This window comes from Pyxidicoccus xibeiensis, from assembly GCF_024198175.1.
GTDB lineage: Bacteria > Myxococcota > Myxococcia > Myxococcales > Myxococcaceae > Myxococcus > Myxococcus xibeiensis.
Genome location: NZ_JAJVKV010000012.1, coordinates 1 through 327,062 on the forward strand (window position 1 = coordinate 1; position 327,062 = coordinate 327,062).

Genomic DNA, 327,062 nt, shown 5'->3' on the forward strand with positions numbered 1-327,062 from the left:
TGTGTAAGCGTGGTAACACGTTGAGCTAACCGGTACTAATTGGTCGAGCGGCTTACTTTCCCCGTTCTCTTTGCTGCCCCCTCAAGGGGAGTAAGGGACTCGGGGCCAAGGCCGAGGCTCGAGTGCGCGAAGGCGCACTCGCCCGGAAGCGGCACCAACGCTATTGCGAGGCTTCACTCGCAGGAATTGAAACTTACCCTTTGTATGCACTTCAGCTTTTCCGGTGGCAATGTCGGAGGGGTCACACCCGTTCCCATCCCGAACACGGAAGTTAAGCCCTCCAGAGCCGATGGTACTCCGCGGGAAACCGCGTGGGAGAGTAGGTCGCTGCCGGATTCTTTTTGAAGACCCCCGTTACCCTTCTGGGTACCGGGGGTTTTCTTTTTTTTCGCGTGCCTGCCGTAGCGCTACGGGACGCGCAGGACGACCTTTCCGACGGTGCCCCGGCCTTCCAGCTGGCGGTGGGCCTCGGCGGCCTGGGCGAGCTCCAGCACCAGGCCCAGCCGTACCTGCAGCCGGCCCTCGGCGACCTCGGTGCGCAGCGCCTCGCGGGCCCGGCGGTTGAGCTCTGGTGGATGTGGCGTACGCAGCCAGTACGCGCTCACCTTCACGGACTTCGCATAGAGCGCCTCCACCTCCAGGGGCGGCGGGGCGCCGCTCGCGTTGCCATAGGCCACCAGGTGCCCGAAGGGTGCGAGGGATTCCAGGCTCGACTTCCAGGTGCTCGCGCCCACCGAGTCCAATACGAGGTCCACGCCCCGGCCCCCGGTCCGCGCCAGGACTCGCTCCGTGAGGTCTCCGTCTCCGTAGAGGAGCACCTCATCGGCACCGAGTTCTCGAGCGAGCCGACCCTTCGCTTCACTCGACACGGTTCCGAGTACGCGGGCTCCCACCGACTTCGCCAGCTGTATCGCCAACAGGCCGACTCCACCCGCGGCGGCGTGGATGAGCACGGATTGGCCCGCGGACAGCTGCCCCATCGTGTGGACGATGTGCCAGGCCGTCAGCCCCTGGACGAGGAGTCCGGCGCCCTCCTCGAAGGAAACACGCTCAGGCAGCTCGAGCAGCTCGTGCTCCGGCGCAATCACCTGTTCCGCGTAGCTGGCTGACGCAAGGGCCACCACCCGGCGGCCCACCCAGGCCGTGCTCACTCCGGGCCCCACGGCGTCCACCACACCTGCGGCTTCGCTTCCGAGGATTCGGGGGAGGGGGACTCTGGCGTCGTAGAGTCCTCGACGTCGCTCCGTGTCCGCGAAGTTCACTCCGGCCGCGCGGACCCGGATGCGCACCTCTCCAGGCGCCGGTATCGGCTCGGGGACTTCCTCGAGCCGCAATACCTCGGGCGCTCCCACCTCGTGATAGCGAATCGCTTTCATGGAGCGTCTGTAACGTCCGGTTTCGCGCTCCGCCCGGCGCGGACACTCCAGCCGTGCTCGCACAGGAGTTCCACGCGCGCGGCTCGGAGACTCACGGCCCTGCTCGAACGTCCGCTGTGAGTGTCTGCCTTCCGTTGGGGCTGGCTCACAGCGTGGAAAATCCGTGTTTCAGTGTGTGGGAGGTGCGGTGTGGCTGGCCTCGCCCCTTGCGGCTTGATTGAGTGGAACTCCCCCGCAACTGAGAGGAGCCTCTCGCATGAAGCTGCTTCGTCCCTTTCTCGGCGGTCTGTTCGCGGTCGGCCTCTTCGTCGCCCCTACGACCTCCGAAGCCGCCGCCATCCGCGCCGGGCTTGGAGCCGACTACTGGGTCGATGAGAGCGCCGCCTTCAACTTCACGCTCGGCGTCGAGGGGCGCATTGCCGGTCCCCTGTCGGTCGGTGCTCGCTTCGGCGCGACTCTCATCACCGACGGCAACGACATCGGCATCCCGCTGGATGTCTACCTGCGCGCCAACATCGCCAACAACCGCGTCTACATCGAGGGCATGGCCGGGCCCTGGATTGTCTTCGGCCGCGGCGACGAGTTCCGCGCCCACGCCGCCTTCGGGTTCGGGCTCCAGGGCAAGGCCGCCAGCATTGGCATCGAGGTGGGCTACCTGGAGCCCAACCCCATCATCGGCCTGAAGGTGGGCTACCGGTTCTGAGCCTCAGTAGTGAGGTGGACGCTCCTGCTGCCGGGCGTCCACCAGGCCGGGGTCTCCCTCCAGCTTCTGCTTGAGCACCTCCACCTCGGCCCGGAGGGTGGCGATGAGCTTCTCCTGCTCGTACAGCACGGTGCTCAGCTCCTGCAGCATGTCCTGCTGCTGCATGTAGCGGAGCTCCAGCTCGGCGATGCGCTTCTCGTCCATGAGAAGCGGCTACCCTTAACCCGGAGCAGCCCCCGGCGTCCTCCTGCCACCGCCCTTTTGTCCTTCCCATGAACGTCCAGGAACACCTCCAGCGCGCTCGCGACCTGCTCGCCAGGGGACAGCCCGAGCTGGCCGAGTCGGCCCTCAGCGACTCCATCGACGCCGCCGTGGCGGCCGAGGACATCGTCCTCCTCACGCGCGCCCGGTTCGCCCTGGGCGAGCTGCTCTTCCAGCAGGAGCGCGACGCCGAGGCCATGCCCTACCTCCTGGCCGTCGTCCGGACCGAGCGCGCGGATGGCTCCGTCGACGTGGAGGTGAAGGCGTCCGCGCGCATGCTGCGTCAGATTCGCGGCATCGAACCGCGCTGAGCCAGACTGGGCACCCCTCCGCGGCTCCTTCGCCCTGCTTCCTGTACGCGCACCGGGGCCACTCACCGCCGGCGCACCAGCTCACGGCATGCTGCACGACTGACGGATCAGCTCCTGCTTGCCGGAGAAGCGGCGCTCCAGGTCCATCCGCGTCAGGCGCGCGCCGTCGATGTTCCCCGCCTTGAGCTGCATCGCGCACAGGGCCGCCAGCCCCTTGGGATTCGACGGCTCCAGCCGGTCCGACTCGCGCAGCGCTTCTTCCGCCGCCTCCAGGTTCCCGAGCCGGTACCACGCCAGCCCCAGCTCGAAGAAGCCGACGCCCAGCCTCGGGTCGTCTTCCACCGCCTTCCGGAAGAGCCTGATCGCCTCGGCGTCCCGTCCGTCCTGCGCGTGCACCCGGCCCTGCTCCACCAGCAGCCTGGAGCGCGGCATGCTGCCCTCCAGCCTTCCCAACACCTTCAGCGCTTCGCCTCCCTGCCTGGAGGCGCTCAGCAGCCGCACATAGCGCAGGCCAATCAGCGGGTCCGCCGGTGCCTTTCCATAGGCCCTTCCGGCGGACTCGGCCGCTCCGGAGACATCTCCGTCCTTCTCCCTCAGCTCCGCACGCAGCAGGTCGGGCCGGGCGTCGTTCGGGGCCACCTGGGCCGCCCGCTCCAGCGAGGCATTCACGCAGCGGTCCATGCGCTCCACGTCACAGATGCGCGCCATCAACAGCTGCGTCTCCACCGCGTTCGGGTCCCTGCGCTCGGCTTCTTGCGCCAGCTCGCGCGCCTGCCCGGGAGCTCCTTCCAGCAGCAGCTCCGCGGCCTCGCGCAGCTCCGCGGGCGTTGCCTTGGGATGCTCCCTCAGCGGCATCAGGAACTGGACCCGCTGCTCCGCCGTTGGAAGCGCGCGGGCAATGGCCAGCTCCTGCTCCGGCATGTTCCTGGGCAGGAAGAGCGGGATGAGGTGGATGAGGAAGGCGCCAGCGCATACCCACAGGACGCCGCGCAGGCTGCGGTCCAGGTGCGGCCGGTGACGCCTGCCGGCAGCGTTCGGTGGCACTCCTGCCGACATCGACGGATGGTCCACGGACCCCTCTTGCTCCCGCTCTGCCCGCCGCACTTCCATGCCTCCCTGGAGCCCGCGCCGCAACCGCTTCGGCGGCGACCTAGACGGCCCGGAGCCGTGGCCGCAGCCCCGAGGGAAGCTCCAGACCACAGCTCCAGCACAACTCGAAGTTGCCCGGGTTCTCCTCGTGGCATCGCGGACACTCCACCGAGCGCTCCGCCGCCTCCTGGTTCTCCCGCAGCTCCGCCACCAGCCCGCGCGCGTGCTCCAGGTCCTGGGGGAAGAGCCACAGCTCCACCCAGGTCTCCCCGCTCGGAATCTCTCCACTCAGCGGGACGAGCGACTCGCCACGCACGTCGACCGACACGCCCGCGCATTCCAGCGCACCCGCCAGCAACCGCGCCTCTCCCACCGTGCGATGCACGGAGAACTGCACCCGCTTCATCCTTCTCTCTTCACAGAACACCGGCGCCCCGGCAAGCCTACTTCGCCCTACCTCGGGCCGGAGGTGCCCGGATGCCCGGTCACCGTGAAGCAGGACCTTCACTCCGCGTCTGCCGGTGCTACTCCTCTTCGCGAAGCTGATGGGGCAGCACCGCATGGGCATGGCGCGGGGTTCGCGCGTGCAGCTCGGCTGTCAGCAGGGTGTCCAGCTCCGCGAGCAGCGTGTCGTAGGCCGCACCTGCTCCGCGCGCCGGCAGTCGCTCCGCGGCCAGGCGCACCCGGGGGGACTCCTCGTCCTCGAAGGCCAGTGTCACCGCCAGTGAGTCCGGGCCGCCCGCCTGCGGCACCATGACGGCGGGCACGGGACCCTTTCCGGCCTCCTCGAGCAGCGGGGCCAGCCGCCGCACCTCGTCCGCCGTGAGGGCGCGCTCGACCACCACCTCGCCCTGCTCCAGCACCCGCAGGTGCTTCACGTCTTCCAGCCGCAGCGCCTGCGCACCCGTGTTCGTCCGCCCGCTGCGTTCATAGGTCACCATCCTCACGCGTCCATCACCTCCTCGGGCAAGGAGGTAGGCACGCTCGCTCCCGGTGGCATCCACCCGGGGGGCACCAGGCGCAGCCCCGTTGCGCGAGCCCCGGACGGCCGTGCGCTTCACGACACCCCGCGGGCCCGCCGGTCGAGTGTCCCCCCGCGGCATCCTCCCTAGTTTGCGCACCTCCCAGGCATTCTCGCCCGGGCACTCCGAGGTGGCTCCATGAGCAAGGACAGTGGCAAGACCCCCAGCCCCAATGACCAGCGCTCCAACACCAAGAATCCCAACAACCCCGCGCAGAAGTCCGCGCAGGAGAACCGCTCCAACCAGATGAACCCGAACAACCCCCGCCACTCCACCAACACCCCCGGTGGCGGCTCCTCGGGTGGCACCAGTGGCGGCGGCTTCACCCCGGGCTCGGGCTCCACGAACAAGAGCTGAGCCGGCGGGACTGCTTCACGCAACCTCTCCAGGGCCGGGAAGGGTCGGTCCCGGCTCCTGGACGATGGCGCGGTGAGCACTCGCGGCGCTCCACTCCGCGCTCACCGCGCCATCGCGCTTTACTCCCGGCTCCCGGCTCCGCGCCGCTCGACGGTCAGCGGGACCTCGGCGAGCACTCTCCCTCGCCCCGGAAGTGGCCCACCGTCCGCACCAGCGCGGTGACGAAGTCGCGCAGGTTGCGCACGCCGCCCACGCCGCCCGTGCCGTACTGGCCCTGCGGCAGCTCCGTCAGGTCCACCGCCGCGAGCTCCTCCAGCGTCACGAGGTCGTCCGCGCCGGCGATGCCCAGCTTGTCCGCGGCGGCCAGTGCGTCGAAGCGCATCTTCGCGTCCGGCGACTGCAGGTCGTCGAAGAAGAGGTGGTCGCCGTGAATGGTGAGCTCCACCGAGGCCTCGCCGTCCTTCGGAATCGTCACGCCCGCGCCCTGGGCCTCGCTCTCGCAGTCCTCGTAGAGGGTGTTCGTGGTGAAGCCCCACTCGAAGCGCTTGGTCACCGTGCCCTTCGTCGCCGAACCCTCCAGGTAGACCGAGTACCCCGCGGACCTCATCCGCTCCAGGTCCTGCGCGTCCGGATTGCCTGCCTCCGCGTCCTGCGCGGGCACAATCGCGTAGCTGACGCGGTCCCAGTCCTGCGCGGGCAGGTTCTGGAAGGAGGTCACCACCACGGGGCCGGGCTTGTGCACGTCGAACACGCGCGATGTGTCCTGCTGGGCGGCCGTCTCGTCCTCCGTGGCCACCTTCACCTCGCCCAGCGTCACCAGGAACCTGCTGAAGCGCACGCTCCAGCCATCCGCGAAGGCGGACGCGGGGATTTCCTTCTCGATGTAGTCCTCCCCGTACGTGGTGAACGTCACGTTGCCCGTGCCATCGCTGCACGCCACCAGCCCGAGGCACGACAGTCCCAGCAGCCACTTCTTCATTGCGCAGCTCCTTCTTCCCACGTCACGACGTAGGTGGTGGTGTCCTCCATGCCGCGCACCAGCGCGTTCCGCGCCTGGCTGCCGACAGGGAAGGTGAAGATGCCATCCGCGTCCAGGTCGGTCGCGGTGGCGAAGTCGATGCGGCCCAGCCACTTGCCCAGGTCCACGGCGATGCGCACGCGCCCGGCCTCCATCCCCATCGACTTCTCGAAGCGCACGCCGGCCACCGGTGCCGGCAGGTCCGCCACCGCCTCGAAGCGCACCGAGCCCCCGTCCCCGTTGCGCGCCGTGCCCGTCACCCGCACCGCATGACCGCTCAGCAGGCCCCGCTCATCCGTCGTCGCCGTGGGCGTGGCCAGCGTCAGCTCCAGTGAGCCGTACTCACCCGTCACCGCGCTCGCGTCTCCCAGCGGTGCCCCCGCCAGCAGGTCCACCGTGGTGGTGGTCAGCACCTCGCCCATCGCGTCTCCCGGCAGGTAGTGTCCCGGGTGCGCGTGCGCCGTGCCTCCGATGAGCGAGTACCAGTCGAAGCGTGGCGCGCGCCGGGTCAGCAGCACGCGGCCCTCGAAGAAGCGCACCGGGCCCACGGAGACGTGCGCGGAGTCCAGCGTCACCGTCCAGCCCTTCTCGTTGGCGCCCGTGGGAAGCGTGGCCGCGACCTCCACGGGGAAGGTGCGCCGCTCCGCCTCGCTGCCACAGCCGCTCAGGGCCGTGGACGCGGCGGCCAGGGCCAGCGCTCCCGTCAGTACGTGTCCGCGAATCACAGGTGGACCTCCAGGGTGAGCGAGGCCATCCGTGGCGACCCCGCGGTGAAGTGTCTTGCCGGGACGAGGCTCGCGGCGGAGTCGGGGTCGAAGCGCGAGCTGTAGACGAACTCGCCGTCACGCCAGCGCGCGTCGAGTGCGTTCTTCAGCTCCAGCTTCAGTCCCACCTCGCCCCGCCTCAGCTCCAGGTGAGCGTCCGCCAGGAACACGCTGTTGCTCCGCTCGTCGAAGGGCAGCGGCCTCGGGCCGAGCAGCGTCAGGCCCGTGCCCACGGCGAAGGTGGCGGAGGCCCACGGCAGCGGGCGCTCCCACCCCACGTCCGCGCGCGCGACCAATGGCGCGAAGTAGGGCAGCAGCGTGTCCGTGTCCGTCACGTACGCGTGCGCCACGGTGGCGCTCAGCGAGGCGACGACGCCGGGCACGGGGCGGGCCTGGAGCGCCGCGGAGACTCCCGAGCGCAGCGTCTCGCCCGTATACACGGTGGTGCCCACCGCGTGGTCGAAGAAGAAGTCGTTGTCCACCTGAGAGCCGAAGAGGCTGAGCTGCACCGCCCAGCGCTCACCGTCGCGCCGGGCACCGAGCTCCGCGCCTCGCACGGAGACGAAGGGCGCGCGCTCTCCCTCCGCCAGGCTGCGCGCCTGGGGCGAGCGGAAGCCGTCTCCATAGCTGGCGAACAGGCGCCAGGCGTCCGCGCTGTCTCCGAGCGCGTACTCCGCTCCCGCCTTCGCTCCCAGGTGCATGCCGAAGGCGCTGCGCGAGTAGCCCTGCCCGTCGTAGAAGCGCGGGTCCCGGAAGGCGAGCGCGTCGAAGACCTCCACGCCCAGCGCGTCCGCCCGGCCTCCCAGGCGCAGGGCCCAGCGGCCCAGGGACAGCTTCGCCTCGGCCCAGCCCCAGACGTCCGTCTGCGTGAAGCTCGCGTCGATTTCCTCCGCGAAGAAGGTGCCGTCCGACTCGCGGTAGCGGCGCTGCGTCTGCTCCACGCCGTCGCGCCTGGCGCCCAGGCCCAGCTCCACCGCCACGGGGCGACCGAAGGCCGTCACGGTGCGGCGGTGCTCCGCGCGCGCTCCGAGCGTGGTGCCGTCGTTCGTCTGCTCCAGGCCGTCACCGCGCGCGTCCACCCGGAAGCCGGTGAAGTTGTTGCGCAGCCGCAGGTCCGAGAGGATGCCGAAGACCTCCAGCTTCGTGCGCCCCTTGCCGGTGCGCGGTAGCTCCACGCCGAGCAGGAGCTGGTGCCTCGATGCCGTGCCGCCCTGCCGCCCCGTGGACGGGGAGAAGAACGTGGCGCGGCCCGCGAGCAGGTCGTCCTCGCGCACCACTCCGGGCGAGTCGAAGCGCGTCACGTAGCTGCCGCCGAGCGCACGCACCGAGAGCCCCTCGCCCAGCTTCGCGGTGGCCTGGGCGAGGAGGGAGGCCCGGCCGTAGCCGCGCTGCGCGCCGAAGCCCTTGCCCTCGCCCAGCTCCACCGCGGCGAAGGTGCCCTCGTCTTCTCCCGGGCGCACCGAGACGACGAGCCTCCGCTGCCCGTACTGGCCCAGCGTTCCCGCCAGGTGGATGCCGGGCTCCGCCACGCCCAGGTTCATGCGCACCGTGCCGGCGACGGCGAAGTCTCCCTGTGACGCGCGGTAGGAGCCCTCCGTCACTTCGAGCGACTGAACGACTTCGGGGATGACGAAGTTCGTGTCCGCGTAGCCGAGCGCGTGGATGTGGCTGACCTCGTTCACCGGCAGGCCGCCCACGTCCAGCTCCACGTCCTGGCCGTGCAGGGCGTCGAAGCCACGCAGGAAGAGCTGGTGCGCCTTGCCCTCGCCGCTGTGCTGCGAGGCCACGAGCCCTGGCACCGCGCGCAGCAGGTCCACCGCGCTCGTTCGCGGCGCCGCGTCCAGGATGTCCCGGCCGAGCGTCACTTCCGCCGCGCTCTGCGTGGGCCTCGTGCCCCGGACCACCGTGGAGGGGGACTCCGCGGGCGCGTCGGTGGGCGCGTCCGTGGGCTGGAGCGAGGTGTCCTGCGCCTGGGGAGCGCGCTGCGCTTCCGTGGATGGGACGGCGGCGTCTTCGGCGTCAGGGGGCGCTTGCGTTAGCGCCGGGGTGGGAGCCTCGGCGTCGGTTGGAGTTTGCGTGCGCTGGAGGGCGCCGTCTCGCGGCTGGGCGATGGGTGGCGTTGGCCTGAGCGGTGCGGCTGCGTCCCGGGTCCGGACTTCACGCGGCGCATCCGTGACGGGGGCGGTGTCCTGGGCTCGAGCTTCCGCCGGCGCTGCCGAGTTGGCCCTGTCCCCGGGCATGGCGTCGCCAGCCGCCGCCTCCTGGGGAAGGGCAGGGGACACGGCGAGCACACACGTCGAGAGCGCGGACAGAAGGAACAAGGACATGGAATGACAGACAGCGGTGCGGGACACGCCCCGGGGGACTCATGCGCTCGCGCAGGACACGCGGCTCATGCGCCCCAAGGTACGGCTCCACCGGCAGGACGGTTTCAAGGCAACGACACGGAGGCGTCTCACGGCGGCACCGTGCTCGGCGCACGACACCCGTGGACCCACTTCCAGCGCGTGCCGCCTAGGGGCCCTGCGGCATCGCCGTCGGACGGGGCGCGGCCCCCGTCACGAAGGACACGGGACGCGGGACCTCCGCCCACCACGTCACTCCACGGACCCGCGGCAGCTTCGTCACCACCCACGACGCCGCCATCGCGTGCAGGTGCTCCACCGAGCCCGTCAGGTGCTGGTGCCCGTCAGGCCCATGCCCGTTCGCGGGCCCACCCTCGTCCGGAGTCCCAGGCGTGTGGACAGGGCGCTCGGGCTCACCGTGCGTGTGGCCCTCCCCGTCATGCACATGGGCGTACCTTGCCCTCGTGCCTCCCAGCCCGCCTCCGTGCCCCACCACCGCGTGCAGCACCGGCGACACGGCGAGCCCGTACACCAGGACCATCAGTCCCAGGCACGCCAGGTCTCGTCGGTCATGGGGGTTCAGCACGCAGGCTCGGAACAGGGGAGGGGTGGGGTCGAGCGCCTCCTATCCGTCTTGCCCTGCACACGCAAGGCGCCCTTCCCCGGTCGCTGCACCCTTCCGCACACTCACCCAACCCCCTGGAACACCTCCGCATGTAGTGCGCTTGACGCGGCGCGGTGAATTCGGATTCCGTGGCGGGGGCGTCGTCATTAAACTCTTCCCGTGCGTTCCGAATCCGCAGCGCTGCTTCCGCCGTCCACCGACGAGGGCGACATTCCCGCCCCTCCGCCTCGCGCGGAGCGCCTGCGGGCCCTGGCCGCCCAGCAGTTCGATGTCCTCATCATCGGCGGAGGGGTCACCGGCTCGGGCTCGGCTCGTGACGCCGCGCTGCGCGGCCTCAAGGTGGCCCTGGTGGAGCGCGAGGACTTCGCCAGCGGTACCTCCAGCCGCTCGTCGCGCCTCATCCACGGCGGCCTGCGCTACCTGGAGCATGGCCACCTGGGCCTCGTCTTCGAGTCCAGCATCGAGCGCCGACGGCTGCTCCAACTCGCGCCGCACCTGGTGCGGCCGCTCGCCTTCATCTGGCCCGTCTACGCAGGCGCGCGCGTCCCGCGCTGGAAGCTCAACGCGGGCCTCATGCTCTACGACGCCCTCTCCCTCTTCCGGAACGTGAAGGGCTACCAGCGCCTCAACGCGCGCCAGGTCCACCAGATGGAGCCCGGCCTGCGCATGGAGAACCTCAAGGGCGGCGCCCGCTACTACGACGCCGCCACCGATGACGCGCGCCTCACGCTCGCCAACGCCGTGGGCGCCTCCGAGGCCGGTGCCACCGTCCTCAACCATGCCTCCGTGCGGCGGCTCGTCCTCCAGGACGGCAAGGCCCAGGGCGCCATCGTCGTGGACCACCTCACCGGCGAGGAAGTCACGGTGCGCGCTCGCGCCATCGTCAACGCCACCGGCCCGTGGAGCGACGAGATTCGCAAGCTGGATGCGCCCGACGGCACCAGCCCCGCGGTGCGCGGCAGCAAAGGCGTCCACCTCGCCGTGCCGCGCGAGCGCCTGCGCCACAACGACGCCTTCACGCTGCTGTCCCCCAAGGACGGCCGCGTCATGTTCGTGCTGCCCGCCGAGGGCTTCACCATCATCGGCACCACCGAGACGTCCACCCGCGCCCACCCGGCCGAGGTGCGCGCCAGCGAGGCCGACGTCGCGTACCTCCTCGAGTCCGCCAACGCCTTCTTCCCCGAGGCCCACCTCACCCGCGAGGACGTGGTGAGCGCGTGGGCCGGCATCCGCCCGCTCGTGGCCGCCGGCTACCAGGGCAACGCGGCCGACGCGGGCAGCGCCAGCCGCGAGCACGCCATCGACGTGAGCCCCTCCGGCGTGCTCGCCATCAGCGGCGGCAAGCTCACCACCTACCGCGTCATGGCCCGCGACGTGGTGGACTCGGTGGAGCGCCACCTGAGCCTGCCCCACCGGAAGTCACCCACGGAGATGCTGCCCCTGCCCGGCGGCGACATCCCCAGCATGGACGCCGAGTTCGCCGCCGCCACCGCCGAGGTGGGCGACGCCGCCACCGCCGTCCACCTGGTCCGCGCCTACGGCAGCCGCTGGCGCCGCGTGTGGGCCCTCACCCGTCAGGAGCCCGCGCTGGCCCGCCCGCTCGCGCCAGGACTGCCCTACCGCGCCGCCGAGGCCGCGTGGGGCGTCTCCCACGAGCTGGCGCACACCTTGTCCGACCTGCTCATCCGCCGCCTCAAGGTGGCCTTCGAGACACGAGACCAGGGCCGCGCCGCCGCCCGCGTGGCCGCCGAGGTCATGGCCCCCCGCCTGGGGTGGGATGCGGCCGAGACGCAGCGGCAGTTGGACACCTACGCGGCTGACGCGCTGCGCATCTTCGGCGTGGACAGCGCGGATGCCTGAGGCCTGACGCTCGGGCCCCTGGAACGTCGCCTCCTGTGTCAACGACGGACGCTACCCGTCGTGCGCCTGACAGGCTCGCGAGCGGCCGGCTGGCGGTCGTGCTTAACTTGCGCGCCGGGAACGGGACACGCTGTCCTCTCGTTCACATCGGCCTCCAGCGGGGGCCGGAAGGACCGTCGCAACCACCTGCTGGCCGGGGCGCGTTAAGGGAGAACGACAATGAAGCGTTGGGTCTTGCTCGGGCTGGTCGGCGGCCTCGTGGCCTGCAACAAGGACTCCGTGGAGGCCCAGGCCTGCCCCGGCACCGCGGAGGGCTGGCTGCAGCAGGGCGCCGGCCTCAGCGGTGAGACGGCGGGCGACGGCCTGGAGGAGGTGCTCATCACCTACAAGCCCCGCGTGTCCGCCAGCGCCATGAACGAGAAGGCGCGCGAGGACGTGCTCGCCTCCGCGGCGACGCGCGCCGGCGCCCAGGTGAAGCACCGCTTCCCCCGGCTGAACATGGTGTCCGCGCGCGTGACGGCCGCGGCCCGCGAGGCGCTCGCCCGGGACCCGGACGTGGCGTTCGTGGAGGAGAACCGCGTGGTGCGCGCCATGGGCATGCCGCGGCTGCCCGCGAGTGTCTGGCTGGGCGGCGCGCCCAACTCCTCCGGCTCCGTGGGCGAGTACACCCCCGGCCTCCAGATGGTGCAGGCCCCCTCCGTCTGGGACGCGAACAGCGACGGCGTGCTGGATACCGGCGCGGGCTCCGGCACCGGCATCAAGGTGTGCGTCATCGACAGCGGCCTGGACTACACGCACCCGGAGCTGAAGGATGCGTACATCGGCGGCAAGGACTTCATCGACAACGATGACGACCCGAAGGACGAGTCGCTGGACGTCGACCTCAATCCCATCCGCGGCGGCGGCCACGGCACCCACACCGCGGGGACCATCGCGGCGCAGCTCGGCGGCGGCGGTACGGTCCGCCAGGGCACGGACCCCAACGGCGTGGCGGGCGTGGCGCCCACCGCGTCGCTGCTGATTGCGCGCGTGCTGGACGTGCGCGGCAATGGCCGCACGGACGACGTCATCCGCGCCATCGAGTGGTGCACGGCGCAGGGGGCCAACATCGCCTCGCTGTCGCTGGGCGCGGAGCGTGAGTCCGCCAACGAGCGGCTGGCCTTCCAGCAGGCCGCGCAGGCGGGCGTGCTGTCCTTCGCGGCGACGGGCAACTCGGGCGCGGACAAGGTGTCCTACCCCGCGGCCTACCCCACGGTGATTGCGGTGGGCGCGGTGGACTTCGCCGGTGAGTGGGCCAGCTTCTCGCAGTTCGGGGACCAGGTGTCGTTGGTGGCGCCGGGCGTGAGCGTGCTGAGCGCCACCCTCCGGGGCGCCGCGCCGTTCGCCGGCGTCAGCGCGCAGGGCACGGAAATCATCGCCTCGCCGCTGGAGTACTCGGGCATCGGCAAGTACACCGGCCGCTTGGTCAACTGCGGCCTGGGAGACAGCATCGAGGCCTGCGGCGGGGATGCCACCTGCTCGGGGTTCGTGGCGGTCGTCGAGCGCGGCGGCGGCATCTTCTTCGAGGAGAAGGCGCGCAACTCCATCCGCGCGGGCGCCCGGGCGGTCATCGTCGTCAACAACGATGCCGAGGACGGGGCGGGCAACTTCACGCTCACCTCGCCGTCCGCCAACTGGGTGCCCACCGCGTCCGTGGCCCTGGACAGCGGCGGCGCCCTGCGGTCGCTCATCGGCCGGGAAGTCACGGTGGACGTCAGCGGCTCGGACTACCTCATCCAGTCGGGCACCTCCATGGCCACGCCGCACGCGGCCGGCGTGGCCGCGCTCGTGTGGAGCGCGCGGCGGGACCTCACCGCCGCGCAGGTGCGCCAGGCGCTGGAGAAGAGCGCCAAGGACCTGGGGCCCGCGCTCAAGGACGCGAAGTATGGCCATGGCCTGGTGCAGGCCGCCGATGCCATCAAGTACGCCAACGACACCTGGCCGCGGCCGCCCGCGCCGCTGCCGTGAGGCTTCGGTGCCCCGCCTGAGCGAGGCGGGGCACCCGGGCGCATGAAGGAAGCAAGGCCCCCGGCGCCGCCCTGGCTCCGGGGGCTTTCGCGTTCAAGGGGCCCGGCTTCAGCGGCATCAGCGCAGGGTGAACAGCCGGGGCGAGGCCACGAGGCAGGCGCCCACGGAGGCCTCCAGCGCTGCCACCGCCTCACGGGAGGGGTCCTCGCACGCCTCACCACCCAGGGCGGCGGCGAAGACCTCGCGGCTCCAGGGCTCGTCTCCGCCCGACACGGGGCCCCCGCGCACGAGGCTGAGGCCGACGAAGGCCACCGCGGCGGCGGCGCCCATCATCATCTTCCCCCAGTTCGTCCAGGTGCCCGGGTGGGGCACCCAGCGCGCCACGGCGGGACGGCGCGCGAGCCGGGCCTCCAGCGCGGAGAAGCTCAGCGCGGGGCGCGCCGGCGTCCGGCGCGCGCGCTGGGCCATCCACCCCCGCTCCGTCCGGAGCCACGTCAGCGCGTGCCTGCACGCGGGGCATGTCTCCGCATGGGCGCCGACACGGGCCGCGTCCTCGGGGGACAGCTCTCCGGCCAGCAGCGCGTCCAGCTCGTGTTCACGGCAGGCGCTCATGGGCGACCTCCCACATGGGCCGCCAGCTGCTCGCGCAGCTGCAGCCGTGCGCGGTGGATTTCATTCTTCACCTTCTGCAGGGACCAGCCCATGACCGAGGCAATCTCCTCATAGGGAAGGCCGTGGTCGATGCGCAGCAGCAGCGCCGCGCGCCGCTCCTCGCGCAGCAGGCCCAGCGCATTGGCCAGCAGCCCTTCCAGCTCCCGGTCCAGCAGCAAGTCCTCGGGGGTGGGCGTGGGCAGCACCGCCTCCACCCGGCTCGCGTGCTCCTCGTCGTCCACGTCCACGTGGATGCCCCGGCCGCGCCGGGACTCCAGGTACACGTGGCGGGCGATGCCCAGGAGCCACGCGCCGAGCCGGTCCTCGTCGCGCAGCGCCCCGAGCCGCCCGTGCGCGCGCACGAAGGTCTCCTGCGTGGCCTCGTCCGCCGCGGGCTCGTCGCGCAGCAGGTCCCTGAGGAAGCGCCACACGGCGGGGGCATGGCGCTCGAAGAGCGTCCGGAACGCCGCCGGGTCTCCAGCGCGCGCCCGGCGCAGCAGGGCCCGCTCCCGGTCCATGTCGGACGGGGGCGCACCTGCCAGCACCATCTTCACCGCGGAAAGAAGAGCCACGGCCTCACCGTGTCACGAGCCCGTCCGGAGTTTCACCCGCCCGTGCTTTTTCCCCATCCGCCCGTGAGGGCAGGGGCCGGCGAAGGCGGGTTGAGCCAGCAAACACGCCTGGTTGCCTGCCCTGCCGCAAAGGGAGGCGGTCTTGTTGGGGTGCAACCGTTGTTGGTAAATGTCTTCCATGCATCCCAATTCCGCGCGCCCGGACTCCGCGGCGGCGCACGGCCCGCGCCTGGGGGGCCACCTGCCCGTGCTGGATGGCGTGCGAGGCCTCGCCGTGCTCCTGGTGGTCTTCTTCCACACCACGCACCTGAGCGCCGGCAGTGCCGTGGGCAAGGCGACGTGGTGGCTGGCGGGCGCGGGATGGACGGGCGTGGACCTGTTCTTCGTCCTGTCCGGCTTCCTCATCACCGGCATCCTGTGGGAGGCGAAGGGGCAGCCGTACTTCTTCCGCAACTTCTACATGCGCCGCTTCCTGCGCATCTTCCCGCTGTACTACCTGACGCTGGCCATCTCGTTCCTGGTGCTGCCGGCGCTCGCGGGCCGCTTCAACCTGGACGAGCGCATCACCACCGAGGGCGCCGTCTGGTACCTGCTGTACCTCTCCAACTTCTACCAGCTGTGGGTGGACACCACGCACCCCATCCTCGGCGTGGTGTGGTCGCTGGCGATTGAAGAGCAGTTCTACATCGTCTGGCCGTTCCTCATCGCCGCGGTGTCGTACCGGGGCGCCATCCGGCTGTGCCTGGGCACCATCGCCCTGGCCCTCGCCGTGCGCGTGGGGCTCGCCCTGGCCGGGGCCAGCATCGAGAGCACCTACGTGACGACGTTCAGCCGCGTGGACTCGCTGGCCCTGGGCGGGCTGCTCGCCCTGGCGCTGCGCCACCCGGAGGGACTGGGGCTCAAGGCCTTCCCGTGGATGCGCTGGGGCGTGTACGCCGCGGTGCCGCTGGTGCTCGTCATGGTGGTGATGCCCGTGGGGCCGCTCTACGAGCTGGTGAAGCGCACGGGCGGCTACACCGCCATCGCCATCGTCTATGCGGCGGGGGTGTACAAGGCCGTGGCCGTCGCGCCGGGCCACCCCCTGCACCGCTTCCTCTCGTCGAAGCTGCTGCGGACGTATGGCAAGTACAGCTACGCCATCTACCTCATCCACTCGCCGCTGGACGCCATCCTGCGCAGGACGGTGCTGAAGCTGCCGCTGCAGACGGTGGGGGGGACGGACATCCCCATGCAGCTGCTCTTCTATGTCGTCGCCGCGGGCCTCTCGCTGGGGCTGGCGCTGGTGAGCTGGAACCTCTTCGAGAAGCACCTGCTCAAGCTCAAGGACTACTTCCCCTATGGGGAGCAGCGTCCGCCCGTGCCCGCCCCCGCGCCGCTCGCGGGGGGCTCACCGGGCGCCGCGAGCTGAAGCGCGCGGACGGTAGGCCCGCGCGCTCCGTCCACGGCGAGCGCGCTGGAGGGCCGCACCGGACCGGTGCGGTGCCGGGGCTCAGTCCCGCTGGCGGCTGAGGGCCTTGGCGACGCGCAGGGCCCAGGCCTCGGCCGAGTCGAGCTCCGCGCGAGCGCTCGCGTAGAGGTCCAGGCTCTCATCCGAGCCATCGCGCGCGAAGATGGCATCATGCAAGTCTTTCTGCGCGCGCGTGAGCCAATGGCTGGCTTTGGCTCGCAACTGATTCGCCGTTTGAGGCGTCAGCTCGAGCGCATCCGGAGCCATCAGCTCCTGCTCTTCGGGGTACAGCGACGTCACCTTGTTGAACCCGGCATGTTCAATCGTCGTAGTCATGCGGTGAGAATTTGCACCGCTGGGTAGGCAGGCACCTGACCGCTGGGGCAAGGCTCCGTGTGGTTCCGAGCACTCGACCTGCCCTCGGGGGTGATACAGACGGGGGGAAGCGGATGACGCGCAATGCCATCTGAAATAAGTGCTTGCCCTTGGGCCGAAACAAGTGTGGGGCCCTGTCTCCACCTCCAATACAGACAGGTTTCCGCCCTTCATCTCCTTATAAGGGAGACCCCGTAGACATCCCGCGGGGGCTCACCGTGACGCGCCGCCGGGCTCCGATACAACGTGAAACAGCCGGCGGGGTCCGACGCGGTGTCTGCCTTTTCGGCGGGGGCCCGCTATGCGCTGGGAATGCCCCGGACCCGCGACCTGATGCGGGCGGCCTCGTCGGCATTCCCTGTCTCATCCAGCAGCGCGGCGGCGCGGTGGTAGAGCAGGGCGGCCTCCAGGTGCCGCAGCGCCCCCGCCTCGGCATGTGCCGCCGCCAGCAGGAAGGGCACGGCGCGCCGGGGCTCGCCGCCGTCCAGCCAGTGCTGCGCCACCACCGCCGGTGCCGCCTTGCGCAGCTCCAGCGCCGCCGCCAGCCGCCGGTGGAACAGCGCCTCCAGCGAGCGCGGGACACCCTGGCGCACCACCTCGAAGAGCAGGTCGTGCGTGAAGCGCTCCCCGCGGAAGATCTGCGCCGCCTCCAGCTCCGCCAGGTGCGTGGCCAGCGAGAGGGTGTTCATCTCCAGCACCTCGCCGGCCAGCTCCAGGCCGAAGGACGTCCTCGCCAGCGACGCCAGCCGCGCCACCTGCAGGGCGGAGGGAGACAGCCGCTCCAGGCGCTGCTGGATGAGCTGCTGGCCCCGGCCGGACGGCGGCACGTGCTCGGGCCAGCCGCGCTCCAGCCCGCCCGTCTCCAGCAGGTGCTTGAGCGTCTCGGTGATGAAGAGCGGGTTGCCGCCCGTGTGCCGCGACACGTCGCCCACCAGCCGGTCCACCCCGGGCAGGTCCAGGCTGTTGAGCAGCGCGCCCACCGCGTCCAGGCCCAGCGGCGCCAGCTCGATGACGACGGCCAGCCCCGCCACCACCAGCTGCTGGATGCAGGCGGCCGCCTGGGGCGACAGCTCGTCCTTCCGGAACGTGTCGATGAAGCGCGGGAAGCGCCCCCCTGGCCCGGGGGCGTGACGGCGCGACAGCATCAGCACCGCGAACTCGGCCGTGGCGGAGTCCATGTACTGCAGGTCATCCGCGACGAGCGCGTCCACCCCCGCGCACAGCTGGTAGATGAGCTCGCAGTGCGCCTCGAGGAAGCGGCTGCGGTCCGCCTCGTCCGCCATGGGCGGGGGCACCCCTTCCGGCCCGGCCTGGTCCGGCAGCAGCCGCGCCAGCTCGCGCCGCACCCACGGCTCCAGCTTCGTGTCCGGCCGCTTCGCCAAGAGCTGCCGCACCAGCCGCACGTGCGAGGAGTACGGCACGTTCGACTCTCCCGGCCGCGCCTCCAGGGAGATGTGCGCGCCGCGCGACGCGGCGAAGTCGTGCGCCAGCCGCGTCTTCCCCACGCCGGGCTCGCCGAAGAGGAAGATGGTCTGCCCCGCCTCCCACGCCGCCTCCATCCGCGCCCACTCGCGCTCGCGGCCCACCAGCACCGGCGGGCGCAGCACCGACAGCGGCAGCTTCGCCTTCACCACGGTGGCGGGCTTGCCCGCCGCCGGGCCCCGCTCGATTTCCCGCGCGAGCGCCACCGTCTCCGGCAGCGGCGTGGTGGCCAGCTCCTCGCGCAGCAGGCGCCGGCACCGCTCGAAGGCGTTGAGCGCCGCCATCCGGTCCCCGGACACGTAGTGCAGCCGCATCAGCCGCCGCCACGCCTCCTCCGAGTACGGGTCCATCCCCAACAGCCGCTCCGCCAGTGTCAGCGCCCCGGACAAATCGCCCCGCCGCTCACATGCCTCGGACTCCGAGTGCACGGCGCGCCGGCGCAGCTTGTCCACCCGCTCGCGCGCACCCTCCAGCCACGACTGGAACTCGGCGCAGTCGTCGTACTCCAGCGCACCCAGCAGCACGCCGTCCAGCGCCAGGGCCTGCGCGTACCGCCCCGACAGCACGTGCGCCTGCAGCTCCGCGGCGTCCGTGACCACCCGCTCACACAGTGAGAGCACGTCCGTGCCCTGCACCAGCTCCGCGGCGCACGCCAGCCGCAGCCGCCGCAGCAGCTGGCGCATGTTGTTGCGCGCCGTCGTCTCGCTGGAGTCCGCCCACAGCAGGCCCGCGAGCCGGTACTTGGGGTGCGGCCCTTCCAGCGCGAGCCATGCCAGCACGCCGGCCGTGCGACGCTCCAATGGGATGAGCGCCTCGCCGCACCGGAGCCGGGCCTCGCCCAGGAGCTCCAGGCGGACGCCTGCCGTACCTGACACGTCGTCTCCTGCCATGTCCTCCCCGGGCCCCCCTCGGATGGGAGAGCCCGGAACGTAACACGCCATACCCGGTCATCCGTCACGGGTAGGGATTGCCCCAGGGGTGACAAATTTTGCGTGTGGGTTTTCCGCCATACGGCAGCTCGCCGCTCTGGGTGGATGGCCTGTCAAAGGCGTTCCGAAAACTTTCGCCCGTCACAGCGTGGTCACACCCTTGGGTTAATCAATATGCGAGAGATTGCCCAAGGAGGCACCATGGGTTGCGACAGCCAACAGTCCGACATGCAGGTAGATGTCATCATCAGCGGCTGCGGTCCGGTGGGTGCGCTGACAGGCAACCTGCTCGGGCTGATGGGGGTGCGGACGCTGCTGCTGGAGCGGGACACGGCGCCCCACGGCGAGCCCCGCGCCTTCTCGTGCGACGACGAGGGGCTGCGCATCTACCAGGCCACGGGGCTGCTGGACCTGCTGCGCAAGGACATGCGTGAGACGCGCTTCGCGGAGTACGTGGGCGGCACCGGCCAGCGCTTCGCGGAGGTGCACACCGGCGACACCGACTTCGGCTTCGGGCACACGCCGCTGTGGTTCTTCCACCAGCCGCTGCTGGAGCGCGAGCTGCGCGAGGGGCTCAAGCGCTTCGAGCACGTGGAGCTGCGCCAGGGGATGGCGGTGGAGCGGGTGGAGCAGGACGCGTCCGGGGTGACGGTGCGCTACCGGGACGCCGTCACGGGCGCGGAGCACTCGGTGCGCGGCCGGTACCTGCTGGCCTGTGACGGCGCGCGCAGCGGCGTGCGCAAGACGATGGGCATCCAGATGTCGGGCAAGGCGTACGGCGAGCCCTGGCTGGCGGTGTCCGGCACCATCGAGGGCCCGGCCCCTGAAATCTGCCGCTTCGTGTGCGACCCGAAGCGCCCGGCCTTCGTCGCCACGGGCGCGGTGAACCAGCTCCGCTGGGAGTTCATGATGCTCCCCGGCGAGACGCGCGAGGAGCTGGAGCGGCCGGAGACGATTGCGAAGCTGATTGCCCCCTACATCGACCCGTCGCGGGTCCGAATCGAGCGGGCGCAGGTGTACACGTTCCACTGCCTCAACGCGGCGCGCTGGCGCGACGGCAACGTCTTCCTGCTGGGCGACGCGGCGCACACCATGCCGCCCTTCATGGGCCAGGGGCTGGTGTCCGGCCTGCGTGACGCGTCCAACCTGGCGTGGAAGCTCAAGCGCGTGCTGCACGGGCAGGCGCCGGACGCGCTGCTGGACACCTACGAGCAGGAGCGCCGGCCGCACGTGGAGGCGGTGCAGAAGCTCTGCGTGCAGGTGGGCCACCTCTTCCTGGCGCGCAACCCCTGGGTGGCCGCCGCGCGCGACGCGGTGATGCGCACCATGCAGCGCATCCCCCGCGTGCGCCGCTTCATCCAGGGCTTCGAGTTCAAGCAGCCGCCGCTGCATGACCGGGGCTACTACTTCGGCGGCAAGCCCGCGGCCGGCAAGGCGGCGGAGGGGACGTACTTCCCGCAGCCCCGCGTGCGGCTGGAGTCCGGCGAGGAGGTGCTCCTCGACGACACCCTGGGCAACGACTTCACCGTGCTGTGCCGGCATGACGCTCCGGCGGCCGAGCTGGCCGCGGCGCGCGGGCTGGCGGAGTCGCTGGGCGGCCGGCTCTTGACGTTCCGCCCCTCGGCGCAGGGCCCGGCGAAGGCGGACGCCCCGGCCGTCGAGGACGTCACCGGGAAGCTCACCGAGTGGTTCTCCCGCTACACCGCCGACGTGGTGGTGCTGCGGCCGGACCGCTTCGTCTTCGGCGCCGTGAAGTCCCAGCGCCTCCCGGAGCTGCGCCAGGCGCTGGGGGTGTGAGCCACGCCGACACCCCGGCGCCATGAATCAACTAAGGCCTTAGTTGACGAACAACTAAGGTCTTAGTAGTTTGCTGCTCACGGAGGTTCCGCGTGACTGGCAAACCCGAGCCCGAAGCGCCCCGGCCGTTGACGCCGGTGGAGCTCGAGCTGATGCAGATTGTCTGGAGACTCGGCGAGGTGAGCGTGGCGGACGTGCTCGCCGCGCTGCCGGCGGAGCGCGCGCTCGCGTACACCTCGGTCTCCACCGTGCTGCGCATCCTGGAGCAGAAGGGCGTGGTGAAGAGCCGCAAGCAGGGGCGTGGCCACCTGTACTCGGCGGTGCTGCCGCGGGACACCTACGAGGCGCAGAGCCTGCGCCACCTGGTGGACACCGTCTTCGCCGGCACACCGTCCGCGCTGGTGGCGCGGCTGGTGGAAGCGGTGCCGCTGCCTCCCGAGGAGGTGGAGCGCATCCGCAAGCTACTCCAGTCCAAGGGGGGCAAGCCGTGAGTGCCGCCCTCCGGGAGCTCGCATCATTATATGTCGCGGTGGCGCTGCTCCTCCCGGTGGCGCTGCTGCTGGCGCGAGGCGCGCTGGCGCTGCTCGCGAAGGTGGGCGCGCCGCTGTCCGCCCGCCAGTCACTGAGCGTGGGGCGGGGCGCGCTGCTGCTCGCGCTCGTCCTGCCGCTGCTGGCCACGGCCGCGCACGCGCTGGCTCCAGCCGGGCCGCTCTTCACCTTCGAGCGCTCGGTGGCGCGCCATGCTGGAAGGCTCCCCGCGCCTGCGTGGGACGCACCCGCCGCCAGGGCTTCGCCCACACCGCGCGCCGCCGCGCCGTCGCTGCCGCCCGTGGTGCCGCTCGTCGCGCTCGCGCTGGTGGTGGGCGCGGCGCTCTTCACCGCGCGGGCGCTGGTGCGCCACCAGCGGCTGCTGCGCCGGCTGGAGTCCCTGCCCCGCGTGCGGAGCGTGGGCCGCGTCCGGGTGGTGCTGGGCGAAGAGGGCATGCCCGCCTTCTCCGCGTGGTTCCCGCGCCTCCGGGGCCTGCCTTCCGCGTATGTGGTGGTGCCGCCCGTCCTCCTCGGCGACGCGGAGGTCTTCCGGCTCACGGTGCTGCACGAGCTGCAGCACCACCGCCAGCGCGACACGCACCTGGCCTTCGCGCGCCTCGTCCTCACCGGCGCCTTCTTCTGGCACCCGGCCGCGCATCTCTTGTCGCGCTGGCTCGTCGCGCTGCAGGAGCTGGCGTGTGACGAGGCGCTGGTGGCCAGCGGCCGTGCCCAGGTGCACGCCTACGCCCGCTGCCTGCTGCAGGCGGCGCTCTCCCTCCCGGGCGCACCGCCCCTTCCCGCCGGAGCCACCGGCATGTCCCACCCGACCACCCGGAGAATCCAGATGCTGTTCCAACCCCGTCCCCTCCGCTCCCACGGCGCCCCGGCGCTCCTGGCCGCGCTGTGCTTCATCCTCCTTCCCCTGGCCACGCTGGCGCAGGGCGCGGCGCGTGGCCGCACGGTGACGCTGGCGGAGGCGCAGGCGCTCGTGAAGTCCAGCCAGCCGGAGGGAGACCTGCCGGTGGTGGTGGACGCGCGGGTGGTGGAGCAGCTCAACAAGCTCCTCTCCACGGAGAAGGGCCGCGCCTTCATGAAGCGCGGGCTGGCCAACCTGGCGCCGCAGCGTGAGGCGCTGGCCGGGCCGCTGCGCGCCAAGGGGCTTCCCGAGGGCCTGCTCGCGGTGGCCCTCATCGAGTCCGCCGCGACGAACATGCCGGAGACGGACGGGCGTCCGTCGCTGGCCCCGGGCCTGCGTGGCGCGGGCGTGTGGATGTTCATCCCCGACACGGCGCGGCGCTACGGCCTGGAGGTGAGCGCCACGCGTGACGAGCGGCTGGACGTGACGCGTGAGACGCAGGCCGCCGCGGCGCTGCTGTCAGACCTGCATGCGCGCTACAGCGACTGGCGGCTGGCGCTCGCCGCGTACAACCAGGGCGAGAAGAAGGTGGACCAGGCGCTCGCCGCGGGCGGCAGCCGCGACGTGTCGGCGCTCATGGCCGGCGGCCACCTCAACGAGTACACCGCCATGGTGCAGGCGGGGCTGCTCATCCTCCGCAACCCGCACCTGCTGGACTGACGCGCTACTTGATGCTCAGCGACACCTCTTCACCGGCGCGCACGGGGAGCTCCTCCTCGCTGGTGTAGCTCCGCCGGGTGCCGATGCGCTCGTCATCCCCGAAGGTGCCAATCTGCTCCAGGCCGAAGCGGACCCGGTCCGCGGTGCCAATCATGTGGTGGGGAAGGGTGAAGGTGCGCCTCGTCATCCCCGGGACGGTGCCCAGCCGGACGCGGCCCGCTCCGTTCAGCACGTAGAGGTTGAAGTCGACGGTCTTCTGGTTCTCCACCACCACCGTCGTCTTCGGCGGAGGCGGCTTGTCGGGGTCCTCCACCGTCTGCGCGCTGCTGCAGGAGACGGTGGAGGCCAGGAGCAGCAGGAGCGGGACGACCTGGACGGCGCGCATGGGAGCCCTCGTTTCGGTGAAGGGGGCTGGATTGTGGACCAGGAGTGAACCGCGCCGCGCCACCCGGTCCTTCCCTTTGTCACCTACAGCGCGGCCCAGAGATAGACGGCCGAGTAGGTCTGCGCTGGGTCGTAGTAGGTCTTCCCCACCGCCGTATCGATGTAGATGTTCGTCAGCCACCGGGTGGAGTCGAACTCGAAGACGCCATTCTCCGCCGACAGCACCGGCACGCCCGCGCCCATGCTGACGCTGTACACGGGGACCGGCTCGGACGCCGTCGCCTTGAACCGCCCGAAGAAGGACTGCAGCAGCACCACCGCGCCCTTCAGCGGCACGGGCGCACCCGTCTCCACGCGAAGCCGCCGCGTCCCCCAGTTGGTGTCATCGACCTCGTACTGTGCTTCGTCCGAGACGAGCCCGAACCACGCCCCCTCCTCCGCGTCCGCCAGCACCAGTCCTGACGGGTCCACCGTGCAGCCGGAGGCGCCGTCGCCCGTCAGCGTCGCCGCGCCCGTGACGTAGGCGGCGCCCGGAGTGGTGATGGACGCCGCGACTCCCGCCGAGGCGCCGACCCCGCTCACGTCGTGGCTGCCAGAGGTGTAGGCGAGCTTGAAGCCCGTCAGGACGGCGGAGGCGAACGCCGGCCAGGCCACCACGCTCTGCGGCTGCGACATCTCCCCCGTCGCCAGGCCCGAGCTGCTCACGATGAACCGCGTGCTCGAAGCACCCCCCACCCACGCGAGCACAGTGACCCCCACCCGGGAGGCGGTGATGGGCGTGCCCGTCACGGTGGCCTTCACCTTGACCTGCCGCCGGCTGTCCTCCCCCGCGTTCTCCCGCGTCAGCTGCACCCCGAACCCGGAGATGCTGGAGCCCACCAGGCCGATGACCGTCGCATCGATGTCGAAGGTGATGTCGAAGCGCGAGATGCCGTACAGCGCCAGCGCCACGTCCCCCGAGAAGTCGAACGTCGCCGTGTCGCCAGAGGCGACTTCCTGGTAGCCGAATTCCCAGCTCATCGTGCACCTCCGGCCGGCCGCCGTGAGATTTCGGCGACCACGAACGCAGTCAGGTTGCTCGTCGGAGGTGGCTCGATGCCGTAGTCGTCCCCCGAGCGTGAGTTGAAGATGTTCATGATGAGTGTCCCGGAGATGCTGCCATCCGCGGAGATGCTCAGCGTGTCGGAGGTGACGCCCGCCTCGAAGAGCTCCAGGTCGCTCTTCTCGTCGTCCTCGAGGTCGAGCGTCACGTTCTGCAGGAGCACCCCGGCCCGGCGCACCGTCTCACCCTCCGCGAGGGAGGGCTTCACGCTGAAGTCGCACTTCACGCCCAGGCTCTCGCTGATTTCGTCCCACTGGTCGGAGTTCGTGTCGATGGACAGCACCCGGTACGACGTCACCCCGTCCGTCGACAGGAAGGCCACGTCCGCCTTGCCGGTCAGCTCCTCGTCTCCGCTGAGCGACGCCGTCCCCGACACGGTCGCCAGGGCTCCGCCGGGCTTCGCCATGGACGTGGTGAGCGACAGGCTGCTCACCTCCATGGCGCTGGTGCCCGCGATGAAGAAGCCGGAGAGGAACGCGCGCGTGTCCGCCGTCGAGGAGGCAATGGGAATGGACTCGCCCCACGTCCCATTGAGGCCGTAGAGGTTGCCCGCCACCACCTGGTTGTTGGAGATGGTGCGGCCGAGCGCGGCGACGACGGTGATGCGCACGAAGCTGTCGTGCCCGCTGCCATCCGTGGAGCTCGCCGCCTCGCCACCCGTGTAGTTGGTCATCACCAGGTTCGCGGTGACGAGGACGGCGTCCTCGGCGAGGTTGGTCACCAGCGTCACGCTGAGCTGGCCCACCGGCTCGGAGGTGGCGCCGTTGTCGGCGTAGTACGTCCGGAAGTAGCTGAGCCCCGCCATCGCCGCGAGCACGCGCTCACCCGGCAGCAGGTCCTCGCTGAAGTCGACCCGCATCGGCGAGGCCCACGTCTTGTCCTTCGGCATCACCGCCGTCTTCACGCAGATTCTCATCGGCCTTCCTTGTCGCCGCGCCCGAGAGGGGCCCGGGCTTCACGACTCTTCATTCGTTCCCGCCACGTCGATGATGAGGTTGGCCGGGACGAGGGCGACCGCGCTGGCGCCCAGGACGCCTACCGCGGCGACTCCGCCCAGTGCCACCTTGCCGGCGGTGCTCATGGCGCCGAGCTTGCCCATGGCCCGGTCCTTCACGGCGTAGCGGTTGCTGGCGTAGCCGAAGGCCGAGCCCGCGATGCCCACCGTGGCCCCCCAGAGCAGGTCTCCGACGACGTCCCACCTGTCCTGCTTGTCCGTCTCGAACAGGTCCCGCTCGTACACGAGGTTCGTCAGCGGTATCGACACCAGCCCCGCCACCGTGTAGCCGACCGTGTTGCCCACCAGGCTGAGCGGGAAGGCCACCATGAACTGCTCCCACGCGTCCTGGGCGGGGTTGAGCCTCTTCTCGAGCTTGTCCCAGTAGGTGGCCTCGGACAGCCACGTCTTGACGCGTGTCCAGCGGGAGGGCTCCAGCTGCTCCTCGGCGGACAGCAAGGCGAGCTGATTGGGGAACCCCTTCACACGCTGCTCGCGGCGCTTCTTGCCGCCGCCCCGGATTCCGCCCGCCATGCCACCCCGGATGAAGCCAGTCACCCCTCCCACGGCCATCTCTCCGAGGAACTCCTTCGTGCTCCAGTCGTCGGTGGTCAGCGCGTACATCATGCCGTTCCACGCGCCCGCGGAGAAGGTGCTGGAGAGCGCCATGAGTCCGGCCGTCGCGAGGCCCGTCGTCACGGGGATGAACAGCCCGGCCACGGTGACGCCCACGGAGACGACGCCGAGGAACACGGCGAGGGTCGTCCGGCCAGCGTCGGAGATGCACCCCGTCGGGTCCACCAGCGCGGTGGGGTGGTTGCCCACGTAGCTGTAGGGACTGGCGAACTCGTTGGCCGGGTCCGTGGAGTAGAAGCGGCCCACCGCCGGGTCGTACAGGCGGGCGTTGAAGTCGTAGAGGCCCGTCTCCGCGTCGTACCCGGCGCCGGTGTAGCGCTGGCTCATCCACGGCGCGGCGTCCGCGGTGTCGCGCGGCGAGCCGAAGGCCGTGTAGCCGAAGCCCGCCACCAGCGCGCCCTCCGCGTCGAACAGCGCCCGCGTCGACTGGAGCCTGTCGCTCGCGGCGTGGTAGCGGGCGCCGTTGCGGTACACCACGGGCAGGCCCGTGGGCCCCGGCACGAAGAGCACCGTGTCCCCGCCGCCGGTGCGGAACAGCGGCCGGTCCTGGCCGGGGAACTGGAAGCGGCGCTCCTCGCCGCCCGAGCCGCGCACCCGAGTGGCCACGCGCAGGCCGTCCGAGTCGTACGCGTACTCGACGGTGCGCTCGTCGCTGGCGCCGGGGCGCACGGTGATGCGGCAGGGCAGCACCGTGCCGGGCGCGTAGGTGAAGTCGAGGTCCGCCGGGCCGGCGCCCAGCGTGCGGCGGGACGCCACCGTGCCGTCGGCGCGGTAGGTGTACGCGGTCTGCGCGCCGTCGGGCCAGGCCACCGCGTCCAGCCGGTTGGTGCCCGCCACGTAGGTCATCCGGGCGCCGGAGAACTGGCGGATGTTGCCGTTGAGGTCGCCGTCGTACTGGAACTGCTCCGGAGTGCCGACGCCCTCCACCGTGTCCGCGGCGGTGATGCGGCCCAGCCCGTCATAGCCGTACGCGAGCTGCTCGCGCTGCGCGCCGAGCGACGCGCTCGCGCCGCGCACGTTGTTGTCGGGAGAGAAGGTATAGCCCTGCGCGGCGCGCGTCTGCCCGGTGGCGGAGGTCTCCAGCAGGTGGCCCGGCGAGTCGTAGTCCAACGCCCAGGACACGGGGCCCGCCTGGCTCACCCGCACCCGCGCCATCGCATCCAGCTCGAACGAGGCCAGCCTCGCGCCCGTCGCGTCCTGGATGGAGGTGACGTTGCCCAGGGCGTCACGGCCGTAGCGCAGCAGGCCGGGCTCGGGGAAGAGCGAGCGGGGCAGGCCGATGCGCACGGTGGCCTCCGTGTTGTCGTAGCCGAAGTCCACCTCGTAGGGCCCCGTCACCTCGCCGTCGTCCCACGTCACGCTCAGCGCGCGCGCGGCGAGCAGCCCCAGGGGCGTCCAGCGGTACGTGGACTCCACCGCCGCGGGCGCGCCCGTGTCCTGGGAGCGGGTGCGCATCAGCTGGCCGAGCGCCAGCGGGTCGCTGCCGTCGCCGTCGTAGTGCCAGAGCCCGGTGGTTACCGCGCCGCTGGCCGGGTCCGTCAGCGGCCAGCCGGGCGTGTTCGCGCGGGTGCTCAGCAGCGGCTCGTCCCAGGCGCCCGCCACGTGGCCCCGCGCCGTCATGCGGCCCATCACGTCGTACGTCATCCAGGTGATGCGGCCGTCCGCCGCGTCCACGGACGATTGGACGAAGCGCGCCAGGCCGCCACGGTCATGGAGGTAGCGGGACTCGCCCGAGTCGGGGGTGGACTCGGAGCGCAGCCGCCCGAGGCAGTCGTAGTCGCGGACGATGGCCGTGCCCGTGCCGTCCCTCCAGCCGTCGGGGAGGATGCTGCGGGTGCGCGTGCCGCCCGGCTCGAGGGAGACGGCCGCGGCGGAGACGAACGTGGCGCCGTCCGCCAGCGGCACGAGCCGCGCGAGCGGCGTGTCCTTCGCGTCCGTCACATGCAGGCGCTGCTCCCGCGTGGGAGACACGTACGTCGTGACGCGGAAGTCGGTGGCCGGCAGGCCCAGTCCGGGCAGCACCGGTGTGCTCGCCGCGTAGTGGATTTTCGTCGTGGGCCGCGAGGCCTCCGGAGTGGTGTACGGGTCGACGATGGCCCACGCCGCGCCCGGCAGGCCCACCTCCACCGGGCGCCCCAGGGGGGACGCCTCCAGCCGCTGCCGCGTGTACGGGTAGCCGCCATCCGCCGAGCGGTCTGCCTCGCCGTTCCAGTAGTCCGCGGCGTCGCCGGTCATCACCCCGCTGCCCGCGAGCGACGCCTCGAAGGCCTCCACGTCCACCAGCCCGGGGCGGTAGAGCAGCGGGGCCAGCGAGGCGTCCGAGCCGAAGTGTCCGGGCACGGGCTTCGTCTTGACGACGTCGCGTCCCAGCGTGTCCTGGATGCGCTGGGTGACGAGGTAGGTGGCGCCGCCGAGCGCGTGGAACTGGCGGTCCGTGCCGGTGGCGTCCTGCAGGCGCGCCTCCAGCGAGGGGCCCTCCACCCACGCCAGGTTGCGCAGGCCCAGCGTCCCCGTGCCCGACGTGAGCACCGGCGCGCCGCGCACCTGGGCGGCCACCGAGAACACCAGCCCCGCGTCCGTCCAGAAGAGGAGCCGGCCTCCCGTCACCACGAGCAGGAGCGAGGCCGGGCTGGACGCGCCCTCGCCCACCGGGGCCACCTCCACGCCGCCCACCTCCAGGCGCCACGCGCCGTCCCAGGACAGCCGCGCGGCTTCGCCCACGGTGAAGCCGAAGCCCGGCGCCAGCCGCGCCGGCCCGCCGTCCAGCGCCACCGGCTCGACGTAGAGGGCCCAGTCGTCAGTCTCCGTCGCCGTGGCGGTGAGCGACGCGTCCGCGGAGTCCTCATGCCTCAGCACGCCTCCGTCCGCGCGCCACGCGCCATCCGGAGAGGGTGCCCACGCGTCCCGCCACGCCTCACCGTCGCGGAACGTCTGCAGCGAGCCGCCTCGGGTGGCCTTGATGGAGACCTGCGTGTTGGGGTCCTCCGGCGAGAAGGTGGCGTGCCGCTGCCGGGAGCTGAACTCGAGCTGCAGGCTCCGGAGCTGGCCGTTGGCGCGCACCATGCCGAGCATGCGCCGCGCCGGCCCGTAGGCCACGCGCGACGTCAGCCCTCCGAGGCCCACGTGAGCGGTGAGCTTGTGGGTGCTCGGCTCGAAGGACTGCGCGAGGACGTGCGACTCGCGCGGGTAGAAGCCCACGTCGTCCACCCACACCTCGCCGCCGCCGGCCTCCACGCGCAGCTCGACGGACAGCGGCGCACCGGACGCCAGCCGCGCGGCGTGCTCCGCCAGCGGAATGGCGGTCTGCACCCAGGCCCACCGCCCGGAGGTGTCCTCCAGCGGGAGGCGCAGGGGCTCACCCGCCGCACCTCCGCCGGACGTCACGGTGATGACCAGCGCGGGCGCACCCCCGGCGGGCGCGCCCCTGGGCCGCGTGTACCAGCAGCCGGCGACGTAGGTGCGCGCGTTGGCGGCGGGCGTCAGCGGGGCGCGCGTCAGCGTCGCCGTGCCGCCCGGCAGCCAGGCGGACCGGACGCCCGTGTGGGCGCGGGTCTCGACGACAGCGGCGCCCCCGGCGAACGTCCATGCGGACAGCGACTCCTGGGGCTCGAAGCCGCACGCGTCGGCCTCCTGGGCGGCGAGGTCCGCGTTGGTCACCATCAGCAGTGGCAGCTGCCCGGAGTCATTCACGCGCGTGCTGTGTGCCACCCCCAACTCATCCAGCGACAGCGTCGCGAGCCCGCCGCTGTCGCGCGTCTGGATGCGCGTGCGCGCGTACCACTCGGGAGGCGGGGTGCCCGCACTGGAGAAGGGGAACCACGCGGCATCCGGCGCCGTGGAGCCGCCCCAGTCATACCGGGCGGCCACGTCCAGCACCGTCCAGCCGCCACCGGCCTGGAAGGCGCCGAACGTCGTCGCCGCGCACGCGGACGTGGAGACCGCTCCTCCCGTGGGCTGCACCTGGGTGCGAAGCTGCGCGACGAGCGTCAGCACGTTCTCCCACGCGAGCGCCCGGTACGCGGGCACTGCGGCGGCGAAGGTGGTGGACATCGTCGTCGTCCACGTCTTCCCGTAGACGTCCCGCGTGTCGAAGGACTCGGACGTGGTGCCGCCCGTCAGCGGCGCGGGGAAGCCGCCGAGGTAGCCATAGCGCGTCACCAGCGGCAGGCCGTCCTTCATGGAGCTGATAGTCGCGGGCCGCACGTACGCGCCATGCAGCGCCACCTCGCTCCACGCGCCCGCGACGGCGTCCGCCAGGGACGTGAAGCCGGCGCGCGTGGTGAAGACGTCCCAGGTGTTCGTCTCGCTGGCGACCAGCCGGCCCGTGTAGCCGCGCACCGCGGTGGGCGACTTCGCGTCCTCGTCGCTGTCCACGTTGTACAGCCGCCCGGTGGCGGGGTCCTCCACGGACCAGTACAGGTAGCGCCCCTCGACGCTGCGGGCCTCGTACACGGCCTGGGAGGACAGGGCCACGCTGGCGGGGAACAGCGCGCGCAGGGCGTCGGGCACGGGGGTGCCGGGCGGCACGTCGGGCGTGAGGCCCAGCGCGGGAGAGGTGGGCGCGGCGAACAGCGCGGCGCCCTCGAAGGTGAGCGTCTGCAGGGGCTGGCCGTCCAGCATGCTCAGCCCGCCCGGCGTCGCCCCGTTGTCGTAGGTCGTCACGGTGCGGCCGCCGTGTGACGCGGACGCGTCGTCACAGCCTTCCCACGCCGTCGAGCGGTAGTACTTGATGACGTCGCCGGAGGCGTCGCAGGCCGCGCTCACGCGGTCGAAGCTCCACGTGGAGCGCAGCGGCGCGCCGAAGCCGGTGTCGATGTTCAGCGAGCGCACCGGCCAGTCCACCAGCGGGCCCTGGATGTCATTGCCCACGAAGCGGTGCAGGGCGAGCCACGGCGCGCGGTCGAAGTCGGGCGCCGTCTGCGGATAGGTGACGAAGGTGCTCGGGCCCGCGGGGCTCTTGCCGGCGCGGGGCGGCGACAGCATGCCGTCGCGAGACAGCGCGCTGTGGTACGTCTGCCCGACGATGGTGGACGTGGACTTCGCGCGCCCGTTCTCCAGCACCGCGAGCGCGAGCTGCGCGGCGCCCTTGCCCGGCGGAAGCCGCCACGCGACGAACTCGGGGGCGCCGTCCACGACGCTGAAGGAGTCCACGCCGGACGGAGCGCCCGCGTAGACGGGCTGCTGGCTCTCCGGCCCCGACCACGACGCAGAGGTGCCCCGGTACCAGACGGTGTCGGAGGCGACGATGAAGTCTCCGCCCGTGGCCGCGGGGTAGCCGGAGTCCTCGCCGGGCGGCAGCGCCGGCAGCGTCCTGGGCACGCGGGCGAAGCTCCCCGTGTCCGCGTCGTACGCGAGCAGCCGCGTGGTGATGGCGTCCGCCACGTTGAGCACCTGCACCACCACGTCCCGCCCGTACGCGTACGCGAGCCAGCCCGGCCGGCCACGGCCCTGGTCGGAGAGCGCCTCGGAGAAGCTCCAGCCCACGCCGTCGAAGCGCCACAGGTACCGGTCGGTGCCCACCAGCTCGTTGCCCGCCACCGTGGGCGTGGGCGGCCACGAGGGCGCGGGCACCTGCGCGACGGAGGACAGGCGCAGGTCCTCGCCGTCCGCGCCCTGGGCCTCCTGGAACCTGTAGTCGGTGTCCCACCGGCGCACGCGCAGCGCGTAGCGGCCGGTGGGGCTGGAGTCGATGGCCTCGCACCAGGCGACCATGGAGGGACCGTCCGCCCAGGCCATGGCCGTCTGCGAGGGGCCCAGGTCCACGTCGAGGGAGCCACCGTCGTTCCACCGGTGGTCACCGTCGAGCCACGTGAGTGACACCGTGCCCTCGCCGTTGAGGTGGTGCCACAGGAGGTAGCGCTCACCCTGGGCGAGGACCTGCATCGTCCGTCCGCGCACGGCGGGCGCGTCGCCGCCGGTCCAGGTGCGCCGCTGCCAGTTCCACGTCAGCCGGTAGAGGCTGTCACCCGCGCCGTCGAAGCCGGAGATGACCGCCAGCAGGAAGCGCTCTCCGGCGGCGAGCCGGGCGGTCGTCGCCTTCGCGTAGGTGAGCCAGGAGGTGCCGCCCTCGCCCGCGTAGGGCTCCCACTCCCAGGCGCGCAGCGTGCTGCGCCGGAAGGGGTGGACGCGCAGCTCGTCACCGACGCGGTAGGCCAGTCCGAAGAAGTCCCCGGACGTGACACCCGAGAGGGAGTCCGGGTCCAGGGCCTGCGCTCCGTCGAACACGAGGTCGCCGCTGACGGTGCTGGCCTGCCAGCGTCCCGTCCAGGTGTGGACCTGGAGGCTCAGCTTCTTGCGCTCGCCGTCCAGCCAGCAGGTGACGGCGTAGTCCGGCCCCAGCCAGACGAAGGGCGTGTGGCCCGTGCCGAAGCTGGGAGGGGGCGCGACGACCTGGTCCCGCTCGCAGATGTCCAGCGGGACGGGGCCGTCGTACGCGAAGGTGCCCGTCGCACCCTCGGGGTAGGTGATTCGGGTGAGCGCGCCCGGGTTGGGCTCGTCTTCGCCCAGGGCGTACTCGAACACGTAGCCAGGCAGGGAGCGCCCGGACGTGTCCCGCTCGAGGATGCCCGTCAGGTAGCGCTTGCAGAGGTCGGCCGACGCCTCGGCGGAAGCGCCGGGCAGGGCACGCGGCGGGGCGTACTCCAGCTCCACGCGGTACAGCTCCCGGGACTCCGCGTCGAGCACGCGCAGCCGCGTGAGGTAGTGCGTCTCGTAGCAGTCCTGGAAGGCGTTGGGGGTGTCGAGGTTCTCCGGCTCCGCGCCCTCCGCGGCGGGCACGAGCGCCTTGTGCGGGTCCTGGTACTCGTGGACGCTGGGCGTGTACCACTTGGGTGCGTAGTCCAGCTCCACGGCGCGGCCGCCCACGCCGGTGATGCGGGAGAGGTAGCAGGCCTTGGTGTAGGGCAGGCCCTCCGCGCCCACGCGCTGCTCGACCGGCTTGTAGGCGTAGGTGACGCGGTCGCCGTAGCGGTCCACGCGCGCGACGACATTCCACGCGCGCGCATACTGTGCCTGTCCTTCCGCGCGGAGGGAGCTGCCCGTCCAGCCTCCCCGCGCTCCGCCGAAGCGCACGCCCCACTCGATGCCCTGGCCCGCGCTGGTCGCGAAGCCTTCCGGTGTCCGCGAGACGCCGCCGCCGAAGACGCGCTGCGTGCCCGAGTCGTCGACGAGCACCCAGCGCTCGTAGGCCGGGTAGTACCGCACGCGCCAGAAGCTGAAGTCCTGCGGCTCGAAGCCGAGGCCGCCCGCCGCCACGGCGAGCACCGGGGTGCCGCCAGGGCCGGCCTGCTCGGAGAGCACGAAGGACTGCTCGTGTACGGGGTCATCCACCTCCCACGGCCCCTGGCCGCTGACGGTGGCCTGCGCGGAGAGCGGCAGCCCGGCGCTGGCGAACGCGGCGATGAGCCCGGAGGTGACGCCAGGCCCGCCGAGCTGCGCGCAGAGCGACGCCTCCAGCAGGGCACGGACCCAGGGGCGGGTGGTGGCCACGAGCCGGTTGCGGGTGCCTCCCGACTCGATGCTGAAGCGGCGCGCGGCGAGCGACAGGGCACCGTCGGACTCCGCGACGATGCGCTCACCGGGCAGCATCCAGCCGAGGCCGGCCACGCCCGTGGGCGCCTCCAGGTTCCAGCGGGTCGCCGCCTGGTGGATGGAGCTGTCGTAGGAGAGCGTCAGCTCCACGGCGAGCGTGTCGTCCGCGAGCTTCCCCGGGAGCTTGACGAGGGGCCGCTGGTAGCTGACCGAGCCGCGGAAGAGGTTGACGCTCTGCTTCAGCGAGCCGACGTCGGACGACGCGTACTGCGCCGGCCGCTGCGCCGGAACCTGGTTGGGGGCGCTCCGCTGTGCCATGTGTCACCGGTGCCGTCTCGGGGGAGACCGAAACCCTGACACAGACGCAACTGGGATGAAGCCGCGAAGTTCGAAATTCGCCCCAGCCGGGCGTGAGGTTGGTGCCGGTCGTCGAAGTTGCAGGTGAAGTCGCGGCATCTGGCCGGGGCCCTGGTTGATGGCGGCGATGTTCAGCGCATCGCGGGACACCGTCTGGCTGTTGTCGATGACGGGTCATCCCGGACCTCGCGGAGTGTCCCTGAGTGAGCGAAGCAGTCCCTGAGGCGCGCCGTGGGTCGCCCATGCGCGCATCCTGGCGGTGCTGGCACCGTGTGTCGGGGGGCTGCCATGGGAACGAGTCGAGCAGAGGCAAGGGATGCCGCGCGCCGCGCGCCGCGCTTCCGTGGGCTCGTCGTGCTCGCGGTGCTGCTGGCGCAGCGGGCGGCCGCGGACGAGCCCGACCTCCAGTGGGGCCAGTTCCAGTTGCGATTGGATGGCTACCTCCGCGCCGGGATTGGCACCAGCCGGGACGGCACGACACAGGCCGCGTTCATCGCGCCCGGTGCCCGTGCGAAGTACCGGCTCGGCAACGAGCCGGAGACCTACTTCGAGCTGGGCGCGGACGGGCGCTACCGGCTCGGTGACGTGCAGCGGCCGGATGCGCCCACGATTCAGGGCTACTTCCTGACCGCGGGCTACGCGCCCATGGGCCGCAGCTTCGAGCTGGGCGTGAATGACATCGCCCAGGCCTTCTTCGCGTTCGAGAACTTCCTGCCGGGGTTCGGGGTGTGGCTCGGGCGGCGCTACTACGACCGCAAGGACATCCACCTGAATGACTACTTCTGGCTCAACCCCGGCCAGGGCGCGCACGCCGGCCTGGGCCTGGAGTGGCGCATGTCGGAAGGGCGCCAGCTGAGGGCCGCCCTGTTCCGGCTGGAGGACCCGGACGCTCCGGAGGGCGGCGTGCTCAACGGCACCACGCTGGACGTGCGGTTCTCGGGACTGCGGACCAACCCGGGCGGTGTCCTCACGCTCTGGGGGCAGTACGCGCTCCGGCATGCGAATGCCTCGCCGGCATATCTCGAGCGCAATGGCTTTGGCCTCGGGTTCTGGCACGACCAGGAGGGCGTGCTGGGGTTCGACACGGTGAAGAACACGGTGGCCGTGCTGTACCGGAAGGGCGCCGCGCTGACGCAGGGGGCGACGAACGCGCGGCTCGTGCGTGAGGACCAGGACTACGACCTGGTGCGGGCCCGGGCCTGGGAGGTCAACAACAGCCTCGTGCTGGAGCCGAAGGCGCCGTGGTCCCTGCAGTGGGGGCTGGTGCTGCGCTGGGAGGACCGGGGGTTTGGCGAGGACGACACGGTGCGGTGGTTCAGCACCGGTGTGCGGCCCCTGTACTACGTGACGGACCACGTGCACGTAGGGTTCGAGCTGGGCCATGACTTCGTGGACAACGCGCTGCTGGACCGGCGCGGGGGGCTCACCAAGGTGACGGCGCTGCTGCAGCTCGCTCGGGGCCGGGGGTACTTCACCCGTCCCGTGCTCCGGCTGTTCGGGACGGGGGCCTGGTGGAGCCGTGCGTTCCGGGGCGTCGTGGGCACCACGCCGGACGGTGCGCCCTACGGCAGCGGCACCTGGGGCTGGACGGTGGGCAGCCAGGTGGAGGCCTGGTGGTAGGCGTCAGGTGGACGGCGCGCGAGGCGTCTGCCTTGGAGCCGGTCCATGTTCCAGGAGGGTGCTTGAAGCCTGTGATTCGCCACGTCTACTGCGGGGAGGTCGAGAACCTCAGGGCGTGGCTGCCGGACGACCCGCATGAGGTCGCCCTCTGGGTGTGCGTGGAGATAGGGCCCAAGCACGGCGCCGCGAAGAAGACGGACACCTTCGTGCTCCTGGTGGCGACTCCGGCCGGCCTGGAAACCCTCGAGGGCAGGGACAACATCCTGGCGGACCGGGCGCTGCTGGTGATGCGTCGGTTCGACTATGACGACCTGTGGACGTGGCTCGAGCGGACCGTTGCGGCCTGCGAGGCGGAGAGCTGGCACCACGTCGTCGAGAAGCTCCGGCTTCATTTCAAGTGGGAGTTCGAGAACTTCCGGACGCACCGGATGACGTGAAGTGCTGGAGGCCTCAGCTCCACGCGCTGCGAGGCCAGATGAGCGCGGTGGTGTCCGCGCCGCTCGAGGCCAGCAGCGTCCCGTCCGGAGAGAAGGCCAGCGTGTCCACGAGCGCCCGGTGTCCCTCGAAGGCCCCGAGCAGGGCGCCGTCCGTGCTCCACACCCGCACCTCGCCCAGCGCGTCTCCCGTGGCCAGGAGCCGCCCATCCCTGGACACCGTGACGGCCGTCAGCCGCGCGCGCGTCTCCACGCGGATGCGGCGCTCCGGACAAGCGAGGTCGACGAGGATGACTGCCTGGGTGACGGCCTGGGAGCCCTCCTCGAAGAGGAACCACGCTCCGTCGGGAGAGAACCCGCGTGAGCGAACCCCCTTGGGCCTGGGCAGTTCGAGGCTCAGCGTGCCCCGCTCCACGTCCCAGAAATGCAGGGCGGTGCTGCCGGACTCCGTCGCTCCGGGCCGCTGGCGGGTGACGATGAAGCGGCGGGACACCGCGAGCAGCTCGGGCCAGTCGGCGGAGATGACCAGGGTCCACAGGCGCCTGCCCGTGCGCGTGTCATTCACCAGGACCTCCGACTCGCCGTCGAAGAGCATCGTCCCCACCAGCGCGCGGTCCTCGGACCAGATGGCCGAGTAGGGTGAGAAGGCGTCCTCAAGGTCCACCTTGCTGTCGGCGAGGACGTCGTGGATGAACATGGTTCCGCGCTTGCTGTCCCCCACGAGCACGCGTCCGTCCCGCAGGTGGATGAAGCGTCCATCGTTCTCCTCCAGCCGCCGGCGTTCCACCTGCCGGCCCGAGCCGCAGTCCCAGCGCCGCACCGTCCCGTCCTGGGAGTACGTCAGCAGGTGCGTGCCATCCTCGGAGAAGGTGGCTTGCCGCACCCAGTCGCGGTGGGCGTGCTCGGGCCGCGTCGCCCCGGTGTGCAAATCGACGAGGAGGACCGTCGCGGGCCCGTGCGCGAAGGTCACCCACCTGCCGTCGGGAGACACGGCGGGCTCCCAGCTCCCGGAGTACGTGGCGGAATGAAGCTCCAGCGTCCGCTCCTGTACGCCCCCACGGGAGAGCACCAGCCGGCCGTGAGCAATCCGCAGGAGCCCTCCATCGGGCAGGGACACGGGATGGCCGCCCTGGTCATGGGCCTCCTCCAGCAGCGTGCCCGTGCGCGCGTCGTAGGTGCGCACGGCGCTCCGGAACCCGGGCCCGGTATGGGCGCAGCTCACCGTCAGCCCATCCGCGGAGAACACCGCCCAGGCGAAGCGCTCATACAGCTCGCCGGTGGCGGACCACTGCATCGTCCAGGTGGTCGTGTCGTAGACACACACGCGCCAGGGCTCGAAGGTTCGCTCCAGCAGGACGACCCGTGCGCCGTCGGGAGAGAATGAGAGCGCGCTCGTGTTTCCGGCACTGCCTTCGGGTTGCACGCACCGGACGAGCGCGCCGGCCTCCAGGTCGAGCACGGCGAAGCCCCGGCTTCCGGCCAGGAGCGTGCGTCCGTCGGGAGAGAGCGCGAGGCGGCTGATGCCGTTGCCAGGCACCGTCCACCGCCGGAGCTCTGCGCCGCTCGCCGCATCCCACAGCCGCACCGTTTGGTCCGAGCCCGCCGTGGCGATGCACGTGCCGGACACGTAGAGCACGGCGTGCACGTAGCCCACATGGCCGGAGAGCACGGCGACCTCACGGCCGTCCTCCACGTCCCAGATGCGGGCCGTCGGCCCGGTGGCCGAGACCACCCGACGTGAGTCGGGCGAGAAGGCCACCGCGTGCAGCTCGTAGGGGAGGCCGTCTTCCTGGGGAGGGTGCCAGAGGCGGTGTGTGCCGCAGCGGCTCAGCGCCCCTGTAGGCAGCGCGTCTCCAAAGACATCCAGTCGGGGTGAGGAAGCGGCGTGTTGGCTCATGACGGGCTCTGCAGCGACGTCGACTGTAGCCCTCCCTGACGCGGAGCCGCCGAGGCGGACGCCCCGTGTCGCCGCGTGTCACGGCGGGTGGGAGGGCGGCCCTGGGACGCCCACGCGACTACAAGGCGTTGAAGATGAGCAACCCGCGTGACGTGTCCACGACGTACACGTACCCATCTCCGGGCACGCGGATGCCGACGGCGCCCTCGTACATGTCATCGCTGCGCTCCGGGTCCGTCTCGCGGAAGGTGTTGTAGTGCGCCACCTGTCGCGGCTGCGTGGGGTTGGACACGTCCAGCACGCGCACGCCCTCCTGGTACCAGGCCACGTACAGGCGCTGTCCCACGAGCAGCATGTTGTGGATGGACAGGGCGGGGGCGGACCTGAGCTGGAACTCGCCAATCTTCACGATGTGGGCCGGGTCCGTGACGTCCAGGATGCGCAGGTGGGAGCCGGGGCCCTCGGAGCCCTCGAAGGCGATGGTGCGGCCGGCGAACGTCCCCACCGCGCTGTGGTGGCTGTAGCCGTTCGCATACGGGTACGTGCCCAGCAGCTTCACGTCCTCGAGGTTGGCGACGTCGAGGACGAAGTAACCGCCGGTGGTGTGATTCAGGTAGAGGCGGTCTCCGTGGGCGAAGGCATCGTGCGGCACGTCGCCGAGCATGCCGGCCGGGAAGTGGATGCGCTGGCGCAGGACGGGCTCCAGCGGGTTGGAGACGTCGAAGACGAGCGTCTCGCCGGTGGGCGCGAAGGACATGCCGTAGAGCCGGTCACCCTCCACCAGCACGGTGTGGACATCGAGCGGCGCCCCGCCAGGCAGGCTGCGCAGGAGGACCGGGTCGGCGGGGTTGGAGATGTCGAAGACGACGACGCCCGAGTCCGCGCTGGCGACGTACAGGGCATTCCCCTTGGCCCAGACGCCATTCCAGTAGTTGTCGCCGGGAAGGCTGATGACCTTCTTGAGGACGGGCTTGCTCCGGTCCTTCACGTCGAAGACGGACAGGCCTCCGTCCTTGCCGGGGCGGTTGTAGAAGTTGATGGAGACGACATAGGCATGCTCCCTGGCGACGTAGACGTCCACGGGCAGGCCCTGCGCCACGTAGGACTCGGAGACGCGCTGGAGTCCACCGGAGGACTCGGGCTCACGGCCTTCCCACGTCAGGCGGAGCGCCTCGAAGGTGGCGCTCGTGCGGACCCGCCCGTTGGCGCAGATGGCGAGGCAGCCGGTGAAGCGGCCCGGCTCGGGTGACTCGCAGCCGGCGAGGGCGTAGCGGTTGACCGAGCCGTTCGGCCGCTGGAGCGTCATCCCGAGGAACAGGCTCTGCGCGTCCTGCTGCTTCGAGCCGACGGGCATGCCGTTGAGGGTGGTGGTGCCGCCGTCGGAGCGGAGCTGGGTGTACATGTGCGACGTGACGCCCCCGGTGCCGCCGTCCTCCAGGGGCACCTCCTGGCGCAGCCGGACCTGGTAGATGCCGTCGCCCGGCACGGAGCCCAGCGAGGCGAGGTTGCACGCGGACAGGTCGAACTGGGAGGGCTCGGCGCAGGTGGCGGGCGTCGTTCCCACCGGGGGCAGGAAGGCGCACGGCGCCAGCACGCCAGGGTCCTCCGCGTTGTCCCCGCGCTCCTCGAGCACGGTGTAGCCGCCGTCCCAGGGAAGTGTCCCTGCGTCCTCGGGAGGCGGCGTCCCGGCGTCTGGAGTGGGGCGGGGGGGGGCATCACAGCCGGAGAGGGTGGCCAGCAGCAGGACACACGGCAGCAGCACCCGGGCGGAGCGGCGGAGGGACGTCATCGAGGGCCTCACGAGCGAGTCCGCCGCCCGTGCCAGCACGGGCGGCTTGATGCTTCAACGTCACGAGACTCCGAAATCCCTCACCACCCCCCGAAGAAACTCCGACCTCAGTGCTGATGCCCGACGCGCACGTCGACGTTGGGGTGCGCCGCGGCGAAGGCCCGGAGCTTCTTGAAGCTCTCCACGCTGCGCGGCCCGTCGGCCGTGAAGGTGCCGGGCTCCACGTCATGCTCCCAGCCCCAGCGCGTGTGGCTCGCGTCGCCCAGCAGCAGCACGGGCCCCTTCGTCGAGCGCACCAGGTACGCCGTGCTCCCAGGCGTGTGCCCCGGCACCCAGAGCGCCCACACCGAGCCGTCGCCGAAGATGTCCACCGCGCCCTCGAAGAGGCCGGCCGCCTCGTGTGAGTACGTCCACTCGGACAGGGCCGGCTTGCCCTTCAGCGCGCGGTCGGCGCTGCCCTGCCCGGCGGCGTTCAGGAGCATGCGCGCCGAGGCCTCCCCGGGGCCGGTGTACACGGGCGTGCCCCCGGGCACGTCGGCCATGCCGGTGATGTGGTCCAGGTGCAGGTGCGTGAGGAACACGCCCGCCAGGGGCCGAGGCTGCTTCGCCAGCCACTCGCCGAGCGGTGCCAGCACCTTCAGCTTCTCCATCTGCATGGCGCTCCGGACCAGCCCGCTCATCGCCGACTGCTCGGGCGCGTCTCGCAGGGCCTTCTCCACGCCCGTGTCGACGATGAAGAGCCCCTTCTCCGGATGGCGGATGGCGTGGAAGAAGACCTGGATGGGCTCGTCCTCGTTCTTCAGGCCCGCGGCCTTCGCGGTGGGGTGGTCCAGGTTGATGAGGCCGCCGCGCTCCACCGCCCAGTCCGCCGAGACGACGGTCTCCAGCTCCACCGGGCCCGGCTGGTCCAGCACCGCCAGCAGGTCCGCCGCCGGGCGGGCCACACCGAGCGAGGACTTCCGGGCCTCGTGGGAGGTGGTGGCAAAGCCGACGACACCGGCGACCGCGAGGGTGCCGCCGAGGGCGGCGACGATGGAGAGGGCAATCAGCCTGGCGCGCATGGAGGACTCCGTGACTTCGAGACAGGCGAAAGGTACCGATGTCAGAATGGATGGGAAACGGCGAATCCGTCATGGGGTCATGCATTCATGGATATCTCCTGGGATGACGCGCGGCTGTTCCTGGCCATCGCGGAGACGGGCAGCATCAGCGGGGCGGCGCGGGCGCTGCGCATCGGCCAGCCCACGGTGAGCCGCAGGCTGGCGGCGCTGGAGTACGCGGTGGGCGCCGCCCTGTTCCGCCGGAGTGTCGACGGCGCGGCGCTGACGGCGGCCGGCGAGCGGCTGGTGCTCCCGGCAAAGAAGATGGCCGAGTGGGCGGGCGAGCTGCATCGCGCGGCGGAGAAGACGGACAACTCGCCCCGGGGCCTGGTGCGCGTGACGGGCAGCCCCTTCGCGAGCTTCGACTTCCTGGCGCCCTTCGCGGGCCATGTCTCCCAGAAGCACCCGGGCCTGCGCCTGGAGGTCCTGTCGGCCATCCAGTACCTCGACCTGGCGCGCGGTGAGGCGGACCTCGCGCTGCGCTTCAAGCCCCCGACGAACGCGGACCTGAAGCTCGTCTACACGCTGGAGGTGCAGAACGCCGTCTTCGTGTCGAAGTCCCTCAAGGCGAAGCTGCCGCGAAAGCCGACGCTCCAGCAGATACCGTGGGTGGCCTGGGCGCCGCCCTTCGAGTCGGTGCCGCCCAATCCCCAGCTGGAGTCGATGATTCCCGGCTTCGCCCCCGTCTTCACCGCGGACAACTACCTCGTCATGGTGGCCGCGGTGGAGGCGGGCGTGGGCGCGCTGGTGCAGGGGGACATCCCGCACCGCTTCCGCCGGGAGCGGGGGCTGGTGCGGCTGGACCTCGACCTGGGGCCGTTCGCGACGGGGAAGGTGCACCTGGTGTGCGCGAAGTCGGCGCTCGACATCCCCCGGGTGCGGAAGGTGTCGGAGCTGCTGGTGGACGAGCTGGAGCGGTCGAAGCGGTGAGGGCGGGGCTGGACCGGATGCCGCCACGGCGATAGGACAGCCACCATGTCCACGCTCAAGGGAAAGACGCTCTTCATCACCGGCGCGAGCCGGGGTATCGGCAAGGCCATCGCGCTGCGTGCGGCGCGGGACGGCGCGAACATCATCATCGCCGCCAAGACGACCGAGCCCCACCCGAAGCTGCCCGGCACCATCTACACGGCCGCGGAGGAAATCGAGAAGGCGGGAGGCAAGGCGCTGCCCTGCGTCGTCGACATCCGCGACGAGAACCAGATTGCCGCCGCGGTGGCGAAGGCGGTGGAGACGTTCGGCGGCATCGACATCCTGGTGAACAACGCGAGCGCCATCAGCCTGACGGGCACGCTCGAGACGCCGATGAAGCGCTATGACCTGATGCACGGCATCAACACGCGCGGCACGTTCGCCTGCTCGCAGGCGTGCATCCCGTACCTCAAGAAGGCCAGCAACCCACACATCCTCAACAACTCGCCGCCGCTCAACATGGAGGCCCGCTGGTTCGCGCCCCACGTGGCGTACACCATGGCCAAGTTCGGCATGAGCATGTGCGTGCTCGGCATGGCGGAGGAGCTGAAGGACGACGGCATCGCCGTCAACGCCATCTGGCCGCGCACCGTCATCGCCACGGCGGCCGTGCAGAACCTGCTGGGCGGCGACGAGACGATTCGCGGCTGCCGCACGCCGGAAATCATGGCCGACGCGGCCTACGCCATCCTCACCAAGCCGAGCCGCGAGTTCACCGGCAACTTCTGCATCGACGAGGACGTCCTCCGCTCCGTGGGCGTGAAGGACTTCGACAAGTACCAGATGGTCCCCGGGGCGGACCTGCTCCCCGACTACTTCATCTGAGCGCCGTCCCTCGCGGGCGTCCCGCCTGTCCCGGGCGCCCGCACAAAGCCAGGGCGGTGGGGCCGTTGACGTGCGTGCAGTTGAAGAGCTGGCCCTACCTGGCAGGGGCGATTCCGCCCCCGCCCCCGCGGCCCGGCAAGCAGCCGGGATTCAATGCCAGAATCAGCGCACAAATCCCCAGCGCATTGGCGATTTCACTCATTTCCCATTCCCTTCCACAAACCACGGACATCCCACCCGTCCATCCAGTCGGTGCGGCGGGTGGGTGAGGCGCTCCAGCAAGAGCGCCCTCACCTCCTCAACGTGGCCGGCCCGGAATCTTCCTCATGGGGGCCGACCGCGAGGAGGCATTGCCTCAGGGCGCGGCGAAGACAGACACCTCGCGCAGCGTGGCGAAGTAGCCAGGGCCGGAAGGCGGCTGGCCTTCTCCGGTGGATGCGTATGACAGCCTCAGACGCACCCGGGTCACCATGGGCGCCCCCGGTGGCATCCGCACGTCCACGAAGTGCTGCGCGTTGCCGAGGGTGCTGAAGTCGTTCGTCGCCGGAATCTCGTCACCCCGGGACAGGGGCGCGCTCTGGCCCAGGGGCTGCCACGTGGCGTCGTCCGCGGAGCCCTCTACATGGAGCACCATCTCGGGCGCCGGGTTGTACAGCCCCCGGACGATGACGCGCGCGGGCCGCAGGGGCTGGCGCAGCCGCACGACGAGCTCCTTCGCCAGCGAGTTGCCCGGGCGCGGCAGCACGACGGCGCCCAGCTTGCCGTCGGTGAAGGGGCAGGGCGAGACGACGAGCTTCTCCACCTGGCAATCCGCACCCCGGCTGGCGGGCACCCGGCCCGTGAAGGGCAGCGGCACGGGCGGCGCCTCGTGCATGACGGAGTACCCCGTGTCGATGTCGGGGCCGGGCACCCAGGGACGGAGCCCCTGGGAGCGCGCCTGCACCCGGGCCTGCCCGTCGGTGAAGTCCTCCAGCAGCTCCGGGTAGAGCCAGGGCTCGCCCTCACCCTCGCGGATGAGCCATGCGAGTCCCGTGGCGCCGTGCACCCGCACGAAGACGCGCGGCTCCGGGATGTCGCCAGCAGGCGGCACGGCCTCCCAGGCCAGACGCAGCCCCGCCGCCACTTCCACCAGGCGCACGCGGCTGTCCCAGCGCCGCAGCGGCGGCAGGTGGACGTCCCGCTTGAAGTGGAACTCCATGTAGTCGCCCGCCCCATCCACGCCCGTGGGCAGGTGGAGCTGGAAGGCGGTGACGTCGGACCATGGGGACGAGCGCGGCAGCTCGTCCGCGCCCGTGTCCCGAGCCGCGAGCCGGTGGACGTACCCACCGTCCGCAGCCACCGGCACCTCGCCCCAGGGCTCGTACTCCGAATAGGCGGTGGCGCCCTCTCCGACGGTGCGCGGGCGCATCAGCGTGAGCGGTCCGCCCTGCCAGGGCGAGCCGTCCGCCTCCAGCACGGTGCCCGAGAGGAAGACGGGCTCATCCGGGTCCATCACACAGCCCGTCATGGCCAGGCAGAGGGGTAGCAGTCGTGAGAGTCGCATGGTCAGAAGGTCCCCTTGGCCCCGAGGGTGGGCAGCACCACGGGCAGGCCGAAGCCCGTCTTCTTCAGCCCCTTGGGGAGGCCGGACGACGTTCCATATTCGTAGTCCTGGTAGAGGACCTCGCGGCGCGCGGTGACGTTGAAGACATCCAGGTAGACGTCGAGCAGGAAGTTCTCGAAGACCAGGCTCCTCGACGCGCGCAGGTCGAGCCGGAAGAAGGAGGGCAGCCGGTCCACCGCGTCGCGGCTCACGGGCACCCAGTCCGTCTGGCCCTCGGCGTTGGTACCGGGGCGCATGGTGCGGTAGCCGAACTGGCCGCTCTCCGGGCGCCCGGTGTTGAAGTGCGCCACCGCGCCCACCGTCACGAACTCGAAGCGGTAGCTGAGCGCGGCGTTGGCGGAGTGGGCCTGCTCGAACGTATAGGGTAGGAGGCCCTCCGCGGGCCCGAGCTCCTCGCCATTCGCTCCCAGCCGCGTGTAGCGCTCGAAGCGGCGGCTCTGGTTGTAGCCGTAGGTGACCCAGCCGAACCAGCGCCGCCCGAGCGGCCGGCGCACCATGAGCTCCACGCCGTAGCTGTGGCCATGGCTCTGGATGTCCTCGGCCGCCAGCCCACGCCGGCGCACGTTGCTGATGACGTCCTCGAAGTTGAACTCCAGCGTGCGCGGCAGGGCGTTGTAGTAGCCCTCGGCGGAGACCTCGAGCTCCGGGTGGGGCCGCCACTCCGCGCCCGCCGACACCTGCACGGCGCGCTGCAGGCCGCGCTCCAGCGCGAGCATCTCTCCCGCCGGCACCGGCAGCAGCACGGTGGCGGGTTGGTGGTAGAGGCCCGCGCCCGTCTTGAGCGTGAGCGTGTCGGTGAGTGCGTGGCGCACGGCGAGCCGCGGCTCCAGCGCGACGGAGGTGTCCAGGCCGAAGCCGTGGTAGCTGTCCAGGCGCAGGCCCGGCACCAGCGTCCATCGCGCGGTGGGCTTGAAGGTGAGCTGCGCGCCCACGCCCGCGAAGGTGGCCAGGATGTCCGGCCGGTCGTAGACATTCCTGCCGTCGCCAGGCCCCTGGGGACGGAACGTTCCCGAGGCCTCCAGGCTCGCGCTCCGGCGCTCGACCTGTCCGAAGAGCTCCACGGTCAGCGCGTTGGACAGCTCACGTGTGTAGCCGGTGCGCAGCGTCACGGCACCTTGAGTCAGCTCATAGCTGCCCGGGTCCCGGCCGCTCTTGTTGAAGTTGAGGCCCAGCCGGTCGTAGCCGAGCGTGAGCCCCACCTCGGCCTCGCCGCCCGCGAAGGGATGGCGGCCCCGCAGGTCCACGCGGTGGAAGAGCAGCCCGATGCCACCATCGTCCTGGACCTTCGGGTCTCGGGCGCTGAGGCCCACCGCGTCCGACGAGCCCAGCACCAGCAGCCGGAGCCCTCCCTCGCCCACGCGCTGCTCCACCCGGGCCTGGTAGTCCCAGTAGTCCGCGTAGATTTTCGGCTCGCCCAGGTCGGTGTACAGCACGGTGCCGTCGGGATTCTTGTAGGTCTCCGGACCGTGGATGGCATTCACCACGCGGGTGACGATGAGCCCGGTGTAGCTGACGCGCGCGGCGGCGGTGACGGTGGTGCCCGTCTCGGGGAAGGGGGCTTCGATGAAGGCGCCGCTGTGGATGAGGTCCACATAGGCGGTGCCGTGCAGCCCCTGCTCACGCGGCCGGCTGATGTGCGCATCCACCGCGCCACCGAGCAGGCTGCCATAACGCGCGGAAGGGACGCCGACCTGGAAGTCCAGCGTGTCGATGAGGTCCGGGTGGACGACCGCGCTTCCCACCAGCAGGTGGTAGAGGAAGGGCACGCGCACGCCGTCCACGTAGAAGGCACTGGCCGCGGGTTGCACGCCGCGCACCACGGGGTAGGAGAGCCCCGAGGCCAGCGCCGTCACACCCGGCATCAGCATGACGACGCGGAAGGGGTCGCCCATGGTGCCGGGGACTTCGCGAAGCTCCTGGTCATGCAGGGTGACGCGAGAGACCTCGGTGCGAGGCCTGTCCGCGCGCACCACCGTCTCGTACGGGTTCACCGAGAGCGGCTCCAGCGCATAGAGCACTTCCAGCCGCTGATGCTCGGCGAGTGTCTCGGTGAGCATCAGCAGCCGGTGGCCGGGCGCGGAGATTTTCAGGGCGGTGCTGCCGGGCGGAAGCTCGAGCTGGAAGAGGCCCTGGGCGTCCGTCTCGGCGGTGGCGTCACCGGCCTGCACGGTGGCGCCGGCAATGGGCTTGCGGGTGCCCTTCTGGCGTACGCGGCCGGTGAGCAGGGCACGCGGCGCCTGGGCGACGGGAGGCTCGAAGCGGTAGGTGAAGGGCAGGCGCACGGCGACGGGGACACCGTCGGAGGTGGCGGGGTGGAAGCGCAGGCGGGTGGCGGCGTGCAGCGCGGCGGCGGCGAGGGCGGCAGGCGCGTCACCGACTAGGCGGGCCTCGGTGACGTCACCGGCCTCGTCCACGGTGAGCTCCAGCTCCACCACCACGGGCTCGGTGAGCTGCAGCCCCTCGGGCAGCCGCGCGAGTGAGTCCTCACGCGGAGTGGGAGGCACCAGCGATGCGGAGTGCGAGGGGGCCGCCTGCGCTCCAGCAGCCGGCGGTTCCTCCTGCTCCGTGGCGAGCGCAAAGGTGGGGACGCCGCCAAGCACGAGCGCGAGGAGGACCGCGCAAGGGCCCCTCAGCGGCGGACAGCCCCGGCGACCCATGGTGACACCCTGCATCTCGGGGGGACGAGACCCGTGCATGTCGCTGCTCCCATGAAACGTTCGGGCAAGCGAGTCCCGCCCCCGGTGCAAGGACCTCGAGGTGGACCCGAATGCCATACGGCATGAACGCTGTTTTCAGGCTGCCTGCTACCGTGGGATGGCGACGGAGTCCAGCGACGACAGGCCTGTCGCTCTCATCCAGCAACTACTTCAGGGGGAGGTGAAAAAGAATGATCAAGAAATCACGCGCTGGCGTCCAACGCGTGTTGCGGTGTGGTGACGCCAATCCCTGGCAGGGTGCGGCACTGAATTCCGTCTGGCTGCGTTCCCGGGAGCCCGGGGCCGTCCCGCCTGGTGGGAGGATTTGGGTGGGCGCGGCACGTGAGGTAGGTACCAGGGCCCATGGACACGTCGCGCCCCCGATTCCTCCTCCTGGCCGCCTGCGCCCTCTTCCTCTCCGCCTGCCCGCGTCCCACCCGCGCTCCGATTACCAAGCCCGAGGACGCGCTGGTCGAGACCTCCGGCACGCCGAAGCTGCGCGACGACGGCGAGCCCGCGGCGCTGCGGGCCGCCATCGCGCAGAGCCTGGTGTGGCTGGGCACGCGGCCTCCGGACCTGCGGTTCGTGTACGGCAAGCGCCAGGTCACCGCCCATGAGCTGCGCACCGCGCTGGAGCGCCTGCACGGGCGCCTGCGTGACGACATGTCCTCCGAGGAGCTGGCGGCGCGGGTGCTCGAGGACTTCGAGCCGATGGAGTCCGCGGGCGGCGAGGACGGCCAGGTGCTCTTCACGGGCTACTACGAGCCCACGCTCGAGGCGAGCCTCACGCGGACGGACGAGTACTCCGTGCCCATCCTCGCGCGGCCGGATGACCTGCTCGAGGTTCCGCTGGAGCAGTTCGCGGAGCGCTTCGCGGCGGAGCGCGTCTTCGGGCGGCTCGACGGGCGGAAGGTGGTGCCGTACTGGACGCGCAGCCAGATTCGCGGCGGAAGGCTGGCGGACCGGGGGCTGGAGCTGGCGTGGGCGAAGGACCCGGTGGCGCTGTTCTTCACGGAGGTGCAGGGCAGCGGCACGCTGCTGCTGCCGGATGGGAGCCGGCGCCGCATCGGCTACGCGGCGTCGAACGGGCGGCCCTACCGGAGCATCGGGACGCTGCTCATCCAGGAGGGCGCCATCCCCAAGGAGCAGATGTCCATGCAGGCCCTGCGCGCGTGGCTGGCGGCCAATCCCTCGCAGCGTGAGCGGGTGTTCGACTTCAACGAGTCCTATGTGTTCTTCCGCTTCCTGGAGGGCGCCTCGGAGGGCTCGCTGGGACGGCCGGTGACACCGGGCCGCTCCATCGCCACGGACGCGCGGCTGTTCCCGAAGGGGGGACTGGCCTTCATCCACACCGAACGTCCCGTGAAGCTGGCGGACGGCACGGTGCAGTGGCAGCCGCTGTCGCGCTTCATGCTCAACCAGGACACGGGCGGCGCCATCCGGGGCGCGGGGCGCGTGGACGTGTACTGGGGTCCGGGGCCCGACGCGGAGCTGGCCGCCGGGATGATGAAGCAGAAGGGCCGGCTCTTCTTCCTCGTGCCCCGGACGCGGCCCCGTTGAGTCGCCGGACCCCGCCTCAGCGCTACGGACGATAGGGGTACCGCGCCAGCACCTTCCCGTCTGGAGAGACGGCATACAGCTCGTACCAGTGGGGGGAAGGCTGGAAGCCGGGAGTCGCCCAGCCGCACCTGTCCACACGTCGCTGGATTTCAACGAAGTACAGGCCCCGTTCCAGCCCGACGGAGACCTCCATGGCCTTGGCGGAGTAGGAGCAGTCGCCCGCGTATTCCTTGGGAAGGCTTGCCAGCAATCGTTGCAGCGCAGCGTGCGCGGCGATGACTGCGGGACCATCCAGGGTTGCCAGCGGGCGAAACTCGGCGGGCCACTCGATGCCCTCGGCAAGAATGGTGGCACTCCGGGGCGTGCCGCCATCCGGCACCGGGGCGCTGGGCCGGGACGGCACCGTGCCTCCATCCGCACCTGCGCGGGCAGGCTGGGAGGGAGCCACGCCACCATCCAGCAGGAGCGTCATGAACAGAAGCAAGTGCGGAAGTCTCATCATGGCCCCAGGCTCCACGGTTCGCCTACCAGCTCAGCTCGGGTGAGCAGCTGGGCAGTTGGGTTCTGGGACCGCGCGTGCCGGACGATTCTCGTGGCTGACAAGTCGCTTGGAAGTCCCATCGTTTGGTGCCCTCGTTCCATTGGAAGACCTCGCCCGCCGGATTCCACTTGTAGAAGCGGGGCTCGCTCCTGTGGCCGGTGGCGAGCCATGCCCACGCGGGAATCAACCGGTTCTGGGCGTCACGCGCCAGTCCACCCTTCGGACTTGCCGCATAGGAGACCATCGTCCACAGCCCTTCTTCCGTCTTTATCGCCGGGAACTGTCCCAGGTCCGGGCTGCTCATGCGGGTTCCGCAGGGATGGTTGTGGGCAAAGCCAATGACAGGCAGGTCCCGGCCGAAGTCCTCATCCTCCACGCCGCCGAAGGGAGGCTGACATGAGGCCTGTTCCTGCAGCAGGTTCCGGAGGGGCCACGACACGCGCCAGTCCTGCGGCGTTCGGTAGAGGGCGACGCAGTATTCCGCGGCGTCCGGGCGGGGAAGCCCCGTGTTCGGGTCGCAGGCATCCGCGGCTCCCGGCAGCGCCATGAGGGCCCTGAGCGTTGGCAGCACCAGGTCGTCCGGGACACTCGCTGTGTCCGCCACCACGGTGGGGATGTCCTCATGCGTCCAGGGACCGGGAGCCACCGCGAGGTCGAATCTCCCCTCCAGGATGGCCACCTCGGTCCGCAGGTAGTAGCGCCGAGGGCCCCCACATCCACGGCCAGCAGGAGCCCTGAGAGGAGCAACGGTCGCGAGGAGGACCTCATCCTTCGCGACTCTAGAAATTCATGTTCCGGAGCACCAGTCCACGGAGGCCTACTCGCTGACCTTCATGGTGATGTTCACCGGGGTGGCGTTGGCGAGGTTGTCGCTGACGGGGCAGCGCGCCTCCACCTCGCTCTTGAGCTTCGCAATCAGGTCGGCGTTGGCGGTGCTCTTGATGACGATGTGGGCCTCCAGCGACTGGTAGCCGGCGCGGACGCTCCGGTCGGTGCCGGCGAACTTCGCCGGGTCCAGCGAGCCGCGCACGGTGATTTCGGTGCCGGAGACGGGGATGCCCAGCTCCTTCGCGATGTAGAACGTCATGTAGTTCAGGCAGCCCGCGTGCGCCGCGAGGATGAAGTCGAGCGGGCTGGGGGCGCCGTTCTGTCCGCCGAGCTCCACGGGCTCGTCCATGAAGATCTTGAAGACATTCGCCTCGGTGGTGCTGCGGGCCATGCTCTCGCCCAGCGTGCGGACCTGCCCCGTGTAGAGCTGCTTCGTCATCGTCGTTGCTCTCCTTGTGACAGGCATACGCGGACGGCGGAGATTCCTGGCTGTGCCACGACGGCGGGTCCGGGCGGACCGGGACGCAGAGCAGGAGAGGGGGCGGGGGCCCGCCCGCTGGATGGAGGAAGAGGTGGGTAGCGGGCTCACTCGGAAACCGGGCAATATCAGGGCCGTCTCCAGGGGACGGAGGGCCTGGGCCCGCCCCGTCCGCGCGCACGTCGGTGCGGCACCGTGAGGAGACCGAGGCATCCGGGATGAGCAGCAGCGACGCGGTGGAGACGAAGGACGGAGTGGTGTTCCTGGACTACGCGAAGCTCGCGGCGGGCGCGGACCTGACTGCCGCCATCGAGCGCGCGTACGGGCACGACGGCATCGGCCTGCTGGTCGTCCGGGGGATTCCGGGACTGGTGGAGCTGCGCAACGGCCTGCTGCCGCTGGGGTTCCGCTTCGCGGCGCTGCCCAACGAGGTGAAGGACCGCTACGTCCACAAGCGGAGCAGCTACTCGTTCGGCTGGAGCCACGGGAAGGAGCTGCTGAAGCCGGGCCAGTTCGATGAGTTCAAGGGCTCGTACTACAACAACCCCCAGTACGACGTGCCGCAGGCGGACGCGGCGCTGGTGGAGAAGTACCCGGAGAACTACCACCCGAACGTGTGGCCGGACGCGGACTTCCCGGAGCTGCGCCCCGCCTTCATGACGCTGGGGCAGCGGATGGTGGACGTGGGCGTGCTGGTCGCCGAGCAGTGTGACAGGTACGTGCGCTCGAAGCTGGGAGACCGGCTGTCTCCGGACGCGGTGCTGGCGAAGACGATTCGCGAGTCGCGCGCGTGCAAGGCGCGGCTCTTGTACTACTTCGCCATCAACGAGGACGCGACGCCGCGCACGCGAGACTCGTGGTGTGGCTGGCACAGCGACCACGGCTCGCTGACGGCGCTCTGCCCGGCGATGTACTTCGAGGCGGAGCCTGGCGCGCCGGAGCCCGCGAGGGCGGACATCCCGCTGCCGGACCCGGAGGCGGGGCTGTACGTGCGCACGCGGGGTGGGGCGGAGAAGAAGGTCCTCATCCCGAAGGACTGCCTGGCGTTCCAGATTGGCGAGAGCTCGCAGATTGTGACGGGCGGGCTGCTGCGGGCGACGCCGCACGCGGTGCAGGCGCTGGCGTACCCGGCGAGCCGGAACATCTCGCGCTCCACCTTCGCGGTGTTCATGCAGCCGGACAACGACGCGCACCTGCGGGCGCCGGAGGGGACGGACGCGAAGGAGCAGCGCGTGGGGGCGTTCCAGCCGGGGATGACCTTCGGCGACTTCGCCCGCGCGACGTTCGCGAAGTTCTACAACCCGTACGCGTGAATATCATCCGGGCGCTTGCGTCGAGGCCCGGACCGAGGAGGTTTCATGCGCGCACTGTGGCTGGCCGTGGCGATGTCGTTGGTGTGGGTTCCCGTGACGGCGCAGGCGGCGTCGCTGCGCTGTGGCACGGCGCTGGTGTCGGACGGGGCGTCGAAGTCGGACGTCCTCGCGAAGTGCGGTGAGCCGCTGGCGAAGGAGACCCGCCGCGAGTCCGAAGAGGTGAAGACGCGGGACGGGGATACCTCCACGAAGCACGTGGTGGAGAAGACCATCGACGAGTGGACGTACAACTTCGGGCCCAACCGCCTGGTGCAGGTGGTGGTGTTCGAGAACGGCAAGCTCGTCGACGTGAAGAGCGCGGGGTACGGGCGGTAGCGGGCGCTGCTGCCCGACGCGACTCTTCCAGCCTCATGCAACAGGGTGGCACTCGTGCCCGAGGCCGCGCTCCGGGTCCTTTCCAATCGTGCGGCATTCGCACCCGGAAACAGGGACAGCTCCTAGGATGCGGGCATGCCTTCCCCCCGCCTCAGAGGAGTCCCCGGGCTGCTGCTCGTGGCTGTGCTGGTGGTGAACGTGCCTGGCAGGGCACTCGCCGCCGATGACTTCGACCGCTACTTCTCCTCCGCTGTGAGCCTCTACGAGAACCTCTCGTACGAGCGGGCCCTGGAGCAGCTCAGCCGCGCGAAGCGGTTCGTCACCACCGTGCAGCAGGACGTCTCGGTGGCCATCTACGAAGGGCTCGTCTTCGCGGACCTCCTCAAGCGTGACGAGGCCCTCGCGGCCTTCCACACCGCCCTCTCCCTGGACCCGGAGGCGAAGCTGCCCGCGCACTCCGCTCCCAAGGTGAAGCGCGACTTCGAGACGGTGCGAGCGCGCGTCCACAAGGAGCTGGCGAAGCGAGGGAAGTCGGCTCCCAAAGGCACCGAGACGGCGGAGCGCGGGACGGTCACCCCCACGGACCGGCCCGAGCGCTCACCCCCGCCCCCCAGCGTCACCGAAGTGACTCCCAGGCAGGTCGAGCCCTTCGTGCCCACGCCGGAGACGCGGTCCCGCTCGCGGGTACCGGTGGTGCCGGCGGCCCTGCTGGGCGCGGGCGTGGTGGCCGCGGGCGTGGGGACCGTGTTCGGCCTGTCCTCGCGCAGTGACGCGCGCTCGGCGGAGAAGGAGAAGGTGCAGCTCACGGCGTCGAAGCAGCTGGAGGAGGCGCGAGGCAGCGCCCGCACGGCGAACATCCTGTTCCTCACCGCGGGTGCTGCCGCGACGGGCGCACTGGTGACGTGGTTGCTGTCCTCGCGCGGCGAAGCGCCGGTAACCACGGCGGAGGTGGCACCATGAAGAGCCTGGTGAAGTGGAGCGCCCTGGCTGTGGCAGTGGTGGTGGCATGCACGGTGCCGGAGCTGGGCGACGAGCCCCGTGAGTGTGCCGACGGGGTGGAGCCTCCGTGTCTGGACGGCTACGTCTGCGTCAATGATTACTGCGTGAAGGCCGATGCGGGGACGTCCGATGCCGGTACGCCCCCGCTGTGGCTGGAGTTGCTGCCCGCCCCCGCGTCTCCGAAAGGCGGAGCCGAATTCCGCTACACGGACCCGGTGGAGCCAGAGGCCCGCCATCTGGACAGGCCCGCGACGGTGCGGATCCGCTCGGACCTGGAGGGCCTGGACGCCGGCACGTTGACCGTCCGGGTGCGTGGGACGGATGGGAGGGACGAGCCCTATGCCCAGTTCCATCCCTGCGACGCGGGGCTCTTCTGTCGGGAAGTGGAGGTCCCACTGTGGAGCCGGCCGCTCGCCGCCTTCCGTGGGACGTTCGTCGTCACCGCGTCCATCCTCGACGCCACGGGCGATGCGGGCACGGCGAGCCTCGACATCCCCGTGACGCGCTGGAAATGGTCCTTCGATGGGGATGCGGGCGTGATTCAGACCAGCCCGGCGATTGGCGCCGGAGGCACCGTCTACTTCGGCACGTCCGGCACGGCCAACAACATCGGCAAGGTGTTCTCGCTCTCTCCGGAGGGCACGGTGCGCTGGTCGCGGGCGGTGGGGCAGGTGACGACCGGTCCGGCCGTGGGCGCCTTCGCCAATGGAGGCGAGCGCGTCTACGTGGGCGTGGACGCCATAAGGGTTCATGGCGCGTACACGAAGGTCCTGATGGCCCTGCCTGGCGACGGAGGAACGCCCAGCTATGGCTGTCCTCGCGATGTGGGTGATTCCTATGCCACGCCCCTGGCCCTCACCACCACCCAGATGTCCACCGACACGACGGCCCTGGAGACGGTGGTCACCCAGGTGGAGTTGCCCAACGCCAGCGGCAAGAACGCGGCCTCGCTGGTGTCCTTCCGACCCGATGACCCGGGGGCGAACCGGTGCCTCTCGCTTCCGTCGACTGCGGACAGCCCTCCGGTATTCGGAGGCATGGTGGTCCATGGAACCAACGTCTACGCCACCGGAGAGCCTGGCATCCTCGGGTTCCGCTTCGCATCCAATGCGTGGCAGTCGATATCGGCCACCCGCTCCAGCAGGGACTGGGAGATGTCGGGTCTTGCGCTGTCCGGGAATGGGGCCCAGGTGGTCAGTGTGGGCGCCAGCTTCGACGCGGGCCAGAGCGCCCTGGTCAGCTCTCTGGCCACCGATGGAGCTACCAGCACGGAGTTCCTGCCGGCCCGGAGCGGGCCTCCCATTCGTGACCTCGTGCTGGGAGGCACCGCGGGAAGCGAAATCGTCTACTTCGGCCATGACGTGGCGGGGGGCGCGCTGACAGCGGTGCGGCTGGCGGACATGACGAAGCTCACGGACGCGCCGGATGCGAGCGTCATCCCGAATGCCCCGGTGCTGGGTGCCTCCGGAATGCTCTACACCGCCAGCGGGCCGCAGGCGCGCGGCGCGGAGGTGGTTGCGTGGAAGGCCTCTTCGCTGGAGCGCCTGTGGAAGAGCGATTCGGTGGCACCGGTCGCCGGCTGGCAGTCCTCCAGAGAGGTCTACTCCTCGCCCTCTCCCGCGCTCGACTGTGCGCGGACGGATGGCGGCGTCGCTCGAGCCGAGCAGCTCGGCACGCTGTACGTCCCGGGGAACAATGGCGTCCTGTATGCCGTCATCGTGGACTCCCGAGGACTGGACACGGACGCCCCCTGGCCCCGGTTCCAGCATGACGCGCGCAACACCGGCAACACGGCCACTCCGCTGACGTGCCCCTGAGCCGCGGCGCGTGACTCACGGAAGTGGCTCAGGCCCGGGGCTCGCCGTAGCGCCCCGGGCCTGTCACGTCAGGCTTTGCGCATCGTGGCGGAGCGCAGGAGTCTGAGCACCAGCAGCAACACCACCGCGCCAATGAAGGCCACGAAGATGGTGCCGGGCAGCCCTCCGAAGGGCGTCCCCGTGCCGAGCGCCCGGAGGATGAAGCCTCCGATGAACGCGCCCACCACGCCCACCACGATGTCGCCGATGACGCCGTAGCCGCCGCCCACCACGGCCGAGGCGAGCCAGCCCGCGATGAGGCCGATGACCGCCCACAACAGAATCGTCTCCAGACCCATGTCATCCCTCCAGCAGGTTCGTTGGAGGGAACATGGGCATGGTGCCCCGCCTGCGCACGCCCTCCTTGCTGCTGGGCATGCGAGCAGGCTCGGGGAACGGTGTCCTACCTCGATGCCGCTGGGCCGGCGCCGTGCGCTCAGGGGCGCGCGCCGAGCTTCTCCAGCATCCGCACTGCGTTGGTGTTCTTCGGGTCCAGCTCGAGCGACTTCTTGTAGTTGAGGATGGCCTCCGGGTTCTTGCCGGCCTTGAGGTACGCCTCGCCCAGGCTGTCATACGCGTTCGCGTCCGCCGGGTAGTGCTTGACGTTCGCCTCGAACACCTTCAACGCATCGGGGACCTTGCCCGCCCAGAGCAGGCTGTAGCCGACCTGGTTGAGGATGCCAGGCGACAGTCCCTCGGCGGGGCCGGCCTTGTGCCGCGCCTCGTACCAGGTGAGGACGGCATCCGCGCCCTTGAGCCGCGCGAGCAGGTCCGCCGTCATCACCAGCGGCTCCTGGAGCTGCTCCTTGAAGGGCTTCCAGCCGTACTCCGCCGTGATGCTGGCGCCCACACGCTCGATGAGCAGGTCCCCGTTTTCGGAGTTGGCCATCAGCGCCATGCCGCTGCCCGAGTCGGCGAACGCCACCAGCAGGGCCCGGAAGCCCTCGTTCGAGCCGCCATGGCCGAACCGGTCCGTGCCGTCCCACACCTGGAAGCCGATGCCGAAGGTCTCGGACTGCTTCGTGAGCATCTGCTTCGCCATGGCCTGGGACACCACGCGCTTCGACGTCCCCGCCTTCGCCTTGGACACCTCGATGGCGATGCGCGCCAGGTCGGAAGGCGTCGTCCACAGGCCGGCGGCCGCCATCTCCGGGTAGACGTGCCAGCGGCCCCCGACGCTCGTCCTGTCGCCGCGCGTGGCCGTGGCCGTCATCGCCGCGAGCGCCGGAGGCAGCGGCTGCTCGTACGAGCTGTGCTTCAGCCCGAGCGGCGCCAGCACCGTCTCCTTCATGATTTGCGGAAACGGCTTCTTCAGCTGGTCCATCATCATCAGCTGGACCACCGTGGTGCCGCCGCCGCTGTAGCGCGTCTTCGTCCCGGGCACGAGGTCCACGCGCACCGGCCCGGTGTTCGCGGGCTTCGCGCCGTCGAGAATCTGCTGCACGGTGGGCCGCGGCGCGTCGACGGGGTAGCCCGGGAAGCCAGACACCGTCAGGCCCGCGCTGTGGCTGAGCAGCCGGCGCAGCGTCACCTTCTGCTCCTTCGTGAAGTCGTTCTCGGGGACCTTCCACGACACCAGCTTGTCGTTGATGTCCGCGTCGAGCGACCACTTCCCCTGCTCCGCGTAGCGCATCGCCGCCAGGGCCGTCACCGGCTTGCTGATGGAGGCGGACTGGAACAGCGTGTCGATGGTGACGGGCTCGGTGCCTCCGGCCTGCTTCACGCCGTACGTCTTGGCCCAGACGAGGGCGTGCTTCTCGAACACGGCCACGCTCAGTCCTGGGACGCCGTACAGCTCCATCCATTGCTGGACGGACAGGTGCCGGGGCTCCTCACCCGGGAGGGTGGCGGGCGCGAGGCCCGCTTCCACGCGGGCCACGCGCGCCGCTTCGGACGGACGGACCAGCCACTCGGTGGTGGGCTTGCGCGTGTCGGCGGCGGTGAGGAAGGCGACGGCCGCGCAGCTCGCGACGGCAACGCCTGCGAGGCGGGGAAGGGTTCGACGCATTTCGGGCTCCAGGGAAAGAGGGCATTACGGCTCATGGACGGCGTGATTGCCAACACCAGGAAAGCGGCTTTCGCTGACTTGTCTGAAAGGTCGTGCTAGTTCGCGCCTCCACCGCATTGCTCGGAGGTCACCTCATGAAGCAGCACTCCCGAAGCCTGGCCCTGGCCGTCGTGAGCGCCGTCTCGGCGTTTGCGTCCGGCTGTGGCCCCGACACCGCGCCCGTGGACGAGGCCGGGTCCCCCGCCGGCTCCGTCAGCGGCGCGCTCGCGTGCAGCACGCGCATCACCTACGGCGACCGGTGGATTCGCCCCTCGGGGCACCCGACGCAGTACGACGTCGCGGCGGACCTGGTGACGTGGGACGGCACCTGCATCAACGAGGGCACCAACTCCTACGCGGTGCTCTCCAACGGCTGGCGGCCGTACTTCACCGGAAACAACGCGTGTGTCATCGCGCTCGACACGGACTGCCCCGGGGCCACCGCGTGCGCGACGCGCATCACCTACGGCGCGGCGTGGCTGCACCCGGCGAGCCACCCGGCGCAGTACGACGATGCCGGCGGGGGCGTGTACTGGGACAGGGCGTGCACGAATGCGTCCCCCAACTCGTACACGGTGCTGTCGAACGGGTGGGCGCCGTACTTCAGCGGCTCGAATGCGTGTGCCATGTCGTTCCGGTACACGGGCTGCGGCGGGCTGTACATCAACCCGGTGGTCCCCGTGGACTGCGCGGACCCGGGCGTCATCCATGACGGGACGCGGTACGTCGCCGCCTGCACGTCCGGTGGCGCGGCCAGCGCGTTCCCGCTGCGCACGTCGACGGACCTGGTGAACTGGACGGGCGCGGGCTTCATCTTCCCGTCCGGGACGCGGCCCGGGTGGGCGACGGGCGACTTCTGGGCGCCGGAAATCCACAAGGTGGGCACGCGCTTCATCGCGTACTACACCGCGCGCCACTCGAGCGGGCGGCTGGCCATTGGCGCGGCCACGTCGGCCAGCGCGCTCGGGCCCTTCACGGACCTGGGCCGGCCGCTCGTGCTCGATGCGGGCATGGGGATGATTGACGCGACGTTCTTCCGGGACACCGCCGGCACGCCGTTCCTCGTGTGGAAGGCGGACGGCAACGCGGTAGGCCAGCCCACGCCCATCTACGGCCAGCAACTGTCGGCGGACGGACTGGCGCTGGTGGGCACGCGCCGCACGCTCATCACCAACAACCTGGGCTGGGAGGGCGGCGTCGTGGAGGCGCCGTGGGTCGTCGCGCGCGGCGGCTACTACTACCTCTTCTATAGCGGCAACGCGTACTACAACAGCACGTACGCGGTGGGCGTGGCCCGCGCCACCAGCCCGCTGGGCCCGTACACGAAGCTCGGCGCGCCCATCCTCACGACGGGTGGCGGCTGGGTGGGGCCGGGGCACAACTCCGTCGTCACCGGGCCTCGTGGCGAGACGTTCATGGTCTACCACGCGTGGAACAGCGCCCACACGGCGCGGGTGATGCTCGTGGACGCCATCACCTGGCCCAACGGCTGGCCCGCGGTGCCCGAGGGCCCGTCGGCGGGCTCTCGGCCCCTGCCGTAGCGGGGCAGGCAGGCGAGGCTCCTCCAGGAGCGCGGGTGGGACGGGGCGCACTTCGCGCCCGTCCCCTCGCCGTGGAGCCGTACTGGAGGCCCTGTCGCCTGGCGGAGCCGGGCATGGCAGAATCGCGTGCGTCTGAGGGCCGGCAGGTCTGTATTCGATTGGGGTGACCCATGGCCATGTCCCGCCGCAAGCTGCGCCGTACCCTGTCCCGTCTGCTGCTCCTTGCTCCTGTCGCCGCTGCGGGGCCCGGCTGCGGCTGGTCCTCGACTTCGGGCTGTGAGGAGAAAGGGGGCATCTCGCATTCGAACATCCCCATCTCCGTCCTGCGACTGAGCGATGGCGGCACGCCCCCAGAGGGCGCCTCTTGCGAGGAGCTGTGCGCGCTGGCGGGTGGGCTCCCCGGTCCGTGTGAGCTCAAGCCCGAGGTCGGCTGGGTGATGTGCCCGGTCCCGAACCTCTGCGAGGGCCGGCGGCCGGAAGGGCTGTGCACGGACGGGGCGGTGGCGGGGCGGGTGCCGCCGCTCGGCGTCCTCTTCGCGAAGATGGCGCACCTGGAGGCCGCGTCGGTGCCCGCCTTCGAGCGACTGGCGGACGAGCTGGCCGCGCACGGTGCGCCCGAGCGGCTGGTGCGGGCGGCGCGGCGCTCAGCGGCGGAGGAGGTGCGCCACGCGCGGGCCATGGAGTCGCTGGCGGTGCGCCACGGCGCGGCGATGCCGGAGATGACGGTGGCGCCGTTCCGCGACCGGTCGCTGGAGGCGCTCGCGCTGGAGAACGCGGTGGAGGGCTGCGTGCGCGAGACGTTCGGCGCACTACTGGCCGCGTGGCAGGCGCGGTGCGCGGAGGATGCGGGGGTGCGCGAGTCCCTGGCGACCATCGCGCCGGACGAGCTGCGCCACGCGGAGCTGTCGTACGCCATCGACGCGTGGGCGATGAGCCGGCTGTCGCCCGAGGCGCGGGCTCGCGTGGAGGCGGCGCGGCGGGAGGCGTGGCTCGCGCTGGAGCGTGACTCCGCGGCGAGCACGCTGCCGGAGGAGGTGGCGCGTCAGGCAGGGCTGCCCTCGTCCGAGGTGGCGCAGCGGCTCGTGCGCGAGCTGGCGCGCTCCATGGCGGCCCGTACGCCCGCGCTGGCGTGAGCGCCGGCCCGCTCCGGAATGAACGCTCCTTCCAGGCGTGAGCGCCGGCCCGCTTCGGAATGAACGCTCCTTCCAGGCGTGAGCGCCGGCCCGCTCCGGAATGAACGCTCCTTCCAGGCGTGAGCGCCGGCCCGCTCCGGAATGAACGCTCCTTCCAGGCGTGAGCGCCCGGTCCGCGCTGGAATGAACGTTCCTTCCGGGCCTGAGCGCCGGCCCGCTCCGGAATGAACGCTCCTTCCAGGCGTGAGCGCCCGGTCCGCGCTGGAATGAACGTTCCTTCCGGGCCTGAGCGCCGGCCCGCTCCGGAATGAACGCTCCTTTCAGGCGTGAGCGCCCGGTCCACGCTGGAATGAACGTTCCTTCCGGGCCTGAGCGCCCGGTCCACGCTGGAGTGGACGTTCCTTCCGGGCGTGGCGCGGCCCGGTCCGGGGGAGCTCGTGCACGGGCCGCGCGCCGCTCGTGCTTGAGGATGGAACGCACCGCGTTCCGGGCGGACGCAGGGGAAGCGGCCTCCGGCGGCTGCGCGCGTCACGCCCCGAGTGACGCGCGGCACCCGCGCTCGCGGCATATGCGTTGCACACCGGGATGGAAGCGCCTTTCCCCCGGAGGTCTCACTTGCTTCGTCGCGCCCTCGTTCCCGGTGGTCTTCTCGTCGCCCTGACGCTGTCCACCTCGGGGGCAGCGCAGTCCGCCACGCCGCCGAGCGGGCGTCAGTTCACGCCGCCCTGGTACAACGTCAGCCCCGAGCCCCAGCCCGACTTCGTGTACCAGCAGTCCGGAGCCATCGGCTTCGACCCGTTCGTCAACGACTTCGCGTGGAACACCTTCATCGCGCTGAACTGGCCGGCGAGTGGCCGCTTCCGCGGTGTGCCGGACCGCTCGAACATCATCGGCGGTGTTGCCGGCAGGGGAGGCGAGGGTGGCGGAGCGGGCATGCCCAACGGCCCCACCGTCTGGGAGACGTACAAGGACACCGACGACATCTACCTCAACCCGCCCACGCGGCCGGCGCCGTTCAACGCCCCGGAGACCATTCCTCCAGCCTGCCAGAACGTGGCGAAGGCGGACCCGCAGGCGGCGAAGCGCACGCTGGTGATGGTGTCGAAGACGTCGGATGTGCTGAGTGATGTCCGCCAGGCCTTCACGCACGCGCCGCTCATCGACCTGAACGGCGAGCTGGTCTGGTACGAGGTGAAGGTCAACGAGACGTACTTCGACTTCGTGGTGGGCAACGGCTACTACGACAGCCGCAAGCAGCCGAAGACGGGCATCAACTTCCCGGCGGGCGCCAACGACGCGAGGGGCCTGGGCGCCATCCGGGTGAAGGCGGCGTGGAAGGTGCTGGGCGACGCGAAGAGCAAGTTCCCGGATGACCCGAAGCGCTTCTACGCGGTGGATGCGCTGGTCTTCGACAAGACCACCGGCAAGTGCACGAAGCGGCAGATGGGGCTGGTGGGGCTGCACATCGTGCAGAAGACGCAGACCTTCCCGCGCTACGTCTGGGCCACGTTCGAGCACGTGGACAACGCGCCCACGCAGGACGAGGTGAGCAACGGGAGCGCGGCGAAGAAGAAGTGGAATTTCTACAACCCGGCCAGCAACGCGGTGCCCAACCAGCCGCCGAAGGAGGGCCAGTGGACGACGCCGGTGCAGGTGGTGCGAGAGGTCCCCATCACCGGCAACCCCGCCAGCGCGAACACCCTGTTCCGGCCGGTGCTGGCGGCGCTGCGCGCGGACAACGTGTGGCAGAACTACCAGCTGGTGGCGGCGCAGTGGGGCGGGCCGAACATGAGTGACGCGCCGACGCAGCCGAAGTTCCTCGCGAACACGACGATGGAGACCTATCTCCAGCCGCCCGTGGAGGACCCTGGCAGCCCGCACGGCTGCATCAACTGCCACAACACGTACGCGACGAGCACGGACGGAGACTTCCAGCTCACCAAGGCCGCGCCGCAGGCAAAGCAGCGCGCGAAGGCCATCGTGCAGCAGTCGATGCGGCTGGAGGCGGCGAAGAAGTAGCGACGCCTCCCGAGCGAAGCCCTGGCCCCGCTCGGCCAGGGCCTGCTCCAGTATGCGCAGCGCCTTGGGCCCCACGCCCGGCGCCCAGGCAATCCCTGAAATCCAAACATAGAAGGACTCGCGTCGAGCCGGGTCTTGGTTTCTTGGATGTCGACAAGATGATTCGCTGAGACATCCGAGTGTCCTCGGGGCGAGGAGGCGCGAATCCGGTCGCATAAACAGATGCGATTGTTAATACGCGCGCTGACTTTCCGCTGAGGCTCCCGCGCCCCGGCTCCGGCCGCAAGCCGCCCTGCCTCGAGGCTCCGCTGAAGCGCTCGTACTCCCTGGTCTTCCCCACGTCCGCCCTGTATTGGTTCTTCGCGGGGCTCGTCCTCATCTACGTGGTGGTGGCAACACTCCTCGCCCCCACCTCGGTGCACCTGCTGCCGCGGGGTATCATCGAGAGCCTGCTCCGGAGCAACCTGGGCTTCTTCATCCTCCTGTTCGGGATTCCCTGCGGCATCTACATCATCGGCTGGTGGGCCGGCGACCTCTTCGCCTGGATGCGCGCTCCGGGTCTGCTGGAGCTGAGCGACGAAGGACTGCGCGTCGGCACCACCCGGCTCGCATGGCGGAACGTGAAGTCCATCGTCGAGAATCACCACTACGACCGGCTCATCCTGCGTCACCGAGGCGGGACGTATTGGCTGCGGCTGGCCCTGTGGAGCGACGCGGAGCACCTGCGCCACGAAGTGATTGGCCACGTCGTCGCGGAGCTGCTGGAGGGCGTGAGCCGTCAGGTCGCCGCGGGCGAGTCGGTGCACTTCGGGCCGTTGATCCTCAGCGACGCGGGGCTGACCCACAAGGGGCGGCTGATGCGCTGGGAAGACATCGAGAGCATCCGCCTCCAGGACGAGGTGGACCAGGCCGTGGCGACGCGCGAGCTGATCATCGTCGCCGAGGGCAAGCCTCGAAAGATTGACGAAGCGAAGGTCGTCAACGCGCCAGTCCTGCTGGCCTATCTGTCAGACCGCCTGGCCGGCTGACCCCCCCTCTCCAAGGCGCCACATCATGGAAATCTACAGCTCTGAGCAGGCGAAGAAGAAGACCCAGCAGCCGAAAGCCATCTACTACTCCCGTGCCCGGCTCATTGCTGGCGCCGTCATCTGGGCGGTGTCCATCGCCGGCTTTGGCGCGCTGACCTATCGGGCGGGCTCCGCGCAGGGAGCGATGGCGGTCTTCGCGGTGATAACCCTGCTCGCGGCCTGGATGTTCTTCAACTGCGTCAAGCCGCTGGGCCGCCTGGACACGCCGGCGCTGCTCATCGGCAAGGATGGCATCCGCTTCGATGACGGCATGCTGATTGGCTGGGACGACATGCAGGAGAATACCTATATCAGCCAGTCCTACATGGGCATTCCCATCCTCAAGCTGATTCAAATCAAGACGACCCTGGACAAGCCCAAGGTCAAGAAGCTGCGCGTCGCCGCGCTCGACCTCGACAGCGACCAGTACCTGGCGCTCTGCGACAGCTACAGCCAGGGCGCGGTGCTGCCGGCCACGCGCTGAAACACGCCAGAGCGCCTCCACATCACGAAGTCCGCGGCTCCTGCTGCCGCGAGTGCCAGGCGTTCCGCCTCGCCCGGCGTCAAGCCACGGGTGCGTGCGCGCGCCCGTGCACCTTCGCCACGCGCTCGGCCAGGGCCCGGTTCAGGCCCTCGTACGCGGGGCGCAGGCCCGGCAGTCGCTTGCGTCCCGCAATGAGCGTGTACAGGCCGAAGAAGTCCTCGCCGTGCACCAGTCGCGTGCCCCCGCTGGAGGCGGACAGGTGGAAGTAGTGCCGCCCCTTCAAGATGAGCGGCACGCCGCCCGTCCATTCGAGCGCCGTGCCGGGCTCGCAGCGCACGAGCGTGCCCGTGAAGGCGAACAGCTTCCCCGAGCCGTCCGGCGCGAAGGCCTCGGTTTCAAGTCGGACCATGGGGGCTTCCTATTTCACTGCAGGAGCATTCGCCAGAAGCCGCGGTGACCGAAGACTTTGCGCGAGGCCCGTTCCCTGGAGGCCGAACAACACCTCAAGGGAGTGTTTCACATGCAGCAGTCTCGAAGCGGCGTGCGCACCGGGCTCCGAACGAAGATTCCATCCGCTTGCGTCGTGGTCTCCTTGTCCTTGTCGCTCGCCGCCTGTGCCGGGCCGGAGGGACTCGAAGACTCCGGCGAAGTCCTCACTGGCGAGGTGAGCCAGGGCGTCCAGGTCGGCAGCTCCATGGACTGTCCCACCGGGACGGGCGGTACGTGCACCGTCCTCAACATGCCGCTCCTGCATCAGTCGAGCAGCCTGATTGACGTCGACGTGCAGTGGATGAGCCCCTGGGGATGTTACGACACGTCCATCGCCACGGTGCTGAACACGGCGCTCGCCAACCGCACCAGCACGCGCCCGCTGGTGGACCGCACGCTGGCCTGGGACAGCATCGTGGCGGGCAACAACGGTGGCACGCCTCCGCTGACGACCACCAAGGTCTACGAGCAGGTGACGCAGCAGTACCGGTGGGCCAACGCCACGGTGCCGATGTACTTCCACGAGATGCTCAAGGACTTCGACACCGCGTTCACGACGGTCCGCAAGTTCCCCGCCGGCTGCAACCCGGACGTCTACGGCTCCTGCGCCTGGAGCACCAGCGTCCTCGTCAACGACACCGTCGGCGCCGCCTACCGCGACTTCAGCGAGGGGACGCTGCACGTCACGAATGACTACATCAAGGGGCAGATGAACGCCGGCTTCGCGATGATGATTGCGTACGGCCGCTACACCCCGAAGAAGGTGTGGGACTCGAGGCTCGGCGGCTATCGGATGACGTTCATGCGGGACAGCCAGCACAAGGTTGCGTTCAGCGGCTACCAGCCCGGGACGTACCCGCTGCGCATCAACGACGTGGGCGATGGGCAGCGCTACAACGTCTCGGTGACGTCCGATGTCGCGCTCATCGGCACGTTCGATGGCATCGCCGCGAGCAGCGTCGTGGCGTGGGACTTCCCCAATGGGAAGAAGGCGCAGACCTTCGTTCGCTATGACCCGGCGGTGTCGCCCACCACGCAGGTGTTCTTCGTGGACCACGTCGATGGCCTGTCGCTCAGCCTGCCGAAGGCCGGCCCCGTGCGTCAGGTGTTCAGCGGGACGTGGAGCGCTGGCTGGACGTCGCTCATGCCCTTCACCCTGAATGGCGAGCCCCACCAGCTGGCCTACAACCGCAACACCGGCGCGGTGCACTTCGACACGTTCTACGCGAACGCGAATGGCACGAACACCGTGTGGAGCTACACGTGGGGCAGCGGCTTCACCCACTTCGCGCCGTACTACATCAACAAGCACCCGTACTTCATCGCCTACAACAGCACGACGGGCGACGCGCACTACGACACGTTCCCCAGCAACCTGCAGGGCCCCATCATCAAGGCCATCAAGACCTGGCCCGCCGGGCTCACCACCATCGAGCCGTTCGTCATGAATGGTGAGAACTACCTGCTGCTGTACAACAAGAACACGGGGGCCGTGCGCTACGAGAAGCTGAACGCGACGGGGAGCGACTCGACCACCACGTGGACGGGCACGTGGGGCACGGGCTTCACGCACTTCGCCAGCCATGACATCGGCGGGACGCCGCACCTGGTGGTGTACAACGCCTCCACGGGCGCCATCCATTACGACCGGATTCTGGCCAATGGGGTGAGCGTGCTCGCCATCGAGACGCTGGCCACGGGGCTGAACCTGGAGGCGCTGGACTTCAACGGGCCGGGCCACGTCCTCGCGTATCAGCCTGGAACCGGCAGCGCCGCGACGAAGCGCCTCGGGCTCGACGGCACGACCTCCGCGGACGCCTTCGCCGGCACGACGTTCGCGAGCGCCACCGCCGTGGTGCCGTTCATGCAGGGCGGCAAGCCGTACGTGCTGCTCTACAACGAGAACACAGGCACCGTGCGCTCGTACGAGCTGTCGATGTTCTGAGCCGCCTTCTGTCAGTCCGGGGAGCAGGCCCATGGCGCCTGCTCCCGGCCCCCTACGCCTTCTTCGCCACGCGCTTCGCCTTGGCCTGCTCGAGTTCCTCCAGCGTCATCCGCCGGTTCTGCTCGGGGCGCTTGAAGGCGTAGAACTTGAAGTCGTGCTTCACGTCGCCGAGGACCTTGGAGGTGATTTCGACCAGCTCCTTCCTGCCTCCCGGGTCCTGCTCGACGAAGGCGGGAATCTCGCTGGTGTACTTCTTGGAGTCCTTCTTGTGCAGCGCCTTCTGCGCCTCCGGGCTGTAGAAGAAGACCACGTCCCCGCAGTTGTTGCCAGCCATGCGCATGTAGATGGGGGTCACGGCGTTGATGAGCCGTGCGACCTTGTCCCGGTACAGGAGCGACGCGGTCGCGGGCGACTTCAGGTACGCACGGGCATGGTCGGCATTCGGGTGGCTGTGGCCGTCGAAGCCCGTCCGCTTGATGATTTCCGTCGGCGTGAGGCACTCCGCCCAGATTTCGTACTTGCGCGCCACGCGGTTCATGATGGTGTGCGCCACGCCCTTCCACGCGGGCTCGCTCTGGCCGATGGCCTCGCCGCAGATGGTGCTGACGAAGAGCGTGAACTCCTCCTGCAGCTCGGGCGGGACGACGGGCATGGGCGAGATGAGCCGGGCCACCGTGCCCGACAGGTCCACCGTGTTCGCCGTGCACACGCCCGTGGCGAGCACCCGCGAGACGAACATGCCCCCCTCGAAGGCCGCGAAGCCGCTGGAGCCGCCGGGCTCGCTCGCCTCGTAGTCCGCGAGCGCCCAGAAGGGCACCTCCCGCGGACCCGCCACCGGCGTGGGCCGCATCGCCGCGAAGACCTGCAGCCCCCTGGCCTGCTCGAGCACCTCCACGTAGTGCCGCGGCAGCCGCTTCAGGTCCAACAGCTCGCGCTCGAAGGCGCCCTTCTCCAGCGACACCGACACCGTCTCGAGTTCCGAAAGCAGCGTCGAGACATCGTCCGGCAGGCAGACGTTGACGGCCGCGAACTGCTTCTCCGTGTGCCGGAGGGGGAAGCTCGCTTGCTTGCGATTGCTCTCGAGGAGGTTGCGGAAGTGGTCATCCAGCTCCTCCACCCGCCAGCCGTCGCCCTGGGGCACGCGGACGTAGGGCTTCACCGTCAGGTCCAGCATGACGGAGTCGCTGAAGTTCTCGAACTCGCCGCGGACGGCCAGCTTGCCGCCGTCCAGCGACACCGCGAACGTCTTCAAGCGCGGCCGGGGCACGACGAGCGCCAGCCGCGGGTCCGCCTTCATCTGCTCCACGGGAGGCGGTGGTGGCGGCGGCGGTGGCTTCTTGCCGGCCTTCTTGCCCTTCGGCGGCTCGGGAGGCGGGGGCGGCGGGGCCGGGGGCTTCTTGGAGACGCTCAGCTGGTACTGGAACGACAGCGTCTCGGAGGACTCCATGTTCCCGAGCGCCGCGAGCCGGTTGTCGAGCACCTCGCCCTTCTCGTCGCGGACTGCCAGGTAGCCGATGCGCCACAGCTGCTCCTGGGTCGCCTCGGGACTCCCAATCTCCCACTCGACGTGGACCGTCGCGCTCTTGTCGGGCGGCACGCCTTCGACGGGCGTGGGGTAGATGTCCACCGTGGCCACGAGCCCGTTGAAGAGGGGGCTGAAGTCCGGCTTGAGCTGCATGACCGAGCCCACCCGATGGTTCCGGACGTTGCGCTCGATGAAGTCGGGCAGCCAGCCGAACGACAGCTCCTCGAGCGCGAGCCCGAAGTCGATGCGCGCCGCCAGGTCGAAGGGAATGGACGCCGGGGCCCCGGGCTTCACCTCGAAGCCCTGGTTGCCGAACAGCAGCGGCTCCACCCGGAAGCCCAGGCTCCCCGTGCCGAGCAGCCCGAGCTCGAAGACGGCCACCTTCAGCGGCTGGGTGCCTTCTCCGTTCTTCTCCCGCACCAGGAAGCTGTCGCCGTTCGGCACCAGGCACGTCTCGCGCCGGTGCATCAGCCGCTTCTCGGCGAAGCTGTCACCGCGGACAATCCACTCGAGCCGGCAGGGCACGTTGCCCGCCAGGTTCTCGCAACCGCCGCCCACCATCACCTGCCAGTCCTCCAGGCCCAGCAGGGTGGGCTGGCTCTGCGGCCTGGGCGTGAGCACCAGGTGCGGCGCCGCGCGAATGCGCAGTACGCCGTCATAGCCGAGCGGGAACTGGCAGTCGCCGTCTGACTCCGGCGCCGGAGTGGCTTGGGTCTGTGACATGGCTGTCTATTCCTCGGGCGGCGAGTCGAGCGTCGTCAGGGGGAGCCGCGAGTCGGGCACCGGGGCGGTCTCCGTGTCGGGCGTCGGGGCAACCTCCGTATCGGGCGGAGGGGGCTCCGGCGGGCGCGTGAAGGTCGCGCTCTTGTCGGGCATCACGGTCTGCCGCACGGGCAGCTTGTCCACGCGCCGGAGGGTGAAGGTGTAGGCCACCTCCGGCTTGAGCGCCTTGAGGTCCACCCGGGCGACGAAGTCTCCCTGGAGGTCGCAGCCGCCGCGCTTCGCCCGGTAGGACGGGGTGGCGTACTCGAGGTGGTCCGACAGCTTCGGCTCGAGGCTCGCCACGTGCGGGTCCACCTCCTCCGGAGAGACGGCCAGCTCGAACTCGCGGGCGACGTTCCATGCGGCCTTGGTCGTCAGGCCCGGCACGGGCACCTCGAGCCCCTCGCCGTGGCAGCGCAGCTCCAGCGTGTCGCCCACCTGCTCCACCTTCAGGTCACCCACCCACCGCGGCGTGAAGTCATGGGCGCCCGCCGCCTCCAGTTGCCGGGGCTCGCAGTCCGAGCCCTCGGCCGCGGCCAGCTCCCACTTGTACTCCGTCGCGCCGGTGACGGGTCCCTGCGGATAGGGGACGCGCGCCGCGAGCAGCCAGTCCGCCGCGGTGTTCTCCCCGTGGATTTCGAGCTTCTCCGGCCGCAGCTTCGCGAAGCCCTTGAGGGGCTCCCACTTCCCCTTGGCCGTCTTGCGCGAGAAGGTGGCCGTGTAGCGGGCCAGGTCCTCGGGCGCGCCGCGGGCGATGGCGGAGATTTCCAGCTCGCAGCTCCCCGTCTTCGGCGCGGGCTTGAAGGAGAGGGGGCCCTGGAAGGCCACCTTCCGGTACCGGCCGGGCTCCGCGTGGGTGGCGCGAATGGGCTCGGTCGTCTTCGCCTTCAGCGCCTCGAGCTCCGCCAGGGTGAGCGAGCCATCCCCCTCGCCGGTGTTCTCTCCGGGGTGCCGGTACAGGAGGGGCTGGCCGTTGAGGGCCACGAACTCGAACCAGTAGAAGAGCTCGACACCGGGGGCCAGCTCGCTCTGGTTGAGGCTGTTGAAGATGGGGCCCGGGTGGAAGGTGGCCACCATCCAGTTGGCCGACGCGGGGTTGACGGTGAGGCGCAGGCGGGACTTGCGCGTCGGGTCCGCCTCCGTCACCTCGAAGCCGCCCGCCGCCGCCGCCGCGTGCACCCGGTCCACCGCACCCTTCCCGGAGGCGTCGATGATGCAGCTCATGCCCGAGCCATCGATTCGCTCGATGACGAGGGCGAGCTTCGGCCCGAGCGCCTTCTCGGCGTGCCACAGCGCCGCGGCGAGCCCCTTGTGCAGGTTCACCTTGTACAGCTTGCGGTACAGGTCCTGGAAGGCCTTGTACTTCACCGGGCCGAGCTCGACGTCTCTCGCCGTGAGGGGGGTGTTGAGGAGGGTCTGGTGCTGCTCGTCGAAGACGCATGAGGCGGCGAGCTTCGGGTCGTCGCACACGGCGGGCTCGAACTGCAGCTCCACGCCATCGTCACCCGACGGTGCCACCTTCTTCGCTCCCGTGACTTCGAAGAGCTGGAGGTCCTCGCTGCTCTTGAAGCGGCACGTATGACCGTCCTTGCTCAGATACGTCAGCTGGAGCTTGCGCTTCAGCTTCTTCGCGAGCAGGCGAAGCCCCTTCACGAGTGCCCAGCCCACGCGGATGTCCATGGCCCTGTAGCAGTCCAGGTACCGGACGTGGCCATCGAAGACGTACAGCCTCGTCGCGCCGTCGAAGATCTCCTTCCCTTCCTCCGTCAGGTCGACGATGAAGTCCTTCCGGTCATCCTCGCCGAACACGAACCGTTTCGGGTCGATGGCGGGGACCTCCCCGTTCGTGAGCGCGCGCGCCGTGATGGGCAGCACCCGCTCCGGGTAGGGGCTGCCGGGGCCCGTGTTGCTCGTGTCGGTCCGCAACAGGAGGAAGCCGGAGAGTTCCCTGGGCGCCGGCCCCTCGAACGAGAGCCGCCAGCGCCAGCTCCCGTCGGCCTGCCGCAGGGGGCGCTCGGTGACCACGGCCTCGCCCACGGCCTGCTCCCCCTGGAGCCTGGGCCGGGGCACGGACACCGTCCGCGCCAGGAAGGGCGGCTGGGACTTGGGCTCCAGGTCCTTCGGGGGGCTGGCCGTGTCGGCGACCACCAGGTTCCACTCGCCCCAGAAGGAGGCCTGGACCTCCTGGACGATGTTGCCACCCGGGCCGAACTCGCGGCCCGTGGCCAGCACGAGCTCATGCGGTTCCTGCCGGGCGAGCAGCGTGACGCGGTTCTGTGGGTCGTAGCCGAAGTCCTCGTCGATGACGACCGCGGCGACCATGTCGCCCACGGTCAGCTCGTTCTTCTTCGCCACCCACCCGGCGCACAGCGGGCTCGGGTCTTCCTGCCGGAACAGGGGCACGGACCACTCGTCCCGGACGCAGGCCTTCTTCTGCTTGTCCAGCACGTTGAGCAGCCACACCCCCGACACGGGGTGCAGGTTCTCCAGCTTGCCCGCGGGAGCGAGCCATCCGTCGGCCGCGAAGAGCTTCGCACGCGCCGGCTCGGGCGGCTGCTTGGTGCCCAGGGGCGGGATGCGCGCGATGTGCACCTCCTTCGCCGGGTCGCACCAGGCAATCTCGGCCACGTTCTTCTTCGCCGCCTCCTCGGTGTCGATGCCGAGCGCGTCGTTCACCTTCTTCAGCACGGTCTGCACGTTGTCGGAGGTCCACTCGTTCTTCTGGACGAGCCGCACGTTGCGCCAGCGCCGGGTGATGCCCTGCGCGAGCAGGCGGCCATCCGCGCCCTGCAGCGAGACGGACTGCTCGATGAAGAAGCCCTCCTTCGCCTTCAGCGTCATCCGCTCCGCCATGGCGGGCACCCTCAGCGAGAGCGGGACGACGCCGTCCTTCACGGAGGCGAGCTTGTTCGCGTCCAGCTCGAGGACCCCGGGCTTGCAGACCTTCCGGCCCAGCTCATCGCTGCCGCCGCAGCCGCCCCGGGGGCATTCCAGGCGCCGCCACGCGCCGTGGACCTCCTGCTCGAAGCACACCTCCAGCTTGTAGCTTCCCCCGGTGACCTGGGTGTTCTGCTCGGGCTTCGGCAGGAACAGGGGCTCCACCTCCAGCTTCAGCGGGTAGGCGAAGCGGCAGCACGGGGAGCTCCAGTCGGGCTTGTCGCCCTCGGGCGCGAACGAGGTGTTCTTGTCGAGAATCGACGCGACCACCGACCCGTAGTTCAGGCTGCTGCGCTGGATGGTGCTGGCCGCCTTGAAGACCGCCGCGGTGGCCTCGGAGAAGGGGCCCTGGTCCTCCTGGGGGAGGGCCGTCTTGAGGTGCTCCTCGATTTCGGTCACCTCCAGGAAGTTGTCCTCCCCGTCCTCCTTCACCTCGACGAGCCCGGTGGACTTCTCGCCGCCGAGCTCGAGCCGCTCCATCAGCTTCTCGAGCAGCCGGATGCCGCTCTTCTTCTCCTCCTGGGGGCAGAAGAGCTGGAAGTGGAGGAAGCCCGAGCGGAGGGTGAACTGCTTGCGCCGGCCCGGCACGTCCGGGTCGGCGGGCACCTGGAAGCTCGGCGCGGGGGTGGCCCGCTCGCCGGGGAGCGGGCCCGCGAAGCCGAGCACCTCTCCGGTCCTCACCGGGAAGAAGGGCTCGTCGAAGGTGACCACCTTGCCGCCGGTCAGCGCGTCGAGCGCCGCCTGGAGGTTCCCGGTGGGCGGCTTGTAGAGCCACAGCACCCGGCCTTCCGCGGTGCGGATGGTGATGGGTTCGGTGGAGCCATCCTCCGCGAGCACTTCATACGCCTTGGCCTCCTTGGTGGTGCCCGCCTCCGCGAGCTTCCGGTCCTCCTCGTCGACGGGCACCGCGGACCAGCGCAGCGTGCCGGGCGGGGCACCCGCGTCCTCCGCGATGGCGACCCAGGCGCCGAAGCGCTGCTGGTACAGCTTCTTGAACCAGGGCACGTCCTTGAAGTAGCCCCTGAGCTCCGCGCTCCGGACCTGCTTCGGGTCGTTGGAGGCCGGGTACGCCGGCGAGCGCAGGTGCATGTAGAGCGTGTAGAACGCGCCCTTGCCGTCCTGGGTCTCTGGCGTGTCGGGCAGCTCTTGCAGCTCGTGACGGAGGAGCACGAAGCCCGGCCAGTTGCCGAGCGCCTCGGCGACGCTTGGCTGGAGGCTCGCGGAGTGCTGGCCGGGAAGCCGGGCCGCGACGACATAGCCCGGGGCCACGGCGCTGACCGGGGCGAGCTCCAGGTGAGGCGGCGGGAAGAGGTGGACGCCGCCATGCAGGTTCCGCTGGAGGCCGAGCACGTAGTAGCCGCCAATGCCCGTGTCGAGTGACTCGTTGTTGTAATAGTTCTGCCAGGGGTGGCTGGAGCCGGTGCTGCCGCGCAGCGGGAAGCTGTACTTCGGCCGGCTGAAGCTGCTGTCGACCACCTCGGGGGGGACCTCGGTCCGCTTTGCGCGAAAGGCATAGCGCCCGCAGTGCGTGTCCGAGTGGTCCAGGATGCGGTCGTACGGCGTCTTGCGTACCTCCGGGTTCTTCTCGAAGAAGGCCGTGGCGCGCACGAGGTTGAAGGAGGCGAAGCCCTTCATCCCGTACTTCTTGTCCAGGACGCCGGAGCGCATCCGGAAGAGCGCATGGTGGGGCTCGAGCTTGTGGCCCAGGTCCACCCTCTTGTCGGGCGCGGGCGCGGGGAGAAACGCCTTCGCGAGCCCGGACTTGGTGGAGGGGTCCGCGGTCACCAGCCAGAGCTGCCGCGTGCCCCCCAGCTCCAGGATGCAGTAGCCACAGATGACGATGATGTGGCGGGGGTCGGCATCATCTTGCTGGTTCCTGAACCCGATGCCCGTGTAGATGAGCACCGGGTTGTTGGCGCGCAGGCTGTCGATGAGGTGGGCGAAGCGCTCCCGCGCGCGCTCCTCGCTGGTGCGGATGGCGTCGACCTCGTGCCGCATTCCCTCCGGAAGCAGGTTGCCGACCTCGTCCGTGAGCTTGGTGGCGGTTCGATAGCGCAGGATGCCGCCCACCCCCGCGGGACGCGGCTCCTGGGCGGGGAAGATTTCGCTGACGGGGCGCGGAATCTCGCCGTTCTCCTGGTACCCGGTGCTGGACTGGATTTCGTAGCTGCCCTTGGGCGCAATGGTCCAGCCCCGCTTCGGCAGGGAGTCGTCGTAGGGAGGACTGAAGAAGGCGCGCTCTCCTCCGGGATACCGGAGGTCGAGCCGGCACTCCGGGTCTCCCGCGCGCGAGTGCGTGATGTAGTGCGCGCGTGGGTCCCCTCCCTTGATGAGCTGGAAGTAGTTGTAGAGCATCGAGGCGGAGGTCCGCCCGCACCAGTCCGGTGCCTGCTCCGGCTTGTCCAGCACCTGCTGCCCCAGGAGCGGGACCTTGAGGACATGCCACTCCCGGGCCTTGCTCTTGACCTCCTCCGGGAACTCGTAGTTGTCGACGGGGAAGACGCGCAGGAGGGTATTGCCCTGCTTCTCCACGATGTTCTCGTCGACACCGAGACCCTCGCTGTCTTCCTTCAGATAGAACTGACGCTTGAGCCCCATGAAACGATACTCCCCCTCTGATGCACGGCCCCCGTGGCGCTACGGGCCTTCACTGCACGAGGTGTCGTCGACCTCGAATCGGTGCTTCCTGTTCGCGGCGAGGTAGCTCGCGGGTGTGCCGTGGGGATTCAGTTCCCAGACAGCCACGTTGGCCTCGGCCGTGGGCCACGTGAGCGTCAGCGTCTTCTGGAATCCCCCCAGGACTCGCAGCTGGAATTGGAAGCCGGTGGCGGTCTTCGAGATATCGACGACCCGCCACACCTCGTCGTTGGACTCCCCCGGCCCCATGACCTTGTGCCACCAGATGCTCGCCCGGCGGTACAGGTCCACGCGGAGCTCGGCGCCCTTGAGTCCGCAGCCGACATTGAGGAAGCGCTTGCCCGAGGGCCGCTGCGACAGCTGGTACCAGCGGTCGGGCAGCGACTGATAGAGCTGGAGGGCTTCCAGGCTCAGCGCCGGCATGTCGGGGGACTCCTGATGCACCTCGGAATACTTGCCAGCATCCGGTGTGGCCTCGCGCGCGCCCTGCCGCAGCGCGCGCTTCAGCACCTCGGAGACCTGGGAGCTGCCGCGCGACACGATGCTGACGAGGAAATCCTCGTCAGCATCGTCAATCTCCGTCCAGTGCAGGGAGCCGAAGTAGCCGGCATGGACGACGAGCGCCTCGCCCCGGTACATGGCGCTGACGAAGGCACCGTCGCGAAACTCGATGCGGTGCCAGTCGAACTCAATCTTCTCCAGCTCTCGGACGATGCCTGCCTGGCCCGTCTCGCGTTTCACGACGGGGAGGTCGAAGAGGACCTTGCGCAGCACCTTGATGGTCTCGCGGTAGCCGCCCTTCCTCCGGCGCGTCTCCCGGTCCTTGGCGAGCTGGTCGAAGCTGACGTCGAAGAAGCGCTCCGAGAGCAGCTTCAGCGCCTGCTCGTTGTCCGGAGCGAGCGTCGCCGCGCGCGTGGCGGCGTCCAGGCGCACCCGGAGGTCCAGGGTGGTGTCCTGCGCCTGGGCCAGGAGCGCCTCGGCCGTGGGCTGCTGTGCGCCGACGAGCGACTTGAGCGTGAAGCCCTCCACGTCACCGCACTTGATGCGCACCCACTGCCTGGGTGCGTCCTTCACGTGCTGGCACGCGGTGGCGATGGCGACCTTGCCCACCACCTTCGCGGTGGTGGCGGGCTTGTCGCGCAGGTTCACCTCGGAGCCCTGGATGAACAGGGGGCCGGTGGATGGGGGCTGCTGGGCCCACGCCGGCGTGGAGCCCAGGGCCAGCAGGCAGGCAGACCAGAGGGAGAGCCGGCGGGTCATCTGCTTCATCGTCCGTTCCTTCGCCGCGCGTGGGTGGGCGAGCCGGAGCCTGAAGGAGGCTCTGTTCTTGCGTCAAGGACGGCTCCGCCTGCCTGGCTATTCATGCCCATGAAGGCCCGGACAGCCCCGTATCCCGGGTGCCAGGGTTTCGCTCGAGGTGTGGGTTGGCGACCTTGCTCTGCATATTCGTAGCGAGGTGATTTTTCGGGTCACCGCGGGCTCGGACTTCCATCGCGAGACGTTGACCGCGGCAGCTCCACGTCCTCCTCGACCTCCTGCCAGCGGCGGTCGCTGTACTTCAGGCGCAGCCGGTCTCCGGCGAAGGTGACCTCCGCGATGTGGGAGAGCTCCAGCGCATCGCCCGCGGGCCTGCGGATGACCTTCCATTCGCGCCCGTCGAACATGCCGACGATGCGGATGGGCATGGAGGCTTCGGTGGAGACCGCGACGCGCTCGCGCTCGGCATCCACGCCCAGGGGGAGCCAGAAGGTGTCGGACGTGCGCCCGCCCTTCACGTCCACGAAGGTGGAGTATCCGCAGGGGTTGCCGCAGCCGCACCGCGCCTCGTACAGGCCGGGCTTCAGCTCGCGCGCCGAGCGCGACGTGCAGCTCACCAGGTGGCGGCGCACCGCCTGCGGCCAGGACAGCTCCTCGTCCGTCCACGGCTCCTCCGGAGCCTCCTCCGGCGAGGGGAGCCGCGAGCGGGTGGACATGAGCCCGATTTCCTCCCGTGCCGGGAGGTACGCCTCGCCCTTGTCCTTCGTGTTGCCGCGAGCCAGGTAGCCCACGGATGAGGTCTCCGCGTCCCAGCGGAGCCGGGAGTCTCCCAGCTGGTAGGTGCTTCCCTTCTTCGTGACGTCGGGGAGCGGCACGAGGCGGCCGTCCCGCTCCGAGCGTGAGAGCCAGGCCATCCGGAGCCGCGGCTCCTTGTGGATGAACCAGCGCCCCCGGTTGCCGGGAGTCCCCACGAAGACCTCTTCCATGTTGGGGCCCTCGACCCGCATCACCCACTCGTCCGGCAGCGAGGCGGCGATGGAGAAGGCCTTGGGGCTCAGGGGCGCGAAGCGGATGCCCCAGAGGATGTTCTCGTCCTTCACGTCCGGTGTGACGGCCCGCCGCCCGAGTGCGACGCCCAGGGCATCCGAGACCTTGGCGGTCTTCCGGGACACCACGTCGAGCTTCAGCGGCGCCCCCGGCTTCGACACCTGCCTGCCGTGGAACACGACCAGCTCGTTGCCTGACTCCGTATCCTCATCATGGTCGGAGCGGCCGTGGAAGACGAGCAGGAGGACCGCCGTGTCGCGCACCTCGGCGCGGGTCCACGTGCTGTCGTAGCGCCCGCCGATGCGCGAGGCGATGCAGTCCTTCGCGGGCGCTCCCGCGCAGTCACCGAAGTCCAGCGGTGCCGCCTTGCCCTGGTGGCCCTTCAGCGTCTCGTCGAGGGCGAGGAACTCCACGTCGAGCCAGGCGCGCTCGAAGGCGTCCTGGACGGCCGCATCCCCGGGCTGCTTCGCCAGTGCCTGCCGGGTGGCCTCCAGCCGCGCCGCCGGGTCCTTGGGTTCGGGAGCCGCCGCGGTGACCGCGGCCGTGCTTCCACCATCCTGAAGGGCGGAGGTCTGCCTCGCCCCACCGCAGCCCATGCCTTCGCCGCGAGAGCAAGCAGCAATCAAAAACAAAACCGACAGACCGGCGAGGCTTCCTCGTTTTGCAATCACCTGCGCGCACCCTCTGGCGCAGTCCTACCGGAAATCCTGTCGCGTTGGCAGGGGTGCGGCGTGACTCCCGGATGAATCATTTCATGCGACATCGACATTTGTCAGACGGGCATGTCAGGGTCTGTCTCGAGCCTCTCTCACCATGAATCTTCGTCATCGTTTGCGAGATGGCCTGCGCGAGTACGTGATTCTCGAAATGCAGGACCCGGTTCCCGAGGCCCATGAGCTCATGAATGTGGGGCGGGGGTGGTCGCTCGAGAGCCGCCTGCTCCAGTGGGCCCGGGAGGACCGGAACCTGCGCGTGTTGCGGGACCTGGTCTACTCGCATGGTCATCTCACCGCGCGGCCCTTCACGTCGCTGAGCGCGGAGGAGGTCGCCAGGCAGGCGGGCGCGCTGTTCTCGTTCGGCCTCCTCCGGCTGGCCCGCGTGCCGCTGCCGGAGCGGACCGTTGCGCCGCACTTCGGGGAGGTGCCCGAGGTGGCGCCGCCCGTCGTGGACACGGAGCCGCTGTGGCTGCGGCTGCAGGTGGTGGACGACGTCACGGACGTGCCCATCTCCGGCATCCAGCTGCGCATCCAGCTCGGGGACGAGTCCGAGCAGCAGGCCACCACGGACTCGGAGGGCCGCATCGACCTGAAGGACGTGCCCCAGGGCGCGGCCAACGTGCTGTCCGTGCTGGACGGCGCCACGCTGGACAACACGCTGGCGCTGGTGCGGACGGGGGGCCCCTGGTCGCAGCAGAAGCCCTCGAAGGCGGGCAGCAAGGGCAAGCAGTCCTCGTCCACGCGCGTGCTGGCACGCATCGCCGAGCACCAGGTCTCCGATGGCGAGACGCTGGAGAGCGTCGCGCAGATGTATGGCCTCACCGCGGACGCGCTCGCGAAGTTCAACTGGGGGACCCCGGACCCCGAGCAAATCCAGCACTACCTCCTCCTGGAGGTGGGCTGTACGCGCAAGGACAAGCAGGGCCGGTATGTCTTCTCCAGCGAGGACGTGCCCGGCATCCTCCGCATTCCCCGGCCCGTGGCGGTGCCCCGGATGGCCGTGGAGCAGAGCCACATCCTTCGCGTGAAGCGGGTCCCCGAGCAGCGCCCCTACTTGTTCTCGCTCTAAGGGGCGTGGACAGCGGCTCACCGTAGGAGCAGCGTGCGGATTCGCTGGGCGACGCGCCCGGCGGACGGCGGGTCGTAGTTCGACATCACCGCGACGGTGTAGCCCTTGCCCAGGTAGATATCGAGCTTGCTGTTGATGCCCGGGAAGCCACCGCCATGGCCAATGATGCGGGTCCCCTGGACCTGCGCATCCTCGAAGCCATAGGCATACTTGTCGTCCTTGTGCTCGGGACGGGGCTGCACCTTGCCCGTGGTCAGCAGTTGCGTCGTCTTGGCGCCGAGCAGCTTGTTTGCCTGGAGCGCCTGGGAGAAGCGCCACAGGTCCCCGACGGTCGAGTACCCGCCTCCGGGCGGGCCGCCCCTGACCACGTGGAGGAAGAGGTTGTTCCACTCCCGCTTGTCGCTCTGCTGCCCACCCGGGCCCTGGCTCGTGTAGCCGACGGCGAGGTTCGGCGGGTCGCGGTCAATCTCATAGCAGTCCGAGTGGGTCATTCCGGCGGGCTTGTAGATGTGCTCGCGCACATAGTCGAAGTAGCTCTGCCCGGAGACCTTCTCGATGATGGCTCCCAGCACGACGAACCCGGAGTTGCTGTAGCTCCAGCGCGCTCCCGGTTCGAATGCGAGCGGCTCATCCACGAACAGCGGGAGGAAGTCCTGGGTCTCCCGCAGGCGGCTCTTGTCCGCCGCGTCGTATCTGGCGTTGAAGAAGTTGCCGAGCCCCGAGGTGTGGGTGAGGAGCTGATGGACGGTCACCTTCCCGGCGACCGCCTTGTTCGGGTAGTCCGGCAGCACCTTCCCCACCTTGTCCTGGAATGACAGCTTCCCGGCCTCGACCAGCTGCGCGATGGCCACCGCGGTGAACATCTTGTTCATCGAGCCGAGGTTGAACTTCGTGTCCAGCCGGTTGGGCACCTGGAAGCCCCGGCTCGCCAGGCCAAAGGCCCCCTGGTAGACGAGCTTGTCCCCGCGAGCAATCAGCACCGTCCCCGAGAAGGCCTCCGCCGCGACCAGCTTCTCGACGTAGGCCTGCGTGGCCTTGGCCACCTCCTCATCGGTCAGCGGGCGGCCGCTGTCACTCGCGACGGGCTGGACCTTCACACCGGTGATGCCGTGCGGCGCCTTCGCCTCGACGTCCACCTGCAGCCGGACCTCGTCACCGGCCAGCTTGTCCCGCGCCACCAGGATGACCGTGCGCTCGCTCGACGACTCCACCTTCCGGAGGGTGAGCCCCTCCGTGTTCATCCACAGTCCCCCGTACGTCCCCAGGTGCTGCTCGACGGGGCGCTGGGCCAGGGTGGTCTTCGCGTAGTGCTCCTGGATGAAGGCGCGCATCTTGGGCCCGTCTCCCTCGTTGAACACCTGGAGCAGCGCCGCGGCCTGCCGTCCTGCTGGGGTGGCTGGGAGCGTGGCGGGGGCGTCCGCTGCCAGCGCTGGGGCTGTCACGAGCACGGCAAGGGCGGCGAGGACTGCTACGGGACGCAGCAAGGGTCGCGTCGGAGTTCGCATCGGTCGGTCCTGTGGAAGACGGGTCCAGCCAGGGAGAGCCAGTCCGCGCGGAGATGATGCACGAGGCGCGGCCCTTCGCGGGCATCATGACAGGACCATGACGAACGCGGGTGCCCAGCCTGAAGTCAAGCTTCTGCGCCAGCTTCACGTAGATGCCACCGGAGTTGTCCTGGATGGCGAAGGCTCCTGGCTGCACCGTCAGCGGCACTTTGCGTCCACAAATAACTCCACTCTCCAGCAATGATTTACACCCTCTTAGGCTTCGTTAAATGCATGCCGAGAGCTGCTTATGTTTGACTCCTCAACAATGCTTTGAAAGAACCAGATTGAATTGCCGCGTCACCGGCCGATGGCGCGCCACTGAGGGGGATATGAATCGAATTTGTCTACTGGCGCTGTACGCGGTGCTCTGGGCTGGATGTGGCTCTTCGAATGAGGAAGCACCACGGCTCTCGCAGAATTTCACGCGACTCACGGACGAGACCTGGTACGGGGCGTACACCATGCTCCGTGAGGAGTGGGAGGACTCGTTCTGGTCAGAAACATCCCCGGGATGTGTCTCGTTCTCATCGTCGGAGACGAGCTACCGCGACATGCTTCTGCATGACATCGTCTCGGACGACACAGGCGCCCGCTTCGCGGCGTCGCGAAAGAGGACCTCCAGGTCGGTCTACAAACGCACCAGCTTGTGCGACGGCTGCACTGACACGACAACCGATATCGGATTGGCCTCCGGCTCCGGGGTCGTCGAGGCGGATATCGACGTTGGGATTGATTTCGACGAGGGTGTCTCCGTCCTCATGGTCACCCCATGGGATACCATCCTGGAGCAGTCGTCCCACACCACCACCTACGAGAGTACTTGTTCGGGGCCTGAGGAGCAGGGCATGTCGGGGGAGGCGGACATCGTCGCCGCAATCGATGAGATAGGTTACTGGCTGCCCGGAGCGACCCCTGGGAGCTACATCATCTATGGCTCACGGGTCGAGACCAGCTCCAGTGGCGATCATCATTGGCGGGACACCTATACCTGGCGCTTCAGCAACAAGCAGGAGGTCCGGCTGGTCATCGATGCCGTCAACCTCGAGAACTGGAGGCCCCTGGCGACCTACTGGGATGGCTCGGGTGCTCCGCCCACCACCGGGGGAGCCCACCTGAAGCTTGAGGCAATCCTGGTTCCCCTGCCGAGCTCCACTTCTGCGCCCCTGCCCAAGGCGAGGAAGATTACCTTCAAGCTCCTGAAATCCTCTTCCGTGCCCGGCATCGCCATGAATGCCCCGCTGTACAACGCCGAGAACAGCCCGCAAGACCTGCAGTTCGAGCAGGCACGGAACCAGGCGCTGGGCATGGTGTTCGTCAACAAGGACCGGGTGGAGACCGCTCCGGGAAGCCTGTACGAGTTCGCGAGCGCGGAGCTCTCTTCCTTCGACTCCGGTGCGTATGGAGAAGTCACCGCCGAGGCGGAGCTTGAGGATGGCACCATCATCACCGCACGCTTCCGCGACACGGGCGACAACCCCATGCGCATTCCCAAGCGCGCTCCTGACTCCTACGTGGCGGAGAAGTGGATGCAGGACCACGGCGCGGGCGCGGCGGGAGACTTCGTCGACGAGGAAAAGCTCGCGGGAGGTGCGGGGGACGGGCACTTCGGAGACGGGCTGACGATGTACGAGGAGTACAGGGGCTTCTTCGCCAACAATATCTGGTTCGATACGCGCCCCGCCGAAGTGGACCTCATGGTGCTCAACGACACGAGTGAGAGCCTGAAGGCGGACATCGACAGCGGCATCCAGCGCTTCGCGACCGCCTCCGGACTCAAGGTGCACTCCGCGTTCACGCGGCAGGACCTCGAGACCCCCATGGACCACACGGACTACGACGCAACCAAGCGGGTCATCAACCTCAACACGCTTGAGGAAGGTGGCCGTCACAAGGTGGACCAGCACGCCGTCGTGCTGCGGCTCTCCAGCAACGCACTGAGTCCCATATCGCAGACATATGGCGGCCCCAGCAGCCCGAAGAATATCTCTCAGATCGAGCTCTCCCGCAGGGCGACGGGGGACAAGCTGGTGTGGACGGTCGCGCACGAACTGGGGCACGCCGTGAACATCCCGCACCATGGAGAAGGCGGCATCCGGGACGCCTACTGGGCGCTTCGCCCCGATGGCTCCTTCCACGAGACCGCAGACTCGACGACGACGACGGGGGTGCCAGTCATCTTGAAGCTGGAGGCAACAGGGCAGGTCTTCTCCTCCTCCGTGTCCACCGAAGTCACGCTCTCCACGAAGCTGCAGGGCCTCGCCAGTGGCGACGAGACGTGCTTCATGCGCTACCCGATCGCGACTGGCATCGAGCGCGCGTCCGAGCCGGGCGTGCGGTACTACATCTTGTCCCCAGAGCCCTACGGCGTGACCCTGTGCCTGGATGGGATGGGGAAGGACTTCAATTCGAACCGAACCTACCCCGACGGCAGTCCTCGCCCTTCCCGGCATGGGAACGCCGCGGCGGGCCGTGGCAACTGTATGCATCGCACCTGTATCAACGACTTCCACGCACATCCTTCGGGAGGGACGCCATGATGAGGCGATTGGCAGGCATCTGGATTTTTCTGCTGTGCCTCGGGGGGACTCTGGCTGCCGCTCAATCCCCAGCGCAGGCTCCGCCCGAGTACCCTCGGCTCTACGTCACGCCCAAACCGGAGACGCTGGTCCCCGGGTGGCCGCTCGTCGTGGACGTGGAGATCGTCCATGCGGAGCGTGGCGACGCTGACGGCGCGCGAGACACCGTGCTCGCACCGGACTGGCACCGTCATCTTCGCCTGGATGCGTGGCAGCGCCCGAGGGAGTCACTCCGAGGCAAGCCCCGCCCGCCCTTCCTTGGCTGGCCGTTCAAGCTCACGGCGAACACCTCCGGGAGACTGGTGGTGAGCCGTCGAGGAACTCCGGCCGACAAGCGGGTCGTTCACTTCGTGCTGTCCCCAGCCGAGACGGCCAAGATCCTGCCTGGTGTTTATGAGATCGAGGCGGAGTTGGCTCCGCGCAGCGTGGAGGGAGGCGGAGGAAGCTGGCGGGTCAAGGGGCCCTACAGTGCCCAGCTCACGGTGCGCGAGGCGCCTGCGGAGCTGACGGGCTCCGTGGCCTGTGATGCGGTGCGGGCCCAGGCGGACTACCACGCGGCGCTTGGCGAGCCGCGGCGGGCGGTTGCCGTCCTGGATGAATTCCTGGTCAGGAATGCCGCGACGGCGGACACACTGTGCTGGGGCGCGCGCGGCCAGCTTGCCGAGCGGCATGGGCAGCTCCGGGAGGCGGTGGAGTATTATCGGAAGGCCAACCGCGCCTATCGGCGGGACTACAAGCCCACCGACAATCCCGACGCCATTCGGGAGCCGCCCTACCAGCTTCATTGCATGTCGCTGCTGGACACGCTGGCGGGGAGGAAGACCGGGAGGAACGAGGCCATCAATCCAACCGCCGAGAAAATGCTCCCCGAGAAGATGCTCGGCCGGCCACGGCGGGATACGTGCGATTGACCTCGAGGCTCGGATACCAGGGCGCCTCGCGGTAACAGAACAGCGGTCGCCGCCTCGAAGGCAGGCTACGAGGCGGCGGCCCCGCTCGCGGACGTACTCGCGCAGGCAGGCCCATGATGCGACATCCGCGACCGAGGCCGTGAGCAACTCCTGGCTCGGCTGCTCACCTTGCAAGGGCTGGCTTCTAGCAATTCCTTCCGCGTCTTCGAGCTGTTGATGGCCAGCGACACGCCTCTTCAGGAAGTGGAAGCCGTTCAAAGGTCCGTACGAGCCATGACGACCCGGCGCCCGGGTCAGCAGAAGACCTGGCTTCCCCCTCCACCAGGCGTCTCATTCGCCCTGGAGCGGGTTCACGGATGGCGACGTCCACAATTGGGAGCTCCGCTTCGTGGGGGTCGCAGAAGTAGACTTGGACGTTGGTGTCGAGGGTGAAGCGCACGTGCTCGGCCATTTCCTTGCCCTGGTCCCAGGTGAGGGTGCGGCGCAAGGCGTCGGGCAGCTGGCGAATCTGGTGAGTGAGGGCCTCACGCACGTGGGGGGGCGGTGCGCCCCTCGGGCAGGTGCAGCAGCAGGACGTAGCGGCTGCGGCGCTCCACCGGGCACCTTCCGGATGCACGCCGCCCTGCCGTGCATCCCGACTGGTGCGTTCACCGATTGAGACCGCCAAAAAGAAAAGCCCAGCAACCCCGGAGGATTGCTGGGCTCTCAATGGCGAGGAGTACGGGATTTGAACCCGTACTCCCGAGCACCCCAGTGGTGGCCTACCGCGCCGCCACGCCTGACTTCTTCAGCTCGTCGTCGATGATGCGGCGGAAGTGGTCGATGGGCAGCGCGCCCACCACGGGCCGGCCGTTGATGAAGAACGTCGGCGTCGCGGACGCGCCCACGCGCGCACCCTCGCTCGCATCCGCCGTCACCTGCGCGTCGTGCTTGCCCGAGTCCAGCGCCGCCTTGAAGCGCGCCTCGTTCAGGCCCAGCTGCTTCGCGTAGCCCTCCAGCGACGCCCTATCCAGCTGCCGCTGGTTGGCGAAGAGCAGGTCATGGAACTCCCAGAACTTGCCCTGCTCGTGCGCGGCCAGGGACGCGGCGGCGGCGAGCTTCGCGTTGGGGTGGTTGGGCAGTGGCTGGTGCTTGAAGGCCACGCGCAGCTTGCCGGCGTACTCCTCCTCCAGCGTCTTCAGCGTCGGCACCGCGCGCGAGCAGAACGGGCACTCGAAGTCGGAGAAGGCCACCACCGTCACCGGCGCATTCGCCGGGCCGCGCGCCGGCGCGTTGCCCACGTCCACCTTCTGCGGCGGCAGCTCCTGCTGCGCGGCGGGCGCCGCCGGCGCGGGCGGCCGCTCCACGCCCTTCTCCATGACGCGCGCATACACCTCCGTCGGCCGCACGCCGCCCTTCACCAGCGCCTCCGCCTTGCCCAGCTCCTCGTCCACCACGCCCGTGAAGACCTCCAGCGGCACCGCGCCGTTGATGAAGCGGCCGTTGACGTAGAAGGCCGGAGTCCCGGTGGCGCCCACCTTCATCGCCAGCGCCTCGTCCTGGCGGATGCGCTCCGCCAGCCGCGGGTCCGCCAGGTCCTTCTTCCACCGCTCCACGTCCAGCCCCAGCTCGCGCGCGTAGCGCTCCAGGTCGCTGTCCTTCAGCGCGCGGGCATTGGAGAAGAGCGTGTCATGGAACTCCCAGAACTTGCCCTGCTCCCCCGCGGCCAGCGCCGCCAGCGCGGCGGGCCGGGCGCGCGAGTGGTTGCCCAGCGGGTGGTGCTTCATCACCACGCGCAGCTTCTTGCCGTACTTCTGCTGGAGCTGCTTCACCGTGACGTGCCCGCGCGAGCAGAAGGGGCACTCGTAGTCGGAGAACTCCACCAGCGTGACGAGCGCGTCCTCCGCGCCGGCCGCCAGCGAGCCGTCCACCGGCACCTTGTAGACGGTGGGAGAAACCGGCGGACGCTGCCGCGCCCCGGGCGCCTTCGCCGCTGACGGCGCACCGCGAACCTCGGCGCCTCCACCGGCTGCATCTGCGGGACGGCTCACCCGTCCCCCCACGAACCCCAGCACGAGCCCCACGGCGAGGCTCACCCACACGGACGGTTTGGACACGGCGCGACTCCTCGGGAAGAGACACCGGTGGCGTGCGATGTGCCGCACCGCCACCCGCTCGGGCCTTCACGGCCCGGTGTCCGCGTAGTGACGCGAGCCCGTCCGGAGTTTCAGCGCCTTTTTCCGCCAGCCTTTGTCAGCGGGGCGTGAGCGTCACCCGGCTCTCCTCGAGCACCCGGCCCTGCGCATCGGTGAAGCGCGCCCGCACATCCAGCGCGCCCGAGAGCCAACCCCCCTGCACCGGCGTGCTGAACGGCAGGGTGACGTCGACCCCGGGGGAGACCTCCGTCGCCGGGCCCTCGCTGGGGAAGAACCGCAGTGGCTCACCCGAAGGCGCCGCCGCTTCGATGGTCAGCCGCGCCGCAGCCGGCGCCGTGTAGCTGAACTGCACCGAGCCGCCCTCCGCGCACGCCAGCGTCCCGCCCGGCCGCGCCTCGGCCAGTGCCTTTCCGTCCGCACCGATGCAGAAGGCCCGCACGCCAAAAGCCGAGCCCGAAGCCGATGAGCGCGCCTGCCACTCGGAACCCGGCGCCTGCTCCACCTGTCGTGGAAGCACCACCAGCATGGCGACGCCCGCCGCCACCGCGAGCCCCAGGCCCGCGCCCATCCACGGCTGGAAGAAGGAGCGCCGCTCGGACTCTAACGCCCGGGCCGGAGCCCTCGCTGGAGCCACGCTCGCGCCAAGCCGGGCGAACAGTGCCCCCTCCAGCAGTGCCTGACGGCTGTCGGGCAGCGCGCGCTTCTCCAGCGAGGACTCCACCCGGGACAGCTTGTCGTACGTGCCACGGCAGCTCGCGCAGGTGGCTGCGTGCGAGCGCAGCTGCGTGAAGCCTTCCGCGTTCAGCGTTCCGAGGAAGAGTGCCTCCAGGGCCCGCTTCGCCTTCCTGTCCGCGCACTCGCTCATGAATCACCTCGCCGTCTGAAGAAGCTCCAGCCCCGCGCCTCCAGCCCTTCCAGGTAGCCGCGGGCCTGGAGGAACCCGAGCAGCCGCGTCTTGATGCCGTGCTCCCGCCGCCGCACCTGGATGCGGGTGAGTCCCAGCTGGCTCGCCGCCGTCTCCTGCGCCAGCCCTTCACCGAAGCGCAGCTCGAACAGCCGCCGCTCCTCCGTGGTCAGCCCTTCCTTGAAGCCCGCCACCAACGCCTCCACCTCCCGGTCCTCCAGCGTCTGCGCCAGCCCGCCGCCGTCCTCCGTCACCTCGGCCGGGTCCCCGAAGGGCTCCAGCCCCACCGACACCTCCCGGTTGCGCGTCTGCTCCAGCAGCACGTTGCGGGCGATTCCCATCAGGAAGTGCCCGTACGGCCGCGTCCCGTCGTACGCCGCCCGCGCCCGCGGCTCGAAGGCCCGGGCGAACGTCTCCAGGAGCAGGTTCTCCAACTCCATCGTGCTTCGCAGGTGGGAGAACACGCCTCCCCTCCAGGCAGCCGCCCTCAGCATGCGAGCGAGCCCCTCCGCGTTCGCGCGGTACACCGCCGCCAGTGCCTCCGGTATTCCTTCCCGGAAGCGCCGCAATGTCTGGTCATCCCACTCCATCCCTCACCGGCTTACCGCGCTGTGCGGTCCCCGTCATCTCATGTTGTCAGAAAGGGGTCCGGGTGGATTGCGCGACTGAACTCATGGCAGTGTCCCAGGCCGCGCCCCGGTATCCATGCGAATGAGATTGCTCCTCCGCGCACCCCACAAGGCCCTGTGGGCCCTGCTCCTCGTCTCGGCCACGGCGAGCGCCGCGACGCCTGAAGGTGGCGCGGCCTACGCGCTCATCGTCGCGCACAACGGCGGCCTGGACCGGACCCAGGCCCCGCTGCGCTACGCGGACGATGACGGCGCGCGTTACCACGAGCTGCTGGCCCCCCGCGTGCGCGAGGCGGTGCTGCTGAGCGTGCTGGACGCGGAGACGCAGGTGCTCCACCCGGGGCTGGCCGCGAAGACGCGTCCGCCCACCCGCGCCGCGCTGAAGGAGACCCTCACGCGGCTGAACGCGCGCATGGCGGAGGACCGGGCCCGGGGTGAGCGGCCGGTGCTGTACTTCGTCTTCACCGGCCACGGGAAGCGCGGCGCCGCGGGGGAGGGGACGGTGAGCCTGCTGGACGGGCCCTTCACCCGCACGGACCTCTTCGAGGGCGTGCTCGCGCCCAGCCAGGCCTCGTTCGTCCACCTCATCGTGGACGCGTGTGATTCGTACTACTTCGTGCACTCGCGCGGCGCGCTGCCGGTGGGCCCCGCGCACACGGAGGCCGTGAAGGGCCTGCTGGCCACGCGCGAGCTGGAGCGCTACCCGCAGGTGGGCGTGGTGCTGTCCACCTCCACCGAGCAGGAGAGCCACGAGTGGAGCGCCATCCGCTCGGGTGTCTTCAGCCACCTGGTGCGCTCGGCGCTCACGGGCGCGGCGGACGTCAACGCGGACGGGCGGGTGGAGTACTCGGAGCTGCACGCCTTCGTCGCCGCGGCCAGCCAGGGCGCGGAGGACGTGCGCGGGCGGCTCGCGGCCTTCGTCCGGCCTCCCTCGCTGGACCGCACGGCGTCGCTGGCGGACCTGGGCTCGCGCGCGGCGGTGGGGTACCTGATGGTGCCCACCGGCACGGAAGGCCGGCTGTGGGTGGAGGACTCGCGGGGCCTGCGCGTGGCGGAGTTCCACAAGGAGCGGGAGCGCTCGCTGGTGCTGGCGCTGCCCACGGGCCGGGCCTACTTCCTGCGCAGGAGCGGGCGCGAGGCGGCCTTCACCTTCGCCCGGGCGGGCGCGGTGGTGGACGGCGGCGGGCTCGCGTGGCGTGAAACGGCGCTCGCCTCGCGCGGGGCGGTGCAGGATGCGCTTCGCGACAGGCTGTTCTCGGTGCCCTTCGGCTCGCGCTTCTATCGGGGCTACGTGGCCAGTCTCGAATTGCCTCCGGTGACGCCAGAGGAAGGACCGGACCTGTCGCCATGAGTGTCGTGGCCCTCGCGCTGTCGCTGGCGCTCTCGCAGGCGGCGGCTCCCTGTCAGGGGGAGCGGCTGGTGCTGGCCCCCTTCGACACGGTGGCGCTGCCGCGCGCGGAGGCTCGCGGGCTGGAGGACGCGGTGCGCAAGGCCGTGGCCGCCACGCCCGGCGTGTGCCTGGAGTCTCGCGCGGACACGGTGGCGCGGGTGCGCACGCTGGGCCCGAGCGCCCTGGCGTGTGACGGCGCGACGTGCCTGGGCGCGCGCGGGGTGGCGTCCGGCGCGGCGTGGCTGGTGCGCGGCGTGGCGCTGGGCGTGGGCGGCGCGCGCAGCGTGGTGCTGTCGCTGGAGGATGCGCGAGGCTTCGAGGCGCGTGAGACGTTCCAGCTCCCCGGTGTGAACGCGGAGCCCGGCGAGGCCGAGGCGCGGGCCCGCCAGACCTTCAAGACGCTGTGGACGGGGCGGCCGCTGGAAGGCGGTGCGGCGCGCACGGCGGCGGTGGAGCGTCCGAAGCGGCTGTGGCCGAAGGTGCTGCTGGCGGCGGGCGGTGCGGCGCTGGCGGCGGGGGTGGGCTTCGGCGTGGCGTCGCGTCGCGCGGAGTCGCGCCTGTCCGCCGGAAACTCGGGCTGCACGGGCGAGGGCGAGGCCTTCCGTTCCTGCCTCGACGGGCGGGTGCGAGACGGCCGGCGGCAGGCCACCACCGCCAACGTGTTGATGGGTACGGGCGCGGTGCTGGGCGCGGGCGGGGCCTTCTTCCTGGTGTGGGAGCTGCCATGAGGCGTGCGCTGCCGGGCATGTTGGGCCTGCTGCTCGTGGCGGCGTGCACCTTCGCGCCGGACCTGTCGCGCTACCCCCGGTGTGATGCGCAGGGGGCGTGCGAAGCGGGCTGGACGTGTCTGACTTTGGAGTCGCGCTGCGTGCCGGACTGCGGGGAGCACGGCGTGTGCCCGGCGCCGGAGCCGGACTCCGGTGAGGACAGCGGCCTGCCTGGAGCGGACGCGGGTGATGCGGGCGACGTGCCGGATGGCGGCTCGGGCGAGGACGGGGGCGTGGATGCGGGCACCGACGCGGGCTCGGACGGCGGTGCCGACGCGGGGCCGGTGTCGCTCGGGCTCGAGCTGGACGGCTTGGCCCAGGGCATCGAGGGCAAGGCGTACGGCGACCGTCTGCGCGCGAGGGGAGGAACGCCGCCGTACATCTTCACGGCCACCGCGCCGCTGCCCGCGGGGCTCTCGCTCGAAGAGGATGGCTGGCTGTCCGGCACTCCTGCCGTGGCGGGAGACTTCTTCCTCGCCATCGACGTGACGGACCAGGGCGACCCCATGAAGCGGGCCAGCGGCAGCATTCCCCTGCGCATCCGCCCCGTGCTGCACTTCGCCGGGCCGGGCACGCTCGCGGACGCGCCGCTCAACTATGCCTACTCGGAGCGCCTGTCCGCCACGGGAGGCAAGCCGCCCTACCGGTTCACGGTGGCCGAGGGCAGCACGCTGCCGTCAGGGCTCCAGCTGAACGAGGAGACGGGCGTCCTGACGGGGACGTCCGGGCGGACGGGAGTGGTGAGGTTCCACATGACGGTGAAGGACGACGACTCGCCGCCCCAGGAGGTCACGCGCGAGCTGACGCTGACGACGGTGGACCTGGGCCTGCTGCCGTTGGGGGTGAGGCTGATGACGCGGTCCCTGCCGGACGCGCGCAAGGGGACGCCGTACAGCTACACCCTGCGCTCTGCGGGAGGGACGGGGGCCAACTGGACGGTGCAGGGCGTCCTGCCCCCCGGCATCGAGTTCAATGCCTCGCAGGCGCTGCTCTCGGGGACGCCCACGCAGGCCAGCACCACCTATCCCCTGAGAATCACCGTGTCGGACCTGACGACTGCGTCCCCGGGTGACGTGACGCTCGAGGTGAAGTGAGGCTCAGGCCAGGGTGAGCAGCGGGCTGCCCTCGGGGACCAGCGGCGGCGGCAGCGCCCACAGCGCGGTGGGGTTGCGGTAGCCCAGCTCGAAGGCGGTGAGGATGGCGGGCCACCGGTCCGCGAAGCCCGCCCAGTTGTACTCGGTGGGCTTGGACGTGAGCGGGTTGAGGTCGCGGTCCTTCTGGCTGGCCGCGTAGTCGGAGAAGTTCCACGTCACCGGGCCCAGCTCCAGGCGCAGCAGCGGCGTCAGCGCCTGCATCAGGTCCGGGCGCGAGACTTCCTTCGGCAGCCGCGCGGGCGGGGTGAAGGCGGGCTGCACCGCGTCGTGCTGCTCGCGCCAGGCGAAGCAGTTGTTGGCGATGGTGACGAGGGCCTCGCGCGCGGCGCCACCGGGCGCCTGGCGAGCAGTCTCGGTGAGCGCGAAGGCGGCCACCACCAGGCTGTTGCCGGACACGTCTGGCAGCAGGCGCGCGAAGTCGGACGGGGCCGGCTGCTCGCGCGTGCGGGTGACGAGGACGTCGTACGCGCGGCGGGCCTGTGCGGGCGTGGCGCCGGGGAGCGTGAAGTCTCGCAGCACGCGGTCCGGCGTGAGCGAGCCCGCGCCCTGGCGCCAGGCGAGGTACGCCTGCGCCGAGCCGCCGATGTCGGTGAAGATGGCGACGTTGCCCTCGTTGAGCATGCGCTCCAGGGTGAGCGTCAGCGCCTCGGCCTTGTCGAGCGGCAGCACACCGGGGGCCTGGAAGAACAGGCGCGCGATGCGGTGCGCGGTGGACCAGAGCGTGCGCGCGTCGGCCAGCGGCTCCAGGTTCATGGCGCCCGCGAGCGCGCCAATCACGGCGGCGGCGTCTCGCGGCAGCCCGTGCCAGCCGAGCGCGGTGGACAGCTTCTCCGCGCCCTGGCGCATGGGGCCGGTGAGGCCCACGCGGTCATACGCGTTCGAGGCGCTGGAGAGCGTCTCTCCCTGCGCGAGGTCGATGATGCGCCGGGCGATGGCGGCGCCGAGCATTCCCTTGCCGGCCTCCTGCGACGCATGCGGCGCGAAGGCGAACCAGCACGGGCGCACGCGGCTGGTGCCGCCCGGGCGGAAGTCCGGGTCCAGCAGCGCCTGCAGCGTCTGGGCGATGTGGATGTAGCCCTGGGTGATGAAGCGGTTCTGCTGCAGCGGGGTGCCGGGCGGCACGGTCGTGGGCGCGAGCAGGTCCGGCGCGGGGGCGCGCAGCACGTTCAGCTCGCGCACCACGTTGTGGAGCTCGGCGGTGGGAAGCGCCTGGGGCGAGTGGAGGCGCATGGCGGTGCGCGGGGGCTCCATGGCGGCGGAGTCGAGCTGGGGCGGGTGGACGCGCATGGCGTTGCGCGGGGGCTCCACGGCGGAGGAGTCGAGCTGGGGCGGGTGGAGGCGCGTGGCGTTGAGCGGGGGCTCCACGGCGGTGGTGGCCAGGTCCGTCCGGGGCGGGTGGACACGCATGGCGGTGCGAGGAGGCTCCGCCGGAGCGGGGCTCGGCTTCGCCGCGGGCGGGGAGAGGGGACGCTTCTTCGCCATGAGGTCGCTCCGGGACAGGGAGGGGACGCGCACTATCGCCGGAATGCCCTGGGGAATGCTCGTGGGGCGGGCGTCCTCGCGAGGTGGCAGGGGCCTGTCAGGTGCCTTGCCCTCCGAGCACCTCCCGCTCTGGCGGGTGGTTGTCCGTGACCCGGCAGTCCCCAACTTTGAACCAGAAGGGAGGCCAGGGCACATGCCGCGCAAGGCCAGGTGGACGGTGTTGGGAATCGCGGGGCTGTCGCTGCTGATGTGCGGCGGGTGCTCGGCCGAGGCGCAGTCCGGAGCGGCGAGTCCCCAGGGGACGACGTCGCAGGTGGCAGCCGGGTCCGAAGCAGGCGCGGCGCAGGGCCCACGGGCGAGCGGGCAGGCACGGCCCCGGGATGAGGTCGCGGACCTCCAGGCCAGCGTGGCCGAGCTCCGCGTGCAGGTCGCCGAGCTCCGCCAGGAAGTGACGCGCCTGCGTGCGCAGGTGGCGGAGACGGGCGTGGGTGGCTCGGGCGACGTGGGCACGGCGGCGGGCAGCGGCACCGGAGGCTCGGGGACCGCGGGCACGGGCACAGCGCAAGGAACAGGCACGGCTCAGGGCACGGCCCAAGGAACAGGCGGTGCGGGCGGCGTGGGCACTGCGCAAGGAACCGCCGGCGCGGGCACGGCTCAGGGCACGGCCCAAGGAACAGGCACGGCTCAGGGCACGGCGCAAGGAACAGGCAACGCGGGCACGGCGCAAGGCACGGGCGGCGCGGGCACGGGTGCGCAGGGCACGGGAGCAGGGGCCGCGGGCACCCTGCGTGACGTCCCTCCGGCGGGCACGGGCCTGCCGGGCCCTCAAGGCACGGCGGTGGTGAACGCCGTCTACACGGGCGTGGTGCGCTCGGTGTCGGAGAAGCAGGTGGTCATCGACGTCGGCGGCGGTTCGCCGGTGACGCTGGGGGTGGAGGCGGAGACGAAGGTGCTCCGCGACGGGAAGAACCTCGATGTGCGCCAGCTCAAGCCGGGCGAGCAGGTGCGAGCGGTGGTGGACCTGGTGGGCCCGGAGAAGACGCTGGAGATCGCCGTGCAGCCAGCGGCGGCTCCGAAGCGGTGAGCCAGGGAGCCGGCCCACGCTCCGTCAGTCGCACGCCTCATGCGCGTCCCTGTGAGGGAGGTTTCCATCATGACGGCCTATGACCGATATCGCGCGCTCCTGCGCAAGCTGGTGCTCGTACGTGCGCGGCATCCGGACGGCGACTCCCCCGAGGAGGATGCCCTGCTGGACGTCCTGGACGAGGTGTGGACGGAGATGACCGAGGGCGAGCGCTCCGCCATCTCCTCCGAGCGGGCCCGTGCGCTGGGCCTGCCAGACACCGAGTCCCATGGCACCGACTCCGCGCCGCCGCCCCAGGGCTGACGCCCGTCCTACTTGCGCGCCGTGGGAAGGGGCGCGTGCGGGCCTTGCGCTTCGTGGGAGTCCGGGCGTGCGCGCCGGGCGTCGGGGGCACGCGGCCGGGCGCGCAGCACCGCGCGTGAGTAGTCCACCACCGAGGCGAGCGACAGCACGCCGATGAGCGCCACGAGCGGCGCCACCGCGGGCTGGAAGAGCAGCACACACAGCAACGCCAGCAGTTGCAGCGAGGTGACGACCTTGCCGAGCAGCCGTGCCTTGAGCTCCACCGGCCGCAGGCCCGGCACCACGCGCGCGACGATGAAGCCGATGGCGGTGCCGATGTCACGCACCACCAGCAGCAGCACCTCCGGCAGGGCGATGAGCCCGTCGAAGTAGCAGACGACGATGGCCGTCACCATGAAGCCCCGGTCGGCCACCGGGTCGATGAGCGCGCCGATGCGCGTGGCGAGTCCCTTGTGGCGGGCAATCCACCCGTCCAGGAAGTCCGTGAACGCCGCCAGCATGATGAGCGCCGCGCGCACCACGGCGTCAGGGATGACGATGAACGCCACCGCCAGCGGCAGGCGGGAGAGCGACAGGGTGTTGAGCAGCGCGAGACTCGCCTGGCGGCGCATATGCATCCAAGGTGCTTCCTCAACCCCCGCCGTGCATCTGCTTGGAAGAACGACCGTTCAGCGCTGGACCGGGCCCCAGCGAGCAGGGAGGCGGCGCCCACCTCCCGGAGTCGCCGAACCCTCCAGAAAAGCCTGGAAGCCCGGTCCCCGTGGGCCGTGCGACATCTGCGAGAATCTTCCAACCCCTGGGTCTGTCACCTCCCGTGCCGACCCTCCTGTCCCCGGAGCCGCCGCGCCGTGCTTGCGCCCCACCGTGTCCCGTCCCGCGCTTCCACCCCGTCCTCCAGCAGCGGTCCACGCCAGGAGCCCGGCCGGCACGCCCCCCGCCCCCGTCCATCCGCGCTCACCGCGCCGGGGCTCCTGCTGCTCGCGGCGCTGCTGCCAGGCGTGGCGAAGGCCTCCGGAACCCCACCCGCCAGCACCCCGGAGGGGAGGATCAACTCCGAGGTGAGCCAGCCGGCCCGCGACACCGTCCTCGGCCCGAGGCGCCAGGTGCTCTCGCTCCTCGGCCAGGAAGCCGCCACTCCCAGCCCCGACACCGGCCCCCGCGCCCCCACCCGCGAGGAGCTGGCGCGCTACGCCTGGCTGTCCCCGGAGGCGAAGGTGCGTCCACTGGAGTCCGCCATCGCCCCACCGGAGGGCTACACGCGCATTCCCGTGGATCAGGGCTCGTTCGGCGCGTGGCTGCGGGGCCTGCCCCTGCGTCCCGAGGGCACGCCGGTGCTCCACTTCCGGGGCGGCGAAATCCTGGCCGCCGACGACGCGAGGCTGGCGGCGGTGGCGGAGCTGGACGTGGGCACGGCCAACCTGCAGCAGTGCGCCGACTCCGTCATCCGCCTCCACGCGGAGTGGCTCTGGTCCAGCAAGCAGCACGAGCGCATCGCCTACCGCTTCACCAGCGGGCACCTCGCCTCGTGGCCGAAGTACGCGGCGGGAGACCGGGCACGCGTCGCCGGCTCCAAGGTGACGTGGGTGCGCAGCGCCGGTGCGGACTCCTCGCGCGCCGCGTTCCGCGCCTACCTGGACCTGGTCTTCAACTACGCGGGCACGCTGTCCCTGGAGCCCCTCAAGGGCCGGCCCTCGCGAGACGAGGCGCGGCCCGGGGACTTCTTCGTGCTGGGCGGCAGCCCGGGGCACGCGGTGCTGGTGCTGGACGTGGCGACGAACGCGCAGGGGAAGCGGGTGGCGCTCTTGGGCCAGGGCTTCATGCCGGCGCAGGACTTCCACGTGCTCTCCCCGGGCCCGGGAGCGGACGGCGCGCCGTGGTTCGCGCTGGAGGGCGACGCGGTGGCCACGCCCTTCTGGAAGCCCTTCCCGTGGTCCTCGCTGCGGCGCTTTCCGTGAAGCCCCCCGGCCTCATCGGTGACGTTTCCGTCGGACGCCTGCTCACGAGGCCCGTAGGGAAGGGCCCACGTCGTACTGACTGCGGAGCCTACGAGTGCAGCGGCTGGCTCATGCTCTCGGGCTGCGGCGCCGCGACGGGCACCGCGGCGGCCTTTGGCGCGCGGGTGATGTACTCGCGGATGCTGTTCTCGCGGCCCAGGTACGAGTCGAACATGTTCACCCCGTCCTCCAGCAGCCCGGCCTTCTCCAGCTCCTTGTGCATCACGGGCAGGTTGTAGAAGGGCACGGACGGGAAGGCGTGGTGGGTGAGGTGGTAGTGCACGTTGAGGGGGGCCACGAAGAAGTTCTCCAGCGCGGTGCCCGTCACGTCGCGCGTCTCGCGCGTCTCGTCGCCCTTGGGCGTCTCGCCCACCGGGTGCTCGCCCAGCGCGCGCATCCGGAAGAAGGCCATCATCACCGTCGTCGTCGGCAGCACCCACAGGACCAGCCAGTGCAGCCACGCGCCCGTCGTCACCAGCACCGTGACGAGCGCGGCCACGTACAGCCAGTAGCGCACGTGCTCGGCGGCGGAAATCTTCGGCTGGCCCTTGCGCGCCAGGCGGCCCCAGTACGTCCAGGGCAGCACCACCTTCAGGTGGTTGGGCGCGTACAGCCCCAGCGCGTCCATCATGAACACCGCGGTCGCCCGCAGCGGCGTGCGCGGGAAGTGCCACGACCTGTCCGTCTGCTGGCCCGCCCAGTACGGGTCCTGCGGCGTATTCACGTAGCGGTGGTGCAGCATGTGCTCGTGCCGGTAGCCCACCGTCGTCATGTTCAGCGGGAAGGCGCAGAGCAGGTCGCTGACCACGTCGCCCACCTTGCGGTTGGACAGGAAGTGGTAGTGCGCCGCCTCGTGCATCAGCGCCAGCATCGCGTGCTGCCGCGAGGCGATGAGGAGCGCTGCAATCGGCCACGCCCACCAGCGGTCCACCACCGCCACGAACGTGAAGCTGGCCGCGATTCCCAGCCACTGGCACGCCAGCGCCCATAGGGCCCGGCCGTTCTTCACTTCGGACATCTCGCGGGTGATGGCCGCCAGCGCCTGACGGTCAACGCGGCGCGCGAACTGGGTATCCGCCTCGTCCACTACTTCGGCGTACATAGTCGGGGGGCTCCTTCTGCTTTACTCAGAAGCAGGGTGGGTACCGACTCTTTCTCCCGAAACGGGGTGGTCTGGCAAGAATATTCTTTCAGCACCGGAAGCGTTTCAGAGTGAAACCATGCTTTCGGGTCTGCTGTTACCCAGTGGGAGTTTTTTCTGACTCTCCTATTCACCCCGAGTGAGGTGCGCATCGACCGCAGGTCGTATGTCTTCACCTCCCCGGACGCCAGAATCCAGACATGTGAAGGGCCTGGAGACCGATGTGGTCGCCAGGCCCTTGGGACTGTGTCGGAGGTATGAGGAAAGGGTTACTTCCTGGGCGTCCACTCCACCTTCAGGTGCTTCATCTGGCGAAGGACGATGCTCTGCCAGGTGCCGTAGTCCTGCTTCGGGACGAGCCGCAGGTCCGGCAGCCGGTCCAGCAGGACGTTGGTGGTGATTTGATACTGGAGGCGGGCCAGGGGCGCGCCCAGGCAGAAGTGGGTGCCGCGGCCGAAGGTGAGGTGCTGGGGGACCTTCTCACGCGTCATGTCCAGCTTGCCCGCGTGGGGGCAGAGCGACTCGTCCCGGCTGCCGGCCGCGTACAGCAGGAGCAGGCGCGAGCCCTCCGGAATCTTCACGCCGCCAATCTCCACGTCCTCGCGCGCGGTGCGAATCATGGCGTGGGACACGGAGTCGAAGCGGCTGGACTCCTCGAGGAACTTCATCACCCAGTCCCGGTTGTCCCGCAGCTGCCCCCACATGCCGTGCTCCAGGGCCAGCTTCCACGTGTTGGCCAGCAGCGCCGTGGTGGACTCGTGGCCGGCGGACAGCATGGACGCGCCAATGGCCATCACCAGCTCGTGCAGCGACAGCGCCTCGCCGTTGTCCTCCACCTCCACCAGGTAGCTCGTCAAATCCTCGCGCGGATTCTTGCGGCGGTCCTCGATGAGGCGGATGCAGTAGTGCTGGAACTCGATGACGCCCTTCGCCATCTCCACCTGCTTCTCGGCGGGGATGTGCTCGAAGGTGAGCTGCTGCCAGTCCGCGCTCCACTTCTTTATCTTCCAGACGTCCTCGTGCGGCACGCCCATGATGCCGAGGATGACGTGCACCGGCAGCGGATAGGCCAGCTGCTCCACCAGGTCCGCGCGCCCGTCGTTGGCGAACTTGTCGACCAGGTTGTGGGTCATCTCCCGGATGAAGGGCTCCATGGCGGCGATGCGCTGCGCGGTGAAGCCGCGGTTCGTCAGGCGGCGCAGCCGGGTGTGCTCCGGCGGGTCCATGCCCAGGAGCACGTGCTTGGTGTCGAACCCCTGGGCGAGGACGCGCTTCGCCTCCTCCGTCAGGTGCGTGCCGCTGCCCAGCATGTCCCGGTTGGAGAAGCGCGCCGGGTCCTTCAGCACCGACGAGATGTCGTCATAGCGGCTGATGAGCCACATGTTCAGCATGGGGCTGAAGGTGACGGGCTCCTCCTTGCGCAGCCGCTCGAAGAAGGCGTGCGGGTTGTCCACGTGGGGGCCCACGAACGGGTTGTACTGCGCGCCCAGATGGGGGCTCACGGGCGTCGCTGACGCGTGGGCGGGAACACCGGTCTCTTCCTGCTTCTGGACTGTCACGGGCATGGCATGACTCGTCAGGTCGAGCGAGCCCCCCCGGGTCGCTCCCTGGAAACGGGTGGTTGGGTGAAGGGGGAGGTGCCCCTTCACGGGGTACGGCAGGGTGTCGGGGGAGCTGGCGAGGACTAACGGGCGAGGTGGAGCTCCCTCGGATGCCAGCCTATACAACATATTCGAGGCTCATTGCCAGTGTGAGCGCATTTTTTCACAATTACGGGCTTTTGATGACGCCGTTACATTCCGCCGCGAGGGTATAAGTCCCCGTCCCAGCGCGGTTTTTCACCGCACGTGGTGTGTCTCATGACTCTGGGTGGAGCGGAACTGGTGACTTCCCGACAGCTTGCGTCAGGGGCGGAAGTGGAGCGCCACGCTGTCCGCGCAAGGGGAGCGGCCCGGGGTGGGGCAGACCCGGCCAGGGCCCCAGGATGGGCCCGGCGGGTGGGTGGGCCGCCGCGGGACGGACGGCGGGCCCTGGGCGTCAGGTGGGGGTCAGCCGCTCTTGCGCTGCAACTGCTTGAGGCGGTGCTGCTGCACCCAGGCGCGCGCCTCGGGGAGCGTCTTCACGAAGGTGGTCTCGAAGCGCGTCTTGCCGGTGAAGAGCATGCCCAGGGCTATCACCTTGCCGAAGGTCTGCTGGACGACGTCCGCTCCCACGTAGATGGCGCCCTTGAACCAGTCGGCGCGGCCATTCTCCGACAGGTACCGCCGAGGCTCCGCCCCGAGCTGGGACTGACCGATTTCGGCGATCATGTAGTAGGGCCCGTGCTTCGCAACCTCGCCGTACACCTCCACGGCGCGCTTGATTTCGTCCAGGCTGATGGGCCCGGAGAAGGTGGCCACCACGATGTCTGGCGGCTCGTAGCGCACCATGTGGGCGCCGAACTTCCACTCCTGTTGCTGCATGTCACTCCCTTCGGAATCCTCCGGGAACATACCCCTCGCGGCTGACGGGCGCGAGCTTCACGAGTTTCACGGGGAGTTCTTGGAATGGGCCCCGGCAGGGAGGCTCAGCCCGTCTTCCGCTTCCGCTGGACGCGGTGCTGGGCAATCCAGGCGTGGGCTTCCTCGACGGTGGGCATGAAGACGGTCTCGAAGCTCGTCTTGCCGGTGAAGAGCATGGCCAGGGCAATGGCCTTGCCGAAGGTGCGCTGGACGACGTCGGCGCCGACGTAGATGACGGCGTGGAACCACTCCGAGCGGCCATTGTCGGAGAGGTACCTGCGGCCGGCCGTGTCAATCTGGGAGCGGCCGATGTCGGCGACGCAGTAGTACTGGCCATGGCGCTCGAAGGTCTCCCGGTAGAGCTGGGAGGTGCGCTTCACCTCATCCATGTTGATGAGGCCATTGAAGCTGGCCACCAGGGTGTCTGGCGGCTCGAAATGGGCGCTGTGCGCGCCGAACTTCACTTCTTCCTGCTGCTGCATCGAGTCCCCCTCGCGGTTGGCATGTGAGGATAGCGCCCGCTGCCCCTGGGAGCGAAATCCCTACCCCCGGTGTGAGGACATATTCCATGCCCGGAAGGGCAGGAATTGAGGCTGCCTGCTCGCAGGTGTTGGCATGCGGACCGTGGGCCTCGGGAAACCTTGACCCGCCACGGGGTGGCTGGAGTCATGCCGGGCCCATGGGCCGCCGCTTCGACACGTTGCTCGCGCTGGGCCTCACCGTGCTGGCCTTGGCCATGGGCCTGGCTGGCTGCAAGCGCTCCGAAGAGTCCCGCGAGGCGGCGGGGCGCACGCGGCTCGTCTTCAAGTACCAGCCGCTGTGGGGGCCGCCGGGGCCGTTCAGGGAGCTGCTGGCGCGCTTCGAGCGGGAGAACCCGGGCGTGGAGCTGGTGACGGAGGCGCTGCCGAACGCGTCGGACCTGGCGCACCAGTTCTTCCTCACGTCGCTGGAGGGCGGGGCGGACGACTTCGACGTGCTGGTGGCGGACGTCGTCTGGGTGCCGGAGTTCGCGCGGGCGGGCTGGATTGCGGACCTGTCGGAGCACTTCCCGCCGGAGCAGCTGCGCGCGGACTTCTTCCCGGGGCCGGTGGATGCGGTGCTGGTGGATGGGAAGACGTACGCGGTGCCGTGGTACCTGGACGTGGGCGTCCTCTATTACCGCAAGGACCTGGTGCCGCGGGCGCCGCGCACGTACGAGGAGCTGCAACGCTTCGCACGGGAGGCGATGGCGAAGGCGCCCGGCCTGCAGGGCTATGTCTGGCAGGGGCGGCAGTACGAGGGGCTGAGCTGCAACGTGTACGAGGCGCTCTGGGGGCACGGGGGCGAGGCGCTGGGGGCGGGCGGGAAGGTGCTGCTGGACGCGGAGCCGGCGCGCGAGGCGCTCGGGTACCTGCGCGGGCTGGTGCGGAGCGGGGTGTCGCCCGAGACAGTCACGGGCTTCTCGGAGGAGGAGTCCCGGCGCGTCTTCCAGGAGGGGCGCGCGGTGTTCATGCGCAACTGGCCGTATGCGTGGGGCGAGGCGCAGAAGCCGGACTCGCCCATCCGGGGCAAGGTGGGCATTGCCCCGCTGCCGACGAAGGGGGGCGAGCCGGGGTGGGGGACGCTGGGCGGGTGGCAGCTCGCGGTGAATGCGCATGTCTCACCGGAGCGGAGGAAGCTGGCGGCGCGGCTGATTGCGCACCTGACGTCGCCGGATGCGAACCTGGTGCTGGCATTGAACTACGCGCGCAACCCGCCGAGGCCGGCGGTGTATGACAATCCGAAGCTGCGCGAGGCGGAGCCCTTCATCGCGAGCCTGCGGCAGATGGTGGAGCGGGCGAGGCCGCGGCCGGTGACGCCGTACTACAACCTCATCGCGGACGTGCTGCAGAGCGAGTTCTCCGCGGCGGTGGCGGGCATCCGCACGCCCGAGGACGCGCTGAAGCGGGCCCAGGAGCAGGTGGACCACCTGACGGGGGTGGACGAGTGAGCGGGACGGGAGCGGCGCGGAGGCGTGGAAGGAACGTTCATTCCGGCCAGCGCCCGATGGCCAGCGGCTCGGGGCCGGGCGGTGGAAGGAACGTTCCTTCCAGCCGGCACGTGAGCCCTCGGGGCGCGGAGGTGAGGCGTGGAATGAACGTTCCTTCCAGCCAGCGCATGAGCCCCCGGGGCGCGGAGGCAGGGAGTGGAATGAACGTTCCTTCCAGCGGGGGACTGCGTGCCGGGGTGCACCGCGCAAGGAGTCATTCGACGGGAGGGGACGCGTGAGCACCGGCGGCTCATTGGAGCGGGAGCGCCGGCAGGCGTACCTGCTGGTGGCGCCGGCCGTGTTGGTGCTGGCGGGCGTGGCGCTGTACCCCATCCTGGCGGCGATATGGCTGAGCCTGCACCGCTTCATCCTCGTCTTCGGCGAGCGGCGCTTCACGGGGCTGGACAACTACGCCTTCCTCCTGAGCGACGCGCGCTTCTGGGCAGCGCTGGGCAACACGGCGTACTTCACGGCGGTGGCGGTGACGGTGGAGTTGCTGCTGGCCGTGCCCCTGGCGCTGCTGCTCAACCGCGCCTTTCCGGGGCGGGGACTGCTGCGCGCTTCCGTGCTGGTGCCCTGGGCGATTCCCACGGTGGTGAGCGCGAGGCTGTGGGCGTGGATGTTCAATCCCGAGTATGGGCTCATCAACCGGCTGCTGCCCGGCAATGACATCAACTGGCTGGGGGCCCCGGGGTACGCGCTGCACGCGGCCATCCTGGTGGACGTGTGGAAGACGACGCCCTTCGTGGCGCTGCTGGTGCTGGCGGGGCTGCAAGGCATTTCCGAGGACCTCTACAAGGCGGCCCGCGTGGATGGCGCGTCGGCGTGGCGAGCGTTCCGGTCGATTACGCTGCCCTTGCTGAAGCCGGCGTTGCTCCTGGCGGTGTTGTTCCGCTCGCTGGATGCGTTCCGGGTGTTCGACGCCATCTACGTGCTGACGGAGGGCGGGCCCGCGAACACGACGGAGACGCTGAGCATCTACGCGTACAAGACGCTGATGCGCTCGGGAGACTTCGGGTACGGGAGCGCGCTGTCGGTGGCGACCTTCCTGTGCGTGGTGGTGCTGGCGGCGGTGTGGCTCAAGCTGCTGGGGCGAGAGGAGGGCGCGCGATGAAGCGGCCGGGGCTGGGCACGGCGCTGGCGGTGGTGGCGTTCCTCACGTTCTTCCTGGGGCCCTTCGGCTGGCAGGTGCTGACGAGCCTGTGGCCGGACGGCGAGCTGACGCGGCCGTGGCCCTCTCATCTGACGCTGGAGAACTACGCGAGCGTGCTGTGGGGGCGGCCGTTCCTGCGCGTGGTGCTGAACTCGCTGCTGGTGGCGGCGCTGACGACAGTGTTCTGTCTGTCCATGGGCGCGGCAGCGGCCTTCGCGCTGGCGAAGCTCGAGTTCCGGGGGAGGGGCCTGCTGCTGAGCGCGGCGCTGGCGGTGAGCATGTTCCCGCCGATTGCGACAGTGAGCCCGCTGTACCTCATCCTGCGAGCGGTGGGGCTGCGCGACAGCCTGGTGGGGCTGGCATTGCCATACGCGACGTTCGCCCTGCCGTTGACGCTGTGGGTGCTGACGTCGTTCTTCCGGCAGCTCCCGGACGAGCTGTACCGGGCGGCGAGGGTGGATGGGTGCACGCCGTTCCAGGCGTTCCGGAGGGTGCTGCTGCCATTGGCGGCGCCGGGGCTGGCGACGACGGCGATTCTGGTCTTCATCTTCGCGTGGAACGAGTTCCTCTACGCGCTGACCTTCCTGTCCACGCCGGAGAAGCGCACGGTGCCGGTGGCCATCAGCCTCTTCGCCAGCGAATACCGCGAGCCCTGGGGAGAGATTGCCGCGGCCTCCGTGGTGGCCACGCTGCCCCTGGTAGTGCTCACCGTGCTGTTCCAGCGGAGGATTGTCTCGGGCCTCACGGCGGGGGCGGTGAAGGAGTAGCGAGCCGCCGCGAGTGACGACGTACTACGCGCGGATGGCCGCGAGCAGCGCGGTGACGGCGGCGTCTGGGGAGGTAAGGGCCTGCTTGACGAGCTCCTCGAGAGCCGCGTCGTTCATCTGCGCGAGGCGCTGTTCGGCATCGGCAGGGAGTGCCAGGCCCCGTGCGTTGGCAAAGGTCACCAGCATCCTGGCATGTACGAGCACGCGCTCCCGAGCTCGCTCCAGTGCTCGCTGCTCTTCCCAGAAAGGTGAGTCCAGCATGATGCTCCTCAACGAGTGGCTGAGCCGCTGAGTACCGAAGCGGCGGGAGGCCAGGGTGCCAAGTACCACGAGCAAGTCTATCCGCTCCTCTGACGAAAGGCTCGGCTCCTGCCGGATGCGGGCCTCGGCCCAGGCCACCCGCTCGGGCTCGGCACCGGCTTCGATGACTGAAAGAGGGGCAGGAGGGCCGTGGCAGCCTGGAGGGCGGGCTGCCGGAAGTCCACCTCCCAGAGTCGGAACACCTGGAAATCAAAGGACAGCACGCGCCTGCCGGCACAGCCGAACGTGTATGGCGCGCGGGCGCTCTCGGCCTCGGGGAAGAGGAAGAGTGCCACGGGCAACACCGGCAGGCGCTCCCGCAGATGGACGCGTACCGCTTAGTCCAGCAGCCGCCGCGCGAAGTCCGGGTCGGGCTGGGCCTGGAGCTCCACCTCCACGACGAAGCGCTCGCCCTGGTGTTCCACCACGAGGACGGTGTCGGCGCGGCGCTCGGTCTGCGGGAGGCTGGAGTCCGCGGTCCTCAACAGCGTGGGGCCGCCGGGTCCGAAGAGCAGGAGCAGCAGTTGTTCGGGATGTGCCTGCACCAGCCGGCGGAGGATGAGGTCGAAGACGGGGCCCATGGAGGGCCACTACGATAACGATGGGTATGACATGCCCATCGGAACGCCCTACGTAGGGTGGGCGTTCCGGTCCATGAAGCCAGATGGAGCCGGAATTCCTGGCGAGGTGTTCCCTGGCACTCCGCGCTCCGTTGCCGCTCGTGCGCCCTCATGAACGGAGTTGAACTCGCGGGCAACACTCCAGGGCTGCGAGGCATCCATACCCACGTTTTCGGAAATGCCCTCGGGCGGGGCGGACACGGCAATCCCTCACGACGGGAACCGGAGCCTGAGCTCGGAGCACCCTCAGCTGGAATGAACGTTCCTTCCACGGAGGCGCGCCCCGGCCCGCGAGGGTATTTGCCTGTGTTTCAGGGAAACCGGTCCACCACCATGACGTGTGAGCGCGGACGCACCAGCGCGCGTCCAGGTGTCGAGCTCTCGTCCTTGGGCAGGCCGTCCGCGTCGGAGAGCACGAAGCAGACCGGATACTCGCTCCCGTCGGGAGTCTTCACGCGCGTGTAGCGGCCCAGCACCTGCTCACCGCCTGTCCACACCCGTCCGTAGATGAGCGTCCCCGCCGGCAGCCGGCCGAAGGGGTGCTCCAGGCGGCTGGTGATGGGGCCGTCGCTCAAGACGATGTCGTAGTTCAACTTGTCGTGGTCATCGGGCTGGAGGATGTCGAGCTCGGTGTGGCTGCCATCACCCACCTGCAGGCGGAGCTGGCGCATGGCCTCCAGGGCCTCGGACGGACAGCGGGCTGGGTCGGGACGCACTTGCGCACCAGTGCAGGCGTTGAGGCTGGCCACGGCGCTGGCGGCCAGCAGATAGCGGTAGAGGCGGGCAGGGCACCGCGAAGGGGCCTCGGTCATGGACATGGCGTCTTCTCCCGGCCACGACGGCACAGCGGAGAGCGCGGCGAGGGCCACCGTGGACGCGGCAGTGTCGGCCGACCCATCCAGCCGCGCCAGTTGCTGACCTTCCTCCGCTGCTTCCATGGCGCGCGCTCGATGCGCTACCGCCCAGGCCAGCCCCGCCACCGACAGCAGTGCGCCAACGACCCATGCCAGCCGAAGCGCTCTCGACCTGGGTCTGCCCACGCTGCGTGCGGAGGCACCAGGCTCCGGAGTGGTGACGACACGGTCCACCATCCTCCGGCGCAGCAGCCGGCGGGCGCGATGGTCCAGGACGCGCTCGTGCCGGCTCATCCTCGCATGCAGCAACGCCAGCTCCTGCCCCGGTGCCACGGGCCCTGGCGCCGCACCCTCGCTCGTCGTGCGCGAGTCCCGGGCCGGCCCGCTGTACCACTCGAAGAGCGGCACGTCCCACTCAGGACCTGCCTCGGCCAGCGCCCGGAGTACTTCCAGCGCCAGCGTGTGGGCGGTCTCCGGTCGCGCCTCGGGAGTGAAGTCCAGGAGCCCGTGCACCCAGCGAGCGAGAGCCTCCGGCACCCGGGGGCTGAGCACGCGCACCGCGGTCGGACTCTCCGCCTCCGCCTTGTCCTCGGGGAGCAGGTTCAGCCGCAGGGGCGGGTACTGCTCCACCAGCAGCCGGTAGAAGGTGACGCCCACCGCGTATAGCTCGTCAGCCACCGTGTACGGGTAGGGTCCGACCTGGGGCTCACGCTGGGCCCGGAGGCTCCAGAGGATGGCCTGCGGGCTGCGGTAGAGACGGACGATGCCCGGATGCCGCAGCAGGCTCAGCGTCTCCGCCTCGCGCAAGAAGCGGCGGTCACCTGGGACATGGGCCAGCTTCAGGGCGTAGCTGCGACCTCCAGGCCGCGAGCGAACCTCGTACACCGTGCCATTGCCGCCGCTGCCCAACCGTCGCTCCACCTGCCAGCGACCGATGCGGGTGCCGGGCGGCAGGGCCTTGGGCGACAGCGCGTCGGCATGCCCCGGAAACTCGTCCGCTTCAACCTGCATCACCTGCTCCTGGCCCGTGTTTCGCTCACAGCTCCACTCGCGACCAGCGCAGGCTCAGGCGCCCGCCCGCGTCCAACACCTCCAGCGCCCATGGAGCAGAGGACTCGTCCACCCGAGTGCGCCACTCCACTACCGCCCGAGTGCTCTGCCCGGGCTTCAGCCGCGCCTCTGCCATCAGCACCGGCGCTTCGTGCACCTCGCCGGTGTGGCGCCCGTTCGCATCCAGCCGCGTCAGCCGAGCCAGGCCAGGCACCCAGACCTCTTCACCCCGAGGATTTTCCAGCTCCAGGGCGACGGCCATCCATTCGCCGGAGCGGTACGCGTCGAGCTTGAGGGCCCTCAGCCGCTGATCGGCGGCACGTATATCCACCCACTTCCAGACTACGTTCCGGTGCTTGATAGCCCCGGACAGGATGGCCGCCGCGAGCCCCTCCTGAGGCACCGTCCTGCGCGCTGCGGCCAGCCGCGCCTCCAGCGCTGCGCACTGTCCCCGCAGCGCCACCAGCTCCGCCTCCAGTTGCTCCACCGACGCCGGCTGCCTCCGCACCTCCACCACCGCATCCACCTCATCGGCCTCCGTCGTGAGCTCCAGCACCAGCCGCACGGGAGCCGCACCGTCCGCGAACCGCTCCACCAGCGGAGGCACGCCCTTCTCCGGAATCGCCACTGCCGGCTTGAGCACCAGGTGGTCCGTCTCCAATTCCAGCCGGGTGAACAGCCCCCGTACGGCCTCCGGAGCCGCCGCCTCCAGCACGACATCCGAGTCGAACAGCACCGTCGTCACCACATGAGGCGCCAGCCGGAGCCGCTGCACGGACTCCGAGGTGCCCGCGCTCACGGACACGCTCCGCTCGACACGCCTCCACCGCTTCGCGCCCTGTGGCTGCGCCAGGGCCGCCGTGCCCACCAGGAGCACCATCGCCAACACACCCCAGGGAAGACGCAGGAGTCACCTCCGAGGGGCTCGGTCCGTCCGCGCCACCCGCCCGCTGTGGAGCCGGAGGAGGGTGACCCGCGAGCGATTCACCCTATCACCCCGGCCATCAGGGGTCTACCCAGCAGGTCATTTGGAACTCGGGCAACCTGCTACCACTGTTTTTGGCTTGCACGCAGACCTGGGCGGCGTATGAGTCCACGCCCATGCACGACGAGGAGCGGCTGAAGGAGAAGCTGCGCGCCATCGAGGCGCTGTTCGCGGGGGCCACGACGGAAGGGGAGCGGGAGGCCGCGGACCGGGCCCGCCAGCGCATCTCCGCCCGGCTGGTGGAGATGCAGGGCGAAGCGCAGGTGGAGTGGCAGTTCTCGCTGAACCCGTGGACCTACCAGCTGTTCGTCGCGCTCGCGCGGAGGTACGGGCTCCAGCCGTACCGCTACCGGCGCCAGCGCCACACCACGCTCGTCGTCAGGGCGTCGGAGCGCTTCATGAAGGGGACGTTCTTCCCGGAGTACGACGCCATGTCGAAGACGCTCCACGAGCACCTCACCGAGGTGACGAAGCGGGTGGTGTCGGAGGTCCTCAACTCGGACACGAGCGAGCCGGCGGTGGTGGACGCCGAGCCGCGCCAGCTCCAGGCCTTCAAGGACGCGCCCGAGCGCAAGTAGCGAAGGGCCCGGATTTCGCCGCCCGCTTTCCGTGGGCCTACTTCGCCTTCGCCACCGTCCGCTTCGCCCGGGCCGCATCCATCTGCTGCGACGTCAGTCGGGGGAACTTCTCAGGGTGCTTGAAGGCGAAGAACCGGAAGTCATCCTTCGAGTTACCCAGTACCGTAGCGGTGATGTCGACCAGTTCCTTGTCTCCCTTCTGGCCGACGAAGCCGGGGACCAGCGGATACTCCGAGGGTTTCTGCTCATGCAACTGCCGCTGGGCTTTCGGGCTGTAGAAGAAGACGACGTCCCCGCAGTCACCGGCCTGCCGCATGAAGATGGCCGTTACTGCGGAGATGAGCTGCTCAATCTTGTCGCGGTACAGGTACGACGAAGCCGCAGGAGACTTCATGTACTCGAGGGCCGCCTTGGAGTTGTCGTGCTTGCGGCCGTCGAACCCCGTCTTCACGATGACCTCCGACGGAGTGAGGCAGTCCTCCCACTTCTCATACGTGCGAGCCACCCGGTTCATGATGGTGTGGGCAACACCCTTCCACGCGGCCTCGCACTGGCCAATCGCCTCGCCGACGATGGTGCCGACGAAGAGCGCGAACTCCTCCTGCCGCTCGGGCGGAACGACAGGCATGGGGGAGTAGAGCCGGGCGGCGTGTCCCGCGAGGTCCACCGTGTTCGAGCTGCACACTCCCGAGGAGAACACCCGGGAGACGAAGGCACCGGCCTCGAAGGGGGCGAAGCCACTGAAGACTCCGGGCTCGCTCGCCTCGTAGTCCGCGATGGCCCAAAAGGGCACCTCCCGGGCCCCGGTACCCAGCGCGGGTGATATCGCTGCAAACACCTGCAGCCCCTGGATTGCGCTCAGGGCCTCCACGTACCTGTGCGGGAGCTTCTTCAGGTCGAGCAGCTCGCGCGAGAACGTGTTCTCCTGGCTGGTGACCGTCACGGTGTCGAGCTCCGACAGTTTCGTGGCGACGTCATCCGGCAGGCACAGCTGGGTGTACATGTCGACCGACTGGCCCATGCGAAAGCTCGCGTTGTGACGGAAGTTGAGGAGGACGTTCCGGAAGTAGTCGTCCAGTTGCTCCACCCGCGAGCCCTTGCCGTCCGGCAACAAGACGTAGGGCTTCACCACCAGGTCCAGCGCGACGGAGTCGCTGAAGTTCTCGAAGGCTCCCCGGAGGCCCAGCTTGCCCTTCTCGAGGAAGACCTGGAACTGCTTCAGGCGGGGTCTCGGGACCTCGCGCGCGAGCCGTGGGTCCACCTGGAGACGCTCCACGGGCTGCGCAGCCGCCTTCTTCTTCGCGCCCTTGTCGCCCGCGGCCGGCTCGGGGTCCGGCTTCGGTGAGACGGTGAGCCGGTACTGGAACGTCAGCGTCTCCGACGACTCGATGCCTCCAATCGCCGCGAGGCGGTTTTCGAGCACCTCCGTGTCTTCCCCGCGGACCGACAGGAAGCCCATCCTCCACATCTGGACCCTGGCCGCGTCGGAGGCGCCAATCTCCCACTGGATGCGGACCGTCGCGTTCGCGTCGGGCTTCAGCCCCTCGGGGGGCCGGGGGTAGAGCTCCACCGTGGCGAGCTGCCCCTTGAAGATGCTCGGCAGGTCCGGCATCAGCTGTAGGAGGGTGCCAACCCGCTCCCTGCGGACCTTCCGCTCGATGAAGTCAGGCACCCAGTCGTACGTCAGCTCGTCCGGCGCGATGCGGAAGTCGATGCGCGCTCCCAGCTCGAAGGGAATGGCCTGCGGGGCACCGGGCTTCACCTCGATGGCGTCGTTGCCGAACAGCAGGGGCTCCAGCCGGTAGCCCAGGCTTCCATTGCCGATGAGCCCGAGCTCGTAGATGGAGATTTGCAGCGGCCGCGTGCCCTCCCCGGCCTTCTCGCGCACCAGGAAGCTCCGACCGTTCGGGACGAGGCAGGTCTCGCGCCGGTGCGGCATCCGCCGCTCGTCGAAGCTGTCGCTGTGGACAATCCACTCGAGCCGGCAGGGCACGTACCCCGCCACGTTCTCGCAGCTACCGCCCACCTGCACCTGCCACTCCGTCATGCCCAGCAGGGTCGGCTGGTGCTGTGACTCCGGCCGGAGCACCAGGTGTGGCGCCGCCCGGATGCGCACGACGCCGTCGTAGCCCAGCGGGAGCTGGCAGTCGCCGTGCTGCTCGTCGGCCGGAAGGGTTTGCAGCTGTGCCATGCGGGGTTCCTCGTTACTCTGTACGCGTGAACGTCTTGCTCTCGGGCGGCTTCAGGTCGGTCAGCCGCACGGGGCGGCGCTTCCCCTTGCCATCGAGCGGACGATCGAGGGTGAACGTGTAGGTCACGCCGGGGGCGAGCGCCTTCAGTTCCACGGTGGCGACGAAGTCACCCTCGAGGTTGCAGCCGCCGTGCTTCCCATCCACTGTCGGGGTGGCGTACTCGAGGTTCTCCGACAGCTTCGGCTTCACACCGTCGAGGTGCGCATCCGCCTTGTCGGGCTTGACGACCAGCACGAACTCGCGGGCGACATTCCAGGCGCGCTTGTCCTTCGCACCCGCCACGGGCACCTCCATGCCCTCGCCGTGGCAGCGCAGCACCAGCCGCCCGTCTTTCTGCTCCACCGTCAGCTCGCCTTCCCACCGGGGCGTGAAGTCGTACGTGCCCGTCACCTCCAGGCGCTGGGGCTCGCAGTCCGCGCGGAGCGTGGTCAGCTCCAGCTTGAACTCCGTCTTTCCATCGCGGGGACTCTTCTTCTGGCCGTCCGGCTGCGGAAACGGGACGCGTGCCGAGATGAGCCAGTCCGCGACTGCGTTCTCGCCTCGGATTTCGAGCTTGTCCGGCCGCAGCTTCGTGAAGCCCTGGAGGGGCTCGAACTTGTCCTTGCCAGGAAGCTTGCGGGAGAAGGCGGCGGAGTACTTGTTCAGGTCCTCCGGCGTCCCGGTTAGGCAGGCGGTCAGCTCCACCTCGCACTGCCCCATCGTGGGAGAGAGCTTGAAGGCCAGCTGCTTCGCGGGCTCCTTCCCGGTGGCCGGCAGCACGTCGCGCACGGCCACCTTCCGGTAGCTGCCCGGTTCCGCGTGGGTGGCCCGGATGTGCTGGGACGTCCGCGCCGCCAGCGCCTCGAACTCCGCCAGGGTGATGGAGCCGTCTCCCTCGCCGGTGGTCTCCCCACCGAAGAAGTGCAGCTGCGACTGGCCGTTCAGGGCGGCGAGCTCGAACCAGTAGGAGAGCTCGACGCCAGGCGCCAGGTCGCCCTTCATGAGGCTGTTGAAGATGGGCCCTGGGTGGAACGAGACGGCCAGCCAGTTCTTGCTGGCCGGGTTCGCGGTGAGCCTCAGGCGGGTCTTCTGGGCCGGGTCCGCCAGCTCCACCGTGAAGCCGCCCGACGCGGCGGCCGCGCGCACCCGGTCCGCCTCGCCCTTCTTCGGGGCGTTGATGATGCAGCTGAGGCCCGAGGCTTCGATGCGCTCGATGACGGGATGGCCCTTGAGCGCGGTCGCGACCTCTGCCAGCACCGCCGCGAGCGAGAGGTGCAGGTGCAGCGGGCGCTTCTGCCGGTACAGCTGCTGGTACGCCAGGAAACTGAACGGACCGAGGCTGGCTTTGGCCGCCGCGCGCCGGGGCGCGAGGATGCGCTCGCGTGGCTCGTCGAAGACCCACAGGGCCTGGAGCTTCGGGTCGTCACAGGGGGTGGGGGTGAAGGTCAGCTCCAAGGTCTCCGGACCGAGCGGCTTCACCGTGGCGCCCGGGACCTGGTAGAGCGAAGGGTCATCCGTGTTCCCGAGGACGCACTTCATGCCATCCGGGAACAGCTCCGTCAGGTTGACCTTGAGCCGCTTCGCCTTGAGCGCGGAAAGCCCCTTCACGAGCGCCCAGCCCACCTGGATGTCCATCACCTCGAAGCACGGCTTGAAGCGGATGAGGTCCTTGACGACGTAGAGCGTCTTGTCCTTCTCCTCCCAGAGTTTCTTGCCGTCCTCCTTCAAGCCGATGATGAAGTCCTCGCCCTCATCCAGCTTGAAGTGACTCTTGTCGACCGGAGGCACCGTCGCGCCCGTGAGCGGGCGCGCCGTGACGGGGATCACCCGCTCGGAGTAGGGCTGGGTGGGGCCTTCCTGGCCCAGGCGGGTCCGCAGGAGGACGAATGCAGGGAGCGCCAGCGGCGCGGGCTCCTCGAACTGGAGCAGCCAGCGCCAGCTTCCGTCGGACTGGCGCTGGGGCTGCTCGATGACGACAGGCTCTCCGGCCGCCTGCTCCCCCAGGAGCTTCGGGCGGGGGATGGTGATGACGGAGTCGAGGAACGGGAGCTTCGACTTGGGCTCCAGGGTCTGCGGGGGCTCGGACGTGTCGGCGACCTCCAGCGTCCAATCCCCCCAGAAGGCGGCGGGAACTTCCTGCACGATGTTGCCACCGGGGGAGAACTCACGGCCCCGGGCCAGCGCCAGCACGTGTTTTTCCTGCCTGGCGAGCAGTGTGACACGGTTCTGCTTGTCGTAGCCGAAGTCCTCGTCGATGACGATGGCGACGGCCGTCTCGCCCACGAGGCGCGCGCCAGCCTTCTTCATCCATCCGGAGCCCAGAGGGCGCGGGTCTTCGTGGCGGAACGGAGGCGCGGCCCACTCGTCCCGGACGCGGCCCTTGTTCTGCTTTTCGAGCACGTTGAGCAGCCAGACGGCCGTCACCGGATGCAGGTTCTCCAGCCTGCTGCCAGGAGGGAGCAGCCCTTCCGCGGTGAAGAGCTTCGCGTCAGGCGGAGCTGGCTCGTCGCTCTCCGCGTCCTGTCCGGTGCGCAGGGATGGGATGCGCCCGATGTGCGTCTCCTTCTTCGGGTCGCACCAGGCAATCTCCGCCACCGTGTCCTCGGCCGGCTTCGGGTGGTCGGGGCCGAACGCCTCGCTCACCTTGCGCAGCACCGCCTTCACGCTGTTGGGGGTCCACTCGTTCTTCTGGATGAGGCGGACATTGCGCCAGCGCCGGGTGATTCCCTGCGCGAGCAGCCGGCCGTCGGCGCCCGGAAGGGAGACGGACTGCTCGATGAAGAAGCCCTGCTTCGCCTTGAGCGTCATCCGGTCCGCGAGGGCGGGCACCCTCAGTGAGAGCGGAACGATGCCCTTCTGGGCGGCCTGGAGCTTGTTCGCGTCAATCTTGACGACCGCGGGCTTGCAGACCTTCCGGCCGTTCTGCTCCCCGCCGCAGCCTCCCTGGGGGCACGCCATGCGATGCCAGCCACCGCCGGGCAGCTCCTGCTCGAAGCACAGCTCCAGCTCGTAGCTCCCCCCGGTCACCATACTGTTCTGGTCGGGCGAAGGCAGGTAGAGCGTCTCCACCTCGAGCTTCAGCGGATACGCGAAGCGGCAGCACGGAGAGATCCAGTCCGGTTTCTCTGCCTCCGGAGCGAACGACGTCTTCGAGTCGAGGAGTGCCGCGACCCCTGGTCCGTAGCCCATGCTGCTGCGCGGGATTTCGCTGGCCGCGGCGAACAGTGCCGACGTCGCCTGGACGAAGGGCTCCTGGTCCTCCCGGGGGAGCGCGCCCTTGAGGTGCTTCTCGATTTCCTTCACGTCCAGGAAGTTGTCCTCCTGGTCTTCCTTGACGTCGAAGAACGCGGGCGCCTTGTCGCCGGCCGTGTCGAGCCGTGCCGCCAGCTCGGTGAGGAGCTTGATGCCATTCTCCTTGTCGTCCTCCGGGCAGAACACCTGGAAGTGCAGGAACCCCGAGCGCAGGGTGAACTGCTTGCGCCGGGTGGGGACGTCCTCGGTGGGGCGGACCGGAAACGTTACCGAAGGGAGGGCGTCCTTGGGCAGGTGGCCAACGAAGCCGAGCACCTCTCCGGCGCTCACGGGGAAGAAGGGCTCCTCGAAGGTGACCACCTCCCCCCTGGCGAGCGCCTTCAGTGCCTCCACCATGTTCCCGGGAGGTCCCTTGTAGAGCCACTGCACCGTGTCCTTCTCGCCGGGCACAGTGATGGGTTTCGTGGAGCCGTCTTCTGCGAGCGCTCGGTAGGTCTTGACGCTCTGGGCCCCTCCGGCGGGCGGCTTCTGGTCGGCGTCGGTGACCTGCTCCAGGGACCAGAGGAGCGAGCCCAGCCGGATGTCCTTGACCTCCGAGACGTTGACCCAGGCTCCGAAGCGCCGCTTGTACAGCTCCCGGAACCAGGGGACGTGCTGGAGGTACCTGTCGAGCGCGCCGGTATCCGGGGGCTTCTGGGAGGAAGTGTCCCCGGACTGCGTGTCGAGGAGCTCGGGCGGGAACGCCGGCGAGCGCAGGTGCATGTAGAGCGTGTAGAACGCGCCCCTGCGGCCCTGGGCTTGCGCCTCGTCTTCCCGAGGGCGTTCCTCGAGCTCGTGGCGGACGAGGACGAAGCCCGGCCAGTTGCCGAGGGCCTCGGCGACGCCAGGCGCGAGGCACGAGGCCTGCTCACCGGGAAGCCGGGCCGCCACGACATAGCCCGGGGCGATGGCGCTGACGGGTGTGGAGTCCTGGCCGGCGGGCGGGAACAGGTGCACGCCTCCGTGCAGGTTCCGCTGGAGGCCGAGTACGTAGTAGCCGCCAATGCCGGTGTCGAGCGACTCGTTGTTGTAATAACACTGCCAGGGATGGCTGGAGGCGTTGTTTCCCCGCAGCGGGAAGCTGTACTTCGGCCGGTTGAAGCTGCTGTCAATCAGCTCGGCGGGAGCCTGGGTCTGTCTTTCGCGGTAGACGTAGTACCCGCCCGGCCGGTCCTTGTGGTCCAGGAAGCGGTTGTTGTTCGTGCCCTGCGTCGTTGGATTGACCTTGAAGAAGGCTCCGCCGCGCACCAGGTTGAACGAGGCAAATCCCTCGAGCTGCTTGTCGCCCTTCGGAAAGGCTCCGGACTGAATCCTGAACAGGTCGTGCACGGAGGACAGCGCGTGCCCCAGGTCGCAGTTACCCTCGGGGTTCGGAGCCGATAGGAGTCGTTGATTGACCAGCTTCCACTTGGAAGAAGGGTCCGCCGTGACGAGCCAGAGCTGTGACTTCCCTCCGGTCTTGAGGATGCAGTAGCCACAGATGACGATGATGTGGAGGGGGCGCTCGAATCGGGGCGAGGGCGTTCCGAGGCCCGTGTAGATGACGACCGGGTTGTTGGCCCGCAGGCACTTGAGGATGTGCGCGAATCGCGCCCTGATGGCGTCCTCGTCCCCTGCGATCTCGTCCGCAGCATCCCGCAGCCCCGAGGGCAACAGCCGGCCTTCGACTGCCGCATCGTCCGGAGTGGACCGATAGCGCAGGACACCGCCCAGACCCTTGGGCCGTTTATCGTGGTCCTTGATGAGCAACTCACCGAGCGGGACGGGAAGCTCCCCATCCAGCTTGTCTCCGGCGTCCGAGGTGACCTCGTAGTTCCCCTTGGGAAAGGTATTCCAGCCCCGACCCTGCTGGGGGGCATCGGCGAAGTGCTCGAAGAAGGCGCGGTCCCCTGTCGGGTACCTCAGGTCGAGCATGTTGCTGGGAATGCCCGCTCGCGAGTGGGTGATGTACCTCTCGCGGGGATCGCCGCCCTTGATGAGCTGGAAATAGTTGTACACCATCGATGCCGAGGTACGACCGCACCAGTCCGCGGGCTGGTCCGAATCGATTTTCTGACCGAGCAGCGGCACCTTGATGACATGCCACTCCTGGGCCTTCTTCTTGATTTCATCCGGGAACTCGTAGGAGTCCACGGGAAATACACGCGACTTCAGGCCGTCGCGCCGTTCGAGGATGCGGCTGACGTCAACTGCCTGTCCGGCGGCATCATAGCCCAGTGTGAATTGCCGTTTGAGCGACATCGAATTCCGCTGGTGAAACTATTGTGAGATTGAGTTGCACAGTTCCCTGACTTCGATTCCACGGCTCTGGGCTGCGGCGTAGGCTCTGGCCGAGGACTTCTCTGCTCCGGATTGCCAGACACCTACGCCCGGTTCTCCGGTAGGCCACAAGAGGGTCTGCGTGTATTCCTTGCCCTCATCGGTACGGAATCGGAAGGTGTGTGTAGCGCCATTCCGGATGACATCTGAGATTCGAACGACCTGCTCGTTTTCGCCGAAGGAGCCGTCAGGCCCCATGCCGGCATCTCCCGACGCCAGGGTGGCCCTTCGGTGAAGGTCGAACCGGAGCTCCCTCGTGTACACCCAGCCGCAAGAGGACCGGATGAATCGCTCTCCCGCTTCCTCGGCAATGAGGTGCCACCGGGAATGCAGCGAGCGGAGCAGCCGAAACGTCTCCGGGCTGAGGATGGGCATGCCCGGGTACTCGTCGTCGAACGAGGAATACTTCTGCTTGCGCGCTTCCGGAGTGCGTGCGCCCTGCTGCAATGCGGCCTTCAGCGCGTCCGACACCGCGGAGTTGCTTCGCGACTCGATGATGACCTGGAATTTCTCCTGGTCCTCCTCGAGCGCGTATCTCCTGTTCATCGACAGGTAGGAGCCGGTGTACACGACGAGGGCTCCGTCGCGGTACACGGCGCTGACGAAGTCATTGCCTCGAAGCTGGAACCGGTGCCAGTCGTACTCGATCTTCTCCAACTCCCGGAGGAGGCCTTCCTCCCCCGTCTCCTTCCTCTGCTCGGCGGAGAGTCCCTCCCGGTTCTCCACTATCTCCCGCTTCACCACGAAGGCCTCGTGGAGGCCCCCCTGCTTCCGGTCCTTCACGAGCTGCTCGAAGTGGACGTCGAAGAAGCGCTCGGCAAGCAGCGTCAGCGCCTGCTCGTTCTCCAGGTCGAGCGTCGCCGCGCGCATGGCGGCGTCCAGCCGCACCTTGGCGCTCAGGGTGGTGTCCTGGGCCTGCGCCAGGAGCGCGTCCAGGCTGGGCTTTTCCGCGCCGACCAGGGACTTCAGCGTGAAGCCCTCCGCTTCACCGCACTTGATGCGCACCCACTGCTTCGGCGCAGCCTTCACGTGCAGGCACTCGGCGCCAATGGCGACCTTCGCCACCACCTGGGCGGTGGTCGCGGGCTTGTCGCGCAGGTTCACCTCGGAGCCCTGGATGAAGACCTGCCCGCCGGCCTGCACCTGGGCCTGGGCCCACGTCGGCGTGGAGCCCAGCACCGCCAGGCAGGCGACCCATGTGGAAAGGTGGCGTCGGTGAGCTGTCGTCTTCATCGTCCGTTCCTTGCGGCGTGGGCAGGCGGGCGAGCGCCGGAGAGGCCCGGAGAGTATGGGCGTCCTTCCTGACACGGAGGGGCGTGTCGCCATCGCTGCGACGGAGGGAGATTGATGGAGGCCCCGTCCTGGGGTCAAGGACGGCACCTTCGCCCCGCTATTCATGGGCCAGGCCGCTCGGCGACGCCCGGTCCGATGGCGGCGGTTCGCCGGGTACGGGCAGGTACTCCTTCGGGATTCGAAGTCGCCTGCCGTGAGCAAACCGCAAAGAGCAGCATCACCGGCAATGCTGCTCGAAATCCTGGTTTTGAAATCACCAGCGTCCACCTTCCAGCCCCATCCCTACCGGAAATCCTGTCATCACGTCATGGGTGCGAACTGACCGCGTCAAGAAATGGCTCGCTCGGCGTAGATACCTGTCAGACACGCATGCGAGTGTCCTTCTCGAGAGTCACCAGCCACCATGCTCCTCCGTCATGCCCTGCGCGATGGCCATCGCGAGTATGTCATTCTGGAGTTGCAGGAATTGCTTCCGGAAGGCTACGAGCCCGTGGACCTGGGGCGGGGCTGGACGCTCGAGCACCGGCTGCTGCGGCTCATGCGGGAGGACGCCAACCTGCGGGCCTTGCGCGACGCGGTGTATGCGCATGGCCATGGCACCGCGCGGTTCTCCGCCTCGCTGACACCGGAGGAGGTGGCGCGCCAGGCCGCTGCGCTCTTCTCCTTCGGCGTCCTCCGGCTGGCGCGCGTCCCGCTGTCCTCGCGGACGGTGGCACCCCACTTCGCCGAGACGCCCGTGGTGGCCCCACCCGTCGAGGACCTGGCACCGCTGTGGCTCCGGCTGCAGGTCGTGGACGACGTCACGGACGTGCCCATCTCCGGTATCAAGCTGCGCATCCAGTTCGCTGACGAGTCCGAGCAGCAGACCACCACGGACTCGGAAGGTCGCATCGACCTGAAGGACGTCCCCGCGGGCAGTGCCAACGTGCTCTCGGTGCTGGACGGGGCCACGCTGGACAACACCCTGGCGCTCGTGAGGACGGGCGGCCCCTGGTCCCAGCAGAAGCCGGCGAAGGCGGGCACGAAGGGACGTACGGCCTCATCCACGCGGGTGCTGGCGCGCATCGCCGAGCACCGGGTTACCGACGGTGAGACGCTGGAGAGCGTGGCGGAGATGTATGGCCTCACGGTAGACGCGCTCGCGAAGTTCAACTGGGGGACGAGCGACGCGGACGTGATTCAGCACTACCTCCTGCTGGAGGTGGGCTGCACGCACACGGATGTGGGTGGCCGGTACGTGTTCTCCAGCGAGGACGTGCCGGGCCTCCTCCACATCCCCCGCCCCGTGGCGGTGCCCCGGGTGGCCGTGGAGCAGAGCCACATCCTCCGGGTGAAGAAGGTCCCCGAGCAGCAGCCCTATCTGTTCTCGCTGTGAGTCCTCCACGCATGTAGCCTTCTGTGAAGAATGCGGCCCCCTTGCCCTCACGCAGGAGCCGCACTCGCGGCCACTCGCATGTCTGGGAAAAGGCCCGCTACGGTGTCCAAGCTCCAACACACCGCAAGGAACCCGGGTCCATGGACATGCCCTCTCTCGAGCTGCAGATGTCGCCCGAGGTACACGCGGGCCAGGCGGTCTACACGCGGTGGACGCTGCGCCTGCTCTACGACGTGGGCGTGCTGGGCTACTCCAATCGCTTCGTCTGGAAGTGCCCCACGCGCAAGCAATTGGCCTGGTACGACGAACACGTCACGTCCAACCATCTCGACGTGGGCGTGGGCACCGGCTACTACGTGGACCGCTGCGCGTATCCGTCACCCGCGCCACGGCTGGCGTTGATGGACCTCAACGCCAACAGCCTGGAGCACGCCGCCGGCCGCACCGCGCGCTACGCGCCGGAGACCTACCGGCGCAACGTGCTGGCCCCCATCGACTTCGACGCGCCACGCTTCGACTCCATCGGGGTGAACTGCCTGCTGCACTGCCTGCCCGGCACCATGGACGAGAAGGCTGTCGTCTTCGACCACCTCGCCCGGCTGCTCAACCCGGGCGGCTGCATCTTCGGCTCCACGCTCCTCCAGGGAGACGTCCCCCGCAGCTGGCAGGCGCGCATGTTGATGAGCCTCTACAACCGCAAGGGCGTCTTCTCGAACCGCCACGACACGCGCGAGTCGCTGGAGCGCGCCCTCCGCACCCGCTTCAAAGACGCCCGCGTCACCGTGCACGGCTGCGTCGCCCTCTTCCGCGCCCGGACCTGAGCCACACGCTCACGGTTGATTTCCCACCACCCGCCGGCGGAGACTGCCGGCATGCATGACGAACTCCTGAGTCAGGTCTGCGACGCGCGCGAGAAGGTGTACCGGACCCTCGGTGAGCTGGATGGCGACGTGATGACGCCCCTCATCAACCCCGCCTTCATGGGCGGCCCCCGCTGGCCGAGCCTCCGCCAGGGCTGGCGCATCATCCGGCGTGGCGGCACCACGCTGATGGTGAGCGATGGTCTGTCGGACCCGTTCGACGACGAGGAGGCGCCCTCGGTGGGCTTCGGCCTGGAGCTCATCATCGAGACGGACGAGCCCCTCGACGGCAACGTCGCCGCGAGCTGGCCCTTCCAGCTGGTGACGGGCATGTCCCAGTACGCCGCGAGCACGGGCCGCATGCTCGAGCTCCTCGAGCGGTACGGCGCCATCTCCTCGGAGCTCCCCATGAGCGGGCTGTCCGAGGAGCAGGAAGCGCGGTGGCTGAACGACGCGCAGCGCGTGGGCATCATCATCGGCGTGCCGGCGAAGACGCTGCCCTCCATCATTCCCACGCCCGCAGGTGACGTGCGGCTGGCGACGGTGAAGCCGCTGCTCCGGGAGGAGCTGGAATACCTCATCAAGAACGGCGGCGCGGGCCGCACGGAGCTGGCGAACCGCTTCGCCGCGCTCCCCGACGGCCACGTGGCCCGGCTCAACCGCTCGTCGGGGCTCTGAGCCCGCCCGCATGTCACGTCGCAAGTGGTGGGGCTGGGGCGCGGTGCTCGCGGTGCTGACGTGTCTGGGCTGCTCCGGCCTGCTGTGGAGCATGGCCTCCACGGGCTTCCTGGGCACGGACAAGGCCGAGAGCGACTTCTCACCCGAAGCCCAGCGGAGGCTGCTCGACACCTTCTCCCCGGTGCCCGTGCCCGCGAGCGCCACGGACGTGCGCATCCGCTACCAGGGCTTCCAGGACTGGCACCTGGACCTGTCCTTCACGCTGCCACCCGAGGACTTCGACGCCTACGTGGCGCAGCTCACCCCGAGCCAGGGCCCGCCCGACACGTACGAGGGCCGCACCCGGCTCGCGGACGGAGGCTTCGCCGCGGACGCCAGCTCCATCACCGTGGACCGGGCGAGCCGGCGCGTGACGCTCACTGCGTCGACCCGGTGACCGGGCTCACGCCCCCGAGGGCGGCTGGACGCCCGTCGCCGCCACCTCCGCCCAGAGGCTGTCTCCCTCCAGCACCGCATTGAGCGGCGCGCGCTGCTCGGCCACGCGCAGCAGCACGGCGGCCAGCTGCTCCAGGTGGATGGGCCGCAGGTTCCGCAGCGGCTTCAGGCGGGACAGGGTGTGAAGCAGCCCGGGCGGCCGGTGGTACTCGCCCTCGAAGGCGGGCGGGCGCACCACCGTCCAGGCCAGGCCGCTCTCGCGCACCAGCCGCTCCGCCTCCGCCTTGGCCTTCAGGTACGCGCCCATCGGCCGGCCCGCACCCACGGAGCTGAGCAGCACCACGTGGTCCACGCCGGCCCGCTTCGCTGCCTCCACCAGCTGCCGCGTGGTGCCGATGTCACTCGTCTCGTACGTGTCGCCCGAGGCGAAGCGCTTGCGCATGGTGCCGATGAGCTGCAGCACCGTGGTGCTCCCGCGCATCGCCTCCACCAGCGCCTCGCTGTCCCCCAGCTCCAGCACCGCCTTGCGAGGCCAGCTCCGGGCCGGCTCCTCTTGCGCGCTCTTCGGGCGCACGTGCGCAATCACAGACACCCCGCGCGCCAGCCCCTGACGCATCAGCGTGCGCCCGGTGGCGCCCGTGGCTCCTGCAACGAACAGCTGACGCGGCGGCGTGCTCATGGTCGGACTCCGGAGAGAGAAGAGGCGCGGCCTTTCGAAGCAAGCACACCCGCGCCCCGGGGAACAGGCCGTTCAGCGCACGGCCTGTTCGGCACGCACTTCCTTCGCGTGCTTCAGGTCCTCCAGGAAGAACGCCTCCATGCTCTTCGCGGCCTCGTCGTCCTCCAGCACCAGCGAGCCCTCCTCCAGCAGGTTGAAGGACAGCGGGTCGTAGTTGATGGAGCCCACCAGGACGAGCCGGTCATCCACGAGCATCGTCTTGGCGTGCATCATCGCCGGCTGGTACTCCCAGATGCGCACGCCCGCCGCCAGCAGCTCGTCGTACTCCGCGCGCTGGGCCACGGTGATGAACTTCTGGTCGTTCAAGTCCCCCGGCGCCAGCACGCGCACGTCCACCCCGGCGCGGGCCCGCTCCGCGAGCTGCTTCGCCAGCGCGTCATTGGGCGTGAAGTACGACTGGGCAATCCACAGCCGCTTCTGCGCCGCGCGCACCATGAGCTGCGTGAGCCGCTCGGCTCGAGTCACCTCCGGGTTGGCGGTGCTGCCCACGAAGGCCGCCCAGCCCTCGCCCGCGCCGTCCAGGCCGGGGATGGGCGCCGTCAGCGTGGGGAAGTCGCTCGCGGGCAGCATCTCCCCGCTGGCCTCCTGCCAGTTCTCCGCGAAGGCCTGCTGCATCTGCTCCACCACCGGGCCCTCCACCCGCGCGTTGGTGTCGCGGTACTCCTTCTCCGCCAGGCCGTTGCCCAGCCACTCGTCCTGGATGGCCAGGCCGCCCGTGACGGCGAAGCGCCCGTCCACGATGAGCAGCTTGCGGTGGTTGCGCGCCAGGTTCTCGTCGGCGGGCAGCGGGCGGAACAGGTGCGCGCGGCAGCCGGCCGCCTCCAGCTTCGGCTTCACCGTCTCCTCGAAGTTGGGGCTGCCCAGCGGGTCCACCAGCACGCGGCACGCCACGCCAGCCCGGGCACGCTCGGACAGCACCGCGAGCAGCTTGTCCGACGCGCGCCCCGGCCTCCAGATGAACATCACGACGTGGATGGAGGAGCGCGCCCGCTTCATCTCCGCGGCCATGACATCGAAGACGGCGCCGTTGTTGGCCCAGCGGATGCGGTTGCCCGGCACCATCCGCACGCCCACCGTCTGGTAGAGCGCCACCGCCAGCCCCGGGCCGTGCGAGCGCACCTCACCCTTGAGCTGGAACGGCTTCGGCCGCTCCTTCGTGCATCCAGCGGCACACCCCGCCGTCACCACCGCCGCCACCGCCAGTGCCAGCCATCGACGCATGCGCCCCCCTCAGGCTTCGGAACTAGGTACCCGGGCGCGGCGCGTCACCCTGTAGTACAGGGCCTCTGTCGCCTGACGGAGGCCCGGATGTGTCCTGGTGGACGTTCCGCGGCGGCACGGACGGCTACCTGTCCGATTGAGGGACTGCCCGCCGCCCGCTACCATGCGCCGGCTTGGAAAATCCAGAACCCCTCGTATTCCAGCAAAGCTTTGAAGGTCTCATCCGCGCGCTGGGCGACCAGCTCGACGACCGCTGCGCGGGACGCCTGCGGCAGGTGGGGGTCAACGCGAAGGGCTCGCTCGCGCCGGCCTACCCGCTGGACGTGTGGGTGGGCGCGCTGCGGGTGGCCGCGGACACGCTCGCGCCCCAGGCACCGCTGGACGAGGGCGCCGCCGTGGTGGGGCGCCGCTTCGTGCAGGGCTTCAGCTCCACGCTCATCGGCAACGCGCTGCTGGCCACCGTCCGCCTGCTGGGGCCGGAGCGCATGCTGGCGCGGATGACGCGCAACCTGCGCACGGGCACCAACTACCTGGAAGCGAGCATGGCCCAGGTGGGCCCCACGCGGTACGAGCTGACGTGCCGGCCGGTGGTGGTGGCGGGCTTCTACGTGGGCGTCTTCATGGCGGGCCTGGAGGCGAGCGGCGCCCGGCAGCCTTCTGTACAGATTGTCCGGCGGGAGGGCGAGGAAGCGGTGTACGACATCGCCTGGAGCTGAGCATGTGACGACGGGCCGTGGTAGTCACTGGCGCCGCATGTCCATGTCCTCTCCCTCGTCCTCCTCGTCCACTGGCTTCTCGGACACCCGCGTCCAGCTCTCCGGCACGCTGCGCGCCCTGGCCGCCCAGCTGCCCGAGTCGCTCACCGTGCGTGAGCTGATGCAGGCCTGTGGCGAGCAGGGGCTGCTGCTCTTCTGCTGCATCCTCACGTTCCCCTTCCTGCTGCCGGTGTCGATTCCGGGCGTGTCCACGGTGTTCGGCGCGCTCATCGTCCTCATCGGCGTGGGCGTGACGTTCAACCGCATGCCCTGGCTGCCGCGGAAGCTGCTGGACAAGCCCCTCACGCGCGCCAGCCTCGCCCCCGCGCTGGACAAGGGCGCCGACGTCTTCTCCAAGTACGTGGACCGGCTGAGCAAGCCGCGCCTGCTGGCGCTCACCCACGGCTCCAGCACCAACCGCTTCAACGGCTTCATGCTCTTCGCGGCCGGCATCCTGCTCATGGCCCCGTTCGGCTTCGTGCCCTTCAGCAACACGCTGCCCGCGCTCGCGGCCCTGTTCTTCGCCATCGGCATCCTGCAGCGCGACGGCTACTTCATCCTCATGGGCCACGGGATGACGCTGGGCACGCTGGTCTACTTCAGCGCCCTCATCTACGGCGCCATCCAGGGCGGTCGCGGCCTGGCCAGCCTCATCGGCGGCTGAGCCTCCGCCCGGTGGCCGAGGGGGTCGTAGCTACCCACCCACGCCGGGCGCGCCGGTCTGTTGCATCCCTGTTTCCTGGCAGCAGACCGGGCAGGGAGCCGGGTTTCCTTCGGACGTGTCGCGATTGGGTCTGTATCATGTGGGGCGGGCGGCCCCCCATGCGACAACTCTCTCTCGACAGCCAGCTCCGGCCGGAGGACTCGGCGCGTCGTCCCATGGAGGGCGAGGTGATTGGCGGGCGCTACCGCATCATCGACTTCCTGGGCCGCGGCGGCGCGGGCACCGTGTGGCGGGCGCAGGACCTGCTCTCCGGCCCTGTCGCGCTGAAGGTGCTGCACCGCACGCTGGAGGACCTGGCGCGGCTGCCGCCGAGCGCGGGCACCCCGTCCTCCGCCGCGCGCCATGAGCTGGCGCTGTCGCTGGCCCACGAGTTCCAGACGCTCGCGTCGGTGCGCCACCCGCATGTCATCAGCGTGCTCGACTACGGCTTCGACGCCGAGCGCCGGCCGTACCTGGCCATGGACCTGCTCGAGGACGCCGAGCACCTGGTGCAGGCCGGCGCCGGGCAGCCGCTGCCCGTGCAGGTGGACCTGCTCATCCAGACACTGACGGCGCTCGCGTACCTGCACCGGCGCGGCATCATCCACAGGGACTTGAAGCCGGCCAACGTGCTCGTCGCGCACGGGCAGGTGAAGGTGCTGGACTTCGGCCTGGCCGTCGGGCGCGACCACGTGCACCGCGCGCAGCCCGCGGGCACGCCGGGCTACCTGGCGCCGGAGCTCTTCGAGGACCAGCCGCCCTCGGAGGTGACGGACCTCTTCAGCGTGGGCGCCATGGCGTGCCAGATGATGTTCAACCGGCTGCCCCATGCGGGATACGTGGACGCGCCGCCCGGCTTCCCGCCCGCGCTCAAGGCGGTGCTGGAGCGGCTGGTGTCGCCGGACGCGCGCAAGCGGCCGCGCGGTGCGGACGAGGTGATTGCCGCGCTCTGTGCCGCCACCGGCCAGCCCGTGCCGCAGGAGTCTCCCGCCGCGCGCGAGAGCTTCCTGCAGGCCGCGCGCTACGTGGGCCGCGCCCGGGAGCAGGCCCGGCTGGCCGGCGTGCTGGAGGCGACGCGGCGGGGCCACGGTGGCGCGTGGCTGGTGGGCGGCGAGAGCGGCGTGGGCAAGTCGCGGCTCCTCGAGGAGCTGCGCGCGCTGGCGCTGGTGCGGGGCGCGGCGGTGCTGCGGGGCCAGTCGGTGCCCGCCGGCGGCAGCCCGTACCAGGAGTGGCGCCCGGTGCTGCGCTGGCTGTCCATCCTCACGCCGCTGGAGGAGCGCGAGGCCAGCGTCCTCAAGCCGCTGGTGCCGGACATCGAGGCGCTGCTGGGCCGGCCCGTGCCGGACCCCGCCGAGCTGGGCGCGGAGATGGCCCAGGCCCGGCTGCTGCAGGTGGTGGAGGACGTCTTCTCCCGGCTGGCGCAGCCCACCGTGGTCATCCTGGAGGACCTGCACTGGGCACGCGGCGAGTCGCTGCACCTGCTCTCCCGCCTCGCCGCGCACGCGTCCGGCCTGAAGCTGCTGCTGCTGGGCAGCTTCCGCGACGACGAGGCCCCCGCGCTCCCGTCCGAGCTGCCCGGCATGGAGCTGCTGCGGCTGCCCCGGCTGGACGCGGCCGAAATCTCCGTCCTCAGCCAGTCGATGATTGGCGCGCCCGGGGCCCGGCCGCACCTGGTGGAGCTGCTGCGCCGCGAGACGGAGGGCAACCCCTTCTTCCTCGTGGAGGTGGTGCGTGCGCTCGCGGAGGAGGCGGGCGGGTTGGACCGGCTGGGGGACATGGCGCTGCCGGAGCGCGTCTTCGCGGGCGGCGTGCGCAGGCTGGTGAACCGGCGGCTGGAGAAGGTGCCCGCGTCGTCCCGGGATTTGCTCCGGGTGGCCGCCATCTACGGCCGGCACATCGACGCGGCGTTGTTGCGGCAGGCGGCGCCCGGGGTGGACGTGGAGCGCTGGCTGACGGACTGCGCGGCGGCGGCGGTGCTGGACGTGGCGGACGGGCGCTGGCGCTTCGCGCACGACAAGCTGCGCGAGGGCGTACTGGAGGAGCTGAGCGAGGCCGAGCGGCCCGGCCTGCACCGCCGCGTGGCGGAGGCGATGGAGGCGGCGCACGCGGCGGGCTCGGAGTGGACGGCGGCGCTCTGCTACCACTGGGGCGCGGCGGGAGACGAGGTGCGCGAGGCGGAGTACGCGCGCCGTGCCGGCGAGGAGGCGCTGCGGGTGGGCGCGTGCCGCGAGGCGGTGCCGTTCCTGGCTCGCGCGCTGGAGCGGGTGTCCGCGCGCGGGGGGGACGCGCTGGCGCTGGGCCACCTGGAGTCGCTGCTGGCGGAGGCGCGCTTCCAGCTGGGGGAGCTGCAGTCCTTCCGCACGCACGCCGAGCGCGCGCTGAGGCACTTCGGCTGGCCGGTGCCTTCCAGCCGCGTGGGCTGGGCGCTGGGCACGCTGGGGCAGATGGTGCTGCGGCTGGCGCAGAGCGCGCGGCCGGATGCGTACGACGAGGAGACGGAGGAGCGGCGGCGGGTGCGGCGGGTGGCGGGGCGGCTCTTGATGCGGCTCACCGACGCGTTCATCTACTCGCAGGAGGCGCTGCCGGTGCTCTGGTCGGGCCTGCGCACGCTGAACCTGTGCGAGCCCGCGGGCGCGTCTCCGGAGCTGGCGCGGGGCTACACCAACATGGCGGTGGTGGCGGGCACGGTGCCGGTGCGTCCGGTGGCGGAGGCATGGGTGGGCCGCGCGCGCGACGTGGCCGAGCGGGTGGGCAACCCCGCGGACCTGGCCTACGTGCTGAACCGCAACGCCGTGTACGCCGCGTACGTGGCGCGGTGGGCGGACGCGGAGGCGTGGCTGGCCCAGGCCACGAGCATCGTCGACTCGGTGGGAGACCTGCGCCTGGCGGAGGAGTGCCGCGCGCTGCTGACGGTGGTGCAGTGCTACCAGGGGCGGTTCTCCGGGGGCCTGCCGCTGATGGCGTGGCTGGAGGGCTCGGCGCGGCGGCGTGGGGCGCTGCAGACGCAGCACTGGGCACTGCACTACCAGGCGCACATCCACCTGCGGCTGGGCGACCACGTGAAGGCGCGCGCCGCGCTGGAGCAGACGCTGGTGTGGACGGAGTCCCAGGGCGGCCTCACGGACCGCATCATCGTGGAGGGCACGCTGGCGCTCCTGCGGCTGCGCGAGGGTGACACCGGTGGAGCGCGGGTGGCGGCGGAGAAGGCGCTGGTGAAGCTGGCGGCGGGCAAGCCGGTGGCGCACTTCGTCTACTTCGGCGTCATGGCGGTGGCGGAGGTGCTGCTCACGCTGTGGGAGCGCGACGGCGGAGTGGACGCGTCGCTGACGGCCAGCGCGAGGGAGGCCCGCCGGCAGGTGGCCACGTTCGCGAAGGTGTTCCCATTCGGCCAGGCGGCCGCGCTGCTGTGGCGCGGGTGCGAGGCGTGGCTGTCGGGAGACGCGCCGGACGCGTACGAGGCGTGGCGGCGGTGCGTCACCGTGGCGGCGAAGAAGGGCACGGCCTACGAGGAGGGCCGGGCGCGGCTGGAGCTGGCGCGGCACCTGCCTCCGGACGACCCGGCGCGGCGGACGCATGCGCTGCGCGCGGTGGAGGTGTTCACGGAGCTCGGCACCCGGGACGAGCTGGCCTGGGCGCGGGCGGAGGCGGACCTGGGTACATGAGTGGAGTGGCGGCGGGTGATGTGGCGCGGCTGGCCTGTCTGGCCTGTGGCGAGACGCTGGTGTTTCACGGGCAGGAGGAGCGTGGGCACATCGCCCACGGCTGGCTTCGCTGTGTCGGCTGTGGCGAGTCCTGGCGGGTGCGGCGGGGGCTGGCGCGGCTGTACCGCGAGGACGCGGTGCGCGGCACGGACCGGCTGATGCGCGTCATCTACGACGGGCTGCCGGCGCTGCATGACCCGCTGACGGCGGTGTTGACGCCGGTGCTCCAGTCCGTCACCGAGACTCGGATGCGCGAGCGGTACCTTCGCCGGCTGGAGCTGGACGCGCTGCGGCCGCGCGAGGACGGGCAGCCGGTGCGGGTGCTGGAGGTGGGAGTGGGCTCGGGGGCGAACCTGCCGCTCCTGCGCCGGGCGCTGCCGGGCGGGCTGGATGTCGAGGTGTGGGGCGTGGACCTGAGCGAGGGCATGCTGAAGCACTGCCGGCGGCGGGTGCGGCGCGGGGCGTATTCCAACGTGCGGCTGATGATGGCGGACGCGCACGCGCTGCCGTTTCCGGACGGGACGTTCGACCGGGTGCTGCACGTGGGAGGGATTGGCGGGTACCGCGAGCCGGCGAAGGCGCTGGCGGAGATGGCGCGAGTGGCCCGGCGCGGGACGCCGCTGGTGGTGGTGGACGAGCAGCTGGACCCGTCCGTCCGTCCCTCGCTGCTCCAGCGTGCGGCGTTCCGGGCGCTGACCTTCTACTCGAAGGACCCGCACTGTCCCCGGGAGCTGCTGCCCCTGGGGGCCACGGGCGTCACCGAGGAGCAGGTGGCGCCGTTCTACTACTGCCTCTCGTTCCGCATGCCGGCGTCGCGCGAGGCGTGAGGTCGTCGCAACTTCCGGGTCGCCCCCGTGGGACGGATGCGGCATCTCCCACGGTAGGAACTCGAAAGGGAGCGCCTCATGGTTTCCGGAGCAGGCACCGCCGCTGTTCGCCGTCGCAAGGCTCCTGGCCTTCTGGAGCGGGTGGCGTCGCTCGACTGGGAGCGCATCGCGGCGGACCTGGACACGCACGGCTGTGCGACCGTGGGCGGGCTGCTCTCGCCAGCGGAGTGTCTGGGATTGGCGGAAGGCTATCCAACGGACGCGCTGTTCCGCAGCCGGGTGGTCATGGCGCGGCACGGCTTCGGGCGTGGGGAGTACAAGTACTTCGCCTACCCGCTGCCCGAGGTCGTCTCGCAGCTCCGCACGGCGCTGTACGCGCCGCTGGTGGGCATCGCGAACCGCTGGAACGAGGCGATGGGCCTCGAGGTGCGCTACCCGGAAGAGCACGCGACGTTCCTCGAGCGCTGCCACGAGGCCGGGCAGACGCGGCCGACGCCGCTGCTCCTGCGCTACGGCGAGGGCGACTACAACTGCCTGCACCAGGACCTGTACGGGGAGCACGTGTTCCCGCTGCAGGTCGCCTTCCTGCTGTCAGCGCCAGGGCAGGACTTCACGGGTGGCGAGTTCGTGCTCACGGAGCAGCGGCCCCGCATGCAGTCCCGCGCGGAGGTGGTGCCGCTGGGGCAGGGTGACGGCGTCATCTTCCCGGTGCACCACCGGCCGGTGAAGGGAACGCGTGGGTACTACCGCGTCAACATGCGACACGGGGTGAGTCGGTTGCGCTCCGGCCAGCGCCACACGGTGGGCATCATCTTCCACGACGCGCGATGACGCGGTCGCGAAGGAATTCCGACACGCCCGTTTTCCTCCGCGACCGCCTCCGATTTCCGGGCGCGGCTCGGGGAGGTTGCGCACATGAAGCTCGCGAAGCTGGCGATGGTTCTCCCGCTGTTGGCACTCGCGCCCGCGGTGGCGCAGGCGGGAGGGAAGTGCACGTCCCCGGTGACGGTGGATGCGACGAACCGGTGGGCGCGTGGCGCGCTGGGCTCGGCGCGCAACAGCACCGATGCCATCCAGAACATCTATTGCACTGTCTATTCCTGGGGCTACGCCTTCTGTAGCGCGAGGGACAGCGCGTCCGTCACTGGGAGCTGCGGCACGAGCGACCCGGTCTACGTCAACATGCTCCAGGCCATGACGTCGGACTCGTACGTGTACTTCGGCTGGGATGCAGCGGGTACCTGCACCAACCTCATCGTCCAGAACTCCTCTTGCCTGGACCCCAAGGGCCCCTGAGTCCTTCCGCCCATGCGCCCGTCATTGGTCGGAGGATGGCTGCTCAGCCTCGCCGTGGCGGGCGTGGGCGGGTATGGCCTGGCCCGGAGCGCTGACGCCGAGCCAGCTCCAGCCGGTCCTACCGTCCAGGAGCAGCTGGAGCTGCAGCATGCCCTGCTCGTGTCGCTGCGCGCCCAGGTGAGCGCGCTGGACCTGAAGCTGGCGGACCTGTCCCGCTCGCGAGCTCCCGTGGTCGTCGCGGCACCCTCGGCCCTCGCCGCCACGGCCCTGGCGAGCGGGGCACCGGCGGCCCCCGATGCGCCGCGAGAGGTTGCTCGGGAGGACGCAGAGGAGCTCCTCGCGAGGGGTGAGGAGGTGGTGGTCTCCGCCCTCGGCACAGGACGCTGGCGTACGGAGGACGTTCTGGCATTGCGAGCCGTGTTGCCCGGAATGCCGAAGGCCCAGCGCGAGGCACTGCTGCGCCGGCTCATCACCGCCCGCAATGAGGGCCGGCTCACGCCTGACGAGGGAGGCCCGCTGTTCTGACTCGAAGTCAGGGCGCGAGGGTGTCCAGGGGAAGACGTCACCGGGGCGGAACCGCCCATCCGCGCAGCGCTGCTTGTACTCCGTGTACATGCGGGGGAAGCGGTCACGGAACTCCGTGGCAATGCCCTTGCCCATGGCGCCCGCGCAGTTGCAGCCATGCGCCAGTCCGTCCAGGCCCGGGTGGTGGAAGAGGTCTCCCTTCAAGAATGAGCTGGGCATCGTCTCGGGCATCTTCCAGCGCTGCATCCATGGATGCAATGGAGCCGTCCTGACTTCAGTCAGCGGGCCGCTTCGTGAGAGGCTGGCGTCCAACATGTAGGTTCGAGGACCAGTACGACCTGGTCATTTCGACACTCAGTCCCGAGCGGGTCTGGGTACCGCCTTCGAGGGATTGATGGACCCCGTTTCAGTGCTGCGCAGCAGGTTGCTTCCGGTCCTCGAGAGGTGGGCAGAAGAGCTGGCGCTCGCCCATCCTGAGATGCAGGTGAAGACCTGGGACTGGACAGTAGGGACGCTGACGGACTGGCAGGGGCACGATTTCGGCATCGATTGCCTCTTGCCAGGCCGGCCCCCCGACGAGTCCGACAGCGTCGCCCTGTCCGTGGCTTTCAAGCACCTGGACCGGGCGCCGCTCATTCATTCGGCAGACGTCGTCTGGGGGCATCCCAGTGGGCAATGTGAAGCGGAGCTGTATGCGGAGCCGGTCGAGTTCTCTGACGCGCAAGTCGAGAGGTTGATGGCGCGACTGCCCGGGTTGTTGACGGCTCTGAAGGTGGCGCTAGACCGAGGACATCCTCCACCTCATCTTCCCTGAGAGTAGGGACATGAGGAGGGACAAGTGGCCAAGTTGTACCAGGGGTCACACCTCCTGGTTCCTGTTCTGGGCCGCGAACCTCGTGCGGATGTAGTCCACTGCGTGTGCAACGAGCGAGCGCACGTCATCGGCCGAGGCCGCAGCAGCAAGTGCATGTGCAGCTTCGAGGCACGCGGAGCCCAGTTCCTCGTCAGGCGGGACTTTCTCGGCAACGGCCGTTGCCTTCACCAGGCTGCGAATCTGCTCGCTGGCAACCCCCTCAAAGCGTTGGGGCCGGACTCGAATCCCGCAACCTCTCCCGAGTCCGTAGATGAGGTGCCGGGCAAAGGCGTAGAGCTCCGGCTCAGACAGCGTCGAAAGGTTGGGTATCTCCATTTTTCAGGTTCGAGCTTTCTGGGACAGCGTCTAGGGGTTGAGCACCAGGTCGATCAGCCTCAGCGTCATCCCGCCGGAGAAGTCAATCGTGGCGCCGTTGAACCAGGCCGCGTCGTCGCCCGCGAGCACGGTGACGAAGCGCGCCACCTCCTCCACGGTGCACATGCGCCCGGCCGGGTTCATCCGCGAGTGCGCCGCCTCCAGCCGTGCCAGCGCCTCCGGCGAGTACACGTGCTTCAGCGCGGGCGTCATCACCGTGCCGAACTTGAGCAGGTTGACCCGGTGCCCCTTCGGCCCCAGCTCCACGGCCAGGTGCCGCACGTACATCTCCAGCGCGGCCTTCGACGCGCTGATGAGCCCCGTGTTGGACAGGTGCGTCACGTCCAGCGGGTTCTGCAACCCCAGCAGCCGGGCCTCCGGCGCCAGCATGTCCCCGTCCACCAGCGCCTGCGCCCAGTACACGAACGAGTGCGCCATGGTGTCGAACGTGCGGCGGATGCGGCGCGCGTGCAGCCGGTCCTCTCCCTCCGTCAGGAACTGCCCCACCGACGCCCCGGCAATGGAGTGGACGAACAGCTTCACGCTGCGAGGCCCGGCCACCTGCCGCAGTGCCTCCACGCCCGCCTCCGCCGCCTCCGGCGTGGACGCGTCCGCCTGCCATGGCACCCAGCGGCGCCCTGTCTGCCGCACGTCGCGCTCTACCTGCACGGCGCTGTCCACATACCGTCCGCGGTGCACTCCAAACACGTCCAGCCCGGGCGTCCGCGCCACCGCTTCTGCAATGGCCGCGCCCGTCCCCGACGACGCCCCGAGGACGAGCGCCCACCGCGCGCCGTCCCCTTCACCCTGCATGCTGCTCATGCCGCGTGTACCTCTTCCCTGTCGCCGCCGTACGTCAGCTCTGAGTTGTTCGTGCTCTGTCGAGTAGCGACTGCACCGCGCCTGCCACTTCCTGATGGACGGCCAGCAGCGCACCCCGGTCGCCCGCGTCGAAGCCGGGAGCCAGGTGGCGCGTCAGGGGCTCGCCCACCCACTGCGTCATCTTCACTGGAAAGGGCAGGGAGAACGGCCATACACCCGTGGCCCCCACGCCCAGCCATAATGGCAGCCTCGCTGGCATTCCCAGACGCCGTCCCAGCGCATAGCCATCATTGAGTCCCAGATAAGCATCATCCATGCCGCTGCCACCCACCGGAACGATGGGCAATCGGTAGCGCACGGCCAATCGCAGATAACCAAGCCGCTCACCCCAGTCCACCCGATAGCGATGGCGGAAGCTCCGGCACCCTTCACGGGTGCCACCTGGCTGCAGCAGCACATGCTCACCGCGCGCCACCGCCTCGGCCAGCCGCGGGTCGTCTCCGGTGACGAAGCCCAGCCCGTCCGCCACCGCGCGCAGGCCCGGAATCCGGTCGAACGCCCCATGTGCCACGCCATGCGGCAGGTAGCCCAGGTGCTCGTGGAGCGTCACCGTCAGCATGCACAGGTCATAGGCCAGCGGCCGCCCGTGGTACCCGACGATGAGCTTCGCCCCTGGACGCAAGAGTGGCTCCAGGTTCACCACCTCGTAGCGGTGGTAGCGGCGCAGCAACCGGAAGGTGGCCAGCCATGCGGCCAGGGGCAACCCGCCCGCCTGGCTCATCCTCCCACCCGGTACAGCACCGCGCCGTGGGCCACGCCCGCGCCCACGCCCACCATGAGAATCCTGTCACCCGGCTTCACCGGCCGCGTGCGCCAGAGCCGGTCCAGGCTGGTGCCCAGCGACGCCGAGCCCACGCTGCCCACCGTGTCCACCACGCGCACGCTGCGCTCGGGTGACACATCCATGGCCTGGAGGATGGCCTCCAGCATGCTGCCGTTCGGCTGGTGCGTCAGCACCCACTCCACCTCGCCGAGCGCCACGCCCGCCTCGTCCAGCGCCGAGCGCGCCGCCCGCAGCAGCGCGTCCAGCGCCACCCGCGTCATCTCCTTGCTGGGAGTGAGGAAGCGCATCCGCTCCAGCGCTCCCGTGGCGTGCGGGTTCTCCAGCACCACGTCCGTGGGCAGCGTGCCGTCGTTGCCGAGGGCCACGCCCAGCACGCCCTCTCCGGGGCGGCCCGTCCCCAGCACCGCCGCCGCCGCCGCGTCGCCCAGCACCAGGTAGGGCCGCGGGTCCTCCGGCGTGGTGGTGCGCGACAGCAGCTCCACCGAGACGATGCCCACCGGCCCCAGCCCCGTCGCCACCGAGCGCGCCGCCAGGTCGAACGCGCTCAGGAAGCCCATGCAGGCGTTGCTCAGGTCCATGGCGTCACAGCTGCCCGAAAGGCCCAGCGCCGCCGCCACGCGGTTGGCGGTGGCCGGCGTGGTGACGTCCCCGCCCATGGACGTCACCAGGAGGATGCGGCGCAGCGCCTTCGCCTCCAGCCCCGCCGCCTCCAGCGCGCCGCGCAGCGCCCCGGCCGCGACGTCCGACGCCTTCGTGCCGGGCGGCGCGAAGTGGCGGGTGCGGATGCCCGTCTTGCGCGCCACCTCCGCGGCATCGCGCCCCACGCGCATGCACAGCTCGGCCGTCGTCACGGCGGGGCCGGGCAGGACGCTCGCGGTGCCGAGGATGCGGACGGGAATCATGCCGCCTGCCTTCCAGCCCGGGCGGCGCCCGCCGTGGCGCGCGTCTTCACCTGCTGCCAGTGGGCCTTCAGCTCCTCCAGCTTCGCCGCCAGCGCCTCGTCCGATGCCGCCCGCTCCAGGATGTCCCGGGCGCGGGTGAAGTCCATGGCCGTCAGCAGCGGCAGCTCCGCGGATTGGATGTCGTAGCTGACGTCCGCCAGCAGCGCCTCCGAGTCCCCGCTGCGGTGCAGCAGCAGCACCCCGCTTGCGACCAGGTCCAGCGCGCGCGTCACCGGGTTGAGGCCGGCGAGGAAGCGGCCCAGCCGCGTCTTCGACATGCGCGGCGTGTCTCGGACGCCGAAGGGGAAGATGTTGCTGGAGAAGATGATGTCGGCGCCGGCGTTCAGCAACACATTGGCGGGGACCATGCTGGTGAAGGCCCCGTCCACGTACCTCGCGGGAGGCAGCACCGTGGGCGCGAAGAGGCCGGGCGCGGAGCCGCTGGCCCGCACGCCCAGTGCCAACGGCCCCTGCTCCAGCGCCACGCAGTCCCCGCTCGTCAGGTCCGTCGTCACCGGCAGGAAGCGGATGGGCAGCTCCTCCAGCGAGGTGTGCCCCAGGTCCTGCGCCACGAAGCGCTCCAGCGAGTACGTCGTGAAGATGGCCCCCGTGGTGGCCAGCGAGAGCTGGCGGTTCACCGCGCGCTCCTCCAGCCTCAGCAGGCCCTCCAGGCCGCTCTTCCCATCCAGCGCGGTGCCGCAGAAGTACGCGCCCACCAGCGAGCCCATGCTGGCGCCGCTGATGAGGTCGATGGGGATGCCCTGGCCCACCAGCCAGCGCAGGATGTGCACGTGGTAGAAGCCCCACACCCCGCCGCCGCCGAGCGCCAGCCCCACGCGCCGCTGGGTGATGGCCCGCGCCCAGCGTGACAGCGCATCCAGCTCCGCGTCGGACAGCTCCAGTGCGTCCAGTGGCCGCGCGTCCACGGGCCGCCCCACCAGCCGCTCCAGGCCCAGCCGCAGCCAGCAGGCCGGCAGCACCCGCGTGTCCGCGGCGGTGCCATCCTGCTGGGGCTGGCCGCCCAGCGGTGCGCCGCGAGATGGGCGCTCGGGGTCGATGACCACCGTGGGCAGCAGCCGGCCCCCGGAGCCGAGCGGAGGCCGCGCGTGCGCCGGGCTCGCCACCAGCCGCACCGTCTTGCCCGGCGTCACCGCCCCGGAGATGGAGCAGCCATCCAGGAAGACGTAGTCCACGTGGTGCTCGAGCGTCAGTCGGTGGAGCACCTCCACGTCCACCCGGCAGGGTGTGCCCGGCGCGGGCTCGGAGAAGGTGGCACGCAGGACGCCGTCCAGGCCCTCCGTCACGAGCGCGTCCGGCCCCGCGCGCAGCAGCAGCACCCGGTCTCCGAAGTCATGGGCGATGACCTTCGCCACCAGCTCGATGAGGGCGGACAGCGGCGCGTCCCGCAGGTCGCTCTCGAACGTGATGACCTCCGCCTGGGCATGCAGCGCCTCGCGGGCGGGGGCTCCCTGCTTCAGCTGCCCCAGGTCCTGCCGCAGCCCCGCGCGCGCGTGCACCACGTCCCACACCCGCTCGCGGGGGAAGAAGAGGCCCCGCGACGGCACCACCGCCCGCGCGGTGACAGCGCTCCGGCCGCCCACCAGCGCCTCCACACCCAGCGGCGTACACGGCCGCAGCGTCAGCAGCAGCTCCTCGCCGCGGCGCACCTCCAGCTCGCCGTCCAGCAGCAGGAAGAAGCCCTCCGACTCCTGGTCCTCCCGGCACAGCACCGCGTCCTGGGCCCAGCGGACCTCCTCGGCCTCGTCCAGCAGTTGCAACAGCACGGTGTTGCTGGTGTGGCGCAGCGCGGGCGCGCGCTTGAGGGCATACAGCCTGCGGCGCTGGTCATCGAGGCGCGAAGAGTTTGGCATTGAGACTTCGAAGGATAACGAAGACTCTCAGCCTCGCGACATTGGGTCGTTCGAGCCCCGGTGTCTGTTTGTGGCAGTCTTTGCAAGGTATCCGTGTTTCACCCGGACTCGGTGGCGTGCGGGCCGCCCGTGGGAGGCGTCGGGTCACCGGGGGGCGTGTGCGCGGGGCGGCCGCGCAGGCGCAGGCGCGTGGCCTCGACGACGACATACAGGACGGGGATGAAGATGAGATTGACGAAGGTGGACAGCAGCATGCCGCCGAAGACGGTGGTGCCCAATGACTTGCGCGCGGAGGCGCCCGCGCCGGAGGCGAGCATCAGCGGCACCACGCCCATGAGGAAGGCGAAGGACGTCATGAGGATGGGGCGCAGGCGCGTCTGGGCGGAGTGGATGGCGGCGTCCACCACGCTGCGCCCCTCGCCGCGGAGCTGCTCGGCGAACTCGACGATGAGGATGGCGTTCTTGCTCGACAGGCCCACCAGCATGACGAGCCCCACCTGGCAGAACACGTCGTTCTGCAGCCCGCGCAGGTTCTGCAGGGCGAGCGCGCCCAGCATGGCCACCGGCACGCCCAGGAGGATGACGGTGGGCAGGGCGAAGCTCTCGTACTGCGCGGCCAGCACCAGGAAGACGAAGACGACGCCCAGGCCGAAGATGAGCATGACGCTGCCACCCGCCTGCTTCTGCTCCTGGGACAGGCCCGTCCACTCGAAGGTGTAGCCCGCGGGCAGGGATTGCCGGGCCACCCGCTCCATTGCCTCCAGCGCCTGTCCGGTGCTGGAGCCCGGCGCCGCCTGTCCATTCAGCCCGGCGGAGCGATAGAGGTTGTAGTGCTGGATGTTCTGCGCGCTGGTGATGGGTCTGACGCGCACCAGGGACTCCAGGGGCACCATCTGCCCCGTCGCCGACTTCACATAGAGGGCATTGATGTCCTGGGGCTCGTTGCGGAAGGGGACGGCGGCCTGCACGTACACGCGGTACACGCGGCTGGCGAAGGTGAAGTCATTGACGTACTGGCTGCCCAGGTACACCTGGAGCGTGGAGAACACCGCGTCCAGCGGTACGCCCAATGCCAGCGCCTTCTCGCGGTCCACCTCCACGTCCAGCAGCGGCGTGTTGGCGGTGTAGGAGGAGAACACGCCGCGCAGCCCCGGGTCCTGGCTGGCCCGCGCCACCAGGGCCTCCGTCGTCTGGGCCAGCTCGGCCAGGGTGCGGTTGCCCTGCTGGTCCTCCAGGACGAACTCGAAGCCGCCCACGCTGCCCACGCCGCGGATGGCGGGAGGCTCGAAGGGCAGCACCCGCGCGCCGCCAATGCCCAGCAGCGGGCCGCGCAGCCGCTCCACGAGTCCCGCCACGCTCTGCTCGCGCTCCTCGCGCTCCTCCCAGGGGCGCAGGTTGACGAAGAGGGTGCCGTAGTTGGCGCCGGTGCCCAGCAGCGAGAAGCCGCCCACGGTGAAGATGTCCTCCACCTCCGGCTGCTTGCGCAGCACGTCCTCCGCCTGGATGAGCACCTGGCGCGTGTAGTCCAGGGACGTGCCCTCCGGGCCCTGCACCGCGACGATGAGGTAGCCCTGGTCCTCGCCCGGGATGAAGCCGGCGGGCGTGGTGCGGTACACCAGCCACGTGGCTCCGAGACACACGACGAAGGCGGCCACCACCGGCCACTTCAGCGGCCCGGTGAGCCGGACGAGCAGCCGTCCGTACGCGTCCCGGAACCTGTCCAGGCCCCTATCGAACAGGCGGAAGACCTTCCACTTCTGGCCCTCGTGGGGGCGCAGCAGGAGGGCGCACAGGGCGGGGGACAGCGTGAGGGCCACCAGCGCGGAGAGGCTGATGGAGAAGGCGAGGGTGAGCGCGAACTGCCGGTAGATGATGCCCGTGGTGCCTGGGAAGAAGGACACGGGGACGAAGACGGCGGACAGCACCAGGGCAATGGCCACCAGCGCGCCGGCCACCTGCTTCATGCCCCGGTGCGTGGCCTCGCGAGCGTCCACGCCGTCCTGCTCCATGGTGCGCTCGACGTTCTCGATGACGATGATGGCGTCGTCCACCACCAGGCCGGTGGCCAGGGTGAGGCCGAACAGCGTCAGCGTGTTGATGGAGAAGCCGAACGCGCTGATGAAGAGGAAGGTGCCCACCAGCGACACAGGCAGCGTCGTGGCCACCACCAGCACGCTGCGCCAGCCGTGGAGGAAGACGAACACCACGAGCACCACCAGGAGGATGGCCTCGCCCAGCGTGACGAGCACCTCTTCAATCGACGCCTGCACCGCCGCCGTGGTGTCGAAGGCGCGCTCGTACGTCATGCCCGGGGGGAAGGTGGCCCGGAGCCGCTCCAGCTCGGCGACGACGCCGTCGCGCACCTCCAGGGCGTTGGAGCCGGGGAGCTGGAAGATGCCCAGGCCCACGGCCTCGCGGCCGTTGAAGCGCAGGAGTTGGCCGTAGTTCTCCGCCCCCAGCTCCGCGCGGCCCACGTCCTTCAGTCGCACCAAGGAGCCGTCCTGCCCGCGCTGCACGACGATGTCACCGAACTGCTCCGCGGTGGTGAGCTGTCCCAGCACACGCACGGTGAACTGGTATGTCTGGCCTGCGGGCGCGGGCTGCTGGCCCACCTGGCCCGCGCCCACCTGGACGTTCTGCGCGCGCAGCGCGTTCACCACGTCCGTCGCGGCCAGGCCCCGGCGTGCCAGCTCGGTGGGGTCCAGCCACAGGCGCATGGCGAAGCGGCGCTCGCCGAAGATGCGCACGTCCCCCACGCCCCTCACGCGCAGCAGCGCGTCGCGGATGTAGACGTCCGCGTAGTTGCTGAGGAAGCCGCGGTCATAGCGGTTCGCCTCGTCATACAGGCCGAAGGCCATCAGCAGCTGCGTCTGGGACTTGTTGACGGTGATGCCCAGTGCGTTGACCTCGGCCGGCAGCTGCGCGGACGCGGTGGAGACGCGGTTCTGCACGTCCACCGCGGCGAGGTCCAAATCCCGCCCCGGCTCGAAGGTGACGGTGATGCTGCTCTGCCCGGTGTTGCTGCTGGTGGAGGAGATGTAGCGCATCCCCTGCACGCCGTTGAGCTGCCGCTCCAGCACGGTGGTGACGGCGCTCTCCACCGTCTCCGCGGACGCGCCGATGTACGTGGCTGACACCTGCACCACCGGCAGCGACAGGTCCGGGTACTGCTCGACGGGCAGCGAGGGGATGGAGATGGCCCCCACCAGCGTGATGATGATGGAGAGGACGCTGGCGAAGACGGGGCGGCGGATGAAGAAGTCCGTGAACATGCGGCTCCCTCACTGTTCCGGCGTCGAGCCGCCACCCGGCGTGCCCTGGGGCCCGCTGCCGCCCACGCCCTGGGTGCCCTGTGCGTCGGCCTTCGCGGCAGTAGGCTGGATGGGCTGTCCGTCGCGCAGGAGCTGGATGCCGCTGACCACCACCCGCGTGCCCGCGTCCAGCCCCCCGGTGACTTCATAGGCATTGCCGGAGACCTGGCCCAGGTTGACGGGAGCGCGCTGTGCCACCGTGCCGCCGTCGGCCTGGCCCACGACGTAGACGAAGGACTGGCTGCTGATGCGCGTCACCGCGAAGGTGGGCACCCGGAGGGCGTCCCGCGTGTCGTACACCACGCGCGAGCGCACGAGCTGCCCTGCCCTCAGGCCCATCGTGTTCTCGAAGGCGGCCTTCACCTCGACGAGCTGGGTGGCGGCGGTAGGCGTCGGCGCGACGAAGAAGACGGGGGCCGTCACCACCACCTTGCCGTCGGCGTCCAGCACCTCCACCGGCGTGGTGCCGGTCTGGATGTCCCGGGCACGCTCCACCGGCACCTCCACGGACACCTCCAGTGCGCGGCTCTGGTCCAGCTGGGTGAGCGGCGTCTGCGGCGTGACGTAGTCGCCGACCTTCACGGGGTAGTTGCCCACCACGCCGGCGAAGGGCGCGCTCACCCGGTAGAAGCCGAGCTGGACCTCCTGTGACTGGAGTTGCGCCTCCACGGCGCGGGCGCTGGCCTCGGCCTGCTCGGCCTGGGCCACGGCCTGGTCATAGTCCTGGCGGCTGAGCAGTCCCTCCTTGAGGAGCTGCTCGCTGCGCTTGCGCGTGCTCTGCGCGAACTCGCGCTGCGCCACCGCGGAGGACTGCTGGGCCTGGGTGGCGCGCAGCCCGGCGCGCTCGCGCCGCGGGTCGACCACCAGCAGCACGTCGCCCTGCTTCACCTGCGCGCCGGGCCGGACGGGAATCTCCTGCACGTAGCCGGCGACCTGGGGGTACACGGTGATGCTGCGGCGGGAGATGAGCGTGGCCAGGTACTCGCTGGTGTCGCGCACCGGCCCGGGCTCCAGCGCCTGCACCTCGACGGACATGGGCCGGTTGGCTCCCGCCTGGCCGCCCTGGGGACCGTCCTCCTGGGAGCCTTTGCACCCCGCCAGCGCCAGGGCCACGAGCCCCGCGCCCCAAGTCCTCACCACTCGCATGATGCCTCCGCAAGGAATGCCCCGACCCGCGCCTGCTCCAGCTCGAACTCACGCACCACCAGCTGCAGCTCCGCCTGCCGCAGCGCCGCCGCCGTCTGGATGAGCTCCAGGCTGGTGCCGGTGCCCACCTCGAAGCTGCGCCGGGTGAGCCTGTCGTTCTCCTCGGCCAGCTCGCGCTCGCGCGAGGCGATGTCGCGGGCCGCCGAGGCCACCTCCACTCCGCGCCGTGCCTGGGCCACCTCCACCGTGGCGCTGCGCTGGAGCTCCACCACGTCCTGCCGCGCCACCTCCGCCTCGGCGCGTGTCTGCCGCAGCCGGCCCTCGCGCGCGCCGCCCTCCCAGAAGGGCAGCACCAGGCTGGCGCCCACGTTCCACGCCGGCACCTCCGCGAAGCCGTCCTCCACTGTGAGCGCCAGCGCCGTGCTGTCCAGCGTCAGCGTGGGTGCGTACTGCGTCTTCACCTCCGTCACCTGCCGCTCGGCCACGGTGAGCCGCGAGCGCGCCGCCGCGAGGTCCGCCCGGCTGTCCAGGTCCGTCAGTTGCTGGCATTCGCGCCGCGCGCTCTCCAGCAGTGCGTCCAGCTGGACGCCGCGCGCCAGCCCCACCGGGCCCGGAGTGCCCAGCACCAGGCCCAGGGACTCGCGGGCCTGCCGCAGCCGCTCGTCCCCCGTCACCACCTGGGTGCGGGCGCTCTCCGCGTCCTGCTGCACGCGGACCACGTCCAGCCGGGTGCCCGCGCCCAGCTCCAGGCGGCGCCGGGCCAGGGCGAGGCGTTCGAGCGCGGTGCGCAGGTTGACGCGGTTGACCTCGGCCAGCCGCTCCTGGGCGGAGACCCGCACCAGCGCCTGCGCGAGCAGCCCGGTGAGCTGGCGCCGCGTCTCCGCCAGGGACAGCGCGGCGGTGCGCTGGGACTCACGCGCGGTGCCCAGCGCGGTGAGGGCCTGGAGGTTGAGCACCGGCACGGACGCGCTCAGGGTGCCGACGAAGGGAGGCGAGGTGGGGCGCAGGCCTTCGCCCCCACTCACTCCGCCTCCCACGCCTCCGCCGCCTCCGCCGAGGAACGTCGTCGCGTCGGGGTCGAGCACGTTGTACTGGGTGGACACCACGCCGGTGAGGCTCGGCAGCAGGCCCGCCAGGGCGATGCGCCGCAGCCCCGCGGCGGACTCCACGCGGGCCAGCGCGGTGCGCAGGTCCGTGGAGCGCTGGCGCAGCAGGCCGAGCGCCTCCTCCCATGACGACACCTGCACGGGCGCGGGAGGAACGGGCTCCAGCAGCGGGTCCGACACCTGGAGCCGTGCGGGGGCGGGCGCCTCGCTGGAGTCGGGCGCGAGCGTCGGCCGCGGCACGGTGACCGCGTCCCCCTGGGCAGGCAGGAGGCCGGACTGCGACAGGACGGCTGCGAGCAGCAGGGCATTCATGGGGGCGCGCCCAGAGGTACGAGGCACGACTGCCCGGGACCACGTTCCAGAGGGCAGCCCCACGTCTGGTGGACAAATGAAGCGCGCTGGCTGCTCAGCAGTGGATGAAGCGGCGCGCCGCGTGAGCGCGGGCACATGCCGTGCCAGTGGCCTCGTGCGTGCCCGAAGGTCCGCTCAGGGAAATGCTGTTACGGATGCAACGAAGGTGATGGACCTTGGGCCAGGAGCGGCGCCTCACTGCCCCTGGCGGAGCATGTTCAGTCGCTGCTTCGCGGCGCGGCTCTGCGGGTCGAAGCGCAGCGCTTCCTCCAGGCGCTCCCTGCCACGCGGGGCCTGTCCCTGGACGATGTACAGGTCAGCGAGCCGCACGAGGGCATCGGGGTTGTAGGGCTGGAGGTCCAGCGCGCGCTCGAGCTCGCGAGTCGCGGTGGCCAGGTCCTTCCGGCGGATGGCGAGCTGGCCGAGCATGAGGTGCGGCTGCACGAGCCCGGAGGTCTCGGGCCCGGAGGCCAGGGCCTCCAGCGTGGAGGTGCCACGCGCGTCGCCCAGGCCCGCGAGCGTCAGGGCAGCGGCCTGCCGCACCCACATCGAGCCGTCCGAGAGCAGCGGCACCAGGTCCTCCACGGCTTCGCGGGCGCCCGCGACGTCCAGGCCCTCGACGAGGTTCGTGCGCAGCGTGCTGTCCTTGGCGGACTTCAGTGCCGCGCGCAGGGCGGGCACGGCCTCGCGCTTGAAGCGGCGGGCGAGCAGCTTCGCGGCGGCGCCGCGCAGGGACGGCGCCTCGGTGGTGTCCGCGAGCACGGCCTCCAGCGCGGGGCGGCTGGTGGTGGCCGTCTTGTCATCGAAGGCATCGGCGAGGCGCAGGCGGCGCTGCTGGCGCACGGCGGCCTGGGGCCACCACTTCGTCAGGGCCTGGGCCATGGACTCGGGGGTGGCCTTGGCGTGACAGGTGTTGCAGGCATTGGGGATGCCGTGGCGCGAGGTGTTCTCCGGCGCGGGGACGTCGAGTGCATGGTCCGCGAACGTGTCGAGGACGCCGGTGACGACGGGCGGCATGTGGCAGGCGAGGCAGTCCTGGGCCTTGGTCGCGGTGTGGTGGGTGTGACGCTGGCCCTGGGCGAAGACGTCCTCGTGGCACTGCTGGCAGGTGGCGGAGTTGGCGGTGACGTGCTGCGTGGGCTTCTCCGGCTTCTGGACTTCGTTGGGCGCGTGCGGGGCGTGGGGCGCGGTGTGGCAGGTGAGGCAGGTGGCGCCGCCCTGGGTGTGGCAGCGGGACTGGAGGAGGGCCTGGTACTCGAAGCTGGAGGTGCTGGGGCGGCCGTCGGTGAAGTAGTCGCCGGAGCGCTCGTTGCCGACGAAGAGGACGACGGGCTGGTAGTGGTCGTCGTAGCGCTGGCCGGGCTGGAAGTGGTGGGCGGCGTCGAGGATGGGGAACAGGGGGCGGCGAGGACCGTGGCACTGCGCGCACACGGCGAGGCCGAGCTCCGGAGACAGCTCCGCGGGCTGGACGATGTCCTTCGGGTCCTGCGTGTCGGCGTGGCGGGCGCCCGGGCCGTGGCAGCTCTCGCAGGCGACGCCGGCGTCGGCGAACTTCGTGGTCCAGGTGTGATCGGCGCGGTCATAGCGCGCGTCGAGCCCGGTGACGTGGCAGTCCAGGCACGCGTGCTGGGCGCTGCGGCGGAAGTTGGTCCAGAAGAAGGGGTGCTCCGGGGTGAGGGCGCCCTGCTTGGCCTCGGAGTAGTCCACCCACTCGCCCTTGCCGGTGACGTGGAAGTAGACGGGCAGGACCTGCCAGCGGCCGTCGGGGAGGATGGTGACGGGGTCCTGCATGCGCTTGCCGCCGACGACCCACTGGACGGGGAACTCGGCGAGCTGGCCGTCCGCGCCCTTGGTGCGCATGTGGTGGTGCTCACCGTCGCGGCGCATCCATGCCTCGCTGGAGTCGCCCTTGAAGTGCGTCTTGCGGAAGTCGCCGACGACGAACTTCGGCGTGGCGGGGGACAGCGCGCGGGAGTGCCAGTCCTTCCCCCACGCGGTGTGCTCGTCCTCGTGGCACTCCCCGCAGACGGCGGAGCCGGCGTAGGCGCCCGCGGTGGGGTGGGCGGCGGCCTTCACGGGAGGAGGGCTCGTGGTGGCGACCACGGTGGGGACGCTGGGAGTGGGCGTGGGCGGCACGGGCGCCGGAGAACGGCGCAGGGCGAGGGTGGTTCCCGCAACCGCGCCAACGACGGCAAGGGCGGCGAGGACGAGCAGGGCGGAGCGGGGCGAGCGCATGTAGTTGTAACTTGGATACTGCCCTGGGGCTTCATGGGAGACAAGCGAAGGGCCCGGAGACTCACGGGGAGCGTGGCTCCATCGTTGGTTCAACCGCGTCCACGTTCGAGAACGGTGAGGTCTCCCAAGCCGGATGGTGTCTCCAGGCATCGAGGCATCCCGGGCGCCTGGCTCAGGCACGTTTCACGCGTGGTCGGCCCCTTGCACTGGAACACCTCTGTTCTCCCAGGACTTCCGTGTGGGGCCTCCTCGGACTGCTGGAGTCGTCGCTCGACGAGGTGCTCATTCATGGATCGACTGCTTGCCGTAACGCTCTGCCTCGCGATGCTTTCCGCCGGACTCCTGCCCCGAACGGCGGATGCCAGGTGTACCGACGGAACCATTCATAAAGTCACGATGCCCAATGGCTGTGTGAGCAAGACAATCTGCAATGGCGGTGAGTGGGAGGACCTCGGCTGTAGCGGCACCGTGAGCTGCACCGGCTGCGGTGGTCGCACGGGAACCCGGGTCTGCTCGGATTCATGCGGGGTAGCTGCCTGCAATGTCGGCCCCGAGGTGTGCAACAACTGCGACGACAACGGCGACGGTGCCATCGACAATGCCGTGAACACCTCGAACAACTACTCGTTGGCCGAGCTGTGCAACCCCAACAGTTGCAGTCAGGGGGGCAGCAGGACCTGTACGGCTTCTGGGTGAAGCGCGTGTTCGGGATGTGGTGGCGTGGCTTCATGTTCGGGCTGTGAGGGCCGGAAGGGGACCCGGACGTGCTCCGCGACCTGCGCCGTGAGTGCCTGCGCCGTTGGGGCCGAGAAGTGCAACAACTGCGACGACAACGGAGACGGCTGGGTCGACAACGCGATGGGCAGCACCCAGAACTTCTCCTATACCGAGGCCTGTAATCCCAACGCCTGCAGCCAGGGCGGCCGGATCTGCATCAACGGGACGCCCTCCGCGTGCACGGGATGTGGAGGGACGGCCTCCTGCACCACGGCCTGCGGCGTCTCGGCGAGTCGAGCCTGCGATGCCGCGTGTGGCGTAGCGAGTTCCTGCACCACGGCTGAGTCCTGCAACAACTGTGATGACGACACGGATGGCACCGTGGACGAGGGCCTCTCCTGTCAGCCGTGCAGCCTGTAGCTGCGTTCTGTCACTCACCTCCGAACTTCTGAGCCTTCCTCCATGAAGACCTTCCTCCCATGGGGCCGCGAGTCGCGGCGCCCGCGAGCGTGGCTGCATGTGCCATGCGCCATTTCTTTCCTCCTGCTGAATGCCTGCGAAGTTCCTCCGGAACAGGAACCTGGGGACGCACCCGCACCGGTACGGGTCCTGACCGAGCATCGGCCTGTCGCCTCGCCTGCCGCGCCAGACAAGCAGGTGGGAGAGGACTGCACGGTGCACGGCCATACCGAGTGCGTGTCGGGGCTGTGTCTGCACGCCGTGCCCGCGCGGGGTCGGGGCTACTTCTGCAGCCAGTCCTGCCACGACTCCTCGAACTGTCCCCGAGACTGGCGCTGCACGCGCATCCTGGCGGGGGGCTCCGGCCCGGGCGTGTGCCAGCCGCCCACCGGCTGGGCGTCGGCACCAGCTGGGCCCGAGGCAGGTGTGGGCCCCCGACGACCCGCCTCCCACTGAACTTCCATTCCTCGTCGTCCCAAGCCTTCAGGAACTCATATGCGTCGCTGGAACCTCATGCTCATGCGGAAGAAGTCGTCGAGACGAATGGCGGTCGCAGCGGGTGTCGTCGTGGTCTGTGCCGGGCTGGCCGTGGCCTGGGCCGAGGAAACGTCCTCGCCTTCGACGGATACTGCGGCCCTGGTGGCCCAGTCCGCCTTGACGCCCCATCCGCCGCTCGGCGGCCCCAAGGACTTCGGAGCCTCGGGGGAGCCAGCGCCTCTGGGCAGCCTCAAGCCGATGCACTCGGCCGTGGACGTCACGCTCCGGGACAGCCTGGGAGGGTTCTCCCTGGTGCGCTACTACTCGGCCACCTCGAGCACGTGGCGGCCGAAGACGGCTGCTCCGGGAGCGTCGTGGGTGCAGTGGATGGACGCGGAGCCCTTCGGGCAGAGCCGGGGCAGCCTTCCCGACCAGCCCAAGGACCGCGCCCTCAACTGGTGGCACAACCTCCACAGCTTCGTGCACCTGCGCCTGCCCGAGTGCGACCCCAACGACACGGAGTGCAACGACGAGCTCACGGACTACGTCGTGAGGGACACCTCGGGCGTGGTCAAGCGCTTCAAGCACTGCGTGCTCAGCCTGCCGGACCGACCCACGTGCTTCTCCTACAAGTCGGATGAGGAGCAGGTCCGGCTGGAGCGCGACTTCACCGGCTTCACGCTGCACACGCCGGAGGGGCGCTATCACTACCGAGACGCCCGGGGCACGGACGCGTGGTTCCTCAGCTCCATCGAGGACGTTCAACAGCCGGGCACTTGCAACGAGCCATATGTGGAGTGGTGTCGGCGCACGCGGCTCACCGTGTCCTATGGCCATCCGGAGGCCTGTCAGGGCGGCAACCTGGATGCGGGGCTGCCATTCGTGACCGAGGCCACGACGGCCAATGGCACGAAGCTGCGGTTCCAGTACGTGGCGCTGCTCTCGCGCTCCGCGAGTCCATCCGGGATGGAGTGCGTCCTCGACTCCGTGAAGGTCCGGAGCCCGACGGGCCAGGAATCCACCGCGGTGCAGTACACGTACGCGGAACATGCGGGGACCCAGGTGGCGGGGCTGCTGGCCTCGGCCTGGTGGCCGGAAAGCGGAGAGCGGGCCACGTATGCGTATAGCCACGAGGGGCAGCCTGCCTGGGTGGTGCACAAGAACGGCAGGCTGGTGAGCCGGAAGCTCCTGGGGCTGGATGACAGGCAGGAAGTCTATCTGACCCGGGATGAGGGCCCTGACCGGACCTATGTCGTCACCGCCGAGAACAACACCCGCAATCCCGAACTGCAGCCCATCTGCTACCCCGGCAGGTTCGGGGCTCCAGGGCTGTCCAACGACAACTGCAAGCCCACGCAGTCGCAGTATTTCGATGACTGGAATGCCGGGAGTGGAGGGGCCGTCGGTGGCTCCACCCACCTGAAGCGGGAGTTCGTGCTGAGGAACGTGCGGGAGCACGGCCCGATGCTGATGACGTCGAAGGAGACGTGCGACCCGACCCAGGGAAGCTGCCTGGGCATGCCCGCCGTGGTGGAACGCCAGTGGACCATTGGTACGAAGGCCGCGGGCACCTACGGCACGGCCTACGTCCCCAAGGGGGCGCAGGATGCCAATGGAAACTGGACGGCCTATGTGCACGAGCTGTCCAACGACGTGCCGTACTCGCTGGGCCTCCCCCCGCCGGAATTGACCGCGGTGCATGGGGGCGCCACCGACGAGGTGGGAAGCAATGCCCTGCGCAGCCAGTACTACAGCTACGAGTACGGTCCCGCGTACACACAGCAGGTCAAGAGTACCCGTGAGAAGTCCCTGCTGGCCTCCGGCTCGGAAACTCCCAACGAACGCACGACCACGTACCACTACGAACCGTCAACGAACCGCCTCAGGGCCACCATCAACAGCGGATACACCCATGAGTTCGTGGCCGGGAAGTGGGAACAGTCCTGGCAGTGGGCCTTCCGGTCCGTGGGCACCTTCTATCTGACGCACCGTACCTGTGGGCCGGGGGCAGGAGTGCCGGACACGCTCGGACGCACACTCGAAGTTCATGGGCCGTGTCTGGTCACCAACGAGAATGCGAGTGACTGCAGCGGCCAGGGCAGCCTCCCCATCACCCAGTACGAGTACTACCCACTGGAGGCTCCGGGCAACAACGCCAATCGGCTCAAGCGGAAGACTGTCTTCACGGGTGGCAAGTCGCTCAGTTGCGAGGGCACGCCAGGCCTGACGACGGAATATCTCGAGTACGACGCTCGCGGTCACGTGACGCGCAGCAGGGACGCCAATGGGGTGGAGACCACCTTCGCGTACGCCGGAGACCGACTGGTTTCCCGGACGACGGGAGATGCGACGCACTCGCAGACGACCGTGTATGGGTACGACACGGGGGAGGCGGGGGCTCAGCACAGCGACTACATCCGGCATCCAGACGGCCATTACGAGGTGCTGTGCTACCGGACCGGAACTCCCGGGCTCGCATGTGCGGGTGGCACCGTCACGGACAAGCTGCAGTGGAAGGCCCACTCCGCCTACCCCGACGGGCGCACGTGGACGGAGAAGGTGGTCTACGCCTACAGCCACGGTGCGCTCGCGAGCGAGAGCATTCTAGATGCGGCAGGCCAGGTCCGTCGCAAGCGTCGTTATGAGGTGGACCCCCTGGGCCGCACCACGTTCGAGGCCTGGGGACATGGGACGGGCAGCTTCGCCGCCACGGCGCGTTTCGACGCCGAAGGAAATCGGAAGGGGCAGGGACTGCCCTACAACACCGCTCCCGGTGCGAGCCTGCCTCCGGACTTCTGTGGTGGACCCGGGCCCTACAACCGGTCGCAGTCGCTGCTGTGCAACGAGTTCGTGTACGACCGACTCAACCGGCTGCTGGGCATGGTGGAGTTTCCGGCGGGTGGGGATGACGCTGCACGCATGTGCGTGGCCTACGACGCGCATGGAAATGTAGCGAACGTGAAGACGGGCTGCCCCGACAGTCCCCTCATCGGAGATTGCAGCGCCTGCACCCAGCCCGCGGTGAGCTTCCAGCACGACGACTTCGGCAACCTCATCTGGGTGACAGCCCCGTGGATGGACGATGGCGTGGGCGGCCCTGGCACGTCTCGCTACGAGTACGACGCGCAGGGCAACCTCACGCGCAAGCAGACGCCCGGCATGGGAGCGCAGCACGTGGAGTACACGTACGACAGCCTGGGCCGGATGCGCCGGGCCCTGTCGCGGCCAGCCGATGGGGGCAGCGAGCTTCTCTATTCGTTCGAGTATGACGGCACCTACCCGCAGCCCCCGACGGGCTGTCCGACGCCGCAGCAGGCTCGGACGCTGGGCCGGGTGCGACTGCGGAGCGACTCGTTCGGCGATACGTGGTTCACCTATGACGCGCTGGGGAACGTGACAGCTGCCTGGCGGAGCCGCGCGCAGAGCGGTGCCGCTGCCGGCAGCACCCCGTGCAGCGAGTCCTCCACGAACGACACACCCAACAGCCGGTACTCGTACTCTCGGGATGGGAGGCTGCTGAGTGAGACGTACCCGCATGGCCGCACCGTGCGGTACACGTACTACCCGGAAGGGAGTGGCCAGCCCTACCGGGTGCAGGCCGTCTCCGTGGATACGTGGGAGGGCTCGTCTGTCACGCCCACCACGCGCACGCTCATCCGCAACGTGCGCTGGGAGCCGTTTGGCGGGATGCGTGATTACGAGCTGGTGGCGCCGCTCGCGGCGGCTGGCAGCCAGCTCGCGAGCGTTGAGTACCTGCCGGGTGCGGCGGACACGTCCTCCGTCGTCCACTGTGGTGCGGCCGCGAGGCCGTCGGGCGACGACGGGACGGGGCGGTTGAGGGGACTGTGGGTGTCCGGCGTGGGCATGGGTACGGCGGAGGGCGGCCGCACGGGCGACCTCTTCCGGCGCCTGTACCGGTGGAAGGCAGACCAGCTCGTGGAGGAGAGCACCTGCCTGCTGCAGAACCGCGAGTTCGGCGGAGCCGCGGGGCCTGGAGCGCCGAGTACCGCGCGGTACCAGGCGCCAGATGGGAGCAACGGGTACGACGGGCGACTGCAGCTCCGGCATGCGACGCGGCCTGCAGGCCAGGCTGCTGCGAAGGGAGGAAGCTGGGGCCAGCGGCAGTACACCTATGACAGGCGTGGCAACCGTCTGACAGACCTGCAGGACTGCTGGAACTTCAAGAGCACCTACGGGACAGGGAGCGCGGTGGACAGGCTCCACCATCGGGGGTGGTCCTCCACGGCTTGCTCCAGCCCGGGGCAGCTGTCCTGCCCTGCGCAAGGCCCACGCTTCGGCTACAGCTACACGTACGACAGGGATGGGCGCATCACCGGAAAGTCCTGGCACTGGAGTGCCACCGACACGAGCCAGGTCGCCCATCGCCTGACGTTCGATGCGAGTGTCGATGGGGAGCATGCGGCGGTGGGCGCTGTGTATCGCGCGGTCTCGGCGCAGGGGAGCCTGCCGTACGAGTACTTCTATGACGCCAACGGGCGGCGTCGTCTCAAGCGCTACCCCACGGGGGCGGAGGACGAGTTCTTCTACGACGGGGACAAGTTGCTCGAGGACCGTGGAGTCTCAACGGTGGAGACCGGCACGCCCGACAGCCATCCCATCGATGAGTACGTGTGGCTGGATGGAAGGCCCGTGGCCTTCATCAAGTCCCGGTTCGATGCGAACTGGCAGCGCCAGCCGGACCTGCAGGGCGACTGCACGCGCAATGGCGAGGCGGCGCCCTGTGGCGTGTACTTCGTGGTGACGGACTATTTGAAGAAGCCCGTGCTGGTGCTGGACAGCTACCGGAGGGTGGCGGGCACTGCGGACTATGAGCCGTTCGGCCACGTCAACCGGGTGACGTACCTGGGCGATACGGGGGCGAGCTACGGGCCGAACAGCAACAAGGTCCTGGGCTACTTCAATCAGCCTCCGACCAACGGTACGACGGTGCGCCTGCGCGCCCAGTTCCACCTGGTGGATACCGAGAGCACCGCCTTCGACTACGCCTACCTGTCCACGGATGCAGACGCTCGCCTGGGCGAGCTGATTGGAGGCGAGGACCTGGGCCCGACGTGGAGTGGCTGGGTGCAGGTTCCGCAGAACGGGCGCGTCCACGCGCGCTTCCGTTCGGATGGGATCAACTGTAGTCCGAGTGGCCCTGCGGGCTGCAGCGCCAGTGGCTTCTATGACGGAGCGGTGCTTCAGGGCTACGAGTACCAGCGCTTCCAGTCCGGTGCTTCACCTGTGTGGACTCCGCTGCGCTTCCCGGGGCAGTACCACGATGTCGAGACGGACCTCTTTGAGAACTGGAATAGGTTCTATGATCCGAGCCTTGGGCGGTACTTAGGACCAGAACCAATGTACTCTACGGCGAGTTGGGTTGTGTCGCATATGGCTGCCGGGAACGCGCAACCAACTTACGCGTACGCTCTGAATGGTCCTGTTGCACGTGTTGATCCGGATGGCAATGAGGCGCTGGCTGCTCATGGGCTTGGTGCTTGCCTCGTCACGGCTCCATGCGCTGGTGCACTTGCGCTGTATAGTCCTTTCGTATTCGTGGCTGCTGCTGCCGGATTGGTGATGAATACAAATGCACCAGGCTATGCAGACGACGGCCCAGGGTGGGCGCGACGCTATAACCCCCATGCGCATTTGAACGAAAAGAAGGACGATGAGCCAGCGAAGCCCAAAGTCGAGCCTGGCGAAACAACTCCCGTTGCTGGAGGTGGAGCCAATGTCGACAGTGTTCCTGAGGGGGCCAGGGATTCGATACAGAGCTTCTCTGATCGGAGGGGGGTGCGAGTGACTCTGGTTGGATCCCGAGCCAAAGGAACTGCTGGTCCAGATTCAGACTGGGACTATGTGGTTGAGGGAAACAGCCGAGATCGTCAAAAGGCACGAAGCGAGTTGCCAAGGGGGCGTGCGGGTGGTGAAATTGGGCCCCGTGGCGAAACTGGAATAGACGTGTTCAACGGCAACAAGGAAGCAGTTGATACTAGCCGCCCATATATTCAGTTCAGGCCGAAGAACCCAAAGAACAGGTAGGCAAAATGAGTGGCGAGCAGGCCGAGCTTCTTGCGAAGGATGTAAATGCGGCGGTGGTTCGGGTGCCGGGCCGTCGATACCCAGGTGTTGTTGTGCAGGCAGATTCGCTCAAAATCATCATCGATGCTGCGGAGAGCGTGCTCGACTGCCTTCAGCACTCATCAGAATCTGAACGTCTTGACGAAGCTCGAGAAGAATTGAACTCCATGCTTTCCACGCTCCGTGGATATCGGGCCGTATTCGAACGAGTCATGAAGGAGCGTGGAGAGTCACTTCCTTATTGAAGTGGCGATTACTTCGAGGAAGAGATTGGAGTGGGTATGCGAGTTGCTGCGGGCGGTTCTGGTTCGGAGGTCGTTTTTGTTGGTTGAGGAAGTTGCCCGCTTCTGGCTGCGGATATGGGGGCTGTGGACGTGTTTGAGCCGGTTTTGCTGGTGAGTGGGTATCATGATGGTCCCGTGGCAGGGGTGGCGAGATATGCGGGACGGGCAGTCGTTTTTGATTTTTTGTTCGATGATGAGGGGGATCGTTATTCGGATCGTTGTGTTTTGAGGTTTGTGTCCGATGGGTATGTGCGTCTGGGTTTGGAGCGCCGTGAGCAATTCAAGCAGTGGTGGGCGGTGCATGGCCGGAAGTGGCCTGCGGCTGCGGCCATGTCCCGCTGGGAGGCAGAGCCTGATACGCAAAGACTCAATGCCGCGATGAAGGCCTGTTTGGATGAAGCGCCGGCCGAAGAGGTTCGTGTGAGGGCCGTTGTTCGTCGAAGGCCAGGTCAGTCTGCGCAGCAAGGCGGCATCAATGGGGAGTACGAGATATCCTGGGGCGAGGCCTGGTGATGCTGCCTCCGAGTGTCGTTGTGAAATCAGGGCCCTGCCAATGATGGGCCTCCCCATTCAGTCACTGGCGAAACATTGAAGACGGCCAGGAACGCCGTGGAGCCCCCAGGTGGACCCCCTGGGTTGACGCTGGTGCACCCCGGGCGCCAGTCTCACGGTCGATGCTCAAGCTCCAGTGGCTCCAGGTCCACCAGTTCCGCTCCGTGAGACCCGGGACGCGGCTGACGTTCAGTCCGTCGTTCAACGTGCTGCTCGGCCAGAACGGCACCGGCAAGACGACGCTGCTGGACCTCGTCGCCGCCGTCGCCAGCTCCGACTTCACGCCCCTCCAGCGGGAGCCGTTCGACCTCGAGTACGACCTGGCCGCGGACACCGGCCGCATCACCGTGCGCGTGCGCAACCCCCCCGAGGCCCCCGACGGCTCCGGCCTGTCCATGGACATCGTCGTCGCCCCGCGAGACATGGCCTGGCCGCTCGTCATCCGCCGCGAGGGCCAGCAGGTGACGGTCTCCCGCCAGGACGACACCTCCGACGTCGTCCACGAGCGCATCGCCCCGGAGGTCGGCGGCCGGCTCTGGCTCGTCCTCATGTCCGGCGGCATCGCCTGGGTGGAGAAGACCGGCGAGGGCACCGCCGCCGTCGAGCCCCTGCTCGCCATGGCCCGCGAGGTCTCCGCCCAGGCCGGCCTCGGCCGCTTCGACGAGGGGCTCGCCCACTTCGAGCGGCTCTACCAGGTGGACCTGCGGCTCTCCCGCCGCGCCGAGGGCGTCCTCGCAACCGGCACCGGCCTCGCCTCGGAGGACCTGCTCGACGGGCTGCGCAAGGTCGCCGCCGCGCAGTGGGGCTCTCCCCACTTCGTGCTCCCCTCGGAGTGCGTCCCCTTCCTCCACGACGCCACCCGCCTCCTGGGCTTCGCCTCCGCCGAGGCGCTCCTGTTCCCCCTGGAGACGCAGCCCCAGGGCCGGTACGAGACGCTGGCGCTCGGCAACCTGGAGCTGAGCTTCCTCGGCGCGGGCGGGCAGCGCGTCTCCGCGTGGCACCTGGGCTACGGCCAGAAGCGCCTCGTCGCCTTCCTGCACTACCTCGCCCATGCCCGCGCGGTGGTCATCGCCGACGAGCTGGCCCACGCCCTCCACCCCCGCCAGCTCCGCGCCTGCCTCGAGCAGCTCGGCCCCCGGCAGTCCTTCCTCACCAGCCAGAGCCCCCTGCTCGTCGACGGCCTCACCTTCGAGTCGGCCGAGCACGTGCGCTCCACCTTCGTCCTCTGCCGCCGCGAGGACGACACCGGCCTGCTCGTCTGGGAGGACCTCACCCCGGAGGCCGCCGAGGACTTCTTCACCGCGTACCGCGCCGCCCCCCAGCGCGTGGGAGAGCTGCTCCAGGCCCGCGGCCTCTGGTAGCCCGCGACGCGTCCTTGGGGCCCGGGGTAGGCCTGCCTTCCAGCCGCCAGCGCCCCGGACCGGGCTCCCGAGGGCGCACGCCCCATCCGTCCTCGCGCCCGCTCCGTCGCCCGGCTGACGGAGGGCACCACCCTGGATGCCACGCCGCGTCACGGGCTCGGCTAGACTGCGGCCCTGGGGAGGGAACCGCCGATGCCGATGCTGTCCGTGAATGGAACGGAGCTGTACTACGAGGACACGGGAGGCTCCGGGCAGCCTGTCGTCTTCAGCCATGGCCTGCTGTGGAGCACCCGGCTGTATGACCCGCAGGTGGAGGCGCTGCGGGGCCGCTACCGCTGCATCGCCTATGACCACCGGGGCCAGGGCCGCAGCGCGGTGCCGCCGGTGAAGTCCATCGACATGGAGACGCTGTACCTGGACGCGGTGGCGCTGATTGAGAAGCTCGGCGTGGGGCCGTGCCACTTCGTGGGCCTGTCCATGGGAGGCTTCATCGGCATGCGCCTGGCCGCGCGCCGGCCGGACCTGCTGCGCTCGCTGGTGCTGCTGGAGACGTCCTCGGGCCCCGAGCCGCTGGCCAACGTGCCGCGCTACACGCTGCTCAACCTCATTGCCCGGATGGCTGGCATGCGCCCGGTGGCGGACCCGGTGATGCGCATCATGTTCGGCAAGAGCTTCCTCACCGACCCGAACCGCGCCGAGGAGCGCTCGCTCTGGAAGGCCCGCCTGATGGAGAACCGCCGCGACATCTGGCGCGCCGTCAACGGCGTCATCCAGCGCCAGGCCATCGCGCACGAGCTGCCCAGCATCCGCGTGCCCACGCTCGTCGTGGTGAGCGAGGAGGACGTGGCCACTGTCCCCGCCAAGGCCGAGCGCATCCAGCAGCTCATCCCCGGCTCGCGCCTGGTGCGGCTGCCGCGCGGAGGCCACTCCGTCACCGTCGAGGAGCCCGCCCTCGTCAACGCCACCCTGGGCACCTTCCTCGACGCGCAGGCCAGCCGGCCGACATCTCAGGCCGTGTAGGCCGCGAGCCCGCCGCCCGCAGGAATTCTGCAGGCGGGACGGTGTGTGTTGATGGGCCTGCACGGGCGGCTCTAGCCTCCCGTGGATGACCCTTCCCATCAGCAACCCGTGGCGTGGTGCAGTGGCGGCAATCCTCCTGGGGCTGTCCGCGTGTGGTGGAGCCGACGAGGCCTCCACGGACGAGACGAGGGTGGACGCGCTGGTGTCCTCCGAGTCCCGGCTGACGTGCACCACCTGCGGCACCACGAGCTACAGCACGACCCAGGGCGCCCAGGGATACACGTGCTCCGTGGCCCGCGGCGCCGCCAACGGCTATGTCGACGAGGCCATCCTCTGGGACTGTCCGGCCGGCGCCTGCAACGTGAAGCGCACCTTCGGAACCTGCACGCCGATAGGCCCCAGCCGGACGGACGGCTTCGAGAGCTACGTCAGCGCGACGTACTCCTGCTGCCAGTAGGTGGGCGCGGCGCCTTGCGACCGTGAGGCCACGGGCTGTGAGGCACCTGACGGACGGCGGCGGGGCGTGCTTCCGTGAGTGCACCCCCGCGCCCCCTTCGTTATGCACTCGCGCAGCCGGGAGGAGGAACGAGATGCCTGTGGCGAAGTGGAACGGTGTCGTCATCGCGGAGAGCCCGCGCTGTGAGAAGGTGGAGGGCAACTGGTACTTTCCCGCGGACTCGATTCGCCGCGAGTACTTCCGCCCGAGCGACACCCACTCACTCTGCGTGTGGAAGGGCACGGCGAGCTACTACGACGTCGTCGTCGACGGGCAGGTGAACAAGGACGCGGCCTGGTACTACCCGGAGCCGAAGCCCGCCGCCTCCAACATCGCCGGCCATGTCGCCTTCTGGCGCGGGGTGACGGTGGAGGGCTGAGCCCGCGGGTGCCTCGGTGCCTGCACCTCCGGGACGTCCGGCGCGGAAGACCTGGCTTGCTGAATCCGAGCAATGCTCCAGAGGTGACGCCGAGCCGAAGACAGACGGGAAGGACTGGCCGAAGATGCAGCTTCGCCGGCCCTCGTCGAGCGCTCCGCTCGCACGGCCGCCATACGGAGCGAAGGCCCGTGGTTGGCAATTGCGCTGACGATTTTCTGCCGGTGACGCCTGGGCAGAAGCAGATGGCGCCTGATTGGCAGGCGCCGGGGTGCTACGGCTATTCCCTGGCGTCGTCCATTCATGGTACACGCCCGGCACGGGGCCGAGGCCTGGGGCCGCCTCGGCCCTGAACGGACTCAACCGAACGAAGCAGCCGCAGTCCCACGCATGGTGAAGCCTTCAGTGGAAGGGGCGGGTTCCTACGCCTTTCTCGCTGGCCACCCTTGCGTCCAGTGCACCTCTCGAAGTTTTCGTCCCTGCATGGTGCGGGCCGCCCATGCGCATCTCAGTCCCAATTCCTGTCATCGCGGATTGACCGAGTGCGCCCGGGGTGTGCCCTGCGCCCGGTCCCTTCCGAGTTGGTGATGTCCTGCCGGGTGCTGGCGCGCGAGGCGCTGGACCTGGACGCTCGAGGTATGGATGTTTGCACGTAGCAGACGTTTGTTTTTGGCTGTGGGTCTGGCCTTGTGGGCCACGGCCTGTGGAACTGAATCTGAGAACACCCTGGAGCCCGAGCTTGCGCAGGCGGACGGCGAGCTCAACACGGGCAGCTCGTGCGGGCCTCCGCAGGTCGCGGCGGTGCTCGAGAATGGCACGATGCCCGCGCGCGAGGACCGCAAGTGCGAGGGGCCCTGGGAGTACAGCAAATACGCGTCCTGCTACGTCAAGAAGGGCAGCCTGGCCTGCGGAATCGAGAGGTACGAGCAGACGAAGTGCTCGGTGGACAAGACCTGCCGCCACCCCGACTTCGGCGTCGAGTCCCGCGCGACGCTGACGAGGACCGTCCAGGTGATGGGCGAGCGCAAGAATGGCAGGCGCTGCGTCATCATCGATGACCGGGGTACGCAGCAGTGCGAGACCTACGTCTACTATGACTTCAGGGATACCTGCCGCTTTGCCGCCACCTCCGCGAAGGCCGCGGTGGATGACAGGCATGAGACCGGTGTCACCATCCAGAGCCACACCCCCACGCCGGCCACGGCGGAGGGGGAGGACACCGAGACCGCTTCGTGCAGGTACGTCCTCGGGGGCTACCCCACCTACTACCAGCAGCAGGGCAGTGTGTGCGGCAGTGACCTGGTCGACTGTGATGACACGACCAAGCCCATCTACAAGGTGTGCCGTGATTCCAGCCACGGACAGGCGGGCAACCCGGAGGAGTGCCATGACGAGGGGCTCCCGGGGACGCTCGCGCCGGGCCGCTTCTTCTCCGGGCCGGGCCTGACGCTCAACCAGCTGCGTGCGAGCGCCTCCGCGCTCGCGGTGACGAAGGAAGTCAGCGGCTCCGCCCCCCGCTGCACCACGGACGACGACAAGCCCATCACCACGCCGCTGGAGGTCGAGCAGAAGTTCGACAGGCTCCAGGACCAGCTCCAGACGCTCAATGGCTGGGAGAGCACCCCGAGCACGGCGCCCACGGGGGTGGACCGGGCCCTGCTGCGGCAGCTGCTGGTGCGCAAGTCCAAGGTCCTGTTCGAGCTGAAGGGGAAGCACCTCACGAGCGCCCAGGTCACGAAGGTGGTGGGGCTCTACCGCGCCTACCCCGAAGGCGGCACCCGCCTGCTGTCGCGGGTCGACCCGACGGTGAACTTCGACTGGGGCATGGGTGCACCTGCCCCGGGCGTGCCCGCGGACAACTTCACGGTGCGCTGGACGGGGAAGGTCATCCCCCGCTACTCCCAGACGTACACCTTCTACACCGCCAGCGACGCCGGCGTGCGGCTCTGGGTGGATGGCAAGCTGCTCATCGACAACTGGTCGCCCCATGGCCTCACGGAGAACCTGGGGGCCATGACGGCGGCGCTCGTCGCGGGCCAGGAATATGACATCCGTCTCGAGTTCTTCGAGGGCACCGACTCCGCCGTGGCGCGGCTGCTCTGGTCCAGCACGAGCCAGACCAAGGAGGCCATCCCCTCCACGCAGCTGAGGACGCCTGGTGGCGTCCCGGGGTTGCTGGGCGAGTACTTCGACGCCCAGCGCGCGGACTGCCGCAACCCGTGGGTGGCCCCGGTGGAGGACTCCGCCTGCGCGGGGGCCAGCAGTGTCAACGGCCTCTTCGCCATGTGCCGCCGGCTGACGCTGGACCACGTGCCCGCGTCGTCGGTGGAGCGGGTGATGGACACCTGCATCAACGCCATCGCGGAGGCCGAGGCCCTCGCCTGCATGCAGGGGAAGTACGGGGAGACCTATGAGGAGCTCCTTCCCTCGCTCATCAAGGAGCAGCTCGCCACGCCCCATGCGGTGACGGCCGCCGCACGGACCGAGGCGCTGCGCCGCAAGCTGGGCTATGTGGACAGCTGGTACCGCAAGGTCCGCGGCCCCATCTATGGTGGGGACCGACTGTCGCGGCCGCTCAACCAGCGTGTCAGTGAGCTGCTGGGTGAGTTCTGGCGCGGGACGTACATCTCCGAGCGGGCACTGAACATCAAGCCCGGCTCCGGCGAGCCGGAGGCGCCGCCTCTGTCGGTGGGTGACATCCCGGGCCTGTCGGACACCTACCTCCTGGCGGACCGCGAGGTGCTCAAGGCGGCCTTCCCGGAGTCCACGGAGCTGACGGCGCCGCTGACCTCCGCGCCGCTGGTGCTGGTGGTGAGCGACGCCCTCCAGGGCCTGGTGGAGCGGCTGGGGAACACGTCGGACGCGCACGACCTGGGCTGCCGCTTCCGGCAGTGCGCCTCCGGCAAGCTCACCACGGAGGTGAGCCACCAGTGGAAGTACCTGGGCATCCTGTATGACGCGGCGGCGCTGAACACGACCGCCACGGCGCCCATCCAGAAGGTGGATGCGGACTGGCTGGCGGTCTACCAGCAACTGAACCTGCGGCACGACGTGCTGGCCAGCGCGCTGAAGGACGCGGCGGGGCTGGACATCTACTCGGTCCTGAACCTGGAGCGCACACCCCAGGAGCAGATTGCCCCGGTGGCCTACAGCCTGCTGGAGACGATGAAGGGGGCCCGAGCCCGCACGAGCAGCTACGAGCAGTTCGGCACCTTCGACGCGACCCTGCGCAACACGCTTCACGCGGGCATGAACATCCAGGAGAAGGACGAAATCGTCAATGACGTGAACATCGCCCTGAACAACCTCCAGGTCGTCATTGACGCGTACAACCGGGACCTGCCCACCTACCTCCAGACGTACCTGGAGGAGATGCGGGGACAGCGCCAGGCGGCGCGGACCGCCTCCGAAATCCAGCTGATGATGAAGCGGGTTGCGCAGCTGGACACGGATCTGCAGGGCATGCGGCACAACGCGCGCATCGCCGAGGCGAGGCACGCCGACCACTTCGTCCGCACGTTCCGGGAGCTGCTCGGCAAGCCCCAGGTGGCGGACTTCCTCGTGGCTCAGGGGCCGGAGAGGACCATCCCCGTCTCCGCGGAGCACGCGAACTACTCGGGCTCGCAGCCCACGCACAACGACAACATCGTGGTGATGTCCGCCACGGGCCTGGTCAACACTGCGAGCGCGGGTGACATCCTCCACATCAACGTCACGGGTCAGTGGGCTCCCGTCTGCGCGCTCAGCGCGCCCGCGGCGGCCATGAAGATTCCAGGCAGCCCGGATGTGTCGACCATCAGCACCGCGGGTGTCACCACGGGGCCGGAGGGCTTCACGGTGACGTTCACCGGGACGGGCTACACCGCCCAGTCCCTCACCCACGTGAATCAGGATGGCACCTACGACTCGGACTCGATTACCGGCGACGCCTGCATCGGCGTGCGCTCGGAGGCGGGAACGCCCTTCGCCGACCTGATTGGCACCGACGTGGAGGTCTTCGCGGAGGCCAAGGCCTGTATCGGCTACTCGCACTCGAACCAGCGCGCCGACATCGACACCACCACCACCGCGAACGGCTCCGAGTCGCGCAGCAGCGCGTCCTTCACGGCCGGCCTGCGGGTGCCCGGCACGCCCTTCCCCCACCTGCCCGTGGGCAGCCTCCTGCTGGTGGAGATGACGAAGGGCCGCACCGAGCGCAAGGACATCCAGCAGGTCTACGTGCTCCACCGCCCGGCGACCACCGTCCTCATCCCGAGCCGCGCGGCGGCGCCCGCGGGCGTGGACCTCTACCTCGTCGTCAACGACCGGGACGGCTGCGACGTGAGCAGCGATGCCCTGACGCTCAAGGTGAACCGCGCCACCCCGGTGGGCTCGGGGCCCATGGCCATCCGGCTCCTGAATGCCCTGGCGAGCGCCAAGGCCGCGGTGGATGAGGCAGGGCGCAATGCCCTGACCGAGGGGCGCGTCAGCGCGTCGGCCCTCGCCACCATCCGCTCCAACGCGTACGTGGCACTGGAGCACGGCTGCGACACGTGTGGCTTCAACCAGTTCCCGAGCCAGCTCCAGGGCCTGTTCAACGCCTGGATTGACCACGAGCTCGCGGCGCTGTCCCGGCGGGCGGAGATGATTGCCACGGAGCGGGAGATGCAGCTGCTGGCGATGGAGCTGGAGGCGCTCGGGGCGGACCTGGCCCGGCAGGAGGGTGAGTCTCGCCTGGCGCGTCAGCTTCCGCTGCTGGCGCTGCGAGACCTGGAGGGTACGGAGCTGGCGGATGCCACGCGCCAGCTGACGAAGGTCGTCAACCGGGACCTGATGCCCATCATCGAGCTGCGCTATCCCGAGATGCTCACCACCCTGGCGGCGGACACGACGGCTCGGAACGAGCTGCTCGCGCTCACCGACGGCGTGGTGCCAAACGCCCCTGTGTCCCAGCAGCGCGCGACCCACTGGACCCGCTCGCGGGTGGAGACGGCCAAGGTGCTCAGGAGCTTCATCAACCGGGTGATGCTGGACCTGTCGACCCGGCGGAGCCCCGGCAACGACGCCACCGCGTATCCCTACATCGCCGTCAGCTTCCCCCGGCCGGGACGCCCCGCGGGGTGGCAGTCCGCCTACAAGACGGTGGACGCCGTTCGTGCCGAGCAGGTCTGGAAGCAGATTCTGCGCAGGGAGTGGTCGTCCTTCACGGTGCTGCCCGAGGACCTGTACGCCCGTGACGGCTACCAGGGGCGAGGGTGCAGCCAGGGCCTCATGGTCATCCGCGCCATGGGAATCCATTTCGGCATCCCGGGCTCGGACGAGGCCGCGCTGGCCCTGAACGACACGGTCTACTACCCCTCTTTGCGAGTGGCCCGGTGGCTGACCTTCGCGACGAAGACCGGCCCCCTGGTCTACGAGCAGCTCAACGACGAGTACCTGGGGACGGACATGCGGGTCACCTTCGGTCCCGCTCCCAAGGCGGAGCACTGGTTCGGTGAGAAGGGCGTGCGGGCGCTGCGCTACGGCAACGGGCTCTCCCCGTTCACGACCTTCGACTTCAACCTCTCGGCGCTGAACGACATGGTCCTCCAGGGCCTCGTGCTGCGCGACGATGTGGAGGAAATCGTCCTCAGCTTCGAGGTGGAGACGAAGCCGCTGTCGAGCGACATGACGTGGATCAAGTCGTGCGTGCCCCCGCCGACGCCGACGCCGACGCCGACGCCCGGCCCGGACGTGCTGCCGCCGCACGGTGGAGGCACCACCCCGGACGCGTAGTCCCCCTCGTAGCACCCGGCCCCTGGCCACCCCGCGAGGTGGCCGGGGCCGGCCTGTCGTCTTCTGTCATCAATCCTCAACTGCCGTGACGTCCGGGGTGCCGGGTGGCGTGTCCACCTGTCTCGCGCCATGGGCCGTCACGCCTGGAGCTGGTCTTGTCTCGAATGAATGAATGGCTGTGGAGGACCGCGACCTGCGCGGTGTTGCTGGGAGGTGTGCCAGCGCTGGGACAGTCCGGCACGTCGCTGGATGCCCGGGTGCAGGCGCCGGTGCTGGGCGCGCCCGAGCGGGGCTCGCTGGCGGGACAATTCGCGGCGACGAGCTTCGGCGTGGGAGACGTCAGCCGAGGCGTGTTCCGGCTGCCCTGGGCGGACGCGCTGCCCTCGGAGCGGGGCGCGCCCGGGGTGAGCGTGCTGCCCGCGTACTCGCCGGAGAGCGGCCTGAGCGAGTGGGGCCTGGGGTGGAACGTGGGCCTGTCGCTGACCCGGTGGCGGGAGACCGGGGACCTGGACTACGCCACCGACGAGCTGACGGGGCCCTTCGGCCGGTTGGTGGCGGGCACGGATGGCGCCTGGTACCCGGTGGGGCTGGCGCAGAAGGTGCGCGTGACGGCGGTGACGGATGGCTGGGTGGCGCACCTGCCGGACGGCAGCCGCTGGACGTTCGGCGGGGTGAGCCGGGTGGTGACGTCCCGGGGCACGTACGCGTGGTACCTCACGGAGGTCACCACGCCGACGGGGCGGAAGACGCGGCTGGAGTACGAGGCGAACGCGTCCGGGCGCCTGTTCGTGAAGGCGCTGCACCACGGCGGCGTGGGGAACGCGTTCCAGCACCGCGTGGACTTCGAGTACGAGGCGGTGCCCCGGCCGACGACGGACCTGCGCTCGGGCCAGGCGCTGGTGCTCGACAAGCGGGTGAAGGCGGTGGTGGCGCTGTCCCGGGACACCGGCACCAGCCTCTTCGTGGAGCGGTGGCGGGAGAACCTGGCCTACGAGGAGGAGGCGCAGGGGCCGGCGTACTACCTGACGCAGGCGCAGCGCGTGTACGCCTCCGGCGAGAGCGCGCCCATGGTCCGCTATGGCTATGAGCCACTGGGGACGCACCTGGCGCAGCTGCAGGCCGTGAGCGCGCCCAAGCTGGACGCGGTGGTGGCGGAGCGCGGCGTGGACGCCATGCGGGCCACCCGCTCGGCCCTGCTGGACGTGAACCACGACGGGCGGATGGACTTCGAGTCCGCGAGCGACAACACGCTGTTCGTGCAGGAGGACGGCGGCTTCCGCGCGGAGCCCCTGCCGGCGGCCCCGCCGGGCGTGTCTTCGCTGTGCCGGCGCAGCGCCACCGGGTCGACCGTGCCACGGATGCTCGTCCAGATGCGGGCGACGGACCTGGAGTACCAGGTGGTGGGCGTGCAGGCGGACAACCTGGGCAACCAGACGACGGTGGCGGTGTGCAACCGCGAGGGCGTGCCGTACACCACCCTGACGCTGGCCGCGAACTGGACGCTGGGCGGCAACGTGCGCCTGGCGGACGTCAACCGGGACCGGCAGCCGGACCTGGTGAAGGTCTCCGCCGGCCGCTACACCATCCACCCCAACACCAGCACGGCCCAGGGCTTCAGCTTCGGCGCGGCGGTGACGGGGACGCTGTCGCCCAGCGTCGCTCCCAACACCACCTGGCTGCAGGACGTGAACGGAGACGGGCTGGCGGACATCGTCGTCCGGGGCAGCGCCTCGCTGCTGGTGTGGCTGGGCAAGGGCAGCTACGGCTTCGAGCAGACGGCCCGGACCTTCACCTTCCGCACCCCCCAGGGCGCGGCCTACTCCAGCCTCACCAACTACCAGCTCCACTTCGCGGATGCGAACAAGGACGGGCTGGTGGATGCCCTGTTGACGCGCATCAGCTCCCCTGGGACCCTGCTGCTCATCAACACCGGCAGCGCCTTCCAGGAGGTGGCGGTGCCCACCCTGAACGCCATGGTGGGCACCCCGGTGGTGGCGGACTTCGCGGGCACGGGCGAGGTGGAGGTGCTCTTCACCGACGCGGGCCCGCCGCGCAGCGTGGGCATGACGGCGCCGCGCGTGGCGCTGCTGCGCAGCGCGGATGACGGCCGTGGCAACCTGCTGCGCTTCGAGTACGAGCGCAGCGCGGCGGTTCAGGGCGGGCATGCCCGGCAGGTGGTGCTGGGGGCCCTGGAGGTGCGCTCCTCCGGCCTCGAGACGGTCCGCTACACCTACGGCTACTCCGAGCCGAAGGTGCACTCCGTGGGCCGGTACCTGGTGGGCTTCGGCGGCGTGACGCGCACCGGCCCGGGGCTGGTGGAGGACGCGCGGTTCCTCAACGGGGACTACTACTCGGGGCTGCCCGCGTCCTCGACGCAGCACGACACGCAGAGCCCGGGCGTGCATGGCTACACGTACCAGACCTACGAGGACGCGGTGTTCCAGGGCCTCCCCTGGAAGCGCTTGGAGGAGACGGGCAACGGTTGGGCCCAGGCGGACGGGCTGGCCGTGGGCGAGTGGACAAAGTACGTGCGGTACGAGGCGGAGGTGTGCCCCGCGGAGGTGACGCAGCACACCGCCCACGGCACGCTCAAGACGGAGACGTGGCGTGCGTCGCCGAGCGGCCTTGGCGTCAGCCTGCACTGCCTGCAGGCCCGGACGCTGCTGACGGGCATGCGCCCGGACTCCACGGTGGACTTCAAGTACGAGGCGCGGCTGACGCGCAACTCCGCGGGTCAGGTGGAGAAGGTGGAGGACGTCTCGGCGGACGGTGACGTGCTCACCGTGCAGCAGGCCGTCTACGGGGCCAATGCCCTCATCCAGAGCGTCACGGAGCCGGGGCGGGGAACCACCACCTTCGAGTGGGAGCCCGGCACGCTGCAGCTGTCCCGGGTGGTGTCTCCGGACGGCGTGGTGATGGAGGCTGGCGACGTGCACCCGACGACGGGCGCCATCCAGCAGCTGTCCACCCTGCGCGGCAGCCGGAGCTACAGCCAGTACTTCCGCTACGACGGCCAGGAGCGGCTGGCGAAGCGCTGGGACGACCTGGGCGGCGCCAGCGAGGTGAACCCTCAGCTGCTGCTGGCCTACCGCTACGCCACCGACACGCGGCCGGGCAGCTTCTCCACCTCCGCGCTGGTGGACTCCCTGACGGGCTCCACGCGTGCCGCGGTGGAGTGGCAGACGGCCACGGGCGAGAGCCTGGGTATTGCCTCCCGCATTCCCCAGGGCTGGGCGGTGAAGAGCCTGTCCACGCGCAACCCCCTGCTGCTGGAGAAGAAGACGCACGTGCGCCCCGCGCTCGGCGCGTCGGTGGACCCGCAGGGCCTGGACTACGCCACCCTGCTGGCGGGGACGGACGTGGTGAGCACCCTGCGGTCCTCCGGCCTGGGCTTCGACTCCAGCGCCATCTCGCGGCTGCATGCCGACGTGCAGCGCCAGGTGGCCTCGCAGGTCCAGCTGGTGGACGGGCTGCTGATGCAGGAGGCCGTGGAGAACGGCGCGGACGCCATCCACCTCTTCATGGACACCCAGAAGCGCACGGTGGCCTACGAGGACGAGGCGGGGACTCGCTACACCTACCGCTATGACTCCCTGGGCCGGCTGCGGGGGGTGGGCCTGCAGGACGGCAAGAACCACGGCGTCCACTTCGATGGGCACGGCCGCGTGTCGCGGGTGGACGTGGACGGCACCGCCTCCGTGGCCTACGCCTACCAGCCCGGCACGAGCCTGCTGGCGCGGAAGACCTTCCTCTCCACCGCGGGGATTCCCCTGCGCACGGAGGACTACGGGTACGACGCCATCGGCCGCAAGGTGCTGGACGTCCACACGGACCTGAGCAGCGAGGAGTCCCTGTCCTACCAGTACTTCCACGACGGGGCGACGCCGACGTCGCCCGCGGACGCGGACTCGGTGGGCCTGCTGACGGCGGTGCGGGGCCCCGGGTACCTCAAGCAGTTCGAGTACCGGGTCGACGGCAAGCCCACGCGGAGCACCCTGCGGTTCGACGGGTGGCGCACCGTGGAGACGCTGCTGGACTACCGCGAGGACGGCAGCGTCCGCTCGGAGTCCGCGTGCGTGCGCCTGTCGGACGGCACCTCGCAGGGGTGCACCGTGCTGGCCAACACCCTGGACGTTCATGGCCGCACGGCCTCGCTCTCCCTCAACGCCGCCCCGCTGGCGGCGCTGGCGTACGACGCAGAGGGGCTGCTTGCCGGGGCCTCCCTCACCGGGGGGCGCTGGGCCAGCTTCACCCATGACTCGCTGACGCGGGCCGTGGTGGGCTTCAGCCAGGGCGGGCCGGGCCTCCAGTCCTCCACCTCGTGGCGGTATGGCCCGCGCGGGCTCGTCACCTCGGAGACGTTCCAGGTGGGCAGCCAGAGCCTGACGCGCGTGCACGACTACTCGCCGCAGCGCTTCCTCACGAGCTCCACGGATGCCCAGTCTTCCTACGCGTACGCGTACGACGCCATGGGCCTGCCGTCGCGCATCGAGGAGAACGGCGTGGCCCGCACGTTCAAGGGGAGGTCCGGTGCGCTGGATGCCGGCGACGACGTCTACACCTTCGACGCGCTGGGCCGCGCCCTCACCCGGGGGGACCTGAGCTTCAACTATGGGCCCCATGGCCAGCTCGCCCTCGCCACGCGGGGGACGGAGGCGTGGCAGTACCTCTACGACGAGGCGGGCCTGCGCCTGGCGAAGCTGCACAACGGCGTGTTCCAGGCTGGCTACCTGGGCGAGGGCGCCTACCTGGACGGCACCGGGCTGACGCGGCCCTTCAAGGTGGGCGACCGCCTGCTGGGCGTCATCCAGGGCGGCGTCCTGTACCCGCTGGCCGCCGACCGGCGCGGCACCGTGCTGTCGGACAAGGACGGCACGCCCCGGTTCGCCTCGCCCTACGGCGTCCGGACCACGCCTACCGACACCGCCGCCGCGCTGGACTTCGTCGAGCGGAGCTACGACGCGGACCTGGGGCTCGTCCGCATGGGCGTCCGGGACTACGACCCCGCGCTCAACCGCTTCCTGTCACCGGACCCGCTCTACCTGGAGAGCATGGAGAAGTGCGCGGAGAAGCCCGTGGAGTGCAACCTGTATGGGTATGCGCGCAACGCGCCGCTGGACTTCATCGACCCGTCGGGCCTGGATACGCTCCTGCTGCACGGTGGCGGTGTCCTGGGGATGGCCTCCGGGGTGGACGAGCTGAAGGCGACGGCGGAGGGGCTCTTCCCGTCCGTGCACGCCGTGGCTCCCGACGGCATCCACGACAAGGCGGGGGTGCCCCTCAAGGACGACCCGGGTCCCGCGACACAGCTCGCCGCAACGTACTTCCACGTCAACCCGTCCGAGATGAACCTCATCGGTTACAGCCAGGGTGGGGACGCCGCCATCATGGCCGTGGCCTCGGGAGGCCCCTTGAATGGCGGCAAGTGGGACAACGTCATCATCCTGGGGGCGCGAGTGGATCGCCTCATTGCCAACATCGAGGCCGCATCGGCCAACACCGAGCATCTCGTCATCATCAGTCTCTGGGACGACAAGTACTTCTGGGAAGACACTGTCGAGCTGTTCGGAGACCGGAGGATGGAGACGCTCGAGACGGGAATCATCGCGAAGTACGGCTCGATGGAGGCCTTCTCCGCGAAGTTCCCGAACGTGACCATCGGCAGTGCGGAGGGAGGGCACATGGGCGCGGGAAACCGTGACAAGAGCCAGACGGCGGTCACCAAGGGGGTCGAGGCCTCTCGAAGCAAGACGGGCCAGCACACCATCGAGAAGCCCAAGCCCGAGGAAGAGAAGGAATGAGCGAACCTGGCAGCCCGACCGCTCGGAAGGTGGTCATGCTCGCGGTGGGCATGAACATCCTCGTGCACCTGGGATTGGTGACGGCCGGGCTGCTGGAGGAGAACGGGAGCCTCATGCAGCGGGCAGGCATCTACACGGACATGTTTCCCGTACCCGTGAATGCCTGGTCCGTCCTGTTCCATTTCCCCGCCATGCTCGCGGCCGGGTTCACGCTCGCGGCCATCCAGGACCGGATGTCACCCCTGGCCCTGGTCCTGCCGCAGCTGGCCTTCCTGGTCGTGTCGTCCGTCCAGACGGCCCTGGTGGCCCGGGGCCTCTACTGGCTTTGGGGTAGGGTGCGCGGCGCGCTTCGCGGGCGCCGCGCGTAGTCCGGTGTGAGCGCCATTCCTCCGGGGGTGGCGCTCACGCCTTCTCCTTCACCCCCAGCGCCTTCTTCACCGCGCGCAGCAGCGTCTTGTCCGCTGTCACCGCCGGGAGGTCCATCAGCGCCGCGGCCACCGTCTTCCCGGCGCCGTGGGCATTCTGCCCCGCGAGCTTCAGGTACACCGCGCAGCGGGCGGCGAGCTCCGGGTGCTCGCGGGATGCCTCCACCCGCGCCAGCAGCTCCGCCGCCAGCGCGTCCGCGGGGAACTTCTCGAACAGGTTGCGCAGCGCCTGGCGCTCCACCGCCTCGGGACGGACCTCCGCCAGCCGCACCGCCGGGCCCAGCATGGCCAGGCCGAACGCGCTCAGCGACTCGGACACCACGCCCGGCTTCCACCCGTCGGCGAAGGCCGCCAGCAGCGTCTCCGCGCCGCGCACGTCGCCCAGCACCCCCAGCGCGTACACCGCCGTCTTCGCCTCCTCGTCGTCCGTGCCGCGCGCCTCCACAAGCGCCACGAAGCGGTCCAGCACCTCCGAGTCCCCCAGCCACGCCAGCGCCATGGCCGCGCGCCGCCGCACCTCTCGTGACGGGTCCCCGTAGAACACCTGCCGCAGCACCGGCCACGCCACCGTCAGCCCCTGGGACTCCAGCTGGTCCACCGCCCGCGAGCGCCCCTCCTTCGTCGGCTCCGTCAGCGCCCGCTGCGCATGCGCGTGGAGGCGCTCCCGGCGGACCTTCAGCAGCGTCGCCACCGCGTCCGGGCCGGATTCCCGAGCCCGCACGTCCTCCAGCACCTCGCGCGCGTACAGCCGCAGGCCCGCGTCGTGGCCCTTGCGCGTCAGCGCATCCAGCGTCTGCCGCGCCTCCTGCCCGCCCAGCAGGCCCAGCACCCGCATCGCCGTGCGGCGCACCATGCGGCTGTGGTGCTCGGCCAGCGCCGCCTTCGCCGCGGCCAGCGCCCTGTCTCGCGAGCCCACCGACACCGCCCGCGCCACGAAGGTGCTCGCCGCGCCGTCGCTCCAGGCCGGGTACAGCTCGCCCAACAGTGCGTCCGGGCTGAGCGCCGCGTAGTAGTGCGCCGCGTGCGCCGCCGCCTCGTACCGCGTCAGCTCGCCGCGCGCCCGCTTCAGCAGCGCCTCGCCCGGAGGCAGCGCAACCTCCGGCTTGCGCACGTGGATGCTCGGGTGCGTGGGCACCGGCTCCAGCGCGCCGCCGTCCACCTGCACCGCGCCCGCCAGTCGCACCAGGGCGATGCCCAGCACCTGGTACACCTTGATGAAGTCGTCCAGCCGCTCCGCCGCGTCCGGCCGCTGCGCCAGCGCCTCCAGCAGCGCGCCCGGCTTCTCCAGCCCCAGCTCCCTCAGCCGCGCCACCAGCGGCTCCACCGCCCGCGAGGACACCGCCGGCAGCCCGTTGGCGAACTTCTCCGCCAGCTCGTCCCGCACCTCCGCCAGGGCAATGGCCGCGCGCGACGCTCCCGCCGCCCGCGCCGTGTCCGCCCACCCGCCGCGCGGCACCGCCACCGGCGCCGCCGGCTTCGGGCCTCCCCGCCGACGCGAGGCGAAGACTTCGCCCTCCAGCTTGCCCAGGCCCCGCAGCTCCAGCCCCTCCGGCGTCTCCACCACCACCGCCAGGGGGAACAGCGTGGGCAGCGCCGCCTCCAGCCCCACGTCGCCCAGCACCACCTTCAGCTTCGCGCCCTCCAGCGCCGCCGCCAGCGGCTCCTCCAGGCCCGCGTCCGCCGGGAGGAACAGCCCCCGGTCTCCCGAGTCCACCAGCTGCGAGCGCTGGCCACTGGCCAGCAGCGTCTCCACCCGCAGCGTCACCGGCAGCAGGTCCGGCGCGAAGACGTCCTTGCGGTGCTCCTGGAAGGCCGTAAGCGCCGCGCCCACGTCCGGCAGAGCCCTCTCCACCAGCAACCGCAGCGCAGACTCCTCCAGTGGAAGCCGGTGCGCCTCCGCGTCCAAGTCCAGCCGGTGCGGCGCGAAGCCGGGGTACTGGCCACCCTTCGCGCCCTCCAGCACCAGCCCCGCGTGGCTCTTCTTCGGCTCCACACTCTTGAGGAAGGCGGGGAGGATCTGCTTCTCCGCGTAGTGCTTCCCGGACACGAGGTCCACGAAGCGGCTCTCCCGGACGAGGAAGTTGTCCGGCGTGGTGCGCGTGGTGAAGGCGTACTCCACCAGCGTCAGCCCCTCCACCGGCGCCCGGTCCTTCTTCGTCCACGTCCTGCCAATCAGCTCCTCGACGTAGCGGTCCTCCAGCGCCTCGCCGCCCAGGTGCTTGTCCACCTTGCGCACGGTGAGCAGCATGTCCGCCACCAGGTCCGTGTACACCGGCGCCTCGAAGGTGCCCGTGCGCGCCACGGCCAGGTCCAGCAGCCCCGCCACCTCCACCGTGCGCGCCGCCAGCCGGCGCAGGCCGTTGGCCCGGAGCGCCTCGCCCAGCGCGCGCACCTGCTCGGGCCGGTCCTCGCCCAGCGACACCACGCCCGACAGGCCCAGCTCCCGCACCAGCGTGGACACCTGCGCCACGCCCGCCTTCATCAGGTCGGAGGTCTCCGCCTTGCCCTTCTTCACGCTCTTCTTCTTCGCCCCGTCCGGCGCCCCCGCGGGCGCCTTGTCCGAGGTGACGAAGGCCTCCGGCGCCTTGGACCAGGCCACCAGCAGCGCCGCCGCGTGCTTGCAGAAGGGCCGCGAGCGCGCCGCCATGCACGAGCAGCGCCCCTTCACCTCGCGCCCCTCGCCAAACACCAGGGAGACCTTGTACGGCGACGCCCCCGAGCCCGCCGCGTCCGCGAACAGCTTGTTCTCGTAGCGCGACAGGTTGGTGAGCTGCTTCGCGTCGAAGAGGGCCGCGCCCTTGGACAGCTCCGCCCGGTCGCTGATGATTTCCGTCAGCTCGCCGAGCCCGCCCTTCAGCTTCCGCACCTCAGCCATGGCGCGACTCCTTGTCGGCCGACACCAGCGGCCCCAGGTCCTGGTTGCGCATCACCCGCTCCACCACGTCCACCAGCTTGCGCGGCGTACAGCCGAAGCACGGAATCCCCAGCGCGGTGAGTTGCTCCGCCATGGCGTGGTCGTACGAGGGCTTGCCTCCGTCCGACAGCGCCAAGAGGCACAGCACCTTCGCCCGCGAGTCCACGAGCTGCCGCAGCCGCGCCACCAGCTCCTCCGCGTTGCCGCCCTCGTACAAATCCGTAATCAGGATGAAGAGCGTCTTCTCCGGCCGGCGCACGTGGTTCGCCTGCGCATACGCCACCGCGCGGTTGATGTCCGTGCCGCCGCCGAGCTGCGCGGTGAAGAGCACCTCCACCGGGTCCGCCAGCAGCGGCGTCATGTCCACCACCTCGGTGTCGAACAGGACGAGGCTGGTGCGCAGCACATCCAGCGACGCGAAGATGGCCGCCATCACCGAGCTGTACACCACGCTCTCCGCCATGGAGCCGGACTGGTCCACCACCAGCGTCACGTCCCACTCGTGCTGCCGCCGCTGGTTGGGCCAGAAGTAGAAGCGCTCCGGAATCAGCCGCTTGCGCTCCGCGTCCCAGCCCTTCAGGTTCTGGCGAATCGTGCGCTTCCAGTCCAGGTTGCGCGCAATGGGCAGCGGGCTCGAGCTGTTGCGCTTCAGCGCGCCGAACACCGCCGTGCGGACGGAGGACTCCAGCTTCTTGCGGAGGTCGTCGACGACTTCGCGGACAATCTGCCGGGCGATGTCCTTCGCCTGGTCCGGAATCAGCCCGCGCGCGCTCACCAGCGTGGTGACCAGCTCCACGTTCTTGTCGAGGAAGGGCAGCGTCTCCGGCTCGAAGAGCAGCTGCGTCAGCCCCTTCTTCTCAATCGCATCCTTCTGGACGAGCGCAATCACATCGTCGCGGAAGAAGCCGCGCAGCGCGCCCAGCCACTTCGGGATGTAGGGCTTCGAGCCCGACGAGCCGGCGCTCTTGTCGCCGTAGACGAAGGAGAGCGCGTCATCCAGCTCCTCCAGGTCGCCCTCACCCACGCCCGCCGCGCCCATGCCACCGCCCGCCAGCGAGCCCAGCGAGGGACACGCGCCCGTCTTCTCCGCCCCGGGGCCCAGCGCCAGCCGCCAGCGCAGGAGCGCCTCCCGGTCCTTCTCCGACAGCGTCTTGGGGTCCACGCTCATAGCAGGTCGTCCAGGTCATCGAGCGCCTTGCCCAGCTCCGCGCTCATGTCCTTGAGCTTCTCCTTGTCCTTCTCCTCGAGCACGCCCTTCACCGCCTGCCCCTTCGCCCCGAGCTGCCGCACCGCCACCACGTTCTCCATCAGGTAGCGGCGCTCCGTGGGACCCAGCGCGCCCAGTGCCCTTCTCAATACCGGCAGGGTCTGACGGAAGCGCTCGGCGTCCACACCCGCCAGGAAGTCGTCCAGCGCGCGCACCACCTCGCGGCTCTTCACCAGCACCAGCGCGTTCACCTGGAGGAAGCCCTCCAGGTACGCCGCGCCCGCCTCCGGGTCCACCGCCAGCGACAGCCGCCGCCCCACTTCCAGCGCCACGTCCGACTCGGACAGCTCCTGCGCCAGGTACAGCAGGCCCGTGGCCAGTCCGGACGTCGCCGGGTTCACCGCGTGGCTCTCCATCAGCCCGCGCGCCTCCGCCAGCCACCCGGCCTTGTCCGCCTTCGGCTGCGCCAGCGCCACCTCGTGCAGCGTGCGCAGCGCCTCCAGCACCGGGCCCACCGCGTCCGGGCCACACGTGCTCGCGTCGCGCACCCGCAGCAGCGCGCGACCGAAGGTCCTCTCACACAGCACGGCCACCGCTTCGTCGCCCAGGTCCGCGTGCGCCCGGGACGTGCCATACGCCACCAGCCCGGACAGCGAGCGCGCCGCCGACGCCAGCGAGGGCAGGTCCGAGTCCGTCGCCGCATGTGCGTCACACGCCCGCAGCGCCGCCGCCACCGTCTGGGGGCAGCTGGTAATCACCGACTCCAGCAGCACGTCCGCCGCCTCGGCCGTGGCCTTCGCCGCGCCCAGCCGCTCCTGGAGGACGCGCGTCGTCACCGCCTCCAGCGTGTCGCCGAGGACAATCTTCTCCACCAGCGCCACGTCCGTGGACGGCGTCCACTGCGCCTGCCAGGACTCGCGCACCCGGGTGAGCGCGGCGTAGCCCCCGGCCTCTTGAGGCGGCGCTCCGCGCTGCTGCCCCGCGCCCGAGAGCGCCGCGTACGGAATGTCCGCCACGCGCAGCCGGTGCAGGAAGACGGAGGAGCCCACCTCCACGTCGTTGTTCAGCCGTAGGGAGAAGGTCTCCGGGCTGTCACTGCGCGGCAGCCGGCGCGCGTCCACCTCGCGCCAGAACTCGGCCTGCAGCGAGTTCTGTCCAATCCGGCTGGCCACCCGGCCCACCTGGTGGCCGATGACGCTCTTCCACAGGAAGCCGTCCACGTGCGTGGCATCGCCCCGGCACAGCGTGGCCACCGTGGCCTCGCGCAGCTCGTCCAGGCCCGGTGCGCTCTTCTCGCGCAGCTCCGCCAGCGTCAGCGCCAGCCGGTACGCCTCCAGCACGTCCGACAGCGACGCGGTGAAGCCGCGCATGCGCAGGTGCGCCGCGAAGTCGATGAGGACCTCCAGCGTCGCCCGCTTGAAGTCGCACTTCGCCTCGTGCGCCTTCTGGTAGAAGTGCGGCGCCCGGTTGCCCGCGCCATACCCGAGCTGCTCCGCGAGCCGGGGGAAGCTGTACGGAATCACCGTCACCGCGCAGGGCACGCCCCTGGGCAGCTTCGCCTCCAGCGCGAAGTCCACGTCGCCGGACACGAAGGCCGTCACGTGCGCCGCGCCCGCCACCACGGCCACCTTCTCCGGCGCCACTCCGCTCGCCACCACCTCCAGCACCTTGCGCGCCATGAAGGCGTCGCGCCAGCGGTGGTACTCCTGGCGGGGGCCCGCGTTCAGCACGTCCGCCCAGGCCAGCAGCACCGGGCGGAAGCCCTCGGGCGTCCAGTCCGGCGCCTCGAAGAGCGCCTCCCACAGCTCCTCGAAGGAGCGGTAGCCCCGCTCACGGGCGAAGCGCTCGGAGATGGGCTCCTCCCAGCCTCCGGGCGCGGCACCCGGCTCGCCGGGGAGGGCGGCGGACTCCGTCTCCGTCTCGACGCCGGGCTCGGCCGCGTCGTCCTCGCGGTCCACCTCCAGGCTGACGCCGACGGGGATGTCGATGAACTCCGCGCGGGCGCCGTGTGCCTTCGCCCAGCGCAGCGCCGCGTACTCTGGCGAGTAGGCCGCGAAGGGCCACAGCGCCGAGCGCGGCGTGCCGTCCGTGCGGTAGCCCAGAATCGCCACCGGCGGCTGCGTCGCCTCGTCGCACAGCACGTCCACCAGGCCCGACGCGTCACATGGGCCTTCCACCAGGATGACTTCCGGCCGGACGCGGTCCAGCCACCGGCCCAGCACCGCCGTGGTGCGCGGCGAGTGGTGGCGCACCGGGAACAGGTGCACCCGGGAGAGCAGGGCGAGGTCCATCAGCCCCTCAAGAGCTTCTTGCTGGCGGTGTACAGCTCCTTCCACGCGCCCGTGCGGCTCTTGGCCACCGTCTCCATGTACTCGCGCAGGGCCTTCACGTCGTCCTCCTGCTCCTTCACCACCGCGCCCATCAGCGACGCGGCCAGCTCCGTGGGCGTCACCTTCCCGCCGCCGAACTGCTCCGCGAGGATGGAGCTGTTGAACAGCACGCTGATGGCCTCCGCCGTGGACAGCACCGCTCCCGGCGTGCGCACCTTCGTCTTGCCGTCCTTCGTCACGCCCTTGCGCAGCTCCTGGAAGAGCGTCAGCAGCAGGCGAGACAGCTCCTCCGGCGGCGGCACACCGACCTGGTAGTCATTGCGCAGCTCGGCCTCGCGCTTGGTGACGATTTGAATCTCCTGCTCCAGGTCCTCCACCACCGGCACGGTGACGAAGTTGAAGCGGCGCTTGAGCGCGGCGCTCATCTCGTTGACGCCGCGGTCCCGCGTGTTCGCGGTGGCGATGAGGTTGAAGCCCCGCTGCGCGCTCACCACCTCGTTCAGCTCAGGAATGGAGACCTGCTTCTCAGACAGGATGGAGATGAGCGCGTCCTGGATTTCAGGCGAGGTGCGCGTCACCTCCTCGAAGCGGGCGAACTTGCCGGTGCGCATGGCGCGCAGCACGGGGGAAGGGACCAGCGCCTCCGGTGACGGGCCCTGCGCCAGCAGCAGCGCGTAGTTCCACGAGTACTTGAGGTGGTCCTCGCTGGTGCCCGCCGTGCCCTGGACGATGAGGGCGGAGGTGCCGCTGACGGCGGCGGACAGGTGCTCGGACAGCCAGCTCTTCGCGGTGCCGGGCTCGCCCACCAGCATCAGCGCGCGGTCCGAGGCCAGCGTGGCGATGCACACCTGGATGAGGCTCTTGTCGCCGATGTACTTGGGCGTAATCGGCACGCCGCCCACGGGCTTGGGGCTCCCGAGGATGTACGTCTCCACCGCGCGTGGCGAGAGCGCCCAACCCGGTGGGCGGGGCTTGTCGTCACTGGCGGCGAGGGCTGCGAGCTCTGTCTTGTACTTCGCTTCGGCGGGCAGGCGGATGTCCGGCATGCAGAGGAAGGTAGCCGCTCGGTCTGACACCAGGCAAACGTCGCGGAGGCGTTACGGGTCGCTCCGGAAGAGACCCTCTGGGTGACCTCCGGGGTGACACACGGTCGGTGCTAGGCTTTGGCGCATGGCTGCCAGCAGGACCTTCGACTTCTTCGAACTCGACCGGCGGCTGCTGCGTCTCGAGTCACCGCGCTTCCGCGAGGCGCTCCTCGAGGTGCGGGGCCTCGAAGACGCTGGCGCGGCATGGGGTCGGCTCCTCGGGCGGGGGCTGCTCCCGGCGTCCTGGGCGGAGCCGGGACGGCGCATGTTCCGCGTTCCGCGCATTCCCACGCGAGGCCGCAACACCGGGTTTCACGAGCAGCCCCATCCCCGCTCCACACAGGCCGTGGCGTGGGTGGCGGCCAATGCGGAGGTGATGCTCGCGGTGGAGGCGCTCGCGTGGGAGGTGGCCGAGGCCCTGGTGCCCTGGGGCCAGTCCCTGCCGCGCAGGGTCGTGTGGCACGTGCTGCCGCGCCGGAAGCTCAAGCAGGCCGAGCTCCGCAAGCAGGTCGAGGTCCGCACGGAGGGCAAGCTCTGCCACGCGATGGCCATGCTGGAGGCCCACACCCGCAAGGCCGTCCCGTATACGCCCGGTGCCCCGCCGAGCACCTTCGCCAGTCTGGCCAGGCTGGCCTGGGGCGCCGCGCGGCACGTGTTCAGCCGCGACGTCTCGATATACGACCACTGGGCACGGGCCGTCGCCGCGGGGGCGCTCGTCCCTCGTGGCCCCTACCACGCCCAGTACCGGCGCGTGGGGGAGGAGTACATCCGCCTTCCCTTCCTTCTTCTCGAGGCCCTCGTCGGCAGGCCCTACGCGGAGCTGCCGGACCCCTGCTCGCCGCTGATGGCCATCTGGGACGCGGGATGCATGCTCGGCTGGATGAGCGATGACGCGCTGGTGCTCCATCTTCCGCCTCCGCCCCTCGACGCCAGCGAGGCCCAGGTGGCCCGGATTCCGAAGTACCGCGTGGAGACAGCGCGGGCCGTGCCAAGGGACGCGGCGCTGGAGTTCTTCCGGCCGTTCCTCGCGGGCCCCGTGGACCCGGGCGCGTCGGTGTTCCACTGCGACGATGGCTCGGTCGTGCACTTCCATGCGTCGGAGACGGAGGGGCTCGTGTTCGTGGAGCTCCAGTGCCAGTTCAGCGTGCAGTGGCGTGACGTCAGCACCGGGCACCTGCTGGACTTCGTGCGGTTCTGCGAGCGGAGCGGGAGCCAGCTGAAGCGCCGTCGCAACGGGCACCTCATCCCCGCGTCCGGGGCGGCGCTCTTCTCCGACTTCAAGAGCTCGCCCGCGTTCAGGATGGCGATGCACCAGGCCCAGCACCCCCGGGACCTCCCGCTCCCGGAGTGAGCGCAGGCCGGTGCTGAGAGGGGCCGCGCACCTCACCCTCGAGAAGGGCGCGCAGGGGTGGACGGTCAAATGGGGGCGCGTGGAGCCCTGATGAAGCCGTGGCGTGGCTGGCGGTTCCGGCGCAAGCTGCCCGGCATGATTGAGGCCTTTGAGCGGGTGACGACCGAGCGGCTGTTGCTCCGTCGCATCGACGAGGGTGACCTGGATGCGGTGTTCACGCTCCATGGGGACCCGGAGACGAATCGGTTCACTCCTTCCGGGACCTTGGGCTCCCGGGACGCCGCTCGCGAGCGGCTGGCGCTGTGGGTGGGCGACTGGACACACCACGGCGTGGGCTACTGGACCGTGGAGCGGCAGGACGCACCCGGCGCCGTCGTGGGCTTCGGCGGCGTGCGCCACAGGGAACTCGAAGGACAGCAGGTGCTGAACCTCTACTACCGGTTCATGCCCCATGCGTGGGGCTCGGGGTACGCGACGGAGGTCTCCCGCGTGGCCCTGGCGCTGGCCCGGGAGCACCTTCCGGATGTCCCGGTGGTGGCGCTCATCAACCTGGAGAACGAGCCCTCCCGCCGGGTGGCGGAGCGGCTCGGGATGAAGCTGGACCGGGTCATCGACTACGAAGGCGTCCCGAGCGGTATCTACGTGGTCGGGTGAGTCCTCAGTGGACGGTGGGCAGCGCGAGCAGCCGCCGCACCGTCTCGGCGATGGCATCCGGGCGGTCCCTGGGGATGTGGTGGCCGGTCCGCTCGACGACCACGACCTCGCCTGGGTTTCCTGCGGCGACGAGCTTGCGCTGTGACGCCAGGTCCCGCTCCCAGCCCTCGGTGCCCCGATGGTCCGCGACGAGCGCCAGCACCGGCACGCCGCGCGGGTAGCTCACGCGTGTGGCCTCGCGGAAGCTCGGTATCCAGTCGATGGGCTGCTGCTTCGTCACCGGGACGGCCTGCGCCGGGTCGAACAGGTCTTCATGGACGGAGTCGACGAAGAGAGCTCCGGCCAGCCGGTCGGGGGCGGACGCCGCCGCCATGCGCACCACGAGCCCGCCGTAGGAGTGGCCCACGAGCACCCAGCGTTGCGCCTGTCCTTCCAGCGCATCGAGCAGGCGCCGCGCGTCGCTGCCGGCGCTGCGAGGCCCCGTGTGCGGCGGGTCCCATGCACAGGTCTTCACGGGGGCCTGCACGGCCCGTCGCACCTCGTCCCAGTCCGAGGCTCCCCGGGAAGCCCCCGGGATGAAGACCACCGCCGGCTCGCCCGTGCCCTGGCAGTCGAGTCGCCCCGCGTCGGCGTTGGGCGCCGGACGGACACCGGAGCAGGCGAGGGACAATGCAACCAGGAGGAGCCAGCGCATCCCGCGAGTCTACCCGTGGCGCGCGGGGCGCATCGGGCGCAAGCTGCGGGGCCATGAGTGACGCCTTCGAGCGGGTGACGACCGAGCGGTTGCTGCTCCGCCGTGTCCAGGAGCGCGACCTGGACGCGATATTCGAGCTCCATGCCACCCCGGAGTTGAGCCGGTTCACTCCCTCGGGGCCTCTGCGCTCCGTGGACGCCGCGCGCGAGCGGCTGACGCTGTGGCAGGCGGACTGGGCGCAGAAGGGGGTGGGGTACTGGGTGGTGGAGCAGCTCGACGCGCCGGGAACGGTGGTGGGCTTCGGTGGCTTGCGCCACAAGGAGCTGGAGGGGCAGCAGGTGCTCAACCTGGCCTACCGGTTCCTGACCCGGACATGGGGTTCGGGCTATGCGACGGAGATGGCTCGCATGGCGCTGGCGCTGGGGCGGAAGCACATTCCGGAGGTCCCGGTGGTGGCCATCATCTTCCTGGAGAACGTGCCCTCCCTCCGCGTGGCGGAGCGCATCGGGATGCGGCGTGACCGCGTCATCGAATACTTCGGCGTCCCGAGCGCCGTGTACCTGTAGCGGTAGACACCGGGCTGACGAAGCGGTTGGCCCTCCCCGCTGTTTCAGGCGTGCTGTCGGCCATGTACTTGAAGAAGGCCGTCCTCACGAACATCCGTTCGATTGATGCGCTCGAGTGGGAGCTGCCGTCCTCTGCGGCCACACTGGCGGGCTGGCACGTCATCATCGGAGACAACGGCGCTGGCAAGAGCTCGGTTCTTCGGGCAATCGCCCTTGCCTTGGTAGGGCCGCAAGAGGCGATTGCCCTCCGCCAAGATTGGAACGAGTGGCTGCGCTGGAAAGCGCAGTTCGGTTCGATCCAACTCACCATGGATTGGGATAAGAGTTGGGATTTCTTCGCTGGGGAAGGATTGAGTCCCATGGCGGGCCATCTACTGGCCGAGCTGACCTTGGCGCGTGTCAGCAGCAATCCTGAGCAGGCAGAGCTCTGGCGGGCAATTCAGCTCCCTGCACCTGATAACAATGTCTGGGGAGATGGTTACGGATGGTTCTGTGCCTCCTACGGCCCCTTTCGACGATTCACTGGAGGTAACAAGGATCAGGAGAAGCTTTTCATTTCCAATCCGAGGCTTGCGCGGCACTTGTCCGTCTTCGGAGAGTCCGTCGCGCTGACGGAATCCCTTGAGTGGCTCAGGCTGCTCCAGTTCAAAAGGCTGGAAGGTGGCGGTGACGAAGGAGTCCTGCTCGATTTGCTCAAGCAGTTCATCAACCAGCCGGACTTCCTTCCTCATGACGCCCGGCTGGAGTCCATCTCGTCGAACGGGGTGCGCTTTGTTGACGGCAACGGCTGCGACGTACCCGTCGAGAACCTGAGTGACGGCTATCGCTCCATCCTGAGCATGACCTTCGAGCTAATCCGTCAGCTCGTGAAAACGTACGGAGTGGCGAAGGTCTTTTCCCCTGGGGCGCCGACAACGGTGCGGGTCCCAGGCGTCGTACTCATCGATGAGATCGACGTCCACCTGCACCCCACCTGGCAGCGGCGTGTCGGCCACTGGTTCCGCAAGCACTTCCCGAACATCCAGTTCATCGTGACTACTCACAGCCCGCTCATCTGTCAGGCCGCGACGGTGGGGAGCATCTTCCGGCTTCCTCGCCCTGGGAGTCAGGAGCGCGGCGGCATGGTCACCGGCGTCGCTCGTGACCGCCTGCTGTACGGCAATGTCCTGGATGCCTACGGCACGGGGGCCTTTGGAGACGTGCCCACGCGCTCTCCCGAGGCACTGGTGCAGCTCGAACGGCTCGCCATCCTCAACCAGAAGGAACTCGCGGAGGGGCTGACCGAAGGAGAGCGCTCGGAGCAGCAAGGGCTGCGTGCGCGGCTCCCGACCGCGGCCAGTGCGCTTCCGTCCCCCAGCGCGGAGGTTCCGCGGAAGTGATTCGTCTCCCCAATATCCCTTTGCCCGGCGGCGCCCTCGCCAGCCTCTCGGAGTACCAGCAGGAGGTGGACTCGTTGCCGGACTACGCAACACGCGTGGCTCACGCGAAGGAGCGGTTCGCGGCGGTGAACAGGAAGGGCAACAGGACCTTCGACAGCGTCAAGGAGACATTGTCGAAGATGAACTCCGGCGCGCGCCGCTGCGCCTACTGCGAAGACTCCCTCGCCGACGAGGTCGAGCACATCCGCCCCAAGACACTCTATCCCGAGCTCGTCTTCGCCTGGATGAACTACCTCTACGCGTGCGGCTCCTGTAACGGGCACAAGAATGACCGCTTCGCCGTCTTCGCGGCCGGCACGGGAGTCCTGACGAGCGTGGCTCGGGCGCGAAAGGCTCCGGTCGTCCCTCCCATTGTCGGCGGGGACGTCTTCATCGACCCTCGCATCGAAGACCCGGCCGAATATCTGTCGCTGGATCTGCTGGATACCTTCTGGTTCATCCCACGACCGAAGCTGGGAAGCGTGGAGCAGGCTCGTGCCGAATACACGATTCGCGAGCTCCACCTGAACAGCCGGGACATGCTGCCCCTGGCACGGCGCTCGGCCTATCGGGACTACCTTGCCCACCTGAAGAGCTACATCCACGACAAGGGGCGAGGAATGCCCCAAGCGCACCTCAACCGGCTGGCGGATGATGTGCGGGGGCGGCAGCACCCGTTTGTCTGGATCGAGATGAAGCGCCAGCATGCTGCCCTGCCGGAGCTGACGCTGGCCTTCGCAGCCGCGCCCGAGGCGCTCGACTGGTGAGTTCCCCTGGTGCGAGGGGGCCGGAGCCCCGGCGCAGTGGAATGAACGTTCCTTCCAGATGCCGGCGACCGGAGGGGCGTGCCGCCGCGCGTCGAGGCGGTGCGCGGCCCTCCCAACTCTGGAGTCAGCACGCGCGCGGCGCCTTCTTCGCCCACTGCGTCTTGCCGTAGTGCTTGTGCAGGTAGCGGAAGGACTCCTTTGCTTCCGGCGTGTCCTGCTCGCAGCCGCGCCTGCTGGCGCGCACCGCGCGGAACAGCGCTACCGGAGCGCGCGGGTCCTCGGGGTGCGCCTTCGCCCAGGTGAGCGCCACCCTCGCGAAGTACGGCACCGAGTCCCCTGCCTCGAGGACCGCCTGCCACCCGGTGGCCGCGGCCCGCTGCTCCTCCTCGCTCACGAGGGGGACGGTGTCACGCACCAGTCCTGCGGCGGCGCGCACCACCAGCTCCGCTTCCCTTGAGGACTCTGCGTCAGGTCGAGCTTCGGGTCGGTCGAAGCCAGCGCGTCCGCGCCGGGCTCGAGGCCGTGTCGTCGCGCCTGGGGCTGCTCGCGTGGGAAGTCAGGTGCCAGAGCACGGGACAGGGCCGGACGCGAGGCGTGTCCGCCGGAACCGCCGGTTGTAGACTGCCCACGCATGAGCGAGAGGGACGAGGACCGCGAGCACCTGTTCACCCAGGTGAGGGAGGCGGTGCGGGGAGGCTGCGAGGACGAGGACTCCATCCTGGAGGGCCTGGAGGCGCGCGTCGAGATGATGCTCGAGGACTCCGACGAGGCGCTGGTGGAGGAGCTGGCGGAATACGCCCGACGGCTGTTCCGCGAGCAGCGCGAGCGCGAGGCAGCCTGGAGCGAGCCGAGCCTGAATGACGCCATCGACAGCGCCTTCGCGGAGCTGGATGCGAAGGGCATCGTCACGCTGCAGGGGGCGGGCTACACGATGTCCGATGGCTGGTACGACGTGAACGAGCTCGCCTCGCGCCGGAGCCCCCAGCCGCGCGGCGCGGTCTTCTACCATGGCCAGGACCTGGAGCGCGGTGTCCGGGGCGAGGGGCTGATGCTGGCCTTTGGTGCCTACGAGGACGACGACGCGAAGCATGTGGCCGCCAGCCTCGCCATCGCCCGCGAGGTCTGCGAGACGCTCGCGCGGCATGGCGTGCGCACCGAGTGGAATGGCGACGTCGACCAGCGCATCCAGATTCCCCCCTTCGTGTGGCGCAAGCGCCGCTACACCCGGCTCGCCCGCGCGTAGGGCGGAGCGCCGGGTTCTCCACCTCCGCGAGGCGCCGGACCCCCGCCTCGCGCTGGAATGAAGTCTCCGAGCGCATCGCGGCTGCCGGACCTCGTCCCGGCGCCGGGCCGCATTGTCCAACGCTCATGCAAGAGACATCCCGGAGCCCCCGGTGTGCCTTCCGACCTGTTTGGTATACGGTGTATATTAAACAGGCATGACAGGAGGAACACCGGATGGGCGACCGATGGCTGCTTCGTGGAGCGGAGGTCATCACCTGTGACCCGGAGCAGGAGGACCTGCCGCGCGGTGACGTGCTGGTGGAGGACGGGCGCATCGTCGCGCTCGGGCCGGAGCTGCGCGTCGAGGACTGCCGGGTGCTGGACCTGCGCGGGAAGCTGGTCATGCCGGGCCTCATCGACACGCACCGGCACACGTGGCAGACGCCGCTGCGCGCGCTGGGCGCGGACTGGACGGTGATGGACTACCTGGCCGCGGTGCGCGTGAAGCTCGCCCCCGCCTTCCAGCCCGAGGACGTCCATGCCGCCAACCTGGCCGGAGCGCTGGAGGCCCTGGACGCGGGCATCACCACGCTCGTCGACTACTCCCACTGCATGCAGTCTCCCGAGCACGCCGATGCCGCGCTCTCCGCGCTGGAGGCCGCCCGCATCCGCGCGCTCTTCGCCTACGGCTATGCGGCGGGCGCCCAGGAGAGCCCCGCGCTGCCGACGCCTTCGAGCCGGCTCGAGGAGGCCCGCCGCCTCAGGCGGACGCGCCTGGCCTCGGACGACGGCCTGGTGCGGCTGGGCGTCGCCCTGACGGAGATGCAGGTCCCCTGGGAGCAGAGCCGGGAGGAGCTCCGCTCGGCGCGCGAGCTCGGCGTCCCCATCACCGCCCACTGCTCCGCGTGGCCGGTGTCGGGGCCCAGCGAGGTCCAGCGACTGGCGGACGAGGGGCTGCTCGGCCCGGACCTGCTCTTCGTCCACTGCACGTGGAGCTCCGACGAGGACCTGGCGCGCATCGCCGGGAGTGGCGGCTCCCTCTCCGTGACGCCGGAGACCGAGCTGCAGATGGGCATGGGCTTCCCCATCACCGGGCGGGCGCTGCGCCACGGCGTCCGGACGACGCTCGGCTGCGACGTCGTCTCCAGCAACGGAGGCGAGCTGTTCACCGCGATGCGGCTGGCCCTCCAGGTGGAGCGCGGGAGGACGAACGAGCGGGTGGGCCTGCCCCGGGCCCTGGAGCTCAAGGCCGCGCGCGTCCTCCAGATGGTGACGCTCGACGCGGCGGAGGCGCTGGGGCTGGGGCGCGTCACCGGCTCGCTGCGTCCCGGCAAGGACGCGGACCTCATCGTCCTCTCCGCCGACGCGCTGAACCTGACGCCGCTCAACCGCGCCCGGGATGCGGTGGTGCTCCAGGCCCATGCGGGCAACGTCGAGTCGGTGATGGTCCGTGGCAGGTGGGTGAAGCTCGGGGGTGCCCTGGTCGACGTCGACGTGGCGTCCGTCCGCCGCCGGGTCCTCCGAGCACGCGACGCGGTGCTCGCCCGCGTCGGAGGCGCGGCCGCGCTCCTCGCCGAGCGAGGGGAGCTCGACAGGCACTGGGACACCGGAAGCGGTGTCGGCGCGAAGGAGGCGTGAGCGCGCTGGCGCTCAGCCCTGGCGGGAGCGTGGGCGCTTCCGGGCCGGGCCGCGCCGCGCGTCGATGCGCCGCTGGATTCCCTCGAGCATGAAGTCGAGGCTGGCCTCGAACTCGCGTTCGACCTCCGTGGCCCGCATGTGCGGCAGGCTGTGGGCGATGCCCGGGTAGTCCGAGGCGGGCAGCGCCGCCGCCGCGTCGAAGAACCGCTGGAACGGAGGGGGCGTCCCCGAGGCGCTCAGCTCCCAGGGCTCCTGCCGGCGGACCGCTCCGGCCAGCCAGGAGAAGAAGGTGTTGTGCAGCGCTCCCGCCTCCTTCCAGGGGAGGCCCGCGTCGTGCAGCTTGCGCACCGTCCTGTCGAGGATGACGAGTGAGGTGTGGGCGACGGGGCCCTCGTCCAGCAGGAACTCCATGACGCCCCGGTGCGCCAGGCCGAGGGCGCGCAGGCGCCCCGCGAGCTGCCGGAGCCAGGCCACCGGCTCCAGGCGCTCCTCGGGCAGCGTGAGGGTTTGCAGAATCGCCTCGACGGCCAGGAGCGCGAGCGTGTCCCGGTTGTCGACATGCTTGTACACGGCCATGGGCGTGGCCCCGAGCCGCTCGGCCAGCGGCCGCATGGAGAGCTGCCGCAGCCCCTGCTCGCGGATGAGGTCGACGGCGGTCGCCACCACGAGCTCGCGTGAGAGGCGGGGAGGACGCCCACGCCGTCCGCGTGGGGGGCTCTCGTCGGAGGTCATACCTCCGAGCATAGGGCACACCGCCCCAGGTTCCACCCGCACGCCATCATTCCTGCGACCAGATGAAACGCAGTTGCATGTCGGTAATATCCAGACTGTCACGATAATATGTATTTGCCGGGTAGTGTTTACTATTGGCTGCAATCCGTTGCATGGTTGCGGGAAGGCAGGGGGACACTGCTCCGTTGATTCACATGTGCGCCCTCGTGCCCCAGTCACTGGGGGGAGCGCGCGGCATGGGATGGACCTGGAGCGCCCGCCTCTCAGCTCATCAGCGGAAGGCGGAACCCGTGAGACCCAGCAAGACACGCGTGATGGGAGCAGCCCTGCTGCTCACCATGTGGCTCGGCGGCTGTAGCGGCGAGCAGCACGCTGACCCGAGTCAGAGGTCCGAGGCGCCGGCACAGCAGTCCCAGGCGGCCACACCGCCGCCCCCGTTGGTCCGCGGCTACATCGCGGCCCGTGTCGGCGACGGTGACCGCGTGCCCCGCCACGACGTGTTCCTTCCAGGCGTGAAGGTCTACCTCCGCAACCTCTCCACCGGCGCCGTCAGCCATCCCCGGGAGACGGACCTGAGCGGCCGCTTCACCGTGGCCACGCCCGGAGACGGCCGCTACGTGGTGTGCTGGGACGCCGCGGGCTTCGTCTCCGGCTGTGACACGCAGAACGCCTTCTCCGTGCTCTCCCGGCTGAAGAACGTGGGCACGGTGCTCATCCCCGTCGCCGCCACCACCCCCACCGCCGTCGTCTGGGGCAAGGTGTCGCTGGCGGACGGCTCCAAGCCTCGCAAGCTGTCACCCCTCGACAGCGTCAACGCCTTCGCTCGCGTGGAGCTGCAGAACAGCGCGGGCAGCATCCTGGCCCAGGCCCTGGTCAACAACTTCGGCGAGTACCTGCTGCCGCAGGTGCCGGAGCAGGCGTCCGTCACGCTGCGGGCCCGGTTCGAGGCGGCCACCGTCGCCCAGCCCATCCGCCCCGAGGCCAACCTGGCCGGCCTGCCCTGGCACCAGGTGGACCTGCGCTTCGGCAACACCCCGCCGCAGGTGAAGCCCCTGGTCGTCACCGACGCGACGGGCCGCTGGACGAAGTCCGTGGCGCCCGGCGCCGTGGTGACGCTCACGGCGAGCGCGCGGGACAGGGACAGCCATGCCCTCCAGTACCTGTGGAGCCTGGACGCGGGCGCCGGCACGCTCAGCGCCACGTCGGGCGCGCAGGTGCAGTGGACGCTGCCCGCCACGCGCGGCCTCTTCACCGCGCGCGTGCTCGTGTACGACACGCATGGCGGCTACGCCGAGCAGTCGGTGTCACAGCGCACCGACGGCGCCTTCGTGCCCTTCTCCGGCTTCGTCACGGACCTGACGGGCGTCGCGCTGTCCGCCGTGAAGGTGGAAATCATCACCAGCGCCGGCACCACCACCACCACCACGAACGCCTCGGGCTTCTTCCGGGTCTTCGCGCGCGACGCGGACCGCTACGTCTTCAACCTGCGCAAGACGGGCTACGGTTCGGTGTTCCAGAACTACGACCGCGGCATCACCGGCGGCACGTGGAAGATGCAGCGCGCCACCGTGGCGGTGGTGAACCCCACCCTGGCCATCGACCTCACCAACCAGCGCAGCACCCTGGAGTGTCCGGGCCGGCTGAGCGAGCAGCTCGACTGGAGGGGCAAGTACGCCTCCGCGCATACCCCGCAGTGGCAGGACGGCAAGGGCAACGTCATCCCCGCGCCCCGCGAGCAGGTGTCCCTGCCGTTGCCCAACCGGGACTCCCCCCGGCCCTCTTGTGGCCCGGGCATCCGCGTGCAGATTCCCGCCAACGGCCTGGTGGACTCGCTGGGCCGCGCGCCCACCGGCAACGTGGAGATTGCGCTCACCACCATCGACCTGAAGTCCGGGCAGATGCCGGGTGACTTCACCACCCGAGCGCTCAACGGGCAGACGCTGGTGGCGCAGAGCTACGGCGCCGGCTCGGTGGAAATCTATAGCGGCAACACGAAGTACAACCTCAAGCCCGGGGTCACCGCCACGGTGACGGTGCCGGTGGATGCCACGCAGCTGGCCACCGGCGCGGCGCTGCCGCCCACGATTCCGTTCCTCTACTACGACGAGACGGCGGGCATCTGGAGGGAGGAGCTGACCGGCACGCTCAACGCCGCGCGCACCGCGTACGTGGCGCAGGCGCCGCACTTCTCCACCTTCAACATGGACCTGCTGAAGACCAACCAGGCGTGCGTGCGCATCGACAGCAGCGGCCTGGCGGACGCGCAGTACAACCTGGAAATCGCCATCCCCATGCCGGCTGGCGCGGCGCCCGTCTATCGCAACGTCATCATCGACAACGCGGCGGCGCAGCTGCACTCCCTCTACAACCTGCCCACCAACACCAACATCGTCCTGGTGCCCATCCGCCAGACGGGCAACGTCCCCATCGGCACGTTCGTGGTCAACACCGGCGGGGCGCAGAACCCCACCACCCCCAATGCGCCCGTCTTTCCCTACGCGGCGTGCTCCACGGAGGTGGTGTTCGAGGACCGCGTGATTCCTCCGCCCACCATCGACTTCCTGCACGGCCTGGACTCGTTCGCGGCCATCGACCTGGACGAGCTGGACGTGTCGGACCCGTCGCAGCTGGCGCTCAAGAACAGCCTGGAGCAGGCGTCCGCGGACTACTACACGCAGGCGGACCCGCGCTCGAAGCGGCTCACCTTCGCCGACTTCAAGACCTACAACGGCTTCCCCACCGGCGAGGTCCGCGCCGTGTACGCCAACCACGTGGACCTGGGCTTCGGGCGTGACATGCACTGCAAGAAGCGGCTGGACGCCTTCGGCCAGGACGAGGTGGCCTGCTACGTCTCCAACTACGGCACCATCGACACGGCCGACTCGTCGGACGTGGAGGAGGCGCGCCTGGCCGGCCCGCCGGTGGCCACGGTGGCCATGGAGTTCTCGCCCGTCGAGTCGGAGGTCGGCAACCCCACCGAGTTCGACGACTCGCAGCGGGTGGTGAAGTTCTTCGTGTACGACGGGGCGGGCAACCGCGTGGGCAAGGCCAACCTGGACAACCTGGGCACGCGGCCCATCCCCCAGCTGTGCATGGTGTGTCACAACGGCGCGTACCCCGACGGGGACGTCCCCGCGCCCGGCTTCCCGTCCTTCCCGAGCCGGGAGTCGGTGAAGCTCGGCTCGAGGTTCCTCCCGTTCGACCTGCAGGCGTACGAGTTCTCCACGGTGGCGGGCTTCACCAAGGCGGACATGCAGGACGAGATGAAGACGCTGAACCTCGACTACGTGGTGCCCACCGACCCGGGCCCGGCCGCCGTGGAGCTCATCAACGGCTGGTACGCGGGCGGCGCGCTGGTGCAGAACGAGGCCTACGTGGTGCCCAACTGGGCCAACGTGCCCGCCGAGCCCCTGCGGGCGCAGGCGTACCGGGACCTGGTGGGGCCCAGCTGCCGCACCTGCCATATCTCCCAGTTGGATCCGCTGCTGGCGTTCAACGCGTCCACCCAGTTCATCAACCGGCTGGGCAGCATCGAGTCCCGCGTGTGCGTGCAGCACGTCATGCCGCACGCGAAGAAGACGCATGACCTGTTCTGGGACAGCGTGGGGCCGCACCAGCCAGGGCTGCTCCAGCTGTTCGGCGACACCTATGGCACCGCCCTCAATGGGTGGAACGGTCAGCTGTGTGGGACGTACGTGAGCGGTGGCACCACGCCCCCGACGGACTACACGACGGTCGTCCAGCCCATCTGGAACACCCACTGCACCGCCTGCCACGTGGGCGGTGGCGCCCCGCTGGGGCTCAACCTGTCGGGCGCCGGCTCGTATGCGCTGCTGGTGAACGCCGATGCCCTGCAGAGCACGCTGGACCGCATCGAGCCGTTCAGCGCGAACAACAGCTACGTGTGGCACAAGCTGAACAACACGCACCTGGTGGCGCCGGCGAATGGCTCCGGCACCCAGATGCCGCAATTCGCCCCGCCGCTGTCGGGGGCGAACCTGAGCAGCATCTCGACGTGGATTGGCGGCGGCGCGCTGCCGTGACGCCGTGAGGTGAAGCGCTGGAGGCGGGCCCTGGAGTGCAGGGGCCCGCCGCTTCAGGCGCGCTTCTCCGAGCGCCGCCGCAGCCAGTTGCGCAGGAAGGCCTTCACCTCCGGGTGCTGGGACTCGCGGAACTTCTCCGGCGGGCCGTACTCGACGACGCGGCCCTCGAACATGAGGGCGAGGTGGTCGGCCATGCCGAAGGCGGAGGCCACGTCCGGCGTAATCACCAGCGACGTGGCGCCGAGCTGCTGCTTGCCGGTGGCGATGATTTCGTTGACGGCGGCGGTGGTGAGCGGGTCCAGGCCGGCCGTGGGGTCGTCGTAGAGGAGGATTTTCGGCTGGAGGATGGTGGCGCGCGCGAAGCCCACGCGCTTCTGCATGCCTCCGGACAGCTCGCCCGGGAAGCGCGTGGCGGCGTGCGACAGGCCCACCTTGGCCAGCGTCTGGTTCACCGTCTCGGTGACTTCCTTCTCGGACATCTTCGTGCGCTCGCGCAGCGGGAAGGCCACGTTGTCGAAGACGTTGAGCGAGTCGAAGAGGGCGTTGGCCTGGAAGAGGATGCCCTGCTTGCGGCGCATCTGGTCCAGCTCGGCCTCGTTCATCTTCGCGACTTCCTGGCCCTCCACGAGCACCACGCCGCGGTCCGGCTTCATCAGGCCCATGATGTGCTTCATCAGCACCGACTTGCCCGAGCCGGACACCCCCATCAGGACGCAGGTGGTGCCCTCGGGCACCACGAGGTCCACGCCCCGCAGGGCCTCCTGCCCGCCGAAGGACTTGTGGAGGTCCTTCACCTCGATGGCCAGCTTGCGCGCCGTCCCGCTGCTCGTGTCGCTCATCGCCCCGGCACCATAGTGCGCGAGGGCTCCCTCCGCGCGCCCGAAGACGTGCCCCGGGCTCCATGGGGCAGGTCGGCTGCCTGCCCGGGGCGTGTGGCCGTCAGTGGCGGGCCTCGGGGGCGGGGGCCTCGGACTGGCCGGGCCGGGCGCCGATGCCCAGCTGGGTCATGAGGCTCAGCGCGTCGTAGTACTGGCGCACCTCGGCAATCTTCCCGTCGCGCAGCTCGAAGACCTCGATGAAGCGCAGCTCGATGGGGCGGTGGGAGGCGGGAATCGTCACGCCCCCCGGGCCCGTGAAGGGGCCCGTGTGCGTGCCCCGCCCCGTGAACTCGGCGATGACGAAGTCGCCCTGGCCGAGCAGGTGGGTGACGTCCACCTGGCCATCGGGGAGGGCGGCGGCCCAGCTCTCGCAGTGGTCGATGAGCTTCTCCGTCTCGTCGAACGGGATGCTCTGCACGATGGCGTCCGGGTGCATCGTCGAGCGCAGCAGCTCGAGGTCCTTGGCGTTGAAGGCCCGGTAGAACTCCCTGACGACGGCCGTGTTGTCGAGGGTTGCCATGGTCGTCCTCCTCCTGCGAAGAGCGGTGTGCGGCGGGGAGGGTGTGGCGTCGGGAGGCCGGACACACTGCCCCGCGTTCCGGCGTCGGCCTCCCTGACTGAGGTCGGGACGATGCCCCCGGGACGCAAGGCCTCGCGGTCGCCCCCGGGCGGGCAAGCCCCCTCCCGGGTGCTCGAGGCTGGCTGGCTGCCCCGCGGAGGACCGGGCTCGCGGGGGATGGCGCGGCGCGGCGTGGCGCCTGGGCGGCTCCGAGAGCCGTGGCCGGGGGCTCGCTGGTGTAAGACGGCAGGGACAGCCAGCGAGAGGAGTCCCCGTGAGCGGCGGCGCTGACACGCAGGAAGGCACAGGGCCGGAGTCCGTGGGCACGGTGCGCAGGGAGCGCCCCCGGCCGGGGCTGGTCGTCATCTTCTCCGGCGGGACTCCGCTGCTGCGGCCGGTGGCGCTGGACGGCGGGCGGGTGATGCTGGGGCGCGAGGACGTGGGCGGGCAGCCGTTGCCGGACGAGCGCGTCTCCCGGCTGCATGCCGAGGTCGGCCACGACGCGGGCGGCTGGAGCGTGGCGGACCAGGGCAGCCGCAATGGCACTTGGGTGGATGGCGTCCCGGTGACGGGGCGGCGCACGTTCTCCGCGGCGCGGACGCTGCGGCTGGGCAACACGGTGGCCCTGTTCACCGACGACGTGCGCCGCTTCGAGCGGGCGGGCGTGACGGTGGGCTTCGAGGACGAAGCGGGGCGGCCTCCCCTGCGCGAGCGGCCGGAGGCCGTGCCCTGGCTGCTGGCGCGGGCGCTGGAGGAGGCCGGGGAGGGCGCTCCGGAGGTGCATGCCAGCTTCGTGGAGGCCTGTCTGGCCCGGCCCTGGCCTGGCAATTCCCAAGAGCTGCTGGGTGAGGCCCGGCGCGCCGTCCGCGAGGCCCGGGCTTCTGGCGTCCGCACGCTGCGGGCCGAGCACCTGGCTCCCGGGGCGGGCCTGCCGGTGTTCTCTTCGGACGTGACGCCGTTTCTCGGCAAGGTGCCGATGCCGGCGCTCGCGGGTGCAGTGCCGGCGGACGTGGCGCCGTTGCCCGGCAAGGTGCCGATGCCGGCGCTCGCGGGTGCAGTGCCGGCGGACGTGACGCCGTTGCCCGGCCAGGTGCCGATGCCGGCGCTCGCGGGTGCAGTGCCGGCGGACGTGACGCCGTTGCCTGGCAAGGTGCCGATGCCGGCGCTTGCGGTGCCGGAGGACGCGGAGGTGGGCGCCGCATCCACGCTGGACCGCGCGGCGGTGGAGGCCGCGCTGGCGTCGCAGGGCGGCAATGTCAGCGCCGCGGCCCGGGTGCTCGGGCTCCACCGGACGCAGATGTACCGACTGATGCGGCACTGGGGGCTGGGGCCCGCATCCGAGGAGTGAGGGGCCCTGTCGAGCCGGCCCTCGGCGCGCAAGGCCATGGGCCCGGTGAAAGGCCCCCCGGGCATGGCATGGCATGGCGGACACCCGCACTCTCGACGAGAAGCACCGCGGTGAAGTCCCCTGTCGTCTTGCGCTTCCACGGCGATGGGGCTGTGGGGCGGTCCATGGAAGCGGCCAGCAACTCCGGACCGTGGAGCCCCGGGTGTCGGGCCCCCGGTGGGCCATCCGGAGGTCACTGTTCGGAAATGTCGGGACTTTTGCGGCCACAAAACCCCCGACATTTCCGAACAGTGCGCTGGTGAAGCCGCCCCGGCCCAGGCCGTAGCAGGCACGGAGTGGATGACAGCAGCGAGGTGCCTCGGGAGGGGCCTTGGAGCTTCTGGCGACCTGCTTCGGTGAGCCCCCGCCCTCGGGGGGTGTCGGGGCTCAGCCGCGCCGCGCCCAGCGCTCTGCCCAGTCGAAGAGCGGGAGGACGTGCTCCATCAGCTCCCTTCCGAGTGGCGTCAGCGCGTAGCCTTCCTCCGCGTCGAGCGTCACGAGGTCGCTGTCGCGCAGCTCCTTGAGCCGCGTGTTGAGGACGGTGGGGCTCATGTCCCCACACGCCTCCCGCAGGGCGCGGAAGGTGAGGGGGCCACTCCGCAGCTCCCAGATGACGCGCAGCAGCCAGCGCCGGCCGAGCAGGTCCAGCAGCGCCATGATGGGCCGGCCCGTGCGGGAGCCTCGGACGGAAGAGCCTGCCTTCGGAGTGCGTGCCACAATCTCTCCCTTGCGCTACGGAAAGCGTAGCGTTAAAGCCGGGGTGCTACGAATAGCGTAGCGCCCTGGAGAAGGAGAGGCGAGACATGACCGAGGCGCGCATTCCTCCCGCCGAGCCCCCGTATTCCGAAGCCGTCGCAACCGCGCTGGCCCGCCTCATGCCGGAGGGTGTTCCGCCGCTGGTGCTCTTCCGGACGCTGGCGGTGAACGAGCGCGTCTTCAGCCGGCTGATGGCGGGCGGGTTGCTGGACAAGGGCAGCGTGAGCCTGCGGGAGCGGGAGCTGGTCATCGACCGGACGTGCTGGCGGTGCGGCTCCGAGTACGAGTGGGGCGTCCACGTGGCCTTCTTCGGCGAGCGGGTGCGGCTGACGGCCGAGGAGGTTCGCGGGCTGTGCACGGACGACCCGGAGGCCACGCCCTTCAGCCCGCGCGAGCGGCTGCTGCTGCGGCTGTGTGACGAGCTGCACACGAGCGCCACCGTGTCGGAAGCGCTCTGGGCGGAGCTGGCGAAGGAGTGGACCGCGGCCCAGCTCCTGGAGTTGCTGGTGCTGGCGGGCTACTACCACGCCATCTCGTACGTCACGAACGCGCTGAAGCTGCCGCTGGAGTCCTTCGCGGCGCGCTTCCCCACGCCCTGAGGGCAGCTGTCCGCGGGTGTACGGCTGCGTGACAGAGTGCTTGCCGGGAGTGCGGGGGTGGGCGCGATGCTCCGGGGATATGCGGGAAGCGGATTCATGGGAGCGGTGTGACACGTGGCGGGCAGGGTGTGCCTGGGAGGCCGGGTAGCGTGGCGACCGTGTCATTGGAGGACGTGCGCAAGGTGTACCGGGGCGGCGTGGCCGCGGTGAAGGGCGTGACGCTGGACATCGCGGACGGCGAGTTCGTGTCCCTGGTGGGCCCGTCCGGCTGCGGCAAGTCCACGACGCTCAACCTCATCGCCGGGCTGGAGGAGCTGTCCGGCGGCACGCTGCGCATCGACGGCGCGGTGGTGAACGGGATGTCTCCGCGCGAGCGCGACATCGCCATGGTGTTCCAGAGCTACGCGCTCTATCCGCACATGGACGTGGCGAAGAACCTGGCCTTCCCGCTGGAGGTGGCGGGCCTGGGCCGGGCGGACATCGACGCGCGCGTGCGCGAGGTGGCCTCGGTGCTGGGCCTGGAGGCGCTGCTGGCGCGGCGGCCGAAGGAGCTGTCGGGTGGGCAGCGGCAGCGGGTGGCGCTCGGGCGGGCGCTGGTGCGGCGGCCGAAGGTGTTCCTCTTCGACGAGCCGCTGTCGAACCTGGACGCGGCGCTGCGCACGCAGATGCGCGGGGAAATCAAGAAGCTGCACGAGCGGCTGAAGGCCACCTTCATCTACGTCACGCACGACCAGGCCGAGGCGATGACGCTGTCGGACCGGGTGGTGGTGATGAGCCAGGGCGAGGTGCAGCAGGTGGCTCCGCCGAGGGAGCTGTACGACGCGCCAGCGAACCTGTTCGTGGCGGGCTTCTTCGGCTCGCCGCGCATCAACCTGGTGAAGCCGGGGACGCTGGGGTTGCCGGACGAAGCCGTGGTGCTGGGGCTGCGGCCCGAGCACCTGGAGGTGGGGCAGGGCGCGGCGCCCGCCGGAGCACTGGAGGGCCGCGTGTACTTGGTGGAGTTGATGGGCGCGGAGAGCTGGGTGACGGTGGAGGTGGCTGGCGAGCGCATGGTGGCGCGCGCGGCCGGAGACTTCCGCGCGCCCACCGGCTCACCCGTGTGGCTGCGCTACGACGCGGCCCGGCTCAGGCGGTTCGACGCGAAGACGACGCGGGCGGTGTGAGCGAGGGCTGGCTTCCTGGGAGCGGGCTCAGGCGTAGACCTGGCTGCCCTCGAGCGTCATCTCCAGCCGCCGGTTGAGTGCCTCCATGCGGTCGTACCGCTCGCGCAGCATGTCGCGATAGGCCCGCTGGTCGGCGTGGGCAATCTCATCCAGGAGCACGCGCAGCGCCGAATCCAGTGCCTCCTTCAGCTCACGCGCCTCCACCGTGGACAGTTCCAGCATCATGGAGCACCTCCCCTGTGCGGAACGTTAGGCACCCTGGAAGCCACGGGCCCTCCACGCCCGCCGGGTTGTGTGGCACGCCGGGCCACCCTTCGCAGCGCTCCTCTCCGGCACAGCCACGGGGCGGTGGTGGGCTCCTTCTCCCGGGCCCGCGCCCGGGGATGATTTCGGGAGCGGGGCTCGGTGACGAGCGCTCCTCCGGCCGACTCCTCGCGTGCTGCCGTCCTCACCCAGAGCCCGCACTGTTGATTCAGAGCGGGCCCGGATGGTCCGGGCGCCACCAGCACGAGGAGGCCCAGATGGTTCAGACAGGGGAGGTGCGCGAGGGGATGACGGTGCGGACCGCGGACGGGCGCGTGGTGGGACGCGTGGCCGCCGTGGGCGACATCCACTTCGAGCTGGAGCAGGGCCTCGTGCCCATTCCGCGCCGCGACTACCTGGTCGAATTCAGCGACGTGGACTTCATCCGCGACCAGGACGTCTACCTGGCCAACGCGGACCACCCGCTGCTCACCCTCGAGGAGGACGACGATGGCAGCGCCCTGCCGCCGCGCCACCACTGGGGCATGGACTCCGAGCCCGTGAATGCCGGCGTCGACCTGGAGCGCGAGCCCGCCCGCCACTGACTGACGCGGGGCGGCAAGCAGCCCTGCCGCCCCGCTGCCGCCACGACCCGGGTTTGCGGGAATTCTGACCCGTAGGGCGGGGTAAGCGTCGGATATCACTCAGGTGGGATAACCCCGGAATGTCAGACCGTCAGGCTACACGAGCCTTCTTCGACCAGCCATCCAGGTGGGCTCATGCGACGGTTCTCGACATCCTGCGTCACGGTAGCGCTCTTCGTGCTGGTGTTCTCGTGCAGCTCCGGTCCCCGTGCGGAAGAGGGCGGAGCGGACACGGTGGGACAGCCGCTGGCGCTGTCGACGCCGCGCAAGCTGCTGCCCTTCGTCGCGCTGGCGGACGGGCGCGTGCTGGCCGTGGGCGGCCATGACGGCCACCGCACGCTCGCGAGCTGCGAGGTGTTCGAGCCGGCGACGGGCGCCTGGCACGCGGCGGGCTCGCTGCACACGCCCCGGCGCAACCACGCGGCGGTGACGCTGGCGGATGGGCGCGTGCTGGCCGTGGGTGGCACGCATGGCGTGGCCATGGGCGCGCTCGCGAGCGCGGAGGTCTACGACCCGGCCCGGGGCGTGTGGACGGTGGTCGCGGGCATGGCCGAGGCGCGCAATGACCCGGCGGCGGTGCTGCTGCCGGACGGGCGCGTGCTGGTGGCGGGTGGCACGGACGTGGACCGGCGGCCGCTGCGGTCCGCGGAGCTGTTCGACCCGGCGACGGGCACGTGGAGCGCGGCGCAGGCACCGGGCTTCGCTCGCGGGGGGGCTCGCACGGCGGTGGTGCTGGCCAACGGGAAGGCGCTCTTCGTGAGCGGCCTGCAGGCGGAGCTGTATGACTCCGCGACGGGCGGCTGGGAGAAGGCGGGCCTGCCGGGCGGCGCGGCGGGAACGCACCGGCTGGCGCACACGGTGACGCTGCTGCCGGACGGGCGGGTGCTGGTGGTGGGCGGCACGACGGCGCGCGCGGCGGCTACGGCGGAGGTGTACTCGCCGGGGACGGGTGAGTGGACGCTGGTGGCGGCGCCCGCGGTGGCTCGCGAGCACCACGCGGCGGTGGTGACGCCGGAGGGCACGGTGCTGGTGATGGGCGGCGAGCACTACACGACAGGGGCGCTCGCGTCGGTGGAGCGCTTCGACCCCGCGACGGGGACGTGGGCTTCCGCGCCCGCGCTGGGCGAGCCGCGCGGGAAGCTGGGCGCGGTGGTGCTGCCGGAGGGCACGGTGCTGGTGATGGGCGGCGGAAACGAGGCGGCGGGGATGCTGCCCCTCGGCGAGCGGTATGTGCCGGGCGGCTGTGTACCGGCGGTGTGCGCGGCGCGAGACGGCCTGTGCGGCGCGGTGCCGGATGGCTGTGGTGGGACGCTCGACTGCGGGCCGTGCGGTGACGACGTCTGCGGGGCGGGCGAGTGCCGCGCGGAAGGTGCGCGGTGAGCAGGCGGGCGCGGCGGCGTGGATGACTGCGCCGCCGCGCCCGGGTGAGATGCGGGCATGGGACAGTGGAAGGGAATGCTGGTGGCAGTGGGGCTGCTCGCGGGCTGTGGAGGCGCGGAGGAGCCACAGCTCAGCTATGCCGAGTGGTCGGAGCGGACGGCCGCGGTGATGTGCACCCATGCGGAGCGGTGCGAGGGGCGCACGGTGGCGTACGAGCTGTGCGTGGCGGAGCTCGTCGCCGCGTGGGCGGCGGTGGAGCCGGAGCTGGACCGGGGTATCGCGGGCGCGAAGTCGGGGTGTGTGCAGTGCATGCGCATCCGCATGGAGGAGCTGGAGGTGTCGCTCGCCAGCGAGTGCTCCCGGCCTCCGGATGAGGCCCGGGTGCGCTCCGTGTGCGGCGCAGGGAACGAGGCGTGCGCGGGGGCACCGTGAGCGGCTGGTAGGAGCGCTGTCCGTTGTCGGACGCCCTGGCGTAGAGCGCGTTTGAGGGCGCCACGAAGAGGGGCCTACCCTGGGTTGGAGCACCCAGGTTTGGAGGCGCGATGCGCACGAGCCCACGGCTTCGACGAGCGGGGTTGCTCGTCGCACTCAGCAGTGCTGGGGTCTGCCTGCTCTCCTGCGGAACGCCGCGTGCGGACTCACGCTCCGTGCTGAGGGCAGATCATCCCCGTGGGCCTGGAAGCTTCTGCGCACTGAATCCGGAGGGATGTCCGCCTCCTCCCACCACTCCAGCGGAAGCCGGCCCCTTCGACCTGGATACCTGCCTCAAAGCCTGCGACTCCGGAGGCGCGGTGCTCGAGAGCTTCTGCCGGGGGCTCGCTGAAAAGTGGCAGCGACAGCTGTGCTGGGGAGCGGTCGAGGGCACGAAGGTCATGTGCAAGAACATGTGCTACCGCATCAGCTTCTGTATGGACGCGTCGAACGCGTGTCCCGAGCGAGAGGGCTGAGAGGAACGTCATGTCCGACTGGCTGCCGCAGCTCACCTCCATCGATGACCCCATTGCCGACGATTACTGGTCCTACGAAACGGATGAGGGGGGCCAGCGCCTCGTCCGCATCACCGTCGGTCGTCCCATCCCCATTCCGGGAGACCCGAATGAGGACTGGTACTGCCCGCTGCGAATCGAGCACCCCCAGCGGCCCGACTTCTACTCCGTGGTCGGAGTGGGCCCCGTTGATGCGTTGAGGAACGCGATGCGCATCGTGGGGGACGGGTTCCGGGACATGCGCAAGGTCAGCCCAAGAGCCAAGCCTCCTTCGATTCCCTGAAATCTGCCTTTCAACGTCGCAGCGGCGCACCGGCCCCGTGCGTGACAGACTGCGCGTCCATGCGTACCCGCACCCTCCTGCTCGCACCGCTGCTCCTCTCCACTGCCTGTGCCACCACGCCCGCCGCGCCTTCCTCCAGCGCGACGGCGGCAACGCCCGCCTCCACGGCCCCCGCGCCGGAGCGCCCCTTCGGCACCCTGCGAGAGCAGGCCGAGCGGCAGCAGGCGTGGCTGCGCGAGCGTATGGACAAGGCCCTGCCCCAGCTGATGCGCCAGTACGGCATCGAGATGTGGGTGGTGCCCATGCGCGAGTACAACGAGGACCCCGTCTTCAAGGCGTTCGTCGCGCCCACCACCTTCGCCGCCCGCCGCCGCACCATCTACGTCCTTCATGACCGGGGCCCGGAGAAGGGCGTGGAGCGGCTGGCCCTGGGCGGCGGCCCGCAGGGTGGAATCTTCGTTCCGCGCCGTGCCCAGCGTCAGGTGGACGGCGGCGGCGTCAGCCGCGAGGCCGAGCTGTGGGGGCCCGACCAGTGGCTCGTGCTCAAGCAGGTGCTGGAGGAGCGACAGCCCAAGGTCATCGGCATCAACGTGTCGCGCACCTTCGCCTTCGCGGACGGCCTCACCCACGGCGAGTACCTGGGCATGACCGAGGCCCTGGGGCCCGAGTGGGTCAAGCGCTTCAAGCCCGCCGAGGGCCTGCCCGTGGACTTCATCGCCTGGCGCTCCGCCGACGAGGTCCGCTTCTTCGAGGACCTGACGAAGCTCGCGTGGAACATCATCGAGACGGCCTTCTCCAACCAGGTCATCACCCCCGGCGTGACGCGCACCCGCGACGTGCAGTGGTGGATGCGCCAGCGCCTGGCCGACCTGGGCCTGGACACCTGGTTCCAGCCCTCCGTCAGCGTGCAGCGCCAGGGCGCCACCGAGGAGCAGCTCGGCGAGGACCCCATCATCCAGCGCGGGGACGTGCTGCACTGCGACTATGGCATCACCGCGCTCCGGCTGAACACCGACACCCAGCACATGGGCTACGTGCTGCGCGAGGGCGAGCAGGACGTGCCCGAGGGCCTCAAGGCCGCGCTCAAGACGTCCAACCGCCTGCAGGACATCGTCTTCGAGGAGCTGCGCCCCGGCCGCACGGGCAACGACATCCTCCGCAAGTCTCTCGAGCGGATGCGCGCCGAGGGCATCGACGGCACCATCTACTCGCACCCCGTCGGCCTGCACGGCCACGGCGCGGGGCCCTTCGTGGGCCTGTGGGACCGGCAGGAGGGCGTGCCCGGCAACGGCGACCACAAGGTCATCGCGAACCAGTGGTACTCCATCGAGCTCCAGGCCACGAGCCCCGTGCCCGAGTGGAACGGGCAGCGGGTCCGCTCGGCGCAGGAGGAGGACGTCACCATCGACGCCCAGGGCAAGGTGCACTGGGCCTGGAAGCGCCAGACGGCCTTCCACCTGGTGCGCTGAAGCGTGTGCCGCGACGGGGATGCGCGCTCGTCAGCGCGGCGTCCCCGTCATGGACTTCAGCAGGTCCACCAGCGCCCGCTTCTCCGCGTCCGACAAGTCGAGCGCGACGATGGTGTCCGTCTTGCGGCCCACGAAGGTGCCCGCCGTGCCGCCCCCGTCGTTGTAGAAGTCCACGACTTCCTCCAGCGTGGCCTGCCCCCCGGTGTGCATGTACGGCGCCGTCAGTGCCACGTTGCGCAGCGACGGCGTGCGGAACGCGCCCTCCAGCTCCGCCTGCTTCGCCTGCGTCCGGAGCGTCTGCAGCCGGATGGCCTCCGTGCCCGCTGGCGCGTCGCTCAGGGGGCTCGCGGCGTTGAACTCCCACGACAGCAGCGAGTCCAGAATCGCCCACTGCCCGCCCGAGCCGTCCCCGGTGTCCTCCACGCCGATGTTGTGGAACAGGTCGTCGCTCAGCGTCGGGCTCTTGTGGCAGACGATGCACTGGCCCTTGCGCACGAAGGTCTTCAGCCCCAGGTACGCCGGGTCCTTCTCCGCCGTGCCCGCCTCCGCCGCAGCGATGAAGCGCTTCACGTCCGCGTCGAAGGGCGCATCCACCCGCACCAGCGTCCGCTGGTGCGCCGCCAGCGCCTTGCCCACGTTGGCCAGCAGCGCCGGGCCCGCCTCCTCCTCCGGCCACTTCCCGAAGAGCGCGTGGTACTCGTTCCGGTACCGCGCCGACGCCAGCTGCGCGCCGACGAGCTGGGCGTCCGAGTCCATCTCATCCGGGTGCGTCAGCGGCAGCACCGCCTGGGACCAGAGCCGGTCCGCCCGCCCATCCCACATGAACCAGCGGCTGTGCGCCACGTTCAGCAGCGTGGGCGGGTTGCGGGCCGTCTGCCTCCCGCCACAGCCCTCCGCCTTCGCCGTGTCCACGGTGAGCCCCTCGCCGCCGTGGCAGCTCGCGCAGGACACCGTCCCGCAGCGCGACAGCGTCCCGTCGTTGAAGAGCCTCGCCCCCAGCGCCTCCGCCGCGGCGAGCCCGTCCACCCGGTTGGTGCCGTCCTTCGACGGCTGCCGGGACAGGGTGTGCAGGCTGCGGAGCTCGTCCAGCTCGTCGATGTTGGGGAACGCCTCCTCGGATTCACACGCCAGCCCCAGCCCGCCCAGGGCCAGGACGAGCGCGGCGGCGCGCAAGCGATACGGGGTCATCACCGGGTCTTCTTCCTTCTTCACGTCCCCGGGCGGCGCCTCCGGCCGATACCTCGCGCGCCGCCCCGGGACTGGAGCCGGGAGCTTCGCGTCCCCACCCTCGCGAAGCAATCCCCACGTCCCGGGACCCGCCCCGGGACGCACTCCGGGCCCGACTCAGGCCCCGCAGCTCAGCGTGAAGTCGTGGTTGACGGTGGCATAGTCACCCAGCTTCACCGTCTTCGGCTCCGGGGTGATGGTGGGCGCCGCGCCGTTGTCGCACTTCAGGCCCGCGCCCGCCGTCAGGCCGACCTGCAGCTCCGTGTTGCTGGGCAGCCCCGACACGTTGAACGAGCAGCGGCCGCCACGGCTGGCCTTCAGCATCCCCCGGCCCAGCGCGTCCGAGGGCGCGCTCGCCGGCGACACCGTCACCTGGAGCTGGTCGCAGGCGTCACTGGCCTGCTGCAGGCCGCTCTGCGGCAGCCGGATGATGCCGGCGACGGTGGCGTTGCCCTCGCGGCTTCCACCCCCGCCCGTGGTGGCGCAACCAGTGGCGGCAACGACGAGGGCGGCAACGGCAATGCGATACATGAAATCCTCACTTCTTGAGTGATGGGAAGGCGGCTCGGCCGCCGTGCAGGCGACCTACGGCGCGCGCCTCATACAATTGCGTCGGGAATTCATTCCACCCATTTCACATGCGCCTTCCGCACCGGGGTTTCGGGAATTCTCCTGGAAAACCCGGCGGTTCCGGACGCCTTGTCCACCCTCGCAGAGACGCGGTGTGTAGCGGGATGAGCCTGTGTCATCGGCTCAATCAAAGACAGACATGCCGCGCTGCGCAGGGTCCTCCGCTCGTCCCACGAGCGGACGCGTGCATCCCATTTCCGGGAGGCGCGCAGCCGGGACGCGGCGCGCGCCACGAGGCATGCGTCCGGGACGCTGCTCCTCCGCCTGCTGCGAGCCGCCGGGCGCGCCCCCACGGTGCACGGAGAGGGTGCGAGACGAGGAGGTCGGCATGTCGATGCAGAAGCAGGATGAGACGCAGTCGTGGTCGGGGCTCGGAGTCGGGACGGACAAGAAGTCCTTCCTGGACAAAGTGTCGGCCCAGATTCCGGACTACGAGGCGGAGCGGGCCGCGGAGGCGGTGTTCTGCGCACTGTCGGAGGTGCTGCCGGGCGGCCTGGTGCGCCAGGTCAGCGAGCAGCTCCCGGTGGACTTGCGCGAGCTGATGAGCACCTGTCCCCGCCACCGCAGCGAGGAGGCGGCGAAGATGGACCGCGACGACTTCTACCTCCGGGTGGCCAACCACCTGAACGCCGAACCGGAGAACGTGCGCCTGGTCCTCCATGGCGTGTTCGCCGCGCTGCACACGCAGATTGTGGAGGCCGAGGCCCGGAAGATTGAAGGCCAGCTGCCCAGGTGGCTCCAGGGCACGTGGGCCGCCGCCCGCCTGCAGATAGACCGCCCCGCTTGAGCCCGAACGGGCGCGGGCGCCCGGAGCATGCGCCTTCCGGACGCCCGCGGTGGGCGCGAGTCGTCAGTATGTCCCGCCCAGCGACAGCGTCGCCTGGTACCGGCCGTCTCCGCCGCCCGGGTCCAGGGTGGTGGGCGCGAAGTCCTGGCCGAGCAGGAAGTCGTAGTTCACCCGCGCATCGGCGGTGATGAGGTTGCCCAGCTGGTAGCGCAGGCCGATGCCGGCCGGCACGAAGCTGCTGGTGTCGTCCTCGAAGCCGAGCAGCCGGCCCCGTGTGTCGTCGCGCACGTTGAAGGTGTCGATGCCGACGCCCGTCAGCACATAGGGCTGCAGCTTCGTGTCCGTCAGGTTGCCCACGATGAGCGCCTTGCCGCCGTTGCGGACGATGTCCGGCCCGTCGGAGATGCCGCCGTCGCCCGCGTCCACGTCCGTCAGGCCCCCGCTGTAGCCCACCTCGAAGCCCAGGAAGGGCATGGGCCGGTAGCCCAGCGTCGCCCCGTAGGACAGGCCCGGGTTGACGGCCGGGGCGAGCTGGCCCACGTAGCCCTCCGCGCCGCCGCCCACCAGGGCGTAGATGCCGGTGTCGGCCCGGTCCTCGCGGGTGTCGAACCGCACCGTCTCCGTGGTGTCCGACTCCCGTGCGCCGGGCCATGCTTCTTCAGTCTGCTGGGCCTGCGCCGCGGTGCCCCCGAGCACCGCCACGCACAGCCCCCTGAGTAGGAATGCCTTCATCTCTCGGACTCCTTTGCTCGCGTCCGAAAGGCAACGTGGCCCGCGTGGAAGGGGGGCGCAATGTCCCGGGGGAGGGCCCTTCGGGCACTCCAGGCCCGCCCTCCCCACCTCGCGGGGTGGGGCGGCGGGCGGGGCGCGCCCTTCGACGGCCGCGCCCTCACGGCAGGTGTTCGAGCGCCTCCATCGCCTCGTGGGCCTGCACCAGCCCGTGGCCATACTCCTCGTCGTAGCCCCCGGAGCCCAGGTCCCTCGCGGTGGACAGCATCGCCGTGCGCACCTGCTCCGCCGTGGCGGACGGGTGGGCGCTGAACAGCAGCGCGGCCACGCCGCTCACGTACGGCGCCGCCATGGAGGTGCCGGACATGTACGCGTAGTCGGCCTTCTTCACCTCGACGCGCACGCTGTAGCTCATCAGCCGGTGCAGCACGCTGCTGCCCGCCTGGTTGACGGTGATGGCGGGCACCCACCGGCCCTTGCGCGGCAGGGAGAGGATGTCCACGGCCCCCTCCATCGCCTCGTTGCCGAAGATGACGGCCTTCGCGCCCTGCATCATCACGTTGATCATCACCAGGTCCACGGGGAGGTAGCTGGGGCGCACGTAGGCGATGAAGCCGCTGCACGAGCTCTTCTTGCACGAGTCCAGCGTCTCGCCCTCGCCGCAGTCCACCAGCCCGAGCGTGCGGGTGCCCTCGGGCGCGTTGAGCAGCGGGCGCGACAGCAGCTTCAAGTCCCTCGCCTCCAGCGTGGAGAAGGCGCCATGGCCCTGGGGGAAGGTGGACAGCACGTCCACGCCCGGCGCCACCAGCCCCATGCCGTCCCCCCCGGAGGAGAAGACCGCCCGCCGGTTCTGCGCGTCCACCGCGCCCACCGCCAGCACGGACGGGTCCGACGCCGGATAGGACACCACCCGCCCGCCGTCGTTGCCCGACGCGGCCACCACCAGCATCCCGCTGTCGGCCGCCGCCTGGAAGGCCTGCAGCGTGGTGCGCGTGGCGAAGCCGCCGCCCAGCGACAGCGACGCCACCCTCGCGCCCTCGGCCGCGCAGAACTCCAGGGCCTGCAGCACCAGGCTCATCTCCGTGCGGCCGTTGACGTCCAGCACCCGGGCGATGACCAGCTCCGCCTCGGGCGCCACGCCGACCAGGCCTCCCTTCTCCAGGAAGGAGCTGCTCGCGGCGCCCCGCCCCGGCCGCGCCGCCACGATGCCCGCCACGTGCGTGCCATGGCCCGAGCCCCACGCCCCGAAGACGCCGTCGCTCGGCACGTCGTCGCCGTCCAGGAAGTCCCGGCGCGCCACCACCGCGCCCTCCAGCTCCGGGTGCTCCAAATCCAACCCGCTGTCGATGATGCACACCCGCACGCCTCGGCCCGTGGGCCGCGCCGTGTCCGGCACGCCAGCCCCCGCCGGGTCCCAGACGGTGTTGGCCTGCACCTGCAGCAGGCTGTCGGTGTACTCGCCGGTGACGCTGCCCTCCACCGCCGCGGCCGCGAAGGCCCGGGCCGGCAGGGTGGCCATGCCCAGCGCATGCCACACCTGGTCCGGCTCGATGCTCTCCACCCGCGGGTCCTGCGCCAGCTTCCGGTGCTCGTCGGCCGTCAGGCGCGCGGCCACCGCGGGCACGGTGCGGTAGCGGGCCGTCACCTGGCCGCCGAGCTGGCCCACCTGGGACGCGGCCGACACGCCGTCCTTGCGGAAGCGGACGATGAAGGACTGCCGGCCATCCTCGCGGGGGCCGCCCCGGACGTCCTGCTCCTGGGGCTCGTCCATCAGCGCGCCCGCCGTGACGCCGGGACATGCGCCGCCCTGGGCTCCCGTATACGCGGTGTCCTCCGGCGCGCAGGCCGCCAACGCCATGAGTCCCACGAGTCCCCAGCGCTTCATGAGTCGCTCCTTCCGTCACCGCCACCCGGCGACACCCTCGCGTCCGGCGCTGGAACCCTCCAGCCAGCCAGGCGCGCATGCCTCCAGGGAGTGCATCCCTCCGCGTGGCCGCAACGGCTGCGGGGAGGCTCCATGGCGGGAGGTACGCGGGTTCACATCGCGTGTGTTGGGGCCATGAAGCGTGGCCCCAGGCCCTGGCCGCCTCCAGGACCCACCCGCCGTCACTCCGCCCCCCAGCGCCCACCCTGTCCGACGGGTGGGCCCGCGACTCACTCGAAACAGCTCTCAACGACGCGGGGACGAAATCGTATTGCCTGCTTTCACGGACAGTTGTGCCGGACCGGTCTGACACCTCCCCGCGGGCGGAGCTTTCCGTTCAGGGCGTGAGAGGTGTCCATGTAGTAGTGGAAGTCCCTCGGCTGCTTGATTCGGTACCGGGCCGGGTGCTTCGCTGCCGGGAGACGCCATGAGCCACACACCCACAGAGTCCCCCCGCTTCCTCGGGCGATACGAGCTCGTCCATCCCCTCGGACAGGGGGGAATGGGGGAGGTCTTCCTGGCGAAGATCAGCGGCGCGGCCGGCTTCGAGAAGCCGTGCATCGTCAAGACGATTCTTCCAACCCTGCTGAAGGACCGGCAGTTCCTGGACCGGTTCCACCACGAAGCCAAGGTGCTGGTGCACCTCGTCCACTCGTCGATTGCCCAGGTGTACGACATGGGCGAGATGGACGGCACCTACTACATGGCGCTGGAGTACGTGGCGGGGGTGGACCTGGCGTACCTGCTCGAGCAGGCGCGGGCGCAAGGGGTGGCGGTGCCGGCGCCGGTGGCGCTGTTCATCGGACAGCGCATGGCGGAGGGGCTGGGGTACGCGCACCGCAAGGCGGGGCCGGACGGCACGCCGCTGGGCATCGTCCACCGCGACGTGTCCCCGCACAACGTCATGGTGTCGTACGAGGGCGAGGTGAAGGTCATCGACTTCGGCCTCGCCAAGTCCGCGGCGCGCAGCAAGTACACGCTGCCGGCCACGGTGATGGGGAAGCTGGGGTACATGTCCCCGGAGCAGGTGCGCGCCGAGGCCCTGGACCACCGCAGCGACATCTACTCGTGCGGCGTGGTGGTGTGGGAGATGCTGGCGGGCCGCTCGCTCATCCCCCATGGGACGGTGGGGGAGATGATGGCGGCCATGTCGCAGCCGGTGGTGCCGCCGCTGCATGAGCTGCGCAAGGACGTGGACGCCACGCTGGACGCGGTGGTGCGGCGCGCGCTGGAGGCTAAGCCGGACGCGCGCTACGGGCGCTCGGACGAGTTCGCCCGCGCGCTCAACGGGGAGCTGGTGCGCTCGGGCGCGGAGGTGGGCGCCGAGGAGGTGGGCCACTTCGTCCGCGGGCTGTGCCCGGAGGCGTTCGCCGCGCAGCGCAAGCTCATCTCCAAGGTGTCCTCCTCCTCCAGCCACCGCCGCACCCCCGCGCCCGTGTCGGGCACCGGTACGGGCACGTATGGCACCGGCCCCCAGCCGGCTCCGGAGGACGACGCCGACATGACGGGCCACGAGCCCACGGTGATGCGCAACGTGAACGACCTCCAGCCGTCCAAGCGCCGCAGCGGCGGCGTGGCCCGGCCGGACGCCGTCTATGCGGAGGGCGACGAGGAGGCGGACACGGGCTCCACCACGCTGCGCCAGGCCCCCCGCCCCGCGCGGGAAGGCGACGAGGTCGCGGACGTGGGGCCCACGTCGGTGCGTCAGCCCTCCGGCTCCACGCCCGCCGCGCGTGCGGGCAGCGGAGGCCACGGGTCACGCAGGGCGTCGCGACCGGTGCCGGCGGTGGAGTCGGAGGAAGGCACCGTGGAGGCGCCGCCGCGCGCCTCCTCGCGGCCGCTGCCCGCCGTGGACGACGAGGACCGCCACCCGGCCCGTCGACGTCCGATGGGGCTCTATGCCGCCATCGCCGTGCTGCTGGTGATTGCCACCGCCGCCACCACCGCGCTGTTCGTCGGCCGGTCCACGGCGGGGGCTGGAGGGCAGGCGACGGTGGCGCCGGCCACGGGGACCGCGGTGAAGGACCCCGCGGCCGCGGCGGCGGGAACGCCCGCGCCGGGCACGGCGCCCGCGGGTGCGGTGGCGGGGAGCGCGAACCCGGGCTCCCCCGGTACTCCGCCGGCTCCAGGGACGGCGCCCGTGGTGGCCGCCGTCGGGCAGGGCGCACCGGGGGCGCAGGCCGTGCCGTCATCGGCGGCCGTGGGGACTGGCGCGTCCGGGACGCCGGGCACGGAGGGCGTCGCAGCCCAGGACCCGGCGGGCGGCAAGCGTCCGGTGGCCACGGCGAAGCTGCCCGGAAGGAAGAAGCCCGTCACCGCTCCGGAGCCCGAGCCCACGTCGACGGTCAAGTACGTCTCTCCCGCGTCGGTGCACAAGGTGTTGGAGGACGGGGGCAGGTACTACATCGAGCGAGGGCTGTCCGCGGGGCTCATCCAGGGCGCGGAGGTGCAGGTCGTGGGCCCGGCGGCGAAGAATGGCCAGCGGCCGGTGCTGGGGCTCGCCCGGGTGGTGAAGCCGCCCCGCGCGGCGAAGCTCACGCATGCCACGCGCATCTACCTCGAGCTGGATGAGGACGCGCTCGAGGCCGGCGGGGTGCGGTTCATCCCGGTGGCCGCCGCCGGAAAGGCCGCTCCAGCTCCAGCTCCAGCTCCAGAGGAGGAGACCGCCGAGGCCGCGCCCGCGGAGGAGCCGGTGAAGCCCGCCGAGACGGGCAAGCTGAATGCCGGGGTGCGCAAGCGCAGGAGCGTCTCGGGCCTCTTCGCGAGCACGAAGGGAGTGCCCGTCACCATCACCAACAAGGACTCCACTGCCTGGACCAACTGCGACGTGGTCACGAGCCGCCGGATGGTGGGGCGGCTGGGCCACCTCGCGCCCGGCGCGTCCCGGACCATCGAGGACTACAAGCCCGGCGCCAGGTACTCGGTGGGCAGCGACATGATGGGCATCTACTGCGACCAGGGAAAGCACGAGCAACCGCTGCGCTGAGTTCCCTCACGCTGGGGCCCGTCCGTTGACGCGGGACGGGCGCCTCACTTCCCCACGCGCTGCGCGGCCACCGGACACTCGGGCATCAGCGCCTGCAGGGCCGCGTCTCCGCCGCGAGCGCCGCGCACCGCCCGGTCCAGCGAGCTGCTGCACTCCCACGTCATGTCGCGCGAGCCGTGGCAGCAGTGCCAGCCCGTCAGCGTGCGCCCCAGATACTTGAGTGCCTCCGCGCGGGTGGGCGTGACGAGCAGCCACACCGCCCCGGCCAGCACCGCCAGCCAGGGCAGCTGCGGGGCCAGGCCCTTCAGCCACGCGCCCACGCCCCGGGGCACCCGCTCGGCGTACAGGCCCAGCTTCGTGTCCAGCGAGCGGTGCTGCACCACCACCGTCAGCAGCATGTCCACGGGCACCGTGAAGGCGCGTGCCAGCCCGCGCACCAGCCCCGGCGCGTGCTCGCCGCGCACCAGCCGCACCGCCGCCACCTGACGCCAGAAGGTGCGGCCCGTGAGCCCCCCCACCGCGCACGTGACGAGCCACGCCAGCACCATGGCCAGCACCATGCGGCCCGGGGTGCGCTCCTGCTCCAGCGCCCGCAGCGCCGCCCAGCCCACCAGGGCCGCCGTCACCAGGTCCAGCAGGTCCGCCACCCACAGGCGCCACTGGTACCGGGCCTCGTGCGCCACCGTGTCCGTCGAGAACAACGAGCCTTCGCTCATCCAGCCTCTTTTCGGGGCGCGGAGCATAGACCGGCGCCTCCGCCCGCTGTCGGAAATGACATCCACGCAAAGGCCTCGCGCGCTGCCGCTCACGCGCATGGGACGCGAGGGCCGGACACCGTGGCCCGGGCCGCGGCGACCCCGGACTCCAGGCCGATGACAGCCACGGGCCCCGGTGCCCACCGTCACGGCCTTGCTCCGAGGGGAAACCATGGGCCTGGCGCGCAGTCGTCGCAGACTCACGCTGGGAGTCGGTGCTGGCGGGAGGCCAGGCGTTTCGAGGCTCGCCTGGGTCGACCTCGGGACATGGCTGCTGTCGCCTTCCCGCAGTGGCGTGGGGCGGGATGGGCTCGCATCTTCAACCCAGCGCGAAGCGGCGCGGCTCCCTCCACCATCGGAGCCTCGCATCGGCCCGCGTGGGGGTGGTGGCTGGAAGGCGTCAGGCGCGGGTGGCCCGGCGTCGGGGGTGGTGGCGGAAGAGGCGGCAGCGACGGGGGAAGGGGGAAGGCCGTACCGGGCGTGGAGGTCGTGCTCCCGTCGCTGCCGCCAAGGCTGTGCCACTCAACGTTCCATCCAGGGTGGAATTCGTCGCGTTTGGCCTCCCGGGCGGTTCTGCCGGACACTGGGGGGCGACATGTGCATTCCGGGGTATCGCTACCGCGCTTCGTTGCGTGGACTCATCGGGCTTTTCTTCCTCGCGGGACTGCTCCTGGCGAGGCCGGGCATGGCCCTGGACCCCGAGCGTCGGGTCTCGCAGTACAGCCAGGACTCCTGGCGCGCCAACGACGGCCTGCCGCAGAACAGCCTGCTGTCGCTGGCGCAGACGCGCGACGGCTACGTGTGGCTGGGGACGTGGGAGGGCCTCGTGCGCTTCGACGGAGACCGCTTCCAGGTCTTCGACAAGAAGACCACGCCGGAACTGCGCAACCACATCATCAAGGCGCTCGCGGAGGACGCGTCCGGCACGCTGTGGGTGGGCACGGAGCAGGGGCTGGTGGCGTACCGCGACGGCCGCTTCGAGCGCGCCCCGGGCGCGGCGGCGCCGCTGGACGGCGTGAAGGTGCTGGGGCTCGTGGCGGGCGAGGGCGTGCTGTGGGTGGGCACCTCCGGCGGGCTGTGGCAGGTGCCGCTGGGCACCGGGACGGCGCGTCACTACACCGACGCGGACGGCCTGCCGGACGTGCACGTCCTCTCGCTGGCGCAGGGGGAGGGCGGCTCGCTGTGGGTGGGCACCAAGCAGGGCCTGGTGCGGGTGGTGGGCGGGAAGCTGGAGGCGGCACCCTTCCCCATGCCGGGCCCGGAGCCCCGGCCGTACGTGCAGGGGCTGAGCCGCGACTCGGCGGGCGTGCTGTGGATGGCGACGGCCACCGGGCTGCTGTCATGGAATGGGACGCTCGTGCGGCGCTTCACCGTCGAGGACGGCCTGCCGACGACGTCCGTCACCGCGGTGTACACGGACAGCCACGGCAACCTCTGGGTGGGCACGCGGCGCGGCGGCCTGGTGCGGCGCACCGCGGAGGGCTTCAGCGCGCCCGTGCCCGGCACGGGCCTGGTGGACGCGGAGGTGCTGTCCCTGCTGGAGGACCGGGACGGCCACCTCTGGGTGGGGACGTACTCGGGCCTGTACCGCCTGCGCGACGGCCCCTTCACCACCTATGGCATCCCCGAGGGGCTGGCCAGCAACGCGGCGGTCAGCGCCGTGCTGGAGGACAGGCGCGGGACGATGTGGGTGGGCACGGTGGGCGGCGGGCTGTACCGCCTGGAGGGCGGGCAGTTCGTCCACGTGGGCGCGGAGCAGGGGCTGCCGGAGAAGGTGATTCCCGCGCTGCACGAGACGTCCGACGGCACGCTGTGGATTGGCACCACCGGGGGCGCGTACCGGTACGACGGCGCGCGCTTCACGCGGATGACGCGCGCGCAGGGGCTGCCCCATGACGTGGTGACGGCCGTCCTGGAGGACTCGCGCGGCGACACGTGGCTGGGCACCCAGCGCGGGCTGGCGCGGCTGCATGGGGGCGAGGTCACCGTCTACGGGCCGAAGCAGGGCATCAACCACCCCATCATCGTCATGGCGGAGGACGCGAAGGGCCGGATGTGGTTCGGCACGGAGATGGGGCTGCTGCGCTGGGAGGAGGAGAAGAAGGGCTTCCAGCGCTTCCTGCAGAAGGACGGGCTGCCGGGCGACGTGGTGCTGGCGCTGCTGGCGGACCCGGACGGCACGCTGTGGGTGGGCACGGAGACGGGCGGGCTGGGGCGCCTGCGCGACGACACCTGGGCGCGCTTCACCGGCGCGCAGGGGCTGTACGACGACGCGGTGTTCAGCCTGGTGCCCGACGCCGACGGCTACCTGTGGATGAGCAGCAACAAGGGCGTGTCGCGCGTGTCCCGCGACGAGCTGGAGGCCGTGGCCTCGGGGAAGCTGCCTCGGCTGAGCTCGCTGAACTTCGACGAGCGTGACGGCATGCGCAGCTCGGAGTGCAACGGCAACACGCAGCCGTCCGGCTGGCGGGGGAAGGACGGGCGGCTGTGGTTCACCAACTTCGCCGGCGCCATCGTCGTGGACCCGGTGCGGGTGCACGCGAGCCGGCAGCCGCCCGAGGTGCGGATTGAAGAGGTGCGGGTGCAGAACAAGCCGGTGCCGGTGGAGGGCCCGGTGGAGCTGCCGCCGGGGCGCTCGCGGCTGGACATCCGCTTCACGGCCTTCACGCCCGGGGCCGCGAAGAAGCTGCCCTTCCGCTACCGGCTGGTGGGGCATGACGACGGCTGGGTGAGCTCGGAGGTGCGGACGGCCACGTACACGGGGCTTCGCCCGGGCAGCTACACCTTCGAGGTGCAGGCGGAGGGCCGCGACGGCGCGTGGTCGCAGCCCGTGACGCTGGCGGTGACGCTGGAGCCGAAGCTGTGGCAGCGCACGGGCTTCTGGCTGCTGTGCGTGCTGGGGATGTGCGTGCTGGGCGTCACCGTGTACCTGCTGCGCGTGGGGCAGCTGAAGGCGCGCGAGCGGTGGCTGGCGGAGCGCGTGCAGGACCGCACGCAGGCGCTGGCGCGGGCCAACGAGGAGCTGGAGGCGAACATGCGCACGCTGCGGCAGACGCAGGCGCAGCTCGTCCAAGCGGGGAGGATGGCGGCGGTGGGGCAGCTCGCGGCCGGCGTGGGCCATGAAATCAACAACCCGCTGGCCTACATCGTGTCGAACCTGGAGCACGCCAGCGAGGAAGCGGACGTGCTGGCGCGGGAGCTGGGCGAGCTGCGCGGGGCGGGGCCTCGCCTCAAGGACGTGAGCCAGGCGCTGCGCGAGGCGCTGCACGGCGCGGACCGGGTGCGGCGCATCGTCCGCGACCTGAAGACGTTCTCCCGCCCGGACGAGGAGCAGCAGGGGCCGGTGGACCTGCACGCGGTGCTGGACTCGGCGGCGAAGATTGCGATGGCCGAGCTGCGCCCGCGCGCGAAGCTGGTGCGCGACTACGGCGAGGTGCCGAGGGTGGAGGGCAGCGAGGCGCGCCTGGCGCAGGTGTTCCTCAACCTGCTCATCAACTCGGCGCACGCGCTGCCGGAGGGGCGGGCGGAGTCGAACGAGGTGCGGCTCGTCACCCGCGTGGCGCCCGACGGCATGGTGGTGGCCGAGGTTCGCGACACGGGCATCGGGATTGCCCCGGAGTCGCTCGGCCGCATCTTCGACCCGTTCTACACGACGAAGCCGGGCGTGGGCACGGGGCTGGGGCTGTCGCTGTGCCATGCGTACGTGACGGCCATGGGCGGCAGCATCTCCGTGGAGAGCGAGCCGGGCCGGGGCGCCGTGTTCCGCGTGACGCTGAAGCGCGCCGCGCGCGACTCGGGGGCGATGCCCGCCGTGGCCGTCCAGGCCGTGGTGGACGCGGCGTGGGAGGCGACGCAGGCCGCGCAGGTGCGTCCACCGGTGGAGCCGAGAGCGGACGCGGCGCAGGCCCGTGGCACGGTGGAGCCGAGGGCGGACGCGGCGCCAGCGCGCGGGGCCGTGGAAGCCCCCCCGGGCTCGCAGCGGTGGTCCTCGGTCGCGGACCCGTTCATGCCCGGCACCGGCACGACGCCGGAGACCCCGGCGCGCTCCTCGGAGGCCGTGCTCCGTGAGCGCACCGTGGGCTTCGTTCCTCCAGCAGGTGCCGAGGTCGTGAAGGCGGGCCCCACGGGGCCGATGGCCTGGGCCGTGAGCACGGTGTCGCGCACGGCGGCGCCGGAGGGCACTCCTTCAGGCGCCGCGGCCTCCACGAGCGGCACGGCGTCGGAGGCCGTACCGTCCAGGCAGGCCGCGCACGGACTGGCGCCGCATGCCCGGCCCGACGCGGCTCCACCGGCGCATGAGCCCCGCACGGATGCGCCGCTGGACACGGGCCCGGTGCAGGCGCGCGGCCGGGTGCTGGTGGTGGACGACGACGCGCTGGTGAGCGGGGCCATCCGCCGCACGCTGGCGCGGGAGAACGACGTCGACGTGCTGGTGAGTGCCCGGCAGGCGCTGGAGTACCTGCGTGGGCCGGAGCTGCGCTACGACGTGGTGCTCTGCGACCTGATGATGCCGGAGATGACGGGCATGGACCTGTACGACGCGCTGGTGCGGGAAGCGCCGCGCGTCGTGGAGCGGGTGGTCTTCATCACCGGCGGCGCCTTCACGCCAGCGGCGCGCCAGTTCCTGGAGCGGGTGGAGAACCCCCGGGTGGAGAAGCCCTTCGACCCGGAGGCGCTGCGCAAGCTCATCCGCACCGAGGTCGCCCGCGTCCGCCGCGATGCCGAGGGTCGCGCCGCGTAGCCCGGGCCCGGCCGGCCCTGTGCCAAGCGTGTCACGACGGCAGGGGAGTAACAGAATCTCCCGCTCCCGGTGTTCAGGCAGGTTCCATATGCCTGACGAGAAACGGATGACCCGCTGGTTCCGGCTGTTTTCCCTGGCGCTGCTCGTGACGCTGCCCGCGTGCGGGGAGGATGACGGAGAAGACCCGCTTCCCCTCGACGGAGCGCTGGAGGGCAGCTGGACCACCGAGGGCTATGGCTTCGTCGTCCGCTTCCAGGGCGACAGGGTGGCGCTGCATGAGCTCACCACGGTGAGCTGCCTGCGCTACGCCAGGGAGGGCGTGGAGGCGGATGGAACCGCTCCCGGGCTCGGGCTGCGCTTCCGGCTCGACGGCGAGCAACTCGTCATCGAGAACGCGACGACGCTCCACATCACCGCGCGGCGTGCGGCCTTCCCGGAGGTCTGCACCCGGCCGGAGCCTCGAGCGGATGACCCCGTGTCCAACTTCGAGGTGTTCTGGAGCACCTTCGCCGAGCAGTACGCCCTCTTCGACCTCTACGGGGTCGACTGGCGGGCCCGCTACGAGACGTTCCGGCCGCGTGTCACGTCCGGGACGAGCGAGGCCGAGCTGTTCTCCGTGCTGTCCGAGCTGCTCGCGCCCCTGACGGACGGACACATCTCACTCGAAGCGGACGACCAGGAGTTCCGTCCCAAGCCGCCGCCCGAATGGTTGGAGACGCACCTCGAGGGCGTGAAGCAGTACGTGCGCGGGCACTACCTCGGCGGGCCGGGCGTCACGCTGACGGCGCATGAACGGTTGGCGTACCAGTCACTCGACGCGCGGGTGGGGTACATCTTCCTCGCCGGCATGGTGGGCTTCAGCGGGCCCGCGGGCGACGAAGCGGACGACGTGGCAGCGGCGGCCCGCGCCATCGACGAGGCGCTGGCGGCGCTGGGCGACAAGCAGGCCCTCATCCTCGACGTGCGGTTCAATGCAGGCGGCTACGACGCCGTCTCGCTGGCCATCGCGAGCCGCTTCACGGACGTGGAGCGCCTGGCCTTCACCAAGAAGGCCCGTGTGGGGCAGGGCTTCACCCCTCCGCGGGAGTACCGCTTCGCCCCGGCGGGCCCGCGGCGCTTCACCGGCCGGGTCTACATCCTCACGAGCAGCCTGTCCGCGAGCGCGGCGGAGATCTTCACCATGGCCATGGGGGCACTCCCGAACGTCACCGTCGTGGGTGAGCGCACGGATGGCGCGCACTCGGACGTGCTGACCCGGCAGCTTCCGAACGGCTGGTCCTTCGGTCTGTCGAACGAGCTGTATGCCGCTCCCGACGGCCAGGTGTACGAGCGGGTCGGGCTCCCGCCGGACGTGGAGCTCGCCCTCGATGCGCCGAGCCTCGCCGGGGGAACGGACCGCATCTTCCAGGAGGCGCTCCGGCTCGCGGCGGACGGAGGCTGACGTTTCCCGAGGTGAAGCGCCTCCGGGCACCCGGGGCGCCTCGCATCCGGGGCGCCTCGCATCCGGGGCGCCTCGTGCCCGGAGTGTCCACGGGCCTGGAAGGGCGCGGGAGCGGCCCGCGCTTCCGGGCGCCGGGGCGCTACAAGTCGAGCACCAGCCGCCGCGTGCGGGCGCGGGAGACGCAGACGAGCATGCGCTTGTCGCCCGCGGGCTCCTGCTGGAAGAACGTGTCGCGGTGCTCGGGCTGGCCCTCGCAGACGCGGGTGACGCAGGTGCCGCACGAGCCGGCCTCGCAGTCGCTCTGCACGGGCACGCCGTTGAGGCGCAGCACGTTGAGCACGGACTGACCGGCGGGCACGCGCAGCACCTGGCCCGTGCTGCGGATGGTGACCTCGAAGTCGGTGTCCACCTGGCCGGAGGCCGCGCCGGTGCCCTCGGCGGTGAAGGACTCGAAGTGCACCTTCTCCCAGGGCCACCGGTGCTGGGTGGCGGCGGCGCGCACCGCCTTCATCAGCCCCGCGGGGCCGCAGCAGTAGAGCCGTGCGCCCGGCGTGCGGCTGGCCAGCAGCCCCTGCACGTCCAGCCCTTTCGTCGGGTCGCCTCCATCGAAGTAGAAGCGCACGCGGCCCGCGAAGGGCCCCGAAGACAGCAGCTCGCGGAAGGCGGTGCGCTCGGGTGAGCGCGCGCAGTAGTGCAGCGTGTAGGAGGCGCCGGTGCGCTCGAGCAGGCGCACCATGGCCAGCATGGGGGTGATGCCGATGCCGCCCGCCACCAGCACGTAGCTGCGCGCGAACAGCAGCGGGAAGTTGTTGGTGGGCGCCCCCACCTCCAGCACGTCTCCCACGCGCACCCGCTCGTGCATGGCGCGCGAGCCGCCGCGTCCCTTGCCATCCCGGTGCACGGCGATGACGTAGCGGTGCGTCTCGTCCGGGTCGTTGCAGAGCGAGTACGCGCGCACGTAGTCGCCCGGGCCCGGCACCCGCACCTCCAGATGGGCACCCGCCTCGAACGGAGGCAGTGCGCCTCCATCCTCCGAGACCAGCTCGTACGAAAGGATGTCCTCGGCCTCGCGAGCAATGCCCGCGACCCGGACGCGCAAGGTCTCATTCACCACCGTGTTCCCCCTTCCCCAATCCCACCGCGGGTATCCGTGGGCTCCCGGTCACCGCGGTCCGGACATTGGCCAGCAGCCCTGCAGCCGGTGATTGCTCCGGCATCCCGGGTGTTCGTTCGCTGGCTGCCATCCAAGAGCCTTGAGTCCTCGTGAGACGACGTGGAAACCCCGCATCGCTTGCAACTCCGGGCTGACTTCGTCCCAAGGCGATGACACAGGGCGGCACTCCAGGGTCAAAGGCTGGCACTCCAGGGCAGCCCTGGCGAAGTACCCAAGGCCCGGGTGGAGCCTGCCTGCCTGCCGGACATCCCGGCGGGCGAGCCATCCCCGTGCCGCCACGGCATCCGTGCCGGGCCATCCCCACCATCCAGGACGTGCCGCGCTGCGCCAGGAGCCGGGGGGGCCTCGGGCCCGGAGCCGCGCGGCTTCAAGACCTCGGGGGAGGAGGACCCATGGATGCCATTGCATTGCTGAAGGCCGACCACAAGACGGTGGAGCAGTTGTTCCGCAAGTACGAGAAGGCGGGACCCAATGCCCACAAGCTGAAGCGCAAGCTGGTGGACCAGATGGTGCGCGAGCTGTCGATGCACGCGTCCATCGAGGAGCAGGTCTTCTACCCGGCGGTGCGTGCGCGCGCGGAGGAGCTGGGGGACGACGTGCTCAACGCGCTGGAAGAGCACCACGTGGTGAAGCTGACGCTGGCGGAGCTGGACGCGCTGCCGCCGGAGGCGGAGCGCTTCGACGCCAAGGTGCACGTGCTGATGGAGAACGTGCGCTCGCACGTGCTGGACGAGGAGAGCGAGCTGTTCCCCGCCGTGAAGAAGGCCTTCCGTCCCCAGGAGCTGCGGACGATGGCGGACGTGCTGGAGATGGCGAAGAAGGCGGCGCCCACCCGGCCGCACCCGCTGGCGCCGGACACGCCGCCGGGCAACATCGTCGCGGGCGCGATGTCGGCGGTGATGGACATCGGCCGGGACGCGCTGCGCTCCGCGCGCCGCAAGGCGGCCACCAAGGTGCGCTCCGTCGCCGGGCTGCGGCCGGGCGCCCAGGAGCCGGGCGCGGACGCCACGACGCACTAGCCGGGCGCGGACGGACGGTGCTCTCACTTCCTGAGGGAAGGAGGGAGCACCTTCCGGGAGTGGGAAGTGAGTGGGCCCCGAGACGGAGTGAATGCCGTCCGGGGCCCTGCCGTCCCAGGGGGTGAGGACGTCGTCAGCCGACGCCGCACCGCACCCGCCCGAGGAGGCGCCATGCTCCACACCTTTCGTCCCTGATTGCTCACCGCTGTCCTGCTCACCGGCCTGGTGGCCACCGCGCAGTCTCCGTCCGTGCCCGTGCCGCGTCCCCCGGTGGACCCGCTGGTGCGGACGATTCGCGTGGAGGGCACGGGCGAGGTGAAGGCCCAGCCCGACGAGGCCTTCATCGACTTGGCGGTGGAGACGCTGGCGCCGACGGCGAAGGCGGCGGGAGAGCAGAACGCGAAGCGAATGGAGAAGGTGATTGCGGCGCTGACGTCCGCGGGCATCGCCCGGCGGGACATCCAGACGCGCAACTACTCGGTGTATCCGGACTACGCGCCGCAGGGCCCGAACGAGCAGGAGCCGAAGCTGCGGGGCTACCGCGTGAGCAACCTGGTGAGCGCCCATGTGACGGAGCTGTCCCGCGTGGGGAGCCTGCTGGACCAGGCGCTGGCTGCGGGCGCGAACCGGGTGGACCAGGTGCGCTTCGGGCTGAGCCGTGAGGACGCGGTGCAGGGCGAGGCGCTGCGGCAGGCGGTGGCGCGGGCGCGCAAGTCGGCGGAGGTGCTGGCGGCATCGCTGAACGTGAAGCTGGGCGCGGTGCTGGACGTGAGCACGGTGACGGAGCCCCCGCGGCTGTACGCGGCGCGCTTCGCCATGGCGGAGGTGGCGGATGCCCGCGCCTCGACGACGCCCATCCAGCCGGAGGAGCAGACGGTGCAGGCGAAGGTGACGCTCATCTTCGCCATCGAGGCCGCGCGGTAGCCGTTCCGCTGGACGAGGCGACGGGGTGGCCCTCCGTCGTCCGCCCGCTGGCCTTCGAGGCACGAGGCGCCCGGGCCCGTGGGTTCTCGGCCGCCCCCGCCGTCCTCATGTTGAGGAGGAGACGGAGGGAGGCCGGGGCCGAGCCTGGGCCCTGGGGGCTCCTTCCCGGGCGGGAGGGCACGAGACGATGAGCGGCGCACGTGGCTGGACGTGGCTGGCGCTCCTGGTGGGCGCCCTGGGGCTCGGGTGCGAGCGGGGCGAGGGGCTGCAGGGGCCTTCGGCGGGCGAGCGTGAGGGGCGCTCCGAGGTGCTGCGAGAGCTGATGGCCTCGCGCGAGCCGGCACCGGACCCCGAGTCCCTGAAGGGGCCCGACGCGATGGTGCAGGAGCCTACGGGACAGGGCGGCTCGGGACGTCCCGAGCCCACCGGGAGCGTGCAGGGGCACGTGACGTGGGTGGGCGACAACGAGCTGCTCATCCGGGACCTGGCCGGCGTGGAGCGGGACCTCGAGGTGAACCCGGGCACGCGCATCCTGCTGAAGGGCAAGTCCCTGGGGCTGGGCGGGATGTGGACGGGCGATGAGGTCCGCGTGAGCTACGACGAGGGCCCCGGAGGCTGGGTGGCGCGCGAGGTGGAGGTGCTGCCCCGGCCGGAGCCGGAGGTCCTGCCCAACCTGCGCGAGACTCCCCAGGGCCGCGCGCGGCCGGGCGCCGAGCCCACGCCCCCGCGCTGAACCTCAGAACGCGCCGCCATCCGCGCGCCGTCCCGGAGAGGCATTGAGGCCCGGGTTGAGCGTGGTGTGGGGGACGAAGCCCGCGTCCGGCACGGCATCGGGTCTCCGGTTGATGGAGCGGTTGTCCTCGGTGGTGGTGTAGGGCACCAGGTCCGCGATGCCGCCGTCGGAGATGTGGAGGTACGCGGTGTCCCCGTCGTTGTTGAGCCCGAGGAATCCGGTGGAGGCGGCCACGGTGTTGGGCGTGCCGGCCGGAAAGCCGCGGGGGCCGCCGAAGACGACGAAGGCGCGGCCCGGGGCGAGCGTCGTCCCGGAGGCGAAGACGTGACGCTCGGCCGTGGAGTCGCGCAGGCTCCAGCCGGACAGGTCGGCGCTGGTGGAGCCGGCGTTGACCACCTCGATGAACTCGTAGTGGGAGTCTCCCACGCCGCCGTCGAGGGAGGGCTCGTTGGCGAGCACCTCGTTGATGAACAGGTGCGGCGCGGGCGAGGGCCCTGGGAGGTGGCCCTCCAGTACATAGCGGCTGATGACGGGGTAGTGGTCGCTGACGGTGTTCCCGTAGTTGTGAGGGGACGTGTTGGGGCGCAGCACGCGGACCGAGCCGGGCAGGTAGTCGGCGGCCATCTCGTTGGTGGCGAGCGTGTGGTCGATGGCGTCGGGGTAGTTGACGGTGGTGCGCTCACCGGCGAGCGACAACGGCCGGGTGATGAAGGTGTAGTCGGAGGCGTCGAGCAGGAAGGACTCGAAGGGGGTGACGAGCGGCACGCCACCACTCTCCGTAATCGAGTGGTCGACGTCGTCATTCCAGTCGCCGATGACGAGCACGCGCTCGAAGGGCAGCTGCGAGTCGAGGTAGCTCTTGAGCGCGGCGCTGGCGCGCTGTCGCTGCCCATAGGCGTCCAGGTCTTCGAACGCCTTCATGTGGACGACGATGACGGTGAGGTTTTCATCGGCACCGTGGGCGCGGACGGTGAAGTCCACGCGCAGGGGCGGACGGCCAGCGAAGTCGAAGGCGGCCTCGGTGAGGATGAGGTAGGCACCGAGGAAGGTGAGGGTGCTGTCGTAGAGGATGCCGGGCTTCTGCTCTCCGTTGCCGTACCAGAAGTCGCCATCGGGAACGTAGGCGACGTCATTGGCGAGGAAGCCGCTGTAGCCGGGCAGCTGGGCCTTGAGGGTGTCGAAGTCGTTGGAGTCCACCATCTCCACGAGTCCCCACACGTTGACGCCCGCGTCACTGCTCAGGATGTCGCGCGCGTAGGCAATCTGCAGGTCGTCGGGAGTGCCGCCATCGGAGGTCGAGCTCGGAGGTCCCTGGTTGGGCGCGCCGAACCACTCGATGTTCCAGTGGCCCACGGTGAACAGGGCGCCCGCGCCGCTCACGAAGAGGGACAGCGTGCGCGGGGGCGACTGGCTCTCGGAGTCGCTCACGGTGACGGTGAAGCTGGAGGTGCCGGTGGCCGTGGGCGTGCCGGAGAGGACGCCCGTGGAGGACAGGGACAGCCCGGAGGGCAGCGCGCCGGTGTGGCTCCAGGACAGGGGCGCCCGCCCGTTGGAGGCGGTGAGCGTGGCGCTGTAGGGCTGGCCCACGGTGGCCTGCGGGAGCGAGGTCGTCGTCACGACGGGCGGCGCGTAGATGGGGAGGGTGATGGCGCGCACGGAGGCGCGGTTGTTGGCGTCGGAGACGCGCACCTCGAAGGATGTGGAGCCGCTGGTGGGCGTGCCGCTGATGCGCCCCGTGTAGGCGTTGAGCGACAGCCCCGTGGGGAGCGCTCCCGAGGCAATGCTCCAGGTGAAAAGCGCCTTGCCCCCCGCTGCGGACAGCTGGGTGGAGTAGGCCTCGCCGACGCGACCCTCGGGATGCGAGGTGTTGACGACGGTGGGGAGCAGGTACGTGGTGAGGACGAAGGGCTGCGTCGCGGTGCGCCCGTTCGCGTCGGAGACGCTGACCTGGCCGGAGGTGGTGCCCACGGAGTGGGGCGTGCCGAAGAGCTCGCCGCTGCTGGTGAGGACGAGCCACGCGGGGCGGGTGCCGGGCGTGAAGAAGACGTAGGGTGGCTTGCCGCCGGTGAGGAAGTACCTGGCGCTGAACTCCTCCGAGACATAGCCGTCGAGCTCGAGGCCGGGTCCCGAGAGGGACAGCGGCACGTACACGGCGAGGGTGAGCGACCGGGTGGCGCCGCGGCCCGCGCTGTCGGTGACGCGGAGGGTGACGGAGAAGGTGCTGGCATTGTCACCGGGGGTGCCGGAGAGGGCGCCGGTGCTCGGCGTGAGGGTGACTCCCGTGGGCAGCGAGCCGGAGGCGATGGACCAGGTATGCGGCGCGCGTCCGCCCGTGGCGGTGAGGCTGGCGGAATACGTGCTGCCCGAGTAGCCGTCAGGGAGCGCGCTGGTGGTGATGGTGGGCGGACCGTAGACGGCGAGCACCCACGTGCGGCTGTCGGTGCGTCCGCCCTCGTCGGCGACGCGGACGGTGAAGGAGGACGTGCCGGCGGCCGACGGTGTGCCGCTGAGCGTGCCGTTCGGTGAGAGGCCCATTCCCGCGGGCAGGGAGCCGGAGGCGAGTGACCAGGTCAGCGTGCCCCGGCCGCCCGTCGAGGAGAGGCGCTGGCTGTAGGGCTGTCCCAGGTCACCGTCCGGCAGCGTGGTGGAGGTGATGGCGGGAGGTGCGTGGACGGTGATGGAGACGGAGCGCGTGGCGGTGCGGCCATTGGCGTCGCGAGCGATGACGTCGAAGGCGAAGCCGCCCGCCAGGGAGGGCCGGCCGTGGAGGAGCCCCTCGGGTGCGAGCGTCAGCGAGGGAGGCAGCTCGCCGGAGGCGGTGAAGACATACGGCGCCCTGCCACTGGAGGCCGTGAAGGGGAGCGCGACGCTGTCATTGACGTAGACGCTCTGGGCAGGCACCGCGGCGACGGAGGGAGGCGCATACGTGGCGAGCGTCACTTCACGGGTATCGCTGGCACCATCGGCATCGGTGACGCGGACGGTGAACGAGGACGTGCCCGCGGTGGTCGACGTGCCCTCGAGGACACCTGACGCGAGGAGGCTCAGTCCCGTGGGCAGGGGGCCCTGCGTGAGGGCCCAGGTGTACGGAGGCTGGCCGCCCGCGGCGGAGAGGGCATGGCCATAAGCGGCGTCGGTATACGCGTCCGGCAGGGTGGTGGGCGTGACAGTGAGGCCGCCGCGAACGGAGAGCTGGAAGGAGGCGGAGGCGGCGCGGTCATTGCGGTCCTGCACCTCGACGGTGAAGGACGCGGCGCCCGCGGTGGTGGGCGTGCCGAGGATGGCGCCCTCCTCCAGCCGGAGTCCCGCGGGCAGCGAGCCCGAGTTGATGCGGAAGGTGAGCGGCCCCCGGCCGCCCGTGGCCTGCAGCGCGGCGGAGTAGGGCACGCCGACGACGGCGAGGGCGAGCGGGGTGCTTGAGAGGGAAGGCGGCGCGAAGACGGAGAGGGGAAGGTCGCGCTGGGCGGAGAGGCCGGCGGCGTCCTGGACGCTGACGGTGACGGCGAAGGTGCCCGAGGCCACGGGGGGACCGGTGAAGCGGCCATTCGCTCCGAGCCGAAGGCCCGACGGCAGGGCGCCGCCCGCGAGGGTCCAGGTGTAGGGCGCGGTGCCGCCCGAGGCCTCCAGTGAGACGGAGTACTCGGTGCCGAGATACGCATCCGGGAGGGCCGAGGTGGTGACCTGGAATCCCGAGCCACGGACTTCAATGACAAACGTCCCGCGAGCGGAGCGGGCACGCGAGTCACGGACCTCGAGGGTGAAGGAGGCGGAGCCCGAGGTGGAAGGAGTGCCGGTGATTTCGCCCGAGCTGGAGAGCGTCAGGCCCGCAGGCAGGGAGCCTTCGACGAGGTGCCAGGAGTACGGAAGGGAGCCACCGGAAGCGGAGAGGCTCGCGCGGTAGGGCGAGGCGACGGTGGCGGCCGGGAGGGCGTCGGTGGAGAGGGTGAGCGCGGAGTCCCCGCCGTCCTCGGGGTTTGAGCCAGCATCCGTGCCGGGAGTGGGGTTCGAGCCGGGACACGCCGTCAGGAGGAGGGCGAGCAGCAGCGACAGGACGCGTGGGAACCGCATGGAGACTCCGGCCCCCGAACCCGGGCCCACTGAAGATGAGCGCGTCACTGTAGTGCCACACGGTGACAGTGACGTACGGGTCTTCATCCACCCATCCGGGGAAACAAAAGGGCCGCGGCTCCCTGGGGAACCGCGGCCCGGATGATTCAACCGTGAGCCGTGAGGCTACGGATTGGCGACACCGAAGGACGATGCGCCCACTGCCCAATCAGCCGCCAGGTTCGTATCGGTGGCGTTGATCCGGCGGACCGTGGTGGCCGTGGTCGTCAGGATTCCCGTCCAGTTGACAGACACGTCATTGGAAGTGGGCGTCGACGTGGGCGTGCACGCCTGGCCCGTGCAATCAGCGGGCAACCACTGTCCCGCCGCCTGGATGGCCTGCAGGTTGCTCGGGAACGCGCCTGGCGGAGTCACACCGGTCCTGTAGAAGGGCACGGCATCCTGAATCGTGCCGGCCCCATCTCTCACCATGATGACGCGGCTGGAGTACTGGATGTCGCCATTGCCTGCACCGCCGGCGCCCCGGAAGTCCCATGCAGTGTCGTAGTTGCCAGGCGTCGCGCTGGACGGGAACTGGTCCTTGGCGGTGCGCTCATCGTTCTGGGCCGTGCCATTGATGTGCACCACGATGATGTCACCCTCGGCAACACCCACGTCCGGCAGGGTCGCCAGCACCCGGATGGGCGCGATTGCGTCCTGGTGGATGACAAGCCCGGCGGTCGTACCCGCGCTGACGACCTGCAGCTCGATCAGGTCCGCATTGCCAGCGAAGTTTGGCTGCACCTCGGTGAGCCGCAGAACGGCAGCCGTGCGGTAGCCCGTGAAGGTTCCAGTGTTCGCCGTGCCCGAGACAGGGGTTCCGGCCCTATCCGTGACACTCGTGGCAACGGTGGCGGTGTAGCTGGTTCCGGGCGTCTGGGCGCTCGTCGTCACGATGACTTGCTTGCCACTGACCTGTGCGGCCGAGGCCGTCAGCCCTTCCGTGAAGGTGAACTGTGCGGCGGCGTCGGTGATGCTTGCCGCGGAGATGAATCGGTCGAACGTCAGCACGACTTCCGTCAGGGAGCGCGCAGCCGCGGACACGAGCTTGGGCGCCGGGCAGGTCGAAACCGTGAGGTCAGAGGAGGAGAATGCCGACGGCTGTGCGCTGGCGGTGAAGCGCCACATGGCGCCATTGTTCAGCGTGAACGCGCAGCCCGGAGTGATGTCGAGCTCGGTGACCAGGGCATCGGGCACGCGGAGCCGGAAGGTGGCGGCAGGGGCCGTGATTCCATCGGTGGTGATCTGGAAGCCTGCGAATCCGGTTCCCTGTGCTCCATCCGCGGTTTCGATATCGCCGGTCAGGTAGATGAGCTCGGACTCCACGTCATTCAGGGCGGACACCAGGGTGCCCGTATCCGTGTGATCGACCTTCAGGCCAGCGGGGGTGGCCGTATTGAGGTTCTGCACCGGGAGACCGCGGGTCACCACGGAGAAGTCCGTCACCGTCGAGGCGATATCCACCCCGCTGGTGACCGTCTTGACGGTCACGTTGAAGCTGACCCGGTCACCGACGGCCACCTGGCCAGCCGCCGTGGCATCGGACACGAACATCGCGGGGCCGGCGGCCTCTGCCTGGAGGAAGAAGCCCGACGGCTCGGTGGCCGCCTGCCCGGGCACCGCGGGCTTGAGGAAGGTGACGAAACCACCGGTGATGGGCAACGGACTCGCCAGGTTGCCAGCGGCAGCGGCGATGAATGCCTGAATCTGCGCGCTGGTCTGCGCCGGAGTCGTGGGGACGCTCGAGTTCTCGCAGGTGTTGTTCGTGGTGTTGCACGTCTGGGTCAGTGAGCAGTGCGCGTTGGTGACGCACTGGACGCAGGCCGTCTTGCCGTTGCAGACAGGCCGGTTCGGGTCGATGCCCGCGCAGTTGGCGTCCGTCACGCACACCTCGCACAGGCCGCGGCCGTTGGCGGCGGCGGTGTCGCAGAAGTCACGGGTGCCCGGCTCGTCCGCGCACTGCGTGTTCGTCGTGCAGCCGCAGAGGTTGTTGGCGTTGCACACCGGCTTGCTCTCGTCACAGCGGGCATCGCTGGTGCTGGTGCACTCGACGCAGGCCGTCGGCTGCGTGTCCGTGCGGCACACCGGGGTCTCCGGGGCGCATGAGGTGTCGTCCGCGCAGCCCTCGCAGGCCGTGCCGGCCGCGTTGCAGGTCTGGCTGCCCTGGCAACCGACGGCGGTACCACCGGTCGTCACACACACCTTGCACTGACCGACGCCGTTGGCGGCGGTGATGTCACAGATGTTGGTCGGCGTGCTGCAGCCCTGGTCCAGCTCTGCGGCCTGCGCCGTGTCGAGGCACGCCTTGCACGCGCCCGCGCCACCGGCCTCATCGGTCTTGCAGAAGGGCGCCGCGGCCGCGCAGCCCGTGTCCTGGCCACCGGCCTGGTCCGAGTCGAGGCACGCCTTGCACACACCCGCGCCGCCCGCCTCATCGGTCTTGCAGAAGGGCGTCGCAGCCGAGCAGCCCGTGTCTTCGCCACCGGCCTGGTCCGAGTCGAGGCACGCCTTGCACGTGTTGGTCGTGGTGTCGCAGACGGGGTTCGCAGCGGTGCAGCCCTGGTCCTGGGCGCCGCCCGTGGCGGTATCCGTGCACGTCACGCCCGCGTCCGTACCGGCATCCGTGCCCGCGTCCGTACCGGCATCGGTGCCAGCGTCCGTACCCGCGTCCGTCCCGGCATCCGTGCCCGCATCTTCCGGAGGAGGAGGCGGCGGCGTGGTGAGGTCGCGCTGCTCGCACGTACCGTCGTTGCAGGTCCACTCCTTGCCCTCTGCGGGCTGACCATTGTCATTGCGACAGTCGAACGAATCGACGCACTCGTCTCCACAGCCCGAGCCCATCGTGACCAGCACGGCGGTCAAGAGAGCCGGAAGCCAATTCCGTCTGAGCATGCAGTCCCCTCCAAGGGATTCAGCAGGTAGTGGCCTCCCTTACACCTGAACTTGGAGAGGGTCCATTGGGCTGCCCCGGGGATACGGGCATTTGACACGGGGCTGGCTTGAAATGTCAGGTGTTCAAGGAGTCGCGCGCGGAGCCCGCTTCGGCGGGCCCGCGTACAGGTCGATGACCTCCGAGATGGCGCCCTGACACACCGCGCAGAACGGCACGCGGTCCCGGGTGAACATCACGCAGTCGAGCTGGGGCCGGTAGTACCCCCGGGGCTCGTACATGGCCCCCTCGAAGGCGCCCACCCGACCCGAGTACTTCTGCGTGGATAGGAACTTCTCCTCCCAGTCCCGCTGGGACAGGAAGAGGGCATCCATGTCCGACTCCGGCTTGCGCTGGGCGCGGACCTGCCGGCGGCGATGCTGCACGTCCGTGGCGTGTTTCTCGTACCCGGCCTTGTCCCAGGGCGTGGGAAGCGGAGTCGCCTGTGACACCAGGTGCTTCCACTTGAGCTGCTCGGGAGCGTGGAGCGCGGTGACGTTCTTCTCCCACGGCTCGAGCCGGTCCGCGGCGGGGACGTAGACGGACTCGGAGGTGTAGTACTCGTCGGCGAGGCCCGCGAAGTGGTGGCCGAACTCGTGGACGAAGACATACGGCGCCCACAGGCTGTCGGCGGCCACGGTGCCGTAGAGGCCGAAGATGCCCCCGCCGCCGTACGTGTTGCCATTGGCCAGGATTTCCACGAACTCGTAGGGCGCGAAGGCGGCCGTCTCGCGGAAGGCCTTGTTGTCGAAGGTGAGGACATAGCGCTCGCTGCCGAAGGCGTCATAGGTGGTGCCCACGGGCGAGCGCCGGTGGACGCCCGTGGAGGGGCGGGAGATGCCGGACTGCGCGGCGGCGGGCACCAGGCCCCACACGTTGAAGTCCGCCTTGCGCTCCTTGAAGGGCGAGAAGGTGAAGAGGATGTCCACCATGCGGCGGGCGTCCTTCTCGAACTTGGGGCGCTCGGCCTCGGTGTAACCGTCGCCGAGGATGAGCAGGTCCACCTTCTGCTCCGGCGGTCCGCTCTCCAGCAGCTTCAGCAGCGGGCCGGGTGAAGGGGGCGAGGACGGGTCCACGAACATCCCCTTCGGGTCCACCACCAGCGACCAGACCTCGCGGAAGGCGTTCTGCGCATCCCGCTTCTTGAGGAGCACCTGGACGGGGCGCTCCGGGGCGGGGAAGCGCAGCGACTCGTGGAAGGTGCGGTGCATGCTCCGCGCCTCGGTGGTGATTTCCCACTCGCCGTAGATGGAGGCGAAGCCGCGCGAGAACAGGAGCCGGTTCGACGTCCTGTCCCGCACCTCGAAGAGGTACTTGCCGAGGTTCGTCTCGTCGATGGCTCGCTCGGGATGGCCGGGCCAGGGCAGCGGCTCGAGGACCACCTTGTCGATGCTGAAGCGCTCCTCGGTGGCATTGCCGGTGTGAAAGTAGTCGACCCGGAAGGTGCGGGGAGCCGCGGCGGAGGCGCTCGTGGCCAGCAACAGGACGAGGAGGGCACGCATCATGGGCGCACTCTACGCGCCCTTCCGGGGATGCGGTGCCCTTCGAATGCGGCCGTCAGAAGGAGCCGGACAGCGTGGCCGAGGCGCCCTCACCATCGGTGGAGAGCCCCACCGAGACAGGAGGCGGAGCGGACGGGGACAGCAGGAAGAGCACCGCGCCCGTGGCCACCGCGGCGCCGCCACCGACGAGCAGCCCGTTGAGGACGTTGCTCTTCTTCGCCAGGGAGTCGCGCAGCACCAGGGCCTCCCTGTCGGTGGACAGGATGCGGCCATTGTCGAGCCGCTTCTCCAGCGCATTCACGTCCTTCTGGGCCATGAGCCGCACCACGCCCGCGCCGCCGAGCGCCGCCACGCCCGCGCCGAGCGCCACATAGGACGCTACCCGCAGCCCTGAGGCCGAACGGGACGACGAGAGCTGATTGCTCGCGTTGACGTCTGTTCCACCCCGCTGCGCACTGCCCGGCTGCTCCCAGGGGGCCTTGCCATTGGCATTCATCACGACGAGGTTGGAGGGGGAGCGGCCCGTGGTCACGAAGTCCACGAGGGCGGGGAGGGCTTCCGACGGAGCATCCATTCCCTGCGTCTTGAAGCCTCCCTCGCGCAGCTTCTGGCCCCCCTCGACGTTGAGCACGGTGGCGGCGAACCACTTCGGGCCGCTGCTCGTGCGCTCCAGCCGGACGACGATGACCTCCTCCACGCCGAGCGTGCCACCCAGCCGGACGGCATGACTGAGGGTCCGCTCGTCATTTCCATCCGTGGAGGTGATGCAGGGGAAGGGATTGGCGGACACGGAGCTCTCATAAGCCACGTCGATGAGCAGGGGCGTGTCGGCGCCCTGCACCTGGACCTGACGGGGGAAGCTGGTGGCGGTGCCCTTCACCAGGGTGAGGTCGTAGGTGCCTGCAATCACGTCGAGCGTCAGCGGCGTCTGTCCAACCTTGAGCCCGTCGAGGTACACGTCCGCCGCGGGCAGCGTGGACTTCACGGACAGCTTCACCCTGGGCGTCCGGGCCAGGTCTCGCTTCAGCTTGTCGAAGGACTGCCGCAGGGACGGGGCGAACTGGTCCGGGTCGAGCGTGTACTCCGGCTGGAGCCGCAACACGCTGCGGAACGCGGCGTCGCTCTCCTTCACCTTGCCCAGGGTGCGGTAGTTCAGGCCGTGGAGGAGCTGGGCGTCCACGAAGAGCTTCCAGCGCATGTCTCCCACGGGCAGGCGGGTGATCTGCTGGAGCGCTTCGTCGACGGCCTGGGCCGCCCTGGCGTTGCGGCCTTCGTAGAACTGGTCCTGGGCGGCCTCGAGCTGGCGCTGGAGGTCCTCGTAGCTCTTGTTGGCCTGGGGGAAGAGCCGCTCACCGAACTCGGCGGCGCTCAGCGTCTCCTGCTCGGGGCGCGACGCGAGCGCATCCAGGAACGCCTTGGCCTGACTGCCCAGCTCCGCGTCCTTGCAGTCGCCGTCGGCTATCACCATGCGGCGAGGTGCCGCATACGTCGTCGCCGAAATCAGACACGCTAGAATGGCAAATGTGATTCTCATCTCTGCGAGTCCTTGAGCAGGGATTGGCGAGCGCCCGATGCAGGTGGCCGCGAGAGGGGTCTTGGGGGAGTTCATGATGCGGACCGGGTGCAGGCCGTGTTCCGTCAGCCATCCGACAGCCGAGCGCACATACCAAGTCCACCCACCTTCCTCCAGACCCGCCGCCCCAATCCAGAACCCCAGTTCTTTCAGCCCCTTGGCACATCCCACCTGGCGTCGGCCCCGGCTGGAACCCATCCCCACCGCCTCCCGCGGCAGGCCCCACCCGTCCACGGCCTGGACGCACCGTCCCGCTGGAGGACCCGAGCCCCACCTTTATATGTCCGCCCGGCTGCCTGCCCCTCAGGGGGCCTTGCGATGGCCGGGTGCGTCGCAGCGTGCCATCCCCATCTTCGCGAGGGGGTAGGGGGCCACGGGGTTGCCCCGGCAAGGAGACAGCGGAATGAAGCGGGGATGGAAGGACCGGATCATCGTCATCACCGGAGCGTCGAGCGGCATCGGCCGGGCCACCGCGCTCGCGCTGGCGAAGAAGGGCGCCCATGTGGTGCTCGCCGCCCGCCGTGAGGACCCTCTCGATGACCTGGCTCGCGAGTGCGAGGCCCGGGGCGTGCGCGCCCTCGTCGTCCCCACCGACGTCTCGGACTCCAAGGCCGTGCACCACCTCGCCGACGAGGCCCTCGCCGCGTTCGGCCACTTCGACGCGTGGATCAACAACGCCGGCGTCTACCTCATGGGCAGCCTCGAGCAGACCCCCGACGATGCCTTTCGCCACCTCATGGAGACCAACTTCTTCGGCACCGTCACTGGCACCCGCGTCGCCGTGACGCAGTTCCGCCACCAGGGCTACGGCACCCTCGTCAACGTCTCCTCCACCTTCGGCGCCGTCGCCGCGCCGTACGTCAGCGCCTACGTCGCCTCCAAGCACGCCGTGCGCGGCTTCTCCGCCTCCGTCCGCCAGGAGATGCTCAACACCGGCATCGACGTGTGCACCGTGCTGCCCGCCGCCATCGACACGCCGCTGTGGCAGCACACCGCCAACTACACCGGCTGGCGCATCCGCCCCGTGGAGCCCGTCTACACCCCGGAGCGCGTGGCCCGGGCCATCCTCCGCGTCCTGCGCAAGCCCAGGCACGAGGTGCTCGTCGGCCCCGCCGCCCGGGGCTTCGCCGCCATGCACGGCCTCATGCCCGCCACCTTCGAGCGGACCATGCGCGGCGTCACCAGCTCCCAGCACTTCGAGAAGGTGCGCCAGGGCCATACCTCCGGTAGCCTCTTCCGCCCCATGGCCGAGGGCACCGGCACCTCCGGTGGCTACCACTCGGCCGGCAAGCAGTGGCTCCGCCGGCTGCTGTTCGCTGGGGGACTCGTCGCGGCGGCCTCATCCTTCCGCAAGGGAGGGGCCGGACGAAGACTCGGAGTGCGCGTCGCCCACGCGCTCGCGAGCTGAAAAAGGGTCATCTTTGCGTCACGACGCGCTCCGGGTTGCGGCGCCGTGACCGGGCCATGACACAGCCTGGGGAAAGTCCACCCGCCATGACCAACATCGCCGTCCTCGTCAACCTGCGCGCCCGCCGAGGCTCTGAAGGAGTGGGAGGCCTCGTGGAGCGCTTCCTGCCTCGCGCCCGTGTGGCCCTCACCCGCTCGCTCGAGGAGGCCCGTGCCTGGATTTCCGACACGCTCCGGCCCAACCCGCCCTCCCTGCTGCTCGCCGGAGGAGGGGACGGAACGATTACCGGGCTCCTCAACGAGCTGCGCACGGCCGGAGTCGCGCTGCCCGCCATCGGCGTGCTGCCGCTGGGGACCGGCAATGCCTGGGCCCGCGTCACGGGGGCACCCCGGCCCGCGCTCGCGCTGAAGCAGATCTCCGCCATGGGCGAGCGCCTGCCGCCCCTGCGGCCCTTCTCCCTGGTGCGCGTGGAGGGAAAGGTGGCGCCCTTCGCCGGCACGGGCTGGGACGCGGAGATGATTCAGGACTTCAAGAACCAGCTCGCCAGCGCCGGTCCACTGGCCGGCACCCAGGCCGGCCTGCGCGGCTACCTCGGGGCCATGTTCACCCGGACGGTGCCCCGCCACGTGTTCGGCGAGGGCAATCCCAACGTGTCCGTCTACAACCTGGGTGACACCGCGCTCACCGTGGACTCGCGGGGCGCGGTGCAGCCGGTGACTCACGGGGACAAGGGCGCGCTGCTGTATCAGGGGCCCGCGGGCGTGGCCGGCGCGGCCACCACGCCCGAGTGGGGCTTCGGCTTCAAGGCCTTCCCCTTCGCCCAGGCGGTGCCGCACCGGCTGTCCGTGCGCGTGTATGGCGCCACGGTGCTGGAGGCCACGCGCAACATGTTCAAGCTGTGGCGCGGAGAGCACCCGATGCCGCGCATGCACGACTGGTTCGTCCAGCGCCTGCGCATGGACTTCGACCGCGAGGTGCCGTTCCAGATGGGCGGGGACGTCATCGGCATGCGCCGCTCGCTGGAGTTCGACCTGGCCGAGGAGAGCGTCCAGCTCGTCGACTGGCGCCAGCTCTCGCGCATGGTTCGCGTGTAGCGGCGGGCGCGGGGCGGTAGGCTCTGAGCGCATGGGCTCCGAGCCGGACACGCTCCCCGTCATCGAAATCCTCCCGCGGGGGCAGGCCGTGAAGCGGCTGATGTCCCGCACCCCGGGCAAGGAAGTGGGGTGCCTCGTGTCCATCGGCGACCCGGGCCAGCGTCACCCCGTGGGCTTCCTGCGCGCGGAGCACCGCCTGCGGCTGCTGTTCCATGACGTGACGGAGGACTCGGAGTCGTACTCCGCGCCCACGGCCGAGGACGTCGCGAGAATCATCCAGTTCGCCCGGGGGCACCTGGGCACCACGCGCAAGGTGCTCGTGCACTGTGAGGCGGGCATCAGCCGCTCCACCGCGTCCGCCACCATCCTCTACGCGGTGTGGCTGGGCCCGGGCCGCGAGGCGGAGGCCGTGGAGCGGGTGTTCCAGGCCGTGCCCGAGGCCCGGCCGAATGCCACCCTCATCCGACTGGCGGACGCGCAACTGGAGCGGGGTGGGGCGCTCATCGACGCGGTGGCGCGGCGGCTCGCGGCGGCGGAGTCGCTGCGTCCCTGAGCCTTCACGGGCCGGTGGCCCCGGCTTGACCCGGGTGTGCGACGGACACTATGCCGGGTGTCCACCGCAGCGCGAAGCGAACGGATGGAGCCGTGAGCCACACCTACGAGTACCCGAGACCGGCACTGACGGTGGACTGCGTCGTCTTCGGCCTGGATGACGAGGACCTGAAGGTGCTGCTCATCCGCCGGGGCGTGGAGCCCTTCGCGGGGCGGTGGGCGCTGCCGGGCGGCTTCGTGCGGATGGACGAGGCCCTGGACACCGCCGCGCGCCGGGAGCTGGAGGAAGAGGCCGGCATCCGCCCCGGGCACATGGAGCAGCTCTACACCTTCGGCGCTCCGGAGCGGGACCCCCGGGGACGCGTCGTCACCGTGGCCTACTTCGCGCTGGTGAAGCTCAGCGACCACACGCTGCACGCGGCCACGGACGCGCGCGAGGCGGCGTGGTTCTCCGTCTGGGACACGCCGAAGCTGGCGTTCGACCACGCGGACATCCTCTCCACCGCGCTGCAGCGGCTCAAGGGCAAGGTCCGCTACCAGCCCATCGGCTTCGAGCTGCTGCCTCCCAAGTTCACCCTTACCCAGCTCCAGCGCCTGTACGAAATCGTCCTGGAGCGGCAGCTCGACAAGCGGAACTTCCGGAAGAAGATTCTCGCCATGGACCTGCTGGAGGAGCTGGACGAGGTGGAGCAGGACGTCTCCCACCGCGCCGCGCGCCTCTACCGGTTCGACCACAAGAAATACAAACAGCTGGAGAAGGCGGGCTTCAACTTCGAGCTCTGAAGCCGCCCTGACCCCGGGTGTGCGCCCGCCAACGCGGGCCCTGCCCTCCAGTGCGAACGCCCCCGATTGATTTGACATGGTGTCGCTTGGACACTATGTTGGTGTCGTAGAAACACGAACCTGGGGCAAGGCGCAGCGGGCTGGCGCCGCCAACGGAGAGGCGCGCTCGTGGCGCCTTGCTCCGGGGACGTGAGGAGGCCGCCACCCGTGGGGAGGCCACGGGCGGGGTGTGCCGCCAGCGTGTCTCGGTTTCGCCGTCCGTGCCCTCAGCGGGCCACGGGAGAGTCATGTCCGCGCTGCCCTTCGACATCGCCGCCGCCTCGGTGCAGGGACGTGAGCACGCTCGGGCGGGGCGCAACAACCAGGATGCGCTGTGCGTCCGTGCCAGCGAGCACGGCCTGGTGGCGGTGGTGGCGGACGGGTGCGGCAGCCAGCCGTGCAGTGAGCTGGGCGCGCAGCTCGGCGTGAGGCGGCTGGCACAGGCGGCGCTGGTACGGCTGGCGGAAGGGGAGCACGTGGACGAGGCGACGTTCCTGCCCGGCCTGCGCGAGGACGTGCTGTGCCTGCTGGGAGAGCTCCGGGGGGAGCTGGGCAGGGACGCACTGGGGGACTTCCTCTTCACGCTGGTGGGCGCGGTGGTGACGCCCTCGAAGACGCTCGTCTTCTCGGCGGGGGACGGGGTGTGGGCGCTCAACGGCGAGGTGCACCCGCTCGGGCCGTTTCCGGGCAACGCGCCGCCGTACCTCGCCTATGCGCTGCTGCGCGGGGACGACACGACGCTGTCCACCCAGGCGCTGGTGCCGACGGAGGACGTGCACGCGCTGCTGCTCGGGACGGATGGCGTGGCGGACCTGGCGCGGCTCGCCTCGGCGCGCCTCCCCGACAAGGAGGAGACGGTGGGGCCGCTGTCGCGGCTCTGGACGGACGACCGGTACTTCGCCAACCCGGACGCACTGCGCCGCCGTCTGTCATTGCTCAACCGCGAGGCCGTGCGTGCCGACTTCGGGGAGCGGCGCCTGGTGCGCACGCCGGGGCTCCTGCCCGACGACACCACGCTGGTGGTGCTGCGCCGCCGCATGGGGAGGGCATGACGCCATGGACGTCTGGCTCGAGGGGAAGAAGGTCAAGGTCAACCCGGCGAACGCGCTGGGCAAGGGCGGCGAGGCGGACGTCTTCGACCTGGGCGACGGCCGCGCCCTCAAGCTGTTCAAGCCGCCCGAGCACCCGGACTACACGGGCCTGCCCGCGGAGCAGGCCGCGGCGCGCGTCCGCCTGGACGAGCACCAGCGCAAGCTGCGCGCCTTCCCCACCGGACTGCCCGGGCGCGTGGTGGTGCCGCAGGCGCTCGCCACGGACCGCAAGGGCGCCACGGTGCTCGGCTACGCCATGCGCAAGCTGGACGCGGTGGAGCCGTTGCGTCGCTTCGGTGAGCCGTCGTTCCGCCGCGCCGGCGCCACCTCCTCGCGTGTGGTGGAGGTGCTGCGTGGGCTGCACCGGACGCTCGCCGCCGTGCATGCGTCGGGCGTGGTGGTGGGGGACTTCAACGACCTCAACGTGCTGGTGGCGGGCGCGGCGGACGCGTACTTCATCGACGCGGACAGCTTCCAGTTCGGCACGTACCTGTGTCCGGTGTTCACCGAGCGCTTCCTCGACCCGCTGCGGCTCGGGAGCGGCGGGGGCCTGGTGCCCGTGGTGCCCGCGTCCTTGGAGAGCGACTGGTATGCCTTTGCGGTGACGGCGATGCAGGGCCTGTTGTGCGTGGGGCCTCACGGTGGTGTGCATCGGCCGAAGACTCCCGGTGCGCGGATGACGCCCGCGAGCCGCGTGCTCCAGCGCGTCACCGTCTTCCACCCCGAGGTGCAGTACCCCAAGCCGGCGCTGCCGCTGCACACGCTGCCGGACGACGTGCTGCACCACCTGCACCGCGTCTTCGTGGAGGACCTGCGCGGAGCCTTCCCGCTGCCGCTGCTGGACGGCCTGCACTTCACCGCGTGCGCGTCGTGCGGCGTGGAGCATGCGCGCGGCGCGTGCCCCACGTGCCAGCCGAACGCGACGGCCACCGTCACGCCCGTCACCTCGGCGCGCGGGCAGGTGACTTCGACGCGCCTGTTCTCCACGCGCGGTGTGCTGGTGCACGCGAGCGCCGAGGACGGGGTGCTGCGCTGGCTGTACCACGCGGAAGGGGCCTACCGGCGCGAGGATGGGCGCGTGGTGATGCGCGGGGGGCTGGACCCGACGCTGCGCTGGGCGCTCCAGGGGGACGTGACGCTGGTGGGGCAGGGCGGGGAGGTGGCGGTGCTGGCACCGGGCCGGCCCGCGGAGCGCCTGGGGGTGGACGCTCCGGAGGGCCGGCCCGCCTTCGCCGCCAACGCGCGGCACCGCTACTGGGCCGTGGGGGGCGGCCTGTGGCGGGACGGGACGTACGGGCCGGAGCGAATCGGCGACGTGCTGCAGGGGCAGACGCGGCTCTTCGTGGGGCCACGCTTCGGGCTGGGCTTCCACCGGGCGGGAGGGCTGCGCGGGGCTTTCGTCTTCGACGCGGGGCGCTTGGGATTGAAGGACGGACTGACGCTGCCGTGGCCCACGGGGCAGCTCGTGGAGGCCGAGTGTGTCTTCGACGGGCCGAATGCGTGGCTCTTCCTCACCGAGGAGACGGGGGGACGCACGGTGCACCACTGCCTGGTGGTGGGCTCGGACGGGGCGCTGCGAGCGAGCGCGGTGGCGGAGGCGGGGGACGGAACGTGGCTGGGCGGCGGGGCGCGCGGCCGGTGTGCGGTGGGGGACGCGCTCTTCTGCGCCACCGACGGGGGGCTGACGCGGGTGGAGCTGCGACAGGGGCGGCTGGAGGCCGTGCGCGAGTTCCCGGACACCGAGCCCTTCGTGGACTCGGGCAGCCAGCTCCACATGGTGAAGCAGGGGCTGGCGGTGGTGGGCCGGCGGGACATCTCCGCGCTGCGGATGGCGTGAGAGGACTTCTTTCATGCGCGGAGCTGGGGCTTCCGCGCCACACAGGGGGCAGGACGATGAAGACGCAAGTGAAGGAGCTGCCGCTTCCGGGGTTCTACCGGGCCGCCAATGCAGGGGAGTACGGCTACGGTGCGAATGCGGGGAAGCTGCAGGACGCGGCGGTGTCCTGGCGGGCGGCCAATGACATCTCCGTGGCGGCCACGGACAAGTTCAACCTGCACCTGCTGCTCATCGACGTGCAGAAGGACTTCTGCTTCCCCGAGGGCTCGCTCTACGTGGCGGGCCGCAGCGGGCGCGGGGCCGTGGACGACAGCCGCCGCATCGCCGAGTTCATCTACCGCAACCTCGGCGCGCTGACGAACGTCACCGCGACGCTCGACACGCACTTCTCGCATCAGATCTTCTTCCCGTCCTTCTGGGTGGACCAGGACGACAAGCCGCTGACGCCGTACCGCGAGGTGACGCGCGAGCAGATTGAGCGCGGGCAGGCGCGGCCGAACCCCGCGATGGCGAAGTGGCTGTGCGGGGGCAACTACCCGTGGCTCCTGAAGCAGGTGAAGTATTACTGCGAGGAGCTGGAGCGGGCGGGGAAGTACACGCTGTACCTGTGGCCGCCGCACTGCCTGCTCGGCAGCGACGGGCACGCGCTGGCGGGCGTGGTGCAGGAGGCGCGGCTGTTCCACTCGTTCACCCGCGGCATGCAGTCGTGGGCGGAGGTGAAGGGCGGCAACCCGCTGACGGAGAACTACTCGGTGATGCGGCCGGAGGTGCTGTCGCGGCATGACGGGCAGCCGCTGGCGCAGCGGAACACGCAGTTCCTGAAGACGCTGCTGACGGCGGACGCGGTGGTGATTGCCGGCCAGGCGGCGAGCCACTGCGTGAAGAGCTCCATCGACGACCTGCTGGGAGAGATTGTCGCGCAGGACGCGGCGCTGGCTCGCAAGGTGTACCTGCTCACGGACTGCATGTCCGCGGTGACGGTGCCGGACGGGAAGGGCGGCTTCGCGGCGGACTTCACCCCGCAGGCGGATGCGGCGCTGAAGCGCTTCGCGGACGCGGGCATGCACCTGGTGCGGTCCACGGACCCGCTGGCGAGCTGGCCGGACCTGCGCATCGCGTGAGGTGACTGCGGGCAATCGGAGTCAGGACCTGCTCCCTCGCGGGGGCGGGAACGGCGGAGCCATGCCCTCGGGACGAGGGAAGGAGCAAGGGACATGAGCAGCAAGGCGAATGGTGGGAACGGTGGTGGCATCCAGAAGCTCTTCGAGGATGCACATGCGGAGGGCACGCTGAGCCCGGCGGGGTTGCAGGCGCTGACGGTGGTGGACCTGGGGGCGCAGATCCAGGCAGGGCTCGGCGTGCGAGTGGAGGACGTGCAGGCCAGCGAGGTGGTGCTGGTGACGGTGATGCCGGATGACTCGGGGAGCATCTCCAGCGCTGGGCACGAAAAGACGGTGTGCGAGGGGCACAACCTGGTGCTCGACGCGCTGATGGCGAGCAAGCAGCAGGACGGGGTGCTGTTCCACACGCGTTACCTGAACGGGAATGTGCTCAACCCGTTCCGGCCGCTGGAGGACGTGGTGCGGATGCACTCGGGGAACTACCGGGCGGACCAGGGCACGCCGCTGTATGACCAGACGGTGGTGCTGCTGGGCACGGTGCTGGCGAAGGCGCAGGAGTTCAGCAGCAACGGCGTGCCGGTGCGCACGGTGACGCTGCTGATTACGGATGGCGCGGACATGCACTCGCAGAAGGCGAGGGCGAGGGACGTGGCGGCGCTGGTGAAGGACCTGCAACGGGCGGAGAACCACATCGTCGCGGCGATGGGGATTGATGACGGGAGCACCGACTTCCGCCGCGTGTTCCGGGAGATGGGCATCGAGGACAAGTGGATTCTCACGCCGGGGCAGAGCGCGCAGGAGATTCGCGCTGCGTTCCAGGTGTTCAGCCAGAGCGCGGTGCGGGTGAGTCAGGGCGCCGCGAGCTTCAGCCGCACGGCGCTGGGTGGATTCGGGCGGTGAGGGGCGGGTGAACGGGTTACCCTGGGGGCGTGGACGACTACCTCGTGCGCAACATCCTGGATGCAGTGACCGTCCTGGACAGGGCCTACATGGAGCACTGGGCTCGGGAACTCGGAGTGGAGTCCCTGCTGGGGAAGGTGAAGCGATGAATGACACCCTCCCGCGTGCCGAAGCGCTCGTCCGGACGCTGCTGCTCCGGCGCTCCGGGGAAGAGCGCCTCAAGATGGGGGCGGACATGTTTTCCGCCTCTCGCGCTCTCATCGCCGCATCAATGCGGGAGGAAGGGCTGGTGCCGGGCTCGGTCGAATGGAAGCTTCGGTTGCTCGACAGGACCTACGGTCCGGAGGTCTCGCCTGCTCAGCGCCAGCGCCTGCTCGACCGTTGGCGCACGGAATCCAGGGGAACGGACTCCTCCCGCTAGCTCGCGAACGGAGCGGTGCGGATGCTTGGCCAGCTTGCGGCCCGGGCGCGCTGCTGACGCGGGGAAACGACGAAGCCCGGAGCGCCATCCTCGGCACTCCGGGCTCCGGTCCTGCTCGGTTCCGCTTCGCTCAGTGCACGCGGGCGGGCGGCAGGTTGGACGGGGCCAGCTGTCCCGACTTGAGCTGCGCGGTGGAGGGGCAGACCAGCGCCTTCATGTCCTCAGCCCGGCGGCCCAGGTCGTCGAGCACCCGCGTCGACCGCGTCACCGGGTCCGTCACCGTGGTGCCCTTGAGGTACGGCGACAGCGCCGCCACCCGGCCCGCCGCGCGCGGCGCGACGTGGACGAACTCCGTCTGCGTCTCACCGGCATGGCACCCGCTGCACGTGTTGATGGAGAACTTGTGCCGCGCCTGCGTCGACACGCCCGGCGCCCGCCAGAAGAAGTCCAGCGGCGTGCGCGCCATGGCCCCCAGGAACGGCGTCCCGCCCATGCTGTCCGGCACCGTGTGCCGCTCCTCGACGATGGCCGCAGAGTTCTGCTGGATGTAGCTGGCCAGCGCCGCCGTGTTCTCGTGGTGCATCGCCGGCGTCAGCTTCACCGTGGCCGGCACCAGCCCCTGCGCCGTGAGGTTGAACTCACGCATCTCCCACGGCTCGGCCAGCGCGATTTCGTTGGTGCGAATCTGGTTCAGCGCGCTGCCCTGGTGGCGGCCCGTCATCACTCCCGCCTTCGCGAACCGGTCCGTCAGCGCCTGCAGCTTCGCGTTGTAGTCCCGGTGCCCCACCTTCAGCCTGCCCAGCTCGTGCCAGTCGTCCGCCCAGCGCTGGATGTCCGCCGCCGTGCCGCCGGGCAGCGCGTACTCCAGGATGAGGGTGAACTCGAGCGGCGCCCCGCTCGCATCCAGCACGCCGAAGACGAAGCGGCCCTCTCCGGCGTGGGCGCCCGGCTGACGCAGGTCGATGCGGTTGACGATGGCCAGCAGCCGGAACGGCGCCTTGCTGAAGTCCAGCGGCCTGGACGCTCCACCACTGCGCGTCTCCCAGGGCCCCAGCACCTGCGTCTGCATCTCCTGCCGCGCCGGCAGCTGCAGCCCGTTCACCACCTGCTTCGCCGTCCACGTCTTCAGCCACGCACGCACCATCGGCGACGGGTCCTGGCCGCCGGCCATCGCCTTCATCAGCGTGCCGAAGTGCCACGCACCGCCGGGCGCCGTGCGCACCGGGTCCTCCACCACCGACAGCGCCGTCACCATCAGCTCGCTCGGCCGGTCGATGGTGCACGTGGTGGACGAGCACGCATAGTTGGACTCGCAGCCGTTGGCCTGGTTCCCATCGCAGTCGTACCAGCCCGGCTCGCAGCTGTTGCCGCACGTCGCCGCCGTGCACACGCCCTGGGCGTACGGGCCGCTTTGGCAGGTGTTGCCGCAGGCGCCGCAGTTCTCCTCGTCGTTGGTCAGGTTCACCTCGCAGCCGTTGCTGGAGTTGCCGTCACAGTCCGCCGTGCCCGCCGGGCAGCGAATCTCGTACGCGGGGCCCTCGGTGCAGGTGGACTCGTTGCCCAGCACGTCGCGCACCGCCACGAAGATGCGGTGGCTGTCACCCGCGCTGAACGGCATGGTCGCGCTGAAGCGGCCCTCCGCGTCCGCGAACACCGTCTTCGCCGGGAAGCCCGTGCAGGCGACGTCGATGAAGATGCCCACCTCGACGCCCGGCTCCGCGGTGCCCGTCACCGTCACCAGGCGGCCGGTGCTGGTGTACTGCCACTTCACGTCGGTGATGACTGGCGCGGGCGGCGGGGTGCTGTCGTTCTGGTAGTCCAGCGGGTTGGAGCAGTCGGACGTCGTCTCGCCGTAGTAGCCGCTCGTGTCCGTCGTCTTCGCCCACGCGGACACCGTCTTCTTCGCGTCCTTCGCCACGCTCGCCTGATACGAGAAGGTGCCCGTGCTGTCGGTGGTGAGCACCTTGACGGGCTCGCCCTGGCACGTCGCGTTCTCGAAGATTTCCACGGTGACGCGCGGGTCGGCGCGGCCGTCGAAGATGGGCGTCAGGCTCTTGCCCGGCGAGCCGGGCCGGGTGGCCAGCAGCACGGGCGTCATCAGCTCGCCGCCGCCCGAGCCGCCGCCATACGGGTAGTCCATCGTCGGGCTGCAGCTGGAGCCGTTGCCCGCGGTGTCATAGACGCGGACGGAGTATGTGTCGCTCGAGGTGCTCGTGGGCACGCTGATGGGGACCTCGCAGTACGCGCCATGGTCCACCTGCTGCTGCGCCACCTCGCGGCCGGTACAGCCCGGGCCGCTGTAGACGCGCACCGTGGCGCCGGCTTCCGTCTCCAGGGAGAGGTTCCGGCTCGTCCCTTGCGTGGTCCACGAGGGCGCCGGCGTCTGGGGCGCGGTCCGGTCCACGCGGAGGAAGGCACCCGCGTTGACGTTGTTGTTCTCGTTGCCCTCCCGCACCCGGTTGCTCGGGTCCACCTCTGCGGCCAGCGCGTAGCTGCCCTCGGGCATGGCCGGCGCGGAGACCGTGGCGCTCACGTCGGCGCAGTCGCCCGCCTCCAGCGTGGTCCGCGTGCTCGTCGTCAGCAGCCGGTCCGTTCCATCGAGGACGCGGTCGGTGGACAGGTAGAAGGAGACGTCCGCCAGGCCGTCGCCGGTGCCCGTGTTGCAGACGCGGGCCTGCACCTTCCGCGAGCCCGAGCCCAGCTCCGAGGGTCCCGTCACGGACTCCAGCCGGAAGTCCGGGGTGCCGGAGCCCGGCCCGGGCTCATCGGGATAGGAGGGAGGCTCGTTGTCCCAGTCCGGCTCGCCGTCGGGGTGAGGCTCGATCACACAGCCTACGAGGGTTCCCGCGAGCGTGAGTGCCCACCAGCGCCTTGCGTGCATGAGAGTTGCCTTGGGGAGCCAGGGGAGATCCGGCCTTGGGGGTGCTGCGGTGGCTCCGCCGTCTGCCTGGACGAAGGCGCGCGCCGCTTATTCACGACATTCCACGGATGCAACCCCACCCGGTGTAGGTTTCCGGCGCCCATGGCCACCCACCCGCGTGTCCTCCTCCTCGCCGAGCGCTTCCCTCCGGACATAGGAGGGCTCGCGCGCAGCGGTGCGAGGACGGCGGGTTCGCTGGTGAAGCTGGGGGCCCAGGTGGACGTGGTCGCGTGGACCCGGAGGTCGGCCCCGGGGGCCCTGCAGACGGTGTCGGACGCGGGCGAGGTGACGCCCTTCGCCCGGGGCGTCAAGCTGCACCGCCTGGGCCTGTTCGGCAGCACGGACCTGTCCATGCAGCACACTCTGGACGTGCTCGGGTACCTGCATGCGAAGCGGAAGTACGACCTGGTGTGGGGTCACTACCTGTCCCCGCCCGGATTCCTCGCCGTGGTGTTCGCCGAGTCCGCCGGCATCGCCTCCACCGTCAGTGCTCGCGGCAATGACGTGGATCAGCTCATGTTCCCTCCCGGCGACTTCGCCCGGCTGCTGTGGACGCTCCAGCGCGCGGACGTGCTCACCGCCGCGTCGGCGGACCTGGGTCGGAAGATGGCGGTGCTGCTCGGGATGGACCCGGGCGTGGAGGTCATCCCCAACGCGGTGGACACCGGCGTCTTCTCTCCCGGCCCCGCGGACCCGGCGCTGCGTGCGCGGCTGGGCATCGCGGACGGGGAGGTGGTGCTCGGCTTCTCCGGCGAGCTGCGCCACAAGAAGGGGCTGCCGTTCCTGCTCTCCGCGCTCACGGAAGTACGGCAGTCACGTCCCGCGTGCCTGCTCGTCATCGGAGAGGTGAGGCCGCGCGACGCCGAGCACCTCGTCGCCTTCCGCGCGGAGCACCCGGAGGACGCCGCGCGCATCCTCATCTCCGGGCCGCTCGACACGCCCGAGGCCATCGCCGCGCACCTGCGTGTCTGTGATGTCTATCTCCAGCCGTCGCTGTGGGAGGGCATGCCCAATGCCTTGCTGGAGGCCATGGCGTGCGCCCGTCCTGTCGTCGCCAGTGATGCGGGAGGGATTCCCGAGGCCGTCGACCACGGGCGCAATGGCTTCATCGTGCCCAAGGCCCTGCTGAATCATCTGGGGCAGGCGTGTCTGGATGTGCTGTCGCTTCCTCCCGAGCACCGCGCCGCGCTCGGCACCGCCGCGCGCCAGCGCATCGAGGAGCGGTTTCAGGGCGAGGCGGAGGCCGAGGTGCTCCGACGGGTGCTGGCTCGCGCCATCCCGAAGCTCTCCTCGTAGGCGCCCACCAGGGACGCCTGCGCACGGCCCCACGGAAAGTCCCGCTCCACCCGGGCCCGGGCCCGGGCACTCAGCGCGGGGCCCAGCGTCGCGTCGGCTCGCAGGGCCTTCACCGCCTCGACAATCGCCTTCGCCGAGCCCGGCCGTATCAGCATCACCTCGTCCGGCCCCGCGAGGGTGCGCACCACGGGGAGGTTGCTCGCCACCACCGGAGTGCCAGTCGCCATCGCCTCCAGCAGCTTCAGCGGGCAGCAGCCCTGCACGCAGTTGCGGTCGTTCACCGGCAGCGGCACCAGCACCACGTCACAGTCATGGTGCAGCTTCGCCAGCTCCGCTTGCGGCAGGGGCTCGCGCAGCTCCACCGCGCCCTCCAGCAGCAGGTCTCCGCAGCGGTCCAGCAGGGCCCTCCGGCCATTCCTGCGCAGCGGTCCCACCAGCGTCAGCACCGTGGGCAGCTCACGCCGCAGCAGCCGGCACGCCTCGATGGCGTGGTGCACACCCTGCCAGGACGTCATCGTCCCGCTGTACAGCAGCCGTACCGGCCGCCCTGGCTCAGGGGCTCGCGGCGGCGCGTAGCGGAACACCTCCAGGTCCACGCCGTTCGGAATCACCCGCACGCGCCCCGCGTCCGCTCCTCGCTTCACGAGGTACTCCGCCGTCACCTCGCTCGGCGTCACCAGCAGGTCCGCGCGCGCAATGCACAGGTCCTCCTGGGCTACCAGCTTGCGCAGCAGCTCCGCGTCGTCCGCCACGTCCGGGTGGTGGTACTTCAGCTCGATGGACGGCAGCCCGTTCACCTCGAACACCAGCGCGTCCGTCAGCGCCTCCTTCCTCCGGGCCATCGGGTAGCCCTCGAAGATGGAGCGCACGTGCACCACCGCCGCCCTCGGCCTTCCCCGCCACCACGCTGCCAGGTGCGAGCGGAAGGACAGCGCCTGTTCCACCAGGTCCCGTCCCCGCGCCTCCATCGGGTGGTACGTCACCCCTTCCGCGAGTCCGTGGGGGCCGGTGCTCGCGGTGCTGCCGTCGCGCAGGGCGAGCAGGTCCACTCCGCCGAACGCCGTGCCCAGCGCCTCCACGAAGGCCCGGATGTGTACCGCCGCCCCCTTGGGCGCGGGGAAGCGGTCGAACGATGCGTAGACGATGCCGGTGCCGGACGGGGTGGGGGAGGACACGTCTGTCTTGCTACCGCGCCTCGGTCGGAGCCTGCAAACGCAGGGGTTTGACCCCCATGGCGCGCGGCCCTTACGCTCGCCCTCGTTCTGTCGCTCCGAGGGGGAGCTTCCCGCCGTGGCTTTCGACTTCGACCGCGTCCGCTCCGAGCGCTTCTACCGCAGCACTGCGCCCGTGGCCGAGGTGATGGCCGACCTCGACAGGCTTCGTCACCTCGACACGGAGGCGAAGAAGGCACGGGCGGCGTGGAAGGACCGTTCCTTCACTCTTGCGTTCGCCGGCCCCGGTCTCCTGGTCGTCTCGCTCGTGCTCTACGTGTCGAAGCCCGGCATCGTGGCTGGGACGGGGCTGACCCTGGGTGGGGTGCTCATCTTCGGCCTGTTCCTCAGCCTCTTCCGGGTGCTGCGGCTCAAGATGGTGGACCTGGAGGAGCGGCGCTACGCGCTGGCCCTGCGCGTGCTCCAGCGGCTGAGCGAGGACATCGGCCCGGACGAGCCCGTGACGCTGGAGCTGGACCTCCATCTCACGATGGACGCCCGGAACCGGACGGCCCGGGGCACGTCAGGCGCTTGGAAGACAGAGCACTTCGTCAACCGATGGCTGTCCTTCCAGGCCCGGCTGCGCGATGGCACGCACCTGCGGCTGGGCATGGAGCAGCGGGCGCAGCACCGGGTCCGTGAGCGGCGCAACCCGCGGGGCCGGCTCAAGATAAAGCGCAAGAACAAGGGCACGGCGCTCATCGACGTGCAGCTGCGGGTGAAGCCGGAGCGCCACCCGGGGCTCGCCCGGCTCGGTCAGGACGCGCGGAAGGTGGTGAAGCTGCCTCCGGGCGTGGCGCTCGCGCGGCTGGAGGTGACGGACGACCGCCTGTCCCTGCGCAGCCGTATGGAGGACGGCTGGGAGGCGAAGCCGCGCATGCGGAACGCGTCGCTGGACGCACCGCGCACCGTCGTGATGATGCTGCTCAGTCTCTACCAGGTGCTCAACTACTCTACCGCCCTGCGCAAGCGGGAAGCGGCGAGGGCGACTTCATGATGGCCCGTCTGCTCCTCCTCTCCCTCGTGGTGCTCACGGGCGCCGCCGGGTGCTCGCGCCAGGAAGGCTCCGAGGCCTCCCGCGCGAAGCCGGCCACCGCCACCGCGAGCGCCGAGGTCGAAGTCCCCGGCAAGCTGAAGTTCAAGGACGCGGACGACCGCGTGCGCTTCTCCCTCGAGCCGAAGGACGACGGCGCAAAGCTGGTGGACGGCGAGGACCGCGAGCTGGCGCGCTACAAGTGGAAGGGGTCATCGCTCAAGGTCTCCGGCCCGGACGATGCCGTGCTCGGCTACGTCGTCCTCTCCGCGGGCGGGGCGCTCACCGTGCGGGACGCCGAGCAGCGCCAGATTCTCTTCACCTTCGCGCGCCAGGGCCCGGGCTGGCGCCTCAATGACGCGAAGGGCGCGCTCCTCTACACGGTGTCGCCGGACGACGAGGGCGCCACCATCCAGGATGCCTCCGGCGCCGAGGTGGCCCGCGTGAAGGTGCGCGAGGGCAAGGTGTCCCTGCGCGACGCGGGAGGCCGCACGCTGCTCGCCACGAAGTCGCTGGTGCGCGCCGATGCCGCCGCCACCCTCGCCTTCGAGAAGCTGGCCCTGCCGCTGCGCGTGGCGCTGCTCTTCCAGCTCCAGTCCCCTCCCAGCCCGCCTACGCCATGAGACCCGAACGGACTCCCACCGGCTTCTGCCAGGACGAGGGCGGCTTCCTCTTCCCGCACCCGTGCGGCCGGCCCGCCTCCGCGAGCTGCATGCGCTGCGGGAAGCTCGTCTGTGGCAGGCACCTCAGCACCGTGGACGCGGAGCTCGTCTGCTCCACGTGCGCCCGCGAGGACTCGGACGACGACTCCGAGGACGAGACGCAGACGTCGGCCCGGGAGGACGAGGACGACCCGAGCTACTACTACGAGGACTACGGCTACTACGGCCCCGGCTCCTCGCTGGGTGGGGACAAGGGCCACGACCCGAACGACTTCACCGAGGCAGACGGCGAGAGCCTCCGCCACGAGGATGACGCCTCCTTCGAGGAGGACCTGGGCGGGAGCTGATGACCGGGCTTCGCTGGCTCGTCTACGCGCTCGGCGGTGGGATGGGGCACCTCACCCGTGCCGGTGCGCTCGCCCGCATGGCCGCGCGCCAGGGCCATGCCGTCACGGTGCTCACCAACAGCCCGTTCGCCCCGGGCCTCCCGCTGGAGGACGTGCTGGGACCCGGCGTCTGGGTGGAGCGGCTGGGCGCGGCGCTGGACAAGCGCGCTGTGAGTGCGGCCGTGGCGCGGTGGCTCCAGGATGCGCGCCCGGACGTGCTCGTCGTGGACACGTTCCCGCGAGGGCTGGGCGGAGAGCTGGCGCCGCTGCTGCCCGGGCTTCGCGCGCGGAAGGTGCTCGTCCACCGGGACCTGAATCCCACGTACGTGGAGCGGTTCGGCCTCGCTCACGCGGTGGAGGCCTTCGACCTGCTGCTGGTGCCGGGGGAGGACGCGCCCTTCGCGAGCCATCCGCGCGCGGTGCGGACCGCGCCCTGGCTGCTGTTGGAGGCCGGGGAGTTGCTGCCTCGTGAGGAGGCCCGCATGCGGCTGGGCGTCGCGGAGGCGGACGCGCGGCCGGTGGTGGCGGTGATGGGGTGTGGCACGCCCGCGGAGGTGGACGAGGCGGGGGCCATTGCTTCACGCCTCCAGGCGAGGCTGGGAGACGCGGCCCGCGTGCGGTGGCTGGTGCCTCCAGGGGGCTCGGGTTCGCTGGGGGCGCTCGGCGTGAGGGTGTGGCCCGCGCTGGCCGTGCTCCCGGGGGTGGACGTGCTGGTGGGCGCGGGCGGGTACAACACCGTCCAGGAGGCGCGTGCGACGGGGACACCCTTCGTCGCCCTGGCGCGCTCGCGGCTCTACGACCGGCAGGCCCTGCGGCTTCGGCCGGACGAGCTCGCCGGCAGTGTGGAGGCGCTGGAGGCGCGGGCCGAGGTGCTCGCGCGCTCCCGTCCTGCGCGTGGGGCCGGGCCCTCCGGCTCCTCCGGCACCCGGGACGCGGTGGCGCTCATCGAGCGCCTCCCGCTCAGTGCTTGAGGTCCTTGTGTCCCGGCGCCGGGTCGATGCCGTGCGCCATGACGAAGTGGTAGAGCACCTGCGGGTCTTCCTTCGGCCCGCCCATCAGCTCCACCAGGTAGTGCCCCTGGGCAGCGGTGTCCGGGTCGGGGACGACGTTGACCTCCGTCACCTCGCGGCCGGCCATCACCAGCTCGCCCACCAGCATCTTGCCCTTGAGCACCTGGACGATGTGCTGGCGCTCCTCTTCCAGCAGCGCCCAGTGGAAGTCGTCGTGGTCGTAGAGCATCGCGTCGACAGAGCCACACCGCAGGACGCAGTGGGTGTGTTCCTGGAGCCAGCGCCAGAAGCCATCGAATTTGAGGGTGCGTTGTTGCTGGGGGAGCATGTCCATGGAGACCTCGCACGTGGCCCAGGGCGCTTGCCTGCCACGTCTGCCCTCCCTAGCACGGTCGGACGCGGGAGGGGCTGGCGGCGTGCGCAGAACCTCACGTCGGGCCTGCTCGCTGTCCAGTCCGCGAATCCCCCGCGTGGCGGGCTTGTTCCTCCAGTCAGGAAGGGGGCGCAGTCCCGTATCGCCCCGGGTTCCGGGAGGACCGCGCGTGAGAGTTCCGTTCAGTGGCGACACCTGTCGGATGCCTCATGGGGAGGCCGCATGAGCCTGCGCTCCTGGCTCGCGGCCACCATGGGTGTGCTGGCGTTCCTCACGCTGGCGGCCGCCACCTCGCTCGTCGCGCTGACGAGCGTGATGAAGCGCTCGGCCGACACGCTGGCCAGCTCCGTGGAAGGCGTCCGGCTCGCCGAGGAGGTCGAGGTCGGCCTGCTCGCCCATGCCCGGCTGGTCAGGGAAGGGCTGACCTCGGTGCCCATGGGCACGGGCCGTGCCACGCGTGGGGAGCTCGAAGCCTCCGTGGGGCCCCAGCTCGAGGAGCTGCGGCGCATCGCCGCGACGGAGCACGAGCGGGTCCTGCTGGGCGAGGTGATGGAGCACGTCTCGGACTACTTCGCCGTGCAGCAGGGCCCGTCGCGGGGCCGGGCGGCCAACGTCGGGCCTCCGCTCGAGGCCGCGCTGAACGGGCTGGAGCAGGTCATCGAAATCAACGTGAGCGAGGCCCGCGTCGCGCGGGAGGCGGCCGAGCGGTGGAACGGCGTGGCCGACACCGTGGGCCTGGTGCTGGGCGCGCTGGTGCTGCTGGGCGTGGTGGCCGTCACCCTGCTGCTGCGGCGCATCGCGCTCCAGCCGCTGCGGGACATCAGCCAGGCGATGCGCCGGTTCGGCTCCGGGCGCAAGCGCACCCGCGCGCCCGAGGCCGGGCCCGCGGAGCTGCGCGACATGGCGCGCACCTTCAACGAGATGGCCAACAGCCTGGCGCACCAGCAGGAGCAACAGCTCTCCTTCCTGGCCGGTGTGGCGCACGAGCTGCGCAACCCGCTGTCCGCGCTGAAGCTGTCCACCGCGCTGTCGGACCGGAGCCGTGCGTCGCTCACGCCGGAACGCATGGAGCGGACGCTGGCGCTGGTGGGGCGGCAGGTGGAGCGGCTGGACCGGATGGTGGGGGACCTGCTGGATTCCACACGCATCGAGGCGGGCAAGCTGGAGCTCCAGCTGGAGGTGCGCGATGCGTGCGACCTGGCCCGCGAGGTGGTGGAACTGTACCGCTCTGGCGACAGCGGGCATGTGCTGCAGCTGTCCCTGCCGGAGACGCCCGTGCTGGTGCGCGCGGACCCGGCGCGGCTGGAGCAGGTGCTGCACAACCTGGTCAGCAACGCGCTGAAGTACTCACCGGCGGGCAGCCGTGTGGATGTGGCCGTGCGCCGTGAGAAGGGGGAGGCGTTCCTGTCGGTGACGGACCAGGGCATCGGCATCTCCGAGGAGGAGCTGCACCTGCTCTTCGTGCCGTTCCGGCGCACCGGCAATGCGCGCCAGCGGGCTCCGGGCGTGGGGCTGGGGTTGTCGGTGGCCCGCCGCATCGTCGAGGCGCATGGGGGCCGCATCGAGGTGGCCAGCAAGCCCGGCGCGGGCTCGGTGTTCAACGTGGTGCTCGCGCTGGCCGCCGTGGAGGCGCGGCGCCCCGAGGAGGCGGAGCCGTCCAGCCCGATGCCTCCGGCGGGCACGCTGCACTGAGGGTTGCCCGTGATGGGCTCCCCCGCCTCCCGGCGCCCAAGCGTTGCCTGCCGCGCGTCGGCCCGGAGAGGCAGGATGCGTCCAGGCGGGCCCGGAAGTACCTTCCGGGCCACACCATGGGAGTTCGCCGGAACATGAAGACCCTGCGCCGAGTCGCGCCGCTCGCAGCCCTCCTGTCCCTGGGGGCGTGTGCCTCCCGCCAGCAGGTGCCGCCCACCACCCCCGCTCCCGCGCCCTCCCAGGCCGCGGCCTCTGTCGTCCAGTCCACGGAAGGCGGCTTCTCCGTCGCCATCCCCGGTCCTGTCAGCGAGGAGCGCCGCTCCCAGGCCACCGAGGTCGGCGAGGTGACACTCCACACCTTCATCGCCGTCCGTCCCGAGGCCGACACCGCCTACTACGTCTCCTACACGGACTTCCCCGCCGCCGCGGTGTCCCAGGCCGACCCGCGCGATGTCGTCGCCCGCGCCAGCCACGGCGCCCTGGAGGCACTGGGCGCCACCGGCCTCTCCTCGCGCCCCCTCATGCTCGAGGGCTTCCCCGGCTGGGAGGTCGAGGGCGTCTCCGGCCCCCGCCACCTGCGCGGCCGCTTCTTCCTCGTGGGCCCGCGCCTCTACCAGCAGCTGCTCCTCCACCCCGAGGGCAAGCCGCCCCAGGACGCCGAGCGCTTCTTCGAGTCCTTCCGCCTGGACCCGCGGGTCACCGCCATGCTCACCGGCGCGCGCCGCTCCTGAGGCGCCGCTCCGTCAGGGCGGGTGCGGCGGCAGGCGCACCGTGAAGGTCGTCCCCGTCTCCTCCGAGGAGCTCACCGCGAGCCCTCCGCCATGTGCCCGCACGATTTCGTGCGCGATGTAGAGCCCCAGCCCCAGCCCGCGCCGCCCCGACCGCTGCGTGCCCTGGCGGAAGGGCTCGAAGAGGTGCGCGCGCAGCTCCGGCGGAATCGCCGTGCCCTCGTTGTGGACCTCCAGCACGGCGGTGGTGCCCTCCGCGCGCAGCGTCACCGTCACCGGCGTGCCCTCGGGGCTGTGCTGGAGCGCGTTGCCCACCAGGTTGGACACCACCTGCGTCAGCCGATGCCGGTCCCACCGCCCCGGAGGCAGCGGCGCCAGCTGGCTGCGCAGCTCGCGTGCGGGCCAGGCCACCTCCAGCTCCTCCACCACCTCCTGGCAGAGCGCCTCCAGCCGTGTGGGCACCGGCTCCAGCAGGAAGCCGTCTCCCAGCCGCACCCGCGTGAAGTCCAGCAGGTCCCCAATCATCCGCTCCATGCCCGCCGCACTCCGGGCGATGCGCGCCACCATGCGGCCCTGGCGCTCGTCCAGCGTGCCCGCGTGCAGCAGCGCGTTGGCCCCCGCGAGGATGGCGCTCAGCGGGTTGCGCAGGTCATGGCTCACCACCCCGAGAAAGTGCTCCCGGAAGCGGGAGGTCCGCTCGCGTGCCTCCTCCGCCTGGTAGCGCTCGGTGACGTCCAGCACCGTGCTGACGTAGCCGGCCACGCCGCCGTCCGGGCGCAGGTGCGGCACATACGTGGCGTTGATGCAGCGGGTGCCGCCGCTGTAGGGCACCGGCCGCTCGAAGTGGACGCGCTGGCCGGCCAGCGCCACGTGCACCGCGGGCCGCAGCAGCTCGTAGGCCGCGTCTCCGACGACTTCGCGGACGGAGCGGCCGAGCAGCGCGTCGCGCGGGTGGCTGAACCACGCCGCGTAGGCCGTGTTGGCGTAGAGGTAGCGCTCCCCCGAGTCCACGTACGCCAGCATCACCGGCGCCGCGTCCGCCACCACGCGCAGCCGCTGCGCGAAGGTGTGAAGGTCCTCTTCGGGCAGCGGAGGGAAGGGAGGCCGCAACACATACCGGTCGTAGTACGCCCACCCACGCGCCGCTCACGGCCGGGCCCGTGCGTCTGAATCCCGACGCTCCGGACGTCCGCCACGCGTCAGTTCCACCCGCCTTCCAGGCGATGGACCGGGACGAGGGGTGGGCGGCTCACGCCGCGCGCAACAGCGGCAGGCCCGCGCGAAGGCGCGCGACGATGCGCGGCTCCGAGAGGCTTCCGGCGTCGTCGAACAGGGAGGCGTCGAAGACCCGGCGGCGCTCCTCGTCATTCATGCCGCCCAGCGCGGCCAGCCGTGCCGTCAGCGGCCCCTGCGCGGAGATGACGTTGCTCAGCGAGACAGCCGCCTCTGCCGTCAGGCCCCCCAGCACCTGGAAGGAGTGTCCCTTCTCCAGCACGCACCGCGCGGTGAGGCTCCCCCTCACACCACACACCTGGTTGTTGAAGGAATTGCCATACACATCACCCGCCACCACCGCGTCCCCGAGCACGAGGACCTTCCCCAGCGTGAGCAGCGTGCCCGCGCGCAGGGAGCCGGTGACGACGAGGCTCGTGTGCTCCGGGTTGACGAGGAGGCCGTCGACATGGAGGTCGCCGAGGATGATGCACGAGTCGTCCTGCTCGAAGGCGGGCAGGTGGAGGGGGCCCGGGACGACGGAGTCACCGGCGGAACGCGGCCCGAGGTAGTCCTCGAACTCGGCCGGGATGCGGGCATTGAGGGCGGCGGCTTCGTCGGCGGACAACGGGCGCGGGGAGGGCAGGCTCATGGCTCGCATGATGGCTCCTGAGCTATGGAATCACCTCCATGAATCTTTCCGCCGTGGACCTCAACCTCTTCCTCGTCCTCCACGCGGTGCTGGAGACGGGCAGCGCCACGGGGGCGGCCCGGCAGCTCCATGTCACCCAGTCCGCCGTGAGCAACGCGCTGGCGCGGCTGCGGGACGTGCTGGGAGACCCGCTCCTGGTGCGCAGCGGACGGGGCCTGGTGCCCACGCCCCGGTGCGAGGCGCTGCGCCCGCTCATCACCTCCGCGGTGATGCAGCTCCAGGCCGCGGTGGAGGGCCAGCGCTTCGACCCCGAGGAGAGCACCCGGCAGTTCACGCTGTCGTGCGGCGACAACCAGGACATCTGCGACCTGCCGCTCATCGTCGAGGCCTTCTCCCGGCGCATGCCCCGGGCCCGGCTGCGCGTGGTGAGCATCGACTATGTCGTCGCCAACGATGGGCTCGTGACGGGCGACGTGGACGTGGCGCTGGCGCCCCAGCAGGTGGCCGCGCGCGAGGGCTTCCACTTCGAGCCGCTCTACCTGGACGCGCTGGCCTTCGTCGTCCGGAAGGACCACCCCCGCATCCGCGGGACGACGCTGACAAAGGAGTCCTTCGCCGCCGCCCAGCACGTGGACATGAACGTCGCGCAGGGACGCCCGGGCGTGGGGCATCGCATCTTCGAGCAGTTCATGAAGGAGCACGGGCTCGAGCGGCACGTCGCGCTCGTCGTCTCGCACTTCGTCGCCGCTGGCACCGCCGCCAGCCGGACGGACTATGTGGCCGGGATGCCCGGACGGACGGCGGACGCCCTGTGCGCCATGCTGCCGCTGAAGCGGCTGGAGCTGACTCCCAATCCGGGCCCCATGGTCATGGCGCTCATCTGGCACGAGCGCACCCACGCCGACCCCGGCTCCCGCTGCTTCCGCGAGCTGGTCATCGACACGCTCAGGGACGGCAGTGTGCCGCGACGGCCGCCAGCAGCTCGTCCATCTCGAAGGGCTTCTTGATGATGGTCCGCACGCCCTCGAAGAGGGCGCGCCCGCTGGCGGTGACGAGGATGACCGGCAGCGCCGCCAGCTCGGGCTGCTTGCGCAGGTGCCCCACCAGCTCCTCGCCGTCCATGACGGGCATCATCAAATCCAGAAGGATGATGCACGGCCGCAGCGGAGGCTGCTGGCTCAGCAGCTCCAGCGCCTCCCGGCCGTTGTCGGCCTGCACCACCGTGTAGCCCTCGAAGGACAGGATGTCCTGGACGGCCTCCCGGATGTCCGGGTCGTCGTCCACCACGAGGACGGGATGCGAAGCGGGGCTCACGCCGCCATTCTCGTGGGAATGACGGGAATGGGAAGCGGAATCCCGGAGAGTGTCTCAGGGCACCCGATGCTCACGGAACGTGACTCGCAGGGTGTAGCCACCCGAGGCCGCCTCCACCCGGACGAAGTCACGGGCATGCGGAGTGTCCAGCCGCAGGGTGGCGCCCTGGCCGTCGCGCTCCCAGGCCACCACCGCGAAGTCGTCCAGTGCGGACAGGCCGTCCCCCCTGGCGGGTGGGGCGCTGCGCAGCGACAGCTGGAGTGCCCACGGCGCGTTGTAGAGGTCCGGCCGTGCCGGCTCCTGGGGGAAGCGCAGGTCCGTGGACACCTGCGTCCAGTCGAACGTGCCGCCGGGATGACGCAGGGCCTCCTGCTCGCCGAAGCTGTGGGAGTACTGGATGGGTTGGTACTGGACGACCACGCGGAAGGCGCCGGCGCCCTTGCCCTTCAGCCAGCCCACCAGTGTCAGCTCCTTGCGGGGCCTGCCCTCGGCGAAGCCGGGCAGGCGGAGCCGGTTGTGCAGGTCCACCACCGCCTCCCCGCGGTCCCCCGCGCCTCGCGACTGGCAGAGCGCCGCGGCGCCCCGGTGCGGCGTGTCCTGGCACACGAAGCCGGCGCCGCCCTCCAGCTCCCAGCGCACGGCCTCGTTGGCGTCGGGGTCCACGTCGTGGTCCTCGAAGTCGCCGTGCAGCAGCACGTCCCTTCCGGCGCGCAGCCGCTTTGCCGTGGCGCGCTGGCCGCCCGCGCCCAGCAGCTCCGCCGCCGCCAGGGACTCGCCCTCGCGGCGCAAGGCGCGCAGGTCCACCGTCGCCGCGCCGCTCGCGTCCACCGTCACGGGGACCTCCACCGTGCGCTCGGACACGGCCGCCTCGTCGCCCTCCGACAGCAGCTCCCCGGACGCGAGGTGCGGGACGAGCGTCACGCCGCCCTCGCGGGACAGCTCGGAGAGGTTGCGCAGCGTGCCTTCCGCCAGCTCGCCGGTGACGGGGCGGGGGCGGTAGTCCTCGAGGTAGACGGGCAGGGCCCTGGCGCGCGACACGGTGGCGCCGTTCATCTCGACTTCGGCGAGCAGGCCCACCATGGTCTCCAGCCGGTCCTGGTCGAACGCGAAGTTGCCCAGGGACTGCGCCACCAGCACGCCCTTGTAGCGGAGGAAGCCCTGGGGCGTGTGCGGGTGGTGGGCGATGACGAGCTTCGCGCCCTGGTCCACGACGTTGCGCAGCTGCCAGGCCGTGAAGCTCGCGGGCCGCTCGCTGTACTCGACGCCCGTGTGCAGCAGGGCAATGGGGACGCGCCCCGCGTCGCGCTCCCCGTTGAGCGCCGAGGCCACACGGCCGGTGTCCCGCAGGTCCGCGGCGCCGCCCTGGGTGGGGCCGGCCACGTAGTCGTGCTCGTGCTCACTGCCGGCGATGGAGCACATGGACACGAAGCTGTAGTCCGCTCCGGCCAGGCTCGTTCGCCACGGGCGGAAGGCCTCTTCCGGCGTGCGCCCCGCGCCGCTGTACGACAGCCCCGCCGCGGTGACGTGGCGGAGCGTGTCCTCCAGCCCCGAGGCCAGGTAGTCGTAGACGTGGTTGTTGCCCATGCTGACGTAGTCGGCGCCCAGCCAGCGCAGCGCCGGCAGTGAGCCGGGGAGGGTGAAGAAGGCGAAGTCCTTCGAGCCGTGCGGCGTGCCCGGCCTGTCCGTGACAGGTGTCTCCAGGTTCAGGGCGCGGAACTCCGCCGCCTGGAAGAAAGGCCGCACGTGGGTGAAGACCTCCTTCGTGCCGGGCAGCGGGTCGGACGCTTGGATGAGGGCGTCCGGGTGGTCCTTCGGCAGCTGGTTGCGGGGCGTCTGCTCCGACGGGTCCAGGAAGCGGCGGCCCAGGGACACGTCTCCGCTGAAGAGCATCCGCACGCCGCCGTCCTTCGGTGTCAGCCGCAGCGAGGGCAGCGTCACGTGTGTCTCGGACAGCCCGCGGCGCAGCTCCACGGCGACCACGGACGGACGGAAGCCCTCCGCCTCCACCTGGAGGAGTGCGTTGTGCCGCGCGAGCACGGGGAAGCGGAAGCGTCCGTTCGCGCCGGTGCGCACGGTGGTGTCTCCCAGCTTCACGGTGGCGCTGGAGACGGGGGCGCCCGAGGTGGAGAGGACCGTGCCCTCCAGCGCAATGCCGGTACAGGCATAGGCGCGGCGGGCCTGGCGCTCGGCGTCCGGCAGCGGAGCGGAGTCACCCGCGGGCTCGGGCGCGCAGGTGGTGAGGACGGGGGGCGGCTCGGGCTGCGGTTGGGGCCCTGGGCCCGGATGGGGTGGCGGGCCTGGATTGGGAGTCGGAGTCGGGCCCGGGTCGGGCGTGGGCCCGGGGCCCTCGTCGGGCACCCCCACGGGTGGGCCCCGCGGGTCGGGCTCCTGCCCCGCTGGCGGCTCGCTCGTGCAGGAAACCAGACACAGCGCCACAGCTCCGGCGGGCAGCCACCGATGCCACATCCCGTCCCCCTCCCTCGCACGCCTGACTCGTACCCAGGTTGGGGGCGCAGCCGGGCGGGTGCCAGGGAGGAGGTGTCACGTCGGGCTGGTCGCCTGCTCTCCGGTCAACCTGCGGAGAAGCCTGGACATGGCCTGCTACGGCGAGGTGCCCGCGTAGGAAGCCCGTAGGGTGGCCATCGTCACGTAGAAGCGTTGGGGCCACTTGTTGGCGTTCGTCTCTGACCGGATGAGTGGCGCGTAGCCCTTGTCTTCATAGAAGGCAGCGGCGTGCTCGTTCTTGGCATCGACAATGACCAGGAGTCCGCCAATGTCCGCGTTGATGCGCAGGGCCCTGCGGTGGGCATCGTCAAGGAGGTGCTCGCCGATGCCCATGCCCTTGCAGCGCTCGTCACGTGCAAGGCGTCCGATGAGGATTGCGCGGATGGGATAGTCTGGCAGCCGCTTCGTGACGGGCGAGGGCAGGGTGCTGCGCTCCACCTGGGTAGTGGCGAGTGTGTAGAAGCCGAGCACGGACGGCAGGTCCGGCCTGTCGACAGGGCGGCGGAGCACCCAGGTGCGGCTCTCCTCGCGGCGTGCCTGCTGGGTGGCGTACTTCTGGAAGTATTGGTTGAGGGCTTCCTGCTCGCACCGGAAGCCGCTGGCGGCGTCCTCGCTCGTGATGGCGGTCAGGGCGGGAAAGACGATGGTGGCAGTGGCGGGAGTCTTCATGACAACGACTCCTTGTTTTCTGCGTGCCCCCGGAAGACGTCAGCGAGACTTGCGCTTCGCCAGGGCGCGCAGGCGGGGCGAGGGCGTGGCCGGCTTCTCGAGCTCGCCCACGACCCGGTCGAAGTCGCTATCGGGGAGCACGATGCGGCCCTCATCCCGTGCGTTCCATTCCAGGCGTGTGAGAGAGGGCGAGCTGTACTCGGAGAAGACGTGGTGCTTCTCGTCGACAAAGGCGATGCGTCGCCCCTGGCGGGCTTCGAGCACGGCCTTGGCGAAGATGCCCAGGGCTTCCTTGATGACTTCAGTGTTGTCGATCTGGAGCACGGCTCGGAGTTGCTCAAGCTGGGTCTCATAGGGCGCTGGGAGCATCGCCTGGAGGCGGTATGAGGTGGTCATCTGGGGCAACTCCCTGGGTGGAGTTCGAACTCTGGTCGCACTGAATTACTGCTCCATATGGAGCCTATGCTTACTGAGAATCTACTTACTATCTACTAATGGCGCAGTGATTTGCAACTCAGCGGACGCTGGCTGCGGCCGGGAAAACGCTCCCAGGCAACAAGGGCATGGCTGCCTGCTCGTGGCTCAGGTGACCTTCAGCGCGTCGCAGACCCGGTCACCCAGCGTCGAGGCCGACACCGCGCCGGGAGTCGCCTGCACCAGCCCGAAGCCGTACTCGCCGATGAAGCCGGGGTCCGCCCAGGGGCGAACCTCCTCCAGCACACTGGGAACCACCATGAGGGCGGAGCCGCACCGTCCCCCGAACTCCGGCCAGAGGAGTGAGTCCCGGTAGAGATGCGCGCTGGTCAGCGCCTGTGAGAGCGCGGTCCGTGAGACGCGATACTTCGCGTCGAGCACCATCCACCGAGCATCCCCTTCGCGGGGCGCCCAGGTCACCACCAGGTCGGGCCGGCGCTCCATGCTGAGGCTCCAGCGCGTAGCCGAGCCTCGTGCGAAGTAGCTCCTGAACGTGGCATTGAAGTACAGCCCGAGCGTTCCCTCCGGCAGGTCCATCCAGGCCGACACGCCATCGGTGCCCAACGCGGCACCACTCTCCAGCGCGTGAAGTCCCCGCCACTTCATCGGTGCCTGGGGAAAGCGTGCCTGGAGGCCGCGGGCCAGCGTCAGCAGCGTCCACAGTTCATAAAGCTCGTAGCTCGGGCGGACCGGGGCACCTTGCGGCCCCTGGGCCAGTTGGAAGCGGGGCGAGAGCATCAGGCGTCCGAGGCGGTGGACGCGCGCGTACGCGGGGTCGTCCTGCACGGCCAGGACCGCGGCCTCTCCCGGAGGCTCCGCGACGAGCTTCCCAAAGGCGCCCTGGCTCACGACGGCGCGGAGGGAGCGCGCGGCATTCCGGCAGCGCTCCGCGCGGCGCTGGCACCAGACCGGCGCGTCTGTCACCACCTCCTGGGCCCGGGCATGCGTGTCGAGCCGCTCGGCGAGGAGGTCGAAGCGCCGCGTCACCTCCCGGACGAGGTAGCGCACATACCGGTTCACCGGATGGTCGATGGAGACCTCGCCGCGGGTTCGTGGGACGAACGGCTCCCGCATTCCCGGGCGGGAGTCGAGGACGGCGCTGGCCGCAAGCGGGTGGGAGGCGAGCCAGCGCACCGTGTCCCGCTGGGCCCGGCGGACGGCGCGGGGCCTGACTTCCTCATGCTGCTCCGTCAGGGTCTCCCGTGGAGCTGAAACGACCTGCCTGACGGCCGCCTGCAGGTGACTCACGAGCGGCAGCAGGGCCAGTGCCAGGAAGGGGGCGCTCGCGCCCTGAGCGCCCACCGCGCCTCCCAGGCCTCCCTCGAGGCCCGTCGTGAGGGCCGGGAGCCACTGCTCCAGGTCGCTCAGGAGCCGCAGCCACTGCTCCTCACCCAGCTTGTCGCGCCGGGGGATGACCTCGACCTGGAGCTCCACCACCTGCGAGGCGATGCGCTTGAGCTCCAGCGTCTGTTTCGCCAGGCCCCAGTGGCGGACGTCGAGCAGGAAGGTGTTGGCGGCCACCGCGCGGGGAAGCTCATGTCCTCCGAAGCGCACCCATTCCACCTGCTCGGTGGCTGCCAGGACGAGCTCGTACCGGCGCGCCTCCTCCAGCCGGAAGGCGCCACCCACCTGCTCCACGACGATGTCCGAGCCCTCGAGTCGCAGCTGCATCGGCTCAGGCCCAGAACTTCACGATGCCCAGCTCTTCCAGCATCGTCTTCATCCCCAGGAGCTTGGCCGAACACCGTGTCAGGCCCCGCTCCTGACACAGCTGCAGGGCCTTGCCGAGCGCTGTCTCCAGCGCGGCGCTCCGCTCTCCGCGCAGGCGTGGGAGGACCTTGGAGAAGAGGGCCTGGTCCAGGAGCGCACTCGGGCTCACCCCCGAAACGGAGGTGCCCACGAACGCGAGCACCTCGCCTGCCGTGCGGTAGCCGAAGTGTCGCCGGATGGGTCGAAGCAGCTCGTTCAAGGTCAGGAGGACCTGCTCGGCCTCCTCGTTCCGTTTCGTCTGTCGCTTGAAGAAGTCCGGCAGGTTCACCTCCCAGAACTCGAGCGTGAAGGCGCGGTCGAGCACCTTGTCCGAGAACGGGTAGGTCGTCTCGTCCATGTTCACCGTGCCGGCGATGAACAGGTTCCTCGGCCAGCGGAGGCGGGGCGGCACGCCGTTGACGTCCTCGTCGTTGGCGTGGAGCACCAGGTCCTCGCCGCTCTCCATCGCGGACAGCAGCGGCGCGAAGTAGCGCTCGACGCGCGCCAGGTTCATCTCGTCCAGCAGGAGGAAGTACGGGCGCGACGGGTCGCGGGACGCGGCGATGAGCAGCCGCGTCGCCGCCTCGGACTGGTAGGTGGGGTCCTCGTGCAGCGGATTGTAGTAACCGAGCAGGCCCGCCGGGTCGCTCCAGTCCGGAGACACGGGCACGAGCGCCATGTGGTCGCGCGGGTCCAGCTTCAGGTGCTTGCAGTAGAGCTCCGCGTAGCTCTTCACCACCTTCGTCTTTCCCGTCCCCGAGAGGCCGGAGAGGAGGACGAAGCGCTTCTGCTCATTGCAGTGCCACGCCAGGTGCAACGCGGCGAGCTGCGGGCGGTCCACGACGAGGGCCGCAGTGCTGGCGTCAGACTCGAACGCGGTGAGCAACTGCTCGAGGTCCGGCCACTGCGGCGCATTGGCGGCGACAGGTGCGGGCGTCGTGACGGGTGACTCCAGCTCTTCTTCCTGTGCTGGCACCGAGGGAATGGGGAGCGGAAGCTCGTCGGGGAGTCGCTTGTGCCACAGCTCGCCGGATGCGGTGAGGTAGAGCAGGCCGTTGAGGTCGCGGTCGACCAGTCGCAGGTCTCGCAGCCACGCCACCGCGAAGGAGGCCGCCTGGTCCGCCGTCCATCCCGAGTAGAGCTTCCGGACCCGGGAGATGACCTCCGCAGAGGGCAGGGGACTGGCGGAGAGGATTCGGAGCAGGTGTGCCATCGGAAAGACACGCACGAGCAGCAGCTCGCTGAGGGCATCGGGCTCAGCGCTCTCGAGGAGCTCGGTGCCCTTCTCCGTGGGGACGAGCACCCCGTCCTTCAGCTCGATGAGCCCGCAGGACTTGGCGTTGCTGACGATGCCTCGCAGCGTCTTCTCCGCGAGCGCGGAGTAGGTGGGGTCGGCCCGGAGCATCTGCACGAGCTCCTTCGGTTCCGCTCCCGCGAGCGAGTTCTTGACGATGTCGCGGAAGAACGCAGACAGGCCCTTGATGGCGGCGAGGCCCCTGAACTGCTTGGGGCCGGGCCACAGGACCAGCGGCGCTGTCTCGAAGGCTTCGGGCAGGCGCACGTTCGTGTTCGTGACGCCTCCGCCGGCCGCCAGGGTGGCGTACTGCTCGTGGAGCCACCAGCAGAAGGTGGAGCGCTGGACGTGGTCGGCGAGGCTCCTCTCCGGGCCGAGCGCGTCCCTCAACCTCGCCCGGGCGAGCACATGCCGGCCCATGCGGCCCGCGTCCGGGTTCAGGTCCAGCAGGGTGGCGACGTTCTTCTCCGCCGTGAAGTTGAAGACGCAATGCAGCTCGCCCGGAAGCAGCGCGGCGAAGGCGCGCCCCAGCCGGGCCTGGGGACGGCTCTTGGAAAGGCGAGGATGGACCAGCTCGAGGATGCGGTCGAACTCGGCCTGGACCTGGTTGGCCCGCTCCCTGGGGTCCGTGGACCAGGTTCGCGTCTTGAGCGACACCAGGGCATGGACGACCTGCCTGTCGGCGTAGGCCCCGTCCACGTTCACGGCCTCTCCGGGGCCGACGGGCGTGATGTCCCGGGCGCGCCACAGCTCCTCCTGCCGTGCGGGGGCTGCCAGCTCGGACGTGCTGAGGTTGGCGATTCGCTGGAGGAAGGCGCCGTACTTCTTGCGCCACTCTTCCCATTCCGGGACTCGAGAGGCCTTGAGGAAGAGCTCTCGAAGTTGGTCATCGGTCAGCTTCGGGGAGGGCATGAAGCAGGCTCCAGGAACCGTCGCATCCGACAGACTCAGGAGCGATGCCGGGAGCATAATGCAAAGCCGTCTGTCTATCGGCCTGGGAGGATGATGACCCAGCCCCTGAGTGCATGGCTTCGAGGCCTTCCTGCCGAATCCGCGACGACGAAAGCGCCACCCTGTTGCCGAAGTAGCGTTCGCATGACGGGCCTCAGGGAGTGAAGCCTGACTGGACCTCACCTCACGGAGCAGCGGCCCACCGCGCATCGTCGAACGATCACCCCTGGCTTTGGTACCCGCCAGGATGACAGTCGAGCCGGAGGAGGCAGGCTTTGCCCGTGTCCAGCCCGGTGGGCTCGCTGCTACGGGTGGGCGGACGCGCACGCGGATAGAATCGTGGGATGACTGCTCGCTCCCTGCTGCTCCTCGTCGCACTCGTCCCCTTCGTTGCCTCGGCCCAGGCGCCGAAGCCGCGCACCTACGACATCATCATCGTCGGTGGCGGGAAGACGGAGGCGGAAGCCCAGGCCACGTTGGACGCGCTCAAGTCGAAGGTGCTCTGGGTGCGGCTGACGGCGGGAAGCTGGAACTACCCCGGGGTGAAGAAGTCGGACGACTACCCCGGCCTCAACAAGGGGCTGTACGTCGCCGTGCTCGGACTGTGTGCCCGTGGCGGTGACACGAACGGCAAGGCGCTGGTGAAGGCGGTGAAGGCGCACGCGCCCGGCACGTACTCCAAGAGCGTGAAGGGCCAGTACGGAGACCCGTGCCCGCCCATCGGCGCGTTCAACCCGCCGGACGCCGAGGAGAAGGCGCTCCTGGAGCGCATCGCGAAGGAGTCGAAGTCAGCAGCGGCGCATGTCGCGTACGGCCAGGCCCTCAAGGAGCAGGGACGCCTGGAGGAGGCCCGCATCGTCGTCGACGAGGCGGTGGAGCTGGACCCGAATCACCAGGAGGCGAAGGACCTGGCCCAGCTGCTGATGGTGCTGCTGACGGACTGAGGGCCCGGGTGTATTGAGACTCGCCTTTGCGACGCCGGTGGCGGAAGCTGGCACGCATGGCGAAATACGCGGTCAAGCTCTCGAAGGCTCCAAAAGGTCATGAAGTTCCGCCGCTGCTCACGGAGGTCGGCGCGTGGGTCGGCAAGCAGAACCACGGAACGCTGGGCTGGTTCGATGCGCTGTCGCTCGAGGCCATCCCGAAGGAGTGGAACCCCGAGAAGGCGGACCAGCTTCGCCGCGACGCCTTCGCCTTCCTGCACCTCCCTGACGGCTCGCTGCTCGTGCTCGTGAGCCCCGGAGCCAAGGCGCCGCCCGCGGTGGCGCTGCTCGGCTCCGAAGGCGAGGCGCGGACGGTCGCGAACAGCCTCGAGGAGTTCCTGCTGCTGTGGTCCCGGGGCGAGACGGACATCGATGACCTCGACGATGAGGAGGGTGGCTCCGGGCGGGAGGCGCTGGCCACGTGGCTGAAGGAGAAGAAGGTCAAGGCACCGAAGGCGAAGGACTTCGACTTCGCGGCCTGGCTCGACGGTGACACCACGGCTCCGCCGGCAGCGCAGGCGGTGGCCGTACCCACGTTCGTGCCAACGCCGGTGATGAAGAAGCTGAGCCCGAAGGTGCAGCGGCTGGCGTCAGTCCTGGGGCGGCGGGCGGACGCTCCCGAGGTCAGCGACTATGTGACGGGGGTGCTCGGCAAGAAGGTGCCGCTGTCGACCAGCGAGAACAACGACGCGGTGAATGTCGAGGCGGCGAAGCACGGCGTCGAGCTCGTCTTCTCGCACGACATCCTGAACGATGACTTTCCGCCCATCCCGAAGACCTCCAAGACGTTCATCCCCTACGTCTCGTTCGCGTGGGTGAGGTCGAAGATTGGAGAGGACGTCCTGGGCGTTCCGTGGAAGCCGGCCTCGGAGGCGGAGGTCACGAAGCTGCTCGGGCCGCCCACCGGCCGCCGGGCCGGCTTCGGGGACGGGGATGAGCTCACCGTCGCGTATTGGGAGTACGCACTCGACACCGCGGGGCACGTGTGGCTCGAGCTCTCGTTCGAGAAGTTCCTCTCCGTCACCCTCAGCGTGAAGAGCGCGAGGGAGCTCATGCGGCATCCCGACGTCACCACCGGGCTCTTTGTCGGCTATGCGGCGACGCGCGGCCTGCTGGACGCCTCCCGGTTCCAGGCACACCGCGAGCTGTTGGAGGCCATCGCGAAGCGCAAGGCCCAGGGGTCGGCGCTGGTGAAGCAGGCGCTGCCGCGCGGCCTCTGGGACGACCACCTCCGCAACGCGCCGGGGCTCTCGGACCTGGCCTACTGCTGGTTCCACAACATGGACGACCTCTGGATTACGGCGGACCTCATCAAGACCTTCGGCAAGCGCAAGGGCCCGTTCGGTCATGACGCGCCGAAGCTGGATGACGACACCTGGGACGCCGTCGACAAGGCGGCGCCGCTGCTCGACAAGCGCTTCGCGAAGTGGATTGCGAAGTGAGGAAGGACTCCGCTCCGCGCGGGTGCGCGGAGCGGTAGCCATCGCATGCTCCCGGTACCTGCCACGCCCCGTGAGCGCCTGGCGCTCTCCCTGCTCGGCCTGTCCGTGGGCGACGCCTTTGGCGAGCAGTTCTTCCTCCCGGCTCCGGAAGAGGAGCAGCTGCTCGCCACCCGCGCGCCGCCACCCGGGCCCTGGCCCTACACGGATGACACGCAGATGGCCCTCTCCGTCGTCGCGGAGCTCTGGCGGCACGGCTCCATCGACCGGGACCGGCTCGCGCGGAGCTTCGCCGAGCACTACGACAGCTCCCGGGGCTACGGCCCCGCGATGCACCGCGTGCTGCGCGCCGTACACGAGGGTGAGCCCTGGGCGGACGTCACGGGACGGGAGTTCTCGGGGCAGGGCTCCTGGGGCAACGGCGCGGCGATGCGCGTGGGCCCGCTGGGCGCGTACTTCGCGGACGACCTGCATGCCGTCGTAGAGCAGGCACACCGGTCCGCCGAGGTGACCCACGCGCACCCCGAGGCCGTCGGGGGTGCCATCGCCGTGGCCGTGGCGGCGGCAACGGCCTGGCGCGAGCGTGCCCGGCCGTCACAACTCGGCCGCGCGGAGTTCCTGGACCGGCTGCTGCCGTTCGTCCCGGAGACGGACGTGCGCAGCCGCATCCGGAAGGCCCGCGCGCTGCCCGCGACGGCCTCCGTCCCCTTCGCGGTGAGCGTGCTCGGCAATGGGACGGGGCTGACGGCGCAGGACACGGTGCCGTTCGCGCTGTGGTGCGCGGGCTCGCACCTGGACGACTTCGAGCAGGCGCTGTGGCTGGCGGTCAGCGGGGGTGGGGACCGGGACACCATCTGCGCCATGGTGGGCAGTATCGTGGTGCTGTCCGCGGGAGGTGAGCGAGTCCCCGCCACGTGGCTGGCGGCTCGCGAGCCGCTGCCGTCCTGGCCCTTCGATGGGCCATAGCGACTCCCTGAAACGACAACGCCCCCGGTCGACAGACCCGGGGGCGACGGTGCTCCGCTTCGCGGCGGAAGCTAGATGATGGGCATGAAGACCTTGAACCCGCTGCGGCCACCAGCGCCCAGCGTGTTGCGCTCGATGAAGTCGCTCACGGACGAGCGGCCGTCACCGGTGGTGATGGCGGTGTGGCCGTACTTCTGGCCCGCGGCCGACGACGTCTTCTCCCAGGTGAGGACGAGGCCCGGAATCTTCAGCGCCTCCTCGAGGGACATGTTGACCTGCTTGAACTTGTCGCGCGGCAGGTTGTTGTCAATCTGGTTGCCGTTGCCCCAGACCTTGAAGCCGAAGGCATTCTGGATGGCCCGGCTCACGCCCGTGGCGCACAGGCCCTGGCTGTTGTAGCCGCCCATGCCCAGCGCCGCCTTGCGGCCCGCCTCCGCCAGCTTGCGCATCGCGGGCGTCGCCTGGCCCGGCTTCGCGCCGCTGCTGCCCTCGACCTTCCCGCCGGTCTTGGTGCCACCGGTCTTGGTGCCGCCCGTCTTCGTGCCGCCCGTCTTCGTGCCGCTCTTGGCGGGCTCGAAGGTGTCGCCCTTGCCCGGGACGCGCAGGGAGTTGCCTGCGTAGATGAGGTCCGGGTTCTTGATGTTGTTGGCCTTCGCCAGGTCCTTGACGGTGGTCTTGAACCGAGCGGCCAGGGCCGAGAGGGTGTCGCCCCGCTTGATCTTGTAGTTAGCCATGCGGTGATTGTCGTGACGGCTTTTCCGGAGTTTCGTCCGAATTTCCCAGGCTCTTGGAATTCATCCAGACCCAGGGAGTTCCGTCCGGTAAATCCCAAGGAAAACCAGATAGATGGGCGAGCCATCGCCCCGGGCCAGGCCGCTTACGGAAAGACCCTGCCTGCCGGAAGGGTGTCAGTCCCGACCGGGATAATCCTTCTTTGTCCCGAGGAGGCAGAGCCCATGTCCAGCCCGATGTCCGGTGTCCACGCCGCCCAGGTCCTCCCACCCCCGCGCGAGCCACTCGCGGCCCCGGTGGAGAAGCAGGCCGAGTCGCGCTTCGACGGCGTGCTCGCGGACAAGGCGCGCTCCGCACAGGAGGTCCAGGCCCCGCGCGCCGTGGAGCCGACGCTGGCCGCGGAGAAGACGTCGCTGCATCCCGTGTCCCAGCTGGTGCACTCGCTGGAGCAGGGGCAGAAGGACCTGGACGGCATCATCCAGGCCGCCCGCTCCGGCAAGGCGTTCTCCAACGCGGAGCTGCTGTCGCTCCAGGCGTCCATGTATCGCTACACGCAGGAGCTGGACCTGGTGAGCCGCGTCGTCGAGAAGGCCACCAGCGGCCTGAAGGACGTCGTCAAGACGCAGGTGTAAGGGGGGCTCTCAGGAAAAGCACAGTGATTCCGAAGGCTTGGAGCTTCTTCGGTGCCGTGGGCCGCGCTGATCGACAAAGTGGGCGGAGCCGACGCAACTCGCGCCCTTGGGCTCCGATAATCCCGGCAGGTTCCATCCCATATTTATTTCGCGAGGCCCCCCATGGGTTTCCCCGACATCCGCAAGACCTTCAACAACGTCCGCACCAACGTCGAGAAGGCCTACACCAACGTCAAGAAGACCTACGAGGACAACAAGGGGCTCATCAACGGTGGGGTCGCGGTCGCCACCAAGACCTCGAAGGCCATCGGCTTCGGCAAGGACGCCTTCCAGCAGATCAAGAACCTCGGCAAGGGCGCCGAGGGTCTGCTCGGGCAGGCGAACCGGGCCTTCGTGAGCAACCCCACCTTCAAGCCGGGCGAGTTCAAGGGCCTCACCAAGTTCGGCGCGACCATGAACGCCGCCGCGCGCTACATGGGCATCCCCGCCGCGGTGGCGTCGGGCGCCACGGCCGTCAAGAACATCCGCCAGGCCATCAGCACGGGCAGCAAGGAAGACATCATCACGGCCACGCGGTCGACCCTGGACGCGACCAAGGCCAGCATCACCGCCGCGACGGGCGGCATCGTCGGCGGCAAGGTGATGGGCGGCGTGCTCGGCGGCACCATCATGAAGGACAAGCTGGACGCCGGGAAGAAGGCCGTGGACGCCTTCAAGAAGTCGCTCCCCAACGCCAGCGACGACGTGCTCAAGGCCGTCAAGAACGCCGCCACCAAGGGTGTCTTCGAGGGCGGCACGGTGAAGAACGTGGGCCGGGCCATCAGCTCCGCCGCGGGCGACGCCGCGAAGGCGGGCAGCACCCTGGCCAATGGCATCCTGGGCAGCGGCACGCGCTCGGCCGCCAAGGCCGCGCTGGGCACGGTGAGCCGCGAGGCCGGTGAGGCCGCCCTCAAGCAGGGCGCGAAGGCCGCCGCGAGCACCGCCGCCAAGTCGCTGGGCCGGTTCGCTCCGGGCGTCAACGTGGCCATCGCCGCGGTCGACGTGGCCAACGCGGGCGCGACGCTGATGGACGACAAGGCCAGCACGGGCAAGAAGGTGACGTCGGTCATCACCGCGGCGGGCTCCGTCCTCGCGGCCACCAACGTCCCCGTCCTCAGCCAGGTGGGCGCCGCGGTCTCCACGGTGTCCAGCATCGTGGGCGCGTTCTTCTAGTCGGCGGACATCCTCCAAGCGGTTTGTCAGAGCGGCTCGGCTGGACTATGCCTAGGTCCATGCCGAGCCGTCGCTTTTCCCCCCATTGGCGCGGGCGCTGGCACACCTATCTCCCGGGAGCATTCGTGAGCAGCAAGCAAGGGACTGAAGGACCAGGCCGGGGGGTCGAGCGCCTCCTGAAGATGAGCCCGGTGGTGAGCACCGCCTCCGCCGAGGCTCTCAAGCTTCCCAGCGTGCAGGCGCCCTCCCTGGATGGGATTGCCGTGCGAGTCCCCACCCCGGACGACCTGACGGAGGAGGACCTGCTGCGCGCCTTCCACGAGAAGCGCCGGGAGCTGGCCACCACGCGCGAGCGCGAGCGGGGTGAGACGCTGGAGCTGGGCGACGACGTCCAGCTCAACATCGTGGGCTACTGCGATGGGAAGCTCATCCCCTTCTCCGCGCGCTTCGGCATGAGGACGGAGCTGGCGCCCATCGAGGCGCTGCCCGGGTTCTGCGAGGCCGTGGCGGAGGGGGGCAAGGTGGGCGAGTCCATGCAGATTGCCCTCGTGCTGCCGGAGACCTACCCGGTGGAGGGCCTCCAGGGGAAGCCGGCGCGCTTCCTGGTGGACGTCGTGGCCGCGAGCCAGGTGACGCTGCTGCCGGAGAGCTCGCCCGAGTTCCTGGAGCAGCTCGGGATGGGCAGCACCCTGGAAGAGGTGATGGACAACCTCCGCGAGGAGCTGGAGGACGAGCTCGCGGGGCAGCTGTGGGTGCAGGCCCAGAACATGGTGTTGGACGAGGTGGCCCGGCGCGCGCCGGTGGAGGTGCCGCGGGCGCTGGTGGATGAGGAGCTGCGCCGCCGCTGGGTCCAGGCCGAGGGCAAGGCCATGGTGGAGTACCAGTTCGACGTCGAGGAGCAGCAGGAGGCGCTCCAGGGCTGGCTCACGGACCCCACCACGCGCGCGGAAGCCGAGCGCCGGCTGCACATCGGCATCGCGCTGAAGGCCGTCACCGAGGCCGAGAAGCTGCAGCTCACCCCGGAGAAGCTCGAGGAGCTCATCCGCGAGCACATGGAGCCCTTCGGGTTCAGCGCGGAGGACGTCCACGCCGCCCTGCGCGAGACACCGGAGACGACGAAGCAGCTGGCCGAGCTGGGCTGGTACCTGCTCGCCGTGGAGCACGTCATGGGCAAGGCGAAGGTCACCTTCGAGGGGGCCGAGCAGGGCTGAAGGCGCCGCTTCGCCGTCAGCCCTCGCTGAACCACAGCCCCAGGCCGCCCAGCAGGCCCATGCCCAGGCACAGCGCGGCCAGCCCCCACGTCTGGCGGCGCGACCACTTGAGCTGCTCGCCGTACCGGTAGCCGCACACCAGCACGAGGGCGGCGAACCCCAGACAGATGGACACCGGCCCCAGGGCGACCAGCGCCCTGCGGGCCGTCCCGCTCACGTCGAGGACGGCCAGCAGCAGCAGCGGCCCGAAGCCCACGACGAGCACGCCGAGCACGAGCGCGAGGCCCTTCTGTGACTCGGGGCTGGCCAGGTCCATGAAGTCCAGCAGCCGCCACCACCAGGTGCGGGGCGGCTCTTGCGGCTCACGACGACGTCGGGGGGCGGTGGGTGGCACGCTCGGGACTCCTGGATGGGACGTCTGTCTTCTAGTGCAGCCCGGTGCCTCCGGGAAGCAGGGAGAGGCGAAGACTGCCGGCTGTTCTTGGTTTTCAGGATGAATACAAGGTTTGCCCCCTCGTCTGGAGCGCGTCTCAGACAAGGGGTTCTCGTGACACAGACATCGTTTTCGCGGTTGAGAAGTGTATTGGGTCTCACGCTGGGGCTGCTGCTGGCGGTGGGCTGCGGGCAGCAGGCACCGGCGCCGGAGACCGGAGTCGAAGGGCAGCAGGACGCAGCGCTCTCGCGCCTCCGCCCGAGAGTGCGGGTCGCGACGGGCTACTACCACTCCCTGTTCATCCGTGCGAATGGCACGGTGTGGGCGGCGGGCTCCAACGAATACGGCCAGCTCGGTACGGCGGGAATCTCCAGCACGTCGACTCCGGTGCAGGTGCCGGTGTTGCTCGGGGCGACCTCGGTGGCCGTGGGAGACCGCCACTCCGTGGCGCTGCGCTCCGGAGGCACCGTCTGGACCTGGGGCGACTCCCTGTCCGGCGCGCTTGGTGACGGCAGTACGACCGCGCGCACCACGCCCGCCCAGGTTCCCGGACTCACGGGCGTGGTCTCCATCGCCGCGGGCAAATACCACAACCTCGTGGTGAAGCCCGACGGCACGGTCTGGGGCTGGGGCAGCAACACGTCAAGCCAGCTCGGCAGCACCGTCTACGGCAACTTCCCCACGCCCGTGCAGGTCCCGGGCCTGGCGGGCGTCGTGGCCGTGCTCGCCAGCGGCAACAGCTCGTTCGCCATCCGCTCGGATGGAGGCCTCTGGGCCTGGGGCAACAACGAGAACAAGCAGCTGGGCACTGGCACCTTCCAGAGCACCGTCGCCGTCCCCGTGCAGGTGCTGACAGGGGTCATGGCGGTGGCCTCGGCCGAGACGCACACCGTGGCCGTCAAGGCGGATGGCACGGTGTGGGCCTGGGGCGACAACGGGTATGAACAGCTTGGCGACCCCTACGTGTCTTCCCGCAACGCGCCCGCCCAGGTGCAGGGGTTGACCGGCTTCGTTGATGTCTCCGCCGGCTACGGTTTCACGCTGGCCGTCAAGTCCAACGGCGAGCTGTGGAGCTGGGGTCACAATGCCGAGGGGCAGCTGGGGAACGGCACCCGGAACCTCCAGGCGACGCCCGCCCAGGTGCCGGGGTTCACGGGCGCCTCGTTCGTCGTCGCGGGCCGCCGCCATGTGCTGGCGCTGCGCACGGATGGAACCCTCTGGACCTGGGGTCACGGCCGCTACGGCGAGCGCGGGGACGGAGCCGTCACCCTGTACGCCACGCCCGGCCTCGTGCAGGAAGGCCTGACGGGCGCGATGGCCGTCGCGGCCGGATACGCGCACTCCCTTGCGCTCCAGTACGACGGCACGGTCCGGGCCTGGGGACAGAACACGACTGGACAGCTCGGAGATGGAACCACGGTGTTCCGCCTCGCGCCGGTCGAGGTCCAGGGCCTCAGCGGCATCACCGCCATTTCCGCGAGCGGAGCGAGGTCGCTCGCCCTTCGCTACGACGGCACGGTCTGGCGCTGGGGCGACGGCATCCTGCTTCCCACCCAGGTTCCCGGGCTTGCCGACATCATTTCCATCGCCACGAGCTACAAGCATGCCCTGGCGCTGCGTGCTGACGGGACGGTCTGGGCGTGGGGCAACAACACCTACGGCAAGCTGGGTGACGGCACGGAGATTGGCCGCCCCACTCCGGTCCAGGTCTCCAATCTGGACGGGGTGATGAAGATTGCCACGGGGGCCGACACGTCCTACGCCATCCGCTATGACGGGACGGCCTGGGCGTGGGGCAGGAACACCGAGTCCCAGCTGGGCGATGGCTTCACCGTGAATCGTGACGCGCCGGTCCAGGTCTCGGGGCTGACCGACGTTGTCTCCATCGCGGGAGGCCAGAACTACGGCATGGCCGTGCGCTCCGATGGAAGTGGTTGGAACTGGGGCAGTGACATCAACCCGGGCATGGGCACCTGGCAGTACAACCGCCGCGTACCGACCTCCATGCAGGTCCAGGGGCTCATCGAGGTCGTGGCCGGCTACCGCACGGGCATGGCCCTGACCGCCGACGGTCACCTCTGGGCGGGGGGCGACAACTTCTGGGGACAGGCAGGCGACGGTTCCAGCACTCCAGCCTCTTCGCCCGTCCAGGTGGTGGGCATCGACAGTGGCGTGACGTCCCTCGCCATTGGCTCGGAGCACACGGTGGCCGCCCTTCCGGATGGAACCGTGTGGTCGTGGGGGAACAACTCCGACGGCCGGCTCGGCCGCGGCCAGCCCCTCGACGTGCTCGCGCCCGTCCCGTCCCTCCTGGACTGAGACGCGGGCAGCTCGGATGAAGCAGGGCCCCGGGACTTGCGTATCCCGGGGCCCTGTCGTTTCCGCGGACCCGCCTGGGGTAGAAGGAAGACATGGGTCATCCGGCGCTCGTGAACCGCACCCCCTTCTTCGTCGAGCCGCTCTTCCTCGCGGATGAAGAAGCCCGGCCGCTGCTCGTCCCGGTGGTGAAGGCCACCTTCGACATCGCCCCGGATGGCACGCTGTCCCTGTCCCCCGAGCAGCTCCCGCTGAACCTCGCTGGCGAGCGCTGGGAAGACGCCGACACGTCGAGCTACCGCTTCGAGCCCGAAGGCGCCTTCTTCAAGCCCGCGACGGACGTGGTGCTGCTGGGCCATGCCCATGCCCCCGCGCCCGGCACGCGGGAGCTACTCGTCTCCCTGCGCGTGGGGCCCCTGCGCAAGGACGTGAAGGTGACGGGCGACCGCGCATGGTTCAAGAGCCTGGGCTCCGCTGGAATCACCCGGCCGCTGCCCTTCGAGCGCATGCCGCTGCGGTACGAGCGCGCCTTCGGCGGGTGGGACCGGAGCGAGGCGGACCCGAAGCGCCACACGTTCGAGCCACGCAACCCCGTGGGCGTGGGCTTCCATGCGCGAGGCAGCCGTGTCGTGGAAGGCGCGCCCCTGCCCAACCTGGAAGCACCGGACCAGCTCCTCCGTGCGTGGGATCAGCACGTCGCGCCCGCGGGCTTCGGCTTCATCAGCCCGGAGTGGCAGCCGCGCGCGTCCTTCGCGGGAACGTACGGCCCGGAGTGGGAGAAGGGCCGCAAGCCGCTGCTCCCGCGCGACTTCGACCGGCGCTTCCTCAACGCCGCCTCGCCGGGCCTCATCGCGGCCGGCTACCTGCGGGGGGACGAGCCGGTGCTCGTCCAGGGGGCCACGCCGCGCGGCGCGCTGTCCTTCCGGCTTCCCGCCGTCGAGCCGCCCCTCGTCAGCGTCCGGCGGACCGGCAACCTGGACGATGGCGAGGTGGCGACCCGGCTGGACACCGTCATCCTCGACCTGGACGCATCGCGGCTGGTGCTCCTGTGGCGCGGCACGCTTCCCCTCCGCCGCGAGCCCACGGAGCTGAGGGAGGTCCGGGTGGAGTGCGACAGCGCGCTGCGGTGGGGCTCGCCCCCACCGGACCCGGAGGACGAAATCGCCGCACAGGAAGCGGAGGAGTGATTCGGCGGCTTTCGCTCAGGCGGAGTCCAGGTCCGCTCCAGGAATGGTCCAGTCGCCCCGGTACACGGCGGTCATCGGGAGCCGGGCCAGCGGCGGGCAGTAGCGGTACTCCGTCGTCTCGGGGGCCACGCCCGCGCGGGCGGCCAGGCGCAGCAGCGCGAGCCCTTCCAGCCAGATGAACCGGTGCGGGGCGAAGGCCGTCACGGGTGTGTCGAACGCCTTGGCGCGCGCCTCGATGTCGCTCCCGTGCGCATGGTGCAGGGTCTCGAACGCCTTCGCGAAGCCCTCGGCGTCGCGGGCGAGCAGCGCCCGGGTCAGCGCGACGTGGGGGCCATGGGTGTTCTCGGCCACGACCTCCAGGCGGTTGAGCAGCGGCGCCAGCGTGGTGGGCGATTCCTGCCGTGCCAGCCCCTGGAGGATGCAGCCCCAGAGGTACTCGTCCTCGTAGTCGTCTGACTGGCGCTGCGTGGCGGAGACGGCGGCGAGCGCCTCCGCCAGCCGGAAGTGGCCCGCCGCGAGCGCGGCGTGCAGGGGCGTCAGCCGCCGGACGGAAGGGGGCGGCAGGTTGCGCGAGCGAAGCAGCACGATGAGCCGCCGCCAGTTCTCCGCCATCCGGCAGAGTCCGAGGAAGAAGCCCTGCGCGTTGCCATCCACCAGCAGCGTCGCCGTGGCGACCAGGTGCAGGTCCAGGACGATGGCCTCTCCGTCCGAGAGGAGGACGTCCCGGTCCGCGTCGGGCTGGAAGGAGCGCAGCAGGGCCCCCAGCTCCGCCGCGGCGTCGCTGCGCAGGGACATCAGGTTGGGCATGGTGACCCTGGAGTGTAGAGCAGGACGCCGTCCGCACGGAGCGCGGGGGGGACGGCGGAGGGCCTGGCCTATAGTGCCCGCTCGCTCGCGGACCTTGCGTCCGCGACGCCCGAGGAGGCCCGCCATTTTCGAAGCCAACTGCCTGAAGGAAGCACCCGCCCGCATCGCCGACCGCGTCCTGAAGGAGCGCGAGCCCTGCCATGTCTCCGCCCGCGTGGGGCACCAGGGGGTGCTGGTCCCCTTCGAGGAGCGCTACCTGCCGGTGCTGGAGTCCCACCCGCGCGTCATGGACGCCCTGCTCAAGGACCTCAAGAAGCCCGGCACGGACATGGCGATGTACTGCATGCAGGTGGGCCTCACGAACGAGCAGGACGCCTTCCGCTTCCTGGATGCGCGGGAGCGACCGGTGCTGGCCCTGGTGGGGCTGAAGCGCTTCCAGCGCTGGGAGAAGGCGCACGCCACCGCGAAGCCCGCAGGCAAGAAGGCCGCGAGCAAGAAGTCGGCGAGCAAGAAGGCCGCGAGCAAGAAGTCGGCGAGCAAAAAGCCCGCGAGCAAGAAGCCCGCGAGCAGGTCCGCCACGAAGACCGCTCGTGCCTCTGCCCCGAAGCGGAAGACCGGGGCCCCCGCGGCGCGCCGACGTACCCCCCGTTCGCGCTGAGCTTCCACGCAGAGCGCGCAGTGGCTGGCGCGTGGCGAGATGGATGGCCGCCCGCGCTGAGTTCCCACGACTGGCGCAGCGGCTAGCGCGTGGAGAGATGGATGGCCGCCCGCGCCCCCATGTCCGCGGAGGAGAGCACGAGGATGGAGGTGGATGGCACATAGCCGCGCTGCAGGGCCCGCAGCGCGGTGGCCACCGCCACACCCGCCGAGGCCGCGCCGGTCGAGCCAAAGCTCAGCGCGGGCAGCCACGCGGGACACCGCGCCAGCCGTTGATTCGAGGCGGCCAAATGGAGCTGGAGCATGCCCCACTCGTGGGCGCGGTGGCTCTGTCCATCATGGTCCGACACGAGCGCGGGCACAGGCGCGTCGGGCCCCAGCGGGCCCAGCGCGGAGAGAGCGCATTCGGCGAGCACCCGTCCCTGTGAGGGCACCGCGTCTGTTTCCTCCGTCGAAGCGGGGTCTTCACCCAGGGACACACCGTGCAGGAAGACAGGCGGCTCCCGGCTTGGGGGCATGCCCGGGGAGCTGGGCGCGAGCAGCAGCGCCACGCCTGCCTCGCCGGGGATGAGGCCGGAGGGCCGTTCCTGCGTCTTGAGGCGCCCCTCGCGCAGGAGCAGCTCCAGGGTGGAGGGGGAGCAGAAGCTGTCCACGGCCAGGACGAGCGCGGCGCGAATCTTCCCGGAGCGCAGGTCCTCATCCGCCGCGGCGAGCGCCTGCGCGAAGGCCGTATTGTCTCCCGGGTGGAACCACAGCGGCCCTCCCCACCAGCGCAGGCCCGCTGCCGCCAGCGCGGGCGGCACCACGCGGTCCGCGAGCAGCGAGAGTCGCTCGGTCGGCTCGTCCGGGTCCTCGTCTGAGCGGTCCTTGCCGGTGGTGAAGCCGCGCGCCTCCGGGTCCGGCAGCGCCACATACAGGCCGGTCTCCCGCCCGAGGGCGGTCAGGTCCTCCCGCCAGGCCAGGTCCTGCAGAGCCTGCGCCAGGATGGCCACCAGCCGGCCCACGCCGGAGAAGCCGAACGTGGCCGCGCCCAGGGGGCGCAGGGACACCGTCCCAGGCGTCTCGTCACCGGGGAAGAAGGTCTCGAAGTCCGGCGCGGGTGACGGGCGGAGCAGGCCCGCGCGGAACGCGGCACACGCAGGCACCAGGGAACCCAGAGACGACGCCAGCCCCATCGCTTTCAGCCAGACTTTCATGGGCCCCCGGACTCAGTCCTCGTTTTGCGCCTTGGGAAACCCGTTCCAGCCTTCGGCCTTGTAGAGCCAGAAGCCGGTGATTCCCTCCTTGCGCAAGGCCTTGCGCACCGCATCGTCCACGAAGATGACGTGCCTGGCGCGGCTTGCCCGGAAGAGCTTCGCGTCCTTGTCGATTTTCTTGGGCTGGAGGACGAGCTTCTTGATGCGCCCGATCTGCTCTTTTTCCAGCGCGTTCATGACGAGCTGCGACTTCTCCATGTCGATGGCGTCCTGGCCGCCCAGGGGATTGAGGATGAAGTACCTCTCCGCCACGGGAGCTTTCTTGTGGTCCTTGACCGTCACCGGCAGGAACTCCAGGTCCTTCGCCTTGAGCTCCTCCAGGATGCGCCGCACCCGCTCCGAGACGATGAGGGCAGTGACTGCGTTGTCCAGGAAGTCGTAGAGCTTGCGGCGCTCCGGCCACTTGCTCGAGAAGACGACGGCCGCGTCCTTGGGGAACTCCTTCGCCAGGCTCTCCCCTTCGTCGTAGCGCCAGTCCTTGATCTTGCTCTTCGGATAGCCGCTGATGAAGGCCCCGTCATTGTTGCCACCATCCAGGATCCAGTAACGCATCATGAGCCCCCGGACTCAGTCCTCGTCTTCCGCCATGGAAAGCCCGTCCCAGCCTTCGGCCTTGTAGAGCCAGAAGCCGGTGATTCCCTCCTTGCGGAAGGCCTTGCGCACCGCATCGTCCACGAAGATGACGGTCCTGGCACGGCTTGCCCGGAAGAGCTTCGCGTCCTTGTCGATCTTCTTGGGCTGGAGGACGAGCTTATTGATGTGCGCGATCTGCTCCTTATCTAGCGCGCTCATGACGAGCTGCGACTTCTCCATGTCGATGGCGTCCTGGCCGCCCAGGGGATTGAGGATGAAGTACCTCGCCTCGACGGGAGCTCCCTTGTGGTCTTTGACCGTCACCGGCAGGAACTCCAGGTCCTTCGCCTTCAGGTCCTCCAGGATGCGCCGCACCCGCTCTGAGACGATGAGGGCGGTGACTGCGTTATCCAGGAAGTCGTAGAGCTTGCGGCGCTCCGGCCACTTGCTCGAGAAGACGACGGCCGCGTCCTTGGGGAACTCCTTCGCCAGGCTCTCCCCTTCGTGGTAGCGCCAGTTCTTGATGGTGCTCTTCGGATAGCCGCTGATGTACGCGCCGCCGTTGTGGCCACCATCCAGAATCCAGTAACGCATCATGGGCCCCGGACTCAGTCCTCGTTTTGCGCCTTGGGAAACCCGTTCCAGCCTTCGGCCTTGTAGAGCCAGAAGCCGGTGATTCCCTCCTTGCGGAAGGCCTTGCGCACCGCATCGTCCACGAAGATGACGTGCCTGGCACGGCTTGCCCGGAAGAGCTTTGCGTCCTTGTCGATCTTCTTGGGCTGGAGGACGAGCTTCTTGATGCGCCCGATCTGCTCTTTTTCCAGCGGGTCCATGACGAGCTGCGACTTCTCCATGTCGATGGCGTCCTGGCCGCCCAGGGCGTTGAGGATGAAGTACCTCTCCGCCATGGGAGCTTTCTTGTGGTCCTTGACCGTCACCGGCAGGAACTCCAGGTCCTTGGCCTTCAGCTCCTCCAGGATGCGCCGCACCCGCTCCGAGACGATGAGGGCAGTGACTGCGTTGTCCAGGAAGTCGTAGAGCTTGCGGCGCTCCGGCCAATTGCTCGAGAAAACGACGGCTGCGTCCTTGGGGAACTCCTTCGCCAGGCTCTCCCCTTCGTCGTAGCGCCAGTCCTTGATCTTGCTCTTCGGATAGCCGCTGATGAAGGCCCCGTCGTTGTTGCCACCATCCAGGATCCAGTAACTCATCATGTTCCTCGTACGCCCTAGTACAGGGCGCCCCACTCATACTTCAAAGGGTCTTTCGCCGTCCCATAGGTGACCCAGGGAGCAGTGTGGCGACGGGAGGCCACCAGGGCCTTGGTGAGAGTCTTCCCCAGATCCACGAGGAAGTCCCAGGACTCGTCCTCCAGTTCCCGAAGCTTCTGGAAGACCTCTGCCTTGAGGTCGGGATGCTTTGCCCCCTTGTCCCGGGCCCTCTCAAGTCTTTTGGCCACCTGCCTCAGCTTCCTCATCACCAACTGCGTGTAGATGGGGTGGTCGCCCGGATGCTGTGGCAGCTTGTGGATGGGAACGGCCCACGTCTCATCCGCCAGCGGAATCATGTTGTGGCCGTGGTTGAGGTTGTAGTCGCTCTGCAGGATGAGCGTGAGCTGCCAGTTCTCGAAGCAGAGGCCTTCGTCGTCCTCGTAGTAGAAGGCACTGCCGGGAAGCATGTGGTGGGCCTCCCAGACGTACGGGTACTTCTGGCCCGCCTTCTTCTTCGGGTTCCCGACGTCCTTGGCCCCCGGGTTGAAGTTCTCCACGTGGTCGGGGTTGGGGAAGCGGAACGCCTCCAGGACCTTCTTCGGCACGCCCGTGTGCTTGTGGGCGAAGTCCACGTCGAAGTTCTTGAAGAGGGCGTTCCGCCCGCCGTCCGTCTCCAGGTAGTCGTGGCAGTTCTGCCCGTAGTAGGCGTCCTTCGCGAGCACGCCCTTCAGGTCCGCCAGGGTGCTCGCATGGGCGGGCTTCTTCGCCGCCCCCTTCTTCTTCTTCTTTGCCTTTGCCCGCTTCTGCGACGCGGTGAACTTCGCCTTCTTCCTCGCGTAGTCCTTCTCGATGCGCTCGCTGCGCCGCATGGCGGCAGCGGTCTGCATGTCCGACGCGGACAGGAAGCCTGGAACACGGACAGCTGCTGCTTTTCCCACGACAACCTCCGCGCGCAGCATACCCCGCCGCCCCTTCCCCACCCAGGCCGGGGCCTTGCCGCCTCCATGAGCCCGGCGCTACCCTGCCCTGGGCGTCGAACAGGGCGAGGAGGACGCGGCGATGAGCACGAGTGTCGGGGTAAACAAGCTCTCCGTGGTGCACGAGCAGACCAACGGCGTCACCATCGCCTTCCCAGATGTGTGCAAGACGCCCAGCCCCGCCGGACCGGTCCCCATTCCCTATCCGAATATCGCGAAGTCATCGGATACCGCGAAGGGTACGAAGAAGGTCTCGGTGGATGGCAAGCCCGTCTGCATCGCGGACTCGAACTTCAGCACCAGCACCGGTGACGAGGCAGGCACCGCCGGTGGCGGCGTGGCCTCCAGCAAGACGAAGGGCAAGGCCGAGTTCGTCAACTACTCCTTCGACGTGAAGTTCGAGGGCAAGGGTGTGGCGCGCACCTTCGACCCCATGCTCCACAACGACAAGAACACGCCGCCGGCCCCGTTGCTCCAGGGCCCCGTCGTCGGCCTCGGCAAGTCCGCCGAACCGCCGAAGTGCGGCCTCTGCGAGAAGCACCTGTAACGCGGCCCTGCCGTCAGACTGGCGGCGACTCGACCTGACGCCTGGCCCCTCCTGACAAGCCATTGGGGCGAGCGAAGGCCGTTGCGTGTGCATTCCCTCCCTGCGGCCAGCCGGCACCGGGTGGTGAGCGCCCGGCGCGTCGTCACGTTTGGAGTCTCGGGCCTCAGTACGGTTGCGGACGCGGGATGCGCCCGAGGCGCCGCGCTTCGCACGTCGTGGGGCGATGGCCGTGGGAGGAGTCACATGGAGACACGGCAAGACCTCAACTCCCAGCCCGAGGCGGTGAAGTTCGTCGCCGGGCAGGTGGCGGAGAATACGAAGGAAAGCTGCATGGCCTGGGTGGCCGGTGGAGAGCGGGCCGCGGGCAAGGACCGTGCGGCACTGGTGAAGTCCTTGCGGTGGCGGCCGGGCGACAAGCTCACCATCGCGTTCCTCGACGGGGACCCGGGCGTGCAGGAGCGCGTCCGGCAGATGGCGCTGCGGTGGACCCGGCCGGGGCTCGCCCGGTTGACGTTCAGCTTCCTCAAGGACCCGGCGAAAGCGCTGATTCGCATCTCGTTCAAGTACGTCGGCTCCTGGTCCAACCTCGGCACCAGCTGCAAGGGGGTCTCCCGGAACGCGCCGACGATGAACTTCGGCTGGCTCACGCCCGAGTCGACTGACGAGGAGCTGCGGAGCGTGGTGCTCCACGAGTTCGGCCACGCGCTGGGCCTCATCCACGAGCACCAGAACCCCACCGGGGGGATTCCCTGGGACAAGGAGGCCGTCTATCGCGACCTGTCCGGGCCTCCGAACAACTGGCGCCGCGAGGACATCGACAGCAACCTCTTCGAGCCGTACTCGCGCCGGGAGACCAACTACACGAAGACGGACATGGCGAGCATCATGATGTACCCCGTCAAGAAGTCGTGGACGCTCAACGGCTTCTCCGTGGGCCTCAACAGGGACCTGTCGCCCACCGACGAGAAGTTCATCCATCAGCAGTACCCGTGAAGCCCCCGGGGCTCCAGGGCGGCGCGTGTCACGGGCCAGCGCTCGTGGCGCGAGGGGAGGGTGGTGAGATGGCAACGAATGAAGAGCTGGCCGCCACCGACTGGGCCGTGGTGGTGGGGCTGAGTCGCTACCCGGGGCTGGGGAACCTGGACGGGCCGGAGAACGACGCGAAGGCCTTCCACGCGTGGCTCACACAGCGCGCGGGAGTGCCCGCGGAGCGCGTGCGCTGCGTCCTGTCCTCGGACCTGGAGTTCATGGCCGCCCCTCCGGGCGCCGATGCCAGGCCCGCTTCATTGATTCTCAGCGCCAGGCCGACCTCCGAGCGCATCGAGCAGGCCTTCGACGAGCTCTGCGAGCTGGCGAAGAGCAACGACGAGCGCGGGGAGGGGCTGCGCGTCGGCCGGCGGCTCTACATCTTCCTCGCCGGGCATGGCTTCACGCCCACGGGCGAGGAAGTCGCCCTGCTGATGGCCAACGCCACGCCCAATCGCACGTACCACGTGGCGGGCCGGCCCTACGCCAACTACTTCGTCAAGGCGGGCATCTTCGACGAGGTCGTCCTCTTCATGGACTGCTGCCGGGAGCGCTACCTCGTCCAGGTGCCCCTGCGGGTGCCGCCGTACGTGGACCTGACGGACCCCACGTCGGTGGAGCGCTCGAAGATTCTCTTCGGCTTCGCCACCCGGTGGTCCCGCCTGTCGCGCGAGAAGCCCATGCCGGACGGCAAGGTGCGCGGCGTCTTCAGCACCGCGCTGGTGGCGGGGCTCAACGGCGCGGCGGTGGACGCGCAGGGGGACATCACCGCCCGCTCCCTGGCGGACTACCTCTACAACCACATGAAGAGCCTGCTGTCGCCCGAGGAGCTCAAGGACGACGACATCCCCAAGGAGCCCGAGCTCGTCTACGACACCAACCCGAACGCGCGCTTCCTCCTCCTCCAGGGGCACCCGGAGGCGTCCGCGCCGCGCTTCCCCGTCACCGTCCACCTGCGCCCGGAGGACGCGGAGCGGGACGTGGAGATTCTCGACAGCCGCCTCCACGTGGCGGCGCGGGCCCACGCCCCGGGCCCGGCGTGGTCGGTGACGCTGGAGCCCGGGCTGTACCTCGGCCAGGTGCGCGAGGGAGGACGGCAGCAGCCCTTCGAGGTCAGCGGCCTGCGAGGGCTCGAGGTCCGGATGCCTGACGCCGAAGCGCCACGCGAGGTGCCGCTGCGGGTGCGCACGGAGGACCCGGAGTCGGAGGTCTTCCTCATCGATGGCGGCTTCCGGCTCATGGACCGGAGCCTCGGAGCGCTGGAGGGCCGCTACCCGCCGGGCCTCTACAAGGTAAAGGTGCAGACGGGCGCTCGCATCCGTGAGCGCTTCGTGCGGCTGGAGCCCGGCGGCGAGCAGCTCGTGGGCAAGCAGGAGGGCGCCACGCTGCTTCGCGGGGTGGACGGCGCGGAGCTGCGCTTTCCACGCCTGGCCTTCGCCACCGCCGTCCCCCTCACCGAGACGAGCTGGTCGCGCGACGAGCACACCGAGGCGGCCGTCACGCACAGCCGCCAGGTGCATGCGCGCCTGGGGCGGGGGAGCTGGCTCTTCGTGCTCATGCGCACCTGGACCACGGAGGAGGCACGCGCCGCGCGGCAGGGGCCTCCCGCGCCCTTCGAGCTGTCGCTGCGCTCGCTGGACGGACGGGAGCTGGTGGACCTCGTCGCGGGGGGCGCCGTGGATGACGACCTGGAGGACCCCTGGGTGGCCTGCAACGTGGAGCTGGACCCGGGGACGTACCTGCTGCGCGTGGGCACCGAGACGGGCCTGAAGCTGGACTACGTGGTCGTGGCCTCGTCGGACTGGCAGACGCAGGTGTTCCTCTGCCGGCGTCAGGCGCGCGGGGGGAAGGAGGGCGCGTGGGCTGGCACCATGCACACGTCCGTGCACATGCGGCGCCCCGCGCAGGGCTTCGACCCGGAGAGCCCGGGCCTGCGCCTCACCGAGCTGACGCGCATCGGGCTGCGCAACCGCCGCGCCATCGTCACCCCGGAGCTGCTCAAGGAACTCAAGGGCACCGAGCAGCGCAACCCCATGCTGGGCCTCTACGGGGCCCATCTCCTGATGATGGCGGACGCGCCGGACCTGGAGCTGGTGCGCAAGATGGTGGGCCACCTGGGCCGGCTGTTGGGGATGCACCCGGACGTCGAGGCCCTGGCGATGGCCCTGGGCGACACGCCCCTCAGGCCGGGCTTCTTCAGTGTCCCGCCGATGCTGCTGAAGAGCTGGGCGCTGGTGGTGCGCGAGACGGTGGCGCGCCCGGAGCTGGTGCCCCGGGACTCGCTGGCCTCGGCCGTCGCGGAGCGGCTGTGGGGCGAGGGGCCGTGGGTGGTCTGGAAGGCGCTCCCCCCGGGTGAGGCCCTCTCCGTGACGCGCCCCAAGGAGACGCGGCGCGCGCTGGACATCGAGCTGCTCGCCAACAGGCTCCAGGCCGTCCCCTCCCAGCGAATCACGGCGCTGCGGGACGCGAGCGCGCTGGAGCGGGCCCTCCTCGCGCACCTGTACGGGGTGCCGCCCACGTCGGAGGCGGTGCCCGGCGCCCAGCGCCAGGCCCGGCGCGCCCCGCGAGAGGAGCTGCCTCGCCCCACCGTGGAGAAGATGGTGCGGGTGCTCGGCGTGCCCGCGGCCTCGCTGGAGGTGGCGATGCTCCGCCTGCTGGCGAAGCTCGAAGGCGCCGGGCGCGCCACCGGGGCCGAGGCCGTTGCTGCGCCTCCAGCCTGAGAAGCCCAGTCACGCTCATCCGCATGGGTGATTCCATACCCATACAGGCAATAGCACGTCATCCCTGTGTGGGATTGGGCAGACACGGCGTGATGAGCTATGAAGGCGGCATGCCCAGGACCTCTGCTCTCTGCTTGTTTGCGCTGCTCACGTTGGCCGGCTGTACCCACCAGGTGCGGCCGAATCCCGCGCCCATGTCTTCCCAGGGGACGCCGCTGGCGCTGCGCGCGCGCTACTACATCTCACCCGAGCAGAAGGCACGCATCGACTCGGACAACTACTTCGCCCTGGGCGCCGCGCACACCTGGAACATCCACATCGGCGAGGGGCTCGCGCGCAGCTTCCCGCAGATGCTGGGCACCGTCTTCCAGTCCGTCCAGGAGGCCTCGGGCCCCGAGGACCTGGGCGACGCGGACGCGCTCATCGTCCCGGAGATCCAATTCTTCGACGTCACCGGCGGCGGCTTCGTGTCACGGCTGACGCTGAAGGTGCGCGCCCGGGGGACTGACGGCGCCATCCAGGTGACGGACCTGTTCGAGGGCACTCCCCGCCAGGGCAAGGGTGGCACCGCGTGGCTCGGCGGGGCGATGGCGGGTGAGACGGCCCTGCGCCAGTCCGCGGAGTTCGCCTTCGAGGATATCCTGCCGAAGATTGCCACCCGTTTGCGGGAGGCCTTCGTCGCGCCTCCTCCGAAGCCGAGCGCGAACGTCCTCTGATGTTCGCCCGTGCCTGCTGGCGTGCAGGCATTCTTGACGGTTTTCGGAGCATGACGTTACTCCTGGTGAACCTTGTCACCAGGAGCAACAGTCCATGCGCAACGCTCGACGTTCCCTGATGCTGCTACCGTGGTTGGCGCTGTCCGCCTGTCATCCCGAGTCTGAGCAGCCCTCCACGGGAGAGGCGCCCGCCGAGGCAACAGGCCAGACGTCCCGGCTGTTGCGAGCGGAGCTTCCCGTCCCTGGCCAGTACGTGGTGGTGCTCACGCCCCCGGCCGAGGGCGCGCCAGATGACGTGCCCGCGCTGGCGGAGGCGCTGGCGTCGAAGCACGGTGGGCAGGTGCTCCACGTGTACCAGAAGGCCCTGCGGGGCTTCTCGGTGCGCACGACGGAGGCCCAGGCGCTCGAGCTGGCCCGGCATCCGGCGGTGGCCTCCATCGAGGAGGATGCGGTGGTGCGCGACTCCCTCGTGCAGTCCTCGCCGAGCAACTGGGGGCTGGACCGCATCGACCAGCGCACGCTGCCGCTCGACAGCCAGTACATGTACTTCGGTACAGGGGCGGGCGTTCACACCTACCTCATCAGCACTGGCATCCGCACCACCCACACCGACCTGGGCGGCCGGGCCACGGCGGACTTCAACAACGTCCCGGACGGCATGGGCCACACCGACTGCAACGGCGTGGGCACCCACTGGGCCACCGTCATCGGAGGCAACACCCACGGCGTCGCCAAGGGCACGCGGCTGCACTCGGTGCGCGTGCTGGACTGCGGTGGCGGCGGCACCCTCTCCAACATCCTCGCTGGCGTGGACTGGGTCACCCTCCAGCACATCAAGCCGGCGGTGGCCCTGCTCAACCTCAACATGACGACGGTCAACACCACGCTGGAGGCGGGGGTCCGCAACTCCATCGCCCAGGGCGTCACCTACGTGGGCACCGCCGGCATCCGGTCCGTGGACGCGTGCACCTCGTCGCCCGCGCGCATGCCCGAGCTCATCACCGTGGGGTTCTCCAGGAACACCGACGCGGTGGCGCCCTTCTCCAACTTCGGCGGCTGCCTGGACCTCTTCTCACCGGGAGACGGCATCACGGGGGGCTGGCACACCAGCGACACCGCCACCAACACCATCGGCGGCGGAGTGGGCGCGGCGGTCGCCGCCGGAGCCGCGGCGCTCTGGCTGGAGGTGTTCCCCACGGCCACGCCCGCCTCGGTGGCGTCGATGCTCACGAGTCAGGCCACCACCGGCGCGCTCACCCCCACGCCCACGGCGCCGACGCCGGACCGCCTGCTGTACACGGGCTTCATCGGCTCGCGGCTGAGGGGCGGCACCACCGTCAGCGGCATCGCCAACCGGCCAGGCGACGTGCGCTTCTTCCGGCTCGAGGTGCCGGCGGGCACCACGCGGGTCACCTTCACCACCAGTGGGGGCACCGGCGACGTGGACCTCTACGTCCGGGCCGGCGCGCTGCCCACGCTCAGCGTGTATGACTGCGCGCCCTACCTGACCGGCAACGCGGAGACCTGCACCCTCAACTCGCCTGCCGCGGGCCCCCTGTACGTCATGCTGCACGGCTACGCGAGCTTCTCGGGCGTGTCGCTGTCGACGACGGTCACGCCGTAGCGCGAAGCCGCCACGGCCCCCGAAGCTCCCGTGCCGGGGGGCGGAGGGGCCGTGCAGCGCCAGGCGGGCGGCCTGGGCCGGCGGGTGCTACATGCCACGGCACGGCCCTGCAGCGGATGCAGGCGAGCACTGCGGCGGCCTCGACATCGAGTGCCTCCGCGTCCAGGACGGCAACGCCGCCTCCGAGCGGCTGGCAGGCCGCGCTGTTACCTGCCAACGCCCGGCCTTCACGCCGGAGCGTTCTCGCTCCGTCCCATCTGCCTCGCTGTAGTAGGTTGGCCTGAATGGTACGTACCTCAGTCCTGGTGTTGGTCGGGTTCTTCCTCTTCGCCTCCGCCGAGGCCTCTGCCGCGTCGCCGGATGCTGGCACCGCGAGGTCCGTCTCGGAGGCCTCGAAGCGAGTCGAGAGTGCTCGCGCTGCCCTCGCGACGGCCGTCAAGCGCATCGAGAAGGAGCCGCCGGCCAACGCCGACCTCGACGCCGCCGTCGCGGCGGTGGAAGCGCTGAAGGATGCGCTCACTGCGGGCGCGGGCTTCGAGACGGAGGACCTCGAGTACGCCAAGACGGTCCTCGCTGCCCGGAGGGAGCTCCGGACGCACCGCGAGTACGTCGACGAGCGCCGGGCCAAGGTCCACATCCACGAGTTCCGCCGCCGCATCGACGGCGCGCTCACGCCCCTGAACGAGCGCATGGCGAAGCTGACGGAGAAGGACCCCGCCCCCAAGGCCATGGACGAGGCCCGGGCCTCGGTGGAGGCGGTCAAGAAGCTGGCGGAGGAGGGCCGGCCCCTGACGAAGCAGGACCCGAAGTTCGCCGCGTACCTCACCGAGGTCGACGCGACCCTCGCCCGTCACGCGAAGACCCTCGACGAGCGGTGGCTGCAGCAGTCGGCCCAGAAGCAGCGCGGGCTCCTGGACGAGAGCCGCAAGGCGCTGTCCACCAACCTCACCGAGCTGGGCAAGGCCTGGTCGGACGAGAAGTTCGCGGCCGTCGACAAGGCGGTGGTGGCGCTGCAGAAGCAGCTCGACGAGGGCAAGCCGCTCGAGGAGCGCGACAGGGCGTATCGCGCGGAGGCGGACAAGGCTCGCGCTGAAATCACCCAGGCCCGGCGCCGGATGGACGAGCTGGTGGTGCAGGCGGGCGTCTCGCGGGTCAAGGCGGAGCTGGGGCCTCCCCATGAGGAGCTCGTCGCCGCTGCCAAGGCGCTGCGCGCGAGGAGGCCCACGCCCGAGCAGCTCGGCGAGGCCAAGACGGCGGCGTTCGTCGTCCGGAAGCTGGTGGAGAAGTACGAGCCGCAGGCCGCGCGGAGCCAGGCCATTGGCCAGTACCTCACCGAGGTGAAGAACACGCTCGTCGAGGTGGAGGTGGCCCTCCAGGTGCGCAGCCTCGACGCGGCTCGCGCCGACGTCATGCAGGCCCTGCGCAACCTCGAGAAGCGGGCCGTGACGGCCGAGCAGTTCGAGGAGGCGAAGACGGCGCTGGTCGTCCTGGAGAAGACGCTCGAGACGGTGCACGCGAAGAACCCCGCCATCAGCCCCGCCGCCGCCGAGGCGCGGCAGTTGCTCAAGGACGGGCGGGTGACGATGGAGCGGCGCCGGTACGAGGTCGACCTGCAGCAGCAGCGCGTGAAGGTCGACGAGGCGCGGAAGAACGCCGCGGCCCTGGTCACCCAGGTCCAGAAGGAGGCGCCCACGGAGGCGCAGCTCCAGGAGGCGGAGAACGCCGTCAAGCAGATTGGCACGGTGCTGGAGGCTGGCGCCCACTTCACCAAGAAGGACCGCGACTACGCCATCTACGCCAAGGAGACGAAGGAGCGCATGGCGGAGCTGAGCGAGCGCATCAACCGGCGGAAGACCGTGCTGGCCGCGGCGGACGCCCGCGCCCGCCTCACCGAGCGGCTGGCCGCGACGAAGGAGAAGCTGGAGACCGCGAAGCGCGTCTCGGCGACCGACGCCGACGTGGAGACGGCCTCGAAGAGCGTGGACGAAATCATGCAGCTGTTCGAGGCGCGCGCGGAGCTGGAGCGGCAGGACGCGGGCTACGCGGCGTACGCGGAGCGGGCGCGCGCCGAGTGGCTGAAGCTGGTGGAGGCGCTCGAGTTCGCGCGGCAGGCGCGGGCGTTGCGCCGCATCACCGGTGAGGCCCTGGCTGCCGCCAGCACGGAGTCGGAGTCGGCCGCGGCCTCGGCGGACCTGCGCAAGCGGAAGGCGCTGTACGCGAGCGCGCTGGAGAAGCTCAAGGCCTGCCAGGACGACGGTGCCAGGATGGTGAAGGAGAACGCCAGCCTCGCGACGGTCGACGTGCTCGTGGGCGGGAGCCCCACCCGGCCCCAGGACGTGATGGCCCAGTGCGCGCAGAAGGCAGAGGCGCTGCAGGCGCCACAGAAGAAGGCCGACGCGCAGCTCCGCTTCCAGGATGGCCCGAAGCGGGCCTACGACTCGGCGAAGGCGCTGCTCTCCAAGGGGCGCAAGAGCGAGGCGCTCGCGCAGTTCAACGAGTGCATCGCGGAGGGGCGCATCCTCGAGAACCGGTATCCCGACGTCAAGGAGCAGAGGTTCGACGTCGGCGGCAGCAGCATGAATGTGCTCGAGCTCATCCAGGCCTGCGTGAAGGAGCGCAAGCCGCTGCAGTCGGCTCCCTGACCTGGCGGGTGCCTGACATCGGGACAGGCGCGCCACGAGGGTGGCGCGCCCATCCTTCCTGAAGCGTGCGGGTCAAGGGTTGGACATCCTTGGCCCGCGGTCGTTAGAAGAGGACGCCCTGCTTGCGCAGGTAGGCTTCGGCGTCCGCGAGGCTCTCCAGGTAGTGTTCCGCCACGGTGTACGCCTGCGAGGCACCATGCCCACCCGCGGCAAACCCCTGGCTGTCGTACTTGCCGGGCGTCTCATCCGTGGCGACGTACCGTCCGTCCTCGCCGCGCGGGGTCTTCTCCACCGCGTAGAAGAAGCTGTCGAGCTGCTTCCGGTCGGTGACGCGCTCCAGCCGCTGGCGCAGCTCCTGCGGCGTGGTCTTGAGCCGCTCGGCCAACTGCGTGAGGAAGCGCCCGGTGCTCACCGCGGTGTCGGGGTCCTTGAGCTGCTCGGCCAGCCGGGGTGAGAAGCCCGCTCCCTGGAGGAAGGCCTGGGTGTCCTGCTGCGACTCCTGGCGCTTCTGGCTCTCGTTCCAGAGAGAGACTCCCGTGCCCGCCGCGAACAGCAGGCCGCCCACCACCTGGCCCGCCACGGGCACGGACTGCGACAGCGCCGCGGCGGCCAGGAGGGCGCCGCCCGTCGCGGAGGCCGTCTTCGCGAGCCCCTCGACAGGGTCTCCCTTCCTGAAGGCATTGAAGGAGGCGAGCCCATCACCGACCGCGCCCAGCACGCCGCCCGCGGGGCCGAGCTTGCCCAGCACCTTGGTTGCCGCCTGGGTGTTCTTCCCGAGGACGTCCAGCACGAAGAGGCTGGTGTCCGCCGAGGCCGAGAGCGTGTCCCCCAGCGCCTTGGCCGTGCTCCCGAGGTCCAGGCCCTTGCCGTCCTGGAGCCCCTTCGCGACGTCCGTCACGCTGTTGGCGGCTCCGAAGAGGCCGGCCACCACGCCGAGCCCCCGCAGTGCGCTGCTCGCCCCGGAGGCCCCCGTCGTGCCGGACGGCTCGACGGAGAGCTTGCGGAGCGCCCCGTCCAGCGCCTCTGCGGCCCCCTTCTTGTTGTCCAGCAGGTCGTTGAAGTGCCCCTTCAGCGTGTCCATGTCCTCGGCTGTGACGCCGAAGAGGGCGGGGTTCTTTCCGAGCACGTTCTCGAAGACGCGCTTGGCGCCCGCGATGTCCTCCCCGCTGGCCGCGGCCTTGATGGCGGCGCTCGCCAGCCCCTTGGTGACGGACGTGGTCAGCCCCTTGGCGATGTCCTGGGCGTCCTTGCCCAGCTTGGGGCTCTTGAGCCAGTGGGAGACGCCGTCCAGGAAGGACGGCTCCTTGTTGGCCTGCTTCGCCACCTCCGCGTCGATGAACTTCTGGCCGACGTCCGTCCCGACGAAGCCCTTGAGCTGCTTCTGCGTCTCCAGGGCCTCGTCCGCGAAGCCGGGCAGCCCGCCATCCTTGCCCTTGAAGAGGGGGGAGTCCGGCTGCTTGAGGACTTCGTTGGAGGCCTCGAGCGCGCCCTCCAGCTTCTTCGCCGCGTCCTCGAGCGCGCCGTACTCGGCCTTGTGGCGCGCCTTGAAGGCGTTGAGGGCGTTCTGCTGCTCCTGCTGCGTCATCGCCGGGCCGAAGCTGGCGGCGAGCCGGGCGACCTGGGCGTTCAGCTCCTCGACCTTCTTCGACTTCTCCGCGAAGTCCTCGCGAATCTCCTTCACCTCGGCCTGGGTGGTCCGGGTGAGCTGCTCGGCCTGCCTGGACTTGCCACCACGCTCGAGGGCCGTCGCGAGGTGGACGGAGAAGGCCCCGCCCTCGCCCCGCCGGAGGCTCTCGCGCAGGCCTTCGCTCGTGCCCCGCCTGAGCTTCTCGTCGGCGCCAATCCCCGAGGCCAGGCCCTCGGCGAGCGCGCGTTGCTCCTCGGGCCGCAGGGTGCTGGACGCCTTGCCCAGGGCCTCCGCCGTCTCCTTGCCGGAGGCCGAGTCCTCGCTGGCGTCGGCGGGTTGCGACAGCGTGCCGCCAATGGTCTCGAGCTGCGGCTTGACGGCCTCGAGCAGTGCCTTGCGGTACTCGGGGCTCGTGCCCTTCTCGAGCAGGGCGGCCAGCTCCTTGCTGGCGGCCTCGGCTCGGGGGGCGAATTTGCCGGGCTTGAGCGAGTTCCCGAGGTCGTTGGGGTCCGACTTCGGGGGGGCCAGCGCCCGCGCCACGCGCTTCGCGTCCTCCTGGGCGGCCTCCCGCGGCGAGGCGGCCTGGGGGGCGCCGAAGAGCTTGCGCTGGTCTGCCGCGGACAGCTTCCGGGTGGCGTCGAACCCGTCCGTCACCTTGTCGGCGAGGGGGTAGGGTGGAGCCACGTTCTCCCGGGCGGCCTGGGCGTTGGCGGCCTTCTGGGCCGCCAGGGCTTCATTGGCCGAGGTGACGGCCGCCTGGCGCGCGGCCTCCGCGTCCTGCTGCGCCTTGGTGGCGGTCCGGGTGGCCGCGTCCAGGTCCTTCTGGCTCTTCTTCAGGGCCTCCGTCTTCTGTCGCTCCACCGAGGGGGCCCACTTGCCGCCGTGCGCGTCCAGCTCCCGGTGCAGCGCATCCTGCTTCCCCTGCAGCGTCTTCTGCCGCTCCTGGGCGCTCGTCGCCTTCCGGCTCGCGGCCTGCGACTCCTGCTGCTTCTTCGCCGCGGTCGTCCGGGCCTTTTCCGCCTTGGTCGTGGCCTCCCGGAGGGCCGGGCTGCCCCCCTGCTTCTTCGGCGTGTCCGAGGTCGTCGTGCCGGTCCCGGACGCCGGAGTCGAGGCGGGAGGAGGAACGTACTTCTTCGTCTTGATGTTCGCGTCCAGCATGACGGGCTCCCATGCCATCTCAGGCGTAAGTCGGCCCGGGTCAGCCCCGGGCTCCTGGACGGAAAAGAAGGAGTGGCCCGGTCCGCATCCCAAAAAAGTCAGTCGAAGCCCGGAGGTGCGCGCCCGTTACAATGGACCGCGCCCAGGCACTGGGCCACCACGTAGCCGAGCGCATACCGGGACTCCATCCTCCCGATGAGCACCAACCCGAGCGTCACCGCCGGATTCACATGGCAGCCGGAGATGGGCCCTACCGTCCTACTTTCCCTTCATCACCCGATGAACGGCAGGTTCCGGTACACCTCGGAGTAGTCCAGCCCGTAGCCCACGACGAAGTGGTCGTCGATCTCAGCGTCGGAGGACCACGAGGGCGAGCAGCGCGGGGCGGGCGGGGCGCATCGGAATTGTAACTGGGATGCTGCACAGGGGAGGGCGCGACACAAGCCAGCCCCCGTCCACGTTTCAGGACGGGAGGCTCGAAATCCGGACGGGTGTCTTGGTACTGCATAGGCGCCACGAAGGCTTGTCGGAAGCATGGGGCGATGGTGCGTCTCTTGCACCGGGTCTGTTGTCGGTCCCACCCATCCATCCCCGCCATCCCTACCATGCTCCTGCTTCGCTCATTCGCGCGGTGTGCGCTCATTCTCATATTTTGTCTAGGTCTCCCGACAATCCAAGACGCCCATGCCGCATGCATCGACGGGGAGAGCACCTCGTGCTTGTCCAACGGGTGCCGGGGAACGAAGATTTGTGAAGGAACGGCCTGGGGGCCCTGTTCGTTCTCGGGGGTATCCACCGTCTCGTGCTCGGTCTGCGGGCGCAGCGGCACTCTTCAGTGCAATGCCTCTGGAAGCACCATCCCTGGCTCCTGCTCCGCGAAGCGGTCGGAACTGTGTAATAACTGTGACGACGATGGCGACGGGGCCGTGGACGAGGGCCTGTCCGGCCTGTCGTGCACCATGGCCAGTGGCTGTGGCGGCGTGAGCCAGTGCGCGGCGGGGGGGGCTTCATGCAACTGGATCGCGGGCAGCACCAAGGCCTGTGACCCGTGCGGGTCGGGTGGTCGCTCCGTCTGCCAGCAGGACGGCTCCATTGGGCCCTGTCAGCCTGCGACTGCCTCGCGAGAGATCGAGTGCAACGGATGCGACGACAACCGGGATGGTATCCCTGACGGAGCTTCGGGCAGAGCGGAGGCCTGCAACGGGCGGGACGACGACTGTGACGGCGCCATCGATGAAGGAAGCAGCGGGCTAGAGGGCGACGTGTGCCAAGTGGACGTGGTGCAGGCGTGCTGCCAGCCCACCACGTGCCAGGCTCAGGGCAAGAACTGCGGCGCCCTTTCGGATGGCTGTGGCAAGACGCTGAACTGCGGCACCTGCCCGAGTGGCCAGGCCTGTGGCGGCGGAGGGGTTGCCAACGTCTGTGCATGTGACCCCATCCCCCAGGCCACCGCGTGCAGCGGCAAGTGCGGCCAGGTGCCCGACGGGTGCGGCGGCTTCTGGCCCTGCGGGGGTTGCACCAGCCCGCAGACCTGCGGGGGCGGCGGCACGCCGAACGTCTGCGGTTGCACGCCAATCCCGCAGTCCACCGCCTGCTATGGGAGGAACTGCGGCTCGGTGTCCAACGGCTGCGGTGGTACCCACACCTGCGGTGGCACCTGCCCTGGCAGTACCTACTGTGGCGGCGGCGGTATCCCCAACGTCTGCGGCTGCACGCCGAACCCGGATGCCTGTGAAGGCATGGAGTGTGGCACTGCCAGCAACGAATGTGGCGGGACCGTGAGCTGCGGCGGCTGCCCCGGGGGCGGCAGATGCCGCTCCGGCGTCTGTCAAGGCGGCACCACCAGTTCCCCGCAAGAAGAGCAGCAGCGATGAGGCGCACGACGGACGTCGTCTCTCGAGACACCCAGGACATTCACATGACATCAGAGTTTCCTCGAAAGAAGGACGGCAGGAAGAAGCGAGTCCTCTCGCTGTGCATGCTCGGCCTGTATGGCGCCAGCCTCCTCGGCTCCTGCGGCCCCGCTTCGGACGGCGGCGACGGCGTGGCCCGGGTGGAGGTCTCGGCGAACCGGCTGAGCGATGATGAGCGACTGCTGGCTCCGCCCGGAACGGTGTTGGACACGAACGCCATTGGTGGGCTCGCGGCGGGTGCCACCGAGGGTACGTACTCGGTCACCGCGGACGGTGCGGCGACCTACCGGCTGCCCTTGTGGGTGCCTCCGGGACGTGCCGGGATGGAACCGGAGCTCGCGCTCAGCTACCACAGCCGTTCCGGCATGGGGCTGGCCGGGATGGGCTTCACGCTGAGCGGGACGCTCTCCCGCATCACCCGCTGCCGCAAGACGCTGGCGCAGGACGGCGTGGTGGCGCAAGTGCGCTTCGACAGGACGGATGCCCTGTGTCTGGACGGCGCCCGGCTCATCCACCTCAACCCCGAGACGACGCAGTACGGCGCCCACGGGAGCGTGTACCGCACCGAGGTCGACAACTTCGCCCGAGTGACGCTCTCCGCCAGCACCACGACGAATGGTCCGGACTACTTCGAGGTGCGTCAGAAGGACGGGCGCATCTTCACGTACGGCGCCTTTCTGGAGGGGATACGGGTCCTCCCCACGCGGGCGCTGCCCACGGGCGTGAACACGGACACCCTCCAGCGAGTGCGCTACGCCTGGGCCCTGTCCGAGGTGAAGGACCGGCAGGGCAACTACATGCGGCTCAACTACGACCTGCTGGGTGACCAGACCGCGGGCTACGAGCACCAGCTGAAGAGCATCGATTACACGGGCTCCTATACGGACGCGTCCGTGGCCACGCCCCGTCGTCGCGTGGAGTTCCTCTACGAGCCCGGAGATGTGGACGAGTCCTACGTGGCGGGCTTGAAGCTGCGCTCGGCCTCGCGTCTGGTCCAGATCGACATGTACGCGCCGGACGTGCCGGTCTCCGAATGGGAGCTGGGCCCGAGTACTCGCTGGCGCACGTACGCGCTCGTGTACCGGAACGACAGCATCTCCGGTCGGAGCCTGCTCAAGTACGTCCTGGAGTGCGACAACGGCAACGTGTGCAAGGTGGGCACCACGCTCGATTGGGAGCTGGGCTCCGAGCAGTTCTTCACCCTCAACACGGGCATCACGGACGTCGCTGCCAACGGCTACGTCACCGACACGTCGGGCGCCCTCCAGTACAAGGCCCGCGACTTCTGGAACCTGCACGTCGCGGACGTCAATGGAGACGGCAGGGACGACCTGCTCTACCGCTTCATGCGCTTCTCCTCCACCGCCGGCTACTCCCCGGCGGAGTGGCGCCTGCGGTTGAGCAATGGCTCGGGATTCGGTGACTACACCACGGTCAACCTGCCCAGCTCGCAGGTCGGTGATTCGCAGGATGACCTGTCGACCGTCGACATGGACATGGACGGCAAGACGGACGTCGTCGCCCTCAACCGGACCGACTGCAACCGTGGCATCAACGGCCATTTCCAGATCTACCGCTACAACGGCTCCAACTTCACGTCCGTCCTCACGGATGGCAACGAGACGTATTCCGTGTGCGGCACGACGACGGCGAGCGTGAAGCCCCCGGGTGTGCAGGTAGCCGACCTCAGCGGCGACGGCCTGCCGGACCTGCTTCGCTCCTGGCGGCCCAGCAACGCGAGCACGAGCGTGGCCACGGAGTGGGCCTGGCGGCTCAACCAGCTGGGCACCACCGGCAGCCTGGGCTTCCCAGGCTACACCGCCCTCGGCTTCCGCTCCGGCGTGGACCATTCCGGCTTCGTGGCCGACGTGGACGGCGACGGCGCCGCCGAGGTGCTGCTGCGCAAGCCGGACATGCTGCCCAACACCCAGTCCCGCAGCCCAGACGGGTTCGCCGGGTACTACACCGCGGTGGGCATCAACCCGGATGGCAGCCGGCGCGAGACGGAGACGACACTGTCGGCGCTGCCGTGGGACTACGAGTTCGGCGGGCCCTACCACTACCGGAACATGTGGCTGGTGGACGTGACGGGGGACGGGCTGCCGGATGCGCTCACCCTGCACAAGGAGCGGCAGCCGCATGATGGCGTTCCCCGCCAGCTCCGGCTGGCCATCAACACCGGCAGCGGCTTCCTGGCCCCGCAGACGCTCTCCATCCCCGAGGGGTCCATGCCCGGCCCCTCGCAGTGGCGCGAGACGGGCCGCTTCGTCGACAACGGCATGCGCATCCTCGACTACAACATGGATGGCCGGCAGGACCTGCTGCTGACGGACGCCTACAACGACCGAGGCACCCACCGGACGAAGCTCACCGTGCTGCTGTCGACCGGCGCTGGCTTCACCGCGAAGGAGCTCACCAGCCTGCCCGTGGGGATGAGCACGGGGGATGGCTCCGTCTCACCGCAGGGCTCGTATACGCAGCTGGAGGGGGCCGGCTGGGGTCAGAAGCTCACGCGGCTGGGCGACGTCAACGGTGACGGCCTGCAGGACATCATCCAGGTCGCCGGGACCACGTCGGGCAGTCAGCTCGTGGTGCACCTGCGCCAGGGGCTCAAGCCGGACCTGCTCCGCCGCGCCTCGGATGGCCATGGCAAGTGGGTCTCCTTCGAGCACCGCGCGCTGGGGGTGCTGGAGGGCAACTACACGCCTGGCACATGCACCTATCCCCAGTACTGCGGGGGACGGAGCATGTGGGCCGTCAGCGCGTACATGGCGGACAACGGGCTTGAGGGCCCGGATGCCTTTTTCCACTGGTACGTGCTCAGCTACCAGGGCGCGCGGACGGACCTCCGGGGCCGCGGGTGGCTCGGCTTCTCCCTCCGCACCGTCACCGACAAGGCGACGAACGCGGTGACGACGACCGTCTACGACAACACCACGCGGACCGGCACGCTGTACCTGCACGCGTTCCTTCCCAAGCAGGAAGAGGTCGCCACGCCCCTGACGGGACGCACCCATACCGTCACCACCACATTCACCCGCGAGCCACGCACCGCTCCGGAGGGCCGCACCCGGTTCCTCTGTCCTACGGCGACGACCGTCTCGGAGAAGGATGGGACCTTGGGGACCATCTCGTGGAAGCGCCAGTCCCAGCAGTGCGACGGCTACGGCAACCCCACGACGTTCTTCACCGACGTGCGCACGGAGGAGAATGCTTTCGAAGCCACACAGATGGAACGTTGGCTCGAGGTGGAGAACCATCCATCCAGCTGGGTGCTGGGCCGCGTCCGGCGGGAGACGGTCACCTCCTACACTCCTCCCTCGGAGCCCGTTCCAGACGGACGGCACACGTCCCGCACCACCACCTATCAGTACTGTCCCGAAGCCTCCTGCCCGGAGTCCAACCTCCTCTGGCGGGTCACCACGGAGCCGGAGGGTGACGTGGACACGAAGCTCGTCACGACCTACGGGCGGGATGCCACCGGACAGGTGACCTCGGTTGAGGCCAAGGACTCCGGAGAGGCACCTCCGCGTGTGGAGCAGGTCTACTACGACGTCTTCGAGAAGCTCTTCCCCTCCGTCATCTTCAACGCCGCCGGCCACCGTACCGACGTTGCATACCACCCGGGACTTGGGGTGATGGCGCTCACCGAGGACCCCAACGGCGTGCGCATACGGAACGCCTATGACGGCTTCGGGCGCCTGCGGATGGAGACGGCTCCATACCGGGAGGGAGGCGCTTCCGCGGGTGCCACGCTCTGGGTGGAGTACCAGCGTGAGGCCCCGGGAACCCGCATCACTGTCAGGAGGGACGGCAGCCCCACGCTGGTTCAGAAGCTGGACCATTGGGACCGGGAAGTCTCCCGCAGCGTCCAGGCCGCCGACGGCTCTTGGAGCCGCGCCTCCACGGCCTATGACTTCTTCGGGCGTACCTGGCGCACCACGCAGCCCCGGTACGATGGTGAACCCGAGAAGGTCACGACCTATACCTACGACAACCTGGGGCGGATGCTGAAGCAGACGAACCCGGATGGCACCTTCCAGGAGTGGATCCACGAGTGGCGCACCACCACTGCCTATGACGAGAAGCGAGCCAAGACGTCCATCTATCGCAACCCGTTGGGGCAGGTGGAGCGGGTGGATGAGCAGCGGGATCCGTCCTCCTCGAATCTCATCACCGCGTATTACTACGGGCCATTCGGCGTGCTGGACCTGACGGAAAGCACGAGCAATGCACCCACCTTCATGCAGTACGACGTGCTCGGCCGCCGCACGAAGCTCTGGGAACCCAGGCTGGCAGCGCTCGTCACTGCCTACAATGCCTTCGGCGAGATCCGGGAGGAGACGGACGCAGCCGGTGTCCGGACGTCCTACGCCTATGACAGTCTGGGCCGCGAGGTGCTCATCAACAACAAGGATAGGCAGACGCGGCTCGTCTGGGACACCGCTCCCAATGGCACTGGCGCGCTGACGAGGGCGGTGAACGAGCACACCACGCCTACGACCACGGATGATGTGGTCACGGCCTACTCCTATGACACGCTGGGGCGCCTCTCGCAGGAGGCGCTGATGGTCAACGGCGCCACCCATCCCGTAGACCAGAGCTACGACGGGTTTGGACGTCCGGACGTCACCTGGTATCCGGCAGGTCCCAGCGGCTCCCGGCTGGCCGTGCGGCAGACCTATACAGCCACAGGCTATCCCGAGGCCGTGCGAGACGCTTCCAATGGCGCCGAGTTCTGGCGCGCCAAGGACCGGGATGCCGCCGGCCGTCTGCTTGTCGAGACGCGGGGGAGCAACGCCATCACCACGTGGAACCGCTATGACGGCCGCGGACGCCTGCGCTTCATCGAGTCCCGCAGGGCGGCCGGGTCGCTCGTCCAGTCGCTGGCGTACAGCTACAACGCGGATGACAGCCTGCGCAGCCGTCATGACAACCTGAAGCAGGTGACGGAGTCCTTCCAGTATGACGGCGTGGACCGCCTGACGCGCTGGACGGTGCAGGCGGGCTGCAACAACACCGTCACCGACTACGGCTACGACAGCCCGGGCAATCTCACCTCCAGGCGGGTCGTCCGGAATGGCACCCAGACGGAGCAGCTCTACTTCCAGTACGGAGCCCTGACTGCGCCGGAGCACGCCATCACCGGCGTGAGCACGGACCCGGCCTTCCGCACGCTGAAGGAGACGTTCACCTATGACAAGGGAGGGAACCAGACGCAGGCCAGCGAGGCCGCGACGGGACGCTTCCGCCGCATCACCTATACCGCCTTCAACCTGCCCTCGACGCTGGAGACGCAGCAGGGCACGCTGACGTTCACCTACGACGCGCTCCAGCGCCGCACGTTCAAGCAGCACAGCAATGGGGATTCCACCCTGTACGTGGCGGGGGGCCTCTATGAGAAGCGCAGGAAGGCGGGAGTCGAGTCGCACGTCTTCCAGGTGATGGCGGAGGGCCGGGCGGTCGCCCAGGTGACGCTGGCCGCGAGCAGCGGCGCCACGCCTGTCACCTCGTACCTGCTGCACGACCACCTGGGCTCGGTGGAGACGGTGACGGACGAGGCTGGGAGCGTGCTGGAGCAGCGCAAGTACCAGCCCTTCGGTGCGCAGGGCCGGGTGGATGACCCGACGCTGGCGCCGGCCTCCACGGCCAGCGACGTGCGTCGGGGCTTCACCAGCCACGAGTGGGACGACGAGGCGGGGCTGGTCAACATGAAGGGGCGGCTCTACGACCCGACGGTGGGGCGCTTCCTGACTCGCGACCCGGTGGTCCAGGCGCCCTTCTCCAGCCAGGGGTTCAACCGCTACAGCTACGTCCTCAACAACCCCCTGCGCTACGTCGACCCCAGCGGGTTCACGGCCACGGAGTCCACGAGCGTCATGGGCACCTGGCTGACGCAGGAGGGCGAAGGGATGCAGATCTGCGGTTCGGCGAACCCCGGTGACTGCGGCGCTCTTGGCTCGGGAACGGGGATCGGCAGCGGGGCCGGGCAGGGGAACAACGGCCCGGCAGCCATCGCGGGTGGCGCGGACCAGAACGGCAGCATCGAACCGGGGTACGTCGAGTCCTCATGCAAGTTCTGCGTGGGAGATGGGCGCGGCCTGTTCGCGATGAGCGACCAGCAGCTGGGGGACCTCCAGCACTGGCTGCGTGAGACCAGGTGGTCCTATGTCCCTTACGTGGGCCTCGGCACCACGTCGCTCAACCTGATGCTGTCGGTGATGCGGGGCAATACCGATGACCTAGTCAGCGACGTGGCGAAGGTGGGGCTCTCCCTCGCCTACGTGAAGGTGGTGGGGCTCGCGTTCAAGGCTGTGACGCCCATGGTGACTTCAGCGGGTAGAGTCGCCGGAAGGCTATGGGGGAGCATCGAAGGCTCGGGGGGACGTGGGCTGCCCAAGTTTGCTGAATACGTCAAAGATTTGAGCCAATTCACGGGACGGACAGGAGTCGTTCGCAACGCAATGATTCGGGAGACAATTGGTCGATACCTCCCAAACCTCCGCTTGACGTTCTACCCCCGGTTCAATCCTTTATTGAGCAGGTTCGGGATCTCGCTGAAGGATACGGGCACCCAGATTGGTCCCCATGCATTCAAGTCACGGCGCGAGTTGATTGATACAATTGTCCATGAGGAGCTACACCATCGGTGGTGGAGTCGTGGTATATTTGGCCACCATGCGAACAAAGCCCTTGAGGCTAAGTTCGAGGAAACCGTGCGGCGGTACATGCAGATGCGGGGATTCTGAGGAGCTTCCTGTGAAATACGAGTCGGTGAGTGCGCCATATACGTGTCCCCAGTGCAACGCATCCCAGAAAATCGTGCATGCGCTCTCATTCGACTCCACCGGCGTTCGCTCTGCTTCCTCCTTCACGTGCCTGAACTGCGGCTCGAGCTTCGAAGCAGATGACAGGGGCGTACCACCAGAGTGGAAGCCCCTGTTCTATGCGGCGAATGGCCACTGGGAACTCATCGTTGTAAACGCAGGCTTGCGGAAGGTGGATTTGCTCCGCAAGCTTCGCGAGGTGCTGGGATTGGAGCTCGCGGCCACAAGTGCACTGTCCCGGCGGATTCCTGGGCGAATTGCGGACGGAACCAGAGTTGAAATGGAGTTCCTCAAGTGTGAACTTCAGTCGTTAGGAGCCGTGATGGAGGTGGTCTCAATAAAGTCTGGGGGAGATTGAAGGTCTCACTCCCTCAAGAGCCCAACCTGTAGCATGACGAATTGTTGAGACACCTCTCAGGGAGATGACCTCTCCCTGAGAGGTGGATGTGAAAAGGGTCCCGCTCGTCAGACGAAAAGAGCGCGCCCGTTACATTCGTTTACACGCGGCACATACGCCCGAGACATGCGGAGCGTGGAGTGCGAACCGTCCAACCGGCCTTCGGGCCCAGGGAGGTTCCATGTCCCGTCATCCGCATTCACTCCGCTTCGTGCCCTTGCTGCTCCTCGCCACCGCGCTCCTGCTGCGGGCCCCCGCGGCCTTTGCGGCGCCACCGGACCTTCCGCGCGCCGGCTCGGCCGAGGCGGAGGGCATCGACCCCGAGGCCCTGCGGCAGTTCCTCCAGCGCGCCGAGGAATCGAAGTCGAGCGCCGTGGTCATCGTGAAGAACGGGAAGCTCGTGGGCGAGTGGTCCTTCGGCCACGCCCCCGCGCGCATCGAGGCGATGTCCGTCACCAAGTCCGTCGCGGGGCTCGCGGTGCTGAAGCTGCTGGCGGATGGGAAGATTGCGTCCCTGGACGTGCACCTGCACACGTACTTCCCGGAGTGGAACCAGGGCCGCAAGAAGGACATCACCCTGCGCCACCTGCTCACCCATACGTCGGGGCTCCAGTCGGACCCGACGACGGAGGAAATCTACCGGAGCCCGGACTTCGTGAAGCTCGCCCTGGCGGCGGAGCTGACCGAGCCGCCGGGCACCTCCTTCCGCTACAACAACAAGGCCGTCAACCTGCTGGCCGCCGTCGTCCAGAAGGTGTCGGGCAAGCGGCTGGACCGCTACCTCTCGGACGCCCTCTTCCGGCTCATGGGCATCACCGACTTCAGCTGGAGCCTGGACGATGCGGGCAACCCGCAGGTCATGGCGGGCGTGCAGCTCCGGCCGCGAGATTTGGCGAAGCTCGGGCAGCTGATGCTCGACGGTGGCCTGTGGCTGGGGCGCCGCCTCCTGCCGGCCGAGTGGGTGAAGCAGGCCACGACGCCGGGAGAAGGCGTGTTCTCCCCCGGAGGACTGTTGTGGTGGCCCCAGTACGCCTGGGTGCGGCTCTCGGTGGACGACGCGCTCCTCGACGCGTGGAAGAAGGCGGGTGTGCCCGACGCGCTCATCCAGGACATGACCCCGCTGAAGGGCCGGACCTTCACGGACTCGCAGGCCTACTTCGAGGCGCTGGGCTCGCGGCTGCCGGCCCTCAAGAAGGAGGTGCGCGGGCGCAACCTGAGGCACGCCACCGTGGAGAAGGGCCCCCTCGTGGGCTTCAACTCCAATGGAGACCTCGGGCAGTACGTGCTCGTCGTCCCCGAGCACCGGCTGGTCGTGGTGCGGATGTTCACCCCGCCGAATGAGTCCGGGCCGAGGCCCGACGAGTCCGTCTTCTTCATGGACTTCAGCCCCCGCGCGCTCGCCCTGGTGGGCGTTGGCCCTCCGCCTGTCGCGGCAGAGGCGCCCAAGGCGCAAGGGGCGGCCACGGCGCGCTAGGTTATGGCCATGACAGGCTCCACGGCGCCGCAGGCCCCCATCGAGGTCCTGCTCATCGAGGACGACACACACCTGGCCCGGCTCACGGCCGAGTACCTGGAGCGCCACGGCGTGCGGACCTGCTGTGCGCACGACGGAGAGCGCGGGCTGGCCGAGGCGGCGCGGCGCACCTTCGATGCCATCCTCATTGATGTCATGCTGCCCCGGAAGGACGGGCTCACCGTGTGTCGCGAGCTGCGGGCGCGCTCGGCGGTGCCCATCCTCATGCTCACCGCGCGCGGCGAAGAGGCGGACCGGGTGATGGGGTTGGAGCTGGGCGCGGACGACTACGTGTCCAAGCCCTTCTCCTCGCGCGAGCTGCTGGCGCGCATCACCGCGCAGGTGCGCCGCAGCCGAGGCTTGCTGGGCCCGGCGCGCGACGTGCTGCGCGTGGGGCCGCTCACGCTGGACCGGGCGGGCCGGCGGGCCGCGCTGAACGGGCAGGAGCTGGCGCTCACGCAGCACGAGTTCTCCTTGCTCTGCGCGCTCGCGGAGCGGGCCGGGCGGGTGCTGTCTCGCGAGCAGCTCCTGGAGCTGGCGAGCGGCGGCCTGGAGGGGCCGGTGGACCGTGCCATCGACGTGCACGTGTCCCGGCTGCGCCAGAAGCTGGGAGACGATGCGCGCAATCCCCGGCTGCTCAAGACGGTGCGCGGCGTGGGCTACGTGTTGGAGCAGGGAGACGGCCCGTGAGCGGGAAGGTGCCCCGGCCGCGCCGGATGTTCTGGCGCATCTACGCGTATGGCCTGCTGATGCTGGTGGGCTCATCCGTGGCGCTCCCGGGGGCCCTCAGGGCGACGTCTTCCCTCACCATGGATGTCACGGAGTTCCGGATGGAGGCCCTGCGCCTGGCCGAGCTGGCCAGCGCGAAGTCTCCATCGCTGGCCCGGGAGCTGGGGCCGCCCGCCGCCGCGAAGGGCACGCGGGCCACCCTGTACGGACCCGGTGGAGCGTTGCTGGCCTCGTCGGTCCAGCCTCCCTTGCAGCCACTCACGGCCAAGGAGCTGCGCTATCTGAGGGACGAGAAGCTGTGGGGCCAACCTCCCGTGAAGCCCCTCACGGCCGAGGCGCTGCGCGACCTGATGGACCGGCAGCTGTGGTTCTTCCAGGATGAGACCTTCGTGTACTACGTCACCCCCGTGTGGCATGGCGACACGCTCGCTGGCTACGTGGTGACGCAGAACCCGCGTCGCTTCACGACGAGAGAGTTCATGGCCGGCATGCTGGTCTTCGAGCTGCTCGTGCTGGCGGGCCTGGCCTTCCCGATGGCGCGGGCGCTCACCGCGCCGCTGGAGCGGCTGACGGCGGTGGTCCGGGAGTTCGGCCAGGGCCGCCTGGCCGCCCGCGCGCGACTGAAGGGCCGTCACGAGGTGGCGGAGCTGGGGCGCACGTTCGACGAGATGGCCGGGCGGATGGAGGCCCTCATCCGGGGCCAGAAGGAACTGCTGGCCAACGTGTCCCATGAGCTGCGCACGCCCCTGGCCCGGCTGGGCGTCACGCTGGACCTCGTCGAGGAGGGCCAGCCGGACGAGCTGGCCAGGCGCCTGCCGGAGCTGCGCCGCGACCTCGGCGAGCTGCAACAGCTGGTGGACGGCGTGCTGCAGATGGCGAGGCTCGACCTCGCCGCCAACCAGGCCGGGCAGCCCGGCCTCGGCGTCCAGCGCAGCGCCCTGAATCCCGCCGACTTCCTGCGCGACACCGCCGAGCGCTTCCAGCAGGGCCACCGCGAGTGCCCGCTCCACCTGGAGCTGGCCCCCGGGCTGCCGGCGCTGGAGGGGGACGCGGTGCTCCTGCGGCGCGCGGTGCACAACCTGCTCGACAACGCGCGCAAGTACTCGGAGCCCGGCAGCCCGGTGACGCTGCGGGCCCGTGCGGACGCGGGCGCCGTCCACGTGGAGGTGGAGGACCGGGGCATCGGCATCAGCGCCGCCGACCTGCCGAGCCTCTCCGCCCCCTTCTTCCGCACGGACCGTAGCCGCACGAGGGACACCGGCGGCGTGGGGCTGGGGCTCACTCTGGTGCGCCGCATCGTGGAGGCCCATGGCGGCACGCTCGGCTTCCACAGCGGGCCCGAAGGAGGCACGCGCGTGACGCTCACGCTGCCGAGAGCACCGCAGTCCCCGGCAGAGTCATCCGCCCCTGCGTGAGCACGTCGTGGGCGTCAGACCTGGAGCTCGCCTTTGACGAAGGCGAGGTCCGGGCTCCGGAACCCCATGGCAATCCACGCGCCCAAGAGCCTGGCGAAGAAGGAGACCGACTGCCACGTCCCTGCCGGGACATCATCGGGAAGCACCGAGCCGGCCGGAAGGTCGCTCGTCATCGTCCGCAGCTCGACTGGGGGCCGCGTTCCCGCGGGCCAGAGGCTGGCATAGAGACTGAGCCAGTGGCCGCCCTTGAACTCGAGGAAGACGGGCGTGTTGCAGCAGATGGCGACGACCCGGCGGGTCGTCGACTTGGGCGTGAGGCGGAACGCCTTGAGGACGTCAGTGCCCTCGAGGAAGCGGGCGCGGTCCTTGCGGTAGAGAACGAAGCGCGTCGCGCCGTTGGCTTCCAGAAACGGCGGCGCCCCGGGAAGGGTCTTCAGCCTGGCACCGGCCTCACGGCAGCTGTTGCAATGGCATTCGGCGGTGACGATGGGCGCTCGCTCCACCTCGAGGCGGACCCGCCCGCAGGCGCAGCCGAGTTGCGTGGTCTGGGTCATGACAGCGCTTTCTCCTTGTGGGGGCGGCCGAAGAGCAGGCGGATGTAGCGGTCGAGGTGGTCGAGGCTTTCGCGCGCGAGCGCGGCACTGTTTCCGGCCTTGGCGAGCACGAAGGCGCCCTGGATGACCGTCTGGGTGTGACGCGCCAGGCTCTCGGCCGTCCAGTCGCCCGAGACGCGCCGGGCCTTCATGGCGGCGCCGATGTCCGCCTCGAGCGTGGCGGCATGGCCGAAGATGCTCTCGCCGCAGGCGTCGCGAATGGCTGGCGAGCTGGCGTAGACCTCCTGCACCATCGTGCCCACCAGGCAGGTGAACTCCGCCAGCTCCCCTTGGATGATGGACTTGCGGAAGGCCACGTAGGCCAGGACGCGCTCGAGCGGGTCGTCCGGCGCGTGGTAGGGGGCGCTCGCGAAGAAGGCCGTCGTCGTCTCTGCCCAGTGCCGGGCGGCCGCGACGCCAAGGTCTTCCTTGCTCTTGAAGTGATGGAAGAACGAGCCCTTCGTCACCGCGGCGGCCTGACAGAGCTCGTCGACCGAGGTCGCGGTGAAGCCCTTCGTGCGAATCGTCTCGACGGCCGCCTCGAGAAGGCGCGTCCTGGCATCGCCGCGTTCAGGAAATTGTCTCGTCGGCCGTGGCATGAAGACCTTCATACCGTTCGGTCGGTATGTATGCAAGTCGCACGAAGCTGGCCCTGTCTGGCTTGGAAGATTCTTACCCTGCTCAAATCGCGACAGACGTTGACACTCGGATTTAACCGCGCATCGATGCCCTTGTGTCCAAGACACTCATTGCAGGAGAGCGCACCATGTCGAAGTCGAAGCCACTCTCGTCCCGCCTCCGTCCCGCCCGCCGCGCCTGGTCGGCGCTCACCGCCCTCGCCCTGGCCGCATTCACCCCGGTGGCCCAGGCGGATTCGGCCATCTACGGCGGCGGCCCGTTCTATTCCGGCGGCACCGCGGTGATGGACGACCTGCGCGGCTCGGGCTTCACCACCGTCATCCTGTGGAGCTTCCACATCGAGGACAACGGCGACCTCGTCTACAACGACATCCCGGTGGTCCGGAACGGCGCCTATATCGGTGACCCGGCCTGGCCGACGCGGCTGGCCACGCTCAAGACAGCGCCGACCTCGGTCAACCGCATCGAGGTGTCGATTGGCGCCTGGAGCGTCCCCGACTTCGAGCGCATGGCCAGGCTGGTCAACGGCACCGCCGCCGGCTGCGGCAGCACCCTCGTCTGCGGCACCGGCAGCAACAGCATCCTGTACCGCAACTTCCAGGCGCTGAAGGCCGCCACCGGCGCCGACGCGGTCAACTTCGACGACGAGAGCGCCTACGACCTCGCGCCGACCACCCAGTTCGGGCAGATGCTCATCGGCCAGGGCTACAAAATCACCTTCGCGCCCTACACCCAGCAGAGCTTCTGGCGGAGCCTCAAGGACAACCTCGGCAGCGCGGTCGATGCCATCTACCTCCAGGTGTACGACGGCGGCGCCGGCAACAATCCGGCGAGCTGGAACACCGCCATGGGCATGACCGTCGACCCGGGGCTCTGGTCGCGCCACGGCACCGGCTGCGGCAGCGGCGACAGCCCGGCCACGGTGCAGAGCCGGATGAGCGGCTGGAAGAGCACCGCTGGCATCAGCGGCGGCTTCATGTGGCTGTACGACGACATCCAGAAGTGCTGGTCGCAGGGGACGACGGCGCAGTACGCGGCGGCCATCAACACCGCGGTCAGCGGCAACACCCCGCCGGTGGCCAACTTCGGCGTCAGCGTGAGCGGACTGGTCGCGACCTTCACCGACGCCTCCAGCGACAGCGATGGCACCATCGCCTCGCGCAGCTGGAACTTCGGCGACGGCAGCAGCTCAACGGCGACGAACCCCAGCCGTGTCTATGCCAGCGCCGGCAACTACAACGTCAGCCTGACGGTGACCGACAACGGCGGCGCCAGCCACACCCGGACGCAGACCGTCTCCGTCGGTGCAGGCAACGTCAACCTGGCGCTCAACAAGCCGGCGACCGGCTCCAGCGCCTGCAACAGCAGCGAGACGCCGGCCAAGGCGGTCAACGGCAGCGTCTCTGGCGGCACCACCGACAAGTTCTGCTCGTTGACCGCTGCGTCCTGGCTGCAGGTCGACCTGGGCTCTGCACAGACGGTCCGCAGCTTCGTCGTCAAGCATGCCGGCGCGGGCGGCGAGGCGAGCACCTGGAACACCCGGGCCTTCACCATCCAGACCTCCACCAACGGCACCAGCTGGAGCACCCCGGTGACGGTGACCAACAACACCGCCAGCACCTCGACGCACTCCATCAGCGCGACCTCGGCGCGCTACATCCGGCTCAACGTCACCACTCCGACCCAGAACGGTGACCCGGCGACGCGCATCTACGAGTTCGAGGTGCGCTGACGGAGGCGGCCCGGTTCCGAGGCCCCGGCTCTTTTCTGCCTGGCGCTGGGACACCGTCTCCACGGGGGGGGAGGCGGTGTCCCGTGTCCTTCAAGGACTACCGCCGGAAGCGCGGCGGCCTCGAGGCCTCTGCCTCGGCCGCATGCTCGAGCGCCAGCGTGCGGCCCTCCGCGGACGGAGCGCTCCCTCCAGTCCAGATGAAGAGACGCCGGGAAGCGGCCGCGCGCTACTGCGCCAGGTCCGGGCGGTAGGTGGCCAGGGTGCAGCGCATGCGCTGCACCTGCTCCGCGGTGAAGCCCGTCATGCAGGAGTCGTCCGTCAGCTCCATGTAGTTCTGGATGGGGACCGGCACGCCGCTGCAGCTGGTGATGCCCGCCGTGCAGCCCTTGTGGGAGGTGGCGTTGGGCGGGGTGTCGCAGATGCGGTCACCCGTGGTGTAGCAGGCCGGCGCGGTGGCCGTGCCGCACCCGGTGTAATACGTGTGGAACAGGCCCAGGTAGTGCCCCACCTCGTGCGTGACGGTCCGCCCGTGGTGGTACGGGGAGACCGGACCGGGGCGTCCGAAGGCCAGCCAGTTGATGACCACCCGGTCCTGCGGCTGTCCCACGGCGCCCGCCGGGTCCGCGGGGAGGAAGGGCACGTACCCGCGCGAGCCGGCGGCGCTGTTCGTATAGAGGTTCAGGTAGCGCGTCGTGTCCCACGCAATGCTGAGCCAGTAGCTGCCCTTGTCCTGGTACCACGTCGTGTTGCAGTAGCGCTTGATGCCCGTGGTCGGGTTGCCCGCGGGGTCCACGGTGGCGAGGAAGAACTCAATCTGGCTGTCCGCCCCGCCTGCCCCCGGACTGCCGGCCAGCGCGCGGAAGTCCTCGTTGAGGACCGCGAGCTGGCTGTGGACCAGGGCATCCGAGACGTTGCCGTTCGTGCACGGCCCATCCGCGATGACGTGAACCACCACCGGGATGCGCCGCAGCGTCGTGGGCTGCCACTGCGGGCCAGGGACGGTCGATTCCAGGGAGCAGTCGGAGGCGACGGACTTCGTCACCGCCCAGGAGGGAAGGGGCTCCTGGACGACACACTGGCTGGAGTGGAGCGGCAGGACATCCCCAGGCAGGAGGGCCAGGGCGTAGGCGATGAGGGCGTGGGCTGGGAGCATGGGACGTCCACGCTACCGGCCCTTGCCCTTTGCTTTCAAAGGCAGACCACCCAGGTGAAGAGCTCCAGCTCGGGCGGAACATCCTGCGCGCTCAGGAGAGGTTGCGCTTCAGGAAGCCGAGCGCCCGGCCCCAGGCGTCGTTCCAGTCCTCGCCCCGCATGTAGTGGTCCGACTCCGGGTACTCGTAGTGCTCGACGTGCGTGCCCAGCCAGGGGAACTCCCTCCAGAGCCGGTGCGCGAAGTCCCGGGCCTGGTGCGCGGGGACGAGGGCGTCCTGCCCCGCGTTCAGCAGGAGCAGCGGGTGGCGCGCGCAGTCCCAGGGACGGTGCACGGGGGCGTCCTGCATCAGCCAGCGCAGCTCCTCCGTGACGTGGCCATCCCGGGGCGTCCAGTCCGGCGAGCCGAGAATGGACACCGTTGCCCGGACGCGGGAGTCCTGGGCCGCCACCGCCAGCGCCGTGTACGCGCCGAACGACACGCCCGCCAGCCCGATGGGCCCGTGGCCCTCTGCCACCACATGGTCGATGACCCGTGACACCTCGGGGACGGCCTCACGGATGAAGTAGAGCAGGCGCGCGTGATAGTCGCTCGGGCCGAGCGAGGGCATCCCGTCGAGCCAGCCGTCGCGCCGGGCGCCATGGTGCGGGGCGTCCATGCCGACGGCGGTCAGGCCCCACTTCGCGAGCGCCTCCAGCTCCCAGCGCTGCGCGTCGGCATTCGAGAACAGCCCGTGCAGCACGATGACGGCGGGGCCGGGCCGGGGCTCGTAGTGCACCTTGAGGACAGGGATGTGATTGTCCACGCGGAAGCGGTACTCGTCGGGCATGGGAGGAGCATGCCCGGCTGCTGGCTCCAACGTTCAGGACCGCGCGGCCATGTGCTTGCCGGTCAACGAGCCTTTGTGTGAGGCGAGCTTCCCGGGGAGCCCCTCGAAGACCACGCGGCCACCCTCATGCCCGGCGCCGGGGCCCAGGTCGATGACCCAGTCCGCGCGGGAGACGACGTCGAGGTTGTGCTCGATGACGATGACCGTCGAGCCGGCGTCGACCAGCCGGTCGAACAGCCCGATGAGCGTGTCCACGTCGTTCATGTGCAGGCCCGTGGTGGGCTCGTCGAGCACGTAGATGTTGCCCGAGCGGCCCAGCTCCGCGGCGAGCTTCAGGCGCTGGCGCTCGCCGCCCGAGAGCGTCGACAGCGGCTGCCCCAGCGTGAGGTAGCCGAGCCCGACGTCCTCCAGCCCCTGGAGAATCCTGGCGATGGCCGGCTCGGTGAAGAAGGCCACGGCGTCGGAGATGGACATCTCGTAGACGTCGCTGATGGATTTACCGCGCAGCGCGTGGGCCAGCACCTCCTCGGTGAACCGCTTGCCCTCGCACGTCTCGCAGACGGTCACCATCGGGTCCAGGTGCGCCAGGTCCGTGTAGATGACGCCGAGCCCGTTGCAGTCCGGGCACGCGCCCTTCGAGTTGGCGGAGAACAGCGCGGCGTCCACCTTGTTCGCCTTGGCGAAGGCCTTGCGCACGTTGTCGAGGATGCCGGTGTACGTGGCGGTGTTGGAGCGGCGCGAGCCGCGCGCCAGGTTCTGGTCGATGATGATGGTCTCCGGGTACGCCTTGGGCAGGCAGCCCTGAATCAGCGACGACTTGCCCGAGCCCGCGACGCCCGTCACCACCGTCAGCACCCCCTGGGGAATCGAGACGGAGAGGTCCTGGAGGTTGTTGAGGCGGGCCCCCTTGATTTGAAGCTGTCCCGTGGGCTTGCGCGGCGCCGTCTTGATGGGCTGGTACTTCTTCATGTGGTTGCCCGTGAGCGTGCCCGAGGTCAGCAGGCCCTCGTAGGTGCCCTCGTAGACGACCTGTCCGCCCTTGCTGCCGGCCTTCGGCCCCATGTCGACCACGTGGTCGGCGATGGCAATCATGTCCGGCTTGTGCTCGACGATGAGCACGGTGTTGCCCTTGTCTCGCAGCTGCTGCATCAGGCCCGCGAGCCTGCCCACGTCGTGCGGGTGGAGCCCCACACTGGGCTCGTCGAAGATGTACGTCACGTCGGTGAGGCTGGAGCCCAGGTGCCGCACCATCTTCACGCGCTGGCTCTCTCCGCCCGACAGCGTCGAGCTCTCGCGGTCCAGGCTGAGGTAGCCCAGCCCAATCGTCACCAGGTTGTCGAGCCGGTGGGCCAGCGCCTCCAGCATGGGCCCCACCGACGGCGCGGCAAGCTTCCGGACGAACGCGGCGAGGTCCGAGACCTGCATCGCGGAGCACTCGGCGATGTTCCTGCCCTGGATGCGGCTGCCGAGCGCGGCCGGGTTGAGCCGGGCGCCCTTGCAGGCAGGACAGGTGGCGCGGGTGAAGATGCGCTCGTACTCGGCGCGGACATGCGGCTGGACGGTCTCCGGGTCCTTGGCGCCCAGCGTCCTGCGCAGCTTGGGGACGAGGCCTTCGTAGGTGAGGTTCAGCTTGTCGAGCTTTATCTTCCGGCCGTCGTCCAGGTGGAGGAGCTTGTCCAGCTCGTCCTTCGTGTACCTGGACAGCTTCTTGTCGAGGTCGAAGTAGCCGGACTTCGCGTAGACGGCCCAGTTCCAGCTGTCGACCGCGTAGTCCTTGGGGAGGATGGCGCCCTCGTTGAGGGATTTGGACTTGTCGATGACGGCGTCCAGGTCCATGGACGCGACCTGGCCAATGCCTTCGCACTCCGCGCAGAGGCCGCGCGGGTCGTTGTAGGAGTAGAACCCGGGGCTGCCCAGGCGAGGCTCGGCCAGCCGCGAGAACACCACGCGGAGCATCTGCGCCGCATCCGTGACGGTGGCGACCGTCGAGCGCGAGTTCCCGCCCAGCCGCTGCTGGTCGACGATGATGGCCGCGGAGATGTTCTCCAGGCTCTCCGCATCCGGCTGGCCGTAGTGCGGCATGAACTGCTGCACGAAGGCCGGATAGGTCTCGTTGATGAGCCGCTGGCTCTCCGCCGCGATGGTGCCGAAGACCAGGGACGACTTGCCCGAGCCCGACACCCCGGTGAAGACCGTTATCTTCCGCTTGGGGATGTCGAGCGAGACGTTCTTCAGGTTGTTCTCGCGCGCCCCACGAATCTTGATGGAACCGTACATTGTCCCTCCAGTAGCGCCGTAACCTCGTGCGGTGTACGATGTTCCTAACACGATAACCTCGTGCGCTGTAAATAGTTATTGTGGGGTACGGATGAGCGACGAGATTTCCGGACGGGGCGACCCGTTGAAATCACTGCAGCTGCTGTGGGGAAGGGCCGAGGCGCCGCGGCGAGGGCCGAAGGCGAAGGCGAGTGTCGCGGAGCTGGTGTCCGCGGCTGTCGCCATCGCGGATGCCGAAGGGCTCGAGGCCGTCAGCACGCGCCGGGTCGCGGACGCGGTCGGCATCTCCCCCATGTCGTTCTACACGCACATCCCCGGCAAGGCGGAGCTGTTGGACCTGATGATGGATGCGGTGGCGGGAGAGGTCCTGAAGGACAGGCCCGTCTTCAAGCCCGCGCAGTGGCGAGCCAACCTGACGCGGGTGGCGACCGAGCATCGCAACGTCTATCTGGCCCACCCGTGGGTGATTCAGCTCGGGACGCACCGGACGGTGCTTGGCCCCAACACCTTCCAGTCGGCCGATATCGCGCTGAGCGCTGTCGAAGGCCTGGGGCTGACGGATATCGAGATGGACCGGGTCATCACGCTGGTCCTCGACTACGTCCACGGCGCGGTCCGCAACGCGGCGCGAGAGAAGCGGGTCAAGGAGCTGACCGGAATGACCGACGAGCAGTGGTGGTACCGCGTCGCGCCGTTCCTCGAGACGGTCGACTTCACGCCGTACCCCGTGCTCGCGCGCGTCGGGAAGACCACGGGAGAGACCTACGGCGCGCATGACCCCGAAGGGGCCTTCGCCTTCGGCCTGGCCCGGCTGCTCGATGGCCTGACGGTGTTCATCGAGGCGAAGGCCGTGAAGCGGAAGCGCTAGCCAGGCCCGTCTGCCGCACGGGACGTTGCAGGCAGTGGGCCTGCATTCAGCTCCCGACCTCGCACATCCAGTCCACGTAGAACGGGAACAGGTAGGCATCTGCTGGGGTCGCGGGCTCGTTCCCGAGCGCGTCGGGCATGCAGCCATCGTAGGCCATCGAGCCGTGCGCGGTGCAGCCTGGCCGTGCAGCCTTGCTGGTCGTCGCCACCTCGAACGAGGTGGGCCAGGTGGTGTCGAGACTCACGAAGTCGGAGGACGTCACGCCAAACTCCATGGCGATGAATGCGGCCGGGACAGAGAAGCCGGGGCGATCGTGAATGAAGGCGCGCCGGGGCGATGGGATGTCGGGCCAGTCGTGCCACTGCGCGTACGTCCGAACGCCGCTCATGCAGTCGTCGTCGCCGCCGTCAAACAGCAGGATGCCATCGACCGCCTCCGTCTTGGAGATGACCATGGCGTGACCCGCGCCCTGCGAGTGGCCGGAGACGACGATGGCGTCCCAGTCGATGTCCGTGAACTCGATCTGCTGGTTATGGTTGTCGCGGCTGAGGAAGTCGTCCCACCCCGCAAGTGGGTCCCGGGCATGGAGTTCCTTGAGCAGAAGGTAGAGGCGATATGTAATTGAGTCCCCCGCCTGCACCGACACGGCTGACGACAAGTTCGTGCCAGAGACGACATCGCGCCGTGCCGGCCCGTAGCAGCCGCAGCTGTTCGCGCATGTTTTTTCAAGGTTCGCCGTGTTGTCATACGACAGCCCAATGGTCTTGTAGCCAGCGTAGGCCGCCATCGAAAGGAGGTCGTCGTACTTGTTCGGCTCCGACTTCGTGCCGGGTAGGAACAGGTAGAGCTGGTTCGGGCGAGGCATCGGGTGATTCGATGCCGGCGTGTACACGTGGTGAGCGCCGCAGGGAGACGCGTTGGTGCCGCCTGGGCACGCAGTCGAGGCCCCTACGACATTGAGAGGCTCCGGCTCGATGACCTGCCTGCTCGACGGGAACGCGGCGAAGTCCGCTGGAGTCGCCGGTGGACACGCTCCGGCCAGGCTCGGCACGAGGAGCAGAGACACCGCGCAGGCAGCAACAGCACAGACGGCAGCTCGGTGCTCGGGGGGATGGGGGGCATGGGGACGCATCGACTTCTTCCTCAAGGAGGTATGGGCATGCGGGACCTTCCCGGCTGCATCCTCCAGAAGGAGAGGGCACCCAGCTGGAAGCTTGTGACAAAGCCCCGCTAGCGCCCCCTCCCCGAGCTCGCGGGCCAGGGCGTGACGCAGGTGGACTCTCAATCCCCGAGAAACAGTATCAGTAGTACAGGTGTGAACTGGTAAACTTTTGCAGTCCTGTCATGTTACTCTGAGTGTTTCTGTCTTCGCTCATGGTGAGCGGCGGCATCGAGGTGCCGCGGGTTGCAGAAGGGGCAGGTATGAACAGGCTGTTTGTGATTGCTGTCACGCTGGGTGGAGCGCTGGTGACAGGGTGCAGTGGCCTGACGGAGGAGCCACCTGCTTCCGAGGCCGCGGCGCCCGTTGCCTCCGTCCGCCAGAAGGTCCTCTCCCCGGGGCTCGTGGATGCGCTCGAGTGCTTGCAGGGGTACGTCGAGGCAGGGACGTGCGACTGGGAGCACTGGAGCGAGATGCATGAGCTGTGCGCGACCTATGACCACCCGGAGCTCGAGGACGGGTTCTTCCTCGAAGAGGTGCAGGCAGGACGCTGCACGGCCACCCACTGGCCCACGCTGCGTGCGCAGGTCGTTGCCGCAGCCGCCCCTGTCCTCGTGCGGACCCACTGCGACTCCTCCTCCCAGGTGATGCAGGGGACGGAGCTCGACGGCTGCTTCACCCTGCAGGGGACGGGCGCCTCCTACGTCAGCGTGACGTACGACACGGCCGCGACGCTCTATTCCGGCGCGGGCTGCACCGGCGAGGCGCTCGCCGTCCAGGCCGACACCAGCCTGTGCGGGACCTCGTACCCCAGCGGCGCGGGGGCGAACGACAACGTGAGGTCCTACCGGCTCCACCCGGCCCAGGAGAGACCGTCATCGGCGCGCTACACCTGCGCTCCCGACGAGCCGACGTGCGTCACGAACTTCAACAGCAAGGTGGACAGGGTCAACTCGACGCACACCGTCAAGATTGTCCGCGTCGCCCAGGCGGGACGCACCACCGCCTCGATTGCCGATATCAGGAACGACATCTACAAGCTGTATGACTTCTTCGGCACGGCGTCGCGCGGCCAGGTGAGCCTGAATCTCCTCGAGGGGAGTCACCGGACGGTGACTGTGCCGAGCACCGCCAACTGCGGGCAGGCGGAGGCCCAGGCCACGAGGGTCAGCAGCAACTCGGACGCGTTCCTGACCGTCATCAGGCTGCCGGCCGGGTTGTGCAAGCCCAGTTCACCGGCGCACGCAGGCTCGCACCGCATCTACATGAGGAACGGCCTGCAGAACATCTACGCCCACGAGGTGGGACACGTCCTCGGCCTCAACCACGGCGAACGGATCCTCGAGGATGGCAGCACCCTGGGTAACAGCGACACGACCACGCTCATGGCCAGGATGCCGGCGACCAACTACAACCTGCCGCAGCTCCACTGGCTGGGTTGGACGAAGAAGGAGGACCTCGTCCAGGTCAACTCGGCCATCGAAGACGGGAGCGCGTTCGACATCACCCTGCGGCCGGTGGACCTGAATGTCGACGACGGCAGCGGCCTTCCGCTGGGCGCCGTCTACGAAATCCCCGGCAAGGCCTTGCGGCTGTTCATCTCCATGCCGAGGTCACGCACCACCGACATCAACCCGGTGGAAGGCGGCTCGGTGTTCGTCCATCGTGCGCGCATCTGCGAGGGCTGCACGGGCATGGTTATGGGCACGATGCGAATCGAGCAGTTCAGCGCCACGTCCACCGCGGCTCGCACCGTCAGGGACCTCGTCATCACGCCGCTGGGCTTCACGAGCCACCTCATCCGGGAGGACGGGAAGAACGTCGAGGTGTTCGACACCGTCACGCTGCGCATCCAGCGGGCGGCTCCGGTGTTGCGCGCTCCATAGGCCGCTCGGGGAGGGAAGCCCCGCATCACGCCAGGCTCGTCCGAGCTGGCGAGGACCTGTCCTCTCTTGTGAACAGGTCCTGTCCTCGGCAGCAGTCAGGTGGGGCCCGGGCGCAGGGGCTCCCACTGCACTGCGCGCCGCAAGTGCTCGCAACTCCAGGAGGCAGTGAATTGGCCCCGCGCTTGCTCAAGGACGTCCCGGGACGGACCTCCCCCGGAGACGACCATGGCTATCGGACGCGCAGGCGGTGCAGGCAACAGCGGTTCGGCTGAAGCGGCGCGGCGCGCGGCGGCAGAGGCGGCACGGCGCGCGGCAGAAGAGGCGGCGCGGCGCGCGGCGGCAGAGTCGGCACGGCGCGCGGCGGAAGCGGCGGCGCGGCAGGCCTCGGAGGCGGCGGCGCGACAGCCGGCCGAGCTTGCCCCGCGGCAGCCGGTGGAGCTGGCGAAGCGGCAGCAGCAGTCGAGCTTCGAGCCGGCGGGCGCGAAGAACCGGCTGAACCTGGACGGCGCGGCTGCTCCGGCGACGTCGCTGCTCAACGAGAACACGAACGACACGGCGGTCAACTGCCTGGACCAGGCGGCGGACTGGGTGAACCGGAGCTCTCCGGAGCTGCAGGCGCGCTCGGAGCTGGTGTTCCTGGAGGACCAGCGTGCCGGCGCCGAGGCCCAGTCGGGCCACGTGGTGGTGCGCCAGGGTGAGCGCGTGCTCGACCCGAGCACCGGCACGAGCTACGAGGACATGCAGGCGTACTCGCGGGAGAACCCCGAGTACCGCGAGGTCGGCACGCTGCCGGGCACCACGGCCGCGAGGGTGTTCGCCACCGAGCCGGGCTCGCCCGAGCGCGCCCAGGCCCTGGCCGACGCGAACGTCTCCCCCGAACTGCAGCGGATGATGGTGGCCGACCCGCCGGTGGAGGGGGACGTCCCCAACCCGGCCACCGCCGAGCCGAGGGACATCAGCATCCCCGGGCAGGCGGGGCCCGTGTCGGTGGAGTTCAGCGACACGCTGGAGCGGGACCTCCAGCGGGAGGACGGGAATGTCACCGTCAACATCGAAGCGGAGACGTCCGTGTCCGCGACGGGCACGGTGGAGATTGGCACGGCGAGGGTGGGGGCCTCCGTGTCGGCCGGCGCCTCCTCGGGCGAGCGCCTGTCCTACGAGGTGACGATGTCCGAGGCGGACTTCGCGCGGCTCCAGCGCGGCGAGATTCCGCCTCCGCACCCGCTCAACCCCGAGTCGCTGCCCGACGGCGCCTCCATCACGATGGAGCAGTCGCAGTTCACCGGCACCTCGCTCGAGGCGGGACTCTCCAGCCTGGCGGGGGAGCTGGGCCTGTCCAGCGACGTCACACAGGGCGAGGGGATGTCCCTCGAGGTGAGCCGCACCGGTGACTCCGTGCAGGTGACGGCGGGCCCCACCCGGTTCATCGAGAGCGGCGGCGGGGTGAGCGTCGGCCGGGGCCCGGTGTCGGTGGACGTGGGTCGCACGAACAGTCTCACGGAGTACCAGCTGCGCACGGCCCGGTTCGACCTGGCCCACCCGCAGGGACAGGCGGCCTTCAACGCCTTCGCCACCAGCGGAGAGCTGCCCACGCAGGAGGGCCCGGGCGTGTCCAACACGCTGCGCCTCGAGAGGCTGACCTCCGAGTCGGTGGGCTCCCGGTACGGAATCAACGTCGAGGATGTCACCTTCGGCACGGAGGGCGTGACGAACACGGGTGAGTACCTCATCACCCACAACGCGGATGGGACGCGGACGCTGAGCGCGGAGGCCTCGTACGGCGGAGACCACCCAGACTTGACGTTCGAGGAGCGCTACGACGCGCAGGGGCAGCCCATTCCGGGGACCGCGCAGTACACCCTGGAGTTCGACACCGAGGACGCCCTCCGGCGCGAGGCGCTCGTGCGCTCCTTCGGTGGGGATGCGGCCGAGGTGCAGGCCGCGCGCGACGGCGACGCGCCCATCTCGGTCAGCCTCACCCCGGACGAGGTGCGGGAGCTGCAGCGGCGCAGCTCGGAGCAGCCCCAGTCCCACCTGGGTCTGGGCGGCGTGCTCACCGACCTCGACGGCGAGCCGGCGGCCCCGTTCGTGGCGGTGCGCAACATGGCCGCCTCGCCGGTCTACGGTGAGAACGTCCTGGCCGATTCCTACTGGAACCTGTACCTCGACTCGGGCAACACGACGCTGCCCGGCTCGGTGAGCGTCGGCTGAGCGCGGCCACCGGGCCCTTCCTGGAGAAGCGATGTTGCTAGACTGCGTCGGGATGCGCTCGGGATGGGTTGGACTGAAGAGCTGGGCCAGGGTGCTGGGGAGCCTCGTGCTCCTCCAGCCCCTGTCCGGACTCGCGGCTCCGGGAGACTGGCTCGCGGATGACTTCGAGACGGGAACGCTGTGGCCGAGCGACACGCCTCCGGGCCAGTGGGACCAGGGCGCCTCCGTCAGCCCCAGCACGCTCGCCGTCGGGGCCGTGGGCGCCCACCGGGGACGCTACGGCTTCACGGTGACCGACAGGACGGGCGAGCGGGGCCCCGTGGTCAGTGTGGTCCAGGACCAGGACCCCCTCACCTCGGAGCTCCACGCCCGGACCTGGCTGCGCCTGCGGTCCGTCAGCGCCTTCGGCGGCATCGTCCTCATGCAGGCCCTGCCGGCGGTGGTGGAGCTGCGACTGGTGGAGCAGGACGATGGTGTCGTCTGGGAGCTGGCCACGCATCATGGCGCTCAGTCGACGTACGTCAGCCGCCGGGGCTCGCGGGTGGAGGCGGAGCGGTGGTACCTGGTCGAGTTCAGCGCGCAAGGCCTGGGCACGCCCTCCGGAGAGGCCCGGCTGTGGGTGGATGGAGTCCCGCAGGGTGCACCGCTGTCCGGGCGCGACTGGAACCATCCACAGTACGAAGTCGACGTGTTCATCATCGGCGAGCCATGGACGGACACCGGGACCTTCCAGGGCTCCATCGACTTCGACGACGTGCGCGTGAGCGCCACGCCCCAGGCGAGCCGGCTGGAGCTCCATCAGCCGGTGGCGGCGTCGGCGAGCTGCATCGCCGTGGACGTGTCGCTGCGCAGCTCCGCCTCCACCGGCCCCGTGCCCGCGCCCTACGCGACGCAGGTGGCGCTGCAGGTGTTGGAGGGCGAGGGCGGCTTCCACTCGGAGGGCAACTGCCAGGCTCCGGTGACGGGTGCGCTCCTTGCCGCGGGCGCCTCCGAGCGGCGGGTGTACTTCCTCTCCGAGGGCCTCAGCGGCAGGGCGACGCTCGAGGCGTCACATCCCGACTTCCTCCCCGCGAGGCTCGACGTGACAGCGGGCATGGGACCGGAGGACGTGGGCGGGGAGGAGCCGGGAGGGCCCTGGACGACGGACCTGGGCTGCGCTGCCGCTCCGGGCGCGCTCGTGGCGCTGCCGTTGCTCCTGGTGCCCTGGCTGCGCCGCAGGCGTGGGCGGCGCTGAGCAGGGGCATCACCCCTCCCGTCAGCGCCAGGAGGGGTAGGACACCATGGGGTGTCTTCGCATCACCCGGAACTGCTCCGGGCTGAATCCCCGCGCGGTGGCTGAGAGTGGCCCGAAGTACATCGCGTTGGCCTCCGTCGTATCCGCCAGCGGGTCCGGCGTGCCGTCCTCTTCGACCGAATGGTAGAGGCCCAGGAAGTGCCCCAGCTCATGCGCGAGCAGCCGGGCCACCGTCGTCGCCGGCCAGGAGAGAAGTGCCCCCTCGGGGTCGCAATGTCTGCCGGCCAGGAAGATGCCGTCGGATTCCTCTCCCGTCGCGAAGCCTCCTGGGATGTGCGTCACTCGTCCCAGGGGCCGCCGTTCCAGGCGGGTCGCTGAAGCCGCCTCACGCAAGCAGCCGGTGAAGACGACAGGTACCTCGCGGACGGGAGCGGAAGTCCTTTCTCCGGAGCAGGAATGGAGCGGCGCGAGAACCCGCTGGGGCGCGCTCGGGTCTCCAGGGGAGAAGGTCAATGACTCGCTTCCCTCGAAGTCCAGGAGGACGGTGCGTGCCACCTCGACGCGAAGCCGCCCCGGACGCAGCGCCTCGTTCACGGACCGCACGGCCTCCTCCAGCGTCTCCCGGGTCCTCGCGCTGTCCTCGAAGAAGGGGGAGCCGGGAGTCAGGGCAAGCACCAGGCGGATGCGCCCCTCCTGCTCCTCGGGCGGCTCGGCGAGAGGCATGACCTGGAGCCGGAGGGTGCTCGGCAGGTCCGGCGTTCCCGGGAGGATGGGAAGCAAGGTCTCACAGTCCCGCAGGGCCGCCCGGATGCGCAACCGCTCCGCCGCGCGTGAAGGCCCCGCGCCGCTGGGCAGCACGTAGAAGCCTCCTCCCTCGCCCACCGAAACGCGCTGCGGGCAGCTCACGCAGTAGGCGGCGAAGTCCGCTGCCGAGGCTGGCGGGGTGACCCACGCTCCTTCCACCGGGTCCTCCAGGGTGTCGAGCTGCACGCAGGCCCGGTGCCCCCGGGGCACCGACACGCGCAACGCCACTGCCGCCCGCGCCAGGGGAACCTCGGCCCAGTCCGTGAGTCCGTCCTCCCGCACCCGCAGCTCCCGCTCGTGGGCGAAAGCGGGTGGCGCGGAGCGCTCGCTGTCGCCCTGCCCGCACGCCATGGGCGGTGGAGGCGTCCCGCCGCCACAGGCCAGCCAGAGGAAGGCCAGCGACGCGAGCGAGGCGCGGAGCACCGGAGCGGTCATGGCGGAGGTCCTCGCGATGCGCCCCATGTCAGTCGAGGTCCTCGGGGCCGATGTAGCGCCCGAGCAGGGCCAGCAGCTGCGGCGAGCCCTCCCGGTGGTAGTGCGCGGCGAGCGCGGCACGTGCCAGCGGCGAGCCCTGGACCGCGGTGCCGAGCACCTGGATGAGCAGCTCGCGCATTCGCGGGTCCGGTTCTGCCGGGAGCTGCCTCGCCGCCAGGGCCACGACGTCCTCGGAGACAGGCGCGCCCCGGGCCGCCTGGGAGACCTGGAGCAGGGCGTCGGCGATGGAGCGCCGCACCGTTACATCCGGCTCGCGCCCCAGCCACTCCGCGAGAGCGGGCGTCGCAACCGTCATCTCCATGCGTCGGTACGCCTGGGCCGCGCGAGCTCGCACCAGGGGCATGTCGCTCCGCTGGAAGCGCTCCAGCTCCCCGGCCATCGTTTCGTCACCGCTGTTGCCAACGGCATCCAAGGCCGAGGTCAGCGCGTTGCCGTCCCGGGCCGACGCCAGCCCGGCGCGAATCTCTGCGCGGGCCAGCCGTGCCAGCTCGGGCTGCGAGGCCTCCACCTTCGCGCTCACGGAGCCCAGTGCGCGCAGCGCGGTGCCAGCCACCTTCACGTCCGCGTCGCCGCGGGCATCGGGCAGGCTCCGCGCCACTTCGATGAGCCCCTCCACCGAGTCGCGCGTCGGCGTGGGCACGTCTGGCAGTGCCACGGCGGCACGCATCCGGTCCATGGTGCCCAGGCCGCCCTCCTTCAGCGCCTCCAGGAGCACGCGCTGGGACTCGGGCGTTCCGGCCACCTCCAGGGCGAGGAAGGCCAGGGCATGGAGCTCGTCGGCGTACCGGCCTGTTCGCAGCGCGGTCAGCAGCTCGGACGCCTTCTCCGGATGGAGTCGCAGGTACTGGGCGAGCACCTCGGCCACGTCATGCGCCGGGCGGTCGGCCCCGGCCAGCATGGCCGCCACCTCGTCGAGGACTCCCTCCAGTGGCATGCCCTTCATGCGCGGGTCCGGGGGCGGTGGCTCGCTCTTCAGCGCCGCCATGGGATTGCCCACCACGAAGGTCGCCGGGTCGAGGTCCTCGGGGAACGTTCCCGTTTCCTCCACCTGCTGGAGCCGTAGCTGTTGCCGCAGGTCCGCGAGCCGGCTGCCTCCCGCGGCAAGGACGAGGTGCTCGGTTGCCTCCAGCTCCTGGAGCCACCGACCTCCAGCCGCCAGGACGAGCGTGGCCTCGGCCTCCCGCACTTCCGCGCTGAAGGCCCCGGCGCCCGGGCCGGAAGCGGAGAGATAGGGCCCGCGCGTCCTGTGGAGCACCGCCTCCCCGGCCGCCGTGCTGCGGAGATGCCGATACAGCGCGGTGTACCGGCCCACGCCGTCCTCGTGCACCGCCGTCCAGAAGGAGGTCGCGGGCTGCGCGGGCAGTCGCACCTCCAGGCCGCGCAGCAGCGCGAGCAGCCGCGCCGAGGCACGGGGCTCCGACGAGGGGCGGAAGGCAAAATCGTGGAGATGGCAGTTGCGCGCGATGTGGAAGAGGAAGGGCTCCCGCATCGCGGCGAGGGTGGCCGGGGGCGTGGGGCTGGAGGACTCCAGCTCCACGTCTTCCAGCACCGCGGCCACCTGCCACCCTCGCGTGTCATCCGCCTGGAGCACGCGCCACTTCATCCGCGCGCCGAGGACCTCGAGGGTGTGGTCCGCCGCCCCGCCTTCCGTCCGCGTATCCGCCACGGCGCGGATCGTGAAGTCCAATCGCTCCCCGGTCCGGAACTGGCAGCCCGAGGGAAGTGGCCTCACCGCCGCTCCGGAGGCGCGCTGTGACGACGGGACAGCCAGGAGCCCGAGGCCCGCCAGCATGGCGAGACCACCGAATACCCACATCCAAGAGGTTCTCGTGCGCATGGGTCGTTCCTCCTAGAGGCTCAGGGACTGGCTCTGGTCGATGGCCAGCAGGGAGTAATTCCAGCTCAGGCCCTGGAACGAGTAGAGCGGGTCCGTGTACGTGCCGGACCACGGGCCGCACGGGTAGGGGATGTGCCACTTGGAGCACCAGTTCACCGTGGGATACGTGGCGACGAGCGAGATGTCCCCGCTGAGCGTGTCGAGGTCGAGCTCCCAGGTGGCTTTGCCCGTGAGGTCCATTGCCAGGGGGGAGAGGTTGGTCAATCCCCAGTCCAGGGTGGTGTTCAGCGGCGCCTTCGCATCGAGCAGGGTGAGGTTGCCCTGGACCCCCACGGACGCACCGGGCAGCCCCACCGAGGCACTGGCCGAGGCGCTGAGATTGGCATACGGCTTCGCGATGCCCTGCACCTGGCCGCCCTGTCCGGTCTGGCCCGCGACGCCCCCGTTGCCAATGTTGAGCTGGGCCTGCAGGCCGATGGTGCCACTGCCGCAGAACTGGAGCGTCACCGGGATGGCGACCACGACCAGGGTGTCGCTCTCACAGGCCTGCTTCATCACGTTCCAGTCCTGGTCGTAGATGGGATTGGGGATGTTGGCCGTCCGGTTGAAGCCGTAGAGGTTCACCCCGAACGCGTTGACGCTCACGTCGACGAAGCTGTTGTTCACCGCCACGTAGGCCACCGCCTGGGCGGAGCCCTGGAAGAGCGGCGTGCTCCCGAGCGAGCCGACGTAGCTGCCGCCCAGGTTGGCCTGACCATTCACGGAGGCCATGGCGCCCTGCTGGGGCTGGCCACCGGCCTGCGGAAGCTGGGTCCCCGTGAGGTCGACGACGTTGATGGTGTTGAAGGACGGGGTGATGGACAGGTTGCTCCCGCCGTAGGTCTGGCTCCAGCTGTAGTTCCACGCCTGGGTGCTCGCTTCCCGCGTGGCCCCCGAGGACGCCCGCACGAGCTGGATGGCGATGGTGCGACAGTCGTTCGCGGTGCCATCCGAGCCGGCGAGGTGCGGGTTTCCCGACTGGGTGAAGGAGCCTTCGGCGCAGACCCGGAGGTTGAAGACGTGCTCACGGGCCCAGGCGCCCTGGAGCCTCTCCAGCACGGCCTGGGTGGCATACAGGTGATGCGAGGCGTGCAGCGGCTCGTGCGGCAGGAGGCGGGTGATGGCGTGGCGGGGGGTTCGCTGCTCGTCGAAGGCAAGCGGCTGCCAGTCGTTGGCATCACCCCCATGTGGCGCGAGGCTGTACGTCAGGTGGACCACCTCGCCCGGAATCGCGGCCGAGGCGTCACGCTCGCGGCCGTGCAGCGCGACCTCGGTTCCCACCGCGAGCAGTGGGTGGGCACGTCCGCTGCCGGCCGCCGGGTAGAGCACGGCCACGCGAGTCGACGGGACGACCTGGACCACCTCCAGGTCGAGTCCCGGGCTCTCCCGCAGGTCGAGTTCGTAGACGCACCCCACCGAGCCATCGGCCTTGCGGCACTGCTGGTTCTCCGCGCCCTGGATGTCCCGGGCGCTGAACACCACCATCTGACTGGCCGTGGAGGCGGTGTCGGCGGAGTACGCGACGAAGAAGTTGTGGTGGCTGCCCGGCTTGCAGTCGGCCCCGACGGTGAAGTCCAGGTCGATGAGCCGCTCCTTCTCGTCACCCGGGACGTAGACGTGCTCGCCCTTCAGCAGGCAGTTGGAGAGGGCGGAGGGAATGTCCCCGGTCGCCGGCGGCGCCTCCATCAATCCCAGGCTCACGGTGAAGTGCCCCCCGGAGCCCTTGCCTTTGATGCCCAGACGGGCCTTCAGCTTGTGATTCACATACACCGGGCCCTGCGCCGGAACGCTGAGCGAGGTGATGGTGAGGGCGGACTCCGCGTCCGGGTCGGGAGGCGGTTCGACGGTGGTGACGACGCAGGCATCGTCCTGTCGCGTCGTCCCTTCGCCGCAGCGAAGGTCCTCTCCGCCACAGCCTGTGAACAGCAACAGGGCGCTGGCTCCGAGGGCGCCAAAGTGAGACATCACGGGGTTGAGGCTCTTCCGGGTCATTGCTTCTCCAAGGATGGGGCGAGTGCGGCCGGACCCGGCTGGGTGGGTTTTCATGTGAGGAATTGAGTCCGGCTCGCTGCCATGGGAAGAGCAAGACATGTGCCGGGAATGCCTGTTGATTGACATTCCAGGGGGAGGCGCACGGATGGGCCAGAGTGGCAAAGACTCACTGTGAAGCCCATTCCGCGTCTCGCGTCTTCAGGACACGCACCTGCGTTCCCTGAAGACGCTCACTCCATTCCAGGTCCATCTGACCCCACGAGAATTCCCTCACAGGCGCGCACATGGATGTCATTGCGTCAGGGACGCCGGTTCCCGACGCCTGCCTGCACTGCGGGCGTAGGCGAAGACGTCCGTTCGAGTGGCGAGTTGCTGCCCGAGCGGGCTCCGCTACCGAGACTTGCGGCGCCTTGGCCAGGGGGGGCTCCAGCGCTTCATCAAGCAGCGTCGAGCAGCACCCCCGGAGCGCCGCATCGAGCAACGCGGCTGGCCTCCGCGTCCACCTGGCCCAGCCAGCGCGTCGCCTCCGCGCTGGCCCGCCGAACATCCCGAAGCAACCCGCGCAGGCCGCGGCCCTTGTGATGCTGGCATGCTTGATGCTGGCATGCCGGCGCGATGAGCACTCCTCCCTCCGATGAAGACCTCGCCCCCCATGGCGAGGAAGGCGTGACGGAGCCCCTCAGTCCCCCCGTCCAGCGGAGGCCCCCGGAGCGAACGCCCAGCACCCCTGGCACCCCGGTCTCGTTCCCTCCCATGGACGCCGGGCTCACGCTGGAGCGAGGCACCCGCCTCGAGCGCTACGTCATCCTCAAGCCCGTGGGGCAGGGCGGCATTGGCGTGGTCTACGCCGCCTATGACCCGGAGCTGGACCGCAAGGTGGCCCTCAAGCTGTTGCGCCCGGACAAGGTCCACCCCGGCGCAACGGATGAGGCGGCCGGGTTGCTGCGGGAGGCCCAGGCCATGGCCCGCGTCTCCCACCCCAACGTCATCACCGTGCATGACGTGGGGACGCTGGGCGAGCGGGTCTTCATCGCCATGGAGTTCATCCAGGGACAGAACCTCCACGAGTGGGGCCGCCAGAAGCCGCCCCCCACGCCGCGGGAGGTGCTGCGCGTGTTCCTCCAGGCCGGACAGGGCCTGCTCGCGGCGCACCGGGTGGGGCTGGTGCACCGGGACTTCAAGCCCGCCAACGTCCTGCTGGGCCGCAACGGCCGCGTCTGCGTGACGGACTTCGGACTGGCACGGCTCACACCCCTGACCCGCGAGGATGAGGAGACCCCGCTCCACGAGGCCGGGGCCTGGGTCCATGGCCTGCCGTCCTCCGCGCCGGTGACGCAGGCGGGGCTGGTGAAGGGCACGCCCCACTTCATGCCGCCCGAGCAGTACCTGGGCAGCGGCGTGGACGCCCGCACGGACCAGTTCAGCTTCTGCGCCTCGCTGTACCGGACGCTGTACCGCAAGCACGCCGTGACGCCCCGGCTCATGGTCGAGGCGGCCACCCAGGCGGTCCGGCGCCAGGGCGAGGCGCCCCCGGGCACGGAGTCCTGGCGGCTGCTGCCCCGTGGCGTGGCGAAGGTGCCTCCCGCGGAGGCCCGCGTCCCCGCGAGGGTCCGGCAGGCCATCATGCGAGGCCTGTCCCTGCACCCGGAGGACCGCTTCCCGTCCATGGAGGCGCTGCTCGAGGAGCTCGCCTGGGAGCAGCGGCGGAGCCACCGCCGTGGAGCCCTGGCGGCCGCGGGCCTCCTGGCGGCGGCCACGGCGGGCACCGGCCTGTACTTCCACCGCCAGAGCCAGGTGTGCGCGGGGGCGGACTCCCTCGTGGCCTCCGCCTGGGGGCCCACGGAGCGACAGCAGCTGGAGGCCGCCTTCGGTGCCACGGGCAGGCCCTTCGCCTCGGAGAGCGCCCACGGGGTGACGCGGCTGCTGGATGCCTACGCCAGCCAGTGGGCCCGCTCGCACACCGAGGCCTGCGAGGCCACCCGCGTGCGCGGAGCGCAGACGGAGGAGTTGCTGTCGTTGCGCATGGTGTGCCTGGAGCGCCGCCGCAAGAGCCTGGGCGCGCTGGTGGGCCTGCTCACCGGAGCGGATGGCAAGGTGGTGGAGCGCGCCGTGGATGCCGCCTCCGCGCTCCCGGGGCTCGAGGCGTGCCGCGACATCGAGTCCCTGGCCGAGCAGCCCGCGCTGCCCGCCGACCCCGCGCGCCGCGCGGCCCTGGAAGAACTCGGCGGGCAGCTCGCCCAGGTCCGCGCGCTGCTCGACGCGGGCCGCTACGCCCAGGGACTGGAGCTGGCCGAGAAGCTGGAGCCCCAGGCGGCCCTCGCCGCCTACCGCCCGCTCCAGGCCGAGCTGAGCTACCTGCGGGCGTGGCTGCTTCATCAGCAGGGCAAGCCGGAGGAGAGCCTGCGCCAGTTCGAGCGGGCCCTCCAGGAGGCCGAGGCGAGCCGTGCGGACCGGCAGCGCCTGGAGGTGCTCACCCGCTTCACCTATGCGCTGGCCAACAACGGCCACCCGGAGGAGGCGCGCCGGTGGGGCGACCTGGCGCGAGGCGTGCTCGAGCGGATGGGCAGCGAGCCGCTCGCGGCCTTCGACCTGAGCGTCAACCTGGGCTACGCCGCCCTCTTCGGCGGGCGCTACCAGGAGGCGTGGGACTCCTTCTCGAAGGCCCGCGCGCTGGAGGGAGCGCTCGCGCCGGAGGACCCGCGACGGGCCAAGGTGAGCCACGCCCTGGGCCTGGCGGCGCTGCGCCTGGGAGACGTTCCCAAGGCCATCGGCCTGCTCGACGAGTCGCTGCGGCGCACGGAGGCGCTCAAGGGGCCAGGGCACCCCGAGGCCGCCATCCGCCGGAGCATGCTGGCCACGGCGTACCGCGAGAGCGGCGAGCCCGCGAAGGCGCTGGAGCATGTCCGGGCGTCGCTCGCGATACGCCAGGCCACGCTGGGGCCCGAGCACCCCTTGGTCGCCGGCGATCTGGACGAGCTGGGCGAGTGCTTCCTTCTGCTGAAGCGCCATGACGAGGCCCTGAAGTCCTTCCGCGAGGCCGAGGCGCTCAAGCGGAAGGCGCTCGGCGCGGAGCACCCCGACCTCTCGTATTCGCTGGATGGAGTGGGCAAGACGCTGCTGGCCCAGGGTCGCCCCGCCGAGGCCATTGCGCCCCTGCGGCAGGCGCTCTCCTACGAGAACACGGACCCGGAGGCCCTCGCGCAGACGGGCTTCACCCTGGCCCAGGCGCTGTGGGCCGTGGGCCAGGCGCCGGAGCAGGCTCGCGAGGAGGCGCGGCGGGCCCGGGAGCGCTACACGGCGCTGGGCCAGCAGAAGCAGGCGGAGGAGGTCGGCGCCTGGCTCGAGGCTCGGAAGGAGCGCCCCGGTGCCCAGGAGCGCTCCCGTCCGCGCTGACAGCAGGCGGAGGAGATACGCGCCTGGTTCAAGGCACCGGAAGGAGCGGCCCGGTGCCCAGAAGCGCTCCAGGCCGGGCTGACAGCAGATAGAGGAGATACGCGCCTGGCTCGAGGCATCGGAAGGAGCGGCCGGGTGCCCAGGCGCGCTCCCGTCCGCGCTGACCGATGCGCGGCGGCTACGCCCGGATGCCTTCGTTGTGGCGCGCGTTGAAGATGGCGACGCTGGCCTCCCGCTGGAGCTCCCGGAGCTGGTTGTACTCCGCCTCGTCCATCGTCCCGTCGGCCATCGCGCGGCCCTCGGCCTCCGCGATGCGGGTCTGCATGTCCATCAGCTTGCTGGCCTCGCCAGCGCCGAGGGAGCCGTCACCGAGGCCCTTCTTGATACGGTCGCTCTGGGTGCCCTGGTGGCCGTCGATGCGGGGAGCACGCTGGTCGGGCGCCGCGGGGGTCTCCGTCGCGTTGTGCCGCTGCTCGAAGATGTCGCGGCTGGCCTCGCGCTGCATCTTCCGCAGCTCCTTGCGCTCCTTCTTGTCGACCTTGCCGTCGGCCAGCGCCTCCTTCTTCGCCTCCGCGATGCGCGCCTGCGTCTCCTTCAGGCCCTTGGCCTCCTCGGCGGTCAGGGTGCCGTCAGCGAGGCCCTTCTCGATGCGCTTGTCCTGGTTTTCCTGGCGGCGGGTGACGCCGGAGAGCTGGGGGCGGGAGGCAGAAGCAGAGGAGCCGATGGGGCGCATGGGTGTCTTCCTTTGCGAGCAGGTGCAGCGCCCGGAGGAGCGCTGCTGTGTGCCCATGCCTACTGCGAGGGACGTGCCACACATTCGAAGGACACACGGCACAAGGTGCGCTCGACGCTTCAAGGGTTTGGCGCGGACGACAGGCCCATGGCGGGAGCCGTCCCTGGCAAGTCGCGTCGCCACCTGGCGACAACAGTTGCCACCCCCCAGCTCAGTGTCCGTCCAGCCCGTGCTTCTTCAGCAGCTTGCGCAGGTAGAACCGGTCGATGCCGGCCTCGCGCGAGGCGCGAGAGACGTTGCTCTCGCACCGCTCCATCAGGCTCCGGAGGTAGTCGCGCTCGAAGCCCTCGAGGAGCCGCTCCTTGGCTTCCTTGAAGGGCAGCTCCAGGTCGGCCGCGCCGACGGTGGGCGCGAGCGGGTCCGGAGTCATCTCGGGCAGGGCCTCCTCGCCCAGGTTCACCACCTGCTCCACCACGTTGCGCAGCTCCCGCACGTTGCCCGGCCACGGGTACTGCGCCAGCAGCGCGCGCGTCTGCTCCGACAGCGCGCCCGGGGGCCTGCCCATCCGCCGCAGCACCGTGTCCACCAGGAGGGGGAGGTCCTCGGGCCGCTCGCGCAGAGGGGGCAGGGTGACGCGCAGCACGGCCAGCCGGTGGAACAAATCCCTGCGGAACCTGCCGGCCTTCACCGCGGCTTCCAGGTCCACATGCGTGGCCGCGACCACCCGCATGTCCACGGTGCGGTAGTCATTGGCGCCCACCCGCTTGAGCTGGCGCCGCTCCAGCACCCGCAGCAGCCGGGGCTGGAGCTCCAGTGGCAGCTCCCCCACCTCGTCCAGGAAGACGGTGCCCCCGTTGGCCCGCTCGAAGGCTCCGGCCCTGTCCCCATGGGCGCCGGTGAAGGCTCCCTTCACATGGCCGAACAGCTCGGACTCGATGAGCGAGGGCGCCACGCCGGCGAGGTCGACGATGATGAACGGGCCCTGGGCGCGCCGGCTCTGCTGATGGATGGCCTCGGCGCACAGCTCCTTGCCCGTGCCCGTCTCGCCTTGCACGAGCACATCCGCGTCCCCGGCCGCCAGCCGCTCCAGCAGGGTGAACAGCTCGCGCATGGGACGGCTGTCGCCCACCAGCGCGCCAAAGGACTCCCGTGAGGAAGGCGGGATGACGCGCTCGCGGGACTCCTCCGGCACCAGCTTGAACTCGGTCGTGCCCACCTGGAGGACCGCCCCGACGCGGACCTCGAGCTCGGAGAAGCGCATCTGCTCGCAGAACGAGCCATTGCGCGAGCCCTCGTCCACGGCCCGCACGCCATTCTCACGCACCTCGAGCCGCAGGTGCTGGCGGGAGACGGTCTTGTCGCTCAGGGCAATCTCGCACGAGGGGGACGAGCCAATCCGGTACTGGCCGACCCCGAGCGGCACGCTGCGGCCCACGTCCGGCCCGGAGAGCACCAGGAGCTTCAGCCGGAGCCGCGCGTGGCCGCGCACCTGCTCGAGGGGAGTGGTCTCCAGCCCCTCTGGCTCCTCGGCTTCGACTTCTTCCTCTGGAGGAACGGGTGCCAAAGCAACCGGGAGGCTAACACACGCGGTGCGCCCGGCACCCGCGGCGGCTCAGCAGGGGTCGCCCTGTATCTTCTTTCCGATGCCGGGCTGGCGCAGCTCGGCCCGGATGACGCGCTCGAAGACCCGCTGGTCCTTGGGGAAGGGGCTGGCCTGGAGGTGCTCCAGGAGGGCGAGGGCCTTGGGCTCTCCCTTCCGCTTGAGCCACAGCAGCCGGTTGGCGAACTCGTCCGCGGAAAGCCGGTCCGGAATCACCGGCTTGTTGAAGCCGTACCGTGCCGCCTGGCGGCCGAGGTAGTCGACCTCGAGCTCGAGGTCGCGGCGCGCCTCGCGTCGGGCCATGACTCCCATGGGGGCGTCCCTTCGCCCCGGAGCGTCCAGCCAGGCGGCCTTGGGCGTGCCGGCTCCGGAGGACTGGGAGATGTGGCGAGGCTGGGCCACGGGGATGAGCAGCCCTCCATCCGGCGGCGCCCGGCCCACGAGCCCCCGAAGCTTCTGGGGCGACACCACCTGCTGTCCCCCGGCCAGCGGATCCGAGATGCGGTAGTTGCCGTCGGGCGTCATGCCTCGCACGAGGATGTAGTGCGCGCTGCGCTTCCCCGTCTGCGCGTCGACCGACTCCACCTGGGCGATGAGCTTGTGGCCCTGTCGCAGGTGCTGCTGCAGCGCGGCGTCCGAGTAGGAGCTGCCGAGCGCCGGGCCGCCCAGGGGGAGGCTGGCGCGCTCGAGCATCTTCCCCAGGTCCTGGGGCGATGCCCCGCTCTTCGACACGAGGCCGTGGGCGAGCTCCTGGATGAGGCGGGCATCCGTCAGGCCGCTGAACCGGTTCGCTCCACGGGCCAGCATCGCCACCACGGCGGGGCCACAGAAGGAGGCCCCGTTGACGTAGCCCTCGTTGGCTCCATCCGGTTGGAGTTGCTGGATGTGGGGGAGGTTCAGCCAGTCGCGGTCCTTCGCGCCTGTCTTGCTCGCGGCCGTGGCCTGGGTCGCGGAAACGCTGACACGCGAAAGGTGAAGGCCCACGGGTCTGCTCCTCTCGAATCACTCCACCTGGGGATTCTCTCAAAAGACGCGCAAAAGGTTTCCTGCGGTGCGTGAATGTGTCTGGCGGCCATGGGGTTCCGCAGCCCGAAGCTGTCCTTCGTCAACGGACAGCTCCAGGTCTGAGACTGGCAGCAAGAGACAACCCCTCCAGGCCTGTCCTATCACCCGCATTGGCGCCATCCCTGGTGCGCGCGGTATACACCGCGAGTCCACAACGGGGGGACCATGGAAGCCAGGAAGCACTTCGCGTTTGCTGTATCGAGGGCAGTACGGCTGGTGTGCATGGTCCTGGCGGCCTCGAGCTGCCAGGGAGAGCGGCTGCCACCTGGCCCGGAGGAGCCCGGCCCCAGGGCCGCGCCGACGAGGGCGTCGGGACTGGTGGAGAGGAAAGCGGTGGCTCTGGCGGCAGGCACTTCCCACTCCCTGGCGCTGAAGGCGGACGGCACCACCTGGGCCTGGGGCTCCAACTTCTCCGGACAGCTCGGTGATGGGACGACCACCCAACGACTGACGCCCACGCAGGTGCCCGGTCTCACCGACGTGGTGGCCGTGGCAACCTGCACCGAGCATTCGCTGGCGCTGAAGGTGGACGGCACCGCCTGGGCCTGGGGCCGCAACTCCAATGGCCAGCTGGGCGATGGAACGACCACCCAGCGACTGGCGCCCACGCAGGTCTCCGGCCTCACCAACGTCGTGGCCCTGGCGGCGGGCTATTTCTTCTCCCTGGCGCTGAAGGCGGATGGCACCGTCTGGGCCTGGGGCTCCAATGGCTACGGTCAGCTCGGTGATGGGACGACCACCCAACGACTGACGCCCACGCAGGTGACCGGCTTCACCGACGTGGTGGCCCTGGCGGCGGGCCAGTCCCACGCGCTGGCGCTGAAGGCGGATGGCACCGTCTGGGCCTGGGGCAGCAACGCCAGCGGCCAGTTCGGCGATGGGACGACCACCCAACGACTGACGCCCACGCAGGTGCCCGGCTTCACCGACGTGGTGGCCCTGGCGGCGGGCTTCTACCATTCCCTTGCGCTGAAGGCAGACGGCACCGTCTGGGCCTGGGGCTCCAACATCTCGGGGCAGCTCGGCGATGGGACGACCACCCAACGACTGACGCCCACGCAGGTGACCGGCTTCACCGACGTGGTGGCCCTGGCGGCGGGCCAGTCCCACGCGCTGGCGCTGAAGGCGGATGGCACCGTCTGGGCCTGGGGCA

241 protein-coding genes and 1 rRNA gene are annotated in these 327,062 nt (G+C 70.1%); 128 read left to right on the top strand and 114 right to left on the bottom strand.

Annotation, left to right across the window (positions count from 1 at the left end; genetic code table 11):
* The first annotated feature begins 219 nt into the window (after nt 1–219).
* Nucleotides 220–336: ribosomal RNA gene (gene rrf / locus LXT23_RS36900) — 5S ribosomal RNA — on the top strand.
* 71 nt (nt 337–407) lie between these two features.
* Here the strand turns inward: rrf and LXT23_RS36905 are convergent.
* On the bottom strand, nt 408–1,376 hold the full coding sequence (locus LXT23_RS36905; RefSeq protein WP_253985122.1) for a quinone oxidoreductase family protein: 969 nt from the start codon (nt 1,374–1,376) through the stop codon (nt 408–410).
* 256 nt (nt 1,377–1,632) lie between these two features.
* Here LXT23_RS36905 and LXT23_RS36910 point away from each other — a divergent pair, with 256 nt between their 5' ends.
* On the top strand, nt 1,633–2,079 hold the full coding sequence (locus LXT23_RS36910; RefSeq protein WP_253985123.1) for a hypothetical protein: 447 nt from the start codon (nt 1,633–1,635) through the stop codon (nt 2,077–2,079).
* Nucleotides 2,080–2,082: 3 nt separating this feature from the next.
* On the opposite strand, the gene LXT23_RS36915 is transcribed toward LXT23_RS36910, so the two are convergent.
* Nucleotides 2,083–2,283 carry a SlyX family protein gene (locus LXT23_RS36915; protein ID WP_253985124.1) on the bottom strand — a complete coding sequence of 67 codons (201 nt, stop codon included), beginning with the start codon at nt 2,281–2,283 and terminating at the stop codon, nt 2,083–2,085.
* Nucleotides 2,284–2,351: 68 nt separating this feature from the next.
* Here LXT23_RS36915 and LXT23_RS36920 point away from each other — a divergent pair, with 68 nt between their 5' ends.
* A complete protein-coding gene (locus tag LXT23_RS36920) occupies nt 2,352–2,651 on the top strand; it encodes a hypothetical protein (RefSeq protein WP_253985125.1) in 300 nt (99 codons plus the stop codon).
* 81 nt (nt 2,652–2,732) lie between these two features.
* Here the strand turns inward: LXT23_RS36920 and LXT23_RS36925 are convergent, their stop codons facing one another.
* The 3 genes from LXT23_RS36925 to LXT23_RS36935 form a co-directional block, all read right to left on the bottom strand.
* The gene (locus LXT23_RS36925) at nt 2,733–3,695 is read right to left on the bottom strand and encodes a tetratricopeptide repeat protein (RefSeq protein WP_253985126.1); all 963 of its coding nucleotides are present in this window, start codon (nt 3,693–3,695) and stop codon (nt 2,733–2,735) included.
* A gap of 106 nt (nt 3,696–3,801) precedes the next feature.
* Nucleotides 3,802–4,146, bottom strand: coding sequence for a DUF2007 domain-containing protein (locus tag LXT23_RS36930; protein WP_253985127.1), 345 nt, complete (start codon nt 4,144–4,146; stop codon nt 3,802–3,804).
* 118 nt (nt 4,147–4,264) lie between these two features.
* Nucleotides 4,265–4,687 carry a hypothetical protein gene (locus LXT23_RS36935; RefSeq protein WP_323379123.1) on the bottom strand — a complete coding sequence of 141 codons (423 nt, stop codon included), beginning with the start codon at nt 4,685–4,687 and terminating at the stop codon, nt 4,265–4,267.
* A gap of 213 nt (nt 4,688–4,900) precedes the next feature.
* Between LXT23_RS36935 and LXT23_RS36940 the strand changes: the two genes are divergently transcribed.
* Complete coding sequence (locus LXT23_RS36940; protein WP_253985129.1) at nt 4,901–5,119, top strand: hypothetical protein; 219 nt, start codon at nt 4,901–4,903, stop codon at nt 5,117–5,119.
* Between the two features lie 154 nt (nt 5,120–5,273).
* Here the strand turns inward: LXT23_RS36940 and LXT23_RS36945 are convergent, their stop codons facing one another.
* The 4 genes from LXT23_RS36945 to LXT23_RS36960 all read right to left on the bottom strand — a co-directional run bounded on the left by LXT23_RS36945 (nt 5,274) and on the right by LXT23_RS36960 (nt 9,832).
* Entirely contained in the window at nt 5,274–6,098 is an 825-nt protein-coding gene (locus tag LXT23_RS36945; RefSeq protein WP_253985130.1) for a hypothetical protein, read from the bottom strand.
* Nucleotides 6,095–6,862 carry a hypothetical protein gene (locus LXT23_RS36950; protein ID WP_253985131.1) on the bottom strand — a complete coding sequence of 256 codons (768 nt, stop codon included), beginning with the start codon at nt 6,860–6,862 and terminating at the stop codon, nt 6,095–6,097. Before LXT23_RS36950 ends, LXT23_RS36945 begins: the two co-directional genes overlap by 4 nt.
* Nucleotides 6,859–9,228 (bottom strand): TonB-dependent receptor domain-containing protein, encoded by a 2,370-nt coding sequence (locus tag LXT23_RS36955; RefSeq protein WP_253985132.1) that lies wholly within the window; start codon nt 9,226–9,228, stop codon nt 6,859–6,861. Before LXT23_RS36955 ends, LXT23_RS36950 begins: the two co-directional genes overlap by 4 nt.
* Before the next feature lie 187 nt (nt 9,229–9,415).
* Nucleotides 9,416–9,832, bottom strand: coding sequence for a hypothetical protein (locus LXT23_RS36960; RefSeq protein ID WP_253985133.1), 417 nt, complete (start codon nt 9,830–9,832; stop codon nt 9,416–9,418).
* A gap of 198 nt (nt 9,833–10,030) precedes the next feature.
* Between LXT23_RS36960 and glpD the strand changes: the two genes are divergently transcribed.
* Entirely contained in the window at nt 10,031–11,731 is a 1,701-nt protein-coding gene (glpD, locus tag LXT23_RS36965; protein WP_253985134.1) for a glycerol-3-phosphate dehydrogenase, read from the top strand.
* 219 nt (nt 11,732–11,950) lie between these two features.
* Nucleotides 11,951–13,738 (top strand): S8 family serine peptidase, encoded by a 1,788-nt coding sequence (locus LXT23_RS36970; protein ID WP_253985135.1) that lies wholly within the window; start codon nt 11,951–11,953, stop codon nt 13,736–13,738.
* A gap of 117 nt (nt 13,739–13,855) precedes the next feature.
* Here LXT23_RS36970 and LXT23_RS36975 read toward each other — a convergent pair whose 3' ends face one another.
* Both LXT23_RS36975 and LXT23_RS36980 read right to left on the bottom strand, forming a co-directional pair.
* A complete protein-coding gene (locus tag LXT23_RS36975) occupies nt 13,856–14,350 on the bottom strand; it encodes an anti-sigma factor family protein (RefSeq protein ID WP_253985136.1) in 495 nt (164 codons plus the stop codon).
* On the bottom strand, nt 14,347–14,961 hold the full coding sequence (locus LXT23_RS36980; RefSeq protein WP_253985137.1) for an RNA polymerase sigma factor: 615 nt from the start codon (nt 14,959–14,961) through the stop codon (nt 14,347–14,349). Before LXT23_RS36980 ends, LXT23_RS36975 begins: the two co-directional genes overlap by 4 nt.
* A 178-nt stretch (nt 14,962–15,139) precedes the next feature.
* Between LXT23_RS36980 and LXT23_RS36985 the strand changes: the two genes are divergently transcribed.
* Nucleotides 15,140–16,369, top strand: coding sequence for an acyltransferase family protein (locus tag LXT23_RS36985; RefSeq protein ID WP_253985138.1), 1,230 nt, complete (start codon nt 15,140–15,142; stop codon nt 16,367–16,369).
* Between the two features lie 81 nt (nt 16,370–16,450).
* Here the strand turns inward: LXT23_RS36985 and LXT23_RS36990 are convergent, their stop codons facing one another.
* Both LXT23_RS36990 and LXT23_RS50225 read right to left on the bottom strand, forming a co-directional pair.
* Nucleotides 16,451–16,744: a FruA-associating protein, FapA gene (locus LXT23_RS36990; protein WP_253985139.1), complete on the bottom strand. Its 294-nt coding sequence runs from the start codon at nt 16,742–16,744 to the stop codon at nt 16,451–16,453.
* 338 nt (nt 16,745–17,082) lie between these two features.
* Entirely contained in the window at nt 17,083–19,140 is a 2,058-nt protein-coding gene (locus LXT23_RS50225) for a BTAD domain-containing putative transcriptional regulator (RefSeq protein WP_323379124.1), read from the bottom strand.
* A gap of 255 nt (nt 19,141–19,395) precedes the next feature.
* Here LXT23_RS50225 and mhpA point away from each other — a divergent pair, with 255 nt between their 5' ends.
* From mhpA to LXT23_RS37015, 3 genes are all read left to right on the top strand, one after another.
* Nucleotides 19,396–20,991 carry a bifunctional 3-(3-hydroxy-phenyl)propionate/3-hydroxycinnamic acid hydroxylase MhpA gene (mhpA, locus tag LXT23_RS37005; protein ID WP_253985140.1) on the top strand — a complete coding sequence of 532 codons (1,596 nt, stop codon included), beginning with the start codon at nt 19,396–19,398 and terminating at the stop codon, nt 20,989–20,991.
* A 92-nt stretch (nt 20,992–21,083) separates the two neighbouring features.
* Entirely contained in the window at nt 21,084–21,482 is a 399-nt protein-coding gene (locus tag LXT23_RS37010; protein WP_253985141.1) for a BlaI/MecI/CopY family transcriptional regulator, read from the top strand.
* Complete coding sequence (locus LXT23_RS37015) at nt 21,479–23,095, top strand: M56 family metallopeptidase (RefSeq protein WP_253985142.1); 1,617 nt, start codon at nt 21,479–21,481, stop codon at nt 23,093–23,095. Before LXT23_RS37010 ends, LXT23_RS37015 begins: the two co-directional genes overlap by 4 nt.
* Nucleotides 23,096–23,099: 4 nt before the next feature.
* Here LXT23_RS37015 and LXT23_RS37020 read toward each other — a convergent pair whose 3' ends face one another.
* The 4 genes from LXT23_RS37020 to LXT23_RS37035 form a co-directional block, all read right to left on the bottom strand.
* A complete protein-coding gene (locus LXT23_RS37020; RefSeq protein ID WP_253985143.1) occupies nt 23,100–23,480 on the bottom strand; it encodes a hypothetical protein in 381 nt (126 codons plus the stop codon).
* 83 nt (nt 23,481–23,563) lie between these two features.
* Entirely contained in the window at nt 23,564–24,499 is a 936-nt protein-coding gene (locus LXT23_RS37025) for a hypothetical protein (protein WP_253985144.1), read from the bottom strand.
* The gene (locus LXT23_RS37030; protein ID WP_253985145.1) at nt 24,496–25,497 is read right to left on the bottom strand and encodes a hypothetical protein; all 1,002 of its coding nucleotides are present in this window, start codon (nt 25,495–25,497) and stop codon (nt 24,496–24,498) included. Before LXT23_RS37030 ends, LXT23_RS37025 begins: the two co-directional genes overlap by 4 nt.
* 39 nt (nt 25,498–25,536) lie before the next feature.
* On the bottom strand, nt 25,537–34,059 hold the full coding sequence (locus tag LXT23_RS37035; protein WP_253985146.1) for an RHS repeat domain-containing protein: 8,523 nt from the start codon (nt 34,057–34,059) through the stop codon (nt 25,537–25,539).
* A 327-nt stretch (nt 34,060–34,386) separates the two neighbouring features.
* Here LXT23_RS37035 and LXT23_RS37040 point away from each other — a divergent pair, with 327 nt between their 5' ends.
* Together LXT23_RS37040 and LXT23_RS37045 are read left to right on the top strand one after the other, a co-directional pair.
* Nucleotides 34,387–35,718 carry a carbohydrate porin gene (locus tag LXT23_RS37040; RefSeq protein WP_253985147.1) on the top strand — a complete coding sequence of 444 codons (1,332 nt, stop codon included), beginning with the start codon at nt 34,387–34,389 and terminating at the stop codon, nt 35,716–35,718.
* Nucleotides 35,719–35,789: 71 nt separating this feature from the next.
* Nucleotides 35,790–36,155, top strand: a complete 366-nt coding sequence (locus LXT23_RS37045; protein WP_253985350.1) for an Imm8 family immunity protein — start codon at nt 35,790–35,792, stop codon at nt 36,153–36,155.
* 13 nt (nt 36,156–36,168) lie between these two features.
* Here the strand turns inward: LXT23_RS37045 and LXT23_RS37050 are convergent, their stop codons facing one another.
* From LXT23_RS37050 to LXT23_RS37060, 3 genes are all read right to left on the bottom strand, one after another.
* The gene (locus LXT23_RS37050) at nt 36,169–38,049 is read right to left on the bottom strand and encodes a WD40 repeat domain-containing protein (RefSeq protein ID WP_253985148.1); all 1,881 of its coding nucleotides are present in this window, start codon (nt 38,047–38,049) and stop codon (nt 36,169–36,171) included.
* 118 nt (nt 38,050–38,167) lie between these two features.
* A complete protein-coding gene (locus tag LXT23_RS37055) occupies nt 38,168–39,838 on the bottom strand; it encodes an LVIVD repeat-containing protein (protein WP_253985149.1) in 1,671 nt (556 codons plus the stop codon).
* A 107-nt stretch (nt 39,839–39,945) separates the two neighbouring features.
* Complete coding sequence (locus tag LXT23_RS37060; protein ID WP_253985150.1) at nt 39,946–40,899, bottom strand: MBL fold metallo-hydrolase; 954 nt, start codon at nt 40,897–40,899, stop codon at nt 39,946–39,948.
* An 87-nt stretch (nt 40,900–40,986) separates the two neighbouring features.
* On the opposite strand from LXT23_RS37060, the gene LXT23_RS37065 reads away from it, so the two are divergent.
* Both LXT23_RS37065 and LXT23_RS37070 read left to right on the top strand, forming a co-directional pair.
* Nucleotides 40,987–41,868, top strand: a complete 882-nt coding sequence (locus tag LXT23_RS37065) for a LysR family transcriptional regulator (protein ID WP_253985151.1) — start codon at nt 40,987–40,989, stop codon at nt 41,866–41,868.
* A 45-nt stretch (nt 41,869–41,913) separates the two neighbouring features.
* Complete coding sequence (locus tag LXT23_RS37070) at nt 41,914–42,735, top strand: SDR family oxidoreductase (RefSeq protein ID WP_253985152.1); 822 nt, start codon at nt 41,914–41,916, stop codon at nt 42,733–42,735.
* A 355-nt stretch (nt 42,736–43,090) separates the two neighbouring features.
* On the opposite strand, the gene LXT23_RS37075 is transcribed toward LXT23_RS37070, so the two are convergent.
* Both LXT23_RS37075 and LXT23_RS37080 read right to left on the bottom strand, forming a co-directional pair.
* The gene (locus LXT23_RS37075; RefSeq protein WP_253985153.1) at nt 43,091–44,278 is read right to left on the bottom strand and encodes a hypothetical protein; all 1,188 of its coding nucleotides are present in this window, start codon (nt 44,276–44,278) and stop codon (nt 43,091–43,093) included.
* A 2-nt stretch (nt 44,279–44,280) separates the two neighbouring features.
* On the bottom strand, nt 44,281–47,034 hold the full coding sequence (locus tag LXT23_RS37080) for a TonB-dependent receptor domain-containing protein (protein WP_253985154.1): 2,754 nt from the start codon (nt 47,032–47,034) through the stop codon (nt 44,281–44,283).
* A gap of 363 nt (nt 47,035–47,397) precedes the next feature.
* Between LXT23_RS37080 and mltA the strand changes: the two genes are divergently transcribed.
* Complete coding sequence (mltA, locus tag LXT23_RS37085) at nt 47,398–48,594, top strand: murein transglycosylase A (protein ID WP_253985155.1); 1,197 nt, start codon at nt 47,398–47,400, stop codon at nt 48,592–48,594.
* Nucleotides 48,595–48,616: 22 nt separating this feature from the next.
* On the opposite strand, the gene LXT23_RS37090 is transcribed toward mltA, so the two are convergent.
* The 3 genes from LXT23_RS37090 to LXT23_RS37100 all read right to left on the bottom strand — a co-directional run bounded on the left by LXT23_RS37090 (nt 48,617) and on the right by LXT23_RS37100 (nt 50,402).
* Nucleotides 48,617–49,096 (bottom strand): HAD family hydrolase, encoded by a 480-nt coding sequence (locus LXT23_RS37090; RefSeq protein WP_253985156.1) that lies wholly within the window; start codon nt 49,094–49,096, stop codon nt 48,617–48,619.
* 22 nt (nt 49,097–49,118) lie between these two features.
* A complete protein-coding gene (locus LXT23_RS37095) occupies nt 49,119–49,682 on the bottom strand; it encodes a hypothetical protein (RefSeq protein ID WP_253985157.1) in 564 nt (187 codons plus the stop codon).
* 270 nt (nt 49,683–49,952) lie between these two features.
* A complete protein-coding gene (locus LXT23_RS37100) occupies nt 49,953–50,402 on the bottom strand; it encodes an OsmC family protein (RefSeq protein WP_253985158.1) in 450 nt (149 codons plus the stop codon).
* Between the two features lie 257 nt (nt 50,403–50,659).
* Between LXT23_RS37100 and LXT23_RS37105 the strand changes: the two genes are divergently transcribed.
* The 4 genes from LXT23_RS37105 (at nt 50,660) to LXT23_RS37120 (ending at nt 54,945) form a co-directional block, all read left to right on the top strand.
* Complete coding sequence (locus LXT23_RS37105) at nt 50,660–51,754, top strand: 2-oxoglutarate and iron-dependent oxygenase domain-containing protein (protein WP_253985159.1); 1,095 nt, start codon at nt 50,660–50,662, stop codon at nt 51,752–51,754.
* A 45-nt stretch (nt 51,755–51,799) separates the two neighbouring features.
* Nucleotides 51,800–52,129, top strand: coding sequence for a DUF2845 domain-containing protein (locus tag LXT23_RS37110; protein ID WP_253985160.1), 330 nt, complete (start codon nt 51,800–51,802; stop codon nt 52,127–52,129).
* Between the two features lie 135 nt (nt 52,130–52,264).
* Nucleotides 52,265–53,089, top strand: coding sequence for a hypothetical protein (locus LXT23_RS37115; protein ID WP_253985161.1), 825 nt, complete (start codon nt 52,265–52,267; stop codon nt 53,087–53,089).
* Nucleotides 53,086–54,945 carry a PQQ-binding-like beta-propeller repeat protein gene (locus LXT23_RS37120; RefSeq protein WP_253985162.1) on the top strand — a complete coding sequence of 620 codons (1,860 nt, stop codon included), beginning with the start codon at nt 53,086–53,088 and terminating at the stop codon, nt 54,943–54,945. The genes LXT23_RS37115 and LXT23_RS37120 overlap by 4 nt, the downstream gene beginning before the upstream one ends.
* 68 nt (nt 54,946–55,013) lie before the next feature.
* On the opposite strand, the gene LXT23_RS37125 is transcribed toward LXT23_RS37120, so the two are convergent.
* Nucleotides 55,014–55,283, bottom strand: coding sequence for a GlsB/YeaQ/YmgE family stress response membrane protein (locus tag LXT23_RS37125; protein ID WP_253985163.1), 270 nt, complete (start codon nt 55,281–55,283; stop codon nt 55,014–55,016).
* Between the two features lie 137 nt (nt 55,284–55,420).
* Nucleotides 55,421–56,992: a beta-lactamase family protein gene (locus LXT23_RS37130; RefSeq protein ID WP_253985164.1), complete on the bottom strand. Its 1,572-nt coding sequence runs from the start codon at nt 56,990–56,992 to the stop codon at nt 55,421–55,423.
* Between the two features lie 134 nt (nt 56,993–57,126).
* Here LXT23_RS37130 and LXT23_RS37135 point away from each other — a divergent pair, with 134 nt between their 5' ends.
* The 5 genes from LXT23_RS37135 to LXT23_RS37155 all read left to right on the top strand — a co-directional run bounded on the left by LXT23_RS37135 (nt 57,127) and on the right by LXT23_RS37155 (nt 63,275).
* Nucleotides 57,127–58,572: a glycoside hydrolase family 43 protein gene (locus LXT23_RS37135; protein ID WP_253985165.1), complete on the top strand. Its 1,446-nt coding sequence runs from the start codon at nt 57,127–57,129 to the stop codon at nt 58,570–58,572.
* Nucleotides 58,573–58,742: 170 nt separating this feature from the next.
* On the top strand, nt 58,743–59,705 hold the full coding sequence (locus LXT23_RS37140) for a ferritin-like domain-containing protein (protein WP_253985166.1): 963 nt from the start codon (nt 58,743–58,745) through the stop codon (nt 59,703–59,705).
* A gap of 615 nt (nt 59,706–60,320) precedes the next feature.
* Nucleotides 60,321–61,724, top strand: coding sequence for a hypothetical protein (locus tag LXT23_RS37145; protein WP_253985167.1), 1,404 nt, complete (start codon nt 60,321–60,323; stop codon nt 61,722–61,724).
* A gap of 389 nt (nt 61,725–62,113) precedes the next feature.
* Nucleotides 62,114–62,752: a hypothetical protein gene (locus tag LXT23_RS37150; protein WP_253985168.1), complete on the top strand. Its 639-nt coding sequence runs from the start codon at nt 62,114–62,116 to the stop codon at nt 62,750–62,752.
* A gap of 25 nt (nt 62,753–62,777) precedes the next feature.
* The gene (locus LXT23_RS37155; protein ID WP_253985169.1) at nt 62,778–63,275 is read left to right on the top strand and encodes a hypothetical protein; all 498 of its coding nucleotides are present in this window, start codon (nt 62,778–62,780) and stop codon (nt 63,273–63,275) included.
* Between the two features lie 79 nt (nt 63,276–63,354).
* Here LXT23_RS37155 and LXT23_RS37160 read toward each other — a convergent pair whose 3' ends face one another.
* Complete coding sequence (locus LXT23_RS37160; RefSeq protein ID WP_253985170.1) at nt 63,355–63,684, bottom strand: SRPBCC family protein; 330 nt, start codon at nt 63,682–63,684, stop codon at nt 63,355–63,357.
* 111 nt (nt 63,685–63,795) lie between these two features.
* Between LXT23_RS37160 and LXT23_RS37165 the strand changes: the two genes are divergently transcribed.
* Nucleotides 63,796–65,709 carry a hypothetical protein gene (locus LXT23_RS37165; protein ID WP_253985171.1) on the top strand — a complete coding sequence of 638 codons (1,914 nt, stop codon included), beginning with the start codon at nt 63,796–63,798 and terminating at the stop codon, nt 65,707–65,709.
* A gap of 52 nt (nt 65,710–65,761) precedes the next feature.
* Here the strand turns inward: LXT23_RS37165 and LXT23_RS37170 are convergent, their stop codons facing one another.
* The 4 genes from LXT23_RS37170 to LXT23_RS37185 all read right to left on the bottom strand — a co-directional run bounded on the left by LXT23_RS37170 (nt 65,762) and on the right by LXT23_RS37185 (nt 76,470).
* On the bottom strand, nt 65,762–67,957 hold the full coding sequence (locus LXT23_RS37170; RefSeq protein ID WP_253985172.1) for a hypothetical protein: 2,196 nt from the start codon (nt 67,955–67,957) through the stop codon (nt 65,762–65,764).
* A 6-nt stretch (nt 67,958–67,963) separates the two neighbouring features.
* Nucleotides 67,964–73,531, bottom strand: coding sequence for a hypothetical protein (locus LXT23_RS37175; RefSeq protein ID WP_253985173.1), 5,568 nt, complete (start codon nt 73,529–73,531; stop codon nt 67,964–67,966).
* Nucleotides 73,532–73,570: 39 nt separating this feature from the next.
* Nucleotides 73,571–74,839: an SH3 domain-containing protein gene (locus LXT23_RS37180; RefSeq protein WP_253985174.1), complete on the bottom strand. Its 1,269-nt coding sequence runs from the start codon at nt 74,837–74,839 to the stop codon at nt 73,571–73,573.
* A 200-nt stretch (nt 74,840–75,039) separates the two neighbouring features.
* Nucleotides 75,040–76,470 carry a hypothetical protein gene (locus tag LXT23_RS37185; RefSeq protein WP_253985175.1) on the bottom strand — a complete coding sequence of 477 codons (1,431 nt, stop codon included), beginning with the start codon at nt 76,468–76,470 and terminating at the stop codon, nt 75,040–75,042.
* A gap of 217 nt (nt 76,471–76,687) precedes the next feature.
* Here LXT23_RS37185 and LXT23_RS37190 point away from each other — a divergent pair, with 217 nt between their 5' ends.
* On the top strand, nt 76,688–77,659 hold the full coding sequence (locus tag LXT23_RS37190; RefSeq protein WP_253985176.1) for a LysM peptidoglycan-binding domain-containing protein: 972 nt from the start codon (nt 76,688–76,690) through the stop codon (nt 77,657–77,659).
* Between the two features lie 17 nt (nt 77,660–77,676).
* Here the strand turns inward: LXT23_RS37190 and LXT23_RS37195 are convergent, their stop codons facing one another.
* Nucleotides 77,677–78,990 carry a serine hydrolase domain-containing protein gene (locus LXT23_RS37195; protein WP_253985177.1) on the bottom strand — a complete coding sequence of 438 codons (1,314 nt, stop codon included), beginning with the start codon at nt 78,988–78,990 and terminating at the stop codon, nt 77,677–77,679.
* Between the two features lie 545 nt (nt 78,991–79,535).
* Between LXT23_RS37195 and LXT23_RS37200 the strand changes: the two genes are divergently transcribed.
* Together LXT23_RS37200 and LXT23_RS37205 are read left to right on the top strand one after the other, a co-directional pair.
* Nucleotides 79,536–81,743 (top strand): zinc metalloprotease, encoded by a 2,208-nt coding sequence (locus tag LXT23_RS37200; protein WP_253985178.1) that lies wholly within the window; start codon nt 79,536–79,538, stop codon nt 81,741–81,743.
* The gene (locus LXT23_RS37205) at nt 81,740–82,693 is read left to right on the top strand and encodes a tetratricopeptide repeat protein (RefSeq protein WP_253985179.1); all 954 of its coding nucleotides are present in this window, start codon (nt 81,740–81,742) and stop codon (nt 82,691–82,693) included. The genes LXT23_RS37200 and LXT23_RS37205 overlap by 4 nt, the downstream gene beginning before the upstream one ends.
* 761 nt (nt 82,694–83,454) lie before the next feature.
* Here the strand turns inward: LXT23_RS37205 and LXT23_RS37215 are convergent.
* The 3 genes from LXT23_RS37215 to LXT23_RS37225 form a co-directional block, all read right to left on the bottom strand.
* Complete coding sequence (locus LXT23_RS37215) at nt 83,455–84,789, bottom strand: DsbA family protein (RefSeq protein WP_253985180.1); 1,335 nt, start codon at nt 84,787–84,789, stop codon at nt 83,455–83,457.
* Nucleotides 84,790–84,925: 136 nt separating this feature from the next.
* Nucleotides 84,926–85,693 carry a hypothetical protein gene (locus tag LXT23_RS37220; protein WP_253985181.1) on the bottom strand — a complete coding sequence of 256 codons (768 nt, stop codon included), beginning with the start codon at nt 85,691–85,693 and terminating at the stop codon, nt 84,926–84,928.
* Complete coding sequence (locus tag LXT23_RS37225; RefSeq protein WP_253985182.1) at nt 85,690–86,196, bottom strand: RNA polymerase sigma factor; 507 nt, start codon at nt 86,194–86,196, stop codon at nt 85,690–85,692. Before LXT23_RS37225 ends, LXT23_RS37220 begins: the two co-directional genes overlap by 4 nt.
* A 247-nt stretch (nt 86,197–86,443) precedes the next feature.
* Between LXT23_RS37225 and LXT23_RS37230 the strand changes: the two genes are divergently transcribed.
* The 3 genes from LXT23_RS37230 to LXT23_RS37240 are packed head-to-tail and all read left to right on the top strand — an operon-like array spanning nt 86,444 to nt 89,612.
* Complete coding sequence (locus LXT23_RS37230; RefSeq protein ID WP_253985183.1) at nt 86,444–87,712, top strand: caspase family protein; 1,269 nt, start codon at nt 86,444–86,446, stop codon at nt 87,710–87,712.
* Nucleotides 87,709–88,479, top strand: a complete 771-nt coding sequence (locus LXT23_RS37235; RefSeq protein WP_253985184.1) for a hypothetical protein — start codon at nt 87,709–87,711, stop codon at nt 88,477–88,479. The genes LXT23_RS37230 and LXT23_RS37235 overlap by 4 nt, the downstream gene beginning before the upstream one ends.
* Entirely contained in the window at nt 88,476–89,612 is a 1,137-nt protein-coding gene (locus LXT23_RS37240; protein WP_253985185.1) for an Ig domain-containing protein, read from the top strand. The genes LXT23_RS37235 and LXT23_RS37240 overlap by 4 nt, the downstream gene beginning before the upstream one ends.
* Before the next feature lie 3 nt (nt 89,613–89,615).
* On the opposite strand, the gene LXT23_RS37245 is transcribed toward LXT23_RS37240, so the two are convergent.
* Nucleotides 89,616–91,154, bottom strand: coding sequence for a hypothetical protein (locus LXT23_RS37245; RefSeq protein ID WP_253985186.1), 1,539 nt, complete (start codon nt 91,152–91,154; stop codon nt 89,616–89,618).
* 193 nt (nt 91,155–91,347) lie between these two features.
* Between LXT23_RS37245 and LXT23_RS37250 the strand changes: the two genes are divergently transcribed.
* Nucleotides 91,348–92,238: a bZIP transcription factor gene (locus LXT23_RS37250; RefSeq protein WP_253985187.1), complete on the top strand. Its 891-nt coding sequence runs from the start codon at nt 91,348–91,350 to the stop codon at nt 92,236–92,238.
* Nucleotides 92,239–92,307: 69 nt separating this feature from the next.
* Nucleotides 92,308–92,541: a hypothetical protein gene (locus LXT23_RS37255; RefSeq protein ID WP_253985188.1), complete on the top strand. Its 234-nt coding sequence runs from the start codon at nt 92,308–92,310 to the stop codon at nt 92,539–92,541.
* Nucleotides 92,542–92,549: 8 nt separating this feature from the next.
* On the opposite strand, the gene LXT23_RS37260 is transcribed toward LXT23_RS37255, so the two are convergent.
* Nucleotides 92,550–93,152 carry a CDP-alcohol phosphatidyltransferase family protein gene (locus tag LXT23_RS37260; RefSeq protein ID WP_253985351.1) on the bottom strand — a complete coding sequence of 201 codons (603 nt, stop codon included), beginning with the start codon at nt 93,150–93,152 and terminating at the stop codon, nt 92,550–92,552.
* Nucleotides 93,153–93,644: 492 nt separating this feature from the next.
* Here LXT23_RS37260 and LXT23_RS37265 point away from each other — a divergent pair, with 492 nt between their 5' ends.
* A complete protein-coding gene (locus LXT23_RS37265) occupies nt 93,645–94,496 on the top strand; it encodes a DUF4846 domain-containing protein (protein ID WP_253985352.1) in 852 nt (283 codons plus the stop codon).
* Between the two features lie 88 nt (nt 94,497–94,584).
* On the opposite strand, the gene LXT23_RS37270 is transcribed toward LXT23_RS37265, so the two are convergent.
* The 4 genes from LXT23_RS37270 to LXT23_RS37285 all read right to left on the bottom strand — a co-directional run bounded on the left by LXT23_RS37270 (nt 94,585) and on the right by LXT23_RS37285 (nt 98,659).
* Nucleotides 94,585–95,637, bottom strand: a complete 1,053-nt coding sequence (locus LXT23_RS37270; RefSeq protein ID WP_253985189.1) for a fatty acid desaturase family protein — start codon at nt 95,635–95,637, stop codon at nt 94,585–94,587.
* Nucleotides 95,638–95,945: 308 nt separating this feature from the next.
* Nucleotides 95,946–97,241: a cytochrome P450 gene (locus LXT23_RS37275; protein WP_253985190.1), complete on the bottom strand. Its 1,296-nt coding sequence runs from the start codon at nt 97,239–97,241 to the stop codon at nt 95,946–95,948.
* Between the two features lie 483 nt (nt 97,242–97,724).
* Nucleotides 97,725–98,138, bottom strand: a complete 414-nt coding sequence (locus LXT23_RS37280) for an STAS/SEC14 domain-containing protein (protein WP_253985191.1) — start codon at nt 98,136–98,138, stop codon at nt 97,725–97,727.
* Nucleotides 98,139–98,242: 104 nt separating this feature from the next.
* Nucleotides 98,243–98,659 (bottom strand): STAS/SEC14 domain-containing protein, encoded by a 417-nt coding sequence (locus tag LXT23_RS37285; protein WP_253985192.1) that lies wholly within the window; start codon nt 98,657–98,659, stop codon nt 98,243–98,245.
* Nucleotides 98,660–98,856: 197 nt separating this feature from the next.
* Between LXT23_RS37285 and LXT23_RS37290 the strand changes: the two genes are divergently transcribed.
* The 3 genes from LXT23_RS37290 (at nt 98,857) to LXT23_RS37300 (ending at nt 102,105) form a co-directional block, all read left to right on the top strand.
* Entirely contained in the window at nt 98,857–100,146 is a 1,290-nt protein-coding gene (locus tag LXT23_RS37290; protein ID WP_253985193.1) for an ABC transporter substrate-binding protein, read from the top strand.
* Nucleotides 100,147–100,420: 274 nt separating this feature from the next.
* Nucleotides 100,421–101,299: a carbohydrate ABC transporter permease gene (locus LXT23_RS37295; protein WP_253985194.1), complete on the top strand. Its 879-nt coding sequence runs from the start codon at nt 100,421–100,423 to the stop codon at nt 101,297–101,299.
* The gene (locus LXT23_RS37300) at nt 101,296–102,105 is read left to right on the top strand and encodes a carbohydrate ABC transporter permease (RefSeq protein ID WP_253985195.1); all 810 of its coding nucleotides are present in this window, start codon (nt 101,296–101,298) and stop codon (nt 102,103–102,105) included. Before LXT23_RS37295 ends, LXT23_RS37300 begins: the two co-directional genes overlap by 4 nt.
* Nucleotides 102,106–102,129: 24 nt before the next feature.
* On the opposite strand, the gene LXT23_RS37305 is transcribed toward LXT23_RS37300, so the two are convergent.
* The 4 genes from LXT23_RS37305 to LXT23_RS37320 all read right to left on the bottom strand — a co-directional run bounded on the left by LXT23_RS37305 (nt 102,130) and on the right by LXT23_RS37320 (nt 105,809).
* The gene (locus LXT23_RS37305) at nt 102,130–102,441 is read right to left on the bottom strand and encodes a hypothetical protein (protein WP_253985196.1); all 312 of its coding nucleotides are present in this window, start codon (nt 102,439–102,441) and stop codon (nt 102,130–102,132) included.
* A 302-nt stretch (nt 102,442–102,743) separates the two neighbouring features.
* Entirely contained in the window at nt 102,744–102,986 is a 243-nt protein-coding gene (locus LXT23_RS37310; protein WP_253985197.1) for a hypothetical protein, read from the bottom strand.
* A gap of 350 nt (nt 102,987–103,336) precedes the next feature.
* Nucleotides 103,337–104,890, bottom strand: a complete 1,554-nt coding sequence (locus LXT23_RS37315) for a serine/threonine-protein kinase (RefSeq protein WP_253985198.1) — start codon at nt 104,888–104,890, stop codon at nt 103,337–103,339.
* A 25-nt stretch (nt 104,891–104,915) separates the two neighbouring features.
* On the bottom strand, nt 104,916–105,809 hold the full coding sequence (locus LXT23_RS37320; RefSeq protein WP_253985199.1) for a DUF2381 family protein: 894 nt from the start codon (nt 105,807–105,809) through the stop codon (nt 104,916–104,918).
* Nucleotides 105,810–106,030: 221 nt separating this feature from the next.
* Between LXT23_RS37320 and LXT23_RS37325 the strand changes: the two genes are divergently transcribed.
* On the top strand, nt 106,031–106,492 hold the full coding sequence (locus LXT23_RS37325; RefSeq protein WP_253985200.1) for a hypothetical protein: 462 nt from the start codon (nt 106,031–106,033) through the stop codon (nt 106,490–106,492).
* A 37-nt stretch (nt 106,493–106,529) separates the two neighbouring features.
* Here LXT23_RS37325 and LXT23_RS37330 read toward each other — a convergent pair whose 3' ends face one another.
* The 3 genes from LXT23_RS37330 to LXT23_RS37340 all read right to left on the bottom strand — a co-directional run bounded on the left by LXT23_RS37330 (nt 106,530) and on the right by LXT23_RS37340 (nt 115,566).
* Nucleotides 106,530–108,683, bottom strand: a complete 2,154-nt coding sequence (locus LXT23_RS37330; RefSeq protein WP_253985201.1) for a hypothetical protein — start codon at nt 108,681–108,683, stop codon at nt 106,530–106,532.
* Nucleotides 108,684–108,696: 13 nt separating this feature from the next.
* The gene (locus LXT23_RS37335; RefSeq protein ID WP_253985202.1) at nt 108,697–114,147 is read right to left on the bottom strand and encodes a M23 family metallopeptidase; all 5,451 of its coding nucleotides are present in this window, start codon (nt 114,145–114,147) and stop codon (nt 108,697–108,699) included.
* A gap of 126 nt (nt 114,148–114,273) precedes the next feature.
* Complete coding sequence (locus LXT23_RS37340) at nt 114,274–115,566, bottom strand: SH3 domain-containing protein (protein ID WP_253985203.1); 1,293 nt, start codon at nt 115,564–115,566, stop codon at nt 114,274–114,276.
* 463 nt (nt 115,567–116,029) lie between these two features.
* On the opposite strand from LXT23_RS37340, the gene LXT23_RS37345 reads away from it, so the two are divergent.
* From LXT23_RS37345 to LXT23_RS37360, 4 genes are all read left to right on the top strand, one after another.
* On the top strand, nt 116,030–117,001 hold the full coding sequence (locus LXT23_RS37345) for a LysM peptidoglycan-binding domain-containing protein (RefSeq protein ID WP_253985204.1): 972 nt from the start codon (nt 116,030–116,032) through the stop codon (nt 116,999–117,001).
* A 140-nt stretch (nt 117,002–117,141) separates the two neighbouring features.
* Entirely contained in the window at nt 117,142–117,822 is a 681-nt protein-coding gene (locus LXT23_RS37350) for a class I SAM-dependent methyltransferase (RefSeq protein WP_253985205.1), read from the top strand.
* A 51-nt stretch (nt 117,823–117,873) separates the two neighbouring features.
* Nucleotides 117,874–118,539: a suppressor of fused domain protein gene (locus tag LXT23_RS37355; RefSeq protein WP_253985206.1), complete on the top strand. Its 666-nt coding sequence runs from the start codon at nt 117,874–117,876 to the stop codon at nt 118,537–118,539.
* Nucleotides 118,540–118,549: 10 nt separating this feature from the next.
* Nucleotides 118,550–118,975 carry a hypothetical protein gene (locus LXT23_RS37360; protein ID WP_253985207.1) on the top strand — a complete coding sequence of 142 codons (426 nt, stop codon included), beginning with the start codon at nt 118,550–118,552 and terminating at the stop codon, nt 118,973–118,975.
* A gap of 6 nt (nt 118,976–118,981) precedes the next feature.
* On the opposite strand, the gene LXT23_RS37365 is transcribed toward LXT23_RS37360, so the two are convergent.
* Both LXT23_RS37365 and LXT23_RS37370 read right to left on the bottom strand, forming a co-directional pair.
* On the bottom strand, nt 118,982–119,653 hold the full coding sequence (locus tag LXT23_RS37365; protein ID WP_253985208.1) for an NAD(P)-binding oxidoreductase: 672 nt from the start codon (nt 119,651–119,653) through the stop codon (nt 118,982–118,984).
* 72 nt (nt 119,654–119,725) lie between these two features.
* Nucleotides 119,726–120,934 (bottom strand): phospholipase D-like domain-containing protein, encoded by a 1,209-nt coding sequence (locus LXT23_RS37370; RefSeq protein WP_253985209.1) that lies wholly within the window; start codon nt 120,932–120,934, stop codon nt 119,726–119,728.
* A 173-nt stretch (nt 120,935–121,107) separates the two neighbouring features.
* Between LXT23_RS37370 and LXT23_RS37375 the strand changes: the two genes are divergently transcribed.
* From LXT23_RS37375 to LXT23_RS37415, 8 genes are all read left to right on the top strand, one after another.
* Entirely contained in the window at nt 121,108–121,650 is a 543-nt protein-coding gene (locus LXT23_RS37375; protein WP_253985210.1) for a TIGR02265 family protein, read from the top strand.
* Between the two features lie 43 nt (nt 121,651–121,693).
* Nucleotides 121,694–122,353, top strand: coding sequence for an exopolysaccharide biosynthesis protein (locus tag LXT23_RS37380; protein WP_253985211.1), 660 nt, complete (start codon nt 121,694–121,696; stop codon nt 122,351–122,353).
* A 158-nt stretch (nt 122,354–122,511) separates the two neighbouring features.
* The gene (locus LXT23_RS37385; protein WP_253985212.1) at nt 122,512–126,054 is read left to right on the top strand and encodes a serine/threonine-protein kinase; all 3,543 of its coding nucleotides are present in this window, start codon (nt 122,512–122,514) and stop codon (nt 126,052–126,054) included.
* On the top strand, nt 126,051–126,920 hold the full coding sequence (locus LXT23_RS37390; RefSeq protein ID WP_253985213.1) for a class I SAM-dependent methyltransferase: 870 nt from the start codon (nt 126,051–126,053) through the stop codon (nt 126,918–126,920). The genes LXT23_RS37385 and LXT23_RS37390 overlap by 4 nt, the downstream gene beginning before the upstream one ends.
* 141 nt (nt 126,921–127,061) lie before the next feature.
* Nucleotides 127,062–127,751, top strand: coding sequence for a 2OG-Fe(II) oxygenase (locus tag LXT23_RS37395; RefSeq protein ID WP_253985214.1), 690 nt, complete (start codon nt 127,062–127,064; stop codon nt 127,749–127,751).
* 84 nt (nt 127,752–127,835) lie between these two features.
* On the top strand, nt 127,836–128,216 hold the full coding sequence (locus tag LXT23_RS37400) for a hypothetical protein (protein WP_253985215.1): 381 nt from the start codon (nt 127,836–127,838) through the stop codon (nt 128,214–128,216).
* A 12-nt stretch (nt 128,217–128,228) separates the two neighbouring features.
* Entirely contained in the window at nt 128,229–128,741 is a 513-nt protein-coding gene (locus tag LXT23_RS37405; protein WP_253985360.1) for a hypothetical protein, read from the top strand.
* 394 nt (nt 128,742–129,135) lie between these two features.
* Nucleotides 129,136–129,555, top strand: a complete 420-nt coding sequence (locus LXT23_RS37415; RefSeq protein ID WP_253985216.1) for a hypothetical protein — start codon at nt 129,136–129,138, stop codon at nt 129,553–129,555.
* Nucleotides 129,556–129,600: 45 nt separating this feature from the next.
* Here the strand turns inward: LXT23_RS37415 and LXT23_RS37420 are convergent, their stop codons facing one another.
* The 9 genes from LXT23_RS37420 to LXT23_RS37460 form a co-directional block, all read right to left on the bottom strand.
* The gene (locus LXT23_RS37420; protein WP_253985217.1) at nt 129,601–129,930 is read right to left on the bottom strand and encodes a hypothetical protein; all 330 of its coding nucleotides are present in this window, start codon (nt 129,928–129,930) and stop codon (nt 129,601–129,603) included.
* 30 nt (nt 129,931–129,960) lie between these two features.
* Nucleotides 129,961–130,791: an SDR family NAD(P)-dependent oxidoreductase gene (locus tag LXT23_RS37425; protein ID WP_253985218.1), complete on the bottom strand. Its 831-nt coding sequence runs from the start codon at nt 130,789–130,791 to the stop codon at nt 129,961–129,963.
* A gap of 34 nt (nt 130,792–130,825) precedes the next feature.
* Nucleotides 130,826–131,572, bottom strand: a complete 747-nt coding sequence (locus LXT23_RS37430; protein WP_253985219.1) for a lysophospholipid acyltransferase family protein — start codon at nt 131,570–131,572, stop codon at nt 130,826–130,828.
* Entirely contained in the window at nt 131,569–132,537 is a 969-nt protein-coding gene (locus LXT23_RS37435; RefSeq protein ID WP_253985220.1) for a 3-oxoacyl-ACP synthase III family protein, read from the bottom strand. The genes LXT23_RS37430 and LXT23_RS37435 overlap by 4 nt, the downstream gene beginning before the upstream one ends.
* Nucleotides 132,534–134,447, bottom strand: a complete 1,914-nt coding sequence (locus LXT23_RS37440) for a cyclic nucleotide-binding and patatin-like phospholipase domain-containing protein (protein WP_253985221.1) — start codon at nt 134,445–134,447, stop codon at nt 132,534–132,536. Before LXT23_RS37440 ends, LXT23_RS37435 begins: the two co-directional genes overlap by 4 nt.
* 98 nt (nt 134,448–134,545) lie before the next feature.
* On the bottom strand, nt 134,546–137,719 hold the full coding sequence (locus LXT23_RS37445) for an efflux RND transporter permease subunit (protein ID WP_253985222.1): 3,174 nt from the start codon (nt 137,717–137,719) through the stop codon (nt 134,546–134,548).
* 9 nt (nt 137,720–137,728) lie between these two features.
* On the bottom strand, nt 137,729–138,904 hold the full coding sequence (locus LXT23_RS37450) for an efflux RND transporter periplasmic adaptor subunit (RefSeq protein WP_253985223.1): 1,176 nt from the start codon (nt 138,902–138,904) through the stop codon (nt 137,729–137,731).
* Nucleotides 138,892–140,322, bottom strand: coding sequence for a TolC family protein (locus LXT23_RS37455; protein WP_253985224.1), 1,431 nt, complete (start codon nt 140,320–140,322; stop codon nt 138,892–138,894). The genes LXT23_RS37450 and LXT23_RS37455 overlap by 13 nt, the downstream gene beginning before the upstream one ends.
* Nucleotides 140,323–140,556: 234 nt before the next feature.
* Entirely contained in the window at nt 140,557–142,596 is a 2,040-nt protein-coding gene (locus LXT23_RS37460; RefSeq protein WP_267146735.1) for a HEAT repeat domain-containing protein, read from the bottom strand.
* A 783-nt stretch (nt 142,597–143,379) separates the two neighbouring features.
* On the opposite strand from LXT23_RS37460, the gene LXT23_RS37470 reads away from it, so the two are divergent.
* The 11 genes from LXT23_RS37470 (at nt 143,380) to LXT23_RS37520 (ending at nt 166,345) form a co-directional block, all read left to right on the top strand.
* On the top strand, nt 143,380–143,733 hold the full coding sequence (locus tag LXT23_RS37470; protein ID WP_253985225.1) for a hypothetical protein: 354 nt from the start codon (nt 143,380–143,382) through the stop codon (nt 143,731–143,733).
* 582 nt (nt 143,734–144,315) lie between these two features.
* Nucleotides 144,316–150,294, top strand: a complete 5,979-nt coding sequence (locus LXT23_RS37475; protein ID WP_253985226.1) for an RHS repeat-associated core domain-containing protein — start codon at nt 144,316–144,318, stop codon at nt 150,292–150,294.
* A gap of 5 nt (nt 150,295–150,299) precedes the next feature.
* Nucleotides 150,300–150,578: a DUF6959 family protein gene (locus tag LXT23_RS37480; RefSeq protein ID WP_253985227.1), complete on the top strand. Its 279-nt coding sequence runs from the start codon at nt 150,300–150,302 to the stop codon at nt 150,576–150,578.
* Nucleotides 150,579–150,707: 129 nt separating this feature from the next.
* Complete coding sequence (locus tag LXT23_RS37485) at nt 150,708–151,130, top strand: hypothetical protein (RefSeq protein ID WP_253985228.1); 423 nt, start codon at nt 150,708–150,710, stop codon at nt 151,128–151,130.
* 161 nt (nt 151,131–151,291) lie between these two features.
* On the top strand, nt 151,292–152,530 hold the full coding sequence (locus LXT23_RS37490) for an AAA family ATPase (protein WP_253985229.1): 1,239 nt from the start codon (nt 151,292–151,294) through the stop codon (nt 152,528–152,530).
* A 192-nt stretch (nt 152,531–152,722) separates the two neighbouring features.
* Nucleotides 152,723–153,550: an alpha/beta fold hydrolase gene (locus LXT23_RS37495; protein ID WP_253985230.1), complete on the top strand. Its 828-nt coding sequence runs from the start codon at nt 152,723–152,725 to the stop codon at nt 153,548–153,550.
* Between the two features lie 121 nt (nt 153,551–153,671).
* Nucleotides 153,672–154,007, top strand: a complete 336-nt coding sequence (locus LXT23_RS37500) for a hypothetical protein (RefSeq protein WP_253985231.1) — start codon at nt 153,672–153,674, stop codon at nt 154,005–154,007.
* A gap of 133 nt (nt 154,008–154,140) precedes the next feature.
* Nucleotides 154,141–154,425 carry a DUF427 domain-containing protein gene (locus LXT23_RS37505; protein ID WP_253985232.1) on the top strand — a complete coding sequence of 95 codons (285 nt, stop codon included), beginning with the start codon at nt 154,141–154,143 and terminating at the stop codon, nt 154,423–154,425.
* Nucleotides 154,426–155,097: 672 nt separating this feature from the next.
* A complete protein-coding gene (locus tag LXT23_RS37510; RefSeq protein ID WP_253985354.1) occupies nt 155,098–160,176 on the top strand; it encodes a PA14 domain-containing protein in 5,079 nt (1,692 codons plus the stop codon).
* A 164-nt stretch (nt 160,177–160,340) separates the two neighbouring features.
* Entirely contained in the window at nt 160,341–165,977 is a 5,637-nt protein-coding gene (locus LXT23_RS37515; RefSeq protein ID WP_253985233.1) for an RHS repeat-associated core domain-containing protein, read from the top strand.
* The gene (locus LXT23_RS37520; protein WP_253985234.1) at nt 165,974–166,345 is read left to right on the top strand and encodes a hypothetical protein; all 372 of its coding nucleotides are present in this window, start codon (nt 165,974–165,976) and stop codon (nt 166,343–166,345) included. The genes LXT23_RS37515 and LXT23_RS37520 overlap by 4 nt, the downstream gene beginning before the upstream one ends.
* A gap of 34 nt (nt 166,346–166,379) precedes the next feature.
* On the opposite strand, the gene LXT23_RS37525 is transcribed toward LXT23_RS37520, so the two are convergent.
* The 4 genes from LXT23_RS37525 to LXT23_RS37540 are packed head-to-tail and all read right to left on the bottom strand — an operon-like array spanning nt 166,380 to nt 173,899.
* Entirely contained in the window at nt 166,380–169,277 is a 2,898-nt protein-coding gene (locus LXT23_RS37525; RefSeq protein WP_253985235.1) for a HEAT repeat domain-containing protein, read from the bottom strand.
* Nucleotides 169,270–170,484, bottom strand: a complete 1,215-nt coding sequence (locus tag LXT23_RS37530; protein WP_253985236.1) for a VWA domain-containing protein — start codon at nt 170,482–170,484, stop codon at nt 169,270–169,272. Before LXT23_RS37530 ends, LXT23_RS37525 begins: the two co-directional genes overlap by 8 nt.
* Nucleotides 170,481–172,814 (bottom strand): DUF5682 family protein, encoded by a 2,334-nt coding sequence (locus LXT23_RS37535; RefSeq protein ID WP_253985237.1) that lies wholly within the window; start codon nt 172,812–172,814, stop codon nt 170,481–170,483. Before LXT23_RS37535 ends, LXT23_RS37530 begins: the two co-directional genes overlap by 4 nt.
* Nucleotides 172,814–173,899: an ATP-binding protein gene (locus LXT23_RS37540; protein ID WP_253985238.1), complete on the bottom strand. Its 1,086-nt coding sequence runs from the start codon at nt 173,897–173,899 to the stop codon at nt 172,814–172,816. Before LXT23_RS37540 ends, LXT23_RS37535 begins: the two co-directional genes overlap by 1 nt.
* Before the next feature lie 124 nt (nt 173,900–174,023).
* On the opposite strand from LXT23_RS37540, the gene LXT23_RS37545 reads away from it, so the two are divergent.
* On the top strand, nt 174,024–175,289 hold the full coding sequence (locus tag LXT23_RS37545; RefSeq protein ID WP_253985239.1) for a hypothetical protein: 1,266 nt from the start codon (nt 174,024–174,026) through the stop codon (nt 175,287–175,289).
* Nucleotides 175,290–175,379: 90 nt separating this feature from the next.
* Nucleotides 175,380–175,943 (top strand): GNAT family N-acetyltransferase, encoded by a 564-nt coding sequence (locus LXT23_RS37550; protein WP_253985240.1) that lies wholly within the window; start codon nt 175,380–175,382, stop codon nt 175,941–175,943.
* Between the two features lie 4 nt (nt 175,944–175,947).
* Here the strand turns inward: LXT23_RS37550 and LXT23_RS37555 are convergent, their stop codons facing one another.
* Nucleotides 175,948–176,637 (bottom strand): alpha/beta fold hydrolase, encoded by a 690-nt coding sequence (locus tag LXT23_RS37555; RefSeq protein ID WP_253985241.1) that lies wholly within the window; start codon nt 176,635–176,637, stop codon nt 175,948–175,950.
* Between the two features lie 53 nt (nt 176,638–176,690).
* Here LXT23_RS37555 and LXT23_RS37560 point away from each other — a divergent pair, with 53 nt between their 5' ends.
* The 3 genes from LXT23_RS37560 (at nt 176,691) to LXT23_RS37570 (ending at nt 179,388) form a co-directional block, all read left to right on the top strand.
* The gene (locus LXT23_RS37560) at nt 176,691–177,203 is read left to right on the top strand and encodes a GNAT family N-acetyltransferase (protein WP_253985242.1); all 513 of its coding nucleotides are present in this window, start codon (nt 176,691–176,693) and stop codon (nt 177,201–177,203) included.
* Nucleotides 177,204–177,265: 62 nt separating this feature from the next.
* A complete protein-coding gene (locus tag LXT23_RS37565) occupies nt 177,266–178,582 on the top strand; it encodes an AAA family ATPase (protein ID WP_253985243.1) in 1,317 nt (438 codons plus the stop codon).
* Nucleotides 178,579–179,388, top strand: a complete 810-nt coding sequence (locus tag LXT23_RS37570; protein WP_253985244.1) for an HNH endonuclease family protein — start codon at nt 178,579–178,581, stop codon at nt 179,386–179,388. Before LXT23_RS37565 ends, LXT23_RS37570 begins: the two co-directional genes overlap by 4 nt.
* Before the next feature lie 124 nt (nt 179,389–179,512).
* Here the strand turns inward: LXT23_RS37570 and LXT23_RS37575 are convergent, their stop codons facing one another.
* Nucleotides 179,513–179,824, bottom strand: a complete 312-nt coding sequence (locus LXT23_RS37575; RefSeq protein WP_253985245.1) for a tetratricopeptide repeat protein — start codon at nt 179,822–179,824, stop codon at nt 179,513–179,515.
* A gap of 195 nt (nt 179,825–180,019) precedes the next feature.
* Between LXT23_RS37575 and LXT23_RS37580 the strand changes: the two genes are divergently transcribed.
* Nucleotides 180,020–180,631, top strand: a complete 612-nt coding sequence (locus LXT23_RS37580; RefSeq protein ID WP_253985246.1) for a DUF6891 domain-containing protein — start codon at nt 180,020–180,022, stop codon at nt 180,629–180,631.
* A gap of 215 nt (nt 180,632–180,846) precedes the next feature.
* Entirely contained in the window at nt 180,847–182,250 is a 1,404-nt protein-coding gene (locus LXT23_RS37585; protein ID WP_253985247.1) for an amidohydrolase family protein, read from the top strand.
* A 12-nt stretch (nt 182,251–182,262) separates the two neighbouring features.
* Here LXT23_RS37585 and LXT23_RS37590 read toward each other — a convergent pair whose 3' ends face one another.
* A complete protein-coding gene (locus LXT23_RS37590) occupies nt 182,263–182,913 on the bottom strand; it encodes a TetR/AcrR family transcriptional regulator (RefSeq protein WP_253985248.1) in 651 nt (216 codons plus the stop codon).
* Between the two features lie 383 nt (nt 182,914–183,296).
* On the opposite strand from LXT23_RS37590, the gene LXT23_RS37595 reads away from it, so the two are divergent.
* Nucleotides 183,297–187,025 (top strand): hypothetical protein, encoded by a 3,729-nt coding sequence (locus tag LXT23_RS37595; protein WP_253985249.1) that lies wholly within the window; start codon nt 183,297–183,299, stop codon nt 187,023–187,025.
* Between the two features lie 53 nt (nt 187,026–187,078).
* Here the strand turns inward: LXT23_RS37595 and LXT23_RS37600 are convergent, their stop codons facing one another.
* On the bottom strand, nt 187,079–187,864 hold the full coding sequence (locus LXT23_RS37600) for an ABC transporter ATP-binding protein (RefSeq protein ID WP_253985250.1): 786 nt from the start codon (nt 187,862–187,864) through the stop codon (nt 187,079–187,081).
* 100 nt (nt 187,865–187,964) lie between these two features.
* Nucleotides 187,965–188,423 (bottom strand): ester cyclase, encoded by a 459-nt coding sequence (locus tag LXT23_RS37605; RefSeq protein WP_253985251.1) that lies wholly within the window; start codon nt 188,421–188,423, stop codon nt 187,965–187,967.
* Between the two features lie 313 nt (nt 188,424–188,736).
* On the opposite strand from LXT23_RS37605, the gene LXT23_RS50230 reads away from it, so the two are divergent.
* Nucleotides 188,737–189,810: a helix-turn-helix domain-containing protein gene (locus LXT23_RS50230; protein ID WP_323379125.1), complete on the top strand. Its 1,074-nt coding sequence runs from the start codon at nt 188,737–188,739 to the stop codon at nt 189,808–189,810.
* 426 nt (nt 189,811–190,236) lie between these two features.
* On the opposite strand, the gene LXT23_RS37620 is transcribed toward LXT23_RS50230, so the two are convergent.
* Complete coding sequence (locus LXT23_RS37620; protein ID WP_253985252.1) at nt 190,237–190,566, bottom strand: winged helix-turn-helix transcriptional regulator; 330 nt, start codon at nt 190,564–190,566, stop codon at nt 190,237–190,239.
* Nucleotides 190,567–190,652: 86 nt separating this feature from the next.
* Here LXT23_RS37620 and LXT23_RS37625 point away from each other — a divergent pair, with 86 nt between their 5' ends.
* Together LXT23_RS37625 and LXT23_RS37630 are read left to right on the top strand one after the other, a co-directional pair.
* On the top strand, nt 190,653–191,204 hold the full coding sequence (locus tag LXT23_RS37625; RefSeq protein WP_253985253.1) for a carboxymuconolactone decarboxylase family protein: 552 nt from the start codon (nt 190,653–190,655) through the stop codon (nt 191,202–191,204).
* A 149-nt stretch (nt 191,205–191,353) separates the two neighbouring features.
* On the top strand, nt 191,354–192,367 hold the full coding sequence (locus LXT23_RS37630; protein WP_253985254.1) for an ABC transporter ATP-binding protein: 1,014 nt from the start codon (nt 191,354–191,356) through the stop codon (nt 192,365–192,367).
* Between the two features lie 27 nt (nt 192,368–192,394).
* Here LXT23_RS37630 and LXT23_RS37635 read toward each other — a convergent pair whose 3' ends face one another.
* Nucleotides 192,395–192,592, bottom strand: a complete 198-nt coding sequence (locus tag LXT23_RS37635; RefSeq protein ID WP_253985255.1) for a hypothetical protein — start codon at nt 192,590–192,592, stop codon at nt 192,395–192,397.
* 296 nt (nt 192,593–192,888) lie between these two features.
* Between LXT23_RS37635 and LXT23_RS37640 the strand changes: the two genes are divergently transcribed.
* The 5 genes from LXT23_RS37640 to LXT23_RS37665 all read left to right on the top strand — a co-directional run bounded on the left by LXT23_RS37640 (nt 192,889) and on the right by LXT23_RS37665 (nt 197,372).
* Nucleotides 192,889–193,215: a DUF2171 domain-containing protein gene (locus LXT23_RS37640; protein WP_253985256.1), complete on the top strand. Its 327-nt coding sequence runs from the start codon at nt 192,889–192,891 to the stop codon at nt 193,213–193,215.
* Between the two features lie 174 nt (nt 193,216–193,389).
* Nucleotides 193,390–194,634, top strand: coding sequence for a Kelch repeat-containing protein (locus tag LXT23_RS49865; protein WP_256561546.1), 1,245 nt, complete (start codon nt 193,390–193,392; stop codon nt 194,632–194,634).
* A gap of 57 nt (nt 194,635–194,691) precedes the next feature.
* On the top strand, nt 194,692–195,066 hold the full coding sequence (locus LXT23_RS37655; protein WP_253985257.1) for a hypothetical protein: 375 nt from the start codon (nt 194,692–194,694) through the stop codon (nt 195,064–195,066).
* 525 nt (nt 195,067–195,591) lie between these two features.
* Nucleotides 195,592–195,903 (top strand): DUF6968 family protein, encoded by a 312-nt coding sequence (locus tag LXT23_RS37660; RefSeq protein WP_253985258.1) that lies wholly within the window; start codon nt 195,592–195,594, stop codon nt 195,901–195,903.
* A 59-nt stretch (nt 195,904–195,962) separates the two neighbouring features.
* Nucleotides 195,963–197,372 carry a M24 family metallopeptidase gene (locus LXT23_RS37665; protein ID WP_253985259.1) on the top strand — a complete coding sequence of 470 codons (1,410 nt, stop codon included), beginning with the start codon at nt 195,963–195,965 and terminating at the stop codon, nt 197,370–197,372.
* A gap of 30 nt (nt 197,373–197,402) precedes the next feature.
* Here LXT23_RS37665 and LXT23_RS37670 read toward each other — a convergent pair whose 3' ends face one another.
* Complete coding sequence (locus tag LXT23_RS37670; RefSeq protein ID WP_253985357.1) at nt 197,403–198,560, bottom strand: cytochrome-c peroxidase; 1,158 nt, start codon at nt 198,558–198,560, stop codon at nt 197,403–197,405.
* Nucleotides 198,561–198,716: 156 nt separating this feature from the next.
* Nucleotides 198,717–199,130, bottom strand: a complete 414-nt coding sequence (locus LXT23_RS37675; RefSeq protein ID WP_253985260.1) for a hypothetical protein — start codon at nt 199,128–199,130, stop codon at nt 198,717–198,719.
* 427 nt (nt 199,131–199,557) lie between these two features.
* Here LXT23_RS37675 and LXT23_RS37680 point away from each other — a divergent pair, with 427 nt between their 5' ends.
* On the top strand, nt 199,558–200,016 hold the full coding sequence (locus LXT23_RS37680) for a DUF2267 domain-containing protein (protein WP_253985261.1): 459 nt from the start codon (nt 199,558–199,560) through the stop codon (nt 200,014–200,016).
* 63 nt (nt 200,017–200,079) lie between these two features.
* Here the strand turns inward: LXT23_RS37680 and LXT23_RS37685 are convergent, their stop codons facing one another.
* On the bottom strand, nt 200,080–200,748 hold the full coding sequence (locus tag LXT23_RS37685) for a hypothetical protein (protein ID WP_253985262.1): 669 nt from the start codon (nt 200,746–200,748) through the stop codon (nt 200,080–200,082).
* Between the two features lie 157 nt (nt 200,749–200,905).
* Nucleotides 200,906–202,630 carry a S8 family serine peptidase gene (locus LXT23_RS37690; RefSeq protein ID WP_253985263.1) on the bottom strand — a complete coding sequence of 575 codons (1,725 nt, stop codon included), beginning with the start codon at nt 202,628–202,630 and terminating at the stop codon, nt 200,906–200,908.
* Nucleotides 202,631–203,096: 466 nt separating this feature from the next.
* On the opposite strand from LXT23_RS37690, the gene LXT23_RS37695 reads away from it, so the two are divergent.
* Nucleotides 203,097–205,655, top strand: a complete 2,559-nt coding sequence (locus LXT23_RS37695) for a serine/threonine protein kinase (protein ID WP_256561547.1) — start codon at nt 203,097–203,099, stop codon at nt 205,653–205,655.
* Nucleotides 205,656–205,699: 44 nt separating this feature from the next.
* On the opposite strand, the gene LXT23_RS37700 is transcribed toward LXT23_RS37695, so the two are convergent.
* Nucleotides 205,700–206,371, bottom strand: coding sequence for a hypothetical protein (locus LXT23_RS37700; RefSeq protein WP_253985265.1), 672 nt, complete (start codon nt 206,369–206,371; stop codon nt 205,700–205,702).
* A 634-nt stretch (nt 206,372–207,005) separates the two neighbouring features.
* Between LXT23_RS37700 and LXT23_RS50235 the strand changes: the two genes are divergently transcribed.
* Nucleotides 207,006–211,151: a two-component regulator propeller domain-containing protein gene (locus LXT23_RS50235; protein ID WP_407692938.1), complete on the top strand. Its 4,146-nt coding sequence runs from the start codon at nt 207,006–207,008 to the stop codon at nt 211,149–211,151.
* A gap of 106 nt (nt 211,152–211,257) precedes the next feature.
* A complete protein-coding gene (locus LXT23_RS37715) occupies nt 211,258–212,592 on the top strand; it encodes a S41 family peptidase (RefSeq protein ID WP_253985266.1) in 1,335 nt (444 codons plus the stop codon).
* 139 nt (nt 212,593–212,731) lie between these two features.
* Here LXT23_RS37715 and LXT23_RS37720 read toward each other — a convergent pair whose 3' ends face one another.
* Nucleotides 212,732–213,703, bottom strand: a complete 972-nt coding sequence (locus LXT23_RS37720) for a PDR/VanB family oxidoreductase (RefSeq protein WP_253985267.1) — start codon at nt 213,701–213,703, stop codon at nt 212,732–212,734.
* A 455-nt stretch (nt 213,704–214,158) separates the two neighbouring features.
* Here LXT23_RS37720 and LXT23_RS37725 point away from each other — a divergent pair, with 455 nt between their 5' ends.
* From LXT23_RS37725 to LXT23_RS37735, 3 genes are all read left to right on the top strand, one after another.
* The gene (locus tag LXT23_RS37725) at nt 214,159–214,785 is read left to right on the top strand and encodes a hemerythrin domain-containing protein (protein ID WP_253985268.1); all 627 of its coding nucleotides are present in this window, start codon (nt 214,159–214,161) and stop codon (nt 214,783–214,785) included.
* A 195-nt stretch (nt 214,786–214,980) separates the two neighbouring features.
* A complete protein-coding gene (locus LXT23_RS37730) occupies nt 214,981–215,709 on the top strand; it encodes an SIMPL domain-containing protein (RefSeq protein ID WP_253985269.1) in 729 nt (242 codons plus the stop codon).
* Nucleotides 215,710–215,896: 187 nt separating this feature from the next.
* A complete protein-coding gene (locus LXT23_RS37735; protein WP_253985270.1) occupies nt 215,897–216,442 on the top strand; it encodes a hypothetical protein in 546 nt (181 codons plus the stop codon).
* Between the two features lie 3 nt (nt 216,443–216,445).
* Here the strand turns inward: LXT23_RS37735 and LXT23_RS37740 are convergent, their stop codons facing one another.
* The 4 genes from LXT23_RS37740 to LXT23_RS37755 all read right to left on the bottom strand — a co-directional run bounded on the left by LXT23_RS37740 (nt 216,446) and on the right by LXT23_RS37755 (nt 226,448).
* A complete protein-coding gene (locus LXT23_RS37740; protein ID WP_253985271.1) occupies nt 216,446–220,510 on the bottom strand; it encodes a putative Ig domain-containing protein in 4,065 nt (1,354 codons plus the stop codon).
* Between the two features lie 165 nt (nt 220,511–220,675).
* Nucleotides 220,676–223,441, bottom strand: coding sequence for an Ig-like domain-containing protein (locus LXT23_RS37745; protein WP_253985272.1), 2,766 nt, complete (start codon nt 223,439–223,441; stop codon nt 220,676–220,678).
* A 123-nt stretch (nt 223,442–223,564) separates the two neighbouring features.
* The gene (locus LXT23_RS37750) at nt 223,565–224,983 is read right to left on the bottom strand and encodes an IgA Peptidase M64 (RefSeq protein ID WP_253985273.1); all 1,419 of its coding nucleotides are present in this window, start codon (nt 224,981–224,983) and stop codon (nt 223,565–223,567) included.
* Nucleotides 224,984–225,035: 52 nt separating this feature from the next.
* Complete coding sequence (locus LXT23_RS37755) at nt 225,036–226,448, bottom strand: PEGA domain-containing protein (protein WP_253985274.1); 1,413 nt, start codon at nt 226,446–226,448, stop codon at nt 225,036–225,038.
* A gap of 508 nt (nt 226,449–226,956) precedes the next feature.
* Here LXT23_RS37755 and LXT23_RS37760 point away from each other — a divergent pair.
* The 9 genes from LXT23_RS37760 to LXT23_RS37800 all read left to right on the top strand — a co-directional run bounded on the left by LXT23_RS37760 (nt 226,957) and on the right by LXT23_RS37800 (nt 235,799).
* Nucleotides 226,957–227,961, top strand: coding sequence for an SDR family oxidoreductase (locus LXT23_RS37760; protein ID WP_253985275.1), 1,005 nt, complete (start codon nt 226,957–226,959; stop codon nt 227,959–227,961).
* Nucleotides 227,962–228,047: 86 nt separating this feature from the next.
* Nucleotides 228,048–229,055, top strand: coding sequence for a diacylglycerol/lipid kinase family protein (locus tag LXT23_RS37765; protein WP_253985276.1), 1,008 nt, complete (start codon nt 228,048–228,050; stop codon nt 229,053–229,055).
* 31 nt (nt 229,056–229,086) lie between these two features.
* Nucleotides 229,087–229,608 carry a tyrosine phosphatase family protein gene (locus LXT23_RS37770; RefSeq protein ID WP_253985277.1) on the top strand — a complete coding sequence of 174 codons (522 nt, stop codon included), beginning with the start codon at nt 229,087–229,089 and terminating at the stop codon, nt 229,606–229,608.
* Nucleotides 229,609–229,700: 92 nt separating this feature from the next.
* On the top strand, nt 229,701–230,390 hold the full coding sequence (locus tag LXT23_RS37775) for an NUDIX hydrolase (RefSeq protein ID WP_253985278.1): 690 nt from the start codon (nt 229,701–229,703) through the stop codon (nt 230,388–230,390).
* Nucleotides 230,391–230,677: 287 nt separating this feature from the next.
* The gene (locus tag LXT23_RS37780; protein ID WP_253985279.1) at nt 230,678–231,481 is read left to right on the top strand and encodes a protein phosphatase 2C domain-containing protein; all 804 of its coding nucleotides are present in this window, start codon (nt 230,678–230,680) and stop codon (nt 231,479–231,481) included.
* A gap of 4 nt (nt 231,482–231,485) precedes the next feature.
* Nucleotides 231,486–233,357 (top strand): hypothetical protein, encoded by a 1,872-nt coding sequence (locus LXT23_RS37785; RefSeq protein WP_253985280.1) that lies wholly within the window; start codon nt 231,486–231,488, stop codon nt 233,355–233,357.
* A gap of 56 nt (nt 233,358–233,413) precedes the next feature.
* Nucleotides 233,414–234,478, top strand: coding sequence for a cysteine hydrolase family protein (locus LXT23_RS37790; RefSeq protein ID WP_253985281.1), 1,065 nt, complete (start codon nt 233,414–233,416; stop codon nt 234,476–234,478).
* Nucleotides 234,479–234,571: 93 nt separating this feature from the next.
* Nucleotides 234,572–235,378 carry a hypothetical protein gene (locus tag LXT23_RS37795; RefSeq protein ID WP_253985282.1) on the top strand — a complete coding sequence of 269 codons (807 nt, stop codon included), beginning with the start codon at nt 234,572–234,574 and terminating at the stop codon, nt 235,376–235,378.
* 145 nt (nt 235,379–235,523) lie between these two features.
* Nucleotides 235,524–235,799: a hypothetical protein gene (locus LXT23_RS37800; RefSeq protein ID WP_253985283.1), complete on the top strand. Its 276-nt coding sequence runs from the start codon at nt 235,524–235,526 to the stop codon at nt 235,797–235,799.
* Between the two features lie 130 nt (nt 235,800–235,929).
* On the opposite strand, the gene LXT23_RS37805 is transcribed toward LXT23_RS37800, so the two are convergent.
* Entirely contained in the window at nt 235,930–238,626 is a 2,697-nt protein-coding gene (locus tag LXT23_RS37805; RefSeq protein WP_253985284.1) for a CARDB domain-containing protein, read from the bottom strand.
* A 195-nt stretch (nt 238,627–238,821) separates the two neighbouring features.
* Between LXT23_RS37805 and LXT23_RS37810 the strand changes: the two genes are divergently transcribed.
* Nucleotides 238,822–240,015, top strand: coding sequence for a glycosyltransferase (locus LXT23_RS37810; protein WP_253985285.1), 1,194 nt, complete (start codon nt 238,822–238,824; stop codon nt 240,013–240,015).
* On the opposite strand, the gene LXT23_RS50480 is transcribed toward LXT23_RS37810, so the two are convergent.
* Complete coding sequence (locus LXT23_RS50480) at nt 239,946–241,190, bottom strand: glycosyltransferase family 4 protein (protein WP_253985286.1); 1,245 nt, start codon at nt 241,188–241,190, stop codon at nt 239,946–239,948. The two genes, LXT23_RS37810 and LXT23_RS50480, sit on opposite strands and share 70 nt — an antisense overlap.
* Before the next feature lie 115 nt (nt 241,191–241,305).
* Between LXT23_RS50480 and LXT23_RS37820 the strand changes: the two genes are divergently transcribed.
* The 4 genes from LXT23_RS37820 to LXT23_RS37835 are packed head-to-tail and all read left to right on the top strand — an operon-like array spanning nt 241,306 to nt 244,278.
* On the top strand, nt 241,306–242,223 hold the full coding sequence (locus LXT23_RS37820; protein WP_253985287.1) for a hypothetical protein: 918 nt from the start codon (nt 241,306–241,308) through the stop codon (nt 242,221–242,223).
* On the top strand, nt 242,220–242,882 hold the full coding sequence (locus tag LXT23_RS37825) for a hypothetical protein (RefSeq protein ID WP_253985288.1): 663 nt from the start codon (nt 242,220–242,222) through the stop codon (nt 242,880–242,882). The genes LXT23_RS37820 and LXT23_RS37825 overlap by 4 nt, the downstream gene beginning before the upstream one ends.
* Nucleotides 242,879–243,268 carry a hypothetical protein gene (locus tag LXT23_RS37830; protein ID WP_253985289.1) on the top strand — a complete coding sequence of 130 codons (390 nt, stop codon included), beginning with the start codon at nt 242,879–242,881 and terminating at the stop codon, nt 243,266–243,268. The genes LXT23_RS37825 and LXT23_RS37830 overlap by 4 nt, the downstream gene beginning before the upstream one ends.
* Complete coding sequence (locus tag LXT23_RS37835; protein ID WP_253985290.1) at nt 243,268–244,278, top strand: hypothetical protein; 1,011 nt, start codon at nt 243,268–243,270, stop codon at nt 244,276–244,278. Before LXT23_RS37830 ends, LXT23_RS37835 begins: the two co-directional genes overlap by 1 nt.
* On the opposite strand, the gene LXT23_RS37840 is transcribed toward LXT23_RS37835, so the two are convergent.
* Nucleotides 244,268–244,651 carry a serine/threonine protein kinase gene (locus LXT23_RS37840; protein WP_253985291.1) on the bottom strand — a complete coding sequence of 128 codons (384 nt, stop codon included), beginning with the start codon at nt 244,649–244,651 and terminating at the stop codon, nt 244,268–244,270. The two genes, LXT23_RS37835 and LXT23_RS37840, sit on opposite strands and share 11 nt — an antisense overlap.
* Before the next feature lie 261 nt (nt 244,652–244,912).
* On the opposite strand from LXT23_RS37840, the gene LXT23_RS37845 reads away from it, so the two are divergent.
* The gene (locus LXT23_RS37845; protein WP_253985292.1) at nt 244,913–246,382 is read left to right on the top strand and encodes a sensor histidine kinase; all 1,470 of its coding nucleotides are present in this window, start codon (nt 244,913–244,915) and stop codon (nt 246,380–246,382) included.
* Nucleotides 246,383–246,516: 134 nt separating this feature from the next.
* Nucleotides 246,517–247,113, top strand: a complete 597-nt coding sequence (locus LXT23_RS37850; protein WP_253985293.1) for a hypothetical protein — start codon at nt 246,517–246,519, stop codon at nt 247,111–247,113.
* Nucleotides 247,114–247,125: 12 nt separating this feature from the next.
* On the opposite strand, the gene LXT23_RS37855 is transcribed toward LXT23_RS37850, so the two are convergent.
* Together LXT23_RS37855 and LXT23_RS37860 are read right to left on the bottom strand one after the other, a co-directional pair.
* Entirely contained in the window at nt 247,126–248,220 is a 1,095-nt protein-coding gene (locus tag LXT23_RS37855; RefSeq protein WP_253985294.1) for a sensor histidine kinase, read from the bottom strand.
* Between the two features lie 139 nt (nt 248,221–248,359).
* Nucleotides 248,360–248,983, bottom strand: a complete 624-nt coding sequence (locus LXT23_RS37860) for a hypothetical protein (protein ID WP_253985295.1) — start codon at nt 248,981–248,983, stop codon at nt 248,360–248,362.
* Nucleotides 248,984–249,012: 29 nt separating this feature from the next.
* Here LXT23_RS37860 and LXT23_RS37865 point away from each other — a divergent pair, with 29 nt between their 5' ends.
* On the top strand, nt 249,013–249,981 hold the full coding sequence (locus LXT23_RS37865) for a LysR family transcriptional regulator (protein WP_253985296.1): 969 nt from the start codon (nt 249,013–249,015) through the stop codon (nt 249,979–249,981).
* Here LXT23_RS37865 and LXT23_RS37870 read toward each other — a convergent pair.
* The 6 genes from LXT23_RS37870 to LXT23_RS37895 form a co-directional block, all read right to left on the bottom strand.
* Nucleotides 249,920–250,288 (bottom strand): response regulator, encoded by a 369-nt coding sequence (locus LXT23_RS37870; protein WP_253985297.1) that lies wholly within the window; start codon nt 250,286–250,288, stop codon nt 249,920–249,922. The two genes, LXT23_RS37865 and LXT23_RS37870, sit on opposite strands and share 62 nt — an antisense overlap.
* A 54-nt stretch (nt 250,289–250,342) precedes the next feature.
* Nucleotides 250,343–252,652 carry a CapA family protein gene (locus LXT23_RS37875; RefSeq protein ID WP_253985298.1) on the bottom strand — a complete coding sequence of 770 codons (2,310 nt, stop codon included), beginning with the start codon at nt 252,650–252,652 and terminating at the stop codon, nt 250,343–250,345.
* A gap of 237 nt (nt 252,653–252,889) precedes the next feature.
* A complete protein-coding gene (locus LXT23_RS37880; RefSeq protein WP_253985299.1) occupies nt 252,890–253,462 on the bottom strand; it encodes a GNAT family N-acetyltransferase in 573 nt (190 codons plus the stop codon).
* Nucleotides 253,463–253,501: 39 nt separating this feature from the next.
* Nucleotides 253,502–253,858 (bottom strand): DUF1778 domain-containing protein, encoded by a 357-nt coding sequence (locus LXT23_RS37885; protein WP_253985300.1) that lies wholly within the window; start codon nt 253,856–253,858, stop codon nt 253,502–253,504.
* 186 nt (nt 253,859–254,044) lie between these two features.
* Nucleotides 254,045–255,607 (bottom strand): DUF2357 domain-containing protein, encoded by a 1,563-nt coding sequence (locus LXT23_RS37890; protein WP_253985301.1) that lies wholly within the window; start codon nt 255,605–255,607, stop codon nt 254,045–254,047.
* Between the two features lie 4 nt (nt 255,608–255,611).
* A complete protein-coding gene (locus tag LXT23_RS37895) occupies nt 255,612–257,891 on the bottom strand; it encodes an McrB family protein (RefSeq protein ID WP_253985302.1) in 2,280 nt (759 codons plus the stop codon).
* Between the two features lie 383 nt (nt 257,892–258,274).
* Between LXT23_RS37895 and LXT23_RS37900 the strand changes: the two genes are divergently transcribed.
* Genes LXT23_RS37900 through LXT23_RS37910 form a run of 3 tightly spaced genes read left to right on the top strand, consistent with a single transcriptional unit; the run spans nt 258,275 to nt 261,318 of the window.
* Complete coding sequence (locus tag LXT23_RS37900; RefSeq protein WP_253985303.1) at nt 258,275–258,874, top strand: tetratricopeptide repeat protein; 600 nt, start codon at nt 258,275–258,277, stop codon at nt 258,872–258,874.
* A gap of 56 nt (nt 258,875–258,930) precedes the next feature.
* Complete coding sequence (locus tag LXT23_RS37905; protein ID WP_253985304.1) at nt 258,931–260,355, top strand: hypothetical protein; 1,425 nt, start codon at nt 258,931–258,933, stop codon at nt 260,353–260,355.
* 45 nt (nt 260,356–260,400) lie between these two features.
* Complete coding sequence (locus tag LXT23_RS37910; protein WP_253985305.1) at nt 260,401–261,318, top strand: ADP-ribosylglycohydrolase family protein; 918 nt, start codon at nt 260,401–260,403, stop codon at nt 261,316–261,318.
* Between the two features lie 71 nt (nt 261,319–261,389).
* Here the strand turns inward: LXT23_RS37910 and LXT23_RS37915 are convergent, their stop codons facing one another.
* Nucleotides 261,390–262,052 carry a LysM peptidoglycan-binding domain-containing protein gene (locus LXT23_RS37915; RefSeq protein ID WP_253985306.1) on the bottom strand — a complete coding sequence of 221 codons (663 nt, stop codon included), beginning with the start codon at nt 262,050–262,052 and terminating at the stop codon, nt 261,390–261,392.
* Between the two features lie 222 nt (nt 262,053–262,274).
* On the opposite strand from LXT23_RS37915, the gene LXT23_RS37920 reads away from it, so the two are divergent.
* The 3 genes from LXT23_RS37920 to LXT23_RS37930 all read left to right on the top strand — a co-directional run bounded on the left by LXT23_RS37920 (nt 262,275) and on the right by LXT23_RS37930 (nt 265,105).
* A complete protein-coding gene (locus LXT23_RS37920; RefSeq protein ID WP_253985307.1) occupies nt 262,275–262,682 on the top strand; it encodes an ATP-dependent helicase HrpB in 408 nt (135 codons plus the stop codon).
* Between the two features lie 162 nt (nt 262,683–262,844).
* The gene (locus LXT23_RS37925) at nt 262,845–263,894 is read left to right on the top strand and encodes a hypothetical protein (protein ID WP_253985308.1); all 1,050 of its coding nucleotides are present in this window, start codon (nt 262,845–262,847) and stop codon (nt 263,892–263,894) included.
* A 194-nt stretch (nt 263,895–264,088) separates the two neighbouring features.
* Nucleotides 264,089–265,105, top strand: coding sequence for a trigger factor (locus tag LXT23_RS37930; protein WP_253985309.1), 1,017 nt, complete (start codon nt 264,089–264,091; stop codon nt 265,103–265,105).
* A 16-nt stretch (nt 265,106–265,121) separates the two neighbouring features.
* On the opposite strand, the gene LXT23_RS37935 is transcribed toward LXT23_RS37930, so the two are convergent.
* Complete coding sequence (locus LXT23_RS37935; RefSeq protein WP_253985310.1) at nt 265,122–265,499, bottom strand: hypothetical protein; 378 nt, start codon at nt 265,497–265,499, stop codon at nt 265,122–265,124.
* A 189-nt stretch (nt 265,500–265,688) separates the two neighbouring features.
* On the opposite strand from LXT23_RS37935, the gene LXT23_RS37940 reads away from it, so the two are divergent.
* Both LXT23_RS37940 and LXT23_RS37945 read left to right on the top strand, forming a co-directional pair.
* The gene (locus tag LXT23_RS37940) at nt 265,689–267,857 is read left to right on the top strand and encodes an RCC1 domain-containing protein (RefSeq protein ID WP_253985311.1); all 2,169 of its coding nucleotides are present in this window, start codon (nt 265,689–265,691) and stop codon (nt 267,855–267,857) included.
* 92 nt (nt 267,858–267,949) lie between these two features.
* The gene (locus LXT23_RS37945) at nt 267,950–269,041 is read left to right on the top strand and encodes a DUF2169 family type VI secretion system accessory protein (protein ID WP_253985312.1); all 1,092 of its coding nucleotides are present in this window, start codon (nt 267,950–267,952) and stop codon (nt 269,039–269,041) included.
* Nucleotides 269,042–269,056: 15 nt separating this feature from the next.
* On the opposite strand, the gene LXT23_RS37950 is transcribed toward LXT23_RS37945, so the two are convergent.
* Nucleotides 269,057–269,848: an Imm49 family immunity protein gene (locus LXT23_RS37950; RefSeq protein WP_253985313.1), complete on the bottom strand. Its 792-nt coding sequence runs from the start codon at nt 269,846–269,848 to the stop codon at nt 269,057–269,059.
* Between the two features lie 94 nt (nt 269,849–269,942).
* Here LXT23_RS37950 and LXT23_RS37955 point away from each other — a divergent pair, with 94 nt between their 5' ends.
* On the top strand, nt 269,943–270,506 hold the full coding sequence (locus LXT23_RS37955) for a hypothetical protein (RefSeq protein ID WP_253985314.1): 564 nt from the start codon (nt 269,943–269,945) through the stop codon (nt 270,504–270,506).
* Nucleotides 270,507–270,588: 82 nt separating this feature from the next.
* Here LXT23_RS37955 and LXT23_RS37960 read toward each other — a convergent pair whose 3' ends face one another.
* Genes LXT23_RS37960 through LXT23_RS37980 form a run of 5 tightly spaced genes read right to left on the bottom strand, consistent with a single transcriptional unit; the run spans nt 270,589 to nt 274,429 of the window.
* Nucleotides 270,589–271,701, bottom strand: coding sequence for a hypothetical protein (locus LXT23_RS37960; protein WP_253985315.1), 1,113 nt, complete (start codon nt 271,699–271,701; stop codon nt 270,589–270,591).
* A 12-nt stretch (nt 271,702–271,713) separates the two neighbouring features.
* The gene (locus LXT23_RS37965) at nt 271,714–272,316 is read right to left on the bottom strand and encodes an imm11 family protein (protein WP_253985316.1); all 603 of its coding nucleotides are present in this window, start codon (nt 272,314–272,316) and stop codon (nt 271,714–271,716) included.
* Nucleotides 272,317–272,328: 12 nt separating this feature from the next.
* Nucleotides 272,329–272,931, bottom strand: coding sequence for an Imm43 family immunity protein (locus LXT23_RS37970; protein WP_253985317.1), 603 nt, complete (start codon nt 272,929–272,931; stop codon nt 272,329–272,331).
* 11 nt (nt 272,932–272,942) lie between these two features.
* Nucleotides 272,943–273,545 (bottom strand): imm11 family protein, encoded by a 603-nt coding sequence (locus tag LXT23_RS37975; protein ID WP_253985318.1) that lies wholly within the window; start codon nt 273,543–273,545, stop codon nt 272,943–272,945.
* A gap of 14 nt (nt 273,546–273,559) precedes the next feature.
* The gene (locus LXT23_RS37980) at nt 273,560–274,429 is read right to left on the bottom strand and encodes an AHH domain-containing protein (RefSeq protein ID WP_253985319.1); all 870 of its coding nucleotides are present in this window, start codon (nt 274,427–274,429) and stop codon (nt 273,560–273,562) included.
* A gap of 172 nt (nt 274,430–274,601) precedes the next feature.
* Here LXT23_RS37980 and LXT23_RS37985 point away from each other — a divergent pair, with 172 nt between their 5' ends.
* From LXT23_RS37985 to LXT23_RS38010, 6 genes are all read left to right on the top strand, one after another.
* Nucleotides 274,602–275,066 carry a DUF4150 domain-containing protein gene (locus LXT23_RS37985; protein ID WP_253985320.1) on the top strand — a complete coding sequence of 155 codons (465 nt, stop codon included), beginning with the start codon at nt 274,602–274,604 and terminating at the stop codon, nt 275,064–275,066.
* A 243-nt stretch (nt 275,067–275,309) separates the two neighbouring features.
* Complete coding sequence (locus tag LXT23_RS37990) at nt 275,310–276,059, top strand: zinc metalloprotease (protein WP_253985321.1); 750 nt, start codon at nt 275,310–275,312, stop codon at nt 276,057–276,059.
* A gap of 68 nt (nt 276,060–276,127) precedes the next feature.
* On the top strand, nt 276,128–278,812 hold the full coding sequence (locus tag LXT23_RS50240) for a caspase family protein (protein WP_267146737.1): 2,685 nt from the start codon (nt 276,128–276,130) through the stop codon (nt 278,810–278,812).
* Nucleotides 278,813–279,006: 194 nt separating this feature from the next.
* A complete protein-coding gene (locus LXT23_RS38000) occupies nt 279,007–279,528 on the top strand; it encodes a hypothetical protein (protein WP_253985322.1) in 522 nt (173 codons plus the stop codon).
* Between the two features lie 94 nt (nt 279,529–279,622).
* Complete coding sequence (locus LXT23_RS38005) at nt 279,623–281,152, top strand: pre-peptidase C-terminal domain-containing protein (RefSeq protein ID WP_253985323.1); 1,530 nt, start codon at nt 279,623–279,625, stop codon at nt 281,150–281,152.
* Nucleotides 281,153–281,436: 284 nt separating this feature from the next.
* Nucleotides 281,437–283,794: a hypothetical protein gene (locus LXT23_RS38010; protein WP_253985324.1), complete on the top strand. Its 2,358-nt coding sequence runs from the start codon at nt 281,437–281,439 to the stop codon at nt 283,792–283,794.
* A gap of 103 nt (nt 283,795–283,897) precedes the next feature.
* Here the strand turns inward: LXT23_RS38010 and LXT23_RS38015 are convergent, their stop codons facing one another.
* Nucleotides 283,898–286,579: a hypothetical protein gene (locus LXT23_RS38015; protein WP_253985325.1), complete on the bottom strand. Its 2,682-nt coding sequence runs from the start codon at nt 286,577–286,579 to the stop codon at nt 283,898–283,900.
* 98 nt (nt 286,580–286,677) lie between these two features.
* On the bottom strand, nt 286,678–286,824 hold the full coding sequence (locus LXT23_RS38020; RefSeq protein WP_323379127.1) for an aquaporin: 147 nt from the start codon (nt 286,822–286,824) through the stop codon (nt 286,678–286,680).
* A 1,673-nt stretch (nt 286,825–288,497) separates the two neighbouring features.
* On the opposite strand from LXT23_RS38020, the gene LXT23_RS38025 reads away from it, so the two are divergent.
* From LXT23_RS38025 to LXT23_RS50485, 5 genes are all read left to right on the top strand, one after another.
* Nucleotides 288,498–295,241, top strand: a complete 6,744-nt coding sequence (locus tag LXT23_RS38025) for an RHS repeat-associated core domain-containing protein (protein ID WP_253985327.1) — start codon at nt 288,498–288,500, stop codon at nt 295,239–295,241.
* A gap of 10 nt (nt 295,242–295,251) precedes the next feature.
* Nucleotides 295,252–295,677, top strand: coding sequence for a hypothetical protein (locus LXT23_RS38030; protein ID WP_253985328.1), 426 nt, complete (start codon nt 295,252–295,254; stop codon nt 295,675–295,677).
* A gap of 220 nt (nt 295,678–295,897) precedes the next feature.
* Nucleotides 295,898–297,190, top strand: a complete 1,293-nt coding sequence (locus LXT23_RS38035) for a serine hydrolase domain-containing protein (RefSeq protein ID WP_253985329.1) — start codon at nt 295,898–295,900, stop codon at nt 297,188–297,190.
* A gap of 9 nt (nt 297,191–297,199) precedes the next feature.
* Complete coding sequence (locus tag LXT23_RS38040) at nt 297,200–297,919, top strand: response regulator transcription factor (RefSeq protein ID WP_253985330.1); 720 nt, start codon at nt 297,200–297,202, stop codon at nt 297,917–297,919.
* Nucleotides 297,916–299,373: a sensor histidine kinase gene (locus tag LXT23_RS50485; RefSeq protein WP_253985331.1), complete on the top strand. Its 1,458-nt coding sequence runs from the start codon at nt 297,916–297,918 to the stop codon at nt 299,371–299,373. Before LXT23_RS38040 ends, LXT23_RS50485 begins: the two co-directional genes overlap by 4 nt.
* Before the next feature lie 14 nt (nt 299,374–299,387).
* Here the strand turns inward: LXT23_RS50485 and LXT23_RS38050 are convergent, their stop codons facing one another.
* Nucleotides 299,388–299,927 carry a GFA family protein gene (locus tag LXT23_RS38050; protein ID WP_253985332.1) on the bottom strand — a complete coding sequence of 180 codons (540 nt, stop codon included), beginning with the start codon at nt 299,925–299,927 and terminating at the stop codon, nt 299,388–299,390.
* On the bottom strand, nt 299,924–300,577 hold the full coding sequence (locus LXT23_RS38055; RefSeq protein ID WP_253985333.1) for a TetR/AcrR family transcriptional regulator: 654 nt from the start codon (nt 300,575–300,577) through the stop codon (nt 299,924–299,926). Before LXT23_RS38055 ends, LXT23_RS38050 begins: the two co-directional genes overlap by 4 nt.
* 155 nt (nt 300,578–300,732) lie before the next feature.
* Here LXT23_RS38055 and LXT23_RS38060 point away from each other — a divergent pair, with 155 nt between their 5' ends.
* Entirely contained in the window at nt 300,733–302,337 is a 1,605-nt protein-coding gene (locus LXT23_RS38060; RefSeq protein WP_253985334.1) for a PKD domain-containing protein, read from the top strand.
* A gap of 226 nt (nt 302,338–302,563) precedes the next feature.
* Here the strand turns inward: LXT23_RS38060 and LXT23_RS38065 are convergent, their stop codons facing one another.
* The 3 genes from LXT23_RS38065 to LXT23_RS38075 form a co-directional block, all read right to left on the bottom strand.
* The gene (locus tag LXT23_RS38065) at nt 302,564–303,490 is read right to left on the bottom strand and encodes a zinc metalloprotease (RefSeq protein WP_253985335.1); all 927 of its coding nucleotides are present in this window, start codon (nt 303,488–303,490) and stop codon (nt 302,564–302,566) included.
* A 91-nt stretch (nt 303,491–303,581) separates the two neighbouring features.
* Nucleotides 303,582–304,316, bottom strand: a complete 735-nt coding sequence (locus LXT23_RS38070; RefSeq protein WP_253985336.1) for a dienelactone hydrolase family protein — start codon at nt 304,314–304,316, stop codon at nt 303,582–303,584.
* Between the two features lie 33 nt (nt 304,317–304,349).
* The gene (locus LXT23_RS38075; RefSeq protein WP_253985337.1) at nt 304,350–306,593 is read right to left on the bottom strand and encodes an ATP-binding cassette domain-containing protein; all 2,244 of its coding nucleotides are present in this window, start codon (nt 306,591–306,593) and stop codon (nt 304,350–304,352) included.
* A gap of 91 nt (nt 306,594–306,684) precedes the next feature.
* Here LXT23_RS38075 and LXT23_RS38080 point away from each other — a divergent pair, with 91 nt between their 5' ends.
* A complete protein-coding gene (locus LXT23_RS38080) occupies nt 306,685–307,461 on the top strand; it encodes a TetR/AcrR family transcriptional regulator (RefSeq protein WP_253985338.1) in 777 nt (258 codons plus the stop codon).
* A 46-nt stretch (nt 307,462–307,507) separates the two neighbouring features.
* Here LXT23_RS38080 and LXT23_RS38085 read toward each other — a convergent pair whose 3' ends face one another.
* Nucleotides 307,508–308,326 (bottom strand): BPSS1187 family protein, encoded by an 819-nt coding sequence (locus tag LXT23_RS38085; RefSeq protein WP_253985339.1) that lies wholly within the window; start codon nt 308,324–308,326, stop codon nt 307,508–307,510.
* Nucleotides 308,327–308,883: 557 nt separating this feature from the next.
* Here LXT23_RS38085 and LXT23_RS38090 point away from each other — a divergent pair.
* The 3 genes from LXT23_RS38090 (at nt 308,884) to LXT23_RS38100 (ending at nt 313,951) form a co-directional block, all read left to right on the top strand.
* The gene (locus LXT23_RS38090) at nt 308,884–310,506 is read left to right on the top strand and encodes a hypothetical protein (protein WP_253985340.1); all 1,623 of its coding nucleotides are present in this window, start codon (nt 308,884–308,886) and stop codon (nt 310,504–310,506) included.
* Nucleotides 310,507–310,731: 225 nt separating this feature from the next.
* The gene (locus LXT23_RS38095) at nt 310,732–312,717 is read left to right on the top strand and encodes a hypothetical protein (RefSeq protein ID WP_253985341.1); all 1,986 of its coding nucleotides are present in this window, start codon (nt 310,732–310,734) and stop codon (nt 312,715–312,717) included.
* A 52-nt stretch (nt 312,718–312,769) separates the two neighbouring features.
* A complete protein-coding gene (locus tag LXT23_RS38100; protein WP_253985342.1) occupies nt 312,770–313,951 on the top strand; it encodes a LamG domain-containing protein in 1,182 nt (393 codons plus the stop codon).
* A gap of 21 nt (nt 313,952–313,972) precedes the next feature.
* On the opposite strand, the gene LXT23_RS38105 is transcribed toward LXT23_RS38100, so the two are convergent.
* The 3 genes from LXT23_RS38105 to LXT23_RS38115 all read right to left on the bottom strand — a co-directional run bounded on the left by LXT23_RS38105 (nt 313,973) and on the right by LXT23_RS38115 (nt 319,118).
* On the bottom strand, nt 313,973–315,190 hold the full coding sequence (locus LXT23_RS38105) for a hypothetical protein (RefSeq protein ID WP_253985343.1): 1,218 nt from the start codon (nt 315,188–315,190) through the stop codon (nt 313,973–313,975).
* 28 nt (nt 315,191–315,218) lie between these two features.
* Nucleotides 315,219–316,937, bottom strand: coding sequence for a hypothetical protein (locus tag LXT23_RS38110; RefSeq protein WP_253985344.1), 1,719 nt, complete (start codon nt 316,935–316,937; stop codon nt 315,219–315,221).
* A gap of 162 nt (nt 316,938–317,099) precedes the next feature.
* Nucleotides 317,100–319,118, bottom strand: a complete 2,019-nt coding sequence (locus tag LXT23_RS38115) for a hypothetical protein (RefSeq protein WP_253985345.1) — start codon at nt 319,116–319,118, stop codon at nt 317,100–317,102.
* A gap of 753 nt (nt 319,119–319,871) precedes the next feature.
* Between LXT23_RS38115 and LXT23_RS38120 the strand changes: the two genes are divergently transcribed.
* Nucleotides 319,872–322,511, top strand: a complete 2,640-nt coding sequence (locus LXT23_RS38120; RefSeq protein ID WP_253985346.1) for a serine/threonine-protein kinase — start codon at nt 319,872–319,874, stop codon at nt 322,509–322,511.
* 178 nt (nt 322,512–322,689) lie between these two features.
* Here the strand turns inward: LXT23_RS38120 and LXT23_RS38125 are convergent, their stop codons facing one another.
* From LXT23_RS38125 to LXT23_RS38135, 3 genes are all read right to left on the bottom strand, one after another.
* Complete coding sequence (locus LXT23_RS38125; RefSeq protein WP_253985347.1) at nt 322,690–323,244, bottom strand: hypothetical protein; 555 nt, start codon at nt 323,242–323,244, stop codon at nt 322,690–322,692.
* 211 nt (nt 323,245–323,455) lie between these two features.
* Nucleotides 323,456–324,733: a sigma 54-interacting transcriptional regulator gene (locus tag LXT23_RS38130; protein ID WP_253985359.1), complete on the bottom strand. Its 1,278-nt coding sequence runs from the start codon at nt 324,731–324,733 to the stop codon at nt 323,456–323,458.
* Nucleotides 324,734–324,856: 123 nt separating this feature from the next.
* Complete coding sequence (locus LXT23_RS38135; protein WP_253985348.1) at nt 324,857–325,828, bottom strand: papain-like cysteine protease family protein; 972 nt, start codon at nt 325,826–325,828, stop codon at nt 324,857–324,859.
* Nucleotides 325,829–326,131: 303 nt separating this feature from the next.
* Here LXT23_RS38135 and LXT23_RS38140 point away from each other — a divergent pair.
* The coding region (locus LXT23_RS38140) for an RCC1 domain-containing protein (protein ID WP_407692939.1) at nt 326,132–327,062 on the top strand (931 nt) is incomplete at its 3' end.

What these genes read in the sequence shown, in the direction of transcription:
- LXT23_RS36905 (WP_253985122.1), bottom strand. Translation starts at nt 1,376, where the DNA reads ATGAAAGCGATTCGCTATCACGAGGTGGGAGCGCCCGAGGTATTGCGG.
- LXT23_RS36910 (WP_253985123.1), top strand. Translation starts at nt 1,633, where the DNA reads ATGAAGCTGCTTCGTCCCTTTCTCGGCGGTCTGTTCGCGGTCGGCCTC.
- LXT23_RS36915 (WP_253985124.1), bottom strand. Translation starts at nt 2,283, where the DNA reads ATGGACGAGAAGCGCATCGCCGAGCTGGAGCTCCGCTACATGCAGCAG.
- LXT23_RS36920 (WP_253985125.1), top strand. Translation starts at nt 2,352, where the DNA reads ATGAACGTCCAGGAACACCTCCAGCGCGCTCGCGACCTGCTCGCCAGG.
- LXT23_RS36930 (WP_253985127.1), bottom strand. Translation starts at nt 4,146, where the DNA reads ATGAAGCGGGTGCAGTTCTCCGTGCATCGCACGGTGGGAGAGGCGCGG.
- LXT23_RS36940 (WP_253985129.1), top strand. Translation starts at nt 4,901, where the DNA reads ATGAGCAAGGACAGTGGCAAGACCCCCAGCCCCAATGACCAGCGCTCC.
- LXT23_RS36945 (WP_253985130.1), bottom strand. Translation starts at nt 6,098, where the DNA reads ATGAAGAAGTGGCTGCTGGGACTGTCGTGCCTCGGGCTGGTGGCGTGC.
- LXT23_RS36955 (WP_253985132.1), bottom strand. Translation starts at nt 9,228, where the DNA reads ATGTCCTTGTTCCTTCTGTCCGCGCTCTCGACGTGTGTGCTCGCCGTG.
- LXT23_RS36970 (WP_253985135.1), top strand. Translation starts at nt 11,951, where the DNA reads ATGAAGCGTTGGGTCTTGCTCGGGCTGGTCGGCGGCCTCGTGGCCTGC.
- LXT23_RS36975 (WP_253985136.1), bottom strand. Translation starts at nt 14,350, where the DNA reads ATGAGCGCCTGCCGTGAACACGAGCTGGACGCGCTGCTGGCCGGAGAG.
- LXT23_RS36985 (WP_253985138.1), top strand. Translation starts at nt 15,140, where the DNA reads ATGCATCCCAATTCCGCGCGCCCGGACTCCGCGGCGGCGCACGGCCCG.
- LXT23_RS36990 (WP_253985139.1), bottom strand. Translation starts at nt 16,744, where the DNA reads ATGACTACGACGATTGAACATGCCGGGTTCAACAAGGTGACGTCGCTG.
- mhpA (WP_253985140.1), top strand. Translation starts at nt 19,396, where the DNA reads ATGGGTTGCGACAGCCAACAGTCCGACATGCAGGTAGATGTCATCATC.
- LXT23_RS37020 (WP_253985143.1), bottom strand. Translation starts at nt 23,480, where the DNA reads ATGCGCGCCGTCCAGGTCGTCCCGCTCCTGCTGCTCCTGGCCTCCACC.
- LXT23_RS37025 (WP_253985144.1), bottom strand. Translation starts at nt 24,499, where the DNA reads ATGAGCTGGGAATTCGGCTACCAGGAAGTCGCCTCTGGCGACACGGCG.
- LXT23_RS37030 (WP_253985145.1), bottom strand. Translation starts at nt 25,497, where the DNA reads ATGAGAATCTGCGTGAAGACGGCGGTGATGCCGAAGGACAAGACGTGG.
- LXT23_RS37035 (WP_253985146.1), bottom strand. Translation starts at nt 34,059, where the DNA reads ATGGCACAGCGGAGCGCCCCCAACCAGGTTCCGGCGCAGCGGCCGGCG.
- LXT23_RS37040 (WP_253985147.1), top strand. Translation starts at nt 34,387, where the DNA reads ATGGGAACGAGTCGAGCAGAGGCAAGGGATGCCGCGCGCCGCGCGCCG.
- LXT23_RS37050 (WP_253985148.1), bottom strand. Translation starts at nt 38,049, where the DNA reads ATGAGCCAACACGCCGCTTCCTCACCCCGACTGGATGTCTTTGGAGAC.
- LXT23_RS37055 (WP_253985149.1), bottom strand. Translation starts at nt 39,838, where the DNA reads ATGACGTCCCTCCGCCGCTCCGCCCGGGTGCTGCTGCCGTGTGTCCTG.
- LXT23_RS37060 (WP_253985150.1), bottom strand. Translation starts at nt 40,899, where the DNA reads ATGCGCGCCAGGCTGATTGCCCTCTCCATCGTCGCCGCCCTCGGCGGC.
- LXT23_RS37065 (WP_253985151.1), top strand. Translation starts at nt 40,987, where the DNA reads ATGGATATCTCCTGGGATGACGCGCGGCTGTTCCTGGCCATCGCGGAG.
- LXT23_RS37070 (WP_253985152.1), top strand. Translation starts at nt 41,914, where the DNA reads ATGTCCACGCTCAAGGGAAAGACGCTCTTCATCACCGGCGCGAGCCGG.
- LXT23_RS37075 (WP_253985153.1), bottom strand. Translation starts at nt 44,278, where the DNA reads ATGCGACTCTCACGACTGCTACCCCTCTGCCTGGCCATGACGGGCTGT.
- LXT23_RS37080 (WP_253985154.1), bottom strand. Translation starts at nt 47,034, where the DNA reads ATGCACGGGTCTCGTCCCCCCGAGATGCAGGGTGTCACCATGGGTCGC.
- mltA (WP_253985155.1), top strand. Translation starts at nt 47,398, where the DNA reads ATGGACACGTCGCGCCCCCGATTCCTCCTCCTGGCCGCCTGCGCCCTC.
- LXT23_RS37090 (WP_253985156.1), bottom strand. Translation starts at nt 49,096, where the DNA reads ATGATGAGACTTCCGCACTTGCTTCTGTTCATGACGCTCCTGCTGGAT.
- LXT23_RS37095 (WP_253985157.1), bottom strand. Translation starts at nt 49,682, where the DNA reads ATGGCGCTGCCGGGAGCCGCGGATGCCTGCGACCCGAACACGGGGCTT.
- LXT23_RS37100 (WP_253985158.1), bottom strand. Translation starts at nt 50,402, where the DNA reads ATGACGAAGCAGCTCTACACGGGGCAGGTCCGCACGCTGGGCGAGAGC.
- LXT23_RS37105 (WP_253985159.1), top strand. Translation starts at nt 50,660, where the DNA reads ATGAGCAGCAGCGACGCGGTGGAGACGAAGGACGGAGTGGTGTTCCTG.
- LXT23_RS37110 (WP_253985160.1), top strand. Translation starts at nt 51,800, where the DNA reads ATGCGCGCACTGTGGCTGGCCGTGGCGATGTCGTTGGTGTGGGTTCCC.
- LXT23_RS37115 (WP_253985161.1), top strand. Translation starts at nt 52,265, where the DNA reads ATGCCTTCCCCCCGCCTCAGAGGAGTCCCCGGGCTGCTGCTCGTGGCT.
- LXT23_RS37120 (WP_253985162.1), top strand. Translation starts at nt 53,086, where the DNA reads ATGAAGAGCCTGGTGAAGTGGAGCGCCCTGGCTGTGGCAGTGGTGGTG.
- LXT23_RS37125 (WP_253985163.1), bottom strand. Translation starts at nt 55,283, where the DNA reads ATGGGTCTGGAGACGATTCTGTTGTGGGCGGTCATCGGCCTCATCGCG.
- LXT23_RS37130 (WP_253985164.1), bottom strand. Translation starts at nt 56,992, where the DNA reads ATGCGTCGAACCCTTCCCCGCCTCGCAGGCGTTGCCGTCGCGAGCTGC.
- LXT23_RS37135 (WP_253985165.1), top strand. Translation starts at nt 57,127, where the DNA reads ATGAAGCAGCACTCCCGAAGCCTGGCCCTGGCCGTCGTGAGCGCCGTC.
- LXT23_RS37140 (WP_253985166.1), top strand. Translation starts at nt 58,743, where the DNA reads ATGGCCATGTCCCGCCGCAAGCTGCGCCGTACCCTGTCCCGTCTGCTG.
- LXT23_RS37155 (WP_253985169.1), top strand. Translation starts at nt 62,778, where the DNA reads ATGGAAATCTACAGCTCTGAGCAGGCGAAGAAGAAGACCCAGCAGCCG.
- LXT23_RS37160 (WP_253985170.1), bottom strand. Translation starts at nt 63,684, where the DNA reads ATGGTCCGACTTGAAACCGAGGCCTTCGCGCCGGACGGCTCGGGGAAG.
- LXT23_RS37165 (WP_253985171.1), top strand. Translation starts at nt 63,796, where the DNA reads ATGCAGCAGTCTCGAAGCGGCGTGCGCACCGGGCTCCGAACGAAGATT.
- LXT23_RS37170 (WP_253985172.1), bottom strand. Translation starts at nt 67,957, where the DNA reads ATGTCACAGACCCAAGCCACTCCGGCGCCGGAGTCAGACGGCGACTGC.
- LXT23_RS37175 (WP_253985173.1), bottom strand. Translation starts at nt 73,531, where the DNA reads ATGGGGCTCAAGCGTCAGTTCTATCTGAAGGAAGACAGCGAGGGTCTC.
- LXT23_RS37180 (WP_253985174.1), bottom strand. Translation starts at nt 74,839, where the DNA reads ATGAAGCAGATGACCCGCCGGCTCTCCCTCTGGTCTGCCTGCCTGCTG.
- LXT23_RS37185 (WP_253985175.1), bottom strand. Translation starts at nt 76,470, where the DNA reads ATGGGCTGCGGTGGGGCGAGGCAGACCTCCGCCCTTCAGGATGGTGGA.
- LXT23_RS37190 (WP_253985176.1), top strand. Translation starts at nt 76,688, where the DNA reads ATGAATCTTCGTCATCGTTTGCGAGATGGCCTGCGCGAGTACGTGATT.
- LXT23_RS37195 (WP_253985177.1), bottom strand. Translation starts at nt 78,990, where the DNA reads ATGCGCGCCTTCATCCAGGAGCACTACGCGAAGACCACCCTGGCCCAG.
- LXT23_RS37200 (WP_253985178.1), top strand. Translation starts at nt 79,536, where the DNA reads ATGAATCGAATTTGTCTACTGGCGCTGTACGCGGTGCTCTGGGCTGGA.
- LXT23_RS37205 (WP_253985179.1), top strand. Translation starts at nt 81,740, where the DNA reads ATGATGAGGCGATTGGCAGGCATCTGGATTTTTCTGCTGTGCCTCGGG.
- LXT23_RS37220 (WP_253985181.1), bottom strand. Translation starts at nt 85,693, where the DNA reads ATGAGCGAGTGCGCGGACAGGAAGGCGAAGCGGGCCCTGGAGGCACTC.
- LXT23_RS37230 (WP_253985183.1), top strand. Translation starts at nt 86,444, where the DNA reads ATGAGATTGCTCCTCCGCGCACCCCACAAGGCCCTGTGGGCCCTGCTC.
- LXT23_RS37235 (WP_253985184.1), top strand. Translation starts at nt 87,709, where the DNA reads ATGAGTGTCGTGGCCCTCGCGCTGTCGCTGGCGCTCTCGCAGGCGGCG.
- LXT23_RS37240 (WP_253985185.1), top strand. Translation starts at nt 88,476, where the DNA reads ATGAGGCGTGCGCTGCCGGGCATGTTGGGCCTGCTGCTCGTGGCGGCG.
- LXT23_RS37245 (WP_253985186.1), bottom strand. Translation starts at nt 91,154, where the DNA reads ATGGCGAAGAAGCGTCCCCTCTCCCCGCCCGCGGCGAAGCCGAGCCCC.
- LXT23_RS37250 (WP_253985187.1), top strand. Translation starts at nt 91,348, where the DNA reads ATGCCGCGCAAGGCCAGGTGGACGGTGTTGGGAATCGCGGGGCTGTCG.
- LXT23_RS37255 (WP_253985188.1), top strand. Translation starts at nt 92,308, where the DNA reads ATGACGGCCTATGACCGATATCGCGCGCTCCTGCGCAAGCTGGTGCTC.
- LXT23_RS37260 (WP_253985351.1), bottom strand. Translation starts at nt 93,152, where the DNA reads ATGCGCCGCCAGGCGAGTCTCGCGCTGCTCAACACCCTGTCGCTCTCC.
- LXT23_RS37270 (WP_253985189.1), bottom strand. Translation starts at nt 95,637, where the DNA reads ATGTACGCCGAAGTAGTGGACGAGGCGGATACCCAGTTCGCGCGCCGC.
- LXT23_RS37275 (WP_253985190.1), bottom strand. Translation starts at nt 97,241, where the DNA reads ATGCCCGTGACAGTCCAGAAGCAGGAAGAGACCGGTGTTCCCGCCCAC.
- LXT23_RS37280 (WP_253985191.1), bottom strand. Translation starts at nt 98,138, where the DNA reads ATGCAGCAACAGGAGTGGAAGTTCGGCGCCCACATGGTGCGCTACGAG.
- LXT23_RS37285 (WP_253985192.1), bottom strand. Translation starts at nt 98,659, where the DNA reads ATGCAGCAGCAGGAAGAAGTGAAGTTCGGCGCGCACAGCGCCCATTTC.
- LXT23_RS37290 (WP_253985193.1), top strand. Translation starts at nt 98,857, where the DNA reads ATGGGCCGCCGCTTCGACACGTTGCTCGCGCTGGGCCTCACCGTGCTG.
- LXT23_RS37300 (WP_253985195.1), top strand. Translation starts at nt 101,296, where the DNA reads ATGAAGCGGCCGGGGCTGGGCACGGCGCTGGCGGTGGTGGCGTTCCTC.
- LXT23_RS37310 (WP_253985197.1), bottom strand. Translation starts at nt 102,986, where the DNA reads ATGGGCCCCGTCTTCGACCTCATCCTCCGCCGGCTGGTGCAGGCACAT.
- LXT23_RS37315 (WP_253985198.1), bottom strand. Translation starts at nt 104,890, where the DNA reads ATGCAGGTTGAAGCGGACGAGTTTCCGGGGCATGCCGACGCGCTGTCG.
- LXT23_RS37320 (WP_253985199.1), bottom strand. Translation starts at nt 105,809, where the DNA reads ATGGTGCTCCTGGTGGGCACGGCGGCCCTGGCGCAGCCACAGGGCGCG.
- LXT23_RS37325 (WP_253985200.1), top strand. Translation starts at nt 106,031, where the DNA reads ATGCACGACGAGGAGCGGCTGAAGGAGAAGCTGCGCGCCATCGAGGCG.
- LXT23_RS37330 (WP_253985201.1), bottom strand. Translation starts at nt 108,683, where the DNA reads ATGGCACAGCTGCAAACCCTTCCGGCCGACGAGCAGCACGGCGACTGC.
- LXT23_RS37340 (WP_253985203.1), bottom strand. Translation starts at nt 115,566, where the DNA reads ATGAAGACGACAGCTCACCGACGCCACCTTTCCACATGGGTCGCCTGC.
- LXT23_RS37345 (WP_253985204.1), top strand. Translation starts at nt 116,030, where the DNA reads ATGCTCCTCCGTCATGCCCTGCGCGATGGCCATCGCGAGTATGTCATT.
- LXT23_RS37350 (WP_253985205.1), top strand. Translation starts at nt 117,142, where the DNA reads ATGGACATGCCCTCTCTCGAGCTGCAGATGTCGCCCGAGGTACACGCG.
- LXT23_RS37355 (WP_253985206.1), top strand. Translation starts at nt 117,874, where the DNA reads ATGCATGACGAACTCCTGAGTCAGGTCTGCGACGCGCGCGAGAAGGTG.
- LXT23_RS37360 (WP_253985207.1), top strand. Translation starts at nt 118,550, where the DNA reads ATGTCACGTCGCAAGTGGTGGGGCTGGGGCGCGGTGCTCGCGGTGCTG.
- LXT23_RS37365 (WP_253985208.1), bottom strand. Translation starts at nt 119,653, where the DNA reads ATGAGCACGCCGCCGCGTCAGCTGTTCGTTGCAGGAGCCACGGGCGCC.
- LXT23_RS37370 (WP_253985209.1), bottom strand. Translation starts at nt 120,934, where the DNA reads ATGCGTCGATGGCTGGCACTGGCGGTGGCGGCGGTGGTGACGGCGGGG.
- LXT23_RS37380 (WP_253985211.1), top strand. Translation starts at nt 121,694, where the DNA reads ATGTCCTCTCCCTCGTCCTCCTCGTCCACTGGCTTCTCGGACACCCGC.
- LXT23_RS37385 (WP_253985212.1), top strand. Translation starts at nt 122,512, where the DNA reads ATGCGACAACTCTCTCTCGACAGCCAGCTCCGGCCGGAGGACTCGGCG.
- LXT23_RS37390 (WP_253985213.1), top strand. Translation starts at nt 126,051, where the DNA reads ATGAGTGGAGTGGCGGCGGGTGATGTGGCGCGGCTGGCCTGTCTGGCC.
- LXT23_RS37400 (WP_253985215.1), top strand. Translation starts at nt 127,836, where the DNA reads ATGAAGCTCGCGAAGCTGGCGATGGTTCTCCCGCTGTTGGCACTCGCG.
- LXT23_RS37405 (WP_253985360.1), top strand. Translation starts at nt 128,229, where the DNA reads ATGCGCCCGTCATTGGTCGGAGGATGGCTGCTCAGCCTCGCCGTGGCG.
- LXT23_RS37415 (WP_253985216.1), top strand. Translation starts at nt 129,136, where the DNA reads ATGGACCCCGTTTCAGTGCTGCGCAGCAGGTTGCTTCCGGTCCTCGAG.
- LXT23_RS37420 (WP_253985217.1), bottom strand. Translation starts at nt 129,930, where the DNA reads ATGGAGATACCCAACCTTTCGACGCTGTCTGAGCCGGAGCTCTACGCC.
- LXT23_RS37425 (WP_253985218.1), bottom strand. Translation starts at nt 130,791, where the DNA reads ATGAGCAGCATGCAGGGTGAAGGGGACGGCGCGCGGTGGGCGCTCGTC.
- LXT23_RS37430 (WP_253985219.1), bottom strand. Translation starts at nt 131,572, where the DNA reads ATGAGCCAGGCGGGCGGGTTGCCCCTGGCCGCATGGCTGGCCACCTTC.
- LXT23_RS37435 (WP_253985220.1), bottom strand. Translation starts at nt 132,537, where the DNA reads ATGATTCCCGTCCGCATCCTCGGCACCGCGAGCGTCCTGCCCGGCCCC.
- LXT23_RS37440 (WP_253985221.1), bottom strand. Translation starts at nt 134,447, where the DNA reads ATGCCAAACTCTTCGCGCCTCGATGACCAGCGCCGCAGGCTGTATGCC.
- LXT23_RS37445 (WP_253985222.1), bottom strand. Translation starts at nt 137,719, where the DNA reads ATGTTCACGGACTTCTTCATCCGCCGCCCCGTCTTCGCCAGCGTCCTC.
- LXT23_RS37450 (WP_253985223.1), bottom strand. Translation starts at nt 138,904, where the DNA reads ATGCGAGTGGTGAGGACTTGGGGCGCGGGGCTCGTGGCCCTGGCGCTG.
- LXT23_RS37455 (WP_253985224.1), bottom strand. Translation starts at nt 140,322, where the DNA reads ATGAATGCCCTGCTGCTCGCAGCCGTCCTGTCGCAGTCCGGCCTCCTG.
- LXT23_RS37460 (WP_267146735.1), bottom strand. Translation starts at nt 142,596, where the DNA reads ATGCGCTCGCCCCGCTCCGCCCTGCTCGTCCTCGCCGCCCTTGCCGTC.
- LXT23_RS37475 (WP_253985226.1), top strand. Translation starts at nt 144,316, where the DNA reads ATGGCGGTCGCAGCGGGTGTCGTCGTGGTCTGTGCCGGGCTGGCCGTG.
- LXT23_RS37480 (WP_253985227.1), top strand. Translation starts at nt 150,300, where the DNA reads ATGAGTGGCGAGCAGGCCGAGCTTCTTGCGAAGGATGTAAATGCGGCG.
- LXT23_RS37490 (WP_253985229.1), top strand. Translation starts at nt 151,292, where the DNA reads ATGCTCAAGCTCCAGTGGCTCCAGGTCCACCAGTTCCGCTCCGTGAGA.
- LXT23_RS37495 (WP_253985230.1), top strand. Translation starts at nt 152,723, where the DNA reads ATGCCGATGCTGTCCGTGAATGGAACGGAGCTGTACTACGAGGACACG.
- LXT23_RS37505 (WP_253985232.1), top strand. Translation starts at nt 154,141, where the DNA reads ATGCCTGTGGCGAAGTGGAACGGTGTCGTCATCGCGGAGAGCCCGCGC.
- LXT23_RS37515 (WP_253985233.1), top strand. Translation starts at nt 160,341, where the DNA reads ATGAATGAATGGCTGTGGAGGACCGCGACCTGCGCGGTGTTGCTGGGA.
- LXT23_RS37520 (WP_253985234.1), top strand. Translation starts at nt 165,974, where the DNA reads ATGAGCGAACCTGGCAGCCCGACCGCTCGGAAGGTGGTCATGCTCGCG.
- LXT23_RS37525 (WP_253985235.1), bottom strand. Translation starts at nt 169,277, where the DNA reads ATGGCTGAGGTGCGGAAGCTGAAGGGCGGGCTCGGCGAGCTGACGGAA.
- LXT23_RS37530 (WP_253985236.1), bottom strand. Translation starts at nt 170,484, where the DNA reads ATGAGCGTGGACCCCAAGACGCTGTCGGAGAAGGACCGGGAGGCGCTC.
- LXT23_RS37535 (WP_253985237.1), bottom strand. Translation starts at nt 172,814, where the DNA reads ATGGACCTCGCCCTGCTCTCCCGGGTGCACCTGTTCCCGGTGCGCCAC.
- LXT23_RS37540 (WP_253985238.1), bottom strand. Translation starts at nt 173,899, where the DNA reads ATGCCGGACATCCGCCTGCCCGCCGAAGCGAAGTACAAGACAGAGCTC.
- LXT23_RS37545 (WP_253985239.1), top strand. Translation starts at nt 174,024, where the DNA reads ATGGCTGCCAGCAGGACCTTCGACTTCTTCGAACTCGACCGGCGGCTG.
- LXT23_RS37550 (WP_253985240.1), top strand. Translation starts at nt 175,380, where the DNA reads ATGAAGCCGTGGCGTGGCTGGCGGTTCCGGCGCAAGCTGCCCGGCATG.
- LXT23_RS37555 (WP_253985241.1), bottom strand. Translation starts at nt 176,637, where the DNA reads ATGCGCTGGCTCCTCCTGGTTGCATTGTCCCTCGCCTGCTCCGGTGTC.
- LXT23_RS37560 (WP_253985242.1), top strand. Translation starts at nt 176,691, where the DNA reads ATGAGTGACGCCTTCGAGCGGGTGACGACCGAGCGGTTGCTGCTCCGC.
- LXT23_RS37565 (WP_253985243.1), top strand. Translation starts at nt 177,266, where the DNA reads ATGTACTTGAAGAAGGCCGTCCTCACGAACATCCGTTCGATTGATGCG.
- LXT23_RS37580 (WP_253985246.1), top strand. Translation starts at nt 180,020, where the DNA reads ATGAGCGAGAGGGACGAGGACCGCGAGCACCTGTTCACCCAGGTGAGG.
- LXT23_RS37585 (WP_253985247.1), top strand. Translation starts at nt 180,847, where the DNA reads ATGGGCGACCGATGGCTGCTTCGTGGAGCGGAGGTCATCACCTGTGAC.
- LXT23_RS37595 (WP_253985249.1), top strand. Translation starts at nt 183,297, where the DNA reads ATGGGAGCAGCCCTGCTGCTCACCATGTGGCTCGGCGGCTGTAGCGGC.
- LXT23_RS37600 (WP_253985250.1), bottom strand. Translation starts at nt 187,864, where the DNA reads ATGAGCGACACGAGCAGCGGGACGGCGCGCAAGCTGGCCATCGAGGTG.
- LXT23_RS37605 (WP_253985251.1), bottom strand. Translation starts at nt 188,423, where the DNA reads ATGGCAACCCTCGACAACACGGCCGTCGTCAGGGAGTTCTACCGGGCC.
- LXT23_RS37625 (WP_253985253.1), top strand. Translation starts at nt 190,653, where the DNA reads ATGACCGAGGCGCGCATTCCTCCCGCCGAGCCCCCGTATTCCGAAGCC.
- LXT23_RS37635 (WP_253985255.1), bottom strand. Translation starts at nt 192,592, where the DNA reads ATGATGCTGGAACTGTCCACGGTGGAGGCGCGTGAGCTGAAGGAGGCA.
- LXT23_RS37640 (WP_253985256.1), top strand. Translation starts at nt 192,889, where the DNA reads ATGGTTCAGACAGGGGAGGTGCGCGAGGGGATGACGGTGCGGACCGCG.
- LXT23_RS49865 (WP_256561546.1), top strand. Translation starts at nt 193,390, where the DNA reads ATGCGACGGTTCTCGACATCCTGCGTCACGGTAGCGCTCTTCGTGCTG.
- LXT23_RS37655 (WP_253985257.1), top strand. Translation starts at nt 194,692, where the DNA reads ATGGGACAGTGGAAGGGAATGCTGGTGGCAGTGGGGCTGCTCGCGGGC.
- LXT23_RS37660 (WP_253985258.1), top strand. Translation starts at nt 195,592, where the DNA reads ATGTCCGACTGGCTGCCGCAGCTCACCTCCATCGATGACCCCATTGCC.
- LXT23_RS37665 (WP_253985259.1), top strand. Translation starts at nt 195,963, where the DNA reads ATGCGTACCCGCACCCTCCTGCTCGCACCGCTGCTCCTCTCCACTGCC.
- LXT23_RS37670 (WP_253985357.1), bottom strand. Translation starts at nt 198,560, where the DNA reads ATGACCCCGTATCGCTTGCGCGCCGCCGCGCTCGTCCTGGCCCTGGGC.
- LXT23_RS37675 (WP_253985260.1), bottom strand. Translation starts at nt 199,130, where the DNA reads ATGTATCGCATTGCCGTTGCCGCCCTCGTCGTTGCCGCCACTGGTTGC.
- LXT23_RS37680 (WP_253985261.1), top strand. Translation starts at nt 199,558, where the DNA reads ATGTCGATGCAGAAGCAGGATGAGACGCAGTCGTGGTCGGGGCTCGGA.
- LXT23_RS37685 (WP_253985262.1), bottom strand. Translation starts at nt 200,748, where the DNA reads ATGAAGGCATTCCTACTCAGGGGGCTGTGCGTGGCGGTGCTCGGGGGC.
- LXT23_RS37690 (WP_253985263.1), bottom strand. Translation starts at nt 202,630, where the DNA reads ATGAAGCGCTGGGGACTCGTGGGACTCATGGCGTTGGCGGCCTGCGCG.
- LXT23_RS37695 (WP_256561547.1), top strand. Translation starts at nt 203,097, where the DNA reads ATGAGCCACACACCCACAGAGTCCCCCCGCTTCCTCGGGCGATACGAG.
- LXT23_RS37700 (WP_253985265.1), bottom strand. Translation starts at nt 206,371, where the DNA reads ATGAGCGAAGGCTCGTTGTTCTCGACGGACACGGTGGCGCACGAGGCC.
- LXT23_RS50235 (WP_407692938.1), top strand. Translation starts at nt 207,006, where the DNA reads ATGTGCATTCCGGGGTATCGCTACCGCGCTTCGTTGCGTGGACTCATC.
- LXT23_RS37715 (WP_253985266.1), top strand. Translation starts at nt 211,258, where the DNA reads ATGACCCGCTGGTTCCGGCTGTTTTCCCTGGCGCTGCTCGTGACGCTG.
- LXT23_RS37725 (WP_253985268.1), top strand. Translation starts at nt 214,159, where the DNA reads ATGGATGCCATTGCATTGCTGAAGGCCGACCACAAGACGGTGGAGCAG.
- LXT23_RS37735 (WP_253985270.1), top strand. Translation starts at nt 215,897, where the DNA reads ATGAGCGGCGCACGTGGCTGGACGTGGCTGGCGCTCCTGGTGGGCGCC.
- LXT23_RS37740 (WP_253985271.1), bottom strand. Translation starts at nt 220,510, where the DNA reads ATGCGGTTCCCACGCGTCCTGTCGCTGCTGCTCGCCCTCCTCCTGACG.
- LXT23_RS37745 (WP_253985272.1), bottom strand. Translation starts at nt 223,441, where the DNA reads ATGCTCAGACGGAATTGGCTTCCGGCTCTCTTGACCGCCGTGCTGGTC.
- LXT23_RS37750 (WP_253985273.1), bottom strand. Translation starts at nt 224,983, where the DNA reads ATGATGCGTGCCCTCCTCGTCCTGTTGCTGGCCACGAGCGCCTCCGCC.
- LXT23_RS37755 (WP_253985274.1), bottom strand. Translation starts at nt 226,448, where the DNA reads ATGGTGATAGCCGACGGCGACTGCAAGGACGCGGAGCTGGGCAGTCAG.
- LXT23_RS37760 (WP_253985275.1), top strand. Translation starts at nt 226,957, where the DNA reads ATGAAGCGGGGATGGAAGGACCGGATCATCGTCATCACCGGAGCGTCG.
- LXT23_RS37765 (WP_253985276.1), top strand. Translation starts at nt 228,048, where the DNA reads ATGACCAACATCGCCGTCCTCGTCAACCTGCGCGCCCGCCGAGGCTCT.
- LXT23_RS37770 (WP_253985277.1), top strand. Translation starts at nt 229,087, where the DNA reads ATGGGCTCCGAGCCGGACACGCTCCCCGTCATCGAAATCCTCCCGCGG.
- LXT23_RS37780 (WP_253985279.1), top strand. Translation starts at nt 230,678, where the DNA reads ATGTCCGCGCTGCCCTTCGACATCGCCGCCGCCTCGGTGCAGGGACGT.
- LXT23_RS37785 (WP_253985280.1), top strand. Translation starts at nt 231,486, where the DNA reads ATGGACGTCTGGCTCGAGGGGAAGAAGGTCAAGGTCAACCCGGCGAAC.
- LXT23_RS37790 (WP_253985281.1), top strand. Translation starts at nt 233,414, where the DNA reads ATGAAGACGCAAGTGAAGGAGCTGCCGCTTCCGGGGTTCTACCGGGCC.
- LXT23_RS37795 (WP_253985282.1), top strand. Translation starts at nt 234,572, where the DNA reads ATGAGCAGCAAGGCGAATGGTGGGAACGGTGGTGGCATCCAGAAGCTC.
- LXT23_RS37800 (WP_253985283.1), top strand. Translation starts at nt 235,524, where the DNA reads ATGAATGACACCCTCCCGCGTGCCGAAGCGCTCGTCCGGACGCTGCTG.
- LXT23_RS37810 (WP_253985285.1), top strand. Translation starts at nt 238,822, where the DNA reads ATGGCCACCCACCCGCGTGTCCTCCTCCTCGCCGAGCGCTTCCCTCCG.
- LXT23_RS37825 (WP_253985288.1), top strand. Translation starts at nt 242,220, where the DNA reads ATGATGGCCCGTCTGCTCCTCCTCTCCCTCGTGGTGCTCACGGGCGCC.
- LXT23_RS37830 (WP_253985289.1), top strand. Translation starts at nt 242,879, where the DNA reads ATGAGACCCGAACGGACTCCCACCGGCTTCTGCCAGGACGAGGGCGGC.
- LXT23_RS37835 (WP_253985290.1), top strand. Translation starts at nt 243,268, where the DNA reads ATGACCGGGCTTCGCTGGCTCGTCTACGCGCTCGGCGGTGGGATGGGG.
- LXT23_RS37840 (WP_253985291.1), bottom strand. Translation starts at nt 244,651, where the DNA reads ATGGACATGCTCCCCCAGCAACAACGCACCCTCAAATTCGATGGCTTC.
- LXT23_RS37845 (WP_253985292.1), top strand. Translation starts at nt 244,913, where the DNA reads ATGAGCCTGCGCTCCTGGCTCGCGGCCACCATGGGTGTGCTGGCGTTC.
- LXT23_RS37850 (WP_253985293.1), top strand. Translation starts at nt 246,517, where the DNA reads ATGAAGACCCTGCGCCGAGTCGCGCCGCTCGCAGCCCTCCTGTCCCTG.
- LXT23_RS37860 (WP_253985295.1), bottom strand. Translation starts at nt 248,983, where the DNA reads ATGCGAGCCATGAGCCTGCCCTCCCCGCGCCCGTTGTCCGCCGACGAA.
- LXT23_RS37865 (WP_253985296.1), top strand. Translation starts at nt 249,013, where the DNA reads ATGAATCTTTCCGCCGTGGACCTCAACCTCTTCCTCGTCCTCCACGCG.
- LXT23_RS37880 (WP_253985299.1), bottom strand. Translation starts at nt 253,462, where the DNA reads ATGAAGACTCCCGCCACTGCCACCATCGTCTTTCCCGCCCTGACCGCC.
- LXT23_RS37885 (WP_253985300.1), bottom strand. Translation starts at nt 253,858, where the DNA reads ATGACCACCTCATACCGCCTCCAGGCGATGCTCCCAGCGCCCTATGAG.
- LXT23_RS37890 (WP_253985301.1), bottom strand. Translation starts at nt 255,607, where the DNA reads ATGCAGCTGCGACTCGAGGGCTCGGACATCGTCGTGGAGCAGGTGGGT.
- LXT23_RS37895 (WP_253985302.1), bottom strand. Translation starts at nt 257,891, where the DNA reads ATGCCCTCCCCGAAGCTGACCGATGACCAACTTCGAGAGCTCTTCCTC.
- LXT23_RS37900 (WP_253985303.1), top strand. Translation starts at nt 258,275, where the DNA reads ATGACTGCTCGCTCCCTGCTGCTCCTCGTCGCACTCGTCCCCTTCGTT.
- LXT23_RS37905 (WP_253985304.1), top strand. Translation starts at nt 258,931, where the DNA reads ATGGCGAAATACGCGGTCAAGCTCTCGAAGGCTCCAAAAGGTCATGAA.
- LXT23_RS37910 (WP_253985305.1), top strand. Translation starts at nt 260,401, where the DNA reads ATGCTCCCGGTACCTGCCACGCCCCGTGAGCGCCTGGCGCTCTCCCTG.
- LXT23_RS37915 (WP_253985306.1), bottom strand. Translation starts at nt 262,052, where the DNA reads ATGGCTAACTACAAGATCAAGCGGGGCGACACCCTCTCGGCCCTGGCC.
- LXT23_RS37920 (WP_253985307.1), top strand. Translation starts at nt 262,275, where the DNA reads ATGTCCAGCCCGATGTCCGGTGTCCACGCCGCCCAGGTCCTCCCACCC.
- LXT23_RS37925 (WP_253985308.1), top strand. Translation starts at nt 262,845, where the DNA reads ATGGGTTTCCCCGACATCCGCAAGACCTTCAACAACGTCCGCACCAAC.
- LXT23_RS37945 (WP_253985312.1), top strand. Translation starts at nt 267,950, where the DNA reads ATGGGTCATCCGGCGCTCGTGAACCGCACCCCCTTCTTCGTCGAGCCG.
- LXT23_RS37950 (WP_253985313.1), bottom strand. Translation starts at nt 269,848, where the DNA reads ATGCCCAACCTGATGTCCCTGCGCAGCGACGCCGCGGCGGAGCTGGGG.
- LXT23_RS37960 (WP_253985315.1), bottom strand. Translation starts at nt 271,701, where the DNA reads ATGAAAGTCTGGCTGAAAGCGATGGGGCTGGCGTCGTCTCTGGGTTCC.
- LXT23_RS37965 (WP_253985316.1), bottom strand. Translation starts at nt 272,316, where the DNA reads ATGATGCGTTACTGGATCCTGGATGGTGGCAACAATGACGGGGCCTTC.
- LXT23_RS37970 (WP_253985317.1), bottom strand. Translation starts at nt 272,931, where the DNA reads ATGATGCGTTACTGGATTCTGGATGGTGGCCACAACGGCGGCGCGTAC.
- LXT23_RS37975 (WP_253985318.1), bottom strand. Translation starts at nt 273,545, where the DNA reads ATGATGAGTTACTGGATCCTGGATGGTGGCAACAACGACGGGGCCTTC.
- LXT23_RS37980 (WP_253985319.1), bottom strand. Translation starts at nt 274,429, where the DNA reads ATGCAGACCGCTGCCGCCATGCGGCGCAGCGAGCGCATCGAGAAGGAC.
- LXT23_RS37985 (WP_253985320.1), top strand. Translation starts at nt 274,602, where the DNA reads ATGAGCACGAGTGTCGGGGTAAACAAGCTCTCCGTGGTGCACGAGCAG.
- LXT23_RS37990 (WP_253985321.1), top strand. Translation starts at nt 275,310, where the DNA reads ATGGAGACACGGCAAGACCTCAACTCCCAGCCCGAGGCGGTGAAGTTC.
- LXT23_RS50240 (WP_267146737.1), top strand. Translation starts at nt 276,128, where the DNA reads ATGGCAACGAATGAAGAGCTGGCCGCCACCGACTGGGCCGTGGTGGTG.
- LXT23_RS38000 (WP_253985322.1), top strand. Translation starts at nt 279,007, where the DNA reads ATGTCTTCCCAGGGGACGCCGCTGGCGCTGCGCGCGCGCTACTACATC.
- LXT23_RS38005 (WP_253985323.1), top strand. Translation starts at nt 279,623, where the DNA reads ATGCGCAACGCTCGACGTTCCCTGATGCTGCTACCGTGGTTGGCGCTG.
- LXT23_RS38010 (WP_253985324.1), top strand. Translation starts at nt 281,437, where the DNA reads ATGGTACGTACCTCAGTCCTGGTGTTGGTCGGGTTCTTCCTCTTCGCC.
- LXT23_RS38015 (WP_253985325.1), bottom strand. Translation starts at nt 286,579, where the DNA reads ATGCTGGACGCGAACATCAAGACGAAGAAGTACGTTCCTCCTCCCGCC.
- LXT23_RS38025 (WP_253985327.1), top strand. Translation starts at nt 288,498, where the DNA reads ATGACATCAGAGTTTCCTCGAAAGAAGGACGGCAGGAAGAAGCGAGTC.
- LXT23_RS38035 (WP_253985329.1), top strand. Translation starts at nt 295,898, where the DNA reads ATGTCCCGTCATCCGCATTCACTCCGCTTCGTGCCCTTGCTGCTCCTC.
- LXT23_RS38040 (WP_253985330.1), top strand. Translation starts at nt 297,200, where the DNA reads ATGACAGGCTCCACGGCGCCGCAGGCCCCCATCGAGGTCCTGCTCATC.
- LXT23_RS38050 (WP_253985332.1), bottom strand. Translation starts at nt 299,927, where the DNA reads ATGACCCAGACCACGCAACTCGGCTGCGCCTGCGGGCGGGTCCGCCTC.
- LXT23_RS38055 (WP_253985333.1), bottom strand. Translation starts at nt 300,577, where the DNA reads ATGAAGGTCTTCATGCCACGGCCGACGAGACAATTTCCTGAACGCGGC.
- LXT23_RS38060 (WP_253985334.1), top strand. Translation starts at nt 300,733, where the DNA reads ATGTCGAAGTCGAAGCCACTCTCGTCCCGCCTCCGTCCCGCCCGCCGC.
- LXT23_RS38065 (WP_253985335.1), bottom strand. Translation starts at nt 303,490, where the DNA reads ATGCTCCCAGCCCACGCCCTCATCGCCTACGCCCTGGCCCTCCTGCCT.
- LXT23_RS38070 (WP_253985336.1), bottom strand. Translation starts at nt 304,316, where the DNA reads ATGCCCGACGAGTACCGCTTCCGCGTGGACAATCACATCCCTGTCCTC.
- LXT23_RS38075 (WP_253985337.1), bottom strand. Translation starts at nt 306,593, where the DNA reads ATGTACGGTTCCATCAAGATTCGTGGGGCGCGCGAGAACAACCTGAAG.
- LXT23_RS38080 (WP_253985338.1), top strand. Translation starts at nt 306,685, where the DNA reads ATGAGCGACGAGATTTCCGGACGGGGCGACCCGTTGAAATCACTGCAG.
- LXT23_RS38085 (WP_253985339.1), bottom strand. Translation starts at nt 308,326, where the DNA reads ATGCCTCGCCCGAACCAGCTCTACCTGTTCCTACCCGGCACGAAGTCG.
- LXT23_RS38090 (WP_253985340.1), top strand. Translation starts at nt 308,884, where the DNA reads ATGAACAGGCTGTTTGTGATTGCTGTCACGCTGGGTGGAGCGCTGGTG.
- LXT23_RS38095 (WP_253985341.1), top strand. Translation starts at nt 310,732, where the DNA reads ATGGCTATCGGACGCGCAGGCGGTGCAGGCAACAGCGGTTCGGCTGAA.
- LXT23_RS38100 (WP_253985342.1), top strand. Translation starts at nt 312,770, where the DNA reads ATGCGCTCGGGATGGGTTGGACTGAAGAGCTGGGCCAGGGTGCTGGGG.
- LXT23_RS38105 (WP_253985343.1), bottom strand. Translation starts at nt 315,190, where the DNA reads ATGACCGCTCCGGTGCTCCGCGCCTCGCTCGCGTCGCTGGCCTTCCTC.
- LXT23_RS38115 (WP_253985345.1), bottom strand. Translation starts at nt 319,118, where the DNA reads ATGACCCGGAAGAGCCTCAACCCCGTGATGTCTCACTTTGGCGCCCTC.
- LXT23_RS38120 (WP_253985346.1), top strand. Translation starts at nt 319,872, where the DNA reads ATGGACGCCGGGCTCACGCTGGAGCGAGGCACCCGCCTCGAGCGCTAC.
- LXT23_RS38125 (WP_253985347.1), bottom strand. Translation starts at nt 323,244, where the DNA reads ATGCGCCCCATCGGCTCCTCTGCTTCTGCCTCCCGCCCCCAGCTCTCC.